Genomic DNA, 455,017 nt, shown 5'->3' on the forward strand with positions numbered 1-455,017 from the left:
CAACTGCAGTTAATCGAGTACATGCCCGAACTGACGGGCAAGCCGGAGTGGAACATCGATATCCAGCGGGTTCACGACTGGTTGGCCGAGCAAGCCGACGAGGTCGAACACCGGGAGATGCACGACCGGAAGCGCTACTGGATCGGTGGCGACGCGGCGAGCGAAGACAGCGGGATGGTCGAAATCGTCGACCCCGTAGAGAACCCTACCTTCTGTGCGAACTGCCACCGCGTTCGAGTCACCCACGAGGGCTACCTCAAGGGCTGTCTCAACCGCAACGACGATCTCAAGTCGATGGGCGAGATGTCGAAAGCCGAGATCCGCAAGGCCTTCCGCGATACCGTCGCCGACCGAGTCCCTTACTACGGCGAGTACATGATTCAAAACGACGAGGGCCAGTGGGAGATCAACGAGAAGTACATCGAGGAGTACGCCGGCGCGTAGCGCCACTACCGACCGCACGTCGTCGGTCGTTTGTGCTTTGGCTCGAGCGGGAGTAACGTGGGAGTGAGAGTCATACGAGACGCTGCGCCCTTTCGTTGCCCTTAAGTAGTAGACGGGGGTAAGTCCGGGTGCAATACGTGTAGGGGAGCGATCCCCGAGTCCGAGAGGGCGATGATAGACGAACGGTGTTGTGGTAGCCAAGCGGCCCAAGGCGCATGGTTGCTAACCATGTGGCGTCAAGCCTCCGGGGTTCGAATCCCCGCCACAACGTCGGACACTTCACTGGCGTTTTCCCGCCAGTCATTTGCAACGCGCGCAGACCAGACACAGATACACGACAATATGAGCGCCGAAGAACCTCAAGAACAAGAAGACGACGAAGATCTTCGATACTTCGTTCGCATCGGGCAAACCGACCTCGATGGGACGAAGTCCGTCGAGCGCTCGCTCTCGGAGATGAACGGGATCGGTCGCCGAACCGCCCGGCTCATCGCCGAGGAAGCGGGTGTCGACCGAACGGCGACGTTCGGCCGACTCGACGACGACGTCATCGATGGCGTCATCGAAGTCGTCGAGAACTACGCTGACGAAGTCCCGGACTGGCTCAACAACCGTCAGGACGACTTTTACAGCGGCGAAACGACGCACGAGATCGGCAACGATCTCCAGTTGACTCGACAACACGACATCAACCGGATGAAGATGATCGACTCCTACAAGGGCTCTCGCCACAAGCGAGGCCAGAAGGTTCGCGGTCAGCGAACCAAGTCCACCGGTCGTACGGAGGGCACCATCGGAGTCAACGTCGAAGAGATCCGCGAAGAACAGGCCGAAGAGGCCGCCGCCGAAGAAGAGGACGAGGGTGAATAATGCCACTCGGCACTGACACCAAGCAATACGAGACGCCGAACCACCCCTACCAGGGTGAGCGCATTGCCTCCGAACACTCCCTCGTCGACCGCTACGGGCTTTCCAACAAGGAAGAGCTCTGGCGCGCTCAGTCCGAGCTTCGCTCCTACCGGCGCGAGGCTCGAGAACTGCTCGGCCAGGCCCAGGACGACGAAACCGTCATCCGCCGCTCCGACGAGTTCCTCGGTCGGCTCAAACGCGTCGGCATCCTCGACGAGACCGACGAGCTCGGCGACATCCTGTCGCTCGAGGTCGAAGACATCCTCGAGCGCCGACTCCAGACGGTCGTCTATCGCAGCGGGCTGGCGAACACGGCCCAGCAGGCCCGTCAGTTCATCACCCACGGCCACATCGTGGTCGACGGGCAGCGCCACCTCGTTCCCTCCTACGTCGTCGATATGGACGAAGAGGATCTGGTGGCCTTCGACGAGAACAGTCCGCTCGCGGACGAACTCCACCCCGAACGCGCGGAGGGTCAGTAACATGAGTCAGGACGACGAAAAATGGGGCATTGCCCACGTACACGCATCGTTTAACAACACCGTCATGACCGTGACCGACCTCACGGGCGCGGAGACGATCGCCAAGTCCTCCGGTGGGACGGCGGTCAAGCAGAACCGCGACGAGGCGTCGCCGTACGCGGCCATGCAGATGGCCGAGTCCGTCGCCGAAGAGGTCAAAGCGGCCGGCATCACGGGCCTGCACGTTCACGTGCGCGGCCCCGGCGGCAACCTCCAGAAGTCCCCCGGTCCGGGCGCACAGGCGACGATCCGTGCGCTCGCCCGCTCGGGTATCGAGATCGGGCGCATCGAGGACGTCACGCCGATCCCGCACGACGGATCGCGCGCTCCGAAAGGCAAGGGCGGCTACTAGATCATGACTGAGGAGTACGACGTCGAGTTCGTCGAACGCGAGGATCGCGAAGCGCGGTTCCTCGTTCGCGGCGTGACACCCGGATTCGCCAACGGCATCCGTCGAGCGATGGTCGCCGACGTGCCGACGATGGCGATCGACACCGTCCGGTTCGTCGAGAACTCGTCGGTCATGTTCGACGAGCAACTCGCCTTGCGGCTCGGGCTCGTCCCGCTGACGACGCCGCCGGTCGGCGAGTTCGGTGACGACGACACCGTCACGCTCTCGATCGACGTCGAAGGGCCGGACACCGCATACTCCGGCGATCTCGTCTCCAGCGATGATCTCGTTCAACCCGCCGAGGAGAACGTCCCGATCATCGATCTCAAGGACGGCCAGCGCCTCGAGGCCGAGGCTGACGCCGTCATCGACCGCGGGAAAGACCACGCCAAACATCAGGGCGGGGTCGCGGTGGGCTACCGGCATCTCCAGCGCGTGGAGGTCGACGGTGAGCTCCCCGAGTTCGAGGACGAGGAGAGTCGGATCATCCGCGGTGTCATCGAGGACGACGGTGAGCTCGTTTCGACGAGCGAATTCGACCACGACCTCTCGAACCGCTATCCGGGCAAGGAGGTCCGGGTCGAGGACGTGCCGAACGCCTTCGTCTTCCACGTGGAGACCGACGGCTCGTTCCCAATCGAGGAACTCGTGACGCGGGCCGCAGATACGATCGCGGAACGCGCGACCGAACTCGAAGACGCAGTACAGCTGTAGACATGAACCGACGCCCCCAACCCACTCAGGACGCGCCGCTCGCCGCTGCCGTGAGCGACGAGACCGGCGATCGCGCGTTCGCTGGAATCGAAAGGGGTTTGAAGGGGCGACGGGTAGACGGAAGTGCGAGCAGGGATAGCCAAGTTAGGCCAACGGCGCAGCGTTCAGGGCGCTGTCTCGTAGGAGTCCGCAGGTTCAAATCCTGCTCCCTGCATCACTTCTCTACGACCGAACGAGAGTCGGAGAACGGTCGCGCAGTACACGATCGTTTCACGACACGGTCCGTTCGGCAGTACAACAATTTCGATTCCACAGTCGACGGTGCAATTCCTCGCGTCGTCGATCAGTTAGCAGTTGGAGGATACCAATGAGTAGCAAGACTAATCCGAGGCTCAACGATCTTATCGCCGAGCTGAAGTCGACGTCCCGCGAAGCGGACGCCGACGTCTGGCGAGACGTTGCGGATCGACTCGAGAAGCCCCGGCGCACCCACGCTGAGGTGAACCTAGGCCGCATCGAGCGATACGCACGCGAAGAAGAGACTGTCGTCGTTCCCGGCAAAGTGCTGGGATCCGGCGCACTACAGAAGAACGTCACCGTCGCCGCCGTCAACTTCTCTTCGTCCGCAGAGACGAAGATTGATCAGGTCGGTGAATCGGTATCGCTCGAGCAAGCGCTCGAGGACAACCCCGAAGGGGCTGACGTCCGGGTGATTCGATGAGTCTCGCAGAGTTCGACGCAGATCTCGTCGTCGATGCACAGGACTGTATTCTCGGTCGGGTCGCGAGCGAAGTCGCCCAGCGCGCGCTGGACGGCGACCGCGTCGCGATCGTCAACGCCGAGGACGCGGTCATTACCGGCGACAAGGAAGACATCTTCGAGACGTACCGCACGCGGCTGGAACTCGGCTCGGACCGCGGGCCGTACTATCCTAAACGACCGGACACGATCTTCAAGCGGTCCGTTCGCGGGATGCTGCCGTACAAGAAAACCCGTGGCCGCGAGGCACTCGACAGCGTCCGCGTCTACGTCGGCAACCCCTACGAGAACGACGACGATCACGAAACGGAAGTGCTCGAGGGAACGTCACTGGATCGGCTGTCGAACATCCGCTTCGTCCACCTACACGAAGTGTCCGAACAGTTAGGTGCTAACGTCACATGGTAACCAACACGAGTGGCAAGAAAAAGACGGCCGTCGCTCGCGCCACGGTGCGCGAAGGCGAGGGTCGCGTTCGAATCAATTCCCAACCCGTCGAACTGGTCGAACCGGAGATGTCCCGGCTCAAGATGCTCGAGGCGTTCCGCATCGTGGGCGAGGACCTCCGCGACGAGATGGATATCGACGTTCGCGTCGAGGGTGGCGGAATCAGTGGACAGGCCGACGCCGTCCGGACCGCCATCGCACGCGGGATCGTCCAGCACTCGAACGACGCCGAACTCCGCGACGCGTTCATGGAGTTCGATCGGTCGCTGCTGGTCAACGACGTTCGCCAGTCCGAACCGAAGAAGTGGGGCGGCCCGGGCGCTCGGGCGCGCTACCAGAAGTCCTACCGCTAAGGTGATTCAAGCATGATGGTACCGGTCCGGTGTTTCACCTGTGGCAACGTCGTCGCCGAACACTGGGAGGAGTTCGACGAGCGAGCGAACGAGGGCGACGAGGACCCCGAGAAGGTCTTAGACGAGCTCGGCGTCGAGCGCTACTGCTGTCGGCGCATGCTCGTCAGTCATAAAGACCTCGTCGACGTCGTCTCCCCGTACCAGTAACAATGCAACAACAACAGCACAACCGCTACGAGAAGGCACGCATCCTCGGCGCTCGAGCGCTGCAGGTCTCCTACGGCGCGCCGGTGTTGATCGAGACGGAGCAGACCCAACCGATCCTCATCGCCGCCGAGGAGTACGACGCCGGTGTGTTGCCCTTTACCGTCAAGCGGGGGTACGACCGGAAATGACGCTCATCACCGACATTCGGCTGCGCCGGATCCTCGACTCGCGAGGGAATCCGACGGTCGAGGCAGATGTCGTGACCGAGAGCGGCGGCTTCGGCCGCGCCGCAGCACCGAGCGGTGCCAGTACCGGCGAGTACGAGGCCGTCGAGCGGCCGCCGAGCGAGGCGATCGCCGCGGCTCGGGAACGCGCCGTTCCCCGGCTCGTCGGCGAGGTCTACGCGGGTAATCAGCGCGACGTCGACGCCGCGCTCCACGCCGCCGACGGCACCGACGACTTCTCGGAACTCGGCGCTAACAGCGCGGTCGCGATCTCGATGGCCGCCGCGAAGGCCGGTGCCGACGTGCTCGGCGCGCCGCTGTTCCAGCACCTCGGCGGCACATTCCGGGGCGACAACTTCCCGATTCCGCTCGGTAACGTCGTCGGTGGCGGCGAACACGCCGCCGACGCGACCGACATTCAGGAGTTCCTGGCCGCACCCGTCGGCGCACCCAGCGTCGCGGACGCCGTCTTCGCCAACGCGGCCGTCCACGCGGCCGTCGCCGATCTGCTCGAGGAACGCGACGTTCCCTGTGGCAAGGGCGACGAGGGCGCGTGGGCGCCGTCGATCGACGACAGCGAGGCCTTCGAAATCGTCGCTGAGGCGGTCTCGATGGTTCAGGACGAGGTCGGCTTTAACATCGGCTTCGGACTGGACGTCGCCGGCGCTGAGCTGTACGATTCCGAGTCGGAAACGTACGAGTACAGCGATCGGAGCCGTGACACCGACGAACAGATCGCATACATCGCGGACCTGGTCGAGGAGTACGACCTCGTCTACGTCGAGGATCCGCTCGACGAGGACGATTACGACGCCTTCGCCGACCTCACGGACGAAGTCGGCGATCAGACGCTGATCTGCGGTGACGACCTATTCGTCACCAACACCGACCGTCTCGTCGAGGGGATCGATCGCGGCGCGGCCAACAGCATCCTGATCAAGCCCAACCAGATCGGGACGCTGACGGACGCGTTCGACGCGATCGAGCTCGCGACGGGGAACGGCTACGACTCGGTCGTCTCTCACCGGTCGGGCGAGACCGAAGACGCGACGATCGCACACCTCGCCGTCGCGACCGACGCGCCCTTCATCAAGACGGGTGCCGTCGGCGGCGAGCGAACCGCAAAGCTCAACGAGCTCATTCGAATCGCAGACGACGCGACATGACAGAGAACGATGCAACCCAGGAAGGGCTCGACGCCGCCGAGGAGGCGATCGACGAGGAGCCAGCCGAAGGGGCTGGCCCCGCCGCCGACGCCGACGACGTCGAGCCAGTAGACGAACAGCCCGCCGACGCCGAGGGAGCGCCCGCGGCCGACGCCGAAGAAGCCGACGACGTCGACGAGGAAGCGGACGCCGGTCCGACCCTCGACGACGACGTCATGTCCGACGAGGAGGCGGACCTGCTGATCCCCGTCGAGGACTACCTCGGCGCTGGCGTCCACATCGGGACCCAGCAGAAGACCGAGGACATGGACCGGTTCATCCACCGCGTCCGAACCGACGGGCTCTACGTGCTCGACGTCTCGAAGACCGACGGCCGCATCCGTACGGCCGCGGACTTCCTCGCGAACTACAATCCCGAGCAGATTCTGGTCACGTCCTCGCGCCAGTACGGTCGGTTCCCGGCGGAGAAGTTCGCCGAAGCCGTGGGCGCTCGCGCCCGCACCGGCCGCTTCATCCCGGGCACCCTGACGAACCCGAAGTACGACGGCTACATCGAGCCGGACGTGCTCGTCGTCACCGACCCGATCGGCGACGCCCAGGCCGTCAAGGAGGCCATCACGGTCGGCATCCCGGTCATCGCGATGTGTGACTCGAACAACCAGGTCAGTAACGTCGACCTCGTCGTCCCGACGAACAACAAGGGTCGCAAGGCCCTCTCGGTCGTCTACTGGCTGCTGGCCAACGAGGTCCTCGATCGGCGCGGCGCGGAGCCGTCCTACTCGCTCGAGGACTTCGAGAGCGGCGTCTAATTCGGTCGGTTTCGACACTGTTCGTTTTCTCGTTGCCCCGTCGCGAACAGCCGTTGCGCTCGAGTACCGGGCACGGCTATCGACCCGAGGGCTCGTCCCCGGATCGAATCGGTTCGGGCAGTAGGCGGTGAGTGACGGCTCGATCGAACGACCGGAATTACCAGTTTATCGAAAGGTATGTCAACTGGAAACAATGGGGAAGGTTTACTGTGTGACAGCCGTTCCCATAGTGGTATGGATAGCGTCTCGTCACGGCGACCTGCCGACGTGATCGCTCGGTGGGATCGAGTGTTTACCGTCCTCTCGCCGAACCGCGACGACGGATCGTCGACGAGTTGATGGGCGTCTCCGCCGGTGAGTCCGTCCCGTTGCCGGAAGCGGCGGCGAATTCGAACGGGTCGACGGATCTCGACCGATTACGGCTCCGGTTGCGCCACCAGCATCTCCCGCTGCTGGAGGCGGCGGGATTCGTGGAGTGGGAAAGCGATCCGTTACGTGCGTATCGCGGTCGGGAGTTCGAAGCGGTGAGCGTCGTTCTCGAGAGCCTGTACGCGAACATCGACGCGATTCCAGACCGGCTGGTCAACGGCTATCAGACGCTCGAGCGAGAACGCGACCGCGACAGTTCGGAGTGCGGGCTCCGAGGCTGAGCGTCAGGAAAGCGGGTTCGACGACGAAACTCGAGCCGTCGGGTGTCGAGACCGGCCACGGGGAGACCGCAGAACGTCAACGAGACGGCGTCATCACCGTGACGGTGTTTCCGCGAGCAGCGTTTCGATCCGTTCGGCGGCGTCGGCGGCCGTCGCACCGAAGACGTACGTCGCGGGTTCGATGCCGAACGCGCCGCGGTGGTAGGCGACGGCCGGAACCCGCCCCCGGTCCGCGAACCGGCTTCGGAGGTGCGCGCCGCGGTCCTCGTAGTCGGCGTCGAACTCGAGCGGATCGAGACCCATCCCCCGCGCGGCGTCGAGCAGATCGTCGTCGGTCGCGACGTTGATCGCGCCGCGGATTTCGGCGTCGACGCCGTTGGCGGCGAGGACCGCCGTCGCGACGTGTTTCGAGGCACCGAACTCGGGATTGGCGGGGATCTCGATCCGGCCGTTCATCGCGTAGATCCGGCCCGGAACTGCGGCGACGTCTGTCTCGTCGCGGGGATCGGGCAGGCACATCCCGACGTTCGTTCCGACGTTCGGGATGTGGGCAGCCATGCCGGGAATCGAGGCGAGCGTCCGCGCGGCCGTTCGTACGTTCGCGAGGACGTCCCGTTCGGCGCGCACGTCGGGATCGAGACCGCGAACGCACAGATCACAGCCCAGCCCCTGCAGTTCGGGCATCTCCTCCTCGTGGAGTTCACAGATCGGACCGCGGTCCTCGAGGCTGCGGACGAGCGAGAGGAGTTCGGCGAGGGCGTCGTAGCCGTCCATCTTGCCGCTGGCGAGTCCGTCCGCGATGCGGTCGACGGTGGCGACGGTCTCGGGGTCGTCTCGAAAGCGATCGTCACCGCCGCTCTCACCGCCGACGTACTTGCTGACCGCGGCCTGGGTCACGCCGAGTTCGGCGGCGATCTCCCGCTGGGTCAGCCCGCGATCGGCGAGGCGCGCGGCCAGCATCGCCCGGACCGTCGGCAGGAACCGATCGACGACGAGTTCGCTGGGCAAGACGAGCGACATACGACCGACGTTCGGCTGGAGGGACATAAGTCCGCCTCTCACACGCCGCCGTAGCCGATCCACGTCCGTTTCGAGGACGACCATCTGTGCCGGTACCCACTCACAGTCCCTCTATCGGCGTCTCACGCTCGAGCGGCCCGGCGGTCCGCGTCGAGGTAGCTCCGAAGTCCGTTGGCCGCTGTCTCTACGCCGACGATGAGGACCAGGATGATGACGATGGCCGCCATCACCCGAGTGTAATTGCGGGCCCGGAACGCCATGATCAACGGATACCCGATTCCGCCCGCGCCGACGATCCCGAGTACCGAACTCTTTCGCGCGTTGAGCTCGAGGTAGAACAGCGTCCAGGCCACGTACGCCGTCGTCACCTGGGGAAGGCGAGCGGCGGACGTCGTCGCGGGGATCCCCGCCCCGCTCGAGCTGACGGCGTCGACGGGGGCGCGGTCGATTTCCTCCATCTCGTCGGCGAAGAGTCGGCCGAGGTCACCGATCGTTCCCATCGCGATCGCGAGCGCTCCGGCGACGGGCCCGAGTCCTGCGAGGATCACGAACAGCAGTGCGTATACCATGCTCGGAACCGCGCGGATGCCGCCGAGAAGGAGCCGCATCGGACCGTAGACGGCCCGCGGCGTGACGTTGCTTGCCGCGAGGACACCGAAACACAGCGCCAATGGCAGGCCGATCGTGGTCCCGACGGCGGCGATGGCGAGCGTCTCGAGCGCTGCTGGCAGCAACGTCGGTGCGTCACCGTGTAACTGCTCCCAGAGCTGTGATGGGGCGAGCATCTCCTCGAGCAGGACCGACGCGAAGTTCCCTCGATGGGCGTAGAGATAGGCGAGATCGAACCCGAGCCACCGCGCGGTCGCGACGACGCTTAGTACGAGCCCGACGAACACGGCGGTCCGAACGACCGTGCGACGACGCCACTGCCGCTGGAGACGGTCGAACTCGGCGTCGATTTCGTTCGTATCCGGGGTGTCGGTCGCTCGTTCGTCGTTCTGGTCTGCAGTCGCCGTCTCAGCACCTGCCGGCGTCCCGTCTACCGGATCCACGTGATCGTCGGCACCCGCGTCAGTCATCGTACACCGCTGCGATGGCCGCTTCGTCGGTAACGCTGGCTGGAGCGTCGAGCGCCACGCGGTCGTCGGACAGACCGAGGTACCGGTCGGCGAGGTCGCGAGCGAGCCGGGGTTGATGGAGACTGACTAGTCCGACGAGCCGTCGCTCGTGAACGACGGCGGCGAGCAGTTCGAGCACCGAGCGAGCCGTCGCGGGATCGAGGGAGGCGACCGGCTCGTCCGCGAGCAACACGCGGGGTTCCTGCTGGAGCGCGCGAGCGATACCGACTCGCTGGCGTTCGCCGCCCGAGAGGTCGCCGACGCGCCGATCCGCGTCGCCGGCCAGTCCGACGGCGTGCAACCGCTCGATCGCTGCGCGCTTTTCGTCGGTTCCGTGCCAGCCGAGCAGTTCCCGCCAGGCCGGTTCGTGGCCGAGCGCGCCGTCGAGGACGTTCTCGAGTGCGGACTTGCAGTCGATCAGTGCACCCGCCTGAAACACGAGCGCGACGTCCGTCGGCTCGGCCCGTCTCCCGTCGAGTCGGATCGTCCCCGAATCGGGGCGTTCGAGTCCGTTCACACAGCGCAGCAGCGTCGTTTTACCGGCACCCGATCGGCCGATCAGAACGGTCAGTTCGCCGGGTTCGAGCTCGAAATCGATGTCGCTCACCGCGATCTCGTCCCCGTATCGCTTTTCGACGGCGGTAGCGCTGAGCATCGACGCGGGCTTAGTTGTCGTCCGTTTCCTCCTCGAGGTCCGCGACCTCGACGCCCATCTCCTCGGCGACGCTCCGAACCGGGTCGTACGTTCCGGGCTCGACGGGACCGTACCGGTCGACTCGATGGTCCTCGAGCGCGTCGTCGGGCGCCTCGATCAGCCGCTCGCTCAGTCGTTCGCGGACGGACTCGGGCGTGTCCGGTTTGGCGACGACCGGATCGAACGGGATCGGATCGCTCTCGGCGAGCTTGACGATCGCGTCGTCGTCCGGATGCTGGAAGTCGCCATAGGCGGCCGCGTCGACGTGGCCGTTCTCGAGCGCCTGCAATGCGGCGTCGTGGCCGAACGACCACTCGATGTCGAAATCGGCCGGTTCGGTATCGATATCTCCCGCGTCGAGGCCGGCCTCGGCGAGCATGTACCGCGGGAACATCCCCCCGCTCGTACTCAACGGATCGACCATCGCGACCGTCGTCCCGTCGAGGTCGCCGAGTGTCTCGATATCCGTTTCGTCCCGGGTGGCGATGTAGGTGTGATACGCGTCGCTCCCGTGAGACCAGTTGATCGCCAGCGGATGGATGCCGTCCTCTCGTGCGAGAACGTAGATGATCGGCGAGAGATTCGCCAGTTCCGTGTGGCCCTGGACGACGCTCTCGACGACTGCGCTGTAGCTGGTCGTCGGCGTTCCCTCGACCGAGTCGACTTCCTCGAACCCGTTTGCGAGCCACTCGAAGGTCCCCGCGTACTGCTGCTCGAGTTCCTCCGCATCCTGAAACGGCGGAAGAGCGAACTCGATTGTCCCGTCCGCCCAGGCACCAACCGGGTGTTCGTCGCTGTCAATATCCGTTCCGTCGAGGTCGGCGAGACAACCCGCAGCGCCGACGGTAGCACTGCTCGCGAGGAGTCCGAGATACGTTCGTCGATTCACAGCCGCAATCAGTACCACCCAGGTATAACACCAACGAATACGTCGCGTACTGCCCGAGTTGCGGCGACCGGGTGCACTCTCGCTCGAGCACAAAGATAGCTATTAACCGTCGTCGGACGAACGGCCGGGCATGACACGCTCGAGCGCTCCCGGGAAGGTGTACCTGTTCGGGGAGCACGCGGTGGTTTACGGCGAACCCGCCGTTCCATGTGCGATCGAACGGCGGGCGCGAGTGGCGGTGCACAGACGCGACGACGGACGGCTGCGGGTCAACGCCGAGGACCTCAGCCTGAACGGGTTCACGGTCGAGTACGGAGCCACGGCGGACGGCCGACCCGATGTCGACGTGCCGGAATCCCTGGTGACGGCGGCGACGCAGTACGTCGACGGCGCGATCGAACAGGTCCGGGACGTCACCGGGAAGGACGACGCCGGCTTCGACGTCACGATCGAGAGCGACATTCCGCTGGGTGCCGGCCTCGGTTCCTCGGCGGCGGTCGTCGTCGCAGCCATCGACGCGGCGACCCGCGAACTCGGCGTCACCCTCGAGCCCGAGGAACTCGCCGAGCGGGCCTATCAGACGGAGTCTAAGGTCCAGGACGGGCAGGCCTCGCGGGCCGACACGTTCTGTTCGGCGACCGGCGGCGCGGTCCGCGTCGAGGGCGACGACTGTCGCTCGCTCGAGGCACCGGATCTGCCGATCGTGATCGGGTTCGACGGCGGCGCGGGCGACACCGGCCAACTGGTCGCGGGCGTCCGCGACCTGCGCGAGGAGTACGACTTCGCGGCCCACACGGTCGAAGCCATCGGCGACGTGGTTCGGAACGGCGAGGACGCGCTCGCCGACGGCGACGTCGATGAGATCGGGCGGCTGATGGACTTCAATCACGGGCTCCTCGCCGCGCTGGGGGTCTCCTCGCGCTCGCTCGACACGATGGTCTGGGCGGCCCGCGACGCGGGTGCCCGCGGCGCGAAGCTCACCGGTGCCGGCGGGGGCGGCTGTATCGTCGCGCTGGACCCCACCGAGGAGACGGAGACGGCCCTCTCCTTTACCCCGGGCTGTGAGGACGCCTTCCGCGCGGAACTCGCCGAAACGGGGGTGGAGCGACTCGAATGATCGTCCTGAAACTCGGCGGCAGCGTCATCACGGAGAAGGACCGACCGGAGACCCTCGACGGCGAGGCGCTCGAGCGGGCGGCGGACGCGATCGCGGCGGCGCGGGACGGCGGTCGCGAAGACCTCGTCGTCGTCCACGGCGGCGGGAGCTTCGGTCACCACAACGCGAGCGAACACGGCGTCAGTACGACCGACGGAACGCGCGACGCGAGCGCGGCGCTCGCGATCCACGGCGCGATGAAGACCCTGAATCAGTTCGTCCTGAGACGGCTGCTCGAGCGCGACGTCCAAGCGGTGCCGGTACACCCCTTCTCGGCGGGCCACCGCGACGGCGAGGGGGAACTCGACCTGCCGACCGGACAGGTCGAAACGATGCTCGAGGAAGGGTTCGTCCCCGTCCTTCACGGCGACGTGATCGCCCACGCCGGCGCGGGTGCGACCGTCGTCAGCGGCGACGAACTCGTGGCGGCCCTCGCTCGGGCGCTCGAAGCGGACCGGGTCGGGCTCTGCTCGACGGTTCCCGGCGTGTTGGACGAGGCGGACGCCGTGATCGATCGAATCGACGACTTCGAGAGCGTCGCCGACGTGCTCGGGGCGAGCGAGGCGACCGACGTGACCGGCGGGATGGCCGGCAAAGTGCGGACGCTGCTCGCGCTCGAGGCCGAGGCGTCGATCTTCGGGCTCGAGTCGCTCGAGTCGTTCCTCGGCGGCGAGAATCCGGGAACGACGATCGATTGAACGCGAGAGCGGAGGAGAGCGAGGGCCGAGGACGGACGGTCTTTTTTTATCGGGTCCAGAACCCGCCGGTGAACATGACGAGGACGGGGATGATCTCGAGGCGGCCGATCCACATGAGGAAGATCATCAGGAGTTTCGAACTCACCGGGAAGTTCAGGTAGCTCCCGAAGGGGCCGAGAGAGCCGAAACCGGGGCCGATGTTCCCGATCGTCGCGAGGCTCGCGCTGAACGCCTCGAGCGGCGTCAGCGAGTAGCCGATACGGTTCGCGTCGAGTGCGATGAGAAATGCGGCGATACCGAAGATGAACAGGTAGAGAAAGGTGAAGCCGAGCACGCCGCGGATGGCGTCCTCGTCAACCACGTTGCCGCCGAGTCGAATCGGGCGGACGACTTCCGGATGGGAGGCCGTGAACAGCTCCCGACGCAGAACCTTGAACACGATCAGCCACCGAACGACCTTGACGCCACCGCCGGTCGAACCGGCACAGCCGCCGATGAGCATCGCGAAGAGGAGCACGATTTTGCCCGTCGAGGACCACTCGGCGAAGTCGCTGGTCGCGTAGCCGGTCGAATTCAACAGGGATCCGATCTGGAAGGCGCTCTGCCGCAGTGAGTTTTCGAACACGCCCTCCGTCACGCCGCCGAGACTCTGCAGTGCCGGGGCGGCGCCGGTATAGAGGACCCCTGCGAGCAAGATGGTTAGCCCGATGATCGCACCGATGTAGGTGCGAAACTCCGAGTTGCGAACGAAGCGGTGGCCCTCGCCGCTGAAGACGTGCCAGAACAGGGCGAAGTTCGTCCCGGCGATGATCATGAACGGGATGACGGTCCACTGCACGATCGGGGAGAACGCCGCAATGCTGTCGGCCTCCGGCGAGAATCCGCCCGTCGGGAGCGTCGTGAACCCGTGGGCGATCGCGTTGTAGAGGTCCATATTGGGGGCCATCCCGGCGAGATGGAGTCCGTAGAGAATGCCGATGTAAACGACGGTGAACGCGAAGTAGACGAGCCAGAGGATGCGCGCCGTCTCGGCGATTCGCGGCGTGAGTTTCTGTAACTGCGGTCCCGGGGCTTCCGACTCGACGAGCTGTGCCCCGCTGACCGCCAATTCGGGGAGGATCGCGACCATCAACACGATGATCCCCATCCCGCCCAGCCACTGGGTGAGCTGTCGCCACATCAGGAGGGCGTGCGAGTGGCGCTCGAACGAGATCTCACCGAGGACGGTCGCTCCGGTCGTCGTAAAGCCGGACATCGACTCGAACAGGGCGTTGACGGGATGAGCGAGCGTCGATTCGGTCCCCCAACCCGCGATCACGTACGGCACCGCGCCGATGACCGCCACTGCCAGCCACGACATCGCCACGAAGAGCATCGCCTCGCGGATCTCCAGGTCCGGTTCGGGGCTCAGTCGCTCGAGGCCGTAGCCGACGGCGATCGTGAGCGCGATCGTCGCGACGAAGGGAAACACGGGGTCGCTGTAGATGAGCGCCACGACGATCGGGATCACTAGCGGGACGGAGAGGTACTTGAGAACGGTCCCGACGAGCGCGACGCTGGCGCGCCAGTCAGTACGGATCCGCATAGAACACCCCACTCGGGCAGTGACGTCTGGACACGGTATGTAACGGCATTTTGGCTGGATCCTATTAATCCATCGTAACGTGACACTCCCTGAACGACCTCATTGTAGACCAGCAAAAACGGGCAGACCGGCGAAGAGCGGATTGGAGCAGGAGAACCCGTTCGGTCAGCTGTGCCGAGAGTCTATATATGAACCGTGCGTACTGTAAACTATGAGCGTTCGAGTACCAAGCGTTCGCCACCCGCACTCGTTTTACGACGTCTTCAGCGTCGTCGCTGCCGCGGTGGCGATCATGGCCCTCGTCCTCGCCGTCCGGTACGGGTCTGTCGTCCGGCTCGAGATGGCCGTCTTCATGGCGATCGTCTTCCTGTGGGTCGGCTGGGCGATCGACGGGATCCTCGAGCGGTCCGAAGAGCGATCGGTCGGCGAACGGAGAGCGCTCCGGAACGGCAAACGGAGATAGCGCGAGTGCACTGTTCTGCGGCCACTGTTTCCGATCGCGGGCGGAGAGAGAACGAATCGCTGTCCGTTCGTTGAAGCGATCCAAGAGAGGGAAAGACCGCGAGCCGAATAGTCCGACGATCGAGGCGGCGGGTGCGAGGCCGACGACGGATATCGACCGGAGCGCCCTCAGAGCAGTTCGATGACCTCGTCGAGGGCGGCCGCGGCGACGAAGACGATCACGTGATCGCCGGGTTCGACGACCGTCGACCCGCGGGGCGTGATGTGCGTCCCGCTCCGGGAAATCGCTCCGATCACGACCCCTTCGGGGAGGTCGTCCGTCGAATCGGCGATCTCTCGGCCGACGAGGACGCTGTCGGGGCCGACCTCGATCTCGATGACCTCGGCGAGGTCGTGCTCGAGCATCGCGACCTTCTCGGTGTTGTCCGCTCGGGTGAAGCGGACGATCTCTTCGGCGGTCTCCTCGCGGGGATTGATGGCGACGTCGACGCCGACGGTCTCGAAGAGGTCGGCGTACTCCGGGGTTTCGATGACGGCGACGGTGCGTTCGACGCCGAGGCGGTCGGCGAGCAGGGAGACGAGCAGGTTCTTCTCGTCGCTGTCGAGGGCGGCGATCACGACGTCGGCCTCGCCGACGTGCTCGCGGGCGAGGAACTCCTGATTGGTCGCGTCGCTCTCCATGACCATCGTGTTCGGGAGCGACTCGGCGACCTCGCGAGCGCGGTCGTGATCCTGTTCGATCAGCCGCGGACGAAAGCCGTGGTCCTCGAACTCGCGGGCCGTCTGGAACCCGATCTCGCTGGCGCCGACGATGACGACCTCTTCGGCCTCTTCGGGCGTCGTGGCCACCTCGTCGGCGAAGTCGTTGATCGAATCCGGGCTCCCGATGACGACGATACGGTCGCCGCCCCGAATGACCGTATCACCGCGGGTGACGACCATCTCGTCGTCCCGAAAGATCGCGGCGAAGGTGAGCGAATCGTAGCAGTCGGCCTCGCTGACGGTCCGGTCCGCGATCGCGCTGTCCGCCGGAATGTCGAACTCGGCCATCCGGATGAGACCGCCGGCGAACGTATCGACGTCGTGGGCGCTCGGCAACCCGGAGATCCGGAAGATCGCCTGTGCGGTCAACAGGTCGGTACAGACCATGAAGTCGACGCCGAAGGCACCCTGGGAGCCCTGCCACGTCTCGAGCAGCGTCCGGCGTCGGACTCGTGCGATCGTGAACGCGTCCGAGGCGGCCTTTGCCGCACCGCAGACGACCGCGTTCGTCTCGTCGTTGTCCGTACAGGCGATGACCAGGCCCGCTTGCTCGAGCCCCGCCTCGCGCAGCGTCTCGAGGTCGGTGCCGTCGCCGCGGATCGTGAGCACGTCCAGCGAGTAGGTGAGTTCCTCGGCGACGTCGGCGTCGCGGTCGATCAGGGCCACGTCGTGGGTCTCTTCCAAGTTGGCGGCGATCGATCGACCCACCTCGCCGGCCCCGACGATGATCACGTACACGACGATCCCTCCGAAATCATAGTTACTGACACTCGTTTCGGAGCGACAGGCAAATGAATTGCGGTGTCAGAAGGGGTCCCCCTATCCACCGCCGAGAGATCCGAGACTACCGAGACGGCCGGTATCAGGGCTGACGATCCAACCCACTGCGTTTTTAACACCCGGGCGTGTACAGGGCACTAGCGAAACCCGCGGGCAAGTGCGTTCGGGGCTTGCGATGTCGCGAGCTATCGAAGACGGAACCGCCGTCGCACCGAGCGCATAGCGGGATGGCCGACGCGCTGCAAGACGCCGGGGCCGTACGACTAGGCGTCCGCGGACCGTTTCGATGAGAGTCCATTCAGCGGCTTTCAGTGCTACGAACCATGGAAATCGAAATCGCAACCATTGGCGGCTACGAAGAAGTCGGACGGCAGATGACTGCCGTTCGCGCCGGCGACGACGTCGTCATCTTCGACATGGGTCTGAACCTCTCGCAGGTCCTGATCCACGACAACGTCGAAACCGAGCGGATGCACAGTCTCGACCTGATCGACATGGGCGCAATCCCGGACGATCGGGTCATGAGCGACCTCGAGGGCGACGTGAAGGCCATCGTGCCGACCCACGGCCACTTGGACCACATCGGTGCCATCTCGAAGTTGGCTCACCGGTACGACGCGCCGGTCGTCGCGACGCCGTTTACGATCGAACTGGTCAAACAGCAGATCGAGGGCGAGCAGAAGTTCGGCGTCGAGAACGACCTGATCAAGATGGAGGCCGGCGAGACGATGTCGCTGGGCGACTCCGGCGAGGTCGACCTCGAGTTCGTCAACGTCACGCACTCGATCATCGACGCGATCAACCCCGTCCTCCACACGCCGGAGGGGGCGGTCGTCTACGGGCTGGACAAACGGATGGACCACACGCCAGTCATTGGCGACCCAATCGACATGGAGCGGTTCCGTGAGATCGGCCGCGAAGGTGAGGGCGTCCTCTGTTACATCGAGGACTGTACCAACGCGAACAAGAAGGGACGGACCCCCTCCGAGAACGTCGCCCGCGAACACCTCCGCGACGTCCTCTACAGCATGGAGGACTACGACGGCGGTATCGTCGCCACCACGTTCTCGAGTCACATCGCCCGCGTGACGAGCCTCGTCGAGTTTGCCAAAGACATCGGCCGCCAGCCCGTGTTGCTGGGCCGCTCGATGGAGAAGTACTCCGGGACGGCGGAACGACTCGACTTCGTCGACTTCCCCGACGATCTGGGGATGTTCGGCCACCGCAAGTCCGTCGATCGCACGTTCAAACGGATCATGAACGAGGGCAAGGAGAACTACCTGCCGATCGTCACCGGCCACCAGGGCGAGCCCCGCGCAATGCTTACCCGAATGGCTCGCGGCGAGACTCCCTACGAGCTGGAAGACGGCGACAAGGTCGTCTTCTCCGCCCGCGTGATCCCGGAGCCGACCAACGAGGGGCAGCGCTACCAGGCGGAGAAACTGCTCGGCATGCAGGGCGCTCGAGTCTACGACGACATCCACGTCTCGGGTCACCTCAATCAGGAGGGCCACTACGAGATGCTCGATGCGCTCCAGCCCCAGAACATCATCCCGGCTCACCAGGATATGAGCGGCTACTCGAGCTACGTCAATCTCTGTGAGAGTGAAGGGTACAAGATGGGCCGAGACCTCCACGTCACGCGCAACGGAAACCTCATCCAATTAGTCGACTGATATGACGAGTCCCGAGGCACGCGAAGAGGCGGTGCTCGAGGCGGTCCGGCAGCGCCGCGAGCGGGTCAACGACGCGATCCCAGAGGAGTTGCCGATCAAACGGCCTGAACGACTCTACGAGGCCTCCCGCTACCTGCTCGACGCGGGCGGGAAGCGGCTACGGCCGGCCGTTCTGCTGACGACCGCGGAGGCATTGGCCGACGTCGAACCGCTGTCGACGGAGTACCGCTCGTTCGACGCACTCGATGGGAGCGGGCCGGTGGACGTCATGGCCGCCGCCGTCAGTGTCGAGGTCATTCAGTCGTTCACATTGATCCACGACGATATCATGGACGACGACGATCTCCGCCGGGGGGTTCCCGCCGTCCACAAGGAGTACGATCTCGAGACGGCGATCCTGGCCGGCGATACGCTCTACTCGAAGGCGTTCGAGATCATGCTCGATACGGGGGCGGAGTCGGACCGCATCGTCGAGGCGCTCGACGTCCTCGCGACGACCTGTACGAAGATCTGCGAGGGTCAATCGCTGGACGTCACCTTCGAGGAACGAGCCGACGTCTCGCCCGACGAGTACCTGGAGATGGTCGAACAGAAGACGGCCGTACTGTACGCCGCATCGGCGTGTCTCCCCGCAATTTTGCTGGGAGCCGACGACGAGACGATCGACGCACTCTACGGCTACGGGCTCGACGTCGGTCGCGCGTTCCAGATCCAGGACGACGTCCTCGACCTGACGGTCCCCAGCGAGCAACTCGGCAAACAACGAGGGAGCGACCTCGTCGAGAACAAACAGACGCTGATCACCGTCCACGCCCGCAACCAGGGCGTCGACGTCGACAATCTGGTCGACACCGACGACGTCGACGCGGTCACCGAGGCGGAGATCGACGACGCGGTCGCCGAACTCGAGGCGGCGGGCTCGATCTCCTACGCCAACGAGACGGCCCGCGATCTGGTCGAGCAGGGGAAGAATCGCCTCGAGGTCGTACCGGACAACGAGGCCCGCGAGTTGCTCTGTGAACTCGCGGATTACCTGATCCAGCGCGGGTACTGAGAGGGACCGTCCCCATCGAGTCGGTCGCGGACCTCGGACCCGCGGTTTTTGGCCGTTCGTCGCACTCGAGCGACGCGTGTCGTCTCACGGCGCGAAACCGAGAGCGACGATCAGACACTGAGACGCTGCGATGGTCCCTACGAGCGCTATCTGCAATGCTCGAGCGAACGGATGATCGGATAATAGAGACGGGACGAGGGCAGATCGCGACGGCGAACGTGGACCCGGCCGACACCCCGAATCGCGAGGGTTTTGGGCCGGGCGCGAATACCGGTCGATAATGGAAGACGAGTTACGCGAGCGCGTCGAGCGCGAGGCCGAGAAGCACGCGCTGTTGAACGCCGTCAAACACGAGAGCGACGCCGCGGTCGGTGCCGTAATGGGGCCGCTGATGGGCGACAACCCGGACTTTCGAGAGCACTCCGACGCCGTCCCCGGCGTCGTCGGCGGCGTCGTGAGTCGCGTCAACGACCTCGCGTACGAGGAGAAACGAGCCCGTCTCGAGGAACTCGCACCCGAGGAACTCGCCGAGATCGAGGCCGAGGAGGAGGAAGACAAACACGACCTCCCGGATCTCCCCAATGCGGACGACTACGACGAGATCCGGATGCGGTGTGCGCCGAACCCGAACGGGCCCTGGCACGTCGGCCACGCCCGGATGCCCGCCGTCATCGGCACCTATCGCGAGCGCTACGACGGCTGGTTCTGCGTGCGGTTCGACGACACTGACCCCGAGACCAAGCGACCCGACCTCGAGGCCTACGACGCGATCCTCGAGGATCTCGACTATCTCGGCTTCGAGCCCGACGCGACCTACAAGGCGAGCGACCGCCTCGAGACCTACTACGACCACGCCCGCGAACTGATCGAGATGGGCGGGGCCTACACCTGCTCGTGTTCGGGCGAGGCGTTCTCGGAGCTGAAGAACTCGGGCGAGGCCTGTCCCCACCGCGAGAAGGACCAGGAGACCGTCCTCGAGGAGTTCGAGGCCATGATCGACGGCGAGTACAGCAGCGGCGAGCTGGTCCTGCGGGTCAAGACCGACATCGAACACAAGAACCCGGCGCTGCGCGACTGGGTGGCCTTCCGGATGATCGACACGCCACACCCGCGCGAGGAGGCCAGCGAGTACCGCTGTTGGCCCATGCTCGACTTCCAGTCGGGCGTCGACGATCACCTGCTCGAGATCACCCACATCATCCGCGGGATCGACTTACAGGACTCCGCGAAGCGCCAGCAGTTCGTCTACGACTACTTCGGGTGGGAGTATCCGGAAGTCATCCACTGGGGGCACGTCCAGCTCGACGACTACGACGTCAAGATGAGCACGTCGACGATCGCCGAGCTGATCGAGGAAGGGAAACTCGACGGTTGGGACGACCCGCGAGCGCCGACGCTCAAGAGCCTGCGCCGGCGCGGCATCCGCGGCGAGGCCATCGTCGAGGCGATGACCGGACTCGGCACCTCGACCACCGACGTCGACCTCGCGATGAGTTCGATCTACGCGAACAACCGCGACCTGATCGACGAGGAGACCGACCGCCGCTTTTTCGTCCGCGACGGAAACCAGATCCCGCTCGCCGGCGATCCGCCCGCCGAAGCGAACCCGCCGCTTCACCCCAATCACGAGGAGCGCGGTGTTCGCGAGATCCCCGTCGGTGACTCCGTCATGCTCGAGCTCGGGGACATTCCCGACGGAGACGAGAGCGAGGAGCAGCGCATCTGGCTGAAGGGATTCGGCTGTTTCCGGTTCGACGACGGCGTCCTCCGATACACCGGCGACGATATCGACGTCGTCCGCGAGGGCGGTGTCGACGTCATCCACTGGGTGCCCGCCGACGGGAGAGTCCCCGTCCGCATGCGAACGATGGACGGCGACGTGACGGGGCACGCGGAACCGGGCGTCGCCGACCTCGAGCCCGACGAGATGGTGCAGTTCGAGCGGGTCGGCTTCGCACGAATCGATCGCCACGACCGCGACGAGGACGACGAGGAGACGGTCGCGTACTACGCGCATCCCTGATTCGAGCGCTCGAAGCGCTATCGACCTCGAGTCGGGAGCAGTCCGCGGGCGTTACTGTGAGTCGCGCGACCGGAGCGTGACGGTCAGTCCCGTCGTCCGGCCGAACTTGACCTGAACGTCGCCCGCGACCCGCTCGTATCCCGCCGCGGTCGTCACGATGCGGTGTCGACCGTGCTCGAGCTCGAGTTCGAACTCGCCGTCGTCATCGACCGCCGTTCGCGCGCCGTCCGTCCAAACGGTCGCGCCGTCGACGGGGGTTCCGGTCTCGTCGACGACGGTGCCGTCGATCCGTCCCGTCTCCGCGATCTCGTCGTCGCCCTCGGCGAGCTGGACCCAGCCGAAGGCCGTCTCGCCGTCTTCGACCAGTACCTCCTGATAGCCGTCGCTGTATCCCTCGGCGTTCGTGACCAGGATCTCCCACCAGCCCTCGCTCACCTGAAATCCCTTCTCCCAGTTTTCACCGTCGGGAGCCGATCCGAGCGGTGCGGTAACGCCGTATCGCTCGTCACCGAAGACCGTGATCTCACACGGGATCGTCCGACCGCCGCCGACGGGCGTCGCGGAGACCTCCAGATCACCGCTGCCGGGACCCCACTCGCGCTCGAGGCCGACGTCCATCGAGACCGTCTCGCCGTCCGCGACGTTGACCGCGATCGATCGAGACGCGTAGCCCGGCGCAGTCACCGAGAGTGTATACTCGCCGCGATCGATCTCGAGGGAGTACGACCCCGACTCGTCCGTTCTGGTACTGTTCTCGTCAGCCGTCACCGTCGCGTCTGCGACCGGGCGTCCGAAGTGCGTTACCGTGCCCTCGATGCGAGCGCTGCCGGTCGCGCCGGTCGAATCGGTGTCGGCCGCGCCGACTCCGGTCGCGGCTCCGATCAGTCCGGACCCGACGAGGGCCGTCCGCTGAAGAAACGTTCGGCGATAGTTCGACATCTGGTATCGACTGGACGAGAGGGCGATCGGTTCATAACCCTTCGGTCCGAGAAAACGGCCATTGAGGCTGAGAAACCCGAAATATTGTATTATAGCCTCAATCGAATATCCCTGAAACCGGCCCGGTTTGCCGTCGAGGACTGTGGGAGTAGTCGGGCGATGAACGACTCGAGCGGCGGTCGCTATCGATCCCGACTACTCGAGCAAGTCCTCGCTCCGGTCGGGGAGCGGGTCAGCGACGACACCGTCCCGTCGACCCAGTACGCGGGCGTGGGCGGCACAGACGAGGCGGTTCTCGTCCCAGGGAATGTGTAGCTCGACCGCGGCGGGGCGCTCGCAGTCGGACTCGGAACACTCCATTCGTTCGTGTGAACGACACCCACGGCTTCAGTCTTTCCCGCGATCAGAGCACGAAGACGGCCACGACGAACCCGAGCAGGACCGACGCCGTCAGCAGGACCTGCACCGCCGTCGACGCGAGGGTCCCGACGGTCGTGTAGACCGCCGAGCGCGCGCTCCCCTCGAGTTCTCCGTTCCGAACGAACTCGAGGACGAAGACGGTGCCGAAGAGGCCGGCGAGCAGCCCCAGCGGACCGGTGACGAGCATGAGGACGATCCCGACGACGGCAGCCGCCGCCGTCGTCACCCACGATGCGCCGCCGGCGCGTGCGGCGATCGAGCCGCCGAAGAACTCGACGAGTGCGGTGACGACGGCGATAAAGACGAGGACGGCGAAGGTGAGGGCGCTCAGTTCGGCGAGTCCGGAGCCCCACCAGTAGACGGCGAGACCGGCCAGCGAGAGGAGGCCGCTCGGTACCATCGGGACGGCCGCGCCGACGATTGCACCGACGAGCAACGCGATAGCGACGACGAGAGCGACATCGACCATACCGGGGCGACGACGGACCGCGGCAAAGGCGTACCGCCTTCAGGAGCATCTACGGAGGCCACTGACCGTCACTGTATCCTGATCGCGCGGTAGCCGTATAGCTGTCCGATCAGTACGATACTCGTTTCAGTGGCTACTATAGGCGGACGGCTCCGAACCGGAGATATGACGCACTCTCGCGGGGCGATCATCGTCGGCGCGTCGTCGGGCATCGGAGAAGCGCTGGCCCGGCGACTCGCAGCGGACGGCTACGAGATCGGCCTGACGGCGCGGCGGACGGAACGACTGCGGGCGATCGGCGCGGAACTGCCGACCAAATCGTACGTCGCGACGATGGACGTCACGGAGCTCGAGAACGCTCGAGACGGCTTTTTCGAACTGGCAGAGGCGATGCCATCGGTCGACCTCGTCGTCATCAGCGCCGGGGTCGCGACCGTCAACCGGGACCTCGAGTGGGAGCCCGAGCGGCAGACGGTCGACGTCAACGTGGGCGGCTTCACCGCCGTCGCGACGGCGGCGATGGAATACTTCGAGCGCGATTCGAATACCGCGAGCGAGACCGATGGGCATCTCGTGGGCATCTCTTCGGTCGCGGCTCACATCGGCAACGGTGACGCACCGGCGTACAACGCCTCCAAGGCCTACGTCTCGACGTATCTCGAGGGGCTTCGCTATCGACAGAGCGACCGGGACGCCGACGTGACGATCACGACCATCGAGCCGGGGTTCGTCGACACCAAGCTCTCGCTGGGCGGGTTCTGGGAGTGTTCGCCCGAGACAGCGGCCGAGCAGATCGCTCGAGCGATCCGTAAAGAGCGGAGCCACGCCTACGTGACGCGGCGGTGGCGGGCCGTCGCGTGGGTGCTGGATCTCGCTCCGGAACGGCTGCTCCGGCGGCTCTTCTGAGGCGTTTCCGGAAGCATCCGTCTCGGAGGAGAACTATCAGGGCCGCCCGTTACGGATGCGATTCGCCTCGCGGAGCCCGATCGGAGATCGACCTATTCGTCATTAAACCGCTCCCGAACCTCGAGCGCCGCGTCCGATCCGTAGCGGTCGACCAGCGGGCGAAACGCGTCGCCGAGCGCTCGCATGCACTGGCCCGACGAGTGGTACTTGAGGTGGTTCGCGACCGTCTCCCAGTCGTGACCCTGGAGGGTGCGCAAGACGAGCAACCGTTCCTCGCGGTCCGTCAGGGCGACGGTCTCGGGGTCGTCGACGAGATAGCGGACGACGAGGGCCCTGAACGGTCCGGGATCGACGTCGAACAGCCCCGGCCCGTAGGCGGCACCGGCGACGACCCGCCACTCGTGGTCCGTTATCGAGAGCGGGGGTCCGGCGTCGGCGTCGACGCTTCGGAGGAGCGCTCGAGCGACGTCGGGCGCGAGATCGTCGAGCGCGTCCGAACTGAGCGCGGCGAACCGGCGGGCGAACCAGTCGGCGTGGCGGTCGTGGAGCGCCCGGCCGTCGTCGCTGGTCGGCGCGAGCATGAGCGCAGAGTACTCGCCGCTGGCGTCGTTGCGGGTCGTCGAGACGTGGACCGTCCGATAGCCGTTCTCGCGCCAGAACTCGAGGAGGCCGGGTGTCGCGCCGAAGCCGGTGCCGAGCCAGTCGACTCGCTCGCGGGACCGACGGTCCCGTTCGTCGTCCGAGACGCGGGGCGTCTCGCTGTCGGCGAACTCCTCGCGGATGCGCTCGAGCAGGCGCGAGCCGAGTCCCCGGGAGCGGGCCGCGTGGTGGGTCGCGATCCGGACGACGCGGCGGCCGACGGGTTTGCTCGCCGCCTCGTCGCGCAACTGGCTCGTCAGCACGTCCGGGAGCATGTTGCCGCGAACGCGGCCGCCCTCGTACATCATCGCGCGAGTGTCGGCGGGTAACTCCCCCTCGCGAGCGAGCAGGGCGACGCTGACGACGTGGCCGTCGTGGAGTAACGCGCGCGCCGCGAGATTGGGCGCGTCGAGCAAGCGCGCGAGGTCGTTGGGTTCGGTCCGGTAATGGGCGAGGACGAGCAGCCCGAAGGCCTCCCGGAGCAGTCGGTCGTCCTCGAGCAGGTCGTCGGGCTCGAGCCGTCGATACGTGACCGTCTCGGGCGTCGCGTCGGCCACGAGCGGCTCGACCGGCGGGCGAGCGTCGAGCAGCAGTGCCCGGAAGGCCCACACCTCGACGGGGTCGCCCGCCGCGTAGCGGATCGGCTCGACGAGCGTGCGGTCGGTCACCGCGTGATCGCTCTCAGCGAGTCGGTCCCGGAAGCGGACCGAGAAGCCCCGCCCCGCACCTTCGTAGCCGTGGATCGTCGTCGCGAAGGCGACCCGATCCGCCGCGAGCAGCGACTCGAGCGTCGCGACGGGCAGCGCCGCGGCCTCGTCGACGATGACGACGTCCGCCGATTCGAGCCCCTCGACGGCCGCGGTCGGCTCGAGGAATTCGATCGAGCCGCCGGCAGGCGTCTCGATCCGACGGGAGTCGACGATAGCGGCGTCACCCTCGAGTGCCTCACAGAGTTCTCCCGCTCGGTCGAACAGTTCCGCCGCGTTCCGCGCGGCGGGAGCGGTTACCAGGACGCGCTCGCCCTCGAGGGCGAACGCTCCCGCGGCCAGCCCGGCGGCGCTCGACTTGCCGCGGCCGCGATCGGCCTCGAGCACGACGGCCCGTTCGGGCTCGCGAAGCGACTCGAAGGCGGCGACCGCGTCGACCTGATCGGCCGTGAGACAGGCCTCGTAGGCGGCGGCCGGAAATCGGTGGTCCGGCGGCGGAGTCGGGGTCTCCGTCGCCAGCCGCGGGGCCGGGTCAATCAGGCCGTCGGCCTCGAGCCGATCGGTCTCGAGGTCGACGATCGCGATGCCGCGGTGGGTCCGCAGCGTCTCGACGAGGCGGCGTTTGAACCGGCCGGTGACGTCGGCCAGTTCGAACGGCGGGACGGCGAGCGATTCGTCGAACGCGCCGCGGCGGTCCGGCCACGCCTCGAGCGGCGGCGTCAGCAGGACGAAGAGTCCGCCGCCGTCGACCGCGCCGGTGACTTTGCCGAGCGCGTTCGGCTGGAGTTCCCCGTGGGCGTCGACGGCGATTACGTCCCGCGTGGTCCCGAGGAGGTCGCTCGCGTTGACCTGCGGGAGTTGTTCGCAGCGGAGTCGGTCGTCGGGACCGACAAGCGTCGTCCCGGTGATCGGAACTGAGAGTGCGTCGAGGATCGACTCGAGGGCCTCGTATCCGCGTTCGCGATCGCCGGCGAGAACGAGCAGTCGGCGCTCGTCCGCGCGCTCGGCTTCCTCGCGGAGCGACTCGGCGAGGCCGACGATATCGACGTCCATGTGTTCGGCTTCGGGTCTCGAGAGTAATAGGCAACGGAACGCCGACGCCCGGATCGAAAGTCAGGACCGACCGTCGGCGAAACCGGTCACGGCCGTCGCGAGGAGGGCATGACGGAGGCGTCGGGGCATACGCCCACCATGTGTCGGAACTGAAACATATCTATGGATACCTCGTCACGGCCGTCCTCGAAACCGAGTTCAGTCCAACCGATCCGTCTATGCGGATGGATCGCACGGCTTCGTGCGTTTGAACACGCTTTTAAGGGGGGCAACGCTATTCGAGTGTACACCCTACGCGGGGTTGATGATGCTCCTAGCTTCACAGGACTTCCGCCGGGATCGGCCCGGCACGGGTACCCAGTGCCCGGACGGCAGGGGAGCGCGAGCCCACGTGTAGGAGAGGTGAACAACCAATGTCAGTCTACGTCAATACCGACATCCCAGCCGACCTCGCCGACGACGCTCTCGAGGCGCTCGAGGTCGCACGAGACACAGGACGAGTAAAGAAAGGAACGAACGAAACCACGAAGGCGATCGAGCGCGGCAACGCCGAGCTCGTTTACGTCGCCGAGGACGTCTCTCCCGAAGAGATCGTCATGCACCTTCCCGAACTCGCTGAGGAGAAGGGCATTCCCGTCGTCTTCATCGAGACCCAGGACGACGTCGGCCACGCCGCCGGCCTCGAGGTCGGCTCGGCCGCCGCGGCGATCGTCGACGCCGGTGAGGCAGCAGACGACGTCGAGGACATCGCCGACAAGGTCGAGGACCTCGACTGAGGTGATCAGAGATGAGTGCTGAAGAGGAAGAAAGCGGCTCTACGCCCGCCGAGGTCATCGAGGTCGTCGGCAAGACCGGCATGCACGGCGAAGCCATGCAGGTCAAATGCCGAATCAAGGAGGGCGAGAACCAGGGACGTATCATCACCCGTAACTGTCTCGGGCCGGTCCGCGAAGGGGACGTACTCCAGCTTCGCGAGACCGCCCGCGAGGCCGACTCCATCGGAGGACAATAATGGTCGAGAAACGAACCTGCGACTACACGGGCGAAGAGATCGAACCCGGCACGGGCATCATGTACGTCCAGACGGACGGCACCGTGCTCCACTTCGTCGACTCCAAGGCGGAGAAAAACTTCAAGCTCGGGCGCGAACCGCGCGATCTCGAGTGGACCGAAGAAGGTCGTCGCGGCAAGGGTCCATCGCAGGCCGACACGCCTGCTGACGAGGAAGCCGACCAGACCGAGCAGGTCGAGACCGGCGAAGACGAGGACCTCGAGACGGAATCCGAAGCCGTCGACGAAGATGAGGAAGACGTGCCCGCCGGGGACGAAACCGTCGACGAGACCGAGGAGACCGAGGCCGAGGAAGCATGAGCGATCACGAGCGAACCTTCGTGATGGTCAAGCCCGACGCCTTCGCACGCGGACTGGTAGGCGAAGTCGTCTCTCGACTCGAGGACCGCGGGCTCAAGCTCGTCGGGATCAAGGTCGAGAACATGCCCCGTGCACGGGCGGAAGAACACTACAGCGAACACGAGGACAAGCCGTTCTACGACGACCTCGTGGACTTCATCACCTCGGGACCGGTCGTCCCGATGGTCTGGGAGGGCCAGGACGCGACGCGGCAGGTCCGCCAGATGATCGGCGAGACCGACCCGCTCGAGGCCGACCCCGGAACGATCCGAGGCGACTACGCGCTCGATCTCGGTCGGAACGTCGTTCACGCCGCCGACCACGAGGACGAGGGCGCGAACGAACGCGAAATCGGCATCCACTTCGACGACGACGAGCTGATCGACTACGATCAGCACGACGGCGAGTGGCTCTACGAATAACTCCCTCGACGTACCCTCGGTTCTGACGGATCGGACGTCGACCGGGCTGCGTTGCGACGAGGATGATTCGCTCCATCGATTCTTCTCGACGGACTCGCTTCGGGAGTGGGAACGCTGCGACCGGGCGCTCTCAGCCGATTGTCCGTCCTTCTCTCGGACTCTGGCCTATATTCGACGCGAGGAGGAACCCGGTTTCTTCATTCGAAACATACGCTGCGTGGAACGCGGAATGAAACGGATCATTTAGACAGATAACGAACCGATCGGATTGGGAACCGGTTCAAATGGAGAGTCATGGATATCGTTCTCCCGTCATCTGCTTTGCTAAAATTCATCAATACATCGTTTTACGGCTTCAACAGTCGCATCTGTGATGCCCAACCGTTAGGATCTCGAACATTATATACAGATTTAACACAGGTATTTTTCTAGGGAGACGTAAGGTCTAATGTGGCGGCTGTCGAATAGTAGCTTGGTGGTTTCGAATGGTAACACACGGTAGGTGGTTCGTGGATGCGTGAAACGGAGGGAACAGCCGCGTTGACGGCGGGCGTGATGCCGTCGCTCGACCTCGTTTTCGATCTGCTTTCGAACAGTCGACGGCGATACGTCCTCTACTACCTCAACGACCAGCCGGACGGCGTCGCCACGATCGAAAACCTCGCCGAGAACGTCATCAACCTCGAGGAGGCGACGACGCGTAGCGATGCGGACGAAGAGTCGACTGCAGGTCTGGCAGCCGGTCGCGACTCACCGGACCGGCGAGCCGAGATCCAGATGGAACTCCAACACGTCCACCTGCCGAAACTGGAGGACGCGGGGGTTCTCGAACACGATCGGCGCAGCGAGACGGTTCGCTATTGGAGCCAACCGTCGCTCGAGGAGTGGCTCGAGCACGCACACCACAAGGAATTCGAGTGATTCGGGGAGAGCGGTGCCGTCGCTAGCGGTCGCACGACGGTGGGAGACGCCGTAGGGGGGGATCGCTGAAAGGTTTAAGATTCAGCCCGTGGTTGGTCCACTGGAGCGTCGGTAAATCGCAAGACGGGACGGTCGTGACTTTATGAGGTGTGATATCGTCTCACTCCTCAAAACTTAACAAGCGAGATACCGATGCAGAACGTGAGGTGCATACTATGGCTGATCACGAACTTCCACCATTACCGTACGATTACGACGCGCTCGAACCGGCTCTGTCCGAACAGGTGCTGACCTGGCATCACGATACGCACCACCAGGGCTACGTCAACGGCCTGAACTCCGCCGAGGAGACCCTCGCGGAGAACCGCGAGGAGGGCGACTTCGGCTCGACCCCCGGAGCCCTCAAAAACGTCACCCACAACGGCTGTGGCCACTATCTCCACACGCTGTTCTGGGAGAACATGTCCCCCGACGGCGGCGGCGAGCCGGAAGGCGACCTCGCCGACCGTATCGAGGAGGACTTCGGCTCTTACGAGGGCTGGAAGGGCGAGTTCGAGGCCGCTGCCGGTGCCGCCGGTGGCTGGGCGCTGCTGGTATACGATCCGGTTGCGAAGCAGCTTCGCAACATCGCGGTCGACAAGCACGACCAAGGCGCGCTCTGGGGCGCGCATCCCGTGCTCGCGCTGGACGTCTGGGAACACTCCTACTACTACGACTACGGTCCGGACCGCGGCGACTTCATCGACGCCTTCTTCGACGTCGTCAACTGGGAGAAGGCCGAAGAGGAGTACCAGACCTGCCTCGGCCACTTCGAGTAAGTCGGCAGTCGAAGCGACGAGCCAGTCAATCCTGACTTTTATCGCCGACCGCGACACGGAGAGCGCTGCCACTAGAGGGGTCACTGAACGCCGATCCGCACCCGATCGCACGACGACCGTGCGAGCGGCGCGGAAATCGGTCAGGTGGGACGATAGCCGTCATCCTTGCTCGAGAACCGGGCGTTCGCGAGTACTCGGTCGACGGACCGCCGTACGCGACATGTCCGCCGAGTGACTATCATGGTTTAACTTCGCGTGGATAGATCACACATGCCATATGGCCGCCGAGGACAGCAGCGTCGACGCGACGGTCGAGAATCGGGACCAACAGCGACAGCGATCGCCGCTCGAGACGAGCGCAGGGAACGCCGGCGAGGCACTCGCGGCGGATCTCCGGGCCGCCTGCAGCGGAGACGTGCGATTCGACGAGTACACGCGTGTCCTCTACGCGACCGACGGCAGTATCTACGGCGCACAGCCCGCCGGCGTCGTCTTTCCCAGAGACACCGATGACGTCCGCGCGGCGATGCGCGTCGCGGCCGACCACGGCGTGCCGGTCTTGCCCCGCGGCGCGGGGTCGTCGCTCGCCGGGCAGACGGTCGGTCCCGGCTGCGTCGTCCTTGACCTGTCGCGACACATGGACGATATCCTCGAGATCGATCCGGACGAGCGAACCGCCGTCGTCCAGCCGGGCGTAGTCCAGGACGATCTCGACGCCGCACTCGAGCCCGATGGTCTCCGGTTCGCGCCCGATCCGGCCTCCTCGAATCGAGCGACGATCGGCGGCGGGATCGGGAACAACTCGACGGGCGCACACTCGGTTCGGTACGGGATCACGGACGCCTACGTCGACGAGTGCGAGGTCGTCCTCGCGGACGGCTCGTTGATCCGGACGCGAGACGTCGTCCTCGATAGCCCGGAGTGGGATCGGATCGTCGCCAAGGACGACCGTGAGGCCGAACTCTACCGGACGGTACGCGCACTCGTCGAGGACAACGCAGCGGAGATCGAGGAGCGGTATCCGAATCTCAAGCGGAGCGTCAGCGGCTACAACCTACAGAAAGTGATTCGGGAGGACCCCGAAGGGAACCGGGTACTCAACCTCTCGAAACTGCTCGTCGGCGCGGAGGGAACTCTGGGAGTCGTCGTCGAAGCGACGCTCTCGCTCGTGACCCGGCCCGAGGAGACCGCGCTGGCCGTCTACTGTTACGACGACCTGCTCGAGGCGCTCGCGGCCGTTCCCGAGGCGCTCGAACTCGAGGCCAGCGCGGTCGAGCTCATGGACCGGGAGGTGTTCCGGCTGGCCGCGGAGTCGGCCGAGTACGCCGAATACGCGGAGCCGATTCCGGACGGAACTGAGGCGGCGCTGATGCTCGAGTTCGACTCCGAAGTCGTCGACAATCTGCCCGACGCGATCGCCGGTGCGACGACCGGGCTCGTCGACGAGGGTTCGGCGTTCGGTTCGATCGAGGCGTTCTCGCCGACGAAACAGGATCGGCTCTGGAAGCTCCGGAAGGCCGCAATCCCGCTGTTGATGAGCATGGAGGGGGATCCGAAGCCGTACCCGTTCGTCGAGGACGCCTCCGTTCCGCCCGAAGAACTCGCGGAATACGTCGCCGGGTTTCAGGAGGTCCTCGAGAAACACGACACGACGGCGGCCTACTTCGCCCACGCCGGCGTCGGCACGCTCCACATCCGGCCGGTTCTGAACCTCAAGGAGGGCGACGATGTCGAGAAGATGCGCGCTATCGCCGACGACGTCACCGACCTCGTCCGCGAGCACAACGGGTCGTTCTCGGGCGAGCACGGCGACGGCCTCGCCCGGACGGAGTTCAATCCCAAGCTGTACGGGCCGGATCTCTGGGCCGCCTTTCAGGACCTCAAGTCGGCGTTCGATCCGGACTGGCGGCTGAACCCCGGCAAAGTAGTCTATCGCGAGGAGGATCCGACCGACATCCGCGAACACCTCCGCTACGGGCCGGACTACGCCTCGCTCGAGCCGCGGACGACGCTGGACTTCGACGACGAGGGTGGGTTCTCGCACCTCGTGGAACTCTGTAACGGCTGTGGCACCTGTCGGCAGACCGACGGCGACGTGATGTGTCCCACGTACCGGGCGACCGAGGAGGAGATCGCGACCACCCGCGGGCGAGCGAACCTGCTCCGGGCGGCGATCAGCGGCGAAATCGACCCCGAGGAACTCTACGGCGAACGGTTTCAGGACGAGGTGCTCGACCTCTGTATCGGCTGCAAGGGCTGTCAGAGCGACTGTCCCACCGGAGTCGATCTCGCGAAGCTCAAGGCCGAAGTCAAACACCAGTACCACGACCGCGAGGGGACGAGCCTGCGCGAACGGCTCTTCGCGAACGTCGACCGGCTCGCGGCGCTCGGGAGCGCGTTCGCGCCGATAGCCAACCGCGCGACGGCGCTCCCGGGCGCGCGGACGGCCCTCGAGAAGACCGTCGGGATCGCGGCCGATCGGACGCTACCGACGTTCCGGCGGGAGTCGCTCGTGGACTGGTTCGCGGAGCGAGACGCCGACGGCGTCTCGGAAACGCGAGCGGTATCACTGCGAGCGCGGGGCGGATCGACGGTCGACGCCGAAACCGCGACGGCTGGCGTCGTCCTCTATCCCGACACGGACACGAACTACTCGAATCCCGAGATCGGGAAAGCCGCCGTCGAGGTCCTCGAGGCCGCGGGGATCCGCGTCGCGATCCCCGATCTCGGTCCGACCGGACGAGCGGCGTATTCGACCGGGATGCTCGACGTCGCCGCCGAGCAGGGCCGGGCGCTGCTCGACGACCTCGAGCCGTTCCTCGAGCGCGGCTGGTCGGTCCTGTTCGTCGAGCCCTCCGACGCGGCGATGGTCGTCGACGAGTACCGATCGCTGCTCGAGGACGATCGGGCCGACGCGCTCGCGGCGAACGCGTTCGGCGTCTGCGAGTACCTCGACGCGAACCGGCTGGACGAGGAGTTGTCGTTCGACCAGTCGGCGACCGCGGACACGCACCTGACGTTTCACGGTCACTGTCACCAGACGGCCCGCGGCGCGGACCACCACGCGGTCGGCGTGCTCCGCCGGGCGGGCTACGCCGTCGATCCGGTCGACTCGGGCTGCTGTGGCATGGCCGGTAGCTTCGGCTACGAGGCTGAACACTACGAGCTCTCGACGGCCATCGGCTCCTTGCTGCGCGAAAAACTCGAGGCCAGTGCGGCCGATGAGGAAGGCGGGGACGGCGAGCCGACCGTCGTCGCACCCGGCACCTCCTGTCGGACGCAGGTGGGCGACTTCGAGGGCTACGACCGGCCCGCCCACCCCGTCGAACTGCTCGCGCGGGGACTCGAGGAGTAGCCGGGGGACGCGTTCGCCGGTTCGAGAGTGGACGCAACGTGAGTGTCCTGCTCATCGTGGCAACACGGAGTAGCCACGCCCTCCCCAACCGACTCACTCGGTCGCGTTGCTCCCTCGCTCGTCCAACGGAAGGCGCAAAGCGCCTTCCGAGCCTTTGCTCACCCCGTTCGCAAAGACCTCGCGCAGAGTCGCGCCGCGGTTCGCCGTCGCGGCGAACCGCGTCTCAGCGCGCGCCACCGCACCGTGGGGGATCAGCTCTCGTCGTCGACGCCGGCCGCCCGCAGGTACTCCTCGAGCAGCGTCGGGAACTGCCCGCCGCGGACGTAGCGCAGCCCGAACTCGTCGGCCCAGGAGATGATGCCCCGGTCCTCGGTGACGACGCCGGCGTCGAGTTCGCGAGCGAGGATCAGCAGGTCGAAGTCCTCACGGGAGTCGAGGACGCCCTGTCGGAGCGCCCGGCGATACTTGTCGCGCATGTCCGAGAGGATCCGGTCGGCGTCGGTCATGTACTCCTCTTTCCCGTCGTCGTTCGAACCGCTGGCGAGCGCCTCGGGATCGAGCTGTTCGACCTCGCGGATCGCCTTTTCGGAGACGCGGAGCCCGCGGTCGACCCGGTCGCTCATCTCGTCGATGAAATTGTAGACGATGTTCGCCGGAATCGTGACGCCGTACCGGTCCGGGCTCTTGCGGACGACCCACGTATCGAGCCGCGAGAACACTGCCTCGTCGACGTCACGCTCGCGCAGCATCGTCGCGAGTTCGTCGTGGATCGACGGCGGCACGTAACAGGAGATGTTGAGTTCGAGCCGAGCGGTCGCGACGAGGTCGAGCAACCGGACGACGGCGTCCTCGAGCGATTCGTCGTCCTGACGGATCTCCTCGGTGATGAACAGCGACGTGTCGAGGACGAACTGTTGGCGCGGCAGTTCCCCGGGCATAGTCGTCAGTTGGGCGGGAATCCACATAGGCCTCATCCCGCCGGGGGTCCGCACAGGGAGATGACCGACCCGACCGCTGATCGATGGCCGGCCCGGTGTTTTTCACCGGGAACGTGGTCGGACGAGGCATGGACCGCAAGGACTACCTCGAGCGGCTCGAGGCCACCACCGACGAGCCCGACGATTTCTTCGAGCACGTCGAGCAGCGGTCGGCGGCGGGCCGGACACACTACGTTCTCACCGCCGCTCGCCACGGCGTCGAGCGCGGGACGGTCATCGTCGAGGAGAGCGAGAGCGTCGTCCGCGGCTATCCGAGCGTTCCGCGGATCCTCGTGCTGGACCCGGGTATTCCCTCGTTCTTCGAAGCGGGCGACACCGTCGCGATCGAGGAGAAACTGGACGGGTTCAACGTCCGGGTCGCGGTCCCCGGAGACGAGGAGAGCGACCCCCTCGCGTTCACCAGAAGCGGCTACGTCTGTCCGTACACGACGGATCGGGCGCGCGACCTGCTTCCGCTCGAGGACTTCTTCGCGGACCACCCGACGAAGACCCTCTGTACCGAACTGATCGGGCCGGAGACGCCATACACGACCCACGACTACGAGGGAGTCGACTCCCACGAGTTCCGCGTGTTCGACGTCCGAGACCGCGAGTCCGGCGACCCGCTGTCCGTGGCCGATCGACGATCCCTCTGTGCGGAGTACGGGTTCGCCCAGCCCCGGTTTTTCGGGCGCTCGGAGCCGTCCGCGGCCGTCGAGACGGTTCGAGACGCGATCGACGACCTCGATGCGGCGGGCCGGGAGGGCGTCGTCCTGAAGTCGGCGGACGGCGAGTCGATGGTCAAGTATACCACGGAGTCCCAGCATCACGACGAACTCGCCTACGCGTTCTCGCTGCCGTTCGAGCACGGCCGCGACTTCGTCTTCTCCCGGATCGTTCGCGACGCGTTTCAGGCCGCCGAGTCGGACGAAACCGACGACCGGCTCCGAGAGCGGGCTCGAGCCCTCGGCGAGTCGATTCTCCGGCCGATGGTCTCGACCATCGAGGACGTCCGAGACGGCGAACCCGTCGGCGAACGCCACACCGTCAGGGGCGATCCCGACGCGATCGACGCGCTGTTCGAGCACTTCGACGAGCAGTCGCTGACGATCGACCGCCGGTCCGACCGCCGCGAGGACGGCGAGCGGGTCGTCGAGTTCGTGAAGGTAGCCGAATCGAGCCGGGACCGGATCCGGTACTATCTCGACGGGGGGACGCGAGACGAGTGACGGGCAGCGCTCGCACACGCGATCGACCGCGAGTTACCGAACGGATCAGGGCTGCGACGATTCGGTCACGCCGGCCGACGCGTCCGATTCGGAGTCGGCGTCCGAGGAGATCGCGCCGGCGGCCGGTTCGACGCCGCGGAACTCGAATCTGGCACCGCCGGTGTCGCTCTCCGTGACGGTGCCGGTCCAGTCGTGGGCCGTCGCGATCTCGGCGACGATCGCGAGTCCGAACCCTGTCCCGTCCTCGTCGGTCGTGTAACCCCCCTCGAAGACCCGATCGCGCCGGGACGACGGAATTCCGCTGCCATCGTCCGCGACGTAAAACCCCGCGACGGATCCGTCGCGGGCGTCGCCGAGCGTTCCCACCGTGATCTCGAGGCCGGCGCCGTCCGCACGCTGAGCCCCGTGCTCGAGCGAATTGCGGAACAGGTTCTCGAGCAGTCGCGTGGTTCGCTCCGGATCGGCGAGGATCGTGACGTCGGCGTCGATAGCGATCGATGCCGCCCCGGTCTCGACACCGTTCCACGCCCGTTCGGCGATATCTGCGAGCGCGACCGGCTCCGGCTCGGTCACGTCCGCCCCCTCGCGAGCGAGCGCGAGGACGTCCTCGATGATCGTCTCCATTCGCTCGTGGGATCGCTCGATCTCGTCGAGATACGCCGCGTTATCGTCGGCTTCCCGAGCGAGGTCGAGGTAGCCGTCCGCGACGTTCAACGGATTACGCAGATCGTGAGAGACGAGGTCGGCGAACCGCTCGAGACGGTCGTTCTGGCGCTGTAACTCGGCTTCCCGGCGCTTTCGCTCGGTGATGTCGCGGACGACGAACAGCCAGCCGACGTGGCGATCGCGGCCGTCCTCGATCGGGGTCGTCTTCACGAGGTAGTGCTCGCCGTCGACCTCGAGTTCCCGTTCGGCCGGTTCGCCGGCCGCGGTCAGCGTTCGGAACTCCTCGCACAGCGCGGGCCAGTCGGCCAACAGCGAGTCGACGGTGGCACCGATCGGCGAGCCGTCGACGTCCGCGAGCAGGCTCCGGGCGACGGGATTGGCGTCGATCAGTCGATTGTCGTCGTCGACGACGAAGACGCCGTCGGTGACGCTATCGAGGACTCGATCCCGGGCGATCGGGACCACGTCGGTCAGCCGGTAGCGGACGATCGCGATCGCATACAGCGCGCCGGTCGCGATGAAGCCGATCGGCGTCGTGTCGACCTCGATCGGTCCGAGGGTGTAGACGCCGTTCGCGACCCAGGCCGCGACCGTGCCCGCGAGCAACGCGGCGCTCTGGCCGCGGTACAGCGACCGCGATCGGTACAGGAACTCGCCGATCAGGCCCGTCGCGACGGCGAGGACGGTATAGGAGTACGCCGTATGTATCCAGAACGCGGGACCCCACTCGACGACCCCTTCGTGCAGGGTATAAAAGAGGGCGTCCGGGTTCACGACTACGAAGAGGGCTGCCAGGAGCGGTTCGATCGAGAGCGCAGCCAGGATCGTCGGCCGGGTAAAGCGCTCTCGCCCGGTGTACTCGAGCGTGAACACGAGCAGCGTCATCGTCGCGAATCCGATGCCGAGAAACATGAGCGCGAACAGCGCGCGGGCGAGCGGCCCCGACTCGAGCCGCATCAGTGCGAGCCCGGTTCCGGTCCACACCGCCGCTGCGAGTACGTTCGCGAGCAGCGGCGCTGCACCGGGGCGATCGCGATGTCGCCACAGCACGCCGGCGAGGACGACGCTGTTGAGGACTGCAATCACGTAGACCGCCTGTATCGCGTCGCCTCCCGTACCCAGTGCCATCGCTCTCAGTCGAACGGCGACTACATAAAGTGCAACGGCCGTCCCGGCGGCAGTCGCGGCTCGCTCTGGACGGCGATCGTTCGACGCGACCCCCCGTCAGACCCCCGGTACAGGGCCGTAGCGAAGGATACTGCCGGTAGGGTCTCACGAGCGGTCGCAGCCGATTGCTATCGACACCGCTCCCGCGGAACGGTACGACGTGCTGTGGCCACCGGCGTGAACCCAGGCTCGAGCGTGGTCGAGCTCCGGAAGTCGGGCGCCACGCGGCCGCACGCGAACGAATCATTTAGGCGTCGCCCCCCAGTACGGACGACACATGCCCGTACCCAAATCCGAATTCGACGAACTTCCGCCGTGTGACTTCTACACGCCGGCGGAGCTCCTTGAGGACGATCAGATGTACACCGTCTACGAGATCGCTCGTATGCTACAGGGCGTCGAACCCGACGCCGAACTCGAGCCCGAGACTGAGGACATCCTGCTCGACTGGGCGATTCCGTGGGTCATGACCAACGCCGACGATCTCGTGGTCGCCGAACCCCGCGACGAGGACGAGCCCGGCTACTACGGCCTGAGAGAATGATCCTCCTCGTGGTCGGTGCCGATCGCGTCGACGCCGGCAAGACCACGTTCTCGGCCGGCCTGCTCGAGCGAACCGGCGCGGTCGGCTACAAACCCCGCGCCGGCAACGACTTCTGGTTCGATCACGACGACTGCCGGCGAGCGCTGGCCGACGGCCGACTCTACGGCAAGGACGCCGCGCGCCTCTCGACGGCGGACGGCCGCGGTCGGTCACCGGAGCGATTGAATCCCGTTCATCGACTGTGGCGACCCGCCCCCGACGGTGGCACCGGACTGCTCGGTCGAGCGGACAGGGAATTTCTCGTCGACCGAGTCGGGCGCGACGGCGACGACCCGCTGTTCGTCCGCAACGCGACCGCCGAAGTGCCGGCACGGGTCGCCGAGGCGCTCCCGCTCGAGGACGCCGTCCACGTCGAGAGCGTCGGCGAGTTCAACGACCTCGCCGAGGAGCGGTACCTCCCCGCGTTCGAGCGACTGGCCGCCGAGATCGAAGCGGCCGACGTCGCTGTCGTCGAATCCTACAGCGACATCGCGCGGCCGCTCGAGGCGCTTTCACCCTCCTCGATCGCCGCCGTGGCGGCCGTCGAACCCGGTCGCGCGCGGATCTATCCCGGCGATCGCTACTGTCGGGCCTGCGAGATCGCCAGCTCGAGTCCCAGAGACGGGGCCATCGAAAAACGCGTTCCGGACGTCCTCGACTATCTCGACCCCATCGACCGCGTATCACTCCCGGCGCTCGGGAGCGACCGACAGAACGATCCCGCGCAGGTCGCACGCGCGTACGACGACGCCTACGAGGCGTTGCTCGAGGTCGCCGGACGAGTCTGAGTAGCCGCCGTGTTGTCGGAAGCGACGAATAGGACTGTGAATCGAGGGGCGTGCTGCCCGAACTCAGGCCTGCCGCGCCATCTGGGCCGACAGTTCGACGTGATCGTAGGGATCGGTCGTCACGCTCGGCCCGTGGCCGGTGTGCATTTCCGCGAGACCGGGATCGATCCGCTCGAGCACCCGATCGATACTTTGTATCAGAGTCTCGCGATCGCCCTCCTCGAGATCGGTGCGGCCGAAGCTCCCGTTCTGGAAGACGAGATCGCCCGCGAACAGTACGCTCGCCGTCTCCGAGTGAAAACAGAGGTGGTCGTTCTTGTGGCCGGGCGTGTGGAGCGCGACGTACTCGTCGTCGCCCAGTCGAACCGTCTCCTCGTCCGCGATAGCGTGATCGACGCCCTCGATTGCGGTGTCGTACCCCCACGCGTCGACGTCGAACGCCTCTTTCACCGCGGCGAGGTTACCGACGTGATCGCGGTGCGTGTGAGTGAGGATCACCGCCTCGAGGTCGTCGACTCGGGAGCGGACGGCGTCGACGACGTCGAAGTTCGCGCCCGTATCGACGAGCACGGGTCGGTCCCCGGTCACCAGAAAGACGTTACTGGTAAACGCCTGCACGCCCTGCGCGAGATTAGCGATCATGCGATCCGGTAGGCGGTCGTCGGGTTTGTGGGTATCGACACGGATCAGTGACCACCGGACGGCGAACTGCCCCCGTCGAAACGAACTCCTGAGGGGCTAAGACGGCACATATCTGCCGATTTGGAAGTCAGATCGACTGATCCGTGTATTCACAAGGATTTTTAGCTGCGGCACGTAGTGGTAGACGAATGAATCGGCCGGTCTCTGTCGGACTCGTCGTTCTCGTTATCCTCGCGTCCGTTGCCGGCGTCAGCGGGTCGGTCGCACTGACGACCGCCGGACTGGCCGCCCAGTCAGCCGCGGACCCCGCGACCGCGGATCCGAGCCCCTTCGTTTCACAGGAACGAGACTGGGACGACACGACCTTCGACATCACGGTGTACGAGAACGGGAGCGCGACGTGGACCTTCCGTCACGAGCGACTGTTCGCGAACGAGGAGAACGCGACCGAAGCCGAACGGAACTTCAGGGCGTTCGCCGAGGCGTTCGAGGCCAATGAAACCGGGCGGTACGAGGCGTTCATCAATCAATCGAATGAACTGGCGGCGGCCGGCTCACAGGAGACCGGCCGAGAGATGGACGCGACGAACTTCAACCGGTCTATCCGTGTCGACGAAGGACGGATCAATCCGCGCGGTGTCGTCGAAATGTCGTTCACGTGGACGAACTTTGCCGCCGTCGAGGGCGAGACGATCGTCGTCGGCGACGTCTTTCGGGACCTCTATCTGGCACCCGACCAGTCGATCGAACTCGAGGCGGGTGGTGACCTCCAGTTCCGTTCCGTCGCCCCCGAACCCGACGGCCGGTACGATAGCACCTCGCTCGAGAACACGGGGTCAGTCGAGTGGAGCGGCGAACGGCAGTTCGCCGACGGCCGCCCGCGTGCGGAACTCACCAGCTCGACCGGTGGGGCCGTCGGGAACGACAATCAGGGGTTAGTCGGTGCGATGAGCGGTGACATCATCTGGTATCTCCTCGGTCTCCTCGTTACCGGAGCCGGGATCGCGGCCGTCGTCTGGTACCGCCGATACGGCCCCGGTGCCGGCGATACCGCCGTCGGCACTGCGACCGATCGCTCGGCCGAATCGACGGCACCAGCAGCCGACGCGACCACCGACTCGAGCGCGGACGCAGGGGCGACGGCCGTGGACGACACCGGCGCCGGCGCTCCACTCTCCGACGAAGACCTCATGACCGACGAAGACCGCGTCGTCACGCTCATCCGAGAGAACGGCGGCCGGATGAAACAGGTCAACATCGTCGAAGAGACCGGCTGGTCGAAGTCCAAGGTCAGCATGCTCCTCTCGGACATGGAAGACGAAGGAACCATCAGCAAACTCCGCGTCGGTCGCGAGAATATCATCAGTCTCGAGGGCTTCGAACCCGAAGCGACGAAATCGCCGTTCGAGGAATAACGGCGACCGCTGTCAGCGGCGTGCTGATAGGTTCTCGCGTGGGACTGTTCGACACTCTCGGAACGAAACGGAATCCTTAAACATCGTACTGCGCTACGATTGAGTGAAGACGAAGCCCGCTCCGGTGTCCTGCGGGGCGACGTAATGCAGGGCGCGGAGAGAGGTGATGCGTCGAGCTCCGATGGTGTAGTCCGGCCAATCATATTGCCCTCTCACGGCAATGACCTGGGTTCGAATCCCAGTCGGAGCATCTCACTTTTCCGCTTCGTCGATTCTCGCCGAAACGGTATCTCCTATTTGAGTGCTAAAAAGCGACAATTCATTCCGGAACCGGCGTGCCGTTCGTCTCCGCTGGTAGCGCTTCGGAAACGTGAGGGACCGATATTGCGCCGCATTTATATGTGATATCTGAGTTGTCACGGACGGAGCACACTATCTAATGGGAATTCTCGACTCGTTTGGCGGCCTCGTCGGCAGTATTATCGCGGCAATCGTCATGCTCGTCTTCGCGATCCTCAGCTTCTTCGTTACGGTGTTCATCGTGCAGATGGGTGCCGGATTGGCCAGTTACTCGCCGAGCGGCGACTTCGTCGTCCTCGCCGCCGCGATCCTCGCGGCCAGCGCGATCATGGCAGGGTCGTCGCCGATGGCGAGCCTCGGCGAGACGCAGTAACACCGCGCGATCGGTCGACACGCTATCATTTTATTGGAGAAGCCGGGTCGACGCAGTCCCGACTCTCGCCGCGAGAACTGATCGATCGACTCCGTTGAGGAACTAGAACGCTCGAGCCGAGACCGGTATACCGGGAGGGTGAGCCGCTGCGGCCGAAATCGCGGGTCGGTCACTCCGCTTGCTCGCCGTCGCCCATCCACCGCACCCCGAGCATCTGATAGCCGTCGAATTCGCCGCGATCGATCTCGGCGTCGATCTCCGCGTGAGTCTCCGAGTCGATGCGAGCGAGAGACGAGCGTACCGTGGAGGGCCGCCGGCTCGTATCGATCGGCGACTTCCTGAAGCACTTTCACGCCGTTCAGTTCGTCGCCGTGGAGCGCCGCTGTCAGGAACACCGTCGGACCCGCGTGCTCGCCGTTGATGATCGTCACCGGTATCTCGACGGGGTCGCCGAGATACGTCTCGCCGATTTCGTAGCGAACGTGACGCCGCTCGCCCGGCTCGACTTCCGCGTCGTATCGGAACGGTTCCGGCGAAGTATCAGCCATATACACCGTCATCCGCGCCGAAATCGATTAAGCCCGCCGGTCGGCAACGCGGCGGATTTAATCGCCTTTGTATCGACTCGGCACGTACTCGTCGACCGGTTCGGGGACGGACCCGAACACGACCGGCGCGATGGTCGCGAGCCGCCGCCGAAGAAGGACGTACGCCGCGCCGACCAGCAACGCGGCACCAACGAGCCACCGGAAGGGACCCTCGAGAAGGAGCCAGAGCGGGACGCCGACGGTAATCGTGAGCAGGAGGTCCTCCGGTGCGCCGTCGTATCGAATCCAGCGCTTCGGCGCTCGCCAGCGGTTTCTGACGTGGTCGTAGACCGCCCGGTCGGAGGTGCCTTCCCACGGCCGGAGCTCGAGGCCGCCGCCGTATCGGTCCATTCGACAGTGGAGGGCGGCGCCGGCGAACAGGAAGGCGGCGGCGACGAGCCACGGCGTCACGACGAACGCTGCCGTGATCGCGACCGAGACGGCAGCGACTACGTACAGCGTCGGATAGTGGAGCGTTCGCCGATGCCCCGCGTAGAGATCGAGATCCGGGAGGACGCCGCCGAGGAACCCTCCGACGAGCGCCGCCGGTGCGAGGTCCGGGGCGAAGACGACGAGCGGCGCTGCGATGGCCAGCCCCAGCAGCGCGTGTGTCGGGAGCATCATCTATCACCTCGAAGGGGAGTCGACGAGATAAGCCCACCGGCGGATTTATGGATCGATGGTGTGTCGAACTCGAAAATGCCGAGGAACGACAGCGATGCACCGCCGGAACCCCGCGCGGACGCGGCAGCGGACGTGTTCGAACGACTGTTTCGGAGCGGTCGGACGAACGCCCTCCTCGCGTGGCTGGTGGTCGGCGTCCTCGCGACGGTGTTCGTCGAGAGCGCGCTCGATTTCGACCGCCAGTGGCTCGTCTTCGTCGCCGGCGTCGGCACGGTCGTCCTGATTCCGCCCGTCGCCTACGGCGAATGGCGCGTCATGTTGCCCTGGGAGTTGCTCGTCCTCGCGACGTTACCCATCCTCGTTCGGGGACTGTTCGGCGGCAGCGTCAGCACGTTCGCGGCCTATCTCGCGGTCGCCGGGCTGGCGCTGCTCATCACGGTCGAACTCCACATGTTCACGTCGCTGCAGGTGACCCACTGGTTCGCCATCGCGTTCGTCGTGTTGACGACGCTGGCGTCGGTCGCAGCGTGGACCATGGTCCGATGGAACCTGGATCGGGCGTTCGGCACGTCGTATCTCTCGACGAACGAGGTGTTAATGGCCGAGTGGCTCTCGGTGACCGTCGCCGGACTGGCCGCCGGCGTACTGTTCGACGCCTACTTCAGACGTCGGGATCGACAGCTCCGCCGCGCCCTCAGACGGGTGGTCCGTCGATGAGTCGCCTCCCGCGGCCCTCGCTGCGAACCCAGCGACGGCTCACGCGATCGATGCAACTCCTCCTCGTCGGACTCGTCGCCTACGGCGTCCTCGCGGGCCAGCCGAAAGCGATCTTCAACGGCGGCGTCGGACTTCTGATCACGTTCCTGCCGGCGTTGCTGGAACGCAACTACGACCTGCCGCTGGATCCGTGGCTCGCCCTCTGGATCACCGCCGCCGTGTTCCTCCACACGCTCGGATCGGCGGGCCTCTACGGCCGGATCGGCTGGTGGGATCACCTCACGCACGCGCTGTCGGCCTCCCTGATCGCCGGGATCGGCTATACGACCGCTCGAGCGATCGACCTGCACGCCGAGGACATCCACATTCCGAGCCGGATCGCGTTCATCTACATCTTCGTGGTCGTGATGGCCTTCGGCGTCATCTGGGAACTGTTCGAGTTCGCGCTCGATATCATCGCCGGCGAGACCGGGCTCACGATGCCGCTGGCCCAGCACGGCCTCGACGACACGGTCCGCGATCTCATGTTCAACACGCTCGGCGCACTCCTCGTGGCGGTGTTCGGACAGGTCCACCTGACCGGCGTCGCAGAGACGGTCCGAGAGCGGTTGCTCTCGACCGAACCCTGACCGCGGGCCATCGCCGCCTCGAGAAGCCGACCACTCACCGACCAGTTACTCGCTGCCTGCTATCCGACAGCCGAGAGCCCGAGGTGTCCCGTCGGAAACTGGCAGAGGCGCGGGGCGGGATCGGCGCGGGCGTGCGGATCGAACGCGGTATAGGCGAACGCCTGCCAGAGGACGCGTTCCGGATAGGGACGCCCCGACAGTTCGAGCTCCAGCGACTCCGCGAGCGCATCGTGGTCGAGTTCGCCGTTCGTCGTTGGAACGGGAAGGGGGTTCGGCACGGCCTCGAGGTCCAGTCCGAAGGACGGGAACAGTCGATAGTCGGCGCCGAGGGCCGGGTGGTGCAGTTCCCGCTGGCCGGGGAACCGAACGACGAGTTCGGGCGTCGCGGTCGTCGGTCCCTCGTCGCCGTCGCCATCGCCGGCGCCGTCGATCCGCTCGAGCGTTCGCTCGGCGAGCGAGATCCGGCGTCGCGTTCCCGCTCGAACGGCGTATTCGGTCCCCTCGGCCACCAGTCGAAGGCGTGACTCGGACAGGTCCCGGACGCGAACGTCCGGGGCGGCGTACGACTCGAGGAGCGCGGTCGTCGACTCGCCGGCGACCGTCGCGTCGACGGTGACCGCCGTCGCGTCGTCCCGTCGGGAAACGAGGTCGAACGCGTTCGATCCGGTCGCCGTGATCGCCAACAGCGCTTGCGGCGTCGCACAGACCCCTTCCCAGGCCGCCGGCGGACCGGTTTCAGCGCCCGCTCCCCGCAGCGCCGGACGCCAGTAAAAGACCCGATGAGCGCCGTCACACGCGTACGGAACGGCGTCCGGGAAAAATGACTCGCCGTAGCCGGTCGGCTCGAGGTCGGGGTGCTCGAGCTTGAGTTCGGCGTAGGGGAGTCGAGCGACGATCGGCGCGGGAAATTCGTCGTGCGGCGACCGCTCCCACCGGACTGCCGTCGTTCGGTCCGCCGACGTCGGTGTCTCGCCCATTTGGGGTCACGTCGACGATTGCGCGCACACGCTCCAAACGCTGTCTCCGGAGATGTTCGGGTGACTTCGATCCGGCCGCCGCTCCGGCGGCCGCCGTGAACCGCCATGCGAATATGTCCGTGACCGAACTTAGCGTCGGTGAGCCACGAGTCACGGGTAGGTGACTGCTCGATGTCCGATCCACCGGCGGAGGTGCGGCCGACCGTCTCGACCGATCTCTTCGATAAGTACGTACTGCCGAAGATCGCGCTCGGCGTGATATTGGCGGGCTCGCTGGCCGGCACGTGGGTGAGCGGACGGCTCGGCGGTCAGTCGGCGGTCGTCACGCTCGCCAAGTGGTTCTACTTGGTCGCGCTGGGGGTGCTCACCGGCGGGCTCGTCTGGAAACACTGCTTCGTTCGGCCTCGAGACCTCGGGACGGGTGCCGGCGACTACTGTGTGGAGATGTACGCGCGCTTCGACGGGATCGCGACCGAGGCCGTCGCCGTCCTCGCGGTGACCGGACCGGTCGTCCTCGCGGCGTACGCTTCGAGACTCGCGGTCGGGCCGCTCGTCGTCGGCCTCGGCGTCCTTCTCACGACGTGGCTCGGAACGCTCGTCGCGACGATTCGAGGGTCGGAACCCGTCGACGCGCAGTTCCGGAGTCCGGTCGGCCTCCTCGGGCTGGCGCTGGCACTCGCCGTCGTCGCGGGAACGGGGATCGCGGAGGTGAGCCTCCGCGGATTCGAGCCGATCGCGGCGGCCGTCCGAACGGTCCACCTCCTCGCGTTCGTCGCGTGGATCGGCGGGGCCGTCTGGAACATCTTCGTCGCCGTCCCGACGGGCCAAGAGCGGCCGACGGCCGCCGTTGCCAGGGCCGCCGGCGAGCAACTCGAGCGGTTCCGCTGGGCGGTTCGGTTCATCATCCCGCTGCTGTTCCTGACGGGACTGTTCCAGGCCGTCACCGTCTTCGGCGTTCGGTTCGGGACCTACGTCGCCGCGCCGATCGGACTGGCCGTCCTCGCCAAGGTCGGCATCATCGGACTGCTCGCCGTCATCTTCAAACTCTGTCCGATGTGGCGCGCCTGCTCGCCGATCGACGGCGTCTGCGATCTCGAGGAGCTCGGAGCCGGTGAGCCGTCGGCCGGGCCGGTGGAGGGGAGCGACGATGACTGAGATCGAGATTCCCGAGACGGCGCCCGACGTCGACCCCGATATGACGGTCGACAACCGGGGGAGGGGCTGTGCGAGCGGTATCGCTCGCGTCCAGCGCGCGCTCGAGGACCTGGAACCGGGCGCGGTACTGCGCGTCCGGAGCACGGATCGGCGGGCGAAACGCGAGTACGCACAGTTGGCGGCACAGACCGATCACCACCTGCTCGCGATCGAAACGAGTCGGAGCGGGCTGCTCCGGAAAGAGTACACGACGTACCTCGAGATCGGCGGGGCGTAGCGGACATCGGATCCGCCACCGGACGAATCCACAGGACGGCGACGACCGTCCGAACGTGTTCGCGATCGCGTATTTTCGAGCAAGGTGAAAAGGGCGACGCAGAGACCGATGAGCGATCAACTCGCCGCCAGCACCGTCAGACCGCCGTCGTTTCGCGAGACGAACCTCGAGGAAATCGCCGACTCCCACGAGACGCGGTGGGGGGAGCGCGAACTGCCGGACGCGCCCAGACACGATGTCGCGGACCTGCGAGACCTCCTGCTCGTCGCGGAACGACGACCCGGGTCGATTTCGCTGGTCGACACGATCCATCACGAACGCGTCGGCCGCATCGAGGGCGTGGGCCGAGCGCCCCACTCGATCGTGTTTCACCGCGAGCTCTCCGAAAACACTCGCGAGGGCGCCTACGCGTACGTCCAGTCGCGGCAGGGATGGGTGAGCAAACTCGATCTCTTCGGCGGCGAACTGGTTGCACGGGTCCGCGCCGGCACCTCGGGGCGGGCGATCGCTATCTCGGCGGACTCAGCGTATCTCATCGCGGGCTATTACAACCCCAATCACGCCGTCGTCCTCGACGCGGACACGCTCGAGCCGTTACATCGGATTCCGGCCCACGCGGTCGATCCCGACGGGCAGTCGATCGCCTCGCGGATCTGTACCGTCCGGGACGTGCCGGAGGAACGCTGCTTCCTGGTCGTACTAAAGGACGCGGGGACGGTCTGGTTCGTCGACTACGACGACCCCGCGTTTCCGATCGTCGCCGAGATCGACACCGGTCGGGTCCTCCACGACGGCGTATTCTCGCCGGACGGCCGCCATTTCTATCTCGCCTCGCAGGCCGAGGAGTGCCTCTACGTTCTCGACGTCCGAGAGCGGGCGGTCGTCGATCGGATTCCGACCGCCGGACCGCCCCATCCCAGCCCCGGCGCGATCGACGAGCGACGCGGCCTCGGAATCACGGGAACGGTGATGACCGACGCCGTGACGGCGTGGGACCTCGAGACCCGGGAGCCGATCGCCGACGTTCGGATCCCGGGTCACGGCATGTTCTGTACGGCTCACCCCGACAGCGAGTACGTCTGGGGCGACGTCGTCTTCGACGATACCGACAGGGACAACGACGGCCTCGTCTATCAGATCGATCTCGAGACCCTCGTCGTCTCGACGGTCATCGACACGAGCGAGTGGGCCGAGGGGCGGTCGCTCCATCCGGGATTCACGCGAGACGGCAATCACGTCTACGTGAGCTGTTGGGACGCGGGGAAGCTACTCGTCTTCGATAGCGCGACGGGGGCGTTCACCGCCGAAATCGACGGCGTCGAAACGCCCACCGGGACTTTTCTCGGCGACCGGGCGACCGAGCCCTGATCGGCGCGGCGACACCTGCGGACCCCCTCACTCGAGGCGAGATAACGCCAGTTCCTTCGCGGTGTCCTCCTCGAGCGGGTCCGTCTCCCGGACGTCGATCCGGCTGACCCACTTGACGTGCTCCCAGCAGTCGCTGTCCGCGCCCGCGGGGACGAGCCGCGCCGGACCGCCGTGTTCGACCGGGAGCGCCTCGCCGTCGAGTTCCACCGCGAGGACGGCGTCCGCGAGCCGGGAAAGCGGGAACGAGCACGCGTAGTCGTCGTCCATCCCGGAAACGAGCGCGTACGCGCCCGCGTCGGTCGGCTCGGCCAGCGCCAACACGTCCGCGACGCGAACGCCCCGCCAGGTCAGGTCCTCGGCGACCCACCCCTCGGCGCACGCGAAGTCGGCAGTGTCCGTCTCGAGCGGGAGCGCGGCGAGGTCGTCGGCCGACAGGTGGACGGCCCGCTTGACCGCTCCCGCGACGGTCAGCTCCCAGGCGTCCTCGTCGACCCCTGATCTGACGTCGAACTCTCTGAGACCGCTCATGCGAACGGAAACGGCCGCTCGAGGCATAAGTGACGGACCGAATATCTCCGGGCGAGGTGCAGTGGACGCCGTTACTCTGACGGGGACCAGCCGACGAACTCCGTCTCGGTCGCGACGTCGAACGCGTCCAGCAGCCGGGCCGTGGCGACGTAGTGACCGGCGAGCATGGCGACGCCGACGACAGTTTCGACGTCGTAGTGCTCGCGGAGTCGGTCGTGGTCCCCATCCCGCGGGTCGCCGAGCGCGACGCCGCGGGCGTAGGCGACGAGGGCCGCGTCGCGGTCGCTGAGGACCTCGCAGTCGCCGTCGGTGATCGCGGTGATTTCCGCGTCGGTGACGCCCGCCTCGCGGCCCAGTCGGACGTGCTGGTGCCACTCGTAGGCGTGCTCGAGTGCTCGGGCCGCCGCGAGGATGACGATCTCGCGTTCGCGCTCGGGGAGCACGTCCCAGAGCCGCGTCGAGTAGCGCATGTACCACTGCAGCAGTTCGGGGGCGTTGGCCATCGCCCGAAAGATGTGGGCGTCGCCCACGTCGTTGTCCGTGAACAGATAGCGGTACTCCTCGGGCAGGTCCTCGGCCTCGAGTAGCGGCACGCGTGCCATGGCGGCTCAGTCCTCGCCCGGGTTCCGACGCGCGATCATGCCCAGTCCGACCCAGGAGATGACGACGTCGCCGTCCTGATTGACTCCCTCGAGCAGGCTGTCGACGTAGCCGCGCTCGGGGTCGCTCTCGGAGACGCGCTTGTCGAGCACTTCGCTGCGAATCGAGAGCGTATCGCCGGGTCTGACCGGCTCTTTCCACCGGAGTTCGTCGACGCCGCGGGCTCCCATGCTGGCCCGGTCCTGCAGCGGGCCGTCGGCGAGCATCCGCATGCACATCGCGGCGGTGTGCCAGCCCGACGCGACCAGTTCGCCGAACGCGGAGTCCTCGGCGGCCGCCTCGTCGGTGTGGAACGGCTGCGGATCGTACTGCTCCGCGAACTCGATGATTTCCTCCTTCGTGACGTGATACTCGCCGAACTCTCGGGTCTCCCCGACGTCGATATCCTCGTAGTAGCGCATGCCCGTGTGATGTGGTACGTACCGGCAAGAACCTGTGGGCCGAGGCAGCGTCGACTGCGAGAGCGGACCGCGGGCGGCGAGTTCGAGCGCGCCCTCGAGGGCGCGGATGATTCGCCAGCCGCTCGCGCGTCGCGTGACGGATCACCCCGCCGTTCGTTCGACGTCGGCTCCGGACTCGAGGCGCCGTTCGTTCCGCATCCGGACGTGGAGCAGGACGGCACAGGCCGCGGCGATCAGTCCGGACGCCGCCGCGATACCGAACGCGACCCGGTAGCCGAACTCCGTGTAGACGCGGGTCCCGTTGACGGTCTCGCCGGTCCAGTAGGCGTCGAGTGCGGCACCGAGGACGACCGGGAAGACCGCCGCACCGATCCATCCCATGGTGTTGATGAGGCCGATCACGGTCCCGCTCGCGCCCTCGGGGTGGCGCTCCTTGATGACGGTAAAGGCGAGCGGAATCCCGCCGCGGAGAATTCGGGAGAGGAGGAAGATCGCACCGACGAGCAACAGCGGAACGACGCCGAAGACGGCAAAGACGCCCCAGGTCAGCCCGAAGACGACCGTCGAGAAGACGATGAGCCCGGTTCGATTTCCCGACCGGTCCGAGAGCCAGCCGAACACCGTCGGGCCGATCATGCCGCCGACGTTACCGACGAGGAGGTAGACCGACGCCTCCGTCACGGAGATACCGTGGGTCTGGACGAGATAGGGGATCCCCCACAGCCCGAAGATCGTGATCCCGATCCCGGTCATGAAAAAGAGCATGATCCCCAACAGCCAGGTTTCGGGCTCCCGGATCGCGTCTCGGACGTACCGCTCGAGCGTCTCGGCGTCGGTCACGTCCGGACGGTCCGGGACGTCTTCGATCGGCCGGAGACCAGCGGCGGCCGGGGAATCGTGCGACAGCAGGACGATGCCGACCGCGACCGCGAGTCCGACCCCGCCGAGCCCGACCAGCGAGCCCCGCCACCCGATCCTCGAGACGGCGATCGCCAGCGGCGTCGTCGCGGCCAGCCCGCCCAGAATGCCGACGCTGAACGTCGCGCCGGTCATCGTGCCGAACTCGTCCGGACGGAACCAGTTCGCACAGAAGCGAAGCGCCGCGACGAACAGAACGCTCGCTCCGAGGCCGACCAGGAGTCGGCCGGCGAACGCCAGTGCGTACGTCGGTGCGACGCCGAACGCGAGCGCCCCGAGGCTCATCAGGCCGGTCCCCGCCGCGGCGATCGCACGCGACCCGTAGCGGTCCGTCAACAGGCCGGCCGGCACCTGAAACGCCGCGTAGAGGTAGAAAAACGAGGAGTGCAACAGGCCGAGGCTCGTCCCGGTCGTGTCGAACGAGCGCATCAGCTCCTCCGAGAGGACCGCCGTCGACGATCGGTGGAGGCTCACGAGAAAGAACGCCGCGACGAGCAGCCCCCAGCCGATCCATCGCCGTCGATACGGGTTCGAGCGGAGACTCACCTGCGGAGATTCGGTATCACTTTTATTAAAACTACGTCCGAACCGGCGATACAGCGGCAAATCACCCCGATCAGACTCCGAACGAGTCTCTCCGAGCGCCCTCGGTTGTGTGGGCTCCCTGCGTCCGATCGCAGGGCCGGTTCGGTCGGGGCCGCGGGGCCACCGGTCGACTGCCGCTCCGTATCAGGCGCTCGGGCTTTCCCAACACCTATTGACCGTCGAATGGGCTTTCCGGTATGACCCTCGAGGGACAAGCCGTCCTCGTCACCGGCGGCGCGGGATTCATCGGATCGAACCTGGCGAACCATCTGGCCGAGGAAAACGACGTGACCGTCGTCGACGACGGTTATCTGGGGACGCCGGAGAACCTCTCCGACGATGTCGAGTTCGTCGAGGCGAGCGTGCTGGACGACGATCTCCCGACCGATGTCGACGTAGTGTTCCACTTGGCCGCGCTGTCCTCGTACGCGATGCACGAGGACGATCCGACGACCGGTGCCAGGGTGAACGTCGAAGGGTTCGTCAACGTGGTCGAACAGGCCCGTCAGGACGGCTGCGAGACGGTCGTCTACGCCTCGACGTCGTCGATCTACGGCAGCCGAACGGAGCCGTCGCCGGAGGAGATGGACGTGAGCGTAAACACGGGATACGAGGCCTCGAAACTGGCCAGAGAGCGCTACGGCGAGTACTTCTCGAACCACTACGACATGTCGACGGCCGGCATGCGCTTTTTCTCGGTCTATCAGGGGTACGGCGGCGCTGAAGCGCACAAGGGCGAGTACGCCAACGTGATCGCGCAGTTCGCCGACGACATCGCCAACGGCGAGTCGCCCGTCCTCTACGGCGACGGCACTCAGACGCGAGACTTCACGCACGTCTCCGATATCGTTCGCGGACTCGAGCAGGCCGCAGCGAACGAACTCGACGGGATCTACAATCTCGGAACGGGGGAGGCGTACGACTTCAACACGGTCGTCGAGATGATCAACGACGAACTCGGGACCGACGTCGAACCGGAGTACGTCGAAAACCCGATTCCCGATTCGGTCTACGTCCACGACACCTGTGCCGACGCCTCGAAGATTCGCGAGGCGGTCAGCTGGGAACCCCAGATCGATTTCGAGGAGGGGATTCGGCGGGTCTGTTCGCAGTACACGGACGAGTGACGAATCGCAGCGCTGTGCGCTCTCGGCGTCCGATCGAGAACGCATCGGCTCCGCTGTCGTCGCATCCGGTACGAGCGACTTCCGTGCGAGATTGTATTTGGTGAAATAATTGGAGATCGAGGACTACCCGCCGTTCGGAATTGAATGCCGCAGCCGTTCGCATAGTCCATCTGAAACCAACGGCTCATAGAAATAATTTATATCTGTAGTAAATATCCGCAGGAGAGTTGCGGTATCGATAGCAATCGGACCGGCGGGCGAACAGACCGACAAGGGTCGCTCGTCGGCCGAACGTCACCGCCAGTAACTATCACGGAAAACGATGTATGAGCCGGGCAGCACTCCTGCTAGGGGTTTTTACCATGGCACGCACATCCACACGATATGCGACTTCACAACAGGGATGTCCGACAAGACGTTCGCGAACTCGGTGCGTTGCTCGGGAACGTCCTCGAGGAGCAGACGTCCCGCAGGTCGTTCGAGACCGTCGAGTCCTGTCGACAGGCCGCCATCGAGTACCGTTCCGGGGACCTCGATTCCCGCGAGTCCTTGATCACGGAACTGGAGGGGCTCTCGCCCCATCAACAGCGGATCGTCGCCCGCGCCTTTACGACCTATTTCGAGCTGATCAATCTCGCCGAGGAGCGCGAACGGGTCCGCACCATCCGCACCGACTCCCACGAGGGAACCCTCGACGACAGCCTCGAGACCGCGGCCGAAGAGCTCGGTGAAGCCGACGTCGAGACTGTCGAGCAGATCCTGGACGATGTTCTAATCGAGCCGACCTTTACGGCGCATCCGACCGAAGCGCGCCGGAAGACGGTCAAGTCCAAACTCCGGGAGATCTCGACGTATCTCGAGACCTTAGACGAGCGGTTGCTGACCGACAAGGAGGAGAGCCAGCTCTGGCGGGACATCGACGCGGAGGTCACGAGCCTCTGGCAGACGCCCCAGGTCCGCAACCGACAGCCGGAGCCCGAAGACGAGGCGCGTAACGTCCAGTGGTACCTCGAGAACACGCTGTTCGACGTCGTCGGCGAGGTCTACGACGAACTCGACGACGCGATCGACGCGGAAGTGCCGGGCGACCTCGAGATACCGAAACTCTTCGAGTTCCGCTCGTGGGCAGGGAGTGATCGCGACGGCAACCCCTACGTGACGCCCGACGTCACCGCGAACACGCTCGAACGGCAGCGATCGGTCGTCCTCGAGCAGTATCGCGAACAGCTCAAGCGCCTCTCGGGCGTCCTGAGCCAGGACGGCAGCCGGATCGACGCCGGCTCCGAGTTTCAGGCCTCCCTCGAGCGGGACCGCGAGCGCCTGCCCGGCAGCGCTCGCACCGCCGAGGATCGCTATCCCGGCGAGCCCTACCGGCAGAAGCTCAAGCTCATGCGCGAACGGATCCGCCGCGTCGGTGACGTTCGACCGGGCGGCTACGACGACGTCGACGCCCTCCTCGACGACCTCGAGATTATCGCACAGAGCCTGCGTAACAACGGGGCCGAGAGCGTCGTCGACGCACACGTCGACCCGATCCGCCGGCAGGTCGCCACCTTCGGCTTCTCGCTGGCGAGTCTGGACCTGCGCGAGCACCAGGCGAAACACACCGACGCCATCGCCGAGGCCCTTGAGGCCGAGGGGATCGATTACCACGGCCTCTCCGAGGACGAACGCGTCGAGTTCCTGACCGACGCCGTGTTACAGGAGGAACCGGTACTCGATCTCGGCGATACCGAGGCGATCTCCGACGACTCGGCGCGGGTCCTCCGGCTGTTCGACAGCCTCGCCGACTGGCAGACCGAGTACGGTAGCCACGCCATCGACACCTATGCCATCTCGATGACGGACGAGCCCAGCCACGTGCTCGAAGTCCTCTTCCTGGCCGACCAGGCCGGCGTCGTCTCCCTGCCCGAGCACGCGGGGATCGACATCGTCCCGCTGCTCGAGACCGAGTACGCCCTCTCGGGGGCCCGCCGGATCATGGGGACGCTCTTCGAGAACGAAGCCTATTCGCAGGCGCTCGAGGCCCGCGGCCGGACCCAGGAGATCATGCTGGGATACTCGGACTCGAACAAGGAGAACGGGTTCCTCGCCGCGAACTGGTCGCTGTACAAGAACCAGCGACGACTGGGAGAGATTTGTGACGACTACGACGTGACCATGCGGCTGTTCCACGGCCGCGGCGGCTCGATTTCGCGCGGCGGCGGCCCGATGAACGAGGCGCTGCTCGCCCTGCCGAACTCGACGGTCACGGGCCAGGTCAAGTTCACCGAACAGGGCGAAGCGATCGCCGAGAAGTACGCCAATCCCCGCATCGCCGAGCGCAACATCGAACAGATGCTCAACGCCCAACTCCGGGCGCGCAAGCAGGCGATCGACCAGCCCGAGGAGGAGGTCCGCGAGGAGTGGGTCGAGGCCATGGAAACGATGGCCGATACCGCCCGCCAGGAGTACCGCGATCTCCTCGAGAGCGACGGGTTCGTCCGGTACTTCGAGCAGGCGACGCCGATCACCGTCATCGAGGACCTCGATCTGGGGTCGCGGCCGGCCTCCCGGTCGGGCGAGCGAACCGTCGAGGATCTGCGGGCGATCCCGTGGGTGTTCTCCTGGACCCAGTCGCGGTGTATCCTCCCCGGCTGGTACGCCATCGCGACGGGGATGCAGTCCTATCTCGAGGACGGCGGCTCGATGGAGACGCTTCAGGAGATGTACGAGGAGTGGCCGTTCTTCCGGACGACGCTCGACAACGCCGCCCTCTCGCTCTCCCGAACCGAACTCGAGATCGCCGAGCGGTACGCGGACATGGCCGACGAGGACCTCCGCGATCGGTTCTTCCCCCGCGTCGCCGACGAGTACGAGCGAGCGGCCGACCTGATCACGGAGATCGGCCAGCGCGACCGACTGCACACTCGCGACTGGCTCGGTGAGAACTTAGAGCGACGGAACCCCTACGTCGATCCGCTGAACATGCTGCAGGTCTACCTGCTCAACCGCACCCATCGGACGGATATCGAGGAACGGACCCTGCGGCTGACGGTCAAGGGTATCGCGGCCGGCATGAAGAACACGGGTTGACATCCTCCCGCGCCTGAAGACGCGGGAATCCCACGGCATCGCACCGCTGGTTTGGGATATTAGGGTCTGCAGTCTACCACCTCTGCCCGAGGTTGGAATCCTCGGGAGAGGTCATGAAGGTAGACTTCAGGCTGTGCCAACCAGCCGGTACTCCTATCCCCACCTAATTCGGGTGAAGACTCGGAGTTACTTTGATTCAAGTCAAGACGGATGTTCTCCGCCCTATTCACGTCAGCGTTGAACGCTGCGTTACACTCCTCACACACGTACAGGCCACGTTCAACACGCTGATTATCGTCTTCTCTACCACAGACACAACACGTCTTACTCGTGTCGCGCTCTGACACTTCTACGACTTTGATGCCCTTGACCTTCGCCTTGTATTCGAGGATATTCGTGAAGCGGTCGAACGCCCAGCCATGCAAGTTAAGGTTCCCGTGGCGACCCCAGTTCTTTGACTCGCCGTCCTTGGCTTCACGGACACCAGCGAGTTCTCCGACGCTGATTTGGCCCACTCCACGCTCTATACACTTTGCTATGATGTGTTTGGCGAGACTGTGGAAAAAGTGAGTACGGCGCTCCGACCACTTATTGTATAGTCGTGCGGCTTCTTCGCCGTCCGAGTCGTCGCATTTGGCGATTTCTTTCGGGAAGTAGTACCCGTCCTGTTTCAGGCGGTTACCGGGGTACAGGTCGGCTTGCTCGGTACTGTATGCAACCGCCGCGAAGTTGCAGATACCGAGGTCAACACCAGCCGTCTCAGTGCCGGGAGCGTTAGGCGTTTCAATCTCGTTTTTGCAGACGAGATGGAGTTCCCACCGCTCCTTTGCTTTGTCGTAGACTGCTCTGACCTGTTGCAGATTCTCGACAGAGACTCCGGGTTGAGTTTCGTACTCGACAAGGATATACTCCCACGCTTTCGGATGTTCCTTGTGATTTGCACCCTTCGAGAGCCGAACACGGTTGTTCGTCGCATCGTGGCGAATGCCGTTCTGTTTCCACGTCACCGTACTGCGGGGGTGTTCTTCGTGGACGCGACGGCCTTGTGAGTCGTAGTAGTTTTTCTTGCGGTAGCCGGGCGGATTCGCTCGATTATCGGACTTCCTCTTTTCTTTCCACGAGTTGAAGGATTCAGCGAGTTCCTCCAGAACACGCTGACTGGACTGTGAGTGCAGTCCTTTGTATTTGGTGTGACCTTTCAACTCGTCTTTGAGCTCACCGTGGTCGGGAATCTCGCCCGTATCCTTCCACACGTTGCGGGAGTGGTAGTTAGCGACGTTCCAGAGCTTGCTGGCACTCCACCCGTGCCAGTCAAGCGGTTCCTCTACCTGTGCGTGGTTGAGGATGTTCGCTCGGTGGGTGCGGTGAATTTCCAGCATTCTGAACGCCTGTATAATTACTTACACTCAGTTTCATTCTAAAGGTTCGGATTGAAAACAGTGGAATATCCAGTCTATCTATCGACGGTGGACTGTGGAGGAGTTGTCGGATTCATCCCGCGCCTAAAGGCGCGGGTATTCTCCCTGCTCTTTATAACCGACGCCGCCGTGACGAGGCGTTCGTCGCGACTCGAGCGGGGCGGCTCCCGCTTCGGTCGTGAGAGAATCGCTATCGGGGAGAGCGAAAAATCGAAACCGGTAAAAAGGTCCCTCGGGTATGGAAGAGTGAGCCGAGATAGCCTAGCCCGGCCAAGGCGGTAGATTCGAAATCTACTGTCCTCACGGACTCGGGAGTTCAAATCTCCCTCTCGGCGCTTTTGCAGCAACAAACAGATGAGCGCCGCGTAGCGGCGCGAATCGATTCTCGTTGCTGCAAAACGATTACGGGAGTTGAACGAGGTCAGTCGCACACAGCGTAGCGAGCACGTCTGACCGTTGTTCAAATCTCCCTCTCGGCGTTTTCAGCAGCACAAAACGACGAGCGTAGCGAGTCGTCCGTGCTGAAAACTCCAAGGAGATTTGAATCAGGGAGGTCGCACGCTCGCGAACGAAGTGAGCGAGAACGACCGACCGTGGTTCAGTCTCCCTCTCGGCGTTTTTTACGGCGCAACACGGCGAGCGACGCATGGCGTGTAGCGCAACGAAGCGAGTCGTCGTTTCGGTCCGACTCGAGTGTCACTCCCATCGCTCGAGACGGTGCCATTTTCGGCTCTCTGCGGAGCCGAATGGACCGACATCGTCCGGATTCCCATCATTCGCAAGCAGGGTCACTATAGACATACTGGTGATATGTCCACCGACCCAAGTCACAATGATCGCCACTCGAGAGACAGTAGACTGGACGCGGTGGGGACGATGAGTTTCGACGACGAACCGACGGACGACGAGGAGACGTTCCACCCGCTCGGTGAGGCGTGGCAAGACGACCTCGAAGACGCGCTCGACGACACCGAGTACGATACGGAACTCGGCATGGAGATGGCGAAAGACGCCATGCGAGTGACGAAAGGAGAACTCGCAGAAGAGGAGTTCCACGAACGGTATCACGAGGAGGTGATGGAAGAGTTCGGCGAGGACGAGCGGCCGATCGCCAGCCCGGACGACGGAGACGGCGAGGAGGGCGGGATCGGGTCGACGCTCGCGGAACTCGCCAGTGGTGAGGAGTCCCGTCGAGAGATGCTCAAAAAGGCGGGGGCCGGCGTGGGATTCGCGAGTCTCGGATGGGGTGCGGTCGATCAGCAGGAGCCGGAGCAGTCCGTCGAGGAGGCGGGGGAAGTCGAGAACGCAGACGAGGGGACCCAGTGGGGAATGACGATCGACCTCGAGCACTGCGACGGCTGTCTCGCCTGTGTGACCGCCTGTAATCAGGAACACGGGTGGGACCAGGGAGCGAACTGGATGTACGTGCTCGCCTTCGAGGACGGCGAGGTCGAGTCTCCCGATCCCGACACTGTCGACGTCGAGGCCGGGAACTGCTCGGACGAGCCGATCGTCCACGAGTTCAACTACCTCGTCCGCCCGTGTCAGCACTGTACCGACGCGCCGTGCGAGAAGGTGTGTCCGACGACGGCCCGCCACACGCGCGACGAAGGCGGGTTGGTGCTAACCGACTACGAGGTCTGTATCGGCTGTCGGTACTGTCAGGTGGCCTGTCCCTATGGCGTCAACTACTTCCAGTGGGACGAACCGGACGTGGATCGGTCGGAGCTCGACCCGGAGGGGATCTACGACGAGCGCGGCCGGCCGGTCAGTCGTCGCGCTCCCCGCGGCGTCATGTCGAAGTGCGTCTTCGATCCGGCTCGTCAGGACGGCAACGCGGGCGAGGGACTGATCGGCACGAGCGCCTGTGAGCAGGCCTGCCCGCCGAACGTGATTCAGTTCGGTGACAAAAATAACCCCGCGAGCGATCCGGAACGGTACGCGGAACATCCGGCCAGGTCGCGAACGATCATTAATCTGTTCGCGGAGCTCCCGTCGCCGAATTCGGTCGAATCGTCGCTCGAGGGCGTCGATCCGTCCGTCGACGCCGTCGTCGATGCCGTCGACGGCTTTACCACCGGGAAGGTCGCGCTCGCGACGGCCGTCGAAATAACCCAGGAGGAGTACGAGGAAGAGGCGCCGCCGGGCGATACCCTCCCGGAGAAGGAGCAAACGGTGCTCGACATCGTGAGCGCCATCGAGACCACCGGGCTCGACCTCGGGAGCGACGACACGCTCACACAGCTCGGGCTGACGGTCGAGGGGTTCGAGGGACCGAGTCAGGACGTCCAAGTCACCAGTCGAGAGGACGTCGCCTATGAACTGTTCGAAGACTACGTCGACGCACCGGAAGAGCAGTTCGAGCTGCTGGCGGACATGGGAACGAACCCGAACGTCACCTACCTCGGACACCAACCCGGACCCGAAGCCCATCAGGTCCCAGGGCCGGTCTCGTACGACGATGTCGGGATGCTCGACACGCGACAGGAGGCCCTCGACGATCAGACCGTCGGCCTCGATTACTCGTGAGGCTTCCGCCGTCGTCGGGGGACGCCTCTCGGTCGTTTTCGATGGCGAGACGCCGAGCGCGGGCCGGCTAACGCACTCGCAAGCCGATCCGGGCCGTCTCACATCGAACCCGCTTCGTCGGTGACGGGGACAGATGTCTTCATAGTCTTCGAGACGAACGTCCGCCTATGGAGCTACGTCAGCGGCTAGTCATTGGGTGTCTCTGGATCGGGGTCGCAGCGCTGATGGCGACCACTCTCGAGCCGGGGATTCCGTCGTCAGTCGGTGACCTCGCGCGGCTGTTCGCCGTCGTCATGGCCCTGTTCCTCGCGGCCGTGTACGTGATCGATCCGTGGAACGTCGTGAGCCGCGTTCACGTCTATAACTGAGGTAGGCCGCGAAGCGAACGGAGTCGACCGCGACTCGAGCGGCCGCTGGGGCCAAACGGTAACGGCGACTCTCGACGACGGAACCGGATCGAGACGGAGCGACGGCGATCAGTCGTCGGCCGGCGCGAGCGGTTGCTGATCGGCCGCGAGCAGCCGATCGAGCGCGTCGACCATCGCTTTCACGCTCGCGCGAGTGATGTCGGCCTCGCTGCGGGCGACCGTCACCGAGCGGTCGTTGCGGACCATCGTCACTTCGACGGTGACGACGGCGTCGGTGCCGCCCGTCACCGCGTCGACGTGATAGGACTCGAGTTCGGCGTCGGCCATCGATCCGAGCGCCTCGCGGACGGCAGAGACGGCGGCGTCGACGGGGCCGGAGCCGGTCCCGCTGGCGACGCGTTCCTCGTCGCCGACGGCCAGTCGAATGCTGGCGGTCGGCACGGCACCGCCGCTGGTAGCGGTGAGGTCGAGCAGGTCGACGACCCGCTCGCGGTCCTCGCCGGTGACGTCTTCGGCGATGGCGAGCAGATCGGCGTCCGTCACTCTGCGGCCGCGGTCGCCGAGCTCGGTCACGCGGGTCGCGATCTCGGCGATCTCGTCGTCGTCGGCCTCGACGCCGTGTTCCTCGAGCGTCGCCGCGACGCCCGCCCGCCCGGTGTGTTTACCCAGCGCGAGCCGCCGTTCGCGCCCGACGGTCTCGGGCGCGTATGGCTCGTACATCTTGTCGTCTTTGAGCGTTCCGTCGGTGTGGATGCCGCTCTCGTGGGTGAAGGCGTTTTCGCCGATGACGGCCTTGTTCGGCGCGAGCTGAACGCCCGTCGCTCGAGAGACGGTCTGTGCGAGGTCGTACAGTTCCTCGAGTTCCAGCGTCTCGAGGTCGTAGACGTGCGAGAGGGCGATCGCGACCTCCTCCAAGGCGACGTTGCCGGCGCGTTCGCCGAGGCCGTTGACGGTACAGTGAACGAGGTCGGCACCCGCCGAAACGGCCGCCAAGGCGTTCGTGACGCCCAGCCCGAGGTCGTCGTGGGTGTGAGCGCTGACCGGGCCGATCTCGGCGAGTCGGGAGACCGCCTCGTGGGTGTGTTCCGGGCCGGTGTGTCCGACGGTGTCGGCGAAGCAAAAGCGGTCCGCGCCCGCCTCGAACGATGTTTCGGCCAGTTCCTCGAGATAGTCGAGATCCGCTCGAGAGCCGTCCTCGCCGATGACCTCGACCCAGAGGTTGTGGTCCTTGGCGTAGGCGACCAGTTCGGCGGTCTTCTCGAGGTTGTCCTCGCGGGAGGTGCCGACTTTGCCCTCGACGTGACGGTCGCTGGCGGGGACGACGATGTGGACGCCGTCGACGTCGCACTCGAGCGCGAGGTCGATATCGCCTTTCATTCCGCGACAGAAACTGGTGACGCGGGCGTCGAGATCGAGGTCGGTCACCCGCGAGATCGCCTGTCGCTCACCCGCGCCGGTACAGGCGCTGCCGGCCTCGATAACGGCAACGCCGGCGCGCTCGAGCGAGCGGGCGATCTCGACTTTCTCGTCGGGCGAGAGCGAGACGCCCGGCGCTTGTTCGCCGTCGCGAAGCGTCGTGTCGAGAAGGCGCACTGTACGGTCCGATGCGATCGTCTGTTCGGGGGTGTGAGTTACAGGCAAGAGTGGTGAACTACGGGTACTGCGGTTACGTTCGTCGGAGAATTTCGCATCCAGCCGGGTCGCCCCGACTTCCTCTATCCTCGTCAGATGGCGTATGAGATGCCATTGTGTCTCGTCACATCGTATCACGATGTCTTAAAACCGCCGGTTCCGAATCACCGCGACCGGGGTCGCGAGGACGGCGGTCGCTCCGATAGCCACCGGGCAGTGCGGGTCGACGTCTCACTCCCCCTCGAGACGGAGTCGGTCGCCGGGTTCGACGGCTGCCGCGTTGCCGGCGGGGAGTTCGACGATCAGGTCGGCGGTCTCGCGAGCGAAACCCCGCCACGGTCGGAGAGTCTCGACGCGCTGGACGACGTCGTCGACGACCCAGACGGCGTCGATGGGAAAGAAGACGAACAGCATGTGGAGGTCGCGGGTCTTCGCCGAACCGAACTGAAACGCCAGCGCGTAGTCGTCCGGAATAGACCGACGGAACATGAGCCCTCGCGTCTGGCTCAGGATCGAGTCGGCGAGATCGATCGTCGTCGCCAGCACGTCGCAGTCGGTTCCGTCGGCGGAGTCGTCGGCGGCCGATTCGTGGACGAGTCGCACGCTCTCGAGTGCGAACGGGGCCAGCAAAAACCTTCCCGCTGACGGTGGATCGCGTCGCCGACTGCCGGTCGATACTCGGCACTCGGTGAGAGCGGTCAGAGGAACGCTATCGCGACGATACTGGCCGACGAGACGAGATTGAGCAGGACGTGCGTGACCGCACTGCTCGCGGTGCCCCACCGGTGGCGAACGACACCGAAGAGGAAGCCGAGCGTGAGCAGCGTCGTGAGACGGATCACAGAGAGATCCACGATCACGTGCTTGAGCGCGAACAGAATCGCCGTTACCGCGATACCGACGGCCGCTCCCCGCTCGTCGACGAGGTTCGTCTGGACGATCCCTCGCCAGACCTGCTCCTCGGCGATCGGGGCGACGATCCCGTTTCCGACGAGAAAGAGGATCGCGAGCGCAGGCCTGTCTTCGAACGCCGCCGCGAGCCCCTCGCCGATGGCCCCGCCCGCTTCGCCGAGGCCGAACAGCGCCGCGTCGACCTGCGAGGCCCCGGCCATCAGTCCCATCCCGACGACCGCAGCGAGGACGCCCAGTCCGAGGGCCCGCGGTGTCCGGTCCCAGCCCCACGACTTCCGGGTGGCTCCCCGCTCGAGCGCGTACCGAGAGAGGGCCGCCGCGATGAGCGGAAGGCCGATCGCGAGGACGAGATAGTCCGCTACTAGCGGTTCGATGCCGACCGCAGCGGCACCGGCGACGAGGCCGCGCCGAAGCGCGAACTCGAGGGCGATCCAGCCGGCGACGACGACCGCAGCGATGTGAGTCGGAGTCGATCGAGCCATAGCCAAACATTATTCTGAACGTATATCTATCTTTTAATTCAAGAATATCTCGGCAGATGTTCGGCACAGTTCCGAGTCCCACGGCGTCCGGTCACGGATGCATCACAAATAAAACGACTCCGACGGAGCGCGACAAACGAGGCGCTCAGTGCATTCAAATCGATTCGGCCCGAACCCGGACCCAGGGTATGGAGAAAACGCCACAGGGAACCTCGGTCGGCGTCGACGATCCGTACGAATTCGCGGGGGTCTGCGACCATCTCACAGGCGAGGGCCAGTGTCGATACGCCCTCGAACACTACGGCCACGACCCCGAGTTCGCCAGCGAGCGCGCCGCGGACGACTACGAGTGTCCCGTAGTCGACCCCGAATCGGACTGGTCGTGGGCCGACTGCCCGCACTTCCGGTCGCGCAATCGCGACCGCGAGTGCGTTCGCTGCGGGCTCGAGGAAAAACGAATGGCCCACGACGACGAGCGCCCGCTGCTCGAGGAACACCATCTCTCCTACGAACGCGACGGGGAGACGCTCTCCCACGAGATTACGGTCTACCTCTGTCGGTGGTGCCACTCGAAAGTCCACGACTCGTGGGCGCGGATCACCGACGACGCCGCGCTCGACCCCGACGCGATCGCGGCGCTCGAGGAACGGCGCGGCCGCGAGCAGTCGGAACTGGGGTTCGAGTCGGCGGCCGAGCGATACGACGACGAGTGACGAGGCACCGAGACGGCGACCCGGCGGTCAGACCAGTTTCCGCAGGAGGCCGTACACCGCATCGCGCAGTCGATCCGGCAGGTAGCGAGCGTACAGCCCGTACTGGGCGATCGGGCCGACGGGGTACCGCGCCGGCGGGTCGGGACTCGTCGCGGAGTCGAGGATCGCCTCGGCGACGTCGTCGGGTTCCGAGGCGAACGGACCGCCGCTCCCGCCGCCGACCAGTTGGGCCTCGTCGTAGAGTTCGTACAGCGACTCGTAGGCCGGCGTTCGCTCGTCGTCGGGGAGTTCCTCGTCGACCCGATTCGTGAACTCCGTCTCGACCGGGCCAGGTTCGACCACGACCACGTCGATACCGAACTCGTCGACCTCGGCGCGCAGCGAGTCGCTCATCGCCTCGAGAGCGTGTTTCGACCCGGCGTAGGCACCCGCTCCGGGGAACGAAATGCGCCCGATCACGCTCGAGACGTTGACGATCCGGCCCTCGCCCTGTGCTCGCATGTGCGGCAGCGCGGCGCGGGTGAGCCGGTGCGGGCCGTAGACGTTGACGTCGAACTGCCGGTGGAGGTCGACCGTCGCGACGTCCTCGAGGGGCCCCATCTGGGCGTAGCCGGCGTTGTTGACGACGCAATCGATCGAGCCGGCGACGTCGACGACCTCCTCGACGACCCGCGCGACCTGCTCGGGGTCGGTGACGTCTAACTCGAGGGTCTCACAGCCGGCCTCTCCGAGGGCCGCGATGTCGTCGACGTTGCGCGCCGTCGCGAAGACCTGCCAGTCGTCCGCGAGGAAGGCGCGGGCTGTCGCGCGGCCGATCCCGGACGAGCAGCCGGTGATGAGCACCGACTTCTTGCGCGTATAGCGATCGTCGGCGCTCGTCTCGGTGGTGACTTCGTCGCCGGTCCCGGTGGTGGTCTCGCGACCGCGATCGTCCTCGACGACGGTGCCGTCCGGCTCGTCGTCGCCTGTCCCTTCGACGTCCTCAGCGGTGGCCATGTGTGATGGGTTCGTGAGACGATACCTAAGTATCGACGGTTTGTCGCGCTATCCGTAATTTTCGGATTCGGACGAGATTCGACTGACTCGACCGTTCGGTTCAGAACAGCAAGCAGCCGGAAAGCCCCCGGTCGGCTCGAGTCGCCTGCCGGCGTGCGCTCCTCGCTCCCTGCGGTCGCTCCGGTGCTACGGCCGGCACGCTCCCCGGCCCGACCGGCCCCTTTCAGTCCCACCCACCGCAGGCGGTTCACGGTCAGCTGTAGCCGGTGGACAGTGGCGGAGTCTATTTGTCGAGGCCCTTTTTCGCTTCATCTGCGTATTTGTCCGCCAATCGAACCGGCTCTGGGAGTTTGTACGACGAGGCGAGGTCGAGCGCGACGTCTGCCGCCGTTTCGGGACCGACCCGATGGCCGGGACTGACGTAGAGCGGATTGATGTACCGGTCGGGCGAGTCGTACTGTCGGGTCTGGACGGCGTAGCCGAGCAGGGTCCCGTCGGGCGCGTCGACCCTCGAGTTCGATTCGATGGCGACCGTCGTTCCCTCCGGGAGGTCGGCCGTGTCCTCGCGCGGCGTGCCACAGAGCAAGCTCTTGGCGACGCCGATGCTCGGCACGTCTCGGACGACGCCCATGTGGGTCGCGATACCGGCCTGCCGGAAGTGAATGCGGCCGCTGCCGTCGAACAGGAACAGATCGGGGTCGACGGACAGTTCCTCGAGCGCCGCGAGGATCGGTGCCCCTTCGCGAAAGGAGAGGAGACCGGGGATGTAGGGAATCTCCAGGGACGTCACCGCGTGGACGCGCTCGATCACCTCGCCGCCGCGCATCGCGACGACGGCGCTCAGAGCGCGGTCCTGGTCGCCGTCCTCGTTCGTGAGAAACGACTGATCGATCCCGACGACGACCGGCGGTTCGTCGCCGCCCACAGTCGACGCGAGCGGGTTCGAGAGGGCGTCGGGATCGAACGAGAAGTCGTCCTCGAAGACGGCGGCGGCGGCGATCTCGCGCTGGAGGGCTTCCATCTCCTCGCGCGAGAGGCCGGCGTCGGGTGCGAGGTCGGGGCGAGGGTCGTGCATCTGTCTGGCGGTGATAGACGCCGCGAGAAAATCAGTTGCAGGGTTGTGCGAGAAGCCCCTCGGTTCGGTTCAGAATCGGCCGCGTCCGGGACCGCCGGGGCCGCCCGGACCGCCCGGGCCACCGGGCCCGCCACCGCCGAACTGGAGTTGGTTCGGCGCGCTGACGTTGCGGTTTTGCTTGACGTACTGCCCGTAGCCGAGGCCGATTACGAGGCCGATGAGGTGGGCCATGTGTGCGATGTTCCCGCCGCCGCCGGTGCTGAGGAAGAAGATGCTAATGAAGGCGTATCCGCCCGTGAGGACCCAGATCGGGACGGGCAAAATGAAGTAGAGATACACCTTGAGGCCGGGATTCAAGACCGTCAGGACGCCCATAATCGCGAGTGCGGCACCGCTCGCTCCGACGACGCCCGGTGTGAACGGTGTGACCGCACTCGTTTGGAGTATCTGAATGCCGATCTGCCCGAGTCCGGCGAGCACACCGCTGACGAGGAAGAGGATCGCGAATTTCCTCGAGCCGACGTAGCGCTCGACGAGCGGGCCGAAGAAGAATATCACGATACTGTTACCGGCGATGTGATAGAGTCCGCCGTGGGCGAAGATCGACGTCACCCACGTCCAGACGTACTCCGGATAGTAGGGCCGAAGAACGAAGAGGGTCTGTGCCATTTCGATACCGAAGACCGCTCTGACGAGAAACTGGGCGATAAACGTGAGCCACATCAGCGCGAGGAACGTGTAGGTTGCGTTCCCGCGGAAGTACGCCAGCGGCCCGCCCGGTCCGGTATCGATCGGGACCTTGTCGGCGAGACTCGAGGCTCGAGACGTGCTCCCGCCCGAATTGACGCCGTCGTCGAAACCGCTGTCGAAGACACCCTGCGGATCGTTCCAGTTTTGCAGCCCCGAGCAGTCGTGATTCTCGGGGAGTCGGTGGTCGGCACAGTAGGTGCCGCCGCAGTGCCGACAGTTGTACGGCATGTTTTCGTCCTTCCCACACACGTCGCACTTGGCCATTGACCGGGGGTATGTGGGGAGCCGCTAAGGGATTTGGGGTTTCTGCCGGGATTTTTTCGAGGGACTTCGATCTCTCAGTAGGGTCAGGGGAGCGTTCCGTCGAGTTCTGGGCGGTACAGTCACGGAATCTGAGACGAGAGGGTGTTCGCCGTCTCCGCTCGCTCGATTCGCGTCGGGACTGTACATTTTTGCCTCCGCATCCCCCACGTTCCGGTGTGCAAGAGTACGAGCGCAAGCAACTGCTCGAGCGCGTCGAGCGCGAGGGCGCGACCGTCGGCGCGGACATCCCGGAGACGATCACGGTTCAGGGGGAGGAGATCGACCTCCAGACCTTCGTCTTCGAGATCAAGCGCCGCGAGACGGTCCCGTCCGGCGAACGCGAGCGCGTCGAGCAGGCCAAGAAGAACCTGCGGCGCGAGCGCCTCGAGCGACTCGAGCGGATCGAAGAGGACTCCATTAGCCGCGAGGAGGGCGAGGAACTCGCCCAGAGCATCATCGGCATCGACCGGGCGTTGAACGCCCTCGAGAACCTGGGGCCGACGGACTTAGAGCGCGAACAGCAGGTCCAGAAGGCTCAGGACCGCAAGCGCTGGATGTCCTTCCTGAAGAAGGCGTTGGGCCAGGAGGACGACGCCAGCGCACGGAGGGGGCGCTGATGGCGACCAACGCCGAAATCGCCGCCCGGTTCGAGGAGTTCGCGGATCTGCTCGAGGCCGACGACGTCGAGTACAAGCCTCGCGCGTACCGGCGGGCGGCCGAGAACATCCGCTCGCATCCGTCGCCGCTCGCCGACCAGATCGCGGCCGGCGACCGCGAGGCCGTCGAGAACATCGACGGCGTCGGCGACGCCATCTCCTCGAAGATCATCGAGTACGTCGAGACCGGCGAGATCGACGAACTCGAGGACCTCCGCGCCGAGCTGCCGATCGACATCGCCGACATCACTCGCATCGAGGGCGTCGGCCCCAAGACCGCGGGGAAGCTCTATCGCGAACTCGGGGTCCAGACGTTGGACGACCTCGAGGACGCCGCCGAGGCCGGCGAGGTACAGGACGTGAAGGGATTCGGCCCGAAGACCGAGCAGAACATCCTCGAGAACCTCGAGTTCGCCCGCACGATCGGGCAGCGCCAGTTGCTCGGCGAGGCGCGACCGCTCGCGGACGACGTGCTCGACTTTCTCGAGTCGCTCGACGACGTCGAACGCTGTGAGGTCGCGGGCTCGATCCGGCGCTGGCGAGAGACGATCGGCGACGTGGACGTCCTCGCGGCGACCGAGGCCGGCGAGGACGTCATCGAGCGGTTCGTCGCATGGGAGTCGGCCGACGACGAGATCGAGTCCGGCCCCGAGAAGGCCAGCATCCGCGTCGGCGAGATTCGCGTCGATCTGCGGGTGGTCGTCCCCGATGAGTTCGGCTCCGCGCTCCAGTACTTCACTGGGAGTAAGGACCACAACGTCAGCCTGCGCAACTACGCGATCGATCGCGGCATGAAGTTGAACGAGTACGGTGCCTTCGACGTTTCGGACGTCGATGACGCCGAGGCGGGACAGCGCGTCGGCGAGCGGGTCGCCGGCGAGACCGAGGCGGGAATGTACGACGCGCTCGGGCTGCCGTGGATTCCGCCGGAGCTCCGCGAGGACCGCGGCGAGATCGACGCCGCCGAGAGCGGCGACCTCCCCGACCTAGTCACGCGCGAGGACGTCCGCGGCGACCTGCACAGCCACACCGAGTGGTCCGACGGCAACACCCCCATCGAGGCGATGGTCGAGGCCGCCGAGGCGCGGGGCTACGATTTCTTCGGGATCGCCGACCACGCCGAGGGCCCCGGCATCGTCGGCGGGATGGGTCTCTCCGATACCGAAATTCTCGACCAGGTCGAGGAGATTCGCGCGGTCGGCGACGACGCGGAGATCGAAGTCTTCGCGGGAATCGAGGCCAACGTCGACGCCGAGGGCGAAATCGACCTCTCCGAAGAGGTGATCGAGGCCCTGGACGTGATCGTCGCCTCGACGCACAGCGCGCTCGATCAGGACGCGGAGACCGCCACGGAGCGACTCGTCCACGCCATCGAGAACCCGGCGATCGACGTGCTGGGCCACCCCAGCGGCCGTATGCTCAACGAGCGCTCCGGGCTCGACTTCGACGCGACCGCGCTCGGCGAAGCCGCCGCCGAACACGGTACCGCCCTCGAGGTCAACAGCAACCCTCGCCGACTCGACCTCTGGGGCAGCGCCGTCCAGGCCGCCCTCGAGGAGGGCGCGCCGATCGCGATCAACACCGACTCTCACCAGCCCTCGACGCTCGAGTACATGCGCTGGGGCGTCCACACGGCGCGTCGCGGCTGGGCCGAACCGGACGACGTGATCAACACCTGGGAGCTCGACGTCCTCCGCGAGTTCCTCCACTGATCGGGCCGGACCGCTCTCGTCTCACTCCTTCCCATGCGCATCCTCCTCGACGTCATGTGCGGCGGTCTCGTCTCGTATCTCCGGATGTGTAACTACGACACCGCCTACGCGGGCGATCGCAGACTCAAGGACGACGACGATCTCCTCGCCGTCGCGCGGGCCGAGGATCGGACGGTCGTCACTCGAGACGTCGACCTCGCGGGTCGCGCCGACGAGTCGATCCTGCTCGAGTCGCGCGATGTCGAAGACCAACTCGCGGCGCTCGACGCGGCGGGACTCGACCTCACGCCGGCGGACGATCCCGATTTCTGTGGGCGGTGTAACGGCCCGCTCGAACCCGTCGACTCGACGGCGTCGACGCCGGAGTACGCGCCCGATCCGTCGGTACTCGAGGTCCGGCGCTGTCGCGACTGCGGGCAACACTTCTGGCGCGGGAGTCACTGGGATCGTGTCGCCGAGACCCTCTCGCAGATCCGGGGATCGACCGGGAGCCGCCCCGACGAGACGTAAGTATCGATGCAGGAGTTACCGACACAGGAGCGACCGCACTCAGTAGACGGCGACGTCGTCGAACCGACCGTCGTAGGCGATGTGGTGTGGATGGGTCGGCTCCGTCCCCGAGAGGAAGAGGCGATCGACCTTCTTCCACGTGTTCTCGTAGACGAGGTGGCCGAGTTCCGTCGCCGTCGTGGCCCACCGCTCGAGACTGTCGTCGTAGACGACGCGGCGAGCGAACCCGTCCTCGAGCGCGGTCACGACGTCCGCCTCGGTCTCGATGGCCGCATCGAACGCGGTGTGGGCGACGCCGACGGACCGCCGAACGTGGGCGTACGACGAGGTGAACGGCGGTATCGAGAGCTCGTCGACGAGTTCTCGCGCGCGACGGTTGTTCCACGGAAAGTGTCGCGGGTTGAAAATTTCGATGGCGTCGATCGTCTCGGCGTACGTCCGCAGATCCGCCTCAGAGAGACTCACGTTCGCGAACTCCGGATGCGGGACGAGGACGATCGCGTCCTGCCGGTCGAACTCGGCCATCGCCGCCTCGAGCGGGATGAAGTCGGGAACGGGCGCTTCGAGGCCGATCGCGAGGACGTGCTTGCGGTCTCGCCACGTGCCGGTAAACACCTCGCGCCCGGGGACCACCAGCAGGTCCTCGTCGGAGTAAGCCGCCGCTCGATCGCGGATCTCCGGGAGGCGGGTGAAGTGAGGCGCGTAGACGATCGCGTCGAGGCCGGCCCGTTTGGCCCGTTCGACGACCGTCTCGTCCAGCACCTTCACGTGACAGTCGATTCGGAACGTCACTCCATCGGTCACGAACACTACTTCCGGGACAGCCGGGTTATGCATTCTGATTTGGCGGCCGCTCGAGGCACCCTCGATCACGTCGACGATCGGCGCGACCGGTTCGTCGGGGTCGATCGAAATGAACGGCTCGTCGTCGCCGACGTAGACGCGGCGATTTGCGAGAATCTATCGACGGGAGAGGATGCGACGAACTCGTCGCTGAAAGCGGCGTGTGCCGGAGAAGCGGGCGTGCTTCGTGAACTCCACGTAGACGGCCGTCTGGACGGCCGATCGGACGCGCATCTTCTGGTCGATGTGCGTCGCTGCGAAAGGATCATTAGGAGGGCGGTTCGAGTGTCAGTAACGAATGGCCTGGGAATGCGGGATCGACGGCTGTGGTGCAGTCTTCGAGGACGTCGAGTCGGCCGTCGTCCATCAGGCGACGAAACACCAGCGTCGGGAGTGTAAGGTCTGTGGAACCGTCGTTCCCGATGGCTACCTCGCGATTCGACACGCCTTTACCGAACACAGCCGCGCCGAGTACGTCCGCGCCTACGGTGCCAGCTCCGAGGCGGTCAGAGAGCGCGAAGAACTGCTCGAGGAGATCGAATCGGAAGCGGATATGCAAGCGATCGCGACGGAACTGAAGCGGTAGCGATCCGCCCCGCCGACGGTTTTCGTGACGCCCCTTGAGACTCTCAGAGCCCGGTACGTGCCGACTGTCCGGACGCTTTCTCGGATCACCGCCGTCCGCTCCTCACGGCGAGTCGATGCCGACGGAACTGGGAGCGGACGATCGGGAGGCGGTCGCCGTCAATAGTTGTCGACGATCGCTGACACGCAGCCGGTCTCTGCCCTATAAGCGGAGTGATCGGAGACCGAATCGCTCACGTCGACGTCAATGTAGTTGTCCGGCGTGGTACCGTCGCTGAACCAGCCGCCGCAGTCCGCCGGGCCACTCCCAAGTCTAGCGACGCCGTCGTTCGTCGAGTAGTAGTTGTGGACCGCGTCGGCCGACGCCTGGATGGCATCGAAGAAGGGGCCGTCTTCGCAGGGCGCGTCGGACGCCTCGAACGATCCGATGCCGTCCGCCGTCGCGACGGTAAACTCCCCGTCGATGGCCGCGAGCGTTTCCATCTGGACGATCCCACCCATCGAGTGACCGAGGATCCGGATCGTCGTCGACGGGTTCGCGTCGGTGTAGTCCGCGAGCCACGCGGCGAACAGCTGGCCCGTATCCCTGGCGCTCTGGACCGCCGTCGTCGGGAGACCGCTGTCGTCCCAGGTGACCGCCGTGACGGACTCGTCGTAGCCGACTGTTCTGGCCGTCTCCCGGAACGTCGCGGCCCGCTCGACGCTCGCCGACGAACTCGTATAGCCGTGAATCTTGAACACGACCTCGGTCTCGTCCTGCGGCGCGTCGGTGACGTCGGGGACGCCGTCTCGAAAGTCGAGCTCTGCGATTCCGTCGGTGTCGGCCGCGACCGATCCCGATGCGACGCTCAGGCCGACGCTCGCGACGACCGTCGCCGCCGTGGACCCGAGGAGCCGCCGTCTCGAGACGGGAGTTGTCGAATCGCCGTTCTCTGCGGTCGAATTCGAGTGGTGGTTTGTCGTCATCGATGATCGTTCGCGTCAGAGACGCGAACGGGCGATCGTTCCACAAGGGACCGTATATTTTTTATCCGAGTTACTATATATTGGTATAAATACTTCGTATTATAGAAATATAGCCGGCGGAAACTCGGGCCGACGGGTACGAACGTCTCGTGGATGGTACGACCGCGGTCGATGAGAACTCGAGACGCTGGAGAAACGTGCTTTCCAATGTAGCGGTGTTCGCGGCGAGCGGACCGAGAAGAGACACCCCTCGGGTCGTCAGAATCGGCCCGCGATGTGACGGATCGGTACGGTAGTTGACGACCTACCGTTCGTCGCTATCGAGCACGCGAATCTGGTCGCCCCGCACCGTCACGGGAATCGGGACCGTCGCCTCGTATAGTTCGACCGTCACCTGATCCTTGCCTTCGTCGATGCGCTGGACCTGTGCTTTCTCGCCCTTGAACGGGCCGGCGATGAGTTCGACGATGTCACCCTCGGCAATCCCTTCGACGTCCGGTTTCGGCGAGAGGAAGTGCTCGACCTCCGAGATGTCGGACTCGCCGGGGACGATACTCCGCGCGTGCGGAATGTCCTCGAGGACGCGATTGAGGACCGCGTTGCCTTCGGCTTCGACCATCACGTAGGAGGTCAGCGAGTCGGGCGCGAGCGCGGCGTGAATTTCCGACTCCTCGCGGTTGATGATCATATCCGCGACGGTGCGTTCCTGGCTCGCCGTCGTTTTGACAGCGAAGATTCCCATTAGACGCCACCACCGGGCAGGAGCAGCATGATCGTCGCGATGAGGAATCCAATGATACCGACCAGAATGATTCCTGCACCGGCAATTTTCGATACCTGAAGGAACTCCTCAGTAGTGGGCGTCGTCGCCATCTTCAGCACCCGAACGTACGAGGTGAGGTCGTACGGAACGTCCATATATGTCTATTCACAGCGCGGCGTCTTTTATCTGTCTTTCGTGTCCGCTCAGTGACCACGGTCGTCGCACGACCGATCGCGACGATGGGCCGATCCCGACGTTGCACTCGACGGCCCCGCGTCCAAACCGCTCGGATCCGAACGTCTGGTATGGCCGAAGACGACTCCGACCGAGCGAACGAGTACGAAGCGGAACGAGAGGCGGAGGTCGAGGACGAACTCGAGCGGATCGACCGCGACCCCGACGAGGTCGACGAGGGCGACGGCGGACTCGGCACCCAGAACGCGCCACGCGAGGACGCCGACGACCTCGAGGACCTCGAGGAAGACGCGGAGAGCGAGGAGGCCGACGAGGAGTGAGGGGCCGGGAGAGTCAAAGGAGCGCGACCGATAATCCGTTAGAACGACGGTAACACCGATTCTTCGTATAACTCGACGAACTCGGCCTGGTTCGAGCCGATCTGGTGGACGACCACGCGGTCGTATCCCGCGTCGACGTATTCCTCGATCGCGGCGACGTGGTCGTCGGCATCGTCACCGCAGACGATCAGCTCCTCGATCTCGTCCTCGGTCACCGTCCGCGTGGCCTGCTCGAAGTGGGCCGGCGTCGGCAGCTCCCACATCAGTTCGCCCGGTAGCCCCTCGATGGGCCAGATCTCGTGTGCGCGCTCGACCGCCGCGTCCGCGTCTTCGTCGTAGCACACTGTTACCTCGCCGTATCGGGGACCCTCGCCGCCCGCGTCCGCGAAGGTCTCGAGCAGGTCCGACTCGGGACTGACGCCGACGAGGCCGTCGCCGCGCTCGGCCGCGAATCGGGCCGCTCTCGGCCCGTCCGCGGCGATCGGGATCGGCGGGCGTTCGTCGGGGAGCGTGAACAGTCGCGCGTTCTCGACGGTGTAGTACTCGCCGTGATAGCTCGTCGTCTCGCCCGCCCAGAGGGTCCGGATTATCTCGATGGCCTCGGCGAGCATCTCGAGTCGAACCTCGTGTTCCGGCCACCGATGCCCCGTGACGTGCTCGTTCAACTGTTCGCCGGCACCGACGCCGAGGAAGAACCGACCGGGGAGCATCGCCGCGGCCGTCGCGGCCGCCTGCGCGACGATCGCCGGATGCACGCGGATGATCGGGCAGGTGATCCCGGTCCCCAATCGCAGGTCGTCGGTCGCCTGCGCGATCGCGCCGATCACGTTCCAGACCATCGGGGACTCGCCCTGACTCGCGGTCCAGGGGTGGTAGTGATCGGAGATCATCGCGAACTCGAACGCCGAGTCGTCGGCGAGTCGGGCGTACTCGACGAGATCGTTCGGGCCGTGCTCCTCGCAGATGAGCTTGTAGCCGATTTCGGCCATGTATTGTCGCCAGTCGATTAGGAGTCCGTCGCCGGCGGTCGTTCGCTCGGGCCGCTCGGCACCGTCGTCTCCGGTCGTTCGAAGGCCGGCCGCTCCGCGAGCGTCAGTTCCACTGTCTGCCGTTCGCCGTCGCGGACGATCTCGAGTTCGATCATGTCGCCGGGCGAGGTCTCGAGGGCGAGATACGCGGAGAGCTGATCCTGATTCGGGATCTCCTCGCCGTCGATGGCGACGATCACGTCACCGCTGCCCGGCCGCGTGGTACTGCCTGCCTCGAGGACGCCGTCCGCGGGCGAGTCCGGAACGACCTCCATGACTAACACGCCGGTGGCCTCCTCGAGGCCGATCGCTTCGGCGATCTCCGGCCCGACCGGTTGAACCCCGACGCCCATGTAGGGGTGCTCGTACGTCCCGTCCTCGATGAGCGCGGGGACGACCCGGTTCGCGAGGCGCGCGGAGATCGCGAAGCCGATGGTCTGGCTGGCCCCGGCGAAGACCACGCCGAGCACCTCTCCCTCGAGGCCCACCAGCGGACCGCCGCTGTTACCGGGATTGATCGGTGCGTCGGTCTGGATCGCGGCCGGAATCGAGAAGCCGGTGGGGCTGGGGAGCGAGCGGTCGATCCCGCTGACGATCCCCTGAGAGACCGACGCGTCGAATCCGAGGGGATTGCCGATCGCGAGCACCTCCTGCCCGATCACGGGCTCGGACTCCGAGAGCGAGAGTCCGGCGGCGACGTCGGGCATGTCGTCGACGCGCAGGACGGCGAGATCGCTGTAGGCGTCGGTCCCGACGATCGATGCGGTCCGCCACTCCTGATTGTTGAACTGGATCTCGATCCCGCCCTCGCTCGCGTTCTGGACGACGTGGTTATTGGTCACGATGTGCTGGTCATCGATGACGAATCCGGTGCCGAGCCCGCCGCCACCGCCGCCACCCGGAGCACCGCCCGTCCCGGAGACGGTGACGAGGACGACGGAATCGATGGTGTTGCGATACGTCTCCGTGTACGGGCTGTCGACGTCGCTCCCGCCGCCCTCCTGAGCCGTCGCGTTCGAGTCGGCGGTTTCGTTCTGTGCGACGCCGGCTCCGGAGCCTCCGAGGCCGATCGCCGCCGCGGCCCCGGTCGCTCCGACCGCGCCGAGTAGCCGTCTGCGAGTACACTGATCTGGATCTGGAGTCACGCCCGTCTCCACCTCGACGAGGGGCATAAAACGGCCCCCAGCACCAGCAGCCGGTCGTACTGCGGTCGCTCGCGGGACGTGACGTCCCGGCGAGCCGGCGGTCGATTACTCGCTTCGCGCCGCCGCGACCGCGTCGACGAACGACGCGGCGGTCTCTCGAACGCGATCCATGTCGCCGTCGGCGACGGCCGCGTCGTCCACGATGGCACCGCCGGCACCGACGGCCACCGCGCCGGCGTCGAAGAAGTCCGCGACGTTGTCCCGCGAGACGCCGCCCGTCGGGACGATGTCGACGTCGCCCAGCGGTCCCGCGAGCGCGCCGATGTGGCCCGGCCCGACCGTCGACGCGGGGAACATCTTGAGGAGATCCGCGCCGGCCTCCATCGCCGTCACGGCCTCCGTGGGCGTCATGACGCCGGGTGCGACGAGGACGCCGTGTCGGTTGCACGTCCGCACCACGTCCGCGTCGGTATGTGGCGAGACGACGAACGACGCGCCCGCGTCGATCACGGACTGCGCTGTCGGCGCGTCGAGGACGGTCCCCGCGCCGACGACCGCGTCGGTATCCGCGAGCTCCCGGTCGACGGCCGCGATCTGCTCGGCCGCGCGGGTCCCGTCCGCCGTGATCTCGAGCGCGTCGACCCCGGCGTCGTGGATCGCGCGGGCGACCGGAACGATCTGCTTCTCGTCGATACCGCGGAGCACCGCGATGACGCCGCTGTCGACGATCCGTTCCCTAACCGCTCGCTTTCCGGTCATGCGTCCGGCCCTCCCACAGCGGCCGCCGCTCGATACTCGCGTGCGATCCGTCCGGTTCCGTCGACGAGACGTTCCATCACAGCCTCCCCTGTGTGCTACGTGCTCAATAAATTTACTCTCGGTCGAAAAAAGAAATCCATCCTGGAAACCTCACTCCTCGAGCGCGCGGATGGTGACCGACTCGGCCTCGTAGTCCTCGAGGAACGCGCCGGTGCCGCCGACGGTGTACCGCTCGCCGTCGACCTCGAGTTCGAACGCGTTCTCGATCGGCAGCGTCGAGGTGACCGGGCGGACGAGGCTCTGTCGGACGTCGACGACCTCGCCGGAGAGCGAGGACGGGAGGTCCCGGTCGCCGACCGGCGAGCCGGTGACCGAGGCCTCGATCCGCGTGTCCGTCGCGCGGTGGAGCGCGATCTGGAAGACGGCGCTCCGGAACCCCTCGTAGGTACAGGGGAGTTCGTTCGGGGTGGTGACGTAGCGCTCTTCCGCGGTCGGCCAGTAGTTCGCCAGGAACGAGCCGGCGAGGACGGGGGCGAGTTGCTCCTGCGAGATGGAGATCGCCCGCGTGTCGCTCGCGGACGTCGTCAGTATCTGGCTCGGTGCGAGCAGCCCGTGCCGCCCGTCGACGGTCAGCATCGTCGGCACGAGCGCGTCCCAGGTGCGGACCGTACTGGCCGTCCCGGCCAGCGACGCGATGTCTTGGTCGCCCTCGGTCGCACCCAGCAGGAGGAGGACGAGCACGCCGCGGTCGACCGTCGCCTCGAGCGTCGACCGGATTCGCGGGAGGACCTCGGCGGGCAGGGAGAGCGTCACTTCCGTTTCCGCGCCGGCCAGCAAGCTCTCGATCCGCTTGAGTACCGTCTGCCGGGACTTGATCACCTCGAACTGCTCGTCGGAGCGCTCCGTCGTCGTGTACCGCGATTGCAGCTCCGGTTCGATCTCAGAAACGCTGTCCGTGAGCCGATCGATGACCGTTTCGGGCCGGACGGGCCGGATCACCGTCGGCACCGCGTGATCGTCGACCTCGACGAACCCGCGGTCCTCGAGTTCCTCGCTGATGCTGTAGACGTAGCGTTTGGACACGTCGGCTGCGTCGGCGATAGTGCTCGCTTTCGACTCCCCGTGTTCGAGAATCGCGAGATAGGTGTCGGTCTCCTTCTCCGAGAGGCCGAATCGCTCGAGCAACTCGGCGAGCTCGTCGTCGTCCATGTATATTCAGTACATCAGAGATTACGCGGTCAGTGTAAAATATGCTCGGTCCGGTCGCCCCGTTCGAGCCGCTCGCCGACGGCCGGCCCGAACCGCGTCGTTCGGTCGCGACGCCCGCCGTCGCGACTCAGAAAAGTGGGAATACATATTTCAACAAAGTTTATTGCCTCGGGAGCGAACTGTGAGAACGATGGAACTACACGGTGCCCTCAACGATTTCAAGCGGTCGCAGGGGGATCCACGGCGGTTTCCCGGCGAGCGCAGGTCGACGACGGGGCTCTTCTCCGGACTCGACGAACGGCTCGTTCACGTCGCTCCCGACGGATCGATCAGGGACTACTCCTACCCGCTCTCCGGACTCGCCGGCATCGAACGCTCCCGATTCGGGCTCGAGCGGGACGGCGACGTCCACTGGTTCGACGCCGACGGCGACCAGCGCTACGTCGACGACACTGCGGTCGTCGAGACGACGCACGCGGTCGGCGATGCGACCTGCGTGCAGTACGACCTCACGATCGGACGGCTCCACCTGACGCACTTCGCACTCGAGGGGGAGGACGGAGCCGCCGCCGACGTCACTCTCCGCGCGTGCATCGGATTCGCACCGGACGGGCGAGCGGGACGCGTCGGACAGCTCTGGCACGGAGACGCCGTCGAGGTACACCACGACACCGAACACGACTTCCTCGCGGCCTCGACGGAGCTGTCCGCGACGGGGCAGGTCCCAGAGCGGTTCGCGGAGCTACTCGCGGCCGAGCCAGTCGACTTTCCGCGATCACCGACCGACGATCGCTACGAGGAGGCGCGCCTCAGCCCGATCGCGATGACCGAACTCGAACTCACCGGCTCGTCCCCGAGCGCGACCATCGCGACGCTGCTCGCCGACGGCGACCGCACCGATGCGCTCGAGCGCGTTCGGACCGCCGCGGCCGACTACGCCGACGGCGGGGCGGTGCTCGAGGCGGGCCGCGGCCAAGCTCGCGACCGGCTCCCCGATCCAGATGGCATCGAGGGCGGCCTCGCGGACCTCCGTGCGCTCGCGCTGTTGCGTGCGCCGACCGGTGCGCGGATGGCCGGCCCCGAGTTCGATCCGTTCTACCGGTACTCCGGCGGCTACGGCTATACCTGGTTCCGCGACGACGCCGAAATCGCCGGGTTCCTGCTCGAGGCCGATCGCCGGCTGGCCCTCGGACTCGAGGAGTGGCACGCGAAGAGCGCCCGCTTCTACGTCGACACGCAGCTCGCCGACGGTACCTGGCCCCATCGGGTGTGGCCGCACAACGGGGCGCTCGCCCCGGGCTGGGCGCACGGCCGCGTCGAAGACGGCGACTCCGAGGAGTACCAGGCCGACCAGACGGCGAGCGTCGCGTCGTTTCTCGCGACGTACCTCCGTCGCGTCGATGCCGACGACGAAGCGGTGCGGGAGGCGCTCGTGGCCGCCCTCGACGGGTTAGACGACTCCCTCGATGCCGACGGTCTCCCCGGACGCGTCCAGAACGCCTGGGAGAACATGACCGGGCGGTTCGCGCACACGACGGCGACGTTCCTCGAGGCCTACGCGGCGATCGCTCGAGCCCCGGTCGACGAGTCGCTCGCGGCTCGCGCCCGAGAACGGGCGGCGACCGTCTACGAGGCCCTCGACGATCTCTGGGTGCCCGAGCGCGGCGTCTACGCGATGCGCGTCGACGACGGTGACGTCGACGACCGACTCGACGGGAGCACGCTCGCGCTGGTCGGGGCCCACCGGGCGTACGATGCGCTCGAGGGTGTCGACGATGAGCGACTCGACCGTCTCGTCTCCCACGTCGAGACGACGCTGGACGGCCTCTCTCGGAACCCGGACGGACCAGTCGAGGGGCTCGCTCGCTTCGAGGGCGACCCCTGGCGAGTCCGCGAGCAGGACGTCCCAAAGATCTGGACCGTGACGACGGCCTGGGGGGCACACGCCGCCGTCGAACTCGGCGACCTCCTCGCGGCGAACGGCCGCGGGGAGGCAGAGGCGTTCCACGAGCGCGGTCGCACCCTGCTGGCGCTCGTCGGGCCGGGCGGCGCGCTCCGCCGGGCCGGCGGCTATCTCCCCGAACAGGTGTTCGACGACGGCACGCCGGACAGCGCGACGCCGCTGGGCTGGCCCCACGCCATCCGGCTCGCGACGGCGAGTTCGCTCGCGGAGTCCGCGTCGCCCGCGCTCGCGGACGCCGAGGACCGCGCACCGCTGCAGGACTGAGTCGTCGAGTCCGCTTTTTCGTCGTAGCGGCTACCTCTCTGGAGCGAAGCGGAAGTGACCGGAAAACGAGCCCGAGAGGGTGCTGTTCGCGTCAGGACGTGACCGTCGGCGCAGCGCGTTCGCGCGTCAGGACGTTGCGACCGGTCTCGGGATCGAACAGGTGGACGTCCGATTCGTCGAACGTGAGCGTCACTCGATCGCCCGGCTCGAGGCGCACGTCCGAGTCGACGCGGGCGATGAACTCGGTGGGCAGATCGAGGTGGAGGAAGTTGTCGGAGCCGACGGGTTCGACGACGTCGATGGCCGCCGTGATCGAGTCGGCCGCGCCCTCGTCGGTGACCGAGACGTTCTCCGGCCGGATGCCGAGCGTGTACTGACTCGCGTCGAGATCGTCCCCGTGGCGGTCGATGTACGCCGCCGAGAGGTCGAACTCGAACCCGCCGTCGGGACCGGTCAGGTGGAGCCGATCGCCGTCGGACTCGACGGCGACGTCGACGAAGTTCATCGACGGCGAGCCGACGAAGCCGCCGACGAACTCGTTGACCGGGTTCTCGTAGACCTCGGTCGGCTTCCCCTGTTGCTGGAGTTCGCCGCCGTCAAGGATGACGATCCGGTCGCCCATCGTCATCGCCTCGTGTTGGTCGTGCGTGACGTAGACGGCGGTGATTCCGAGTTCGTTCTGGAGCCGCTGGATCTCCGCGCGCATGCTCGTCCGAAGCTTGGCGTCGAGGTTGCTGAGCGGCTCGTCGAACAGGAACAGGTCCGGCTCCCTGACGATCGCGCGACCGAGCGCGACGCGCTGTTTCTGACCGCCGGAGAGCTCGTCGGGCTTGTCCTCGAGGAGGTTCTCGATGTCCATCATCTCGGCCGTGTCGACGACGCGGCGCTCGCGCTCGGACTCGCTCAGATCGGTGCTCATCCGGAGCCCGAACGCCATGTTCTCGAAGACGGTCTTGTGGGGATACAGCGCGTAGTTCTGGAACACCATCGCGACGTCCCGGTTCTTCGCGTGGACGTCCGTGACGTCCTCGTCGCCGATCCGGATTCGCCCGGACGTCGACTGCTCGAGCCCGGCCAACATCCGCAGCGTCGTCGTCTTTCCACAGCCCGACGGGCCGACCACGGTCACGAACTCGCCGTCTTCGATCTCGAGGTCGAGATCGTTGACGGCGACGACCGACCCGGCGTCGTATTCCTTCCGCAGCGATTCGACCGTTACTCGTGCCATTTCCCTGTTCGTTCGGCGAGGGTGCGTAAAACCTTTTCCCAAAATTTGGAATCTGAGAAGTAATATTACACCAAATATATTGCCGTTTGCCGTTCGCGAGACGATCGGGCTCTCAGCCGAGCGAATGCGACGCCCGATAGCGAAATCGGAACTCATCTGGAAGACAGACTGAACCGGATCGTGGTTCCGAAACGGCCGATATGAGTGCTTTGCTGCTCACTACGGTGATCCGATCGCTCCAGCGAGGCGGCATCCTAACAACTAAATATGTGAAGATATTATTCATCACTGTTTGCCATGACACTGTATCGCAGGAACGCACTCAAGGGTATCGGCGGGATGACGACGCTGACGGTCGCGGGGTGTCTCGGGGGACTGCTCGGCGGCGGTGACCAGGGGACGACGCTGTGGACGCAGTTCGAAGAGGGCGAGGAGAGCTCCCTCGAGGAGCACCTCGGTACGTTCAACGAGGGACGGGACGACGCGATGAACTCCGAGAACATCTCGGAGATGGAATCGCAACTCGAGACGGCGTTACCGGCGGGCAACGGACCACACACGTTCGCGTGGGCCCACGATTGGATCGGTCAGTACCACGACCAGGACTTCGTCTACGACGCCGCCGACGATATCGACGTCGACCTCGAGAGCACGTTTACCGAGGCCGCCGCACAGGCGGTTCAGTGGGACGGTGCGGTACACGGTCTCCCCTACGCGGCAGAGACCGTTTCGCTCATGTACAATCCGGATCTGGTTGACGGACCGCCGGAGACGCTCTCGGAGATGGTCGCGGTAATGGAGGACCACCACGATCCGGACAACAACCAGTACGGGCTCTCGGTTCCCGCGATCGAGACCTACTTCGTCAGCGCGTTCTTGAACGCGTTCGGCGGCACCGTCTTCGACGAGGAGAGCGGCGAACTCGGCATCGAGGACGACGCGTTCATCGAGGGCATCGAACTCCTCGAGGACGCTATTTGGCCCTACGTCTCTGCGGATCCGACGTACGAACCGCAGATAGCGACGTTTTCGGAGGGGAACGCGCCGTACGCGATTAACGGCCCGTGGCAGGTCAGCGGCTTCCGCGAGGCCGGTGTCGACGCGACCGTCGCGGCGCTTCCCGACATCGACGGTGGGGAACCGTCACCGTACACGGGCGTCCAGACGTGGTACTTCACGACGCAACTCGAGAGCGCGGACGATACCGCGCTCGAGACGACCCTCGAGTGGGCCGAGTGGTACACGACTACCGAGGACGTGATCCTGAGCAACGCACAGGACCACGGACTGATCCCGGTTCATCAGGAGTACGCGCAGTCCGACGAGCTCGGCGACGACGTCGAAGCGTTCGCCGAGGCCGTCGAAACGGGCGTTCCCCTCCCGACCGATCCACGAATCGGTGACGTCTGGACACCGCTCAAGGACGGGCTCCAGCGGGTCTTCAACGGCCAGGCGAGCGCCGAGGAATCGATGGCGACTGCCGCCGAAGAAATCCGGGGTCGCTGGGACTAACTGACTGCGTTTGGCACCTCAATCCCATGTCTACATCGTCATTTCTCAGACGGGTATCCGAACGCGGTCGGCGGCGACTGCCGGCCGGCCTCCGGGAGTACGATCTGTTCGGGCTCTTGCTCGTGTTACCCGGCGTCGTCCTGTTCGGCTCGTTCATGCTGTTCCCGATCACGTTCCTGGTCTACCTGTCGGTGACCGACGCGACTCACGCCGGAACGGTCATCGGGGGCGGCTCGAGCGTGATCGGGCTCGACAACTACGTCGAGCTCTTTTCGGATTCGCAGTTCTGGACGTCGCTCGGGGTCACCTGGCTGTTCGTGGCAGTGAGCCTCGCGATCAAGATCGTGCTCTCGCTCGGACTCGCGATGGTCCTCACTCACGGCCGCGTGCTCGGAAAACGGTTTCTCCGGGCCGCGGTCATCATCCCGATGGGGTTCCCGACGATCTTCACGATCACGGTCTGGCGGGGCATATTCAGCGGCGCTCGGTTCGGGCCGCTGAACGAACTGCTCTACAAGTACAACGACGCCGTGCTCTCACTCACGGGCCTGTTCGATGTCGCTGCGCCGGAGTTGCTGCTGCTTGAGTTACCGATCGGATGGCTCAGCGGGCGGTGGAGTTCGTTCTTCGCCTACGTCACGACGGAGGTCTGGCTGGCGTATCCGTTCATGGTGATCATCATCGTGAGCGCGCTGCAGGACGTCTCGGCGGAGCTCCACGACGCGGCGAAAGTCGACGGCGCTGGCTTCCTGAACCGGTTCCGTCACGTCACGCTTCCGTCGATCAAACGCCCGGTCATGTTCGGATCGATCCTGACCGCGGCGACCTCGTTTCAGCAGTTCCTCGTTCCGTGGATCTTCAACCAGGGCGGTCCCTCTCGCCAGAACGAACTCATCATCGTCTACGGCTTCCGGGAGGCGACCGAACTCAACGAGTACGCGTTCGGATCCGCGATTATGGTCACGGCGATCGCGTTCATCGGCGCGTTCATGTGGCTCGCAGTGAAGAAAGGTGACCTCGCCGAAGGGGTGAACTCGTAATGACAGCATCTGACGCAGAGACGCGGTCCGACGAACAGGCCGAGAGTAGCGGGCGGAATCCGCTGGACATCGCCAAGACGGTCGCCGCGACCGGCGGCGCAGTCGGGATCCTGGTGGTCCTCATGTTCCCCGTCTACTGGATCTTCACGGCCTCGCTCTCACAGGGGACCGGACTGATGAGCTCCAAAGGGATCTTCGCCGATCCGGCCACCTACAACCTCGAGGCCTACCGCTGGGTGCTCTTCGAGTCGGACTTCCGCGACGCGCTGGTCAACAGCCTGGTCGTCGTCTTCGTGACCGTCAGCGTCTCGATGTCGGTGGTCATTCCGGGCGCGTACGCGCTCTCGCGGCGAAGCTTCGTCGGTCGAGAGAAGGTCCTCTACGGCTACGTCCTGTTCACGCAGGTCGGAGCCGGCCTCTCGGTCGCGACGCTCGTCGCGCTGTACGCCCTGTTCGTCAACCTCGGGCTGAGCGACAGCCTCCTGGTGCTCGGGCTGTTCTACGCCGCGGGGGCGATCCCGTTCAACACGTGGTTGCTCAAGACCTTCATGGACAACATCCCCGTCTCCTACGAGGAGGCGGCGATCGTCGACGGTGCGGGCCGGTGGGACGTCATCCGGGAGGTGATCCTCCCGCTGTCGAAACCCGGAATCGCCGTCGTCCTGGTCTTCACCTTCCTGGCGGGGTGGAACGAGTTCATCGTCGCCCGGACGCTACTCAGTCCGGACAATTACACGCTCTCGGTCGAACTCTACTCGCTCGCGACGGCCGGCCGGTACGAGACGCCGTGGACCGAGTTCTCGGCGTTCGCGATCCTGTTCGCGATGCCGGTCGCGATCATCTACTTCTTCGCACAGAGTTACGTCGAGAGCGGCCTCTCCTTCGGCGGCATGGAGGGGTGAACCGGCTCAATCTTCGCTTCGCCGTCGGTTACAGACCGGCCGATTCGCTCGAGCCCGTCGTCTCGACCTCGAGGACGACGGCGGTGTCGACAGCGAGTTCGCGGGCCCACGAGTCGGCCGCACCATCACCGTCCGCGACCGCCTCGCCCGTCGGCAGGTCGGTTCCCTCGACGGGTTCGTCGATCCGCACCGTCGCCGTGCCGTCACCGAAGTGCAACGCGACGACGAGTCGGCGGCCGCTCGCCGGCGCTTCCCTCGCGAACGCGACGGCGGCGTCGGTGTCGGCCGCGTACGGAATCCGCTCGAGGTCGGCATCGGACTGCAGCGCCGGATGCGATTTCCGGAGAGCGATCAACCGCCGATAGCGCTCGAACAGGTTCGTATCGAACGACCCCCAGTTCATCGGGTCGCGCCGCCCCGTGACGCCGGTCTCCTGTCCGTAGTAGAGCATCGGTGAGCCGGGGAGAGTAACCGTCGCAGCGCCCGCTGCCAGCTGCGCGTCGCGACCGTATTCGGTGAGATACCGGTCCGTGTCGTGGTTTTCGACGTACAGCAACCACTCCGAGTCGGGGTGGGCACCCCGGCGCTGCCGGTCCTCGATCGCCTCGAGGATCGCGTCGGCGCTCGTCGCATTTAGACCGGCCGCGGAATCGGTGAACGCGTCCGCGACCGCGTCCCCCTCCGCAACCGCTGCCGTCTCGTCCGCAGCGTTGCCCACAGCCAACTCGTCCGCACTACCGTCCCCGAACGACTCGCCCAGTCGCTCGAGCGCGTCGTGAAGGACGTCGTCGTGGTGGGTGTGGAACCGACCGCCGCCCATCTCGACGTCGGAGGGCAGGGTCTCGTCCAGCAGGAACAAGTCGCCGTCCGCGCCGCTCACTCGGTCGGACACCTCGGTCCAGAAACTCAGGGGGACGCCCCAGGCGACGTCCGCGCGGAAGCCGTCGACGCGCTCGGCCCAGAAGTCGACGACCTCGAGCAGATAGTCCCGGACCTCGGGATTGGCGTAGTTCAAATTCGGAATGTCGTCCCAGCCGAAGTAGGTGTCCGCGTCGCGCTCGTCGAAGTCCTCCCACCGGTACCAGTCGCGGTACCGCTCGTGGTCGGGATGCGTCTCGTCGACCGCAGCCTCGTAGAACGGATGCGTGTCCGCCGTGTGGTTGATCACGAGATCGAAGACGACCCGGATACCCCGTTCGTGACAGGCGTCGACCAGCGCCTCGAAATCGGCCATAGTTCCGAGCTCCGGATCGACCTCGAAGTAGTCCCGAGTATTGTAGCCGTGGGGACCACCGCGCTCTGCGGGCGTCTCGAACCCGCTCTCGGCCTCGAGAAACGGCGACAGCCAGAGGACGTCGATCCCGAGGCGCTCGAGGTGGTCGAGCCGATCCGCGATCGTCTCGAACGTGGGCTCGTCCCGATCCGGGAATCGCCGGGTGAAGACCTCGTAGACGACCGCATCGACGGCCCACTCGGGCGGCTCGAACGGATGCTCGACGCGGACGGGCGGCTCGTCCGTCGCATCGTCGGTGGGGACCAGTTCGATCGCGTCCGGAACCGAGTGGCGCTCGTCGACAGCGACGGCGTAGACGCGGACCCGTTCGTCGATCGCATCGACCGGAATCGTCCCGTCCGGCGCGAGCACGTCCGCGTTCCGGTCATCGACGTAGTACTCGACGGTTGGCTCCCCGTCGCCGACGACGCTCGCGGTCGCCGAGAGACGGACCCGGCCGTCCGCGACCGTCGCGTCGAGTTCGACCTGCGGGCGCGGCGCGTCCTCGTCCGCCTCGGGAAACGCGCGGACCGTCAGTTCGTGCGTCCCGTCGGGGGCCTCGAGCGCGAGCGCGTACGTCCCCGGCACGTCCGGCTCGAACTCGGCGACCGGCCCGTCCGTCGGTGCCGCACTCGAGCCGTCGGGCGACTCGAGCACCCGCCAGACGTACGTCGCGTCGCCCTCCGGATTCCACGGCGCGAGATCGTCCCGCGTCTCCATTTCGTTTCCATTCGGATCGACGATCCCCTCGCCGACGGTGACGAACCGCGGCGGACCGGGATGATGCGAGCCGTCGCCGCTCTCGAGCGCGGGACCGGAGTCGGGGTCACCGCCGTCCGTGCACAGTCGTCGCTGATCCATGGGATTCCTTTCGGCCCGGGGAATAAATTTGTGGTGTAGTAGTACACCATAGTTAGAGCTCGGCGGACTTGCGGTCGCCGTCGCTATCGACGATGCGGTTCCTGGAATCGAGTCAATCCAGCAACATCATATGCTTACTGGTCAGTCACCGTCAGTAGCTTCGTCAAAATCTTCTTTGTCCACGTGGGAGAACGATGTCCCGCCGCGTCTGCAACCATTTCGAGCCCCAATCGGGAGTATTTCTCCATCGTCAGTGGTCATAGCCGCATATGCGTTTCCACATCGGTCACAGATAGCGAGAAGATTTCGATCTTCCCCATATGTTAAGAATCCTCCACTCCGCCAGACTACTTAAATTTGACAGGGAGTTAAGACAGTTCCCGATTGATTACACCAACTCCTCTACTTTACGAACAAGCATACCTGAGATCGTGTTCTCATTCCGTGGCTTCGATGAACTCATTGAGCGGTTCCGTAAGTTCGTCTACCTGTTCGCCGTCCTTTTCCGTCGAGTACCGAATGATGATGACGTCCCTTTGATCGGTGTGACGTGCTGAATCAACTTGCTGAATTCCCCGCCATATCCCAGTCACTTCGACGAGACCGAAGTTGTCATGTTCGTAGGTTTCGTCCCGTTCGACTACTTGATCCGACTCGGAGCCCGGTAGATCGTCCGAGTTACCCATACGAACCAGCCCTATCTATAGAATCATCCGAGTTACAAACCGTCAAAACCGCTCACCCCTTCTTACCTCATCCCTGTGGCGATCAAACTCAACAAACCCGTCAGCTTTCAATTCGGGGAGGTGGACGTGATGAAGTTCGTAGACGAGGGTGACGTACTCCTCACAGGAGAGGGTTTCATCATCCCAGAGAATCGGGGTTGCAGGAATAGTTCCATCCTCTAATAATGCAGATAGTATTCGACCTTTTTGCTCTCGAAGCACAGTCAAAAACTCCTTACTCCTCTCAGACGATTGTCTACTCATAACTATGATTCCAACTACGTATTCTCCGTCGGTTCGGCCTCGATGACTCCCTCGCTGAATACGGTCACATCAAATCCCTCGTACGAAAATGAGAGGCGGCCATCTCTCTGTCCGCCGTTGGCTGTGGTAGCGAACAGGTCATTAAGCGCGCCCGTATCAATCACGGAATGGAGCGGGGACAATTCGTCGGGATCACTGCCAGCAACAGCGGCGACCGCTGCAACGACTGCTAGACTCGGTTGGTCCCGACTGCTGTTGTACTCTGCACGAAAGCGTTCCTCCTCAACGACGAACTCAACAATGTTTATCGAGTCAACGATTTCGACAGTGCGAATTGCTTCTTTAGAGGATTCCATCACCAGAATAGACGGCTTCTATGGGGATGACGATGGATATTGCTCCCGCAATACGTATTTAAGCAGCGTTTGTGCTGGTCATTCTTGAGACGTTATCAACGTGCTCGCCACAAGCCGTCGAATGCCGCGCTGTAACCGCGATGAGACCGTCTGCCTGGTGATCTCAAGCTCCTCTGCGAGATCGTCCTGCGTCGCATCTCGTGGTGAATCGAAGTATCCGCGAGAATACGCTAATACCAATGCTGTTCGTTGTCCATCTGTCAGATCGTACTCTCGATCCGATTTGAGCGATGAGAGTGCATGAAGCTGGGTAAGTTCGAGAGGAATATTATTTTCTCAACAGTATGTCTGAAAGTCAGATACTTCTTGTTGTTCATCGGCGCGGATTTCAAATGTCCACTTTTCTGCGTCTCCTATCCCGGAAAGGGGATTGACCTCTGTATTGGTGATCGCCGTGAGAACACTCTCATGATTGAGGTTCCACTCAATCCGGACAAACATCTGCTCCTCCACTTCATCAATTATCTTCAACTGGTCAATCCCGATATCGTCACTCAAATCGGTTGTGAGGTCGCTGGTGTCCTCGGCATAAATCCAGAAGTAGGGGATTATAGCCTCGCTCGTGGGAACAATTCGATCCAGTTCGATAGTGGCATCGGCCAATTGATTGAAAACGGCACTCAGCGGGAAGTCTTCCTGGTCGATGGTGAATGAGGCTTCTATGGCCATAGACACGAATAGCGATGCGGCCCTTTGAGTTGCTCGTTGACTCTTTACCGGCCAAGTATTGCACAGGGAAAACTCTCTTCGGTCGAACGAATCTAACGGCTCTATGATTGGGCTTGAACTCGATGAGGTCGATCGCTCAATCCTTCACGAGCTTCAGGAGGACGCACGCACGACTACCGCCGAAGAGATGGGCGAGGAGGCAGGTGTCTCCGCTAGCACTATCCGCAACCGAATCGAGCGGTTGGAGGATGCGGATGTGATCGAAGGATACCACCCGCACATCGACTACGAGGCAGCGAACTACCAACTCCACATCTTTATCATTTGTCGGGTACCGCCTGACGAACGTGCGGAACTCGCCGGAGAAGCGTTGAAAATCGTCGGTACGGTCACTGTCCGCGAGAGGTTGACTGGGGCGAACAACCTTCACATCGAGGCTATCGCCGAAGATTCCGATGCAGTAGATACCGTAACCGGGAAAATAACGGATTTTGGCCTCGAAATCGTGAATACGGAGATTGTGAAGGAAGAACACGTCCAACCGTTCAATCATTTCGGCCCGGCACCCAGCACCGACGAGGACGAAGAGTAGTTCTCACCACTGGTCTTCGATCGGATGAGGCCAACTGTTGAAGTCAGAGTGCTTTCCGCGATACGCTGTTGAAACCCCAACATCTCGTGCGGAGGTGCCCGTAATGTGCTTTTCCATACGGCCCTTTCCTGTATATGTGAGTACGGATTTCCCAACTGAGCAAGACAGCTCGAGTTCCCGTTCGGACGGTCTGTCACACGATGTGATCTTCACGTTGCTTTCTCAACGCCACCGTCGTGCAGTCCTCGATTTGCTCCTCGCACAAGATCGGACATTGACTCTCCGGGATCTCCGTAATGAGATCGTCGAACGGGAACACAGCACCGAGATAACGGAACTTGACGACGAGCAAGCCAAACAAACGATGGTGTCGCTCCATCACGTCCACATCCCGAAACTGGCCGAGGCTGACATCGTCACTTACGATCAAGATCGGATGATCGTGGAACCGACAGAAAAGCTTGAACAGATGGAGTCCTTCCTTTCTTGCGCGTCTGAAACTTGAGCCGGTAGTCCACCACCGGATTCAACGTGAAACAAACGACGATGTCGTGCCGAACTTATGCTCTGTATCTAACAAGGCGCTTCTGATATCTCTCAGAGAGATAGATGGTCGTTCCGGTAACACCTTCACCTGTACTGAACGTGAGTTTCCTAACTAACCCTGAAGAAATCGTATTACCAATACTGTTATGCCGGGTCGAACAACCCGGAACAACGCTCCGTGAGCTTCGTCGAACAATGCAAATCAGAGATTTGCTGGCTTGACGTCGGCTTACGCCTCGTCAAACAGTTCGTCGCCCTCAACCATGTGCTCCTCGACGACGTCCATATCGAGCGTCACGCCGAGGCCCGGTTTCTCGGGAATCTCGATGTAGCCGTCCTCGATGACATCTTCCTCGACGAGGTCCTCCCACCAGCCGAGTTCGTAGGAGTGGTACTCGACGGCCAGCGAGTTCGGGACCGCCGCACCGACGTGGGCGCTGGCGACCGTCGCGACTGGCGAGGCAACGTTGTGCATCGCGACCGGCACGTAGTACATGTCCGCGAGATCGGCGATCTTCCGCGTCTCGCGCATGCCGCCGACCTTGGGCATGTCCGGTGCGATCATGTCGACTGCCTGCTCCTCGAGCAGGCGGCGCTGGCCGTGCTTCCGGTAGACATTCTCGCCGACGGTGATCGGCGTCGACGTCGACTGCGTGACCTCTCGCTGGACGTCGTGGTTCTCCGGCGGGACGGGGTCCTCGAGCCACCAGACGTCGTAGTCTTCCAGGCGTTTCGCGAGACGTTTTGCACTCCCACCGGAGAAGGTCCAGTGACAGTCGAAGGCGACGTCGGCTCGGGAGCCGACCCGTTCGGTGACCGCTTCGACGATCGAAACCTTGTGGTCGATTTCGGGCTCGCGAAGGTGTCGGTTCGCGCGATCCTTCTCGTGGCCGCTGGGGACGTCGAGGTCGAATTTCAGGGCGTCGTACCCCAGTTCCTCGACGACCCGTTCGGCCTCGTCGGCGCAGGCGATCGGATCGGCTTCCTCCTCGGTGTGGCAGTCACAGTACACTCGCATCTCGTCGCGGTACTTGCCGCCGAGCAGCTGGTAGGCCGGAACCTCGAGGATCTTGCCGGCGAGGTCGTGGAGCGCGACCTCGATGCCGGAGATGGCGGTGACCGTGACGCCGCCGATCGAGCCCTCGCCGGACATCTTCTGAACGAGGTGCTCGGTCAGTCGGTCGATGTCCAGCGGGTTCTCCCCCTGGAGGAACGGCGTCATCCGTTCGATCAGTTCCGGCGCGCCGGCACCCCAGTAGGCCTCGCCGGTACCGACGATTCCCGCGTCCGTGTAGATCCGGACGAGCGTCCACGGGAAGTTCCCGTCGACCATCGTCGTCTGGATGTCTGTGATCTCGACGTCTCGGCCGCCGCCGCGCTCCCGCGTGACGCCCATCGTCTCCGATGAGAGATCCCGCATCGTGTACTCGGCGTTCGGATCGTGCAACTGTGAGTAGTCGACTCCCATGGATGGATATTCACTCCGAAGATAGTAATAGTTTCTACCTTCGCGGAACGGACTCCGGAATCTGATCAATGACTAGAAACCGAGAGGAATGAACCCACTGCTTGCGAATGGCGGTATCCATCTCGAGTGAGAACCGCTGACTGCCGTCGTCACGTCCGCTCGAGTTCGTTCGGAACGTCCTCGAGATCGACGTTCGACGCCGCGGTCGCGGCGAACGCGGCCCGCTTCTCGGCCGTTCGTCGATCGATCGCCTGTGGGCCGACGGCGAACTCGATCCGAGTCACGTCCTCGGCGGGGCTCGAACTGCCGAGCACCGTGACGGGGCCGATCTCCCGAGTGTTGCGAACGTGAGTCCCGCCACAGGCCGACACGTCCCATGGGTCCGCCGTGCCGTTCGCACCGACGAACCGGGACCCGCTCCGTCGGTCGTTCTCGCCCTCGATCGTGACGAGTCGAACTCGTCCCGTCTCGACTGCACCAGCGTGGATCTCGGCATCGAACGCCACCGCTTCGCGCTCGCGCGCCGCCGCGATCGGCGCGTCGTCCCACGAGACCGGTCGCGACTCCCAGACGACGCGGGTAACCGTCTCGTCGAGTTCGATCAGCGTCTCGTCGTCGACGGTTGCCGTCGTCTCGAGGTCGATCCGGACCGTCTCCGGGCCGATCTCGAGGCCGGCATCGGTCGCGTCCTCGAGGGATCGCCGCGCGGCCCCGAGGAGAACGTGGCCGGCGGTGTGGGCCCGCATACAGTACATTCGAAAGGACCAGTCGACCGAACACAGGACGCGATGGCCCGGTCTGAACGACGGCTCCGCGGCCAGCACGTGGACCTGTTCGCCGTCGACCAGTCGGACGTCGCTCACCTCGATATCGGCGATCGTCCCGCGATCGGCCGGCTGCCCGCCGTTCGCTCCGTAGAAGTGACTGCGCTCGAGCCAGACCCGTCTGCCGTCGATCGACGTCACTTCCGTCTCGAACCGCGTCGCGTACGGCTCCGCTGCCGCCCGTTGGCCGGTCATCAGTTGGAATCAGTCTGCTGCGGTTAAAAGTCTGCTCGCCGAGACTGTCATCGACGGATAGAAATCGGCCGCCGACCGCCTACTCCGCGAGGGTCACGTCGAGGCGCTCCTCGAGGGCCTCGATCAGACCGCCGCCGACGCCGGCCTGGGTCGCGCGACCCTGCTCGACGGCGAGGACGTCTTTCGCCGGTGCGCCGAGTTCGTCGGCGAGTTCCTCGCGCTGGAGGCCCGCCTCTTGGCGCGCCTCGACGAGTGCGTCCCCGTAGTCCGAGACGAGATACGGGAGTGGATCGTCGTCGTAGTTGGTCCCCTCGCTCTCCCAGTGTTCGGAGTCGCCGTCCCAGACCGGGTTCGCCTTCGCGACGTTCTGGGCCGCCTTCTGCGTACGGCTCGGTCCGTCGTCCGAACCCGCATCCTGTCCGCTTCGATTCCGGTTCCGGTCCCCGTCGTGTGCCTCGGAATCGTCGTGTGGCGCACAGTCCGGGCAGACCTCGAGTTCGGCTCCGGCGACCGAGGCGAGCGTGAGCGAATCGCTCTCGGCACCGCAGAGTTCGCAGTTCGTCCCGCCACCACCGCCGGACGAACCGGTCGAGTATTTGGCCATGCGAGCGTTTGGCATCTGTCGCATTTCAACTGTTCGGTACCGCGTGTGTCCCGCGGAGTACCGACTGGGCTCTGTCGTTCGGTATGTGTTCCCACCGTCGTGAGAGAGGACTCGAGCCCATTGCGGAGAGCGGTCCGGACTCACCGACCGAAATGTTTCATGATCGTCGCCCGCAGCGGGAGTCCCAGTCCGCCGAGCAACGGGAGGAACACGAACGCGGCGAGGTCGACGGGAAGCGACGTATAGCCGGCCGCCGCGGCCCCGAAGCCGACGAGCGGGGCGAGGACGGGGAGCACGTAGAGGTACGATGGCGTCCAGCCCCGCCCGCGCCTAGTGTGGCGGACGACGACGCCGAACAGCAGCGGCATGAGCACCGCGCCCGCCAGCAGCGGGCCGCCGACGAGCGTCGTCGTGGCCGTCACCGCGAGCGCGACGACGATCGTCTCGTCGATCGTCAGCGGGCCCAAGGTGGTCTCCCGGCTGACGATCCGGACGACGAGCAGCGAGAGGAGCGCGAGCGCGACGACGCCCGCCAGCGCGCCGTACCACAGCGGTCGCTCGAGCGGCGGCGTCACGAATTCGACGCCCCGGACGAACGCGACCGTCGTCTCGAGTCCGTGGCGGCTCTCCGTGAGCAGGGTCCGGATCCCAGTCGGATCGGCACCGGTCGCGCGCAGTTCGGTCCAGAGCGATTCGAGGGAAGCGGCGTTCTCGAGCCCGAAGTGGGCGAGTCCGCCGGCGTAGACGAGCACCGACAGCCAGAGCAGCGGCAGGGAGAAGTTCTGTCGCCGCCACCAGCGCGCGAGTGGGTTCCCGAACCCGCCGTCCGACGCCGACTCGGACCCGGTCGCGGCCCGGCTGGACTGACCGGTTTCACCGGCCGTCCCGGTGTTGGTACTGTCCGTTCGGTGACTCGCTCCCGCGCCGTTCCCTCCGGACCGCGACCCGGTTCCGGTGCCGGTCCCGCTCGCGCTCGAGGTCCCGTTCGCGGCCCCGGCCGAGGCCGACGTTCCGGTCGCGGACGCCGACCCGCTCGTCGCCGACGATCGACCGCCGGCGGTCGATCCGGACGCTGTAGCGCCGCCGGCTGCCGACGCGGTCGACGTCGACGCAGAGGCCGTCTCCGATTCCGAATAGCTCAGTTCCGTGCCGCTCGAGTCGTCGTCATCGTCGTCGCTCTTCCAGACGTCGGGAGAGGGCAGTCCGCTGGTTCGCTTCGCGACGTAGTCTTCGTGGCCGAGTCGATCGTAGGCCTGCCGTTCGACCGGATCGCCGAGGATATCGTAGGCCGTCTGCACCGCGGTGAACTGCGCCTGTGCGCGGTCGTCGTCGTTCAGATCGGGATGGTAGACGCGGACCTGTTCGCGATAGGCGTCCTTGATCTCGTCCTGCGGGGCGTCGGGCGGGATCTCGAGAAGGTCGTAAAAATCTTCTGTCATGTGGTCATGCGGGCGGTGTGGTCTGCTAGAGGGATTGTCCGGGAGGGGTTATAATTTCAGTGTTCTTTCCGGTTCGGGAAGTGCTTTTGATGGCTCGAGGACCGCGGCGGGTCGGCCGGCGACGGTGACACACCGCCGCTCACGAGAAATCCGCAAGCGACGACTGACCGGCCGACGGACTCCCGCGAGCGGAGTCGGGGCCCGCGTCCGACGCCGATTCGTCGTCGGGAGACGCCTCGTCGCTCCGGGTTCCGGCACCGTCCGCGTCCCGCTCCCAGCTCTCGAGGCTCGCCTGATCGGCGGCCGCGAACTCGAGGTTGGCGATCCTGACGCCGAGTTTGCGGACGGGCTCGCCTTCAAACTCGGTGAAGAGATCGCGAGCGATGCGATCGACGAGGTCGGGGTCGTCGATCGGTCCCGGCAGCGACCGCTCGCGCGTGTTGACGTCGTACGGTGGCGTGACGGCCTTGACGCCGATGGTCCGGTACAGCGCGCCCTCTCGCTGCGCGCGGTCGGCGACGGCCGCCGCGAGCGTCTCGATCAGTTCGTACTTCGGATCCGGGTCCTCGACGGGCTCGGCGAACGCCGACTCTCGAGAGAAGCTCTTCGGGTCGCCCTTCGGCTCGACGCGGCGGTCGTCCTCGCCGCGCGCGCGGTCGTAGAGCTCTCGACCGCGTTCCCCGAAGCGCTCGACCAGCGGTTCCGGATCGGCCGCGGCGACATCGCCCGCCGTCTGGAGGCCCATCTCGCGAAGTTCGCGGGCAGTGACGGGGCCGACGCCGTGGAGCAGGTCGACTGCGAGCGGTGCGAGAAACTCCCGTATTTCGCCGGGCTCGACGACGGTGAGCCCGTCGGGTTTGTCGAAGTCGCTGGCGATCTTGGCCGTGCTCATCGTCGGCGCGACGCCGACGCTGACGGTGACGCCGACTTCCCGGCGGATCCGATCCCTAATGTGACGGGCGAAGCCGTCCGCGACCTCCCAGGCGGTCCGCTCGGTCACGTCGAGGTAGGCCTCGTCGATGCTCACCTCGCGGACGGCGTCGGCACAGTCGTGGAGGATCTCTCGGACGTCGGCCGCGACCGACTCGTAGTAATCCATGTCGACGGGTCGGTAATAGCCGGTTTCCTCGCGCTCCCGCGGCGACTCGCTCGCGGGTCGTTCTTTCCCGCTCGCTTCATCGAGGCGCTCACTTCGTTCGCGCCTCGCACTGCTCGAGTCATCCGGGGCGCGCTGCGCCCCGCGCTCGAGGTCGCTATCGTCCGGCGTGCCGTTCTCGGAGGCGGCGCGCCTGGGGAGTCGCTCGAGGGCAGTCGAGATGGCCTGCGCGCTCTCGACGCCGAACTCGCGGGCCTCGTAGCTGGCGGTGGCGACCGCGCCGTTGGTCTCTCCCTCCTCGTAGCCCATCCCGACGACGAGGGGTTCGCCTCGGAGCTCGGGTTCGCGCAGTCGCTCGCAGGCGGCGTAGAAGCAATCGGCGTCGACGTGGCAGACGATTCGATCCTCGTCGTCCTCGCCCTCGACGCCCGGCAGTCGCGGCCCGTCGGTCATTCGTCTACCGATCGATTCGTCCGAACGGACGTGAACGTTGCGCCCCGTTTCGGGGACCGATCGGCACGGTACTCTCTCCGGCGATGGCTACAGCTCGTACGCCATCATCACCTCGTCGACGTACTCGCCGTCGATCGTGTAGTGGTCCCTGCGGATCGCCTCGGTGTCCCAGCCGTGAACGGTCAGGAACTCGAGTGCGGTATCGTTGACGACGGGGACGCTGTTGTAGACCTTCCGGTAGCCGTTGGCTTCGGCCCACTCGACCCCTCGCTGCAGGAGTTTGGTCCCGATCCCGTTGCCCCGATAGGCGTCGCGGACGCCGACGGTCTGTTGGGCGACCTCCCGCACCGGATCGACCTGCTGGAGATCGAGGTGGGTCCAGCCGACGACGTCGCCGTCGACCGTCGCGACGAAGAACCGCCGAGACTCTACTACGTTATGTCTGGTGACGGTGTTTTCGTACAACAGTTGTTCGGCGATCGTCTCGGCGACGACGTACGTCTCTTCGGCCGTGACGTCCCGGATGGTATCGACGAGACCGTCGAAATCCGCCTGTCGAGCCGGCCGAATCGTCACGGTAAACTCGCCTAACTCGTGTTTCTCGACGGCACCGAACTCGAGCGCGATCCGAAGGGTCCCCCCGTCCTCTTCGAGATAGCCGTCCGATTTCAGCTCCTCGAGGCGCGTTCGGAACTCCTCGGCCGGGAGGGACACGATGTCCAGTACCTTGTGCCGTTCGACGGTTCCGTGCCGTTCGACGTACTCATAAATGCGTCTGCTGGCCTCGGACGCAAACGTCGGCCGTTCTATCGCGTCCATACGCGCAGTACGGAAGGCCATCGCTTATTCCTTGTCCATTGATATCGCACGACATGCCATTCGCGGAGCGCCGGCTCGAGTCGGTTCTGATCGGTAGGTCGGGCGGGAGTACGCGCCCGAGCGCGATCTCACTCCGCCGGCGGCTCGGGGAACTCGACCAGGAGCCGTTTGCTCTCGGCCGCGAGATCGTCCCAGCTGATCGACCCCCGTTCTGCGATGGTCGCCGGCTCCATGTTCGGATCGGCGTACACCAGTTCGGCGGTGAGCTCCGGCGGCCGGAGTTCGACCTCGCCGCCCTCGGTCTCGACGACCCCCTCCGGGCCGAAGTCGACCGTCGGCTCCCCGACGACGATACGCATCACCATGCCGAAGATCTCGTGAGGCGAACACAGCACGTCGTAGACGCCGGGTTCGTCGAACCGGTACAGCCAGAACGCGTTCATCCCCAACACCGGCGACGAGAACGGCGGGACACCTTCTGGGACGCGGCGCTGGCGACCGTGGTGTGCATGGTACGCGGTGACGGTGTGGTCGGGCGTCGCGAGCCGAAACTGGACGACATCTCCGGGCTCGACGAAGAGTCCGGTCGGCTCGAAGAAGAACTCCGGAATCGGTCGCCCCTCCGACGGCCGTATTTCCAACTCGACCGCGTGATCGGGCCGGAGCGATCGCGGCAGTTGCTCGTCGCCCTCGAGACCCGAATAGCCGAGCACCGGATGGATGCAGTTCGGCTGCGGACACGCTCGCCGTTCCGTCCCATCGGCGGTCTCGTCACCGTCTGCCGCGCCGAGTCCGGCTGTAAGGGGGATCGTCGACGTCACACCGGCCGCTTTCAGAACCTGTCTGCGGTCCATGGCCACCGTTTGCCTCCGTTCGAGATTAGGTGTGGCAGACCATTGCACAACCAATCCATTCTTTATGTACGGATTTCACTTCTGAGACAATGTTATGCGTTCGTACGATAGTACATTTTCGATCATAACGCCCGCTGTCGGAAACAGAGAATTACGGGACGAAACCGTGCTACACAGCGGCAGTATCGACGACTCGAGTCTCGTGGTAGAACTAGGACGAGTGCGTGCCAGTATCGTAGTGAGAGTCGGACTCAGTTGTACTTCCGCCAGCAGTTCCCAGAGTTGGTACACGTGACGGACCGTGTTAGAGGCGCGGCGAGAACCGATCGAATGTAATGGATCAATCCGTCTCGTTGACCATTTCGATGTGGCTGATTTTGACAGTTGCTGACGTGAACTGTGGAAACCTTCGTCTGCCGTATCCGGGTCATCGCCGTCATTCCCCTCTGAAAGAACGGAACACGAGCAGCCAGCTACCCTTTTCGAATTATATACTGTTACATCGCATGAAAACTGTATTCGTGTGTTCTACTTCCAGAGCTAATCTTGACTTTGCTTACTAACGGGAGCAAGTCGATTTAGTTCCTCGTATTCAAATGGACAAATTCCATGCGAAAGTGATCGATCTCAACCACCCATCAGCTGTTTCCACGTATGCGTTGCTGAAGTAGTTTGAAAGTAGTGAAGTTGATCTTCTTGTATCTCTAAGCACCCTTTCAACACGATCCCACCTACCATGTGTTTCGCCTCTGAAACCGAGGCCGTATCACTAGCGAGCACCGTTTAGTGGTTTATCGTCATCGGTGAGAAACACGGCATCTTCGACGTGGTATTTCTCTTTAAATTCGCTTTGGTGATATCTCGAGGACTGCATCGTACGCGCTGAATAGTGTCGATCATGGCGGGAAACGGTCTATTTGGGACCGACGACGGGTACAGTTCGTAGTGCGAACCGTCGAGATAACTCACTAGCTCGTCGAGCACACTGAGATCCAGTCGTTTCCTGGCTGTTGGCTAGGGAGCGGCTTTTGCACCCGATGAGAGGTCGTCGATCGTACTCTCTCGGTCCAGAAATTACATAAAAAGGGACAATATCTGAATTTGGTAGTTACGTAGATGGGGCAGGATATTTAATCGTCCCTCTCACGGTACCGATTCACGCTCCACGAAATTTGATTTGATACTGCTGTGAGAGCTAGTGTGGCAGAAGAGTTCTGGCGTGATATATAGAATGCCACCCGCCTCATTTTCAGACCTTCGCTGAATCGGTTTGGCAGTATCTCTCTATTGAATTCCGCAGTTCGATCCCTTTATCCAGCTTCATCTGATTTCACACTGTTGCTACTAAACGGTGGCCGCGATTTATACTGACGCCTCTACACCGTACCGTGAGATGAAATGGCAATCACTACTCAGTAGCGGGCTGGTGTCGCTGCTTTTGATAAGTATCAGTACTGTGGGTGTGACTCCGGCAACTGGAGCAGCGGCCGACGATGAGGCAGTGACAGCAGTGGACGACGGGGCGCTTACCGACCGGAAGGGAACGGAGGAGTCGATCGAAGCCGAAACGGCGACACTCCAGAACGACGAGGAGTTCGAGGAGACGAACGCGTCTCGTGTCCGAATTGCTCACTTGTCACCGGTCTTCCCGGCTATGACGGTGACGGTCGATTCCGAGTCGATAGCCCGAAATCTAAGCTTCGGTGAGGTCTCCGATTACGAAGTCGTCGAGCCCGAAGAGCAGGAATTCGAGATAACGATCAACGAAACCGGTGAGGAATTAGAAGTCAGCCAGACTCTCGAACCGAACACGACGTACACGTTCCTCGCAGTTGCGAACGTCACAGAGAACGAGACGGTACAGTTCGAACCGCTACTCCTCCGTGACGAGTTCGCTCCGCCGAGCGAAACCGATGCGTCAGTTCGGTTCGTGCATGCGTCACCGGATATGCCCGCAGTGGATATCACGGTTGCAGAAACGAATATAACAGTCGCAAATAACGTGAGCTTCCGCGAAGATAGTGACTACGTCGCGCTTCCGGCCGCCGATATCCCACTCGAGATACGTCAGGAAGCGGACAACGACTCCGGTGAAGTACTCGATCGCGTCAACGTTTCGCTCGATAACGGGACGGTTCACTCGATAGCCGCTGTCGGATACCTGAACCCCGAGGCAGCACCGATCGACGCGCCGCTGAACGTCGGTCTGTTCCAGGATGCTCGACTCGAGACGAACGGAGACGACCCAGTGACCGATTCAGCAGACGCGGAACCGAATGAGGAAAATACCAACACGACGAGCCCGATGATCGCCGTGGCTGACGCCGTAACGGACGTTGAGGACGCGACAGAAGACGTGAGAGACTCCATAGAAGATGCAGGTCAGGCGAACGAAACCGAGGACAGGGCGGCCGCGTTCGACGACGTCGAGGACGATCTCGGAGAGATGGAACGTGCACGACTCGACCTCGAATCGGGAGTCGAAAATGCGAGCAACGCGACTCTCAGCGACGAGGCCGAGATCGCATTGGACGCTGCTGACGATGCACAGGATGATACCGAAGACGCTATCGACGACGTACAGGACCTCCTCGAAGAGGACGTTCGAGACGTCGAAGATGCGGACGTAGACGAAGTCGCTGCAATCCTCAATATGACACTCGAGCAGGTGACGACCGCTATCGATGAGATCGACGAGGTCGCTAATTCCGAGGCAGCCGAAAACGAGATCGAAGGCAATTCATGAACCGTCTCGGGACGTACTCTCTGGTAGTTCACGCGCCTGGGATCTCACTGAGAGACTGCAGTACAACTTCGTGATCGAAAACGAGAACCAGATAGATATTCTGATAATTTCTATCCGCGCGGGCGAAGCGTCGTTGGAGATATTCTCACTGAGTCGGTTGAATTCGCGAGGAGTTGCCCAAGACGGCGACTCGGCAAGGGTGTTCAGAGAGACAGTGGGCGACTCACTGAGGCCGCAAGCAGAGAAACGACACTCCGGAGGCATCACAACGGGAAGAGTATCATGATCTATCATAAATGTTTTCCTATTGTCAGGATGCTGCGGTATTCACGCCTCACATCGAAATGCCAGAGATTGGTCCTCACACTTACTATCCCCCGAATAGCGACTAATCACGCCAGCGGCAACATACCTATTTAATATATCATATCGTACACTCAGATCGGGGGTACCATGGTCTCGAGAATGTCACCGGTCAAAGCGGCGGAATCAACCGATCAAAAAGTGACGGCAATACTCCGGGGAGCTGAAGAGGGATTGTGGATGGACCCGGTGATGAGGGGGGGTGCCGCGCGCCGACCCCAGCTGTTCGACTCGATCGTCCCAGCCTTCGAAGCGATCCGGGAAGGCGGACGTATCGACCCAGAACTTCTCAGGTTACTGCAGCTCAAGACCGGAGAGATCAATCGCTGCACGCACTACCTATTGGTGCGAACGAACTCCGTTCGAGACAGGGTTACTTCGAAGGAGGACCGTGTCTTCGCCGGGATCAACGAACGTGAACTCGCCCGACGTGAAGTGCTCGGCGTCCGATCGGCTGAAAAGATGGTCGACGATCCGAACGACACCGAGAACGACCTCCGTGAGGAGTTCACCGACCCCGAAATCGTCGAACTGGTGTTCGCGAACGCACTCTTCACTCTCGGGGATGACTGTACCAGCAGAATGGTAATGAACACCGGGGAAGGAAGTCTGAATTCTACCGAACTCGAGTCTCCCCTTGATCATCCCCAGGAAATACTGCGCAATTCGGGTTCGTGAGTCCAGTTATGCTGGTGCTCATCGTCCATATCGACGAAAGCAGCTACGAGTCTCTGGTCGAGAACGAGCGACTCGTGTTACTCTACTTTTGGGCAGAGTGGTGTGGTCCCTGTCAGGTTCTCGATTCAATGCTCGAGGAGTTAGCCGATGAATTTCCGGCTCTCGTGGTCGCAAGAATAGACACGGATACCAATGAGACTATTATGAACGAATTCGGCGTTGAAACCATCCCGACATTAATTTTATTCGAACACGGTGAACCGGTCGAGATCTTCGCAGGGAAGGTCCCGTATCTGGACTTCAAAAAGAGAGTGGATCGCCATATATAAATTTTGCTTTAGTATACCCTCTCCACTAATACTATTTTATCTTATATACTAATCAATTTACTCTACTCATCGGGTTATTTATAACCAGCCCTTGTACCTTGTTGACATGGCTGCTGCGTCCACGATGGGGGATGAGTTCCTACAGAAAGTGGCACTTTCAGCCGCTGACGGACTCCTCTCTCTCGATGTGGAGGGTCAAATAGTATTCGCAAATCCGGCCGTTCACGACCTCCTGGGGTACGAACCGACGGAGTTGATCGATCGTTCGTTCGACCGACTTCTCTCGGAAAAACGAGCGGTACCGTTCGAAGACCTCTCCGATCAAACGAACGAGGAAGCAACCCGCTCTCCCATCGAAACGACACTCCGCCATGCCGACGGCTACGGAGTTCCCGTCTCGATAGAAGTCGAGACGACGGAATACAGTCAGCGTCAGTACGTCATATTAACTCTCCATGACATATCAGAAAGGATGGGGAAAGAAGAAGCAGTACGAGCTGCCGAAAATCGTTTCCAGAACATCCTAGAACACTCCAACGACGCGATACTGATCTTTGATCCGAAGGCTGGTGGTTTCAAAGAAGTGAACGGTCATGCTTGCGAGTTACTCGGCTATTCACGCGATGAATTGCTGGATCTCGATCCGTCAGAGATTCATCCGCAGGAACAGGAATTATTTCACTCGATTACAGAGGAGGTACTCGAAGACGGCAACGGCCGGACTGACGAACTCCGTTGCTACACCGCTGACGGAGAGGTCCTCCCTGCAGAGATCACTATGTCGGTGATCGAATTCGGTGATCAGCCACATATCCTCGTAAGCATCCGGGACGTCTCTGAACGCAGAGAACGTGAACAGCAACTCCAGAACGATCGAGATCGATTGGCGGCACTGTTCGAAAACACGAACGATCCGATCATTGAGGTAGAGTTAGAGGATGATATTCCGACTATCCTGACAGTCAACCCGGCATTCGAAGAAGTGTTCGGATACGACGCGGAGGAGGTCCGTGATCGGTCCCTCAAGAACGTTCTCGTTCCTGAACAGGCGGAAGAGCCCCTCTCCCACGAGACGATTGTCCACCGCGTCTTCGAAGAGGAGGAAGACGTCGAGACGGAAGTTACACGCCGAACCGTTGGTGGGTCACGGGATTTCTTGTTACGCGCCGTCCCGATCCCCGATGACGACGAGACGGGAAGAGCGTACGGCATCTACACGGATATCACCGAGCAAAAGGAATACGCTCGACAGCTCCGAGCCGTCAACGAGGCGTGTCAGCAGTTGGTAATCACGGAAACCAAGGACGACATCGCCGACATCGTCGTCGAGACTATCGAACAGGTGCTTGATCGTCCGCTTAGCAGCGTCTGGTCATACGAACCCGACGAGGAAGTGCTTCGGGCGATAGCAGGGAGCGAGAAAGCACGATCGGTAGCCGAAGCGAACGACGACTCTGGAACGCTGACACCGATACAAGACGGTACTGTCGAGATGGAGGTCTTCCGCGAAGGGGAGGCACGGCTTATCGACGACTATGGAACGGTAGAGAAAGCAGCACACCCGGAGATGCCGCTCGATGCGCGTCTGGTCAAACCGTTAGGCGAGCACGGCCTATTAGCCGTCGGCGCAGCAACTGGCGATGACTTCGATCCCGCGATCCGGGATCTGTTCGGCGTCGTGGCGCAGTGTGCAGAGGCCGCATTCGATCGTCTCGAACGCGAACAGATGGCTCAGTTACAGTCAACAGCGATGCACGCTGCGATGGACGGAATGGCGATTCTCGACAATGAGATGAGATACATGTACGTCAACGACGCCTACGCTACCATGCACGGGTACGATGACTCTACTGAGCTGCTCGGAAAAACGTGGGATCATCTATACGACGAGAGCGCGATCAACCGGCTGAACGAGAGTATTCTTCCCGCGGTCTGGAATCAAGGGAACTGGCGAGGAGAGGTCACTGGAAGGCGAGCTAACGGGACGACGTATCCCCAAGAACTCTCGGTGACTACTCTCGACGGAACTGGGCTGATCTGTGTCATTCGAGACATCGCTGAGCGGAAGGAACGGGAACAACAACTCGAATCGCTGAATCAGGTCGCAGGCGAACTCATGCAGAGTAACGATCGCGAGACGATTACTCGAGCGGGGACCGATGCAGTGAAGCGGATCCTCGGATTTCAGGTCGCATGTGTTCGGCTGTTCGATCACGAAACGAATAGCCTCGAAATCGCCGCGCTGACGGACGACGCACGGGAACTGCTGGAATCACGTACGGCATACGATCTGGAAGCAACACAGGCCGGTCGCGCACTGCGGCGGGAGGAGACGGTACTCAACGAACGGTCGGACACGGATCACGACGACTCGGAATCGAAGTACACGGCCCTTCACACACCTATCGGAGCGTATGGCACTCTCAGTGTCGTTGCCGACTTCGAGGACGCGTTCGACGATCACGACATCCAGATGGCAGAGTTACTCTCGGTAACAATCGAGAGGGCGATTGCCCAGGCGGAACGGAATCGGCTGCTCCGAAACCGCACCGACGAACTGCGGCAGCAACGAGACCAGCTCGAAACGTTGGATCAAATTAACACACTCATTCAGGCGATCGGAACGCAACTCGATGAAGCAGCAACTCGCGATGATCTCGAACGAATGATCTGTGAGCAACTTGTCGATTCGGAACTGTTCCAGAGTGCGTGGATAGGCGGGCTCGATGTCCCTGACGATCGTATCGTTCTTCACGCGAGTGCTGGTATCGATGAGCGGTATCGAGAGGTGCTCAACAGAATGCCACTTTCGATGCTCGGTGAGGGAACGGTACAACAGGCAATCGAAACCGGCGATGCCGAAATCATCCGACAATATTCTGTCAGTAACTCCGAAACAGAAGGTGACTCCGGGGAGCGAACCGAGACGTTCGAAGCGATCGCAACGGTCCCCCTCGGATACGGTGAACGGACATACGGCGTCCTCGTCGTGACGACCACACGCGAGGACGTATTCAGCGAGAATACGATCGCAGGTTTCGAAGCTCTCGGGAAGATGACTGGCTTCGGTATCAATGCCACCAAAAATCGGGAACTACTGTTGTCGGACGAGATCGTCGAGTTGGAGTTCAAAGTCGCCGATCCAGAGGTGTTCTACATCCGACTCACTGACGAACTCGACTGTCGCTGTCTACTCACCAGTTCGGTTCCGCTCCCGGACGAGAAATCCATCAATTATCACCTGATCGAAAACGCAGACCCCGAGTCGGTCCTCGAGTTGGCCGAAGAGTCGGAAATGATCGAAGCGGCGGAGATCAATTCCGAGCGAGACGACGGATTCGTACTTCAGACCACGACAGCGCGGTCAGTAGTTACCCTCTCCATGGAGATGAGTGCCACTCTCCAGTCGGCCGTCTCGGAAAACGGGCAAGCGACCCTGGTTTTTGAGGTCCCATCGAGCGCTAGCGTTCGTAAAATGGCCGAGTCCTTGCAATCGATGTTCACAGATGTCGACCTGGTAGCCAAGCGAGAGCTCGAACGCTCCGTACAGACGGCTAGTACCTTTCACGATACCGTCGAGGCAGAGCTCACCGAGAAACAGCAGGCGACGCTCGAAGCAGCCTACGCTGCCGGGTACTACGACTGGCCACGCGAAGTCACTGCAGAACAGCTCGCTGACACAATGGGAGTTTCCTCTTCAACGCTTCACCAGCACCTCCGCACGGGAGAACGCAAACTCCTCTCAGTCTTCTTCGAAGACAAAAGCAGCCGAGCCGAACTGCAGTGACAGTCTCTCCCCATCGGTCGATATTCACGGACTGTGGGGATAGTCCCCTCATTCGTAGTCGTTCGGAGGTTCTCGTGGGGTTCCGGGACGGTGCAGTACCTGCGAAAACGAGTACCGACGAGCCTCGGTGGTACTAGCTTACGTGACTAGGCTAGATTCCTTTTCCGCTGAGAGCCATTTCGTTACCTGTGAGAGAACCAATGCACCACGAGGGACACGATGGAGATTCACTGTGCAAAACGAACGCCGTACAGTCCGACTCGCTCGAGTATCTGGTTTCTTTCACCACCGAGGCCGGGGAAGTCGTCATCTACGACGAACGGCAGCATACTCGCTGGATCAGTTCGACGAATGCTGTTGCCCTCGAGAGAATCCAGTGACAGCCGTTCGGCTACTCGAGCCGATTCGGACGCACGCGAGATGGTGGGAACGGAGACGGGAACGACTGGTGAACGCCACTTCGCAGTCTTTAGTAGCCACTGAAAGTCGAGGCGCACCGAATCGCGTGCCAACATCGCGATCAGTGCGTAAATCGTTTCGGTGGCTACGACAGCTGGCGGACCAGTAGTGGAATATTATTGGTATTATGCTATCTACTTCGACGCTATTCTCACCCACAGTAGTCGTCTCAGTGTGGGTATCTTCGACACAGATCCTCGCTTTCGATTCCCGCTCTAATCGCTTCGTTGAACTGTAACGTAGATACTCAAATGAGAGGATAGACAGTTGAGATGACAGTCAACCGATCCGAGAGCAGATCAGACAGCGTACTACACTGCTGTTGAAGAGTGGATATCCTCGAATCAAGCGATCCGCCGGTAACGAAGCGCCCGAGAGCGACAGCAAACGGTGTGAACTCGATCGGAAGCCGGCAACACCTGATCGCGGTCGGATACGACGAGTAGTTTCGTTGCGCCCGCTATCGGTGACGCCGTTACTCCCTTGCCGATATCGGACAATACCACGAATACATCTACAGGCGGAGCCGGTTAGCGAAGCCGAGAGATCCGTTCGAGTGTATTCACCCTAGTTTAGGGGTAGAATGTTTACGTCGGGTCAGGAACACTCGTACAGCGAAAGGTTCGAATGTTACCATCTCGTCACTGGTATCGGCTCCAGAGAATACAAGCAGAAAACGGAAATTACGGTATGCAAGGGTGGTCTCGTCCGCGAACACCTGTTGCAGACTGTTCCGCCGAACGAGATTTCATCTCGGACAGCGGTGCTGAACCAGCGCCTTCGTCACGCTTCGTTCGTTGACAGACGTGACCACGACAAAAACCAACTGACTAACCCGTAACCAGGTCACTCTCCAGTTACGCGCCTATGTTTGTAAACCCACAGCGATCTACCGTATGATTGGTGAAACTGACTTTCACAAGAGTTCAGATAGTGTGTTCTCTCGAGGATATCCGTTTGCCCCCGGAGCGGATGGCTACCCGAGTGAGGCGAACCCCAGGGAAGAACGGACGTCCTACCAGTCGCCGTCTACTCGAGGACGTGAGACCGGTTGCCCATCTACTCTCGACCGATTCCTGCACCGGCGACAGAAATGAATCGAAAGAATACGGTCGACGAACACCGATTCACTCGTAGCGGAACCGCCACCAACAGTCCAGACGCGACCGCACACGGAGAGAGTCAGACGGTGATCCATCCTCCGTACTCTCGGTAGCAGAGCGACAGAAACCGATTGGCCGCTCTCGGAAGGCAGAGCGACGGGGTTCTGTGGCTTCCTCGAGGGGCGGACTAGCCGATGGAGACTGCCGGCGCGTCTCGGGACACGGGACAGTCGAGTCTCTGCGATCCGTGCGGAGAGGGAAATCGGATCCGTGTCTCCTACTCTTTCTCCTGGATCCACTCGCTCACGGACGACGGTCGTGTGCCTCATCACGCATCGCGTCCGGTCGCTCGCTCTCTGGCCGTTTCCGTTCAGTTGCCGGTCTCGACGTCGATACTTTCGTCATCGCTCTCGACGTCGTAATCGGCGGTCTCGACTTCGAGCGCGACGTCTTCCTGTTCGATATTGTAGTCGTCGGTTTCGAACTCGGTGCGACCGTCCCCGTCCTCGAAGTCGATGTCGTCGCTCTCGACGTCAAGTTCCTCGCCGAGCTGTTCGAGGTCCTGTCCGTTGACTTCGATATCGACGTCGTCGCCGTTGACTTCGACATCGATATCCGTTCCCTGGCGGGTCTCGAACTCGAACTCGTCGTCAGTCAGTTCGTAGTCGAGCGCATCCGATTCAACTTCGGCGTCACCGGCGGACTGTTGGATGTCGTAGTCGTCGGTCTCGACATCCGCGTCACGGCCGTCGTTCTCGAAGTCGATGCTATCGTCTGTGACTTCGAGTTCGTCACCGACCTGCTCGATCTCGATGCCGAGGAAATCGATCTCGACGCCGAAATCTCTTCGATCGATCTCGACGGCCCCGTCAGTCGTCTCGAAATCCATCGTTCCGTTGTATCGCTGGTATTCGAATTCGTCCGTTTCGACGTCGACGATATCGCCGTCCCGCTCGATCTCGTACCCGTCTTTCTCGACCTCGACCCGATCGCTGTCCCGCTCGTAATCGAGATCGTCGCTCTCGACTTCGGCCCACTCTTCTTCGTGTTCGACTTCGAAGTCCTCGGCATCGATGTCTACGTCGTCCGCGGCCGTAGCAGTCGGTATCACTGCCCCAACGATTGCTACAACGACTAGCATGACCAGTAGTCGGTTTCGTATTCGCCTCATTTTGTGTTCTCCTAGCCTGGACGTATCGTCGTCTACCCAGACTCGTGGATGCTATCTCTTCATATGGGCCGAACCCAATTAAATCTCAGACAACGTATTAGTCAGCCGATATACGCGCGGTAATGCCGTGACTGGTCCGATAGTACGTTACGTCACAGACACTTCGTCGTCGCTACTGGTGAAACCATATATAATCGAGGTCGAATCGAGAGTACGGGACTCACCCGGGAGTTTTGGTGATGTGTTACACAACGGCCTCGATGACTGATGCAAAGAACCCCCTACAGGAATCGTCCGCGTGTCGCGAACTGTGTCCGCGATTTCGACATCGGCATTCGTTCCGTTCGACTGTCGGTCCCTCGCTCTCGATAGCGACTCCGTCGCTGGTCGTCTCGTTCTGAACTATCATTGTACCACCGCCTGCTGCCGCCGATATCACCATACCGAACGGACCAGCGAGCGCGAAAAACGTGGATAGCGCGAGCCGTATCGTTCGGTTCATGTATGGTCATTACAGTTCTCGGATCAGAGGTGTGATCGCGTTCTGGACCGCAACTATAGTAACAACTGAAACGATTTACACGCCGATCGCACAGCCGTCGTGCGATCGGGTGTGCATTGACTTTCAGTGGCTACTATATGTCATTCAATGAATTCTATAAGAATGGGGTTACTGCAACACATGAGTACTCGGCAACGGACCCAATGAGACCGCAACTATCGGTCTCGGATAATTACGATTACTCGGAGAAGAAAACGGGCTCGGACGAACGACTGGCTGGTCAGTCGCTTGTCTCGATGTCGAGCCCGTTCCGGTCGTTCTCGAAGTCGACGTCACGTGTCGTAACGTCGAGTCCGTTCCCATCCAGTTCGATGTCGGCATCGGCGGTCAGCGCGTCGATGCCGAAAATATCGTTTTCGAAGTCGACGTCGCGCGTCGTAACGTCGAGTTCATCGCCGTTCTGTTCGATATCGGCGGCGGCGGTCAGTACGTCGACACCGGATGCATCGTTCTCGAAATCTATCTCGTCGGTCTCGACCTCGAGTCCGTCATCGCTTCGCTCGATGTCGTGATCGTCGGTCTCGATCTCGATCTCGTCCCCGGTGACGTCGATATCGACCGGCCCAGCACCGTCGGTCTCGAGGTCGATGCTGCCATCGCTGTCGACCTCGAAATCGATGCTATCGTCTTCGATATCGACACTGCCGTTGTTCTGTTTGATTTCGATACTGTCGGTCTCTATCTCGACGACGTTCCCGGTACCTTTGCTCTCGAAGTCGATATCGGCGGTCTCGACCTCGGCGATGTTACCGGTCCGTTCGATCTCGGTGTCGCCGGCATCGAGTTCGACGACTGCTCCGTTCTCGGTGCTCTCGAAATCGGTGCCGCCGACTTCGACAGCGACTGCGTCGTCGTCCCGCTCGATCTCGGTGTCCCCGACTTCCAAGTCGATCACGTCGCGGCCGTCCTCACGTTCGAAATCGACGTCGGCATCGTCTTCGGTTTCCGCCGCTTCCCCGCCGAATCCGACCGCTACATCGTCGCTTTCGATTTCTCCCTCGTCGATGGCAGTTGTCGGTACCGCCGTGCCGACTGTCAGTGCGAGAACGGCAACGAACGCAGTCAGTATCGTTCGGTTCATAGCGGGTAGTTCGGACGGCTTCCATCACAGAGATGGAGCCACGAACCGGATCCGTTCAGGGTACACCCCAACTCGGTATAATACTTTTATTGACGTACGGGCGTGATGTGAGTAATATAATCAAATCTGATTAACAGGATTATTACTGTTCGGTTCGGGTGTCACCGCTCGAACGGGAGAGTATTGTATCGTCGTACGCTAACAGAGTGATACCGTCACTCGAAAACCGGTACTATCCGTTCCGGAGAGAGCCGTCGCCCGTCGGATCGATCCGCCGATAAAATAAAATGGGACCAGCCGATCGTCGGCTAGTTAGTTGTCCTCGACCTCGACGTTTTCACCGTCGGTTTCGATGTCACGGCCGTTCTCGACTGCGAGCTCGTCGTCGGTCAGCTCGATGCTAACGTCGTCCTCGAGTTCGAGTTCGCGGTCGTCGTTCTCGAAGTCGACATCGTTCGTCACGGTTTCGAGTTCGCCTTCAGCCTGCTCGATGTCGGCGTCGCTGGTCAACGCTTCGACGCCGGTGGGATCGTTCTCGAAGTCGACGTCGCTCGTCACGGCTTCGAGTTCGCCTTCAGCCTGCTCGATGTCGGCGTCGCTGGTCAGCGCTTCGACGCCGAATTCGTCGTTCTCAAAGTCCGTGTCGCCGTTCCGGACCTCGAGGCTGTCGCTGGTGTGTTCGATGTCGTGTTCGTCGGTCTCCAGTTCGACTTCGTCACTCTCGAGGTCGAGATCGACGCCTCCGACACCGTCCGTCTCGATGTCGACGCCGTCGTTGACCTCGTAATCGAGGCTGTCGTCGTCGATTTCGGCGTCGCTACCGTCTTGCTCGATGTCGGTGTCGCCGGCGGCGAGATCGACGGTGTCGCCGTCACTCTCACTTTCGAAGTCGGTGTCGCCGGCCTCGACTGCAGCGTCACCGTCGGATTGATCGATCTCGGTATCGGCGGCCTCGAGATCGACGGTGTCGCCGTCACTCTCACTTTCGAAGTCGGTATCACCGGCCTCGACTGCAGCGTCACCGTCGGATTGATCGATCTCGGTGTCACCGACTTCGGCATCGACCGTTTCGCGATCGTTCTCGGATTCCAGATCGACGTTATCGTACTCGACGTCCGCATCGTCACCGTCGAATTCGATGTCGGAATCGTCGTCCTCGATATCCACCCCGTCGTCTTGGGCGGCCGCCGGTATCGCCATCATGCCGACGGTCACCGTCAGCGCGAGGAGCGTCACGAGTACAGTTTGTGTCGTTCGATTCATATGTAGGTGGTCGTCACAGATTCCGGGCAGGGAGGCGGTCATCCCGGACTGTGACTGTACCAGAGACTACCGATCACACGCCCATAAAGATAAGGCAACTGATTGGTCATCGAATTAATCATTGGTAAGGTCGTAACCCTCGAGAGAGATCCTTACCGACTCGTTATCTCATATCCGACCGTTCACCGGGATAGTCGAAGGGACAGCATGGCAGAGTCGACTGGCCCTTCTCGCTACCTCGGGCCAGATAGGGGCGACGTACCGGTGCGTCAGCCCGGTCTGAAGGTCGATCGCGTTACCGAATCACGCAGACTCCGCTGGAGTACTGCCCTGATTACATCAACGGACGTGGCTGTCCTCCCGTTTCGAAATCCGATTTCGATTCGCTCGACGTGTCTGATCCGGATGAGAGGACCTGTTGTTGACAGTCCGTAGTCGTCTCTCGTCATCACTCGCCGCCGCAATAGCGAATTGCGCAGGGCAAGCGACGGACACGGTCGCTCTCTCTGTATCAGTTCCCGGTCTCGGACACGGGTCACACGGTAGAAGGGAGGGCGCGGTCAGTCACGCTGATCACCGGGCCGAGGATTAGAGCCGACGCCGGCCGCGTACGTTCCCTCGAGTACCGAGGTCGGGACGTTCACGACGGCGACGAAATCGGGATCAAAAGTGGACAGAGACGATTGCCAGAGTCGACTATCCGGTCCCGAAACCTGTCGAATTTGGTGGGTGAACCGCCCGTAACCACCTAACCGATGGGTAATCGAAACTTTATGATCGTACGGAATCTACGGAAACATGTACGCATCAGTACCCTCCTACTCCAGCGAATATGAGCCATGACCCACGACGGATTTCAGCGATCGCCGATGAAGTGAGAGCGGTCTACTACTCGCTCATCCGGGATGTCGACGCCCACGATGACGGGATCGGTCGAGAGCCACCCGCTGACTTCGGCGTCGATCCAGTCGCTGATCAACTGTACCTGCCGCTGGATCTCTGGAACAGCGACCGGAAGCCGTCGCGGACAGTTCCCGCACTCGTCGCTTACGACCCGTATCTCGACCGGAAAGACAGACACGAACTCCAGCGTATCATGGTCGGACTCGATGTCCTCGTCACGATGCTCGACGAGTTCATCGACTCGGCCCAGTCTCACAGTGAGTATCGACTTCAGTTGGCCGTCAATATCGCGTTCGCGAGTCTCCTGTCCTTCGAAAGCATCCCCGATGACGCGGCGGAGATCCACGAGGCGGTGGTAAGTTATCTCGTCGAGACCGCGCGAATTCCGACGATCGAACGCACCGTCCAGCGGGAACTCGACGAAATCACCTCGCCGGAGCGTGCAATGGAACTGATGCGGTTCTCGTACGCCTCCCGGGCGCGAGACATCTCCGTGTTCGGTCAGCTTCCCGCGTATCGCTCCGACGTCGACGACGGGACCGCCAGCCGTATCGTGAGCGACCTCGAGACGTACAGGGCGCACTATCTCCTGTTCGACGATATACGTGACGTACGGCAAGATGCTCGTAACGGTATCGAGACGCCCGTCCTGTGGTTGATAAAGACGTCCGACGACCTCGATGAAATCGTGGACGAACTCGCGGAGATATTCCAGGCGTTCGAATACGCCGAGACGCCGTACCGAGCCGCCCTCCGAGAATTAGAGCGCGAACCCGAGAACCTGCGCGATGAACTCGCCGCCGCAATGGACTCGCTCACGACGGAGTCAGACGCAGTTTCGAACCCAGTGAGATCCTCCTGAAAACCGCAGACGTGAAGAACTGCCTCCCTGAGTGGGGTTCGTGACGACCACTGTGTCGAATCCAGACCGTCTCACCCCTCCCAGTTATCGCGACAGCTCTCGCTGCAGAAGGAGTGTATTCGTATCTCTCCCTCGTCTAACTGTCTCATCGTCGCAGTATGCCACTTGTTCACGTCGATACGTTCGCCGCAGCGCGCGCATTTCTCTACGGACTCGTTCGCAACATTCTGATCACCATCGTTCATGATTTTCCTCGTTGTACGGGTTATCATAGGTATCAGGCTCCGGGCCTGTTCGAAGAGACGGGCTGTTACTCCCTGACTTTCACGGGTCACACGCGGCTCCCGTCGCGCACGATGTGTTGCATATCGAACGATGTTTCGCGGTTCGAATCGTGATTCGCCGTCCGACACGTTCGTTCCGTGCGACCGTTCAACCGCCAGACACGTGCCGGAATTCACGACTTGCATCGGCGAGAGCCGCTACCGCTACAGAGATTCGAGGCGATGTTCCGAGGTCCAGCTTCGAGGGAGAGGGTAAATCCGACACGACCGTTCCCGAATCGCGCTGTCGTCTGATCGCTCGATAGTCGTGATCAACTCGAAGACCGGAAAGTGGAGCGAGAGTCTGACGGGAAGATCGCGCTCGAGATGCCCACGAGAGACGAGACGTATCAGGACCGTTCGAACGATTCCCGCGAGGGCAGAGAAACGAGCGACGTCAGGCTCCGATCGGATATCGGCGTGCTCGAAAATCAGCGATTTCAGCACACGAAACGGCAGAACAGCAGAGCCATTTCGGGCGGCTCTGCGTCGACTGCACGGGATTCAGCCGGAATCCCTCCATTACGAAACCGACTGTTTCGCTCGGTGGAAAGACGCATTCGGCGTCTCGAATCGGTTGACCCTCGAGACCGTTTATTTACTCGTCCGTCTCCGTCGGGGGTGTGACTCCGCTGTTCCGATACCGCTCCCACTGTTTCCCTCCCCAGGTGTACGCCTGTTCGGTATCGTTCAAAATAGCGCCCTTGATGTCTCCGCTGCTATCATAGATAATGATCGCGGCCTTCTGTGATGGACTTTCGATAACGAGGAGCGCAAACGGGAGTTCTGCATCGGTCACCCAGACACTGAGGTTATCGCTCTCGAACGCCGCACTGAAATCCTCCTCGTAGTTGGTCCGCAGATGATCGAACACCGGCCGCTCGAACACGAGTTCGGCCTCGAGTTCTCCGGAAACGATTTGATCGGAGAAGAGTTCGACGTAGCTCGGCAGCACGACTGGCCCGGTTCCTTTCACCGTCGACGCCTCGTCGATGACCCGTTCGATTTCGTGAACCGGTTGATTCGGAGCGTGTTTTTTCGAGATGGAGACCGCAGCACCGTCGAGGAACACGAACGGGATCTCGGTCCCTCGAGGGAGCACAGCGAGCAACCGACCGGGACGGCAGATGTCTTCGACACGACCGTGGAACTGGCGATATTGATCGAACAGGAGCTGTCCCAGTACGGTCAGTTCGTACCCCTCGTCACAGCGTCGAGCGATGTCCTGTTCTTCGAGTTCGGAGACTGCCTTGTAAGCGGTCGACCGGGAGATGTCGAGTTCGTCGCGGATGTCCCGATTATACTTCGGACCATCGATCAGGCATTCGATCACCGACGCTCGACGCAAGATCGTGTCGAGTGCCTCGTCCGTATCAAGCCCCGTGTCTGTGGTCATGCTGCCCCCTCTTCTAAACCGACGACGTTTGATCGGATAGCTGTTTTGTTGAAACCGGTATCTTTGACATTTCCCTTGCGAATAATCGCTACTGTTAATAGATTGTGGTCATCTCACGAGACCAATATCAGTCATCAACCGCTAATAAAATAGGCGACCCCCACTGGTATCTTCCTGCGGAAATCACCCGATATCGATTTCGAGTTCGGCCCCATCGTAGTCGACTTCGGTCTCCTCGTCGGCATCGATATCGACGTCGCGATCATCAGTTTCGATATCGATATCCTCGCCGTCCAGTTCGAAACCGTCGTCGTCGTAGTCGACCTCGGCATCGTCGTCGATGTCGACGTCGGTATCGTCAGTATCGACCTCGATATTGTCCCCTTCGGCCTCGAGTTCGTCGTCTTCCTCGTATTCGAAGTCGGGGTCTGGACCGTCGACCTCGAAGTCTTTATCACCGGTCGCAACATCAAAGTCCTCGTCAGCACTCGCGGTACCGACAGCGAGCCCGCTCGTGGCGACAATGATGAGCAGGGCAACCGCCAGCACTACACCGGTTCTGGGCAGTTTCGCGTTCATGGTTGAGAGTCGGTACCGAAGAGATGATGGAAGTAGTTACTTTCCCTACTCGCTTCCCCTTCGGTATCTACCTCGACGTAGGGGGCGGATCGTAGTTACATTACTGAGCCGAACATGTTTCGACGGGCGAATCATGGTTACTGGCCTCACAATAGTTGTCGGATGGGGTGCCAGTGCGATGGAGCGACCGGGTTAGTCACTGAGTCGTTTCAAACCGCTGTACGACGTGCAAATCGAGCGAACGATATCGTATCGATTTTCTTGGTCGCTCTCTCGTCACCGTCTTACCGCAAGGCAATCGCATTACTGGGCACAAACGCTGTTACTACCGCGATACTGAACTATTATATTAACGCTTTTGGTAGTATAGATAGCGGCTGAAATCCCTATCCGTCCCAAGTAACTCGAATCGATCTTCAAACGAACTATAGCGAATCCAACGACAGAATCATGCGTACCATCCAACGACGAACGGTACTCGGACAGTTCGGTGTACTAATCACAGCGGTAGCCGGTGTTACTGCCGCTCGCGCGAATTCCACCCAGAACGACGATGACACGTACGATGCGCTTGAGGAGATCAGGGACGCACTGGTCGACTTCGAAGCGGAAATCGAAGATGGAGTGGACGCCCTCGAAGAGCTGGAAGACAACCACGAGGGCTTTCAGGATGCGCCAGACTTCGATGGGACAGATAGCGGCCCCGATTTCGACGGGTTAGACGATGGCTCTGATTTCGACGGACTAGATGACGATCCCGGCTTCGATGGGTTCGACGGTGGCCCCGACTCCGAGGGAGCCAGCGACGGTACGACTGGTGACCTCGATCTGGACGATCTCGACGATGACCTCACGATAAACGGTATCCCCATCGGTCAGATGGAATCCCTCGACGAACTGAACGAATCCGTACGGGACCAATTCGAAGGAACCGTACGAATCAACGGCGTTCCCATCGGAGACGAAGAAACTGCCGCCGAAACGAGCGATGAGGAGACCGAACCGAGCAACGAAACGGTTTCAGCCTTTAATCAGTCTGATAGTCCGAACAACGGTGGTTTCGATGACGAATCCAGCTTGAACGAATCCGGAGATACCGAAGAGGATCCCGACGGCGGGAATGCGACCTTCGAAGGGGACTCCGATAGCGCTTCTGACGACCCTCCTGACGACGCTATAGAGGCGCTCGAAGACGTGAGAGACGAGCACAGGGAAGTCACCGATGTCCTCGAAGAGATCTCTACTGACAGTCGAGACGTGGTTCAGAGAGAGGTCACGAACACTCGGCAGTTACTCGACGAGGTCGGAGAAATGATCGATACGGCTGAACAGAACCTCCGGGACGAATTCGAGGCTGCAGTCGAGACGATGGAATCGATCGATGATAACGTTGAAGACCGTATCGATGAATTGGAGGACGTCATGGACGACTTCGACAGCGACGAATTCAATTCCCTTGGGTAGATCCACTCTGATACTACTCTCTTTCGTATCAGCTATGCTGCAGTGAGAGTCGATGATTCCGTCGTCGAGACTGGGAGTAATACGCAACAGGCTCTCGCTCCAACCTAAATAAGATCGTATTGCAGAGGAAAACGATTTGTTGTCGACGAGAAACCATCTTACGCCACGACGGGTCACGGTTCACCACGAATACCGGAGTACTCCGACGATCAGCTCGGTTCCGGGCTGTCGAAACTACTTGTTGTCGAGGAGCGCAGAGAGCAGTTTCCGTTTGGCTGTCCGAAGTGTTGGGCGAACGTCGGCAACGAGTGGCAAGTGTTTCCACGGCGCCTTTGGCAGCGCTCTCCCGTGGTCTGTTGAAGAGACCGTCGGTTGGTATCAGTAACATCGATACTCTCGTCGTAGTTTGAGACCTTTTCCGTTCACCAATAACTGGTTGGTACGGCTCAACGCTGCACCACACCCGGTTCTCATAATAGGGATGATTCCCTTCGGTCATACCTACTCGTTTCGGTAAGCGGTCAGTGATAGAGCGTACTCTCCCCTAGTTCGGTACTGTGCATCCGCTCCATATCCAAGTCGGGTTGGTTCCGAACCGACGAGGTCTCTTGGTAGACAGTATATAGCATACCACTGTATAGTATAGAGTAGAGCGATCATGTGTTCCAACCAAACATCGAATCACACGATGGCAGAGCGGAAAGAGTCAGGTACTCTGTCGATACACGGATCAACGCAGATACAGAACGAGCTCACATCGCTCGCGGGCGTTCTCGGTCGAAAATGGAATCTAGTCATAATCGACCGATTGCTCAGAAACGGCCCCCTCGGCTTTAGCGATCTGTTAAACGATATCGATGGTATTTCGAGTAAGGTGCTTTCCGAAAGCCTCGATGATCTGGAGGAGAGCGGATTCGTTGACCGCAATATCGTCAACGAACGTCCGGTTCGCGTCGAATACTCACTGACTCACCGTGCGGTCGCGATTGAACCGCTCATCGAGAAGGTACGCGAGGGCACACTCAGTACTGCCTGAATTCGGAACAGGAGACACGGATGATCGACCTGGATTCCCCGTCAGCAACAAAAACAAAATCAGTCGCGTGAGTGGTGGCAGTGAGAGCGATAGGGCCGAAACACAGAGAACGGAAATAACCTATCTGTCGGCCATTAGCTACAATATCGACTGGTGAACTACACGCGTTAGCGGCAACTATCCGCTCAATCGTTGATCACTCACCACCATACTGCAGTGAAAAGACGTCCTCGCCCCACCACTATCCAGAGGTATTTATATTGCACCTCAAAAATAATTCTTCTGAATTTTCTTATCCGCTGACTTCGATTACCGTCGAGGAAGTATCGCCGTCGCTGGTAGCGACATCGCCGTTCTCGTCGTCGGCCGCAACGGTGACGAGCGCGTCGTCGGTAACCGGTTCACCGTCGGACGTGAGGTACGGACTGTCCTCTTCGCCTTCGGTTTCGAGCAAGTCGAACCGTTGGTTCTCGTTCGTATCACGGTGAGTGACTGCGATCAGGGTTTCGTCGTCCGCGAGCGGTTCCTCGGATTCGACCTCGACGTTCTCAGATGCTCCCTCTTCGAGAAATTCCGAGACTCCGACGAAGCTCGTTCCAATGTTCCCTTCGAGCAGGCCGCTATCGTATATTGCCACGAATCCGCTATCGGGAAGCGTCGTGCGTTCCACTTCGACCGTCTCGCCGTCAGTCGTCTGGTTTTCGAAGTTGATGGCGGCCTGTACTGTCTCAGTCTCTTCGTCTTCGGCCTCTCCGTCATCGACCGCAATTTCTTCTTCATCTGGTTCCGCTGTGACGTTGTCCTCGTCCTCGGCCTCTTCTTCAGGCCCAACCGGTCCAGCCGGCGGCTCGGGCGGTTCGATTTCAGCGGGTTCTTCTTCGATTTCAACAGGTTCCTCGGTCACGTTCTCCTCGGCCGGTTCTTGCTCGATTTCAACGGGTCCCTCGGTCACGTTCTCCTCGGTCGGTTCTTCCTCTGCTTCTTCTTCGATCTCGGCAGGTTCCTCAGCGGCGATATCCTCACTGACGACAAGAACGAAAACACTCGCGTTCTCGACAGTCAGGTTTTCGATAGTGGCATCTTCGACAGTAACGACTCTCGGCCGGTCCTCAGCATCGGTCGGCATTTCTTCACCTGGACCTTCGGCGACTGGGTCTTCTTCACTGACGGTAACGGTAGCAGCGTCAGTCACCGGTTGGCCGTCGGGTGTCCGGTACGGAATGTCCCATTGACCGTCAGTCTCGACGAAGTCGTACTGCTGGTTGTCGTTCGTGTCGCGGTGTGGCATCGCGATCAGAGTTCTGTCGTCCGTGATCGGTTCATCGAGGGACACTTCGACATCCTCTTGTGGTCCTCTCTCGAGGAAGTCCGAGGTACCGACGACACTCCCGACGACGTTCCCTTCGAGCAGACTCCTGTCGTGAATCGTCACGAAGCCACCACTGGCCATAGTGACTTCCTGAACGACGACCTGTTCACCGACGGTCGCCTGCTCTTCGAAAGTCACGATTGCCGGTTGTGATTCGTTCTCATCGTCCTTTGTCTCCGTTCGGTCATCCTTCGTATCCAGTTTCTCTGCAGCCGATTCGTCGAACACGTCGTCACTGACGTCCGTCTGCTCGTCGACGCTTGCAGTAGCGGCTGCTCCTGCAACCATCGTTCCGCTCGAGCACAGTACCAGTAGCACTGTCAATAGGACAAGTAGCTGATTGCGTGCGTTCATGTTGTGCCGTGAAGGCACCCTTATGTCGAACCGTTTATTGATAAATCAGTACCACTATTTCGATGAGAAACAGGATAATTCCGACTCAGAAGCAACGCTCTCACCCTACTCTTCAACGCGTAAATAAACAATTGTCAGCAGATCATATCCGGTATCATCTTATTTTCACACGGCTACTTTCCCATCCGATTTTGAGGCGCCGTCTCTCATCGCTGTCGGAATAGCACGGTGAACAGCGTGCTGTCGATACACAGGAACTGCAGACTACACTCGAGTATGTCGCCGGTGACGCTGACGATACGAACGAAAACTAGCCACTGTTCCGACGGCTTCAGGCGCTCCCGCTCTTTCAGTGTGCAGTTTCCGTATTACAGCGGAGGTATCGTTTCGTCGATATCGTCGTGTTCGAGTCAGTATGCCCTCCATCCCACACGTGATACGTGAACCGTTCGGCAGACATGGTACCGGCAGCGGGTACTGGAACAGTATCGAGGACGGACGTCCCATCCTCGTCCACAGCGTTGATGTGTTCCTCGAGCACCCTCTCGAGTGTCCACGAGGAGAAGTATCTGATTAGGTAGGCGATCACCAACAACCGTCCCCGGCGATGTCGCCTCGAGCCCAGACGCTCGAGCCGACACCGTGCAAGCTACTGCGATTACATATCCTCTCTATTTAGCTAGTATATCACTTTCAACTCATATTTATGTTTTGGAGAGGTTCGATGTCGAACAAGGACGATCACCGATTCATGATTGGGTACGGAAAACTGTCGACAGCCGACGGCTGTGAACCACCCGGATCACCTTGTGGTCGATAGAGCTGTAGTCCAAATCGACAATGAGTGCTATTTCCCCTGCATATTTATTAATTAATAAATATATGGGTAGGAAACTGCATTCAAAACGCACGAAAACACTTCTTGGGATATTCTCGAGTGAACTCAAGGAGAAACACGCTGTCGAAAAAGTCGCTTTTTCGTCGATTCAGTACCACGGCTCACTGTACTCCATCGCCACGATCTCCGATTTCGATACGAAACATAATCGGACGCTGTCAAACATCTATTTCAGGATATAGATCAACACATCTACCAGCTTAGAAACTGTTTTGTAATGCTGGTCCAGCAACCGCCGGAACATGGTTTCAGAGCTACGCATATTGCTGGAGCAGCTAATCAGAACAATGGCGTTCCGGCGGCAACTGCACGACGTTCCGGTCGTGATCTATCGGTCAAACATGTGGCACAGGAGAGGTATTTTCCGCGAAACCAGTCTCCAATCCATCTCTGTCATGCATTCTATTGCTCCTCTTTTTAGTAAGTTAGTTATACTCTCTCCATCTCTTCCCACAGTCCGTACACTTAAAGAATCTCGTCGGCGGTTCGTCGGCCGAGGCGGTCTGTTTGAGGGTATACCACGCTTCCTCGGCACCGCACTCGTCGCAGATGACGTCCGTCGCCTTCGGTTTGCCCTCGAAGTTCGCCTCCTCGCTGGACTCGATTACATCACCGTCGGTCTGGGACTCCGTCGTAACGAAGGCGTCTTCCTGCTCGCGGTCTCGCTCGTTCGAGGCCCCACAGCCGTCGTTCGTACAGACCATGCGATCGCCCCGCGCTTTCATCATCGAACCGCAGTCGTCACAGAATTGCATATCGGTGGTGTACGGACTCGGCACGCAAAAACACTCCAGTCGGTCGCCGTCGCTGTCGGGCTAGTCCTCGCCCTCGAGCGAGTCGGCGAGCGCGAACGGACAGTCCGCGACTCGGAACGTCGTCATCGTCGGGACGGCGAGGATTTCGGCGTCCTCGTGATCGCAGGCGACCGCGGGCGGGTCAGTGAAGTGGTCACATCCCTGGCAGTAGGACCGCTTGTCTATCTCACGGATCTCTCGATCGTCCGGAGCGGACGTGGCACCTGGACCGTCCGGACTGAGTACAGCGTCTGGACCGTCCGCCTCGAGTCGCTTCCAGAGGCGATCGCCGTCGATCTCGACGCTCTCTCGCCGGTCGAACAGGTCGTCGAAATCGGGCGCGCTCGAGCGCGAACGGGCCGACTCGTCCGTTCTCTCGATGCTCGCAGCCAGATCGGCGAGCGGCTCCGATCGATCGCTCTCATCGCGGGCGGGATCGGTGTCGCCATCGGTCGGTGAGCCGCCGGTCTCGTCGTGCGTGAACCCGACACCGTCCTCGTCGGTCGAACGCGGTCGATCGGTCATCGACTCGCCCCACCGAGATCGGGCTGGCGAATCCGGGAGTCGGTGTCGTCCGCGGCTTCGGTCTCCGCCTCGACGGCCCCGAAGATCGCGTCCGGCGGCGATTCGTCCGCCGATTCGACGCGTCCCTCGAGCGCCGGCGGTTCCCCGGTCACGAGTCGGTGGGTGCCGAAGATCGACGATCGCTCCTCGACGTCGGTGAAGCCGCTGGCACAGTAGAGACACTCGGGAGCGGTCAGCAACGCGATATCGACGCTCGCGGAACAGTCCGCACACGCCGCCGTTCGGATTCCGAGGCGGTTCGATGCCAGCTTGAGGTCGTCCGTCGCCGCCCGATTGCGCTTCCGGGTGGCGCGCTCGTCGCGGTGCTCGCGGAGATCGACGACGGCCCGAGCGAGCAGCGCCGACCGGTCAGCGAGCGCGTCGGTCTCCGCAATGAGATCCTCGAGAACGGTCTCGAAGTTGTCGAACCCGTCGTCGAGGGTCCGCTCGAGGGCGGCGAGCTCCCCGCGGAGGGCCGCCAGATCGTCGTCGGTCGGGTGGTCGGGATGGTCGTGCTCCGCGGGAGCCTTCTCGTTGGCGTCGCGTTTGACTTCCACGATCCGGTCGCGCACGTCCTCGAGGAGGGCAGTGAACTCCTCGCGCTGGGCCTCGAGTTGCCCCCGTAGCGCGATGAGATCGTCGCGATCGGTGAGTTCGAGATCGTCGTCGGTCGCGACGCGCTGTGCGGCAGTCACCAGCCGACAGAGATCGTCGCGCGTCTCGCCGCGCCGAGCCGCTTCTTCGGCCACCCAATCGTCGACCTCGGCGGAGAGTGCAAACGAGACGCCGCCATCGTCGCGATCCTGGCTCGACATCTGCCCGTAGTAGGGATATCGGACGGATAAGGCTTGGTTCGGACTCAATCACTGAGTTCGCCGATCGGAACTGTGGGTCGCGGCTCAGCGAATCTTGCGCACGTTACTGATATCGAAGCCGCCGTCGTGGATCTCGGTCTCGAACCGGACGATATCCTCGTCCTCGAGCCGGGAGAGCACGCCGCGGAACTGTTCGACGACCAGCGTGCGGGCGCGCTCCGAGCCGCCGCTCTCCCACTCGAACAGCAGAGTCCCGTCGGTGGCCTCCTTGAGCCGCCCCAGCTCAGTCGGCCCGAGCAGTTCGGAGTTGACCAGCAGGAGGATCACGCCGCCCCAGCGGTGAGACGCGCGCTTGAGCCCCTTCAGTAGGACGGTTAAGTCCGACCAACCGAGCCGGTCGTCGGCCGCTGCGACCAGATCCGTCACCGAGTCGATCACGACGAGGTTCCCCGTCGCGTGCTCGGTCAGGTACTCCCCCAGCGCCTCGAGGACGTCGGTGCGCTCGTTGTGACTCCCGAGTTCGGTGATGTCGGCCATGCCGTCGGCGTACCAGTCCGTCGGAACCGGTGTCAGCTGGAAGTACTCCTCGGCGAACTCGACGAACCGAACGTCGTCCATCCCGGCATCGACGAGGTCGTCGTCCATGACGAACGCCATCTCGTCGACCACGGCGCGTCGTTCATCCGTAAACGAGACGTAGTGGACCATCTCGGGGACCGTCACGTCCGACTCGAGGTCGCCGTAGTAGAGGTCGAACAGCTCGGGGTCGGTATCGACGAGACCGTTCATGGCGGCGCTCGTATAGCAGAACTCGCGTGCGCCCGCACCGGATTCGCCTGCGAGGAGGACGACGCTCCCGGCGGGTGCGCCGCCGCCGATCATCCGGTCGAGCCGCGAGATTCCGAGCGGCATCCGCTCCATACGGGTTCGTTCCCACCGAGCGGTTTACGTATTGTGGCAGTCGTTCGGATCAATGGGACGATCTCACCCCCGTCTCACGGGTGCGTCGCACCCGTTCGACTGTTCGCGGAACATCCGGTTTCCGTTCCCGCTCACTCCGACTCTGCACGCGCCACTGCCCGTTTCTACCTATAGTAGCCACTGAAAGTCATTGCACATCTGATCGCACGACAGCGTTGCGATCAGTATGTAAATCGTTTCAGTGGCTACTATAGCGTCGCTACCGTTGGTCGCTGACCGTCCGAACTCGAGCGCCCGTCTCCGCCGCTTCCGCGAGAATAACTCGCCCCTCGAGTCCGCGGTCCGCGAGTGCATCCCGAGCCGCAGCTTCGGCCTCGTCGGCGTGGACGGTATCGGTCACGCCGTAGACGACCGGACCCCACGACGACTGACCGACGCCCGAGAGGACCTGACACTCCTCGAGCGCTTCGACGAGCTCGCCCGCGGGCGGTCGGAAGACCCCGCCCTGCGCGTCGGCGTACCAGGCACCGTTCTTGCGGCCGATTTCGGCGACGGCCTCGCCGAAGGGCTCGAGGCGGCCGGCGGCGGCGGCCGGCAGCAGTTTGCGAGTGACGACGCCGGCGAGTTCGTCGGCGATGGCGGGATCGGCGCGTTCGACGACGGCGCGCATGCTCGCGTCCTCGTCGTCGCCGCTACGGCCGGGCTCGGCGTCCGGAACGACGACCAGAAACCGCCACTCGGGGGGTAGGTCGTGGCGGGCGACGACCGGCGGCACCGTCCAGTCGCCCTCCGCCGGCGGCTCGGTCGTGAACCGGTTGGTCGGATGGCCGGCGTCGACGACGAAGCCGCCGTCCTCGAAGGTCGCGACGCCGACGCCGCTGCGACCGCCCCGCCCCATCGCCGGCGCACGGTCGCGGATCCGCGGCTCGAGGCCGTGCGCTCGCGCCGTCGCCGTGAGCACGGCGAGCGCGAGCTGGGTCCCGCTGCCGAGCCCGACGTGGCGGGGCAACCGCTCTTCGATCGAGACCGCGACGCCGGAAACGTCGAGGATGTCCGTCGCGCGATCGGCGTACTCCCGGACCAGACGGTCGGCGGCGTCGACGCTCTCGGCCGGCTCGGCGGTGACGGTGACTCGCGGCTCCGCGAGCCCGATACCGATACCGCCGTAGAGTCGCTCGCGAGCGAGCGAGAGGTTCTGGAAGCCGACGTGGAGGCGCGCACCTGCGCTGACGGTCGCCATGTCGCGGCGTACGGGGACCGCCGTCAAGGGGATTTCGACGGTGGCAAGGCGAGGAGACGACGCTGCCGGGATGCGGTTCGGCGGAACCGACCGCCGCTGTGACGATCAGTACGGCGCGTAAAACACCCACCCCTCCGGCGGTACCGAGACCTCGACCCAACCGTTGTCGTCGACTGTGACGTCGTCGGCGGTACCGCTGTAGTCGTTGAGCGGCTCGTCGCTCCAGGTCGTGTACACCCACTCGCTGCGCCAGTCATCGGTGTCGTTGTTGAGCCCGACGAGCAGGTTGTTTTCTCGCTCGTAGATCGCGAGGTCGGCGTCGGTGTGCCGCCAGTGGGTCGCTCCGCCGGCGAGGTTCGTCTTCACCCACACCATGTTGGTGATCGCGTCGTCGTCGAGGATCTCGTCCGGATACAAATTGTACACCATCGGCGTCCCCTCGATCGTGAGAGCGTGAGCGTGTGCGAGGTGGTACTGCGGCGGCGCGCCCTCGTCGTGATTCTGGACGAACGGCCAGGCGTGCCACGGGTCCTGGGCCGTGACGCCCGCCCCCTCGAGTCGGCTCATATCGCCGTAGTCGAAGACCTCGTTCGTCACGAAGTACAGCGGGTAGTCGAAGGCGTCCATGCCGGTGTCGACGTAATTCTGCACGTAGTCGACGCCGCCGTCGAACACCTCGCCGACGCGGTTCATGTCGAACTCGTCGGCCCAGGCGTTGGCGTACCGGTCCCAGAACTCCGCCTCGACGTGCTTGACCGCGTCGTACCGGTAGCCGTCCGCACCGAAACTCGCGATCTTTGCCATGTAATCGTAGAGTTGCTCGCGGACGTACGGCGCGGTGTCCTCGTGGCCGTGGGTCTCGAGTTGCGCGAGGTCCTTCAGTCCGAGGAGGTTGCCGTGTTCGACCTGATGCTCGTCGTCCCAGTCGTCGATCGACCCGACGTCGGTGTGGAAGTGTTCCTCGTCGAACTGCGGGAAATCATAGCCGCGGTCGGCGGCCATGTGGTTCATCACGCAGTCGACGTACACCTCGAGGCCGCGCTCGTGTGCGGTATCGATGAGTCGCTGCAGGTCGCCTTCGGTGCCGAACTCGCTGTCGAACGAGCGGAAGTCGACCGGCTGATAGCCGAGCGGCGGATCGTTTCGGCCGTCCCGCTCCTCCCACGTCAGTTCGCTCTCTTGGGGTGCCTGAATCCAGACGCCGTCGTAGCCGCGGTCGGCGACCCGCGAGAGATCATCCGTGATCGTCGGCCACGTCTCGTGGAAGTACTGAAAGAAGACCCGCTCCCCCGCAGCCGCTGCCGGCGAGGCAGCCCCCGCACCGGCGAGGGAAAGTCCGGCGATCGCGGCTCCCCGGACGAGGGTCCGTCTGCTGATCGTTCTCTCGGTGTTCTGCTCAGAAGATCGGTTGGTATTCCCTGCCATTCAATCGTGAAGTACTATTTCCTCACAAATATATCTAGGGTGAATAACCGTTGTACTTATATGGGAAAAATATCGGCAATAGAGACGTTATCGCGGCGTATTCGCGAGGGATTACGTCTCCATTGGATTGTCGGACGGATCAGTGACAGAGAGCGACGCAGTTCAGCAGGGCACAGCGATTTTATCGCTCGCACCAGTCGCCGTACCGGACCATCCACATGACACTCGTCCGACGGGTGAGCGTCGAACTCGAGCCGTTCGGACGACGATCCCCATCGACCCGGCGAACGTGTTCGTCCGCCTCGAACTCCCGCGAACGATTGACCGAGAAAGGGTAACTTATACCCTTTCGAATCGAGGTTCGACCATGAGCAGCGACGACGAGTTCGACTACGGAAAAGACGAGCAGTTGCGGAGCCGCGAAGTGACGGAGGGGCCGGACAAGGCCCCCCACCGAGCGATGTTCCGTGCGATGGGGTTCGACGACGAGGACTTCGGATCGCCGATGATCGGCGTCCCGAATCCGGCGGCCGACATCACGCCGTGTAACGTCCACCTCGACGACGTCGCCGACGCCGCACTCGAGGGCGTCGACGAGTCCGGCGGCATGCCCATCGAGTTCGGGACGATCACGATCTCCGACGCCATCTCGATGGGGACCGAGGGGATGAAGGCCTCGCTGATCTCTCGAGAGCTCATCGCCGACTCCGTCGAACTCGTCTCCTTCGGCGAGCGCATGGACGGGCTGGTGACGATCGGTGGCTGCGACAAGAACATGCCCGGCATGATGATGGCCGCCATCCGGACTGATCTGCCCAGCGTTTTCCTCTACGGCGGCTCGATCATGCCCGGCGAGCATGAGGGCCGAGAGATCACCGTCCAGAACCTCTTCGAGGGGGTCGGTGCCGTCGCGGACGGCGAGATGTCCGGCGAGGAACTCGACGAGATGGAGCGCAACGCCTGTCCCGGTGCGGGCTCCTGTGGTGGCATGTTCACTGCCAACACGATGGCCTCGATCTCGGAGGCGCTCGGATTCGCGCCGCTGGGCAGCGCCAGCCCGCCGGCCGAGGACGAGTCGCGATACGACGTCGCCCGAGAGGCCGGCGAGATCGCCGTCGAGGCCGTCGAGGCGCAGCGCAAACCCTCCGACTTCCTCTCGAAGGAGTCGTTCGAGAACGCCATCGCCCTGCAGGTCGCCGTCGGCGGCTCGACCAACGCCGTCCTCCACCTGCTGGCGATGGCCGCCGAGGCCGGCGTCGACCTCTCCATCGAGGAGTTCGACGAGATCAGCCGTCGCACCCCGAAGATCGCAGACCTCCAGCCGGGCGGCTCGCGAGTGATGAACGACCTCCACGAGGTCGGCGGCGTCCCGGTCGTTCTGAACGCCCTCTACGAAGCGGATCTGCTCCACGGCGACGCGCTGACTGTGACGGGTAACACGATCGGCGAGGAACTCGAGCGGATCGATCCGCCGACGATCGAGGAACTCGACGTAGACTTCCTCTACACCGTCGACGAACCGAAAAACAAACAGGGTGCCATCCGCATCCTGACGGGCAATCTCGCGCCCGGCGGCTCGGTCCTCAAGGTCACCGGCGACGACGAACTCCACCACGAAGGACCCGTCCGCGTCTTCGAGGACGAGGAAAACGCCATGGCGTACGTCCAGGAGGGACACGTCGAGAGCGGCGACGTGATCGTCATCCGCAACGAGGGGCCACAGGGCGGGCCCGGAATGCGCGAGATGCTAGGCGTCACCTCGGCCGTCGCCGGCCAGGGTCACGCGGAAGACGTCGCGCTCATCACCGACGGTCGCTTCTCCGGCGCGACGCGCGGGTTCTCGATCGGCCACGTCGCCCCCGAGGCGTTCGCCGGCGGCCCCATCGGTCTCATCGAGGACGGCGACGTGATCACCATCGACATCGCCGAGCGCACCCTCGAGGTCGACCTCGACGAGGACGAACTCGCGGCCCGCCGCGAGGAGTGGGAACAGCCCGAACCCAACTACGAGAACGGCGTGCTGGCGAAGTTCGGCCGCGCCTTCGGCTCGGCGGCCAACGGTGCCGTGACCAACCCCGGCGTCAAAGAGGACTAATCGACGGGCGCGTCTCCCGGTCCCACTTCACTCGCTCACGGGAGACGGCCTCAGGATAGCACTCCCTTCGATTTCCTGCACGAGTCTTTCCCGGCTTTGTGACCGACTACCAGATAGACGGATATGTGTAAATACTGCCTCGAGTGTGACTGGCAGATCAGTACCGACGACGGCTACACGGAAAAGGAGGTGTCGGAGAAGGCGATCGAACACTTCGTCGAGACGGGGCACACGGTCGATTCGCTGCGGCTGCCGCCGCCGGCGGCCGTCCTCGAGAACTAACCCGTAACCGGGCCAGATGAGACGCGGGCTCTCCTCTCGAACCGACTCTCCTCCGTTTCTCAGTCCCCTCGTCGCTCGAGGATCCGATCGATGATCAGCCGCGTCGAGAGCAGTTGCTCGTTGTCGCCTACTTCTCGAGCGCTCGCCCGGCGAACCTCGCAGTCGATCCCGCGACGCTCGAGTTCCGACCGGATCGCCTCGTCGTCGTGGTGCTGGTCGTGACCGAGCGCGATCACGTCGGGATCGATTTCCTCGATCGGGACGAAGATGTCCTCTTCGTGCCCGAGCAGGGCCTCGTCGACGGCCGCGAGCGCGTCGACCACGTCGCGGCGCTGGGTGGCCGGACAGATCGGTGCCTCCTTGTGATCGACGTTGGTCTTGCGGGCGACGATGACGTGGAGTTCGTCGCCCATCGCGGCGGCCTCCTCCAGATAGTGGACGTGGCCGGGGTGGAGGATGTCGAAGGTCCCCTGGGCGATGACGGTCCGCGTCACGCGTCGGTCCCCCTCGCTGTCGCCGCCGGCGGTTTCTGCGCCGATCCCATCGTCCTCGGTCCGGTAGTCGCTGGTGGCATCGTCTCGAGCATAGCGGGCCTCATCGTCGCAGTTCCTCGTCGATATCCGCCTGCGTGAAATCGAAGAAGTCCTCGGTGTCGGGCAAGTCCACGTCGATGACGTTCAGGGTGGTCGGCTCCCCCTTCGAATCGAACGCCTTCCAGTCGGTCCGGCGGTAGGGTGCCCCGATGATGACGTGGACGCTCCCGCGGCCGAACGTGTCCAGATCCGCGTTACTGGGCTTGATCACGCCGTTAGGATGGGAGTGAATGCTCCCCAGCGCCTTCACGTCGTTCGGAATCTGGTTCGTCTTGACGGTCGCGCTGACGCTGTTGGTCTCGGTGCCGGGCACCACGAGAATGTCCGTGATGACCAGCCCGTCCCGATCCAGATCCAGGCGATCTGCCTCGGTCCCCCGGAGAAATCCCATGTACTCGTTCGGGTGTGTCTCCTCGGAGGACTCGAGGGCGAACTCGAGGGTCTCCTCGGCGATGCCGAGGATCTCGCTCGAGCGAAACAGCGCGTCGAACAGCCCCATATCCCCACGTGCGGCCTTGCGGTTGCTAAACGTTCCGATGCATCGGTTCGTCTCGAGCGCCACGCAGTGAAGGAACGCTCTGGGCCCTGTCTCCCCCGAGTGAGATACCCCGTCGTCTCCCGATGCATCGATCAGCAGAACCCGACCGTACGGGCCGGTGATCGACTCCCTCGAGTCCGATCCCTTCTTGACAAGGGTTATACGCGACCACCTCAAAGGGCGAATCAAGATGACGCGTGACTCCGCCGGGGAACCCGGCGCAGACGACGGGGATTCCGTCGTCTACGATCTCGCTTCCGATTGTACCGCCGACGACGTCGAGCAAGGCCGCCCCTATCTCGCCGAGATCAACGGCATCGTCGACTACGGCGTCTTCGTCGATCTCTCCGACTCCGTCTCCGGCCTCGTCCACGAATCCGTCCTCGAGGGCACCTACGCCGTCGGCGACGAACTCGTCGTCGAACTCGAGAGCGTTCGCGAGAACGGCGATATGGCCTTCGAGCCAGTCGATATCGACGACTATACGGTCGAGACGGTCGGCCACGACTACTCCCTGACCGGGACCGACCGCCTCGAGAGCACCATCGGCGAACAGATCCACCTCGAAGGGACGGTCACGCAGGTCAAACAGACCGGCGGCCCGACGATCTTCCACGTCGCCGACGAGTACGGCGTCGTTCCCTGCGCCGCCTTCGAGGAGGCCGGCGTCCGCGCCTACCCCTCGATCGAGGTCGGCGACGTCGTTCGCATTACCGGCACGCCGGAACACCGCGAGGGCTCCGTCCAGATCGAGGTCGACGGCCTCTCGAAACTCGAGGACGAGGACGCCGAGGCGGCCCGCGAGCGACTCGAGGACGCCCTCGAAGAGCGCGCCGAGCCCCACGACGTCGACCCCCTGATCGACTGGCCGGCGTTCGAGAAGCTCCGCCCCAACCTCGAGGAGGTCGCCCGACTGCTCCGTCGGACGGTCCTCGAGGGACGACCGATCCGCGTGCGCCACCACGCCGACGGCGACGGAATGTGCGCCGCCGTCCCCGTCCAGATCGCGCTCCAGCGGTTCATCGCCGACGTCCACGAGGACGAGGACGCGCCGCGCCACCTCATCAAGCGGCTGCCGGCGAAAGCGCCGTTCTACGAGATGGAAGACGCCACGCGGGACCTGAACTTCGCGCTCGAGGACCGCGAGAAACACGGCCAGCAACTCCCGCTCCTCCTGATGCTTGACAACGGCTCGACGGCCGAGGACGTCCCGGCCTACGAGACGCTGGCCCACTACGACATCCCGATCGCGGTCGTCGACCACCACCACCCCGATCCCGAGGCGGTGGAGGACTTACTCGACGCCCACGTGAACCCCTACCTTCACGACGAGGACTACCGGATCACGACGGGGATGCTCTGCGTCGAACTCGCGCGGATGATCTACCCCGATCTCGGCGACGAACTCCGCCACGTCCCCGCCGTCGCCGGCCTCTCGGACCGCTCGAAGGCCGACGCGATGGACGACTACCTCGACCTCGCCGACGAGGAGGGGTACGACGAGAACCGCCTGCAGGACGTCAGCGAAGCGCTGGACTACGCCGCGTTCTGGCTGCGCTACAACTCCGGCGACCAACTGATTCAGGACCTCCTGCAGGTCGACAGCGACGACGAACAGCGCCACCGCGACCTCGTCGACTTCTTCGCCGAGCGCGGGCGCGAGGAGGTCGACGAGCAACTCGACGCCGCGATGCCCCATTTAGAGCACGAGACGCTCGAGAACGGAGCTCACCTCTACCGGATCGACGTCGAGAACCACGCCCACCGGTTTACCTACCCCGCACCCGGGAAGACCACCGGCGAGATCCACGACCGCAAGATCGAGGAGACCGGCGACCCGGTCATCACGGTCGGCTACGGCCCGGACTTCGCCGTGCTCCGCAGTGACGGCGTTCGACTGGACATCCCGAACATGGTCTCCGAACTCGAGGCCGAGATCGCGGGCGGCGGCGTCTCCGGCGGCGGGCACCTCGTCGTCGGCTCGATCAAGTTCGTCACCGGCAAGCGCGAGGAAGTGATCGACGCTCTGGTCGAGAAGATGGCCGAGGCCGACATCGACGAAGCGCTCTCGAGCGCGGCCCCGATCGACGACTGACCGGCCGATCGATCGCTCTTTTCGGCTGTTTCGACTCGGTCAGCGACGGCTGACGAGTTCCGAACCACTCGATAAGATCCAGTTTGAGGATCCGTTGCGTCGCTCTCACGCCGGTTCCCGTTCCCGCTCGACCGCTCGCTGCGCGCCGCCGCCCATCGTCTTTCGGTTCGTAGTAAATTTTTAGTGAACGTATCGGGACGTACGAGTGCGTATGGATGATGAAAGATCACACCACAGATTCGGACAGTATCGACGGCGCGGACTGCTCGGCGGCATGGCGTCGCTGTTCGCGGCGACGGCGTACTCGCTGAACGTGTCGGCGGACGCCGCTGCGCCGGTCGGCGAGGGAGACGACGCGACGACTCAGACGGTATCCTCGCCCGACGGGAGCGTGGCCGTCACCGTCGACGTCGCCGGCGGGACGCCGACCTACAGCGTCTCGTTCGAGGGGACGACCGTCATCGATTCCTCGCGCCTCGGCTTCGAGTTCCGGAACCGGCCGGCCTTCGGCGTCGGCAGCGACGCGGCCGACGTCACCGTCACTGGGAGCGATCGGAGGACGGTCGATACGACGTGGGACCCGGTCTGGGACCGGTACGACGAGATCCAGGAACGCTACGCCGAACTCCGACTCGGCCTCGAGGAGACCGCGAATCCGGGCCGGGGCGGCACCCTCGAGATTCGGGCGTTCGACGACGGAGTCGGGTTCCGGTTCCTCTTCGACGAGCGCTTCGGCGATCCGTTCGTCATCACCGCCGAACGGACCGAGTACAGCTTCGCGGGCGATTACGAGTCGTGGTGGATTCCCAACGACTACGACAACTTCGAGGTCGAGTACGAGGAGACCCCGCTGAGCGAGATCGAATCGACGCTCGAAGCGGACGCGGGCGGCGAGTTCGACGGCGTCCACACGCCGATGACGATGCGCACCGACGACGGCCACTACGTCAGCGTCCACGAGGCGAACCTCGACGACTACGCGTCGCTGGCGATCGCGCCGCAGGGGAGCGGCGACACCGAGTTCGAGTCGACGCTGGCACCGCTGCCCGACGGGACGAAGGTGTCCGCGTCCGCGCCCCACGCGACGCCGTGGCGGACGGTCCAGCTCGGTCGGCGGCCGGGCGATCTCGTCGAATCGAACCTCATCGTCAATCTCAACGAGGACTACAGCGACGACGTGTTCACGCAGGGGACCGACTGGATCGAGCCCCAGAAGTTCATCGGCGTCTGGTGGCTGATGATCACCGGCCGCGCCGACTGGGAGTATCGGGGGCCACGGACGGGGAATCACGGCGCCCAGACCGGGCGAGCGAAGCAGTACATGGACTTCGCGAGCGAGCACGGCATTTCGGGCGTGCTCGTCGAAGGCTGGAACCGGGGCTGGTCGAGCTACCCGGGCGACGGAAGCGAGTTAGACTTCACGGAATCGTATCCCGACTTCGATCTCGAGGCGGTGACCGACTACGGCGCGAGCCTCGAGCCCCCGACCCGGATGACGATGCACAACGAGACGGCGGGGGACTTCCGCAACTACGAGTCACAGATAGACGAGGTGTTCGGACTGTACGACGACCTCGGTATCCGGACGATCAAGAGCGGCTACGTCGCCGACGACGGGAATCTGGCCGACGAGGGGTACAATCACCACAATCAGGTGCTGGTCAACCACCACACGCTGGTCGCGGAGCGGGCGGCCGCCAATCGGCAGATGCTCGACGTTCACGAACCGATCCACCCGACCGGTCGTCGGCGGACCTACCCCAACCTGATGACCCGGGAGGGCGTGAAAGGCCAGGAGTACGACGCCTTCGGCGACGTCAGCCCGAGCCACCACGTGACCTTCCCATTCACGCGGATGCTCGGCGGTCCCGTCGAGTACACTCCCGGCATCTTCGACACGGACTCCGGCTCCGGCGGCATCGAGACGACGCGGGCCAAACAGCTCGCGATGTACCCGACCTACTTCAGCGGTCTCCAGATGGTCGCGGACCTGCCGAGTTCGTATCTGGCCGACCAGCCCGCGACACTGAGTGTCGGCGAGGTCGCCCAGGCCCAACACGCCGACCTGGACGGGTTCGTCACCCAGTCGGAGTGGGCCAATGCACGAGGCGAGGCGTACGTCCCCTTCGACGCCAACAGCGTCGACAGCGGCGCGTCGGCCAGCTGGACGCTCGAGGACGCCGACGCCGGTGAGTACGATGTCCACCTCCGGGTGGCGAACTACGAGGCCGACAACGGGCTCGCCGACGGCGTCGACGCGACGGCGACGCTCCGAGTCGACGGGGAGCCGGTCGAACGGCTCTCGGTTCCGGGCACGGAGTACTGGGACGTCTGGACCGCGACGGCGACGACCGTCTCGCTCGAGGCCGGAGAGACCCACCTCTCCCTCGCGCTGACCGAGGGGGACACCGGCGGCTTCAACCTCGATTCGATCGCCGTCACGGAACCCGGTGCGCCGATGCCCGAGCCGGACGAGCCGCCGATCACCGGACCCACGGTCCCCGCGTTCCGGTTCATCGAGGACGTCCCGGCCGCGGGCTGGGACGACACGCGCGTCCTGGATTCGTCGATCGGGGACTACATGATCACCGCCCGGCGGAAGGGCGAGGAGTGGTACGTCGGCGCGATGACCGACGAGCACGGCCGGGCGCTCGAGGTCCCGCTCGACTTCCTCGAGTCCGCACCGGGCCGACGGCGCGGCCACGAGAAGAGCGAGGGGACGGGTCACGGAAAGGGCCGCGGGAAGGGCCACACGAAAGGGACGTACGTCGCCGAGATCTACTCGGACGGCATCGACGCCGACTACGACGGGAACCTCGAGGACGTCCGCATCGACGAGGCCCTCGTCGACGACTCCACGACGCTACTGGCGTCGACGGTCGGCTCCGGCGGCACCGCCGTTCGGCTCCGCCCGGCGACGCGAGAGGACCTCGAGAGACTGCCGACCTACGAGCGACCCTCGCAGGACCTCGCCGTGTCGATCGACGCGGAGACGTTCGTTCGAGAGCCGTTCGTCGCAGCGACCGGGTCGAACGACGGGGACTACATCGGCGGGACCAACGTGGAACTCGTCGTCGACGGCGAGGTCGTCGACATCGAGAACGTTCGGTTCGCGCCCGGTGCGACCGACGAGTCGTTCGCGTTCGGATCGTCGATCGACGCCGCGGGAACCTACGACGTGACCGTCCGGACGCTCGAGGGGGAGACTCTCGCCAGCCGGTCGGTGACGGTGAACCCGCCGGAGACCGTCGCCTCGTTCGACGACCCGAGTGGCGACGACGACGGCCCCGGCGAGTACACGTATCCGACCGCGGACGCCTTCGCGGACGGCGTCTTCGACCTCCGGTCGTTCGAGGTGACGCGGACCGCGAGTACCGTCCAGTTCTCGTTCGCGGTTGAGACGCTGAACGACCCGTGGGGAAGCGATCGGGGCTTCTCACCACACATGTTCGTGCTGTGGCTCCGCGATCCGAGTACGGACGGCGGGACGACGGCCGAAATCGGCGATCTCGGGCTCACAGCGGAGTTCGAGTCGGCGTGGCACTACCGCCTCGAGGTCAGTGGCTTCACGAAGAGCGCAGTCGACGCGGGCGGCAATCCGCTGACCGACGCCGAGGGCAACGGGATCGCCGTCCGGGACGACGTGGACACCGATTCGAACACCGTGACGCTCGCCGTCGATCGGGCGGCATTCGGGGAGACCGACGTCTCGGAACTGGAAGTCGTGGCGATGGTCCAGTCCGAGGACCGGGGTACGCTTCGTCCCGTCGCCGAAGACGCCGAGGACTACGTGTTCGGCGGTGCTATCCCCGGTGCGGCCGAGAACGCGCCTCGCGTGATGGACCTGCTGACGCCCGCGGGCGTCAGTCGGACCGAGGCGCTGGCTTACTCGGCCGACGAACGGGCGACGCTGCCGTTCGTCTCGCTGCGCGACGCCTGATCGGAAATCGGTCGCAAGAACGCAGCAGAGAAGCGACGAGAACGCGCCCGACCGCGACGAGCGGGCTTCTCAGCCCCGTCTCGGACGGCCTCACCGTCTCAGACGGAACGGAGACGTGTCGAACGCGACTCGAGAATCGTTCATGGTCGATGCGGTGACTGCGAGACCCGGGCGCGTTGCGATTAGTCGGCGCCGTGACGCGGCGTGTAACCGCAGTCGCCGCAGACGAGCGACTCGTATCGGGTCGACAGCGAGCCCGCGCATTCGGGACACTGATATTCGGATTCGAGTGAATGTTGACTGGTTGCCATGTAGTGGTGGAGGAACTGAGCGCTGATAAGCTCACCTATTATGGCGGTGAAATCATATAGTGATCCTAGAACGTGTGGTAGTGTCACGGCATGAGGCGTCGGAAATCACGACGTTCAGTTCACAGGGAGTACTGCCCGAGACGTGATCAGAATTGGTACCGTCGCTCGTCGTCCATCGACGGATACTGGTCCGCACCTGTCATCTCCTCGAAGGTCATCCCGGAGAGGTACTCGTCATACGTCACGTCGTAGGCCGACCGCAGCTGGAAGTCGAGCTTGCCGGTGTCGACGGTCGACTGAAAGAGCATGTGGATCGCCCGCCGGACGAGTTCGTCCGTCTCCTCGGGCTCTAAGGCGGTCTCGAGCAGTGCGAGTTCGTTTCGCGTTTCGCGGTCGAGCGAGACGGAGAGGTCGTCGCCGATGTCGGTGTACGAGTCCGACACTTCGTCGGTGAGATCGTCGAGGCTCATACGGGAGGGGACTCGAGCGGGCCGGATAGGCCTTTCGTGGTCGTCGCGTCGGCGATACCGACCGCGGCGGTGCGCTCGCGCGGGACCGCCACCAGTAAGGCGTCCCAGTCGCTAGCGGGACCGATGAGTGACGCCGAGGCACCGGCCGACGAGTGGACCCTGCCCGACGACCCCGAGGCCGTTCGCGAGGCCCTGATCGAGTGGTACGAGGACGACCACCGCGACTTCCCGTGGCGACGGACCGACGATCCCTACGAGATCCTCGTCAGCGAGGTGATGAGCCAGCAGACCCAACTCGGCCGCGTCGTCGAGGCCTGGGAGAGCTTCCTCGAGCGCTGGCCGACTACCGCCGACCTCGCCGAGGCCGACCGCGCCGATGTCGTGGGGTTCTGGACGGACCACAGCCTGGGGTACAACAACCGGGCCAAGTACCTCCACGAGGCCGCCGGACAGGTCGAAGACGAATACGGCGGCGACTTCCCCGAGACTCCCGAGGAGCTACAGGAACTAATGGGGGTCGGTCCGTACACGGCCAACGCGGTGGCGAGTTTCGCCTTCAACAACGGCGACGCGGTCGTCGACACGAACGTCAAGCGGGTGCTCTACCGCGCCTTCGGCGTTCCCGACGACGACGCGGCATTCGAAGACGCCGCGAGCGAGCTCATGCCAGCGGGGCGCTCGCGGGTCTGGAACAACGCCATCATGGAACTGGGCGGCGTCGCCTGCGAGCAGACCCCCCGCTGCGACGAGGCCGGCTGCCCCTGGCGCGAGTGGTGTGGTGCCTACGCCAGCGGCGACTTCACCGCCCCCGACGTTCCCACGCAGCCGAGTTTCGAGGGGAGCCGCCGGCAGTTCCGCGGCCGCGTGATCGGCACGCTCCGAGAGTACGACGAACTCGAGTTAGACGCCCTCGGTCACCGCATCCGGGTCGACTACGCGCCCGACGGCGAGTACGGCCGCGAGTGGCTCACGGGCCTGCTGACCGACCTCGAGTCGGACGGGCTGGTCGACCTCGAGCGCGGCGAGGACGGCGAACCCGTCGCGCGTCTCCGCCGCTGACAATCGGTTCGTTGACTGCTCTCGAGGCCGAACCGGATTTTGACCGCACCGCTTTTACGGACTCGGGAGCTTCATTCGACAGCGATCTCTGCAATCCCTCGTCGATTTCAATGACAAGCCACTCGTTCTCGAACCCGGAGCAGGACGCGCTCGATCGATCGTCCATCGAACACGCCAGACGCGGGCCGGTCGAACCGATTCGGGTCCTCTGCGTCGGTTTCGGCGGCTCTGAGCAGCCCGCCGTTCCCGACCGATTGACGGAGCGAGAGACTGACGTCCGGCTGACGGTCCACGGGGCGTCCTCGAGCGAGGAGGCGCTCGCGGTGCTCGACGAGAGGGACATCTCGTGTGTCATCAGCGAGTACCGCCTCGAGGGGACCACCGGTCTCGACCTGCTGGAGTCAGTGCGGTCGGTCGAGCCGAAGCTGCCCTTCATCCTGCTGACCGCGTCCGGTGACGAAGCGGTCGCGAGCCGCGCTATTTCGGCGGGAGTCACCGACTACGTTCGGTGGGACGACGAACGCGACGTAGTGGCATCCCTGACGGACCGGATCGAGGACGAGGTCGTGCGCTATCGGGCCGAACTCGAGAGTCGGCGGACGTACCTCGCGCTCGAGACCGCCCACGAGGGGATCAGTCTCCTGAACGCGGACGGGAACTTCACCTACGTCAACCGGGAGTACGCCGACCTCTACGGCTACGAGCCCGGTGAGATGATCGGCAACCACTGGGAGTCGCTGTACCCGGCGGGCGAAGCCGATCAGGTCCACGAGGAGATTCTTCCGAACGTCCACGAGAACGGACACTGGCAGGGTCACACGACCGGACTGCGAGCCGACGGGACGACGTTCCCCGAACTCCACTCGTTGACCGAGACGGACGACGGCGGCCTGGTCTGTGTCGTCCAAGACATCTCCGAGCGCCAGGAGCGCGAACGGGAACTCGAGCTGTTCCGGCGGCTGCTCGATCACTCCAACGACAGCGTCCTCGTCATCGATCCGGAGACGGGGGCGATACGGGACGTCAACGACACGGCGTGTCGACGTCGTGGCTACGCGCGGGAGGAACTGCTCGGGCTCACGGTTCCGGATATCGACACCGAAATGGCCGATCGAAACGCCTGGCAGTCCCACGTCGCGGAGCTCCGAGCGGCGGGTCAACTGACCGTCGACAGCGCGCACCGGCGGCGAGACGGGTCCACCTTTCCGGTGGAGATCAACGTCTCGTACGTCGATCTCGAGCGCGACTACGTGCTCGCCATCGCCAGGGACGTCACCGAGCGCCGGAACCGCCAGCGCCGGCTCAGAGAATCGGAACAGCGCTACCGGACGCTTGCCGAGCACTTCCCGAACGGCATCGTCACCCTGTTCGACGACGACCTCGAGTACACGCTGGCGGCCGGACAGGGATTCGCCGACATTCCCGTCGACCCGGACGACGTCGAGGGTCATGGTTTCGACGAGCCGTGGGACGAGGCGACGACCGCGGCGCTCGAGCCGGCGGTCCGGGCCGCCCTCGAGGGCGAAACTCGATCGGTCGACCTCGAGTACGCCGGCCGGGAGTGGGTCGTTCGTACCGTTCCGATCGCCGACGAACGCGGCGACATCTTCGCCGGGATGACGGTCGCCCAGGACATCACCGAACGCAAGGAGTACCAGCGCAGACTCGAGGAGACGATTTCGCGACTCGAGGAGTCCAACGAGCGCCTCGAACAGTTCGCCTACGCCGCCTCGCACGACCTTCAGGAACCGCTCCGGATGGTCTCGAGTTACCTCCAGCTCATCGCGGGGCGCTACGAGGAGTCGTTCGACGACGACGGCAGAGAGTTCCTCGCGTTCGCGATCGACGGCGCAGACCGCATGCGCGAGATGATCGACGCCCTGCTGGAATACTCGCGGGTCGAGACCCGAGGCGACCCCCTCGAGCCGGTCGAGCTGGACGCGGTCGTCGACGACGTCCGCGAGGATCTGCGACTCCAGATCGACGAGAGCGACGCCGAGATCGCGGTCGACTCGCTACCCAGAGTGCGAGGCGACGCCAGCCAGCTGCGGCAGGTGTTCCAAAACCTGCTCTCGAACGCGATCGAGTACAGCGGCGACGAACCGCCCCGGATCGACATCACCGCACGGCGCGACGGAGCGGAGTGGATCGTGTCCGTCGCCGACGAGGGAATCGGGATCGATCCCGCCGACCAGGACCGCATCTTCGAGGTGTTCAACCGCCTCCACAGCCGCGAGAAGTACGCGGGAACCGGAATCGGACTCGCGCTCTGTGAACGCATCCTCGAGCGCCACGGCGGCGAGATTCGAGTCGATTCCGCCCCCGGAGAGGGAGCGACCTTTTCCGTCGCGATACCGGCCGCCAACGGCTGAGAGTCGATCACCGTCGCCGTGACGCTCGCGCGACGGCGGTCGCGTGGGAGCCGGTAGCGACTGAGCGGTCGCTCAGTTCGCCGGAGAGTCCGTCGAGAAACGGCAAGCGGTGACGGACACCGTGCATTCCCTGTCGGCCAATTTCCAATTAGTGGCCTGCTGAAAAAAGTAGGCGACCCCACTTGTACCTACCCGGGAATTGCAGGGATTGAGAACGGCGGTACTCGGTACTGGTCGACCGTTGTCGTCGTCTCCCGGCCGACCGGAAAAATAATACTGAAATTATACTTTCGGGACGGGTCGGAGAAATCTGTGTCCCCGTGTGGCTGCAATGGCGCTTTAGAGCCGCCCGTGAGACAATAGGTTACTACGACGAACCCTCGAGTGAAAGTGACAGTCACTGGAATTGGGTGGCGGGAAAGGCTACCGGTAACCAAACCCGTCTATACGTCTCTGTGGTTGATTTCGGTGATGACCACAGTCGTCGAACTCGGGATTTCGGCAGATCGACTCGGACTCGCCCACACGTTCGATCGAGTGTCGGCGTTCGAATTCCAGATCGGCGGCATGATCGGTGGCTCCCCACCGCTCGTCTGGACGAGCGGCCCGGATCGCGACAGCGTTCGGCGAGCGCTCGAGGCGGATCCGTCGGTCGACGTGATCGCGAGCGTGGCCGACGACGGTGACACCGCGACCGACGCCGAGACGGAGACCGGCCCGGGAGATCGGTGGCTGTTCCGACTCGAGTTCGGAGACGGCGTGAAGCTGTTCGAACAGATCGTCACCGAAAACGACGGTGCGATCCTGACCGCTCGGGGTCGAGAGGGGCGGTGGACGGTGAAACTACTCTTTCACGACCGGGAGTCGGTGTCGGCGTGTCACGAACTCCTCGAGCAGTACGAGTTCGGGGCCGACGTCACCCGGATCAGCGGCGTAGACGACCTCGCGAGCGCGCGGACGCCCCTGACCGAAACGCAGTACGAGACGATCTGTAAGGCCCACGAACTCGGCTACTTCGACGTCCCGCGGGGCGTGACGCTCAAGGAGTTAGCGGCGGAGCTGGACATCTCACACCAGGCGCTGTCGGAACGGCTCCGCCGGAGTCACGCCGCCCTCGTCAGCGCGGAACTGTCCGATCGAAGCGCACCGATGGAAATCGATCCCTGAGAAGCGATGCCGCCTCGACTCGAGTTCGATATCTCAACAGATTTCTCGGTGCGTACCGTCGTTCGATAATTGTCCCTCGTATCTGTATGCCGTTTTAACGATATATTTTCATTTCTCGAGTCGAAAAGGGCGTATTTGACCCAATAGATAGCTTTATTGCTGGATATGACAATAGTTTTCTCGTCGGCGCGGTGCCGACCGATCGACGCGCCGAACGCGCTGCGAACGCCGGTGGATCGCTCGTGCTCAATTACCGATTGCGGTCATTCGTGGCTGTGTGACCGCGTCACCACTGGACGGCTATTGGGGCACCCCGTGACCCCAGACTCCGTTTTCGTTCGAACGATAGATGTAATACTAGTAACAAGTGCGTAGTTTTATCTGTCGAACTGAAATACACTTCACAAGAGAGAAGTGATCGGACGAAGCCGGACGAGTACCGTCGACGAGTCCGCTCGAGCGATCGAGCGGGAAACCCCGTCGAATCTATCGCTAGACGATATCTACCACCTCCTCCAGACGAAACGCCGTCGAGACGTCCTCCGATATCTTCGCGAGGCGGACGGCCCGGTCCGGTTGCGCGAGCTCGCCGAACAGGTGGCCGCCTGGGAACAGAACACGACGGTCGAACACTTGAGTTCCGACGAACGCCAGCGGGTCTACATCTCCCTGTACCAGTCACATCTGCCGAAACTCGACAACCACGGGATCGTCGACTACGATAAGGATCGCGGCCGAGTCGAGGCGACCTCGCGGACGTCACAGTTGGACTCGTATCTCGATCCCCCACGGGCGACGGAGTCGTCCGAACGGTGGCCACAGCGATACGCGGCGACGATCGGCCTCTGTGCGCTGCTGGTCGGCGCGATCGGGGCGGGACGCGTTCCGATCTCCGGGCTCGTCGGTGCGGGAATCGTGCTCGCCGCGTTTACCACCGTCACGGGCGCGCACGCGTGGTCGACCGGCGTCTTTCGCCGGTAGTACCTCGACGACGGCCGCTATCGGACGCGGAAAGAGAGCGAGAACTGAAATTAGAATACGGAACGCGAGCGAGCGACGGCATCGGAATGCGGGACGCGAGCGATAGCTGCACTCGGACGCGGGAGCCACGCGACGACCGTCAGTCGGCGCGGGAAGTGACCCCCGTGTTCGGATCAGCGGTCCGCTCGAGGAGCCGGTGGGCGTGAACGGCGACTGAAAAGTCCTGCGGGCTCGGGAGCGCACAGGCGAGCCAGCCGATCGCTGCCGCGGCGACGACCGGCGTCTCGGTCGTCACGTAGCCGGCAGCGCCCAGTCCGAAGACAGGGATTGCGAGGAGGAACGGGGCGAGCGCTGCGAGTCGAAGCGTCCACGGGGGTTCGCTGCCGGTCGGACGGGGGGTGACGGCGGCCCAGGGGCGGGTCGTCAGGAGCGCGACGAGTCCGTCGGTCCGCCCGGGAAAATAGGAGACGGAGTACTCGACGCGTGCGAGTCGGAGCACCACTGCGTGCGTCCACTCGTGAGCCACCAGTCCGATCGCTACCGCGAGAGCGAGCGCACAGCCAGCAACCACCACGTTCGATCCGATCATTGGAGACGCGAGATCACGGCCGGATGTTCGGTGACCGAAACGCCAGCCATCTCACGCACTCGAGTCGATGAACTACCGGTGGAAGTCCCCCCGCCTGTACTAGTTGTCGTCTTAAGGCCGGTCCCGTCGGGACCGATGGCTCCGATCGCGACCGTCTTTCCGCCGCGACCTGCCGAGAAACCGTGCCACTACCGGAAACGAGCGGACAGCGGGTGTCGCTCGGACAAGCGTTAAGTATTGGTGGGTGGTAGCGCGTGGCATGGAACCGACTGAGACGCTCGAGTTCGGTCACGCGGACCGCAAAGAGATCTACGAGTACGTCGAGCGGCACGGAGCGGTCGACCCTGAGGAGACCCGAGAGCGCCTCGGACTCGATCCGAGCGGGTTCCGCCACCACGTCGCGATCCTCAAGCGGGACAGCCGAATCGAGGAGGAAGACGGGACGCTCAGGGTAACGATCGACGCGGGTGCCGAGGAGGAGTACGTCTCCGAGGACCTCGAGTTCCACATTCGGCCGGCGCGTCAGGAGGACCTATCGGGGATCGTCGGTGCGATCCGACGGGTCGTCGAGGAGAAGACCTACATCGAGGCCGAGAGCGTCGCCGACGAGATCGACCACGAGGAGGCCCTGCTCCGGCACAACGAACTCCAGTCCAGGATGTTCTTCGTCGCCACGGTCGAGGACGAGGTCGTCGGCTGGGTCCACCTCCACGCTCCCGAGTTAGAGAAGTTGAGTCACACCGCCGAACTCACCGTCGGCGTTCTCGAAGACTACCGCGGCCACGGCGTCGGCTCGCATCTCCTCTCGCGCGGCCTCGAGTGGGCCGGATCGAACGGCTACGAGAAGGTCTACCAGAGCGTGCCGTCGACCAACGAGGAGGCCATCGCCTTCCTCGAGGAACACGACTGGGAGACCGAGGCGATCCGAGAGGATCACTACAAACTCAACGGTCACTACGTCGACGAGGTGATGATGGCCGTCGAACTCTAGGAGAGCGTCGTCGAACGCCGTCGAACGCGGACCGCGAGGTTCGGTTGTCCGTCGACGAGGAGACCCACACGTCGCCTCGGGCTGACTTGCTTTCCTGCACGGATCTCCAAGAGAGCCTCGGCGAGGACGGGCAGCGTCGCACGGCAGTGCGCAGTGCGGCCGTCGGTACTCCTGGCGGCCGGCAGCCGGCGCGAGACCGCCGCGGGATTCGCGGAACCGAAAGACAATTCCTGTAGACGGGGCTACGGAACAGCATGCTTTCGATCGCACTTGCCGGGAAACCGAACGCCGGCAAGTCCACGTTCTACACGGCGGCGACGATGGCGGAGGTAGACGTCGCCAACTATCCCTTCACGACGATCGACGCCAACCGCGGGGTCAGCTACGTCCGGACCGACTGCCCTTGTCTCGAGCGCGACGAGCGCTGTAACGCCGACAACTGTGAGGACGGCAAGCGCTACGTCCCGGTCGAACTCTTGGACGTGGCGGGGCTCGTCCCGGGTGCCCACGAGGGGAAAGGGCTGGGCAACCAGTTCCTGGACGAACTCACGAACGCGGACGTGATCGTCAACGTCGTCGACGCCTCCGGCGGCACCAACGAGAAGGGCGAACCCGTCGACATCGGCGACCACGATCCGCTCGAGGATATCGATTTCATCGAGGAGGAGATGGACCTCTGGCTGGCGGGCATCGTCGAGCGCAACTGGGAGGCGGTCGAGCGCAAGTCCCGCTCGCCCGATTTCGACATCGACGACGCCTTAGCGGACATGCTCTCCGGCTTCGGCGCGTCGCCCAAACAGATCGCGATGACCCTCCGGGATCTCGACTACCCCGACGATCCGATCCAGTGGGAGGACGAACACCGCGAGGCGCTCGCCCGAGACGTGCGCCGCCGGACCAAGCCGATCGTCGTCGCGGCGAACAAGATCGACGTCGCGCCCGAGGAGAACGTCGAGCGCCTGCTCGAGCTCGACAAGCCGGTGATCCCCACCACCGCAGAGGGCGAACTCGCGCTCCGCCGGGCCGCAGACAACGGCCTGATCGAGTACGATCCCGGCGACGAGACGATCGAGATCGGCGACGACGTCAACGACGCCCAGCGCGAGGCCCTCGAGGACCTCGCTGACACCATGGCCGAGTGGGACGGCACCGGCGTCCAGACGGCGCTCGATCACGCGGTCTACGACCTGCTCGAGCACCTCACCGCCTACCCGGTCGAGGACGCCTCGAAGTGGTCCGACGGCAGCGGCAACGTCCTGCCCGACGCCTTCCTGCTGCCCGACGGCTCGACACCAGTCGACCTCGCCTACAGCGTCCACTCCGACATCGGCGACGGCTACCTACACGCGGTCAACGCCAAGACAAACCGGGAAATCGGCGAGGAGTACGAACTCGAGGAGGGCGACGTGATCAAGATCGTGAGCACGAATTAGTACGTCTATTTTCTCTTGTTTTAACTGAGTGCGGTGATCAGTACAACTGAAACAGTTATCGTGGCTACCGTCATTCATTCACCTCAGATTTGACTGAATCTGGTGCTCAGTATCCGCGTTTACTGAGTACTCATCCAGAGGAGTTCCCCCAAAGATAGCAGGAGGTGACGTTTTGTATCCGGCCTCTGCTACCTGGTACCATGGGGAATAATTCGAAGTCAGAAGATTCCGACGAAGAAGGTCTTGACGCTGCGAAAGACGAGATAGATGAAGAACCAGAGCCTGGGCTTGGTCCAGGCGCTGATGGCGATGAGGAAGACGCAGAGAGGGACTCGGAAACCAACGCCGAGAACGATAATTAACGCCTCTGCATAGAGCATTGCTGTACGGATATTTCTACCACATCTGAGAGTCACTGGGGTGTTCAGTCCGCATCCGTAGTGATCGCGAAAGTCAGTCGGGAATAGATTGGAAAACGGGTGTCGAACACAATAGCGGACTCCGACAGCGGACGGGAGTCGTGTGGAAGCCGAATTTGCCGGCCGCTCACACTCGGTGGAGAAATGCGCGAAGTTCGGCGTACGCCGCATCGTACTCGTCACGAAACACGAAGTGGCCGGCGTCGGGAACGTGAACGAGCCGACCGTTCGTCAGTCGATCGGCCGCGTCTAGATCCTTCACTCGGTCCGCCACGTCGACGTCGCGTCGCAACACTAACGTGGGACTCGTGATCTCGTCGAACGCTTCCGTCACTAATCCGTGTTCCTGGGCGTACTTTGCGACGTGGGGGCTACACTCGTCGATCGATGCGGCTAATCGCCGGCTATGCTCAGGATCGTACCGATCGTCATCGTAGTGCCGTTCGATTCGTTCCTCGACAGTGAGGGCTTTCGACTCGTGCAAATGTTCGCGGGCCGTTTCTCGTGCCGCTTCCATACTCATCTCCGGCGGGTCTCGAAACCGAGACGGATCCTCGAGGACCAGACCGCGCGGAAGATCGGGATGATCCGCGGCCGTCCAGGCAACTGTCGCAGCCCCCATCGAGTGACCGACGAGAAACGGGTTTGTGAGGTCCAACTCGTCCACGAGTCCGACGAGATCCGCGACTCGAGCGTCGATATCGTATCCCGTTTCCGGGGCGTCCGAACGACCGTGACCGCGGGCGTCGTACGCGATCACCTCGTAGTCGTCGGCGAGATCCGAACCCAGCGGAATCCAGCGACGGCCGTTGTTGTACATCCCGTGGGCCATCACTATCGGTGGCCCGTCCCCCGTTCGATAGTACTGGAGTTCGATACCGGTAACGGAGACGGTTCCGCTAGTCCACTCTCCGGGGAGATCCATACGGTTTCTTTCACCCACATCTCGAAAATGGTTTCCATACTACATCTTCCTCGCGAATTCAGGCCCGATTGCTAGTCGATACGCGGGCGGACGCTTTCCGGATCGTTTCGACGCGTTGTGACGGACCCGAATCACCGCTCGTGAATCGCTGCTCGAGAGCGTCCCCGACGAGCCGAACGGATGGTGTTCATGAAATTGGATTTGAGAGGACAATAGTGCCTCTTATGTGATCTAACTGTACGGTTTTTGTCAGAATACCGTCGTTAGGCGGACGATTTATCCCGTGATTCGTGGTGGAATCACCCATGGTGGACAAGACGCTCTCCGCCGACAAGGTGACTCGTGAAGAGGCCGCCGAACAGCTCCGAGCGCTCGCCGACGAACTCGAGAGCGAGGGGGAGGCGACGGTTCGGACTGGGAACAAGACGGTCGACCTGCGGCCGTCGGAGTCGATCGCGTACGAGGTCGGCGTCCGCGAGCGGTCGTCGATCCTGCGCGGGAACCGCGAGACGGTGACGGTCAAGATGGACTGGAAGCCGCCGAACGTCTCCGAGGGGTCTACAGAGGCCGAGGCCGAATAGCGGTCGGCGCTACCGGCAGCTCGGTCTCGCGACCCCGCGTACGCGTTCGGCGAGCGATTCGAACCGCATACGCTCGAGTAGGATCGACGACCCGCTCGACCGCCCTACTGAGCCGAATTCGTCAGTATCGATATCGGAACCGTCGCGACGGCTGTCGAGTAGAGATGCGTTTTTCGTCACTGGCGACCGATACTGTCTATGACCCCTCGTCCCGCCCGCGTTCCCAGCCCCCGACGCGACCGACAGATCTCGGCGGAGTTGACCGCTCTCAGCGACCGCCTCGAGGCGACGGAGCGCCACCAGCGGCAGTTAGAAAATACGATCGCCGCGCTCGCGCGTGAAGTCGGTCTCTCGATGGGCTGTTTGTGCGGCCACTGTGACGAGAGCTACACGCTCATCCGAAGCGGGACGATGTACTGTCCCAGATGCGGTCATCGGCAGTCGCTCTGAGAACGCGAGGCGGATGACGGGATGCGTCTCGAGCGGTGCGGCCCCGTTCCGGTTCGCGCTCACACGAGGTGACCGATCGGATCGAACCGGACGGCGGCCACGAGCACGGCGAGGAAGACGTAGGAGCCCCGGATGAGTAACATGGTCGCGAGTTCGGGATCGGCTCGTCGCGCGACGGCGGCGACCGCGGCGAACGCGAGGGCTGCCAGCAGCGCCGTCGGGGGGAAGATACGCGCGACGGCGAACGCGACGACGGCCGCTAACGCGACGGCCATCAATCCGTAGGCGACATCGTAAGCGCGGTCGGGGCCGACCGCCACCGCGACGGTCCGTTTGTCGATCGAACGGTCGTAGGCGTAGTCCTGGGCGTCGTCGATCACCTTGATCCCGGAGAGGAGCGCGAGGAAGACGACGGCGAAGCCGAGCGGAACCGCGGTGAGCGTCGTCGCCTGTACGTAGAATCCGCCGAGCACCGACAGAGCGATTCCGAGCGGGTAGCCGGTCGTCGCCGTCACGGGATTCATGTCGAGTTGCGGCGCGTGGTGGTAGGCGATCAGCCACGCGGGGACGACCAGCGCGACCGCGAGGAGGTCGACGAGGACGCCGAGGACGAGACAGCACGCCGCGAACGTCGCCGTCGACAGGGCGAGCGCGACTCGACACCCCCTCGCGGTCAGCGGGTGATCGTCGTCCTCGCCGCGGACGTGGAAGTCGACGTAGCCGTCTTTCACGTGAGCCGTGTAGACCGCCGCGAACATCGCCGCGACGTGGACCGTCGCGAGCATAGGATCGACAGTTCCAGCGAGGATCGCGCCGAACAGCGACGCGGCCAGCGGCGGTGTCATGAAAACGGGATGGATCTGTGACCGGAGCGCTCGAGTCGTCGCACCGATACCCGTCCCGTCTCTCGCGATGGCCATGTGCCGAGGGACAACGAACTGACGTATAATACCCGGGCCGGGCCCGCAGACGCTGGAACCGGCGTTCCGAAACACACAATTTGATGTGCTGTCCCGTGCCACGAGAGAGCATGCCTGATGGCTACACCGGTGCGGATCTCTTCACTGATGCTCTCGAGTCCTACGGCGTCGACTACGTCTTCGGCAATCCGGGGACGACCGAACTCCCGATCATGGACGCGATCGGCGAGAGCGAACTCGAGTACCGACTCGGGCTCCACGAGGACATCGCGGTCGGGATGGCCGGCGGCTACGCCCAGCGGCGGCGGTACCACGCCCACCACGACGACTCGATCACCCCTGTCGGCGTCGCGAACCTCCACATCGCGCCCGGGCTGGCCCACGGGCTGGGGAACCTCTACGCGGCCAAGATCGCCGGCGCGCCGCTGGTCGTGACGGCGGGCAATCACAGCACCGACTTCCGCCACGAGGAGCCGATCCTCTCGGGCGATCTGGTCGACATGGCCGAGCAGTTCTGCAAGTGGTCCGACGAGGTGCTCGACGTCGCGGCGCTGCCGACGATGCTCCGCCGGGCGTTCCGAGTCGCGATGACGCCCCCGACGGGCCCGGTCTTCCTCGGGCTCCCGCTGGACGTCATGATGAGCGAAACCGACGCCGAGCCCGAACGGCTCGGTCCGATTCCGAACGCCGGCAGCGGCGATCCCGCCCAACTCGAGCGGGCGGCCGACCTGCTGGCCGAGGCCGACGATCCGGTGCTGGTCGTCGGCGATCACGTCGCCCGGTCGGGTGCCGACGCCGTCGCCGCGGCGGTCGAACTCGCGGAGGCGACGGGGGCCCGCGTCCACGGCGAGATCCTCTCCTGTGAAGTGGACTTCCCGACCGACCACGAGCAGTGGGTCTCCTACCTGCCGACCAACGAGGACCTGGCCGCGATGCTGATGGACACCGACACGATCTGCTTCGCCGGCGTCTCGACGAACACGACGCTGACCCGCCACGAGGAGGCGCTCGTCGATGACGACACGACCTGTATCCACCTGAGCGACGATAGCTGGCAGGTCGGCAAGAACCAGCCCGCCGACGCGGCCGTGATCGGCGATCCGGGACTCGTGATGCAGGGGATCACCGAACGCGTCCAGCGGAAACTCTCGGACGAGGTCGTGGCGGACCGGCTCGAGGAAGTCGCCGACGTCAAGGAGATGGTCGAGGCCAAGATGGCCGGCTACGGCGAGGGCGACGGGGACGACCCCCGCTCCTCGAAGGCCGAACTGGTCGACGCCATGGAGCGCGTCGCGGGCGACGCGGCGATCGTCGACGAGGGCGTCACCTCGAAGTACGCCATGTTGACCCGGTGGGACCTCGCGCCCGAGCAGTACATCTCGAACAAGGGCGGCGGCCTCGGCTACGGGCTGCCGGCGGCAGTCGGTGCGGCCGTCGCGGAGGAGCAGCGAGACGACCCGCGCGACGTGGTCGGCTTCATCGGCGACGGCTCCTACCAGTACTATCCCCACTCGATCTACAGCGCCGCTCGCTACGATCTGGATCTCACCGTCGTCATCTCGGACAACCGCAACTACCGCATCCTGAAGGACAACACGCTCGCCATCATGGGCGGCGACGAGGACGACTACGAGTTCGTCGGGATGGACTTCGACCCCGCCGTCGACCTCGTGAAAAATGCCGAGAGCCACGGTGCGCGCGCCGAGCGCGTCGAGACGCCCGACGAGATCGAGGGAACGCTCGAGGACGCGCTCGCTCGCGAGGGCCCGGACGTGCTCGACGTGCTGGTCCACGACTGACGGAAACCGGACGGGACCGAGGACGGATGGCGGGACCGCGGTTCACTCGGCGGCCTCGAGCGCTCGGCCGAGCGCGACGGCCGTCGCCTCGTCGTCCCAGTCGGTCACGAACTGGCAGCCGACCGGATCACTGCCCGCTCGCTCCGTTGCGACCGGGACCGAGAGCGCGGGGTGGCCGGTGAGGTTGAACGGACCGGTGTTGGCGATGGTCCGCAGGAGGGCCGCGTCGTCGCTTATCTCGCCGTAGTCTGGTGCAGTCATCGGTGTCGTCGGAAGGAGGAGCGCGTCGTAGGTCTCGAACCGACCGTCGACGACGGTCGCGAACTCCCGGCGGACGTTCTGCGCGGCGACGTAGCCCGCGCCGTCGTCGAGCGCGGTCAGGGCCCGCCCGAGGACGAGCCGCGCGCGCACGTTCTCGCCCAGTTCGTCCGCGTCCATCGACGCCACCGTCTCGCGCCACGGTTCGCTGTAGCCGGTCCCGACGCCGTAGTCCTGACCCGCCTGTGCGACGAGCGTCGTGAACTCCGTGGCGGTGACGGCGGCATTGACCAGCGACTGCGTATCGAAGCCAGGGAGCGAGACCGATTCGACGGTCACGCCAGCCGCCTCCAGCCGGTCGGCCGCCCGCTCCACGGCCGCGGTGACTTCGTCGTCCGCGCCCTCTTGGGCCTCGGTAACGAGTCCGACCGTCGTCTCGTCGACCTCGCGGTCCAGCCCGTCGGTCGGACTAGGCGTCCGCGCGCCGACCGACGACGGATCGCGACGGTCGGGCCCGTTGATTGCCTCGAGCACGGTGGCCGCCGTTTCGACGTCGGGCGCGAGCGGTCCGACGTGGTCCAGCGACGTCGCCAGGTCCGCGAAGCCGAACCGCGGGACGGTCCGGAACGTCGGTTTGAATCCGACTACGCCGCAGAAGGAGGCGGGAATGCGGATCGAGCCGCCGGTGTCGGTGCCCAGCGCCGCATCGACCAGTCCGCCGGCGACGGCCGCGCCGCTCCCGCTCGAGGAGCCGCCCGGAACGCCCTCGGCGCTCGGGTTCTCGACCGGCCCGTGCGCGCAGGTCTCGCTCGTGGTGAAGTAGGCGAACTCGTCCATGTTCGTCGTCCCGACGAGATCGGCGCCCGCCTCGAGCAACCGCTCGGTGACGGCCGCGTGATACTCGGGCTCGAACTCGAGCGCGTCCGAACCGCAGGTCATCGGGACGCCCGCGACCGCGATGTTGTCCTTGACCGCGACGTCCGTCCCCGCGAGCGGTCCGGACTCGGCACCGGACAGTTCACACCGGTACAGGAAGGCGTTGTACTCGTCGTCCCCTTCACTGACGCTCTCCGCGGGATCGGACGCCGCGATCGTCGGCTCGAGATCGCCGAGCAGCGCGACCGTCGCTTCCGCCTCGCTCGCGTACCCCTCCCGCTCCGCCTCGGAGAGGGTGATTCCGTACGTCGCTGCCGCCGACTCGACTGCCTCGAGAATGTTACTTTCTGTCACGGTAGATTCTGTCATCACGCTCGTCTTAACGATTGGGTCGCCGGCAGAGAGCGAGCGCCGTCTCGCGGGAACGCGATGGATGCGGGCGGGACGGAGGTCGCTCCGCGGCCGCGTCGTCAGGAGCGCCAGTACGCCGGCGTCAGGATGACGAGCACGGAGAGGATCTCCAGTCGACCGATCCACATGAGGAAGATCATGTACAGCTTCGCGGCGTTCGAGAAGGGGAGATAGCTGTTCATCGGGCCGACGACGCCGACGCCCGGACCGACGTTCCCGAGCGTCGCGATCGTGGCGCTGATCGCCTCGAGTCCCGACAGCGAGAGGTCGGCCGTTCGGTGGGCGTCGAGAAAGAGCAGGACGGTCGAGACGACGAACAGCGCCAGAAAGAGGAGAATAAAGACGAAGATGCCGTGGATCGCCTCCTCGTCGATGATGTCGCCCGTGTCTCCCATCCGAACCGGTCGGATCGCCTGCGGGTGGACGGTCGTGAACAGCTCTCGCTGAATGGACTTCCCGACGACGTACCACCGGATGATCTTGATCGAACCCGCGGCCGAGCCCGCCGAGCCGCCCAGGAACATCGCGAACAGGAGGATCACCTGCGTCGACTCGCTCCACGTGTTGAAGTCCATGCTGGCGTAGCCGGTCGTCGTGACGATCGCGAGCGTCTGGAAGAGCCCGTGGCGCAGCGAGCGCTCGAGGCTTCCCGGAATCGCGCCGACGTTTTCGGGGACGGTCGCGAGGCCTACGCCGAGGAACAGCAGTAGCGAGAGGAGTCCGCCGATGACGCTTATCGACAGGAGATACGATCGGAACTCGGCGTTGCTCGTCAGGCGGTCGGGGCGACCACGCCAGACGTACCAGTAGAGCGCGAAGTTCGTTCCGGCGACGATCATGAAGGGCATGACCGCCCACTGGACGATCGGCTCGAAGGCCTCGATGCTGCGCCCTTCCGGCGAGAACCCGCCGGTCGGCAGCGTCGTGAGCGCGTGGGCGACGGCGTTGTAAAACGTCATGTTCGGGGCCAGCCCGACGAGATGCAGCCCGTAGTAGACGACTACGGCGGCGAGCGTGAACCAGACGTAGATCAGCCAGAGCGCTCTCGCGGTCTGTCTGATCCGCGGCGTCAACTTCTCGACCTGGATCCCCGGCGCTTCCTCCCGGATGAGCTGTGTCCCACCGACGGAGAGCTCAGAGAGGATCGCGACCATCAGCACGAGAATTCCCATCCCGCCGAGCCACTGGGTGAGCTGTCGCCACAGCATGATCGACCGCGAGTGGGTCTCGACCGAGATCTCGCCCATGACCGTCGCTCCGGTCGTCGTGAACCCGCTCATGCTCTCGAAGAGCGCGTTGACGGGATGTGCGAGCGTTCCCGTTCCCGCGACGAGGTACGGAATCGTCCCGACGATCGGAAGGACGAGCCACGTCAGCGCCACCAGCAGGAACGCCTCGCGGTGCTCGAGCGAGGGCTCGGGCTCGAGGCGCTCGAGGCCGATCCCGACAGCAACGGCGACGGCGAGCGCGACGAGGAACGGGAGCGGGCTCTCCCGATAGTAGAGCGCGACTACGGTCGGAACGAGCAGCGTCAGGGAGAGATACTTCAGGACCGTTCCGAGGAGGCTACAACTGGACCGGACGTCGACGTGAATCCTACCTATCATACGTATTGGAGTTCGTACCGAACCGCGGACGAATCGGGTTCCGACTCCACGCGACTATCTACCCAGATTGGTAGCACCGCAATAAAAACTGTGTTGTCGCCGTCCCGAAACGGGCAGTCTCGATCGATTTGCGGGCTTTCAGCGCTCCGGGTCGCGGACTCGTTCACCGTCGGCCGTCTCGGGAAAGATCTTCCCCGGATTGAGCGTATCGGTCGGGTCCAGCGCTCGCTTGATCGTCCGCATGACGTCGACCGCGCCGGCCCCGTGCTCCGGCTCGAGGTACTTCTGTTTCCCCTCACCGATGCCGTGCTCTCCCGTCGCGGTCCCGCCCAGTTCGATCGCGAGTTCGACGATCTCCCGGTACAGCTCCTCGCCGCGCTCGACCTGCTCGGGGTCGTCGGGATCGGCGAGCACGCTGTAGTGGAGGTTCCCGTCGCCCGCGTGGCCGAAACAGGGGACGAGGAGGTCGGCCTCGTCGGCGAGGCGCTTCGTCTCGCGGACGACCTCGGGGTAGGAACTGATCGGGACTGTCACGTCGCCGGGATGGAGCGGCTCGAGGTCGGGATCGTACGTCGAGACGGCGTAGGCCATCTCCCGGCGGGCCTGCCAGAGGTCGGCCATCTCCGCGTCGTCGTCGCTCATCTCGAAGCGGACGACGTCGTGGTCCGCGAAGATCGCCCGACAGAGGTCGATCTCCTCCTCGATGCCGTGGTTCGCGTGGAACTCGAGGAAGACCATCGGTGCGTCGGGCAGGTCGCTCCCGAGATACTCGTTGGCCATCGTCGCGCTCAGTCCGTCGACGAGTTCGATTCTGGCGACGCCGACGTCGGTCCGGACCGCGTCGAAGACGGCCTCCGCCGCGTCGTCGAGCGTCTCGAAGATGGCTCGCCCGCCGCGGATCTGTTCGGGTCGGCCCGCGAGTTCGAGCGTCGCCTCGGTGACGACGGCGAGCGTTCCCTCGCTCCCGACGAGGAGCTCGGTCAGATTGTAGCCGCTCGAGGTCTTGATCGCCCGCGACCCGGTCCGGACGACGGTCCCGTCCGCGAGGACGGCCTCGAGGCCGAGCACCCAGTCGGCGATCTCGCCGTACCGGACCGTCTGCATGCCGCTGGCGTCGGTCGCGATCATCCCGCCGATCGTCGAGATGTCGCCGGAGGAGGGCAGCGGCGGGAAGAAGAGGCCGTCGTCGGCGACGTACTCGTCCACGTCGGAGCCGATGATCCCCGGTCCGATGTCGATCTGGAAGTCCTCGGGCCGGTAGTCGACGACGGCGTCCATCCGCGTGAGGTCGAGACTGATCCCGCCGTGGGCCGGAACGGCGTTGCCCTCGAGGCCCGTCCCCGCGGCGTAGGGCGTCACCGGGACGCCGCGATCGGTTGCGGCGGCCAGTACCGCCGAGACGTCGGCCGTGCACTCCGGCCAGACGACGGCGTCCGGCAGCACGCCGTCGTCGCTTCGCTCCGCCCCGTAGTCGGTCGCGTGCGATTCCCGTCGCCCGTCCGCGGAGGAGACCTGATCGTCCGCAAGGTCGAGGGCCTCGAGGAACGAGCAGTCGTGTGTCATACGATCACATTATCGACGACCAGTATCAACGTTTTCCACTGGTTCGCGCGACGAGCGGATCCTCAGTGAACAGAGGGTGGTGCCCTCGTCAGCGTCCCGGAAAGACCTGGGACAGTCACTGGCGAGATCGGCCGTCGGCTCATGCAGTGAGGGACCTGGTTCCGTCAGTCAGACATCGTAGTGCGCGATCTCAGTTGCGCCACAACGGGGACACTTTTCAGTGTCCGTGACGATCTTCTCCCCGCAATTTCGGCACTCGTGCAAGCTCACACTATCGCTGCCCACTCGCTTCCGAATTGCGTTGAGTACCCCCATTCTTCCCGAGATAGCACAGCCACGTGTATTAACCCTGCTACCGGCAGTCCCCCCGGATTAAAGACCCTTCCCGTAGCGAGCGCGAAAATCAACCGTCTCGAGTGACTAACGTGAATGGACAAGCGGACGGACAAGTGGCAGCGCGAAACCGTCGTTCCGCGAGCAGTCGAGCGGATACGTCGTCCCCGTGAGTACACTCGGCCGAGAAGCGCATCACGATTCCACGCCGCCGGATACGGGATGCGTTGGCTCGAGTCCGCCTCGAGTTCACTGACCCATTCACAGCGCTCGTGAGCGGTTGGTACCCGGCAACAGAGCGTGCCTCGAGGGTGAACTGTAGCCGGTGAGACAACCGAACATGACCGATAGTAGCCACTGAAAGTCATTGCACATCTGATCGCACGACAGCATTGCGATCAGTACGTAAATCGTTTCAGTGGCTACTATAGTGGTCGCGGTTGCTGTCTCGATCGATGTCGGTCGAATAGGTCCGTCGCCCAGTTCAGCCATGCTCATCAGACTCCGTTGGAATCGACAGTGAGTGACGGGTCTGAATCCCTAGCAGGAAGTACAGGTGTCGGAGTTACGATGTGGTCGAGTCAGAAGGAGCGAACCCGACGAGAAAAAGGTACTTCTGTAGAACTACGTCACGCTCGTTCGATGACGGTATTCACGGACGACTCGTCGCAGAATCGTTCGGACGCCTCCGACAGTAGTGGAAACCATCTCCGTGCTGGCGCCCGAACGCCGTCCCATGACTGATCGATCGACCCCACCACCGTCGGACGACCCCGAGTCGCTCGAGGCCCGAACGCGAGCGCTCGCCCGTCGTCTCGAGGCGACCGCCGAACTCCCGATCGACCCGACGACGAACCGCTGGCTCGGCGAGGCAGAGGCGGTGGCCCGCGACGCCGCGGCGAGCGATCTCGAGGCCGAGATCGTCCGCGAACGCGTCGAAAAGGTCCGTCAGTTGCTCGCCGAAGCCGACGACCCCGCTCACGACGAGGCGCGCGAGCATCTCGAGGCGGCCAGAGGGCTGTGTGCGGACATCCTCGAGGCGTGAATAGGGTCGGTCGGTTCGCGGGACTGGACGGAAACGCTACAGATTTATGTGATTGCGTAACGCGGTGCACGGTGATGTCATCGCGACGCACGACTCGAGCGCCGACGCGGAGGGGAGCACTGTGAACGCCGAACTGGATCTACTGGTGCGACTCGGCGACTACGAGCGACCGCAGGGAGTCGCCGAGCGCGCCGTCCAGGCTGAAGAGTTGGGATTCGACCGGATCACGGTCGGCGAGACGACCGGCTGGAACATCGTCCCGCCGCTGACACTGGCCGCCGACCGGACCGAGGACCTGGGCATCTCCAACGACGTCATCTCGCCGTACGGGCGGACACCGGCGATGCTCGCACAGACGGCGCTCACGATGCAGGCCGCCGCCGACGGCCGGTTTCGGTTCGGGATCGGCCCGAGTTCGCCGGCGATCACCGAGCGCTGGCACGGCCAGGAGTTCGACCGGCCGCTCCGCCGCACCCGCGAAGTGATCGAGATCATGCGCGGGGTCTACGAGGACGGGAACCCGGCCTACGACGGCGAGATCTTCGACATCCCCGGCCTGGACTACGAGCGCGGCCCGAGCGAGAACCCCCCGCCGATCGACGTCGGCACTCTCGGTCCCAAGGCCACCGAGATGGCCGGCCGCTTCGGCGACGGCTGGGCTCCCCAGCTGTTCACGAGAGACGGTTTGCGGGACCGACTCGAGGACTTGGAACGCGGCGCCGAACTCGGCGGCAAGGAACTCTCGGACCTGCGGGTGGCCCCGATCGTCCGCGGGATCGCCGCGGAGGACCGCGAGGCGGCGCGCGAGAAGGCCCGCGGGACGATCGCCTTCCTGCTCGGGGCCTACGGGCCCTACTACGGGAACTCGGTCGCCGAACAGGGCTATCCCGACGTCGTCGACGAAATCCGCGCCGCCTGGGAGGAACGGGATACCGACGCGATGGCTCGAGCCCTCCCCGAGGACGTCCTCGACGAATTGGCTCCCGCGGGCACGCCCGACGAAGTCCGCGAGTGGGTCGCGGAGTACGCCGAGATCGAGGGCGTCGATGCCGTTCGGGTAGGCTTCGTCAACGGGATGACTGAAGCGGACAAGCGGACGACGATGGAAGCGGTCGCCGACCTGTCCTGACTGAGTCGCTCTCCGTCCCCGCGATCGCCGCGATATCGCGCGATTCCGGGGACCGATGCGACGAGCCCTCGTCGTGACACTGGCGGTGGTGTTTCGATCGGACTCACACGTCGCATATATATGGTTCAGCGCCTATCGATGGTATGATCCCACTACTGAGTTCGCCCGAGAGCCTCACCGCGTTCGGCGAGACGCAAGCCGACGCCGTCGATACGGCGATGGAGCTGTTGGCGGATCAGCGCAGACGCTCGCTGTTGAACTATCTCGAGGAGACCGACGGGACGGCCACGCTCACGGAGGTAGCGGTGGAGATCGCCGATCAAGAAGCGGGTGCGGAGCCGAACGCGATTTCGGATCACGACGTCTCTCCGAGAGACCGCCGGGCCGTCCGCATCTCGCTGCACCACACCCACATCCCGAAGTTAGCCAACGCGGACGTCGTCGACTACGACACCGAGACGGAGACGATCACGCTCACCGATCGCGGGCGAACGCTGATCGACCGGCAGGACGCGGTCCAGGAACCGGCCTGACCGCTGTTATCGGGCGCTGTTTTTCGGGATTTTCACACGACAGGCTCGCGTAGCGCCCGCGCTGGTCGTTACGGTTCGATGACGAGTTTTCCGAGGAAGCTATCGTTCATGACGGCCCGCTGTGCGTCGGCCGCCTCCTCGAGGTCGTAGCGCCGCGCCACGTCGATCGAGAGCCCGCCGGTGTCCATGAGGTGGGCGACCCCGCGCAGCGGCACGCGAAGATCCGGCGTGTTGAACATGCTCATGAACTGGTAGGAGACGTCCTTCGAGCGGGCCGCGCCGTCGTTCGAAAAGCCCGGATCGGGACTGTTCTCGCCGATGCCGACGACGCAAGCACCCGTCGCGGCGACGTCCGCGTCGAACTGCAGGTAGTCGTCCAGCCGGTGGTCGAGGATCGCATCGACGCCGCCGTCCGAGGCATCGAGGACGGCGTCGGCCAGATCGTCGCGGCCATAATCGAGCACCGTCTCGGCCCCGTAGTCGGCGAGCGCGTCGTGGTACTCCTCGGCGGCGGTGGTGATCACCCGCGCGCTGACGGCGGCCGCGATCTGGACGGCCGCGTGGCCGACGCCGCCGGAGCCGCCGTGGACCAGACAGTATTCTGCGGGCCCCAGATCGGCGTGGTCGACCAGCGCGCGCCAGGCGGTGACAGCGGCGACGCCGGCGGCACCCGCCTCGGTCACGTCCGCGCCGTCGGGGAGGGCGACGACGCGGTCGGTCGGGATCGTCGCGTACTCGGCGTAGGCCCCCTGCGAAGAGCCGTTACCGATACCGGTGCCGTAGACGCGATCGCCCTCCTCGAATCCCTCGACGGCGTCCCCCGCCTCGGCGACGGTGCCCGAGACGTCGACGCCGGGCGTGAACGGCACGTCGACCGGGGTGTACGACCCGTCTCGGAAGTAGGTATCGACGGGGTTGACGCCCGCCGCGGCCACGTCGACCAGCAGTTCGTCTTCGGCGGGCTCCGGTCGATCGATCTCGTCGACCTGCAGTACGTCCGCATCGCCGTGCTCGTGAAGGCGTACAGCTCGCATATCGTTCGAGACCACGGAGCGAGACCGTAAAATGGTACACGTGACGGCAGACAAGACGCCGACCTCGGTTCGAGCCGGCCGCGCTGCCCGCAGCGCTGCCGATCCGCCTGTTGCACCAGCAAGTGCAACCCTTGTCCGCACGACGGCCCTCGCTCTCGGTATGAGCGACTCCGACAGCCAGCGGCTCGCGGACGCGACCGTCGGCGTCTTCCTCGCACCCGAAGGCACCGAAGAAGTCGAGTTCACCGACCCGAAGGAGACCGTCGCCGACGCCGGTGCGACCGTCGACGTGCTCGGCAGCGAGACCGGCGAGGCCCAGACCGTGAACAACGATCTCGAGGAGAGCGAGAGCTACGAGGTCGAGAAGACGTTCGACGAGGTGTCGGCGGACGAGTACGACGCGCTGATCGTCCCCGGCGGAACCGTGGGTGCGGACACGCTCCGCACCGACGAGGACGGCGTCGAGCTGCTGCGAAAACACGTCGAAGACGGCAAGCCCGCGGGCGTGATCTGTCACGGTCCGTGGACGCTGGTCGAAGCCGACGTCGTCGACGGGAGGACGCTGACCTCCTACCACAGCCTGCAGACGGACGTCCGCAACGCCGGCGGCGAGTGGGTCGACGAGGAGGTCGTCGTCGACGACGGACTGGTGACGAGCCGGAATCCGGACGACCTCGAGGCCTTTTGCGAGACGATCCTCGACGAATTCGCGTCAGCACAGAGCTGACACTCCCGAACTATTCTCCGCCGGTTTGCATCGGACGAGCGGGCGCTGCGAACGCGCGGACGTTCAGTGCGGTGTGTTCCGTATCACGTCGAACCGGCCGGCCAGTCGCCTGCGGTGGCGCGCGCTGTGCTGCGGTGAGTCAGTAACGAACCGCAGCTCGAAGCCGTGCGAGGGATGTGGACCGCAGCGACCTGTGGGAGCGAGGGCCGCAATCGGTTGGGGAGGGCGAGGCGATTCCATGCCGCCAGGGTGAGCAGGACGCTCCGCGTCGTTTTCGGCCCTTCTCCATCGATCGATCAGTTCACACGGAGATGATGGAGTAGATTCCGCGGACAATGCATGAGAATCGCTGTCCCGATACCCTGGCAACAGGGAATCGCCACGCCCTCCCCAGCCGATTCGATCGCTCCTGTCGTCGCTCACTCATCCCTCGCACGGCATCAACAGCCGCCCTCGCTACCGCTCGGTCGGCTGACAGCGCGCGCCACCGCATGGCAGAGGATCGACCGGAGGAATACGTAGCCAACCGGCACGTGTAGCGACGTTCCGCTGAACGTCTAATAACGGAACAAACCTATTACCTCTCGCTACCGAACGGCCTTCGTCGCGTCGTCCATAATCTCGAGCGCCTCCTTCAACTCCTCGGTGCCAGTCGCGTACGAGAGCCGCGCGTAGCCCTCGCCGTTCGCGCCGAAGGCGTCGCCGGGGACGACGACGACGCCCCGCTCGAGCACTTCGTCACACCAGCCCTCGGGCACCTTCGGCATCGCGTAGAAGGCCCCCTCTGGGGTGGGCACCTCGAGGCCGGCGTCCGTGAGCCCGTCGAGGACGAGATCGCGCCGCTGTTCGAAGGTGTCGACCATCTCTTGGACCGGCTCCTGGGGGCCGGTCAGGGCGGCCTCAGCGGCGTACTGGGCGGGCGCGGAGGCGCAGGCTTGACCGTACTGGTGGACCCGTAGCATCCGCTCGATGCGGCGGTTCGAGGCGACGACCCAGCCGAGCCGCCAGCCGGTCATCGAGTAGGTCTTCGAGCAGGCGCTGACGACGACCACGTTGTCCGTCTCGGCGAATTTCAGCGGCGAGTGGTGCTCGCCCTCGAAGACGATGTGCTCGTAGACCTCGTCGGAGATGCAGAGCACGTCGTGCTCGTCGGCGATGCGGGCGAACTCGCGCATGTCGGCCTCGCTCTGGACGGCCCCCGTCGGGTTCGCGGGGCTGTTGACGACGAACGCAGCCGTCTCGTCGGTGATCGCGTCCTCGACCGTCGCGGGATCGAGCGTCAGGTCCTCCCGGAGCCCGACGGGGTTCGGCGTCCCGTCGGCGATGTGAGTCAGCGCGTCGTAGGAAACGAAGCCGGGATCGGGGAAGATGACCTCCTCGCCGGGGTTGACGTGGGCCTCGAGCGCGAGGTGCAGGGCCTCGCTGCCGCCGGAAGTCGCGATCACGTCCGCGGGGTCGATTTCGAGACCGTAGTCGCGGTCGTATTTGGCCGAAATCGCCTCTCTGAGCTGTGGCGTGCCCTTGTTCGAGGTGTAGGCGTCGGCCCGCCCGGCCTCGATAGCCTCGATCGCCCCGCGGCGTGCGTGGGCCGGCGTCGGGAAGTCCGGCTGTCCGAGTCCGAGGTTGATCGCGTCCTCGCCTGCGGCCTCGAACACTTCGCGGATGCCGCTGATCGACACCTGCTCGACTCGATCTGCGAATTCGGTCATGGCTAAAGGGGTGCGGGCGACCCCGATAACTCTTGATGTGTTCGCCGGTTTCGATTCGAGCGACTGAACTATCACTGATACCGGACGTTCTTGTCTACGATTCTGAAGAATGCACAAGGAATATGCCGCTCTTCTCGAATCAGGGGGATAATGACTCACTCTCGACGATCGCTGCTCGCCGCGGGCGCGACCGGGACGCTCGCGCTGACCGCCGGCTGTCTCGGCTTCGCCCTCGGGAACGAGCCGCTCGAGTTCGATTCCGACCGCGTCGCCCCGGCCGACGAGACGGTCGCGGAGACCGGCTACGAGGAGCGGACGGTCGAAGAGCGGACGATGGAACGGACCGAGGAGATCGGCGGCGTCGAACGCGACTTCGAGGCGTCGATCTGGCTCTCGAACTATTCGAAGTCGGTCGACTACATGGGACAGACGCGGGAGGGAAGCGCCTTCGCCGCCGTCTCGGTTCCAGGAATGGAAGTCGCCGGACAGTCCGTCAACCCGCTCGACGAGATGTCGAACGAGGAACTCCTCACGGAGTTCCTCGGCCGGGCCGATAGCGACCGCGGGGATATCGAAAACATTCAGCAGGGAGAGTCGTTCACCCTCGAGATCCTCGGCGAGAGCCGGGACGTCGACACCTTCGTCGGAGAGTCCGAACTCGAGGGCGAACCGATCGACGTCGAGATCAAGCTCACGTCGTTCGACCACGAGGACGACCTGCTCGTCCTGTTCGGCGTCCTCTCGAAGCGATTCGCTGCCGAGTCAGCGAACGTCGAGCTACTGATGGAGTCCGCAGAACACCCGATCGATACCTGATCCCGGTCCGCTCGCTGGACGACCGGCAATGAGGCACATGTTTCGTTCGTCTCGCTCGTCTCGCAGCCGCGGCTGGCGCGTCGTTTTCGGCGGAAACGGGAGAAAACCGACCGGCGAAACGCCGTTAGTAGAACTCGCGGACGAGGTCCATCGCGTCTTCCGGTGCGCCATCCGGAATCTCGGACATGTCCTCGGTGACGCCGTGCTGTTCGTGGTACGGCACGGAGTTTTCGTTCTGGTACATCACGCCCTGATACTCCTTGTCACTGTCCAGAATGACTTCCTTGGCGGCCTCGTAGTCGTTCGGATCGTGGTCCTCGTCTTCCTGCAGGTCGACGAGGTTGTCACGGAAGTAGTCGTAGGTGTCGACGTCGTTGAACGTGACACACGGGCTGAATATGTTGACGAACCCGAAGCCGTCGTGTTCGATCGCCTCTTGGACAATCTCGGCGTGACGCATCGCATCCGAGCTAAAGGACTGCGCGATGAAGCTCGCACCGGACGCCAGCGCGAGGGCGAGCGGGTTGACCGGCGGCTGTTTGGGGCCTTCGGGAGTCGTCGAGGTCTCGAAGTCCGACCGCGAGGTCGGCGAGGCCTGGCCCTTGGTCAGGCCGTAGATGCGGTTGTCCATGACACAGTAGGTCATGTCGACGTTCCGGCGGACGGCGTGGACGAAGTGACCGGCACCGATCGAGTAACCGTCACCGTCCCCGCCGGCGACCATGACCTCGATGTCGGGCCGAGCCATCTTGACGCCGGTCCCGACCGGGAGCGCACGGCCGTGAACCCCGTGCAGGGCGTAGCTGTGCATGTAGGTCCCGATCTTCCCGGAACAACCGATTCCCGCCACCACGAAGGTGTTGTCGGGATCGTTGCCGGTGTTCGCGAGGGCTTTCATCATGCCGTTCATCGTCCCGAAGTCGCCGCATCCGGGACACCACGTCGGCTGCTTGTCGGATTTGAAGTCGGTGAATCGTACGTCGGAGCTCATTATGCTGGTACCTCCTCGGTGAGTTTCTCGGTGATATCGTCTGCGAGTTCGTCGGCCTTGAATCGAACGCCCGTATACTTGTTAATGCGCTTGACGCGGGTAAGCACGTCGTGTTCGATCACGTCGGCGAACTGCCCGGTCGCGTTGTTCTCGACGACGATCGTCTGGTCGGCGGCCTCGATCTCCTCGGTCAGGTCCGGCCGCGGGAAGATGTAGGGCACCGAGATGACGCGGACGTCGATGCCGTCCGCCTCGAGGTAGTCGAGCGCTTCGACGAGCGCGCCCTCGTTCGACCCCCACGAGATGACGAGGTTGTCGGCGTCGGAATCGCCGAACTCCCGGTAGTCCCAGTCCTCCTCGTTTCGTGCGGTCTCGACCTTCCGATATCGCTTGTCGACCTGATGGACGCGCTCGTCCTCTTCCTCCGTCCGCCGGCCGAGTTCGTCGTGCTCGAGGCCGGTGGACATGTGGGCGGCGTCGGTCGTGCCGGGGATGGCACGCGGGCTGACGCCGTCCTCGGTGACGGCGTGGGCGCGGAAGTGACCCTGTGCGTCGAGCCACTCGTCGACCTCGTCCTCGTCGACGAGCTTGCCGCGATCGATCTCGACCTCGTCCATGTCGAAGGCCTCCGGCGGGAACGTCTGTTCGGTGACCGACATCGCCAGATCGGAGACCAGGAAGACCGGCGTCTGGTACTTCTCGGCGAGGTTGAACGCCTCGACCGTCTTCCAGAAACACTCGGTGATCGACGTGGGGGCGACGACGAACCGCGGGACTTCGCCGTGGCCGCCGTAGAGCGCCATATTGAGGTCGCCCTGTTCCTGTTTCGTCGGCATCCCCGTGGAGGGACCGGATCGCTGAACGTCGGCGATGACCAGCGGCGTCTCGCTGGTCGCGACCAGACCGAAGGTTTCGGTCATGAGGTCGATCCCGGCACCCGACGTGGCGGTCATCGATCGGGCACCGGCGCGCGCGGCCCCGAGCGACATGTTGATCGCCGACAACTCGTCTTCCGCTTGGACGACGTGGCCGCCGTAGTCCTCGATCCGTTCCGTCAGATACTCCATGATCGACGTCGCGGGCGTGATCGGATACCCGGCGTAGAACCGACAGCCGGCCGCGAGTGCGCCCATCCCGACCGCCTCGTTGCCATTGAGGAGGACGTAATCGTTGTCGGTCGTGTCGATGTTGTAGCCGAGGTGGTCCAGATCGTAGTTCTCCTGGACGTACTCCTGTCCTGCCCGGGCGGCCTCTTTGTTGTTCTCGACGATCTTCGAGCCCTTGCCGCCGAAGCGCTTCTCGAGGGCTTCGTCGAGGTACTCGACGTCGAAGCCGGTGATCTCACACGCGGCACCGAGCGCGACGATGTTGCGCATGATCGCGCCGCCGGCCTCCTCGGCCAGCGACTTCAGCGGGACGTCGACCGCCGTCATCTCGTCGGGAATTTCGGCCTCCCACGAGCGCTCGCCGTCGTAGATGATGGCACTGCCCTCGTGGAGTTCGTCGAGGTTCTCGTCGATGGTTCGCTGGGTGAGCGCGACCAGAATGTCGAGTCGGTCGACGACGCTCTGGACCTTGTCGACGGAGGTCCGAATCTTGTAGGCCGTGTACCCGCCGCGGATACGCGACGCGAAGTCTTTCGAGGTGAATACGTGCCGTCCCGCTCGGGCGAGTGCCTGAGCGAAGATCTTACCCGTGGAGTCGATGCCGTCCCCGGCCTCGCCTCCGACCGCCCAGTTGAGGTCCTCAGCCATGTTATGCTGAGCCTTGCCCCCCATAAATGAAAAGGCTTCTGAAACCCCAACCGGCCGATCGCAACGGCGAATGATATATTCGGTATAAGAAAACACGACTAGTAGTCGTTACTAATTATAGGAACTCCGTTATCGGGAGAAAGAAGCCGTCAACGAGGCGAATGCGTGACTGAGTGGCGGAAAGATTCCCTACTATCATAGTTGTGATTGAAAGCCGATCCGCCGTCGGTAGTGGAACGGAACGCCTTTTCAATCAGCCGCCGAACGAATTCGACATGGAAGGGACGCCAGTCACCGTCGAATCGGTCAGCGAAGTCGGTCCTGCTACCGTCGCGCTCGAACTCGAGACGCCCGACGGCTTCGATGCCTTACCGGGACAGTTCGTTTTGCTCCGAGCGGCACCTGACGACGAAGTGATCTCGCGTCACTACACGCTCTCGTCACCGTCGGTCGGTGAGACGTTCGAACTCACGGTGGGGGTCGATCCCGACGGCGATCTCTCGCCGTGGCTCGCTTCCCTCGAGGGCGGCGAGACGGTCCACGTCGAGGGGCCGTTCGGCCGGATCACCTACGAAGGGGAGGACGATATCGTCGCGGTCGCGGGCGGCCCGGGGATCGGCCCCGCGGTCGCGGTCGCCGAAGCGGCCCACGAGGTCGGCCATGACGCCGTCGTGATCTATCAGACCGACGAACCGGCCCACACCGAGCGACTCGAGGCACTCGCGGACGCAGGCGCGACGGTCGTCGTCATCGACGAGGACGCCGACGACGAACTGGCGGATGCGATCGCGACCCACCGCGAGGCGGGCCAGCTCTACGCGTTCGGCTTCGACGGCTTCGTCACGTTCGTCGCCGAAGCGATCGACGACACCGGCGGCGATTCGGACGAGGCGCTGATCGAGAACTTCGGCTGAGTCGGTGGTCGGTGCGGCCGACCGGTGGACGGCCGGACTCGAGTGGCCGATCCGGCGGACTTATGCGTCGGAGTCCTGAGACAGTCCCAGTTTCAGAAACGCGAGCGCTGCCCCGAGCAGCGCAGTGTTCTTGGCGAAGTGGAAGAACTCCTGCTGTCTCAGTTCGGGATCGTCGATCTCCCAGAAGTCGTGCATCAGCGGCGTGGCACTCGCGAAGAACGCCGCGACTGCGGCGGCGGACGTGGCGGGAACCCGCCACAGCGCCAGTCCGAGACCGCCGAACAGGAGCCCCCCGCTCGTCGCCGGGACCGACAGCGACGGGATCGGCGCGTTCTTCGACTCGGCGTACTGGATCCGCCCCTCGAGGTTCCGGAGGTTGTCCATCGCCATGAACGCGAGGACGGCACCGAACAGGACGCGTGCCAGCCGAAACATCCCGCTCTCGGTGATCGATTCCTCGTCCGTCTCCGACTGACCGAGCGTCCCGCTATCACTGCCGCGCTGGGTCTCGCGCTGCAACAGGCTACTCATGGCCCGACGTATACCTGCGACGGGTTTCAGTGGCACCGTGACATTTGCCTGTCCCGCGAGTGCTGACAGTCCCCTCTGGATACAGGTTAGCGTGCCTGACAAAGGTGTTTATCCCCCATCGTAGTGGAGTCGCGTATGCGACGACGCGACCTCCTCGCCGGCACCACCGGCGCGCTCTGTGGGCTGGCCGGCTGTACGAGTTCGACGTTCGACCGCCTCCAGACGGAACGTCCCGGGACCGACGATGACGGCGGTGATGCCGACTCGAGCGACGGCACCGACCGGGACGACGCCGAATCGGACCGGGCGGACGCGATCACGGTCGGCGATCCGGACGACGTGCCGTTTCTCGCCGCACACCCGCCACACGAACTCGCGATCCGCAACGACGGCGAGACGGACCGAACGATCTCCGTCGCGATCACCACCGACGAGGACGGAGGGGATGACGGAGACGATAGTGCAGCCGATGGCGACGACGAGGACAGCGCGAATGACGGAGACGATGACACAGCCGACGGCGACGAGGACGCACTGCTCGAGCGCGATCTCGACCTCCCGGCGGGCGAAGGGCTCGAGATCGTCCTCGTCGAGCCGCGATCGTACGCGGTCAGCGTCACGACCAGTAGCGACGACGGGACGAGCGAGTCGACCGTCACTGACGGGATCAGCCGGCGACCGTTCGACTGCACTCGGTCCCGAACGAGAATCACGCTCCGCGAGACGGGCATCGGGACGGCATCGAGTTCGACGACGATTCCCTGTCCGGTACCCGACGTCGTCGATGCGTCGCTCGCGGTCGGCGAGGGACAGTGTGCGGACCGAACGGACGGTGACCGAGCCGGCGTCGAGTTCACGGATGAAACCGTCGTCATCGAGGGTGATATCGGAACGCCGACGCCCTGTCACGACCTCTCGCTCGCCGAGACGGCCTACGACGAGGATCGCGATCTCCTTGCGGTCACCGTCGCCGTCGGCGACCAGGTGGCCGACAACTGCGTCGACTGTCTCGGCACCGTCGGCTACGAGGCCCGAATAGACCTCGAGGGGCGATATCCCGACACCGTCGCGGTCCGCCACGAGAGCCGCGACGAGACGCGCCGGATCACCGCGGCCGAGTCGCCGGCGAGCGAGTAGGTGGAGACGAACCGCGGGCCGTCGTCGACCGAATCAGTGTTCAACGAGTTCGATCAGGATTCCGCCGGTATCCTTCGGATGCAAGAACGCGACCGAGTGGCCCCAGGCTCCCGGCCGCGGTTCCTCGTCGATCAGCGCCACGTCGCGGTCGCGGACCGTCTCGAGAGCGCTCTCAATGTCGTCGGTCGCGAGCGCGAGGTGGTGGATCCCCGCCCCGTTCTCATCGAGATACCGCGAAATCGTCCCCTCCTCGAGGGGCTCGAGCAGTTCGAAATACCCGTCGCCACAGTCGAGAAAGACGACGCGCATGCCGTCGAACTCCTCCTCGTGAGCGACCTCGAGGCCGAAGAGGTCGCCGTACAGTGCCGCGAGTTCCCGTGCGTCCTTGGTCGCGATCCCTGCGTGATCGAAGTGCATCGGTGGCTCGTTCGTCGCGCCGGACAAATAGCGCTGGGATGTCGACAAGTGATCGTCTTCGTTTCGCGATTGCCAGTGATCTCTTCAGGGACAGACGGCACCCGACCGGAACGATACCGTTCGGTCGATCAGTATGTTTACAAATTTGAGAGGAAACGGACTGCATATATGGTCTCCGCCCCCTCCCGTCGAACGGCCCTCCTCGTTTGTTGTATCGTAGCTAGTCTTCTCGTGCTCGTTGTCGGATCGTTGGGGCCGTTTTCCGTGACTGACGGTGAGTCAGAGCCCTCGCAGCTCTCAGTGTCGTCGTTCGAACGTCTCGAAACCGGGTGCAAGGATGATGTTGCGACGTACGCGTCGAGCGGACACGGCAACGGGTCCTACACGAGGGTCTCGTTCATCGAAACGGGGACCGAGACGGCGGCCCTCTCCGCGCGGACCGAACGGACATCACCGGTCGGAGCGGACCTGACTACGTTCCGTGTCGCCGTCGAATCCACCGGCCAGCCCCGTGAAAACGCCTCCTGCACTCTGGGCGTTCGATACCGGCTCGAACTGACGCACGATCGAGGATCGTCGGACGAACTCCCTGGCGACGACGGAACCCGCGTTCTCTGGCTGGAAAACGGCGAGTATAGCGGCTGTTCGTCGACTACGTCGGGCTCACTCGATGCCGAGTGCCATCGATTCACGAAAGACAGTCAGTCCGATCGAACCTGGGCGAATACGACAGGATAACGCGAATGTTCTGTCTCGCATTGAACAACAATCCGAGGGGCTTTCAACGCAATCCGAGCGTCACGGCCACCTGATCCCAGAGGCCGTCGCCGATGTCGGCGACCGCCGCCAACTCCTCGTTCGAGAGTTCGAAGTCGAAGATGTCGGCGTTCGCTTCGATGTGCTCGCGGCTCGAGGCCTTCGGGATCGCCGCCACGTTCGGTTGCTGGACGAGCCAGCGCAGCGCGACCTGCGACGCCGACTTGTCGTAGGACTCCCCGATCTCGGCGAGTCGGTCGTCACCCGGCACGGTCCCCTCCGCGAGCGGGCTGTACGCCGTCAGGCAGACGTCGCGCTCGACGCAGTACTCGAGCAGGTCGTCCTGATGATGATACGGATGGTACTTCACTTGGTTCGCGACGATCGGCGTCTCGGACAGCTCGCGAGCGTCCTCGAGTTCGTCGACCGAGAAGTTGCTGACGCCGACGTGATCGACGGCGCCCTCGTCCTGCAGGTCGTTCATCGCGGCCAGCGTCTCCGCGAGCGGCGCGCGGTCGCTCGGCGCGTGAAGCAGGAGGCAATCGACAGTCGAGAGTCCGAGTCGCTCGAGGCTCTCCCGCGTCGACTCGTGAACGTCCTCGCGCGCGGCGTTGTCGGGGTGGACCTTCGTCACGACGAAGACGTCCTCGCGGTCGACCTCGCTCTCGGCTAGTGCCCGGCCGACGGCGGCCTCGTTGTCGTACATCTGGGCGGTATCGACGTGGCGGTAGCCGAGAGCAAGGGCGGTTTCGACGGCTCGCCGGCAGTCCCTGCCCGTCATGCGTGCGGTGCCGAGTCCGAGCGCCGGCACCTCGGCTCCCTGCGCGATGACCGTCCCGGTCGTCGAGTCGGTATTCATGGCTCGCCGTTCGGTGGCGGCCATAATCAAGTCGGACCCGGCGAGCGACGAGCCGTGTGGCGTTCGCGGCGAAAAAAGCGCGGTTCGAGGGTCGGACGCGGGACTCGATCCGGTCGCGTCGTTACGCGTCGTCGGTTTCGTTGCCGACCGTGGCGTCGTCGGTCATCCCGCTCTCGTTCTCGGCGGTCTCGTTGCCCTCGCCCTCGATGGGCTCGTCCTGCGTGTCTTCCGTCGCGTTCTCGTCGGGCTCTTGCTCCTCATCGTCCATAGCGGCTTCGCCGTCTTCAGGGGCCGACAGGGAGTCGCCCTCGCCCGGCGGCACGATCTGCATGACCGCGCCCGTGTCGCCTTCGGGGACGCCAACCTGATTCGCGAGGACGTAGACGTTCCCGTCGGCGTCCTGACCGAACTGCCGGACGAAGTAGGGGAACGAGCCGTCTTCGGTTCCCGCGACTTGGAGCGCCTCCATGTCCCAGAGTTCGTCTCGCGGGACGACCTGCTCTTGGCCGCCACCGCCGACGTCTGCCGCGCCGTCGCCGGCCGTCTCGTTAGTCGCGTTCGTCTCGTTGTCGAAGCCCTCGTCTTCGATTCCCTCGTCGAGGGGCGTCTCGTTTTCGCTGGCGTTGGTTTCGTTCCCGTCGCCGATCGGCTCGTCTTGCGTGTCTTCGGTCGCGTTCTCGGGAGCGTCCTCCCCATCGGGAGCGACGCTCTCCGTCTGATTACCGCCATCTCCACCGGTCATCTGGCCGTCTCCGCCGTCATCGGGTTCCGAAGCGGCGAGGAGTCGACCCTGTGGACTCTGACGGGCCGGGTCGGCCGTCCAGTCACCGAAGATATACTTGCCGTCGATGTCTCCGACGTCACCGGCCTCGTACACGTGTCCGCCGATGACGGTGATCCCGACCACCTGATCCTCGTAGACGTGCGGATACTCGGCAATCGGATCCTGCAGTTCCTGCCCGTTGTAGGGCGCTTCGTCGGGGGCCGAGTCCGGACAGTCCTCCGGCGGCTGGCTCGGGCTCTCCGTGCTGAAGCAGTGCGTTCCCTCCTTGACGTTCCAGCCGTAGTTGCCGCCGGCCTCGACGAGGTTTACCTCCTCGAAGAGGTCCTGTCCGGCGTCGGAGGCGAACAGTCGGCCGTCGCTGTCGAACGTGATGCCGAAGGGATTGCGCATCCCCCACGCGTAGTACTCGTCGCGGGCGTCCTCCTCGTCGACCAGCGGGTTGTCATCCGGGATCGCATACGGCCGATCCTCGCCCTCCGAATCGACGTCGATCCGGTGGATCCCGCCGAGCAGGTTCTCGCTGACGTCCTGTCCGTTGCCGCCGTCGTTTCCGTCGTACCAGTCGTCGACGTGACCCAGCATATCGTCGTTGGCACCGCCACCGTCGCCCATCGGGACGTAGAGGTAGCCGTCCGGTCCGAACGCCATCGGGCCGGCGTCGTGATTGTACTGGGGCTTCTGGAACTCCATGAGGACCCGCTCCGATTCGGGATCGGCCGCGCTCATGTCCTCGTTCGCCTGGAACTCGGAGACGACCTCGACGTGGCTCCAGCCGTCGGGCGTCTCGTCGTTCGGCGGCGCGCTGTAGTGGACGAAGAAACGCCCGTTCTCGGAGAACTCGGGGTGGAGTTCGACGCCGAGCAGCCCTCGCTCGTCGTACTCCGATTCCGGATCCGCGTAGTCGCCCTGGAACGTGCCGAGTTCGACCATCCGATCACTGACGTCGAGGAACGGTTCGTCTTCGACACCGTCGCCGGTGACGGTCCAGAGCTCACCGGTCTGATCGGCGACGAAGTAGCGGTCTTCGTCCCCGTGTGCGGCCATGTCCGTCGGCGCAGTCATCCCCTCCGCGACGGTCTGGAGACCGATCTCCGCGCCCTCATCGAAGAAGGCCGGCATCTCGCCGTCGGATTCTTCTTCGCTCTCGCCGTCACCACCACCGCCGACCGAGATATCCCCGCGCATCGTCGCCGAGTGGGGCTCGCAGTAGTACGTCGACATCTCGCTCGTCGCCTCGAACTCGAGCGACTGCGTCTCGCCCTCCTGACTCAGGAGCTCGGTCCGCTCGAGTTGTTCGCCGTCCTCGCTCTCGATGACGAAGTTGTGCGGTAGTCCGTCGAGGTTCTCCCACGTGAGTTCGTACGTGGTCCCCTCCTCGAGTTCCAGCGTCGGGTTCGTTTCGTCGGCGATATCATCGGGCGCGACGCCCTGCCAGCCGCTCGTTTGGCCGCCGAGTTCGATCATCTCGGCATCTTGTGCGAGTGCGAGATTACCGAACCCAGCGACGCCACCCGCGACTGCGGCGGCCTGCAGCACGCGGCGGCGGGACGCCGATGGATAGTTACCGTCCGACTCCGATACCGGGGTCGATCGCTCGTCGGGGTGTTCGCTCATGTTGCGCTCACGACAGCGCCGTCGGCCGATATCAGGATAAACAGATCCGACTGTTCCCCCGAATTCCCCGCTCAATCGGGCGTTGTCTTCGAACCGCCGGAGGGGAGCGGATGTAACAACGGATTATACGAGCGGAATCGGCGATATTATGCGAACAAATTCGGCGTTCAGCCGCTCACATTGCGCCACCGGGCTGGTACTCCCCGAACTCGTCACGCATGACGTTACAGATCTCGCCGACCGTCGCGTACGCTTTGACCGCGTCGATGATGTACGGCATGAGGTTCTGATCGCTCCGCGCCGCGTCGCGCAGCGCCTCGAGCGCCGCGTCGACCGCTTCGTCGTCGCGCTCCTCGCGGGTCTCCTCGAGGCCATCGATCTTGCGCTGCTGGTCTTCCTCGGTGACTTCCTCGACGTCCATCTGCGGGTCCTCGTCGACTTCGAACTCGTTGACGCCGACGATGATCCGCTCTTTGCTCTCGATTTCCTTCTGGCGGTCGAAGGCCGTGTCCTGAATCTGGCGCTGGACCCACTGTTGCTCGACGGCCTCGAGCATGCCGCCGCGGTCGTCGACCTCGTCGAGGATCTCGTAGGCTTCCTCCTCGACCTCGTCGGTCAGCGATTCGACGTAGTAGCTGCCCGCCAGCGGGTCGATAGTGTCGGCCGCGCCGGACTCGTGGGCGAGGATCTGCTGGGTTCGCAGCGCCGTGCGAACGGACTCTTCGGTCGGCAGGGCGAGCGCTTCGTCCTTGCCGTTGGTGTGGAGGCTCTGGGTACCGCCGAGGACGGCCGCCAGCGCCTGGTAGGCGACGCGGACGACGTTGTTCTCGATCTGTTGGGCGGTCAGCATCGAGCCCGCGGTCTGGGTGTGGAACTTGAGCTGTTTGGACTTGGGATCGTCCGGATCGAACCGCTCCTCGATGATGTCGTGCCACATCCGACGGGCCGCGCGGAACTTGGCGACCTCCTCGAAGATGTTGTTGTGGCCGTTGAAAAAGAAGGACAGTTGGGGGGCGAAGTCGTCGACGTCGAGGCCGGCCTCGATCGCCGTCTCGACGTATTCGATCCCGTCTCCCAGCGTGAAGGCGAGTTCCTGGGCGGCCGTCGAGCCGGCCTCGCGGATGTGATAGCCCGAGATCGAGATCGTGTTGAACTTCGGCGTTTCCTCGGCGCAGAACTCGAAGATGTCCGTGATGATCCGCATCGACGGCTCGGGTGGGTAGATGTACGTGTTGCGCGCGATGTACTCTTTGAGGATGTCGTTTTGAATCGTCCCTCGAAGCTCCTCGCGGTCGACACCCTGCTGGTCGCCCACCGCGATGTACATCGCCAGCAGCACCGACGCCGGCGCGTTGATCGTCATCGACGTCGAGACCTCGTCCAGCGGAATCCCGTCGAAGACGGTCTCCATGTCGGAGAGCGAGTCGATCGCGACGCCGGCCTTCCCGACCTCGCCCGCGGCCATGGCCGCGTCCGAATCGTACCCCATCTGGGTGGGCAGGTCGAACGCCATCGAGAGCCCGGTCTGCCCCTCGTCGAGCAGGTAGTGATAGCGCTCGTTGGTGTCCTCCGGCGTCGAGAACCCGGCGTACTGGCGCATCGTCCAGAGCCGACCGCGATAGCCCGTCGAGTAGACGCCGCGCGTGTACGGCGGCTCGCCCGGGTTGCCCAGATCCTCCTCGTAGTCGAGATCGCCGATATCGTCGGGCGTGTAGAGCCGATCGACCTCCTGACCGCCCGTATCGGTCGTGAACGTTTCCTTGCGCTCGCCGAACCGATCGAGGACCGGTTCGACTTCCGCCTCGTGCCACTCCTCCTTGCTGGCACGGATCTCCTCGAGTTCGTCGGGATCGAACATTATAGTTATCGTGGACCGGCCGGGGCTTCAACTTTGATGAACACGTCAAGCGTCCGCGGTCGAATCGGCGGTTTCGTTCGGGTGCCTAGACGCTGTCGGCCGGGTCGTGTCGCTCCGCCATCCGCGACGCTTCCTCCGCGTAGCGCTCCCGCGTCGTCTGATCGTCGACGCTCCCGAGCGCGTCGGGCGAGACGAGCAGTCCGGCCTTCGTCTCTCGAGCGGGGCCGGTAAAGCTGGTCAGCGCCCGCTCGCGGCGGTGGTACCGCCGGCCGTCCTCGGTCGCGTAGACGAGGATGATGAGGTTGAGTTCGTCGTCGCCGTACGTTCGCTCGACGAGCCAGACGGGGACCGCCTCGTCCGCGGTGGTATCGCCGGCATCTGACTCGCCGTCGTCGGAATCGGTACGTTCGGCCGTCAAATCGGATCGGTTCGCGTTCATGAGTGTTCTCGGAATCGCCACAACCGCTTATGTCTCGGGGCGTCGACGGCCCGGATATGTCCAGCGAGCCGACCGAGTCGCCGCTGTCGGCCGACGAGACGGGCGATCGCCGCCGAGCGGCCCGCTACGTCGCGCCGTTTCTCGCGCTCGGACTGCTGAACCTCGGGCTCTTGCTCCGCTGGGGACTGGACCCGCTGTGGGCGTTCGCCGTCCTCCCGCCGATGCTGTTTCTCTCCGGGATCGCCTGGGTCGCGTTTCGACACGGCTTCGACGAGCGACCCGCCGGTCCGGGATCGAACCGGTGACTCGAGTCGGCGTCTCGGTCCCACGGTCGTCACCTACCGACCGGTATCGTACTTGTACGTCGCCGAGTCCGAATCGATGCCGAAGTCCTCGGGGGACTCCTCGTCGTCCGCCTCGTCGCGTCCCTCGGGGGCGCGCTTGAACGCCTCCCGGAACCGGTCGGGCATCCGGAACTCCGCGACGTCGATCACGAGGGGCACTGCGTCGAGGTCGACCCCCTCGCGCTTGTCCTCGAGGCGGTCCCGCAGGACGGTCGGCAGGTCGGACTCCTCGATCCGCTGGAAGCCGAACTGGGCGAGGTAGGCTCCTTCGCCGGTCAGGACGTAGACGGTATCGAACCCCTCGTCGCTGGCGTACTCCACGAGCCGTTCGATGATGTGAGCACCGACGCCCTGTCCGCGCCAGCCCTCGAGGACGCCGATGCTGGTCAGTTCGCAGACGTCCGCCGACTCTTCGTCGGTCTTGTGAATCCGGATGCGGCCGAACCCGGCCTTCTCGCCGGACTCCTCGTCGATCGCGACGACGTAGTCACGGGAGCGAAACGCCGTCTCGTCGAGTCCCATCGACTCGATGTGATCCAGCAACCAGACCTCTTCCCTGTTTTTCGCATCCCGCACGTACATAGGTCGGTATAGGAGGTGTGCAGCCAAAAGCGTTTGTGGGCTGCCAGTATTTCGGTCAGTGTCGCGCTCTCACCGTTTCGCGGTGCCTCCGCTCCCACATCGCCTTCGCCCCACCATTGTGAACAATTAGCTACAGAATGGCGATGAAAGCTCGAATTCATAAATTAATACCCTCTAAGTGGCTGTACTGAGTTGTATTTCTTCTCTGTAATAGCACATCTGGGCAAGACTTTTTATCTACCATGCCAATTATTGGCATATCATGGCCGAATGCGATCACTGTGGCGACGAAGTAGCACGGCTCTTCACGCACCGAGTCCGAACCGAAACCATGACTCACAGGCGGACCCATCGCGTCTGTCAGACCTGTCACCCGTCCCTGCAGACCGCGAGCGAGACGACGCAGTCGTCGGAACGGCTCGTCGCGGACGGCGGAACTCGCGGCGCTCACTGTCCGGTCTGCTCGGGAGCCACCGTCGTCGATACCGGCTCGTACGCGTGCGTCGACTGCGGCTGGACCGGGACGCAGTAGATCGCTCGAGCGCGAATCGCGAACCGGAACGCGGATCGAGCAGTTCCGTCGGTCGCCGGCATCGATTCGAATCCGTTCCTACCGTCCCTAACAGCGTAGCCCGGTCACACAATCCGGTCGGCGACGAGTCAGTTATCATGAAAGTCACCACGGAATCGCTGGCCGACTGCATCGACCGAATCGAAACCGATCGGAAGACGATCCGGGTGTGTAACCCCGACGACGCGGATGTATCGGTGCTCGAGTCCTTTTTCGACCCGCACGACGTCGACGTCGAAATCGTCGACGCGCCCGGTCGCCCGGCTCCCGTCGTCGATCTCCGTGCGGACGGTCGGCGCATCGCCTCGAGCCCGCTCGACGATGTTCGACGCTACGCCCGGGCCTGGGAGGAGTCGATGACCGTCGGGCTGCGGGCCGACCGGCCGGCTGTGGTCACTGAATTGACGGACAACTACTTCGAATCGTACGACAAACAGCGGATGATCATGGCCTCGCGGATCGTCGAGTTCCGAGCCTGGAACATCGGTAGCGGCGAGCTCCACGCGGGCTTCCAGCAGCTGTCAAAGCTCGATCACCAGCCCGAGGTCTACCGAAACCTCGCGTCGTCGGCCGTCGACACGCACGTCTACGGCGAACCCGACCGGGAGCCACTCCCGGAACTCGAGTTGACGGTTCACGAGGGCGACGGCGAGGAACTCCGCCGCCACTGGTGGGTCGCCTACGACGGGAACGGCGACGACGAGGAGAAGATCGTCCTCCTCGCACAGGAGCGAGGCCCCGACCGGTTCTACGGGTTCTGGACCGAACGGCCCGCCGTCGTCGACGACGTCATCGCTCGCATGGAGCACCTCGCCTGAGTCGCGTCGCGGCTCCGACCCGACGGCACGTGGCCCGTCTCGGTCTCACCCGCTCGACTCTCGAGTCCGGCCGCGATCGCGAGCGCGTCGCGCTCGGTCGAGCAACCGCTCGATCCGGTCGTCCGTCGAGGGGTGCGTCGAGAGCAACCGCCGCCACGTCTCGTCGTCATCGGTGTGAACGTACAGGGGTGCGAGCAACCCCGCCGACGGTTCCGCGGTTCGCTGGATCGTCCGGAGCGCGCGGGCGAGCGCGACCGGCCGTCCGGTGACGGCGGCGGCCCGATCGTCGGCGGCGTACTCCCGCCGTCGCGAGTGGGCCCTGACGACCAGCGTCACGAGGAGAAAGCAGACCGCGACGCCGCCCTCGATCAGCCCCAACAATCGACCGAAGGCCGTCCGCGACCACGACCGCGGATCACCGCGGATCCACGCGACGGCGCGAGCGATTCCCGCGATCGGTACCAGCAGCGGCGTCAGTAAGACGAAGACGAGTCCGGCGACCGTTCGGAAGACGCCGTAGGCGAGTGTCTGGACGAACGCGTCGTAGCGCTCGAGGTGGGCGAGTTCGTGCGCCACGAGCGCCTCGAGTTCGTCGAGCGAGAGGAACCGAAAGAGCGACCGATCGAGCACGACGACGCCGTCGCGTCGACTGCCCAGTGCGAAGGCGTTCGGCATCGGCAGTCGCGCGATCGCGACGGTCGGCGAGTCGACACCCATTCGCGACTCGAGATCGTCGAGTCGCCGGTAGAACCGGGGCGCGTGCGATCGCGGTAGTTCGACCGCATCGAGCCTCGAGAGCAACCGGTTCGTCCCGAACCGATAGCTCAGATAGCCGCCGAAGAGACCGATTCCGACGATCACCAGGAGCGTCGTCGCGGGATCGGGCGCGGAGGCCCGGAGCACGGACAGCGCCCAGTAACTGAGGGCGGCCAGTCCGAGATACCACAGCAGTAGCAGGCAGCCGATCAGCGCCATCAGGAGGCGCGTTCCGGCTCCGCGTCGACGGGTCATTCGTTCTCGACTCAGGCTACGGACGGGCGACTGAAACGAATATCGAACGTGCGAGTCACTGCCGAGACGGACTCCCGCGACTACCAGTCCGACGGCCCGCCGTCCGACAGCCGGGTTCGAAGCCGACTCGAACGCGCCACTCGCGCCCAGAGGGCGTATCCGCCGATCGCACCGAGCGAGGTGAGGAGCAGAAACGAGCAGAAGTACCACGGCTTCGACTGAATCACGATCAGGCCCCTTGCGGGAGCGGGCACGACGCCGAGCGCCAGCAGGTAGAACGCAGTGAGGAGCGCGAGCGACGACCGGCGGTGGCCGTGCCAGTAGAGAACGCCGACGAGGACGCCCGAGAGCAGTCCGAGTTGGCCGGAGTGGAGCTCGGGAATCGTGCTGAAAATCGATGAGAGGACGGTCTCGACGGTCGCCATGTATTCGTTTCTCCGCCGGGGAAGTCCTATTCGTTCCCCTGTAACTGGACAGCCACTATGACGGATCGATCCTCGTCGACGATCGCGACGACCCGAACGCCGCGCCGTCGGCGAGCGCGATCGGCGACCGTCCGGCGAGCGGCTATCCCGCGGACAGCGCCTCCTCGAGTCGTTCCTCGATGTCGTCCAGTTCCTCGCGCAGGTCCTCGCCCTCGGTACCCTCGAGGTCGTCGATCCGGTCGGCGATCCCCCGGAGCCGCGAGTACTTCTCGTCCTCGTCGACGCCGGTCTTCTGGACGTAGACGTCCTCGTCGACGTCGTAGACCTCGTCTTCCTCGAGGTCGGTCACTGCGAGGACGACGTCCAACTTGTCTCGATCGACTCCCGTGACCCACTCGCGGGGAATCCCGCGGTCGTCGAGGGCGGCGAAGATCGTTTCCGCATCCGTGGGCTCGCGACGCTCCCGCGTCGTCCGCCGGACGGTGCCGTACCGGCCGTGGAGTTCCTGATCGGGCCCGAGTCGCTCGAGCAGCGGGTCCCGCGCCGACCGGCGCACCCGATTGGAGCCGTGCTGGACGTCCGACGCGAGCACGTAGAGATCGGTCAGCGAGTCGGTGTCGAGGGACGCGGGCTCGGCGGCGTCGAGTTCCTCGAGCAGCGCCGCCAGCAACAGGGCGTCGTCGTGGACCCGTTCGGGCCGGTCCCGCGCGGCCGCCGGGGAAACGAGAAACGGGCTCTCTCCGCCGACGGCATCGGCGTCGTAGCTGATCGTCTCCTCGTCGGCGGTGTACTCGTCGGCGAGCGTCACGACACTGGCGTACGGCTCGACGCCCGGCTGGAGGTGGTCGACGGAGACCGCTCCCTCGTCGAGTTGCTCGAGGAAGACGACGAACTGTTCGCGCCAGAGCGGCCGCATTTCGCCGCTGTCGCCGAACCGGACGACGATCCGGTCGTCGTCGGTCCGCTCGATCTCGAACGGGCGCTCGGAGACCGGCGTCACCAGTTCGGCACCCGGCTCGAGGGCCTCGCACTGCCGGCGGAGGGTCGTCCAGGCGTCGTCGGGTTCCATACGCTGAGTACGGCGAGCGAGGGGAAAAAGCGCGGCCACGAATCTGCCACGCGGGCCGTCGTTCGCACCGTCGGCCGTCGGGTCAGGTCTCCGTCGGCACCGAGAGTCGACCCGCTCACTCGAGGACTGACGGAAGCCCCGAGAGCGACGGGAGGCGATAGGTCGGGGCCACGTCCGCGTCGACCGCTCCCTCCCCGGGCCGCGAGAGCAACACCGAATCGATGCCCGCGTTGTCGGCCGCCCGGACATCGACGGCTCGGTCGCCGACGTACAGCGCGTCGTCCGCCTCGAGGGAGTCCATTGCGGCCTCGATGTTCGTCGGATCGGGCTTGCGTCGGGCCAGCCCGTCGGGGGTCAGCGGACAGCCGTAGACGGTCTCGAACAGCGATCGGAGCCCGAACCGATCGAGCAGCGTCGAGACGACGGTCGGGTGGTTGTCGCTGACGACGCCGAGGGGCCGGTCGAGCGACCGCACCGCGGTGACGTCGTCGTACGCCGACCGCAGCCCGCGTTCTACCTCGTCGCGCTGGGTGCGGACCATCTCGCGCGCGGCCTGGGCGCAGAACGCGTCCGTCTCGATACCGAGGCCCTGACAGCGGTCAGCAATCGACTCGAGGTCCCCTCGCATGAGCTCCTGAAACGTCTCGGCGGCCGGCCCGGACCGGCCGAGTTTCTCGTACGTTCGGCCGAGGGCGGCGGAGAGCCGCTCGGACGACGGAGTCTCGACTACGACCCCGTCGAAGTCGAACAGGACCGCATCGTACGTCATTGTGGCGGAGAATATTCACTCGAGGATCATAATGGTGCTGTGATAATCGATCACGCCGCGAGTCCGGGTCTGAGGATGTCACGTCGGGATGAGAACCGGGGAGCTCCCCGGTATCGGTACGTAACACAGCTTACGACGGCGTCAGCCGATCCCACAGCGACTTCATGTCCTTCGCCGTCGCCAGCGTCTCGAGTTCGCGGAAGGCGGATTTCTCCTCGTCGTAGTTCGACTCGAGCGGAGTCTGGACGTCGTTGCCCATCTCGAGTTGCTCCGCGATGGTCGTCAGCCCCTCGTAGGCCGTCATCTCGACGCGCTCGGTCATCATCCCCGCGTTCAGGTAGACCATGTTCAACAGCTCGTCGTCCTCGATCTGTGACTCGAGTTCGCGCCGGTCTTCCTCGAGCCCCTTGAGGATGGCGCAGTCCCGCGCCTCCGCGGGTCGGTCGAGCGCCGCGAAGACGTCTTCGATGCGCTGGACCTGCGTCCGGGTCTCGTCGCGGTGGTCGGCAAAGCCCTGACTCATCCGGTCGTTGGTGGTGTTCCGGGCCATCTCGTCTAACGTTTCGACGAGTTCCTGTTCGATGTAGTACTGTTGGGCGAGCTTGTGGACGAACAGTTCGTGGAGATCGTTCATTGCCATATGGGTGGACCGCCACCGACCAGTCGCTTAGTCGCATGGCCCGAACACGCAGGTGCGGCGCTATCGGACGGTTTCGCCGACGAACCGGTGATCACCAAGCCGTTGGTCCCGCGCTCGATCGGACGATTAGGGCACGTCGTCCGGCACGTCGAAGTCGTGGAAGTGCTCGCCCTTCTCTTTGCTCAAAATATCTAATGCCGCCGACGCGCCGTCGCCCGCGGCGATGACCGCCTGCCACTCCTCGTCCCGGACCATCGCGCCCGTCGCGTACAGGTTGTCGATACTCGTCTCAGTGTCCAGATCGACGTCGACGGTGCCGTCGTCGGCGAACTCGACCGCGAGGTCCTCGGCCATCGAACGGTCCGCACCGGTCGCGAGCACGACGTAGTCGGCGTCGTACTCGCCGTCCTCGGTCTCGACCCGGAAGCCGCCGTCACGCGGCTCGACGTCGGTGACCGCCTCGCCCTCGCGGATCTCCGCACCGCGGTCGCGGACCTGTCCGCGGGTCAGTTCCATGAACTCGCTGCCGCTGATGCTGCGGATCCCGGGATAGTTGAACAGGTGGGCCTTGTGCATCCACGTCTCGTCGGTGTCGAAGACCACGGTCTCGAGACCGTTCTTTCCGGTAAAGAGCGCCGCACTCAGGCCGGCGGGGCCACCGCCGACGACGATAACGTCCGCCATAGACCGGCCGACGACGAACGAGCAAATAAAGAATTTTGATAGGACGCATGACCGTCACGCCGTGGAAGACGATCCACCAGTGACAGGCGATCTCAGCCCCCGTTCCTTTTGTCGCGGGTGTGGTGCTGTCCATCGACTGCTCCCATGCCGGACCAGACCCACCCCGAATCACCGCGCGAGGAGTCGCTGTGGCTCGCTACGACGCCCAAGACCGACTACGGCCCGCTCGAGGACGGCCTGGCCGTCGACGTGGCGGTCGTCGGCGGCGGCATCACCGGCCTGACGGCGGCGATCGAGTTGAAAGAGGCCGGCCGAACCGTTGCCGTCCTCGAGTCTGACCGGATCGTCGAGAGCACCACCGGCCACACGACGGCCAAACTGACGTCTCAGCACGGACTGATATACGACACCCTGATTTCGGCGTTCAGCGAACGAAAGGCGCGCCAGTACGCCGCCGCGAACGAGGCGGCGATCGACGCGGTCGAACGGCGCGTCGAGGCGGAGGGAATCGACTGCGACTTCCGCCGGACGGCGGCCTACACGTACGCCGCCTCGTCCGGCGACGTCGAGACGATCCGCAACGAGGTCGACGCGGCCCAGCGGCTCGGCCTCCCGGCCTCGTACGTCGAGGAGACGCCGCTCCCGTTCGACGTCCCCGGCGCGGTCCGCTTCGACGAGCAGGCGGCGTTCCACCCGCGGAAGTACCTGCTGGCGATCGCCAAGGGAGTTCACGGAGACGGCAGCTACGTCTTCGAGGGGACCCGTGCGCTCGATATCGATCCGGGCTCACCCTGTCGCGTCGAGACGGAACACGGCGAGGTGGTCGCCGACGACGTGGTCGTCGCGACCCACTTCCCCGTCCTCGATCGGGCCGGCTACTTCGCGCGGATGCATCCCCACCGCGCGTATCTGCTCGCCGTCCGCATCGCCGGGACACCGCCCGAGGGAATGTACTACAACACGGCCTCACCGTCGGCGACGATGCGGACGTATTCGGTCGCTGACGACGCCGAGAGCACGGGCGACGAGGACGGCGACCTCCTGCTCGTCGGCGGCCAGAGCCACAAACCGAGCGTCAGCGGCGTGCCGACCTCCGAGCGGTATCGGCGCTGCGAGGCGTTCGCCCGCGAGCACTTCGACGTCGAGTCGGTCGAGTACCGCTGGTCCACGATGGACTACGAACCCGTCGACGAGGTTCCCTTCATCGGCCGGATCGATCCGCTGTCGGAGCACGTCTACGTCGGCACCGGGTTCAACGGCTGGGGAATGACCACCGGCACCGCCGCCGGGATGATCCTCTCCGATCTGATCGTCGAGGGCTCGAGCCCGTGGGCTGACGTCTTCGACCCCCAGCGGTTCACACCGAAGGCCTCCGCGAAGAGCTTTCTCGAGGAGAACGCGACGGTCGGTGGGAGTTTCGTCGGCGACCGGATCAAGTCGCTGCTGGCGTCGCTCGAGGCGCGCGGTTCGGACGGCCTCCCCGATCCCGGGGAGGCTCGCGTCGTCCGGCGAACGGACCAGCCACTAGGGGTCTACCGGGACGGGGAGGGGACGACCCACGCCGTCTCGGCGACCTGTCCGCACATGGGATGTCTCGTCCGGTGGAACGACGCCGAGGAGACCTGGGACTGCCCCTGTCACGGCTCGCGGTTCACCCACGAGGGCGAGGTCCTGTCGGGACCGGCGGTCGAGGGACTGCTGTACCGAGAGCTCTGATCGCGGCTGCGAAAATCGGCGAGAATCGACCGCCGTCAAGGGAGCGACACCGCGTCGAGGTCGATCCGGTTCGGCTCGGGAACCGACTCGACGGACGCGCTCGAGACGGCATAGGTCCCTCGTTCGCCCCCACTCTCGGCTCCGTCGTCCGGAAGCACGATCACGCCCTGCGCCAGCAGCGGCGCGATCACGCCCGCGACGACGGTCCGAAGATCCGACAGCGGCGCGCGGACGACCACGCGATCGTCCGCGGCCACGTCGGACGTCTCGACGACCTCGCGTGCGGTCTCGAGCACTCCCTCGTGCGTGACGGTTCGTTTGCCGTCGGTCAGGATCGTCGTCTCGGAATCGATCGACAGCGGCGGGAACGAGGGATTCTCGCTCCAGAGGCCCGCGTCGAAGTGGTGGACGTCCGGCGCGTCGGGTTCGTCGCCGTAGCCGACGCGCTGTGCGCCCCGCGGTAGCTCGTAGCCCTCGAGTTCATCGACGGGCGCGACGAGGGTCCGGAAGTCGTCCGCGTCGGCGAGATCCGTCGGCGGCTCGAACCGGGTGGTCCCCTCGAGCAGCGTCGTGCCGAAGAAGGCGAGCAGTGCGAGGGGGCCGTCGCCGACGACGCCGACGGTGACGCCGTTGCGAACGCCCGCGTGGCGCAGGAAGTTGCCGGCCTTCCACGAGGTCGTACACAGCCAGTGGTAGTCGTACTCCCGGCCCGTCGCGTCGACGAGTCCGATCCGATCGTCGCGGAGCTCGCGAGTGAGCAGGTCGTCGACCGTCCCAGCGTTCATACTCGAGACTGAGGACCGGGGCGGAAAAAGCGCGCCGACTCGCGTCGCCGGCGTCAGTATCGTGAACCGCCATATGCCGGGACTCGCGTTCGGTCGTCGGCGGGTAGCCGGCGCTCAGTCGGCAGCGATCGCCGGCGCTTAGTCGTCAGCGGTCACCGACGTTCAGTCGTCCGCGGCCGCCGGCTCGGCGTGGTCGACGTCAGTCCCGAGACACTCGAGGAACTCGGCGAGCCACTCGGGATGGTCCGGCCAGGCCTGGCCCGTCACGAGGTTGCCCTCGCGCGTGACGCCCTCGGCCCAGTCACCGCCGGCGATTCGTACGTCCGCCTCGAGGGCCGGATAGCCGGTGCAGGTGCGGCCCTCGAGTACGTCCGCGGCCGCGAGGATCTGGACGCCGTGACACAGCGCGGCGACGGGCTTGTCCGCCTCGAAGAAGTGGCGGACGATCTCGAGGACCTCGTCGTAGGTCCGGAGGTACTCGGGCGCGCGACCGCCCGGAACCACCAGCGCGTCGTACTCGGACGGCTCGACGTCGTCGAAGTCGTGATTCAGTTCGAAATTGTGCCCCGGCTTCTCGCTATAGGTCTGGTCGCCCTCGAAGTCGTGGATCGCGGTCGGACAGGTGTCGCCGGCCTCCTTCTCCGGGCAGACGGCGTGTACCTCGTGGCCGACCATCTGGAGCGCCTGAAACGGGACCATTACCTCGTAGTCCTCGACGAAGTCACCGGCGAGGAGCAGGATTCGATTTCCTTGCATGAGAGTCTCACGCTTATCTACGCCGTCATCGGTAAAACCTGTATCGGGTGGTTTCGTGACAGGTGTGATCGCTACGACGATTCCGGTCGCCTCAGATGACGCCGTGATTCCGGTAGAACCGTCGCGTTCGGGCATCGGCCAGCAGCGGGCGGTGAACCTGCAGCGAGGCGACGCCCGGATAGCTGTTGGCCTCGATGATCCGGAACTCGCCCTCGCCGGTGACGACCAGATCCCAGCCGACGTAGGGGACGTGAGAGAGCATCTCCGCGATCTCGAGCAGCCGATCGCGAATCTGCTCCCAGCCCGGAACCGCCGTCCCCTCGATGCGAGCGCCGGTCCCGGGGTGGGTCTCGTACCAGTCGACCGCTCCGTCGCGGGGATACTCGGCACCTGCACCGAGACGGCCGGTCTCGCGGTCGATCAGGGCGCTCAGCCCGCCGTTCGAGAAGTTGTCTACCGGTGCGGAGTCCCGCGTCCCGATCCGGTGAATCGCGATCGGGATAAACGCCTCTCCCGCCCGCTCGTCGTACATCGTCAGGACCCGGAGCGTGTTCGCCGCATCGGGGAACAGCTCGGCCGCGTAGTCTGCCTGTTCGACGAACTCGCAGACGAGGTAGTTCTCGAGGCCCGCGAGCGTCTCGGCGAGCTCTGACTCGGTCATCGGTTCGCCGTCGAACAGGTACTCGCCGTCGGTCCGCTCGAGGAAGTGAACGTTGTTCCCGCCGCCGCCGCTGAACCACTTCAATACGAGCCGGTCCCCCTCTGAGAGCGTCTCGTCGACCCAGTCGATCGGCGTCACTGTCGGCGCCCCGGTCATCGTCTCAGGCGAGTGCTCGAGTTCGAGGCCGCCGTCGGTGAGGGTCACCCGCTCGGAGGCCGGGTCGAACGCGTGAAACCGCCCGTCCGTGAGCAGCCCGTACACCGCCGGTCGGTGGTCGGGGAACTCGCCGAGCACCCGGTGGAAGGCGAGTTTGTTGTCGATCAGCGCGTTCCAGTGGCCGTTGATCCGTTTCGTACCGACGAACCGCTGGTAGTCGGTGAGATACGCGGCGGGATCGTTCGACGCGAAGTCGTAAAGTACGCCGGACGTACTCAGAAAACCGCGACGATAGAGGCGAAGCCGTCGCTGGGGCGAGAGATCGAACGACGATCCGGTCCGTCGTTCCGACCGGAGTAGTTTACGCACCTGATTCGCCGACCGGTACGTTCGAGCGATGTCCATCGACGACGACTGCGGGGGCGGGCCTCATACTTATCGGCGGGGTAACGGCCCGTCCGCAATCGAGAACTGTTTCGCTCGTTAGAACGCCCGCTTGATCTTCTCGAAGAAGCCCTCCTTCACTTCGATCTCGTCGCCGCCGGCCTCGGCGAACTCCTCGAGCGCCTCGCGCTGATCCTCGTTCAAGCTCTCGGGGGTGACGACCTGCACTTTGACGTAGAGGTCACCCTGACCGCGACCGCGGAGACGCGGCATCCCCTTCCCCTCGAGCCGGAAGGTCTCGCCGCTCTGGGTGCCCTTGGGGATCTCGAATTCGGCCGCGCCCTCGAGCGTCGGGACTTCGACGGTGTCGCCGAACGTGGCCTGCGGGAACGAGACCGGCAGCCGGTAGCGCAGGTCGTCGCCCTCGCGTTCGAACTCCTCGTGCTCGCGGATCGAGACGTCGATCAGCAGGTCGCCGTGGGGGCCGCCCTCGGGGCTGGGCGCGCCCTCGCCTTCCATCCGAAGGGTCTGGCCCTCCTGAATACCGGCCGGCACCTCGACGGTCAGCGTCGCCTCGTTGCGGACGTAGCCCTCGCCGCGACACTCGCCGCAGGTCTCGGAGTACAGCGTCCCCTCGCCCTCACAGCGGGGACAGGCCGTCGTCTGCTGGACCCGACCGAGCGGCGTCTGTTGGACCTGGGTCACCTGCCCGCGGCCCTGACACTGCGGACAGGTCTCGGCGTCCGCCTCCGGCGGATGGCCCTCGCCCTCGCAGACCTCGCACTCCTCGGGCCGCTCGACGGTGAACTGCTTTTCCGCCCCCTCGTATGCCTCCTCGAGGTCGATCTCGAGTTCGGTCCGGAGGTCTCGCCCTTTGCGCGGCCGCCGGCGGCCGCGTCCACCGCCGCCACCGCCGCTGAAGACCTGTTCGAAGAGGTCGCCGAGACCGCCGCCGCCCATTCCGCCACCGCCCATGCCGCCGAACGGGCCGCCGCCCATCCCGCCGGCACCGCCGGACTCGCTGGCGTCGAAGCCGTGTTTCTCGGCCTGCTCGTAGCGGTCGTGGCCCATGCGATCGTAGGCCTCGCGTTTCTCCTCGTCGGTCAGCACCTGCTTCGCCTTCTGGATCTTCTTGAACTTCTCCTCGGCATCGGGGTCGTCGCTGACGTCCGGGTGGTACTCGGTGGCCTTCGACCGATACGCCTGTTTGATCTCCTCTGCAGACGCGTCGGGGCTCACGTCGAGAATGTCGTAGAAGTCCTCGCTCATTCGTTGTGCAACCGATACTCGTCTGAACCACTTGAAACGAACGTTCCGCAAGTACCTTTTTGCGCCTCGGGTTCGCTCGCGGTGCTCACTCACCGCTCTCTGCTCGCGGGCCGAAGGCCCGCTCGCACGGCTCGAGGGACACGAGGCGTCCCTCGTTGGGCGCAAAAATCTACGCTAAAAAGGCCGCTCGCTCCCGTTGGTCGCTCGCGGGTGCCGTGCTTACACCCCGACCGCAGCCGTAGCGTCACGTCGTCACTGTTTCCGCATCGTCTGGTTGGCTGCCGAGGACCGTTACTCGTCGTCTTCTTCGTCCTCGTCGAAGTCGACGTCCTCGAAGTCGGCGTCGACGAACTCCTCGTCCTCGTCACCGGCAGCGCCGGCATCGGGACCGGGGTTCGGACCGCCGCCCATGCCGCCCATGCCGCCGGGGCCCGCGCCGGCACCGGCCGCACCGCCAGCGGCACCGCCGGCACCCGCTGCACCGCCGGCAGCGCCCGCACCGGCCTCCTGCTGATAGATCTGCTTGCCGATCTCCTGGAGTTCCTCGCTCAGGGTCTCGGTCGCGGACTCGATATCGTCGGCGTCGGCGTCGTCGTCGTCGACCGTCTCCTCTAAGTCCTCGATCGCGCCCTCGATGTCGGCGCGCAGGTCGTCGTCGACCTGTTCGTCGTTCTCCTCGAGCAGCGTTTCGGCGCGCTGGATCGTCGCCTCGGCGGCGTTCCGGGCCTCGATTCGCTCGCGCTTTTGCTGGTCTTCCTCGGCGTGTTTCTCTGCCTCTTCCTGCATCTCCTCGATCTGTTCGTCGGAGAGGCCGGCACCGCCCTCGATGGTGATCTCCTCAGTGGTGCCGCTGCCCTTATCCTCAGCACTCACGTTGACGATCCCGTTCTCGTCGATCGAGAAGGAGACCTCGATCTGTGGCGTGCCCGCGGGGGCCGGCGGGATGCCGGTCAGGTGGAACTCGCCGAGCAGTTCGTTCTCCTCGGCCAGTTCGCGCTCGCCCTGGAAGACCCGGACCTGCACCGTGGTCTGGTTGTCCGCCGCGGTGGTGAACACCTTCGACTCCTCGGTCGGAATCGTCGTGTTCTTCTCGATGAGTCGCTCGAAGAGGCCGCCCTTGACCTCGATACCGAGCGAGAGCGGCGTGACGTCGAGCAGGACGATGTCGTCGACCTCGCCGCCGAGCACGCCGCCCTGGATCGCCGCGCCCAGCGCGACGGCCTCGTCGGGGTTGACGTTCTTCTGTGGCTCCTTGCCCGTCAGCTCCTCGACCTTCTCGGCGACCTGGGGCATCCGGGTCGAGCCGCCGACCAGGAGGACCTCGTCGATGTCGTCCTTGTCGTAGCCCGCGTCCTCGAGCGCCTGCTCGGTCGGCGCGACGGTCCGGTCGATCAGGTCCTGCGTGAGCGACTCGAACTTGGCTCGAGTCATCGACTCCTCTAAGTGGATCGGGCCGTCGTCGGTCGCCGTGATGAAGGGCAGGTTGATCTCGGTCTCCTTGCGCGAGGAGAGCTCGATCTTGGCCTCCTCGGCGGCGTCCTTGAGCCGCTGGAGAGCCTGGCGGTCCTCGCGGAGGTCGATCCCGTGTTCGGACTCGAACTCGTCGGCGAGCCAGTCGATGATGGCCTGGTCCCAGTCGTCGCCACCGAGGTCGTTGTCACCGTTGGTCGCGACGACCTCGTAGACGCCGCCGCCGAGATCGAGAATAGAGACGTCGAAGGTGCCGCCGCCGAGGTCGTAGACGAGCACGGTCTGGTCGGAGTCGTCGTCGAGGCCGTAGGCCATCGACGCGGCGGTCGGCTCGTTGATGATGCGCTCGACCTCGAAGCCGGCGATCTCGCCGGCGTCCTTGGTCGCCTGGCGCTGTCGGTCGGAGAAGTAGGCGGGGACCGTGATGACTGCCTTCTCTACCTCGTCGCCGAGATAGTCCTCGGCGTCGTGTTTGATCTTCTGGAGGATCATCGCCGAGATCTCCTCGGGCGTATACTCCTCGCCCTCGATCTCGACGGTGTAGTCCTCCTCGCCGATGTGGCGCTTGATCGAGGCGATCGTCTTTTCGGGGTTCTGGATCGCCTGGTTCTTCGCCGGTTTCCCGACGAGTCGCTCGTCGTCGGTAAAAGCGACGACGGAGGGCGTCGTCCGTTCGCCTTCCGCGTTGACGATGATCTCCGGATCGCCACCTTCCATCACCGCGAACGCACTGTTCGTCGTTCCGAGGTCGATTCCGAGAATTTTGTTGCTCGCCATCGTGGACGGGTATTGTGCGCACTTTGTTTTAAAGGTTACTAGCTGAGCGGAAGCGGCGAATAAAATCCGGACACGCCGGTGTAGCGTCGCGCTCGCGACAGTTTGATCGCAGTAAAATCAGCAGTAAATCCGGCGCGTCCTCGAGCAGTCGCCGGGACCGCAACTCGTTGCCAGGGTCACTGGCCGCCGACGGATCGACGAACGCCGTTCGCGTTACTCGTCCGCTTCGTCCGCCGGGGCGTCCTCGCGGTCGTCGACTTCGCCGCCGAGTTCGATCGCGTCATCCTCGGCGTCGGCTCCGTCGGCCCCGTCACCGGTAGCGTCGTCGCCCTGTCCGGCCGACTCCGCGGAGCCGTCGCCGTCGGTCTCGGCGAGTTCGCCGTTCGAGACGGTCACCTGGGCGTTCTGAATGACCTTGTCGCCCATCTCGTAGCCGGGCGTGTAGACGTCGGCGACCGTCCCCTCGGGCTGGTCGCTGTCGACCTGCATCATGACCTCATGGCGCTGCGGGTCGGTCTCGGTCCCGGGTTCGGGATCGATCTCAGTGACGTTCTCGTCCTCGAGAATCCGGTCGAACTCGCGCAGCGTCATCTCGACGCCGTCCCGGAGCGTGTCGACGTCGTCGCTGTCCTCCTCGAGCGCGCGTTTGAGGTTGTCGCGGACGCCGATGAGTCGCTCGACGAGGTCCTCGGTGGCGCGGTCTTTCATCTGCTGTTGGCGCTTCTTGGCCCGTTTCTTGTAGTTCTGGAAGTCGGCCTGCTTTCGCTTGAGCCGGCTCTCGAGGTCCTCGACCTCCTCCTCGTACTCCTCGAGTCGCTGCTCGCGGGCCTCGAGTTCGGTCTGAAGCTGCTCGATGGTCGACGCCTGTTCCTCGACGCGCTCGGTCAGGTCCTCGAGCTCCGCGCGCTGGTCGGTGACGGTGCCGTTCAGGTCGCGAGCCTCCTCGACGATGGAGCCGACCTTGCGGGCGAGTTCGTCGTCGTACTCCGTGACTCGATCGAGGACCTGCTGGATGTCCTCGCTCGTTTCGGGCGCGTCCTCGGCGTCCGTAGTCGTTTCGGCGTCCGCGTTCGCGGCTGCCGATCTCGAGTCGTCAGACTCGGGAGTCGGTTCCGATTCCCCATCCGTCGACGCCGCGGGATCCACGTCGGCCGTCTCGCCGTCGTCGGATTCCTCCGCGGACGGGACACCCTGGGCTGACGTGTCCGTGCCCTCGTCTTCGCTCATGTGCCAGTCAACGAACAGCGGTAATAAAAGGGTTGAGGTAGCCAGTCACGGCGGCCGGGGCGGGACGCAGCGCGTTCGCCGCGCGGGAGCACTGACTCCGATCGCCGGTTCGACGACCGACATCGGACGCGATTCCCTGCATCGACGGAAAACGTCATACCGACCGTGGCCGTTCTAGGCATATGGGACAGACTGACAGGGAAACCGTCGAAGACGTGATGTCAACGCCACTGGAAACGATTTCGGGCGACGCGACGGTGATGGAAGCCACGAAGCGGATGCGCGAGACGGACATCAACGCGTTGGTCGTTCGAACCTCGCCGCGGGCGATCATTAGCAGTACGGACGTGCTCGACGCCGTCGCCGACGGCCGAGACGTCACGGAGTTGGCGGTGTCCGACGTGATGACGACCGACGTCGAGACCGCCACCCCGGACCTCTACATGGAAGAGGTCGCCGCGATGATGACCACCTACGGCATCAAACACCTCCCGGTCGTCGACGACGACTACGTCGGGATGGTCTCCTCGACCGACGTCACCGCTCATCTCTCATAGATTCGAGCGGAGAGTCGGTTCGCGGTCCTCGAGCGAAATCCCACCTCGAGACCCTTCTCGAAGCCGGCGAACACCCGACAGTATTTGTACGTCCTGCCCCGACTGTGGCCCGTGACGCGGGCATCGAGCGACGACGCGACCCCGATCGAACTCAGGTACGAGGACGGGACGATCCGAATCGACGGCCTCGGGGAGTCGTCGGTATCGCCGTCGGCGCTCCGGTCCTCGGTCCCCGCCCTCGAGGCCGACTCCCGAACGGACGGCTGGCGGGTTCCCGCCGGCAGCTACGCCGTCCTGCGGGCCGCTATAGCGGAGACGGCCGCCGCGGTCGACGATCGCGTCCTCGACCTCGCGCCCCTTCCGGAACTCCGGTCGGCGTACGAACTCCGTGACTACCAGGCGACGGCGCTCGAGGCGTGGCTCGAAACGGATCGGTGGGCCGACGGCCCTGCCCTCGAGTCCGACTCCCGAACGGACGACTGGCGAGCGCCCGCCGGCGTCCTCGAACTGCCGACCGGTAGCGGGAAAACGGTCATCGCGCTGAAAGCGATCGAACGGCTCTCGGTGCCGACGCTCGTCGTCGTCCCGACGATCGACCTGCTCGAGCAGTGGCAGCGCGAACTCGAGCGCGAGTTCGATGTCCCGATCGGTCGCTTCGGCGGCGGAGAACAGCGCCTCGAGCCGATCACGATCTCGACGTACGACTCGGCGTACCTCAAAGCCGATTCCGTGGGCGACCGGTTCGGACTGGTCGTCTTCGACGAGGTCCACCACCTCGGCGGCGAGGGATATCGTGAGATCGCGCGGTTGCTCGCCGCGCCGGCGCGTCTCGGCCTGACCGCGACCTTCGAGCGGCCCGACGGCGCCCACGAGGTGATCAAGGAGATCGTCGGACCGCTGGTCCGCCGGGTCGACGTGGACGAGCTCGCGGGCGACCACCTCGCGAACTACGATGTCAAGCGGCTCGCGGTCTCGCTCACTCCCGAAGAGCGCGCAGAGTACGACCGAAACCAGGAAATCTTCGCGGACTACCTCGCGAAGTCGGGCATCGACATGCGCAGCGGCTCGGACTATCAGGAACTCGTCAAGCGATCCGGCAGCGATCCCGAGGCCCGCGAGGCGCTTCTCGCCCGCCAGCGCGCACGAGAGCTCATGCTCGGCAGCGAGAACAAGCTCTCGGCACTGGCGGGGATTCTCGACGAGCACCGCGGCGAGCGGACGATCATCTTTACGGCTCACAACGATCTCGCGTACGATGTCAGCGAGCGGTTTCTGATCCCGACGATCACCCACCAGACCGGTGCCGCGGAGCGACGGGAGATCTTGGAGCGCTTCCGCGAGGGGACCTACACCCGGATCGCGACCTCGAACGTGCTCGACGAGGGCGTCGACGTCCCCGACGCCAACGTCGCCGTCGTGCTCTCCGGCAGCGGCAGCGAACGCGAGTTCACCCAGCGACTCGGGCGAATCCTGCGGCCGAACGCCGACGGCGGGCGCGCGCTGCTCTACGAGGTGGTGAGCGAGGAGACCGGAGAGGAGCGCGTCGCCGATAGACGGCGGTAACGGCCCCGAACCGGCGTTGTTCGACAATCGAGAGCCAGTCGGCTGGCAGTTCGGACGGATTCGATCGATCGCTGCCGACGCAGGGCAATCGTCCTGTGGCCGGCCGCGGCGCTCTCAGTCCGAGACCGGCTGCATCTCGGCCTGGTCGGAGCGGGAGGCGACGTAGCGGGCGACTTCGACGTGAGAGTGGTTCTCGACGAGGTGATCCTCGAGCGTCCGGTCGAGCTCGAGCACGTCACAGCAGATCGGACACTCGACCGGCGGTTTGAATGCCATCTGTTCCTCACCCTCCGCCCGGTCGAGGGAAATCGATGCAGCATGCATATGCCCGCAGATACGCAGTCTCGTGTGGACCCGGACGGGTTCACAGCGTCGGTGTGATCGCCGCATTGTGAGCGCTCGCCAGCGAGACGTGTTCGTCGGACGAGACGGTGGAATACGCAGCGAAAAGGTGTTTCCTCGAGACGGTCGTAACCCCCCGCGATGACAGACCAGCCGCCGACCGACTGGGAGTTCGAGACAGTGTTCGCGGACGCCCTCGAAGCGGTGCCGGACGACCAGTTCGACCCCGACCGATTCGTTCCGGGCGTCGGACCGCTGTCGGCGGACATCGTGCTCGTCGGTGAGGCCCCAGGCGAGCAGGAAGTCAATCAGGGCGAACCCTTCGTCGGACAGGCCGGGCAGCAACTGGATCGCGCGCTCGAGGCGATCGGCCACGAGCGGCGGGACCTGTACATCACCAACCTGGTCAAGGTTCGGCCGCCGGAGAACCGCGATCCCCACGTCGACGAGATCGAGGCCTGGTGGCCGGTGCTCGAGGCCGAGATCGAGCGCGTCGATCCGACCGTGCTCGTCCCGATGGGGAGTTTCGCGACGGCCGAACTCCTCGATACCGACGAGACGATCACCGATCTGCACGGACGGGAGTTCGAGCGCGAGGTGCCACGCACCTCGGACTCCTCGAGCGGAGAGGGAGAGACTCCGCGAGAGCGCGACGAGCGGACCGTCGTGCCGGCGTTTCACCCGGCCGCGGCGCTGTACGATCGCAGCAAGGTCGACGCCGTCGAGTCGGACCTCCGGACCGCCCTCGAGTCGGCGTAGTCCCCAAACGCCGGACCCGTCACTAGTGTGCTCTCAGATGTGACGGTTTCATCGCGACGACGATCGGCTCACGCGGTTCCCTCGAGAGATGGCGTTCGCACGTCGGCACTCGCGGCGGTAGCTCGATCCTCGGTGTTAGCCGTAGTGTTCCTCGAGGTAGTCGACGATGTCGTCGCTCTCGTAGAGCGCCTCCTGTCGATCGGTGTCGACCAGATACGGGATCTGATCCTGCCCGCCGAGTTCCGTCAGTTCCCCGTGGGTCTGTTCGTTGCGTACCTCGCCGCTGGCCAGCCGCGGGTTGTGGACGGTGTAGGAGACGCCGAGGTCGGTAAGCTTCTCTCGGACCTTCCCGCAGTGGGGGCAGCCTTCCGCCTGGTATAGTTCGAGCATTCCGGGGACGACTCCACCAGCGGAACCCGTAAACGTTGGTGGGGAGCCTCCGGCCGCGGTCCACTGATTGATGGCGCTCCCGCACGTACGCTCCCCCGATGACCGATGAGTGAAACCCACACCGCGGTTCTCGACCGCATCGTCGACGGGGAGACGGCGGTCCTCCTGCTCGAGGCGGAGGGAGACGTGATCGGCGAGCGGATCGTCGATGTCGAGACGCTGCCCGAAGACGGCCGACACGAAGGTGCCGTCTTCGAGGTGACCGTCGAGGAGGACGCCCTGCTCGAGACCACCTATCGCGAGGAGGTCGAACGCGACCGCCGGGAGTCAACGCGGGAGCGGTTCGATCGACTCTCGGAACGACTGTCCGACGTCGATCGGGACGAGGAGTAGGGCTCGAACGATCCGCCCGCGAAACGAAAGGTGGGTACCGAACCGGGGGACGGTTCGGGAGTGGGGGGATGACACGGCGGCGACTGGCGTCCGTCCGGACGGCAGTGTGCCGCCAGCACCACGTTTTCGGGGCCGGGCATTAGCCATAGTGCCAAATTGTGTTGGTTTTGGTAATTGATATGACCGAGTCCGTTCGCGCCGTAAATAACGCGTTCACCGAGACTCGAGCGAGTCCGATGCGACCGGCGTCGGTTCGATGGGTACCTTCAAGACGGTTCTCGAGACAGGAACGGCTATGCTACGATCGTTTGACGGGACGGAACCGCAGGTAGCCGACTCCGCGTACGTCGACGAGGCCGCGGTCGTCATCGGCGACGTCGTCGTCGAGGCGGACGCCAGCGTCTGGCCGAACACGACCCTTCGCGGCGATCACGGAACGATCGTCGTCGGTGAGGGAGCCAACGTTCAGGATAACGCCGTCCTCCACGAGGACGCCGAGCTCGCGCCGTACTCGACGGTCGGCCACAGCGCCATCGTCCACGACGCCACCGTCGCCGAGCGCGCGCTGGTCGGAATGAACGCGGTCGTCCTTGACGGCGCTCACGTCGGCGAGGGCGCGGTCGTCGCCGCCGGCAGCGTCGTCACCGAGGGCACCGAGATTCCCGACTCCACGCTCGTCGCCGGCGCGCCCGCGGAACCGAAGACGGAGATCGACGACCCCCACCTCGAGGCGACGGCCGACCGGTACGTCGAACTCTCGAGGGAGCACGCGGAGACGTCGGAGCGACTCGACTGACGCCGGCCGGGGCCGACGTTAGCTCGCGCTCTCGTCGGCGGCGTCCGCACCGGAGACGACCTCGCGAACGTCGTCGACTCCCGCTCGGCGGACCACGGCTCGGACCGGATCCCGCGCGCCGACGAGGTTGTCCGAGTCGCCGTCGAGCACCAGCAGACGGGCCTCCCGTCCGGGCTCGACCAGGCCGTACTCGAGGTCGGCGATCTCGGCGCCGTTCACCGTCGCCATCCGGAGGATCTCGGCGGCCGGCAGCTCCGAGAGCTTGGCGAGGAACTCCATCTCGCGGAACATCGACGGCGAGTTCAACATCACGTTGTCCGTCCCGAGCGCGAGCGTCGTCCGCTCGTGCAGTTCCTCGTAGGGCGACAGTCCGACGTCGGTCACGAGGTTCGACCGCGGACAGACGACGATCGGGATCTCGCTGTCCGCGACCCGCTCCAGGTGGACCCGTTTCGGGTGGACCATGTGCACCAGAAAGTCCGGGTCGAGATCCAGCGCCGGATTGATGTCGCTCTCGTCGACCTCGCCGGCGTGGATGCCGAACGGCTTGCCCGCCTCGGCGGTCGCCCTCCGCTCCCGATCGAAGTTGGCGTCGTTCGCGCCGCTCGCGCCGAACCCGTCGCCGGCGCGCATCGCGTCGACGGAGCCGCGAGCGAACGAGAGCGCGTCGATCGAGAGCTCACTCGCGGCGTCCTCGAGCATGTGGACGCCCTCGACGCCCCCCTCGCGGAAGTCCAGACAGGCGGCCGTCCCCGCCCGCTGCATGAATCGCAGCGACTGCTCCATCGCCGTTACGAGCTCGTCGCGGGAGGCGTCCCGGAGCAGCCGGTGTTTCAGGCCGTCCGGCGGCGCGACGAGTTCCTCGAGCGAGAGGCCGCCGCCGGCCTCCTTGGCGATCGAGTCGCCGATGTGGGTGTGAGCGTTGACGAACGCCGGCAGGATGATGTCGTCGCTCTCGACCGACGTTTCTTCGATACCCTCGATGCGGCCGTCATCGTCGATAACGACCCGTCCCTCGACGGGTTCGAACTCGCGGCCGCGGAGAATCGTTCCCGTTCGTTCCATACGGGTCAGTTCGCGGTCAGCGCCTTCAACCGTTCGGGGTGAGTTCGACGCCGGGCGAACACTCAGTTCGAGTCGTCGATCTCGAGGGGTTCGTACAGCACGGCGATCAGTCCGGAGAGGGCGAGCAGCGAGAGTCCGGCGACGACGGCCGAATTGGACCAGCTGAGCGATTCGACCGTGAGGAATCCGCCTGCCCAGCCGACCAGTACCACGGCGACTGCAGTCGCTGCAACGAGCAAGATCGAGAGCCGACTCACAAATTTACTCATCGCATAGTTCTCTCCACCCAGCGGGGATAAGGCGCGAGCCTGAATTGGCCACCTCGAGCGATTTATCCGGCTGAATCGGCCACTATAGCCCTGAAGGTCGCTATTCGACGAACTGATCCAGCGTCGCGTCCATCCCGTCCCGGACCTCACTGACCAGCGCACCGTCGATGTCCAGGCCGAGCACGTCCACTGCGGCCCGGCCGACTCGATCGCGCAGGTCGGTCGGCGAGTAGACGCCGAGCCGCCACTGGGAGTACTGGGCCGCCCGCAGCGCCTCCACGAGCGGCGACTGTTGGCCCAATCGACGGATGTCGCCGTTGACCATCACGCGGGTCGTCGACTCCGTCATCGACGGGCGACTCGGCACGTCGAGGATGACGTGTGCCGGATCGACCCCCGCCCGATCGCTGATCTCGCGCTCGAACTCGCGGATCGTCTCGTGGTCCGCCTCGATGATCCCGCCCGGCACGTCATCCATCTCGGCCCACACCGCCCGCTTGAACAGGTCCCGCTGGTCTAACCGCCGGGAGAACTCGCTCGTCTCCGCACACGAGCGCAGGGCCGCGATCAGATCGTGATCGTCCATCCGCTGGAGGGTCTCGGCGTCGAGATCCGTCTCGGAGACCTCGAGCAGCCGTTCGACCGCCCGGCGGAGCATCGCCTTGCTGATCCGGGCGACGCTGTGGCTGTAGACGGTCGGGTTCATCAGCGCCCGCGCGACCAGCAGGCTCTCGGCGGTCTGGACGTTCCCCTCGTCGAGGACGAGTTCGCCGTCGGCGAAGGTGAGCTCTCGGACGAGCCGACCGTGATCGATCGTCCCGTAGGGGACCCCGGTGTGGTGGGCGTCGCGCACCAAGTAGTCCATCCGGTCCACGTCGAGTTCGCCCGAGACGAGCTGGCCGAACCGGCCCTCGCCGGCGACCAGATCCGCGACCGCTTCGGGCTCGAGGCCGTGGTCCCGCAGCACATCCCCGACGGCCCCGTCCGCGAGCAGGTCGTGGACGTCGTCGTGATAGCGCCCCGTTCGGCGGTAGGTCAGCGACTCGATGTTGTGGCTGAACGGGCCGTGGCCGACGTCGTGGAGGAGGGCCGCGGCGTGGATCCGTTCCGCCTGTTTTCCCCCAACGCTGAGGTGTTCGAGGGCTTCGCAGGCGAGGTGGTAGACGCCGAGGCTGTGCTCGAAGCGAGTGTGGTTGGCCGAGGGGTAGACGAGGGAGACGGTCCCGAGTTGACTGATACGCCGGAGTCGCTGTAGTTCAGGCGTATCGAGGAGGTCGCGAGCGACACCGTCGACCTGAATGTGGTCGTGGACGCTGTCCTTGATAATCTTCATTGGTCGTTTTTGGGCCCGTTCGTACAAAAACGGTCGTCCGAGACCGTATCGGAGTTGCGTATCCCGGCTGAACTACTACCGGGATCGCCGTGCTACGGTTCGAACTGTCATGACCGATCTGACGATTCCGGCGGACGCCGACGCGAATCAGGCGAAAGCGCTCGTCGAGGACCACATCGAAATCGGCGACATCGTCAAGGTTCGCGACGCAGAACGAACGGAGGATCACCAGATGGACGTCACCGGCGAAGTGACGGGGTTCGAATCCGACTATCTCGAGATCGACGGCAACCCGCCCGGCGAGGGCGGCGTCCGGTACGACGAAATTCAGACCGTCGGCCAGGTCGAGTCGTCGTAGTCGATCGCGTCCCCTCGAACCGACACCGGTCGACCGTATCGGACGGTCGGCCGAGGGCGAGACGATCGCTCACTCGTTGACGAGCAACAACTTTCCGCGGAAGTCCCCGTCCTCCCCGCGACGGTGTGCGGCCGCGGCCTCGTCGAAGGCGAAGCGGTCGTCGATGTGCGGTTCGATGGCTCCGTCGTCGACGAGCGCCGCGATATCCGCGAGTTCCTCGCCGATTCGGTCCTGACGCTCGCCGAGTAGTACGGGGAGGATAACGAGCACGACGCCCAGCTCGAGCGAGTTCGCGTGCATGGGTCCGAGGCCCAGTTCCTGGGCCGCGCTCGACTCCGTCGTCACGACGGTGCCGTAGGGCCGGACCGCCTCGAAGGCCGTCTCGAGGTGCTCGTCACCGATCGGATCGACGACGACGTCGAAGCCCTCGCCGCCGGCGTGCTCGTCGACGTACGTCTCGACGTCGGTTTCGGTGTAGTCGACGGTCGCGTCGGCACCGAGTCGCTCGGCGAGGTCGCGCTTCTCCTCGCTCGAGCCAGTCGCGGTGACGTCCGCGCCGAACCAGCGGGCGATCTGGACGGCGACGTGGCCCACCCCGCCGCTGCCGCCGTAGACGAGCACGTCGTCGCCGATGTCGACGGTCGTCTTGTCGGCGAGTAGCTCCCAGGCCGTGAGTGCGACGACCGGCAGCGCCGCGCTCTCCTCGAGCGGGATCGATTCCGGCGCGTGCGCGAACGTCCCCGCGTGGCCGACGACGTAGTCGGCGAGGCTTCCCTGCCGGCCCGCACCGCCGGGCATACCGTAGACCTCGTCGCCTTCCTCGAAGGCCTCGACGTTCTCCCCGACCGCGTCGACGACGCCCGACACGTCGCAGTGGAGGATCGCCGGGAGTTCCGGGGCGAAGTCGGGTAGTGCTCCCTGCCGGATCTTGTAATCCACGGGGTTGAGACTGGACGCAGCGACCGCGACGCGGATCTCGTCCGGGCCGGGCTCGGGGATCTCGCGGGTCGTCTCGGTGAAGACGTCCGGGTCGCCGTACTCCTCGATAACGTAGGCAGTCATCTCCGCAGGCATAGCGAGTCGTCGTTGGGTCGCCAGCCGGGAAAATTCGACGCCTCCGGCGATCGACGAGCGCGACCGGTTCGTCGCCGGGAGTCTCGCAGTTAGCGGTCCCGTTCCCGCTCCCGCTCGCGATCGTGCTCGCGGTCCCGCTCGTGATTGGGCTCGAGCGGTTCGGCCCGAGTCGTGTCGTCCGGCGTCTCGTCGACTATCGCAGTGTCCGTCGTCGTCTCGTCGACCGACCCGGAACCGATCGCGTCGTCCGGGATCTCGTCGACCGCCACGAGTCGCTCGAGTCGGCGTTCGAACTCCGCGTCGTCGATCTCGCCCGCCGCGTAGCGGCGTTTCAGTTCCTCGAGCGGATCCGATTCGACGGCGGTCTCTGCGCTGGACGTCGCGTCCGTCACATCGTCGTCCTCGTCGTTCTCGAGCAACAGCGCGACCTCCTCACCCCAGAACAGCAAGATCGGCGTCAGCAGGAACCATCCGACGATCGAGATCGCGCCCGCGAGCGCCTCGAGACCGGCGACGCCGGCGATACTTGTCAGTGCGAACGTCAGGATCGCCACCAGTAGCCAGCTCTCGTTGGCGATGAATCCCCGAATCCTGTCGTCCATTCCCACCGAGTTATTCTTAGCGGAGCTACAAAAAATCCTGTCAAGCCTCGGGTGGTAGTCGGGCGTCGAAACGGGACCTCTCGTGTGCCGCCACGGTGACTCCCGTTCTCGACGAATACCCCGGCCGTCGGGAAGGAATGCTATCGATCTCGGCCTACAGGCCGACCCACTCGCCGCGCTCGTCGCTCCGTTCGATCGCGTCGAGCACCTGCTGGGCGGCGAGTCCGTCGTCGAAGTTCGGCTCGAACTCGTCGCCGTTCGCGACCGCGCTGAGGAACTCGTAGTTCTCGTGGACGAAGGTGTGCTCCCAGCCCAGCACGTGACCCGGGGGCCACCAGTGGTCGACGTAGGGGTCGTCTTCGTCGGTGACCAGGATCGTCTCGTAGCCGCGGTCGCCCTCGCGGAGCACCTCGAGTTCGTTCAGTCGCTCGAGCGAGAATTTGAGACCCCCCTTCGAGCCGTGGATCTCGATCGTGTGGTCGTTCTTGTGGCCCGTCGCGAAGCGCGATCCCTCGAGCGTCCCGACGGCGCCGTTCTCGAACTCGAGTTGGGCGGTATAGGCGTCGTCGACGGTGACGGGGCGGGTTTCGTCGCCGTCTTCGACGGGGCGCTCGTCGACGAACGTCTGCAGGTGGCCGCTGAGCCGTTCGATATCGCCCGCGAGGTCGTCGTCGCCGACCAGGAACCGAAGCAGGTCGACCGTGTGCGCGCCGAGATCGCCCAACGCGCCCGACCCTGCCATCTCCTCGTCGTTGCGCCACGACCACGGGGCTTCGGGGTCGACCAGCCAGTCCTGTAGATAGCGTCCACGAACGTGGCGGATCTCGCCGAGTTCGCCCGCCTCGAGCAACCGCTTCGCGTACCGGATCGCCGGCACAAAGCGGTAGTTGAACGCACAGCCGGCGGGCACGTCGTTCCCCGCTGCGCGTGCCGTCTCGGCCATCACGTCGGCCTCCTCGAGCGTCGGCGCGAGCGGCTTCTCGCAGAAGACCGGCGTTCCGGCCTCGAGTGCAGCGATCGACGGTTCGCGGTGGACGTGATTGGGACCGAGATTGTAGAAGACGTCCACGTCGTCGACGACCTCGGCCCAGTCGGTCGAGACCGACTCGAACCCGAGCCGGTCGGCGGCGTCCGACAGCGCGTCCTCGTCGCGGCCGACCAGCACGCTACGTTCGATCTCGGGCGCGTCCGGGAAGAACATCGGCAGCCGCGCCATCGCGTTCGCGTGTGCTTTGCCCATGAACCGATAGCCGAGCACGCCGACCTCGAGTGTCATGGACGGTCGTTCACCGGCCCGATAGTTAGCACTTTGCGATGTGCGTCGGTACGACCTCTCCTCGAGACCACTTTCGTGTACCACGATACCGTTTCACGTGTACAGTGCCTACGACGACCTACTGAAGAGGGACCGATGACCGTAACAATCGATCTCGACGAAACCGAGAGCGTCCACCTGACGAGTACCGCTATCGAGGATCGACCGCCCGCTCGGCTCGCAGTCACCATCGACGGACGGGTGACGGTGACCGACGCCTTGCTCGCCGAGTTCGAAGGGGCGACGCTGGATCCCGTCCGGGTCACTGTCACAGTCGGAGACGCGGAACCGATTGCTATCGATCTGACGGGGCCGGCATCGCTCCGCCTTGAGAACGTCGACGTCGGCGTCGCGACGCCGGACGGGGAAGCCATCGCCGATGAGGTCGACGCGTTCGAATCGGTCGCGAGAGACGGCTCGGAATCGGTCGACCCGCGTCCGGACGTGATCGCGTTTACCGTCGAGGGATCGATCCGAGACGTCCCGCCGGCGACGGTCGAGGCGATCGCGGACGGCGATCCGACGCTCGAGTCGATCACGTTCGCCGTCGACGAGACGGTCCGAGGCGACGGCGGATCGGACAGCGACGTGATTTTCGAACTGTCACTGTTCGGCTATGGGATCGTCGTTCGCCGCGACGGGCGGATCGTCGTCGGCACCACCGGGAGCGGAGCCGGTATCGACCTCCCCTGACGGCGGCGGTCGAGATCGAACCCGGACTCGAGCGCCGCCTCGGGAGCAGGGTAGACGGAGGTCCGTGCGATGACCCCGTCTCAGTCGTCCCAGTCGATCGCTTCCGTTCGTTCCGCGCGCCGGAGGATGAACGGGCCGAGCGAGCCGGTTCGCTTCGAGATGGTCGCGATCCGCAGAACGTAGGCCGCGAGCAGGAAGAACGGCACCAGTGCGAGCGTCGCACTGGTACTCACGAGCCACACCAGGTTGTCCACGCCGAGGGTCGCGCCCGAGGCCGACCCCGCATCGAGATACAACACCGTCGCCGTCGCGGCGACCGCGCCCGGCAGCCCCGCGTACAGTATCGATCGCGTGAGGTGGACGAGTTCCCACTGAAAGTAGAGCGACTTGAAGTGCTCGAGCGCCGGTCCGAACAGCGTCAGGCTGTCGATCAGGCCGTCGAACGCCGCCAACTGCTCGTCGTCGAGGCTCTCCTCGTGTTCGTCCCGCAGCCGCCGGACCGCGTAGATCTTCCAGGAGTAGTTGTAGTTCAGTCCCGACCGCAGGACGCCGAACTCGCCGAACTCCGAGGTCTCGAGCTGCGAGTGGATCTCGTCGGAGTTCCGACGGACGTTCTCGACCAATCGCTCGGTGCGGCTCCGGAGGTCGTCGTCGGTGGTGTCGGCGACCGCCTCCCAAAGCGCCTCCGCCCGATCGCTGCTGGTCTTCACGAGCGTCTGCAGGAACTGTGCGGGATCGGGCGGTCCGACCCGTCCGAACAGCTCCTCGGCGTCGCTGCGGTACGCCATCGCCTCGTCCATCCACGTCTTCTGGTCGCCCAGCCGTCCGAGTTCCTGTGAGAGCACCAGCTGATTGATCGAGACGACGAGCGTCACACCGGTGAGAATAGCGGCGATCAGCGCCTGAAATGCCGTGTCAATGGGCGTTCCGTTCTCCACCGCCTCGCGAATCGGCAGGGCGGCGATTCCGAGCCCGGCGAACGTCGCGAAGGCTCCGACGGATAGAATGCCCGCGAGTGTCCAGCGGTTCGCATCGAGCAAGATCCAGTGGGCGATCCGGTTCTCGCCGGTCCGTCCCCGGAGCGTGTCGCTCGACAGTGGATCCTCCATACCGGCCGTTCAGTCGCCGGCCGAAAAGTCGTTGAGCTTGGACTCGGGAATCCGACCGAGATAGCGGCTCGCGAGTCGGCGACTTACTCGAAGCCGCCGCGGTGGACGATCTCCTCGAGCGGCTTGCGGTCGCTCGGCCGCTCGCGTTCCCGGAGCTCTTCTGGAAGCGTTTCCGGTGGTGCGCGCTCACCGATCGCGGCCATCGCCTCGACCGCGAACTCGTCGGGGACGTCGAGTTCCTCGGCCGCGCGCTCGTAGTCGAAGCCGGCCATTCCGTGGACGGCCAGCCCGCGGCGCGCGCCCTCGAGCGCGAGGTTCTCCCAGGCCGCACCGGTGTCGAAGGAGTGGACGGGAGCCGGCTCGCCGTTGTGATCGAACGTCGTCTTCGAGACGATGACCGCGAGAACGGCCGCGTCGGTCGCCCACGCCCGGTTCCCTTCGCCCAGCAGGTCGACGAAGGTGTCCCACTCGTCGTCCTCGCGGCTCGCGTAGAGGAATCGCCAGTGTTGATTGTTGAACGCGGAGGGCGCCCAGCGGGCGGCTTCGAACAGCGGAAGGTACTCCGACTCGTCCAGCGGCTCGCCGGTCATCGCACGCGGCGACCAGCGATTGACAAACAGCGGATCGATGTCGTGGTCGGGCTCGCGGTGTGCGGCGACCTCGTCACCGAGTTCGCGTCGCGTCTCGAGAGAGTCTTGCATCGACCGTTTATTCGAACTAGACCGACGTATATATTATTGGACGAGACAGTTACCAGGTAACACTCGTGTCCGGGTCCTGTTGCTTGATTCAACAGTGTCTTCGGACGCAATATGAGTGCGAACGTCTCACACGAGATGCGAGCGCGTGCGGTCGTCGAAACGGAGATTAACAGCGAAGAGAACCCCAGATGAAATTTCGGCCGGCGAGGGAATCGGCAGCCGAACGCGGCGACGTGGCGAACCGCGTCAGTCGTCGGCGGGCGTCGGCGCACCGCGCTCGACGTCGATCTCGCCCGCGTCGAGGTCGGCCTCGACGTTCCGGGCCGCCTGCACCATGTTCGCCATCTTACCGTAGGCGACGTCGCGGGGCAGCAGCTTCACGCCGCAGTCCGGCGAGACGACGAGTTGTTCCGGCGGTACGACCTCGAGGCCCTTCTTGATGTTCGCCTCGATCTGCTCGACGGACTCGACCTCGGCGACGTGAGCGTCACAGACGCCGAGCGCGAGGTCCTTGGAGAATTCGGGATCCTTGAACACGTCCAGTTGCTCGTAGTCGCCGTTGGCGAGTTCGAGGTCGAACTCGTCGACCGGGAACTCGAGGATCTCGGGGTAGATGCGGGAGTAGTCGCCGTAACAGACGTGGAGGCCGATGCGGACCTCCTCGGGGATGTCGGCGACGATGTGCTCTAAGGCCTCGCCGACGATGGCGTGGTCGTCGGGCGTGGTCGCGAGCGCGGGCTCGTCGATCTGGATGTAGCGAGCGCCGGCGTCGACGAGCTTCTCGATCTCCTCGTTGACGAGGTCGGCGAGCTCGAGCGTGAGCTCGTCGTCGTCCTCGTAGGCCTCGTTGAACGACCAGTTCGCGAGGGTGTATGGGCCCGTGATCGGGACCTTGACCGGGCGGTCGCTCGCCTCGGCGGTGAACTCATACTCGTCGACGAGCCACGAGTCGTCGTACTCGACCTCGCTGACGACGCTGGGCTTGTCGAAGTAGTTGTGGCCCCAGACCTTGACCGGGCCGTTGAACTCGTAGCCCTCGATCCGGTGGGCGAAGAACTCGACCATCTCGTTGCGTCGCATCTCGCCGTCGACGACGACGTCGAGGCCGGCGCGTTCGTGTTCGTCCGTGATCAGGCGCGCGGCGTCGTCTTTCGCTTCCTGCCAGTTGTCCTCGTCGAAGTCCGCGTCCTCGTCCTCGTAGAGCTCCTTTGCGCGGTTGAGCCACTTGGGCTTCGGGTAGGAGCCGACGACGGTCGTCAGCAGGAAGTGGTCGGACTCGTGATCGGGCTGTCGGAACTGATCTTTGTTCTCGTTGCTCATGCTGCTTTCACCTCCGCGAGGTCCGCGGCTTCGGCGAGGACCTCGAGTTTCTCCACGTACTTGCCGTAGGGCAGGTAGAACGTTTCCGTGTTCGTCGTCAGATAGACCGTCTCGAAGTCGGTAACGCCGAGCTGGCCTTCGACCCACTCGACTCGGTCGCGGATCGCTTCGGGATCCTCGACGAGCGTGTTCTGGCCGTCAGCGAGGCCCAGTGCGACGTCGTCCGTCGCGCCGTACTCCTGAAGGTTGTAGATATTATCGTCCTGATTCGCGACGAAGTCGAAGCCGACCGCGTCGATGTCCGCGTCGAGCAGGTGCGCGTAGACCTTCTCCTCGAGCGCGCCCCAGTAGGGCTGCACGACGACGTCCGCGTCGGTCGCGCTCGCGACTCGATCGATCGCCTCGCTCGCGCGCTCGTCTTCGCCGTCTTCGGGCGCGTTCTCGACCAGCGAGGGCTCGAGTAGGAACAGCGTCTCGTGGGCGGGGAGGGCGTCGACCTCGCCCTCGAGGAACTCCGCGATCGCGCCGAGGAACTCGGCGTCGTCGCCGTAGTGCTCGTCAGTGGCGAGATCCGCGAGCGAGTACGGGCCGGGGAGGACGGCCTGCAGGTCGTCGTCCTGGGCCAGTTCGGCGGTCGCCTCGAGCTCCGACGCGACGTCGCCGGTGGGCTCGAGGTCGTCCTGGACGACCGGCTCTCGGTAGAAGTTGTTGTTGTCGTAGTAGCGAACGATCCCGCGGGTCTCGACGGCGTCGGCGACGGCCAGCGGGTGGGCGAGCATGTCGTCCCAGCGCAGTTGGCCCTCGACGATCCGGTCGAGGCCGGCGTCCTGCTGGACGCCGATCACTTCCTCGCGGGCCTCCTCGTAGGCCGCGGTGATCGCCTCGCCCTCGTCGCCGCTGATGAGGTCGTGTTTCTGGTGCCCCTTGAGGTCCGAGAGGTCGTCTTTCGCCCAGTCCGGGAGCGGATAGAGCCCCGGCGTGGTCGAAACGTACTCAGTCATCGTAGGCCGGGATAGGCTATACCGACGCTTAATATTTTCCATCCAAACTAATACATTGGAGTAATTTTTGCGGAGTTCGGCCGATTCCGGGGTCCGGTTTCGAGACGGACGTGAACACGTGCCATGTGGCGGCTACCCGAAGAATGACCGTCGGAAACGGGACCGAGACGGCTCCCCGTCGAGCAGCGAACCGACTCGAGCCGTCGCGAGACGAGACGATAGCTCTCGGCGGGCTCACTCCAGTGCCAGCAGCGCGTACGTCTCGTCGTTGACCTGCGCGACGACGTAGATCGTGCCGTCGTCGAGGACCGGGCCGGGGCCGACGCGTCCAGCGAACTCTCGCTCGAACCGGACTGCAGGGCCGCCGTCCGGACTGTCTCCCGGCGTCGGATCCAGAGCGTGGAGGCGATCGCCGCCGACGAAGACAGTGTCGCGACCGTACGCCGGTGCGGTGTGTCGCCAGTCACCGATGTCGTATTCCCAGTGCCGCTCTCCGGATTTGGTATCGACGGCCTGAAGCTCCTGCCCGTTTGCGACGAGGACGAGTCCGTCGGCCACGGCGATACCGCGGTCGGCCCAGCCGGTATCGACCCGCCAGTTGATTCCCGAGTCCGAGAGCCCAACCCCATCGTCCATCAGCGCGTACGTGGTTCCGTCTCTGCAGTTGACGTAGACCGAGTCAGTGTCCGCGCTGGGCGGCGCCGTCGGCTCGGCAGGTAGTTGCCACCGCCGTCCACCCATTCCGTCCATGCCCAGCAGATACACCATCCCGGCTTGAGTAGCAATTACGAACCAGTGTGCCATGAAGATGGCAGGGTGGTCCTGGACCTGTCCGAAGACCTCGCGGTCCCACCGGATCGTCCCGTCGGCGGGATCGAGCGCGACGACTCGTTCCCCTGCACCGCAGATGAGTTGCTCTTCAGCGCGCGTCGAGGGCACCGTCACTCGCCCGGGCGTCTCGAGTTCCCGTTCCCACAGTTGTTCGCCGGTGTCGGCCTCGAGCGCGCGAATCGCGGACCCGGTCGAAACGTAGGCGATATCGTTCCAGATCAGCGGCACTGTCCCGACGCCCTCGACCGTCCACAGTTCCGTCCCCTCGGCGGCGTCGAGGACCCGGAGTGTGTCCGCGTCGGGTTGATAGACGCGCCCGCCGGCGACGACGGGTGCCTGATTGGTGAATTGTGGAACCTCGACCCGCCAGCGCTCGGTAACACCGTCGACCGGCGCCTCGCCGTCACCGACCTCGCGGGTGTTGGCCGCGTTACAGCCGAACGTCGACCATTCGCCAGTGGCCCCGCGAGCGCTGTTCCCGGGATCCGGTAGACGGTCGACACCCGACGGCGGCGGCTCATCTGGACCTCTGAGTCGCGAGAGCTGTGAACAGCCCGCCAACGCGACGCTCACACCAGTCGCGCCGACGCTCCGCAGCAGCGTTCGTCGAGTGGAGGGCATCACCCGAAACCTCTCACCCGTTCGAAAAGAACCTTCTGATGACGTATCTCACCGCTCGAATATCGGCCGCTATCGGAGCAACTCGAGCACCGTCAGCGTCTCGAACGGGAACGACTCGTCGGCGATGGCCACGGCGCTGAACCCGTGTTCGCCGGCCTCTTCGACCACCTCGTCGACCCCCGTCAGGCTACTGACGAGCAGATAGACGACGCCGTCGGGGGCGAGCACGCGGCCGACGCGCTCGAGGAACGGATCGATGACGGCGCGGCCGTCTTCGCCACCCGACAGCGCGCGCTCCATCCAGTCGTCCCACTCGTTTTCGGGATCGGTCGGCAGATAGGGCGGATTGAACGCGACCGCGTCGAACGCCCCGTTTCGGAACGGCGAGACGAGATCGGCCCGCACCGTCTCGACGCCCTCGGCGCGGGCCTGGCGAACGGCGTATGGATTCAGATCCGACGCGATGACGCGAGCGCCCGTCTCGTCGGCGATCTGTTTGGCGACGTAGCCCGAGCCGGTCCCGACCTCGAGGACCGTCTCCGTTCCCGCGAGGCGCTCGCAGGCCGCCTCGGCCAGCAGGTGGGAGTCCTCGGCGGGCTGGTAGACGTCCGGTTCCTCGTCGCGTCGATCCTCGAGCGTCATTCGTTCTCCTCCAGTGTCGTCATGCGGTGTTCTCGCGATTCGCCGTCGGTCTCTCCGGACGTCGTCGTTCCCTCGTCGGCGATCCGGAACCCGCCGGTCTCGGCCCGGCCGGAGAGTTCGCGCTGCGGGAACGGGATTTTGATGTCTTCGGCCTCGAAGGCCCGCTTGATCGCATTGATCGCGGCCGTTCGGGCCCGCCAGTAGCGTCTGGCGCTCGGTTTGTCGATCCAGAACCGCACGCCGAGCAGGACCGCCGAGTCGCCGAAGGACTTGCCGACCACCTGCGGCGACGGCGCGGACAGCACCTCGTCGATGTCGTCGAGTGCGCTCTCCGCGAGGTCCGCGGCGCGTTCGACGTCGGTCCCGTAGTCGACGCCGACCTCGATCTCGAGGCGCAGACGACCCCGCTTCGAGCGATTCGTCACCATGCTCGAGGCGATGACGTCGTTGGGGATCATGATGTACTCACCGTCGAACGATCGGATACGCGTGTTGACGATCGAGATATCGGTGACGATCCCCTCGTCGTCCTCGATCTCGATCCAGTCGCCGATCTCGAAGGGGCGGGCGAACATCAGGACGAACCCCGCGAGCACGGTTCCGAGCGTCTGCCTGGCGGCCATCCCGAGGACGATCCCGAGGAAGCCGGCCCCGACGAGCAGGCTGCCGAGGTCTTCGATCCAGATGCCCAAGATGACGACGAGCGAGACCGACCAGATGATGACCTGCGAGAGGCGGTGAGTGACCTGTCGCTGGTGTTCGGTGACGGCCGCCGTCGAGTCCATCACCTCCTCGATCACTCGGCGGACGAACCGCGTCACGATGACCGTCAGCACGAGCAAGAGGAACGAGAAGACCGCGCGCGGAACGGTGTTCCCGCTGGGATCGAGCCCCACATAGAACTGCTGTATCTCGTCGGTTCGGCCCCACACGCCAGTGACGACGGCGGCACTGACCGTACACGCGCCGATGAGCAGGGTCATCGAAACGACGTCGGCGTACAGCGGCCTCGCCCGATCGGCCGTCCACGCGTGAACCCGCCGATAGGCGAGCAACACGGCGACGACGAGTCCGACCGCGACGAACGACACCGCGAGTTTCAGTGGCGTCGTCGGAAACAGCTCCGACAGCCAGTTGAGCCGCGTCAGGAATCCGAGCATGCGTTCGTCTCTCCGACCAGTCGTCCGCGCAGCTTTGAGTATCCGTTGGTTGGGTTGGTCGCCGCAGCGCCCCCGCGTAACTCGAGCGGCCGACCCGCCGGCGGTCGCGATCAGCCGTCGGTGGGCTCGCCGACGTCTCTCGCGAGCTGGGCCAGCGCGGCGAACTCGGCCGGAGCCATCGCACCGGCCCGCTTTCGGAGGACGTCCTCGTCCGCCGCGTCGACGACGGCTTCCGGCGCTTCGAGCCCGGAAATGTGGGCCGTGTTCCGGATCGCGTTGCGGATCGTTTTCCGGCGCTGGGTGAACAGCGCCTTGACGAATCGCAGGAAGAACTCCTCGTTCTCGACCGCGTAATCGGGGTCGCGCGGAATCGCTCGAACCACTGCGCTCTGGACCGCCGGCGGCGGCGAGAACGCCTCCTTCGGAATCGACTCGACGAGTTCGACGTCCGCGTAGTGCTGACTCGAGACCGAGAGCCGACCGTACTCCGAGGTGTTCGGCTCGGCGACCATCCGCTCTGCGAACTCCTGTTGGAACATCAAGACGAGCGGCTTCTTCTCGGGAAAGAGTCGAAAGGCGATCTCGCTCGAGACGCCGTAGGGGAGGTTCGACACCGACGCCGTAAAATCGGGCAGTTCGACCTCGAGCGCGTCGCCCTCGATGACGGTCAGCTCTCCGGCCTCGATCTCGTCCGCGAACTCCTCGCGCAGGAACGCGGCGAGTTCGCGGTCGCGCTCGACGACGGTGACCTCGTCGCCGACCGCCAACAGTCGGTCCGTCAGCGCTCCCGTTCCGCCGCCGATCTCGAGGAGGTGGCTCGTATCGGCGTCGATTTCCTCGAGGTAGGTCGGCAGGCGGTCCAGCACGCGGTCGTCGACGAGGAAGTGCTGGTCGCGGTCCGGATCGCCGCGGACGCCGGCCCGGGCGATCAGTCCGTCTGGATCTCTCATTGCCGGCGCTTCGGCTGGGGACGGTGTAAACGCACCGTCTCGCGGGTCCGTTTCGCTTCGGTTCCCGCTCTCGACGGTCGCCCGAATAGTTTAAGAAGGATACACGAAGAAGCTCGCTCTCAGTGACCGGAACGCGGAAAACTCGCGACGACACCCGAGTGAGCCGCGCTACTGATTCTGTTCCTGCTCCCGTCGACCCACGAACGTCTGATACTTCAGGTCGTCGTCGCGCAGTTCCTCGAGGATGCGGTCGACGATGATTTCGTCGGGGTCGTGGAGCCCGGAGACGCGTTCGGACAGTTCCTCGAAGCTCTCGAAGGGTTTGCGCTTTCGCTCGTCCAAGATGCCGTTGCGGAGCTTCTTGCCGATCCCCGGCAGCAGGTTCAGCTGGTGGAGACGCAGCGTGATCGGCTGGGCGTCGTTGTAGAAGTCGACGAACCGCTCTTCGTTCTCCTCGACGAGGTCGGCGACGACGTACTCGAGTTCCGACTGAGCGCCCGAGGAGAGGTCCTCGTACTCGACGCGGTGACACTCGGTAACGATATCGCGTTCGGCCGGCGGTTCGACGACGACCTCGCTGCCGATCGTGAGCCGCTCGTCCTCGTCGAACGCGACCTGATAGAGTTGGAAGTCCTCGATCCCGACAGCGTAGCCTGCCGGTGACTTCGCGTACTGCGGTCGGCCGTCGTCCGACAGCCCGTGTGCGAGATAGTCCAACACGACCGCGCGCCGAACGTCCGTCTCGTCGCCATCGGCTTCGCTCATTGGTTTACACTACGACGACGGCGTACTTAAAGAGTCGGCTCGCTTTCAGGCGACCGGACATCGAAGGGTTTCGGCGATCCGCCCTCGAGACGCCGACCGGCTTCGACGGGCGATCGTCTCAGGCGTACTTGGCGACGACGTTGAGAATCTCGTCGAGTTCGTCCCCCGACAGCGAGTACCGCTGCTGTGCGTAGACCGACCGGAGTTCGTCTCGATCCTGGGGCAGCAGGTTGGCGATCTTGTAGGCCGTCGGCTCGTCGACCTTCTCGATGTCCTGCAGGTCGTCGACGAGCGCCTGGGCCTCCTCAGGCTCGAGGACGGCGAATCGGTTCGCGTGTTCGATCGCTCGCGCGAGCTCGTAGCGCAGCTCGCGATCCTCGTCCATCGCGCGTTCGGCTTCGATGTCGGCGAGCAGCTCCTTCGTCTCCGAGACCGTCAGGAACTCCTCGTCGACGATCTCTTTGAAGATCGTCATCCTGCGGTTAGATCCGGCTCTTTTCCTGATTCTGTGCGCGCATGTGGGCGGCGGTCACGAGCAGCGTTTTCTCCTTGCCGCCGTCGACGATCTCGACCTTGAAGGCGTCGCCCTGTTTGCCGACGACTTCGCCGGTGTGACCGTCGAATCGCGGGTGGAAGCGACCGTCCGGAATGCTCGGGTCGATCTTCAGATGGACTTTCTCACCCTCCTCGTACTCCTGAATCGCACGCTGTGGCGGCGAGGTGCCGCGGTCTCGAGGATCGTTTGCGAGCTTTCTCCGGGTTCCCTGACGAGGGCCATTAGATTTCGGCATAGTCGTACGACCGCTTTGTCCGGTGACGGTTATAAAACACACGTATTCCACGCACCGTTTCCGCCTCGGGAGGTGCGTACTTCGTTCGCACACCGCTCGGAGGGAAAATCTGCACCGAAAATCGGACGAGCGGAGCGCTTCCGAGCCCTCGGTCACGAGGGAGACCGCGCTCGCTTCGCTCGCGCGGGACGACCGCTCGAAGACAGGGGAGTGTCTCGACGAATCGTTCGATGACGGCCTACGAGAGAGAGAGAGAGAGACGGTTCTCGGTCCCGGGCTGCTTACGCGTGCAGGAAACTCATCGCGTAGAACAGCGACCGTTCGTAGACGTCCGGTTCGATCGAAAAGCGGAGATGGGAGCCGATGTAGGCGTTGTTGAAATGGCCGTATCGCGGTCCCTTCAGGATTCGCAGCGTCAGCCGCGGGTCCATCTCCAGACGAACTCGCCGCCTGTCGGTTCGCTCCGGCAGCCCATCGACGATCTCGTGTCCGCCGCCGTCGGCCGTAAATCGCAGGTAGCGGTCGTCGACCAGCGAGAGGAGGACTTCGGTCTCCGACTCGAACCCGATCCCGCGGCGCTTCGCGTCGAAGTTCTCGTAGGCCGCCGGCACGTACTCGCGGAAGTCCGCGAGCGTCGGTATCGGATCCGACTCGTAGGTGAACTCCCGGTCGGCCAGTTCGGTCTCGATGTACGCTCGGCGTTCGTCGGGGTCGACGGGATCGTAGGGAGCGGACTGCTCGCCGGCGGCGACGTCGAACCAGTCGCCGCTATTGAGGAGAACGCACTCGGCGTCGTCGTCGACCCGCTCCTCGTCCGCGAAGTAGTCTCGCGCCTGCGTTCGCGTCGACCGGGCGACGTACTCGTTCAGGTCCGCGAGATCGCCGGCGAGCGTGTAACTCCCCGCGAAGGGCATGTAGTACTCGGGCTCGAGCAGTTCGAGGAATCCGACAGCGTTCTCCAGCGACTGGAGCCGGCGATCCTCGCGTTCCGCGAGCAGTTTCTCGTGAGAGTAGTCGATCCGCCCCTGCGGGTAGCCGCCGGCGAAGGTGTACTGCAGCATCGCGAGGTCGATCTCGCCGTACTGCTGCTTCACGCGGCCGGCAGCGTGTCGAGACATCGGCCAGCGGCAGTCGTTCAGGTTGAGCACGGTGTGCTCGCCGTCATCGAAGACCGCCATGGAGTCGATCTGCGTCGAGCCGTCGAACCCCTGCGTGCTGGCGTCTTCGGCCATCCACGGACAGGCGAAGTGATTGCCACAGACCTCGGGATCGCAGTCGTCCGACGCGAGCACGTTCACGTGCAGGTCGCCGCCGAGGTGAATCCGCTCGTCGTGAGGGAGTTCGCGGACGTCGAACCCGGCGGCCTCGATATTGTGTCTGAGGAAGTCCCAGTTGTAATCGTGTATTAGGACCGGAATATCGGAGTCGAGCCGCTCGAGCGTATCCCGATGGCAGTGATCCGGATGGATATGCGAGATATAGACGTAGTCGACGTCGTCGAACTCTTCGGGCTCGAGTTCGACCGGCGGGTAGTGGGCCCAGGCACCGTAGAACGCACCGTCGAGGATCCAGGGATCACAGAGGATCGACGTGTCTCCCGATTCGACGAGGGCCGTTGACGACTTGACGTGTCGGACGCGCATACGGACAGAAATGATAATCTGCCAAATATAATCTCTCGAGAGTTACACAGCGTGAGAACTATCACTTATCGAGAACGCAGGGTTCGGAGTTCGATCGGTGGGGCTGTCGATGACCCGCCCATCGGAGCAAGAGTAACCCCGCTCGGTCCCCTTGGGGACGGTATGGACGACGACTCCGACCGCCGGATCGAGACCAGATCGATTCATGCCGGTCAAGACCCCGATCCCGAGACCGGCGCGCTGATGACGCCGATCCACGCCAACTCGACCTACGAACAGGACGCGCCGGGCGACCACCGCGGCTACGAGTACTCCCGCACCGGTAACCCGACCCGGACGGACCTCGAGGCGAACCTCGCGAGCCTCGAGAACGCCGATCACGGTCGCGCCTTCGCCAGCGGGATGGCCTCGATCAACACCGTGCTCAACCTGTTAGAAGCCGGCGACCACGTCGTCACGGGCAACGACGTCTACGGCGGCACCCACCGCATCTTCACGCAGGTCTACGAGGACTACGACGTCGACTTTTCCTTCGTCGATATGACCGACCTCGACGAGATCGAGGCGGCGTTCCGCGAGGAGACGGCGCTGCTCTGGCTCGAGACCCCGACCAACCCGCTCATGTCGATCGTCGACATCGCAGGTGCGGCCGACATCGCCCACGCGCACGACGCGCTGTGTGCGATCGACAACACGTTTGCGACGCCGTACCTCCAGCGGCCGCTCGATCTGGGCGCGGACATCGTCTCGCACTCGCTGACCAAGTACCTCGGTGGCCACTCGGACGTGGTCGGCGGCGCTCTCCTGACGAACGACGCGGAACTGGACGAGCGGCTCGGCTTCTACCAGAACTCCGTCGGTGCGACGCCCGGTCCCTTCGAATCATTCCTCGTCCTCCGGGGCACCAAGACGCTGCCCGTCCGGATGGATCGCCACTGCGAGAACGCCCGCGCCGTCGCCGACTTCCTCGACGATCACCCCGACGTCGAACGGGTCTACTACCCGGGCCTCGAGTCCCATCCCGGCCACGAGATCGCCGCCGAGCAGATGGACGACTTCGGCGGCATGCTGAGCTTCGAACTCGACGCGAGCTTGGAGGAAGCGAGCGAGGTCGTCTCGAACACCGAGGTGTTCACGCTCGCGGAGAGCCTCGGCGGCGTCGAGAGCCTGATCGAACAGCCCGCGCCGATGACCCACGCCGCGATTCCCCGCGAGGAGCGTATCGAAGCCGGGCTCTCGGACAGCCTGATCCGGGCGAGCGTCGGCATCGAGCACGTCGACGACCTGATCGACGACCTCGAGGGGGCGATCGACGCCGCGCTCGCGTAGGCGACTCGGCGACGCCGCACCTGCGTAACCGACGCGAGCGACGCCACACTGTCGGACGTCCTTACGCCGACGGCCGCCGTGCGAGTTGCGAGCGGAAGATCGGCTCGAACCCCTCGAGGTAGGTTCCGACGTCGAGCGAGTCGACCTCGTCGCAGTAGTCAGTAGCGGCCTCGTACTCCCGACACCACTGGTCGACGAACTCGGCTTCGATCCCGGAGTCGCGAATCCGGCCGACCACCGGGTCGACGGTCGCGTCGGTCGGCTCTGCTCGGATCGCTCGGAGTTCTTCGTGGGAAACGACCCCCGAGTCGAGGGCACGAATCACGACGCCCGAACTGTAATCGCCTTCGGCGAGTTCCCGCTCCCAGGTGGCGATCCAGTTGCCGATCCGCGCCATCCGCTGACCGTGAGTGACGACCGTCCGAACGGTCGAGAGCTCCCGGGGCTCGAACGCGAGGCCGTTCGCGAGGTCGATATCGGCGAACGGGAAGAGCATCATGTTGTAGACGTCGTACGTCCGGAGTTCCCGTTCGCCCGCGAGGCCGGGGTACTGGGCCAGCAGTGCCGAGTAGTCGACCGACTGCAGCGCTTGCCGGACGTCGAACCGGAACAGGTCCGCGAACTCGTCTGCGCGCGGACTCGCCGCGTAACACGCCAGCAGCGCGTCCCAGAGTTCCTGCTGGAATCGAACGTACGTCCCGTCGACGCCCTTTCGAGTCGGATCGGCGGGTCTGGAATCGAACGGAACCAACAGCAGTTCCTCGAGAGTCGTCCGGTCGCCGTGGCGCTCGGCGACATCGTCGATGACGGTGATGAACATCGTGGCGAGTACTTTCGCGTCGCGGACGCGCTGTCCGTACCCGTCGTCGACACATGACAGTCTGAATTCGGGTTCGACCGTGTCGAACCACCGCCACGTCGTTCGGCTCCGGTCCCCGATCAGTTCGTCGTATGCGTCGGCGAGCGGTCGAACCGTTTCCGAGAGCGTCCGTTGGGGCGCATGCGAGAACGGATCCGTCTCGACTTCGAGCGTGGGATACGTCGGTTTGGCATTCATTACCCATAATTTGAGTTAGAAAGTAAAAGAGTTTCGCCAATCGTCCTCATAGATTAGTTATAGCTATCGAGTGCAGTGGGATCGGAACGAAACCGGACGAATACTCCTTTTGTGATGAGCGTGAACGACTCGAGTATGTCGGCAGACGATGGCGAACACGATACAGGCGTACACGTGCTCCCGATCACGGTCGAATACGGCGACCGGCAGATCACGATCACTCCGACGCTCGTCGAAACTGAACGCGGTCTGATCCTGATCGACGCCGGTCCCCAGGGTTCCCTCGAGGGCGTTCGAACCCATCTGCGATCGCTAGGGTACGAACTCACCGATATCTGGCTCGTCCTCCTGACTCACCACGACGCGGACCACGCCGGTGGCCTCGCGGACCTGCTCGAGCGAGTCGATGCGGTCGTCGCGACCCACCGCGACGAAGCGCCGTACATTTCGGGCGAATCGGAGCCGATCAAGGGCGACGGCGATCGGTATCCGCCCGTCGACGTCGATATCGAGCTGGCGGACGGGGTCCGGCTCCCGACGCTCGCTGGGCCGATGGAAGTGGTCGCGACGCCCGGCCACGCGCCCGGACACGTCTCGCTGTACCTCCCGGACGGGAACCTGCTCCTCGCCGGCGACGCGCTCGTCGCGGACGGCGGTGAGGGAACCGACGGTGAGGAACCGCTCGCCGGCCCGAAGCCGCAGTTCACACCGGAGATGGATCGCGCGATCGAGTCCGTCGGGACGCTGGCGGCCCTCGAAGTCGATCACACCGTCTGCTATCACGGCGGCTACGTAGACCACGGAAGCGACCGGATTCGAGAGATTTACGACCGGCTCCGGGAGTGAGTCGCGGGCTCGAGAGACGGTGCCAGCAACCGATCTGTGCGCCACGCGACGACTCGCCATGCGAACACGAGAGCGGAGTGGAAACGGACGGAAGCGGAATTCTCATCGGTGTCCGGCACTAACCGACGCACAATGCGACTCGAACTCCGCGTCTGTCAGCACTGCCTCGACGGCGATCACGGCAACGAGAAGCGGACCGCTCTTCTCAACGACATGGTCGACTGCGCCGAACAGATCCAGGAGTACAAGGAAGTCATCGACCTCGACGAGGTCCATATCCGCAAAGTCAGGGACGACGAGCCGGGGAAGCCGGCGGCGCTGCCGGTCGTCTCCGCGACGATTCAGAACGATCAGGTCGTCCTGAACGATACCCAGCTCGTCGCGGAGGGCAAGGACGGGAACATGCTAGTCTACACCAACCCCGACGACGTACTGACGGTGCTCGCGGGGAACTTAGACGAAATCAGTAAGGCCGTCACCGCGGACGTGACCGTCGATCTCTCCTCGGTTGGAGCGGAGATCGTCTCGCAGGCCGATCTGGGTGCGAACCGAGATCGCGACCAATAAGACGGAGACGATCCGCGCGAGTCTCCCGTCGCCCTCGAAACCACCGAGCCGCGGCCCCGCGGTTACAGTTCTCGAGCGCCAGCACTGCCCGCTCACCGGAGGTAATTCGCGGTGGGCGACGTTTCCGCACACGCAGAGACGGATCTATCGAACCAGTGAACGGCGAAAATACGCAAAAACGGCCGGTTAGATGCGGCCGACGTTCTCGACGCCGACGCTTTCGACGCCCTCGACGTCCGCGAAGCTCTCCTCGACGGTTTCCGTGCCGCCGGATCCGTCGGGAACGATCACGGTCGGGTAGAGCGCGACGAGACCGAACGCGACTTCGTCACGTTCGACGCCGTTGATCTTCGCGCCCTCGGGGAGGGCGCTCTCGAGGCGCTCTTGGAGCGCGTCGAGGTCGATATCGGGGCTGTCCGGCATGACCTTGATTTTGGCAGCGACTTTTCCCATGGGAGACGTTATGGTCCGGTGAATCCGCAGTCGGGACACTCGTAGAGGTTGCTCTGCTTGCGACACTTGGCACAGCGGTAGATCTGCTGGCCGCAGTCGGGACACTTGAACGCAGCGGCGTTGGTGCCCGCGATGTTGAGCCCGCAGGAGACGCAGGAGCGCGTCTCTCGGTCGTCGGTCGTACTCATACCCCTCCCTTCCCGCCCGCCGTTTTTAACTCTTTTCAAGGCAGGGCCGCCCCTGACAGGGAATACCGTGGCTCGCGGAAGTGGGCGTCCGGGGTTCGACATTCGAGAGGACGACCGCAACGCGAGACGAGTCCGTCAGCCGCCGGTTCCGAGCGGAGTTTCCGAGTCTGAAAACGCCCTTGCGGGTACTTTACGGATCGGCGAGAAGCCTCGAGTGAGGTTCGGGGGCCCGACGGCCGACGAACCTCTGCCTCTGACATCTTCCGGGTCGCTGACAGTCACCATTCTGGACAGCGACCGGATTTCGGAACTCAACATTCAACACCGTGCCGTCCCTACGTCGAGTGAATGCGCCTCGACGACTACATCGAGGACTTAGAGCCCGACGAGGAGGCCGAGCGTCGCCGCCTCGCCAAGGAGAAGTCCTACGCGATCACGGACCACCTCGAGGAGTTCGAACGGAAGTTCGACGACGCGCTGAGCGGCGATACCCTCGTCGGCTCGACCTCGCCGTCGATCTTCGTCGGCCGGTCGAACTATCCGGACATCCCCGTCGGACTGCTCTCTCCGGTTGGCGACGAGGACGCCGCCGAGGAGTACGTCACCGACGGCGACTGGTACCAGCAGGGGTACGCCATCGACGACGTGCTCCAGCGCCGGACCGGGCTCCTGAACTCGAGCAAGCGCGCGAACGTGGACTCGCCGTCCATCGCGAGTCGGATGACGCCGAACGTCGACGACGTCTGGGACGGCTTCGTCGGCGTCCAGCGCGAGGTCGCCATCGCCGACCGGCCGGTCGACCTCGAGATCGGACTCGACGACAAACCCGACCTCGGACTGGACGCGGGCACGGACGTGGCGACGCCGCGCGGTCCGCGCGCGAACGCCCGGAACGCGGATCTCACCGAGAACCCTCACGTCCCGCGGCCGGTCAAGAAGACCTTAGAGGACGACGACTGGCAGGCCGAGGGGGCGATGACCTACCTCTACCGGCGCGGGTTCGACGTCTACGAAATCAATTCGATCCTCTCGGCGGGCGCGCTCGGCCAGACGAAACAGCGTCGACTGGTTCCGACACGCTGGTCGATCACGGCCGTCGACGACACCGTCGGGAAGTTCCTCCGCGGGCGCATCCGGAACGCGCCCAGCATCGACGAGGTGCAGGTCTGGGCCAACGAGTACGTCGGCAACCGCTACTGGATCGTCCTCGCGCCGGGCAACTGGGAGTTCGAACTCGTCGAGATGAAAGCTCCCGGCAGCATCTGGAACCCGGACCCCGGGGACAACCTCTGGATGGCCAGCGCCTCGGAGGGGTACGAGGGCCGCTCGAGTTACGTCGAGGAGACCGCGGGGGCCTACTACGCCGCCCGACTGGGCGTCCTCGAGTACCTCGAGTCGATCGGCAGGCAAGCGAAGTGTCTCGTCCTGCGGGAGGTGTCGGACGACTACTGGGCCCCGGTCGGCGTCTGGCAGGTCCGCGAGAGCGTTCGCAACGCCTTCGACGGGCAGTACGGTGAGGCGGAAACCTTCCACGAAGCGGTTTCCGAGGTCGCGACACAGCTGCCGGTCTCCCACGCGCGACTCCGACGCAAGTCCGAACTCGCGGCCGGATTGCAGTCCAATCTGAGCGCCTTCTCTTCGCTGGACTGATTCGAGACGGTCGGCCACTGTCGCAGCGACGGACGGCCAGCGGCGCTTCGGCCGGACACCGTTCGGGTCTCGCGCTACTCGCTCTGCGTCTCGAACCCTGTCTCTCAGTGCGTCTCGAATTCCGTTTTTCGTACGCTGCTCGTCTCGAGTTTCAGCTACACCGGATTGTCTGGGAGGTTTACTGTCTCGTCGTCCATAATATGACCACTGCTACCGCAAAACATACACCGAGGTAATAAAGCACTCAACTTTTATGCTCCAAGCGCATACCGCAGGTGATGACATTCGACTTTACACCGACGACGGTCGACGATCTCGACCCGGAACGACGGCCATCGTACGCTCTCGCGCTCGTTCCGGTACTCGCAGTCGTCGCGTTTCTCGGCATCGGGTCAGCCGTGCTCGGGCTGGCCCCTCACGTACCCCTGCTCTGGAGCATCGTCTTCGTCGGTTCGTTCGGTCGCTTCCTCGGCTATCGCTGGACCGATCTCTCCGACGGTATCTCTAACGGCCTCCTGATGGGGATCCAGGCGCTGCTGATCCTCTTTACGATCTATGCACTGATCGCCACCTGGGTCGACGCCGGGACGATTCCGGCGATGATGTACTACGGCCTCGAGTTGCTCACGCCGCGGGTGTTCCTGCCCGTCACGGCGATCCTGGCGGCGGTCGTCGCGTTCTCGATCGGCTCCTCGTGGACGACGGTCGGGACGCTCGGCGTCGCGTTCGTCGGGATCGGCGCGGGACTCGGTGTCCCCGCGCCGATGACCGTCGGCGCAGTCATCTCGGGCGCCTACGCGGGCGACAAGCAGTCGCCGCTCTCGGACACGACCAACCTCGCGGCCGGCGTGACGAACACGCCGCTGTACGATCATATCCGCCGCATGCGAACGGGCACGGCCGTCGCGTTCGGGCTCGCAGTGGCCGGATTCGCCGCGCTCGGCCTCCGGGCGGGCGGCGAGATTCCGGTTGGCCGCGTGGCTGAAATCCAGACCGCGCTCGCGGGCGCGTACGATCTCTCTGTGCTCGTCTTCCTACCGCTCGTGGTCACCTTCGGCCTCGCGCTCTACGGCTACCCCGCGCTCCCGACGCTCGTGGCCGGTGTCTTCGCCGGGGTCTTCACTTCGATCCTGGTCCAGGGCACCGGCTTCGTCGCCGCCTGGGAGGTCTTCATGAACGGCACCGCACCCGAGACCGGGACCGATCTCGTGAACGAGCTCCTCGCGACCGGCGGCCTCACCGGGTCGGCCTGGACGATCACCGTCGTCGTCGCCGCGCTCTCGCTGGGCGGCCTCCTCGAGCACACCGGCGTGCTGGCGGTGCTCGCCGATCGGCTCTCGCGGGGCGTGCGCAGCTCCGGCGGCCTGATCGCCGGCACCGGTGTCTCGGCGATCCTCATCAACGCGCTGACCGCCCAGCAGTACATGAGCATCGTCATGCCCGGACTGACGCTGCGGAACCTCTACGAGGAGTTCGGCCTCGACAGCGACGAACTCTCCCGCGCCGTCGAAGCCGCCGGGACCCCCACCGGCGCGCTCATCCCGTGGCACGCCGGCGGCGTCTTCATGGCCACGGCGACCGGCGTCCCGACCCTCGAGTACGCGCCGTTCTACCTGTTCGGATTCCTGTCGCCGCTCGTGTTGTTCGCGATGGCGCTGACCGGCCGCGGCGTGCCGACGACCGACCGCGCCGAGCGGGTCCAGACGGCCGACTGAGCGGCGGACCGATTGCGGTCACTGGTTCTCACTCCGTTTCGGCGAACGTCTGCTCGCGATCGATACTAGGCTCGGCGTCGGCCGGCTCGGCCCGCTCGAGCCGATCGACGACCGTCACGCAGGCTTTGAACGTCGCGAGGACGACGGGACCGACGAACAGTCCGACCACCCCGAAGAGATAGACGCCACCGACGACGCCCAGCAGGGCCATCGCCGGATGTAAACCCGATCCCCGGTCGACGAGGTACGCGCGCAGGTAGTTGTCCGTCACGGTGAGCACCGCGAGTCCGTATCCCAACAGGACGGCGGCGCGAACGGGATCGCTCGAGGCCGCGTGGGCGACGGTGACCGGTCCCCAGACGAGCCAGACGCCGATCGTCGGGAGAAACGCGGCGAATACGAGAACGACCCCCAGCGTGGTCGCGTACGGGACGCCGAGCAGTGCGAGTCCCACACCGCCGAGCGCTCCCTGAACGACCGCGACGAACACGTGAGTCCGGAGGACTGCCCAGGTGACGTCGTGGACCGATGTGAACAGTTCGTCGAGAACGTCGGTATCGAGCGGTGCGACTTCGCGGAGCCAGGCCACGAACGCGGCACCGTCGACCAACAGATAGTACAGCAGAAAGACGACGACGAGCACCCCGACCGCGACGTCCATCCCCGTCGTCGCGATATCGACGGTTCGGGCCACCGTCAGTTCCGCGACATCCGGAATCGATCCCTCGAGCTCCGATCGCATCGTGGACTCGAGCGCGGTGACCGACTCGTCGGCCATCCCCAGATCGTTCCGAGCCACGTCGCGGCCGGACGCGATGAGCTGGTCGGTATCGAGCGACTCGAGGGTCGACGCGGCAGTGCGGAGCACGACCAGCGAGACGAGGAGCAGCGGAACAATACCGGCGACGACGGCGACGCCGGTACACGCGAGCCCGGCGAGGCGTGGGCCGACCCGCGGCTCGAGTCGCTCGTAGGCCGGTCGGAGGACGACTGCGAGCAGACAGGCCGCCAGCACGTACTCCACGAGCGGGAGGACCAGCAGGGCGGCGAGTCCGCAGAGGGCGGCGACGAGGAGGGCGAGAAACGTCGTTCGGACGTCCATATTTCAACGTCTTGAATTGAAAACATAAGTGTTGGTATTTATTACTGTATCTCTGACTAAGAGGAGCGATCCGGCCGACCGAGACAGAGGCGAGTCGAGCGACGGCGCGGTCGGACGCGATCCGGTCCGACGTGATCGGGGCGAGTCGGGTCCCCTCAGAGGTTCGCGTACGCCTCGTCGACCATCTCGCTGGTCTCGTCGACGATCTCCTGCCAGTTCCCGTCGTCGGGAGCGATCCCGAGCAGACGTGCGATTTTCATGATCGAGACGTGGTAGACGACCTGCCGGCCCGGCTCCTCCTCCCAGACGACGACGTTACACGGGAACAGCGCCCCCATCCGGTCGGTCACGTCCAGCACTCGATCCGCCATCTCGGGATTACAGGCTCCGAGCACGTAGTAGGGATCGCGGTCCGCGTCGACCTTCTCGTTTAACAGTTCCGAGGGCGAGAACTCGGCCGGCACGCCGAATCCCGCCTCGGTGAACACCTCGCGGGTGTGTTCGATGGCGTCCTCGTGGTCCATCTCGAGCACTGCGCGGTGCTCGCCGTAATCGTCCGGATCGATCTGCGTCGGGTCGATGGGAAGTGCCATGCGGGAGTGTTGGCTTCCCCGTCCCTTATACGATCGGCACGGACCCGATTACACCGGGACCGGCAGCCACTCGAGGAATCGCACCACGATCGCCGGATCGAACACCGGGTCGTGGAGGACGAGCCAGTCGAGCAGGACGAGTCCGCCGCCGTGGGCGACGACGGAGGGGAGAATGGAGTCGGACTTGTAATCGATAGCACCGAACAGGACGTCAGTCGGCCCCGACAGCACGAACTCGATCGGCGGCTTCGAGGCGTGGTGGAGCATGTAGACGACGGGACTGATGAACACTGCGACGAAGCCGAGGCGCTTGACGCCGACGCAGAGCAGTCCGCGGTAGTAGGTCTCGGCGGCCAGCGCGAGGACGAAGAGTTTGATCGCGTGCGGGATAAACGCCGCCGGCGCGGCCGACGTCTCCCAGATCGGGTAGAACGCGCGGATCGTGGGCAGCGTCGAGCCGACGACGTAGAACGGAAGCACGAAGACGGCCAGGAGGATCGAATTTCGGATCGCGACGCGGTCGATGCGCCAGCCGATCCGCTTGCCCTGCGAGAGCGCGAGTGCGAGCGGTCCCCCGATCAAGAGAACGGCGTCGACGGCGACCCGTCGAGTCAGATCCGCGGGCACCACTCGCATCCACAGAATCGTCAGTACGGCACCGAGCAGTAGCGACTGCTGGACCCAGGAGAGTCTCACGCGATCGCGGAGCCAGTGTTCGTCGCGCCGTTCCGACTCGGAGGCCACGGTGTCACTCGTCGGCGGTCGGAATCGGTCCGGTTCCGATCACGTCCCGGACGTGACTCTCGAACTCCTGATGGCGCTGAAAGTACGTCTCGTCGACCGACTCGAGGACGGTCGAGAGCTCCCGCGGTCCGTCGGGCGTTCGGATGACGGCGTCCCCCTCGAGACGGTCCACTTCGCTCTTCTCTTTGGGCCAGGTCAGCCGCGAACTCACGCGGGCGAGCGGTGCGCCCTCGACGGGAGTGTGCTCTCCGAGCGAGACTGCCGGCTCCGCATCCTCGTCCTCGTCGCTCATAACGGGTCGTTTGCGAGGACGGTGATTCAAGCTTTCGTTTCAGCGAGTTACACCGAGACCCGCGATCGACGGGTCCCGGAAAACATCTCCGACAGCCGAGGTGTGTCTGACGTATCGTTTTGTGACGGGACGCCGAACGGGCGGGTATGACAAGCCTGACGGAGGCCTACGACGGGACTGCACCGGGGGTGACGAGTCGCCGACTGTACGCGGGGACGGCGCTCGTATTCGTCGGTGCACTCGTGGCCGTCGTGGCCGTACTCGTGGCGACGACCGACCTCTTCGGAGGGTACGCGGTCGAACTCTCGGGGGAGATGTCCGCCCGATTCGCGACCGTCCGCGCCGCGGGCATGCTGGCCGGGCTCAGCGTCCCGACCGTCCTCGTCGGCGTCTTCGTCGTACTGCCGGCCAGTCGTCGCGTCCAGGCCGCGGCCGCGATCAGCGCGAGCCTCTGCCTGCTCGGAGTCGTGCTCTTCTGGCACGCCTACCCCGAACACTGGCGCTACGGCAGCGACCAACTCACGCTCGAGGTCTCCGCGATCTACCTGCTCGGGCTCTTGCCGGCGATCTGGTGTCTGTTTAGCGCCGTGGCCACGTTCAAACAGCGCAACGATCCCGGCGGCAATCTCGAGATGAACGTCACCCGTCACAACAAGACCGTCCTCGAAGTCGACGACTCGAGCGAGGCGGGCGGGCTGGGCGGCATCGGCTTCCTCGGCGGGACGCCGGACGGCGACGTCGAAACGCAGACCAACGCGGACGCCGAGGGCGACGCGACCGGCACCGACGGCACGTCGCTTTCGTACGCCGAAGACGCCGCGGATAGCCGGTCCTCCCAGCGATCGGCCGCTTCCTCGCGGCGTACCGGTACCACCGGACGCGGATCCGGCTCGGCTCCCGGTCGGGCCGCCGGCGCTGCGACCAGCGACGGGGGCTCCGCGGCGAGGGACATCACCTCGCCGCTCGAGTCCGGCGACGGCCGCGACGCGGAGATCGTCGAATCGTCGGCCGAAACGCCCGACGAGCCGACGGATCGCTACTGTGGCAACTGCGAGCACTTCGAGTACGTCCGCTCCTCGGAGGGGATGGTCCCCTACTGTGCCCGCCACGAAACGGCCATGGACGACATGGACGCCTGCGAGGAGTGGACGCCGAACCGGCGATAGGCCGGCCGAATTTCCGTCTCATTCTCGGCCTCACCGGTCGTTCACCTGTTCCGGAATCAGCCCGAGACAGACGTCTACGGCATCATTCGGAGAGTATAACCATCGGTTGTGGTCGATTAGCCACACTATATCTAAGTTGCATGCTGATGCCCCGTCGGACAGGAACGAGTCATGCCAGAGGAACTGTTTTCCGGTCGATACACCTGGTCGAGTACGACGCCGACCGTCGCCATCGTCAACGCTATCGCCGGCATCGAAGGCGTCGAGCCGACCGATCTGTCGACGGTACTCGGGACGACTCTGTACGAGCAGATCAATCCGGAGGCACTCGACACGGTCGTCATCACCGGGACGCATCCCGAAATAGCGTTTTCCGTCGACGACTATCGAGTCGAGATCGACGGCAACGAGCTGTCGATCACCGCTCCCGCCGACGCCTGACGGTCACGTCGCGTCGGTCCTGCTCGAGGCGCGTGCGAGACTGCCGGTGGCGGTTCGTCCGCGACGGCCGAATTAGATCCCGAGCACCCGCCGTCCCATTTCGAAGCCCCACTGGGGAATCTCGAAGACGACCAGCGCGACGAGGAGGAGTTCGGCGACGGTAACGACTACCATCATCAGATCGGCGCGCTCGCTGCTGACCGCGACGCCGATCGGGAGGCCGAACTCCTCCTTCCAGACGGGATAGAACAGCGCGATTCCGCGCTTGCTTCCCGCGATATCGAGGACGTAATGCGTCAACACGCCGATCCAGACGTACTCGAGGTTACCGAACACGTACGGGAAGGCGAGAAACCCGGCCAGAATCGGCAGGTTGTGCAGCGTCTTCCGGTGTTTCCCGAACGCGGTGTCGACGTCCGGAAAGAGCGCGCCGAGCGACACCGGGACGCCGATCATAACGATCGTTCTGAACGTCTCCAGATCGCCCGCCGGCTCGAGGAGATATCCGAGTCCGATACTCAAGAGGACGGCATTCAGCACGTGTCCCTTCTTGTTCATCTAGTCGCATCTGGGAAGTCGACGAGGGAATAGTTTTCTCTCGAGAGTGTAAGCCGTTCGAACTAGTCCTGGGAGGCAGAATTTACGCTGGCGGCATCGGTTCGGATCGGGGACCGACCTCACCGCGCCTCGATCTCGGCGAGCAGGTCCTCAAGCGCTCGCTCGACGGTCTTCGCGCGAACGGCCGCCCGGTCGCCGTCGAAGACGTAGCGGGAGACGGTCGAGTACGAGTCCTCGGACCCCCACGGCCCCGCGTAGGAGATTCCGATGTAGACGGTGCCGACCGGATTCGCGTCCGTTCCGCCGGTAGGGCCGGCGACCCCGGTCGTCGAGATACCCCACGTCACGTCCGCGACGTCTCTGATCCCTCGTGCCATCTCGCGAGCGACCGGTTCGGAGACCGCCCCGTGTTCGTCGAGCGCCTCGCGGCTCACCCCGAGGTGGCGGCGCTTGGCGTCGTAGGCGTACGTCGTCAGGCCCGAATCGAAGTAGTCGCTCGCGCCCGGAACCGCGGTGATCGCCGCGCCGATCAGCCCGCCGGTACAGGATTCGGCGACGGCCAGCGTCTCCTCGGCGTCGCGCAGCGCGTCGGCGACGTCCATCGGCAGGTCTCGGTCGATGTCGTCGTTCATGCCCGATTCGACGGGCGGCGTCGTTGTGAAAGCGAGGGTTGCCGACCCGAGTCGGCCGCGACTCGAGCGATCCGGCCGTGCGCGAGCCACCGACTCGCCTCGTTCGACTCGGAAACGGAAAGACAAACGGGACGCGGCTTCCCAGTACACGCCAATGAACTACGAGACGCCGCTGTTCTTCCGCGTGATGGAGTACGCGGACGCGGCGGACCGCGACGTCATCGACATGGTCAGCGGAAACCCCGACTGGGAGCCCCCTACGGCGCTCCGCGAGGGCCTGAGGGAGTACGCCGACCTCGAGCCCGATCGGTTCCAGTACCCGCCCAGCGAGGGCTTGCTCGAATTGCGAAAGGAAATCGCCGCGCGCCGGGGCGTCGACGCCGAGCAGATCGTCGTCACGAACGGGGCCGGCGAGGCGAACTACCTCGCGATGGCGCGGGCCCTCGAGCGCGGGAGCGGCGACGAAATCCTCCTGACCGATCCGGTCTATCCCTACTACCCGGGGAAGACGACGATGCTCGAGGGGAGCCAGTCGTACGTCGCGACGGACGACGAGGGGCGACTGGACCCCGACGATGTCCGCGCGGCCGCGAGCGAGGAGACGGCCGCGATCGTCGTGAACACGCCGAACAATCCGACGGGCGCGGTCTACCCCGCCGAGACGATGCGGGAACTCGTCGGTCTCGCCGAGGAATACGACGCCGTCCTGGTCAGCGACGAGGTGTACGACCACTACGACCTCTCGGGACAGTTCTCGAGCGCGCTCGAGACCGATTCGCCACACCGGATCGTCACCAACGCGTTTTCGAAGTCGATGGCGATCACCGGCGTCCGCGTGGGATATGCGATCTTCCCGCCGGAACTCGTCGACGACGCCAAGAGCCGCCACATGCTGGTCAACGTCGCCACCACTCGCCCCGGTCAGTACGCGGTCCTGCGAGCCCTTCGCGAGACGGGGCCTGACTACTACGAACGCAACCGCGACCGCCTCCGCGAGCGCGTCGAGACGTTCACCGCCGCGCTCGACGCCGCCGGAGCGGAGTACACGCGCCCGGACGGCTCGTTCTACGTGATGGCGCGCTTCGACGGCTATCCGGGCACGCTCGAGAACGTCGAGCGGCTGATCGACGAGGCCGGCGTGGCCGGCATGCCCGGCGAGGCCTTCGGGAGTTCGCGGACGGAGTGGCTGCGGTTCGCGCTCGTCACGCCGCGCGTCGAAGCGGCGGCCGAGCGGTTAGCGACGTACTTCGGGTGAGCGGCGAGAGCGATCGGCGTCCGTGTCGACCGGTACCGAGACCGACGAATACTCGTGTCCGGACGGGGAACCGGCGCGTATGAGCGGCATCGACGTCGAGCCGGTCGACGAGGAAGACGAGACGAGCGGGAACAGCGAGGATACGCACACGATCGAGGTGACGCCGACGGACTCCGTCGACGACGCGGAGGCAGAGGAACGCGAGACCATCGACGTCGAGCCGTCGGACGAGCCGATCGACGGCCCCGACTACGTCCTCTACGGCGGGAAAGGCGGCGTCGGAAAGACGACGATGGCGGCCGCGACCGCCCTCGACAGCGCTCGCGGCGGCACCCGAACGCTGGTCGTCTCGACCGATCCGGCCCACTCGCTCTCGGACACGTTCGAGAGCGAGATCCCGTCCGAACCCGGCCGGATCCGCGACGATATCCCCCTCTACGCGGCCGAGATCGACCCCGAGGCCGCGATCGAAGCGGGAGAGACCCCCTTCGGCGGTGCGGGCGGTGCGAGCAGTGCGGGCGGCGGAGCGGACGATGGGTCGCCTTTCCCCGGCGACGACGGCGGTAGCTCCCCGTTCCCCGGTGGCGAGGGTGCCGATGGCGGCCCCCTCGGCGGTCTGGGCGAGATGCTCGGCGGCGACTCCCCGATGGACGCCCTCTTCGGCGGCGCGATGCCCGGGGCCGACGAGGCCGCCGCGATGCAACTCCTGCTCGAGTACATGGACGACGAGCGCTTCGAGCGCGTGATCGTCGACACGGCACCGACGGGACACACGCTCCGATTGCTACAACTCCCCGAGATCATGGACACGATGATGGGCCGACTGATGAAATTCCGCCAGCGCATCGGTGGGATGCTCGACGGTGTCAAGGGGATGTTCGGCGGCGGCGACGGCCCCGAGGACGACAGCGATCTCGAGGACTTAGAGGTCCTTCGCGAGCGAATCGAGCGCCTGCGAGCGGCCCTGCAGGATCCCGCGCGGACGGACTTCCGGATCGTCATGGTCCCCGAGGAGATGAGCGTCTTCGAATCGAAGCGGCTGCGCCAGCAACTCGAGGAGTTCGAGATCCCCGTCGGGACCGTCGTGGTCAACCGGGTGATGGAGCCGCTGTCGAACGTCACCGACGACGTCGACGGGCAGTTCCTGCAGCCGAACCTCGAGGACTGCGAGTTCTGCCAGCGCCGCTGGGACGTCCAGCAGGGCGCGCTGGCCGAGGCGCAGGACCTCTTTCGCGGCACCGACGTTCGACGGGTCCCCCTCTTCGCTGAGGAGGTCCGCGGCGAGGGCATGCTCGAGGTCGTCGCGGCCTGTCTGCGGTAGTCGATCGAGACCGATCGCTATCACGAAGCCGATTCAGTTCTCCGGAACGACGGTTACCGGCCGATCGCTGTCGAGTATCACGGCCTGGGCGACGCTCCCGAAGAGTACCTTGCCGACCGGTGACCGGTTCCGGACGCCGATGACGATCACGTCGCTGTCGTACTCTGCCGCCGCCTCGAGGATCGTCTCTGCGGGGTCGCCGGTCGCCGTCCGCAGCGTCCACTCGAGGTCGGTCGCCTCGAGCGCGTCGACCGCCGCCTCGACCGACGCGGGGAGGGCCTCGTCGTCGGTCACTCGCTCCATCTCGGCGGCGTACTCCTCGGTGAACCCGCCGGCCGCCCACTCGGCGTCCGTTCCGGCCCCCTCCTCGCGGACGTGAAGCACGTCGACCGAGACGGCGGTCGCCGCCTCCGGGAGGTCGCTGACGGCGCTCGCTTGCGCCCGCGACCGCGATTCGCTGTCGTCGACCGGGAGTAGAACGCGGTACATACTGACACCTTCGGGCGCGAGACGGATAGTGATTTCAGCCGTCTGGAACTCGAGACTACGCGGAATCGTCGCTCTCGCCGTCCCACTCGCCGCCGACGCGGTCGACGCCAATCATCGACTCGCCGGGGTGTTCGGTGAAGACGACCTTCATGTTCTCCTCGGGGACGTCGAAGCGGTCCCCGACGTACTCCATCGTCGCGAGTCCGAACGCGCGTTTCCGCTCGAACGACCGACCCCGGCGGATCTCAGCGTCGAGAAAGAGCAAGGGACCGTCGACGGCGCGCCCGAGGTGGAGGTCGGCCGCCCCGCGCTCCCTGATCGAGACGGCGACGTGGCCCGCCGTCGTCGCCATCTCGTCCGTGTACAGTTCCGTTACTCGGTCGGCGAGATCGGTCTTTTCCTCGTCCGACAGCGACAGCGTCGTATCGAACTGCAACAGCGGCATACCTCGAGTCGGCCGGCCACCGGCTTGGGCGTTCCGGCGGACGGGGCGGGCGGTCGCTCGTCGCCGGGACGCGTGCTCGGCGGCCGTGTAAGCGACCACTATTTATACGACTGTCCGTGGGAGGGTCCGAGAATATGGGAGCCGAACGCGAGCGGACCGCTCGAGCGGTGACGCGGCGGCTGTGGCGGTACCTGTGGATCGTCAACGCCCGGACAAAGGCGTATCTCGCTCTCGACGCGCCGGCCATGATCGCGGACATGGACGATCTGACGCCCGAGGAACGACGTCTCGCGCGACGGGCGTTTCCCGACGGCGGATGCGAGCGCGACGAGAGCGGCCCCGGAGTCGGAGACGCGACGGAGACGGCTCCCGGCGACGGCGGGGCCGGCGGGAGTCGCGGTGACGACGGCGGCTCCCCGTTCGACGTCGGCGGGACGTACGATCTCCGCCAGCGGGTCGGGTTCGTCCTCGGGCCGCTCCTGTTCGCGCTGATCTTCCTCTCGCCGACGCCCGACGGCCTCTCGGCCGCGGGGAAGGCCGTCGCCGCCGTCACCGCCTGGGTCGCCGTCTGGTGGATGTCCGAAGCGATCCCGATTCCGGCGACGTCGCTGTTACCGATCGTCCTGTTTCCGCTGACCGGCGCGCTCCCAGTCGCGGACACGACGCCCTCCTACGGCCATCCGCTGATCTTCCTGTTCATGGGCGGGTTCTTCCTCGCGATGGCGATGCAGCGGTGGGGACTGCACCGCCGAATCGCGCTGCGGACGATCGAGGCCGTCGGCACCGAACCCTCGAGGCTCATCCTCGGGTTCATGCTCGCCACGGCGTTCCTTTCGATGTGGGTCTCGAACAGCGCGACCGTCATGATGATGGTTCCCATCGCGCTGGCGGTCATCTACCAGACCGCGGACCTCGTCGACGAGAGTGATCTCGCCGTCGATACGAGCGAGGGGAACTTCTCGTTCGGCGTCGCGCTGATGCTCTGTATCGCCTACGGCGCGTCCGTCGGCGGCGTCTCGACGCTCATCGGAACCCCGCCGAACGTGCTCTTCGCGGGCCAGGCCGACGCGCTCTTCGATCAGTCGGTCTCCTTCGCCGAGTGGATGCTCTACGGCGTTCCCATCTCGGCGATCGGTCTCGTGGCCGTCTACACCTACGTCACGCGCGCCGTGTCGCCGCAGTTCGACGAACTGCCAGCGGGCGCGGACACGATCGACCGCGAACTCGAGCGACTCGGCCCGATGCAGCGCCAAGAGAAACTGGTGGCCGTCGTCTTCGTCGGGATGGCCGTCGCCTGGATCGGCTCGAGCCTGCTCGATCCCCTCCTCGGGATCGCGCCGCCGGAGGACGCCGACACCATCGTCGCGATCGGCGGCGCACTGGTCCTGTTCACGCTCCCGACGACGACCGCGGACGGCGATCACACCTTCCTGCTCGACTGGACCAACGCCGTCGACATCCCGTGGGGCGTCATCCTCCTGTTCGGCGGCGGCCTCACGATCGCAAGCGGCTTCGGCGACACCGGCCTCGCGGCCTGGATCGGCGAGCGCCTCGAATTGCTCGCGGGCGTGCCGATGCTCGCCATCCTCTTCGCCGTCGTCGTGATGACCATCTTCCTGACGGAGGTCACGTCGAACACGGCGACGACGGCGATGTTGATGCCCATTCTCGCCGGCGTTGCCGTCGGCATCGGCGTCCACCCGTTCGGCTTGATGATCGCTGGCGCGACCGCAGCTTCTTTCGCATTTATGCTCCCAGTGGCGACTCCACCCAATGCGATCGTCTTCGGCAGCGGGTACATCACGCTGCCACAGATGGCCAAGATCGGCGTCGGACTCAACGTCATCGGAATTATCCTGATCACGCTCGTTGCGCTCGGTTGGCTCCCGATCGCGTGGGGGATCGAAATCGGAACGCTGCCGACGGAGTTCGCTGAGGCGTTCCAGGGGTAGGTTGTAGGAAGACACCGATTACGACCGCGAGCGCCGGAGGCGCGAGCGAGCCGACGACCGACCCGAAGGGGAGGGAGGAGTGCTTTTGATCGAAATTTTACCGAGGGACATCGCGCTGGCGGCTTCGCCGCACAGCGCGATAGACCGCAGAGTAAAATTTCGTTGTTCTAGTCGTCCGCGGGCAGTTGGTGCTCGCCGACGTCGGGACGACTCACGTCGCGGTCGGTCTCCTCGCCCTCGATGTCGTAGGGGTACTCGCCGGTGACACAGCCCAGACAGAGGTCGAGTCGCTCTTTGCCGAGTACGTCGGCGACGGCGTCGGTCGAGAGGTAGGCGAGACTGTCGGCGGCGATCTCGTCGCGGATCTCGCCGACGGACTTGTCCGAGGCGATGAGTTCCTCGCGGGTGGCCATGTCGATCCCCATGTAACAGGGCGCGACAATCGCCGGGGCACCGATTCGGACGTGGACCTCCTCGGCCCCGCAGTCCTTCAGGAGCTGGACGAGCTGGGTCGAGGTCGTCCCGCGGACGATCGAGTCGTCGATGACGGTGACGGTCTTGCCCTCGATCGTGGATTTGATCGGGTTTAGCTTGAGCCGCACCGCGCGCTCGCGCTCGTCCTGTGTCGGCATGATGAACGTCCGGCCGACGTAGCGGTTCTTCATGAGCCCCTCGGCGAACTCGACGCCGTCGTCGTCCGCCGTCCGCGGCTCGCCGTCGGCCGTCGTCTCGCTCGCGGCGTCGGCGTAGCCCGAGGCGAAGGCGCGACCGGAGTCGGGGACCGGCATCACGACGTCGGTCTCGACGCCGCTCTCCTCCCAGAGCTTGCGCCCCAGATTTCGCCGGGCCTCGTAGACGAGCGTGTCGTCGATGACGCTGTCGGGGCGGGCGAAGTAGACGTGTTCGAAAAAGCAGTGAGCGGTGTTCTCGTTCTCGACGAGCTGGTAGGAATCGAAGCCCGCGCCGTCCTCCTGGAGAACAACGAGTTCGCCGGGGCGAACGTCGCGGACGAGGTCCCCGTCTAACGTGTCGATCGCCGCCGACTCCGAGGCGAGAATGTAGCCGTCCTCGAGTTCGCCGATACAGAGCGGACGGTTCCCCTGCGGGTCGCGCACGCCGAGGACCGTGTCGTCGTGGGTGATCGTCAGCGAGTACGAGCCGTGAATGCGTCCCATCGTGCGCTTGACGGCCCGCACGAGGTCCTCCTCTAAGAGGTTGCGCGCGAGGTCGTGGGCGATGACCTCGGTGTCGCCGTCGCTGGTGAAGGCGTGGCCCGCGGCGGCGAGTTCGTCGCGGATCTCGTCGGCGTTGACGAGGTTGCCGTTGTGCGAGAGTCCGAGCGAGCCGCTCTTGAAGGAGACGGAGAAGGGCTGGGCACAGGAGGAGTCGACCGAGCCGGCCGTCGGATACCGAACGTGACCGATCCCCGCTGCCCCGGTGAGCGCGTCGAGGTCGCCCTCGCCGAAGGCGTCCCCCACGAGCCCCATCTCGACGTGGCTGTGCTGTTGAAACCCGTCGTGCGTGACGATTCCGGCTGACTCCTGGCCGCGGTGCTGGAGTGCATAGAGCGCATAGTACAACGGACGCGCCGCGTCTCGACCGTCCAGTGAGACGCCAACGACGCCGCACTTTTCGGTCATTCCTGTTCGCCGGGGAGTTTCGCCCCGCCCATCAGTCATGGATGTCCGTGGGTCCCGAGCCGATAAAAATCCTCGTGTTTGTGCGTCGAATTCCGTCCCTGACTGTCGCCATTATACACGTTTATGCATGAATCGATAGATTTACTCCAGTTCACGATCCAGAGAGGGAGTCACGCTCCGCCTCAGAAAACATCGGCGGGACGCTGGCTCGCAGTTATCGGTATCGTTACTCTCGTTCGACTCTCCGAACCTCACTCATTAAGGACGTTCCGTCCGCTTGCTTCATCAACCGCAACATCGCCGGCTTGCGTAGGTTGTCGGTTTATTAAGATGAAGTGATACGGTAAATCCGTCTTCACACCTGCCGATAGTATTCGAAAACGCTGGCAAGCAATTCGCGCTGACCGACGCGCAGGTGCTGGTGGAATGTCGGTTGCGTGATCCCGAGGAGGGCTGCGAGATCCTCTCCGTTTTTCTTGCGGGGATTGTCAAAAAATCCCCCGTGGAAGGCGACCTGTAACACCTCGTACTGCCGGTCTGTTAGTCGGTTAGCGATCTGCGACCAGGGGCCGTCATCTGACGACTGATCATGTTGAACGTCTCGAGAGAGCAGTTCTGTACCGGCAAATTCGGTCTCGAACAGTTCCGTGAACTGCCGGAGATTGGTGTCCGCATAGGTTCTAACAACGACCGTTCCGCGGCCATTTGTGGCGTGCATCGCTACGAGTTGAACTCCCTGTTCAGCGACGTACTCGACGATCGGAGATTCTGTACTCTCAATCTTGAATATCGTTCCATCGCCGCTGTCATCGAGTTCGACAATCTCTTCGACGGACGGGAAATCTTCAGCCCACGACGTTACTACGGCGGGGGTCGCGTCCTGAACTCGGACGAATAGATGCACGGGTCTGCTCGACTGGGGCGACCAACTGATGAATTCGACCTCGCATTTGACGGCCGCCGAGAGAGCGACGGGAACTGACCGATCGTCTCGAACCGAGAAGGTGAGTTCGGCCACGTCGGTACCGTACCTCGTCGAGCGTCGCTGTGCCGAGTTGATCGCAGATCCGATGGTCTCCCCCAGTTCGGCGAGGATAGTCCGTTCGTCGGAACCGAACGCATCACGCGTTTCCGCGTACACGATCAGTATATCGTATAGAATATTCTGATACGTAACCGGCACGTACGCGACGGATTTGTACCCGTTTGAACGGGCATGTTCAATCCGCTTGGTAGGGAGCGAACTCCGTGCTATCTCAGGGATGATAGTGACCTCTTGGTCCGTTATCGCCTGAGCGAGTATCTCGTCGTCCGGGTCTCCTCCGAGCGATATCGTCTCGGTCAGTCCGTCACCGTCTCCGATTCCGGCCCGGGCGGCCGACGTTAGCTGATTCGACTCCGCGCTGTATCGCCCGATCCAGGCGTAGCGGTATCGATCGGCGGCCGCGAATCGCTCACAGACGAGCCGTTCGATATCGTCGCGTGTCGAGACGTGGACGAGCGCTTGGTTGACGTCACGTATAACTTCGTTAACGTGATTCAACGCCGCGAGTTCGTCGCGCTTGTCTGTGAGCTCCTGCTCACGTTCGCGGAGCAGACGGTCTCGGTCCGCCCGGTCCAGTGCCGCGCCCACGTGGGCGGCGAAGATCCGTGCCAGATTGAGTTCGTACTGATTGAACGCGCACCTCTGGGTCGACCCGATATAGAGCAGTCCGTGGTGTCCCAGTGGCAGTTCGAGTTCGACCGAAAGCGTTCCGGGTGCCTCGTCGCCGTCCCGATACCCGTACTGGCGGCTATTGGCCTCGGCATCAAGGATATCATCGACGCCGAACGCTGCCTCGATCTTGTCGTCGGGCACCGCCGTTCGCGCAGCATCGGTCGCCGCCACCGGGCGTGTCGGCAACGGGTCGGTCGCTATCTCGTGGCTGATGAGGTAAGCTCTGCTCGCGTCCGCATCGAACAGTTCACTGACAGTCTCAACGGCAGTCTCGCAGACCGCTTCCCGCTCCGTCATCGTCATCAGGTCCCGTGCAGTCGAAAGCAATGCGTCGGTGGCGCGCTCGCGGTAGCGGCGGTCCGTAATGTCGTGCGTGATGACGAGCCCCCGCTCGCGGTCGTCGATCGTAACGCAGCGGACGCGTGCCTCGACCCAGAACGGGTCCCGTCCGTCCAACTCACAGCGCCAGTCAACGACGGTGCTCTCGTCCTGGTTTCGCGTCCGTAACCATTCAGCGACACCCATTCCATCGGCCGCTGGAACGGTGGCCTGGAGGTCGTCTATCGCGAGGCCCGCTATGTCAGACTGTGCGATTCCCCAGTGTTCGCAGGCGACGGTATTGGCATCAACTACCTCGCCAGCATCGATGTCGAGGATCATCGCAGCATCGTCGACGGCGTTGAATAGTTCACGGTAAACAGCGCGGTTTCGCCTGCCGTCGACGACGGTTCTGACCCGATTCGCGAGGAGTTCGCACTGATCCGACCCAGTTACCCGCCGCATACAGTCCGCCGCCCCTGCTCGAATCGCGTCGGCGGCCACGGATTCCTCCCCCTCGCCGGTGAACAGGATACAGGGGAGGTCCGGGGTCGTTTCTCGCACTGCGTCGAAAAACACCGAACCGTCGCTATCAGTCACCTGACACCCGCTGACGATGCAATCGATCTCGTTCTCATCGAGTCGCTCGAAGCCCTCACGCGCCGACGACGCCTGCAGAACGTCGATATCAGGGTGGGCCCGTCCGAAATAATCGGCGACGAGCGACGTCGTCTGCGGGTCGTCGACACAGAGGAGCGTGTAGTTCGGTCGTTTCATTTCTCGCTGCCGATACATAACATACTTTGACAGTCGTTTCCCTAATATATTAGCACCGAAAATCGTATGGACCTCATATCATGGCGAGAAGGTTATTTTACTGATGATGTCTTCAGCTTACCATGCAGTTTAGAACTGTAATCGTCGTAGCAGCACTCGTCGTAGCATCGGTCGCCGTCGGTAGTGCCGCGTTCACCAGTGGTACTGTCGACCGGACGGCAAACGTCAACGTCGTCGGTGACAGCGCCGCAGTGACGGGGCTCGCACCGGGTAGTGCGTCAGCCGTGTATACCGGCACCAACGGAGAGTTACAAATTGATTTCAGTAACTACACCAACGCGGAGGGGGTAAACGGCAACGCGACTTACACTATCGGAGATAGCAACGCAGCGAACGAGACATATGCATTCAATGTCACCAACAACGACGATGTCTCGCACGATTACACACTCTCGTACGATTACGATAACAGTGTGCCAACTAACTCGTCCGTCTCCTTCTCGACGTACGACAATACGGGAGCCGGCCCAACTGATCCGATAACTCTATCGGCAGGCGAAACAGCGTACGTCGTGACCACGGTCAATACCACAGACGCTACCAGTGCCAATGACCTCTCTGGGACGCTGAATATCACTGCAACGTAACGAAGTACCTGAATGAGATACAGGGCTGGCGTCGCGTTGCTCGCCGGTGTGATCGCGGTGTCGGCGCTGACACCGCTCGGCGTCAGCTTCGTCTATTCCGACAGTATGGAACCGACAATCGACACCGGCGACGGATTCGTCGTCCTGCCAGCTAATGACGCCGCCGCCGGTGACGTCGTCACCTTTTATTCGGACGAACGAGACGAATACGTGACCCACCGGGTTGTCGAGGAGACGGAAGTAGGGTACGTCACGCAGGGCGACAACAATCAGGAGACGGACCAGGCCGTCGGCTATTCACACGTGTCGCCCGATGACATTGAGGGACGTGTCCTCTCCGTCGGCGAGTCGCCGCTGACGGCGCCGGCTCTCGGGACGCTCGTCTCCGAATCGTCACAACATAGGGGTATCCTCGTGCTGATCGGCGTCGTCGCCCTGACCGTCAGCATAGGGTCGAACGGTCGGTCGCGGGACGTCATCAACACTGGCAGCCTATTTCGGCAACTGATTTTGACGAGCATCGCCATCGGCGTCGTCGCGATCGTCATCTCCGGCAGCACCGTCGGCCTCACCATCACGGAGGCAGCCAGTTCCTCGCCGGAGACGATGACGTTCGAGGACGGCGACCGAACGACGCTCGAGTTCACCAATACGCCGACACCCTACACCCATCGTGTCACCTCCGCGTCTGGGCTTCGGATCGTCGATACCATCGTTGCAGAAGAGACGCTGTCGCTTACCGTGGAGCACGTAGGCGACAGTGAGTCAGCGGCGGTCCAGTTCTACAACTACCCGGCCGTAGTGCCGAAGGGTATCGTGGAGACGCTCCACGGGATCCATCCGCTGCTGGCTGCCGTCTTCACTGTCGGCGCTGCCCACCTGCCGATCGTCGGGGTGTACTGGCTATTGGTCGACAGTTCCGAACCGGTTCGAACCGCTCGAATACAATTGCCACGGAGGTTGCGGTAGATGACCCGTCGCCGTTCCCGCGGACGATCCAGGCGACACTGGCTGCTAGTGGTCGGCATCGTGATTGGTCTGCTGGCCCTGAGCGGCGTCCCGCCCTCAACGTCGTTCTCGACGGGAGATACCGCCAGGGAGTCGGGGATTACCGTGGTGGACGATCCGTCAGCAGTGCTCGGCATAGATAACCACTTGACAATGCAAACCGGCGAGACCTGCAAGCTTGTCGATGTCACGAACAGGTTCGACACAACAGTAACGGTGACGGTGACGTTGCGAACGGACTCAGAAAAGTATGGGAACCTGACGCTGGGGAATGGACGAGAGGGGAACGAGACGTCGTTCTCGCTCAGAGCTGATTCGACACAGCGAGTCGGTCTTGAGACCAAGAACGAAAGTACGTACGACGGAGATAATGTGTACTACCACGTGGACGCGACCGCGACGGATCTTGATATTGTCGCGACAGATCGGTATTCGACTATCGACGATGACACGACCGGTAGCTGTGATATGACGGTATGACTCTGGAATGGCTCACGGTCGCTCAACTCCGATATCGTAAATTCGTCGGGGAACGAGACCGTCAGGTCGTCGCCGTGTCGCTCGTACTCGGTATACTGTTGGCTGGCGGCGGCCTCGCAACGGCTGCGTCGCCACCGACAGAGACCGTCCAACAGCCGACGGACACCGTCGTCGTCACAACGACCCAAACGACGGCAGCGACCGTCACCGGGGAGTCGGACATGTACGATCATGGATACGTTGTCCAGAATAGTTCACTCTATCTAACTGATGCAGCGCCGAACTTCTCCGTCACGGCTCAAGTCAGCACGGCCGACGACCGGCATCTCGCTGTCGACCAGCGGCTCACGCTCGTCTATGAGGCACGAGACGGTGACGAGACGTTCTGGCAACGCCAGGAGGTAGTGGCGCAGTCGTCAGATACAGTCAATGAGGGTGGAGCGACGGTTACGGCGACGCTTAACGCATCCGAGATATTGGTCGAGCAGCAGACGCTCGATGCTGAGACGGGGAGCGGAGCGACGGTACGTGCGATACTCGTCCATTCGGCGTCGTATAGTACAGGAGAGTACGAAGGAGAATTCACAAACGATGCCGCAATCGGCGTCTCGGATCAAACGTACTCGGTCGGCGACGGAATCGCTAACAGAGCCTCCCATCTCGAGCAGCAGCGTGTTACGCGGTCAATAGAGTCAGAAATGTACGGTGTTCCACTAATATGGGCGACGTATTCGGTCCCGAAACAGACAGTCTGGTTCGTGCTGGCAGCCCTCGTCTGCTGGCTTGTCGGTGGCCATGCGATACTCCTGCGGTCCCAGCGGGCCAGTGTCAGCGATATCGAGCGGGAACTCACACATCGTCGGTTCGATAATTGGATGTCGCAGGCACGGGTTCCGGATGAGATGGTAAGTCGCTGTGTTTCGGTATCTACACTCGCCGACCTCGTCGACCTCGCAATCGATATCGATAATCGAGTGGTGTACGACCCGAACCGGGAACAGTATATCGTTCTCGCGGACCACATGACGTACATCTATACCCCAGAACCGACGATAGGCGACGTTCGGGACGACGTTGAGGGGAAAAGCAGCGGCGAAATTAACGGACCTACCGAGGAAAGCGAATTTGAGTGGGCCGAGAAAGAAGCGGAGTTGGATAAAGGGGAGGAATTCGAATGGACTGACGACGTAGATACGGTCGATAACGAAGACGAGTTCAACTGGAACGATACTGGCTAAACTGGGGTGTCTCTGGGACCAATATATAGGAAAATGAGCAACACACACGCGCTGTCAGTGTCGCCGATCAAAGGTGGAGGCACAGTCGTGCCATCGCAATCGGTCCGACTTCGCGGACGGATGACACAGTGTTCAAGACAGTCGCCCCGAGTCCACCACGTATGCGACTCGAGGAGTACTGGGGGGTCGGCCCGAAGACGCGGGAAACGCTGACCGAGGAATTGGGCCGGGAACGAGCAGTTCGGGCGATCGAGAGCGGAGACGTTCGGACGCTCGCGGACGCCGGGCTCGCCCGCGGGCGAGCGACGCGGATCCTCCGGCGAGCGACCGGCGGCGCTGGCATGGATCTTCTCGCGACCAGCGACGCCCGATCGGCGTACAAGGAGCTGCTGGATCTGGCGGTCGAGCACGCCGTCACCCAGCGCGCGGCCGACCGGATTCGGGTGCTCACGCCGTTGGATAACCGCGAGGCGATGGACGAGCGCCTCGACGACGTGCTCGCGGCTCGAGACGCCTGGACCGAACTCGCGGACGATGACCGCACTGCTGTGCTCGAGGCCTACGGGCGCTACGACGAGCGCAACGGGAGCGAGCGCGCCGCTGTGGAGGCCGCGCTCGCGCTGCTCGCGGCCGGCGTCGATTCCGGCCCGTTCGCCGCGATCGCGGACCTCGAGCGCGACCGGCTCGACGCGGCCGCCGAGGCGCTTTCGGCGCTGGACGGCGGCCGCGTCCGGGAGGGTGCCGACGAGGAACTCGACCGGCTCCGGGACGCGCTGGGTGCCGTCGAGGACATGGACGCGAACGCGCTCGCGCTGATCGAGGACCTGCGCGACGAGGGGGTCCACGACGCCCAAGGGTTCCGCCAGTCGTTCGAGGATCACCTGTTGACCGAGACGGACGTGACGATCGATCGGGTACGGGACGCGATGCCTACCGACGCGACGGACGCGACCGACTTCGTCGGCGACACGCTTCGGACGCTCCGGAGCGACCTCACGGGCGCGGTCGACGAGCACGAGCGGGCCGTCGCGAGCGACCTCGAGGAAACGCTGTCGGACGCGCGCGAGGCGATCGATCGGGCCGTCGAGGCGGTCGACGACATCGCCTTCCACCTCTCGCTGGCGCGCTTCGCACTCGAGTACGGCTGCACGCGCCCCGTGTTCGTCGAGGGGGACGAAGCGGCCGTCTCCGTCGTCAACGCGCGCAATATCGCGCTCGCTTCGCGCGACGGCGAGTCGGTCCAGCCGATTACCTACGCGCTCGGCGACCACGGCGTGACGAGCGTCCCGGCCGGCGTCAACGCGGTTCCCGGCGAGGAGCGCGTGGCCGTCCTGACGGGGGCCAACAGCGGCGGGAAGACGACCCTGCTCGAGACGCTGTGTCAGGTCGTCCTGCTGGCGACCATGGGGCTGCCGGTCCCCGCCGACCGGGCGGAGGTGACGCCGGTCGACTCGCTGGTCTTCCACCGCCGGCACGCGAGTTTCAACGCCGGCGTCCTCGAGTCGACCCTGCGCTCGATCGTGCCGCCGCTCTCGACGGGCGGGCGCACCCTGATGCTGGTCGACGAGTTCGAGGCCATCACGGAACCCGGCAGCGCGGCGGACCTGCTCCACGGCCTCGTCAGGCTCTCGGTCGACCGCGAGGCGCTGGGCGTGTTCGTCACGCACCTCGCGGACGACTTGGAACCCCTGCCGCCCGAAGCGCGGGTCGACGGCATCTTCGCGGAGGGGTTAAACCCCGACCTCGAGTTACTCGTCGACTATCAGCCCCGGTTCGACACCGTGGGCCGGTCGACGCCGGAGTTCATCGTCTCCCGACTCGTCGCCAACGCCGGCGACCGGAGCGAGCGAGACGGGTTCGAGACGCTGGCGGAAGCGGTCGGCAACGAGGTCGTCCAGCGGACGCTCGCGGACGCTCGCTGGACGACCGGCGAGTGAGTCGGGCACCGAGTCCGTTCTTCCGCCGGCCGATCCCGGACGGTCACTCCTCGAATTCGTTTCCCTCATCCGTCGGTTCGTCGCTCTCTCGACGTTCGTCCTCGAGCCAGCGGTCCGGCGTGGGCGTATACGTCGAGTCGCCGTCGCTGGGCGACTCGTCACCGCCGGCCGACTCGCCGTACGTGTAGGGGATACCGTCTCGCTCCTCGCAGACGCGGGCCTCGAGATACGCCTGTGCGGCCCGTCGCGAGAGCGCCCCCATCTCGATGACGTCGGCCAGGGCGGTCTTGGTCGCGCGAAACCAGACGCTGACCGCGCCGCCGTCGTCGGGGCGGGCCGCGACGATCGCTCCCCGGCCGCCGTCGCGGCCGTCGCCCCACTCGAGCCAGCAGACCCGGTAGGCCTCGACGCCGTAGTCGTCCGCCGGGACGACGAGATAGAGCGCCTCGTGAACGCAGGGGTCGAGATGGTCTCGCAGGATTCGATCGCGAGAGATCGAGTCCGCCAGCAGGGGCCCCTCGACCGCGCCGTCGGCGAGGGGGGTCGCCGCCGTGATCTCGTCGGCGAACGACAGCGACTCGCCGCCCCAGTGACTGTATCGCAGGTCGTAGAGGCGATCCGGCCGCCGGTAGGCGACGAGGGCTCTATGGCCCATCGTCCACCCGATCGGAACGACGCGGATCGATCTGTTCGACGCGCGAATGGGAAATCCGCTCGTGGCTCACGACGGGTCTGGCCGCCCGTCCGTACTTGAACCTACGGACGGGTTCGGCGATCGGCAGCGATCGCACTGCTCGGTGCGTCGATCGAGAAGCGAGATGCGGAGATTCGCCTCTCTCGGCCCATCGAGAGAGGCTCAACACTGACTGACGATTAACTCGTGGGGAGTGGGTTCACCGACCGATCCGTCGGCGTCGACCGACTGGTCGACGCGATAGATGGTCACCGACTCGACGTCGTCGGGGGCCCGCTCACAGAAGTACGTCCCCGCCGACTCGAGCGCGGGATCGCCCGCTCCCTGTCCCTTCCGTCCGTATCGGTCCCAGAGCGTCGACGAGTACCGATCCGCGTCGTCGGGCCGTCCGTCGAACGTCACCGGACCCCCGCGGAGGAGATCGGTCGACGACCCGGAGCCGTCGGTAGCCTCGACGACGTACCAGCTGTCGGTATTGGGCGGATTCGGCGCGAAAAAGGCCCAACTCGCGCTCTCCAGGGCGCTGTCGTCTCCCGCGTCCGGAGTGTCGACGAGCCCCGCGGCCGCGACCTGCCAGCCCGCTGCGGCGAGGAACAGACAGACGAGGAGCACCGACGCGGCGAGTCGCGTGCCCCGGCGAACGCGGGGTGAAATCACGGACTCGGACGACGCCGATCCCGCCTCGACTCGCTCGCCGCGCGACGGTGCCGACGGTCGTTCGATCTCGCCCGTTCCACCCGTCCCGCCGCTCGTCGCGAGAGCGCCGAGTCGGTGTGCCATTCCGGTCGTCGAGACGAAGTGCTCGAGACGGTCCCAGACCGGCGGTGGGAGAAAGACCAGCACGGCGGTGACCATGACGAACGGAAAGATCCCCAGACGCATCGTCGCCGCCATGCCGAGATGGGCACCGACGTAGGCGGCGACGGTCGCGGCTCGGAGCCGGCCGGTCGTGAGCACGAGCAGTACCGATGCCGAGAGGACGGCGATCCAGAGCCAGTTGATCGCGGTCAAGAGGGCGGGATACTCTGCGACTGTCGGCCCCAAGTAGGCGGTAAAGCTCTCGAGTCGGAAGATCCGCTGGACTGCGATCCCGGACAGCCACTCGTCGCTCCGGAACTTGAGGACCGCGTTGATCGCGTAAATGACGACGACATGCAGGAGGAGCACTGCGGTCGCCGTCGAAATCACGCGCCGATCCGTCCGGGACTCGCGGGCGGAAGAGTGCTCGCGGCGACGAGGGCGAACTGCCCACCGAGCGTCGAGCGGGAGCAGCGCCGCGAAAACGAGCAGCGAGATGAGGATCGTATCGCCGCCGTTGACCAGATACGGGTTGCGAGCGTGTAGCGACGTGAGGAGGAGCGCCGAGCCGACCGCCGCGAGTCGGTGTCCGTAGCCCACCAGCAAGCACGCCGCGAGAACGACGGTGACCGTGAGCAAGAGGGCTTGCACCCACACCGAGCCCGACAGCGCGTGCAGCGACCAGCGTGCGAGCGTCGGTGAGAGCTCCTCCAAGGCGGACCGCGGGAGGATACCCGCGTCCGTATAGAACGTCCCCAGCCCCGGAGCGCGGAGGACGAGCAGATCGAGCAAGATGACGAGCCCCAGTCCGATCCGGAACGCGCCCAGCGCCCGGGGATCGATCCCGAGACGCGATCGGACGAGCGCTCGAACCGCGCCGAGCGTTGCCACCTCGTCGCCGGTCGCAGTCGCGGTCGCGGATTCGGACGAGGAACCTGTCATGGCGAGGCCGACGAGTCGATGCCGAGTTATGAGCCGATAAATAAGTACTTTCTCTTGAGAGTCGTCAGAGACGCACAGTGGATGATCTCGAGAAATAAGGCTCTCGCTCCCGAGTACGAGGGTGGCGGGCACAACGCCGAAATCCCTGCACGTTCTTACGCAGACCTACATGGCAACCCGCACGGCGTACGACGCGGTCATCTTCGACAACGACGGCGTCCTGACGACGCCGACGGATCGAGACGTGCTGATCGAGGCGATGGGCGACGCCTTCGAGACCGTCGGCGTCACCGATCCGTCCGCCGAGCACATCGAGACGCTACTCAGCCCGGACGTGCCCTCGCTGCGTCGCGTCGCGGCCGATCACGGCGTCGATCCCGACGCCCTCTGGAGCGCCCGCGAAGAGGCCGCGATCGCGGCCCAACTCGCCGAGCTTCGAACCGGCCGGAAACGACACTACGACGACGTCACTGCCCTCGAGTCGCTGTCGGTTCCGACCGCGATCGTCAGCAACAACCAACACGAGACGATCGGCAACGTCCTCGAGCACTGCGAGCTCGACGGATTCGACGTCTGGTACGGCCGCGAACCGACGCTCGAGGGGATCGAACGGAAGAAGCCGACGCCGTACTACCTCGAGCGGGCCCTCGCGGACCTCACGGTCGAGAACCCGCTGTTCGTCGGCGACAGCCGCGTCGATATCGCCGCGGCCGACGCGGCCGGGGTCGACGCCGCGTTCATCCGACGCGACCACCGCACGGGCTACGAGCTCTCGAGCGAACCGACACACGAAATCGAGTCGCTCGCGGCCCTGACCGAGTTGGTCTGACGGAGTTGGACATTCGAGATCCGTCCCAGTCATTCACTCTCGAGAGCGGCCCTGCTCGAGGAGCACAGCTGCGGACCCACGTTTCGTGGTATTTCGTCCCGTTTCGGAAGCAGTTTGAGAAAGGCACACAATAGCGTATATTAAAATTTCCGCCGGTCCGATACTATCTTGTTGGTATAGGATAAAAAGAGAGATCAATGGGGAATACTATCGGTCGCTCTCTGGAGCCCGGGGGGAAATCCAGAGCGGAAGCGGAGCTACTCGGCGTCGTCTTACTCATCGCGTTGGTCATCGTCGGCGCAGCGAGCGTCTTCATCGTCGGCGGTACTGCGTTGGGTCAACTAGAGGGGTCCAGTCAGGACGAGGCCGCATCGCAATCGCTCGTGAACGCGAAAGCCGAAATGAGTGCGCTGCAGACCGGTGACGTCAGCGAAATCTCGCTGAGCGAATCGGTGAGAGCGAACACTCGAGTCGAGTCTCAGTCGGGTAATTTCACGATACGAACGGCGGACGGCGAGGAATACAATACGACCTTCGGCTCGATCGTCTACGAACGCGACGGGAATCACATCGCCTATCAGGGCGGTGGCGTCTGGGAGTTACACGACAATACCTCGACGGTGGTGAGTAACCCTCAGTTCGACAACCGAGGCGGCGGCAACGAGACGGTCTCGTTGCACTTCGCTGCAACCAGTCTGCAGGGAGCGGAGCGGTCCGGATCCGACCTGACGATCCGCTCGAAGGGAACGAACGAGTCACTGCAAGACCTCCCACAGACGTTACCCGAAGGCCCCACGACGATCGAGATCGAATCCGAGTACTACGAGGCGTGGGGGAAACTGCTCGAGGAGCGGACAGAGATGGACGTCGAGTACGATCACGGCGCGGAGACGGTCACCGGCACGCTCACCGTTTCCGACGAGGTAACGATCGAAAACGCGTTGACGGTCGACGGCGAGTTGGACGCGAGCGGTGGCATCTCCGTCTCGAGTTACGACTCAAACGGTGCGACGGTGCCGGCATGGGAGGGGGTCGGTGACGGGAGTTACCAGGAAACGGGTAACGGCGACCTCGTCGTGACCGACAGAATACGGCAAGGCGGAAGTGCTGATATTAGCGGCGATATATACGTCGCCGACGATTTCTCGATCAGTGGGGGTGCAAACGTTGACGGGAACATTACCGCGACGGGAGACGTTGATATCGGAAGTGCTACCGTTACTGAGCGGATCGTTTCCGACGGCGATGTCTCCGTTACGAGCGGCGGTGCGTCGTTCGAAGACGGAAGTGAGGTGAACGTCGCGAACGGCTTCACGAATACGGGAGGGGGCAACAGCTTCGACGGAGTTATTCGCGCCGGTAATCGGCTCGAGATTGGCGGGGGCGGAGCGGGAGTCGGCGAAACCGGTGTCGTTCATGCACAGGATATCGTCGACATATCTAATGAACATCCTGCGGCCGAAACGTACGAAGGAGACGACGCGGACGCGCCGTCGCTGGACGAACTGGACGTGATTACGGAGCGAACCGACTCGATGCCCGATCCGAGAGACGAGGTAGCGACCGCCGTCACGCAGTACGAAGACACTAACGATAACGACGATCTCGGAGCTATCGGTGGAGGGAATGCCGATGATACGATTCGGGCTGGAAACTACTATATCGATGGCAATTTAGAATACAGTGGAAACTCCGAACTGACGTTCGATACGAACGACGGGGACATCGACCTCGTCGTCGATGGCGACATCGATGCACAGAACGTGGATTCGAATATCGAAGGAGACGGAATAGTCAATATCTACGTCAACGGAACGTTCGAGACAGGGGGCAGCGCATCGTGGACGAACGACGACGGTGCCGGCGATCGCCTCTGGATATACACCGCCGATTCCGGCGGGGAAACGTACATTCAAGCGTCTGGAGGGGACTTCTACGGCGTGATTTTCTCCGCGTCGGAAGTCAGACTGGGCGGTGGAACGAACGTCTACGGGGCAATCATCACCGAGGGCAGCGATATTTCCGGTGGGCAGAGTATCTACTACGACGAGGCAATTCAAGACACCGATCTCGGAGGTATCGAGAACGAGGGCGTGTTCGATACCGCCTATATCGACATCTCGGCTACCGAATTGACCGTCGACGATCAATAAGTGAGTGCGAAGCGAGGTGGGAATTAATCAGGCAGTCGCACTCGCCCGTCGCTCGGCGCGGGCCGCGATCGCCTCGTTCATCTCGACGAACGCCCGCTCGACACGAGCCGCGTCGAAGACGAGCGAGACGAACGCGCCGCGGACAGTCTCGCGCTGGAGCAGTCGCGTCCCTCGACCGTCGTCGGAGAGCGCGTCCGACGTGGATCGCTCACCCTCGTCGATCGGCTCGAGGTGGAACTCGTGGTAGCGATCGAACGCGAAGGGGATTACGAGGCGGTCTCGCCATGCGAGTCGCCGCTCGGGTTCGACGGTGACGGCCATCGGCCCGTCGAGGAAGCGGCCGAGATCGGACGACGCGCTCCCGCTCCGAGGCGTCGCGGTATCGATCGCGACTCCCTTGATCGTCCGACTGATCGGGTCCCACTCGGGATACGTGTCGAAGGCGAGAAGCGCCTCCCAGACGACCGCGGGCGGCGCGTCGATTTCGACGAAGACCTCGACCTGATTCATGCTAGCTCCCACCAGCCTCAGACGGATGGCTGTACCGGTCGATACGCCAACGGCGACGACAGTGTGGGCGAACGAGGACTCACTGACAGAAAAATCAATACCGGCCCGTCGGCCGGCTCTGGACTGCAGGCAGCGTGCGAGCCGTGACCGTGCTCCGCGTCGGGATCCGCCAGTCGCAGTCGCTATCGGCGGTTACGCGCTGTCGTTGAACCGTCGGTTCGTCGAGAGCGGTGCGTCGCCGGGCTCACCCCGGACGAAGTGACCGGCCGGGTTGATCTCGCCGTCGCGTTCCATCGAGAGGAGTTCGACGAACCACGCCTCGTGTTCGATCTCCTCTTGCAGGATGCGCTGGGCCATGTCGTAGGTCCGCGGATCGACGCCGTGGGTCATGTCACAGATCTCGGACCACGTCCGAATCGCACAGCGTTCGGCCTCGAGTAGCACCTCGAGGACGTCCTCGGCGGTGAGTCCGGTGACGTCGAACTGGCCGCCCTCGTCGTCGTACGGCACCGGCAGTTCCGCGTCTGGACAGGACGCTCGGTCGGCGAAGTCGCGGATGTCGTTGGGCAGGTGGCCGCCCAGTTCGTACACCCGCGGCGCGACCAACTCGAAGTGCGCCCGGTCCTCGAGGCGGGCGTCCTCGGTGATCTCCTTGTAATCCTCGTGGCCGGCGAGGTGCATTCGCAGGTTCGTGTAGTAGTAGTAGGTCGTGAATTCGGCACCGATCGCGTCGAGCAGTTTCTCGCGCAGTTCCTCGGGTTCGAGCCCGCGTTCGCGAAGCACGGCCATGCCGACGCGTTCGCTCGTGTCTCCTGCGTCAATGTTGCCTGCCGCGTGTGGTTTTTCGTCGGACATCCACCGGTCCACTCCCAGCACTCGCCGCATCAATCTTTGCTTGCAACTGCAGCCCGCGAGCGCCGGAATTTCGCCGGTCGCGCCCCCGATCGAGGTGACCGCAATATCCTTACTCGTCAACCCCCGAAGGTCGTGTATGAACGGTTCGGATCGCGGCCTGTCGCGTCGCGCGTTCGTCCGCAGCGCGGTCGCCATCGGCGGTGCGAGCGCGCTCGCCGCCTGCCTCCAGCGCGAAGAAACCGCGGACGTCCCGCAGGCCGAACTCGCTCCGGACGAGCTTCCCGACCGCCAGCACGCCTGGAACGAGTTCCTCGCCGAAGACGACCACGGGAACGTCGAGCCGCCCGAACACCACCTCCTACTGGCCCTCGAGTACGTCGGTGACGGCCCGGCCGACGCCGAGGACGAACGCGAACGGCTCGAGGCCGCGTTTCGGACCCTCGAAAAGGCCTACAAGCGAGGGGACGAGGGGCTGGCGTTTACGGTCGGCTACGGTCCGAACTACTTCGACCGGTTCGATGCCGACCTCCCGGAGGGAGTCGACCTGCCCGATCCCGAAGCGCTCGCACCGATCGAGGACCCGCACCTCGACGAGTACGACGCGCTCGTCCATCTGGCGAGCGACTACGGTCACGTCACGCTCAGCGCCGAGGAGGCCCTGAAGGGCGAACTCGACGAACTGAACGGCCTCGCGGTCGAGGACACCTTCGAGGGGATATTCGACGTGGCCGAGCGCCGAACGGGATTCATCGGTCGCGGTCTCCCGGCGGAGCGCCAGTCCGGCGTCGGCGGCATCCCCGACAGCGAGCCCGTCCCGGAGGACGCGCCGCTGTTCATGGGATTCAAATCGGGATTCAGGAAGACGCAGGCGAGCGAGGACCGCGTGACGATCGACTCGGGCCCGTTCGCCGGCGGGACGACGATTCATCTCTCGAAGATCCAGTTGCACCTCCACCAGTGGTACGAACAGGACAGCCGCGACCAGCGCGTCGCCAAGATGTTCTCGCCGACCCACGCCGACGACGACCTCGTTGAGGGAGCCGGCCACAATCTCGGCGACTCGAGCGGGGTCGCCGAGGTCGGCGGCGACGCGGCCGCGGACGCCCGCAACCGCGGGACGGTCGGCCACGCTCAGAAGGCCGCTCGCGCCCGCGAGGACGGCGAGCCGATCATCCTCCGACGGGACTTCGATTCGACCGACGACGATCGGGCGGCCGTCCACTTCCTCTCCCTGCAGCGCTCGATCGCCGACTTCGTGAAGACGCGGCGGGCGATGACCGGCAGCGATCTCACCGAGGGCTCGGTCAACTCGCGGACGAACAACGGCATCCTCCAGTACATCAGCGTCCGCAACCGGGCGAACTACCTCGTGCCGCCGAGACGGCATCGCTCTCTGCCCGAACCGAACCCCGAGTAGCGTCCCCGCTTTCGATCCGTCGAGCCGGCGTCACCGACGGCGAGAACGTATCGCTCGAGCCGTATTTCCGCTGAGTTTCGCGTTCATCGCCGATGGCTATTCGAGCGGTACACACCACCGGGTCGGCCTTTATCGGCATCCTCGATGATCGATCGTGTATGACGTCATCCCGACGGCGGTTCCTCGAACTGGGGGCGGTGGCATCGATCGGCGGTATCGCGAGCACGTACGGCGTCGGAGCGACGCAGTCCGACGGCGGAGACGGTGACCGGACCGGCAACGGTGACGAGACCGACAGCGGTGGCGATCCCGAGGTGACGGTCACCGCCAGACAAGAGCCGGGCAACGCCGTCTACTGGGTGCTACCCGGCCCGCGACCGCTGAGTCCGATGGTGTTCGGAACCGAGGAGAATCCGCGAAACGGGACGGATCTCCTCGAGGCACGGATCGAACAGGCGAACCAGTTGCCGTCGCCGCTCGGCGAGGCGGTTCCGCAGCTCCTCGAGGACCTGCCGTTCCTCGTCGCCGCGCCGGACGAGGCCCGCGAGCCGATCGAGGAGTCGGGCGAAGAGTCGATCGCACAACAGCGGCTGGCCGAACCGACGCTGTACAGCGACGAGGCCGAAGTGACCGGCGGCTCGTTTGAGATCAGCTATCTGGACCATCGTCCGTACGATCTCCCCGGAGCGCCCGGAGAGACGCCGGATACGATCGATCTCGACGCCCAATTCACCGATCCGGCCGGCAACGAGTACGAAATCGAGCACGACCACGTCATTCAACCGCCGATCCCCGGCTACGAGACCGGCGGTGGCGTGTTGACTGACGGGAGACTCCACGGGATCTCGGGGACCGGCTCGCCGCTGTTTCCGCAGGCGTACACCTACGGCGCGTCGTGGGGCGTCGGTAACGTCCACGTCAACGGCGAGTTGGCGACCGAAGAGGGGTTCCGCGTTATCCACTTCATGACGACTCAGACGGTGCGCGACGAGCGATATCGGATGGCTCTCGACGAGGAAATGCCGCTCGCGCCGGAGAACACGATCGCGGGACAGGTCCATCATACCCACGGCGTGGTCCTGCCGATCAGGCCGACAGACGACGGCCCGGTGTACGATCCGGTCCCGACCGCGTTCGAGCTTCCGAACGGTGAGACGCAGCCGTTCATCCACGCGATGTGGGAGCAAGACGAGATCGTCGAGGGGCCGTTCGCGGACTGGGAGTTCCCTGGCGCTGGAGACGACCAGGAGACTGACGGGAACGGCGACGCCGATGCACAGGCCGATATCCGACTCGTCGGCACCGCGTCGGCGTGGGAAGGCGATGCGCCCGACGACATCGCGGGGACGGAAAACCCGACGCTGTCCCTCGAGGAGGGGACGGAGTACGTCCTCGTCTGGGAGAACGGCGACGGCCTGCAGCACAACTTCGCGATCGAAGACGAGAGCGGCGAGGACCTGCTCGCCACGGATCTGATGGGAGAACAGGGGGCGACCCAGTCGGTCACCTTCACGGCGTCGGCCGAGATGGCCGAGTACTACTGCCAGGTCCACCCCAGTTCCATGCGGGGATCGATCGACGTGCAGTGACCGAGGGGCCCGAGCGGACCGAGCGGACCGGTCGAGGCCCAAGAACCCGGGATGTCGCTACTGAACTCAGGTACTCGGCACGTGTGTCCGACTCCCGGCGGCCGCTAGCTCGTCGAACAGCGCCGCGGCCTCGTCGGCCAGCGGATAGGCGTCGTGGTAGGGGTCGATCTCGCGATCGGTTCCCGAGACGAACTGAACGGCGTCCGCGAACCGCTCGTAGTTCTCGTCGACGATATCCCGGACGAGAACGGGCATTCCGGCCCGCTCGCACAGTTCGGTCGCGGCGGCGCGGCCCGCCCAGACGGTCTCGGCCTCGATATCGACGAAGAAGAGCGCGAAGGGGACCTCGCCGAACTGGGCCTCGAGGAATTCCCGTGCGGCCGGCTCGTCCCACGGAACGACGCCGACGGTCTCGAGTTGTCGCATCGCGGTCGAGGCCGCCGAGCAGAAGGGGCAGTCGCCGTCGTAGAGCAGGATGCCGGTGAACTGCGGCTCGGACATATCGCCTCGTACGCCGTGGTGGCGGAAAACGTTCGGTGGGGCAGTTGCCGGGACGCGCGGTCGACCCCTCCCGTTACCCGAGCTTCGATCGGCCCGGCGGCTTGTCGTGGTCGGCGCGGTGCCGGAGCAGCTTATCGTACTGCTCGACCTCGATGACGCAGTCCGAGCGGGGGCGAGCGACGCAGGTGAGGACGAAGTTCGCCGCCTCGTCCGACGGGTAGTATCGCTTGGCCTGACTGTGGTCGACCTCGCCCTCGAGGAGCTTCGCGCCGCAGGTGATACACCACCCCTGCTGGCAGTCGGCCGACAGCCAGATGTCCGCGGCGCGGGCCGCCGCGAGGATCGACTGGTCCTCGCGGACCTCGATAGTTCGGGACTCGCCGGCGGCGTCCAGATCGGCGTCCGCCGGCACGCGAAGTTCGACGTCCCACGTAGTGGGGGCTGTCACGGGTACATGTACGGCCAGGCGGGAAAAAGGTCTGCGGCCGGATATCCGCAAGCCGCGGGGGCGACCGGTACCGACCCACGGGAACCGAGCGGCGAACTCGACCCGTCACCGTCGCGTTCCGTGCCGCCTTCCCTAGCGTCTTTGCCCTCGAGACTGACTCGCAAACCGATGCGAGCCGCAGCTTTCACCGACTTGATCGGCCCCGACGGAGTGAGCGTGATCGAGCGGGACGACCCCGAACCCGGCCCCGGCGAGGCCCTGGTCGACGTCGAAGCGTGTGCGATCAACCGCCACGACCTCTGGATACTCGAGGGGGACTCGGCGATGGTCGACGCCGACGACCTGCCGTTCATCACGGGCCTCGACGTCGCCGGCGTGGTGAGCGCGGTCAGTACGGACGTTCGAGGCCTCGAGCCCGGCGACGAGGTCGTCCTCTGTCCGAACGAGACCTGTGGCTCCTGTCAGTTCTGTCGCGAGGGGCCGGAAAACATGTGCGAGCGGTTCTCGCTGTTCCACGGCGGGTTGGCAGAGAGCGCCCGCGTGCGGGCTGATCGGCTGATTCCGTTGCCCGACGGCCTCGACGCGACGACCGCCGCCGCGATCCCGACGGCGTACATGACGGCGTTCCACATGCTCCGGCGGGCGGAAGTGGGGCCCGGCGACCTCGTCTTCGTCCCCGGTGCGACCGGCGGCGTCGGCGTCGCCACCGTCCAGCTCGCCGACATCTTCGGTGCCGAGACCATCGGAACGTCGTCCTCGGAAGCGAAGCTCGAGCGCGTCAGCGACCTCGGCCTCGACCACGGGATTCGGTCGACGGACATTGACGAACTCCGCGAGGAAGTCGAGGCTATCGGGACGCCGGACGCGGTGATCAACCACCTCGGCGGGGAGTTCACCGAACTCGGCCAGTCCGTCATGCGTCGCGGCGGGACGATGGCGATCTGCGGCCGGACGGCCGGCAACGAGTCGACGATCGATATCGCGAACCTCTTCCTCGGCCACAAGCGCGTCGTCGGCTCCACGATGGGCACCCAGGACGACCTCCGGCGGCTCGTCGACCTCGCGGCTGACGGCGAACTCGAGCCCGAAATCGACGAGACGTACGCGCTCGCGGACACCGACGAAGCCTTTACGGCGATGCGAGAGCGCGAGAGCGTCGGCAAGATCGTCGTCGAACCGTAGCAGCGTAGCACTATCCTTGGGCGCGTTTCAGCTACCCGCGCTATCCACCGATCGGGCGGGACTTTCAAGGTACTGCTGACTGATTTCGCGTAACAATCGATAGTAGCACAATTTTCATGTATGGGAATTAGGGTTTTCGATCACCCACTCAGAAAGAACCCTCTTTGTCCACGGTTAGTTCCGTTCGAGTAGTCCGGGAAATTACGGGGATCCCACTGTAGTGCCAGCCCAGCACGATTCCAACTGACTCGGAATCGGCCAGAAGTTGATAATGGTCCCGCTGAACGTGTGTACTGTCGCGTGACCCACCATACGCGACACATCGAATCTCAGATCCGATCAGCACCCACTGGCATCATCCCCTGGCTCGACGGGACTATCCCACCCGTCGCTAGCCTTACCGAGTCCGGCATGGTCGTTGCCACGCCCACCGGACTCGACGCGTTTCGTTTCTCGAGGGAACCCCGTGTACCGAGTGAAAACTGCGTTCGTTGCTACTCTGAAAGTCCTATTTAGCCACTGTACCAGCCATAACAGACTCACCCTTCCACGTTCTCGTTGCTGCGCTTCCGGACTGAACGCCCCTCGGTAGTGCTCGAGGACCGTCTCGAGGTCGTTCCATCTGTCCAGTCACATGAGGAACGGATCGACACCTGCGGAAGCGAACGCAGTCGCCCAAGCCCAACGGAGATCGTGGCACCCGCGGTGCTCCCAGCCGGCGTCGCGGTCGACCTCGGTCCGACTGAGCCAGACCGTCATATCGTCTCGCTGCTCGTGCTGTTGTCGGTTCATGTCCGGGATGCGCGCTATCCGGTCAGCTTTGAGGAATATGGGAGTTGTTTCGGTGGTTCAGACGGGAGGACCGGGCTGCTTTCGTCCGACTTTGGACGGGGTCCCGGGCGTTGATTTCACCAATCTTCCTTCGAAGATAGCAACAACTGCACATTCGAACTGAACGCGCTCGATACGTCGTTTCGCTTAAAATCAATCATCTGAATCGGGAGCTGACTGGTGGTCGTCCGTCGGGGCAGGCTGGAGCTGGCGGACGAGATTCAAATGCATCAAATGAAGATGCATTCCGATCCCGTACAGGATAGTACCAAGTCCCACGAACGTGAGCGGCATAAGTATCGACTCGATCGCCTGTGATGGGCTATCGAGATTTGCGGGAAGGACGACACCGACGGCTAACAGAAACGCAGCTAGTATGAGTATCAATCCGATACGGACCGCGTTGGAGTATCTTCCGACCTGTTGAATGCGTTCTTCAATCTCCTCTCCGGAGGGTGGCGCTGTCTCGCGAGCCATAGCGTCTGATTTCTAGCATCCCACGGGGGTATCTAAAAATGATGCCGACAATACGCTGGTAGCGAAAACAGACGGGTTTGTCGACGGGCGGGATCAGTTGCGGGTTCTACGCCGACGCTATATCCCAGCAGAGCTCGGTACACTCGCACTGGTAACTCACTCGAGTCTACGGTACGAGGCCGGAAGGCGCTGGCCCGACCTATTTCGGCGCAGTTGCCGTTCGTCCCGTATGACGAACATCGCCATCACCGGCGCATCGGGAAACGTCGGTCAGGAGGCCGTCGACGCCTTTCCGGACGACGACCACGATCTCACGCTCTTCTCCCACAGCGAGACCGAAGATCTGGACGCGACGCCGCTCGAGATAACGGATCGCGAGGCGTTCGTCGAGGCCCTCGAAGACCAAGACGTCCTGATCCATCTCGCGGCCAACCCGTCGCCGCGGGCCGAGTGGGACGAGGTGCAGGGACCGAACGTCGACGGCGTTTACAACGCCTTCGAAGCGGCGGCCGAGAACGACCTCGAGCGGGTGGTCTTCGCGAGTTCGAACCACGCGGTCAACATGAGAAACACCGTCTCGGGGATCCGGCCGGAGTCGACGATCGGTAGTCCGACCATCGTCCGACCCGACGATCCGGCGGATCCGGACACCTACTACGGCGTTACGAAGGTCTTCGGCGAGGCCATGGGGTCGTACTACGCGAAGCGCCACGGGTTCGAGGTGGTGAACCTGCGGATCGGCTGGCTGCTCACCCGCGACGAACTCCGTCAGGAGTGCCAAGAGCGCGACGCGTCCGGCGAGCGCTACGCCCGCGCGATGTGGCTCAGCCCCGGCGACTGCCGACGGGTGCTCAACGCGGCCGCGACGGCGACCCTCGACCGCTCGCCGCTGATCGCTCACGGTATCTCTGACAACTCCGAACGGTTCCTCTCGCTGTCCGAGACGATGCTCGATCTCGGATATCGGCCCCAGGACGACGCCGAAGAAGCACTGAGCGACGATTCGAACGAGCGCGACGGCCTCGAATCGACTTGAATTCGGTCGGGCGTCCGTTCCCTCGAGACCGAAAGCCCGAATACCGACACGTTCGTACGACCGCACATGTCAGTCAAGGTGTCAGAGTCGTCGGGCTACGGGCCGAACACCCAGATGTCCCTGTTCGGCTATATCATGGCCGCAGTACTCCTGGTCGTTCTCCTCCCGCTGATCCCCGTTCTCGTTCCCGTCTGGATTCTCTGGAAAGTGTTCGTCGCGGACGAAGAGTTCGAACACAGTTTCGAGACCTGGCGTCGCGAATCCGGTCGTACCGGCTCCGATCGGCACGAATCCGCCGAATCAGAACCCGCGGACGCCGAATCGGAACCCGAAGACGCCGACGCGACAGCCGACGACGCCGAGGCCGACCAGACAGCCGCCGAGTCCTAACCCCGCTATTCCGTCAGTCTCTCTCTCGAGTGCAACGCTCCGTTAGTCGTCGGCACTCGCCGCTGCGACGAGGTCGGACGGCGGACCGCCGGGAAGTTCGTCGCGGTCGTGGGGGGCCTCGAACTCCAGGTCGGGCCCGCGGGCGACGATCCGGTGTGGATTCACGTCGGGATGGGTCGTGTAGTAGTGTTCCTTGATGTGGTCCATATTCACAGTCTGGGCCACGCCGGGCGTCTGATACAGGTCGCGCAGGTAGGGCCAGAGGTTGTCGTACTCGCGGATGTACTGGACGTTACACATGAAGTGCGTGTGGTAGACGGTGTCGAACCGGACGAGCGTCGTGAACATCGCGATATCCGCCTCGGTCAACCGATCGCCGGCGAGGTAGCGCTGGTCCGTGAGCACCTCGTCCCAGTGGTCGAGCGCCGAGAAGAGGTCGTCGACCGCCTCGTCGTAGGGCCCCTGTTTCGTCGCGAATCCGGCGCGATAGACGCCGTTATTGATCGGCTCGTAGATCTCGTCGATGATCCGGTCGACCTCGTCTCGATACCCCTCGGGGTAGAGATCCACGTCCCGCGAGACGATCCTACCGAACTCGGTGTCGAGCATCCGCATGATCTCCGCGGACTCGTTGTTGACGATGGTCTCCTCTTGCGTGTCCCAGAGCACCGGCACCGTCACGCGACAGGTCGCGTCCGGGTCCGCGCGCACGTACAACTCCCGCAAGAAATCCGCGCCGTGGACGTGATCGGGCGTACAGCCCTCCTTCTCGGGCGTGAACTGCCAGCCGTCCTCGTCGCGATAGGGATCGACGACGGAGACGGAGATCGCGTCCTCGAGCCCTTTCAGCGCCCGCGTCACGAGCGTTCGGTGGGCCCACGGGCAGGCGAGGGAGACGTACAGGTGGTACCGGCCGGCCTCGGGCTGAAATCGAGCGTCCGGTTCGTCGCGAATCTCGCTGTGAAACGTCGTCTCCTGGCGTTCGAAGGAGCCGTCGTCGTCGGTCGACTCGTACGCGTCGGTCCGCCACTCGCCGTCGACGAGCATGTTCATGATCGAATATAGGGCGTCGGACCACATATGCTCCCGCTAACACTCGCGTCACCCGACTCGCGGGACCGCACTGATCGCGAATTGACGGATTCAGCCACCCATACTGACGATCCAGTAGCCCGCGCCGAGGACGACGAGGGCGACCCCCTCGAGACGGGTCAACTGCCGCCCCGTCGCGAGCACGGCCGTCGCGAACGCGGTCAGGACGGCGAGCCACCCGAGCGCGAAGAAGACGGCGGGATCGACGGCCAACGGACGGACCACCGCGGCGATCCCCAACACGCCGAGGACGTTGAAGACGTTCGATCCGACGACGTTCCCCGCAGCGATACCCGTGTCGCCCCTGCGAGCGGCCACGACGGAGGTCACCAGCTCCGGGACCGACGTACCGGCGGCGACCACCGTCGCACCGACGACCCACTCCGAGACGCCGACGGACAGTGCCAGCCCGACCGCCGCGTCGACCAGAACGCGCCCGCCGACGATCACGAGCGCGAGGCCGGCGACGACGCGAAGCGCCTCGAGTCCGAGACGGACGCTCCGCCCGTCCTCGGAGGCGCGGGGAGACGTGGCATCGTCGCTCGCCTCGAGCGAGTCGGCCGCCGTTCCGGCCGCGTCACTCGCGTTCCGGATCGCAAGCCAGAGCGCGCCGAGATAACAGGCCAGCAACGCGAGCAGGACCCCACCCTCGAGACGCGAGATGCCGACGTCGGCGAGGACGACGGCCGCGACGACCGTCGAGGCGGCCATCGCGAGCACGTCCCGGCGCAACAGCGGTTCGGCGACGCGAAACGGCGCGATGACGGCGACGAGGCCGAGGATCACGCCGAGATTGAACACGTTCGATCCGACCACGTTCCCGACCGCGACGTCGCCCCGGCCGGCGAGCGCGGCTTCCGTCGAGACGACGACCTCCGGCGCGGAGGTTCCGAAAGCGACGACCGTGAGCCCGACGACGAGGGCTGAGACACCGGCCGCGCTGGCGAGTCTCGAGGCGCCGGTCACGAGCAGACGGGCACCGATCCAGAGGGCGAGCACGCCGACGGCCAGCGAGATGACGGCTCCGACGGATAGCATCGTCGCCGAGGCCTTCGAACGGGACCGTGAAAAGCGCCGGGCATCGACGTCGTCGATCGACGCGCCCCGTTCGCGAGGAGGCGCAAGCTTAAGCGGCTCGCGTGAGCACTCCGGTTCATATGGCAGACGACGGGGATCGACACCGCCAGAGCCGCCTGTTCACGGACGACGACGGCGAGTTCGATGCGGATCGCGCTCGAGAGGAATCCCTACCGGTCGAGGACGGCGAGGTGATCGACACGGACGACCTCGCGGACCATCAGCGCTATATCGAGGGCCGAGGGATCTACGACGAGCGCAATCGAGTGAACGACCTCACGGGCAAGGAGTGGAAGTACGCCACGAAGTCCGTGATCGCCGAGGGGTATCCGCCCGCGGTCCAGCACGACCTGCGCAGCGAACACGGCGGGCAGAAACCCCCGCGGCTCTGTGCGGACCTGATCGGTCGGTTCAGCAAGGCTGGCGACACCATCCTCGACCCCTTCGCCGGCGTCGGGGGCACCCTGCTCGGCGCGAGTTTCTGCGAACACGAGGGGACCGGCCTGCGGGAGGCCATCGGCTTCGAGCGAACCGAGCGATGGATCGACGTCTATCGGAAGGTCCTCGAAGCGGAAAACGAGGAGCGCCGCTCCCAGGGTGAACCGCCCCTCGCCGAGCAAGCGATGCGCCACGGGGACTGCGCCGAGCTGATCGACGACGTGCCCGACGACTCGGTGGACCTCCTGTTGACCGACGTCCCGTACTGGCACATGGACGAACTCGAGCAGACGCGCAACGAGCGGGAAACGCGCGAGAGCAAGTTGGGGTCGTTCGACGGTGACGAGACCGGCGCTGGCGACGCGAACGCCGATGCGGGCGAGGAGGCCGACGGCGGGCGAACGAAAGCCGAGTGGCTCGCCGACATGGGGGACAAGTTCGACCGCTTCACCGACGCCGTCGCGCCGGACGGCCACGTCGTCGTCTTCATCGGCGACATGTACCGCGAGCAGTCCTACGAGTTCCTCTCGGCCGACCTCGCGCGGGCGATCGAGTCGACCGCACCGCTTTCGCTCGCGGCGACCCTGATCTGGTACGATCCGACGAAGGACCTCCACGTCTACGGCTACCCCTTCTCGTTCGTTCCCTCGATGGTCCACCAGAACGTCCTCGTCTTCCGCCTCGAAACCGAGCGCGACGAGAACTGAGACTCGAGGCGGTCTCTCCCGTCGGTCGGCAGTCAGGAGTCGCGTTCGGCGTGCGGGGTGCGATGATTCTACTGAACAGTGACAGCGACGGCAGCAGACGGTGGGGGCGACGGCGGCGTCTGACTCCCGTCGGTCGATCGTCTGACGCGGTTTTATTTGCCCCCGGCGTGACGAAAGGAATAGGCGCGCAGCGGTCTCCCCACCCCTCCCCCATCCAGCCGTCTGCGCGCCTGCTCCCGTACCTCTCCCCCCTTTTGACGCGGTCGCAACTGAGCGATCGATCACGACAACTGAGTACTACATCCAGCGCAGTCGCTCGGCCGATCAGGCGTTCGCGGGCAACAGCGTCGACCGCACGTCGTCCACGCGATCGGTCTCGGTGATGACCGCGACCTCGTCGCCGACCTCGAGTCGAGTGCCCGGAAGCGGGATCGTCAGCGGCTCGCGGGCGCGACCGTGGGCGTAGATCCGCGCGGACTCGGGCAAGTCGAGTTCGCTCATCCGCTTGCCGACCGCCGGCGACCCGTCGTGAATCTCGAGGACAGTCAACTGGAGGTTCGCGGCGAGGTCGGCGACGACGTTGAAGTCGCCGCCGAGCAGGGCCGTCTTCGCGCCTGCGGCCCCGAGCCGTTCTGGGTAGATGATCTCGTCGACCTCCTCGGCGTACTTCTCGTAGATGTCCTCGCGGTAGTCCTCGTCGATCCGCAGGACGGTCCGACAGCCGTGGTGGGTGCCGACCATACAGGCCGCGAAGTTGGCGTTGAGATCCGGCGTGAACGCGCCGATCGCGTCCGCGGTCCCGATATCGGCGTCGACGAGGACGTCCTCGTCGGCACCGTCGCCCTGGACCGTCTCGAGCCCGTCACCGCTGGCGCGCTCGATGCGGTCCATGTCGTTGTCGACGATGACGACCTCGTGGCCCTCCTCGGCGAGGATCGTTGCCGTCCGCGAGCCGACTCGGCCGTATCCCACGATGACAAACCTCATGGTACCGTGGTACGCGCTCCGAGGTGAAATACGTTGGTCCGGCCGCCACTCGTCATCCCCAGTGAGCCGGACAGATTGGAGCGAGCGCTCGAGCGGGCGGAGTCCGATTCCTCGCCCGCGACCTAGGCACGAGCGTGTATACATTTCCCGTCGATCCGGACAAGAACGCTTAACTAATCGGTGTGGTTATGCTCGGACATCCAATATGGGGGCATTCGAGTCACTCGCGGCGTTCTTCGGCTTCGACGAACACGATACCGACCTCGAGACGGAATCGATCGCGGGGCTGACGACGTTCCTGGCGATGTCGTACATCATCGTCGTCAATCCGGCAATTCTCGGCGAGGCGATCACGCTCGAGGGCTATGGCCCCGGCGAGGTCACGCAGATGATCACCGTCGCGACGATCCTCGCGTCGGCGGTCGCTATCTTCGTGATGGCGTTCTGGGCGAACAGGCCGTTCGGCCTCGCGCCCGGGATGGGGCTGAACGCCTTTTTCGCGTACACGGTCGTTCTCGGTCTCGGCGTCCCGTGGCAGGTCGCGCTCGCCGCCGTCTTCGTCGAGGGAGTCGTCTTCATTCTCCTGACTGCGGTCGGCGCGCGACGATATATTATCGAACTGTTTCCCGAACCGGTCAAGTTCGCAGTGGGGGCCGGGATCGGCGTCTACCTGCTCTTCTTGGGCCTCCAAGAGATGCAGATCGTCGTCGACGATCCGGAGACGCTGGTCAGTCTGGGTAACGTCGCGACGAGCGCCGTCGCCGCGCTCTCGGTCGCCGGGCTCGCGTTGATGCTCGTCTTGCACGCCCGCGGGATTCGCGGCTCGATCGTCATCGGGATCGTCGCGACCGCCGTCGCCGGTTGGGCGTTGACGGCCGTCGGCGTCGTCTCCCCGGGCACGCTCACTCCGCCCGGAAGCTACCAGCAGGTCACCGAGGAGGGCGTCCTGAGTCTGATCGCGAGCGTTCAGTACGACTTCACACCGCTGATCGCCGGCTTCATCGACGGCCTCGGGATGATCACGGAGGATCCGCTCGTCTTCGTCCTGGTCGTCTTCACGTTCTTCTTCGTCGACTTCTTCGACACGGCCGGAACCCTCATCGGCGTCTCGCAGATCGGCGGCTTCCTCGACGAAGACGGCGACCTCCCCGAGATCGAAAAGCCGCTGATGGCCGACGCGATCGGCACCACGGTCGGCGCGATGATCGGGACGTCGACGGTGACGACGTTCATCGAATCCTCGACCGGCGTCGAGGAGGGCGGGCGAACCGGTTTCACCGCCCTCGTCGTCGGCCTCCTCTTCTTGCTCTCCCTGCTCGTCGTGCCGCTGATCAGCGCCATTCCGCAGTATGCGTCCTACCTCGCGCTGGTCGTCGTCGGCATCATCATGCTCCAGGGCGTCACCGACATCGACTGGCAGCATCCGGCCTGGGCGATCTCCGGCGGACTGACGATCACGGTCATGCCGATGACCGCGTCGATCTCGAACGGGCTCGCGGCGGGCATCATGAGCTACCCCCTCGTCAAAGGCGCCATGGGCGAAGCCGACGACGTGTCAGCCGGTCAGTGGGCGCTCGCGGTCGCGTTCATCCTCTACTTCGTCGTCTACTTCGCCGTCGACGCCGGAATGGTCGTGTTCTGACGACGATCGTCGAGCTCCGTTTCACGCGCGACACCGCTATTCTGACCGTCTGCACCGTCCGCTCCGCCGACGACTTCGATCCCGGCAACCGCTCGGTCGACCGGTGACCTGATACGTCTTCCGCGGCACTAGTCTCGTATGGCAGACATCACGATGTACGAACTCCCCGGCTGTCCGTACTGTGCGAAGGTCCGCTCGAAACTCGACGAACTCGAGCTCGAGTACGATATCATCGAGGTTCCCCGCTCGCACGACGAGCGGACGGAAGTCGAGAAGGTCAGCGGCCAGACCGGCGTCCCGGTCATCGTCGACGAGGCGAACGGTATCGACGGGATGCCGGAGAGCGACGATATCGTCGAGTATCTCGAGGAGACGTACGGCAGCGGCGCGGCCTGAGCCCTGCGAATCGATCGCAGTTCGTTCTCCGAGCGGTAGTTCTCGAGCGAAAAAGATTATTCTTCTCACCAGAACCGGTGAGAAAGCAGGCTGAATAGCGTGAACACGAGGTAGTCGATCACGATGGAGACGACGGAGAAGAGCACCGCATCGGTCGCGGTCGTGACGTCGTTCAGTAGGTAAACGTGATACCGATCACTGCCACGAACCCGACGAGGAGTGCGCGGTGTTTACTGACACTCTCGACGGCGGAGTGCATCCCCACTGGGGACTACTCTTTCTCTCTCGTTTCCGAGACCGCGAAGCCGGCCGAATCGACGCTCTCAGGCCGCCTCTTCGTACTCGGAGCGCTCTCGGATGACATCCCGGAGATCGTCGGCGTTCCGAAATTTCGCCAACTCGTCGCGCTCGACCAGTGCAGTGCCGTCGACGGACTCCTGTTTCGCCCGGTCGACGACGTAGACGGATTGCGTGCGCGTGACCTGCCCGATCGAACTCATGATCCGGGCGCGTTTCTCCGCGGCCTTCGTGAACTCCGAGTGGCCGGTCAGGACGATGTCGCTGTCGTTTTCGTCCTCGCTGACCGCCGTAAACGGCGATCGAGCCGTCGGGTGGACGCTGTAGCCGGCCCGCGTGAGCACGGCGACGACCTGTTCGTCGTCCGGATCCGCCTCGGGGTCGTCCGGCGTCGCCTCGCTCTCGTGGACGTCGTCGGCCCCCTCGAGCACGTCGACGGGGCTCGTCAGAGGTGCCTCGAACATCTCCTCTAAGGCCATCGCGATTTCGACGGACGCGTTCATGCCGTCTTCGTACTTCGAGACGGTCCGGCGAGAGACGCCGAGTTCGTTGGCGAGTTGGCCGAGGCTCCAGTCGCGATCCTCGCGCTCGTCGGCCAGCAGATCGCCGTCGATGTTGACGTAGAGGCCGCCGGGAGCGGCGTAAATCAGCGGCGGGACCTCCTCGATGAACAGGTTGTACGCCGTGTCTGGACTGAAAACCGGGACGCCGTGTCGGAAGTAGACGACGTCAGGTTTCAGGTCCTCGTCGCGACTGCGCAGGCCGATGACCAGCGGCGTCGCGTTGAGGTAGGTCCCCAGGCGTCGCATCTCGTGGCCGGTCGCCTCGTTGAACGCGTCGATGTTCGCGAGGATCTTGACGAGAATCAGATCCTCGCCGCGCCGCGCGGCGATATCGAAGCTCTTCGGCCGGATCGCACACCGATCGCTCACCATGAATCCCGCGTCCTCTAACATCGCGGTCACGTTACCGACTAGTGCGGAGCGGGACATACGGGGTTGTAAGCGATTCCTCATATAAGACGTTTTCCCCGGGATGTCCGCGTGCCGTGTCGCGATTCGGACCCGTATCGGGAGTATACTTATATACTGGTTTCCACGGCGAGGCGGCGAGACCGAATCCCGAAAGGGATTCCCCGATCCCCCGCCAAGAGCCGCCGATGACCATCGTCGGGATCGACGATACCGACTCGCGCGAGCGGGGGATGTGTACGACCTACGTCGCCGCGACGATCGCCGACCGGCTGCGCCAGGAGAGCGACGCATCCGTCGCTCGCGTGCTCCTCGTTCGGCTCAATCCCGCCGTCGAGTACAAGACGCGGGGCAACGCCTCGCTGGCGATCCACACCGACTGCGATCCCGACCGCGCGTTCGCGACCGCCTGCGACCGACTCGAGTCACTCGCCGAGACCGACGACGAGCGGACGAATCCGGGTCTGGTCGTGGCGGACCACGTCCCCGAGGCGGACGCGATCCCCGCCGACGTGAGCCGATTCGCGCACACAGCGATCCGCGACCACCTCGAGCCGGCCGACGCCGCGACCCTGATCGAGCGCCGCGGCTATCGGTCGTGGCACGCCGGCGACGGCCGCGGCCGCATCGGTGCGCTGGCCGCCATCGGGGCTTGGGCGGCGCTCGAGGAGTGGACCCACGAGCACATCTCGTACCGCGAGTCCGACCGCTGGGGAACGCCCCGCGAGGTGGACCACGAGAGCGTCTTCGCCGCGGCCGAGTGGGGCTACCCCGCGGTGTGGGACACGGTCGACCGCGGCGAGGACGAGACCGTCTGCGTGCCCCACACGCCCGGGCCCATCCTGTACGGCATCCGCGGCGACGATCCCGACGCGGTTCGATCGGTCGCCGACCGAATCGAGAGCGAGCCCGTCGCCGCGAGCCGGCTGTTCGTGACCAATCAGGGAACGGACGTCCACCTCCGGGACGGTTCGATCGGGACCGTCGAGAACGGCCGGGCCTATCGAGTCGAGGGACGGGTGGCGAGCGAGCCCGAAACGCGCCGCGGCGGGCACGTCTTCGTCGATATCGAACCGCTGGCCGCCGCCGACGAGGAAGACGGCGATGCGGAGGGCGACGACCGGTCGGCCGAGCGACTCACCTGTGCGGCGTTCGAACCGACGAAGCGGTTCCGCGATCGCGTGCGAGCGCTCCGCGTCGGCGATCGGATCACCGCCTGCGGCGAGGTCGCGAGCGGCACGCTCAAACTCGAGAAGGTCGCCGTCCGCGACCTCGTCCGAACCGAGCGCGTCACGCCGACCTGTCCCGACTGCGAGCGGACGATGGAGAGCGCCGGCCGGATGCAGGGCTATCGCTGTCGGGACTGCGGAACCAGCGCGGCGGAGCGAGCCCAGCGGCCGCTCGAGCGCGACCTCGAGACGGGCTGGTACGAGGTGCCCCCGTGTGCGCGCCGTCACATCGCGAAACCGCTCGTCCGGGGCGGGTTCGACGCGCCGACGCATCCGGAGCGATAACGCTGCCCGGCCGGCGGGCCGTCGCGATGGCTCGTCTCAGAAGATGCCGCGTCGACCGGGTGCTACGCTCGAGGTCGTCCGCTGGACGGTCCCCGGGAGTTCCTCGATACAGCCGGCGCAGTACTCGTAGCCGAGGTCGTTCTCGGTCCCGCAGGTCGGACAGGTGACCGTTTCCGATTCCCGATCGATGGCCGCCTCGGGCTCCGGACCGGGCGTCGCGGTCGTCGTCCCGGCGGAGTCGGAGACGTATCGCGAGAGGACGGCGACGAGGAGCGCGTGGACGGCGATCAGGGCGATGGACCCATAGAGGGCGATTACTGGATCCATATCTACTCGCTCGTTCCGTCGATCACGACTTGAATGTGTCGCCGATATCGCGTCTTTCGTCCGAAACAATCACTGATTCTCGGGACGGTTCGCATTCGGTCAGGTTTCATCGAACGGACGCCGAAAAATCGATCGGGCGTCGTGGACGGCCTCGATCAGCGGACGCTGACGCCGTGGCGAGCGAGGAACTCGCTCGCTTCCTTGATCTCCACGGGGCTGCCGATGATTCGGCAGTCATCGTCTCCCTCCGGGAAGACGGTGACCGTGAACTCGTCGTCGAGCTGCGACTCGAGCCCCTCGAGCGTCTCCCGCGACAGAACGATCTGGGTGCTGTCACGCAGCTGCGACGCGTTTGACATAGTTGCATATTCTCCGCCGGTCGTTTATGTGTATCGAAGTCCCGTTGGTATCGGTAATTCAATTGAGCGGTAGTAGCCGGAATAGCTCGCTACGGCCGGAGCGATCGCAGTACGGTTCAGCGAGGAACGCTGTCCGGACGAGGAATTATCGATTCCCGTGAATATCGCTGCTGGTCCGACTGATGCTGGCGCTGGCATGCAGTCCAACTATGGTTCCCGGTAACATACACCAATATGGTCTGTCCCCGAACTCTCAGACGACTGGCGTCAAGACACGATCCCAGTTCGATCGGGGACAGGCCCGGCGTCGGATCGTGCCACGGCGAGCGATCACCGAACCGAATCCGTCGACGAACCGGCAGCGTTACCGGGTACGTTCGGCGAACGCTACCCGTACCGAGGGGACCGCTGACCGACAATACCTTTTCCGTTGTGCGAACGGCCGACAACTGGGAAGCGAGCGGACCGCAACGAGACTCAGCGACGGACCACGGCGAGGTCGCTCTCCGTCTCGATCGAGCGGACGATTCCCCAGAGGAGGAGGCGAGTCGCTCGTTTGTGCTCGGTCTTCTGCCGGTGGAGATGCATCGGTCGAGCGTGCTGATAGTCATATGCGGCGAACGCGTCCGGGGAGGCGTCCCCTCGGTGCTCCATATCCGTCCGGATCTCCCGCAGTAACGCGTGGAGATTCATCCATTCGTCGTGGCGCATCGACACGGTCCGCGAGTGGACTCCCGTCTATGAGTCTTGGGCCTGAAAACGTAACACTGAGAGTCGATACCGAACGGGCCCGGAAACGGGATCAGTCCGTTCCGTAGACCGTCACTGTCCGCGTGTCGCTCGCGTGTGGTGACCGCACGACCACCGGGAACACGTCGTCGTTGTTCACGGGATAGGTCTCGTAACCGAGCGACACCGTTCGCGTCTCGCCGGGAGAGAGACTCGCGCTCGTTCCGTCGACGACCTCGGGCGTCCGGCCGACCACGAGTTCGACGTCGTGGGTCCCAGCACCCTCACCCACGTTCTCGACGGCAGCGGTGACCGAGAGCCACTCACCGCCCGTCACGGGCGCGTTCGTCCCGGTAATCGAGACCGCGAACGTCGCCTGGCCGTTCCCGTCGTCGCTCCGTCCGTAGACGAGCACCGTCTGCGAAGCGGTATCGTCGCCCGTCCGTACGTAGACGGGGAACTCGTCGTCGTTCTCGACCGGGTAGGTCTCGTATCCCAGCGACACGGTCGTCGTCTCGCCCGCGCCGACGGTCACCGTCTGCGTGTCGACGGTCGTCGGATCGCGACCCACGACGAGTTCGACCTCGCGACTGGCCGGTCCGTCACCCGTGTTCGACAGTGACACCGTCACCTCGAGCCACTCGCCACCCGTCACGGGCGCGTTCGTCTCGAGACCGGTCACCTCGAAGTGGCCCTGTGACCCGTCGTCCTCGGTCCCGATGACGGTGACGTCGGTCACCGACGCGTCGTCTCGCGTTTCGACGCGGACGGGGAATGTCTGCGTGTTGCGGACGGTCGCCGTCGTGAACTCGAGTCGCACGGTCTCGGTCTGTCCCGTGAACACCTCGACCGTCTCGCTGTCGACGTGCGTAGGGTCGTGGCCGACGATCAGGTCGGTCTCCACGTCGACGAACGCGTGATACGTGGAACTCCCTTCGGGACCGACTTCGGCCTCGACGGCGAGGTCCTCGCCCGCCCGAACTGGCGCGTTCGTTCCGGTGATCGAGACGGTATGGAACGCGGCGACCGACGGTCCATCGGTCCGTGCGGCCGTCAGTCGGCCGTCGCGGCAGGCGACCCACGCGATCATCGGGTAGCCGCCGATGAACCAGATGGCGTTACCGCCGGTCGTCGTGTACGTCACCGTCGCTGTCGTCCCCGACAGATCGGTCCGATCGACGTACGTGGCGTTGCGTCCCTCCTGCCAGAAGAGTCGACGGAGCCGCCCGGAACCGTCGGCCGCCGACGCGGTCACGTCGACCTCGTCGCGGACCGTGATCGCGGCGTCCGGTCCGGGGTCGCACGCCACGTCGACGTCCGGGGCCGCCGGTGCGTACTGCGTGACCTCGACCGTCCAGGAGACGGTCGTCCCGTCGACGGTGACGCTCACTTCATGAGTTCCCGACTCGTCGAACTGCCCGTACGCGACCGGGTTCCCCGTAATATAGGTGTAACTCCAGAACGGGGCGTTCGGTGCGATCGCACCCCTCTCGGACCCGTCGACCCGCCAGTCGGCCGCCGGAGCATCGACGCCAGGCGACGCCGCCACTTCGAAGCCGATCCGATCGCCGGGTCGAACGGCCGTCGCACTCTCCCGCGGGAAGACGCGCTCGAGAGAGACCGTCCCTGCGCTTCCGACTCCCGTCGTCGCGAGGGCACCCACGCCACTCCCCACCGCCGTAACGTACTCGCGCCGTCGCATACCATGTCATACGTACTACAGGACGGTATAACTAACACAACGTTGGCGATACGAACACAGTCGAGGAAACGAGTGTCCGGTTCGGCGGGAGGACGGGAGCGAATTCGACACCGCGACCCGTGGCCGCTCGAGTCGGCGGCGAGGGAAGCGCGGTCGTTCGGGCCGGTCGCGGTGTCACCAACGTGTGTCTCGAAAGGGTTTTTCCGCCCGAACGGTTGCATACTGACAAATGGGGCTCGAGGATGAAATCGAGGAAATCGAAGACGAAATAGCCAATACGCCCTACAACAAGTCGACCGAGGCCCACATCGGCCGGCTGAAGTCCAAGCTCGCGGAGAAAAAAGAGAAGCTCGAGACCCAGCAGTCCGGGTCGGGCGGCGGTGGCGGCTATTCCGTCGAGAAACACGGCGACGCGACCGTCGCCTTAGTCGGGTTCCCGAGCGTCGGCAAATCGTCGCTGCTGAACTCGCTGACCAACGCGGAGAGCGAGACGGGCTCCTACGAGTTCACGACGCTGGACGTCAATCCGGGGATGTTGAACCACCGCGGGGCGAACATCCAGCTGCTGGACGTCCCCGGCCTCATCGAGGGCGCGGCGGCAGGGAAGGGCGGTGGCCAGCAGGTGCTGGCGGTCGTCCGCAACGCCGACCTCATCATCTACATGCTCTCGGTGTTCGAACTCGAGCAGTACGATCGGCTCCAAGAAGAGCTGTACGACATCAACATCCGCGTCGATCAGGAGCCCCCGAAGGTCACGGTCCGTCCGAAGATCAAAGACGGCATCAAGATCACCTCGAGTACCGACCAAGACCTAGACGAGGAGACGATCAAGCAGGTCATCCGCGAGCACGGCTACGTCAACGCCGTCGTCAACCTCCAGGAGAACGTCACGATCGATCGGCTGGTCGACGGTCTGATGGACAACCGGGAGTACATCCCCTCGATCACCTGCGTCAACAAGGTCGACCTGATCGATCCCGACTACAAGGAGACGGTCGACGAGCAGTTGCGCCAGCGCGACCTCGATCCCGAGGAGGTCACCTTCATCAGCGCCGAGGAGGAGAAGGGCCTCGACGTGCTCAAAGACCGCATCTGGGAGCGACTCGGGCTGATCCGAGTTTACATGGAGAAGCCCGGCCGCGGCATCGACTGGGAGGAACCCCTCGTCGTCCCGAAGGGGACCACCGTCGGCGAGGCCGTCGAGAAACTCGGCGGCGAGATGGAAGAGCGGTTCCGCTTCGCCCGCGTGACCGGTCCCAGCGCGGCCCACGACAAACAACAGGTCGGAAAGGACCACGTCCTCGAGGACGAGGACGTGCTGAAGCTGATTCTGCGGCGGTAGTAAGGTCGAGTTCGTCGCTCCGCTCCCGTTTCTCGAGACCTCCCAGCCGGCGGCTCGATCACCCGTATCGTCAGTATTCGAGGCGGTACGGTCGTCGAATCGACACTATTCGGATCGGAACGATCAAGAATATCCGGCGGCCCGAAGACTAGATAGTTATGGCTACGTACGGGGCGCTCTCGGTGTTACCGCCGCTGCTCGCGATCGTCCTCGCGATCGTGACCCGCCGGCCGATGCTGGCACTGTTTCTCGGTATCTGGTCGGGCGCGGTCGTCTACACCGAGAGTCTCGGCATCGCACAGACGTTCGACTGGATCGTCAGCGCGATCATCGTCGACGAGGGGTTTCACGTCCAGATCCTCGTCTTCACGCTGCTGTTAGGGTCGGGCGTCGCACTCATCTGGCGGCTCGGCGGCGCGATCGCCGTCCGGCGCTGGGCGACGACTCACCTCGAGAGCCAGCGGACCGTCGGGCTGACCACGTGGGGACTGGGACTCGTGATGTTCTTCGACGACTACGCCAACACGGCCATCGTCGGGAGCACGATGCGCGAGATCTCCGACGAGCTGCGCATCTCCCGCGAGAAACTCGCCTACATCGTCGACTCGACGGCGGCACCCGTCGCGACGCTCGGCATCTCGAGCTGGGTCGCGTTTCAGCTGTCGCTGATCAGTCGCGCCTACGACGACATGGGCGTCGCGGACGAGGCACCGACGGCGTTCGCGACGTTCGTCGGCTCGATTCCCTACAACACCTACGCGCTGCTGGCGATCGTCATGGTCGGCGTCGTCGTCTACACCGGCCGGGACTACGGTGAGATGCTCGACGCCGAACACCGCTCGCGGACGACGGGGGCGGTCAACCGCGAGGGCGCACAGCCGCTCCAAAAGGTCGAGGAGGACCTGGGCGAACCGATCGACGAGCGGCCGATGCTGCGAACCTTCTTCGCGCCCGTCGTCGTCCTGATCGGGGTGACGCTCGCGGGCGCGTTCTGGACGGGCTATCAGTCCTGGCTCTCGACTCAGGCCGAGGCGGGAGCGCCGACGGCGTTCGGTGCCGCCGTGGACGAGGCGGGGCTCACGCAGGTACTGATCGACATCGTGGGCGCGGGCGACTTCGCGACGGCGCTGATCTGGGGCTCGTTCGCCATGGTGGTCTCGGCGATCGCGATCGGACTGGCCTACGGCCTGTTCGATATCGGCGACGGCGTCGATACCGTCATCGACGGCTTCGGCATCATGCTGACGGCGGTGACGATCCTCGTGCTCGCGTGGACGATCAGCAGCGTCGCGGAGACGCTCGGCACCGGTGAATTCGTCGCGAGCGTCGCCGAACCGTACATCACGGCGGAGTTGCTCCCCGTTCTCGTCCTGCTCGTCGCCGCGTTCGTCGCGTTCACCATGGGATCGTCGTGGGCGACGATGGGGCTCGTGACGCCCATCGCCATCCAGGTCGCCTACGAGTTCGGGACCGGGTTCGAACTCGTCCCGGTCGCCGTCGGTGCCGTCTTCTCCGGGGCGATCTTCGGCGATCACGCCTCGCCGATCTCCGATACGACGGTGCTCTCGGCGACGTTTTCGGGCGCGGACCTGATCGATCACGTGCGGACGCAACTGCCCTACGCGCTGACCGTCTTCCTCGTTGTCGTCGGCTGTTACCTGCTCAACGGCTACCTCGGCGTCCCGCCGATCGTCTTCCTGCCGCTGGGCGTCGTCGCCCTCATCGGACTCGTCGTCGGCCTCTCGAGACTCGACGCCGACCGAAAGGGCCTCGAGCCGGTCGCCACGAGCCCGGCCGCCGAGACTCCCGGCCCCGAGGCCGGACTCGACGCGGATTCGCCGGACAGGTCCGAGTAGACCGCCGCCTTCGCCAATTTTTTGGAGCGCGCAGGCCTCCGTTCGCGTATGGACGGAACGCTCGATCACACGATGATCCGCGTCGCTGACCTCGAGGAATCGCTCGACTGGTATCAGACCCACCTCGAGTACGAGGAGAAGGATCGCTACGAGGGCGACGGCTTCACCATCGTCTATCTCGGACCCGAGGAGATGCACGAGGACGGGGCGATGCTCGAGATCACCCACAACGAGGGCGAGGAGCCCGAGGTGGGCGACGCGTGGGGGCACATCGCGGTCCGCGTCCCCGAGGGCGAACTCGAGGACTACTACCAGCAGTTGATGGACGAAGGCGTCGAGGACTACCGCGACCCCGAGTCCTGCGGCGGGAGTTACGCCTTCGTCAAAGACCCCGACGGCCACGAGATCGAGATCGTCCAGCGCGAGACCGGCGCGCTCTGGTCGCTCGATCACACCATGATCCGCGTCGAGGACGCCGACGAGGCGCTCGGATTCTGGACCCGCAAGTTCGAGTACGACGAGGTCGGCCGCTGGGAGGCCGACAGCTTCGCGAACTACTTCGTCGAACCCGAAGACGCCGCCGACGAGGCGATGTCCGTCGAACTCACCTACAACTACGACGGCCGGAGCTACGACATGGGCGACGCCTGGGGGCACCTCTGTATCCGCATCGACGACCTCGAGGACGACTGGGACCGGCTCATGGAGCGAGAGGCCGCCGACTATCGCGACCCGGAGAGCTGCGACAATATGTACGCGTTCACCACAGACCAGGACGGCCACGAGATCGAACTCATCGAGCGCGATCTCGAGGCCGACACGCTGTTCCCGTTCTAAGGCCGTCACAGCGTCGGTTCGATACCGGCCACCCGATCACGTGCGCTTCGAGGGAGGTGTCTCGCGCGGCGGCTCGCGACGGTCGGGCACCGCCGCCGCGTCCCCGAACTCGTCGAGCCCCTCGAGGGTCGCGCAGTTGTCGTACCGGTCGGCAGTGTAGTCGTCGAACTCGCCGGCCTCGAACGCGGCCGTGAGCTCGCGACAATGGTCGCGGACGGTCAGTTCGGGCTCGAACCCGAGTACGTCGCTGATCCTGTCGAAGGCCACTCGGTAGCTTCTGTCGTCCGTCCGGTCGTCGTGGTACTCGACGTTGGCCTCGGGGACACAGTCGGAAACGATCGTCGCGAGTTCGTCGATCCGGTAGTTCTGCCGGTTCGAACCGACATTGAAGACGGTGTCACCGACGTCCTCAATGGGGGCAGTCAGACACTCGACGTACGCGCGTGCGGCATCGGCGACGTGGACGTTCGGCCGGTACTGGTCGCCCCCGAACACCGGCACGACGCCCTCGTGGTACGCCTTCGCGGGCAGAATATTCCCGACGAGATCGAACCGCATACGCGGTGACCGCCCGTAGATCGTCGCCATTCGGAGGATCGTCGGCGAGAAGTTCCCGTCCGCGAGATCGCGGAGCGCCCGCTCGGACTGGATTTTCATTCGCGCGTACAGCGAGACGGGATTGAGTTCCGATTCCTCGGTACAGCGCCCGCTCTCGGTCGTCGCCCGTCCGTAGACGCTACAGGTCGACGCGAACACGAATCGATTGAGCTGGTAGTACTTGCAGATCGACGCCAGCAACTGCGTCGAGTGATAGTTGTACTCGAGGGTCTTCCGCGGGTCGAGTTCGGAGGCCGGATCGCCGACGATGCCGCCGAGGTGAACGACGGCGTCGACGCCCGCGACCGCGTCGATGACGGTCTCCACGGACCGGGCGTCACCGCGGACGAGCGAGAACCGATCGCGGTCGAGCAGGGCCGCGATCCCGCCCTCGCCGTACAACATCGGATCGAGGGCGCGGACGGTAAACCCGTCCGCGAGGAGTTCTCGACAGAGGACGGAGCCCAGATAGCCCGCACCGCCGACGACGAGGACCGTCTCGACGGCGGTCGACTCACGGTCCGTCTCGCGGGACAGTTCGGTCCCATCGACCACCGTCGAGCCGTCGATTTCGATCCCGTCCGCATCGGCGGCCGGCGTGACCGCGGGATCGGTTCGATCCGCCTCGGACTCGAGAGCGTCGCGACGGCCGTCTCTCGGCCGGGCCCGATCGTCCGCCTCGTGGGCGACCGAATCTTCGTGGACGACGGCCGACAGCGGCGCGTCCGCTGCGACGCCCGCTCGCAGGTGTCGCCGCAGCCGTTCGGCCGCCACGGCTCCGACGAGCCGATTCTCGTCGTCGATGCGGACGATCCCGCCGGAGCCGGCGCGATCGATCCGGGCCATTGCCTCGCGAATCGACGTCCCGTCGTCTGCTGTGACTGGCCATCTCATGGGTACGTATCGATTTCGACTGCCGCAGGGGTCGGCCCCGCACCGACGCCGACGCGGCGTGGTCACTGCATCCGGACGGGTCCCCTTTGTTATGGGTTCATTTGAACGACAGAAGAGCGCCCGAAGCGGCTGATTCGGTCAATTCGGCGAGACGCAACGATCGAGACGGAAGACGGCCCGGCGGCGCGGACTCCCAGTTGCAGCTCAGTTGGACGGCGTTCCGCGGGGCCCGATCCGCGAGACGGTCGCTCGGCCGCGTTCGACCCCGGCCCTGACGCCGGCCGCGATGCGGTCGATCTCATGGGACCGTAGTTCGGGATGCATCGGCAGCGAGAGCACGCGACCGGTCACGTCCTCGGTGACGGGAAGCGGGTCCGACCCGTCGTCCCGTTCGCGGTATGCCCGCGTGCGATGAACGCCGGGTTCCCAGTAGACCTTCGACGCGATGTCTCGCTCGGCCAGCGCGTCGATAACGGCCGCTCGGTCGACGTTCGGCTCGAGGGTGACGGTGTAGAGTTGATACACGTGGCGGCCGCGACCGGCGGCCGTGTGTGGTTCGACGCCGCGAACGTCGGCCAGCGCCGTCGACAACTGCTCGGCCGCGCGTCGCCGGCCCGCGATGAGGTCGTCGACCTTCTCGAGTTGGGAGCAGCCGATACTGGCGACGAGATCGGACATTCGGACGTTCGTCCCGAGACCGACGTACTCGCCGCTGTCGGCCGAATCGAAGTACTCGTCTGACGCGCGCCCGTGCGATCGGTACCGTTCGACCCGCCGGGCGATGTCGTCGTCGTCGGTTACGACGGCACCGCCCTCGCCCGTCGGGAGGACCTTGTTCTGACAGAAGCTCAACGCCGCGGCGTCGCCGATCGTTCCCAGCGTCTGGCCCCGATAGTCGGCTCCGAACGCCTCGGCCGCGTCCTCGATCAGCGGAACGCCGGTGTCAGCGGCGAGATCGGCGAGCGCGTCGATCTCGCAGGGCGCACCGTAGGGGTGGACCGGGACGATCGCCGCCGTCTCCGGAGAGATAGCATCGGCGACGGCATCCGGATCGAGCCCGTACGCCTCGCGCTGAATGTCGGCGAACACCGGCGTCGCGCCGACGAACCGGACGGCGTTGGCCGTCGCGATGAATGTAAAGGACGGCACGATTACCTCGTCCCCATCGCCGACGCCGTGAGCTGTCAGCGCGGCCACCAGTGCTGTCGTTCCCGAGTTGACCGTCACCGCGTAGTCGACGCCCAGATACTCCTCGAGGCCGTCTTCGAACGCCTCAACGTAGGGCCCGTTGGCCCAGTAGCCGCCTCGCGTGATCGAGTCGACGGCGTTGGCCACGTCCCGCTGATCCCACGGGATTTCGAACAACGGTATCGAGTCACTCATTGCCCTGCCGTTCACGCACGCGTGAATTAAGTAGCCGCTCGTTACCCCTGAAAGGGATAGGGGTAGCCGACGCCCGGTCGGCGTCCGCGAGCGACTGGACTGCTCGCGAAGCGAGACCGAAAGGACACTGGGCCCCGCGACCGCGAGTACTGCCCGGAATCGCGCGGAAAGCGACCGACAGCGAACGGGGCGAAGGAGCCAATTAACATTAGTAAGACGAGTATTTATAATAACATACTTGTGTTGGTCTGGTAAAACCGGCTCACATGCGAGACCGTCCCCGCCGAGCCCTCCTCAGCGGCGTCAGTTCGGCGTTTGTCGTCACAACCGCCGGCTGTCTCTCGTTCGGAGACGATACCGACGAACCGTCCACCGATGAGAGCAGGTCCGACTCCGATGACCCGTTTGCCGACCTGCTTGCCGCCGTGCCCGGCGACGCCGTCGACGAGCGCCCGTCGCTCGCGGCGGTAAACGAGTCGCGTCTCCGGGAGGCCGGGGTCCGGGACCTCGCGGGCGGATTCGATATCACCCGCAAGACGAGGATCGCGGATCTGTTCGCCGACGATAACGCGGCTATTTCGAGACACGTCACCGCCTTCGGCTTCGATCTCGACTCACCGTTTCTCACTGTTTTCGAACCCGAAGGCGGTGACTTCGATCCGGAACGAGACCTCGACGTCGCCCTCGAGAGCGCACTCGCCACGCGCGAACACGACGCCGGAACCGACTACGAGTTCGCGCCGCTCGCGGCCGAGGCCGCGGTCGCGATCACCGACGACGTCGTCTTCCTCGCCGACTCGGAATCGACGATCGATGCCGCGCTCAAGGCCCGCGACGGCGACGGAGACGCGATTCGCGAAGCGAGTCCCCGCCTCGACGACGCGCTCGCGGTCTTTCCGGACGCCGACGTGCGGTCCGTGATAACGGCCGACGAGTGGTCTCAGACCTACGACGAGCTCGAGCCCGAGGACGGCGAGTACATGATCTTGGCGGCGACGGTGGCCGGGCCGGACACGCTCGAGGTCCATCACGGCCTCTCGCTCGCCGACGAGTCGCTCGTCACGGACGCGCTGGTCGAGCAGTTCGAGGAGACCGTCACGGGCGGTCGGGACGCCGACGGCTCCACCGCAGTCGACGGCTCCCTCCTGACGGCGACGGTTTCCCGCGATCTCGAGGCCGAGCGAGGCGACGGGGCACACGAGAGTCCGGGCGGACTCAGCCCCGGCGAGTTGGACAGCGACGCGGCGTACGTCGAGATCGACGTTCTGGAGGGCGATCCGACGCCCGTCGACGAACTCACGCTCGAACTCGACGGCGAGCCCTACGACGAGGCGATCTGGGCCGACGGACAGGCGGAGATCGAAGCCGGCGATACGATACTGATAGCGACCGAGGACGCCGAACCGAACATGCCGATCGCTCTGCGTCACGAGACCGAACACGGCGACACTGCCGAGACGAAACTGTACAGCCGCTTCGAGTTCACGTTCGACTACGATCCGGACGCTGGGGCAGTGTCGGTCCGCTACGAGGACGAGTATCCGCTCGACGGTGATCGCGTCACGATCGCGCTTCGCGACGGCGACCGCGTGACCGAGCCGGACGCAGAGCCGCTCCGAACGACCAGGCCGTGGACCGGCACCGAGCTCTCGGCCGGGGACGAGGCGACCATAGAGAACGTCGGCCCCGGGACGTTCGTTATCGTGGGCTGGGACAGCGACACGCTTCAGGGATCGCTCGCCAACGAACGGATTCGGCCGCCGGGAGACGTCGCGGTCGACTACGAGTACGAAACGAAGACGGCGACCGTCGAACTCACCGTCGCGGACGGCCGGACCAGACCGGCCGCGGAGTATACGATCCTGCGCGACGGCGACCCGGCGGCCGCGCAGTGGCGCGACGCAGGCGAGACCGTCTCCGACGGCGACACGGTCGAACTCGAGGGAGTGGCCGTCGGAACGACCGTCGAAGTCGTCTGGGGCGAGGACGGCCACCGCGTCGGCAGCGCCGTCACGCGACCGTCGGTCACGTTCGATCTCGCGGTCGAGGACCGGACGGTGACGCTCGTCCACGACGGCGGCCCGTCGCTCCCCGCGTCCGAACTCGTCGCGGAAGTCCACGTCGACGACGAGGAGACCGACGTCCCGCTCGACGAACGGCTGGACGGAACGTTCGCCGCGGGCGATACCGTGACGGTCGTCGACGAACTCGAACGGTCCGACCCGCCGCTGAAGGTTCGGGTCATGTACGACGGGGTGTACATCGAAGACGCGTACGACGGAGAGCTGTGAGTCGCCCCCGGAGCCGACGTTCGGCCCCTACAAGTCCGGGATCGGAACAACGACGACCGGCCGGCTCGCGTCCGTGAGAACCCGCCGTGCGGTCGACCCGAGTTCTCCCGTCGCGTCGGGATCGCCGCCATGTGTGCCGACGACGATCTCGTCGACGTCGAACTCCGCTGCCGCCTCGAGGAGCACCGTCGCGGGGGAGCCCGATCGGCGCTCCGTCTCGACGTCGCCCGCGGTCGCGAGTCGGACTGGAGCGACGTTCAGCGCCTCGTCGGCGTCTCGACGCGCCGTCGGATCGTCGGGCGGCGCGACTGCGACGGCGGTCACGGTGTCATCGGTGGTCACCCGATCGCCGAGATAGTCACAGATCGCCGCTGTCGTGTGGACGGAGTCGGTTCCGACAAGGTACTGCATAGCGGCGCTACGGCGTCGCTATCGAAGAATCCTGTGGAAGACAGCGATCATAAGCAAGCGAGACTGTCGGATTTTCTGACCCAGAAAACGCGGTCGTGTCATTAATACGATAGCGCGGGACGGAACGCACGGGGGACGAGAGAGGCCATCCCCGCACGCCTTGGTGATCCCCCGACCCTCCCCGCATCCGATCATCCCGCGGGTCGCGACGCCTGCTCCCTCCGCCCCCGCGATTCCCCCTCGCGCGGGGGCATAGTGCGTCGTTCGACCCCCTCCTCACTGCCAGCGGAACCGGTGATATCGGGATGGCTTCGGCCCTACACGTTTGTCGACCGACGATGCGCCACTCAGTGGTGGCCGTACAGCGAGTAGGTGATCGCGACCAGTCCGAACAGTCGACTCACGTTCTCAAGCAGTGCGATCACGATCCGATCCGAACTGACGAACGTCGTGATCGCGACGTTGACCAGGAAGGGACACAGCGTCAGCAAGAGGAGCCCGACGGCGAGATAGAACATCGACGACGCGTCGTTGCGTCGGTAGCCCCGGTAAGCCTGGTACGCGATAATCGTCCCGAAGAGGGCGACGAGAAAGAGACTGGCGACGGTCAACAGCTCGAACAGCGTCGCCTCGTCGACTCGGACGACCTGGCGACTCATCGCATTCCCTCCCACATGCGAGTGAACTTGTCGGCGACGTCTTCCTCGCGATACGTCAACTCGAGAGCGAACGAGCCGTCCTCCAGCGACAGCTCCAGCCGGTCGAGGTTCGCGCTGTAGACGCTGTAGTGGTTGCCGTCGGATGCGAGTTCCGTCTCCTCGGTGACGAGATCGCACTCCTCGAGCCGGTCGAGCCGCCGATAGATCGTCGGGAGGGACGCGTCACACCGTTCGCTCAATGTACTGGCAGACATGGGTTCGACGCTCGTGTGGGTGAGGATATCCCGTGCGTACTCGTCGTCGAGAACCGAGAGCAATGTCGACAGGTCAGTTTCCTCACTCACTGGTATAGCTGTTCGTTCCGGCATAGGTATCAAAAGCGGTCCGGTTTTTCTGGATGAGAAAATACGACCGCGATTGTGGGAGAGAGGTGAACGTGTTTGGGCGAACGGCCGAACCCCGTCAGCACGCGAACAGTAGAGTCTCTTCGTCGGAGCCACCAGTTTTTCCGGACGGATAGCACCGATCATCCCGACGAGTTCACTAGCTCCCGCTCATTTCATTAGAGCCCCTAGTTCTTCAGAGGAGTTATGAATACCAAAAGCTGCGCATATCCTAATTTTACAAAACCACATGTTGAATTGCCACTCAGTATAGAGTAAGAATATCGTACTATACAGGCGAATGTCCCAGATATAATACAGGGAGGTTGAGTGGGTTTTCATGTTCCTCCAAGAGCTTCTCTACTGCTTCAAGTAGAGAGAATGCTTCCAATTTCCCGGGAGGAAAGAAGATAGTGGAATTCCTTACGCCTGATCTTCAGGCGAGTATTGAGAGGTGATGATCTTATTGGAGTAGGCAGTGGTCTCGTGGCGAATCTGCCGGACTTCTCGTAAGGCGTCATCGGCATACCACTCCTCCGCTGCTTGAACGGATGGGAATTCTAAGACGATCGTCAGGTCATGACACCATTCACCGTCAAGCACGGTCGGATCAAACGAAATAACGAGCGCCTCTCCGTTATGCACGGCAGTTGTCTCCGCAGCAACAGGGAAATATTCGTTCATATATCGGTCCCTGTCAGTTATCCCGTCAATAGCAATCACATATCCCTTCTGGGATTGGACAGGTTCGCTTGGAGTCGTTTTGTCAGCCTGCGTCTCATTTTCACGGCCACTCGCTGTTGCAGACGGTAGCATCCCAAGTGCGCCCGCTATAATCGCCCCCGATTTCAACACCGTTCGGCGCAAGACGCTGTCTGGATTTGGTTCGTTGGTCATGGTCACAGCCTCACTCGGCTACCACTGGTTCTTAACATCTTACATCGGTTCATGCCCGTCATTCTTGCAATTTATTTGTCTAACGATCTCGTTGGCGTATTCCTGGTGAATTGTCTCTCGTATCCTTCGATTCGGTATTCCCTGATTCAATTGCTCATTCTCACCCCCTGTCCCTTGATATCATATATTATTGTACAGTTCATAATCTTACTCGATAGGAAGTTTCCGAGGCCCTGCCAATCTTTGCACCCCCGCAAAGGTATTTGCGACTGCTCGGATGTAGCGTACGACATGGCCCGTCATCGTCACGCGCTATCCACAAACATGGGATCGGCACTGGATGCGATCCGGTTCTTCGCGGATTCAGCGAACAGCGTGCGCGTGTTCGAGGCACTCACCGCTGGACCGACGACAAGCCGCGACCTCGCAGAGCAAACCGACGCTTCACGGTCAACCGTCGCACGAATCCTCAACAAAGGTGAATCACGAGGGTGGATTACCTCCGAGGGGAGTCAGTATGAACTCACAGAGGTAGGGGAGATCATGATCGCTGAGTTTCGTGCCTACCTGCAGACTCTCGAGGGAGTCCAGCATCTCGGTGACGCTATCGAGTGGCTCCCACCACCCGTTCACTCGCTTAATTTCCGTCACTTCCGCACCGCTGAGATCATAACGCCGAAGACGCCAACCCCGTCCGGGCCATACGATCACGTGGCAGAGAAGATTCGCACTACGGACAGGGTCCGATCACTTGTTGAGGTTACGCTGCCTCGTTTTGTGACGCTTATTCACAAACAGGTCAACGAGCGACAGTTGGATGCCGAACTCGTAATCGAAGCGAACTGGATCGAGACCCTCCCTGCGGAGTCAGAGCAACTGCCGCTGTTGCGGGCCCGTGCAGAGCGGGACAGCATCTGGACCTACGATGGAGAGATCCCGCTTAACATGCATCTCTTCGATGACTCTGTGACGATTTGGTTAGGTGAAGAACGAGACGAAGAACGGGTCGTTCGGGGATTATTAGTCGCTGAGGCTCCCGCCGTTATGTCGTGGGCCGAGGGGCTATACGAAGACTATCAGGACGAGGGGGAATTACTTGATCCAATGAGGTTACAGACGAAGTAAGTAGTCCACTAGTGTAGAATGAGAGGTGATATTCTTTCAGGGTTCTCTTGCTCTGCCCATATTGTTGAGAATTCTATCATTATTAGCACCTACTTGATCCCTGATCCGCTTAGCACAATCGGAAAGTATTGGATTTTTAGTGGTTTGTGGCTCAGAGCATGCCGAATCTCTGGAGTACCGATCATTCCGACGAGTTCACCAACTACCGCTCGTTTCATTAGTTCCCAATGGTTCTTAACGTGATCGGGGGTTCATCTAAGCTCCTAACCGGTCAGTACAGGGGATCTAACGAACGTGCCAGACTCCTATCGAAAACAGTGAGTTGATTACAGAAATTATTTTATTATGTTATAAGGAGTGTTAAGGCAATTGCGTCGAACAGGTTCGTAATGGTGACTCAGCTCATGGATGGTCTCTGGCATATCGATTGTCGAACGTTCGATAAGCCGAATGTCTACGTAATCGATGACGGTGACCGTACCCTCGTGGATGCTGGTTGGCCTAGAGATGAAAAAACGGTCCGTGAAGAACTCGATGCGGCCGGAATCGATCTCACTGATATCGATCGCGTGCTGCTGACTCATTACGATGCCGACCATATTGGGACACTGGCGAGGCTTACCCCGGATCTGGACGCGCCGCTCTACATTCATAAAGAAGACGCCCCATACGTTGCTGGCAAACGTCTACCGTCGTGGACCGCACGAAACGGTGTCGAAGCGCTTCACCGGCTTTATTATCGACACTTGGATCTTCCGAATCTCTCTATTCGACACGTAGAGGATGGCGACACCATCGGCAAATTTCGAGCCTGTCATACCCCTGGTCACACACCCGGACATACGGTATATCTGCACGAAGACCTCGAGGTCGCATTTCTCGGGGACCTTGCCTATTGGATCGGCAACCGACTGCATCTTTCAGGTCGGGTAACCAGTCACGACCACGATCAAGTCGAGGCGAGCGTTCGAACCGTGCTCGACCGGATGCCTGAGTTCGAATACACCTGTCCTGGTCACGGCCCACCTGTTGCTGACGGACATACGCAGCTGGCAGACGCTATCGAGAAAACGAACTGAAAAGCGAAACTAGTGATCACCAGTCACTTCGCTTTTGTATATCGAAATGTGGTTTATTCACGCCAGATCGGCGAGGAGAACCGACACCGGCGATCGATCGATTTCGACCGAGACAGCTATCGTAGCCACTGAAAGTCAATGCACACCCGGTCGCACGACGGCTGTGCGATCGGCGTGTAAATCGTTTCAGTAGCTACTATATCCGCGAGCGGACGCCCACTCGAGCCAGTCGAACAGTCGCTCGAGCAACCGCTCTTCGCCGGCCGTCGAAAACCGGTGGCCTTCACCCGCGAATCGCTCTACCAGCACGTCGGTCTCGAGTTGCCGGGCGGCGGCGAAGCTATCGCCCGGCTCGACGACGTCGTCGTCGCCGCCGTGGAACATCGCGACCGGACTCTCGAGCGACCCGACGACGTCGTCGAACGGATACCGATCGAGAGCGTCGAAAAACCGCCGATCGATTCGCTCGCCGGTATCGAACGTCCACTCTCCCTCGCGTTCGACAGCGCTCCGGTACTCGTCGAACGTCCCGTTGGTCGTCACGGGTGCGCGCGTGGCGACCGCCTCGACCCGCTCGTCCTCGGCAGCGGCGTGGAACGCGACTTTCCCGCCGAAACTCGAGCCGAACAGCGCGTAGGACTCGGGATCGAAGTAGTCGACGACATGGCGGAGGTCGGTGAGTCGCGTCGCGAGCGTCGAGTCGACGAACGCGCCGTCGGACTCGCCACAGCCCCTAGCGTCGAATCGGACGGCGTTGTAGCCCGCCTCGCGGGCCCGTCGACACCGATACTCGTAGCTACCGGATTTGTCGCTGCGCAGGCCGTGACAGAAGACGAGCCAGTCGTCGGAGTCGGCCTCGTGACGGACGGCGGCGACGTCGGGAGCGGCGTCCGCCGCCGCGTCTCCGACCGGAATGCGATGTGTCTCGGGCATTTCGTCTCCCGCTAGTGACCGCTGGGACCTTGATATCGGCGTTTCCGCGGACGTCGGACGTCTCCCGTCGTGTCGATTCCGCCTCGAGCGACGACTCCGATCCGCGGCCGGTGAGCTCGGGCGAACCGTTTATCGCTCCCTGGCGGGTTGGTTCGTTCATGACCCGCACGACCTACCAGTGTCCGTGTGGCGCACACATCGAGTTCAAACAGGACCTCGAGAAGGAATCCGGCGTCCCGACGCCGGACTGGAAGTGCAAGGACTGCGGAACGCCGGTCCCAGGGATGACGGCCGAGAAGATCAGACATCAGCATCCCTCCTGAACCGCGGAGTTACGATCACGAGCGACGCCGAATCGGCCCTTCATAAACCAAATTATGGTATACTAAAACGCCCTTCGCACAGAACGATAAGTCTCGAAGGTCCACCGTCGACGGGCTACTCGGTTACCCCGTGCAGAGACGTATACTGAAAGTTATTCGCACGGACACTCGAGGATATTACTATACGATAGAATTATAATTTGATTTATCAGTGGCCTCGGTCTGCCGACCTGCAGATGTCCGAGACACACGACGAGCGACGAACCGAGCACCCTGACACGTCCAGTTCCGCGCTTCGCCGCCGATCGTTTATCATCGCGACCGGCGCATCGGCGACCGGAATGGTCGGCGCTGCGGGGGCGACGCCCGGTCGCGGGAAGGGAGACGATGCGCCCAGCAAACGCCGACGCGACGAATCGAAGCCGACCCGTTCCGGCGGTCACGGCGGCGATCCGGACCTGATCGCTCACCGCGGCTTCGCCGGCCTCTATCCCGAAAACACCGTCGGGGCGGTCGAAGCCGCAGCCCGCGGCGGACAGTCCTCGCACGCGCCGTCACGGGGTGCCGACATGATCGAGATCGACGTCGTGCCGACCGCCGAGAACGACGTCGTCGTCTTCCACGACGACCGACTCGCCGAACGCGACGGTGGCGAGCGCGGGCTCACAGACACCGAAGGCGTCGTCTGGGAGACTGACACGGCGACCGTTACGAACGCCGAGGTCCTCGCGAGCGGCGAGACCGTCCCCCGACTGCGGCCGGCCCTCGAGGCGATCCCACCCCACGTCGGCGTCAACGTCGAACTGAAGAACCCGGGCTCGTTCGACGTGGCCTTCGCGGAATCGATGCCACGAGCGGAACTCGAGGAACAGAAGGACCTCTGGCAGCCCTTCGTCGCGCGAGTGCTCGACGTCGTCGACGACTTCCACCACGAGTTCCTCTTCTCGTCGTTCTACGAGGCGGCGCTGGCGACGACCCGCGACGCGTCCGACTACGCCGTCGCACCGTTGCTCTGGAACTCCGTTCGGGACGGCGTCGAAATCGCGCGACGATACGAGGCCGAAGCGATTCACCCGCCCTACCACATGATTCGGGACACGCCGTTCTACGGCGACCAGCGATACGAGGAGGATGCCGGCTGGTCGGACATCGATCTCCTCGCCGTCGCACACGAGGAGGGCCGCGACGTGAACGTCTTCACCCTCGAGACCTGGTACCAGGCGGAACGGCTCGCAGCGGCCGGCGTCGACGGACTCATCAGCGACCACGCGGACGTGCTCCGGTTCGGCGCGACGAACTGAATCCGCGGCGTCCGGAGACGCCTCGCGTCCGGTCGCGACCGGGCCGCGTTTTTCCGATCCGTGAGACCGAAACACGGATTTAGGATCGTGGAACAGTATCCAACGAATAATGTCCCGTGGCGTCACCCGTACGATCCGTTCTTGCCGCGGTGATACCCCCCTCGAGAGGCGACGCAGCGACCGAAGCGGGGACTCGCGACCGCTGGCACGCCTCCGTTCGATAGCCGGGCGGGTGATCGCGTCGTGACCGAGGTAGCGATCACCGACGCGGTCGACGCCTATCTCCAGCGAAAGGCCGTCGGCGACCCCGACGGCTCGGGCGCGGGAGCCTACGCGTCCAACGCGGAATCGATTCTCCGGCGGTGGGCCGCCTGGCTCGAGGGAGAACACGATCTCACGTCGCTGTTCGCGCTCGAGGTCGACCACATGCGTGCGTACGCAGAGGAACTCCACCGACGGACGGAGCGCGGGGAGTACACCGCCTCGACCGCCGGCACCTACTACGCAGTGGTCCGCGCGTTCCTCTCGTGGTGCGTTCGCGGCGGCGTCCTGGACACCAATCCCGCGGCGACCGACCGTGCCGAGGCCGCGCTGCCGACCGCCGACACGCGGCCGTCCGACGACTCTTGGACGGTCGATCAGCGCCGCGAACTCGAGCGCTACGTCCGCGAGCGGGTGCTCGAGGCCGACTCCCAGTCGACGAGCGAGCGACGCACTCGACTGCGCGAGTACGCGATGGTGGCCGTCCTCGCTCACTCGACGGTCCGCGGGGCGGAGTTGTTCCGGGTACCGGAAGACGACCGGCGCACGGGCGCGACCTGGGACGACGTCGACTTCTATACGGGGACGATCCGCGTGCTGGGGAAGTCCCAACGCCTCGAGGACGTGCCGCTTCCCGCCCGTGCGCGGACGCCGTTGCGGCGCTATCGGGTCGTGCTCGATCCGCCGTCGAACGACTGGCCGCTGTTTCCGACGGGCCACGCGCCCTCGATCGCCGCGCGGGTCCGGTCGGTTCTGGGCGACCGCGGCCACGACGAGAGCGAGATCGAGGCGCTGCTCGCGGACGCGACGGCGATAGAACTCGCACGCGAGCGGTCGATCGCCCCGCCGGCGATCACCACTGAGGGGGCGCGGTCGATCCTGAAGCGACTCTGCGAGGCGGCCGTCGTCGACGTCGACGGGAACTATCTGACGCCCCGAGGCGTCCGCCGAGAACAGGACGAGGTGTACCGCCGCGAGGCGACGGCGTCGAAACCGAGCCTGCGCGCGTCGGTCCTCGAGCAGTCGATCGTCGTCCAGGAGACGCAGCCGTCGATCGATACGGACGGGAGTCGGCGCGACGAGCAGTCGGACACGGACTGACGGAGCGGCAGAACGGACGGCGGTGATGGGCGATGGACTGATCTCCGAAGCGTTCTCAGACGACGAGAAGCCACAGGACTACCGTCAGGACGAGCGTCAGCAGCAGGACGGTCGTCCCGATGCCGGTCCGGAGGTGGATCGTCGACGGACGACCGCCGTCGGTCGGCTGGCGTTCGTCGACGTCGACCAGCCAATCGGGCAACTGCCCCGCCGCCGCGTCGACGGCGAGGACGGGGTTGTTCCCGACCCAGTAACAGCGTTTGACCGCGCCGACGACGGCCCGGTCGACGGCGGCGTAGGTCTCGGTGACGCCCAGCATCGTCCAGCGACTGACGGCGTAGGTCGCGGGATAGACGACCATCGTCGGATCGCCGAGATCGAGCTTCGAGAGCGGCTTCCGGACGAGGACGAAGGTGACGGCCGCGACGCCCGTCAGGATCCCCGCCGTCTGGAGGTGGCTCGAACTGTAGGGGTGGAGTTCGCTCTCACCGCTGGGGTACGCGAACTCGAAATGGCCCCCGTGACCGTGGAGCGTCGGCGCGAGATCGGCCAACCCCTGCCACCAGACGCCGAAGAGGAGACAGGCGCCGCCGAGTCCGAGCATCGCGACGGTCTGGCCGGGCTTCGCGTCCGCGACCTCGAACTCGCTCTCGCCGTGGAAGAAGACGTAGTAACCGAGCTTGATGAACGACAGGAGGGTCCCGATCGCACCGAGCCAGAGCAGCCAGTACAGCGCCTGGAACTCCGGATCGCCGTAATAGTGGGGGTCGGCCGCGTCGAAGAGCATCCCCTTGCTCACGTAGCCGTTGAATCCCGGAATCGCGGTGATCGAGAGGGCCCCGAGCCCGAACGCGATCGCGGTCAGTGGCATCTCTCGCCAGAGCCCGCCGAGCTCGTACAGGTCCTCCTCGCCGGTGCGGTAGATGACGACGCCGACGGCCATGAACAGCAGGCTCTTGAACAGGATGTTGTTGAACAGGTGGCTCAGCGCGCCTGCAACGGCGATTTCGCTCGTTACCGTCCAGGCTCCCATCCCGATCCCGGCAACGATGTACCCGAGCTGGGCCTGGATGTGGTAGGACAGCAGCGCCCGCATGTCGTGTTGCAACAGGGCGAAGGTCGCGCCGTAGACGGCCATCAGGCCGCCCATGTACGCGATGTAGATTCCCAGGTCGCTCTGGGCGTCGACGGGGAACGCCCGGTAGAGGACGAACGCGCTCGTCTTGGTCGTATAGACCGAGAGGAACACCGAGGCGGCGATGTGGGGCCGCGGGTAGGTGTCGGGCAGCCACGTGTGGAACCCGATGAAGGCGACGTTGACGCCCATCCCGAGCACCGCGAGCAGCGCCGGGATCCCGTTGGCGATGCCCGTGTCACTGTAGACGAACGTCCCGACCTCGACGTAGTGGGCGGCGACCGCCATCATCACGAGCACGCCGCCGGTGCCGTGGAACAGCGCGTACCGGAAGCCCGCCCGGACCGCCTCGCCGCCGTAGTGCCAGACTACCAGCGTGCTCGTTACCGCCATCAGCTCCCACATGAACAGGAGGACGAGCCAGTCGCCGGCGAAGGCCGCACCGATCGACGAGGAGACGTAGACCAGCGCAAATGCGACCAGCGTCTCGCTCGCCTCGCTCGAGTAGGCATAGATGACGCTACAGATGCCTAAAAACCCGAGTCCGAGCCCGACCATTCGGGAGAAGTCGTCGACGTAGAACGGGACGACCTCGAAGCCGAGGAAGGTCCCGCCCAGATGCTCACCGCCGGGCGCGACCAGCGAAATCGCCAGCACTGCCGCGAGGCTGAGCGCACCGACGGCGAAGCCGGCGATTCGGGGCAGGACGAGCACGAGCAGTGCCGCCGCGAAGACGATGAGCGGCGGGTAGGCCATCGACAGGAGTTCGACTGCCATCAGTTATTCACCTCCGAGATGAGCTGTTCGAACGGAACGTCGGTCAGATCTTCGAAGGGCATCCCGAAGACGCCCTCGACGATCCGCATGGCTAACTCGAGGAAGACCGCGTAGTCGGGGCCGACCCCGAGGACGACCGCGCCGGTCGCGATCACGGCGATCGGCGCGAGCATGAGCCATGTGCTCTCGGCGAACGGCGAGCGGCGTTGCCAGCCGCTGGCCGGCGGCCCGCCGGTCAGGTGGTCGTCGTGGTCGCCGTGGTGGTCGACGCTGCTGACGTGATCCTCGGACGCCGCAGTGTCGACGGAGTCGGGAATCGTGTGATCGCTGGGGTTCTGGTCGACGGCGTACTCGAACGATTCGTCGGACGCGGGCTCCGCGTCCGAAGCGTCTGCCCTTTCGGTGGGGTCGGTCGGTTCCCCGCCGTCCGCGGCCACGTGCTCGTCGTCGGACTCGTCGGAGGCGTAAGACCGGATAACGCCGCCCCGCGGGAACTCGAGGACGGGTTTGGCGTCGTGGCGGTCCTCGCTCTCGAAGAAGGCGGTGTAGACGACCGGCCAGAGGTAGCCGATGTTGAGCACGGCCGAGAGCAACAGCGCGGCGGCGAACAGCCAGTAGCCGCCGCCGACGTCACCGGCACCGATCAGCATGTAGAACTTGCTGACGAAGCCGGCGATCGGCGGGAGGCCGGCCATGCCGGCCGCGCCGACGGTGAAGGCGGTCATCGTCAGCGGCATCCGCTTGCCGATACCGGCCATCTCGCTGATGTAGTCGGTGTGGGTCTCGACGTGGATCGCACCCGCACAGAAGAACAGCGTGAGCTTCGCGAACGCGTGGGCGGGGATGTGGAACAGCGCTCCGACCATCGCGTAGGGGTGCAACATCGATAGTCCCAGCACGATGTAAGAAAGCTGGGCCGTCGTCGAGTACGCGAGCCGTCGCTTGAGGTGGTCTTTCCGCATCGCGATGATGCTCGCCGCGATCAGCGTGAACGCGGCGACGATGGCGACGGGGATGTTCAATCCGACGTCACCGATGCCGGGTACGGAAAGCGGTAGGTCGTGGATCAGTCCGGGGCCGTAGACCTCGAGAATGACGCGAGCGATGCCGAACGCGCCGGACTTGACGACGGCCACGGCGTGAAGCAGGCCGGAGACGGGCGTCGGCGCGACCATCGCGTCGGCGAGCCAGGAGTGAAGCGGCATCAGCGCGGCCTTGACGCCGAAACCGGCGATGAGCAGGAAGAAGGCGGCCTGTGCGTAGACCGGCTCGACCTGTGCGGCCGCGGCCAGCGCTTCCATGCCGCCCGCCTCGAAGGCGAGCGTCGGTCCGCCCTCGACCAGTCCCGTTAGCCAGTAGACGATGGCCGTCCCGGCGAGCAGGAAGACACCGCCGCCGAAGAACGTGTAGGTGAGATACTTCCGACCGGCGATCCGCGCCTCGGTGTCCTCGTTGTGGGCGACCAACGGATACGTCACCAGCGAGAGGAGTTCGTAGAAGACGAAGATCGTCACCAGGTTCGCCGCGAACGCGATCCCGACGGCAGTCGAGAGGCTGGCCGCGAAGGAGGCGAAAAAGCGGGTCTGGGCGTGCTCGTCGAGCCCGCGCATGTAGCCGGTGGCGTAAAAGGACGTGAAGATCCAGAGGAAACTCGCCAGCAAGGCGAAGAAGATCCCCAGCGGATCCGCTCGCAGCGCGAAGTCGACGCCCTCGAGGAACCGGATGCCCGTGCTCTCGTAGAGGCTCCACCGGAAGACGGTGCCGTTCATGACCGCGGGGAGCATGCTGACGACGATGCCGAACTTCGCGAGGGCGGCCAGCACGGACCAGCCCTCGCGGAGGTTCGGTCGGCGATGCGACGCGACGATCAGGACGATGGCGACCGCCGACACCAACACGGCGGCGAGCGGGCGGAGATCTGCGACCATTAGTTAATCACCTCAGTGAGGAACGGATCGAGCAGTTCGGCGATCGTTCCCCCCGCGAAGCCGAGGGCAACGGCGCCGAGCGCGGCGACGACGACGATCGCGACCATGCCGGTCGAGACGGGGTCCCGGGAACTCTCGCCGCGGATGGCGGCGATAGCGGCTCCGGGCTCGCGGGACGCGGAGTCGGCGTCTCCGGACCCGTCGCGTCCGTCGTCACCGCCGTCCGTCGCGACCGGATCCGGCGCGTGTGGCCGGTCGGCCGCCGCGGACGGCGTGAAGTACATCTTCTCGAGCAGGCGGGCGGCGTAGGCGAGGGTGAGCATGGTACTGAGGAAGATCACGGCCGCGACGGGCCAGAGTTGGGCCTGGACGGCTCCGAGTCCGATGTACCACTTGCCGACGAAGCCGACCCCGGGCGGGACGCCGACCAGCGAGAACAGGAGGACGGCCATGGAGCCGGCGACGACCGGCCGCTCCGTGGCGAGTCCGGCGTACTCGTCGACGGTGCGAGCGCCGTAGCTCGCCGCGACGAGCGCGACGCCGAGGAAGAGGCCGGCCTTCAGGAGGCCGTGGCCGACGAGGTGGATCGCGGCCCCGATCAGCGCCGTCCGCGAGCCGTCGGCGATGACGACCCCGTAGGCGGCGATGACCAGCCCGAACTGCGAGACTGACGAGTACGCGAGCATGCGCTTGACCTCGGTCTGGATCACGGCGAGGACCGTGCCGGCGAGGACGCTCACGCAGCCGACGGTGAGGACGATGGCGGCCGCGTTCGGCATCGCGGCGAGATACTCGACCTCGAAGACGGTGACGATCAGCCGGCCAAAGGCGTACGCGGAGGCGGTCGAAACCAGCGCCGCGATCAGCGGCGTCACCCCGTCGGGGGCCTGCTGGTAGGCGCTCGGCTGCCAGGTGTGCAGGGGCCACTGGGCGACCTTGACGGCGAAGCCGACGACGATGAACGCGAAGCCGGCGCGGATCAGCGTCTGGGCCTCCGCCGCCGGAATCGCCGTCGAAAGCTCGACCATGTTGAGCGTCCCGGTCGCCATGAAGACGAACGCGACGCCGATCAGATACATCGACGCGGCGACGGTCCCCAGGATCAGGTACTTCAGGGAGGCGACCGCTGCCTCCGGGCCGTCGCCACTGGCGACCAGTGCGTATGTCGCGAGGCTCGTGATCTCGAGGAAGACGAACAGGTTGAAGACGTCGCCGGTCAGCGAGATGCCGAGCAGGCCGCCGACCAGCAGGAGGTAGGCGGTGTAGAACGTGTTCCCGCGCGGACCGCCCTGTCGCGTGTACGCGAGGACACCGAGGGCGACGGCAGTCACGAGCAGGACGATCAGCATCGAGAACTGATCGGAAACGAGCTGGATGCCGTACGTGCGGGGGTAGCCGCCGAGTTCGTGGGTTACGGCCTCGCCGCCGGCGTAGACCTCGGCGGCGAGATAGCTGGCCGCACCGAACAGGCCGAGCGTCGTGAGCGCGGTGACGGACCAGCCCGTTCGGTCGAACCAGAGACCCAGCGCGATCGGGAGCGTCGCGGCGAGGATCGGGGTGACGATCAGCAACGGCAGGATCAGATCGACGTTACTCATCGGCACGCACCTCCCTAAGGGTGTCCTCGCGGAGCGTCCCGTACTCCGCGTAGATGCGGATGATCAGCGCCAGTCCGACGGCCGTCAGTGCGATGCCGACGACGATGGCGGTCAGCACGATGACCTGAGGCAGCGGGCTCGCGACCATGACCTCCCCAGGCTCGCCGTGGTGGGGGACGATCGGCGCCGACGCGCCGTCGGCGTCGATGTAGGCCATCGAGACGAAGAACAGGAAGATGGCCGTCTGGAAGAGGTTCACCCCGATCAGCTTCTTCACGAGGTTCTCGCTGGCGATCACCATGTAGATCCCGAGTCCCAGCAGGACGAAGGTGAGCACGTACGTGTAGTGGCTCGTCAGGAGATCAATCATCGTCGCTCACCTCCGCATCGGGCGAGCCGGGAGCCTCGGCGGCGCTGTCGGTTCCGCTGACACCGCCGGTCCCGCTCGGCCGCTCGGGCGTAAAGCCCGCGGCCATCGTGAAGAAGAGGCTGATGATGACTCCCGAGACGATCAGCGAGATACCGCCGATCTCGACGGCCTCGAGCCCCCACTTCTGTTTGACGTGGAGGACCTCGTAGAGCTGATCGAACTCGAGGAATTTTCCCCCCAGCGCGATCATCCCGAGGCCGATGGCCCCGAAGATGACGACGCCGCCGGTGACGATGCCGACGAGGAAGGAGTTCCTGAGCCATCGCCGGGTCGGTTCGATGCCGAACGCGAAGGCGAGCATGAGGACGGTGACGCCGACGATGGTCCCCCCCTGGAAGCCGCCACCGGGGGCGTCGCCCCCGTGGAAGGTCATGAACAGCCCGTACGTGAGCGTAAACGGTGCGATGATCTTGACGGCGGTCATGATCACCTGACTCTCGGTGTAGGTATCGTCGACAGATCCGGACATTAGGCGAACACCTCGCGTTTCAGGACGAGCAGGGTCGAGACGCCGGCGGCGAAGACGACGACCGCCTCGCCGAAGGTGTCGAACCCACGGTATGCGGCGAGTACGGACGTAACAGCGTTCTCGACCTTTGTTTGCTCGTACGTCTGCGTGATGTAGTGCTGGGTCACGTCAGGGTTCGACCAGACCGGCGTCTCCGTGCCGCCGACTGCGTACATCTCGGGCAGGACGGCGGTACAGAGCAGGAGCACGAACGCACCGACGACGACGACCGCCGGGAGGTGGATTCGCTCCCTGAGCCGGTCGGTCGAGGGCCGCGTCGTGCGCGCGATCGTCAGCAACAGTAGGAGCGTCGTGACGCCGGCACCGATCGCGGCCTCGGTCATCGCCACGTCGGGAGCCAGCAGGAACGTGTAGAGGATCGCCATCCCGAGGCTGTAGGCTCCGAAGACGATGATCACCGACAGGATGTCCCGGAACAGCGTCGTCGCGACGGCCGTCGCGAGGACGAACGCCACGAGGGTATAGGCGAACAGACTCATCGCGTCTCACCGTCCGTTTCGGCGGGGATGTCGGTTTCGTCCGTCTCCGGCCCCTCCTCGGCGAGCACGGGTTCGACGCCCGTCTCCGCGGCGGAGCGCGCGATCGCGTGGGCGGCCGTCGGATTCGTGATGAACACGAAGAACAGCAGTAAGACGGTGTAGACCGCCGCGTGCTGCCAGCCGAAGGCCAGGGCGACGCCGGCGAGTGCGAAGCCCGCCCCGAGCGTGTCCGTCTGGGACGCGGTGTGTGCTCGCGCGTAGATGTCCGGGAGGCGGATAACGCCGACCGTCGAGACGAGCGTGAAGAACACGCCGAGTCCCAGCATGACGACGATCGCCCAGAACCGGACCGTCTCGAGCGTCGTCTGCAGCGGGATCGGTTCGATCACAGCACACCACCCCGTTCGACGGTGAACTTCGAGATGGCGATCGACATCAGGAAGTTCAGCAGGGCGTAGATGAGCGCCACGTCGAGGAACCACGCCTGATCGAGCCCCGCAGCTAACAGGGCGAGGATGACGACCGTGTTGGTCCCCAGTACGTTGACCGCCAGCAGCCGGTCCTGCGTCGTCGGCCCGACAACGGCGCGATAGAACATCGCGATCGCGAGGACGACGAACAGCGCCGCCGCGACGAGAAAGACGTCCTCGAGCGAGGACGGCGTCACAGTTCGTCACCTCCGACGATTTCGGCGTCGTCGCGTTCGCGCGGCGAGGCGATCGCTGCCGAGTCGCGGCCGTAGAAGACGAAGCGGATCGCCCGCTCTAAGCCGCCGTCGAAGAGGTCGTCGCGGGCCCCCGGGATCAACGTGTGAACGAGCAGCTGCTGGTTGTTGGCTCGAACCGTTAGCGTTCCCGGCGTGAGCGTGATGCTGTTGGCCAGCGCGGTCAGCGGTAGGCCGCTCCGGACGCGGGAGTTGACTCGCGTCAGCGTGGGCTCGATCGGCATCGACGGCCGCAGGATCACGGCCGAAACCGCGATGTTGGCCTTGACGATCTCCCAGAGCAGATACGGGATGTAGATGACGAATCGGACGACTCGGATCGGCGACTGAACGCGATCGAGCGGCACGGTAAACGTCACCCGTGCGAGCGAGACGGCGACGATGCCGGCGACCGCCGCGCCGGTGAGGAGATCGAACCAGTAGGTCGGATCCCCGAGGACGAGATAGAAGCCATAGGAGAGCAGGAAGGTCGCGAACAGGCGATCGAAGTCCTCCGACCCGCCGGCCAGACGGCCGCGTCGGGCCGGTCGCTCGACGGGCGCCTCGTCGTAGGCCAGCCCGATGCGGGCGAGTTCGCGCTCGAGCGGCTGGAGCATCTGTGCGGTGACGCCGGGTTGGTACTCCGGATCGAGGACGACCCGGTCGATCCCGTGCTCGTCGGCGTAGGCGTCGAAGATTTCGGCGTAGTCGCGGGGACCGAAAAGGTACTCGTCGACACCGAGCGTCGCCGTCTCGATCGTCACGTCGGCACCGCCGGCGTCCTCCTCGACCCAGTTTCGCGCCCGCGAGAGCAGCCCCTCGGCGTCCTCGCTGTACTGCTCGCTCTCGGGCACGTCGGCGTCGTAGGGCATCGCGACGACGAGGTGTAGTTCGAGGGTATCGGTCGCCTCGAGTCCGGACTGGACGGCGTAGCCGACCGTCTGCCGGACGGTCACCGTGTCCGACAGCGGGACGAGCAGGCGTTCAACCGCCACGGCGTCTCCCTCCTGACGACCGTCGTTGGACACTCATGACTCTGGTTGTTAGTCGAACCAAGCGGTAGCCGTAGGAAAACGATTTCGTTATGCGCCAGCAGTCATCCGATCCGACGGATTCGGTCCGATCATTCGTCGTTTTCAGGTCCCGTCCCGACCGAACGGTCAGCGCGAACGAGACCTGCGACTGCCGCTTGACGATCGGTAGTTTTACAATCGGACTTTCAGTAGAGAAAACTGACTTGCATGACGACGACTGAAACCGTTCACGATCGAATCGGGACCGCGCGCGACGACCTCACAACCGGCCAGTTGCTGGCCGTCTTCGCGTTCGTCGCGGCGCTGACGTTCGCGCTGCTGTTCCTCCAGGAGCCGCTGGCGCACGACTCGATGCACAACTTCCGGCACGCGGCCGGCGTCATCTGTCACTGATGCTCGTCGACTACCTCGAGCGGGGCGTGCTCGCCGGGGCGGTCGCGGGAATCGCATACGGCGCCTATATGGCGCTCGTCGCGAACCCGCTGATCGGCTACATGGAGACGCTCGCCGAGGGTGGCGAGCACGGCGGCCACTCTCACGCCGGCGAACACGCCCACGAGGCCGGTGAGCACGCACACGCCGCCGGCGAACACGCTCACGCGGTCAGCGAGGCGACGACCGCCGCCGTGAGCGTCGGTAGCGGCGTCCTCTGGGGGATTCTACTCGGCGGAGCCTTCGCGCTCGCGTTCTACTTCCTCGAGCCGGCGCTGCCCGGTCGCGGGCGGGTCAAGCCCTACGTGCTGGCCGGGGCCGGCTTCCTCACCGTCTCGGTCGCGCCGTGGCTAGTGTTGCCGCCGGCGACGCCGGGCGCCGAACAGGCGTTCGATCCCACGCTCCGGAGCGCGATCTACGCGGGCATGATGGCCGTCGGCGCGATCACCGCCGGCGCGTCGATCTACGGCTACGGGCGCGTCTCGGCTCGAAGCCGTCCGCTCGGAGTAGTCACAGCGGCAGTCCCGATCGCCGTCCTCGTCGCGATCACCGCGGTCGCGGCACCGATGATCGTCGAGGTCGGCGCGATGCCGGCCGATCTCGTGACCGCGTTCCGCGGACTGACCGTGCTGAGTCAGGCCGCGCTCTGGACGCTCGTCGCCGGCTGTTTCGGCTGGCTCCAGACGCGAGCCGGCGTCCGATCGGCCGCCGAGCGCCGCGACGACCTCCTCACTAGCCCATGAAGGATCGGACCGAAGAGCACCGCGAGCGCCTCGACGCGCACGTCTTCGTCTGTACCAACGACCGCGACGGCGAGTACGCGAGCTGTGGCGCGGTCGGTGCCGAGGAGACAGTCGCGGCGGTCAAAGACTGGTTACGGGAGCGCGACGCTTTCTGGACGGCCGTTTCGGTCAGCGAGACCTCGTGTCTCGGGCTGTGCAGCGAGGGCGGCACCGCGATTTCGATCCAGCCGCGAAACACCTGGTACTCGGACGTGACACCCGAGACCGTCCCCGAGTTGCTCGAGTCGGCGTTCGGTCCGGATGCAGAGCGGATCCGCGACGAAAGCTGAGCGAGCACGACGGCCGACGGGCACCGGATCGACGGTCCGTGGGCGCACAACCGTTTTATCCGTGGTCTTCGATACCACACCTGTTACGAATGCTCGCGTGGCCAGACGAGACCATCTACGAGGGGATCACAGCGGTCGCGGCGGCCCGCTCCGACCGTCGAGCCGTCGTCTTCGACGGAGCGACGTGGACGTACGGAGACCTGCTCGCGGAGAGTCGTGCGCTCGCCCGCGGCCTCGCCGACCTCGGCGTCTCGGACGGCGACGTCGTCGCGGTCTGGCTCGGTAACCGCCCCGAGTGGATTGCCTGCCAGCTCGCGACCTCGTACCTCGGCGCGTCGATGGTCGCCGTCAACACCCGCTATCGGACGCACGAACTCGAGTATATGCTCGCGGACTCGGGCGCGAGCGTCCTCGTCACGGAAGACGAACTGCTCGGGCGGGACTACCACGAAATGCTGTCGACGGCCGTTCCCGAACTCGAGGCGCAGTCGCCCGACGAGTTCGATCCCGACTCGGTTCCGGACCTCGAGGCGGTCGTGAGCCTCGAGCCGTCGACGGACCTGCCGGCGCTTCGGGGCTACGACGACGTTCTGGAAACGGGGCGGTCACGGGTAGGGGACGGCTTCGAGCCGGCGACCGACCCCGAGGCACCGGCGGCGATCTTCTACACGAGCGGGACGACGAGCGATCCGAAGGGGTGTCTCCAGTCGAGTCGGTCGCTGTTGAACCATTCCGCCCACGTGGCGGATCACCTCGGCGTGACCGAGGACGACGTCGGCGTCGCGACGCTGCCGTTTTGTGGTATCTGGGGGTACAATACGCTCTTCAGCGTCCTCGCGACGGGCGGAACGCTCGTCGCGCAGACCCACTTCGATCCCGGCGAGACGATCCGGCTGGTCGACGAGTACGACGCGACCTATCTCACCGGCCTCGGCGTGATGTTCGAACGGATGCTCGAGCACGACGCGTTCGACGCGTCGCGCGTCGAGACGGTCGACAAGGGGGTCGTCGGCTTCATCAGCAAGGGGTTCGACGAGGCCCTGTTCGAGCGCATCGAGTCGACGTTCGGGTTTCCTGTGGTCCAGCCCTACGGTCTCTCGGAGGCCAATAGTCAGATCTTCGTCGGCGATCCGGCCGATCCCGCCGAGCGACGAAAACGGGTCGGCGGGCCGCCGATCCATCCGGATATCGAGGCGAAAATCGTCGATCCCGAGACGCGCGAGGAACTGCCGACCGGCGAGGAGGGGGAACTCGCTATTCGGGGCTATCTCCTCGCGGACGGCTACCTCGGGAAGCCCGAGGCGACCGCCGAGGCCTTCGACGATGAGGTCCCCGGGAGCGAAGCGACCGGGGAGTCGGAAGACTCGTCTTCCGGAAGATGGTTCTACACCGGCGATCTCGCCGAAATCGATGCGGACGGCTACGTCTCCTATCGCTCGCGGCTCGACGACGCGCTCCGAGTACGCGGCTTTCTCGTCGCGCCGCCCGAGATCCAGACCGCGATCGAGGACCATCCCGACGTGCGATCGTGCGAGGTCGTCGGCGCGCCGCATCCGCGCCACGGCGAGGTGCCGGTCGCATTCGTCGTTCCCGCCGCGTCCGACGGCGACGAGCCGACCGCTGCCGCCCTCGAGACGTTCCTCGAATCCCGCGTGGCCGACTACAAGGTCCCCGAGGCGTTCGAGTTCGTCGAGGCGTTCCCGACGACGGCGGGACCGAACGGAGAGAAGGTCCGAAAGACGGCGCTCCGAGAGCGGGTGCGAGATCGATTTGAAGCGTAGATAACAGGTCTGAAGTGCCGGAAATCGAGGGGTGGCGGCGCAACGTTTTTCTCCCGACTAAATGAGGATAACCCGATGGCCCGACTCCTGCGCGACGCGGTCGAGCTGACCGAGAGCCAGCAGCTCGTCCGTTCGAGCATCCACGACATCTGTTCGGACTTCGACCGCGAGTACTGGCGCGAGCGAGCCGACGCCGGGGAGTACCCCCGCGAGTTCGTCGACGCGCTGGCCGACCACGGCTGGATGGGGATCCTCCTCCCCGAAGAGTACGGCGGCGCGGGAATGGGAACTCGGGAAACGGTCGTTATGATGGAGGAGATCGCGGCGAACGGCGGCGGATTCAGCGCCGCGCAGGCGGTCCACGGCGGCGTCTACAACTCCGTGCCGATCGTCGAGTACGCGAGCGAGGACATCAAGCGGGACCTGCTTCCCGACGTCGCGGCCGGCGACGAATCGATTCAGGCGTTCGGCCTCACCGAGCCCAACGCCGGATCGAACTCGACGGCGATCGAGACGCGCGCGGAGAAGGAGAACGATGAGTACGTGATCAACGGCCAGAAGATCTGGACCTCCCGCGTCGACGTCTCGGACTACATCGTCCTCGTCGCGCGCACGACGCCGCTCGAGGACGTCGAGAAGCGAACGCACGGCATCTCGATGTTCCTCGTCGATCTCGCGGACGCCCACGAGCAGGGCGCACTCGAGATGGAGGCGATCCCCAAATCGGCGAGCGACTTCGTCCACTCGTTCGAACTCTGGTTCGACGACCTGCGCGTGCCCGCGGAGAATCTGATCGGCGTCGAGGGCGAGGGGTTCTATCAGGTGCTGGACGGGTTAAACGAGGAACGGCTCGTCATCGCCGCCGAGTGCATCGGGCTGGGACGGCTGGCGCTCGAGCGGGCGGTCGATTACGCGAACGATCGCGAGGTGTTCGACCGCGCGATCGGATCGAATCAGGCGATCCAGCACCCGCTAGCGGAGGCCTACGCGCGGCTCCAGGCGGCGAAGCAGTTGACGTACAACGCGGCCGACCGAGCGGCATCCGACGAGGACGTGGACCTCGGCGCGTACGCGAACGCGGCGAAGTTCCTCGCGGCCGACGCGGCCTACGAGGCGGCCGACGCCGCGGTCCAGACCCACGGCGGGTTCGGCATCGCGACGGAGTACGACGTCGAGCGCTACTTCCGCGAGGCCCGACTGACTCGGCTGGTACCGATCACGCAGGAACTCGCCCTGAACTACATCGGCGAGAACGTCCTCGGACTCCCCCGTTCGTACTGAGTACCGACACCGGACCGCGAGACCGATCACGACCCATACCAATGACAGACGATACCGATACCGACGAAACGGCGGAATCGACCGATAAACGGCTCGTCGAAGGCTGGCACGGCCGCTACTACGAGGACTTCGCGGTCGGCGACGTCTACAAACATCCCTTCGGCCGGACCGTCACCGAGACGGACAACGTCTGGATGACGAACGTGACGATGAACCTCAACCCGATGCACTTCAACGAGGCCTACGCCGCGGAGACGGAGTTCGGCGAGCGCCTCGTCGACGGCACCTTCGTCATCGCCCTGGCCGTCGGGATGAGCGTCATCGACGTCTCCGTGAACGCGACGGCGAACCTCGGCTACGACGACATCCGCCACCACGAGCCGGTCTTCCACGGGGACACCATCTTCGCCGAGAGCGAGGTCTTGAGCAAGCGGGAACTCGAGTCCCGCGATCACGTCGGCATCGTCGAGACCGAACTCCGGGCGTACAATCAGCACGGCGATCTCGTACTCAGCTTAGAGCGCACGCCCATGGTGTTGAAACGCGAGCACGCGGAGCCCTCGGCGGCGAAGCCGCCGGGCTGGCTCGAGGGAATCGGCACGCAGCCGGAGGATCTGTAATGCTCGCGCTCGACGATATCACGGTCCTGAGCCTCGAGAGCGGAATCAGCGCGCCGCTTTGCACCCGGATGCTAGGCGACTTCGGCGCGGAGGTGATCAAGGTCGAGCGCCCCGACGTGGGCGACGTCAACCGCCACTGGGACTCGGTGGTGGACGGCGACTCCTCGGCCCACGTCTGGGTCGACCGCAACAAGCTGAGCATCGAGTTGAACCTCAAATCCGACGAGGGGCTCGAAATCTTTCACGAACTGGCCGAGGAGGCGGATATCGTCGTCCAGAACTACTCGCCGGGCGTGGTCGAACGGCTCGGCGTCGGCTACGAGGACGTCGCCGAGAGCAACGACGATGTCATCTACCTGAACATCTCGGGCTACGGCCGGACGGGTCCCTACAGCGACCGGAAGGCCTACGATATGGTCATGCAAGGCGAGACCGGCCTGATCCTGATGAACGGCTCGCCGGACGCGCCGGCGAAGATCCCGCTGAGCGTCTGCGACATCAACGCGGCGACCTACGGCACGATCTCCGCGCTGCTCGCGCTCTTCCACCGCGAGCGGACCGGCGAGGGCCAGGACCTCGACGTCACGATGTTCGGCGGGATGCTCTCGTGGCTCGGCTACTTCCCCCAGAAGTACTGGCACAACGACGAACTCCCCGAGCGAATCGGGATGCGCCACCACCTGCTGACCCCCTACGGGCCCCACGAGACGGCCGACGATCGGTACGTCAACTTCGCCGTCCTCAGCGAGGCCCACTGGGAACTGCTCTGCGAGGCCGTCCTCGAGCGACCCGACCTCCTCGCGGACGAGCGCTTCGAGACGAACGAAAAGCGCGTCGAAAACCGCGAGACGCTCGAGCCGATGCTCGAGGATCTCATCGCCCAAAAACCGCGCGACTACTGGGCCGACCGCTTGACCGAAGCCGGCATTCCGTGGGGGGACGTCAACCGGCTCGACGAGGTGCTCGATCACCCCCAGACCGAGCACTTAGACCTCGTGAAGGAACTCGAGACCGAGGCGGGTCCGGTGCCCTACGTCGATACCCCGATCGACGCCAGCGAGCTCGAGTTCGCCGCCGAGCCGATGCCGGACCTGGGCGAACACACCGACGACGTGCTCGAGGCGCTGGGCTACTCGAGCGAGGAGCGCGAAGCATTGCGCGAGTCCGACGTGATCTGAATCGGCGAGCGCGATACCCGAGCGATTCGCGCCGCCGGCCGCGAGAGACGTCGTTCGGGGCGGGGTGCGTTACAGCGGGATGGCTGCGACCTCTTCCGAACCGCACGACGGGCACGCGCGATCCCGTCTCGAGAGCGTCGTTCCACACCGGCGGCACTCGTAGTGGACGGCCGTTCGCTCGGTCGATTCGCGACCGATCCCGATTTTGTCGAGGAGTTCATCGAAGACAGACATTCGTTACTTCGAATGAATTCTGTCGATCCGCCCGGCAAATACTTTGTGCATATTTATTGTACTTATCGTTCTAGAACTAGACATTTGTCTTTTTAATCTGGATATTACTAGCATTTGTCGTTCCAATGTCCGTTCCGAGCCGGGCCGCCGATCGGAGCCTCGGGCGGAATTTCGACGCGGCCTCGAGCGAGACTCACTGCCGCGAGGGCGGGCACCGAGAGACGGGGACCACGATTATAACGCTCCTCGGTAGACGAACAGCTATGACAGACACAAGCGGCGTTACCGCCGATCTCGCGGCGTTCGTGAGTTCGCTCTCGGACGACGACGTTCCCGACGACGCGCATCGGCTGGCCGAACGCGCGATCCTCGATACCGTCGGCGTGACGCTCGCGGGAGCGGGCGCTGACGGGGGCGAAATCGCGACTGCGACCGTCGACACCGGAATCGGAGAGACGACGATCCTCGGCCGGGACGAACGGGCACCGCTGTCCGACGCCGTCTTCGCGAACGCGACCGCCGGTCACGCGCTGGACTTCGACGACGTCGCGCTGGCGGCGATGGACGGCCACCCGAGCGTCCCCATGGTCGCGCCGCTGCTCGCCGTCGGCGAACGGGAGGGCGCGACGGGACGAGAGCTGCTGACCGCATTCGTCGCCGGTTTCGAAGCGCAGAACTACCTCTCGAGACCGATCAGTCCCGGCCACTACGAGGGCGGCTGGCACGCCACCGCGACGATCGGCCTCTTCGGCGCTGCGGCGGCCGTCGCGAACCTGCTCGGACTCTCGCCCGAACGCACGCTCTCGATCGCCGCCTCGATGCCGGCCGGTCTCAAGCGTAACTTCGGGACGACGACCAAGCCGATCCACGCGGGCCAGGCCGCCCGCTCGGGGACGACCGCGGCCCTGCTCGCCGCCGAGGGCGCGACCGCAGATTCGCGAGCGATCGACGGCGACCGTGGCTTCTTCGACCTCTATCGGGGCGACGGCGAGCCGGATCTCGAGCGACTCCCCGACCTCGGCGAGCGGTGGGCGCTGCTCGAGGACGGTATCGACGTCAAGAAGTATCCGTGCTGTTACTACACCCACGCTGCGATCTACGCCGCGATCGGACTCGCCGAGGAGTGCGATCTCGGGGCCGACGAGATCGACGACGTGGTCGTGACCGCGTCCCGGGGCGCGGCCGACGCGCTCGCCCACGACGACCCCGACACGGGGCTCGAGGCGAAGTTCTCGATGCCGTACCTGATCGGGAGCGCGATCGCCCGTCGTCGGGTCGGACTCGCCGCCTTCGACGAGGAGGCGATCGACGAGTCGGCGGTCCAGACCGTCCGCGAACGGGTCTCGCTGACCGTCGACGAGGACCTGCCGTACGATTCCAACGCCGCCCGCGTCGCGGTGACGACCCGCGACGGCGAGACGGACGAGCGCACGCGAGAACGGCCGCCGGGAACGCACGACGATCCCCTCTCCGACGAGGAACTGCGCGAGAAGTTCCGAATGTGCGCCGAGCGCGCGCCGGGTTCGGTCGCGGTCGACGACGCGCTGGCGGCACTCGACGACCTGCGCACCGTCTCGGACGTGGGCGACGTCCTGGAGTCGCTCTGAGCTACCGCTCCCGAAGTGTCTGCTCGGTCCCCGCCTCGAGCGCTTCGAGACGTTTACCTGTCGGCCGCCCCCACGTCCCGACAATGACGCTGTATTCGCGGGTTCGCCCCCTCGCGTTCAAACTGCCGGCCGAGACGGCCCACGACCTGGGCAAACGGACGCTCCGGGCGGCGCAGTCGACCCGGGCGACGCGGACGGCGCTGTCCTACGCCTACGGGTACGAGGATCCCGCCCTGGAAGTCGATCTGTTCGACACGACGTTTCCGAACCCGGTCGGTATCGCCGCCGGCTTCGACAAGAACGCCGAAGTGACCCACGCCCTCGAGGCGCTCGGCTTCGGCTTCGTCGAGATCGGGACCGTCACGCCCTATCCTCAGGAGGGGAACGACCGGCCCAGGCTCTTCCGCCTGCGCGAGGACGAGGCGATGGTCAACCGAATGGGGTTCAACGGCCAGGGGATGGAACGCGTCAAATCGCGCCTCGAGGACGACGGGACGCCGCGGTTCCCGCTCGGCGTGAACATCGGAAAGATGAACTCCTCGACCGAACGGGAGGCGATCGAGGACTACCGCCGCGTCTTCGATCGGCTCTCGCCCTTCGCCGACTACGTCGTCGTGAACGTCTCCTGTCCGAACACGCCCGACGAGTTCGACGAGGGATCGCCCGAGCACCTGCGGGCAATCTTCGAGACGCTCGAGGCGGAAAACGACCGGAACGTGCCGATCCTGGTCAAGATCGGCCCCGACGAGCCCGAGGAGTCCGTCTTCGATCTCGTTGACATCGTCCGCGAGTTCGACCTCGACGGGATCGTCGCGACGAACACCTCGACGAGCCGCGACGGCCTCGCGTCGCCCCGCCAGGAGGAGTGGGGCGGACTCAGCGGGAAGCCGCTCGCGGATCGCTCGACGGCCGTCATCCGTTCGCTCGCGGAGTACACTGACGGCGAGCTGCCGATCATCGGCGTCGGCGGCGTCGACTCCGCCGAGAGCGCCTACGCGAAGATCCGCGCCGGTGCCTCGCTCGTCCAGTTGTACACCGGGTTCGTCTACGAGGGGCCGTCGACCGCGACGCGGATCAATCGGGGGCTGGTGGCGCTGCTCGAGCGCGACGGGTTTTCGTCGGTCGAAGACGCTGTGGGTGCGGACCTCGAGTGACTGCGCATCGTGGTCGTCTTCCCTGTCCCGTCCCGTTCGGGCCGAGAAACCCGTAGACCGTTCTCTGGTCGACGGCGACCGTGTTCCCGAACCGTTTCCGCAGACCGGTCGCGTCGATCGCAAACTGAGCGGCGGACACCAGACGCGTCATATCTGTTCACGTTTACTGTACTTGAGTTTTTACTACCATTATACATAGTTTCACAGGAGAACGCGACCGTCGGCCCGGTACCGACGGACTCGAGACAGTGAGATCCATCGAGGGACCGTCACAGGGTCGGGCGGGATCGATCAGACGGGTTCCGGGTCGTCGATCGCGTCGTCGAGTCCGTGGTGTTCCGCGGGGCCGACGACCTCGTCGCTTCGGTCCTCGCGGATTTCCCGCGTGCGGGAGTCTTCGTGCTGTGATTCGACGACCGGTTCGGCGTCACCGTCGGTGACGGAGAGGAACACCGATCTGAGTCGCTCGGTCTTGTCCGTCTCGGTCGTCTCGTCCGATTCGTCTCGCTCGTTCGGTTCGGAGGCTGCGTCAGTCATGGCGAGCGGTCCTCATCGAGAGCAGACGGATGGCACCCGAATATAAACCGACCGCGACTTTCACGAACTGAAAACCATCGAAGTGAGCTGAGAGAAACGATCCGTGATCGGAAACGGCGACCGTCCCCGCGATCGATTGCTGTCGATCGCGCGACCCCGGAGCGGGCCTCAGTCGATGTCGACGCGCGTCCCGTATCCAGACTCGCCGACGACCGTCCCGTCCTCGGCCACGACCTCGCCGCGAACGACCGTCGCGACCGCTTTCCCGGTGAAGGACTCGCCCTCGAACGGCGTCACGCAGTTTTTCGAGTGCAGTTCCGTTCGGTCCTCGAGCGTCCACTCGAGGGCCGGATCGACGACGGTGAAGTCGGCGTCGGTACCGACCTGCAGCGACCCCTTCTGTGGGTACATCCCCCAGACCTGCGCCGGCCGCGCCGAGTGGCGGCGGACCCACTCCTCGAGCGTGAACCGCCCCTGATTTACGAAGCTGAGCATGGCCGGGACCTCGGTCTCGAGGCCGACGAACCCCGAAATGGCGTCCCAGGTGTTGCCGAATGGGTCGTCGACCATCTTCTCCTCGGGCGTGTGGGGGGCGTGGTCGGTGGCGATACAGTCGATCGCGCCGTCGTCGATGCCGGTCTCCCAGAGTCGGTCGCGCTCCTCGGCGTTCCGAATCGGCGGCTGGACGCGCGCGACGTTGCCCTTCTCGCGCATGACGTCCTCGGTGAACCAGAGGTAGTGGGGGGTCGTCTCGGCGGTGACGTCGACGCCGCGGTCCTTGCCGCGGGCGACGGCCTCGGCGGCCGAGCCAGACGAAACGTGGAACATGTGGATCTTCGCGCCCGTCTCTTCGGCGAAGGTAATCATCCGCTCGACGGCCTCCTGCTCCGCGATCACGGGTCGCGAGTGGGAGTGGTCGATCGGCTCGTTTCTCCCCTCTGCCTGGAACTGCTCCGTGTAGTGGTCGATTATCTCGCCGTTCTCCTCGTGGAATCCCAAGCGCTTGCCCGTCTCGCGGATGTGCTCCATCGCCTCGATGATCTCGCCGTCGTTCGGCGGCGGGACGTCGCCGACCGTCGACCCCAGGAAGATCTTGAACCCGAGCGGGCCGGTCTCGTCGATCTCGGGAATCAGCTCGAGGTTCTCCGACGTGACGACGGCGTAGCTCTGGAAGTCGACGTGGGCCGACGCCTCGCCGCGTTCGAACTTGAGGTCGAGGTGCTCGGGACGGTCGATGACCGGATCCGTGTTGGGCATCCCGACGACGGTCGTCACGCCACCGGCGGCGGCCGCTCGCGTCGCGGACTCCCAGTCTTCCTTGTACTCGAGGCCGGGTTCGCGGTTGTGGATGTGACAGTCGACGATACCCGGCACCAGGACGTTCCCTTCGGCGTCGAGGACGCGGTCCGCCTCGGGAAGCCGGTCGCTCCGACCGACGGCGACGATGGTGCCGTCCTCGACGGCGACGCCCGCGTCGGGCGTCCGCCCCGCGGGCGTGACGACGGTACAGTTGCGCACGACGAGATCCACAGTCATTGCCGTGGAGTTGCCGAGGGCGGCGCATATAGCTTCCCCAAACGGCTCGTCTCCGCGCCGATTCGAGGACCACGCGATTACGAGAAATCGACGCTCGAGCCCCCGCTTGCGGACCGGTCGCCCGAGAGTCACTGTCGACGGCGACGGTAGTGTGGTGGTGGTTCCGATCACAGCGCCGACCGACCGGGTGGCCGCCGAGGGTTCGAACGCGACCCTCGGTTAGTCCTCACGCAGATCTGCGAGCAGACCTGGCGGGACCGAACAGCCACAGGGGCCGACGGTCCCGGTATGCGGGCCGGTGGCAACGGAGACCAGGACCGGGTCACCACAGCGCGGGCAGGCGGGGAGCGAGGACGGTTCGTCGCCGTCGCTCGCCTCACGGTCGCTACACATCTCGATCACCACTCGCCGTCCGTATCGGACTCGAGGCTAGTCGCGTCGGGCGATTCTGTCGCCGTGCGGGACGTTTATATCTCGCTAGAATGTACGCAATCATGGCTTGCAAACGGGTCGTGTTTGGAAGCCAAGTCTCGGGTGTCCCCAGCACCCGGGACGTTTGCGAATCGTCCCGTTCTAGAGACCGGCTTCCGTTCTATCCGTTGACTTGTCTATCCTTATATCTACTAGAAGTCAGGTGAAATCAGTCCATCGAGTCGGAATCCAGCCGGTCCTGATACGCAGTTCTGACTGCCGCCGGAGCGCGATAGTCGCGACGTTCCGCGAGCGCCGTCGCGACGATCAGAAACGCGAGCAACGCTGCAGCTATCGACTTCGAATCGGTCGGGTCGATCCGGTCCCACGTGCGGTGCAGCCAGAACAGATCCATTGCAGGGGAGGTCCGATGGAGTTCGCGCAGTCGCTCCGCTGCGATCGGGCTGGCCCAGTGGAAGTCGGGAATCATCGCCCACCCGCCGCCGAACAGAATCACCGTCCGCGGATACCGGTCGGTCGGAACGAGATACGTGACAACCAGCGTCGTCATCGCCGCCCCGAACGCGAAATGGCCGATCGCGATTGACATCCCTCGTAGTCGACGAGCGCTCTGACTGATACGTTATCGCGATCGACACCGACGGTCGGAGCCGTAGGCACTGCCTTCTCCTCGAGTGAGCACCGGAGCGGCGAGGGTACGAGTGTGATACTAAACAGCGAGGAACTGGTCGTGTCCAGAAATGGACTCGCCAGCGATACGCGACAGCACGATCCTCGTGACCGGCGGTGCGGGCTTCATCGGCAGCCACCTCGTCGAGGCCCTGGTCCCTCACAACGAGGTCAGAGTGCTCGACGACTTCACGACCGGTGACCGCGACTATCTCCCCGACGACGTGACGGTCATCGAGGGCGACGTTCGCGACCCGATAGCCCTCCAGGAGGCGGCCCGCGGCGTCGACGTGATCTTCCACCACGCCGCGCTCGTCAGTGTCACCCAGAGCGTCGACGACCCGCGCCAGAGCAATCGGACGAACCTCGAGGCGGGACTATTAGTCCTCGAGCAGGCCCGTCAGGAGGACGCGCGGGTCGTCGTCGCCTCGAGCGCGGCCGTCTACGGCCACCCCGAGGAGTTGCCGGTGCCGGAGACGGCACCGACGAACCCGACCTCGCCCTACGGCGTCCAGAAGCTCGCGCTCGACCAGTACGCCCGCCTCTACGAGGAGCTGTATGGGCTCGAGACCGTCGCGCTTCGGTATTTCAACGTCTACGGGCCGCGCCAGCAGGGGCCCTACAGCGGGGTAATCTCGACGTTCCTCGAGCAGGCGCGGGCGGGCGAGCCGATCACGATCGAAGGCGACGGCCAGCAGAGCCGCGACTTCGTCCACGTCAGCGACGTCGTCCGGGCGAACCTGCGGGCGGCGACGACCGACGCGGTCGGCGAAGCGTACAACATCGGCACGGGGCAGCGAACGACGATTCTGGACCTCGCCGAGACGGTCCGCGACGCCACGGACTCAGCCTCGACGATCGCCCACCGCGACCCTCGCTCCGGCGACATCAGACACAGCGGCGCGGACACGTCGAAAGCGAGCCGCGATCTCGGGTTCGACGCCAACGTCGGCCTCGAGTCCGGAATCCGGTCACTGGTCGGCAGCGGCCGGCCGGAACTGGCCGAGACGGAGACCGGGGCCCCGCTCGAGCCGAACCGAGGCGGCGGGTCGTATAGCTGAGGCGACTCGACCGGTACTCTCACAGTCGTCGATCGCGTTCGCTCGTCGTATTGGACTGGCACAGGAGAGCGAAACCCGACGCAGAGGCCACCGAATCGGCGGTACGGTCGGTCGTGTTCGCTCGAGAGAGAATCAGGCCAACGTTTTCTTACCGGCTAAATCCGGGCTGAATCCGCGCTAGCCGTTCCAAACGTCCGGTTGCGTTTATTCAGTCTGTCGAGCAAAGGCTCCCTATACCATGACAGGCGAGTGTTTCATTAGCGTGCCCTCGAGTCGCCACGGACTGATCCCACCGCCGAGGGGAGTTGTGACTCCGGAGCAGCCCGCGGGGTGCGATCCGTCGTTCGCATTGAACTCACAGTTGTCGTGATATACCGGTGAACTGCTAACAGAATATGTATTATAAAAAACAATTTGTAGACCGATCACGACGGTACAGGACATGAATCACGCGATGATAGACCGTTCACAGCCATGAGCAGTCGACGACGGGGTTCCACTCTTCGCGACGCGTACGAGTCGTCGAGCAGTGGTGCGGTCGCGTCCACGATCACCGCGAGTTCGTGGTCCGGATTCCTCCCGGGATTCGGCCGGCCGCTCCAACTGGACGGGAGCGCTCATCTCGCGGCCCTCGCCGGCATGGTCGCGCTCGCAGTGCTCGGTGGGATACTCGTCGCTCGCAACCGATACGAGGAGCCGGCATCGCTCGCGAACGAACCCGAGCCGACTCGCGAGGAGTTCGTGACCGATCGAGAGCGGGTTCAGCAACTCCTCCGAGATAACGGGGGACGGATGAAGCAGTCGAATATCGTCGACTCGGTCGACTGGTCGAAAGCCAAGGTCAGCCGGCTACTCGCCGATCTCGAGGAGGACGGCCAGATCACGAAACTACGGCTCGGACGGGAGAATCTGGTCTGTCTGCCGGGTCACGAACCGACGGCGTCGAAGTCACCCGAACAGGCGAACGACGACTAGCGTCGACGCCAGCGTCTGCGGGGAACCGATGGCGGCGGGCCGGTGGTCTCGCCCATTCTGATGAGAGATAGCGGGGATACGAGCGCCGGTCGTTCCTATCAGCAATCGTTGTTTTCCGTACTCGGAGACGGCACTGTCGGGCCGTAGTATCCGATTTCTCAGCGTAATGGTTCCGCCGGTTTATCCACTGAAACCACGACGGGATAGATGCCTTCACGGCAACCATGAACGCACGCAAACAGTTACTCGTCGTACTTACCGCGCTGATGGTCGTTAGCTCTGGCGGGGCGATGGTGACAGCCGCGACAACCGGTGACACCGTCGAGCAGGGCGACGACGTCAGCGAGGACGAGTACGATGGAACAGACACCGAAGCGACGGACGAATCAGTAGCTCAGGACGAGGATAGTACAGACACGGCGACCGGACTCCAGGACAACGAGTCCGACGACGGCGAGATCGAACCGGATAATGAATCCGACGGTCAACAGGCCGCGTACGTGACGTTTACCGACCAGGCGGTCGAGGACGACACGGTCGTCGTCGAGAACGCCACGCTCGCGAGCGGTGGCTTCGTGACGATTCACGACAGTAGCCTCCTCGTCGGCAACGTCTTCGAGAGCGTCATCGGTACCTCGGCGTACCTCGAGGCGGGAACGCACGAGAACGTCGAGATCACGCTCGACGAGCCGCTCGAGGAAGACGAGACCCTGATCGCGATGCCGCATCGCGACACGAACGATAACGAGGCGTACGATTTCGTCGAGACCGAAGGGGCAGCCGATGGACCGTACCTCACGCCCGATAACGAACCGGTGACCGACGATGCAGCGGTCACCGTCGACGGAGCGGACGATGAAGCGCCCGTCGACGAAGAGCCGGTCGACGACAACGAAACCGATGAACTACCCGTCGACGAAGAACCGGTGACGGAAGAGCCGGTCGATAACGAGACCGACGAGGAACCGGTCGCAGAAGAACCGGTTGACGAGGAACCGGTCGACAACGAGACTGACGAGCTCCCCGTCGAAGAGGAGCCAGTTGACGAAGAGCCAGTCGATAACGAGACCGACGAACCGGTCGTAGAAGAACCGGTTGACGAGGAACCCGTTGCTGAAGAGCCGATGGACCAGATGCCCATCGATGCCGATGAGCGTCCGGTCTTCGTCACGGTAGAGAACCTCACTGTCGAAAACCTGAACGTCGAGAACGCAGCCGTTTACGTTCTCGTCGTGGGTGAAAATATCAGTGACGACGAACTCCCGGACGAGATCGATACTATCACCGAGGAGCCAGTCGATAACGAGACCGACGAAGCACCGGTCGACGATAACGAAACCGACGAAGATCTATTCGACGATAACGAGACCGACGAAGAGCCGGTCGACGATAACGAAACCGACGAGGATCTATTCGACGACAACGAGACTGACGAAGAGCCAGTCGACGACAACGAAACTGACGAAGATCTATTCGACGACAACGAAACTGACGAAGCACCGGTCGACGACAACGAAACCGACGAAGAGCTGGTCGATGATAACGAGACCGACGAAGCACCGGTCGACGACAACGAAACTGACGAAGATCTATTCGACGATAACGAAACCGACGAAGAACCGGTCGACGACAACGAAACCGACGAAGAGCTGGTCGACGATAACGAGACCGACGAGGAACCGGTCGACGAAGAAGTGACGGCCGGGGCCTTCAACGTCAGTGATCTCGAGGCTCCCGAGAGCGCCACGGTCGGTGAGACCATCACCGTGACGGCGACGGTCGAGAATCCGGAGGACGAGGAGCGTGTCGATAACATCCAGTTCCGGATCGACGGTGACCTCGTCGCCGAACAAGACGTGACGCTCGAGGGCGACGAGAGTACCGATGTCGGGTTCGAAGTCGACACGAGCGGCCTCGAGGCCGGCCAGTACATTCACATGGTGTTGGCCAATCAGTCCGGTGAGGTCGCGGTCCTCGAACTGACCGAGGAGACCGATACCGACACTGACGATACCGAATCGGACGGTATCGGGGACGAGACTGATGACACGAACGAGACCGAAGACGGTCTCAACGAAACCGACGAGACCGAAGACGGCCTCAACGAAACCGACGAGACGAACGAGAGTGACGACGGCCTGACGGCCTAAGCGAGGAGACCCCCACGGACAGAGCGTCTTTTCGTGCCGTCGCAGTCGATACGGCGGCGATGCGCTTCGACTGAACGCAACTGATGATCGATTTCTTCGGTACTAATTCACGGCTCCGAGAGTCCCCACCAGCTCTCGGGAAAGGACGCAGTTACGGTGCCCAGGGCGGCCTCTATCGGTTACGAGAGAGCCGTGGGGCAGTCCGACGGCTCAGCCGAGTAGTCGATAGAGACTGCTCGCGGCGACGGCGAGGAAGACGAGCACGCTCGAGAGCACGGGATCGACGCTCGAGACGACCGGGAGGCCGAGTCCGGCCAACGCGATGACGGCGAGGCCGAGTATGCAGAGTCCGAGATGGAGTTGCAAGACCTGTGAGTGATCGGCGGTGTGGCCGTCGACGTACTGGAGGACCTCTTCGAAGTGATGACCGGATTGAATCGTCTTCGCGTCGGAGTCGTACTCGATGACGGCGTCTTCCTCGAGCTGGGGGAGATGCGTCTGCTGGAGGGAGACGTAGACGCTCTTGTAGAGGTTGTTCGGGACGGGCGTCGTGTCGGATTCGGTGGCAGCGATCTCGCTTGCAACGTCGGAGACGTCGATCTGCCCACCCTCTTCTGCGAGCAGCTGCACGATGGCACGCCGTCTGTCGTTGCCGAGGATGTGAAACACTTCACTCTCCGCGAGTGGCTCAGTTCTGTCCGTTTGAACTGACATCGATTAGGGAGAAGGGACGAGAGTTTTCGAGGGGCAATCCACCACCAGTGACCATGTATCCCCACTTCACTCACCACTAACTTTAACTTTTGCAGGTTACGCCATCGGTCGGTTCGAACCGCGAGCACGAGTGTCGCATCCGTCTCCGTAGGGTGCGGATACAGTCGTCAGCGAGAGAGACCTCTCGAGAGGGGCATCTTTCCCGTGGCCGAATAGGTTCGCCGCCGAGAACGGAGGGCGGAAGCGGGGGCGGATCCCGCAGCAGCCGCTCTCATGTGGCGTCGGCAGGAAAGGGGGAGCGAAGTGGTCAACCGGTGTGGAAGCGTTGGAAATCGACAGTGCGATGGCGACGTTCAGTCGCCCGGGAGGTGACCGCCCGACTGCATCTCCCGATAGGTCGTACAGGACGGACAGCCATGGACGATGTCGCCGTTGTCACCGAAGACGCGAGCGAACTGCTGTGTGACGTGCGTCCCGCAGTTTCGACAGCGGGCACCGGCTGTCGACGATTCCATGGGCTTCCAGTCGTGTTGTGTGGATTTCATGGGTTGTGGGGGTGTACTCGGACGGGTCGCGATCGATTACGCCGTCGGCCGGAGACGGTCCGTTCCGTCCGTGGTCCCGGCGGCCGGCGCTACCACCGATCCGTCACGATACCCGTCCGGGCATCATCGAATCAAGGGGAGCAAATGCGAATAAAGGACGCTGACCGTTCACCCGGAGCGCTGGTCTGAGAACCGAGAAACCGCTGCTTTACGGTCGATATGAAGGGAGAGGCCGTGTGAAACGTCGGCTTCCGGAATAGATCTGCGAGTGATCTCAATCCGAGTTCAACCGTGTTGGGCAGTATTCGGCGCTCAAACGGGGAATTTATACGTTCGGTAGGCGGCCGAAAGCCGGAGTTTCCGGATCGAAATCCGATCTTACGTCGGACGACGAGATGGCGGCAGGGAATAAGGTACATCGTTATAAAATACCACTATCGCTTACCGATTTCCATGCCGGAATGTAACGGTGGTGCCCCCGACAGCGGTGGCCCGACTGCCGCCCGTCTCGTATCGTCACCTCTCACGGAGAGCGAACGGAGCCTGCCCGTCTCGGACGGGTGACCACGACTATGTCAACACAAGCGAGTAACACGCGATCGGAATCGACTGCCGACCACGCGGCCCAGCTCGACGTCCTCGGGGACGACTGTGCCCGGACGATCCTCGTCGCGACGAGCGAGGGGCCGAAGACGGCAAAGGAACTGACCGAACGAACGGATAGCTCGTCGGCGACCGTCTATCGCCGAATCAATAACCTCCTCGAGAGCGATCTCATCGCGGAGTGCGTACGCTTCGACGACGACGGCTCACACACGACTGCCTACGAAGCGACCGTCGACATCCTCCGCGTCCGAATCGACGCCGACGGAATCGACGTCGTGGTTTCGGATACCGAAGAGTAACGCCGTCGACAGATCGCAGGTGAACGACTCGGACCGTCGGAACGGACGGCGGATGCTGGCGCGAACGCGCCGCTCGAGTACGGCGACAGTCGTCCGTTCGAAACCGCGTGACCGGTCGGAGAACAGTCAGTTTCGCACGAGTAAGCCAGTTTAAATCCGGCTGGCAGTCCCTGTATGATACGGATAACAAATATCTACTCAGTAGAACGGTCAGTGTGATTGAGCAATGCATGATCTGACCGGCTTCCAGCGCGATCTGCTGTACGTGATCGCAGGTGCTGACCGACCGTCGGGCCAGACCGTCAAAGACGAAGTCGAGAAGTACTACAGTTCGGAGATCAATCACGGACGGCTGTATCCGAACCTGGACACGCTCGTCAATAAGGAGCTGGTCGAGAAGGGGCAACTCGACAGGCGAACGAACTACTATGCGATCACTGAGTCCGGTCAACAGCGGATCGAAGAGCGCCGGGAGTGGGAGGAGCAGTACGTCGACTTCTAGGTGCTCGAATGCGATCGGGCAGCCGCGCGCGGACCCGACGTAGCATCTCGCTTCTCGTCCGGCCGAGAACCGATCAGTCAGCCGGTTTCCATCGGTAACGCGGCCATAACAATGAACCGATGAGTGGTTCGATCCGACGAGAATGCCACTCGCCTCGTCCGTACGGATATCGAACACCGACCAGCGAACGCCGGTGTATCGTCGATGAGCCACGAAACGAGCACCTGGACCAGGTTCGGAGCCGTTCGTCGCTACCCGTTCGACCTCGCGGCCGTCTCGGTCGGTGCGCTCGTCGCCTACCTGCTCGCGACATCGTTGGCGAGCGAGAACGCGCTGCGGCTGTTCGTAACCCTTCCGCTCGCCCTGTTTCTGCCGGGCTATGCGCTCGTCTCGGTCCTCTTTCCGGCCGGCGAACGGGGCGCACGCGAGACGGCGGCGACGGCCGCCGAGCGCCGGCCCGGTGGGATCGACGTGACCGAACGCGCGGGACTCTCGTTCGTCCTGTCGCTGGCGATCGTTCCCCTGATCGTCCTGGCGGTACCGCTCGTCGGGATCGGACTGACGACGACGTCGATCGCAGCGGGGCTCGCTCTCTTCACGATCGCCATCGCACAGCTCGGCGTCGTCCGGCGGCTCCGAGTGCCGGACGGCGATCGCTTTACCGTCTCGCCGCTCGAGCGCGTCAGTGCTCTCAGCGGCGAAAGCGCGACTGCGACGGTGTCGTCGGTCCTGCTCGTTTTGGCGATCGGGACGGCGGTCAGCGCGTTGCTCGTCGCGTTTCTGGTGCCCGCGTCGGCGGGCGGCTTCACCGAACTCGCGCTTTACAGCGAGGACGAGGACGGCGAAGTCGTCGCCGGCGAACTCCCGAGCGAAGTCGAGCCGGGCGAGTCGATTCCGCTGACGATCGCCATCGAGAACCAGGAGGGTGCCGATCGGGACTATACGGTCGTCGTGCAGGAACAGTCCCTCGAGGACGGATCGGTCGTCGATCGGACGGAGTTACGGCGGATCGACGCGACCGTCTCGGACGGTGCGACGGGGACCGGGGAGCGGTCGATAACACCGACCGCAGAGCCGGGCGAAACGGTTCGGATCAGCGTCTTGCTCTACGAGGACGAGCCGCCGGCGACGCCGACGAACGAGAACGCTGCAGAGGAGACTCACTTCTGGGTCACGGTGACCGGGGAGTGACTCACCGTTCCGGACTGGCGACTGGGGCGTCGCTGCGAGTCCTCTCGGACCGACCGTGTCTCGGGGCCGGCCTCATGCCGGTTCGAGCGATGGATCCGACTCGAGGGGCGGAACGACGCGGCGGGACGGCAAGACAGTCGGTCGGCGACCGTCGGCCGATGCCGGGAGAGCAGCGACGCGGTGGAAGTCGCTGTCAGTAGTCGGGAATACGGTTGCATTATTCAGAGCGGTCTGTGAAACCCGCGTTCAGTATCGGTACTGGAATCACCTGAATCCGATCAGTCCTCTCGCATAATTGCTAACCGGAACTCTTCGAACGATCGGATCAACGCCACGAACTCGCCGGGATCAACCGGTTTTTCGAGGACTGCATCTTCGTCCGCGTCGTGATCAAGGTCACGAGATTCGATCAAATCGTCGTCCAGTCCGGTCAGGACGATTACTGGAACGTGACCCAGTTCGGGATGGTGTTTGATTTCGTGAAGAACGTCTTCACCGTCCACTTTCGGCAGGTTCAGATCGAGGAGCACTATGTCCGGTCGGCGCGCCTCCTCGTACTCTCCGCGTCGATTGATGAAGTCGAGCGCTTCTTGGCCATCAGAGACGACGTTGAGTGAGTTTGCGATGTTTCCGTCCGAGAACGCTTCTTCGATGAGACGAATATCTCCTGGACTGTCTTCTACCAGCAGTATCACCGCCTCTGATGACCCATCTCCCATAGCGGGATGAATCGAGTCACGTGTATAAGAGTTCGCAGAGACGTTCAATCGACAGAGTGTCACCCCACCAGCGTCGGGATCGATGCTGAGCAGTTACCGGACCGCCCGGTTCCGTTTCAACCGCGTTTCGGGATAAACGAATCGGCCTCCGGACTGCTTCTATTGGCAAGTTATCGACACACGAGAGTGACGGGAGTCGCATGCGCGACGAGGAGAGAGGGCGCTGACGCACCGAATACCGTGGTACCTGACGGATACCGTGTGGAGAGCGGGCACGGACGGTGACTATCGGCTCGGACGCCCGAACGGGAGGTCGATTCCCGGGCGACGCGAGACGTACTGTGCTGCCGAGAGAACGAGGATGAGAGCACAGACTACCAGCGCGACGACCGGTGCGACGGTCGTCGTCAGCGGGCCGATCGCGAGCGCGGAGAGTCCGAACGCGACGACGCCGGCCGTCGCCACGGCCGCATAGAGGCGATGCCACGGCCGCTGATCCTCGAGGTGCCGATCGAGATACGGTTCGAAGCGATCCTCGCTCGGCAGGAGTTCGATCTCGTGACCGTCCGGATCCCAGTCGACGATACCGTGATCCTCGAGCATCGGCAGGTGGGTCTGGTACAGCGAGATGTAGACCCGCCTGCGCTGCGTTCGGGTCACGTCGTCGGGGTCAGTGTCGTTCTCCCAGGCGGCCACCTGCTCGACGAGCGGTGCGAGATCGCAGGTGCCGCCCTGTCGTTTCAGGTACTGGACCGCTCGCCGCCTGCGCGCGTTGCTGAACACGTCGAACAGTTTCGCTTGCGTGAGCTCGCTGTCAGCCATGTGTGCCCTCCTCGTATCGGATCGGATCCCGGTCCCGTCTGACGGGTGTGGTCGGATTCCTCACAGCATACGATGCCAGACTGTGCCACTTTACTATCGCTCGGCTACCCACCCGAAAGGGAATTGTACCAGTTAGCGGCCGTGACTGACGCCTAACTCGACGTTTCGCGGATCCAGGGCGATTCGATCGGCCGCTCGCGGCCGCACGCGGAGGTTCCCGGCGACCGTCGATCGTCCGGCACACTGACGCTGTAGTTCGCGTCTACGGACCCTGCAGGCCGGGGATAACAAAGCCTCGTTACCGGCTGTTTCAGCACGACTGCCCACGCGGGTATCGATTCACTATGAGACGAATACGCGACCAACCACGATCTCGAGTAGCGGTCCGAACGGACGCGGCGACGCGCCGTCGCGTTCGCTCGAGCGACAACTGGGGCAACCCCCGTGCGGACGGTGGTGGTCCCCAATGAGCGAGACAGTGCGCGACGTCGTCCGCGGCGACGGGTGTACGATCGACGACGAGGCGACGGTCGGCTACGGCGAGTTCGACGCGCCGACCCGGATCGGCGATGAGGCGACGATCAGAGCGGGCTCGATCGTCTACGGCGACGTGACGATCGGGGACGAGTTCGCGACGGGCCACGACGTCCTGGTCCGCGAAGGGACGACGATCGGCGACGACGTGCTCGTCGGGACCAAGACGGTCATCGACGGGCAGACGACGATCGGCTCGCACGTCAGCCTCCAGACGAACGTCTACGTCCCGACGGAGACGACGATCGGTAGCAACGTCTTCGTCGGTCCGGGAGCCGTGCTGACTAACGACGAGTATCCCGTCCGGATCGACGACGGCCTCGAGGGGCCCACGATCGAGGACGGCGTGTCGATCGGCGCGAACGCGACGCTGTTGCCGGGCGTGACGATCGGCGAGAACGCATTCGTCGCGGCCGGAGCCGTCGTCACGGAGGACGTTCCGGCCGATAGCCTGGCCGTCGGGACGCCGGCGACCGTCCAGGAGCTACCGGACCCGCTCGAGGGGGCGAACCAGCTCGCATGACCGACACCGAAACGAATCCCGAGACCGACGCGGGTATCGATGCCGCTACCAGCGCCGACGCGGGGACCGAGGCGGCGGACGCCGAGACCGAACTCGACCGCGACGGCGCGTCGACGCCGGTGCCGATCGCCGACCCCGAGCTCAGCGCCGACGCCATCGAGCGCGCCGAGTCGGTCCTCGAGGACGGCCGGCTCGCCGACGGGCCGGAAGTCAGGGCCTTCGAGGAGGAATTCGCCGGCTACTGCGGGACGGACGAGGCGGTCGCGACCGCCAACGGGACGACCGCCCTCCACGCGGCGCTCGAGGCCATCGGGCTCGAGGACGGCGACGCGGTGATCACCTCGCCGTTTTCCTTCGTGGCGAGCGCGAACGCGATTCGGCTGGCGGGAGGCACCCCCGTCTTCGCCGATATCGATCCCGAGACGTACACGCTGGACCCGGCCGACGTCGAACGCGTCCTCGGCGAACGGGACGATATCGTCGGAATCCTCCCCGTTCACCTCTACGGTCTCCCCGCTGACATGCCGGCGCTGTGCGAGCTGGCCGACGAGCACAACCTGTTCGTCGTCGAGGACGCCTGCCAGGCCCACGGGGCGAAGATCGACGGCCGGCGCGTCGGCGAGTTCGGCGACGCCGCCTGTTTCTCGTTTTATCCGACGAAGAACATGACCACCGGCGAGGGCGGGATGATCGTCACCGACCGCGACGACATCGCTGCGCGGGCGGCGAGCTACGTCAACCACGGCCGGGACGCGGACGGGACCGGCGGCTACGAGCACGTCGACCTCGGCCACAACTACCGGCTGACGAGCGTTGCGGCGGCGATCGGCCGCGTCCAGCTCGAGCGCCTCTCGGAGTCCAACCGCGCCAGGCGCGAGAACGCGGCCTACTACGACGACCGGCTCGCCGACCTGCCCCTCGAGACGCCGACGGAGCCGACGGACTCCCGACACGTCTACCACCAGTATACGGTTCGGACCGACGATCGGGACGCCCTCGAGTCGACCCTCGCCGAGCGGGAGGTCGGGACCGGCGTCTACTACGAGACGCCGATCCACCGGCAGCCGGCCTACGAGACCGTCAGCGCCGCCGCGGCGTCGTTGCCGGAGGCCGAGCGAGCAGCCGACGAAGTCCTCTCGCTGCCCGTCCATCCCGGGCTGACCGAGCGCGACCGACGGACCGTCGTCGAAGCAGTGCGCGATCACTTCACCACCCAATGAGCACGGACTACCGAGCGGACGCGACGATCGAGGAACCGATTCGGGCCGGCGTTATCGGCGTCGGCTCCATGGGCGAGAACCACGCGCGAGTCTACGGCGAACTGCCGAGCGTCGAACTCGCCGGCGTCACCGACCGCGACGACGAGATCGCCGAGCGCGTCGCCGACCGATACGAGACCGAATCGGTCGCCCTCGAGACCCTACTCGAGCGCTGTGACCTCGTGACGGTCGCCGTTCCGACCCGCGCCCACTACGAGACGGTCTCGACCTGTCTCGAGGCGGGCGTTCACGTGCTGGTCGAGAAGCCGATCGCGGAGACCGTCGAGCAGGGCCACACGCTGGCCGAGCAGGCCCGCGAGGCCGGACTGGTCCTACAGGTCGGTCACATCGAACGGTTCAATCCGGCGGTGCAGACGGTCGAGGACCTGATCGACGATCTGGACGTGATCAGCGTCGAGGCCGAGCGCCTGGGCCCGCCGATCGATCGGACGGCCCCGGGCAACGTGATCTTCGACCTGATGGTCCACGACGTCGACGTCGTCGGCTCGCTGCTCGACGACAAGCCGCACTCGCTGGCCGCGATGGGGACCGACAACGGGCAGTACGCCACCGCGACCATCGAGTACGACGACGTCATCGCGACGGTGACGGCGAGTCGCCTCACGCAGAAGAAGGTCCGAAAGCTCACCGTCACCGCCCGCGAGTGTCTCGTCGAGGTCGACTACCTCGAGCAGTCGGTGTTGATTCACCGCGATTCCTACCCCGAGTACGTCGCGGACGACGGCCGGCCCCGGTACCGCCACGAGAGCGTCGTCGAGCGGCCCCGCGTCGACAGCGGCGAACCGCTTCGCAACGAACTCGAGTCGTTCGTCGAGGCCGTTCGGACCGGGTCCGAGCCCGAGGTCACCGCCGAAGACGGCATTCAGGCCCTCGAGACGGTCCAGTTGATCGACCGGCTCGCGACGGGGCCGTCGGAGGAGACGGACGACGAACCGCCCCGAGAACGAGAGGTGGAGGCCTGATGGCGGAACGTTCGATCGACACCGAGACGGCCGACGGAACCGGCGGGTCCGATGCCCGGGCCACTGGCGGGCTCTATGGCTCGAGCCAGTCCGCGGAGCGGCAGCGCGACCGGCTGACGAGCGGCGAGATACCGGTCGCCGTCTACGGCCTCGGCAAGATGGGCCTCCCGCTAGCGGCGGTGTACGCGGAGACGACGGGCGACGTGACCGGCGTCGACGTCGACCCCGCCGTCGTCGAGTCGATCAGCGGCGGCGAGAGCCACGTCGTCGGCGAACCCGGCCTCGACGACCTCGTCGCCGACCAGGTCGACGCCGGCCGACTCGAGGCGACGACCGACGGCGAGGCGGCGGCCGAGACGGCGCGGATTCACGTCGTCATCGTCCCGACGCTGCTGGACGACGAGAACGAGCCGGACTTGACGACCGTCGAGTCGGTCGCCGGCGACATCGCCGCCGGGCTCGCCCCCGGCGACCTGGTGATCGCCGAGTCGACGCTCCCGCCGGGGACCTGTCGCGACGTCCTCCGGCCCCACCTCGCGAGCGAGAGCGGGCTCGCACCCGACGAGTTCGGGCTCGCGTTCTGTCCGGAACGCACGTCCTCGGGGACGGCGCTGCGGGACATCCGCGGCCAGTACCCGAAGGTCGTCGGCGGCGTCGATGCGGAGAGCACTCGCGCCGCGGCAGTCGTTTACGACGAGCTCTCCGACAACGAGGTTCACCCCGTCTCGGACGCGACGACGGCGGAGGCGATCAAGGTGTTCGAGGGGATCTACCGCGACGTGAACATCGGTCTGGCGAACGAACTCGGCCGGCTCGCGGACGAACTTGACATCTCCGTTCGCGAGGCGATCGACACGGCGAACGACCTGCCGATGTGCCAACTCCACGATCCCGGTCCGGGCGTCGGCGGCCACTGCATTCCCTACTACCCGCACTTCCTGCTCGGCCGGACCGAGGAGCCGATGGCCGTGACGGAGACGGCTCGCCGGGTCAACGACGAGATGCCCGCAGTCGTCGTCGACCGCCTCGAGCGGGAACTCGAGCGAACGGGGACCGACCTCGCGGACGCCTCGGTCGTCGTCCTCGGGATCACGTATCGACCCGGCGTCGAGGAGACCCGCGCCTCGCCCGCGCTGGGGATCATCGACGGACTCCGCGAGCGCGGTGCGGACGTCGCCGGCGTCGACCCGCTCGTCGATCCGGCCGACTACGGCGCGCGACCGGTCGCGATCGATGAACTGGCCCAGGAGTCGTTCGACGCCGCCGTGATCGTGACGCCCCACGCGGCGTTCGATCGGATCGACTGGGACGCCCTCGAGCCGATGACGGTCGTCGACGGCCGGGACGCGGTCGACCTCTCGGAGACCGCCCATCGGGAGTACGACCTGGCCGGTTCGAGCGACGGACGGCCGCCGCGAGGAGCGCGCGACGGCGACGACACCGAACGCGACGGATCGAGACCGATGAACGCGACTACCGACGGAGGAACCGATGTATAAGGGAGAACGGATCGGGGTCGTCGTCACGGCGTACGACGAGGCATCGTTCGTCGGTCGCGTCATCGAGACGGTGCCCGACTTCGTCGATCGGATCTACGCCGTCGACGATCAATCGCCCGACGAGAGTTGGACGGTCATTCAGCGGATCGCCCGGCAGGTCAACGAGGCGGCTGACAGCGAGGCCGCCCCGGAACTCGCGATGGCCGACGGCGGCGACGACCGACGCGTCGTTCCGATCCGCCACGAGGAGAACCGCGGCTACGGCGCGGCGGTCAAGACCGGCTACCGCCGCGCCGCCGAGGACGGGATGGACGTCGTCGCCGTGATGAACGGCGACGGGCAGATGGATCCGGCGATCCTTGATCGGATCGTCGACCCGGTCGTCGCGGGCGAGGCCGACTACGCCAAGGGCAACCGGCTGCTCCGCCCCGAGGACCGCGCGGACATGTCGACGTTTCGCTTCGTCGGGAACGCGATTCTCACCGGCCTCTCGAAGTTCGCCTCGGGCTACTGGTCGATCGGCGACCCGCAGAACGGCTACACCGCCATCTCGCGGGAGGCGATCGAGGAACTCGATCTCGAGTCGGTCACCGACCAGTACGGCTTCCTCAATCACCTGCTGACCCACCTCAACGTGGCCGGCTTCCGGGTCGCGGACGTTCCCATGTCGGCCGTCTACGGCGACGAGGAGAGCAGCATCAAGTACGTGCCGTTCGTTCGGTTCGTCTCCCTCCTCTTGCTCCGGAGTTTCTGCTGGCGGCTCATGAACCGGTACGTGATCCGATCGTTCAATCCGGCCGTCGTCTACTACGGTGCCGGGACGCTGGGTCTGGCCGGCGGACTGGCGGGGCTCGTCGGCTCGGCCGTCCGGACGGCTCGAGGCGAGGACGGCGTGACGGGAGCGATCGCGGCGATCATCGCTACCCTGCTCGGGCTCCTCTCGCTCGGCACCGCGATCCGGCTCGACGCCGAGGCGAACGAGGACCTCGAGTCGCCGTGTGACGATCGGGCGAGGGCGGACCGGGATCGGGAGCGCGAGGAACGAGCGCCGGCACGTAGCGACTCGCGGTAACCACCCCTCGACGACGCCGAAATCGTACGAATCCGTCGCGGCTTCGCGGCGACGGGAGACGGTCGATAGCACTTTTCTCCGGGAACGAGGGTCGGCATAGTCACTCGAGAGTGGAAGAGCAGTGCGGCTATCGGTGAGCAATGGTGCTATCGACGTAGCAGTGCGGTTATCGACGAGCGATGCGGCTATCGGCGCGGACGGCGGTCCCGCTCGCGGTCAGGTCGATCGAGTCGAGACCTGCGGGTCGAACGCGAGGAACCGATCGGTATCTGCGGGCGGAACAGACCGAAGCGGTTCACTTACTCGATCGAGTACGTGACGATGTCCTCGCTCTCGCAGGCGGGACAGTGGGTCGTTCCGGCCGAGACGTTCGTCCCACAGTCGCGGCACTCGTGGACGACCGTGACCGACGGGACGGTGTCACTGGCGTCCTCGCGGGGGGTTTCGGGGGAGTCGGTCGCGGACTCCGACCCGGAGAACAGGTGACTAAGGAGTGTGGAGAGACTCATAGAATGGGGGCTAGTCGCCACTTTTCCGGAGATGAATAAAAGTGTTTTGTGTGCAGCAGTACAACATTATCGTTTATGAAGAAATGGAGAAGAGTGGAAACGGTGCCTCGCTACATCGACCGCGAGCGGGGCTGTAGGACGCGTTTCGTCGATCGATCGAGTCGGTCGAGTTCGCCGCGAGACCGCGCCACGTCGACGAGCAGGTCGGTGAGGTTCACGAGGTCGTCCGCGTACTCGCGTCGCCGCGCCTGCCAGCGATCGTTCGCATCGCCGTCAGCGAGGATCTCGAGAGAGCGGTCGCGGACCGCGTCGTACTCGTCGAACTGCTCGGCCAAGCCGGCGCGCTCGAGTTCACGGAACTCGCCGTACTCATGGTCGTCGGTGCCCCGATAGCGGAAGGCGGGCGTGCCGAGCAGCGCGGCCTCGTTGACCATCGTTCCGGTGTCGGCGACCAGCAGCGAGGCCTCGGCCATGGCGTCGTGGATCAGGGCGGGGTGGAGATCGTAGGACCGGGCGGGGAGGTCCCGGAGGTCCATCTCACCGCCCTCGTCGGAGACGAAGACGGTCGCCTCCTCGCTCAGGCGCTCGATCAGGTCCCGTCGCTGCTCGGGACGGAACCCCTCGAGATCGGCGTCGTGGAGCGCGTCGAGGGCGTTGAACCGGACCAGAACGTACGGCTCGTCCAGATCGACGTCGAGGTACTCGCGGACGTCGTCGTTCGCCTCGAAGACGTCGGGGTGGAGATAGGCGCACTCCTTGAAGCCGTCGAAGGTGTAGTGTGCGTCGCCGAGATCGCGGCGCGTCACTTCCGGGGAGATGATACAGTCGGCGAACGGTCGCGACACGGTGTGGTTGAAGTCACCGGGTTCGTCGTCGAGGACGAGGACGACCGGCGTCCGCGAGAGCGTCCCGGCGTAGGCCGCGTAGGGCCCCCGGCCGAGGACGACGTCGGGATCGAACCGGACCGCTTCGGTCCCGATCGTCAGGAACTGGCCGCCCAGCTCGCGGGCGAACCCCAATTTCGAGTAGCCCTCGGTTTCGTGGTCGCCGTACACTCGGTATGGCATGTCGAAGTAGTCGAGTAGGTCGGTCGTACAGGCGTACTCCCGGGTGAGCACGAGCACGTCGTGTCCCGCCCGCTCGAGGCGGTCGACGGCGTGTCGATACAGGTGGACGTGTGCGGGCGTATTGGCCAAGACGAGGATCCGCATCGACGTCGACTACCGCACGTTGACCCTTTGTAATAGCATCGCTACGGGGGGCTTCGCTCGGAAGCCCCCGTATACGGTCCGCTCGTCTAGGTGTACGTGAAGAAAACTCGCGCGCCCTCGCGGATAACAAAGCGGCTCCGGTGCGTCGACTCGGCCACCGAGATGCACGTCCTCACGCTCACGACGAACGCCGACGCTCCCTTCATGACCCAGCAGCTGGCGGCGCTCGAGGAGCGGGGCGTCTCGTTCACCACGGTACCGGTGGCCGGCGAGGTCGACGCCGACACCGATCGGTCGCCGACGGATTACGTGCGGACCGTCCCGAGGGTCGTCCGGGAGGCGGGAAACGGCTACGACCTGATCCACGCCCACTACGGCCTGACGGCACCGATGGCGCTCGCACAGCTCCGGCAACCGGTCGTCCTCTCGCTGTGGGGGTCCGACGTTCACGGCCCCATCGCGCCCGTCAGCAAGCTCTCCGCGCCGTTCTGTGACGAGGTCGTCGTCATGTCCGAGGAGATGCGCGAGACTCTCGGCCGCGACTGTACGGTGATTCCCGACGGGGTCGACCTCGAGAAGTTCCGGCCGGAACCACAGGACAAAGCGAAAACCCGGGTCGGTTGGGACGACGAGGACGCGTACGAGGTGTTGTTTCCGTACTCGCCCGCACGCGGGGTGAAGAATTATCCGCGGGCCGAGCGCGTCGTGTCCGTGGTCGACAACCTCCTCAAGCGGCCGGTGCGGCTCCGGACCGTCCACGGCGTCGACCACGATGCCGTCTCGGACTACATGAACGCCGCCGACGCGCTCCTGTTGACCTCCGACAGCGAGGGATCGCCGAACTCGGTGAAGGAGGCCTTGGCCTGCAACCTCCCCGTCGTCGCCGTCGACGTCGGCGACGTTCGGGAGCGCCTCGCCGGTGTCGATCCCTCGCACGTCGCCGCGAGCGACGAGGACCTGATCAGCGGCCTGATCGACGTCCTCGAGCGCGGGGAGCGGTCGAACGGTCGCGAGGCCGCCCGCGAAGTGAGTATCGACCGAACGGCAGATCAGATGCTCCAGGTCTACGAGCGAGTCGCCGGCACCGTGATCGAGACCGAAGCCGGCAGCGAGACGCGGCGCGTGGAGGGTGCGGCGGGTCGGCTCGAGTGAGTCTCCGAACGTGATCGCTCAGTTCGAGAGAGTGTGGAACGAACGTCGCTAGTTCTCGGTTTCGGGTTCGAATGCAACGCGATCGATCTCGATCGTCTCGAAGGCCTGGTCGCTCGAGAGAATCGCATCGTTCGCGAGCGCTGCGTGGAAGGCGTCGAACGTGTTCAGTCCATCATCGATATACGCCGACGCCTGGAAGACGATATCCGGGTCGACGTCCGTCTCGGCGAGTTCGAGTATCGAGAGCGTCGCTTCCTCGCGATCGAAGCCGAACTGTTCTTCGATCAGGAAGAGTTCGATGAACGTCGCCAGCGAGACCTCGAGCTCGTCACGATGCTCCTCGAGTTGCGATTCGGCTCGGTCAGCGAGCCAGTCGTCCGCTTTGAGGAGCGCGAGCCAGAAATCAGTATCAGCGTACATGCTCGGTCGCTTGCTCCCGTCCTTCCTCGAGGCCGGCCTCGCGAAGGTCGTCCATGGATGCGTCTTTCAGTTCGTCACTGGCGGCGTTCCGCAGTGACTCGAGCGGGTCATCCGGAACGGGCATGAGTTTGATACCGTCTTCCAGTTCGACGAGTCGATATCGTTCTCCGAAGCGCTCACGGACTTCCTTCGGTATGGTAATCCGTCCCCGCTCGTCCGTCGTAATCTCGGACATACCTATATAATGACGACGAGCGGGAAGAGAATAAATCTGTTCCCACTGTTCCCCCTTCAGTGGGAATTTCGGGTTGCGGTGGTCCGACCGTTTCGAACGAAGTCTGAAAGACGATCTGAGGGCGTTTTGGGTACCGGTCAGTCAGACTGCCAGTCGTGACTACCTGACTTCCGTTCGATACCACTCCATCGCCTCGGGCAGGTGGGCCTCGATCGGCCGGTACTCGTAGCCGAGTTCCTCGCTGGCCTTGCGCGAGGTGTAGAACAGCCGCTGGGTCGCGAGGCTGGCCATCTCTCGGTCGAAGGGAAACATTCGGCGATCGGCGACGGCGTCGACGACCTCGGCCACGGGACCGGCGGCCTGGATCGCCGCGGCCGGGACGCGGATTCGCGCGGGCGAGCCGTCGACGGCGTTGGCGATCCGGGAGACGGCGCTGTCGTAGGTGAGGTTCTCGCCGCCGAGGATGTAGTGCTCGCCGGCGGTCCCGCGTTCATAGGCCGCCATGATGCCGTCGACCACGTCCGAGACGCCGACGATGCTCAGTCCGCCGGGGAGGTGGGCGGGCATCGTCCGCTCGACGCCCATCGAGAGCAGTTGCGCGGTGAACGCCTCGTCACCGGGGCCGAAGATCGAGGTCGGATGGACCGTGACGGCGTCGCCGTCGGTTTCGGCGTATCGATCGACCAGGTCCTCCGCCTCGGCTTTCGAGGCCTGATAGGCCCCGATCGGTTCCGCGACGTCCGTCTCGTCCGCGAAGTCGTCGTCGCCCTGCGGACGGCGCGTCCCGGCCGTGCTGGTGAACACGACGCGGCCCGCGTCGCCGTCGCGACAGGCCTCGAGCACTCGTTCCGTGCCGTCGCGGTTGACCGCCCAGACGGTCTCGGGGCCGGCGTCCCAGAGGCCAACCCCTGCGAGGTGGAAGACGGCGTCGGCCCCGTCGACGAGCTCCCGCAGCGTCTCGACGTCGAAGATGTCGCCGACGTACCAGTCGACGCCGTCGAGGTCGCCCCGATCCGAGGTCGGCCGGCTGAGCCCGCGGACCGTCCAGCCCTCCTCGAGCAGGCGGTCACAGAGCCGCGAGCCGAGGAACCCGGTCGCGCCGGTGACCGCTGCCGTGCGCGATTCGGTCGTCGCAGTCATCGGTCGCCCTCGAGTTGCGGCGGGACGGCGTCGCCGGCCACCGCCGCGTAGACGCGGTAGGCGGTCGACACGGCGGGATGGGTGTCGTCCGGCGGCGGCAACTCGCCGTCGGGAATTCGCGCTCGAAGCGCCTCGAAGTCGGCGTCGCCCTCGACAGAGATCGGCCCCCGGTCACCGCGAGCGGTCTCGAGCGCCCCATCGCTCTCGAGCGATCGGCCGAGCAGAGCGGTCGCGACGGCGTCGACGGCGGGCGCCGAGCCGGCGAACAGCGCGTTCCCCGCGACGGGGTCGCCGCCGTACGCGGTCGTCGCGTCGAGGACGGCGACCTGGGGGTCGACGGCCCGCGTCGCCGCGACGGGAGCCAGATCGGATCCCGCGTCGCAGTCGACGAGGGCGGCGAGCGTTCGCATCGCGCCTGCGACCGGCCCCTCCTCGGTCGGCCGGAGCGACGGCACGGCGATCACGGCCCCCTCGTCGAGGCGGTTCGGGACCGAGAGCGCGACCGGATCGTCCTCGACCGCACAGAGGTCGCCGGTTCGGGGTTCGTCGGCCAGATCGACGAGCTCCGCGTCGAACCGCTCGAGCAGGCTCTCGTAGCCGAGGTAGGCGGCGGTCCGGTCGAACGAGATGTCCTCGTCGCTCGCGCCGGCGACCGCGACATCGGCCTCGGTCTCCCGCTCGAGGAGCGCGACGATCGAGCCGACCGCAGCGGGGTCGGTGACCATACCCGAAGAGGGATGGAACGGGTAGTGTGCGTCCGGAGCGAGGGTGATTCGGTCGGCCTCGGCGAGCGACTCGAGGACGGGCTCGAGGACGTTCCGAACCGGCGACCGGAGCGCGGCCATACGGGCGTCGACGTCGGGAACCCAGCCGCCGCGGCGTTCGGCGGCGTCGACGGCGGCCGCGCGGACCGGTGCGGTGCTCACGGGGACACCTCCGGGACCTCGAGGCCGTCCGGATCGTCCGCGTCCGCCTCCGCTTCCGCCGCGGCGAGGTCGTAGGCCGTTTCGGCGAGCTCGAGCGTTCGCCGGCCGTCTTCGCCGTCGACCGGCGGCCGCTCGTCCTCTCGAATCGCGTCACAGAAGTCTTCCAGGGCGTCGTAGTGGGCCTGCAAGTAGAAGGTCGGCCCGAAGACGTCCGGTTCGTCGCCAGTGAGCCGGCTCGCGACGTTCGACAGCGCGGACTTCGCCGCGCCGCCGTAGAAGTTCGCCGGCAGGTGGTCCCGATTGCTGATCGTCCCCGTCACGCCCTCGAGGCGCAGCCGGGTGTTGACCTCCGGCAGTTGCTCCCACTGGTAGGTGCCACAGTGGAGCGTGATCGTCGTGTCCGTCTCCGGCGCTTCCATGAGCACGGTCGCGGCGTCCTCGGCGTCGGTCTCGAGCGTTCGCCCCATCGACGCGTCTCTGACCTCGAGGTCGCCGAACAGCCACTCGAGGACGTCGAAACAGTGGACGCCGAGTTCGACGAGGGAGCCGCCGCCGGCGGCGTCGGGGTCCATGGGCCACTCCGGCGGCGCGTCGTCGGCCGGCGGCCGACCGAGCGGGTGGTCGTTGAGCCGCGTGATCGAGGCGTAGGGAACGTGGCCCACGCCGCCCTCGTCGTAGGCCTCCTTGACGCCCGCCATATCGGGCTGGTAGCGCAGCGTGTGATCGACGCCGACGGCGATGTCCGCCTCGCGGGCGGTCTCGAGCAGCCGATCGGCTTCCTCGGTCGAGCGAGCGAGCGGTTTCTCGACGAAGACGTCGACGCCGGACTCGGCGGCCCGTTCCACCGCGTCGGCGTGGAGGAAGGGGGGCAAGGCGACGACCGCTGCGTCCAGGTCTTCGGACTCGAGCAGCGTCTCGTAGTCATCGTAGGTGCGCGAAACGCCGGCGTTCCGGGCTCGGTCGCGGTTCGCGGGAACGGCGTCGGCGGCCGCGACGACCTCGACGTCCGGCATCGCGACTGCGGACTTCAGGTGTACCATGCCGATGTTGCCGACGCCGAGCACCCCCAGCGAGAGGGCGCTCGAGTCGGTCCATCGATTCAGAAGCGGTAATGCCATCTGCCCGAAACGGGGCCGGCTGCGGGCTTTGTTATCGTCGCCATACCCTCTCGAGCGGGCGAGTAGCGGGTGCCTTCGGTCGCTACTGGCAAGTCGCCCGGAGCCAGCGATCAGCTCCAGCTCGCCGTCGCCCGCTCGGCGCTACTCGGAGGTCCCGCGACGCGACGGGCGACGTCGGCCATCGTCTCGACGGTGAGATCGGCCGCCGACCGCTGGCGCTCGAGGTGCGACAGGATCGCCCGCATGCGACGGTCGTCCCGCTCGTGAGTCAGGTTGTTCGGGTGGAGCCACATGTGGAAGAGCCCGTCAGTGCGCGCGGCCTCGTCGATCCCGCGGCGAGCCAGCGCGACCATCGGGTCCTCCCAGATCGACTCGGCGACGGTCCGTGCCGGGCCCTCGAACCCGAAGAGGAACATCGACGCCGGCACGTTGACCAGGCCGTACTCGTCGACGGTCGGTTCGACCAGCATCGACTGGTCACGGATCGTCGAATCGAAGACCCCCCGGACGCCGTCTCTGGTCGGCGACTTCCCCCGATAGGCCGTGACACCGTGGTCGGCTAATACGTCTCGATGACCCACGTCGTTTCGCGGATAGATGAACGAGTCGATCGACTGGTTCCAGTCGGCCGCGAGTTCGCGGCTGCGCTCGAGTTCGGCGTCTGCGAGCTCGCGGTCCGTCTCCGGGCGGCCGAACAGCACGTGCGAAAAGGAGTGGCTGGCGAACTCGTGATCGGCCTCGGACTCGAGCACGTCGGTGACGAGGTCGCGACCGAACCGGAGATCCTCGCGATCGGCCCACTCGCCCCGTTCGCGCTCGAACCAGCCGTCGGGGGCCGGATGCTCCGCGTGCACGCTATCACAGGAATCGAGCATGAGGTGGCCGACGACGGCCCACGTCGCCGGCACGTCGAATTCCTCGAGTAACTCGACCATGGCCGACCAGCCGCGGCGGCCGGCCTCGACGCGTTCCGTCGGCGGCTCGACGAGGTCGTGAAATCCCCAGCCGAGCTCGGCGTCGAGGGAGATTACGACGCTGCCCACGGATCCCACCACGATTGAATGCGTCTCATATCCGGACGGTCGTGTTTGGGTGGCTTTGTTATGGACGTCTTGTCGGGACGGCGACCGGCGACCGCGAGGCACTCGAGCCGAGCGGGAGTCGACGAGAGACCGTCGCGGAGGGCCCGACGGGTTAACGCCACCGAACAGCGACGGCTCGAGGCGGTCAAGCCCTGAAACCTCTCTATAACAAAGCGCTCATCGGGCAACCTACGGGACAGCAGGCGTCTTCGACGTCTCATACAATAATCATGAGCGGATCTACGACTCCCTCCGAGCGAGCGTTCGTGCTCGGACTCGACGGCGTGCCGTGGAGACTCATCGAGCAATGGAGCGACGAGGGTGAACTCCCGAACTTCGCCCGGATGCGCGAGGAGGGTGCGTCCGGAACGCTCGATAGCACTCGCCCTCCGACGACGCCGCTCGCGTGGCCGTCGATCGCTACGGGAGTGTGGCCGGACAAACACGGGATCTACGGCTTTCAGAACCTCTCCTCGGAATACAGCCACGAGATGTACACGAGTCGAGATCTCGCACAGCCGGCCCTCTGGGACCAGCTCGGACCGTCCCACGTCGGAAACGTCCCGATGACGTATCCGGCCCGCGAGATCGACGGCACCATGGTCACGGGGATGATGACGCCCTCGACGGACCGGGAGTTCACGCATCCACCGGACCTGCAAGACGAGATCGATTCCCGGATTCCGAACTATAACATCAGCCTCGACTATCCCGAGTACGCCGATCGGCTGGACGACTTCGAGGTCGCCGTCGACGACATGCTCACGAAACGTCGCGAGCTGATGGAGATCCAGATGGACCGCGCCGGCGACGACTGGCAGCTGTTCTTCTTCGTCTACACCGCGCCCGACCGGTTCCAGCACCTCATCTGGGACATGGACCGACTGCTCGCTCACTACAAGAAACTCGACGAGATACTCGGCGAGGTCATGGCGTACACGGACGAGCACGACGCGGACCTCTACGTCGTCTCCGACCACGGCTTCGGTCCGATCGAGGAACTCGTCTACGTCAACCGCATCTTGGAGCAGGAGGGCTACCTGTTCCGACGCGAGGACGAGGGAACCCGCGGGGCGCTCGCGAGCCTGGGAATCTCTCGAGACGCCATCACCGGGGCGCTCAATCGGGTCGGCATCACCGAGGAGACCCTCGTCCAGTCGCTGCCCCGGCGGCTGGTCGACTCCGTCGCCGAACAGATCCCCGGTGATCACGCCCTCTACGACGTCGACTACGACCGCACCGTCGCCTTCGTCCACGACACCGGCAACTGCTATATCAACGACACCGAGCGCTTCGACAGCGGCGTCGTCTCGCCGCGGGAAGTCCCCGAGGTGAAGGCCGATATCAGGGCCGCGTTCGAGTCGGCGACCGACGACGACGGCGACCCCCTCCTGGTCGTCCACGACGGGGACGACCTGTTCCCGACGGACGAGGACTCGCCGGATCTCGTGGTCGGCGGCCGCGGCGTCTACGAGTCCCGGAGCGGGATGTCAGACGAAATCCGCGGCGATACGGGGACCTACGACGCGAGCCACCGCAGCGAGGGGATCGTCCTCTGTCGCGGCCCGTCGATCGCCCCCGGCGCGACCCTGCGCGGGGCTCGAGTGGTCGACGTCGCGCCGACGCTGCTGCACGGAATCGGCGAGCCCGTGCCGGAAAACGCCGACGGACGGGTACTCTTCGACGCCTTCGACGAGGAGGGCACGCCGGCGGCGACCAAAGTCGAGCGGACGACGGTGGGCCGGATCGAGAACGGCGAGAAGGTCGACGAGGACTTCGACGACGTCGAGGACCGGCTGAAGGGGCTCGGCTATATGGAGTGAGCGCTCCGACTGCCCGACGTTCGAGTCGGTCACCGGGCGAGACCGGTCATCGCGAGGGACCCGATCAGGTCCGGCCGCGCGGAAGCGACACGGTGATCGTATTCCCGCTCTCTGATCGTTCGAAGGAGATCCGACCGTTCGAGAGATCGACGGTCCAGTAGACGAGCCACAGACCCAGTCCGGACGTGTGATAGACGTCGTCCATCTTCCAGTCGCCGGTCAGGACGCGAAACTCGACCTCCGGAATCGGCGGACAGTTGTCTCGAAAGACGATATCGACCGTCTCGGGAGTGGTCCGGACGGTAACCGATAGCGCCGACAGCCCGTCGCGTTCGTGTCGCACCGCGTTCTCGAGGAGTTCCGTCACGGCCAACTCGATCTCGTGGAGGGTGCTCGCGGTCGCCGACGCCGGGAACGTCGCGTCGATCGTCGCGTTCGGATACCGCTCTCGGACCGTTTCGACCGCGTCAGTGACGACCGGAACGAGATCGAGCGACTCGGGAACCGCTCGTTCAGTGAGTAACTCGATGATCTCGCGCTGCTTGTCGGCACTCTCGAGGAGCTCCCGTCCCTGCTGACGGATGATCTCCGCGCGCCCGCGAGACGGATCGTCGGCCTCCCGCGCGATACACTCGGCGTTGCCGAGGACGATGGACATGTCGTTTCGCAGGTTGTGACGGAGCAGGTTGTCCATGACGGCGAGCTGGCGTTCGCGCCGCCGCCGATCGGTGATGTCTCGAGAGAAGCCGACGATTCGGTCGACCTCGCCGTCCTCGACGATCGGCTCGGAGCGGACCCAGACCCAGCGACTGTACTCCGTGTCCGGGTTGACGCGATACTCGACGTCGACGGACTCCCCGTTCGAGGCGCGATCCATGGCCTCCCGGACGCAGGACACGTCGTCGGGGTGGACGGCCTCGAGGAACTGCTGGGGGTCGGCCTCGAGATCGGCGACGGACTGGCCGAAGACGTCCTCGTAGGCGGGGTTGACGAACAGCAGCTCCGACCAGTCGCCGTCGAACATCCACAGGACGTCGCCGACGGTGCCGGCGATCGTCTGCAGTCGGCTCTCGGCGTCGCGGCGTTCCCGTTCCGCGGTCACCTGATCGGTGATGTCCCGCGAACTGATGACGTAGCCGTCGAGGGCGTCGTCCGGCAGGTCCGTCACGCGACTCTCCAGCCACACCCATCCGCCGTCCGCGGTCGCGTGGCGATAACGGACCGTCACCGACGACGCCGTCGACGAACGGACCTGCTCGAACCGGTCCGCGACCGCCCGCCTGTCGTCAGGATGGACGTACTCCTGAGACTGCTCGCCGACGAGCCGGTCCGGTTCGTAGCCGAGAATGGGATCGCTCGCCGCGTTGACGTAGACGTACGTACCACTTTCATCGACGATGGCGAGTTTGTCTTGGGCGTGTTCGAGCAGGACCGAGGCCAGGTCGTCGATTTCGACGGTCATCGGGCTATTGTGGTACCGTTTCCCGCACCGGGGAGAAAAGCGTGGCGGCGGTATACGGACGGGAGCGAATCGTCGGAACCGATCGGCTGACGGGGCGACGCAGCTCAAGGGGGCTCCTCGAGCGAGCCGACGGAGGCGACGGCTATCGACCGGTACGGATGCGCCGCAGGCCGGTTTTCGCCGTGACCCAGGCCGGATAGACGGTGTTGTAGACGGGAGCGGGAGCGTTTCTCACGCCGGCACGGAGCAGTCGGTCGGTGAGCGGCGGTTCGGACTCCGAGATCAAGTCGTCCAGATCGACGCCCTCGAGCCACTCGAAGAAGGTCCGCTCGGCCGGCGTGGCGGGTTCCGTTTCGCGGGCGCGCTCGCGGATGTCCGCCCACATGTGGCGCTCGTCCTGTCCCAGCACCCAGTCGCCGCGCTCGAGGGAGCGCCGGAGCCGACGGTAGTCCGAGTCGGCGAACGGATAGCCGTGGTCTGCCGGCTCGAGGCCCGAGAGGCGAAGCCCGACGGCAGTGCGGTAGCACTTTTCGCACTCGCCGCAGTTGCCGTCCATCCGATCGTTACAGGTCTGGAGTTGGAGCGTCGGCTCCTCGCTGCGGACGTAGTCGGCGATGCGGTCGACGCGCTCCTGGCGGGTGAGTTCGTCGCCGTCGTGGTGACACTGCGTCCCGGTCCACCGAACGTGATCATCGATGTCGGGGCGCGAGCCCCACTCGAGGTCGATCCCGTCCCAGTGGGTCGCGGCGACGTAGAGATCCGTCATCCCGCGCGCGTAGGCCATCGGCGCACAGAGGCCGAGCAGCCCCAGCCCGTGGCCGACGGAGCTGTACCAGCCGCCGTCGACGTGGCGCTTGTAGTGGGCCAACAGCATCGGATGGTCGAGGAACGAAAGCATGTTCGACTCGACGAACGCGGTCTCGCAGTCGTGGTCGTCGGCGAACCGCGAGACGCGCGTTCGCAGCGCGTCCCACTTCCCGTCGTCGGCGGCGTTCGGGGTGATCGTCCAGCCCCGGATACTGATCAACGTCGGCGACTCCTCGCGGTGGCGGACGTACGAACACGTCGAGTCGACGCCGCCGGTGAAGAGCAGTCCGCTCTCGTCGCCCGGTTCCGGCTCCGGATCGATCGTCCGGCGCGCGTAGAGGGTCCCACCCTCGAGGAAGTCGTGCATCTCGCACAGCGACGCTTTCACGTCCTCGAGGGCCCGCGCGAAGGTCGCGTCGACCTCGTCGACGTAGACGTCGGCCCCGTTGGCCCACGCGACCGGACAGACCTGCGCGAGGATCGGAATCGTGAGCACGCCGTCGGGAACGTCCTCGATCGGAACGTCGTAGTCGGTTCGGAACGATTCGTCGGTGAAGAACCGCTCGAGGTCGGCCGTGGATCGAATCGAACACTCGAGGGTTCCGTCGTCGGCGGTGAGCCGGTCGATGATAATCGATGACATGATGAAGGACGGGTCGCTCTCGAGTCAGCGGACCACGACCGCCTACAAAAACCATCAGAACCGTTGATTGATCAGCACTCGAGAAAGCAATTCATAGCTGACAGTCTGCAACCGATAGGGGCGGCATACTCGGGCGGTGAGTGTCACGGGTCACCTCGTTCATACCGAGACGTGACGCGGATCGCTCGCTCGAGGGCCACGGTCGGCGAGAGCGGAAACCGAGGCGGTATTTCGGCGGTATAGGCGTGCAAATCACCCCCATACCTGGTTTTGAGGGTAGGAGCCGGATAACAAACCCCGCCAGCGCCGACGAGGAGAGCAAGACATGCGTATCGAGACTGGCCCGGACGAACGCGGTGAGACGGTATGAGACGGTCGACGCTCAACGTGACGGTCGCGATCGGATTTATCGCGGTCGCGATCGGGATTTTAATCGCGAGAGCGAACCCGGCGACCGCCTACGAGTCGTCGGTCTACGTGGGCTCGCCGACGACCACCTGGGCCGTATTCGCACTCGCGCTCGCCGTCGCAGTCGGGACGACCCTCTCCTGTCGCGGTCGCCAACAGGGGTACGGGATCGCACTCGGCGGGACGACGGTGACGGCCATCGTGAGCCTCCCCGTGATCCGGAACTACCGTTTCGCCGGGATGGGCGACGCGATGACGCACTTGGGCTGGACGCGAGACATTATCTCCGGAGGAACCGCACCCCACGAACTGTTCTATCCGGGACTACACGCTATCGCGACGGTGTTTTACTTCGTCGGCGGCGTTCCGATCGAACGCGGACTCCTGATCGGCATGGTCGTTCTCTTCGTTCCGTTCGTTCTCTTCGTCCCGCTGGCCGTCCGCGACATGGCCGGCGGCGGACTAGCGGTCGGACTCGCCGCGATCGTCTCCTGGATGGTGCTACCGGTCAACAACATCGCGACGTTCATGGGCGTCCACACCAACTCGAACGCCCTGTTTCTCGTCCCCGCCGTCGTCTTCGCGATCGTCGCCTATCTTCGACGCCGGTCGACGGTCGAACGACTCCCGCTCGGACTGTCGCCGTTCAGCGCGCTCGTCTATCTCACTAGTCTCGCGCTCCTGTTGGTCCACCCCCAACAGATGTTCAATATCATCGTCCTCGTCGCCGCGATCAGCGGCGTTCAGTTCCTCGCTCGCCGACGGTTCGACGATCACCCGATGCTCGAGCACCCGACGACGTACGCGCACACGATCGTTCTCGGTGGAATGTTCGGGCTCTGGGCGCTGGGGAACGAGCGGTTCAGGAGTGCCGCGTCCGGACTCGTCTACGGCCTGCTCGCCCAGGACATCGGTGCCGGGACCGAGGTCGATCAGCGGGGGTCGTCGCTGACCGATATCGGCGGGAGCCTCGCCGAACTCTTCGTGAAGATGTTCCTCGACGCGGCGATCATCGGGCTCCTCGTCGGCCTGCTCATCCTGGCCGTCTGGCTTGGGCGAACGAGCCTCGACGCCGAGAGCAGGTCCTTCGTCAACTACGTCGGGTTCGGGTTCATCCCGCTCGGCGGCCTGTTCGCCGTCTACTTCGTCGGAACGCCGACGATGGCGTTTCGACAGGTCGGCTTCATCTACGTCCTCATCACGATCCTCGCTGGAATCGCGCTGGCGCAGTTCACGGGCGGGCTCTCGAGGTTGCTCACGCGACCGGGAGCGAACGCGGTCACGGCCCTGGTACTCGGCTGCTGTCTGGTGCTCGGCCTGATGACGGTGTTCGCGTCGCCGCTGATCTACAATCCGGGCCAGCACGTGACCCCCGAAATGATGAGCGGCTATGAGGACGGCTTCGATCACGGGGCCGAGGGCGTTCCCTACGCGGGTATGGGGTACGACCCCTACCGGTACGATCACGGAATCAACGGTATCTCCGGCGGCGGCGATACCATCGGTGGCGCGTCGGCGTCCACCGGAACCGTCAACGCGAGCGTCTTCTCGTCGGGCAACTACAGCGGGGCCTATCCGACCGACGAGTACTACTTCGTCGTCACGGAGTGGGACAAGACGAAAGAGATCGACGTCTACCAGGAACTCAACTACCGCAGAGCCGCAGTCGAGGGACTCGACACTCACCCGGGCGCGAACAAGGTCGTCTCGAACGACGAGTTCGAGATGTACGCCGTCAGTAGCGAACCGTAGCGGCGGTCCCGGTCGGCGTTTCGGTTTCTCCTCGCGAGCCGAAGTTCTAGATACCGCGTCGGCGCTGCGCTCGCGAACTATCGACCGACGGTTCGAGACTGATCGCGTCGCTCGCTCGAGGCCGCCATCGATCTCCGTCGCTCGAGACCACTCGTCCTCTGTCGAACCCTGTCTTCGCGTGGTCCCTCTGAGAGGGGCCGAAACGGCCGGTAATAGACTATTACGACTTGAGAAAGACGATACTGTCCGTCCGAAACGGTGTCGTCGATACCGAACGGTCGATCCGAGCGTCCCGCCGGGTTCGGCACTGAGATCGGCTCGCTGCGGGACATGCCCTCGTTTCCTCGGCAAAGAGTCGATTACAGCCACGAGGTCTGTCATCAATTCGTTCGTATATTCGTGAACGAATATCGATAGATTGTGTCTCGATCTACAGTGTTAGAAATATATTCCGTAAATTTAAGCCATAGCTCCAAGAAAAAGTTTATGAGTGTAAGAAGGTGTTACGGACATGTATGGCGCAGAACCCCCGTATGTCCGAGACGGAATCTACTCCGACTGCAGGCCGTAATAGCGGATTAAGCCGCCGTAACTACGTTCGCTCGCTCGCCGCGGTGGCGACCGCGGCGACCGCGATCGGCGGAGCCGGCACGGCCGCCGCTCAGGACGACTACGAGGTCATCGAAGCCGAGGGACAGACGATCACCATCGACGCCGGTGAGACGTGGGAAAACAAGCTCATCGACATGACGACCGGTCAAGATATCATCATCACCGCCCACAGCAGCGACTGGACGATCCGAAACATCGGCTTCAAGGGCGAGAACACCTCCGGTACCGGGTCCGCCACGTTCGGTATCTCCGATACGGGCAACGGCACCAGTACCGTCGAGAACGTCTACCTGGGCGACGGCTCGAGCACCGGTAACGGCAATCCGAACGGTCACGGGCAGACGGCCTTCTGGGTCGCGCCGGACCACAACGGTCACATCGACTTCGAGAACGTCAACATCCAGAACTTCGCGGACAACGCGATCTACGGCTCCGCACCCGGCAACAAGGGCGGCGGGACGATCCACATCGACAGCAGCTTCGCCGCGAACTGTTACGTCTCGCACTTCCGACTGGCCACCGAAGGGAGCAAAGTCACGAACTCGAGCGTCTACGTCGACGAGAGTCACGGTTACGTCGGCCGCGGTATCTGGGGCTGGGCCCCGGGGACGATCGAGGTCGAGGGCTGCCAGATCGAGATGAACGGCCAGAACAACGCCATCGTCGCCGGTGCGAACGGCAACCCGACGGAGATCACCGTCGCGGAAACCGACTACGATGAACAGGCCGGGATTTCCGAAGAGGCCGGATCGAACGTCCAGCTCGGCGACAGCGTCGGCACCGACCCCGAGGCGTTCATCCCGCAGGGCGTCCCGACGAGTCCCGAGGAAGCGGCGTCCGGTTCGCAGGAGTAACGCCGCGCTCGGTCCTCGAGCGGTCCCGCTGACGCGAATTCGCCTTCCCCCGCTGACGCACCGTCCGCCCCGCTGACGCATCCGTCCCCCTCCCCACGCACGCCGTTCCGACCCCCGCTGACGCGACCCCCTCCGCCGCGTGACGCTCGAGACGCGGACTCCCCGCGTGCGACCGTTTTTGCGGCTCGTTTTCGCGATTTTTACGAAATAGACCGTATCGACGACTGTCGCGCCTCTCCGCGGCCCGTCTCGGTCTCGGCTCGAACGCGAGACGGGTCCGTTCGACGCCACGGACCCAGCGGACGGCCGTCGATCCGCGGGCGGCGTCGAGAACGAATCGCCGCGATCGATCGCGCTTCCCTCTCGATCGGTTGCGGTCGACGAGATCGGAAAACGGAGACCACACTGACTGCAACTGCTGCGAGAATCAGTCGAAGAACGGCGGTAATATCGTATTACTTTCGGATTCAGGCCGGATCTCGACGATAAGAGGAGCGCGCTCGCGTAATCCAGTTCTCTGAATCAACGACGTCCTCGAGCCGCGTCCGAGACGCCGAGCGCCGTGATTGAGATGATTCTCGAGCGGTGAGAGTCGGGACGAAAAGGCGAACCAGTGACTCGAACGAGTCGAACCGGGTATCGGCGCCGCGTCGCGTTATTGTTCGCGTGCGTTGTACTGGACGTCGACCGTCGCGTCGCCGAGGATCGTGAAGTCCTCGATGTCGCCGTCGAACCAGTAGGCGTCGAGCCAGTTACCGACACCGCCGCGGACCGTTGTGTCCTCGACGATATCGTCCTCGTTGACCGATGCGTCGCGGTACTCGGCCTGGATGACCTTCCCGGCGACGCGGAACGAATACGTGCTCGGTTCGGACGTTTCGGTCCCGTCGAAGACGATCGCGTGAGGAAGCAGTTCGGGGTCGCCGTACTCCTCGAGGTCGATCTCCTCGCCGTCGACCGTAATCGTGGGCGTCCCGTTGGTCAGCGTCACGTCGGTCAGCGTTCCGGAGAACCGGAATCGGAGGCTGTCGTCGGTGACGGTGCTCTGGACCGTCGATCCGGAGATCGTCGTCGCTTCGTCTTCGGGCTCCTCGTCGGAGGCGAGTTCGACCGTGCCGTCGACCGTGATCTCGAAGCCGACCGGCTTCCCCGGCCCCTGTACCTCGAGGACGTGCGGGAGGTCGTCGCCGAAGTCGGCGGGATCGACCTGCTCACCGTTGACCGAAACCGTGCCCGGCCCGTCGACGGTCAGCTCTTCGATCTCGCCGCTGAACAGGAACGCGTCCTTCCAGTCGGCGACGCTGCCGTAGACGGTGCCGCCCTCGATGGCGTCCTCGTCGTCGATCGAGGCACCGTCGTAGCTGCTCCGTTCGGCCTCGCCACTGACGGTGAACTCGTAGCGGGTCGCGTCCTCGTCGCTCCCGTTAATGAGGATGACGTTGTCCAGGATATCGTCGATGTCTGCGGGGTCGATCTCGACGCCGTTGACCCGGACGGTCGCGTTGCCGTCGACCGACAGGCGCTCGATCTGGCCGTCGAAGCGGAACGCGTCGAGGTAGTCGGCGACGGTGCCGCTGGCGCGGTTGCCGTCGACCGAGGCCGCCTCGTCGATCGTCGCGTTTTCGTCGGTGCTCGGTTCGACGGCCTCGCTGACGACGAACTCGTAGCTCGTGGCGTCCGACGTGCCGTTCCCGTCGAAGACGATCGTGTTCGCCAGCGACGAGTCGTCGGAGTCGTCGGTCGCGGATTCGTCGCTGGGCGGGCTCCCGGACGAGCCGCCGCTCGCGGCCTCCTCCGCGGAGGTCGGAACGCCCTCGGGCATCGAGAGATCGGGGTTCGAGCCGAGCCCGTCCCCGCGCGTAAGTCTGACGTCACCGCGCTGGCTGATGCCATCGAACTGCGTGTCCTCGATGGAGATCCGCGTCGTCTCGCCGTTCCGACCGAGGTGGATCGCGTCGTTATAAGAGCCGGAACTGAAGTCACAGCCCGAGACCTCCATCCGTCCGGGGTTCCAGCCCCAGAAACACCGACCGTTGTACCGGCCGTTGCCGTCGTTGTACGCGACGGAGTCCGTACACTTCGAGCCGTCGGAGCTGAGACGGAAGCTCGAGACGTAGTTGTTCGCCGCGTAGCAGCGATCGATGTGGACCGTGCCGCCGTTGCCGTTGTATCCGGGTGCGGACGCGTAAATCCCGTTGTTGGGCCAGTCCTGGACGTTGCAGTGTCGGATATCGATGTGACCGCTGTGCTCCGGCGCGACCCAGATCCCACACTGCCCGTGGGAACTGTAGCTGCTCGGGCGCACGCAGCCGTCGCCCATGTAGACGTTTTCGATCGTCGACGTGTTGCCGTCGACGTCGGCCACCGCGATCGCGTGCCTGTCGTAGCTGTGGGTGCCGATGAAGCCGACGTTCCGGATCGTCCAGTTCGTCGACTCTCGAGCGTAGAGCCCGAACCAGTTGCCGTTCGAGAAGTCGATGATCTTGTTCTCGAAGACCTCACCGTCGTCGATGGTGTACCACTCGTTGGAGGCTTCGATGACCTCGTACTCCTCCGCGGCGGCCGCGGTGCCAGTCGCGAGACCACCGCCGACCACGGACGCCGCGCCCGTCAGCTTCAGATACGATCGGCGATCGATTAAGATACTATTACCGCTCGTATCCCCGCTTTCGGGGCCGCTACCCGCAGAACCGCCGTCATCCAATACCGAATTGTCGCGTGCCATGCGTTCGGTTAAGGATAATATGTCCCTATAAACTTTCCCCTTATCTCTGTATAAAATAAACTGATTATAATAGATTCGTCCATATTTGTTGTTTAATATATTGTATCTCGGTACGTATGTCTTATATTGGAATCAGGATACGGCGGCGAGGTAATAGCGTATTACCGTCGTTTCGTCCGTACGCATTGACACTCTCGACTGTCGATCAGTCAAGTATTACTGACATCGAACACGTACCGCTTTAAGACCACCTGCGAATATTCGAATTGGTTCTCTGCAGTTACGGATTCGTCACGGAATACATCAGAGAACGGTACGGAACGCGGAGCCGTCGCACTCGGAAGACAACGATCGGGTCGCACCGTCGTCGGGACGGCGACGGACCGGTTCGGCAGTCGGCTCGAGCGAGTCCGGTCAAATCGACCGCGACGGCGGCGCGAAAACCGACTCGTCGCTCGCCCGCGGTCGGCGAGACAGTCAGATATGGGCCTTGATCTCGTAGAGATCAACGAGGCCGCTCGCGACGGAGAGCACTGCCCAGACCGTGACGCCAGCGGCGATAACGGCGAGCAGGGTGACGAGTCCGGTGACGAACGGCTGTAACGCGACGACGGCGGCGGTCATCGCGACCGTCACGCCGCCGGCCGCCGCGATCGATGTCACGAGTCGCCGCCAGTGCAGTTCGAGTTCCCGATCGATGAGATAGACGTTGTAGCACACCATGAGCCCGTAACAGAGCGCCGTCGACGTCGCCGCGCCGACGACGCCGATCGCCGGGATCAACACGAGGTTCAGCCCGAAGTTCAACGCGCCGGTGAGCCCCTTCCCGATCGCGCGCTCGGTCGCCCGGCCCAGGTAATCGAGGCTATCGTTGGTGATCTTATCGATCGCCTGAAACAGGACGAAGACGCTGAACACCTGCAGAACGGGCGCGGCACCGGTGTACGAGTCGCCGAAGACGAACCGAACCCCGGGTTCCGCCAGGAGAACGATCCCGGCGACCGCCGGCAGGTACAACAGGAGAACGTACTCGAGCGACCGCTCGTACACCCGAGCGGCGCGGTCGAGTTGCTCGGACGACTGGTGCTCGCCGAACGTCGGCGCGACGGTGAAGCCCAGCGAGTCAGCGGGAGCGATCACGAACGTGGAGACCTGTTTGGCGAGTTCGTAGAAGCCGACCGCGACCGGCGTCAGGAAGAACCCGACCATCAGCGTGTCGACGCGCTTGTAGAGGACGTTCGCGCCCTGCGAAGCCGTCAACGGCAGACTGTACCTACCGATTCGCTTCGCGAGGCCGGGCTCGGCGGACTCGGACGCGGGGTACGACGAGAGGATCCGGTAGAGGAAGTAGCCGCCGACGGCCACGGACACCAGATAGCCGGCGACGAAGCCGGCCAGCGCGCCGTACGCCCCGAAGCCGGCGGCCAAGAAGAGCACGATGAAGCCGAGTCTGCCCACGCTCGAGACGGTACTGGTCGCGGCGGTCAGGGTGACCTCGCCGAAGCCCTGAAACGCGATCAGCAGGTAGCCGTGGGCGACCTTGACGACGATGAAGACGATCCCGAGCGCCAGCAGCGGCTCCAACCGCGGCTCGCCGTACGCGGCCGCGATCGCGTCGCGAAAGAGGACGAACAGGACGCAGACGAGTCCGACGGTGACGACGTTGAACGCGATCGACGAGCGGACGATATGGCGGATCTGGGAGTCGTCCGTTTCCCGGTACTCGGTGACGAACTTCGCCATCGATTTCGGAATCCCGAGGGTCCCGAAGAGGGTCGCGATCGAGAAGACCGCGATGGCGAGGAAGATGAGACCGTACTCGTTGGGCGAGAGGAACACCCGCGTGAGCAACAGGGTGATGGCCCCTTGCGCGCCGAGTCGAAGCAGTTCAGCGCCGAACGTGGCCTTGACTCCGCGGACGATGCGCTGTGAGAGTGACATTGTGAGCGAGGAACGGCTGGGACTGAGAGCGGTCGTTTAGAGGTCGGTCGGGGCGGACTCGGCGTCGGTCACCGTCTCCGCCGCTTCGGTTTCGTCCGCCGCTTCGGTTTCGTTCACCGCGTCCGCGACCGCCGCTGTGTCCCTTGCCTCCGCCGTGTCCCCGTGGGGCTGTGCGGCGTCGCGGATGGTCTCCATGATGCGGATCGTCCACTTCGACTGCTCGAGGGGCACTGGGACGTCGGCGTCGCCCTCGATCGCGTCGACGAACCCGTCGAAGATCGCACAGTGGGAGTTCGTCGCCGTCTCCGCCTCCCAGCTGTCGTCGAACCGGGAGGTAGCGACGGACTTCGCGTTCTCGAGCGTGCTGGTGACCTGAGCCAGCGAGACGTCGAGGCTCTTCTTCGAGCGGGCGATGACCGAGGAGGTGTAATCCTCGTCGACCTCGTAGAGCGACTGGTTGATCTCGTCGACGACGAGGGACTTCTCGGAGCCGGTGATCACGTGAAGGCGCTGGGGCAACGTCCCCGAGAGCATCGTCACGTTACAGAGCGCACCGTCTTCGGAGACGTACTGGGCCTGTGCCTGATCGTACTCGAAGTCCTCCTCGTAGTTCTCCGAGAGAACGGTCTGTGCGGAGACGTCGTCGTCACGTTCGGGCCAGCCGCCGATACCGAGAATCGAGTAGATCGGGTGTGGCAGTCCCTCCTCGAACTCGCCGCCGGGCAGCTCGAACACCCACGAGCCCCGGTTGACCTGATCGGGCGGCGTCAGTCCAGCGTAGAGCGTGTCGACGGACTTGACGTGGCCGAGCTCGCCGGCGTCGATCAGCTCCCGAGCCTTGCGGACCGCCGGATAGAACAGGTGGTTGTGGATGACCGTCACGGGCGTCTCGTGCTCTCGAGAGAGCGCCTGGAGCTGTTCGACCTCCTCGGCGGTGACGGTGGCGGGTTTCTCGATGATGACGGCGACGCCGGCCTCGATCGCCCGTCGAGCGATATCGAAGTGCGTCTGGACCGGCGTGCACACGTGGAGACAGTCGAGTTCGTCGAGGAGTTCCGTGAAGTCCGTGACGGCCATCGTCCCGAACTCCCGGGCTCGTTCCCTGGCCAGTTGCTCGTCGAGGTCACAGACCGCGACCAGTTCCATATCGGGGTTGTTCTGCGCTCCCGCGAGGTGGGCCCGCGAGACGGTTCCTGCGCCGACGACTGCGGTTCGAACGACCATGAAAGAGCGGACAGTACTCCGCTCATTAGTTTTAGTCCGATTACTTCACGAACGCTAACTCGCCCTCGAAACGCCGACCGGGTATGGACCTGTTACCGAAAATGACGGTCATCCGCGTCGATACCGAACAGGACGTTACGGCGGGATCGGCGTCCGTGAAACGGTCACCCAGTCGGGTCGCGACTCGAGACGAATCGATCCGAGACGGGGAGTCTCAACGGACGAATTGACATCCTCCCGCGCCTAAAGACGCGGGAATCCCACGGCACCGCACCGCTGGGTTGGGATATTACGGTTTGCAGTCTACCACTTGTTCCTGCGGTTGGAATCCGCTGGACAAGTCGTGAAGGTAGACTCCGGGCTGTGCCAACCAGCCGGTACTCCTATCCCCACCCGAACTGGGTACAGACTCGGAGTTACTTTGATTCAAATCGAGACGGATGTTTTCCGCTCCGTTCACGTCAGCGTTGAACGCAGCGTCACACTCCTCACACACATACAAACCACGTTTAACGCGCTGATTCTCATCTTCCATACCACAGACGCAGCACGTCTTGCTCGTGGCGCGTTCGGACACCTCTACGACCTCGATACCCTCAACCTTCGCCTTGTACGCGAGAATCGAAGTGAAGCGGTCGAACGCCCACCCATGCAGGTCGAGGTTTCCGTGCCGACCCCAGTTCTTCGACTCGCCGCTCTCATCCTCTCGGATACCAGCGAGTTTCCCGACGTTGATGCGACCAACGCCACGCTCAATACACTTCTCTACGATATGCTTGGCGAGGCTATGGAAAAAGTGGGTACGGCGCTCCGACCACTTGTCGTGAAGTCGAGTAGCTGTTTCGCCGCCTGAATCGTCGCATTTGGCGATTTCTTTCGGGAAGTAGTACCCGTCTTGTTTCAGGCGATTGCCGGGATACAAGTCGGCCTCTTCGGTGCTGTACGCAACAGCGGCGAAGTTACAGATACCAAGGTCGATACCTGCCGTTTCGTTGCCGGGTACGGGGGATGTCTCGATTTCGTCTTTGCAGACGAGGTGCAGTTCCCATTGACTCTTCGCTCTGTCATAGACAGCACGAACCTGTTGCAGGTTCTCAACCGTCACGCCGGGGCGCGTTTCATACTCGACAAGGATGTATTCCCACGCTCTCGGGTGTTCCTTGTGATTTGCCCCTTTTGAGAGACGAACCCGGTTGTTCTTGGTGTCGTGCCGGATGCCGTTCTGTTTCCACGTCACCGTGCTACGCGGGTGTTCTTCGTGGACGCGACGGCCTTTCGAGTCGTAGTAGTTTTTCTTGCGGTAGCCGGGCGGATTCGCTCGACTGTCTGACTTCCTCTTGCCATACCACGAGTTGAAGGCTTCAGCGAGTTCCTCCAGAACGCGCTGACTGGACTGTGAGTGCAGTCCCTTGTATTTGGTGTGACCTTTCAACTCGTCTTTGAGGACGTCATGGTCAGGAATCTCGCCCGAGTCTTCCCACACTTGACGGGAATGATAGTTTGCGACGTTCCAGAGTTTGCTGGCCGACCACCCGTGCAGGTCGAGCGAATCCTCTACCTGCGAATGGTTACTGATTTTCGCTCGGTGAGTCCGGTGGACTTCCAGCATCGTGAAACGTCTGTATAATCGCTTATTTTCGCTCCTCCTGTAAAGGCTCGAATTGAAAACGGTGGAATATCCGGCCCGGCTATCGACGGTGGGTTGTGGAGTGGGGTGTCGGATTCATCCCGCGCCTAAAGGCGCGGGTATTCTCCTTGCTCTTTATAATGCGGTTCGAAAGGCGGCTCCCGCGCCGGGAACAGCTGCTGGCACGCGACTGCTCCGGTATCGGATGACGGTCGTCGGGAGCCAGTTGAACGTACGTAACCGGGTGATAAAAACCCTTCTCAGCGATCCGAGATGACGGTGGCCGAAAGTCGACGGCCGGCGATCGCGTCGGGCACTCGACGAATCAGTGACTCAATGAGCGATCGACTCGCGGGGCTCGAGCGGACGAGCGGAGCAGGAATAGTCGTCGTGAGTTCGGACACTGGACACGGTCGCGAACGTCGCGCTACTCGATTCGGGACAGTTTGCCGTCGACGTTGCGTTCCTGCGAGCGGTTCCGGACGACGTGAGCGATCGAGAGACAGAAGAAGGCGGCGACGACGGCGCCCGCGAGGGCGAGCATCGGGACGGCCGATAGCAGCGGCGCGCCGAGAACCGCCGCGCCGAGGAGGGCGGCACCGACCACGCTGAGGCCGGCGTACCATCGGTCCCACCGGTCCTGACGGTGGCTGTCCGTGTCGAGATACATCATCAGCAGGTCGGCGTTGTCGGCCAGCGAGATCAGGCCCCGATCCTGATCGTACTCGACGATGCCGGCGTCGTCCATCTTCGGCAGGTGGGTCTGGTAGAGGGCGACGTAGACGCGTTTCCGTTGGTCGGAACTGAGCGCGCTGACCTCGGTGTCGTTCTCCCAGGCGGCGATCTGTTCGGCGAGTTCACCGAGCGTGACCGTTTCGTCGGCTTCGAGCAAGTACGCGAGGACTTCCCGGCGACGGCGATTCTTTAGGAGCTCGAAAATGACGTCCTTCGAGAGGCGCTCGTCCTCGTCGGCGTCGGCGACCGAGGCGATCTCGTCGGGCAGCGACGTATCGATCGAAGACATTACCACGACCCTCCGGTTGTAGTGACTCCATTCGAGCTCGGTGCCCTCCGGACCCGCTCCACGTCACCGGAGCATCGTCCCGACGGCGACCGCTGTACGTTCGAACGGCGAGTCGAAATCACGATTGACACACCAGGTTGTACACCAACAGAGATACTCTTAAACACGGCCACGTTTCGCACCGTCTGCAAAGGAGGTACGGAACGACTTCTCGACGGCGTCCTCGCGACGGCCGACCGGCGCCGCGGCGGGCGGTTTCGAACGGCCTCGAAGTCGATCAGTATCTGCCGATTGCGCCCGTGTATCGACGGCGTACGAGCGGCCGGTTCGCCGAGAGGACGAGTACGAGCGCAGTCCGGAGGATTGATTCCCAACACGGTGCTGATACCGACGGTTCGGACCAGCCAACATAAAATCGAGCGACAGTTCACAGCCGAATAACGGATTTACTCCGTGAACGTTCGATTTACGCCGCTGACTCGTCACAACGATCGTCACGTTTCATGTGGCGTGTGGACATTGGTCACGATGGGTCGAAGCGACCGATCGGCGGTCGGTTCGCCCGGACACGACCGATGGGACACGGTCTCGATGCGGCCGCCATCCCTGTTTGCTCGAGGCAGCGGGCGGTCGCATCGACCATCTTCCTTTCTCTCTTCGGACGGTGATGGCCATACTGTCGGCCGGTTTCGGTCATATGAGCGGTCACCCGCCGTAACTGGGTACGTAATTCACTGCGATCCGTCCGGAGAACCGTCACGCGGACTGACAGCCGGCGGCGTCGTAAGTCGGTGTTTCCCGCGAAACCATGTGAACCCCTTACAGTGCCGGCACGGTTTCCTCCGGCTACTGATGACGCGGTCTATCATCGATCAACACAGCACCGAATCACAGTCCGAGGAGGCCGAGACCGGTCTGTGTCCCGACTGCGAGACCGACACGATCGTCCACGATCCGGACCGCGGTGAGCAAGTCTGTGAGGAGTGCGGCCTCGTCCTGACCGAGGATCCCATCGATTACGGGCCAGAGTGGCGGGCGTTCAACGCACAGGAACACGACGAACTGTCGCGGGTCGGCGCGCCGCTAACCCAGTCGATGCACGATCGGGGGCTGACGACGACCATCGACTGGCGCAACAAGGACGCGAACGGCCACTCGATGTCGGCCGACAAACACGGGCAGCTCCATCGACTCCGGGTCTGGCAGGAACGAATCCGAACGAAGAACGCGGGCGAACGGAACCTCAAGTACGCACTCTCGGAGATCGACCGGATGGTGAGCGCGCTAGGCGTCCCCAAGCCGGTCAAGGAGACCGCGAGCGTCATCTATCGACAGGCGCTCGAGCAGGACCTCATCCGAGGCCGGTCGATCGAGGGCGTCGCGACCAGCGCGCTCTACACCGCGTGTCGGAAAGAGGACATTCCGCGCAGTCTCGAGGAAGTAACGTCCGTTTCACGAGTCGATCAGCGAGAGATTGGACGGACGTATCGCTACATTGCGGACGAGCTGGACATCAATCTCGAACCGACGAACCCCCGGCAGTTCGTCCCGCGGTTCTGTTCGGAACTGGACGTCGACAAGGACGTCGAGACGAAGGCGATCGAAATCATCGATCGGACGACCGAACAGGGACTCCACTCGGGGAAATCACCGACCGGGTTCGCCGCCGCGGCCATCTACGCCGCCGGCCTGCTCTGTGACGAGACCATCCCGCAACGAGCGGTCGCCGACACCGCCCAGACGACCGTCGTCACTGTTCGGAATCGGTATCGCGAGCAGCTCGAGGCGATCGATCAGCAGCCCGCTACATGATCGACCGCTCGTCCTCGCCGCCGCCCTCGGTGTAGAGGGCCTCGTCTGCCAGCGCGTGGAGGTTCGCGTAGGGGACGAACGCGATGAACGAATCGTCGTCGTCGTAGAGTTCGACGCCGTTCTCCGTGTGGTCGTACCGTTCGCATTCGATCTGTCCTTCGGGGAGGATTGCACGGTACATACTGGGATTCGATGTCGTGCAGTCAAATATAGCTATCCGGGCTCGAGGAACGAGTGAGAACGGACGCTCGAGTACGTGGTGAGCGCCGAACGAAATCGGTTTACCCGCACCGCCGTTACGACTCGCCAGTGACCGACGAACGTTCTTCGGAGCCTACCGACGAACAGCGAAGCGAGCCCACAGCGTCGGGTGACGCGGACCCGACCGACGCCGGCGAGGAGAACGACACAGGCGACCGGAACGACACCGACGACGAGTTCACGATCGCCGACTTCCACGACGCCAGCCAGCGCGAGGGGCGGCCGGTTCTCACCGCCGCGGCCGTTTCCCGCGCGCTCGAGATTCCTCACGAGGAAGCCAACAATCGGCTCGAGGCCCTCGCCGAAAAAGGTGACCTCGAGCGCCACGCCGTCTCGACGGATCCGGTGGTCTGGTACCCGACCGAACTCGAGGATCTCACGGATCGCGAGCGGGTGGTCGTCTTTCCGAAGCGCCGGGAGATCATCGTCGATCGGCCCGACCAGTTCACCCGCGCGCAGCTCTCCCAGTTCGCCCACTTCGCGGACGGCAACGGCGAGCAGGGCTACCGCTACGTCGTCCGGCCGGAGGACGTCTGGGGAACCCCCCACGACTCGTTCGAAGATCTCGCGCGGACGATGCGGCAGGCGCTCGGCCAGCGCTCCGAGGACCTCGAGGACTGGGTCGAGAGCCAGTGGGATCGGGCCCACCAGTTCCGGCTCGTGAGCCACGAGGACGGCTACACGGTGCTCGAGGCCCAGAGCCCCGAGATAATGGGCAACGTCGCCCGCCAGAAACTCGACGAGGAACACGTCCACGCGCCGATTTCGGAAACCGAGGACTGGGTGCAAGAGGGCTCGGAGGCCGCGATCAAGCGCATCCTCTACGAGGCCGGCTATCCGGTCCAGGACCACCGCGAACTCGAGTCCGGCGAGGAGCTGCCGATCGATCTCGAGGTTCGGCTGCGCGACTACCAGCGGACCTGGGTCGATCGCTTCGCCGAGGCCGGCGAGGGCGTCTTCGTCGGCCCGCCGGGCAGCGGGAAGACCGTGGCCGCGATGGGCGCGATGGCCCACGTCGACGGCGAGACGCTCGTGCTCGTGCCGAGCCGTGACCTCGCCCAGCAATGGGCCGACACGATCGTGGAGTACACCTCGCTCGAGCCCCACCAGATCGGCCAGTACCACGGCGGTCGGAAGGAGGTGCGGCCGGTGACGATCGCGACCTACCAGATCGCGGGGATGGACCGCCACCGCTCGCTGTTCGACGACCGCGAGTGGGGGCTGGTGATCTTCGACGAGTGCCAACACGTCCCCTCTGACGTCTACCGGCGCAGCACGCATCTCCAGTCAAAACATCGACTCGGGCTCTCCGCCAGTCCGATTCGAGAGGACGACCGCCAGAAGGAGATATTCACCCTCGTCGGGCCGCCGATCGGCACCGACTGGGAGGCGCTGTTCGACGCGGGCCACGTCGCCGAACCCGAACTCGAGATCCGTTACGTCCCGTGGGGTGACGACGAACAAGCGAACGCCTACGGCTCGGCCGACGGCCGGGAGAAGTACCGAATCGCCGCCCGCAACCGGGGCAAGATCGACGAGGTCCGGTACCTCCTGTCGGCCCACCCCGACTCGAAGGCGCTCGTCTTCGTCGACTACTTAGAGCAGGGCCGGGAGCTGTCCGAGGCGCTCGACGTCCCCTTCCTCAGCGGCGAGACGCCCCACCACGAGCGCCGGCGGCTGCTTGAGGAGTTCCGGCGCAACGAGCGCGACCTGTTGCTCATCTCGCGGGTCGGCGACGAGGGGATCGACCTGCCGACGGCCGATCTCGCCATCGTCGCCTCCGGACTAGGCGGGTCCCGCCGGCAGGGCACGCAGCGGGCCGGCCGGACGATGCGGCCCGCGGGCGGCGCGCTCGTCTACGTGCTCGCGACGCGAGGCACGCGCGAGGAGGACTTCGCCCGGAAACAGCTCCAGCATCTGGGTCGCAAGGGGATGACGATCCGCGAGCAGACCGTCGACCGCGACGAGGACTGATCGGGCGAGGGCGGGCGGCCAGCGGGGTCCGCCGTCGCGGTGATCACTATTTACGGGCCGAAATCGACCGCGGGAGCGAGGCCAATATTGAAGGTCACGTGTTCGGACTGTACTGATAGTATGAACGAGTCGCGCACGATCGGGGTGGGCGGTCGGTGAGCGACGGCTCCCGACAGCGACAGATCCACGTCGGCGAGACCGACGACGGTTCCGACCTGAAGCTACCGGTCGTCGAACTCCTCACCGGTCGCGGGTTCGTCACCGGCAAGTCCGGGTCGGGGAAGTCCAACACCGCGTCGGTGATCGCCGAGGAACTGCTCGAGGCCGGCTACCCGCTCCTCATCGTCGACACGGACGGCGAGTACTACGGACTGAAAGAGGAGTACGAGATGCTCCACGCCGGGGCCGACGAGGAGTGCGACATCCAGATCGGACCGGAACACGCCGAGCAGATGGCCACGATCGCGCTCGAGGAGAACGTGCCGGTCATCCTCGACGTCTCGGGGTATCTCGACGAGGACGTGGCGGACGAGCTCCTTCGGGAGGTCGCCCGCCAGCTGTTCGTCAAGGAGAAGAAGATGAAGAAGCCCTTCCTGCTGGTGGTCGAGGAGGTCCACGAGTACATTCCGGAGGGCGGCGGCGTCGGCGAGACCGGCAATCTGCTGATCAAGATCAGCAAGCGCGGCCGCAAACACGGGCTGGGCATCGTTGGCATCAGCCAGCGGCCGGCAGACGTCAAGAAGGACTTCATCACGCAGGCGAACTGGCTGGTCTGGCACCGGCTGACCTGGGACAACGACACGAAGGTCGTCGGGCGGATCATCGACACCGAGTACTCCGAACTCGTGGCGGATCTCGGCGACGGACAGGCGTTCGTCCAGACCGACTGGACCGAGGTCGACGTCCGGAAGATCCAGTTCCGCCGGAAGCGGACCTTCGACGCCGGAGCGACGCCCGGACTCGACGACTTCGAGCGCCCCGAACTCAAGTCCGTCTCCGACGCCCTGGTCGGCGACCTCCAGGACATCTCCGAGCGCAAGGAACGGGAACAGGACCGGATCAACGAACTCGAGAACGAACTCGAGAAAAAGGAGACGCGGATCGAGACGTTGGAGGACGAACTCGCCTCGGCGCGGGACGTCTCGAGCGCGGCCAGACAGATGGCCGACGCCTTGCAGAACACGGACACGATCCAGTCGCAGCTCCCGGGGTCCGACGAGGACCTGCGCCGGTTACACGAGGAGATCGCGGAGCTCGAGACCGAACGGGACGAGCTCCGGGAGGAACTCGCCGCGCGCGACGACCGCATCGAGAGTCTCGAGGAGCAGCTGGCGGGTCGAACGGCGGAGGTCGATCGCCTCCGAAGCGAGAACGAGCAGTTACGCGAGGTCGTCCGCGACCTCGAGCGTGAGGGACGTGCCGAGCAGGGGACCGACGACGTGCCGGGCGGGGACAAGAGGAGCAACGATGCGTCGAGCGGAGACGGGGGAAGCACTGATGCGAGCGACGGAAACACCGACGCGGACGGGGAAAGCGACGACTCGGACGACGGGTCGTCGATCGTCCAGGCCGGCGGTGACGCCATCGAGTTCGGATACACGCCCGTCGACGAGGACGCGGAGTCGGCGACGGACGCCGCGGACGAGTCGGGGTTCGTCGTCGCGGACGAGGAACGCGACCTGGCGGAACTGCTCGAGATTCCGTGGATCGGCGATCGCGTTTCCCGCGCATGCGAGGGATCGCAGTGTTCGACCGACACGGCCGAGGAAATTCTCGGCGTGTTCGCTCGAAACGGGTCGCTCGAGACGGTGACCGTCGCCGCTCGGGTCGATCGGTCGCGGGTCGCGGTCCAGAGTCTCGTCTCGGAGCTCCGAACTGAGGGGCTACTCGAGCGGTCCGGCGAACGGGCGTACGCGCTGGCCGAGGACGTGCGGGCGGAACTACCGGCCGCGGCCGCGGGCGAGTAACGGAACGCGGTCCCGACCGGACCGAGGCGAGCGGACGGAGCGAACTCACTCTCGAAGTCGATCGCCGACCGCCTTGATGGCCGACGGCTCGATTCCCTGGTGGACGGGGAGCGCGACGAGGTCGTCCGCGAGCCGGACCGAGGTCTCGTAGGCGTCGTCCTCGCGAACGGCCTCGCGGAGGATCGGCCAGGAGTGGGCACCGACGACGCCCAGTTCTTCGAGTTCCGCGCGAAACGAGTCCGGGTCGGTCGCCCGGACCGGGTACTCGTACGGACTGATTCCCGCCGGAAGCCGCTCGTAGAGCGGCGTCACGTCCCCGCGACCGTCCAGAACTCGCTGCCAGGCCCGGAAGTTCTCCCGGCGGGCGGTCCGGATCGCGTCCGGATCGGCGGCGTCCGCGACGACCGCCGAAACCTTCGACATCGGAATTTTGGCGGCCTCGTATCGCCCCTCGGGATCGACGGACGAGGAGTCGTCGGCCCCGTCGGCGAGGACCGTCTCGACCGACTGGTACAGCGACGGGCTGGTCTGGAGGACGCTTTCGGCGACCGAGGTGGCCACGAATCGGCAGTCAGTCGTGGCGACGCGATCCGACCGACCGGCCAGCGATGAGGGGGAGAACCGTTCTCTGATCGTCTCGTCCGTCCGATAGAGGACGGCACCGTCGGGAACCGGGAGCAGTTTCCGCAGCGTCGTGATGCCGAGGTCCCCGTGCGTTCCGAGCAGGGTCCCATCGTGGACGCTGAGCGGCGAATGCGCGTTGTCATCGACGTGATAGCAGTCGTACTCGTCGGTCAGCGCGGCGATCCGCTCGAGACCGGGTTGGGGGAAGCCGAAGTAGTTGACCGACACGACCGCAGCGGTGTCGTCGTCGATCCGCGCCTCGAGGTCGTCGAAGTCGGGCGCGAGCGACTCCTCGACGGCGTAGTACCGCGCCTCGAGGCCGAGTTCGCGGAACGGTTCGACGACGGCGGGCGAGAGGTAGGCGGGAACGACGACGTTTTCGCCGGGCTCGACGACTCCGGCGAGGCCGTCCCGGAGCGCGGCCTTCCCCGACCCGTAGTACGTGTACGCGCTGTCGGGCACGTGTCGGTCGATGAACGCGTCGATCCCCGGCTCCGAGAGCGACGCGTCGAACACGGAGGGGGTCGCATCGATCATAGAGAGCGGCGGTGTGGGAAGTCAGTCGTAGAGACGATCATCGACGTAACACGGAAACGGGCGCGGCCTTAGTGATAGGGGCGATACAGCCCGCGATCGGCGGGCCAATCGGATATTAGAGATATCGGCGGCGAGCAACAGTCACGCCGCCTGAACTGCTATTCCGACCGTAGAGCACCCAGCACGAGCTTACACTCCGCCAGCAAGTCGCATAACAAAGCACGGGCGAACGGACAACGCTTCCATGGCAGGTTCGACCGACGATAAAGACCTTCGTCTGCTCGTCGTTGGGTTAGACGCCGGCTGTCGGCCGGTGCTCGAGCCGTTGTTCGAGTCGGGCGAACTTCCCACTCTGCGGGGGCTATTCGATCGCGGGGTCGCGGGGCCGCTCGAGTCCCAGATTCCGCCGTGGACGGCGAGCGCCTGGCCGTCGCTGTACACCGGCAAGAATCCGGGCAAACACGGCGTCTACGACTTCCTCTCGTTCGACGGCTACGAGTGGAACGTCGTCAACGCGACCCACGTCAGGGCGCGACCGGTCTGGGAACTACTGAGCGAGCACGGGCTCTCGAGCGTCGTCGTCAACGTGCCCGTGACCCATCCCGCCCGGGAGTTCGACGGCGCATTGATCCCGGGACTGACCGCTCCCGAGGACCCGGACTGCCATCCCGAGGGGATCCTCGAGGACGTAAAACTCGCCTGCGGTGGCGAGTACTGGGTGTATCCACAGAGCGGGCCGGCACCGGATCGGTCGATCGAGGGGTACGAGCGGACGATCGAACTCCGGGGGCAGGCGTTTCGGTACCTCTGTCGCAGAATGGCGCCCGACTTCGGCTTCCTCCAGTTCCAGCAGACCGACTCGGTGTTTCACGAGCGGCCCGGGGACAAGCGGGCGATCGAAGCGGTCTACCGCGAAGTCGACCGCCAGCTCGCCGAAACGATCGAACGGACCGAGCCGGAGAACGTCCTGGTCGTCAGCGACCACGGGATGGGGAAAGTGACCGGCGACGAGTTCCGAGTCAACGAATTCCTCCGCGACCGCGGCTACGTGACCGCTCGAAGCGACGGCGGGGGGATGCCGAACTGGTCGAAGTCCTGGGAGAACGACCTCCTCGAGGGGGCCGAAGCCGACGGTCACGAGCCGAGTCCGCTCGAGCGAGCAATAAATCTCGCTGCGGGCGTCGGGCTCACGACCCAGCGGGTCGCGAGTGCGCTCGACCGCGTCGGTCTGAAGGAACCGATCGGCAAGCGAGTTCCGAACGACGTGATCCGAGCGGCGAGCGAACAGGTCGACTTCCCGGCGTCGAAGGCGTACGTCCGCTCGAAGAGCGAGCTCGGCGTCCGGATCAACCTCGCGGGCCGCGAACCGGACGGGCAGGTGTCGCCAGCGGAGTACGAGAGCGTCCGCGAGGAACTCGTCGAGACGCTGTCGGCCGTCCGGACGCCGGACGGCGAACCGATGTTCGACGCCGTCGAACCCAGAGAGACCTATTTCGCCGGTCCACACGTCGACGAGGCACCCGATGTCGTGACGGTGCCGCGAGGGTTCGACACCGCGATCGACGCCGACCTCGGGAAGGCGACGTTCGGCGAGCCGATGGAGCCGTGGAATCACAAGCGAACCGGCGTCGTCGCGGCCGACGGGCCGGCGTTCGACGAGGCCGCTTCCCTCGAGGGAGCGACGATCTTCGACGTCGCGCCGACGATCTGTTCGCTCTTCGACGTCCCGATCGACGCCGCGATGGACGGTGTCCCGATCACGAGCATCGACGGGAGCGCGGAGCGATCGTACCCGACCTACGATTCGAACCGGATCGTCGCGACCGACGACGGAGCCGTCGAAGACAGACTGTCCGACTTAGGCTATCTATGAGCGTGGAAATACGCGTCCTCGATTCACGAACCGATGCGGACGAGTGGAACCGCTACGTCGAACGATCCGACGGAACGAACCCGTTCTTCCGGGCCGAAGCGCTCCGGTTGCAGGCCGAAGACACCGGATCAACGCCCCACCTGCTCGCCGGCTTCAAGGGCCAGGAGCCGATCGGCGTCTTTCCCGTCTTCGAGTACACGCGGGGGCCGGTCACCGGTGCCTTCTCGCCCGCTCCCCACTCGTGGACGTCGTACCTCGGCCCCTCGATGTTGAACGTCGACAAACTCAAACAGCGCAAGGCCGACCGCCGGACCAAACGGTTCCTCGAGGGCTGTCTCGAGTGGATCGAGGACGAAATCTCGCCGCTGTACAGCAAGTTCGTCACGGCGGAGTTCGACGACATCCGGCCGTTCGTCTGGAACGAGTACGACGTCGAACCCGGCCACACGTACGTCGTCGATCTCGAGGGGACCGAAGAGGAGTTGCTGAAACGGTTCAGCAGCGACGCGCGGAGTAATATCCGGAACGCCGACGAAGACGGCTATACGATCGAGGAGGGCGACAACGACGACGTCGCGCGAATCATCGAGAAGGTCCGCGAACGCTACGAGAGCCAGGACCAGCCGTTCCAGTTGAGTACCGACTTCGCACAGTCGCTCCACGAGACGCTTCCCGACGGTGCGATCCGGCCCTACGCCTGTCGTGTCGACGGCGAGTTCCTCGGCGGCATCTTAGTCGTCGAGTCCGATCGAACGCGGTATCGGTGGCAGGGCGGCGTCAAACCGGACGCCGACGTCGACATTGCGATCAACGACTTGCTCGACTGGCACGTCATGCGCGACGGCCTCCACGGCGACGTCGACGAGTACGACCTCGTCGGGGCCGGCGTGCCGAGCATCAACCGGTACAAGGCGAAGTTCAACCCGCGCCTCGAGACCCACTACGAGATCACGGCCGGGTCGTTCGGGATCGATCTGCTGGTCGATCGGTATCAGAAACACCGGTAGCATACCCGTCAGCGTCCGATCGTCGACCGTTCTGCCGTCCGCTCGTTCGTCAGCGTTCGACCGTTCTGCCATCCGACCGTTCTGCCGTCCGCCCGTTCGTCACCGTCCGATAACCGACCGTTCGTCGCGAGTCTCCTCACTCCGGGAGCCGATACTTCGACTGGCGCGCGTCCTCGAGACAGGCGCGACTGGTGACCAGCTCCTGTTCCTCGAGTTTCCCCAGCGCGTAGCGGACCGTCCGGGGACAGAGCCTGGACTCGGCCGCGATCGACTCCTGGGTCAACGGCGCCTCGTACTCGAGGACCTTGTAGACCAGTTTCGCGCTGGGCGGGAGGTCGGAGAGCACACTGTTACGGTCCCGATCCTGCTCATCGCTGCCCTCGGTGTGATCGCCGGGCTCCTCGCGCTCGTCGGTCTCGCCGTTGCCGTCGATTTCGGCGTCGGGTTCGGTCGCACTCATCGGGACTGGCCCCCGCATTCGGTCCGCGTGGGGTCGACGCGCAGCACTCGCGGTGACGGGCGATCGACGCTCGTCGCGTCGGTCAGTGGGAGCCACGTCGCGGTTCCGTCGGCCGCCGGAGTCCGTCCGGCGGCGGTAGGATCTGCCGGTATCATTCTCACTCGAGCGTACTGGTGCGAGTCATATATACAGAACAGACAGTTCAGAAATATAGGGAGGGGCTAACGAGTTGTCGTCGCCGTCGGATCGACCCACGCCGTCTCGCGCAGCGACCACCAGACGACGCTCGAGACGACGCCACGACGACGATTTCGAGTCCGAAACACAGCGGTACGATCGCCGTGATTAACCCGTGCATAGTAAGGCAGTCGCCGCCCTCAGAGGCGGATATGTTCGGAACCAGCGGCATTCGCGGACGGGTCGGGAGCGAGGTGACGGCGGAGCTGGCACTGTCGGTCGGCCGAGCGGTCGCGTCGGAGGGATACGATCGCGTCGTCGTCGGCCGCGACGTCCGCGAGAGCGGATCGATGCTCGTCGACGCGGTCGGCGCGGGACTGCGCGAGTGCGGGGCGGACGTGCTCACGGTCGGCGTCGAGTCGACGCCGACGGTCGCGCGGGCGATCGACCACCTCGAGGCTGACGCGGGCGTCGTCGTCACGGCATCACACAATCCGGCAACGGACAACGGGATCAAGCTCTGGAATCCCTCGGGCAAGGCCTTCGGCCCCGACCAGCGCGAGGCGATCGAGCGGCGGCTCCGCGAGGACGACTACGCGTTGGCCGAGTGGGACGGCGTCGGCGATCGGTCGCATCGGACGGGCGTTCGAGACCATCACGCCGAATCGATCCGGAACGCGGTCGACCTCGAGCGGTCACTGAGCGTCGTCGTCGATATCGGCAACGGTGCCGGCGGCGTGACGGCGGCGGTCCTGGACGATCTCGGGTGCCGAGTTCAGACGCTGAACGGGCAGGAAGACGGCTCGTTCCCCGGCCGGCCCAGCGAGCCGACCGAGGAGACCCTCGAGACCCTGTCGACGCTCGTCGCGGAGACGGACGCCGAGCTGGGAGTCGCACACGACGGCGACGCCGACCGAATGATGGCGGTCGACGAGACGGGAACGTTCGTGCCGAAAGACGCGTTATTCTCCCTCTTCGCTCGGGACGCGGCGGGCGAGGGCGATCGCGTCGCCGCTCCGGTCGACACCAGTCTCGCCGTCGACGACGTGCTGTCCGGCGTCGGCGCGTCGCTGACCCGGACGCGAGTCGGTGACGTCTACGTGGCGGAGCGGACGACCGAACCCGACGTCGTCTTCGGCGGCGAACCGAGCGGTGCCTGGATCTGGCCCGCCGAGACGTGCTGTCCGGACGGCCCGCTGGCGGCCTGTAAACTGGTCGAACTGGTCGCCGAGGGGGAGTCGCTGTCCGACCTCGTCGCCGGGATCGATCGGTATCCGATCCGGCGAACGTCCGTCGAAGTCGCGGATAAAACGGCGGTTATGGCCGACGTGACCGACCAGGTTAGGGCCCGATACGACGAGGTCGACACGCTCGACGGCGTCAGAGTCGAGACCGAGGACGGCTGGTTCCTGCTTCGCGCCAGCGGGACACAGCCACTGATCCGGGTGACCGCGGAGGCGCGGTCGGAATCAGACGCAGCGGAGCTGTTCGAGACCGCACAGGAACTCGTCACCGAGACGACTGCAATGGATGCCTGAGGCAGCAGCGAGGAGTACCGAATCAGTTCGACAGCGGGACGACGTAGCAGACGGCGCTCGAGGCGGACGGCAGAACGAACCGGCTATCTGGCTTCCTTGGGAATGAAATCGGAGGTCTTCATCTCGCGGTACGTCGCACAATCGGGACAGGCGTGGACGACGTCGCGGTTGTCACCGAAGACGCGGGCGAACTGACGAGTCACCTGGTTCCCACAGTTGACACAGCGAGGGGCGCTCGTTTGCGATCGGGACGACATCGGCGTCCACTTCGCGGATTGATCCGTCGACATCAACAGCCCGTACCGACAGAACGGTATTTACTATAGACAGCATAATCGACGGGATAGCCGTTAGTCAGTGATTTCGCCCGCAATGTCCCCGTGAGAAAGAGACTCCGAATATAGAGAGTTTCGGCGCCTCGTTCGCGAGAAATAGAATGTTTCTCTCGAGTAATACGATATTACGCGGCCGTAATACCGGATACCGGCGGGGAACCGGGAGCCTCGAACAGGCGATTGGTGATCCGTAACGGTCATCTCGTTCCGCCGCCGACCGAAGCGATGGGACTACCGGCGACGGTGGGGGAGTCTCGCCGATGGCCCTCGCTACCGCCGGGGCAACCGCGACACCCGCCACCTCCGACGGAGCCGATACCACCCGAGCCAGTGTCCCGCTCGAGCGACGGTCCGTCACCGTCGAACGAACTGCCCGTATCTATCAGGTGTGCACTTTATACCACGGGGAATACCTAGCCTAACCGGAGGGTATCGGTCGATACCCACGAGTCCGGTGACATCCTCGCCGCGACTCGGTCGCACAGTGACCCTCCACGTTCGATTCCGACGTCGTTCGAGTACGGGTCGTGACGACCGACGCCGTGCGGACCAGGGCTACGGGGGTGGTCTCGGGTCCTGCGGCCTCGATGACCCTACTCGAGTCCGATCGTCGTCCGAGTCGACACACTCGAAACAGAGACGGCGAGCGACCGCTCTGATCGGGCTACGGTTCGTCGTGGCGATCCGCTGCTGATCGTCCCCGTCTCCTGTGCACGAACCAGTGCCACGTCAGCACGCTCGAGAAGGCAGTTTATCGGCGGTCACTGACCGAGGCCCACGATCAGCGACGGAGCGAGACGCGTGGTCGGCAAAAGAGAACGAGACTCGTGGTCTGCAAAAGAAAGCGCGACTGCGTCGGCCGCCCTCACTCGACGGTGACGCTCTTCGCGAGGTTTCGCGGTTTGTCGATCGGTCGATCGAGGAGGTCGGCGGCGTAGTAGGAGACGAGCTGGAGCTGGACGTTCGCGAGCAGCCCCGCCAGATCGGGATCGGTCTCGGGGATCGCGAGGTGCTCGTCGGCGGCCTCGACGGCCGGATGCCCGTCGGGACAGACCGCGATCACGGGCGCGCCGCGAGTCTGTGCCTCCTCGGCGTTTTTCAGTGTCTTCTCGTCTTCCTGGCCGGTGAAGATCGCGAACACCGGCGTCTCGGGCGTGACCAGCGCCAGCGGGCCGTGTTTGAGCTCTCCGGAGGCGAACCCTTCGGCGTGCTCGTACGTGATCTCCTTGAACTTCAGCGCGCCCTCGAGCGCCACGGGGAAGCCGAGGCCGCGCCCGATGAAGAAGTACGACTGACTGTCGCTGTAGCGCTCGGCGATCGCCTCGGCGTCGGACTCGTCGAGGAGGGCTTCGATCTGACCGGGCATCGACTCGAGGTCCGAGAGGAGGGTCTCGAGATCGGCCGGCGGCTCGTCCTCCAGGTCGTCGACGATGCGCTGTGCCAGCAGCGTGAGCATGACGGCCTGCGAGGAGAACGTCTTCGTCGCGGCGACGCCGATCTCCGGGCCAGCGCGGATGAAGAGGGCATCGTCCGCCTCGCGAGCGGCCGTCGATCCGACGACGTTCGTCACCGTGAGCGTGTCCGCGCCCTCGGCCCTGGCCTGCCGGAGCGCGTTGAGTGTGTCGGCCGTCTCGCCGCTCTGCGTGACCGCGATCACCAGCGTGTCGTCGTCGATCGGTGGGGCCGAGACGCTGTACTCGTTGGCCAGGAGCGCGGTCGACTGGACGCCGGCCTGATTCAGCGTGAGCGAGCCGTAGAGCGCGGCGTGGTAGGAAGTGCCACAGGCGACGAACTGGACGCTATCGATATCGTCGAAGGTGCCCGGTTCGAAATCGGACAGGGCGATCCGCCCGTTCGTCGGATCGACCCGCCCCTCGATCGCCTGGGCCAGCGAGGTCGGCTGCTCGGTGATCTCCTTGAGCATGAAGTGATCGTACTCGCCCTTGCCCGCCTGCTCGGGATCCCACTCGACCGTCTCGGACGTTCGCGTGACCGGCTTCCCGTCGAGGTCCGTGAACTCGACGCCGTCCTCGTCGACGATGACGACGTCGCCGTCCTCGAGGTAGACGACGCTATCCGTGTACTCGAGGAAGGCCGGGACGTCGCTCGCGAGGAAGTACTCGCCGTCCTCCATGCCGACGACGAGCGGCGAGCCCTGCCGGGCCGCGTAGAGGACGTGCTCGCCCGAGACCATCGCGGTGACGGCGTAGCTGCCCTCGAGTTCGTCGATGGCCTGCCGGAACGCCGCCTCGCTGTCGAAGCCGGCGTCGAGGTAGTACTGGACGAGGTGCGGAATGACCTCGGTGTCGGTGTCGCTCGTGAACTCGTAGCCGTCGGCCGCCAATCGATCCTTGAGGGCGGTGTAGTTCTCGATGATCCCGTTGTGGACGACCGCGACGTCTTCGCTCTCGTCGGTGTGCGGATGCGCGTTCGCGTCGGTCGGCGGTCCGTGGGTGCTCCAGCGGGTGTGGCCGATCCCGACCTCCCCCTGAAGGGGGTCGCCGATCGACTCCTTGAGTTCCTCGACCCGCCCGGAGCGTTTTTCGACGTTGATTCCCGACCCATTCTGGACGGCGACGCCGGCCGAGTCGTAGCCCCGATACTCGAGGTTCTCGAGTCCCGTCAGCAACGGCTCGAGGGCGTTGCCGTCGCCGACGCGGCCGATGATCCCACACATCGGCTACTCACCGACCGTCGGGCCGTTCGGTACGCTCGTGTGGCCCAGACACGGTATCAGTTCCCGCGGACGACGCGCCGCCGGCACGATCTCTTACCGACGGTGGCAGGAGATGTGACGCGGTATCCCGCCGATCCATCGCAGTTGGTCGAGCTGGTAGACGGTACGCAACCATGAGAGAAATCCAACTCTCCCGAACCCATTACTATAGACGGACTACTGAACCCCGTAGTCTGCAGGTACTCGGTCGCTGACTCCCGATGACAGTGGTTTCGAGTATCGTATCCGAACTGTCTTCCGTACGAGTACGTTACGCAGTCACCCGAGTAGAACCCCTCTCTCGTCGGTTTTCCGGACGGAAGGCGTTCGTCCGAAAAGTATGCGAAACGAACAGCCGATCGACGCCCGCGTACGCCGCGTCGAACGGACGGTATCGGCTGCCAACAATCGGTAGGGAAGGGAAACAGACGACACGGAATGTCGCCGCACTGAGTGCGGCCGTTGAGCCGCCAGAGCGGTAGAGCGGTCCGTAATCGGATCGGCGTCAGGCACACACTCTGGCGGGTCGCTCTCGGACGGCCGCCGTCGGACGGTCGCAGTCGGACGGGCGGCGGTGGTGGGCCGAACCGCCACACCTTTTGCAGTGGGGCGGGATGTACACGTATGGGTTTTGGTAGCTACGACGAATCCGAACAACAAGAGCAGACTACGGATGACGAGGACGTAGAGGCGGTCAACGTCCACGAAAACGACCATCAGGGCGAGATGTCCTTCGAATCCGATGTCTCGACGGACGAGCTGGTCGACCAGCTCGGCTCGATGAAAGACGACGAGTCCGAGGAGTAAGGTCTGTCTCCCCGCGACAGCGGTGACGGGGTCGGAATCGGCACCCTCGATCGACGCGCCTCGAGACGACCCCCTACCCCGAAGCGGTTCGACTCGGTCGGAGATTCGCTTTTTCGCGTGCGCTCGAATACGACGGAGCAGCCCGAGGTACTCGGAGCGACGGCTCGGGCGCCACCGTTCGGACGCGGCGAGCAGTCGCTACTGGTCGGCGACTGGCGATAGGTAGGACGGCGGACAGGCGGCAGAACGGCGACCTCGGGCGGTCAGGAGAGCGTCGCGGTACAGAGTTCGCCGATCGCCCGTCGCAGTCGCTGGGAGACCGCAGACTTCGAGACGTCGAGTCGATCCGCGAGTTCGTCCTGGGAGATGCCTCGCGGGACGTCGAAATACCCCTCTTCGTGGGCGACGGCGAGGAGTTCCTGTTGTTTGTCGGTCAGGGCGACGACGCCGTCGTCCTCGTCGTCGGAGACGCGGAGATGATCGACCGTGACCGAGATGTCCCGCTCGCGACAGTAGTCATTGAACGCGACGAGTCGCTCGCGGTCGGGGAATCGAAGCTGAACGAGCCAGCCGTCCCGGGAACTCGAGAGGTCGAGCAGACGACCGCCGACGTCGGCGGTCTTCGAGGTGAACGTGACCGCGCGGTCGGTGAGCGTCACGCGATAGACTCGTCTGTCGGGGTAGCGATCGACGAGCACCGGATCGGTGACGGTCGGATCGACCTCAAGGCCGGTTTCGAAGGGCTCGAACTCGTCTCCGTAGACCGTGACGAAGACGAACGTCCGTCCCGGTTCAACGGTGGTCCAGTAGTCCGGTTCGATGGTGACGTCCGGCGCGCGTCGGAGGGTCGGGCGAAGGAACAGGGCCGAGTGATCGAGTCGGAGCTGGGCGACGATTCCGCCCTCGGCCTGCGACCGAATTCCCTGCCGATCGCTCTCGGCGGCGTCCGGGACGCCCTCGGGATCGGCGCCGGCCACTCCGGCGTTAGAGACGCTTTCGGCATCGGTCACGTCCTCGGCATCGGAGATATCGGTGCTCATCGGGCCATCCGCCATCCGAATGGACGGCCGTCGTAATTACGACTTACCTCGAACGCACTCATTGAATGGCTCATTAGGAGCCGAGTACATCATCGTGGACGCTATACACGGAATCGAATGCGGTCTCGGCGTCAATATTGATTCATCAATCAGCCAGTTGAGGTATCTCTGCGGTGTGGAAAGATAGAATTACCAGGGTTTTCAGCCCGGTAAGAGCTGAATACCGTTCGGAATCGTCCAGCGGACGTCGCCGCTTCAGTCCTCGGCCTCGTCAAACAGCAGCTCAAACAGTTTGCGCTGTGCGATCCGGAGATGTCGACTGAACGTCGGCTGCGAGACGCCGATCGACTCGGCGACCTCCTCGCCGGTGCGCTCGCGAGGCCACTCGAAGAAGCCGCCGTGATAGGCCGCCTCCAGCGTCCGCCGCTGTCGCTCCGACAGCTCCTCGGCGAGGGTATCGAACGGTCGGGTCGAACGCGGCGGTCGATCTAGCTCCCGGCGGGCGACCAGTTCCGTTCCCGGGTGGACCGCCTCGAGCGCGCGGAGGAACGCGCTCACGCCGATCGGTTCCCCGAGTTCGATCACGAGTCTTGTGCGATCGTCGACCGGTACGACCGACCGGAGGACGCCGCCGTGGTCCGCGATCGTCCGCGCGACGGACGGCTCGGCGGCGTCGGTCAGACCGATCTCGAGGACGGTCTCGTCGGTTCCGCGGCCGACGATCGAGACCGAGTCGACCGCCGGCAGCGACTCGACGGTCTCGTGGGTCGCGTCCGCGTCGGACGCGGGGACCGAACAGAACACCGTCGACCCGCCCGACGACCGCGGAATCACGGCCCGAACGTCGATTCGCTGGTCGAGCCGCCCCGCGATCGCAGCGAGCGGCTCCGACTCGTCTCGGAGGACGACCTCGAGTTCGGTGATGCGATCGGCGAGGAGCGCGCGTTTCGTCTCGATCATCCCGATCGCCTCGCCGGCGACCGTCGCGAGGTGCTCGCAGGCGCGGCGGGTGGCGTCGTCGAACGCCGAAGGCCGTGCCGCGTACGCGGTCAGCGTTCCGTACCGGAGCGCGCCCGATTCGAGCGGGAGACTCAGCGCGGCCCGAAATCCCCGCTCGAGGAGCGGTCGCCGCCACTCCCGCTCCGCGTCGGGACCATCAGTCCGGCCGGTACCGGCGTCGTCGAGGGCATCGATGACGACCGGCTCGCGGGTCGCCGCCGCGTTCGCCGTCGGCGAATCAGCGTCCCGGTCGAGCGAGATCCGAGTCGAGTCGAGGAACTCGCCGTCGCGACCGGCCCACGTCTCGGGGACGATCCGCTGCCCCCCCTCGTCCGCGCGGCCGACCCAGGCGAGTTCGATCCCGTCGGCCGACTCGAGAGGTGTCAGGGAGACGAGCGCCTCACAGAGCCGTCGTTCGACCGCCTCGCGGGACGACGCGTCCAGAAGCGACCGCGCCGCGTCGCAGACCCCTTCCGTTCGCTCCGCGCGGGCCCGCAGTCGCTCCCGGTCGCGCTGACACGTATGGAGGGTATCGGCGCGCTCGAGCCCCTCGAGCGTCAGTGCGGCCGCGTCCGATAGGGTCTCGATCGGGTCCGTGTCCAGCCCGTCGAACGCCATTGGCTCCGTACTGGTCGCGAGAACGAGACCGCGATCCGCGATCGGGACGGTCAGGAGCCGTTCGGCCCGGAGGCCGGTGCGAACGAGGACGTCGTCGAGAGCCGCGCGCTCGTAGACGGTCGGCTCGCCGCTCTCGAGGGCGTCGGCCAGCGGAGTGTTCCCGAGATCGATCGCCGGTGGCTCGATCGATCCCTCGTCGTCGGCGGTCGTTCGGTCCGTCGCCGCCGTCACCGCCGCCGGGCGAAGGCGGTCGTCGTTGGCGAGATACCAGACGGCGATGTCAGCGTCGGTATACTCGCGGACGGCACCCGTGACGGCCGATCGAACGGCGGCCGGCGTCTCGGCGCGGCGGAGGCTCGCGACGGTTTCCGTGACAGTCGACAGCGCGGCGGCCCGAGAGCCGCGCCCGTCGCGGACCACACAGAGCGTTCGATCCGGATCGGGCAGCGGTGCGACGGAGACGTCGACCGGTCGGGGCCGGCCCGCGTCGGGCGCGAGCTCGCCCGTCACGGGCTCCATCCACCTGACGACGGGCGATCGCGCCCGCTCTCGGACCGTCGCGGCGAGGTCGTCGTCGAACAGGTCCGCGAGGTCGCGACCGACGACCGCGTCCGCCTCGACGAGTTCCAACAGGGCCGCGTTCGCCAGCCGAACCGTCGATCCCTCGAGGACGACGATGCCGTCGTCTAACGCGTCGATGACGCCCTCAAGGAGTTCGAGACGGTCCGACTCCGTCGTCGCCACGGGAGCCGCGGTATCGGGGGATCGCTCCCTCGCGTAGACGGAGACGCCCTCGTCGCCGGGATGGACGGCGACGGAGAGGCGGCGCTCGCGGTCCGGCAGTGCCGTCTCGAACTCGACGAGCGAGCCCGTCGTTTCGGCCTCGCGGATCCGATCGGCGAGCGGTTCGCCGAGTCGATCGGGGAGCAGGTCCCAGACGACCGTCCCCGTCGAGATATCGTCATCGATCGGCCGATCGGCGATCTCGGTAACGAGCCGAATCGCCGTCGGATTCGCGTACCGGATCTCGCCGTGCGGACCGAGCGTGAAAAACGCGTCCGCGAGCCGATCGACTCCCGCTCGCGCCCCGTCACCGGGGGCCGACTCGGCTGCGGGCGCACTCGTCCGCGTGACGACGACTCCCTCGACGGCCGGATCCTCGAGACGGTTGGTACAGGTCAGTTCCGCGACCCGCCAGGTGCCGTCGGCGTGACCCAGCCGACCGGTGACCCGTTCGGTCGTCCCGATCGGAGCGGCGGCGACGGCGGCGAGCGTCTCGCGGATCGCCTCGCGATCGTCCGGATGGACGAGTCGAGTGATGGTCGTTCGCTCGAGTTCCGTCGGCGTGTACCCCAGTTCGGCCTCGACGGCCGGGCTCGCGTACTCGATATCGCCGTCGGCGTCGAGCACCCAGACGACCGCCGCGGCGTGCTCGAGGATCGATCGGTGGCGCGGGTCCGAACTCGCCGCGGCCAGTCGGTACCGCTCTCGTTCGGCGGCGTTTCTGACGCGGGCGGTCAGCACCGCGTCGGACTCGTCCGGACCGACGACGTCGCTCGCGCCGGCATCGAGGGCTCGCGGTGCGTCCTCGGCGTCGGCGACGGCCACGATCGGTCGCTCGCCGGTGCGGGCCGCCAGCGCCTCGAACAGCGAGTCGGACGGCGGCGCTCCGTCGACCGCGGCCGCGAACGGACAGACGAGACAGTGGATCTCGCGAGCGGCGAGTCGGTCGAGCGCCCCCTCGAGCGTCCGCTCCCTGAGCAGCGACTCGCCGTCGAACGCTGCCTCGAGTGCGTCCATCGCGTCGTCGGCGGGGTCGGAGTCGCCGACGACCAAGACGCAGGGGGCCTCGCCGACGACCGTCGCGGTACTGTCGCTCATCCGATGGCTCCCCCGAGGACGAGCGTGGACTGGGCTGGTGCTGCACGCCCCGGATATCGGGTCATCCGATCGGCCGTCGGGTCGAGCGGGGTCGGAGTCACCGACGACCGAGACGCGAGCGGACGAGCGAGACGAGTGGCCACGATAGGGCTCGAGTCACTCCCTCGCGGGGTAAGTATCGGGGTCGTATCGGCGCGTAGCACAGGACTAGGCGTTCGGGGCGAACGGAACGACGGTTTCAGGGTTTTTCGCGAACGGTGAGGACCGGAACCGGTGCGTTTCGAACGATTTCCTCGGCGACGCTGCCCGAGATCAGGTGGTCGAGCCCGGATCGGCCGGCCGTCCCGACGATGACCATATCGACCGGGTTCGTCTCCGCGAAGTCGACGATCTGTTCTTGGGGAACGCCGTGGCGGATGTCCGTCGTGACGTCGACCCCCTCCCGGTCCGCCGCTTCCTTGGCGTGTTCGGCGGCCGACGCGGCCTCGTCCTCCGGATCGGACCGCAACCGATCCTGTTTCTCCGTAGCCTGCGGGCCGTCCTCGGAGACCGACAGGACGTGCAGTGTCGCGTCGAGCTCCCGCGCGAGTTCGACTCCGTGATCGGTCGCTCGGTTCGCGGCGTCGCTCCCGTCCGTCGCGAGCAGTAGATCCTGATACATCTCTGTCTCCTATTCGGGAGACGGCGGGATAGGTTCCGGACCTGCCGTTGCCTGCCGAATACCGTTCGACGGTCGCTCGAACGGTGCCGATGCGAACGCATCCGTAATCTGGCGAACGTGACGTGCAAAGTGCCGATCAGATCCGATCAGAACAGACCGAAGACGTCGAGGACGACGACCGCGAGATAGAGCTGGCCGAGTCCGGCGATAACCATGACGACACCCGCAACGCGTTTCAGGGCGCCAGTGTAGGCCGCGAGTTGACCGGCAGCGACCAGTCCCATCCCAGTCGCGACGGTCAGCGAGACCATGAGGACGACAAAGCTCCCGACGTACGCCCCGAGGAGGACCGCTGCCGAGGTCGCGGGTACCGAGAGCGCACGGCCGACGACGCCGAAAAACACCGGCGCGACGCAGCCGGCCGCCGCCAGCGCGTAGCCCACGCCGAAGATCGCGAAGCCGAGCACGCTCGAGCGGCGTTTGGGGAGCGCGATCGACGCCGACGGGGCGCGGTCGAAGACGATCAGGAGCCCGAACGCGATCAGGGCGAGTCCGACGACGACTTCGAACCACGTGATCTTCGACAGGGTCGAGTAGCCGACCCAGAACGTCGCGCCGAGCAACGCACCGAAGGTGACCAACACGCCGAGACCGGCGACCAGCCCCCGGCTCAGCGCGCCGCCGAGCGACGCGCGATCGCCGTCGGTTTGACTGGCGTAAAAGCCCACGTATCCCGGAAGGAGCGGATACGAACACGGCGAAAAGAAGGTCGCGATTCCCGAGGTAAGTCCGAACGCGATCGAGGTGGCGAGCATCGTGTCGACCATGTCAGTCCCCGTCCTCGAGGGCACGTTCGATGCCGGCGACCAGTTCGTCCGCGGACTTCCGACCGCCCTCCGACCACTGAACGCGTCCGGAGGAGTCGATCGCGACGGCGTAGGGGATACCGCCGGCGAGATACTGGGCGCTCAGTTCCGCGGTCGGATCGATACCGAGCAGCCAGTCCCCGTCGTGGTCGGTCCACCAGTCGACGACTTCCGCTTTCGTGACAGAGCGCCCGACCGCTTCGTTCGTGACCGACATGAACAACACGTCGTCACCGATTCGATCGTTCGCCTCGACGAGGGCGGGCATCTGCTTGGAACAGGGGCCACACCACGTTCCGAAGAAATCGATGAACGTCGCTCGGTCGGACGCCGGTACTCGGACCTCGCCGGCCTCGCTCCCCGGCGCGTCGATCGTCTCGACCATGAGCGGGTCGGCGGTCGGTTCCGATTCCTCCGTTCCGTCATCGAGCGACGGTGGCCCACGTATCGCGACCGCTCCTGCGGCTCCGATGACGCCCAGACTGCCGACCCCAGCGAGGACGTCCCGCCTTCGCATCTATGCCGTCACCACCGTTTCAAAGTCGTCGACGATCTCCGACGGCTTCCTGCTCGTCGCCTTCGGATAAACACGCTCGACGACCCCCTGCTCGTTGATGAGGAAGATGTAGGGGAAGTGTGGGAACGAGTACTCGAGTTTCTCGTAGTCATTGTCGTGTCGCTTCTCGAGCGGTAGTCCGAAATCGTCGGTGACGATCGCTTTGGCGTCCTCGTACTGCTCCGGTCGCAGGAAGTGCCAGTTCCCGGCGTCGAGGTCGATACTCCGTTCGTTGGCGTACGTTCGGAGTTCCGATTCGGTGTCCCGTTCGGGATCGAACGTCATCGCGAGAAACGCGGCGTCGTCACCGTACCCCTCCTGGGCCGCGACCTCCTGTGCGCGTCGGAGCCGAAGGATCAACTGGGGACACATTCCGTCGGGGCACATCGTATAGAAGACAGTCAGTAGAACGGTCCGGTCGCCCTCGAACTGGTCAGTCGAAACGGTTTCGTCGGCGAGCGGATCGGGCACACTGACCGAGGGAAATTCGTCGCCGTAACTCGGATGTGAAGCCTCGCTCAGGTCCTGCTCCGGCGGGCCGAGAACGGCGTCGGGATGGCCCGCGTTCTCTCCGTTACCGCCGAGCGCCCCGCCGAGACAGCCGGCAACGCTGGTAAGTCCTGCAATTCCGGCTGCGCCGAGGTATGTCCGCCGGTCCATAAGTGAACCCTAGGACGGACCGATGAAAGGTTCGTTGGTTCGGTTGCCGAAGATCCGAACGAGCCGTCTGTGACCCGTTCGACCGACGAACCAACAGGCGTTTTGTCGCCGGAGTCCAAGCATTGTCCAATGAATCGCCGGCGTTTCCTCCGCGGAACAGCGACGATCGGAGCCGTCGGGACCGTCGGCACGGCCGGCTGTCTCGAGCGACTCGGGTTCGAAGAAGAGTCCGCGTGGGCGAACCCCCCGCTCGTCGAGAACCGCCCCGACGCCGTCTACCTCCCGGCCTCGCGCGAGGAGATGGCGACCTACGGGATGGCGGCCGACGGCGACTACGCCGCCGCGCTCTCCTATACCTTTCCGCACCGGTTCTGGACCGTCGAGGCCACCAGCGACGGGAAACAGCTCGTCGAGGTCGACACCGACGACAGCCACCACCTCATGGTCACCGTCTGGGACCGAGAGACCCACACCGTCCTTCCGGTGGACATGCGACTCGAGGTCCTGCAAGACGGCTCGCCAGTCGACGCGGGCGTCTCCTCGCCGTGGCCGATGCTCTCCCAGCGGATGGGCTTTCACTACGGCGACAACGTCCGGTTGCCGGGCGAAGGCGAGTACACGGTCCGCGTCCGGGCCGGTCCCGTCTCCCTCGAGCGAACCGGCGCGTTCGAGGGACGGTTTGAATCGGCAGGCTCGCTCGAGATCGACTTCGAGTACGTCCGATCGGACATCAACGGTCTCTCCTTCGAGACGCTCGACGAGGATAAGTGGGGGAGCCGTGACGCCTTGTCGGTGATGCAACACGGCGAGGGCAGCAGCGGCCACGACGGTGATCACGGTGGGGGCAGTGACGGACACGACGGTGACCTCGGGCCGCCACCGACGGGACAGGGGCCGCCGGTCGCGGACATTCCGGGAGAGTCGCTCGGAACCGAGCGCAGCGGCGACGCGGCGATCACCGTGTTCGCGACCGACGCCGACCGGTTCACTGACGACGGCTCGTATCTGGCAATCTGTCCCAGAACGCCGTACAACGGCATCATCCTCCCGCTGACGTCCCTGTCCGTCGCCGTCGAACGCGACGGTGACGTCGTCCGGGAGGGGGCCCTCGCGGAAACGCTCGACGGGGCGTTCGGACATCATTACGGACTCGAGATCGACGAGCTCGCGGCGGGCGATCGCGTGACGGTCACCGTCGATTCGCCCCCGCAGGTGTCCCGTCACGATGGCTACGAGACGGCGTTTTTCGAGTTCGACGACGTCACGTACACGGTCTAGTCGTCGGCGACGCCGTGCAGTCCGAGGCCGATAGCCGAATCGGTAGTCGAGTCGAGACCCGTCTCTCCACTTCGGGTGCTGGACCGTTCGATCGTTTGCTCTCGCTGGTGTACACTACTGCTTCGACGGTACCGCTCGAGGACGTCGATGATACCACTCGAAGGTGCAATCGGTCAGTCGGCCGCTACTGGGGAGCAAGTGCCGGCGTGGAATCGCGTCTGCGGATCGAATCCGGGCCAATCGGACGGATTCGTCTCTGCGTTCAGGCCGGAAATAGCGGCTTTCGGATCGCCAACGGCAGCCAAACGGGATCGAACCGGCGGACGAACAGCCGACGGGAACACCGAACCCGCCTCGGTCGTTTCGCGGCGTAAATCGGATGCTATAGCGATCGAACGATCGGAAGGGGGCGACGGCGATTCCGTACGGCTTCGATAACTATCGGGGACCATCGAATACGCTCGAGTGATGTCTCGCACAGGTCACGCAGATATGGATGTCGGCTGCCCGGAGTGTGATACGACGGTCAGCGCCACCGTTCCGCCAGGACCGGGGATCCACCCCGAGAGCGATTCGAACCCGCTACTGGGGAAGGAAACCCGGTGCCGGAACTGCGGTCACGAACTCGAACTCTATTACTACTGAACCCGACTGTCACTCCGGGATCGGCCAGTCCGTCGACTGGCCGACTGCGCGATATTCGATCATCGAACGCCGAGTGACGGTCGTGGACTGAGGAACGTGAGTGACGCTCGAGCGCTGAGTGATACGTCCCCGAGTGACGGCCCCAGAGTGGCGGAGTTCCGGAACGGACGTGAACGTCGCTTCATCGTGGGACCGCACGCATCGGAGCACAGTCGGACCCCCACACCGAGTTTCCGGTGAAAGTCGTCGACGAGAGAAACGCGTTGTGAGGATCGAGACGGGGAGACACACCGTGTTTCCGGTGAATCACAACGGAATCAGCGGTCGACGGACCGGTCGATCGGTCGGCTTTCGGTGACGCCGAACGGTTTCGGTAGCCGAGCCAGCAGCGATCAAAGCCGAATCGAGTCCACACACCGGGTTTCCGGTGAATTTGCTGTCCGACGTCGGCTGCAGAATACCGGAATCGAATCGGTCGATGAGAGATAAGTAACTGAATCGCCCTGAATCCCACCCACACCGTGTTTCCGGTGAAATATCCCGGAGTCGTCGAACGATGACGGCCGAAGGTGACGACTCGAGAAATACGCGGGGGGATGAGACGGAGCGCGAGACACGAGAACGAATGCGAAACGAAACTCCGTACTGACGGCGGTCGAATTTCCGACGGCGCTCGAACTCCTCACGGCGATCGGACTGCTATGCTCGGACGAGTCAGCAGATCGGACTCGATGGATCAGACTTGACGGATCGAACTCGACAGATCGAACGCGAGTGATTGCTCAGAGACACGGAGTACTCACTCGGACACACACCGTGTTTCCGGTGGAAGCGTTCGAGGAGGGGTCCCACTGCGGCCGAGTACACGATGACGTCTGCTATCCTACTCGGTTGATAGCTATCTGTTATAGATACACATAAGTAGTAGATATGAGTAGAGTCCACTAAGTGAATCAGAATATAGTTCTATAGGGATCAGATAGAGGTGGCACTCGATACGGCCCTGACCGTTGTCGTCAGTGTCGGTCATCGATATCGGTCTCTGGCGACGCTATTCCCATGTCCGTCTGGCTTCCGACGACTACAACCTACGTTTCGACTGGAACGCATTTACTCTCTCACCCCGTTTCACCGGAAACACGGTGTGTGTTCGCGTCCGATCGATTCTCGAGACGTCCCGGTGAACGGAACTGCTCGAGTCCTCGCCCCGAATCGGTATCTCCCTTGTATACTCGCTACAGGCAGTCTCCGTCACCTCCCGTTTTCCGCTCGAGTCTCCGACGCCAAACGGAAGGGCTATTTCACCGGAAACACGGTGTTCGACTATGTCGAGTTCCGGCGACGACCTGTTCACGCGCGACGACCCGATCTTCGAGAACAAGGAACTCCTCGAGATCAATCATCTCCCGGCGGAGGGCCGGATCGTCGGTCGGGACGACGAGATTTCGGAGCTCGCGAACGCCGTGAATCCGGCAATTTTCGGGCAGAGTCCGAGCAATCTCCTCATTTACGGGAAAACGGGGACGGGCAAGTCCCTCTGTGCTAAGTACATCTCGGAACGGGCCGTCCGGGTCGCGGGGGACGAGGACGTCACCTCCGCGTTCGCCTACGTGGACTGCGCACAGGATAACACGGAGACCCAGGCGGTCCAGACGATCGCCCACTCGCTGAACGAACCGGCGATCACCGACGTCCGGATCCCGGACAAGGGGCTCAGCACCTCGACGTACTATAAGCGCCTCTGGACGGTGCTCGACTCCCAGTACGACGTCGTCCTCGTGATCCTCGACGAGGTCGACAAGCTCGACGACGACGACATTCTCATGCAACTCTCGCGTGCGGGCGAGGCCGGCAAACTCGAGTCGTGCAAGATCGGCGTGATCGGAATCAGTAACAAGATCAAGTACAAGGACCGCTTGGACGAGCGGGTCAAGTCCAGTCTCTGCGAGCGGGAGTTCGTCTTTCCGCCCTACGACGCGAACCAGCTCCGAAACATCATGCAGGCCCGCAGCGACGCGTTCAAGGACGGCGTCCTCGAGCCCTCAGTTATCCCGCGAGCCGCGGCGCTGGCCGCCCGCGAACACGGCGACGCGCGGAAGGCGATCGATATCCTCCGATACGCCGGCGAGATCGCCCAGTCGAAGGGCAGCGAGACGGTTCGCGAAGAGTTCGTCGTTCAGGCGCGCGAGCGGGCCGAAACCGATCGGTTTCGAGAACTCATCCGCGGGTCGACGCCCCACTCGCGATACGTCCTGCAGGCGCTCGCCGTCCTCTCGCTCAATACGGCCGACGAGGACGGGTTCAGGACGACGAAGATCTACGACGTCTACGAGGAAATCTGTCGACAGGAGAGCTCCGAACCGCTCTCGCTGCGACGAGTCCGCGACCTGTTGAAAGAACACGCCTTCCTCGATATCTTAGAGCAGACCCGCCGGAGCGGCGGGAGCGCGGAGGGAAGCTACACCGAACATCAGTTGCTCGAGGATCCGGACGTCGTCCGGACGGTGCTCGTCGAGACCGACGAGTCGTAGCGTGTGCCAGCGCTGACAGCGGACCGGACGGGTGCGGACGAGCAATCAGCACGCATTAGCCGGCAGCGCGCCGACATTTCACCGGAAACACGGTGTCCCCGTTCGACGCGCGTCGGAGTCACCGACTCGGTCCGGTGCGCGCTCGGCGACCGACGCACTCAGCAATCGCCAGGTCCGGCAATCGACATACCCAGCAACCGACGCGTTCAGCAACCGCTAGACCCGGCAACCGACGCGTTCAGCAACCGCTAGACCCGGCAACCGACGCGTTCAGCAACCGCTAGACCCGGCAACCGACGCGCTCAGCGACCGCTCTCCCAGCCCCGCGACGTGTCGTTCAGGCGCTCGGCACCGTCGTCGGTCACAGCGACGAGATCCTCGATTCTGACCCCGAACCGTCCCTCGAGGTAGATCCCCGGCTCGACGCTAAAGACCATGCCGGGCTCAAGTTTGCGGTCGTTGCCGTCGACGATGTAGGGCGGTTCATGGACCTCGAGGCCGACGCCGTGGCCGGTCCGGTGGACGAATTCGTCGCCGTAGCCGGCCGACTCGATGACCGATCGGGCGGCGCGATCCACCGCACCGGCTTCGACGCCCGGCTCGACGGCGTCGATCGCGGCTTCCTGTGCCTGCCTGACGGTTTCGTGGACCTGTTCGTACTCTGCGGGCGGATCACCGACGACGATCGTTCGCGTCTGGTCGCCCGGATACCGACCCGTTCCGCCCTCGAGATCGGCCGCGACGAACGCGCCGAAATCGAGCACGATCGGGTCGCCGGCCTCGATCGCCCGCGAGCCGCCGTGATGGTGTGGCCGGGCCCCGTTCGGGCCGGCGGCGACGATCGTTTCGAAGGCCGGCTCCTCGCCACCGCGTGCGGCGAGCAGTCGGTCAATCTCCGCCGCCAGCTCCGATTCGGTCGTCCCGACGAGGTCGCCCCCCTGCTCGCGAATCTCGAGCGAGACCCGATCCGCGACCGCGCCGGCCCGCCGGAGGGCGTCGAGTTCGATGTCGTCCTTCCGGATTCGAAGCGGCTCGAGGACGGTGCTGGCGAGTCCGAATGCGGCGTCCGGGAGCAGTTCTCGGAGGTCCTGCGAGAACGTGGCCCACAGCCGGTCGTCGAGGAGGACGGTCGCCGGGTCGGCCCCGCCGAGGGAATAGCCCTCGAGGACCTCCGCGATCTCCTCGAGCGGGTCGTCCGCGTCGGTCCAGAGCCGGAGTTCCAGGTCTGCGATCGACAGTTTGGACAGTTCCGCCTCGTACATCGCCGGCGCGACGAGGGCCGGTTCGCCGGTCTCGGGGACGAACAGCAGCAGATGGCGCTCCGACGGCGACTCCTCGAAGCCGGTCAGATAGGTCAGGTTCGGACTCGGAAAGCAGACCGCCAGGTCGGTACCCTCGTCGGCGAGTCGTCGCTGACAGGCCGCGATTCGGCGCTCGAACGGCGATTCCATGGGGGAGACTTCGCTCGAGCGAGAGATCAACGTTTGGTTGCGGTGACGTCGACACTGACGGCGGCAGTTGCGGGAGTGCGTCGCTCCCACCTCGCACTCCACCCTTGACATAAGTTACCACGTCACTATCCGTTCGAATTCCAGCGCGTTTGGGCCCTGGAGCGCTCGATTCCAGGCGTGTTCGAATACAGGCGCGTTCGAAGGAGCAACCCTCGAGCAGCGACTGTTTCTGCGCTCGAACAGTCGCGATATTCGAACAGTCGGGTTCCTGCGATTACTAGCGGGAACCTATTAACCCCCCGGCGGTCGCAAGCGGCGAAGCAACCCGTCGGGGCGCTGTGGTATTTCAGCGAATGCGAGTTACCGAGCGGTTGTCGTCGACGGCTGTACGGAATCGACAGCGACGGGCCGATGGCCGCGGCCGAACGGACGAAGGGTCCGGCTCCGACGGTCCAAACTGTCCCGGTTCGCTGATCGTCGTCTCGAACCGGCAACCGTATCGTCACGAGTACGAAGACAAGGATGACTCCGCTACACCCTCGGACGCGGACTCCGACGCCTCGAGTTCCGACGGGAGCCCGCCGACGGGAGCGGACGGCGGTACCCGTTCGATGACCGAGACGCGGTCGATCACGGTCGACGAACCGGCCGGTGGCCTGACCGCTGGCCTCGATCCCGTGGTTCAGCAGACCGACGGTACCTGGATCGCCTGGGGCGACGGCGACGCGGACTTCGACGTCACGGACGAGCGAAACTGCGTCGCCGTCCCGCCCGACGAGGAGGCCTATACCCTCCGCCGACTCGACCTCTCCGACGAGGCCATCGACTCCTACTACTACGGGTTCAGCAACCGCGTGCTCTGGCCGCTCTGTCACGGGTTTCCGGACCTGATCGAGGACCGATCGAACGACTTCGAGTGGTACCGAACGGTCAACGAGCGCTTCGCCGAAGCGGTGGCCGACCACGCGACGGACGACTCTGTCATTTGGGTACAGGACTACCACCTCGCGCTCGCGCCGCGGATGATCCGGGAGTCGGTCCCCGCCGGGGCGACCGTCGCCCACTTCTGGCACATCCCGTGGCCGACGCCGGAGCTGTTCCGGCACTGCCCCGCCGGCGGCCGCATTCTCGAGGGGCTGCTGGGGAACGACCTGCTCGGGTTCCACGTCGAGCGATACGCCGATCAGTTCCTGCACTGCGTCGACCGATTCCTCCCGAACGCGACCGTCGACCGCGCTCGTCGAACGGTCCGCTACGACGGACAGACGACTCGCGTCGTGGCGACGCCGATGGGCGTCGACGCCGAATCGTACGACCGAGAGGCGCGGTCGGTCGACCCGGACCGGCTCTCCGATCTGTTCGAGGAGTACGGCATCCCGCAGGGAGCGACGCTCGGCCTCGGCCTCGACCGACTCGACTACTCGAAGGGGATTCCCGAACGGCTCGCGGCGCTCGAGCGCTTCTTCGAGCGGAATCCGGGGTGGCGCGGCGAGTTCACGTTCCTCCAGAAGGCGACCCCCTCGCGCACGGAGATCGACACCTACGAGCAGTACGGGGACCTCGTCCGCAGCGAAGTCAAGCGGATCAACCGCCGCTTCGGAACGGCGGACTGGCAACCGATCGTCTACACGGAGGACGTGCTCCCGCGGAAAGACCTCTGTGCGCTCTATCGGCGCGCGGACGTGATGGTAGTCAGTCCGCTGATGGACGGCATGAACTTGGTCGCACAGGAGTACGTCGCCGCGAGCGTCGACGGTGACGACGCGCTACTACTGAGCGAGCGGACCGGTGCACACGATCGGCTCGGTTCACACGCGCTGACGATCGATCCGACCGACACCGACGGATTCGCGGCGCAACTCGAGCACGCGCTCTCGATGTCGCCGTACGAACGGCGGCGGCGGATGAACACGCTCCGCCAGCGCGTCTTCAACGGCGATCTCGAGTCGTGGATGGAGACCCAGTTCGACTGGATCCGGCGCGTTCACGGCGATCGCCGGCGCACCGAAACGAGTACGGACACCGATACTGACTCCGACTCCAGGGAACCGACCCCGCCAGTGTAGCGATGACAGGGACCGAGACATCGCCCCGGCCGCTCGAGGAGTGTCTGCCGCGGCTCCGGACGACGCTCGAGGAAGCTCCCGGGCTGCTGGTCTGTCTGGATTTCGACGGGACGCTCGCTCCGATCGTCGACGATCCGGACGCGGCGGTCCCGACTGAGTCCAACCAGCAGGCGGTGACCGCGCTCACGGAGACGCCGGACGTGACGACGGCGGTCGTCAGCGGCCGCGCGCTGGCGAACGTCCGCGAGCGGATCGACGGGCCGGCGATCTACGCCGGCAATCACGGACTGGAACTCGCCCGCAACGGATCGATCGCCGTCCACCCGGTCGCGCGCAAGCGCGCCGCACGCGTCGAGCGGCTCTGTACGATCCTCGAGATCGCCTTGCGATCGGTGCCAAACTGTCGAATCGAAAACAAGCGCCTGACCGGGACGGTCCACCTCAGATCGGTTCCGGCGGCCACCGAGCCGATCGTTCGGCGGGTCACTCGCGAGGCCGTCGACCGCTTCGGCGGTGACGACCTCGAAGTTTCGACCGGGAAACGGATCCTCGAGATCGGGCCCGACTTTCCGTGGGGCAAAGGGAACGCGGTCGAGCTGATCGCCGCCGACGAGCCGCCCGGAACGGCCGTCGTCTACGTCGGGGACGACGTTACCGACGAATCGGCGTTTCGGGCCGTCGAACCGGACGGGATCGGTGTCCGAGTCGGTGGCGACGATCCCTCGAGCGCGTCCTGTCGGGTCGGCTCTCCCGCTGACGTCGCGTCCTTTCTCTCGTGGCTCGAGTCGATTCGGGACGATCGCGTCGAGCGAGCGAGTGCGGCGTCGGCGACCCGACTCGAGGATCGGTAACATGGCGCGGTCGCTAGACGAATCGGGAGCGATGACGCCGTCGACTCGTCCATCTCGCGTCCGTATTCGGTCATCGAGAGGGAAAACCGGAGATGGTCGGAGTGGGGGATGGGGTGGGGGAGGGGTGGAAGCCGAGCGCCGGCAGATAGCGGGCGAGCCCAGCGTGGAGGAGCAGAGTAGCCCGTACCGGGCTCGATCCGGGTTCGACGGTCGGGGGGTCCGTCTGGAGTCGCTCGGTCCACCCGATCTGATCGTACGGACGCGCACCACTTAATGATACTGATGGGAATAACCAAAACCAACGATCAATCTCGAGCCGAAAGTATTAGTTACCACTGGAAATATAGACCGGTACGAGAGTGAACGAGAGTGAAACTCCGCCAACCAACTGATTTCCTGATTCTCGAGGCGCTCGAGGATAAGGGACGAAATGTCGCAACGAACCTGGCCGCACACACGGGAAAGAGCCGAAAGAACATCAACACCAGACTGCCAGTGCTCGAGGATTACGGGCTCGTCCGGAAGATCGGTCCCGCCGAGCGATCCGGTCTCTACGAGATCACCTCGACGGGGAAAGCGGCGCTGGTGTACCGAGATCAGTACGACGAGGTCGACGACTTCGAAGCGCTCATCGAGGGGCCAAACGCCGGTACGAACCAGAACGGGGAGTCCCAGGCCAGTTTCGCCCGCGGTGAGAACGACGACGAAACCGACGAGTAACGTCACGGTCACCCAGTTTCGCCGACGACCGGTCGGTTCCGAAACCGGTCGTTCGGTTCTCGGTACCGGTCACAGCTGCCCGGTAGCGATCGGTTCACGACTGTGACCGGCGCCTCACGAGAAAAGTCCGCCATCATATGTCGCGAGTTCGCGGCGGGCACACGAGGAGAAGACGAGACTGAGTTTCTTGTCCAGTTTGTCCGACATCGGGGGACTCACCGTGCCGCACCGAGAACGGTCGCCTTCGTACGATGGATCCCACGCGTAGCTGCTGAGCATCGGCGTCGCGATCACGGCTCCACCGTCGCGGAACGCGACGCCGTGCTCGTGGTCTAATCCGAGGGCGTGACCGATTTCGTGGACGAGGACCTGAATGGTTCGCGTCGGTGCCGTGTTCGGCACGGTCCAGTGCGCGTCGTCGGTGATCGCTTCGTTGAACGGCTCGAGGTCGGCGATGTGTCGCGCTCCGCCGACCGAGGCGACGTGTGGAATGCCGTACCCGGTCGGTGCCTCCTCCATTCCCCCGTCCGTTATCAGCAGGTTCACGTCCGAAACCGGCTCGAGATCGCGTCGGCCGAGTTCGCCCGCAGCGACGGCCATTGGCCACTCTCCGCGAGCCGTGAGTCGAGCGGCGTCTTCGGTCGAGACCGAGACGGTCCCGCCGAAAGAGAGGTCGAGCGTCCAGTACTTGAGAGAAAGCATCTCCGTGAGATACTCATGGATGCGGTCGGTGACTCCCTCGTACGTAGCGGCCCGCTCCGAGAGCCAGATCCGAACTGCGAGCGTCTCGCCGAAATCGTGCCCCGCGTATGCCAGCGTCCCGAGCGAGGCCATCGATCCGACTGACCCGAGGAATACGCGACGCTTCATTCCTGACCTCGTATCGCTGTCCGCTGGTTCCCAGGGGCAAACATGGACAGTCTATCTCTCGTGTGACGCTGGGTCGTTCCGATCACTGTCGGCCGTCGGAACGATCGGTCTCGTTTCGGACGGCCTCGTTCGCGTATCGGCGATTCGGGCGGCGTCGTCGGAAACACGAATTTCGATGCCGGCCGGCAACTCGGTCGGCTCGATCGGGGTGAGCAAGAGCAACGCCTCTGCTTCGGTTTCGACCAGTACTCTGTCGGGCGTCCGCTGTCGCATGCAGAGCGTCCACACGCCCGTTCGAAGGCGTCTCCCGATCTGCCAGCCGGTAAAGTACCGCCCGTCCGACGCTTCGAAGAGGGACTCAAACGGTGACACGAACACGACCCCCCACTACACGCGACGCGGCATTGAACTGCGGTCCCCGAACGGTCCTCGTCATTCCTGTTCGACCGATACGGTCCCGATCGCATCGATACTGGGATTCATATGGACTATCTTTAAGAAAACGTGACAGTCATTCAGATCTGAATACGCGATCGAAGGGCTATCGAACCCGGACGCGTCGCTTTCGTCATCGGTCTACGGACGTTTCGTCACCGGTTTACGGACGGACTCGAGGAACCGAGTGTCAGTTATGGCTGCCGCTCTCGAAGAATTCGCCGAGAATCGCCTTGAGTCCCTTTCGAAGGTGTTGGTGCATCGTCGGCGGTGAGATGTCCATCGCCTCGGCGACTTCCTCGCCGGTGCTTTCCCGGGGCCAGTCGAAGAAGCCGCCGTAGTAGGCGAGTCGCAGCGTCGTGAGTTGGCGGTCAGTGAGTCGATCGAGGATCCGATTTCGTCGCTGAGCCGCCGTTCGAACCGGTCGATCGACCTCTCGTTTGGCGACGAGTTCGGTGTTCTCGTAGATGACGGTCAGCGCCTCCGCGATCTCTCGGACGTCGGCGTCCTGAGACACCTCGACCAGACAGGTCCCGACCCCGCTCTCGACCGTGACGTCGCGGATCGTCGCCCCGTGGTTCGCGAGCGTCCGAACCCCGGACTTTGCCAGCCGCATCTCGATCGTACAGCTCTCCTCGCCGTCGTGAATGAGCCGACACTCCTCGATAGAGTCGTGGTCACCGGCCTCCTCGAGAACCGTCTCGCCGTCCAGTCCGTCGACCGTCACGTACTGGAAGGTGCGCCCGTTGACCGTGGTGCCGGCCCACTCGAGCGAACAGGTGCAGTCGTACGCATCGGAGAGATCGAACGAGAACGTATCGCCGCCGTCGATCCGGAACTTGAGTTCGACGACGGTATCGGCGAAGAGCAGTTGTCGATTCTTCACGGCCATGATGGTGAAGCCGATCGTCTCGCCGAGCAGCCGGAAGCCGGCTCGTTCGCGCTCGCTGAAGGCGTCGTCGCGGCTCGCGAGGACGGTGAGTACGCCGTAGGTCGCGTCCTCGTGGGTGATCGGGACGGCGATCGCGGATCTGACGTCGTCCTCGCGTGCGGCCTCCCGGAGCGGTTCGGGGACCGTCTCGTCCTCGAGAATGCGGTTCGTCGTTCGGATTTCACCGGTTCGAACCGCCTGCGTGACCGGCCGCTCGTGGTCGACGGTGAGATCGCGGACGCAATCGAGATATGTATCGGCCTCCCCGGCACCGGTCCGGTAGGAGAGTTGGCCGTCGCCGGCCCGTTCAGCGATCCACGACCCGCAGTACAGGTCGGAATCGACGAGTTGCTCACAGACCTCGCGTTCGATCGCGTCCCGTGCGGGTGCCTCGACGAGCGTCTCGATCACCTGCCGGACGACCGCGTTGATCCGGTTGAGCGTCTCGAGTTGGTCCTGGCGCGAACGGAGCTGTCGCTCGCGCTCGACCCGCTCGGTGATGTCCCGGGCCAGCCAGACGACGGCGCGCCGGCCCTGAATCCGCTGGTCGATCGGTACGACCCGGGCCTCGAACCGTCGTCGCCCCTCGGTCGTCTCCGCATCGTACTCGACTGACTGGACGTCGTCGGTTCGGATCGCCCGGTCGATACAGTCCTGTAGCTTCGTGGCGACCTGGTCGGGGAACGCGTCCTCGAGTTCGGCGCCGGGAAGGTCGTCGGCCGCCGTCGAGTACAGGTCGGCCGAGTCGGGACGGGCCTTCGCCTCGAGGTAGGTGCCGTCCTCGCCGATGACGAACGCTTCGTCGGGCAGCTCGTTGGCGAGAATTCGGTGGTATCGGCCGTCGCCCGACGACTGCTCGGGGTGAGATCGTATCGTTGCGATAATCCGATCGATCGGCTTCTCGTCGCTGTCCGTCGGCACGTACTCGGTCGCGTCGGCCCTGAGAGCGACGGTCGCGAGTCGTTCGCTTCCCTCCCGTGGCGCGACGATCGTCGGGACGCTCGCTAGCTTCGCGTGGACGCGCTGGAGGATCGTCTGTATTTCGCCGGGGCAGTCGAGTTCGAGGACGACGGCGCTCGGGACGGCCGACGCCGTCTCGCCGTCGGTCGTCGGTTCCGATCGCACCGGCGACGCGGCGTCCCCCTCGCCCGTCGGTCCCGTCTCGATACCCTCGTCTGTCGAATCGTCGGTGTCCGTTCCGAGTACGGACTCCAGATCCCCGGTCGTGGGGACCGTTCGAACGTCGTGTTCGGTTGCTCGCTCGAGTCGCGTCCGGAGATCACTCTCTTCCGCTCGAACGTCCGTTACGACGACGATCGGCCCGGATAGATGTGCAGCGGTCATTCTGTCTCCTCCCTGTTCCGTCCGATTACCGGCGAATTCACCCGGTGGGACACTCCGTTCTACCAAGCAGGTTTCGGAATAAAAGCCTACTGGTCGTTACGCGACCGTTCGGGAGCTACCGTGCGATATCGCTCCGCTGACTGTCGTACTGCGCGACCTACAACTCGCCTCGATCCCGAAGCTCGGCGAGCAGGTCGTCGACGAGCGACTCGACGTCGTCGTAGGGGAAGTCACCACCGGACGTCTTCGTGTTTAGCTCCATCGCAGTCATCGAGAACTCGCCGGACTCGAATTTCGTCCCGGGACCGTTCGGAAGCGCCGGGACGAGTTCCATCGGACCCGAGACCGGGTAGTCGGCGCCTTCGAAGGCGTCGATCAGTTGCGCTCGGAGTTCGGCTTCGTCTGCCATTACGTCTCGATTCGGTGCCGGAACCAATAACTTTGCAGGGAGTCGGGAACTGCGACCGACGGGCATATTCGCCACTCAGGCCGGGAAACGGCGAGCGAACCGAGACGAACGGCGTCCGACCGGCGATAGCATACCGAATCCGATACGTCCGCAGAACAGTAGAAACTATAATTAGTCAGCAGCGAGCAGTGTCGGGACATGGCGAAGGATACCGTCAGGTACCCCGACGACGTGGTCGAAGAGATCGACTCGCTCGTCGAAGACGGTATGTTCGAGAGTAAATCCGAGTTCTATCGCTTCTCCGCGGAGTACGTGCTCACCCTGATCGATTCCGATCACGAGGTGAAGACCTTCAACTTCGACGAGATCAAGACGGAACTCGATATCAGCGAGGAGGACCACGCCAAAGCGCTCGGGGCCGACGGTGGCACGTTCTTCCTCGACGCCGTCATCAACGTTCGAAAACACGGGCTTCGCGGCAACTACGAGGCCGCCGAACGGTTCATCGACACTCACTACGACGAGACCGATCAGGAGTGTATCATCCTCGAGGAACTGCTCGGTACCTACCGCGACGGGTCGGCGTAGTCGGTCCCGCGTCGCGTCGCTCCGAAACTTCTCGCTCGCGTTCGTCAGTTCAGGATCGTCAGTTCGGATCGAACGGCTCGCCGAGCGCCGCCAGATCGACGTTGTCGTCGACGAGCCGCGCCGCTCGGTCGTACGGCGTCGGGCCGGTCGCGTTCGGGTCCGTCGACGCCGCGGACGTCGCACGCGTCGGCCGATCGACGCCCGCCGTCGCCGCGACGTGCTCGAGAAACGCCGTTCTGACCGAGTCGTTGTCGAACAGGCCGTGCAGGTACGTCCCGAGTACCCGCCCGCGGGCCGCGCTCGAGTCACCGAGCGGGCGAGTCACGTCGCCGACGGCCGCCGTTCGCCCGGCGTGGATCTCGTAGCCCGAGGCGGGACCGTCGGCCCCCGATAGCAGCGGCGACGCGGTCCCGTCGACGGGAACCGTCGTCCGCTCGAGGCGTTTGTCGCCCTCGAAGCGGGTTTCGACGGGCAGGAGACCGAGTCCGTCGACGACGTCGTCTCCGCCCGTCCCCTCGAGCGCGGCGTTGGTGATCCGCTCGCCGAGCATCTGATAGCCGCCGCAGACGCCGACGATCGGGCCGTCGAAGGCCGCGAGCGCGTCGGCGAACCCGGCTTCGTGAAGCGCCAGGAGGTCGTCGACCGTGTTCTTCGTGCCCGGAATGACGACCGCGTCGGCGTCGACGTCCGCGAGCGGATCGTCGGTGAGGTCATCGTCGACCGGGACGTACACCACCGAGACGCCGGGTTCGTCGGCCAGTGCCTCGAGATCGGTCGCGTTCGAGATCCTGGGTAGCCGCGGAACGGCGATCCGGATCCGTCGGTCGGCGGGAACGCCGTCGTCCTCGCCGGCGACGCCTCGTTCTTCGGTCCCGGGGAGACCGACGCTGTCCTCCTCGGGGAGGCCCGGGTCGTCGTAGGGCAACACCCCCAGAATCGGGACGCCGGTCTTCGACTCGATCTCCTCGATACCGGGCTCGAGCAGCGACGGATCCCCCCGGAACTTCGTGATCACCGCACCGACGATGCGCTCGCGAATCTCGTCGGGGACGAGTTCGATCGTGCCGTAGAGGCTGGCGAAGGCCCCGCCGCGTTCGATGTCGACCAGCAGGAGGATGTCGGCGTCCGCGAAGTGGGCGGTCTCGACGTTCGCGAGGTCCCGGTCGTGGAGGTTGATCTCGCCGATGCTGCCCGCGCCCTCGGCGACGATCACGTCGTTGTCGGCCGCTAGTCTGCGGTAGGACTCCGCGGCGGCCTCGCGTGCTCGCTCCCAGTACTCCTCGTAGTAGGTGCCGGCGGGCACGTGGTCGTGGGCCTCCCCTTGCAACACCAACTGGCTCTCGCCGTCGCCCCGGGGCTTGAGGAGCACGGGATTGCAGTCCGTGGTCGGCGTCATCCGGGCCGCTCGAGCCTGGACGAACTGCGAGACGCCGATCTCGCCCCATCGGCCGCCGTTTCCGTCGTCCGACTCGACGCCCTGCCGGCCGTCCGCGTCCGGCCGAACGACGACGCGAGCGTTGTTGCTCATGTTCTGGCCCTTGAACGGCGCGACGTCGATCCCGCGATCCGCGAGTAATCGACAGAGGCCGGCCGCGACCGTCGACTTACCGACGTGGCTCGCGGTTCCGGCGACGAGAAGCGTTCTGGTCATCCGCGTTGGGGGTACTCGAGCGGCGGGCAGTATCGTCCTATCGGTTCCGGCTGTTCCGAACGCTACGTTCGAATCGAGAGCGCGGCGCCTCCGGACGGCCTATTCCGTCCGATATCGCGCGTCCCAGCGCGGCCCGGCGCGACTCGAGAGGACGAGTCCGAGGATCCCCATGCCGATGCCGGCGAGCGCGAGGACGGCGGCGAGTTCCGCGGACGGGGGAACGACGACGAAGCCGGCGACCAGCGTCGGCACGAGCGGGACGGCGACGCCGACCGTAAACGTCGCGAAGCGGACGGCGTCGAAGAGGAACTCGTTGGGGTCGAAGCCGGCGATGTAGACGGTCAGGCCGTAGTAGTACAGCGCGTAGCCGGCCAGCAGCATCGCCCCGACGGCGGCGTCGACGAGCGTCGCGTCGAACCAGACGACGGCCGCGAGATAGGGCACGGCGACCGCCGGCGCGCCGACCAGGACGAACGCGATCCGTTTCGCGCGGAAGACGTCCGCGATCGAGACGGGATACGTGAGGTAGGCCTCGAGCGAATCGAACTGGGTCAGCCAGTTGTAGGTCGTAAACGCCGAGAGGCCGAGGACGCCGCCGAAGAAGATCCCGGGCGCGGGCGCGATGCCGGTGATCGAGTCGACGACGCCGACGAGCGCGGCCACGAGCGCGAGCAGGATGCTCGCGGAGACGAACGGCTTCCAGACGCCGCCCGAGGAGCGCGCGAGGTCGAGCAGCGACTTCGTGACCAGCGGTGCGTTCTCGAGCGGGAGCGCCTCACTGAGTCGGGCGAAGCGGTCGGTGGCGGTCCGCGAGGGACGGCCGTAGGTCGGATCGTAGATCGCGAGCGAGCCCGCCACGAGGACGAGGGTCCCGACGGCCAGTCCGCCGGCGGTGACCGGAGATCCGGTAATCGGCACGAGGACGGACTGAAGCGCACCCAGCCCGCCGACCGCCCAGCCGCCGACGACGGCGAGCCCGATCCCGAGGCCGATCGCCCACGGCGGCACGCCGCGCGTGCGGACGGCGATCAGGGCGACGGTCACGGCCATTCCGACGGTGAAAACGAGACAGAGCGAGAGCCAGAACAGGCCGACCGAGAGCGGCGTCGTCGCAGACAGGCCGTCGACCGCGACGCTCCCGAGCGACATGGGCAAGACGAACGCGACCGCGTAAAACAGCCCGTCTTTCAGGAGGAACGCGCCCAGCAACCGCCGCCGCGAGAGCGGCAGCGTCGTCGACGACGAGAGCAACAGCGACAGCCGCCCGAAGACGTTCTCGAGCATGTCCGACCCGGCGAAGCCCGCAGTGCCGCTGTAGAGCCCGAAGCCGACGGCGAGGACGTGCAGGCCGCCGACGACCGTCCCGGGCGCGGTGCCGGTCTCGACGAGCGCGACTGCTCCGCTCATCGCGAGGACGGCGATTACGAGCGGGAACAGCGCGAACCGCCAGCCGCCGAAGAGCTGGGTGTGCAGTCGCCACTCCTCGCGAAAGAGGATCGCGAGCAGCCGCGGGGTCGAGAGCCCGGGACCCGATCGGCTCGAGTCCGTCGCGCTCGCGCCGTCAGTCGCATTCGTTCCGGTCATGCGTCAAGTTGCTCGAGCGTGGGCGTGTCTCGCGCGCCTTCGCCCTCGACGCGGTCGAGGAAGATATCGAGCAGCGACTCGTCGTCGCCGTCCTCGAGCGAGCGTTCGGTCACGAGCTGACCGTCGGCGACGATGCCGACGCGGGTACAGATCTCCTCGGCGACGTCGATGTTGTGTGTCGAGACGAAGACGGCGTTGTCGCCGGCCGCGTAGGAGACGAGAAAGCGCTTGACCTGTTCCTGAACGAGCGGGTCGAGGTTCGCCAGCGGTTCGTCGATGAAGACTACATCGGGTTCGTGGACGAACGCCTGTGCGATCATCACTTTCTGTTGTTGCCCCCGGGAGAGATCGGTGTGCAGCGTGTCGAGTTTGTTCTCGAAGCCGAGCCGCTCGGCCCAGATGTCGGTCTGCGCCGCGATCCAGTCGGAATCGAGCTCCCGAACTTCGCCGACGAACTCGAGGTACTCGCGCGGCGTGAGAAAGCTCGGCGGCGATTCCTGTTCCGGCAGGATGCCGACCTTCCGGCGCGTCTCGATGGGGTCGGCGACCGGATCGGTCCCGAGGACGCTCACGTCGCCCGCATCCGGCTCGATCTGGCCGGTCAAGACCCGGATCGTGGTGGTCTTACCGGCACCGTTCGGGCCGAGAAAGCCGTACAGCTCTCCCCGGTCGACGTCGAACTCCATTCCATCCACAGCGTTGACGGATCCGTAGGACTTCCGCAGCCCGTCTACTCGAATGACACCCATTGACTGCCGAGTCTTTCTCAGTATCTGATAATAACTGTGTTGATAGGGAAATAGTGACAGCCGGACCCGTGCGCGATAGAGCGCTCGCAGCGAGCCGGTCAGAACTCGGTTCCCCGTCGCGCCCGCTGGCCGTCGTCGATCGGATGTTTCACCTTCCGGACGTTCGTGATCAGGTCCGCACGGTCCGCGAGGTAGTCGGGTTCCGTGTGACTCCCCGACAGCACCAGTTCGAGGTCGTCCGGCTTCGCGTCGATGAGGTCGTGCACGTCCGCTTCCGAGAGCAGGCCTCGGTCGGCGGCGTAGAGCACCTCGTCGAGGATCAGCATGTGGACCCCCGCCTCCGGCTCCGCGTCGAGATCGATCGGTTCGCCGAGGTCGGTCTCCTCGGCCGCCTCGAGCAACTCGTGAGCGCGCTCGAGGCCGGCCCGCGCCTCGGCCTCGTGTTGGTCCTCGTCGCTCCCGTCTTCCATGCCGTGCCAGCCGTAGTGGCCAAGGTTCTCGTAGCTGATTCCCGGTAGGGCGGCGATGGCGTTGTACTCGCCGCGAACGGCGTCGACGCTCGAGGCCCCGCCTTTCATGAACTGGAGCATGTGGACGCGGTAGCCGTGGCCGGCGGCCCGCATCCCCATGCCGAGCGTGGCCGTCGTCTTCCCCTTTCCGTCGCCCCACCAGACCTGTACGAGGCCGAACTCCTCGGGGGCGGCAGGGTCGATCCGCTCGGCCTCGGGCGTTCGTCCCTGTCCGGGCGTGTTCTCGACCGTGGACTCGGACGTCCGATCGTCGCTCATACCCGTGCCCTCGGGCCGATCGCACATGTAGTTGCCCCATCGATTCGTCAGGTCGCGAATCGGTCCGTTTCGGTCCGGTGACACCATTAACCAAACGTGTCTTTAGTCCGCGCTCCTAACGTCGCTGCACCCAATGTCACTCGAGTTCTCCTCGTCCGGCGAGACTCCCGGGTTCGAGTGCGTCATCGGCGCGCTCGACGACGAAGTGTGCCGGGAGATCATCGCGGTACTCGAGGAGCCGATGACGGTCGAGGACATCGCCGAGGCGACGGATCGGCCGCTCTCGACGACCTACCGCAAACTCGACTGTCTGACCGACGCCGGACTCGCCGAGGAGGCCGTCGGCGTCCGTGAGGGTCGCCACCGGAAGTCGCGATACGTTGCCAACCTCGACGGGATTTCGATCGTCCTCGACGACGACAACGAGTTGCGCGTCGATATCGAGCGCTCGACGGAGTTCGGCATCTGGTCGGAACTCCAGCGAGAGTTCTGAGGCGTGCTCTCTTCGAACAGCGAGAGAAGCCCGCCGTTTACGGCGGGCGAGGACGTCACCGCTCGCTCGGCTCTACTTCGGCGAGTCGGTCCGCGAGTTCCCGCCGTTCCGCCCGTCCCGCCACGTTCGTCAGCCACCGCTCCGGCAGCGCGCCCGCGCCGAACCGCGCTCCCGCGACGGCACCCGCGACCGCGCCGATCGTGTCCGCGTCCCCGCCTTCGTTGACCGCACCGACGACCGCCGTCTCGAGATCCGACGCCGTCAGCGCGTGATAGAGCGCCGTCCGGAGCGTCTCGACGGCGTCGTTCTCGGGAACCAGACTATCGGGATCGACGTTTTCAGGTATCGGCTCGAGTCGGTCGACCAGTTCAGGTGGTGCATCGTCGGAGAGCGCCGCGAGCGCGGTCTCGAGCGGGCGTTCATCCCCCTCGAGCACGGCGGCGATCGTCAGATTCAGCGCGGCACAGCCGTGGACGCAGCGCGGATCGGCGTGTGTCACCCGTGAGGACTCGCAGCTCACCCGCTCGAGTGCCTCGCGGTCGTCGGCGTAGGCGATCGCGAGCGGCGCACAGCGCATCACGCTGCCGTTCGTCGCTTTCCGCCCCGGTGACTTCGCCGCTCTGGCGGCCTCGGCCGCCTCGAGCGGCGGAGTGCCGTCCGCGATGCGACGGAGCGCCTCGGTCGTCGTGCCGCCGATCCCGAACGGCCCGCTCTCGTACCAGTCGACCAGCCGCGCCGCGAAGTCGTCCCGATCGAACCCGTCGCACGCGAGGAGGCTTCGAGCGAGAATCGTCGCGAGTTCCGTGTCGTCGGTCACCGTCCCCGGTGGTTTACCGTGGGTCCCGTCGCCGACGAACGACTCGAGGGTACCGTGCTCGCGGGCGATTCGCTCGGCCGGCCAGCCCTCGACGGGACGGCCGAGCGCGTCGCCACAGGACAGGCCGAGGAGGGCGACCCTCGCACGGTCTCGATCGACCATATCGGCGGTACGGTCGGCTCCGCCTTCAGCGCTGTCCTGGCCGCGACGACGATGGTACGAATCGTCGCCGCCGAGCGCTACGTCCCGACGAGATCGGCGTCCGTCGGCCCCTGTCCGTCGAACTCCCGGACGTACTCGTCGAGTCGCTCGGGATCCGACGCGCCCGGCAGTCGCTCGTCCGCAGTGGAACAGTCGGCGTCGACCCCGAGCCGGTCGCAGACGAGGTCCGCAGTCGCCTCGGCCATCCGGCGGTAGGTCGTCAGCTTCCCGCCGACGACGCTACAGCAGTTCGCGACGCCCTCGTCGGCGTGATCGAGGAGATGAAAGCCCCGCGAGATCCCGCGGCCGCCGCGGGCGGCCTCCTCTGGTTCGTACAGCGGGCGGACGCCCCACCACGTCCTGACGCGGGGAGCGTCGGCCACCGGTGGAAGCATCGCGGCGCACTCCCGGACCGTTTCCGCGACCTCCCACTCGGCCCGCTCGTAGTCGTCCGGATCGTCGACCGGCACGCTCGTCGTGCCGAGGACGACCTCGCCGTCGTGGGGAACGATGATATCGCCGTCGTCGGGCTCGCGACACCGGTTGAGGACCGGCTCGATGCCGTCGTACTCGACCGAGATCATGACGCCGCGGGTCGGCCGCATCTCGACGGTGAGACCCGCCATGTCGGCGATATGACCGGCGTGGGGGCCGGTCGCGTTCACGACGTAGTTCGGCCGCACCGTTTCGTCAGCGTCGCCGCCGAGCGCGACCGCCGTCACCTGCTCGTCCTCGACGGTCACGTCCGTGACCGGTGCGTGCGTACGGATTCGCGCGCCGTGCTCGCGGGCATCGGCCGCGTTGGCGGCGACCAGCCGAGAGGGGACGACGACGCCGTCCGGGACCCACATCGCTCGATCGACGTCATCGGCGAGGGTCGGGACCGCTTCGCGGGCGGCGTCTCCGCTGACGACCTCGGTCTCGATTCCCGCGTCCTCGCAGGCGTCGCGCTTCGCCTCGAAGTACGCCCGATCGTCGTCCGCGAGTTGGACGAAGAGCCCGCGGGTCTCTCGGACGCACGCGCCGCCGATTCGGCGCAGGATTCGGTTCTCCTCGAGACACTCCCTGGCCTCCGGACCGTCGGCCTCGGCGTAGCGAGCCCCGCTGTGAAGCAGGCCGTGGGATCGGCCCGACGTGCCCGACGAGAGCCCCTCCCGGTCGACCAGCGTGACGTCGACGCCTCTGCGCGCGAGGTCCCTGGCGATCCCCGCCCCGGTGGCACCGCCCCCGATCACGAGGGCGTCCGCGTCCGTTCGGCTGTCCATAGTCGATCGACGGCTCCCAGACGGACGTACCTTTCACCGGTGTGGTTCGGTGCTGTCACTGTGGCGTTCGGTGGGGCGATCAGTCGGCGAAAACGGGGACATCACGCGCCGAGGCTCGCAGCCGCGCCGCGATCGGTCCGCGAAGGGACCTCCAGCATTACGGACTGTACTCTGGCGACTGGGCTTCGATCGTGTCGGCGACGTTCTCGAGTTCCTCGCCGATCGTCGCGACCAGGTCGTCGAGCGTCGCGATGCCCGCTAATTCGCCGTCGTCGTCGACGACCGGGAACCGGCGGACGTTGTTGTCGCGGATCGCCTCCGAGATCGTGATCGGATCGTCGTCCTCGTGGACCGTTACCGGGTTTTCGGTCATCACGTCCTCGACCGACGCCGACCCGACGTCGTCGTGGTCGTGGATCGCGAGCGCCGCGTCGCGGTCGGTGAGCATTCCGATCGGTTCGTCGTCTTCGGTGACGACGATCGAGCCGACGTTTTCCTCCTCGAGCGTCGCCGTGATCTCCTCGAGCTGGCTGTCCGGACTCGTCGTGACGACGTCCTGGGGACCGAGTTTGCCGATGGACATGGTTCGGTTCGAACGACTCCGGGACTGCTATTCAAACGGGTCCTTTCACACGAAACTGATCGCGGTCGACCGCACGAAACTCGGCTCGTTACCCGCGTTTCGCTACCGATAACCGAGCACTCGGAGCTTCTCCGTCACCTCCTCCTCGTCCATGCGAACGGACTCGACCGGTGCCTCTTCGACGATCCGTCTCCGGTCGTCCGCGTCGACGACGTGCCAGGGAACGCGTCGCAGCGATTCGTTCGCTAGGTACTCGAAGTGCCCGTACTTGCGGCTCGTAAAGGGAAACAGCCGTTCGCCGAGGAGTTCGCCGTGATCGGCGGAGATGACGGATTTCCCGTCCACCTCTCGGATCAGCCGGTCGGCGTAGGGGAGGACGATCTCGAGGGTTTCCGCGTACGCTTGCCGCAGATCGGTGACGTCGATATCAAACGCGTCGTCCTCGATGATCTCGTAGAGCTGTACGTTCAGCGCGCCGAACCGATCCCCTCGGCCGCCGCGGGACACCGACGAGAGATCGCGCTGGGATGCGATCCGCTGGTAGATCTCGAGCCCGGTCTCGCCGATGAGCGGGACGTGGGGCTGCAGGAAGTGAACGATCAGCCGTTTGTTGGGGTGTCGCTCGTGGGCCTCGAGCGCCGTCTCGACGACGGTTTCCGGGTCGATCACGTAACTGTCTGCCAGGAGATCGGGGTCGAAGATGTCGGCCGCGTCGACGGCCGCCGACTCCGCGACCGGCTCCGGCGGCACCGGATAGATCGCATGAAACACGTCGTCGTCGATATCGGCCGTGAAGGCGTTACCGCTGACGTAGACGGTGTCGTGGTGTTCTCTCTCCGCGAAGTTCGCGTCGATCCACCCCGGGCTGCTCGAGCCGGCGGACAACCGCGACTCGAGGCGCCCGTCGATCCAGTTCATCTCGGCGAAGAAGTCGTATCGACAGGCGTCGAGTACGAGGAGCGTGTCCCAGTCCTCGTCCATGACGTCGGTACCGCTCCCGTGGCGGAGTTCGAAGAGCTCTCGGTGGGCGGACCAGAGGTACTTACAGAGCTCCGTCCAGACGAGTTGTGGTTCCCGGATTCCCTTGCGAACGCTCTGTAACGAGTATTTCGTAAACGGCATTCCCACGCTAGACTGTGCCGGGAACGTCACATATAAAACGGGGGCGGGCTGCTGCTGGCGAGAATCCCGTCAGGTGTGTGAGACCGTTCGCGTGAAAACAGCGTCCTCGTAATCTAGAGCGAAGACCGAACGGGACCGATCCGGTACTACGGTCCGGCATCGTATACTCGTGAAACGGCGTTTCTACGGCGAGGTCGGGACTGTAACAGCGAACCGCCGACGGTTCACTGCTGTGCAGCGACGATCTCACCGAACTTCTCGCGGACCTTCTCGACTTTCGGGGCCGCGTGCATCGTACAGTAGGCGTCGTTCGGGTTCTTCTCGAAGTAATCCTGATGCTTCTCCTCGGCGCGATAGAAGGTCTCGAGAGGCTCGAGTTCGGTCACGACGTCGTCGTCGTACTCGGAATCGAGGGCCTCGATGTAGGCCTCGGCCTGCCGTTGCTGCTCGTCGTCGTGGTAGAGGACGAGCGAGCGATACTGGGTTCCCACGTCCGGCCCCTGCCGATTGAGCTGGGTCGGATCGTGCGTGGCGAAGAACACCTCGAGCAGGTCGTCGTACCCGATCGCGTCGGGATCGTACTCGACCTGGACGACCTCCGCGTGGCCGGTGTTGCCCGAACAGACCTCGCGATAGGACGGGTCCTCGACGTGTCCGCCCGCGTAGCCGGAGGTGACCGACTCCACGCCCTCGAGTTCCTTCATCGCCGCTTCCGTACACCAGAAACAACCGCCGCCGAACGTGGCTCGTTCCATACTCCGTCGTAGGGTGCGACCGAGGAAAGATGTGACGGGTTTAGTAACCACTGAAAGTCGTTGCACATCTGATCGCACGACAGCGTTGCGATCAGTATGTGAATCGTTTCAGTGGCTACTATAGGCCAGGCGATCCCCGGCGGACCGACCGTCTCCCATTCGCGACCCGAATCGCGTGCGAAGGGATTTGGGGGTGGCTGACAAACGCCGGGGTATGTCCTGGGACACAGTCAGACTCGAGTGGGACGGCGACGTGGCGACGCTGACAGTCGATCGACCCGACGCGCTCAACGCGTTGAACGTCGAGACGCTCGAGGCGATGGGCGAAGCGATCGAGGAGGCCGCGGCCGAGGACGCACGCGTACTCGTCCTGACGGGTGCCGGCGACGCGTTCATCGCCGGTGCCGACATCAAGTATATGCGCGATCTCTCCCCGGACGCCGCCCAGGAGTGGGGCGACCTCGGCCACGACGTGGCCGACGCGCTCGAGGCGTTTCCCGCGCCGACGATCGCGGCGGTCAACGGCTACGCCTTCGGCGGCGGCTGCGAGATGGCACTGGCCTGTGACCTGCGCGTCGCCGGCGAGTCGGCGCTGATCGGTAACACGGAGATCGATCTGGGCATCATCCCCGGCTGGGGCGCGACCCAGCGGCTGCCGCGACTGGTCGGCGACGAGACGGCGCGGCGAATGATCTTCCTCGGGGAGCGCCTCGACGCCGACTCCGCCGCGGAAGCGGGGCTGTTCGGCGAGGTCGTCCCCGACGACGACCTCGCGGACGTCGTCGACGAGTTGGCCGACCGACTCGCCGCGAAACCGGCCTTCGCGATGCGGACCGCCAAACAGTCGATCAATCAGCGCCACGAGGGGCCACAGGGAAGCGGCCTCGCGTACGAGAAGCGCGCCTTCGCGAGCCTCTTCGGCACGCACGACCAGCGCGAGGGGATGGCGGCGTTCGTCGAGGATCGAGAACCGGAGTTCGAATAAAACGGGGAACGTCGACTGACGGCCGCCGACCGCTAGCCGTTGACTACTATTCGCTGGCCACTGACCGCTGATTACTATCTACTGGCCGCTGACCGCCGACCGCCTATCGGTCGTCGACGCGCCACGTGAGCACGACGCCGTCGTCGAGTCGTTCGATATCCGCGAGCTCGAGCGTCGGAAACTCCGCGACGAACCCCTCGCCGTCGGCCAGCGTCGGGGCGTCGCGACCGCCGATGATCTTCGGGGCGACGAACACCCGGAGCTCGTCGACCAGGCCGGCCTCGAACAGCGAGAAGATGAGTTCGCCGCCGCCTTCGACCATTATTTGTTCGATCCCCTGCTCCTGTAGCGCCGCGAACGCTCGAAGGAGATCGACTCGGTCGTCGCCCGCGGTGAGCAACTCGGCGTGATCGGCGAGTTCCAGCCGCCGATCGACGGGCGCGGCCTCGCTCAGGCAGAGGTAGGTCGTCGCCGCGTCGTCGAGGATCGCCGCGTCCGTCGGCGTCCGTCCGCTCGAGTCGACGACGACCCGTGCGGGATTCGCCGATCGCCCCGCCTCGCGGCGCTGATCCCGCAAGTCGTCGTCTTTGACGGTCAGATGGGGGTCGTCGGCGAGCACGGTGCCGACGCCGACCGCGACCGCGTCGCTCTCGGCCCGCAGTCGGTCGACGCGCGCGAAATCGTCCTCGCCGCTGATCGCGAGCTGTTCGCGGCGGCGCGAGGAGAGTTTGCCGTCCGCGCTCGCGGCGGCGTTGACGATAACGTCCATACCCATGGTGTAGCAGCGCTCCTAAAGAAATCCCCGTCTCACCGTTCGTCTTCTCTTTCCCCGGGCGGCGAATCCCCGCTCTCGGGTGTGCTATACGCTCCTATATAGCGTTCAATACGAAACATATAAACGACTTATCCTGTTTCGCTGGACAGTTCGAACGCACAACACGTGACGACCGCCAACTCCGCGTTCGACGACTCAGTATCGTTCGACCACCGGCACATCGACCTCGAGAACCGGGACGACGTCTACGTCGTGGGTGACGTACACGGCTGTCTCGACTCGCTCGAGGCGTTGCTGGACACGTTGGAACTCGGCGCGAACGATCTCGCCGTGTTCGTCGGTGACCTGGTCCGAAAGGGACCGGAGAGCAAGGCCGTTCTCGATCGCGTCAGGCGGTCGCCGCGGCTGGTCTCGGTCCGCGGCAACAACGAGCGAAAGCTGCTCGAGGGAGAGGCCTCGCTGCCGGCCCTCGATGCGGTCGACTACCAGTACTTAGAATCGCTGCCGGCGGCGATTTCGTGGGACGGCGGCCTCGTCGTTCACGGTGGGGTCGATCCGAGCCGAGCGCTATCGTCGCACTCGGGGGACGACGTGCTGACGATGCGGTCGCCGGACGGCGACGGCTACGACGGCCCGTTCTGGTTCGAGACCTACGAGGGGCCGCCGCGGGTCTTCTTCGGTCACACCGTTCTCGCGGAGCCGATCGAACGGGAGTGGGCAGTGGGGCTCGACACCGGCTGTGTCTACGGTGGGAGGCTGACGGCGTACGACGTTTGCCGCGGAGAGTCGATCAGCGTGGCCGGAACCGGCCACGTCGAGCGGTCGTCCGAGAAGATCGTCACGACCGATAACGAGTGAGATGCGGGGGATTCGGGGATGAACGAACGAAACGCGACGGAGAACGACGACCGAGTATCGACGGACGAACAGACACCTGACTACACGGTGACCAACGACGCGGAGTTCTCGTTTCGGTCGTTACTTGACGAGGACAACGTGACCGACGCGGATGCCGACGCCGAGCGGAGCGCCCGATCCGACCAGGGCGACGAGACCGAAGGGACGTCCGAGTCGGTGTCGGAATCGACGACGGACGCTGAACTGATGGGGGAGACGGAGGCCGGACCGACGTGGGGACCCGAGCGGAGCGACTCGACCGCCGATTCCGACGATGCCGACGAGGCAGACGAGGCAGACGAGGCAGACGAGCGGACGACCGATGCGGAATCAGCTCCGGACGACGTCGATCCGGCAGCGGAAAGCGTGGTACTCGATCACACTGGCGCGACCGCCGAATCCGAATCGGCGACGGATCCGGACCGAGACGCGTTACCGGTCGCCGCGTCCGCCGACACCCGGCCGGCGCAGCCGGACGTCGATCTGTCGGATCCGTCCTACTATCTGAACCGCGAACTCAGCGAACTCGCCTTTCAGCGCCGCGTCCTCCACGAGGTGCTCGACGAGGACAACCCGCTGTTAGAGCGCGTGAAGTTCCTCGCGATCGTCACCACGAACCTCGACGAGTTCTTCCGCAAGCGCGTCGGCGGGCTGAAACAGCAGATCGCGGCCGGCGTCACGGAAGAGACGCCCGACGGACGCACGCCCTACGAGCAGTGGGAAGCCGCCCTCGAGGAGGCCCGGCCGCTGTTCGAACAGCAGGCCGAGTGTTACCGCGAGGAGATTCGCCCAGCACTGGCCGACGAGGGGATTCACATCGTCGACTACGACGACCTCACGGTCGTCGAACGCCAGCAGTTGCGCGAGTACTTCGAGAGTTCCGTCCTGCCGACCCTGACCCCGCTGACGTTCGACCCGGCCCACCCGTTCCCGTTCATCTCGAATCAGAGCCTCTCGCTCGCCGTGTTGACGCGGGAACGACCCGGTGAGGAGTTGACCTTCTCCCGGGTGAAGATCCCGCGGAATCAGCTGCGGTTCGTCCAGTTCGGCGACGACACGCGGTACGTTCTCTTAGAGGACATCGTCCGGGCAAACCTCGATCTGCTCTTCCCCGACGTCGAGGTCGTCGACACCGCCCTCTTCCGAGTGACGCGCAACGCAGAGGTCAGACGCGACGAGGAGGTCGCCGAGGACCTGATCGAGATGATCGAAGAGGTCATCGAGGAGCGGCGCTTCGCGACCGCCGTCCGACTCGAGATCGAGCGCGACGCGCCCGAGAGGGTCCGCGAGATCCTCACGCGCGAACTCGATCTCGACGATCGTGAAGTGTTCCACCTCGACGGCCCGCTGGATTACCGCGATTTCGCCGACCTGACCGACCTCGATCGCCCCGACCTGAAGCTCCCCGAGTGGTCGCCCCAGCCGCATCCGCGACTGGGCCGATGCGATGACGCGACGAACGTCTTCGACGCGATCAGCGACGGGGACATGCTCGTCCACCACCCCTACCACTCCTTCGAGGGGACCGTCCAGCGGTTCCTCGAGGCGGCGGCCAACGACCCCGACGTGCTCGCGATCAAGGCGGCAATCTACCGAACCGCGAGCGATTCACAGATCATCGAGAGCCTGATCGAGGCCGCTCGCAACGGTAAGCAGGTCGCCGTCATGGTCGAACTCAAGGCCCGTTTCGACGAGGAGAACAACCTCGAGTGGGCGAAGAAACTCGAGGAAGAGGGGATCCACGTCGCCTACGGCACGATCGGCTACAAGACCCACACCAAGACCTCGCTGGTCGTCCGAGAGGAGGACGACGGAGTCCGGCTCTACTCCCACATCGGAACCGGCAACTACCACTCCGGGACCGCCAAGAGCTACGAGGACCTGGGGCTGCTGACGGCCGATCGGGACATCGGACAGGACCTCGTCAGGCTGTTCAACTACTTCACCGGCCACTCGATGCATCGGGACTACCGGGAACTCCTCATCGCGCCCGGGAACATGCGCGATCGCTTCGTCGACCTCATCCGGGCCGAAGCCGAGCGCGCACGCGACGGCGAGGACGCGCGCATCGTCGCCAAGATGAATCGGTTGGAGGACCCGGAGATGGTTCGGGAGCTCTACGAGGCGTCGATGGCCGGCGTCGACATCGATCTGATCGTCCGGGACATCTGCCGTCTCCGTCCCGGGCTCGAGGGCGTCAGCGACACGATCGACGTCTACAGCGTCGTCGGTCGCTTCCTCGAGCACTCGCGGATCTTCTACTTCCAGGCGGGCGGCGACGAGCGCTACTACATCGGCTCGGCCGACTGGATGACCCGCAACCTCGACAATCGGGTCGAGGCGATCACGCCGATCGATGACCCGCGCCTCCAGCGTCGGCTCGAGGGCGTCCTCGAGACGCTGCTCTCCGACGATCAGAACAGGTGGGTAATGCGATCGGACGGAACCTACGATCGGTGTCGGCCCGCGGACGACGGGGCGACTACGAACGTCCACGAGACGTTTATGCGCTCCGCAGTAGACGACGCACAGCGCAACACCCGTCCGTAGCGCGGGGTGACTGCGAGACGAGAGCTGCGTGGCTCACAGTACCCGTTTCGTCGGCTCTTCTTCGGCGACCTCCGTGCTGTTTCGACACATCTGCTGTATTGACTGCTTTTCGATGGGAAACACCCTATTTCCCGGCGTACGGACACCGTTCGCGTCAGTGACGACGCTGATACGGAGCAACTACGACACGTATGGATCACTCAATATCACAATTAGCAGTCGCTTTGTACGTGTCGTCGATTCGTATGTCCACGGACCTTCCAGACCCATGAACGGATCCACCGGCGGTTACGGCGATCGGTCACCCCGACAGCGACTGGACGCGGCCACGCGGTACTCGACCGACGAACTCGACCTCGAGTCGATCATCGTCCGATACGAGGACCGGCCCGATCGGTGTACGATCACACCGCGGGAGTGTTCCGACTCGGAGCGGATAACGACCTGGCTCTCGGCGGACGTCGGGGCCATCGTCGACCTCGCCGACGTTCGATAAGCCGTGATCGCTCTTTGACGCGAATCGCGCGTCATCGATACCGTTCGGTTTCGATCGGATCGGTACCGATACCCGGTCGATATTCTCATCTATATATCTCTATATACGTCAACCATTATCGATGTATATATACTAACCAATAGAGGGCAAAAATACCGTAGATAGGCCCCATACTAGCAGAAATGGGCCGGTCTCTATCTCTCTATAGACTAGTGGATTTATATTGTTGCAGTCGGAAGCGGTTCGTATGGAGACGCGAAAAGTGCAGGTCACAGGTGGGTCGACCTTCACCGTCTCGTTGCCGAAGACCTGGGCGACGGACAACGACGTCAGCAGCGGTACCACAGTCGAATTCTATCCCGAAGGGGACGAACTCCTTCTGACGCCCGAACGCGAAACTCGACGCCAGGAAGGGACCCTGGACGTCTCCGGACTCAAGGACGAGGAACTGATGCGGGCCGTCATGACGATGTACGTCAGCGGGTTCGACGTCATCTCGCTCGAGGCGGGGCGGATCACGACCGAGCAACGCAGTGCGATCCGCGACGCGACCCAACGACTCGTCGGCGTCGAAGTGTTAGAGGAGACCAGTGACAGCGTAGTCATCCAGGACCTGCTCGACTCCTCGGAGCTCTCGATCGTCAACGCCGTCACGCGCATGCGCCTGATCGCCCAATCGATGCTCGAGGATGCGGTGACGGCGCTGATCGAGAACGACGACGACATCGCCTATGACGTGATCGACCGCGACGACGACGTCGACCGCCTCTGGCTGGTCGTCTCGCGGATCTTCCGTGCGACGCTGCGATCTCCCCGCGCGGTCGAGGAGCTCGGCGTCTCCCGCGAGGCCTGTTTCGACTATCACTCGAGCGCCCGCCAGCTCGAGCGGATCGCTGACCACGCCGTCAAGATCAGCGACATCGCGCTCAAACTCGACGACCTCCCCGCCGACGTGGCCGACGCCATCCACGGCCTCCACGCCGAAGCCGCGACCGTCTTCGAGCAGTCGATGGACGCGCTGTTCGCCGACGACGCCGACGAAGCCAACCGGCTCGGGCACGACGCGCTCGCGGCCGTCGTCGAGATCGACGAACACACCCGCCAGATCGACGATATGCTCCGCGACCTCGAGCCCGCACAGGCCCAGTCGCTGGGACTGATCGTCGACTCGCTGTCCAGAAGCGCCGACTACGGCGGCAACATCGCCGAGACGGCGCTCCAGAAGGCGGCACCGCGGCCCTGAATCGACGTCGAGACCGGAATCGAAATCGACGGACCCTGACTCGTTTTTCGTCGTATCAGTACTCGATAGACTCCGTGCCGGCTTTAACCCGCGCCGGAACGAAGGACGAGAGCATGGAGTACACGCGCCTCGGCGAGACGGGACTGGAGGTCTCGCGGCTCTGTCTCGGCTGTATGAACTTCGGGACCGACCAGCCGTGGATGGTCCACGACCGCGAGCAGGCCCACGCAGTGATCGACCGCGCGCTCGAACTCGGTATCACCTTCTTCGACACGGCCAACGTCTACTCGCACGGCGAGAGCGAGGAGATTCTCGGAACCGTCCTCGCCGATGCGGACCGCGACCGGTCGGAACTCGTCGTCGCGACGAAGGTGTACGGCCCGATGCACGAGGGACCGAACGGCGAGGGACTCTCCCGGAAACACGTCCTCGAGCAGGCCGACGCCAGCCTCGAGCGGCTGGGAACCGACTACATCGATCTCTATCAGATCCACCGCTGGGACGACGAGACGCCGATCGAGGAGACGCTCTCGGCGTTCGACCGGCTCGTCGAGACGGGCAAGGTACGGTACGTCGGCGCGAGCACGATGCCGGCCTGGAAGTTCATGAAAGCGCTGCACGCGGCCGACGTCGACAACTACGAGCGCTTCGTCTCGATGCAGTGCGAGTACAACCTCGTCGACCGCCACGAGGAGGCGAACGTACTGCCGCTGTGTGCCGATCAGGACGTCGGGGTCATTCCGTGGTCGCCGCTGGCCGGCGGCTTCCTGACCGGCAAATACGAGCGAGACGAGGATCGGGACTCGGGACGGGCCGCGACGGACGAATTCATGCAAAAACGGTTCACCGAGGAGAACTGGGCCGTTCTCGAGCGAGTCCGGGACGTCGCCGACGCCCACGACGCGACGCCGGCGCAAGTGTCGCTCGCCTGGTTGCTCCACCAGGACACCGTCGACGCGCCCATCGTCGGTCCGCGGACGATCGACCACCTCGAGGACAATATCGGTGCGCTCGAGATCGATCTCAGTCATAGGGACCTCGAGCGGCTGGCGGAACCGATCACGCCCGTCTGGAACCCCGATATCGGAGACGTGTGACGCGACGTGCGGCGGTAGTCGATAGGAAACGGGATCGACAGAGACACTCTCCGCTATCGGACGGTGCTGCCACGAATCGCGGTGACCCGAAAATCAGTCCGCGTTAGTCGATGAGAACGGCGTTGACCTGACCGGTCTGTCCGGGACGGGAGGTGACGCGGGCCTGCCCTTCGCTCGTCTCGATGACTGCTCCCTTCGTGATGATGTTTCGGCGGATGTAGTTCGGGTTGGCGTCGTTCTCGACGACGTCCTCGATGTCCGCAGAGACCGTCTCGTCGCCCTTGTTGACGCTTGCAACGTCAGTCGAGAGTGCTCGAGTCTTCGTGACGTTTCCGCGAGCGTCGACGGTCCGGAATCGCTGTTCGCCGACCTCCGTCTCGGTCGGGAGTCGACCGAGTTCGTCCTTGCGTCGCTTTCGAACGTTCTTCAGTCGGCCACCGGTTCGCTTGCGCGTAGAGCGTCCCTGATCTTGCATACCCGGTAAAAATCCGGGCGTATACTTGAATGCACTGCTACGACCTTTTGCTCTGCGGGCGCGGCAAAGCCGCGCCCTCGGCAAAACGTCGATGAAAAGCACTCCTCCCTCCGTTCCGGGCCGCTTCGCGGCCCTCCACATCGGTCGTCGGCCCGCTCGCTCACTGTGTTCGCTCGCGGTGACTCGAAGTAGACCGCACTCATTCGTCCGGAACCAGACAGTAGGCGTGGCCGGGCTCCTCGAGCACCGTCTCCTCGTCGTCGTCGTAGTAATTCGAGAAGACGCCGCGCTCGGCGTAGTAGATCCGGTCGCCCCGCGGGATCGCACCGCTAGTGACGTGGCCGCGGTTTTCGACCCGCCAGCGCCGATCGCCGGTCGCTCGGTCGAGGGCGTACAGGTGCGTATCGTAGGATCCGACGAGGATCGTCTCGGCCGTCGCGGTTATCGACCCGATGACCCGGCCGCCGACGTCCGCCGACCACAGTTCGTCGCCGGTCGCGGTATCGAGTGCGTACACGTGGTCGTCGTCGCTCCCGACGTAGACGACCCCCTGCCGGGGATCGATCGCTGGGTTCGACATGACGATATTGCCGGTCTCGAACGACCACTCCTCACTTCCGTCCGCGAGATCGAGTCGGTAGAACCGGCCGTCCCAGGAGCCGACGAAGGCCGCACCGTCGTAGGTCGGGATCGTCCCCTTGATCTGTGCGCCGAGATTGAATCGGCCACCTGCCATCGATTCGCCGTCGGGGCCGCCCCCGCCGCCGGCCTGGAACGACCAGGCGAACTCGAGCGAGGGGAACTCCCAGCAGTAGACGACGCCGTCGTTCGAGCCGGTGACGAGCCGACCGGTCTCGCAGTCGATCGCCGGCGAGGGGTGGGGCATCCCCCAGAGGCGGTCGTCGCTCCAGGTCGGATTCCCGGTCGCGGCGTCGAGCTCCCAGAGCGTGCCGCTGGCGGGATCGCTGTACTCGGCGAGCAGGTACAGGTTGCCGTCGATGTAGGCTGGACTCGAGCCGATCGCGATCGCGCCGCCGAACTCGCGCGCCGCCGTTCGCCAGATCACGTCGCCGGAGTCGATATCGACGGCGTAGCAATCGCCGTCGTAGCCGCCGATGTAGGCGGTGCCGTCGACGATCGCCGGCGTCCCGTGAAATCCGAGGCTCCTGGAGGCGCCGGTATCGATGCGCCAGCGGCGCTCGCCGCTCGGCGTGACGGCGTCGATCCGCCCGGTATCGCTCGCGATTAGGATCGTCTCCCCGTCCGGCGTCGGTCGGGGCGTCGACTTGGCCGCCGTGTGCCCGATGCGGTTAGTGGGGAACGACCAGTCGACGCGAACGTCGGAGGGAACGGTCTCGTCGGGATAGTAACCGTAGCGGCGCAGTCCGCGCCGAAACATCGAGATGTCCTCGTCCGCGGGCAACGGGACGTACCCGTCTCCGGTTTCGGCAGCGGCAGCGACGGTGGAACAGTCGGGCGGCGACCGATACTCCCGCCCGACGCAGCCGGCGAGACCGATGGTCCCCGCAGTTCCCGCAGTACAGAGCAGCCGCCGTCTGGTCACCCGAGCGCCATCGGTTTCGCGACCGGTGCGATCGGAGTCAGCGACGGAGACGGAGACGGTGCGCTCGGGCCCGTCTTCGCGGCGGTCGGCGGCGTGCTCGCTCACGCGTTTACTCCTGTTGGGCGTCGACGACCGCGACACCCGCCAGGTTCACGATGTCCTTGACCTCGTCGCCCCGCTGGAGGACGTGGACCGGCTCGTCCATCCCGACCAGCATCGGGCCGATGGCGTCGGCACCGCCCAGTCGCTGGAGCAGCTTGTAGCCGATGTTGCCCGACTCGAGGTTCGGGAAGACCAGCACGTTCGCGGGCTCCTCCAGGTCGGAGAAGCCGTAGGTGCCCTGCAAGATATCCTCGACGACGGCGGTGTCGGCTTGCATCTCGCCGTCGACGGGGAAGTCGACACCGGGGTCGTCCTGCAGCATCGAGGCCGCCTTGCGGGGTTTGCGCGTCCCCTCGTTGTCGACGCTGCCGAAGTTCGAGTACGAGAGCAAGGCGGCGCGCGGTTCGATGTTGAACCGGCGTGCGAGCTTGCCCGTCTGTTTGGTGACCTCCGCAAGGACTTCCTCGTCGGGGTCCTGATTGACCGTCGCGTCGGCGACGAAGATGACGCGGTTCTTGAACGTCAGCATGTAGACGCCGGCCGCGTAGTCGACGTCCTCGTCGGTACCGACGACCTGCAGCGGCGGGCGGAGCGCCGAGGGGTAGTGATGCGAGAGGCCGGTCAGCAGGGCGTCAGCGTCACCCTGTTCGACCATCACGCTGCCGAAGTAGTTCGAGTCGCGTTCGATGAGTTCGCCGGCCTCGCTCCGCGTGATGCCCTTACGAGCGCGGAGTTCGTGGAGACGGTCGGCGTACTCCTCGTAGTCGCCGACGGACGGATCGGCGACCGTCGGATCGAAGTCCAGCCCGAGATTCGCGGCCGTCCCCTTTATCTCGTCCTCGTCGCCGATCAGGATCGGCAGGGCGATTCCCTGCTCCTGAATCTGGTAGGCCGCTCGAATCATCTTCTCGTTCTCGCCCTCCGCGAGCGCGACCGTCTTGGGGTCGCTCTTGGCCTTGTTGAGGACGACCCGCATCATCTCGCGGGACTTGCCCAGGCGGGCCTCGAGTTCCTCCTCGTACTCGTCTAAGTCGAGTTCGGTGCGAGCGGCGCCGGACTCCATTGCGGCCTCGGCGATCGCCGGCGCGACGCGGAAGAGCACGCGCGGGTCGACGGGCTTCGGGATGATGTAGTCGGGGCCGTACTGAATCGGTTCGTCGCCGTAGGCCTTGACGACCGCGTCGGGGACGTCCTGTCGGGCGAGTTCGGCCAGCGCCTCGGCACAGGCGACCTTCATGTCCTCGTTGATCTCGGTGGCGCGCACGTCGAGTGCGCCCCGGAAGATGAACGGGAACCCGAGGACGTTGTTGACCTGATTCGGGTAGTCCGAGCGGCCGGTGGCCATGATGACCGTGTCGTCGCGGGCCGCTTTCGCCTCCTCGTAGCCGATCTCGGGGTCGGGGTTGGCCATCGCGAAGACGATCGGGTTGTCGGCCATCGATTGGACCATCTCCTGATCGACGATGCCGCCGATCGAGAGGCCGACGAAGACGTCAGCGCCCTCCATCGCGTCCGCGAGGCCGCCTTCGGGGAGGTCCCGGGCGAACTGCTGTTTGTACTCGTTGACGTCGCCTTCCTCCGCGCGGGCCTCGGTGATGATCCCCGAGGAGTCACACATCGTGATGTTCTCCTTCCGGACGCCGAGCGACTCGTAGAAGCGGGCCGACGCGATCGCGCTCGCGCCGGCGCCGGAGAAGACGACCTCGAGTTCATCGAGATTCTTCCCGGCGATATCGGCGGCGTTTATCAGCGCAGCGCCGGAGATGATCGCGGTGCCGTGCTGGTCGTCGTGAAAGACCGGGATGTCGATCTCCTCGCGCAGGCGTTCTTCGATGGTGAAACAGCCGGGCGCTTTGATGTCCTCGAGATTGATCCCGCCGAAGGTTGGCTCCATCATCTTGATGGCCTCGACGAGCTTGTGGGGGTCCGAGTCGTCGAGCTCGATGTCGAAGACGTCGATGTCCGCGAAGCGTTTGAACAGAACGCCCTTCCCTTCCATGACCGGCTTCGACGCCTGTGCGCCGATATCGCCGAGGCCGAGTACGGCCGAGCCGTTCGAGACGACGCCGACGAGATTGCCCTTTGCCGTGTACTGATAGGCGTCGGTCTCGTCCTCGTCGATCTCGAGACACGGCGCGGCGACGCCCGGCGAGTACGCGAGCGAGAGGTCGCGCTGCGTGTTCGTCGGTTTCGTGGTCGATATCTCGATCTTTCCCGCCGGATCGGTCCGATGGTACTCCAGTGCGTCTTCGTCTAGTCCCATACCGGGGACACTGCGGGCGACTACTAAAAACAATGTGAAGGTGACATTCGACGTCTGTCGAAATATACGGCTGTCCGGCTATCCACCGCTCCCCATGAGAAAAGATGACGATTCGACCGTTTTATACGCACCGCGGGAATGACGTGGGGTATGGACGTCGCGCTTGGTGGGACCTTCGACCCCGTTCACGACGGTCACCGACGGCTGTTCGAACGGGCGTTCGAACTCGGGGACGTGACGGTCGGGTTGACCAGCGACGAACTCGCGCCGAAAACACGAGACGTCGACCGACGGGTCCGATCGTTCGACGAACGGAAGGCGGACCTCGAGTCCGAACTCGAGTCGATCGCGGCCGACCACGACCGCGAGTTCGAGGTCCGGATGCTCGAATCGCCGACGGGAATCGCGACCGAACCGCAGTTTGACTATCTGGTCGTCTCGCCGGAAACTCGCGAGGGCGGCGAGCGGATCAACGAGATCCGCCAGGAACGCGGCCACGACCCTCTCGAGGTGGTCGTCGTCCCGCACCTCCTCGCTGACGACGGCGACATCATCTCGAGTACGCGGATCGTCAAGGGCGAAATCGACGAGCACGGAAACGTCACTGACGGCGACTGACGCGGCCGCGGTCTCCCGAGTCAATTGCGACCGCCGTACGGCAATTCCCGATAGCTATCTGCTCATGTTGTTCGTTCTCGTATCGTATACTTATGCCGAATCAGTCCGTCACTGGGCGGTAAACGGTCGGGTGTACGACGCTGTTACCAGCGCGGCGGCTCGAGACCCGCCGACTCGAGCAACTCCTTCCAGCGGGATTGGATCGACAGTCGAGAGACGTCCGCGGCCTCGGCGACCGCACCCTGTGTGCGGCCGTCACCGGCGACGAGCGAGCCGGCATAGAGGCTGGCGGCCAGCACCGCTCGCTTCGAGCGATCGGACGCAGGAACGTCGGTGAGGAAGAGATCAACCGCACACGATCGCGCCTCCGACGAGAGCTCTAAGCGCTCGGCGATCTCGGAGAGCTCCTCGAGCCACGGTTCGTACTCGATTCGATCGCGGGCGCTGTGCATACTGCCGGGTATCGGGTCGGACGGCATAAACCTACGGTCGCGCTATCGCAGCACACCGCTCGGACGACATCGCACGAAACGGCTCGCCAATGATGCACTACGGTTGGCAACGTTCAGATACGAATATCTCGGGAATACGGCCGTTCTCGGCTGATTTCACTAGGAGACGACTACTAAACCATCCGTCGACCCAAGCGTAGAGACACCGTCGTTGGGGGCGGTTCGCACCTCTCTATGAAAGAGCCAACCTGCAAACTCGTCTGTACCGGCTGCGGGCTCGAGATGCCGTACCGGGAGCGGTCGCTGGCCGAACAGGCTGCGGAACTACACCAGCTTCGCGACCCCGAGCACGTGACGTTCATCGTTCCGCCGGACTGGTCTCCGGAGGAACCAGTGAAACACTGTTAGATCCGCTCGAGTACGACCGACGGGTCGAACTCGTGGGCGGGCGGTTCGGCCAGCGGTCGGGGCGGCGCTAGCGCGGACCGACAGGTACTTACTCGATTCGTGAAAACTCGGTTGTGAGCGCGGGTAGCCAAGCTAGGCCAACGGCGCAGCGCTTAGGACGCTGTCCCGTAGGGGTCCGCCGGTTCGAATCCGGTCCCGCGCATGTTTCTCCGAGCAATTACGCGAGGAGAAACATCGCCGACCAGTTCGAACGAGAGAAGACGCGCGCAACGGAGTGAGCACGTCTTCGCGTTGTTTGAATCCGGTCCCGCGCATTCAATCCTGCTCGAGTCTTGCGGTTTTCTTTCTGCACACAACCATGACGGCCAAGCAAAGGAACAGTGTGGCGTTCAAACCGAGAGCGGACGCACCAGTGAGTTTGATAGCTACGGACCCACAGGGTCAATCGGTCGAGTATGATTTTGATTCGCCTAGGGCGAAAGTGGTTCTGGAGGTATTGTCTGGACAGGTGCATCTCCAACAGACGGAACCGCTACAGATACTATCCCCCTCGGCGGCGATCCCATGGCGCTGTCACCCGGACGTAGCAGATAACTCCGAGGAGGAGCAGGCTATAGAACTGCCACCGGGACCACGTAGCCCCCAGTGCCAGCAGTGTGACCAAGACAACCCACAGACCGACGACGAGCAGGTCTGCGACCAGCCGTCCCGCGATCATGACCTTTCGTCGGAGCGTTGCCTGCGTCAGTGGCGGAACGCTGTGCGTTGGTGGGTCGTCGGTCATCGGCCACCTCCTGACGTGATTTTCGCGAGCAGCGAGCCGTTCGATACTGGGTAGAGTGGGGAGAGCATCACTCTCAGAAGTGGTAGCCGTACTGATCGGTGAGCTGATAGGCGGTCGTTCCCCAGATGTAGTTCTGCCCCGGCCACCAGGTCCGAGCGTTGTTAAAGCCGGCGACGAGCACGCCCCGATCCGGGGCGGCGGGATCCGCCCGGAAGCTCACGGAGCCGCTGTCGCCGTCAGCCATGTCGCGTTCGTTACCCCATCGGAGCTGACCGTACCGGGGTGACTCCCCAGTGAGCGACGTGACGGCGTCGATTCCCTCGATCTGACCGGTCGTATGACCGGTTCGCGCACCGACTTTCTCGAGCGACTCACCACGGGCAACGAGGTCGGCCAGGCCCAGCCGGGTGAACTGACCGCGGACGCGCACTTCCGTCGGACCGGCGATCACGCTGTCGGGACGGTGCGGCCCGTCCGGGGCGACTGCGGCCACGTCCTCGATCGCATGGTCTGCGTAGACCCGACCCAAAGGGACCTCCTGTCCATTCTCGAGCGGGAGCACGAGTACGCCTTGTCCGGGTTCGGATCCCCGAAAGGTATGGCTGGCCGTTGCGAACAGCCTCCGCTCTGCGCTCGGATCATAGAGAGCCGGCGTGACCGTCGCCCTGCTGTCGTCCGCTCGGCAGGAGACGCCGCCGGGGACCCGGCCGTCGTCGACATTGGCGACGCGCCTGAGCGGCCCGCCGTCCCGCTCGTTCGTCGCCGCCTCGCCCCGAACGACTCGATTGACGTCGTACGCGACCTCGTCTAGTACCGTCTCGAGGAACGGGAGCGTCTGGTCGAAGTCCTGCGCGGAGATGTCGACCGTGATCGATGCGCCCGGTTCGGCGTAGTCGCCCGGAACGACCGCGCTGCCGAGGTAGCCGGTGATCCCGGACTGGGCGAGACGCCGGTTGAGTTCGAACGCCTTCCTGACCGCGGCGTACCAGTCGGCGGGAACACTCTTCGTTCGCTTCTCAATCGTCCACGGATCGCTCGGATCGGGTCTGACGAGGGCGGTGATGACCGAGACCTCCCCACCAGCTGTGCCAACGACATCCTCGACGCCCAGCAGTTGAGCGACGCCGAGCGCGTAGCCGGCCGTGCCGACCGTCCGAAGGAATTCGCGGCGGCCGTTTCCGCTCATAGGGCGCTGGTTCTGGGATGGTAGTGGCGTCATCTCTCTTCTAGGGAGGCACGTACACACGCACCGCGGTACCCGCTTTCAGACGTGGTGATGTGCCCAGTTGTAATGGATATGATGACAGTTCTCAATATGTGAAAGTCAGACAGACAGTATTGATAGGAAGGGATAGCAGGTGCTCTGCGAAGAGACAATCGAGTACGAGCAGGACGAGACGTTCGACGGCGATTCTCACCGCAGACGGTTTTGTTCTTTCGAACGTAGAAATCCTGATTTCGGAAATCGTAATTTCCGTATCGTGCTGACCCGGGTTTGTGCGAGCGATAGCGTGACTTGGCCCACACTCCTCTCTTCAAATAGCGACAAGGAATCTAGCCTCGGCCAGCCGACACCGTCATCACCTCTCGAGAGCAGTCACGATCGAAACTCGAGAGACCGCGTACTCGAGCGATACAACCCGACGACCGCGTTCGAGAGGCATTGAGCACCGCTCACCGGCGGGTGTGGTAGTGACTGACACCGACCAAGACCGAATGACGGGCGAAAGACGCGCGTCAGACGCTCCATAACGCTTATTCGCGCAGGACCGGGTTGTAGTATCAATGGCCGGGTTAGACGACGTGTTCGGGGATATCTTTGCGAGTGTCGATGCCGTCGTGCTCTTTTCGCCGAGCGGCTCGTACTATGAGCGATTCACGGCCGTCGATGATCTCGACGTCGTCGTCATTGGAACCGAAAACGCCGTCGGCGCGGAGACGTTCGTCGAGCTTCCCCTCGAGTTCGGGGAGATCACCGATCTGATCCGCTTCGGCCTCGAGGGGGCCTTAGAACAGGGCGTGATCGAGGACGGTGACGACCTCGCGTGTGCGACGAGCGTCTTCAGCGACGAGATCGATACGGTCTCTCGCGTCCGTGCGGACGCGGAGACGCAGACGGGGATCTACGATCTGTTCGTCAAGTCCCGGGCGGATCCGGAGGTCGTCAAGGCGGTCCTCGAGCTGGCGATCGAACTGGGCAAGAAGGGGCAGAAGGGCAAGCCCGTGGGTGCGCTGTTCGTCGTCGGCGACGCGGGGAAGGTGATGAACAAGTCGCGGCCGCTCTCTTACAACCCCTTCGAGAAGTCTCACGTCCACGTCGGCGACCCGATCGTGAACGTCATGCTGAAGGAGTTCTCGCGGCTCGACGGCGCGTTCATCATCTCCGATGCGGGGAAGATCGTTTCGGCGTATCGCTACCTCGAGCCGTCCGCAGAGGGGATCGACATTCCGAAGGGACTGGGTGCGCGACACATGTCCGGCGCTGCGATCACGCGGGACACGAACGCGATTTCGATCGTCCTCTCCGAGAGCGACGGTCTCGTCCGGGCGTTCAAGGCCGGTGAACTCATCCTGGAGGTCGATCCGGAGGCGTACTGATATGGTAGAGTGGCAGCCGTTCCTCAACGAACCGGCCGTCATAGCGGCGGCGGTACTGGCGCTTGGCCTCGTCGTCGGCTATCTCGTCGGTCGGCTCAACGAGGAGTTGCTCTCGGCCTCGGGCGTGCCGGAGGCCGTCGAGGGGACTCCCTTCGAGCGGACGGCCCAGTCGATCGGCACGTCGACGGTCGAGATCGTCGCGCGGCTGAGCTCGTGGTTCATCTACGGGATCGCGGTGTTGACCGCGATCCATATCGCACAGTTGTTGGACACGGACGCCTTCTGGCTTCGCGTCACGGAATTCATCCCGCAGTTGTTCATCGCCGTCCTCGTGCTCATTCTCGGGTTCATCGTCGCGGACAAGTCCGAACTGATCGTCAGCGAGTATCTCCGGGGCGTCAAGCTCCCCGAGGTGTCGGTCATCCCGAAGCTCGTCAAGTACTCCGTCCTCTACGTCACGTTCATCATCGCGCTCGGGCAGGTCGGCGTCCACGTGCTGGCGCTGTTGATCCTGCTGACGGTCTACGCCGTCGGCGTCGTCATCGTCGGCACCGTCGCGTTCAAGGACTTCCTCGTCTCGAGCGCCGCCGGCATCTATCTGCTGCTCAACCAGCCCTACGGGATCGGCGACGAGATCCGGATCGGCGATCAGACGGGGATCGTCCAGGAGGTCGACCTCTTCGTCACCAAGATCGAGGACGATTCCGAGGAGTACATCGTCCCGAACCGGAAGGTCTTCGAGGACGGCATCATCCGGATGCGAGACTAACGCGGTCGGAGCAGAGCGGCTACTCGAGCGATAAGCCGGCGTGCCAGCGGTCGACGCCGGCCTCGCGTTTGACGGCGTCCATTTTCGCGAGGAGGTGGGTCGCGAGCGTCGCGGTCTCGGCGGCGCGGGACTCGCCCTCGGTGCGGAACTCGCCGGTCTCGCGGTTGGCGTAGACGGTACAGACCGCGCCCGCCCGGAGACCGTACAGGTTCGCGAGCGTCAGGATGGCGCTGGCCTCCATCTCGATGTTTTTGACGTTCGCCGCTGCGAGATCGTCGACCAGGTCGTCGGCTCCGGCGGCCTCGAACCCGTCGAAGCCGGGGCGTCCCTGGCCGGCGTAGAAGGAGTCCGAACTCATCGTGACGCCGGTGTGGTAGTCGTATCCGAGTCGCTCCGCCGCGGCGATCAGCGCCGAGACGACCTCGTGGTCCGCGGCGGCCGGGTAGTCCTCCCGGACGTACTCCTCGCTGGTCCCCTCCTGGCGGACCGCGCCGGTGGTGATGACCAGATCGCCGACGTCCATCTCGGGCTGGATTGCGCCACAGGAGCCGACCCGAACGAACGCGTCGACGCCGACGCGGGCCAGTTCCTCGACGGCGATCGCGGCGGAGGGGCTGCCGATACCGGTCGAGGTGACCGAGATCGGCGTTCCCTCGTACGATCCCGTCGCCGTCCGGTACTCACGGTGGTGGGCTCGGATCTCGTGATCGTCCCAGAAGGCGACGATCTTCTCGAGCCGCTCGGGATTCCCCGGGAGCAGCACGGTGTCCGCTACGTCCTCCGGACCGACCTCGAGGTGATACTGGACGTCGGCGTTCGGGTCTTCGCTGTCGTCGATATCGTCGCCGGTCATTCGGTCCTGCGGTTCGGTCCGGCGCGGTATATAACTGCAGGGCGCCCGTAGCGAAGGTATGGCTGACGCAGACGACCACGAGACCGCGAGGGCCGACGAGAGCGGCGATACCGTCGGGAGCGAGGACGCTGACGGAAGTAGTGGATGCCTCACCGACACCTACGTCGCCGCGATCCAGCACGAACTGGTCGATCTGCCCGCCGATGCGACCCGGATCGGCGTCGTCCGGAAACCCACGTCGTGGTTTCACGGCACTGTCGACGAGAACCTGCCCGAACTCGGCCCGCCAGCGGACCTACTCGAGACGTTCCGCCAGCGCGAGGAGGACATGAAGATGCAGGGCCTCTGCGAGGAGGGCGCCCACAACGCCGCGTGGGACGAGGTGGGATTCGAGGACGCGTATCGGGAGCACCTCGAGGAGTCAGCCGACGCGCAGGCGGCGATCGACGACCTCGAGTCGCGCTTGGCCGCGGGCGAGTCGCTGGCGCTGGTCTGTTTCGAGAACACCGAGAAGAAGCGGTGCCACCGGACGGTTCTCCGGGACGTGCTCTCGGACGGATCTTCGGAGTGATCGCGGCGAGCGGATCGACGGCCGTGTTTATCTTCCGTGATGAGAAACCGAACCGTATGATCAAGAGTCCGCGGCTCTTCGGCGCGTTATTTCTGCTATTTCTCGGCTACTACGCCGTCAAATCGGGCTCGTTGGCGCTCATCCTCTTCGTCGGACTCGTCCCCGCGCTACTGCTGGCGCAGGTGATACTGGCCCGTCCCGAATCGGACAGCAGCGAGTGACAGCCCCCGGTCTCACACTCTTACTCGACTATTCGAGCGTGTCCTGTGAGATCGTGTTCGGCAGGAGTTCGCCGAGGGTGTACTCGGTCACCTCGTCGTCCCCGTCGTCACAGAGCACGACGAGGTCGTCGTCGCAGAACTCGGAGAGGGTCTGGCGACACATGCCACAGGGGGTGACGCCGTCGCGGCGGTTCGAACTCACGGCGAGTCGCGAGAACTCGCGGTGGCCGTTCTTGACCGCCTCGGCGATCGCGACCTCCTCGGCGTGGAGGCTGTTGCTGTAGTTCGCGTTCTCGAGGTTGCAGCCGACGAAGACCTCGCCGTCTTCGGTCTCGAGGGCGGCACCGACCCGGTAGTCAGAGTAAGGGACGTGCGCACGGTCCTGGACGTCTCGAGCGGCGTCGATCAAGTCGTTCACGGGGATCGATTCGGCGAGGGGCCACCAAAGGATGTCGACTGCTCACCGACTCTTTTCGACCGCGGTCTCGATGACTGCGCGCGCTTCGGCGACGAGTTCGTCGACCGATTCGCTCTCGGCGTAGAGGCGCACGTAAGGTTCGGTGCCGCTCGGCCGGACGAGCAGCCAGGAGGCGTCCTCGAACTCGAGGCGGACGCCGTAGTCCGTGTCGACCGCCGCGTCCGGGAACGCCTCGGGGAGGTCCCTCTCGAGGGCGGCCATGGCGTCGGCTTTCGTGTCGTCCGGGCACTCGACGCTGACCTTTCGGTAGGGACGTTCGGTGACCGGTTCCCGGAGTCGAGCCGTGCTGCCGGCGTCGGCGACGAGTGCGGCGACGACGGCGGCGCTGGCGACGCCGTCGATCCAGCCGCCGAAGGCGGTGTGAATGTGTTTCCAGGGTTCGGCGGCGAAGACGATCTCCGTGTCGTCGCTTCCGGCGACGCGCTCGCGGGCGATTCCCTCGTGGAGCGCTCCCAGTCGGACGCGTTCGACTCGCCCGCCGGCCGCTCGGACCCGTTCGTCGATCCGAGCCGAGGCGTTGGGCGTCGTGACGACGACGGGATCGCCGGCGTCGCTCGCCGCCGTGTAGTGGGCCGCGACGACTGCGAGGACGGTGTCCTCGTGGATGACCTCGCCGTCGGGACCGAGGACGACGAGTCGGTCGGCGTCGCCGTCGTGAGCCAGCCCGAGATCGAAGTCGGTACTCGCGGGTCCACCGTCCCGTGGTGGCGTAGCGCGACCGTTTTCTGCGCTCCTCGTCCCGTCAGAGGCGCGTCGCGCTTCGCTCCCGTCCGCGAGGAAGTCAATGAACTCCGAGAGCGTCTCGGGTGTCGGTTTGCTCCCGCGCCCGGGGAAGTGGCCGTCGACGGAGGCGTTGACCGCGACGACCGTCCCGCCGAGGCGCTCGAGGACCTGCGGGGTCGCGAGCGCGCCGACGCCGTTCCCGCAGTCGACGGCGATCCGGAGCCCCTCGAGAGGGCCGCTCGAGGCCGACTCCCCGTCGGTTTCGATCTGATCACCGAACTGATCCCGAACGTATCCCTCGACGGCGGACCGATACTGATCGAGCACGTCGAGACGCTCGGCGTCGCCCCACTCGTCCCAGCGGGCGAGCCCGGCGTCGTCGCTCGCGACTCGATCGTCGATAGTCCGTTCGGCGTCGCTGTCGTACTCGACGCCGTCCGCGAAGAGTTTGATGCCGTTGTCCTCGGGCGGGTTGTGGCTCGCGGTGAGCATCACGCCCCGTCGCCCCTGCGAGGCGAAGGCGAGCGCCGGCGTCGGTACCTGCCCGATGCGGCGGACATCCGCGCCGGCGCTCTCGAGGCCGGCCTCCATCGCTGCGGCGAGCGCCGGGCCCGTCTCCCGACCGTCGCGACCGACGACGACCGTTTCCCCGGGTTCGCCCGCGGCCTGGCCGACGGCGAGCGCCAGCGACGGCGATACGTCCTCGACTGGACCGCGGATCCCTGCGGTCCCAAAGAGCGTCATATCCACCCGTTCCGCGAGGAACCACTTAGAAACATTGCACTCGCCGCTGTCCCGACGCGAACGCCCGTCTCGGCCGACAGAAACAGCTATTCGGCGGGCAAGTCGTCGATCAGCACGACTGCCTCGCCGTCGATCACGGTCGCGTCGTCGTCCTCGTCACGGACGAGCGTCTCGAGTCGGTACTGCTCGTTGCCGAGGTCTTCGACGATTTCGACGCGGGCCGATACCCGGTCGCCGATCCCGACGGGGCCGCTGAACTCGAGGTCCTGGGAGAGATAGATGGTGAGTCCGGGGAGTCGGGCCAGGGCGGCGCTGATGAGTCCGGAGACGAGGGTCCCGTGGACAATGCGCTCGCCGAAGCGGGTCTCGGACGCGAAGTCATCGTCGAGGTGGAGCCGGTTCGTGTCGCCGCTGACGGCGGCGAACGCCTTGACGTCCGCGTCGGTGAGCGCCTTTTCGAAGGTGACGGTGTCGCCGACGCTGATCCCCTCCGGATCGTCGACGGTGCGATCGAACTGCCAGTCGAGGTCGGAGTAGTCGACCGACGGAATCGGCGGGGCGATCCTGTTGGTCTCCGCGTCTGAGTCGCCGTTGGTCGGCGGAAGCATCGCGGAGACGGCCGCACGGTTCGCCGCGGTCGCCGTTCGAAGAAAGCCTCGCGTCATAGCCGACCACGCGTTCGTCATGGCAGCGAGGTTATCTTCGCCAGCGTTCTGGTGGGACATCTATGAGCGGCTAGGCGTGGTGTGTATATGACTTCTTTGGCTTGTCCAAGAGCGTTTTACCGGTTAAATAATTCGGTAATTGCCTATTAGATGGCCTATACTGTGCGATTCTCCCGCTTTAACTGAACTGTCACGTTCACAATTCGGTCCCGATCATCGTTCATTCTACCGGACGGTCCGGTGGACTGATCCAAACCGTACCATCTCATGGCATTAGATGGCATCTAGTGGAAAGGCTTATTATGTCCGCGATCCAATGTACTGTTGATGACGGACGACTCCGACCGATCGACCTGGTTTCCGCCTGCGATGTTCACAGAGCAGATGCAGGAAGCGGGCGAGCAGGTCGCCGAATCCCAGCAGGAGATGATGAAACAGTTGCTGCAGGCCACGTCGGCGAACCCGCTCGAGAACACGTCGGCCTTCGGGCCCATGAACATGGGCACCGCGACGTTCAAGGCCCGTGTCCAGAGCGGCGGTCGGATCAGCATTCCCGGACCCGAACGGGAGGCCCTCGACATCGAGGAGGGCGATATCGTCCAGACGATCGTCGTCCCCGTCAAACGCGACCGAGAGGATCAATCATGACTCAGAACCCATTCACCGCAGTACTCGACGCACAGCGCACCGCACTCGAACAGTCCCAGAGCCTGACCCACGACGCCCTCGAGGCACAGCAGACCTCGATCAGCGCCTTCGCTGACGCCATCGAGACCTCGAGCTCGCTCGCCGAATCCAACGCCGAGCTGACCAAGGGCGCAATTCACGCCTACTTCGACGCCCTCGAGGCGTCCCTGCCCGAGGAGGCAGCCGACTTCGCCGAACTCCGCGAGCTCGTCGACGACGGCTTCGACTCGGCCACCGAGGCCCAGTCGCAGTCGATCGACGCCTACCTCGAAGCGCTCGAGGAGTCGGAAGTCGCCTATGAGGAGTTCGCCCAGAGCTACGCTGAGGTCGTCGACACCTCCTTCGACGCGGCCCTCGAGGCCCACGAGCAGGTCGAGGAGAACGTCGACGTCGTCGCCGAAAACGTCGAAGAGGCCGCCGACGAGTTCGACGTCTCGGCGTAAATCCGGGCTCAGCTTTTTTATCGTACACCGACAATTTTCACCCATGTCAGATTCACAACCCCCGATGCAAGACTGGAACGCGTTCGCCGAACAGTGGAACGAGCAGTTTCTCGAGGCGCTCGAGGACAATATGGAAGCCCAGGCGCAGTTCGTCGAGAGCTGGTCCGAGACCGTCGGCGAGGTCAGCGAGGACAACGAGATCTCCGACGGCGTCGAGGGATACGCCCGCGCCTACGAGACGTGGATGAACGCCTCCCAGCAGATGGTCGACCGGATGAACGACCAGCTCGAGGGCGAGGACGTCGACGTCGAGGAGTTCCGTGACATCTGGCTGAACACTGCCAACGAGGCGTTCAAGGACGTCATGTCGACGACCGCCTTCGCCAAGATGACCGGCGAGACCGTCGGCGATGTCCTCGAGATGCAACAGCAGGCCGACGAGGCCGCTCAGGAGACGCTCCGCTCGCTCGGCTTCGCGACCCAGGACGACGTCGTCGAGATCGGTGACCGCCTCGTCGAACTCGAGCGTCGCCAGCACGACGTCGAGCGGAAACTCGACCGCGTTCTCGACCACCTCGAAGACGAGTCATGAACAACCCCTTCGCAACCACACTGAACATGCAACGGCAGGCCTGGGAGGCGACCGCCGACCTGGCCGAGAAGACCCGAATCGCCCCCGATCGAACCGAGACCGTCGAGAACATCGAGGTCGGACAGACGCCCAGTGAGGTCGTCTACGAGGAGAACAAGCTCGAACTCCTCCACTACGAGCCGATGACGGAGGAGCAACACGACATCCCCATCCTCATCGTCTACGCGCTGATCAACAAGCCGTACATCCTCGATCTCCAGCCCGACCGCTCGGTCGTCCAGACGCTGCTCGAGGCCGGCTTCGACGTCTACCTGATCGACTGGGGCGAACCCTCGAAACTGGATCGGTCGCTGTCGATCGACGACTACGTCAACCGGTATATCGACAACTGCGTCGACGTCGTCCGCGAGCGCTCCGGACAGGACTCGATCAACATCCTCGGCTACTGCATGGGTGGCACGAAGTCGGCCATGTACGCCTCGCTGTATCCCGAGAAAGTCGAGAACCTGGCGCTGATGGCCTCGGGACTGTGCTTCGACGACAGCGGTGGCGTGCTCGAGCTCTGGGGCGGCGAGGAGTACTACGACCCCGAAGTAGTCACCGAAACGTTCGATAACGTCCCCGCCGGATTCTTAGACGTCGGCTTCGCGCTGATGGACCCCATCGCGAACAACGTGACGAAGTACGTCCGGTTCTACGACAACATGGAGGACGAGGACTTCGTCGAGAACTTCGCCCGGATGGAGCGCTGGCTCGACGAGGGCATCGACATGGCCGGCGAGGCCTACGAGGAGTTCATCCGCGATATCTACCAAGACAACCAGCTCTACGAGAACGAACTCTACCTGGGCGGCGAACACGTCGACATCAGTAACATCGACATGCCCGTCCTCCAGATCGTCGCAGAGTACGACCACCTCATCCCGCCGGAGGCCTCGAAACCGTTCAACGACGTGATCGCCTCCGACGACACCGAGATCCTCGAGTTCGCGACGGGCCACATCGGGATGTCCGTCTCCTCGCGGAGCCACGACGAACTCTGGCCACAGGTTTCCGAGTGGTTCGAGGAGCGCTCGAACGGTACTGAGACCGGATCCGAACCGGAGACGCCCGAACCCGAGGCGGCGGATGCCGCTCTCGCCGAGGACGTCGAAGGCGACGAGTCGGGCACCGACGACCTCGCGGACGGCGGCTCGAGCGTGGAGATCGACTCGAGTCCCGACTCCAACGCGGACCTCGACGTCGAGACGACCGACCGTTCGGACGAGGAAATCGCCGAGCGCGGCGAAGACGATATCCAGGAAGAACCGGCAGAGCCCGGCGAGATGACCGTCGACGAGGACGTCGTCGAAGAAGTCGCAGGCGAGGAGGCCGCGTCCGAAATCGAGTCCGAGACCGACGATCTCACCGATCTCCGGGGCGTCGGTCAGGCGTACGCCGAAGATCTCACTGCGGCCGGTATCGAGACCTTCGACCAGCTCGCCGCAGTCGACGTCGCCGAACTCGCCACCGAGACCGGCATCTCGCCGAGCCGACTCGAGGACTGGATCGAACAGGCCCAGGAGCGGTAGGCCGGTTCACTCTCGGTCCAGTCAACGGTCTCGACGGGACGGAACCGCGATCGCTTCCGATTGATATCGACGATCGAATTCGATCGGCGGTGACTGAGGCCGAGGGATCTCGACCGTCGAGCCGAACTGGGTCACCGTTGCGCTTCGAACGCCTCGAGCCCGCGCCGGAACGCCTCGGTGTGGACGCCGTATTCCGAGCGCCGGTCCTCGAGAACGGTAGCGTACCGCTCGACGTCCTCGTCCGGGAGATCAGCGGCGAGTACGCACTCGACGTAGCCGTCGAGGGCCGTTCGGAGGGTCGTCGCGTAGTGATCGTACGCGGCGTCGATGCGCTCCGCGTTGTCGTCGACGGCCTCGAACAGCGCGCGGTAGACGGTCGCGGCGGCGAGATACCGCTCTCGAGTGCGATACCGTTGGGCGAGGTCGAAGAAGTGCGAGAAGTCGATGGCGCTCGTAACGAGGGAATCGTCTCGAGCGTGTCGGTCGAACAGCGTCTCGACTGCCGTACGGTACTCGTCGATCGATCGATGCTCTTCCCCGAACCGTGCGAGGAACTGCTCGCGGAGAGTCGGGTTCTCGGCGAGCGCGTCTCGGACGAACGCCCGCAGGTCGTCGGGCGGGACTGCACCGAGTACCGCGTCGACGCGCTCGCTCTCGACCTCTGGCGGATCGCAAACGACGTCTAGGAGTACCGCGACGATGTGCTTGCACTCACCTGGGCCCGTATACGGACACGAACACCGCGCATCGATATCGTCTCCGTCAAACTCGACGACGACGTCGTACACGTCGGAGCCGCGGACCACGGCCGTGACGAGATCGTCGAACCGGTCGAGTCGCCGGAGTCGACCGTCGTCGTAATAGCTCTGTCCGCGTTCGAACACAGGGTCGGTACAGCGCTCTCGAACGGACGCTTCGTCGAGATTCATGATCGTTATCGGTCGGGTTCTAGCGCTACCGATGTCCTCGTCCGGTACTCGAGAGCTTCAACGCCAAACGTTCGTCGGAGAGACACCACCGAATCGATATCCGACAACCGGTTTTCGCGTGGTCGGTAGCCGTGGGTCTCCCCCTCGAGCAGTTTTCGGCGGTCTCCAATCGAGACGGCCTCGCGGCGACGTTCGAAGACGACACCCGTTCACGGATGGACTCGAGCAGCGTATTACTACCGGCACCAGCCCCGAATTCGTCGCCGTACCGAACGAGTTACACCACGGACTCACAGGACGACGGTTTCGAGTCCCTCGAGGGCCTCGAACCCCTCGAAGTCCGGGTCCCCGGAGTAGAGCGTGTGACAGTCGTCGTGGATCGCTGCGGTCGCGAGGTGGATCGCATCGGCGTAGGAGAGTTCCCGTTCACCGGGCTCGTAGTACTCGAATCGGAGTTCGGCCGCGTACTCTCCGATGTCGTCGATCAGCGGGATACTCTCAATGTGTTCGTAGTCGCGGATCGCTCGAATCGCTTCGTCCGCCGTCGCCTCGTCTTCGACGCTCCGAATTCGATACGAGACCTCCGCGAGAACGGTCGGAGCGATGAGCCCGCCTTCGTCGGCCGAGTTGGCTCGTTCGATGGTTGCCTCCGCGGTGGCCGCGTCCTCGCCGTCGAAAACGAACTCCAGCCACACCCACGAGTCGAGGAAGATCACGACTGTTCCTCGCGACGATCGTGCGAACTCCACGTGGCCTTCGATTCCCGACGCATCTTCTCGAGGTCGACATCGTGTCTTGAGAGCGTCTTCTGGACATCGCGAAGCCGTTCCATCGCCGGCCTTTTCGGTCGGATTTCGAGTCCACCATCGTCGCCGAGCACGAACTCGACCTCTGTCCCTTCCTCGAGCTCGAGTCTGTCGCGGATCCGCTTCGGAATGGTGACCTGCCCTTTGCTCGTGATCGTCGCGTCTTCGGTAACAGGCATGTCCTTACTACATCTGCGTAGGTCTTACCTATGTACTTTCTCCTTACACCGGGATGGCGGCGGTGACGAGTGAGTGTTCCCGTCGAGCGTACCGACGAACGTCGAACCTCTACGGGAGCGTAGGTTCCTCCCAACCGTTCATAGCGAGATCCGAGACTCGAGCGAAGCGACGTGGAACTCGGTATCAGGCGATCCGCGATCGAGAACGGGATGGAATATCCCGCCAAGAATTTTCATTCCGTCAGGGGCCGATGAGGTAGTCATGAAAGAACCGCGCCCGGAACTGACGGCGAACGACGAACGCGCGGACGCCCCGGACTTCGATGGGCTAGTGACTCCCGCGGAGGTCGTTCGCAGTGGTCGAACGCGCAATGACTTCTTCGACGCGGTTCTCGGACTGGACGGACCGGCGACGGCGAGTGACGTCGTCGACCGCGCCGGTCACGGGGTGGACGCAGCGAGGGAGTACCTGGAGTGGTTCGAGCGAATGGGAATCGTCACGCGAGTCACCGAGTCACCGGCGACGTACGAACGGAACCAAGAGTATCTGAACTGGCGTCGCGTCCAGCGGCTGCAGGAGCGGTACGCCACCGACGAATTCCTTGACTACCTGCAGACGGAGACGGATCGCGACAAAGACTACGCTGAGATGTTCGGCGTCGAATCCCCGAACGCGGTTTCGATCGCGGCGCACGCGTCGACGACCGATCGCTCGGTGGAAGCGGTCTGGGAAGACGTTTCCGCGTGGAAGACGACCCGTCGCCGAATCGCCCTCATCGAACCGGCACTGACGTCCGGATCCGGTGACTCTGCCGAAGAACGGACCGCTGTATGACCGATCGGAGCGGCAGGACGGGGGTTCCCGACGACGGTAGCGGTGCGCCGGTCGATTTCGATCGACTCGACGGTGTTGTTGACCGGCTGGCTACTGACGAGCGCTTCGATCGAATCGAGGACCAACCCCCGTTCACACCGGATCGATTGGTGTGCGTCTACGATTCGGGCTTCTACCCGAGTAGCATTCGGACGGCCCATCTGGAAATCGTCTGGTTCGAGAATGACGATTTCTCGCTCCATTACCCTCAGGGTCAAGCTCCAAGGCGCTCGCCCTGTTCGACCTGTAGATCGATTCACTCTCGGTTAGTCAGCGGTCTCAATGTCTGCTCGAGGTTCATGTTTTGATCTGTTTTCCTCCCGTTGCTCGTCGCTACTCGAGTCAGTGAACGGAAATCGTCGGTATATTTGATCCGTAACCGGTTTTCTCGTCTCTAGTCGATCGCCATCCGTCGGGTTATTATCGCTGCAACAATACTGATAACTAACAGGTCGTTATTTACCATCGGACGTTGAATGTGTGACTCATGTCCATGGATGGTCGCACCTGCGTTATCACGGGCTCGGCGAAGGGGATCGGTCGCGGTATTGCCGAGTACCTCGGTGAAGAGGGGGCGAACGTCGTTATCAACTACCGGACCTCTGAGGGCGAGGCCTACGAGGCCGTCGACGCTATCGAGTCAACCGGCGGTTCGGCCGTCGCGGCACAGGCCGATATCTCCGACCGCGCGGACGTCGAAAACCTGGTCGAAGTCTGCCACGAAGCCTTCGGCCCCGCCGACGTTCTGGTGAACAACGCCGGCATCACGGCCGACAAGCAGTTCACCGAGATGTCCCGGGAGGAGTGGGACCGCGTGATGGACGTCAACCTCGGCGGCATGTTCAACTGCACCCAGCTGTTCTACGACGACATCTGGAACGCCGATGAAGGTCGACTGATCAATATCTCGAGCGTCGTCGGCAAACAGGGCAACTACGGCCAGGCCAACTACGCCGCCGCGAAAAGCGGGATGTTCGGCTTTACGCGAACCATCGCCCTCGAACTCGCCAAGGGCGGCTCGACGGCCAACTGCGTCGCCCCCGGCTTCACCGCCACCGACATGGTCAAGAGCGTCCCCGACGAGGTCCTCGACCGGATTATCGCGGGGATCCCGCTCGAGCGACTGGCCGAAGTCGAGGACATCGCTGCAGTAGTCCGATTCCTCGCGAGCGAGGACTCGTCGTACGTGACCGGTGAAGTGATCGACGTCAACGGCGGGATGGACCTCTAAGTCTGACTCGAGCGTCGATCTTTCTGGAAAAGTAGTATCTCTATGACGTGAGCTAGCTAATAGCGAGCAGTGTGTGAACGCGAGTTATCGCTGTTCGTCGCCCAGTCTGCTGCTCTCCTCTTCGGTTCGTGTTTTACTCGGCGGCGGCTCCGGTGGTTCGAACGTTGCGATGAGAAGCTTGACTGCTCGCATCTCGAGAAGGTCCTCGAGACTCCGCCGCGAACGAAGTCCGAGAGTCGCCAAGACGGCGGCAGTGAGATGAACTCCGAACAGCGGGAGATTGAGCGAGCCGCTGAGTCCCAGCATGATGAGCGAGATCGCGACGGTGGGGAGTATGAAAACGCTCACTGCTGCGAGCGGTCGGTCACGAACGGCGTTCCCGACTCGAGTCGCGACCTCGGTGATGGAAGACGTCGGCATCGCGCCCGTTGCGCCATCCAGTACGCGATCGAGGATATTGATGAACGGACCGATCGCTTTGGTCTCACGGAGATCGATGACGATAACGTCCGGCTCTGGCTCCGTCGTCAGCCATCGATAGCCAAAGGACGACGTCGCGTACCGGTAGAGCGTCTCCCCCAGGGCTGTGATTTGCGCGTTCGAGGCGACTGCTTGTACTCGCGTACTCGTGGCCGTTATCGTGGATCGAAGCGCCGATCCGTTCGCGATCGTCTCGAGTACTGACGGCGATGGCGTAGCGGTCGTCTCTTCAGGTTCGGAGCCGTGAGAGTCGCTTTGCCAGCGAGAGAGTGAGCCCAGCCGCGAGCGGTCGAGAGCCGTCCGCATTCGCTCGGCTGCCTTCCGTCCGGCCCGGACGACCACCGATCCATTGCGTGCGTTGGTGCTCATGTGATCGCTGTTACTCCATCTGTGTGACCGTTCCGCTGACGGTCGTCGTCCCGAAGTCGAGGACCACGCTATCACCGGTCCGGAGTGAGTCACCGTGGAAGCGCACACCGGTGTCAGTCTGTCGTGTTTGCAACTCGACGGAAAGCGTGACATCCTCGTTCTTCGGATGCTCGCGGAGGAAGATCTCCCCGCTTTCGCTTTCAAGGACGGTATCTGCCGCCTCAGTGTCGACTGACTGGACCGTCACCAACGTCTCACCACGGACGGTCTCGGTCATGCCCGCGCTGAACTCGTCCGCGACCTCGGGGCGGATATTCTCGACTTTGACCTCGGCGTTGACCGTCGTCGAATTGCCGATTTCTTGATCGGACCCTCGTCGGACGACTTCGCCGTTGAGATCGTAGCCGTCAGGGCTCAAGCTGATCTGGCTCCCGACGGTGACTGTCTGGCCACCGTAGGTCGGCATCGATCCTTGCTGGTGAGTGTTGAGTTCGGTCCCGACGAGCGCCCGATACTGATCGCCACCGATCGGGTACAACTGGACGTTCGTTATCGTCGCCGTGGTATACGGGCCGAGCGTGACGGTATCGTTTTCGCTGATTTCGTCCGCCGTCCGCTCCGAGATCGTCGACTCGATCAAGACCGGCGTCTCGTCGACCGCGAGGGACGATCCGTCGGGCTCAAGGCTAGTCAGACGACCGGTTGCGGTGTAGTCGTCGGTCTCGATCGCGAGTTCCGTCCCGAGGCGAAGACGTTCGCCAGCGTATTCGAAGACCGGTTCGTCTCTATCTTCAATCTCGACGGTCTGGCCGTTTATTTCCGCACGGACCGTCACCTGTGATTGGTTTCCGCCTCCGCCGTCCATTGCGGGTGTGACATAGACGTCGGTCACCGTGAGATTGTGCGAAGAGCCGTCGACCCTGACGGTATCGCCTTCGCTGACGCGATCGGCGACGTAGTCGGGCTGCCCGCCGAGGTCGACAGTGGCGTATCTGGTTTCGGGTTCGCCGTTGCCAAGCACCCCGACGAACGCGATCCCTGCGACGAGGACGGCAAGCAGGAGGACAACTGCGAGAGCGTCGATGACGTTGACGACGCCGAAGAGATTGCCCTCGTCGTCGATCAGCGGCATAACTCACTCCGGAAGTTCATAAACCAGAGAGTCGGGGCCGGGACTATAGTTATTGTTATGTTCCTGCTCTCGTCACTTCCGGAGACGGTGCTCGGGATTGGCTACTGAGAGAATTCCTTGAGGCAGCGGCTACGATTCTTCTTTCGGCCGAGCGTCACTCCCGTGCTCGCCGGATCGTATCACGTACCGATCGATGCCAGCGACGATTCCTGCAATGAGTCCGACAGAGATGAGAACGACGGGATCCGACGAGACGTACAGACTCGGCGTCGGATGACGCGCCCACGTAACTGGGTAGAGCCACATACCGGCGTCACCGTCGGCGTAAGCTTTGACTCCATCAATGAGGAGATGTGAGAGCGTGCCTGCAAACAAGGCAGCGAACACCTGCTGATTTCGATCGGCAACGACCATCGCGCCGACCCCGGAAAGGACGATCGCGCCGCCGAGCGTCGATATCGCATCGAACTCGAGCGAAACGCCGACGATCGCCTCGAGTGCTCCTTCGGACACGATGAGTGTTACACGGTTGAGATCCGGGAGAATCGACCCGATTATCATTACAGCCGTCCAGTGACTCGGTATCGGTCGGTACCATCCCGCAACCGTACAGGCGACGTATGCGAGCAGGACGTGTGTGAGGAGATCAGCCACGATCGCTCCCCTCGATTTGAGTTTCGGGTTCGGCGTTCTCGACGGCTCTCGGCTCGAAGGCAAACTCGCGGAGGTTGACCCGCCACTGTCGGAGGAAGTATCCGATCGCGAGGAGGAGACCGACGACCGACGCACCGAGTTTGTACGCGGTCGCGTCTGGACCCCGATTCACGACTACTGTTCGGTCCGCCCGTAGTACTGTTTCGGACTCGAGGGTACCGTATACCTGCATAACACCCCCCGGTTTCACATCACTATCGACGCCACGGACCTCGAGTTCGGCCGCAACCTCATCGCTGTCATCCATCACATGAATGGTGGCCGTCTTCGCATCGCTATCAACGGTTCGAACCTCACCGAACAGGAGCAGGCGGTCGCCAACGAACGGCTCGAGTCCCTGTTCCTGAATCTGATCGCCAGTCGGATGTGGCCAGTTCTCATCGTAGGCCGCATCGTAGTGGACACAGAGCCCGCCGAGAACGACGAGCAACGCGGCAACGATGATGAGCCTGCTACCGGGACGCATTCAGGCTCTCCTCACACGGCGGCTTTTTGATCGTATCGGTCCCCTAGCGAGACTCGGTTCCTAGTCTGTGTTGGAGATCAGAACTCGTCACTCGAGGAAGCGGGGAGGGAGCTGGACTGACGTCGGAAACCGGACAGTGCGAGTGCGACGCCGGCTCCGACAGCGTTGCTCGCAGCGTCGGCCAACGTGGCGATGCGGTCGGGACGGAACACTTGATCGATCTCCATCACTGCTCCGTAGCCGACTGTGATGCAGAATACCAACAGGGCCGTTTGGACGATAGCCATCTCATGGTCTCTGAGAGCATACTTGAGACTAAGAGCAAGTCCCCCGTAAGCGATTCCGTGACGAATGTCGAGCCAGGCGAACCCGGGGTCGCTTATGACTGCTGCTCGTATGACTCCGGCTTCGGTTACCATCGCCTCGAGCGGCAGTGCGATCGATGGTGGCGTCGCGACGATCGACCAGTAGCAGATGAGGCCAGCGACGACAGCGGCCGGAGTCCATCGGAGAGGCGACCGGAAACGTAGTAACACCGGCAGTGCGTTGGCTGTCGTTCAGGATAGTATGGCAGTCGCTGGTATCCAGACAGGTATCGGTTACTCAAGGAACTGTGAGTAGTTCTCGACCGCTCCCGATTTCACTCCGCCGCGATCAGGACGAACGGACGAGCGGATCGTACCACTTCTGATTATCGCGGTACCAATCGATGAACTTCGAAACCCCTTGTCGAATGTCGACAGTGGATTCGTAGCCGATGATCTCGTTTGCCTTCGAGATGTCGGCGTGAGTGTGTTCGGCGTCGCCCTCGCGGGCCTCGTCGAACTCAATTTCGAGGGTCGGATTGATTTCATCGCGGACAACTTCTGCGAGCGTGAGAATATCGATGTTGTCCGTCGACCCGACGTTACAGATCTCACCGTCGGCGCTGTCGTCCTCGAGAAGTTGTTCGTTGACTCGAACGAGATCACCGATATAGGTGAAATCGCGTGTCTGCGTTCCGTCGCCATAGATCACGGGCGGTTCGCCGTGGAGACACCGCGAGACGAAGTTGGTCATCGCCATGTTCGGGCGCATCCGCGGACCGTAGACGGTGAAGTAGCGCAATGCGACAGTCGGAAGGCCGTAGATTTCGTTGTAAACGCGCGCGCGTACTGCTCGCTCGCGAGTTTCGACACGCCGTAGGGTGAGACAGGATTCGTCGGATGTGCCTCGTCGTAGGGCAGATACTCCGGCTTACCGTACACGGACGAGGACGAGGCGAGGACGAACCGCTCGAGCTCGGTTGCTCGTGCGGCCTCAAGGAGATTCATCGTTCCGTCGACGTTGTACTCGTTGACTTTTTACGGCTGTTCGACGCTCGTTCGAATCCCCCGCCTGAGCTGCCTGATGATAGACGATATCGGTGTCCGCAACGAGGTCGGTAACTAATTCGGCGTCAGTAATTGATCCCTCGACGAGTTTGTAGGTTGCACCGGATTCCGCTGCCGCTGTTCGGCCGGCGTCGACGTTTCGGTCTTTGATTCCGAGATCATAATACGGCTCGAAGTTATCGAGTACCGTAACGTCGTGTCCGCGTCGTGCAACAGCCTCCGCGATGTGGCCGCGATAAAACCGCCACTGCCGGTGACGAGAACCTTCATTGGCTACTCGAAATCAGGGTCACTACAAAAGCGATGCGCATCTTCAGTAAAATACCTGTTTTCGACTTTATTTACACGTTCAGGATCCCTTTTGAATTGGAGGTAGAGTCTAACCGAGACAGCTCGGCCATAAGCGGTATATGATAGTATATCAGCACACTAGTTGTTTCAAAGCATATATGGGAGTGTAGTTCCCTCCCCTTATTCGATGCTAACTGGGTGGCGGTATCGAGTTGCGAGCGCGACGGGGACGGCCTGTCTCATCGTCACCGCTGTACTCGCTGCCAATCACTCGTTTTCTCAGTCTACGTTCACGACGGCTGTTCCCGTGTTTAATCGGTTGAATCCGACCGTCCTCAGCGGATCGTCGCTCCGGTGGGCGCTGGTGCTGAGCGTCCTCATGATCGCGGGTTCGAGTTGGCCGCTATACAAGCCTCGGCCCCGACGCATTCTCGATACAGTCTTCCTCGTCCAGAAGCGCGTTCTCGTCGGCGGACTCGCGCTGGCGACGCTCGGCTACTTTCAGTGGTCACATCGCCTGCCGCGAGCAACCCTCGTGATGATCGTCGGATTCCTTGCAATCACCCTTCCCAGCTGGTTCCTCCTGATTCGAGGCCGACCTACCGACACTGACGGGCGTACGCTAGTCGTCGGAGACGATCCGAACCAGATCGAGCGTGTTATCCCAGCTATCGATGCCCCCATGATCGGCTACCTCTGTCCGACGATCACCGACGTTCGAAATGAATTGCGGAGCATATCGGATACAGACGACGAAGCGATCGCCGACGGCGGTGTCGAACTCCAACATGATGGAATCGCCGAACTTGAGGATGGGACAAATCCATCTGACTCTCTCACTGCATTATCTCGCCTCGGCGGTCTCTCACGACTCGAGGACGTTCTCGTCGAGTACGACATCGACACCGTCGTTCTAGCGTTTCAACAGGCCGATCGCGCAGAGTTCTTTGGAGCGCTGGACGCCTGTCACGAACACGGCGTGAACGCGAAGGTCCACCGGGAGTACGCTGACAGTGTGCTGGTCTCCGAGGGCGACATCGGGAAGCTCGTGGACGTGGACCTTGAGCCCTGGGATCCGCTGGATCACCTGTTCAAGCGGGTCTTCGACATCGTGTTTGCGGTGGCTGCGCTCATGGTACTCGCACCTGTTATCGCCGCGGTTTCAGTAGCAATCAAACTCGAGGACGGGGGCTCTATCTTATACCAGCAGGACCGGACTGCGGTCTTCGGCGAATCGTTCCCTGTGTATAAGTTCCGGAGCATGATCGAGAACGCGGAGTCCGAGACGGGTGCCAAGATCAGCGAGGAAGACGCGGGGGATGTAGACCCCCGTGTGACACGTGTCGGTCGCGTCCTGCGGAAGACGCATCTGGACGAAATCCCCCAACTCTGGTCAATCCTCAACGGCGATATGAGCGTCGTCGGTCCGCGACCCGAGCGACCGGAACTTGATACCGAGATTCAGAACGATGGCATCGACTGGAGCAAACGCTGGTTCATCAAACCGGGGCTGACGGGACTTGCTCAGATCAACGACGTTACCGGACATGAATCCGCGAAGAAGCTCCGGTATGATCTCGAGTACGTCCGCAGTCAGTCGTTCTGGTTCGACGTCACGATCGTGATCCGACAGATCTGGAAAGTGTTATCCGATGTTAGGGACTTCGCTTCGGACGAATGAGTTCTACTGACGATCCCCCATCGATTTCCGGGAAACGGATTCTCGTGACTGGTGGGGCTGGATTTATCGGGAGCAATATCGCTGACACGCTTATTTCCGATAACGACGTTCGAATCCTCGATAACCTCTCGAGCGGCTCTCGATCGAACGTCCCTGAGGGAGCCACGTTGATCGAGGGCGATATCAGGAACGATGACGATCTCGAGCGGGCGACTGAGAGCGTCGACATCATTTTTCATCAGGCGGCGTTAGTCAGCGTCGAAGAGTCAGTAGAGTATCCTGAGTTAACCCACGATATCAACGTCACTGCAACGGTGAAGGTACTCGAACACGCGCGGCGGGAATCGGCGCGTATAGTGTTCGCCTCGAGTGCTGCTGTATACGGGCAGCCGGAATCGATGCCGATCTCCGAGGACCATCCGACGAATCCCACGTCACCATATGGCCTCTCGAAGCTCGCTGCCGAGCAGTATATTCAACTGTATATGGATCTGTACAACCTTGAGGCCATCGTGCTTCGGTACTTTAACGTCTATGGTCCAGGGCAGATGAGCAGCGATTACAGCGCCGTTATCAGTGCTTTTGTCAAGCAAGCGGCAAATGGGAACCCTATCACAGTCGAAGGTGACGGATCACAGACCCGAGATTTCGTTCACATTCGTGATGTCGTACAGGCAAACCTGCTGGCTGCAAAGTCTGAAGCCTCTGGAGTGTTCAACGTCGGAACTGGTGAAAGTGTATCGATTCTTAAACTAGCGGAAACCATTCATACAGTCGCTGATTCAGACTCGGAAATCGTCCATGTGGATGCTCGTTCAGAAGATATCGGCCGTAGTCGAGCCAATATCACACAGATTAAATTGACGCTTGATTTTCAACCATCTGTTTCGCTCTATGAGGGCTTAGATGACGTCATAGTAGAGAACTAATATTCCATAGGGATCTTATATTTGTGGTTTCTTACACACAATAATATAATTAATAATAAGAAAATTGATATCATATTGCTCGTGTCGTAAAATGCCGATTACAGAGTTTTTCAAAATGCTGAGCACGGATTACAAGCACACCGTGAACGCGATAGGTTTATTGGAAGTAGGCCGACGTGTGCTGGTAGCTGATGTACTGTTGGGAATTTGCGAATGAACCGCGAGCCCTAAGAGTCGCTAGATTATCTGTTTAAGCGATTTTTCGATGTCGTATTCACGACTAGCGTTCACACCGCTGATACTAGTAATTGTCATTGTGATCAAATTGGACAATTTGGAGCCGATATTCTACAGTCAAGTTCGAACGGTTGGCTTCGGAAAACATTTTCGTTTATAATTTTTGTGCTAATAGACTATGAAGGCGAGTCAGTGATGTCGATTGAATACAAAGAGAACGATTGGCTTACGCGGGTTGTTGCTGTAGAAGACGACTCTGAACGAAATGCTGTAGGAGCGATTGATCTTCGTAGGCGATATAAGCATTGTCTGCCTTTGTGCTCTTTGGACAGTGAAGGAGATGCTACCCAAGCAAAATATGCCGGCGTGGGCAAGTGATATTCCGTAAAAACTGGATTAACAGAGACAGGGCTGTCCAGATTAACAATCCGAAGAGTGCTGATTCGAACGCGAAGTTGCGCCACAACTTGAGTACATCCGCCGGCAATCCTTCTAGGTTGACATGATGATCGTAATCCGACAAGTGTGGGAAGACCCATATAATACCCAAAAGTAAACCTAAATATTGATAAAAATAAATTTTAAATTTAATATATAGTATTAATTATTATTTGTGTATATTAGAGTGATGATAATATAGTTGATAAATAATAGACTTTGAGAGGAGCCTACAGAAAGCGATTGAGTGATATGGCAAGCAGCGAAATGGGATAAATCAATGAGAATAAGCATTATCACTCCAGTATATAACGAACCCAGGATCAGGGATACACTAGAGTCAATTCGATCCCAAAACAGTGTTTCGAATCTCGAAACTATCGTAGTTGACGGTAACTCAACTGACGAGACGACCGCTATTTTGCAGGAAAACAGCGATTGGATTGATATCCTTATCAGTGAACCAGATGAAGGCATCTATGATGCGATGAATAAGGGGATCAATCACGCTACTGGCGATGTAATCGGAATTCTGAATGCTGATGATCGATACAATGGACCAAATGTTTTGCATAGCGTACTGGAAACATTCCAGAGTAGCGAGGTCGAACTCTGTTATGGTGATTTAGTGTACGTTGATGACGATGATACAGTCGTTAGATACTGGGAGAGTGGGGAATACCATCCGAGACGCTTTCATTTTGGCTGGATGCCTCCTCATCCGACTGTTTTTGTACGCCGAGACGTATACGAACAATACGGGACATTTGATTGTGACTTTGGAATCGCTGCCGACTACGAGTTCCTTTTACGTATTTTATTGAAAGAAGGTGTTTCAGCAGTGTATCTTGATGATACCTTAGTCAGGATGGCAACTGGCGGAGTAAGCAATACATCGGCTAATAATATCTTTCAAGCAAATTCAGAAGTCTATAAAGCCTGGAAGAAACACGGCCTCCGTGGTGGTCTACATGTTCCAATAGTGAAACCACTACGGAAGATTTTCCAGTACGGTCTTCTGGCATAGATCATCTCTATCATCATGTTTAACGCAGAAGTACAGGAAAGGATACACTCAAATATGAGTAATATAGCGTGCACCTATGTGTGTTTTCCAGATTGTGTCATGAAAACACCACAGTACCAGCAGTAAGCATCTATCTCAACTCTAGATCGTTTTGCGACATGGCCAAAATTTGAACCGTCGAAAGGGGTGTTTAGCCGAGATAGCCTAGATCCTCCAGTCGGTCCTGTACCTCTCCGTCCTCGATATCCCTTCGAGTCACATCCCGGTCGGGACCGACCGACCGGCCCTCCGCGTCGGTGTGAGCCGTTAGCCGGTCACGGAGACAGTCAACAACCGCCGGATGGTCACTAAGAACATCCCGCTGTTCGTCAGAATTTCTCTCATGGTCAAACAGTAGTTCCTCGTCGGTAGTCTCATTTCGGATATACCGCCACCGGTTGGTACGAACGCTCCCGTTGTACGCGGGGGTGAGGTCAGCCTCGCTGAACGCAGCCGGTTCCGACCGGAACTCGGGCAAAGTTTCGTCATCCGTCGGCGTCGGCATATCAGTCTTATTTGCCGCGTAAGATGTATCCGCGAACAGCGACCGCCCAGAGAACGACGCCGGAACATCACCTCCTGCATGCTCAACGAGAGTAGGTGCCACGTCTACGAGTTCTGTCACCCTGTCACAAGGAGTGCTTCTGCGACCCGGATCACGGAGGATAAGGGGAACGTGAGTCAGTTCGTCGTAGAGTTGGTGAGGGTGGGAGTAGCGACCGTGCTCGTAGAACTGCTCGCCGTGGTCGGCTGTCACGACGGTTAGGGTTTCCTCAAAGAGGCTCCGTGCGCGGAGCGCATTGAAGAGGTCGCCGAGACACTGGTCAGTGTACTCTACTTCAATACGGTACAGTTTTTTGAGTTGCTCATGCTCAGACTCGGTCACTTCGTCAGGGCGCTTCAGAGCTTTGCGCCAGAGGTGTTCCCCCTGGTACTTATTCAGATAGGCATTCCCAGACTTAGCTTGATATGGCCCGTGAACGTCCATATAGTGTAACCAGAGGAAGAATGGTCGGTCATCGTCACGACCATCAAGCCACTCGACCGCGCGCTGGTTGAGTTTCTCTGCCGGGAGATAGGCATGTTTTCGGAACACTCGGAGTAGTTTGTCTGTGAGTATCTTGGCTCGACCCGAGAAGCGGTCGAGCCCCGAGAGCGGAAGCCGGGCATCAAACTCGTCGAAGCCCTTATCGAAACCGAATAAGTTTGAGAGCAGCGGGTTAGAATGGAACCCTGCCGTCTGGTAACCCTGCTTGCGGAGGACTTCTGGAATCGTTGGTTCGTCGTTAATGTAGACGCCGACCGTCTTATCAGAGAATTCAACATACTGGAGGCCGCTCGGATATTTAGACGTGAATAGTGAGGGCATTGAGAACGTCGTGAAGGGCCCCTGTGAGAAGGCGCGCTCGTAAACGGTTCCACTCTCAGCAAGAGTATTGTACGTGGGTGTGTCGTAGTCGGACTCGTAGATGGCGTCGGCTCGAAGGGAGTCTATCGTTACGAGTAGTATATTATTTCCTTTTGCCATTTTTGATCCGTGATCTCTATAGTAATATGATTGTGAGAGTAGGAAAGAGAAGCTTATGATTTGCTGGTCAGACTATACTATGGCTCGATCGTAGGTTGATGTGATTTCTTTTAAGTGGGTTTCAACTGGAAACTCAGAGAACGCCCGTTGAGCCGCTTGTTCGCCCATTTGTCGACGTCGCTCCTCATCTTCGACCAGTGTGTGGAGTCGGTTAGTAATAGTATCTGCACTGCCAGTCTTTGGGATGAGATAGCCAGTTTCTCCATCAACAATCTGTTCTGGAATTCCGCCGCTTCTGGAACCTACGATTGGTTTCCCAGCAACCATTCCTTCTAAGACGACGCCTGGGAAGGGGTCGTCGTGGCGAGGTATGTGGACGAGGACGTCAGCGGCAGTGATAGCAGAAACTATGTCAGGATAGAAGCCGGTCATATGGACATTTGAATGTTTTTCAGTCCGCTTTCGAAGCTCCTTTTCGTAGTCTTCGTAGCCTTCCACGCTTCCGCCGACAATTGCGATCTCCATATCGACATCATCACTCATGATATCAGCTACATCTAGCATCCGGTCCTGTCCCTTGTTTCGAGTCAGTTTCGAGACCTGCAACGCTAGGAACGACGAGTTGTTTATTCCAATATCCTTCCGAAATGTAGTTCCATCAGTTCGGCCGTCAAACCTCTCCGGCGACGGAAGGCCATCGTAAACGACATTGACTTTCTCGCTTTCGATACCGACTTCCTTGAACATCACTTCTCGAGTCCGTTCAGAGACACAAACGATTTCATCGGCGAACAGCACGACGAACCAAGAGAGGAGCACTCGGACTACTTTTGATTGTAGGCAGGCCCGGACATGACAAACTGTATCCGCACCTCCGAGTTTACCCGCGAGGAGACCGAACGGGTAACGAATTTCGTTGACGTGGATAATATCTACGTTCTCACGTCGAAGGAGAAGCGTGAGTGAAACTACCGACAAAAGGGTAGACCAAATGTACAAGAGATGTCCGGCAAAAGACCGCTGAGCGCGGAGTGGTTCGGTCCGATGGAATCGAAGGTCTATTTCTGCGTCTTGGTACCATGACGCGATTCCATCGTTGTTGGGAAGGACTGCGATAGACTCCCAACCTCGGTCACGAACTCTGTCAGCTAGCCTATACATCCATTGGGATGCACCACTATGTATTTGGGTAGTAGAACCGTAATAAAGAACCTTCATCTATCAGTAGATGCTTCTGAAGCATACTATATGATTCCTTCGGCATAGGAGGATAGGAAACTCAATGGGGTGGGACCAAAGGCGAGATAGATAATGTAAAGTTCGGACGTTATAATCTCAGGGCATGATCGATAGCCTATGCGACGAATTACAATCTCTTGATATCAAAAATGTATTTATATACGTTGGAGATGCTGTTCGATGGGACTATCTCCCAGACGAAGTCGCGTCGGCAGGAACTGTCGTAAAGACAGTCGCGTCCTCTATTCATAGCCCACCCTCGTTCGCCTCACTAGCGACTGGGCGCTATCCGCCGAACCACGGGGTGTTCTCGTTCTCGAATCAGGTAAATCCCGACGTGCCAACTATATTCGATTTGAAGGACTACGAGACACGGTTCCTGAACTCCGTTCGTGAACAATCTCATGACGTCGATCCAATTCATTCAGTGCTTCGAGAACAACCGCCTGACGTAACTACCCCGTTCGAAAACATCTCGTCGCCGTTCGTAGTGATGGAACGCGGCCCAGGCGGTCATGCTCCGTATGGAGACTTTGATGGTACTGCCTGGGAGTATTTCCGCGCCCGAGGCGGAGCACCAATAGAGTGTATCCGTTCGGAGTACAGACAGGCAGTTGAAGCAGACGCTACTGCCTTCCAGCAGAGACTAGATGACCTTGCAGATGCAGGACTAACTGAAGATACGTTGGTAATCTATACATCCGACCATGGCGAACTACTGGGAGAGGATGGTGGGTTAGGTCACAACGCACCGATGCGGCCTGAACTGGTCTCTGTCCCAACTGTATTCGTTCACCCCGATATCGGAATCGGAAAGGTGGCTGACCAACACTTCCGACATGTAGACTTACTGCCAACCATCATGTCAGTACTATCAACTTCACTCAATAGTGAACTGGATGGACAGGCCGTAACTGACGGCCTATCTGATGATCCAGGACTAACTTTCTACGAGAGTTCATTTCTTCCAGATAACATTCCATTCTTCGATGGGAATCTCCACTATGAGGGCGCGTGGGATGCCAGCGGAGGATACACATTTGCCAAGGGCGGACGGAGCAATAGGCTCGCTATTCTCTTTGGTAAGACTGTGAAAAGTTCGAAACGTTCCTACCTCCATCGGAATATCAACCGGGCCACCAAGTCATACTGGGCAGATGAGATGTGCTTTGGGCAGCCCGGCTTTGAACGTGATCAAGCGCTGGATCACCTTCGAAAAGTTAAGGAGCGGAAAGTGGCTTCGACTTCAGTTGACCTGACTGGAGATGCTGAAGACCATCTACGTGATTTGGGATATCTCTAAGCCAAATACGATGGTGAATTTGGGGCTGGGAGAATCAATGTTGAAATCTTTCTGGAGGTCTTCGTAGATCTCGAGCGTCTTGCGATCATATTGCCGCACATGAAGTGAGCAGCCAGCTCCGCTTTTGAGAATATTGATGGTAGAAAGATATCCTATGGTTTGTCATATGACGTATCATAGATGTCCAGTTCAGAATGGTGTAAAAAGACTATAAGAAACATTCTCGGCTAAAGTCCTGTTATTGGTCTACGCCACAAGAGCACTGAACAAACCACACCGTTTGGCTCCGACCATGCGCAAGCGCGGCCCCTCTTCCGGTTGGACATAGCTCTCTGACACTTCGTCCAACCGAAGGTACCGCAGAGATTGTTAGCATCCTTGCAGTCCTTCTTCCGTTTCTGATCTTTGAGCTAATCCACTTGTGCAGATAGCGAGAGCCCCATTCAACACTTTGTGAAGTCTATCGTAGATCGTAAAGTAGTCGCTTCCCACTTCCAATACAGTTCTACTGCCAGCGTACTATGAGGGCATCAAGGCCCACGTCGGCACCGCGGACTTCTTCGGTGACTTTGCCTTACTCGTCAAGGACAGTGGCCTATTCTTTGCGCTTGTAAACATTAATGCCGGACAATGATCGTCATAGTACCCTCTGTGGTCCTAAATGTCGGAAGCGGAACGACATCTCTCTGGGCTTGCAGCCGCGGTCGATCCCGGTTAGTCGGGCTGTGCTTCCAATTCCTCCGTACCTTCCCGTCGAAGATCCGTGAGTCTTTCACACTTGGATATACATATGTATCGATGTTAAGAGCATTATAACGTACTTGACGCTTGGGGGTTCAGAAGAAATCCTCACAAAATTACTTTCGTTATAATCCCGAGTCACAAATGTAACCAATCGCGCCAAAGGATAACGTTCTTACCCCGACAGTGAATGCTAATGGACGATGCCATCAGAACGTCCTAATATTCTTTTCGTCGTTCTAGACACCGTGAGGGCACGAAGCCTCTCCCTCTACGGTGCGTCACATAATCCCGATGTGACTCTTTCTCGTCTGGCCGCCGACGGTGACCTATACACGACAGCTATCGCTCCGTCAGCATGGACGCTTCCCTCTCATGTCTCGATGTTCACAGGGGAGTTACCGTCGGAACACGGAGCGACTGGTCCCGCTGCCTCGCTAGATCCCGGCGGCTCGCTCCCTCAACGGTTGGCTGCGGCGGGCTATCAGACGTTCGGCGCGAGCGCGAATCCATTCATCGGTTCGAAGAACAGTTTTGCAGATGCCTTCGATGAATTCTGCCACCTAATCCCGACGCCGACGACCCGTCTATTCGAACGTGGTAACGACGCGCTCGATTTGGCTCGAAATATCGACGCCACCGGATTAGGGAAACTTCCCGTAGCCGGGCGTCGTATCGCTGCCACCGACGCCCCGATCCGCACCGCGACTAATCTACTGTGGTACCAGCTAAGCCGTCGTCAGTCTAGCCGCGAACGGAGGAATCGGGCCCTTTCGGGGGGCACAGAGATCACCCGTGAGCTAACGCAGTTCTTCCACAGAACAGACGGGCCGTTCTTCGCATTTGCGAACTATATGGAGGCACACAGGCCCTACTGTGCTCCCAAATCGTACATCGAACAGTATTATCCTGACGACATTGATATTGACCCAGATGATGTCGACTTAGACCCCTGGGCGCATATCCTCGGGGTAGACGAGCACACGGCCGCGGAGATTCGGGCTGCAAAGGCGCTCTATACCGCGGCGATTGCCTATTTGGATGACCAGATTGAGCTGTTACTGGACGAGATGGACAACGCTGGCATTCGAGAGAACACTATTGTCGTCGTGACGAGCGACCACGGCGAAGCCTTCGGTGAACGTGGCCGACTTGATCACAATTGCCTGTATCAACCTGTCACTCACGTCCCTCTGATCATCGACCATCCCGGCCGCGGGCACTCAGAGACAACTCGGCCTGTGAGCCTTCGGTCACTGTACCCGACGTTGTTGCATGCAGCTGGTATTGACGATGCCGATGGGTCATCGCTGTTTGCTCATGAGGCTACTAAGGAACCAGTTGTCAGTCAGTACCTGGACCTACATGTAAAATATCTTGATAGACGGTTCGAAACCGAGAGAGTTGATCCATATCGGGAACGCCTCCAGTCGTCATTCTCCTCAACGCATCAACTTCTGGTCGGCGAGAGAGGTACAGAGGAACTCTTGTCCATGAATGGACGGGCCAAACCGATTAAGGGCAAGGAGCAGATTCGAGAACAGCTCCGTATGGGAATACCGTCGTTCAAGGACACCACTCTGTCGCAAGCGGATTCCAACAGCGGTCCAGATAAGGAGATGCTGCGGTCGCTCGGCTACCTCGAATGAGCGGTGAGGACCTCGGCGACGCGCTGAAAGGCGTGCTAGAAGGAGCCATCATTGTTCTCTTTGGGACCATTGTCGGTCGGGGTGCAGGGTTGTTGACTGAGGTGTGGGTCGTCCGACTCTTCTCACAGTCAGAGTATGGCCTATTCCGTCTCAGCATCCTCGTTACAACGCTCATAGCGTCGATCGCGACGCTGGGGTTCGTTACTGCCATCCCCAGACAACTTGGTGTTGAGCGAGGGGAAGGGACCACCAACCAAGTAAGACAGACTATTGGGGCCGCATTCATCGTCAGTAGTACTGCCTCGCTCTTTCTCGCCGTCCTGCTCTACCGATTTGCCTCGCAGGTTGCCGTGATGTTCGACACGCCGGCGCTGGCGGGGCTCTTACGGACGCTCGCCGTCGCGCTCCCAGTCGTCGTGTTGCTTGACCTTATCGTGGCCGTTTCCCGTGGGCTGGGGAACTCGAGACCGAAGCTCTACTTCCGGACATTGGTCCCGAAGTTCGGATTTCTCGCCGGGGTCGCAGTGGTCAACGTACTAGAGTATCCGTTTGAGACCATCGTCATCGCGTGGGTCGGCAGTCATGTCCTTGCAGTGGCCGCCTCGGTGGTGTATGCTCGTACCACGTTTGAACACCAGCCCTCGTGGCCCTCGGTCACCATCAGTCGCGATCTCGTTCGGTTCTCGTTCCCCCTCCTTGCTGTCTACATCATCAACTCCATTGGGTCCTGGATAGACACCTTTGTCGTAGGGTACCATGGGTCTGCCACTGTTGTCGGACTCTACAGCGCGACTGTCCTTCTTACACGGTTGATACCGATGGTTCTCGGGTCAGTCAGTTTTATGTACGTTCCCATAGCCTCAAAATTTCATGGGCGGAATGATCAGGAGACCGTTAGTATGATTTACACGACAATGACAAAGTGGATTACCGGATTAACCCTCCCAATCTTCCTGACATTCATCCTGTTCCCTGGCGACATACTCTCGGCCGTGTTCGGCCCAGAGTTCCGAAACGGTGCCACCGTTATGCAGTTGCTGGCAATCGGATTTATGACCCATACCTTACTTGGGACGAATGGTCAGTCATTGATTATGCTCGGACGACGGCGCTTTCTCGCACTGTCTCAAAGTGCTTCCGTTAGTATGAATCTTGCTTTGAGTTTTGCGCTTGTCCCGCTTATCGGTATCGAAGGCGCAGCTATAGGGTCAGCCGTTGCCTACACAATTACGAATGTAATCACTTCAATGTATTTGTACCACGTCGCTGGTTTACACCCCTTCTCATGGAACTACGTGATACCAGTCGGCATTACGATAGCTATCTTTAGTGGAATTGGTGTGCTTGTTTCTCCAACCACGCCACTCTCACTGGGTACGTTATTTTTGTTTGCAATGGCTATCGGCCTTGCACATGCAAGCGTATATATTGTCACTCGGAGCGTCAATGAGGGCGAGCTAGAGATGGTCCGTGCAGTCTCTAGTAGTCTTGGACTTCCAGTCGGGCCTGTAGTACGGATACTCAAGTGGGCCTCTAAACCATAATCCCGCCTTCTGTGTTCCTTATCATCTACAACTACAAACCAACTTATATAGTTAAAATGTGAAATCTTGCGTACTCGTGAAAGGCCGTTCATGATCTGGTTCACGAGAATGATATACAACCGAAGAGAGACGAAATCCCCGGTTACAGAGCTATAGACTGAGTTAGGATTCAAATCACCTATTAGAAATAACTACTGTACCTCGCTAATGAGATAAAAACGGCATATTTTATTCCATACTATGAAAATATGTTAAACCATATATTTATTTTACTAAAATAACATAAATGCCTTTCACTTCTCGTCGGACATACAATATTTCACCGGCCAAAGCAAGGCTCTAATTCCAGACTATATCGAATGGAAATCGGAACACCATAGAACGTATTTTCGGTAACTTAATCAGTAAACCCCTTATTCCTCTACTATATTATCCGCGCTAAACCTTAAACCGACGAAAAGAGCTCGAACAATATGCTACTTGGTTCACTACGCCAAACTAAACACTACTGTACTCCTTATGCGAATCTCTTAATACCGGACACTGACAATAGAACTCTAACGAACGTCAAATCATGTATTCTATTGAACAGGTGTTGCGGGGGATACGTAAACCACGTCGCGTTGCTGTTGAGCTAAACCGGATTTATAATGAATATCTCCTAAATGTCGATCGAATTTCGGTTATGGAACAGGATTGGGACAACCTGATTATTTTGGATGCCTGTCGATTCGATCTATTTGAAGAAGTGTCAAAATTCGATGGAGATCTTAATTCAGTAATTTCTCAAGGTTCATCAACTGCGGAGTTCCTCCGCGGTAATTTCGCTGATAACAGCTACTACGATACGGTCTATGTTTCGGCGAACCCACAACTGGAGCGCCACGATATGGTAGAGAATTTTTACGCTTGTAAGCGACTCTGGGAAAATCACTGGGACCCTGATCTTCATACTGTGATGCCGTCAGACGTAACTGACAGTGCTATTGAAACAATCGAAAAACATCCGAATAAACGGCTTATCATTCACTACGTCCAGCCCCACTTCCCGTTTATCGGCGAACTTGGCCGTGAGATAACCCATTCCGGATTTGCTGAGACACCAGGTGAGTTGGACGAAACAGACGCTCCGACAGTGTGGGAGCAACTGGAGAGTGGGAATCTCTCAGGGTCCCTCGTCTGGAATGCGTACCGGGAAAATCTTGAATGTACACTTCCGGAGGTACAACGCCTGCTCAATTCTATCGATGGGAAATCAATCGTGACCGCTGACCACGGAAATGCATTCGGCGAAATGGGTGTGTACGGACATCCAGGGAATCACTATATTGATGCACTGGTCCGCGTTCCGTGGCAGATTGTCAGTGGCAAAGAACGAAGGTCAATAACTAGTGCTAGTGAAAAACTAGATAATTACCGAAAAGAGGATTCTACAGTTCAAGATCGCCTTGCAGATTTAGGATATAAGTCCTGAAGGTCAGATTTCCAGTCCGCTCTATTTGATGATGTTCTCAATATCCTCTGCTTGGTTTAGGTCCGTGTGGAAAAAGTCTTCATTTCTGGAGATCTTCTCTTCAGACCAGTCCCACCATGATATATTATTTATCTTTTCTCTCGTGGGTTGTTCAAAACGATATTTTCTGTGACTTGCTGGAACGCCGGCGACAAGTGAGTAAGGTTCCACATCATCCACTACGATTGCTCCTGCAGCGACTATTGCTCCATCACCAATGGTTACTCCAGGTAAGATGATTGCTTTTGTTCCTATCCAGACATCATTTCCGATGCATATAGGTTCACATTCTGTTGGAAGTGGCGTTCCAATTTTGTCTTTATAGAAACTAAGCTGCATACTGGGCCAGTCTGTTTTATGGTTTCGACTTTGAAATGTTGAGTTTCTAGCAATTGCACAATATTTCCCGATCGTTATTTCTCCCCCCATCATTTCAACAGAATCATTCAGAACTGTTCCTCGTTTAATCGTTATATCGCCCCGTATCCTTGACCCCGACCTTACTGTACACCCCTCATCTATTTTCACATTCCCCCGTATCTGACTACCTGACTGAATTACGGTGTTTTCACCTAGATCAATTTTTCCGGCCAATTTTACCCCACGCTCTATTTTTGACGATTTACTTGCACATATATTATCTATTATAGGGGACTTATTTATAAGAAATCTGATTGGAAATGGATACCCAGTACCAGTTGCGATTTTCCCACCTATCGAACGGACTACTGAAGGTACAGCCATCATTATGATAGATATCCTCTTTCGCTGGCTTATAGGACTTGGCCATCCGTCAGCCCTTTTAACTCATCCACCGAATGGTGTTTATGAGTACAAGTATGAAGGTCGGAATTGGTGTTGAGAGGTTGTTTGGGCCACAAAATGGTCCGAGAACATACCGACGTAGACTCTGTCCTGCTCTTCTTGAACTAGACGCCGATCTCGAGCTATTTTGTTTTCACTTTACTAAACAGACCCATGAATTGTTTGACCACCCTCGGGTACAATCAGTTCTTTTACCATCAAGTCCGTTGCTTGCGGAAAGACGATTAAACCGCCTTAATCTTGATGTGATTCACCTAGAAGCAGCCCTTCACCGCTTTCCATTTATTAGTTTCTTTAATACACCGACTGTTTCAACAATTCATGGTATCGAACCAATAACGCTAGATAGTATGGAATCATCTCTGAAGGTAGATGTTGAGAAAAAGTATATCTGGCCACAATTAGCTCGGACTCTTGACCAAATCATAGCGGTCTCAGGTGTTGCAAAGAGACAGCTACTTGACAACTATCCACTCAAGCCAGACCAGGTAACTGCCGTCTACAACGGCATCAATCATGAGCAGTTTAGTCCACTCGCCGAAACGGCTGTCGACGAGGTGTTCACGAACCTTGGTGTTGAACGTCCATACTACGTCTCTGTGAACAGTTATACCGAGCGGAAAAACCCCGAGACTCTCATCCAAGCGTTCGACGCAGTTGCTGATACACTTCCAGAGTACTCCTTCTTGATCGCCGGACCGGGCTGGGAGAAACCAAAGGTGAATCGACTTCTCCGCGAATCCGACAACGACGACCGCATCCATCGCCTCGGAACAGTGCCATACGAGGCACTGCCTGCGCTGTACACCGGTGCTACGGCTATTGTTTCCCCCACTTATCAGGAAAATTTTGGCCTTACACTTGCAGAGTCAATGGCATGTGGCACGCCGGTCATCGCGTCCAACGTCTTCGCGGTTCCTGAGACAGTCGGTAATGGGGGTATTCTTATTGATGACCCCGAGGATACAGCCGGTTTCGCAGCAGCGATGGAGCGCCTCGCAACTCACGACGAACTCCGTGCTGAATACGAACAGTCCGCCCAAGAGCAGGCTAGTCGGTATACTTGGGAGCGGTGTGCAAGTGATGTCTTGGATGTCTACGAATCTATGGTTGACTAGTCAGACTTATCAGTAGAGCTAATTACGTAGTTACTATTGACTCTGCCGATCTGTATTCCACCGGCAGCGAAAATCACTGCGGGTACCATAACGACCACCCACTTCAGAGTGTTGACCATCGTTGGTGAGAAGTCGCCACGCATTGTCCCAACGACGAACTGTGTGGCGAAGATCGAGTAGAAAATCACCAGTCCGGGATTTGTTGCGGACGACGGTCGGAGGTAGCCCATGACTTTCCCAACGATGACTCCGAGGACGAGTCCACCTACTAGGACACCGACTATCCCGAAATTCAGATATAACTCACCAGCGATGAACGGCGGTGTACCGGAGCCGACGATGCCCTCACCTCTTGCATAGATGAGAACGCCGAGTTGCTGGCCAAGGTTGATTGGCTTCGATGGCCACACTGCTCGTGGAACTGGAAACACAGCCCACGTGAACAGTGTGCTCCCAAAGCGGTAACCGGACTCTTCGGGTACCATGTGGAGGATATGTGCGTGAGCAACAACATTACCCCTGTTAGCCTCAAAAAATCCAATCAGGCTCTCCGGACGGAGAAGGTTCCCTACCTCAAGAGCCGAAGCCCCTTGCCACGACGCTTTCCGGAACTGTAGCATTGCGTTCGACAAGAAAATGCCGGTGGGGACAACAGATACAAGTTTGGCACCTGTCACCTGTTCATCTAAATAATATGCAATAACGAGTAGCGCGATGAGAAAGAGCAGGAGCGTCGACCGTTGGCTTGTGTAGAAGGGGAGGAATGTAGCGGGGAGAAAGCTCAGTCCAAACAGTATACCAGAAGTCCACCGCTGAGACAAACTGGACGTGAGATAGTTGGCAAACAAGATGATCGATCCATACTGGAGAAACTGCGCCGTCCACCGGATATACTCGTTCGGTGGCCGCCGTTTTGTAGAGAGATCACTGAGTGAGGTCGGTATCCCCCCAGTTGTCAGCAACAGCGCCAAGAATCCTACTGTGCCGATAGAAACAAATACGAGTCCTATGCAACGCGCGCGCTCGTGGTTCCAGCGCCCCATCGTGACGGGCGGTCGTCTCTCGCGCCCAGACCAAAGTGCCACCCCAGTCATGAGCGCGGCCACGTAAACGACGATCAGTAGCATTGGAAGGACGAGGTACTCAGGATCGTTTCCAAGCAACAGTCGGCGGTCATCGGGACCAAACGCGGCAATATCAAGTACTGGGCCGAAGACTGAGATGAGGTAACCGAGGCCAAGAAACGCCGTTGGAGCGAAAAAGTCGCCACCTGACACATACTTCACCGCGATTGGTGCCCCACCACAGATGGCCAATACCACGAGAGTACCGTTCGCCGAAACCGGCGCGATAGCTACGACTACTGATAGCGGCAGGGCGAATATGAGTGTAACTATCGTGGTGAGGTCTGACTTATCAAGTTGGTAAGTGAAAAAATTGTTATTATTCATCGATACCCGAGACTTTCCAAATGGTGCTTTACATCGTCGCTGAGCCCCTCGGTGCCTGCTTGCCCTGCACCTGCTCTCGGGGTCGGGCAATACTTCGAAAGGTCTCGCTCAATTGCCTCGTCGTCGACTGTCGCGCCGTCTAGTTCGAAGTCCCGACCGCCCCGGACATACAGTTTGGTGTTCCCCCGGTCATCTCGGACTAGTTTGTGCGTCTTGCTAATGACTGTCGCATACCGTCTGTCGAAGTGTGCCCCCTTGAACCCATCTGTAGCCGCTTCCGGGGTGTACTTGGGATTGACGTACTCCGCGACGGCCGGTTCGTCGTTCCGTTGTATATTAACCGTTTCTCCGCTCACACGGAGGATCTCCTGAAAGACGTAGCGGAGGTCAACCGGGCTCGACGGGTCAGCGGTAGGGCTCTCCCCGTTAGGGTATCTGATGACCAGCGGCACCTGCAACACCGTATCATGAACCGAGAACCGATGGGCCATGAGCCCATGGTCCCCGATGTTCTCGCCGTGATCGCCGACGACGATCACCATCGTGTCATTCGAGTGGTCCGCCTCGTCCAGCGTCTGAAACAACTGACTGAGTTGATCATCCAGATACCTCAACTCCCCATCGTAGAGCCGGCGCAATTGTTCGAACTCGGTGTTACTGATATCAATATTGCCAAGATGATATTCTTCGCTCTGCCCGCTCAGTTCGGTCAGGTCCTCCGTTTCGTCGGCGTCAAGGAAGGAGACAGAGTCCTCGTGATGCTGGTAGGGCGCGTGACCCTCCATGTAGTTCAGGAAGAGAAAGAGTGGTTCCTCAGAACTGTCAAGCAGATCAATCGCGTCCGCCGTCGTCCTCGCGCCGCCAAAGTCGGCTCGTCGGTAGAGCCACTTCCCGTAAAGCCCGTTCACAAGGTTCTTCAGTGGGTTCCCGGAGGTAAGCGTTTTCGCCAACTCCTGTACGCTCGGGTTCGTCTTTAGCACATGACCGATATCACGCGTCTCACGGAACAACTGCCACTGCTTATAGAGCGACTCAAATCCCCGGTTGAACCCGAAGTGGTCGCTTATCCAGATATTATTGCTGATACCGGTCGTGGCGTACCCCCGGTTGCGTAACCGCTCGGCAAGCGTCGGACAATCGGGGTTGAAGTAGAGCGAGCCGCCGTGACAGCCGTGTTCAGATGGGAGCTGTCCTGTGAACAGCGATGCATGAGCTGGCAGCGTCCATGGTGCATTCGTGTACGCCCGCTTGAACACGGTGGCATCCTCGCCGAACTGTCGGAGGTTCGGCATGGTTTCTCGATCGTGACCGTAGAGATCTAAGCTACGTGCTCTGACGGTATCCAGCACGACGAGAACAATGTTCGGACGCTCGAAAGACTCCATTTAGCCGTGATTTCTCAGGTGGTGTATAAAGTGTTCCGACCTTATCGAACAGTCTGCCGTCTGTTGGTAAGTCTGATTATTATAACTGCTATTGACTGAATCAAATTCTCAACAAACAGACGCCAGTTGGGAAAGTATAGAAGTGGACAATATCGTTTCGGTGTCACTGCTCAAAAGCGACTCATAACGCCAACGCTAACAAGCCCGGTGATACATTAAGCGAGAGCACACCCCCTCTTTACGTTCGAGAGTGTGATATCATGAGCACCTCAGGCGGGGCTCAAACCGCGAGAGACATGAAGCGTCACGTCGTCCGTGCTTACTGCGTGATGCACCGTATTCCCACGAGCGCGAACTCAAAGCATTGGGCAGCGTAGCGAGATCGCGGCAACAACCTATACCAAATGCCACCCTTTCAAGCAATATCACGATTCGTGATATCGCATTCCGCTTTGCTTTGATGACAGACAATCTTGAGACAGAAATTGTGACGCCGACTATGAGAAAGCCGTAGGCATATATCGTTATCGAAGCGTCGTCAGGCATCCGTGGTTTTCCGAGCGTGACTGAAGATCATATCATTCCCCGACCGAGTGTGCAGGGACGATTTGTTCTTTCCTCCGAAAATCTATTCGGAAAATTCTGAATCGATATCATACCATTGGATAGTCTCTCGTAAACCGTCGCGGAACGGTGTTGATGCCTCCCAGTCGAATTTAGTTTTTGCCCGGGTTATATCCAACTTGCGACGGGGCTGGCCATCAGGCTTCGAAGTATCCCATTCAATCGCACCGTTAAAGCCCGTCTCCTCAGCGATCAGTTCAACCAGTTCGCGGATCGAGATCTCTTCCCCACTGCCGAGGTTGACTGGTTCCGAGGCGTTGTATTTCTCAGTTGCATTAAGGATTCCTTCGGCTGCATCCTTGACATACAGGAACTCGCGAGTTGGCTTACCAGTCCCCCACGCCGTAATCGACTTATCGCCGCGATCACGCGCCTCAATACATTTGCGGATGATCGCCGGGATTACATGGGACGTTTTGAGATTGAAGTCGTCGCGGGGGCCGTAGAGATTCACAGGGAGGAGATAGATACTATTGAATCCCCACTGCTTGCGATAGGCCTTCGATTGGGTCAAGAGCGCTTTCTTGGCAATGCCATATGGCGCGTTAGTCTCTTCCGGATACCCGTCCCAGAGGTTTTCCTCCTGAAACGGAACGGGCGTATGCTTTGGGTACGCACAGATAGTCCCAAGAATGGTGAACTTCTCGACCCCGAACTGCCGTGCCTGTTCGAGGAGTTCGATCCCCATGATAGCATTATCATAGAAGTACCGCCCGGGATTTTCGCGATTTGCACCAATCCCGCCGACGGACGCTGCCAGGTGGATCACGATATCTGCCTCCGACTCTTCGAAGGCGCGTTGGATGTCTGCCTTCTCTCGGAGATCGTACTCCTCACTTCGGGGCACGAAAATCTCGACAGAACTCGAGCGAGACTCGAGGTCCTCTATTAGGTGGCTTCCGAGAAAGCCCGATCCGCCGGTCACCATCACCGTCTTGTCGTCCCAGTAGGCGTAGTTTGTCCCGGTCATCGCCAATCGACCCGCCCGTACCAAGCATCACGGTTATGAGCGTACCAATCGATCGTGCGCCGGATCCCCTCACGCCAGGAGACGTTTGGCTCCCAGCCAGTTTCCTCATGGAGTTTCTCATAGCCGACGAGCAGTTCCTCTACGTCACTGTCACCGGGACGGAACCGTTCGTCGTCTTGGACGATCTCCGGGAGGTCCCAGTAGCCATGCTCGGAGCCGACCTCAAGGATCGTATCGGCCCACTCCTGCATCGAGATGTTTTTACCGTATCCATAGACGTACTGCTCGCCGGGCGATCCCTCCAGTGCGACATGGAGGTGGCCCCGAACGCCATCAGAAACATAACACATGTCCCGCTTTGGGGTCAGGTTTCCGAGTTCGACAATCTCACGCTCAAGCGCCTGCGTAATGATCGTGCCCGTGATATACCTCGGGTTCTGGCGGGGGCCATAGTTATTGAACATCCGTGTCGTCACGGTCGGCAGCCCGTATGCGTCGTGGTAGTTCATGGTGAGGAAGTCAGCGGCCAACTTTGACGTGGCGTAGACGCTCGTTGGATTGACTGGCGACCGCTCGCTGAGCAACACCCGATCGTTCTCGTCGAACTCATGTTTCTCCGCCATCTCCTCTTTCACATTGCCGTACTCCTCGCTTGTCCCAGCGGTGTCAAATTTTTCGATATCGAGATTGAGGTCAATAATCGACTGCAGGAGATTCAGTGTACCTTTCACGTTCGTATCGACCGTTTCGTAGGGTCGATCCCACGACTCGCCTACGTGAGCTTGAGCCCCGAGGTGGAAGATCAGCGTCTCGCTGTGTCCCTTGAGTGATTGAAGTGCCTGATCGACAGAATGTTTGTCGCGGAGATCGCCCCGGTGAACTGTAATATCCTCGCTATGCTGGCGGATGTTGTTCAGTTCCCCACTGGAGGTCGCACGAACGAATGCATGTACATCCGCGTTAAACTCAACCAACTGGTCTACGAGATGTGATCCAACAAAGCCATCCGCCCCGGTCACGAATACAGGGCGACCCTCAAGTTTTGACCGAATATCCATTAGTAAAATCTGATTACCACTAATCTCGTATGAGTCTTTGGCTTTTCATCGCCCTTTCATTTGTATGTCTGTGCTATCTCCCACTATCTGTCATCAGTAGATGATTGAAATGAACTAACAACTCTGGAGAACCAGGACCACTACTGGCAGCAAGCCTGCAGACCAAGTCTACACAGGATGTTTGGTGTATAGGCCGCTATCTGTATCTTTAGGAAGTGTACCAAAGGTTCTGGATACAATCATCTTTGAACTAGCTGTGACTCTCATCATCTTATCAAACGACACTTCTACCCGCGATACATAGACGGATCTAATGCCTACCCACGTTCCGGACGAGATCTGGGAGGATATCGTTGAACACTCGCCACTCGTCTCCGTTGACCTATCGTGGAACAGAATGACGGAGTCGTACTAGGCCACCGTGAGAACCGCCCCGCGAAAGGCGAATGGTTTGTCCCTGGTGGTGTCGTCTCCAAAGGCGAATCACTGGACGCGGCAGTCCACCGTATCAGCATAGGGGAACTCGGTAGTCCGGTGACCATCCAAACTCAACTTGGCGTATACGAACACCAGTATACGACCTCGGAGTTTGAGGGGTTGAGCAAACACTATATTCCGATTGCCTACGTCGTTGACCTCGAGAGCAATGAACTTGTCATAGATAATCAACATTCATCTGTCCGAGTCTTCAGACCTCCGTTCTCCGGTTCCACGAAAACGTTCAACAGTACTTAGATGATTCTATAGCGTGGAAAGAAGATGAGTGAGGAGGGAAACATCATCTGAGAAAGGGAGATACAATTCACTAACTAATTACCTTCCCAAAGAGGACCCGGTATGAGCAATAGTCCGAACTCCAGCAGCGTTGGAGAAGCAGTCACCGCTCTCCGAGAGGAGTTTGCACAGTCGCATTTCGAACTCGCCTACTCTGAGTACAACGGCGATACGTATATCACCGTACATTGTCGGACACCACCGGCGGTCGCAAGGAAAGTCCTGTCGACAGATATCGGCTAACATCGGTCGATGTCAGCGGAACCATGGTGTGGTCTCTCGAGCCCGTCGAAGCGACTTAATAGGGTTTGATACTTCGCCAGATTCCTCCTCCCCGAACACAATTACCGCCTTCGCTACTTTCTATATGCAAGCAACGCCGGGTCCTTTCCAGACCTGTGCTGTAGGCGTCTCGCAGTCGTCACAGACCACTGCTGCATTACCCTTATAGCATGCTCGCGTAAGTCGCCCGTCTGCACAGAACTGACAAGGTGTTCCTTCGAGCACTGCTAGGACAGGATGGCCGACCGCGTCATCTGTCAGTTGCATCCTACCGGTGCTCAGTCAGGATGATATAGTCTTTACGGCAAGAAGAAACATGAGTCGGACTATTCGCTGCACTGGTCCGACCGTCGTCGCATCGGGCCACCCGAGGTAGGCAGGCGTCCACCGCGAGCGGTCGTCGAGACGAGCGCGGCGGCCGTGATTGTCCACCGCCTCGATCGCGGTCTGGGCACCGATGCCGCTTGCACTCTATCGTCGACGGCGCCCGCGCGCAATCTAGGGCCCACTCTGTATGGTCGCGCTCCAAGTGTTCGCCATAGCTGAGCACCACCCTGCTTTGACCGACTGGCCGCCGTGCTGTCTCCCGACCGTAACACCTTTTCTGTTTCTGTAGCGCACCCATCTTTTACTCAGGTTATCCTTATTGGATCGAGGTCCTGACCGATCGACGACAAACACGGAGCAGCCACACGGACAGTCCTCAAGCGTCGAGCGTGACCGACGGCCAACACCGTTGATCTCTTCCCCATGTCCTGCTCGACGATGAAAATGCCACGACCAGCTTGCCGAGCGAATCGATGCGGCGTTCTTTGATTGTGACGAGTACAAGCTACTCGCACTTATCCGGGCAGTACTATTTAGTGCACGATGACGCCACGTCTGTTGCAGGCGGTCATCGTCCACGGCGAACGTCGAATTCGGATGTGAAGCTCCTGTTGGACGGAATCACGCAGTGTCGATGCCAGGACGGAAACGCATATCTCTAACAGATCTTCGAATGACGCCCCTGTCGGTGGCGTACGAGGACTGCTCAAGCCTCGGTGCACTGATGGCTGCCGAACGCAACGGCCGTCCGCCCATACTGACCGGAACGCTCACTCCTTGAGCGTGACCGTTGTCCTGTTGAGCACCTCATCCGCCGAAACCTGCATTGTCTGATTCCCGACGCTGTACTCGCCGGCATACGGGACCGTCACCGTGGCCCGGCCATCGTCGCTGACAGTCGCCGTCTGCTCGTAGGTGATCGATTTACCCGAGATAGACTCCTCCGTACTCACGGTTACATTCGCTCCTGGCTCCCCGGGAACTTTGAGCGTTGCCCCAGGCACCACTACGAACACCGCTACGTCCTTATCGATGAATAGCGCTTGGTAGTGTGCGAGCCCGTCGGTACTATAACCGCCTGCACCATACTGCTTGAACAACTGTGCCTGCGTACTCTCGGCTGGTACATCGCTGTCGGTCTCAGTCATGACAACATAGCCGACCCGGCCCTCGAACTGGCCGTACTGGCCGTCAGGATCGGTATCAGAGACGAACGTCTCATAATTATTCCGAGCGTATCCGTATCTTCGTGACTCACCGTTGACGAAGTGGTTGTACATCCGGTTGTCGCCCCACTCGCTCAGCACGAAGTTTGCAGGATAAGTTCGGTTCGCTGCCTCTGCGTGTTCATCGATCGCGTCGACCGCGTCAACCTGCCCCTCGCTGTAGGTCGCGTTCGCCGTCAGACTTGGGACGTAGATGAGGCTCAATCCAAACACGAGCAGGCCGATACCGAGCAGGTAGGCGATCCGTTGTCCCTCTGGTATCGCGATTGAGGGATCAAGCCCGCCGTCGGCGGCCACTGCCCTTTCATCTCGAGAGTTGTCTGGGTGAATAGAATCCGCATCACGAAACGGAACAGGCGGCCGCGCCAGTTCGACGGCCGAGAGCAGTCGGACGGTCCCCAGTCCAGTGAGAATTGCCAGTGGAATCGCAAGTTGACCAGCAAATCTCACTTGAATTCCTGCGAGTACGAGAAGGTAGCCCGCGTAGGTACCGACGAGCAACCAGCCGGGTTCGTATCGACGAGCGACAAGCCAGACGATCCAGCCGAGTACCGCCAGCGCGATATAAAATCCCATCCCGAGCTGGTAAAGCGGGCCGAAGATGACGAAGTACTCCGTCGAAAACAGCGAGGCCGTCTCGGTCGCACCCTCGCGGAAGAACATATCATTGACGCGGACGATTGCTTCCGCCCACTCCTCGGGTTGTAGTCGTCGGAATGCGAACAGACCTCCCGTAGCGACGAGTCCCTCGAGAGCGAGCAACCCGCCGAGGTGAACATCTATCTGCTGCCACAGTTCGCCGATCGCGGCGACGGCGATCGAGCCGCCGAGTACCAGTGCGGGCGTTGTCGCGACGAACTCCGTGTGCCAGCCCCAGCGGTGGTGCAGGGTGAGCGAGAATGCACTCCCGACGGCCAGCCCGACGAGCAATGGCAGATTCGCTCGCATTGGTGAGATATCGGCTCGAGCGTCCATCGCGACCCGAAACGCGACGTAGCCTGCAAGCGGAACCAACAGGAGGGGCGAACCTCCCCAAGAATGAATCCCGGCTGCGATCGAGATCCCGAAGGTGACGACGATGAGCCACGTCACGTGCTCCCTGAGATGGTCCCGAACGGCCACCTGTCCATCAATACCGCTCTCGAGTCGTCGCTGGAGATCGACCGCGAGCCATGTCAGCGTCAGAAGTGTGATCCCGAGCCAAAAGTACTGATGGAGCTGGTGGTCGATGAAACCGAGCCCCGTGTAGACCGCATTGATCGGCGTGACAGCGAAGACGAGGACGGACGCGACCCCAACCCGGACGTCTCGAGTCAGCAAGACGGTGCACTTGTAGATCGCGAGCCCGAGTGCAACTGACGCGACGACGGGGAGCCACGCTGCAACCGTGTCAGCCGTTCCCTGTCCACCGCCGAGCAACTCGGCGACGAACCAGTTCGTCGCGTGTGCGAGCGGTCGCGTCCCGAAGACACCTGCCGGTGAGTCCGTGAGAATACCGTAATCTGTTGGTCCCGATGATTCCGCAATCAGCTCCTCCATCCAATAGCGGAAGTAATAGGGATCGTTCGCGGGCGAGACGACTCGGCCGTTCCGAAAGACCGACCGAAACGCCGTCATTCTAGCACCGGCAACGGCGACTAGCGCCCCGACCAATGCGACCATCGCCCGAGGATCGATGGCCGTCCAGAACCGTTCAAGATCGAAACCGCGGTCATCAGCTGCTGAATCCAACTCCTCTTCGAACTCCTCACCTGCCATCACTGCTTCAA

At 63.9% G+C, this 455,017-nt stretch carries 429 protein-coding genes, 5 tRNA genes and 3 pseudogenes (2 of these 437 only partly in view); 199 read left to right on the plus strand and 238 right to left on the minus strand.

The genetic code is table 11. From position 1 onward, the window contains the following. The 15 genes from moaA to LDH66_RS02350 all read left to right on the plus strand — a co-directional run. Positions 1–444, plus strand: partial view of a GTP 3',8-cyclase MoaA gene (gene moaA / locus LDH66_RS02280; protein ID WP_226479463.1) — the final stretch only. Its footprint begins 549 nt before the window's first position; 444 of the gene's 993 nt are visible here — the last part of the coding sequence; its start codon lies off the left edge, out of view; the stop codon is at positions 442–444. 187 nt (positions 445–631) lie between these two features. Further along, positions 632–714: transfer RNA gene (locus tag LDH66_RS02285), tRNA-Ser, on the plus strand. 72 nt (positions 715–786) lie between these two features. Next, positions 787–1,314 carry a 30S ribosomal protein S13 gene (locus LDH66_RS02290; RefSeq protein WP_226479464.1) on the plus strand — a complete coding sequence of 176 codons (528 nt, stop codon included), beginning with the start codon at positions 787–789 and terminating at the stop codon, positions 1,312–1,314. Beyond that, entirely contained in the window at positions 1,314–1,835 is a 522-nt protein-coding gene (locus LDH66_RS02295) for a 30S ribosomal protein S4 (RefSeq protein WP_226479465.1), read from the plus strand. The genes LDH66_RS02290 and LDH66_RS02295 overlap by 1 nt, the downstream gene beginning before the upstream one ends. A 1-nt stretch (position 1,836) precedes the next feature. Beyond that, positions 1,837–2,226, plus strand: a complete 390-nt coding sequence (locus LDH66_RS02300; RefSeq protein ID WP_006184686.1) for a 30S ribosomal protein S11 — start codon at positions 1,837–1,839, stop codon at positions 2,224–2,226. 3 nt (positions 2,227–2,229) lie between these two features. Further along, the gene (locus tag LDH66_RS02305) at positions 2,230–2,979 is read left to right on the plus strand and encodes a DNA-directed RNA polymerase subunit D (RefSeq protein ID WP_226479466.1); all 750 of its coding nucleotides are present in this window, start codon (positions 2,230–2,232) and stop codon (positions 2,977–2,979) included. A gap of 129 nt (positions 2,980–3,108) precedes the next feature. Further along, positions 3,109–3,193: transfer RNA gene (locus tag LDH66_RS02310), tRNA-Leu, on the plus strand. 153 nt (positions 3,194–3,346) lie between these two features. Beyond that, positions 3,347–3,700, plus strand: coding sequence for a 50S ribosomal protein L18e (locus LDH66_RS02315; protein WP_226479467.1), 354 nt, complete (start codon positions 3,347–3,349; stop codon positions 3,698–3,700). Then, a complete protein-coding gene (locus tag LDH66_RS02320; protein ID WP_226479468.1) occupies positions 3,697–4,146 on the plus strand; it encodes a 50S ribosomal protein L13 in 450 nt (149 codons plus the stop codon). Before LDH66_RS02315 ends, LDH66_RS02320 begins: the two co-directional genes overlap by 4 nt. Then, positions 4,140–4,538 carry a 30S ribosomal protein S9 gene (locus LDH66_RS02325; RefSeq protein WP_226479469.1) on the plus strand — a complete coding sequence of 133 codons (399 nt, stop codon included), beginning with the start codon at positions 4,140–4,142 and terminating at the stop codon, positions 4,536–4,538. The genes LDH66_RS02320 and LDH66_RS02325 overlap by 7 nt, the downstream gene beginning before the upstream one ends. A 12-nt stretch (positions 4,539–4,550) precedes the next feature. Continuing rightward, a complete protein-coding gene (locus tag LDH66_RS02330) occupies positions 4,551–4,745 on the plus strand; it encodes a DNA-directed RNA polymerase subunit N (protein ID WP_226479470.1) in 195 nt (64 codons plus the stop codon). A gap of 2 nt (positions 4,746–4,747) precedes the next feature. Next, positions 4,748–4,933: a DNA-directed RNA polymerase subunit K gene (locus LDH66_RS02335; protein WP_006184680.1), complete on the plus strand. Its 186-nt coding sequence runs from the start codon at positions 4,748–4,750 to the stop codon at positions 4,931–4,933. Continuing rightward, positions 4,930–6,135 carry a phosphopyruvate hydratase gene (gene eno, locus LDH66_RS02340; RefSeq protein ID WP_226479471.1) on the plus strand — a complete coding sequence of 402 codons (1,206 nt, stop codon included), beginning with the start codon at positions 4,930–4,932 and terminating at the stop codon, positions 6,133–6,135. Before LDH66_RS02335 ends, eno begins: the two co-directional genes overlap by 4 nt. After that, positions 6,132–6,944 carry a 30S ribosomal protein S2 gene (rpsB, locus tag LDH66_RS02345; RefSeq protein ID WP_226479472.1) on the plus strand — a complete coding sequence of 271 codons (813 nt, stop codon included), beginning with the start codon at positions 6,132–6,134 and terminating at the stop codon, positions 6,942–6,944. Before eno ends, rpsB begins: the two co-directional genes overlap by 4 nt. A 278-nt stretch (positions 6,945–7,222) precedes the next feature. Continuing rightward, complete coding sequence (locus tag LDH66_RS02350; RefSeq protein ID WP_319004335.1) at positions 7,223–7,594, plus strand: hypothetical protein; 372 nt, start codon at positions 7,223–7,225, stop codon at positions 7,592–7,594. A 93-nt stretch (positions 7,595–7,687) separates the two neighbouring features. Here LDH66_RS02350 and LDH66_RS02355 read toward each other — a convergent pair whose 3' ends face one another. The 4 genes from LDH66_RS02355 to LDH66_RS02370 all read right to left on the minus strand — a co-directional run bounded on the left by LDH66_RS02355 (position 7,688) and on the right by LDH66_RS02370 (position 11,315). Then, on the minus strand, positions 7,688–8,614 hold the full coding sequence (locus tag LDH66_RS02355; RefSeq protein ID WP_226479473.1) for a thiamine-phosphate synthase family protein: 927 nt from the start codon (positions 8,612–8,614) through the stop codon (positions 7,688–7,690). A gap of 122 nt (positions 8,615–8,736) precedes the next feature. Beyond that, positions 8,737–9,693, minus strand: coding sequence for a phosphonate ABC transporter, permease protein PhnE (gene phnE, locus LDH66_RS02360; RefSeq protein ID WP_226479474.1), 957 nt, complete (start codon positions 9,691–9,693; stop codon positions 8,737–8,739). After that, the gene (locus tag LDH66_RS02365; RefSeq protein WP_226479475.1) at positions 9,686–10,387 is read right to left on the minus strand and encodes a phosphonate ABC transporter ATP-binding protein; all 702 of its coding nucleotides are present in this window, start codon (positions 10,385–10,387) and stop codon (positions 9,686–9,688) included. The genes phnE and LDH66_RS02365 overlap by 8 nt, the downstream gene beginning before the upstream one ends. 10 nt (positions 10,388–10,397) lie before the next feature. Beyond that, positions 10,398–11,315 carry a phosphate/phosphite/phosphonate ABC transporter substrate-binding protein gene (locus LDH66_RS02370; protein WP_226479476.1) on the minus strand — a complete coding sequence of 306 codons (918 nt, stop codon included), beginning with the start codon at positions 11,313–11,315 and terminating at the stop codon, positions 10,398–10,400. A 130-nt stretch (positions 11,316–11,445) separates the two neighbouring features. On the opposite strand from LDH66_RS02370, the gene mvk reads away from it, so the two are divergent. Both mvk and LDH66_RS02380 read left to right on the plus strand, forming a co-directional pair. Continuing rightward, on the plus strand, positions 11,446–12,432 hold the full coding sequence (gene mvk / locus LDH66_RS02375; RefSeq protein WP_226479477.1) for a mevalonate kinase: 987 nt from the start codon (positions 11,446–11,448) through the stop codon (positions 12,430–12,432). Beyond that, a complete protein-coding gene (locus tag LDH66_RS02380) occupies positions 12,429–13,169 on the plus strand; it encodes an isopentenyl phosphate kinase (protein ID WP_226479478.1) in 741 nt (246 codons plus the stop codon). The genes mvk and LDH66_RS02380 overlap by 4 nt, the downstream gene beginning before the upstream one ends. Before the next feature lie 46 nt (positions 13,170–13,215). On the opposite strand, the gene LDH66_RS02385 is transcribed toward LDH66_RS02380, so the two are convergent. Next, a complete protein-coding gene (locus tag LDH66_RS02385) occupies positions 13,216–14,754 on the minus strand; it encodes a TrkH family potassium uptake protein (protein ID WP_226479479.1) in 1,539 nt (512 codons plus the stop codon). 211 nt (positions 14,755–14,965) lie between these two features. Between LDH66_RS02385 and LDH66_RS02390 the strand changes: the two genes are divergently transcribed. Beyond that, positions 14,966–15,217 (plus strand): hypothetical protein, encoded by a 252-nt coding sequence (locus tag LDH66_RS02390; protein ID WP_226479480.1) that lies wholly within the window; start codon positions 14,966–14,968, stop codon positions 15,215–15,217. A gap of 167 nt (positions 15,218–15,384) precedes the next feature. Here LDH66_RS02390 and trkA read toward each other — a convergent pair whose 3' ends face one another. Next, complete coding sequence (gene trkA, locus LDH66_RS02395) at positions 15,385–16,716, minus strand: Trk system potassium transporter TrkA (RefSeq protein ID WP_226479481.1); 1,332 nt, start codon at positions 16,714–16,716, stop codon at positions 15,385–15,387. A 365-nt stretch (positions 16,717–17,081) separates the two neighbouring features. On the opposite strand from trkA, the gene LDH66_RS02400 reads away from it, so the two are divergent. The 3 genes from LDH66_RS02400 (at position 17,082) to LDH66_RS02410 (ending at position 21,511) form a co-directional block, all read left to right on the plus strand. Next, on the plus strand, positions 17,082–18,434 hold the full coding sequence (locus tag LDH66_RS02400) for a ribonuclease J (RefSeq protein ID WP_226479482.1): 1,353 nt from the start codon (positions 17,082–17,084) through the stop codon (positions 18,432–18,434). A 1-nt stretch (position 18,435) separates the two neighbouring features. Beyond that, positions 18,436–19,488, plus strand: coding sequence for a geranylfarnesyl diphosphate synthase (idsA3, locus tag LDH66_RS02405; protein WP_226479483.1), 1,053 nt, complete (start codon positions 18,436–18,438; stop codon positions 19,486–19,488). Positions 19,489–19,768: 280 nt separating this feature from the next. Next, positions 19,769–21,511: a glutamate--tRNA ligase gene (locus LDH66_RS02410; RefSeq protein ID WP_226479484.1), complete on the plus strand. Its 1,743-nt coding sequence runs from the start codon at positions 19,769–19,771 to the stop codon at positions 21,509–21,511. Between the two features lie 51 nt (positions 21,512–21,562). Here the strand turns inward: LDH66_RS02410 and LDH66_RS02415 are convergent, their stop codons facing one another. The 3 genes from LDH66_RS02415 to LDH66_RS02425 all read right to left on the minus strand — a co-directional run bounded on the left by LDH66_RS02415 (position 21,563) and on the right by LDH66_RS02425 (position 23,339). Next, the gene (locus tag LDH66_RS02415) at positions 21,563–22,450 is read right to left on the minus strand and encodes a carboxypeptidase-like regulatory domain-containing protein (protein ID WP_226479485.1); all 888 of its coding nucleotides are present in this window, start codon (positions 22,448–22,450) and stop codon (positions 21,563–21,565) included. A gap of 195 nt (positions 22,451–22,645) precedes the next feature. Continuing rightward, positions 22,646–22,810, minus strand: a complete 165-nt coding sequence (locus LDH66_RS02420) for a DUF8014 family protein (protein ID WP_222918631.1) — start codon at positions 22,808–22,810, stop codon at positions 22,646–22,648. Between the two features lie 43 nt (positions 22,811–22,853). Then, complete coding sequence (locus LDH66_RS02425; RefSeq protein ID WP_226479486.1) at positions 22,854–23,339, minus strand: DUF456 domain-containing protein; 486 nt, start codon at positions 23,337–23,339, stop codon at positions 22,854–22,856. Positions 23,340–23,504: 165 nt separating this feature from the next. On the opposite strand from LDH66_RS02425, the gene LDH66_RS02430 reads away from it, so the two are divergent. Then, complete coding sequence (locus LDH66_RS02430) at positions 23,505–24,245, plus strand: SDR family NAD(P)-dependent oxidoreductase (protein WP_226479487.1); 741 nt, start codon at positions 23,505–23,507, stop codon at positions 24,243–24,245. Positions 24,246–24,337: 92 nt separating this feature from the next. Here the strand turns inward: LDH66_RS02430 and tmcA are convergent, their stop codons facing one another. Then, a complete protein-coding gene (tmcA, locus tag LDH66_RS02435; protein ID WP_226479488.1) occupies positions 24,338–26,644 on the minus strand; it encodes a tRNA(Met) cytidine acetyltransferase TmcA in 2,307 nt (768 codons plus the stop codon). Between the two features lie 413 nt (positions 26,645–27,057). Here tmcA and rpl7ae point away from each other — a divergent pair, with 413 nt between their 5' ends. The 7 genes from rpl7ae (at position 27,058) to LDH66_RS02470 (ending at position 33,570) form a co-directional block, all read left to right on the plus strand. Continuing rightward, positions 27,058–27,420, plus strand: a complete 363-nt coding sequence (gene rpl7ae, locus LDH66_RS02440; protein ID WP_226479489.1) for a 50S ribosomal protein L7Ae — start codon at positions 27,058–27,060, stop codon at positions 27,418–27,420. An 11-nt stretch (positions 27,421–27,431) separates the two neighbouring features. Further along, positions 27,432–27,656 (plus strand): 30S ribosomal protein S28e, encoded by a 225-nt coding sequence (locus tag LDH66_RS02445; protein WP_006184658.1) that lies wholly within the window; start codon positions 27,432–27,434, stop codon positions 27,654–27,656. Continuing rightward, a complete protein-coding gene (locus LDH66_RS02450; protein WP_226479490.1) occupies positions 27,656–28,015 on the plus strand; it encodes a 50S ribosomal protein L24e in 360 nt (119 codons plus the stop codon). The genes LDH66_RS02445 and LDH66_RS02450 overlap by 1 nt, the downstream gene beginning before the upstream one ends. After that, complete coding sequence (ndk, locus tag LDH66_RS02455; protein WP_226479491.1) at positions 28,012–28,476, plus strand: nucleoside-diphosphate kinase; 465 nt, start codon at positions 28,012–28,014, stop codon at positions 28,474–28,476. Before LDH66_RS02450 ends, ndk begins: the two co-directional genes overlap by 4 nt. Before the next feature lie 513 nt (positions 28,477–28,989). Beyond that, a complete protein-coding gene (locus LDH66_RS02460; RefSeq protein WP_226479492.1) occupies positions 28,990–29,397 on the plus strand; it encodes a DUF7344 domain-containing protein in 408 nt (135 codons plus the stop codon). A gap of 215 nt (positions 29,398–29,612) precedes the next feature. Then, positions 29,613–30,215, plus strand: a complete 603-nt coding sequence (gene sod / locus LDH66_RS02465; RefSeq protein ID WP_226479493.1) for a superoxide dismutase — start codon at positions 29,613–29,615, stop codon at positions 30,213–30,215. Positions 30,216–30,492: 277 nt separating this feature from the next. Beyond that, positions 30,493–33,570 (plus strand): FAD-binding and (Fe-S)-binding domain-containing protein, encoded by a 3,078-nt coding sequence (locus LDH66_RS02470; protein WP_226479494.1) that lies wholly within the window; start codon positions 30,493–30,495, stop codon positions 33,568–33,570. Positions 33,571–33,821: 251 nt separating this feature from the next. Here LDH66_RS02470 and LDH66_RS02475 read toward each other — a convergent pair whose 3' ends face one another. Further along, entirely contained in the window at positions 33,822–34,508 is a 687-nt protein-coding gene (locus tag LDH66_RS02475; RefSeq protein ID WP_226479495.1) for an RNA ligase partner protein, read from the minus strand. A gap of 128 nt (positions 34,509–34,636) precedes the next feature. Between LDH66_RS02475 and LDH66_RS02480 the strand changes: the two genes are divergently transcribed. Then, entirely contained in the window at positions 34,637–35,776 is a 1,140-nt protein-coding gene (locus LDH66_RS02480) for an RNA ligase (protein ID WP_226479496.1), read from the plus strand. Positions 35,777–35,821: 45 nt separating this feature from the next. Here LDH66_RS02480 and LDH66_RS02485 read toward each other — a convergent pair whose 3' ends face one another. Then, positions 35,822–37,570 (minus strand): histidine kinase N-terminal 7TM domain-containing protein, encoded by a 1,749-nt coding sequence (locus LDH66_RS02485; protein ID WP_226479497.1) that lies wholly within the window; start codon positions 37,568–37,570, stop codon positions 35,822–35,824. 316 nt (positions 37,571–37,886) lie between these two features. Between LDH66_RS02485 and LDH66_RS02490 the strand changes: the two genes are divergently transcribed. Then, positions 37,887–38,153 (plus strand): DUF5827 family protein, encoded by a 267-nt coding sequence (locus tag LDH66_RS02490; protein ID WP_226479498.1) that lies wholly within the window; start codon positions 37,887–37,889, stop codon positions 38,151–38,153. Further along, a complete protein-coding gene (locus LDH66_RS02495; protein WP_226479499.1) occupies positions 38,150–38,980 on the plus strand; it encodes an ATPase in 831 nt (276 codons plus the stop codon). The genes LDH66_RS02490 and LDH66_RS02495 overlap by 4 nt, the downstream gene beginning before the upstream one ends. A 63-nt stretch (positions 38,981–39,043) precedes the next feature. Here LDH66_RS02495 and LDH66_RS02500 read toward each other — a convergent pair whose 3' ends face one another. Continuing rightward, entirely contained in the window at positions 39,044–39,622 is a 579-nt protein-coding gene (locus tag LDH66_RS02500; protein ID WP_226479500.1) for an MBL fold metallo-hydrolase, read from the minus strand. A 188-nt stretch (positions 39,623–39,810) separates the two neighbouring features. On the opposite strand from LDH66_RS02500, the gene LDH66_RS02505 reads away from it, so the two are divergent. From LDH66_RS02505 to LDH66_RS02515, 3 genes are all read left to right on the plus strand, one after another. Beyond that, positions 39,811–41,037, plus strand: a complete 1,227-nt coding sequence (locus LDH66_RS02505) for a helix-turn-helix transcriptional regulator (protein WP_226479501.1) — start codon at positions 39,811–39,813, stop codon at positions 41,035–41,037. Positions 41,038–41,212: 175 nt separating this feature from the next. Then, positions 41,213–41,287: transfer RNA gene (locus tag LDH66_RS02510), tRNA-Glu, on the plus strand. Between the two features lie 189 nt (positions 41,288–41,476). Beyond that, complete coding sequence (locus LDH66_RS02515; protein ID WP_226479502.1) at positions 41,477–41,710, plus strand: hypothetical protein; 234 nt, start codon at positions 41,477–41,479, stop codon at positions 41,708–41,710. 290 nt (positions 41,711–42,000) lie between these two features. Here LDH66_RS02515 and LDH66_RS02520 read toward each other — a convergent pair. Further along, positions 42,001–42,258 (minus strand): annotated as a pseudogene (locus LDH66_RS02520) (succinylglutamate desuccinylase/aspartoacylase family protein); the annotation flags it as partial. A gap of 57 nt (positions 42,259–42,315) precedes the next feature. Next, on the minus strand, positions 42,316–42,921 hold the full coding sequence (locus LDH66_RS02525; protein WP_226479503.1) for a metal-dependent hydrolase: 606 nt from the start codon (positions 42,919–42,921) through the stop codon (positions 42,316–42,318). 75 nt (positions 42,922–42,996) lie between these two features. Here LDH66_RS02525 and LDH66_RS02530 point away from each other — a divergent pair, with 75 nt between their 5' ends. Next, on the plus strand, positions 42,997–43,638 hold the full coding sequence (locus LDH66_RS02530; protein ID WP_226479504.1) for a hypothetical protein: 642 nt from the start codon (positions 42,997–42,999) through the stop codon (positions 43,636–43,638). A 20-nt stretch (positions 43,639–43,658) separates the two neighbouring features. Beyond that, entirely contained in the window at positions 43,659–44,267 is a 609-nt protein-coding gene (locus LDH66_RS02535; protein ID WP_425492903.1) for a DUF2238 domain-containing protein, read from the plus strand. Between the two features lie 59 nt (positions 44,268–44,326). Here the strand turns inward: LDH66_RS02535 and LDH66_RS02540 are convergent, their stop codons facing one another. Next, positions 44,327–45,244, minus strand: a complete 918-nt coding sequence (locus LDH66_RS02540; protein WP_226479506.1) for a hypothetical protein — start codon at positions 45,242–45,244, stop codon at positions 44,327–44,329. Positions 45,245–45,415: 171 nt separating this feature from the next. On the opposite strand from LDH66_RS02540, the gene LDH66_RS02545 reads away from it, so the two are divergent. From LDH66_RS02545 to LDH66_RS02555, 3 genes are all read left to right on the plus strand, one after another. Further along, positions 45,416–46,399 carry a hypothetical protein gene (locus LDH66_RS02545; RefSeq protein WP_226479507.1) on the plus strand — a complete coding sequence of 328 codons (984 nt, stop codon included), beginning with the start codon at positions 45,416–45,418 and terminating at the stop codon, positions 46,397–46,399. Further along, complete coding sequence (locus LDH66_RS02550; protein ID WP_226479508.1) at positions 46,392–46,676, plus strand: sulfurtransferase TusA family protein; 285 nt, start codon at positions 46,392–46,394, stop codon at positions 46,674–46,676. The genes LDH66_RS02545 and LDH66_RS02550 overlap by 8 nt, the downstream gene beginning before the upstream one ends. Before the next feature lie 108 nt (positions 46,677–46,784). Continuing rightward, positions 46,785–48,044, plus strand: a complete 1,260-nt coding sequence (locus tag LDH66_RS02555) for a cytochrome D1 domain-containing protein (protein ID WP_226479509.1) — start codon at positions 46,785–46,787, stop codon at positions 48,042–48,044. Between the two features lie 27 nt (positions 48,045–48,071). On the opposite strand, the gene LDH66_RS02560 is transcribed toward LDH66_RS02555, so the two are convergent. From LDH66_RS02560 to LDH66_RS02575, 4 genes are all read right to left on the minus strand, one after another. Beyond that, positions 48,072–48,572 carry a molybdopterin-dependent oxidoreductase gene (locus LDH66_RS02560; RefSeq protein ID WP_226479510.1) on the minus strand — a complete coding sequence of 167 codons (501 nt, stop codon included), beginning with the start codon at positions 48,570–48,572 and terminating at the stop codon, positions 48,072–48,074. 71 nt (positions 48,573–48,643) lie between these two features. Next, complete coding sequence (locus LDH66_RS02565) at positions 48,644–49,174, minus strand: carboxymuconolactone decarboxylase family protein (RefSeq protein ID WP_226479511.1); 531 nt, start codon at positions 49,172–49,174, stop codon at positions 48,644–48,646. Between the two features lie 6 nt (positions 49,175–49,180). Beyond that, the gene (locus LDH66_RS02570; RefSeq protein WP_226479512.1) at positions 49,181–49,633 is read right to left on the minus strand and encodes a MaoC family dehydratase; all 453 of its coding nucleotides are present in this window, start codon (positions 49,631–49,633) and stop codon (positions 49,181–49,183) included. 141 nt (positions 49,634–49,774) lie between these two features. Beyond that, complete coding sequence (locus LDH66_RS02575) at positions 49,775–51,097, minus strand: MFS transporter (protein ID WP_226479513.1); 1,323 nt, start codon at positions 51,095–51,097, stop codon at positions 49,775–49,777. 236 nt (positions 51,098–51,333) lie between these two features. Here LDH66_RS02575 and LDH66_RS02580 point away from each other — a divergent pair, with 236 nt between their 5' ends. Both LDH66_RS02580 and ppc read left to right on the plus strand, forming a co-directional pair. Next, entirely contained in the window at positions 51,334–52,263 is a 930-nt protein-coding gene (locus tag LDH66_RS02580; protein WP_226479514.1) for an NAD-dependent epimerase/dehydratase family protein, read from the plus strand. 384 nt (positions 52,264–52,647) lie between these two features. Next, complete coding sequence (gene ppc / locus LDH66_RS02585) at positions 52,648–55,338, plus strand: phosphoenolpyruvate carboxylase (protein ID WP_226479515.1); 2,691 nt, start codon at positions 52,648–52,650, stop codon at positions 55,336–55,338. A gap of 59 nt (positions 55,339–55,397) precedes the next feature. Here ppc and LDH66_RS02590 read toward each other — a convergent pair whose 3' ends face one another. Continuing rightward, positions 55,398–56,717, minus strand: coding sequence for an RNA-guided endonuclease InsQ/TnpB family protein (locus tag LDH66_RS02590; RefSeq protein WP_226479516.1), 1,320 nt, complete (start codon positions 56,715–56,717; stop codon positions 55,398–55,400). Positions 56,718–57,006: 289 nt separating this feature from the next. On the opposite strand from LDH66_RS02590, the gene LDH66_RS02595 reads away from it, so the two are divergent. The 3 genes from LDH66_RS02595 to LDH66_RS02605 all read left to right on the plus strand — a co-directional run bounded on the left by LDH66_RS02595 (position 57,007) and on the right by LDH66_RS02605 (position 59,653). Next, positions 57,007–57,091: transfer RNA gene (locus LDH66_RS02595), tRNA-Ser, on the plus strand. A 541-nt stretch (positions 57,092–57,632) separates the two neighbouring features. After that, positions 57,633–59,285 carry a 4Fe-4S ferredoxin N-terminal domain-containing protein gene (locus LDH66_RS02600; RefSeq protein ID WP_226479517.1) on the plus strand — a complete coding sequence of 551 codons (1,653 nt, stop codon included), beginning with the start codon at positions 57,633–57,635 and terminating at the stop codon, positions 59,283–59,285. 167 nt (positions 59,286–59,452) lie between these two features. Continuing rightward, entirely contained in the window at positions 59,453–59,653 is a 201-nt protein-coding gene (locus LDH66_RS02605) for a hypothetical protein (protein WP_226479518.1), read from the plus strand. A gap of 108 nt (positions 59,654–59,761) precedes the next feature. Here the strand turns inward: LDH66_RS02605 and LDH66_RS02610 are convergent, their stop codons facing one another. From LDH66_RS02610 to LDH66_RS02620, 3 genes are all read right to left on the minus strand, one after another. Then, complete coding sequence (locus LDH66_RS02610; RefSeq protein WP_226479519.1) at positions 59,762–61,294, minus strand: (R)-citramalate synthase; 1,533 nt, start codon at positions 61,292–61,294, stop codon at positions 59,762–59,764. Positions 61,295–61,516: 222 nt separating this feature from the next. After that, positions 61,517–61,888 (minus strand): DUF192 domain-containing protein, encoded by a 372-nt coding sequence (locus LDH66_RS02615; protein ID WP_226479520.1) that lies wholly within the window; start codon positions 61,886–61,888, stop codon positions 61,517–61,519. A gap of 95 nt (positions 61,889–61,983) precedes the next feature. Then, positions 61,984–62,679 (minus strand): CPBP family intramembrane glutamic endopeptidase, encoded by a 696-nt coding sequence (locus LDH66_RS02620; protein WP_226479521.1) that lies wholly within the window; start codon positions 62,677–62,679, stop codon positions 61,984–61,986. A 188-nt stretch (positions 62,680–62,867) separates the two neighbouring features. On the opposite strand from LDH66_RS02620, the gene LDH66_RS02625 reads away from it, so the two are divergent. Continuing rightward, a complete protein-coding gene (locus LDH66_RS02625; protein ID WP_226479522.1) occupies positions 62,868–63,392 on the plus strand; it encodes a DUF7097 family protein in 525 nt (174 codons plus the stop codon). Positions 63,393–63,419: 27 nt separating this feature from the next. Here LDH66_RS02625 and LDH66_RS02630 read toward each other — a convergent pair whose 3' ends face one another. The 3 genes from LDH66_RS02630 to LDH66_RS02640 all read right to left on the minus strand — a co-directional run bounded on the left by LDH66_RS02630 (position 63,420) and on the right by LDH66_RS02640 (position 66,477). Next, positions 63,420–64,388 carry an SDR family oxidoreductase gene (locus LDH66_RS02630; RefSeq protein WP_226479523.1) on the minus strand — a complete coding sequence of 323 codons (969 nt, stop codon included), beginning with the start codon at positions 64,386–64,388 and terminating at the stop codon, positions 63,420–63,422. A 283-nt stretch (positions 64,389–64,671) separates the two neighbouring features. Next, on the minus strand, positions 64,672–65,463 hold the full coding sequence (locus tag LDH66_RS02635; RefSeq protein ID WP_226479524.1) for an endonuclease V: 792 nt from the start codon (positions 65,461–65,463) through the stop codon (positions 64,672–64,674). A gap of 69 nt (positions 65,464–65,532) precedes the next feature. Continuing rightward, positions 65,533–66,477, minus strand: a complete 945-nt coding sequence (locus LDH66_RS02640; RefSeq protein ID WP_226479525.1) for a rhomboid family intramembrane serine protease — start codon at positions 66,475–66,477, stop codon at positions 65,533–65,535. Between the two features lie 215 nt (positions 66,478–66,692). Here LDH66_RS02640 and LDH66_RS02645 point away from each other — a divergent pair, with 215 nt between their 5' ends. From LDH66_RS02645 to LDH66_RS02655, 3 genes are read left to right on the plus strand one after another with little or no spacing between them, the layout of a single operon-like run. Beyond that, positions 66,693–67,133, plus strand: coding sequence for a DUF5788 family protein (locus LDH66_RS02645; protein ID WP_226479526.1), 441 nt, complete (start codon positions 66,693–66,695; stop codon positions 67,131–67,133). After that, a complete protein-coding gene (gene polX, locus LDH66_RS02650) occupies positions 67,133–68,884 on the plus strand; it encodes a DNA polymerase/3'-5' exonuclease PolX (protein WP_226479527.1) in 1,752 nt (583 codons plus the stop codon). The genes LDH66_RS02645 and polX overlap by 1 nt, the downstream gene beginning before the upstream one ends. Before the next feature lie 33 nt (positions 68,885–68,917). Then, complete coding sequence (locus LDH66_RS02655) at positions 68,918–69,394, plus strand: Mut7-C RNAse domain-containing protein (RefSeq protein WP_226479528.1); 477 nt, start codon at positions 68,918–68,920, stop codon at positions 69,392–69,394. A gap of 39 nt (positions 69,395–69,433) precedes the next feature. On the opposite strand, the gene LDH66_RS02660 is transcribed toward LDH66_RS02655, so the two are convergent. After that, positions 69,434–70,186, minus strand: a complete 753-nt coding sequence (locus LDH66_RS02660) for a PHP-associated domain-containing protein (RefSeq protein WP_226480935.1) — start codon at positions 70,184–70,186, stop codon at positions 69,434–69,436. A 349-nt stretch (positions 70,187–70,535) separates the two neighbouring features. Here LDH66_RS02660 and LDH66_RS02665 point away from each other — a divergent pair, with 349 nt between their 5' ends. Next, positions 70,536–70,823 carry a DUF7565 family protein gene (locus tag LDH66_RS02665; RefSeq protein WP_006184562.1) on the plus strand — a complete coding sequence of 96 codons (288 nt, stop codon included), beginning with the start codon at positions 70,536–70,538 and terminating at the stop codon, positions 70,821–70,823. A 158-nt stretch (positions 70,824–70,981) separates the two neighbouring features. On the opposite strand, the gene LDH66_RS02670 is transcribed toward LDH66_RS02665, so the two are convergent. The 3 genes from LDH66_RS02670 to LDH66_RS02680 all read right to left on the minus strand — a co-directional run bounded on the left by LDH66_RS02670 (position 70,982) and on the right by LDH66_RS02680 (position 72,706). After that, positions 70,982–71,788 carry an alpha/beta hydrolase gene (locus LDH66_RS02670; RefSeq protein ID WP_226479529.1) on the minus strand — a complete coding sequence of 269 codons (807 nt, stop codon included), beginning with the start codon at positions 71,786–71,788 and terminating at the stop codon, positions 70,982–70,984. Positions 71,789–72,092: 304 nt separating this feature from the next. After that, positions 72,093–72,530 (minus strand): transcription elongation factor Spt5, encoded by a 438-nt coding sequence (locus tag LDH66_RS02675; protein ID WP_006432547.1) that lies wholly within the window; start codon positions 72,528–72,530, stop codon positions 72,093–72,095. Beyond that, positions 72,530–72,706 carry a protein translocase SEC61 complex subunit gamma gene (locus LDH66_RS02680; RefSeq protein ID WP_226479530.1) on the minus strand — a complete coding sequence of 59 codons (177 nt, stop codon included), beginning with the start codon at positions 72,704–72,706 and terminating at the stop codon, positions 72,530–72,532. Before LDH66_RS02680 ends, LDH66_RS02675 begins: the two co-directional genes overlap by 1 nt. A 150-nt stretch (positions 72,707–72,856) precedes the next feature. Between LDH66_RS02680 and LDH66_RS02685 the strand changes: the two genes are divergently transcribed. After that, complete coding sequence (locus LDH66_RS02685; RefSeq protein ID WP_226479531.1) at positions 72,857–73,066, plus strand: hypothetical protein; 210 nt, start codon at positions 72,857–72,859, stop codon at positions 73,064–73,066. Positions 73,067–73,104: 38 nt separating this feature from the next. On the opposite strand, the gene LDH66_RS02690 is transcribed toward LDH66_RS02685, so the two are convergent. The 4 genes from LDH66_RS02690 to LDH66_RS02705 form a co-directional block, all read right to left on the minus strand. Continuing rightward, positions 73,105–74,055 (minus strand): TIGR03557 family F420-dependent LLM class oxidoreductase, encoded by a 951-nt coding sequence (locus tag LDH66_RS02690; protein WP_226479532.1) that lies wholly within the window; start codon positions 74,053–74,055, stop codon positions 73,105–73,107. Positions 74,056–74,072: 17 nt separating this feature from the next. Then, positions 74,073–75,266 (minus strand): S1C family serine protease, encoded by a 1,194-nt coding sequence (locus LDH66_RS02695; RefSeq protein WP_226479533.1) that lies wholly within the window; start codon positions 75,264–75,266, stop codon positions 74,073–74,075. A gap of 78 nt (positions 75,267–75,344) precedes the next feature. Further along, positions 75,345–75,998 carry a bifunctional 4-hydroxy-2-oxoglutarate aldolase/2-dehydro-3-deoxy-phosphogluconate aldolase gene (locus tag LDH66_RS02700; protein ID WP_226479534.1) on the minus strand — a complete coding sequence of 218 codons (654 nt, stop codon included), beginning with the start codon at positions 75,996–75,998 and terminating at the stop codon, positions 75,345–75,347. A gap of 150 nt (positions 75,999–76,148) precedes the next feature. Continuing rightward, entirely contained in the window at positions 76,149–77,207 is a 1,059-nt protein-coding gene (locus LDH66_RS02705) for a TrmB family transcriptional regulator (protein WP_226479535.1), read from the minus strand. 190 nt (positions 77,208–77,397) lie between these two features. Here LDH66_RS02705 and LDH66_RS02710 point away from each other — a divergent pair, with 190 nt between their 5' ends. Beyond that, positions 77,398–79,434 carry a DUF7997 domain-containing protein gene (locus LDH66_RS02710; RefSeq protein WP_226479536.1) on the plus strand — a complete coding sequence of 679 codons (2,037 nt, stop codon included), beginning with the start codon at positions 77,398–77,400 and terminating at the stop codon, positions 79,432–79,434. A 91-nt stretch (positions 79,435–79,525) separates the two neighbouring features. On the opposite strand, the gene LDH66_RS02715 is transcribed toward LDH66_RS02710, so the two are convergent. Then, on the minus strand, positions 79,526–80,662 hold the full coding sequence (locus LDH66_RS02715) for an ABC transporter ATP-binding protein (RefSeq protein ID WP_226479537.1): 1,137 nt from the start codon (positions 80,660–80,662) through the stop codon (positions 79,526–79,528). A gap of 297 nt (positions 80,663–80,959) precedes the next feature. On the opposite strand from LDH66_RS02715, the gene LDH66_RS02720 reads away from it, so the two are divergent. Genes LDH66_RS02720 through LDH66_RS02730 form a run of 3 tightly spaced genes read left to right on the plus strand, consistent with a single transcriptional unit; the run spans position 80,960 to position 84,116 of the window. Next, on the plus strand, positions 80,960–82,174 hold the full coding sequence (locus LDH66_RS02720; RefSeq protein ID WP_226479538.1) for an extracellular solute-binding protein: 1,215 nt from the start codon (positions 80,960–80,962) through the stop codon (positions 82,172–82,174). Between the two features lie 26 nt (positions 82,175–82,200). Next, positions 82,201–83,214 (plus strand): carbohydrate ABC transporter permease, encoded by a 1,014-nt coding sequence (locus LDH66_RS02725; RefSeq protein ID WP_226479539.1) that lies wholly within the window; start codon positions 82,201–82,203, stop codon positions 83,212–83,214. Then, the gene (locus tag LDH66_RS02730; protein WP_226479540.1) at positions 83,214–84,116 is read left to right on the plus strand and encodes a sugar ABC transporter permease; all 903 of its coding nucleotides are present in this window, start codon (positions 83,214–83,216) and stop codon (positions 84,114–84,116) included. Before LDH66_RS02725 ends, LDH66_RS02730 begins: the two co-directional genes overlap by 1 nt. A gap of 28 nt (positions 84,117–84,144) precedes the next feature. Here the strand turns inward: LDH66_RS02730 and LDH66_RS02735 are convergent, their stop codons facing one another. The 5 genes and pseudogenes from LDH66_RS02735 to LDH66_RS02755 all read right to left on the minus strand — a co-directional run bounded on the left by LDH66_RS02735 (position 84,145) and on the right by LDH66_RS02755 (position 88,324). Continuing rightward, a complete protein-coding gene (locus tag LDH66_RS02735; RefSeq protein WP_226479541.1) occupies positions 84,145–86,250 on the minus strand; it encodes an alpha-amylase family glycosyl hydrolase in 2,106 nt (701 codons plus the stop codon). Between the two features lie 437 nt (positions 86,251–86,687). Next, positions 86,688–86,936, minus strand: a complete 249-nt coding sequence (locus LDH66_RS02740; RefSeq protein WP_226479542.1) for a hypothetical protein — start codon at positions 86,934–86,936, stop codon at positions 86,688–86,690. Between the two features lie 42 nt (positions 86,937–86,978). Further along, positions 86,979–87,239 carry a DUF7344 domain-containing protein gene (locus LDH66_RS02745; protein WP_226479543.1) on the minus strand — a complete coding sequence of 87 codons (261 nt, stop codon included), beginning with the start codon at positions 87,237–87,239 and terminating at the stop codon, positions 86,979–86,981. Positions 87,240–87,253: 14 nt separating this feature from the next. Continuing rightward, on the minus strand, positions 87,254–87,595 hold the full coding sequence (gene ddfA / locus LDH66_RS02750) for a DdfA family disk-determining factor (protein ID WP_226479544.1): 342 nt from the start codon (positions 87,593–87,595) through the stop codon (positions 87,254–87,256). Positions 87,596–87,673: 78 nt separating this feature from the next. Next, positions 87,674–88,324: pseudogene (locus LDH66_RS02755) on the minus strand (helix-turn-helix domain-containing protein). A gap of 103 nt (positions 88,325–88,427) precedes the next feature. Between LDH66_RS02755 and LDH66_RS02760 the strand changes: the two are divergent. Both LDH66_RS02760 and LDH66_RS02765 read left to right on the plus strand, forming a co-directional pair. Beyond that, positions 88,428–88,916 (plus strand): Lrp/AsnC family transcriptional regulator, encoded by a 489-nt coding sequence (locus tag LDH66_RS02760; protein ID WP_226479545.1) that lies wholly within the window; start codon positions 88,428–88,430, stop codon positions 88,914–88,916. A 136-nt stretch (positions 88,917–89,052) separates the two neighbouring features. After that, a complete protein-coding gene (locus tag LDH66_RS02765) occupies positions 89,053–89,421 on the plus strand; it encodes a DUF7344 domain-containing protein (RefSeq protein ID WP_226479546.1) in 369 nt (122 codons plus the stop codon). A 270-nt stretch (positions 89,422–89,691) separates the two neighbouring features. Here the strand turns inward: LDH66_RS02765 and LDH66_RS02770 are convergent, their stop codons facing one another. The 7 genes from LDH66_RS02770 to LDH66_RS02800 all read right to left on the minus strand — a co-directional run bounded on the left by LDH66_RS02770 (position 89,692) and on the right by LDH66_RS02800 (position 97,214). Beyond that, positions 89,692–90,930 carry a mandelate racemase/muconate lactonizing enzyme family protein gene (locus LDH66_RS02770; protein ID WP_226479547.1) on the minus strand — a complete coding sequence of 413 codons (1,239 nt, stop codon included), beginning with the start codon at positions 90,928–90,930 and terminating at the stop codon, positions 89,692–89,694. A 149-nt stretch (positions 90,931–91,079) separates the two neighbouring features. Continuing rightward, positions 91,080–91,949: an alanine--tRNA ligase-related protein gene (locus tag LDH66_RS02775; RefSeq protein WP_226479548.1), complete on the minus strand. Its 870-nt coding sequence runs from the start codon at positions 91,947–91,949 to the stop codon at positions 91,080–91,082. Positions 91,950–92,028: 79 nt separating this feature from the next. Further along, positions 92,029–92,553: a helix-turn-helix domain-containing protein gene (locus LDH66_RS02780; RefSeq protein WP_226479549.1), complete on the minus strand. Its 525-nt coding sequence runs from the start codon at positions 92,551–92,553 to the stop codon at positions 92,029–92,031. A 140-nt stretch (positions 92,554–92,693) separates the two neighbouring features. Then, complete coding sequence (locus LDH66_RS02785) at positions 92,694–93,992, minus strand: J domain-containing protein (RefSeq protein ID WP_226479550.1); 1,299 nt, start codon at positions 93,990–93,992, stop codon at positions 92,694–92,696. Positions 93,993–94,131: 139 nt separating this feature from the next. Beyond that, on the minus strand, positions 94,132–95,541 hold the full coding sequence (locus LDH66_RS02790) for a DNA polymerase Y family protein (protein ID WP_226479551.1): 1,410 nt from the start codon (positions 95,539–95,541) through the stop codon (positions 94,132–94,134). Between the two features lie 87 nt (positions 95,542–95,628). Continuing rightward, entirely contained in the window at positions 95,629–96,360 is a 732-nt protein-coding gene (locus LDH66_RS02795) for a GNAT family N-acetyltransferase (protein ID WP_226479552.1), read from the minus strand. A gap of 128 nt (positions 96,361–96,488) precedes the next feature. Beyond that, positions 96,489–97,214 carry a cupredoxin domain-containing protein gene (locus tag LDH66_RS02800; protein ID WP_226479553.1) on the minus strand — a complete coding sequence of 242 codons (726 nt, stop codon included), beginning with the start codon at positions 97,212–97,214 and terminating at the stop codon, positions 96,489–96,491. Positions 97,215–98,715: 1,501 nt separating this feature from the next. Between LDH66_RS02800 and LDH66_RS02805 the strand changes: the two genes are divergently transcribed. The 4 genes from LDH66_RS02805 (at position 98,716) to LDH66_RS02820 (ending at position 105,117) form a co-directional block, all read left to right on the plus strand. Then, positions 98,716–99,960 (plus strand): DUF4397 domain-containing protein, encoded by a 1,245-nt coding sequence (locus tag LDH66_RS02805; RefSeq protein ID WP_226479554.1) that lies wholly within the window; start codon positions 98,716–98,718, stop codon positions 99,958–99,960. 453 nt (positions 99,961–100,413) lie between these two features. Beyond that, complete coding sequence (locus LDH66_RS02810; RefSeq protein ID WP_226479555.1) at positions 100,414–101,001, plus strand: carboxymuconolactone decarboxylase family protein; 588 nt, start codon at positions 100,414–100,416, stop codon at positions 100,999–101,001. A gap of 8 nt (positions 101,002–101,009) precedes the next feature. Continuing rightward, entirely contained in the window at positions 101,010–101,330 is a 321-nt protein-coding gene (locus LDH66_RS02815) for a thioredoxin family protein (RefSeq protein WP_226479556.1), read from the plus strand. Between the two features lie 106 nt (positions 101,331–101,436). Next, entirely contained in the window at positions 101,437–105,117 is a 3,681-nt protein-coding gene (locus LDH66_RS02820) for a PAS domain S-box protein (protein ID WP_226479557.1), read from the plus strand. A gap of 1,932 nt (positions 105,118–107,049) precedes the next feature. Here the strand turns inward: LDH66_RS02820 and LDH66_RS02825 are convergent. The 3 genes from LDH66_RS02825 to LDH66_RS02835 form a co-directional block, all read right to left on the minus strand. Next, positions 107,050–107,850 (minus strand): hypothetical protein, encoded by an 801-nt coding sequence (locus tag LDH66_RS02825; RefSeq protein WP_226479558.1) that lies wholly within the window; start codon positions 107,848–107,850, stop codon positions 107,050–107,052. Between the two features lie 782 nt (positions 107,851–108,632). Next, positions 108,633–109,493: a midas domain-containing protein gene (locus tag LDH66_RS02830; RefSeq protein ID WP_226479559.1), complete on the minus strand. Its 861-nt coding sequence runs from the start codon at positions 109,491–109,493 to the stop codon at positions 108,633–108,635. Positions 109,494–109,805: 312 nt separating this feature from the next. After that, positions 109,806–110,756, minus strand: coding sequence for a midas domain-containing protein (locus tag LDH66_RS02835; RefSeq protein ID WP_226479560.1), 951 nt, complete (start codon positions 110,754–110,756; stop codon positions 109,806–109,808). 832 nt (positions 110,757–111,588) lie between these two features. Between LDH66_RS02835 and LDH66_RS02840 the strand changes: the two genes are divergently transcribed. After that, on the plus strand, positions 111,589–112,521 hold the full coding sequence (locus LDH66_RS02840) for a hypothetical protein (protein WP_226479561.1): 933 nt from the start codon (positions 111,589–111,591) through the stop codon (positions 112,519–112,521). Between the two features lie 71 nt (positions 112,522–112,592). Here the strand turns inward: LDH66_RS02840 and LDH66_RS23210 are convergent, their stop codons facing one another. The 3 genes from LDH66_RS23210 to LDH66_RS02850 form a co-directional block, all read right to left on the minus strand. Continuing rightward, positions 112,593–112,991 carry a DUF7576 family protein gene (locus tag LDH66_RS23210; protein ID WP_425492881.1) on the minus strand — a complete coding sequence of 133 codons (399 nt, stop codon included), beginning with the start codon at positions 112,989–112,991 and terminating at the stop codon, positions 112,593–112,595. 451 nt (positions 112,992–113,442) lie between these two features. Next, complete coding sequence (locus LDH66_RS02845; RefSeq protein WP_226479562.1) at positions 113,443–114,240, minus strand: helix-turn-helix transcriptional regulator; 798 nt, start codon at positions 114,238–114,240, stop codon at positions 113,443–113,445. 183 nt (positions 114,241–114,423) lie between these two features. Then, the gene (locus LDH66_RS02850) at positions 114,424–114,819 is read right to left on the minus strand and encodes a hypothetical protein (protein ID WP_226479563.1); all 396 of its coding nucleotides are present in this window, start codon (positions 114,817–114,819) and stop codon (positions 114,424–114,426) included. A gap of 624 nt (positions 114,820–115,443) precedes the next feature. Here LDH66_RS02850 and LDH66_RS02855 point away from each other — a divergent pair. Next, complete coding sequence (locus LDH66_RS02855) at positions 115,444–116,283, plus strand: hypothetical protein (protein WP_226479564.1); 840 nt, start codon at positions 115,444–115,446, stop codon at positions 116,281–116,283. Positions 116,284–116,971: 688 nt separating this feature from the next. Continuing rightward, positions 116,972–117,319 carry a winged helix-turn-helix transcriptional regulator gene (locus LDH66_RS02860; protein WP_226479565.1) on the plus strand — a complete coding sequence of 116 codons (348 nt, stop codon included), beginning with the start codon at positions 116,972–116,974 and terminating at the stop codon, positions 117,317–117,319. A 292-nt stretch (positions 117,320–117,611) separates the two neighbouring features. Here LDH66_RS02860 and LDH66_RS02865 read toward each other — a convergent pair whose 3' ends face one another. From LDH66_RS02865 to LDH66_RS02890, 6 genes are all read right to left on the minus strand, one after another. Beyond that, positions 117,612–118,976 carry a DUF7282 domain-containing protein gene (locus LDH66_RS02865; RefSeq protein ID WP_226479566.1) on the minus strand — a complete coding sequence of 455 codons (1,365 nt, stop codon included), beginning with the start codon at positions 118,974–118,976 and terminating at the stop codon, positions 117,612–117,614. A 1,389-nt stretch (positions 118,977–120,365) separates the two neighbouring features. Continuing rightward, positions 120,366–120,695 carry a transcription factor S gene (locus LDH66_RS02870; protein WP_226479567.1) on the minus strand — a complete coding sequence of 110 codons (330 nt, stop codon included), beginning with the start codon at positions 120,693–120,695 and terminating at the stop codon, positions 120,366–120,368. 60 nt (positions 120,696–120,755) lie between these two features. Further along, on the minus strand, positions 120,756–121,259 hold the full coding sequence (locus tag LDH66_RS02875; protein ID WP_226479568.1) for a DUF8135 domain-containing protein: 504 nt from the start codon (positions 121,257–121,259) through the stop codon (positions 120,756–120,758). Next, positions 121,256–122,113, minus strand: coding sequence for a hypothetical protein (locus LDH66_RS02880; RefSeq protein ID WP_226479569.1), 858 nt, complete (start codon positions 122,111–122,113; stop codon positions 121,256–121,258). Before LDH66_RS02880 ends, LDH66_RS02875 begins: the two co-directional genes overlap by 4 nt. An 84-nt stretch (positions 122,114–122,197) precedes the next feature. Beyond that, on the minus strand, positions 122,198–123,034 hold the full coding sequence (locus LDH66_RS02885; RefSeq protein ID WP_226479570.1) for an RAD55 family ATPase: 837 nt from the start codon (positions 123,032–123,034) through the stop codon (positions 122,198–122,200). Between the two features lie 259 nt (positions 123,035–123,293). Further along, positions 123,294–124,274 (minus strand): beta-ribofuranosylaminobenzene 5'-phosphate synthase family protein, encoded by a 981-nt coding sequence (locus LDH66_RS02890; protein WP_226479571.1) that lies wholly within the window; start codon positions 124,272–124,274, stop codon positions 123,294–123,296. Between LDH66_RS02890 and LDH66_RS22855 the strand changes: the two genes are divergently transcribed. Beyond that, a complete protein-coding gene (locus LDH66_RS22855) occupies positions 124,273–124,395 on the plus strand; it encodes a hypothetical protein (RefSeq protein WP_264182121.1) in 123 nt (40 codons plus the stop codon). The genes LDH66_RS02890 and LDH66_RS22855 overlap by 2 nt on opposite strands. Here LDH66_RS22855 and LDH66_RS02895 read toward each other — a convergent pair. Beyond that, on the minus strand, positions 124,380–125,699 hold the full coding sequence (locus tag LDH66_RS02895; RefSeq protein ID WP_226479572.1) for an alpha-amylase domain-containing protein: 1,320 nt from the start codon (positions 125,697–125,699) through the stop codon (positions 124,380–124,382). The two genes, LDH66_RS22855 and LDH66_RS02895, sit on opposite strands and share 16 nt — an antisense overlap. A gap of 367 nt (positions 125,700–126,066) precedes the next feature. Here LDH66_RS02895 and ilvD point away from each other — a divergent pair, with 367 nt between their 5' ends. Both ilvD and LDH66_RS02905 read left to right on the plus strand, forming a co-directional pair. Next, entirely contained in the window at positions 126,067–127,794 is a 1,728-nt protein-coding gene (gene ilvD, locus LDH66_RS02900; RefSeq protein ID WP_226479573.1) for a dihydroxy-acid dehydratase, read from the plus strand. Between the two features lie 123 nt (positions 127,795–127,917). Next, a complete protein-coding gene (locus LDH66_RS02905) occupies positions 127,918–128,076 on the plus strand; it encodes a hypothetical protein (RefSeq protein WP_226479574.1) in 159 nt (52 codons plus the stop codon). Positions 128,077–128,135: 59 nt separating this feature from the next. Here LDH66_RS02905 and LDH66_RS02910 read toward each other — a convergent pair whose 3' ends face one another. Then, entirely contained in the window at positions 128,136–128,570 is a 435-nt protein-coding gene (locus LDH66_RS02910) for an FAD synthase family protein (RefSeq protein ID WP_226479575.1), read from the minus strand. A 100-nt stretch (positions 128,571–128,670) separates the two neighbouring features. Beyond that, positions 128,671–129,168, minus strand: coding sequence for a Mov34/MPN/PAD-1 family protein (locus LDH66_RS02915; protein WP_226479576.1), 498 nt, complete (start codon positions 129,166–129,168; stop codon positions 128,671–128,673). A gap of 229 nt (positions 129,169–129,397) precedes the next feature. Between LDH66_RS02915 and han the strand changes: the two genes are divergently transcribed. Both han and LDH66_RS02925 read left to right on the plus strand, forming a co-directional pair. Next, positions 129,398–131,302: a Hef-associated nuclease gene (han, locus tag LDH66_RS02920; protein ID WP_226479577.1), complete on the plus strand. Its 1,905-nt coding sequence runs from the start codon at positions 129,398–129,400 to the stop codon at positions 131,300–131,302. 211 nt (positions 131,303–131,513) lie between these two features. Continuing rightward, positions 131,514–135,242, plus strand: a complete 3,729-nt coding sequence (locus LDH66_RS02925) for a glycoside hydrolase family 97 N-terminal domain-containing protein (RefSeq protein WP_226479578.1) — start codon at positions 131,514–131,516, stop codon at positions 135,240–135,242. A gap of 457 nt (positions 135,243–135,699) precedes the next feature. On the opposite strand, the gene LDH66_RS02930 is transcribed toward LDH66_RS02925, so the two are convergent. After that, positions 135,700–136,023, minus strand: coding sequence for a ribbon-helix-helix protein (locus tag LDH66_RS02930; protein WP_226479579.1), 324 nt, complete (start codon positions 136,021–136,023; stop codon positions 135,700–135,702). 123 nt (positions 136,024–136,146) lie between these two features. Here LDH66_RS02930 and LDH66_RS02935 point away from each other — a divergent pair, with 123 nt between their 5' ends. From LDH66_RS02935 to LDH66_RS02950, 5 genes and pseudogenes are all read left to right on the plus strand, one after another. After that, on the plus strand, positions 136,147–137,082 hold the full coding sequence (locus LDH66_RS02935) for an HhH-GPD family protein (protein ID WP_226479580.1): 936 nt from the start codon (positions 136,147–136,149) through the stop codon (positions 137,080–137,082). 110 nt (positions 137,083–137,192) lie between these two features. Continuing rightward, positions 137,193–137,579, plus strand: a pseudogene (locus LDH66_RS23215) (response regulator); the annotation flags it as partial. A 69-nt stretch (positions 137,580–137,648) separates the two neighbouring features. Beyond that, positions 137,649–139,454 carry a PAS domain S-box protein gene (locus tag LDH66_RS02940; protein WP_425492904.1) on the plus strand — a complete coding sequence of 602 codons (1,806 nt, stop codon included), beginning with the start codon at positions 137,649–137,651 and terminating at the stop codon, positions 139,452–139,454. Between the two features lie 471 nt (positions 139,455–139,925). Further along, on the plus strand, positions 139,926–140,621 hold the full coding sequence (locus LDH66_RS02945) for a helix-turn-helix domain-containing protein (RefSeq protein ID WP_226479582.1): 696 nt from the start codon (positions 139,926–139,928) through the stop codon (positions 140,619–140,621). A 414-nt stretch (positions 140,622–141,035) separates the two neighbouring features. Then, positions 141,036–141,602 carry a DUF7344 domain-containing protein gene (locus LDH66_RS02950; RefSeq protein WP_226479583.1) on the plus strand — a complete coding sequence of 189 codons (567 nt, stop codon included), beginning with the start codon at positions 141,036–141,038 and terminating at the stop codon, positions 141,600–141,602. Positions 141,603–141,741: 139 nt separating this feature from the next. Here the strand turns inward: LDH66_RS02950 and LDH66_RS02955 are convergent, their stop codons facing one another. After that, positions 141,742–142,191, minus strand: coding sequence for a hypothetical protein (locus LDH66_RS02955; protein ID WP_226479584.1), 450 nt, complete (start codon positions 142,189–142,191; stop codon positions 141,742–141,744). Positions 142,192–142,450: 259 nt separating this feature from the next. Between LDH66_RS02955 and LDH66_RS02960 the strand changes: the two genes are divergently transcribed. The 3 genes from LDH66_RS02960 (at position 142,451) to LDH66_RS02970 (ending at position 144,977) form a co-directional block, all read left to right on the plus strand. Next, positions 142,451–143,182 (plus strand): GNAT family N-acetyltransferase, encoded by a 732-nt coding sequence (locus LDH66_RS02960; protein WP_226479585.1) that lies wholly within the window; start codon positions 142,451–142,453, stop codon positions 143,180–143,182. 254 nt (positions 143,183–143,436) lie between these two features. Continuing rightward, on the plus strand, positions 143,437–144,615 hold the full coding sequence (locus LDH66_RS02965) for a redox-regulated ATPase YchF (RefSeq protein WP_226479586.1): 1,179 nt from the start codon (positions 143,437–143,439) through the stop codon (positions 144,613–144,615). A 200-nt stretch (positions 144,616–144,815) separates the two neighbouring features. Beyond that, positions 144,816–144,977, plus strand: a complete 162-nt coding sequence (locus tag LDH66_RS02970) for a hypothetical protein (RefSeq protein ID WP_226479587.1) — start codon at positions 144,816–144,818, stop codon at positions 144,975–144,977. A 184-nt stretch (positions 144,978–145,161) separates the two neighbouring features. Here LDH66_RS02970 and LDH66_RS02975 read toward each other — a convergent pair whose 3' ends face one another. Further along, entirely contained in the window at positions 145,162–145,959 is a 798-nt protein-coding gene (locus LDH66_RS02975; protein ID WP_226479588.1) for an alpha/beta fold hydrolase, read from the minus strand. A 305-nt stretch (positions 145,960–146,264) separates the two neighbouring features. On the opposite strand from LDH66_RS02975, the gene LDH66_RS02980 reads away from it, so the two are divergent. Both LDH66_RS02980 and LDH66_RS02985 read left to right on the plus strand, forming a co-directional pair. Next, positions 146,265–146,540, plus strand: a complete 276-nt coding sequence (locus tag LDH66_RS02980; protein ID WP_226479589.1) for an amphi-Trp domain-containing protein — start codon at positions 146,265–146,267, stop codon at positions 146,538–146,540. A 198-nt stretch (positions 146,541–146,738) separates the two neighbouring features. Continuing rightward, positions 146,739–146,990, plus strand: coding sequence for a hypothetical protein (locus LDH66_RS02985; protein ID WP_226479590.1), 252 nt, complete (start codon positions 146,739–146,741; stop codon positions 146,988–146,990). A gap of 59 nt (positions 146,991–147,049) precedes the next feature. On the opposite strand, the gene LDH66_RS02990 is transcribed toward LDH66_RS02985, so the two are convergent. After that, positions 147,050–147,910: a UbiA family prenyltransferase gene (locus LDH66_RS02990; protein WP_226479591.1), complete on the minus strand. Its 861-nt coding sequence runs from the start codon at positions 147,908–147,910 to the stop codon at positions 147,050–147,052. Between the two features lie 110 nt (positions 147,911–148,020). Between LDH66_RS02990 and LDH66_RS02995 the strand changes: the two genes are divergently transcribed. Beyond that, positions 148,021–149,709 carry a thiamine pyrophosphate-binding protein gene (locus tag LDH66_RS02995; protein ID WP_226479592.1) on the plus strand — a complete coding sequence of 563 codons (1,689 nt, stop codon included), beginning with the start codon at positions 148,021–148,023 and terminating at the stop codon, positions 149,707–149,709. Positions 149,710–149,751: 42 nt separating this feature from the next. Here the strand turns inward: LDH66_RS02995 and LDH66_RS03000 are convergent, their stop codons facing one another. The 3 genes from LDH66_RS03000 to LDH66_RS03010 all read right to left on the minus strand — a co-directional run bounded on the left by LDH66_RS03000 (position 149,752) and on the right by LDH66_RS03010 (position 154,424). After that, the gene (locus LDH66_RS03000) at positions 149,752–151,197 is read right to left on the minus strand and encodes an amidase (protein ID WP_226479593.1); all 1,446 of its coding nucleotides are present in this window, start codon (positions 151,195–151,197) and stop codon (positions 149,752–149,754) included. Positions 151,198–151,313: 116 nt separating this feature from the next. After that, positions 151,314–152,861, minus strand: a complete 1,548-nt coding sequence (locus LDH66_RS03005; protein ID WP_226479594.1) for a TrkH family potassium uptake protein — start codon at positions 152,859–152,861, stop codon at positions 151,314–151,316. 138 nt (positions 152,862–152,999) lie between these two features. Continuing rightward, entirely contained in the window at positions 153,000–154,424 is a 1,425-nt protein-coding gene (locus tag LDH66_RS03010) for an FAD-binding oxidoreductase (protein ID WP_226479595.1), read from the minus strand. Positions 154,425–155,493: 1,069 nt separating this feature from the next. Between LDH66_RS03010 and LDH66_RS03015 the strand changes: the two genes are divergently transcribed. The 3 genes from LDH66_RS03015 (at position 155,494) to LDH66_RS03025 (ending at position 157,464) form a co-directional block, all read left to right on the plus strand. Beyond that, positions 155,494–155,802, plus strand: coding sequence for a DUF8152 family protein (locus LDH66_RS03015; RefSeq protein ID WP_226479596.1), 309 nt, complete (start codon positions 155,494–155,496; stop codon positions 155,800–155,802). A gap of 121 nt (positions 155,803–155,923) precedes the next feature. Further along, complete coding sequence (locus tag LDH66_RS03020) at positions 155,924–156,931, plus strand: TIGR04024 family LLM class F420-dependent oxidoreductase (protein WP_226480936.1); 1,008 nt, start codon at positions 155,924–155,926, stop codon at positions 156,929–156,931. 143 nt (positions 156,932–157,074) lie between these two features. Beyond that, complete coding sequence (locus LDH66_RS03025) at positions 157,075–157,464, plus strand: DUF7344 domain-containing protein (protein ID WP_226479597.1); 390 nt, start codon at positions 157,075–157,077, stop codon at positions 157,462–157,464. A gap of 68 nt (positions 157,465–157,532) precedes the next feature. Here the strand turns inward: LDH66_RS03025 and LDH66_RS03030 are convergent, their stop codons facing one another. Then, positions 157,533–158,498: an NADPH:quinone reductase gene (locus LDH66_RS03030; RefSeq protein ID WP_226479598.1), complete on the minus strand. Its 966-nt coding sequence runs from the start codon at positions 158,496–158,498 to the stop codon at positions 157,533–157,535. 160 nt (positions 158,499–158,658) lie between these two features. Between LDH66_RS03030 and LDH66_RS03035 the strand changes: the two genes are divergently transcribed. Beyond that, the gene (locus tag LDH66_RS03035; protein ID WP_226479599.1) at positions 158,659–159,225 is read left to right on the plus strand and encodes a type 1 glutamine amidotransferase domain-containing protein; all 567 of its coding nucleotides are present in this window, start codon (positions 158,659–158,661) and stop codon (positions 159,223–159,225) included. A gap of 587 nt (positions 159,226–159,812) precedes the next feature. Here the strand turns inward: LDH66_RS03035 and LDH66_RS03040 are convergent. After that, complete coding sequence (locus LDH66_RS03040) at positions 159,813–160,934, minus strand: pyridoxal phosphate-dependent aminotransferase (protein WP_226479600.1); 1,122 nt, start codon at positions 160,932–160,934, stop codon at positions 159,813–159,815. A 150-nt stretch (positions 160,935–161,084) separates the two neighbouring features. On the opposite strand from LDH66_RS03040, the gene LDH66_RS03045 reads away from it, so the two are divergent. Next, a complete protein-coding gene (locus LDH66_RS03045) occupies positions 161,085–161,750 on the plus strand; it encodes a DUF6517 family protein (RefSeq protein WP_226479601.1) in 666 nt (221 codons plus the stop codon). A 124-nt stretch (positions 161,751–161,874) separates the two neighbouring features. Here LDH66_RS03045 and LDH66_RS03050 read toward each other — a convergent pair whose 3' ends face one another. Together LDH66_RS03050 and LDH66_RS03055 are read right to left on the minus strand one after the other, a co-directional pair. Continuing rightward, positions 161,875–162,741: a 2-oxoacid:ferredoxin oxidoreductase subunit beta gene (locus tag LDH66_RS03050; RefSeq protein ID WP_226479602.1), complete on the minus strand. Its 867-nt coding sequence runs from the start codon at positions 162,739–162,741 to the stop codon at positions 161,875–161,877. Continuing rightward, complete coding sequence (locus tag LDH66_RS03055; protein WP_226479603.1) at positions 162,741–164,495, minus strand: 2-oxoacid:acceptor oxidoreductase subunit alpha; 1,755 nt, start codon at positions 164,493–164,495, stop codon at positions 162,741–162,743. Before LDH66_RS03055 ends, LDH66_RS03050 begins: the two co-directional genes overlap by 1 nt. Before the next feature lie 275 nt (positions 164,496–164,770). On the opposite strand from LDH66_RS03055, the gene LDH66_RS03060 reads away from it, so the two are divergent. Beyond that, positions 164,771–165,409 carry an FAD-dependent oxidoreductase gene (locus LDH66_RS03060; protein WP_226479604.1) on the plus strand — a complete coding sequence of 213 codons (639 nt, stop codon included), beginning with the start codon at positions 164,771–164,773 and terminating at the stop codon, positions 165,407–165,409. Between the two features lie 60 nt (positions 165,410–165,469). Here LDH66_RS03060 and LDH66_RS03065 read toward each other — a convergent pair whose 3' ends face one another. Further along, on the minus strand, positions 165,470–165,940 hold the full coding sequence (locus LDH66_RS03065; RefSeq protein WP_226479605.1) for a DoxX family membrane protein: 471 nt from the start codon (positions 165,938–165,940) through the stop codon (positions 165,470–165,472). 135 nt (positions 165,941–166,075) lie between these two features. Here LDH66_RS03065 and LDH66_RS03070 point away from each other — a divergent pair, with 135 nt between their 5' ends. Beyond that, the gene (locus LDH66_RS03070) at positions 166,076–167,077 is read left to right on the plus strand and encodes a hypothetical protein (RefSeq protein ID WP_226479606.1); all 1,002 of its coding nucleotides are present in this window, start codon (positions 166,076–166,078) and stop codon (positions 167,075–167,077) included. 33 nt (positions 167,078–167,110) lie between these two features. Here the strand turns inward: LDH66_RS03070 and mce are convergent, their stop codons facing one another. The 5 genes from mce to LDH66_RS03095 form a co-directional block, all read right to left on the minus strand. Continuing rightward, a complete protein-coding gene (mce, locus tag LDH66_RS03075; protein WP_226479607.1) occupies positions 167,111–167,494 on the minus strand; it encodes a methylmalonyl-CoA epimerase in 384 nt (127 codons plus the stop codon). Between the two features lie 781 nt (positions 167,495–168,275). Further along, positions 168,276–169,109: an aldo/keto reductase gene (locus LDH66_RS03080; RefSeq protein ID WP_226479608.1), complete on the minus strand. Its 834-nt coding sequence runs from the start codon at positions 169,107–169,109 to the stop codon at positions 168,276–168,278. 121 nt (positions 169,110–169,230) lie between these two features. Beyond that, positions 169,231–171,507 (minus strand): PQQ-dependent sugar dehydrogenase, encoded by a 2,277-nt coding sequence (locus LDH66_RS03085; RefSeq protein ID WP_226479609.1) that lies wholly within the window; start codon positions 171,505–171,507, stop codon positions 169,231–169,233. A gap of 175 nt (positions 171,508–171,682) precedes the next feature. Then, positions 171,683–173,365 carry an acyl-CoA mutase large subunit family protein gene (locus LDH66_RS03090; protein WP_226479610.1) on the minus strand — a complete coding sequence of 561 codons (1,683 nt, stop codon included), beginning with the start codon at positions 173,363–173,365 and terminating at the stop codon, positions 171,683–171,685. A gap of 85 nt (positions 173,366–173,450) precedes the next feature. Then, positions 173,451–173,804: a DUF7967 family protein gene (locus tag LDH66_RS03095; RefSeq protein ID WP_226479611.1), complete on the minus strand. Its 354-nt coding sequence runs from the start codon at positions 173,802–173,804 to the stop codon at positions 173,451–173,453. Between the two features lie 56 nt (positions 173,805–173,860). Here LDH66_RS03095 and LDH66_RS03100 point away from each other — a divergent pair, with 56 nt between their 5' ends. Next, entirely contained in the window at positions 173,861–174,109 is a 249-nt protein-coding gene (locus LDH66_RS03100; RefSeq protein WP_226479612.1) for a DUF8142 family protein, read from the plus strand. Positions 174,110–174,142: 33 nt separating this feature from the next. On the opposite strand, the gene LDH66_RS03105 is transcribed toward LDH66_RS03100, so the two are convergent. Continuing rightward, entirely contained in the window at positions 174,143–174,730 is a 588-nt protein-coding gene (locus LDH66_RS03105) for a GNAT family N-acetyltransferase (RefSeq protein ID WP_226479613.1), read from the minus strand. A gap of 331 nt (positions 174,731–175,061) precedes the next feature. Between LDH66_RS03105 and LDH66_RS03110 the strand changes: the two genes are divergently transcribed. Together LDH66_RS03110 and LDH66_RS03115 are read left to right on the plus strand one after the other, a co-directional pair. Continuing rightward, positions 175,062–175,262 carry a hypothetical protein gene (locus LDH66_RS03110; protein WP_226479614.1) on the plus strand — a complete coding sequence of 67 codons (201 nt, stop codon included), beginning with the start codon at positions 175,062–175,064 and terminating at the stop codon, positions 175,260–175,262. Positions 175,263–175,399: 137 nt separating this feature from the next. Further along, on the plus strand, positions 175,400–176,119 hold the full coding sequence (locus tag LDH66_RS03115; RefSeq protein WP_226479615.1) for a DICT sensory domain-containing protein: 720 nt from the start codon (positions 175,400–175,402) through the stop codon (positions 176,117–176,119). A 45-nt stretch (positions 176,120–176,164) separates the two neighbouring features. Here the strand turns inward: LDH66_RS03115 and LDH66_RS03120 are convergent, their stop codons facing one another. The 6 genes from LDH66_RS03120 to LDH66_RS03145 all read right to left on the minus strand — a co-directional run bounded on the left by LDH66_RS03120 (position 176,165) and on the right by LDH66_RS03145 (position 180,717). Then, entirely contained in the window at positions 176,165–177,094 is a 930-nt protein-coding gene (locus tag LDH66_RS03120) for a M48 family metallopeptidase (RefSeq protein WP_226480937.1), read from the minus strand. A gap of 116 nt (positions 177,095–177,210) precedes the next feature. Beyond that, on the minus strand, positions 177,211–177,555 hold the full coding sequence (locus tag LDH66_RS03125; protein ID WP_226479616.1) for a hypothetical protein: 345 nt from the start codon (positions 177,553–177,555) through the stop codon (positions 177,211–177,213). Positions 177,556–177,697: 142 nt separating this feature from the next. Further along, positions 177,698–178,624, minus strand: a complete 927-nt coding sequence (locus LDH66_RS03130) for a DUF7983 family protein (protein ID WP_226479617.1) — start codon at positions 178,622–178,624, stop codon at positions 177,698–177,700. Between the two features lie 115 nt (positions 178,625–178,739). Further along, on the minus strand, positions 178,740–179,393 hold the full coding sequence (locus tag LDH66_RS03135) for an HAD family hydrolase (protein WP_226479618.1): 654 nt from the start codon (positions 179,391–179,393) through the stop codon (positions 178,740–178,742). Between the two features lie 130 nt (positions 179,394–179,523). Then, the gene (locus LDH66_RS03140) at positions 179,524–180,027 is read right to left on the minus strand and encodes a YciE/YciF ferroxidase family protein (protein ID WP_226480938.1); all 504 of its coding nucleotides are present in this window, start codon (positions 180,025–180,027) and stop codon (positions 179,524–179,526) included. Positions 180,028–180,159: 132 nt separating this feature from the next. Next, positions 180,160–180,717, minus strand: a complete 558-nt coding sequence (locus tag LDH66_RS03145) for an NAD(P)/FAD-dependent oxidoreductase (protein WP_226479619.1) — start codon at positions 180,715–180,717, stop codon at positions 180,160–180,162. 144 nt (positions 180,718–180,861) lie between these two features. On the opposite strand from LDH66_RS03145, the gene LDH66_RS03150 reads away from it, so the two are divergent. Next, a complete protein-coding gene (locus tag LDH66_RS03150) occupies positions 180,862–182,433 on the plus strand; it encodes an FAD-dependent oxidoreductase (RefSeq protein ID WP_226479620.1) in 1,572 nt (523 codons plus the stop codon). 35 nt (positions 182,434–182,468) lie between these two features. Here the strand turns inward: LDH66_RS03150 and LDH66_RS03155 are convergent, their stop codons facing one another. The 6 genes from LDH66_RS03155 to LDH66_RS03180 form a co-directional block, all read right to left on the minus strand. Next, complete coding sequence (locus LDH66_RS03155; RefSeq protein ID WP_226479621.1) at positions 182,469–183,218, minus strand: hypothetical protein; 750 nt, start codon at positions 183,216–183,218, stop codon at positions 182,469–182,471. A gap of 162 nt (positions 183,219–183,380) precedes the next feature. Then, positions 183,381–183,974: a DJ-1/PfpI family protein gene (locus tag LDH66_RS03160; RefSeq protein WP_226479622.1), complete on the minus strand. Its 594-nt coding sequence runs from the start codon at positions 183,972–183,974 to the stop codon at positions 183,381–183,383. Positions 183,975–184,065: 91 nt separating this feature from the next. Continuing rightward, complete coding sequence (locus tag LDH66_RS03165; RefSeq protein WP_319004336.1) at positions 184,066–185,160, minus strand: sugar-transfer associated ATP-grasp domain-containing protein; 1,095 nt, start codon at positions 185,158–185,160, stop codon at positions 184,066–184,068. A gap of 114 nt (positions 185,161–185,274) precedes the next feature. Then, positions 185,275–186,444, minus strand: coding sequence for a molecular chaperone DnaJ (dnaJ, locus tag LDH66_RS03170; RefSeq protein WP_226479624.1), 1,170 nt, complete (start codon positions 186,442–186,444; stop codon positions 185,275–185,277). A gap of 291 nt (positions 186,445–186,735) precedes the next feature. Then, complete coding sequence (dnaK, locus tag LDH66_RS03175; RefSeq protein WP_226479625.1) at positions 186,736–188,691, minus strand: molecular chaperone DnaK; 1,956 nt, start codon at positions 188,689–188,691, stop codon at positions 186,736–186,738. Positions 188,692–188,904: 213 nt separating this feature from the next. Beyond that, positions 188,905–189,918 (minus strand): nucleotide exchange factor GrpE, encoded by a 1,014-nt coding sequence (locus LDH66_RS03180; RefSeq protein ID WP_226479626.1) that lies wholly within the window; start codon positions 189,916–189,918, stop codon positions 188,905–188,907. A 182-nt stretch (positions 189,919–190,100) separates the two neighbouring features. Between LDH66_RS03180 and LDH66_RS03185 the strand changes: the two genes are divergently transcribed. Beyond that, positions 190,101–190,475 (plus strand): CBS domain-containing protein, encoded by a 375-nt coding sequence (locus tag LDH66_RS03185; protein ID WP_226479627.1) that lies wholly within the window; start codon positions 190,101–190,103, stop codon positions 190,473–190,475. 111 nt (positions 190,476–190,586) lie between these two features. Then, the gene (locus tag LDH66_RS03190; protein ID WP_226479628.1) at positions 190,587–192,038 is read left to right on the plus strand and encodes a DEAD/DEAH box helicase family protein; all 1,452 of its coding nucleotides are present in this window, start codon (positions 190,587–190,589) and stop codon (positions 192,036–192,038) included. A 114-nt stretch (positions 192,039–192,152) separates the two neighbouring features. Here the strand turns inward: LDH66_RS03190 and LDH66_RS03195 are convergent, their stop codons facing one another. Further along, positions 192,153–192,314, minus strand: coding sequence for a hypothetical protein (locus LDH66_RS03195; protein ID WP_226479629.1), 162 nt, complete (start codon positions 192,312–192,314; stop codon positions 192,153–192,155). 207 nt (positions 192,315–192,521) lie between these two features. Here LDH66_RS03195 and LDH66_RS03200 point away from each other — a divergent pair, with 207 nt between their 5' ends. Further along, the gene (locus LDH66_RS03200) at positions 192,522–193,139 is read left to right on the plus strand and encodes a uracil-DNA glycosylase (RefSeq protein ID WP_226479630.1); all 618 of its coding nucleotides are present in this window, start codon (positions 192,522–192,524) and stop codon (positions 193,137–193,139) included. 135 nt (positions 193,140–193,274) lie between these two features. Here LDH66_RS03200 and LDH66_RS03205 read toward each other — a convergent pair whose 3' ends face one another. Then, positions 193,275–193,529 carry a glutathione S-transferase N-terminal domain-containing protein gene (locus LDH66_RS03205; protein WP_226479631.1) on the minus strand — a complete coding sequence of 85 codons (255 nt, stop codon included), beginning with the start codon at positions 193,527–193,529 and terminating at the stop codon, positions 193,275–193,277. 105 nt (positions 193,530–193,634) lie between these two features. Between LDH66_RS03205 and LDH66_RS03210 the strand changes: the two genes are divergently transcribed. Next, positions 193,635–193,922: a DUF3006 family protein gene (locus LDH66_RS03210; RefSeq protein ID WP_226479632.1), complete on the plus strand. Its 288-nt coding sequence runs from the start codon at positions 193,635–193,637 to the stop codon at positions 193,920–193,922. Positions 193,923–194,178: 256 nt separating this feature from the next. Then, positions 194,179–194,718: a gamma carbonic anhydrase family protein gene (locus LDH66_RS03215; RefSeq protein ID WP_425492882.1), complete on the plus strand. Its 540-nt coding sequence runs from the start codon at positions 194,179–194,181 to the stop codon at positions 194,716–194,718. A gap of 18 nt (positions 194,719–194,736) precedes the next feature. On the opposite strand, the gene LDH66_RS03220 is transcribed toward LDH66_RS03215, so the two are convergent. The 3 genes from LDH66_RS03220 to LDH66_RS03230 all read right to left on the minus strand — a co-directional run bounded on the left by LDH66_RS03220 (position 194,737) and on the right by LDH66_RS03230 (position 197,385). Further along, the gene (locus LDH66_RS03220) at positions 194,737–195,783 is read right to left on the minus strand and encodes an amidohydrolase family protein (protein ID WP_226479634.1); all 1,047 of its coding nucleotides are present in this window, start codon (positions 195,781–195,783) and stop codon (positions 194,737–194,739) included. Positions 195,784–195,845: 62 nt separating this feature from the next. Further along, on the minus strand, positions 195,846–196,052 hold the full coding sequence (locus LDH66_RS03225) for a hypothetical protein (RefSeq protein ID WP_226479635.1): 207 nt from the start codon (positions 196,050–196,052) through the stop codon (positions 195,846–195,848). Between the two features lie 100 nt (positions 196,053–196,152). Next, complete coding sequence (locus LDH66_RS03230) at positions 196,153–197,385, minus strand: HD domain-containing protein (protein ID WP_226479636.1); 1,233 nt, start codon at positions 197,383–197,385, stop codon at positions 196,153–196,155. A gap of 109 nt (positions 197,386–197,494) precedes the next feature. Here LDH66_RS03230 and LDH66_RS03235 point away from each other — a divergent pair, with 109 nt between their 5' ends. Continuing rightward, positions 197,495–197,743 (plus strand): hypothetical protein, encoded by a 249-nt coding sequence (locus tag LDH66_RS03235; protein ID WP_226479637.1) that lies wholly within the window; start codon positions 197,495–197,497, stop codon positions 197,741–197,743. 69 nt (positions 197,744–197,812) lie between these two features. On the opposite strand, the gene LDH66_RS03240 is transcribed toward LDH66_RS03235, so the two are convergent. From LDH66_RS03240 to LDH66_RS03250, 3 genes are all read right to left on the minus strand, one after another. Then, positions 197,813–198,817 (minus strand): zinc-binding dehydrogenase, encoded by a 1,005-nt coding sequence (locus LDH66_RS03240; protein ID WP_226479638.1) that lies wholly within the window; start codon positions 198,815–198,817, stop codon positions 197,813–197,815. A gap of 89 nt (positions 198,818–198,906) precedes the next feature. Then, a complete protein-coding gene (locus LDH66_RS03245) occupies positions 198,907–199,419 on the minus strand; it encodes an SHOCT domain-containing protein (RefSeq protein WP_226480939.1) in 513 nt (170 codons plus the stop codon). A gap of 154 nt (positions 199,420–199,573) precedes the next feature. After that, a complete protein-coding gene (locus LDH66_RS03250) occupies positions 199,574–200,695 on the minus strand; it encodes a Gfo/Idh/MocA family protein (protein WP_226479639.1) in 1,122 nt (373 codons plus the stop codon). Between the two features lie 135 nt (positions 200,696–200,830). Between LDH66_RS03250 and LDH66_RS03255 the strand changes: the two genes are divergently transcribed. Continuing rightward, positions 200,831–201,427, plus strand: a complete 597-nt coding sequence (locus tag LDH66_RS03255; RefSeq protein ID WP_226479640.1) for a hypothetical protein — start codon at positions 200,831–200,833, stop codon at positions 201,425–201,427. Positions 201,428–201,507: 80 nt separating this feature from the next. Here the strand turns inward: LDH66_RS03255 and LDH66_RS03260 are convergent, their stop codons facing one another. From LDH66_RS03260 to LDH66_RS03315, 12 genes are all read right to left on the minus strand, one after another. Next, positions 201,508–202,536, minus strand: a complete 1,029-nt coding sequence (locus tag LDH66_RS03260; RefSeq protein ID WP_226479641.1) for a DUF7972 family membrane protein — start codon at positions 202,534–202,536, stop codon at positions 201,508–201,510. 83 nt (positions 202,537–202,619) lie between these two features. Continuing rightward, positions 202,620–203,237, minus strand: a complete 618-nt coding sequence (locus LDH66_RS03265; protein ID WP_226479642.1) for a nitroreductase family protein — start codon at positions 203,235–203,237, stop codon at positions 202,620–202,622. Between the two features lie 246 nt (positions 203,238–203,483). Beyond that, positions 203,484–204,557, minus strand: a complete 1,074-nt coding sequence (locus tag LDH66_RS03270) for a methionine synthase (protein ID WP_226479643.1) — start codon at positions 204,555–204,557, stop codon at positions 203,484–203,486. Further along, on the minus strand, positions 204,554–205,558 hold the full coding sequence (locus tag LDH66_RS03275) for a 5-methyltetrahydropteroyltriglutamate--homocysteine methyltransferase (RefSeq protein WP_226479644.1): 1,005 nt from the start codon (positions 205,556–205,558) through the stop codon (positions 204,554–204,556). The genes LDH66_RS03270 and LDH66_RS03275 overlap by 4 nt, the downstream gene beginning before the upstream one ends. Positions 205,559–205,792: 234 nt before the next feature. Further along, on the minus strand, positions 205,793–207,010 hold the full coding sequence (locus LDH66_RS03280) for an outer membrane protein assembly factor BamB family protein (RefSeq protein ID WP_226479645.1): 1,218 nt from the start codon (positions 207,008–207,010) through the stop codon (positions 205,793–205,795). Positions 207,011–207,079: 69 nt separating this feature from the next. Further along, entirely contained in the window at positions 207,080–207,652 is a 573-nt protein-coding gene (locus LDH66_RS03285; RefSeq protein ID WP_226479646.1) for a HemK2/MTQ2 family protein methyltransferase, read from the minus strand. Next, positions 207,649–208,812 (minus strand): mechanosensitive ion channel family protein, encoded by a 1,164-nt coding sequence (locus tag LDH66_RS03290; RefSeq protein ID WP_226479647.1) that lies wholly within the window; start codon positions 208,810–208,812, stop codon positions 207,649–207,651. Before LDH66_RS03290 ends, LDH66_RS03285 begins: the two co-directional genes overlap by 4 nt. A 110-nt stretch (positions 208,813–208,922) precedes the next feature. Next, positions 208,923–209,762 carry a 16S ribosomal RNA methyltransferase A gene (locus tag LDH66_RS03295; protein WP_226479648.1) on the minus strand — a complete coding sequence of 280 codons (840 nt, stop codon included), beginning with the start codon at positions 209,760–209,762 and terminating at the stop codon, positions 208,923–208,925. A 168-nt stretch (positions 209,763–209,930) separates the two neighbouring features. Continuing rightward, positions 209,931–210,527, minus strand: coding sequence for a DUF655 domain-containing protein (locus tag LDH66_RS03300; protein WP_226479649.1), 597 nt, complete (start codon positions 210,525–210,527; stop codon positions 209,931–209,933). 118 nt (positions 210,528–210,645) lie between these two features. Continuing rightward, entirely contained in the window at positions 210,646–211,002 is a 357-nt protein-coding gene (locus tag LDH66_RS03305; RefSeq protein ID WP_226479650.1) for an RNA polymerase Rpb4 family protein, read from the minus strand. A 7-nt stretch (positions 211,003–211,009) separates the two neighbouring features. After that, a complete protein-coding gene (locus LDH66_RS03310; protein ID WP_226479651.1) occupies positions 211,010–211,318 on the minus strand; it encodes a 50S ribosomal protein L21e in 309 nt (102 codons plus the stop codon). A gap of 281 nt (positions 211,319–211,599) precedes the next feature. After that, the gene (locus tag LDH66_RS03315; protein WP_226479652.1) at positions 211,600–212,961 is read right to left on the minus strand and encodes an MBL fold metallo-hydrolase; all 1,362 of its coding nucleotides are present in this window, start codon (positions 212,959–212,961) and stop codon (positions 211,600–211,602) included. Between the two features lie 162 nt (positions 212,962–213,123). Between LDH66_RS03315 and LDH66_RS03320 the strand changes: the two genes are divergently transcribed. Then, on the plus strand, positions 213,124–214,290 hold the full coding sequence (locus LDH66_RS03320; RefSeq protein WP_226479653.1) for a cystathionine gamma-synthase: 1,167 nt from the start codon (positions 213,124–213,126) through the stop codon (positions 214,288–214,290). A 61-nt stretch (positions 214,291–214,351) separates the two neighbouring features. Here LDH66_RS03320 and LDH66_RS03325 read toward each other — a convergent pair whose 3' ends face one another. Further along, on the minus strand, positions 214,352–215,347 hold the full coding sequence (locus LDH66_RS03325; protein ID WP_226479654.1) for a terpene synthase family protein: 996 nt from the start codon (positions 215,345–215,347) through the stop codon (positions 214,352–214,354). Between the two features lie 135 nt (positions 215,348–215,482). Between LDH66_RS03325 and LDH66_RS03330 the strand changes: the two genes are divergently transcribed. After that, positions 215,483–216,193 (plus strand): MBL fold metallo-hydrolase, encoded by a 711-nt coding sequence (locus tag LDH66_RS03330; RefSeq protein ID WP_226479655.1) that lies wholly within the window; start codon positions 215,483–215,485, stop codon positions 216,191–216,193. Between the two features lie 132 nt (positions 216,194–216,325). Further along, complete coding sequence (locus LDH66_RS03335) at positions 216,326–216,760, plus strand: hypothetical protein (RefSeq protein WP_226479656.1); 435 nt, start codon at positions 216,326–216,328, stop codon at positions 216,758–216,760. Positions 216,761–216,946: 186 nt separating this feature from the next. Here LDH66_RS03335 and LDH66_RS03340 read toward each other — a convergent pair whose 3' ends face one another. Both LDH66_RS03340 and LDH66_RS03345 read right to left on the minus strand, forming a co-directional pair. Beyond that, positions 216,947–217,213, minus strand: coding sequence for an elongation factor 1-beta (locus LDH66_RS03340; RefSeq protein WP_006184531.1), 267 nt, complete (start codon positions 217,211–217,213; stop codon positions 216,947–216,949). An 8-nt stretch (positions 217,214–217,221) separates the two neighbouring features. Next, complete coding sequence (locus LDH66_RS03345) at positions 217,222–217,401, minus strand: HVO_2753 family zinc finger protein (protein WP_006184530.1); 180 nt, start codon at positions 217,399–217,401, stop codon at positions 217,222–217,224. Between the two features lie 348 nt (positions 217,402–217,749). On the opposite strand from LDH66_RS03345, the gene nreA reads away from it, so the two are divergent. Continuing rightward, positions 217,750–219,051, plus strand: a complete 1,302-nt coding sequence (gene nreA, locus LDH66_RS03350; RefSeq protein WP_226479657.1) for a DNA repair protein NreA — start codon at positions 217,750–217,752, stop codon at positions 219,049–219,051. A 278-nt stretch (positions 219,052–219,329) separates the two neighbouring features. Then, positions 219,330–220,766, plus strand: coding sequence for an arginine/ornithine antiporter ArcD (arcD, locus tag LDH66_RS03355; RefSeq protein WP_226479658.1), 1,437 nt, complete (start codon positions 219,330–219,332; stop codon positions 220,764–220,766). Between the two features lie 28 nt (positions 220,767–220,794). Here the strand turns inward: arcD and LDH66_RS03360 are convergent, their stop codons facing one another. The 4 genes from LDH66_RS03360 to LDH66_RS03375 form a co-directional block, all read right to left on the minus strand. Further along, positions 220,795–221,868 carry an AI-2E family transporter gene (locus LDH66_RS03360; RefSeq protein ID WP_226479659.1) on the minus strand — a complete coding sequence of 358 codons (1,074 nt, stop codon included), beginning with the start codon at positions 221,866–221,868 and terminating at the stop codon, positions 220,795–220,797. 155 nt (positions 221,869–222,023) lie between these two features. Next, a complete protein-coding gene (locus LDH66_RS03365; protein ID WP_226479660.1) occupies positions 222,024–222,461 on the minus strand; it encodes a DUF302 domain-containing protein in 438 nt (145 codons plus the stop codon). Positions 222,462–222,509: 48 nt separating this feature from the next. After that, positions 222,510–223,205, minus strand: a complete 696-nt coding sequence (locus LDH66_RS03370) for a CPBP family glutamic-type intramembrane protease (RefSeq protein ID WP_226479661.1) — start codon at positions 223,203–223,205, stop codon at positions 222,510–222,512. A gap of 4 nt (positions 223,206–223,209) precedes the next feature. Further along, positions 223,210–223,497, minus strand: a complete 288-nt coding sequence (locus tag LDH66_RS03375; RefSeq protein ID WP_226479662.1) for a DUF5789 family protein — start codon at positions 223,495–223,497, stop codon at positions 223,210–223,212. A gap of 146 nt (positions 223,498–223,643) precedes the next feature. Between LDH66_RS03375 and LDH66_RS03380 the strand changes: the two genes are divergently transcribed. Both LDH66_RS03380 and LDH66_RS03385 read left to right on the plus strand, forming a co-directional pair. Further along, positions 223,644–224,663: a cell division protein CdpA domain-containing protein gene (locus LDH66_RS03380; protein WP_226479663.1), complete on the plus strand. Its 1,020-nt coding sequence runs from the start codon at positions 223,644–223,646 to the stop codon at positions 224,661–224,663. Positions 224,664–224,834: 171 nt separating this feature from the next. Beyond that, positions 224,835–225,104 carry a HalOD1 output domain-containing protein gene (locus tag LDH66_RS03385; RefSeq protein ID WP_226479664.1) on the plus strand — a complete coding sequence of 90 codons (270 nt, stop codon included), beginning with the start codon at positions 224,835–224,837 and terminating at the stop codon, positions 225,102–225,104. Positions 225,105–225,176: 72 nt separating this feature from the next. On the opposite strand, the gene LDH66_RS03390 is transcribed toward LDH66_RS03385, so the two are convergent. Together LDH66_RS03390 and LDH66_RS03395 are read right to left on the minus strand one after the other, a co-directional pair. Continuing rightward, positions 225,177–225,662 (minus strand): metal-dependent hydrolase, encoded by a 486-nt coding sequence (locus LDH66_RS03390; RefSeq protein ID WP_226479665.1) that lies wholly within the window; start codon positions 225,660–225,662, stop codon positions 225,177–225,179. A gap of 119 nt (positions 225,663–225,781) precedes the next feature. Next, positions 225,782–226,294, minus strand: coding sequence for a CinA family protein (locus LDH66_RS03395; RefSeq protein ID WP_226479666.1), 513 nt, complete (start codon positions 226,292–226,294; stop codon positions 225,782–225,784). A 154-nt stretch (positions 226,295–226,448) separates the two neighbouring features. Here LDH66_RS03395 and LDH66_RS03400 point away from each other — a divergent pair, with 154 nt between their 5' ends. Continuing rightward, positions 226,449–227,549 carry a pyridoxal phosphate-dependent aminotransferase gene (locus tag LDH66_RS03400; protein WP_226479667.1) on the plus strand — a complete coding sequence of 367 codons (1,101 nt, stop codon included), beginning with the start codon at positions 226,449–226,451 and terminating at the stop codon, positions 227,547–227,549. A gap of 79 nt (positions 227,550–227,628) precedes the next feature. Continuing rightward, complete coding sequence (locus LDH66_RS03405; RefSeq protein WP_226479668.1) at positions 227,629–228,870, plus strand: ArsA family ATPase; 1,242 nt, start codon at positions 227,629–227,631, stop codon at positions 228,868–228,870. Positions 228,871–228,903: 33 nt separating this feature from the next. Here LDH66_RS03405 and LDH66_RS03410 read toward each other — a convergent pair whose 3' ends face one another. Continuing rightward, positions 228,904–229,359: a universal stress protein gene (locus LDH66_RS03410; protein WP_226479669.1), complete on the minus strand. Its 456-nt coding sequence runs from the start codon at positions 229,357–229,359 to the stop codon at positions 228,904–228,906. A gap of 55 nt (positions 229,360–229,414) precedes the next feature. After that, entirely contained in the window at positions 229,415–229,804 is a 390-nt protein-coding gene (locus tag LDH66_RS03415; RefSeq protein ID WP_226479670.1) for a tautomerase family protein, read from the minus strand. Between the two features lie 134 nt (positions 229,805–229,938). Here LDH66_RS03415 and LDH66_RS03420 point away from each other — a divergent pair, with 134 nt between their 5' ends. Next, the gene (locus LDH66_RS03420; RefSeq protein ID WP_226479671.1) at positions 229,939–231,756 is read left to right on the plus strand and encodes an SLC13 family permease; all 1,818 of its coding nucleotides are present in this window, start codon (positions 229,939–229,941) and stop codon (positions 231,754–231,756) included. A gap of 167 nt (positions 231,757–231,923) precedes the next feature. On the opposite strand, the gene purF is transcribed toward LDH66_RS03420, so the two are convergent. Both purF and LDH66_RS03430 read right to left on the minus strand, forming a co-directional pair. Next, positions 231,924–233,396 (minus strand): amidophosphoribosyltransferase, encoded by a 1,473-nt coding sequence (purF, locus tag LDH66_RS03425; RefSeq protein ID WP_226480940.1) that lies wholly within the window; start codon positions 233,394–233,396, stop codon positions 231,924–231,926. A gap of 355 nt (positions 233,397–233,751) precedes the next feature. Then, positions 233,752–236,208 (minus strand): bacterio-opsin activator domain-containing protein, encoded by a 2,457-nt coding sequence (locus LDH66_RS03430; protein WP_226479672.1) that lies wholly within the window; start codon positions 236,206–236,208, stop codon positions 233,752–233,754. A gap of 122 nt (positions 236,209–236,330) precedes the next feature. Between LDH66_RS03430 and LDH66_RS03435 the strand changes: the two genes are divergently transcribed. From LDH66_RS03435 to LDH66_RS03455, 5 genes are all read left to right on the plus strand, one after another. Beyond that, positions 236,331–236,855 carry a hypothetical protein gene (locus LDH66_RS03435; protein ID WP_226479673.1) on the plus strand — a complete coding sequence of 175 codons (525 nt, stop codon included), beginning with the start codon at positions 236,331–236,333 and terminating at the stop codon, positions 236,853–236,855. A gap of 12 nt (positions 236,856–236,867) precedes the next feature. After that, on the plus strand, positions 236,868–237,824 hold the full coding sequence (locus LDH66_RS03440) for a signal peptidase I (protein WP_226479674.1): 957 nt from the start codon (positions 236,868–236,870) through the stop codon (positions 237,822–237,824). Beyond that, a complete protein-coding gene (locus tag LDH66_RS03445; RefSeq protein ID WP_226479675.1) occupies positions 237,825–238,343 on the plus strand; it encodes a hypothetical protein in 519 nt (172 codons plus the stop codon). Then, on the plus strand, positions 238,340–239,581 hold the full coding sequence (locus LDH66_RS03450; protein WP_226479676.1) for a DUF5305 family protein: 1,242 nt from the start codon (positions 238,340–238,342) through the stop codon (positions 239,579–239,581). The genes LDH66_RS03445 and LDH66_RS03450 overlap by 4 nt, the downstream gene beginning before the upstream one ends. A 161-nt stretch (positions 239,582–239,742) precedes the next feature. Then, positions 239,743–241,518 (plus strand): MutS-related protein, encoded by a 1,776-nt coding sequence (locus LDH66_RS03455; RefSeq protein ID WP_226479677.1) that lies wholly within the window; start codon positions 239,743–239,745, stop codon positions 241,516–241,518. Between the two features lie 43 nt (positions 241,519–241,561). On the opposite strand, the gene LDH66_RS03460 is transcribed toward LDH66_RS03455, so the two are convergent. Both LDH66_RS03460 and LDH66_RS03465 read right to left on the minus strand, forming a co-directional pair. Then, complete coding sequence (locus tag LDH66_RS03460; protein WP_226479678.1) at positions 241,562–242,173, minus strand: DUF6735 family protein; 612 nt, start codon at positions 242,171–242,173, stop codon at positions 241,562–241,564. Between the two features lie 201 nt (positions 242,174–242,374). After that, positions 242,375–243,952 (minus strand): HTTM domain-containing protein, encoded by a 1,578-nt coding sequence (locus LDH66_RS03465; protein ID WP_226479679.1) that lies wholly within the window; start codon positions 243,950–243,952, stop codon positions 242,375–242,377. 169 nt (positions 243,953–244,121) lie between these two features. On the opposite strand from LDH66_RS03465, the gene LDH66_RS03470 reads away from it, so the two are divergent. Both LDH66_RS03470 and LDH66_RS03475 read left to right on the plus strand, forming a co-directional pair. After that, positions 244,122–244,781 carry an HAD family hydrolase gene (locus LDH66_RS03470; protein ID WP_226479680.1) on the plus strand — a complete coding sequence of 220 codons (660 nt, stop codon included), beginning with the start codon at positions 244,122–244,124 and terminating at the stop codon, positions 244,779–244,781. 197 nt (positions 244,782–244,978) lie between these two features. Further along, positions 244,979–246,934: a DUF7289 family protein gene (locus LDH66_RS03475; protein ID WP_226479681.1), complete on the plus strand. Its 1,956-nt coding sequence runs from the start codon at positions 244,979–244,981 to the stop codon at positions 246,932–246,934. Between the two features lie 27 nt (positions 246,935–246,961). Here LDH66_RS03475 and LDH66_RS03480 read toward each other — a convergent pair whose 3' ends face one another. Next, entirely contained in the window at positions 246,962–247,444 is a 483-nt protein-coding gene (locus LDH66_RS03480; RefSeq protein ID WP_226479682.1) for an SRPBCC domain-containing protein, read from the minus strand. Between the two features lie 192 nt (positions 247,445–247,636). Further along, positions 247,637–248,299, minus strand: coding sequence for a DNA protection during starvation protein (gene dps, locus LDH66_RS03485; RefSeq protein WP_226479683.1), 663 nt, complete (start codon positions 248,297–248,299; stop codon positions 247,637–247,639). A 136-nt stretch (positions 248,300–248,435) separates the two neighbouring features. Between dps and LDH66_RS03490 the strand changes: the two genes are divergently transcribed. After that, complete coding sequence (locus LDH66_RS03490; RefSeq protein ID WP_226479684.1) at positions 248,436–249,716, plus strand: DUF7405 family protein; 1,281 nt, start codon at positions 248,436–248,438, stop codon at positions 249,714–249,716. A 158-nt stretch (positions 249,717–249,874) separates the two neighbouring features. Continuing rightward, positions 249,875–251,305, plus strand: coding sequence for a cupredoxin domain-containing protein (locus tag LDH66_RS03495; protein WP_226479685.1), 1,431 nt, complete (start codon positions 249,875–249,877; stop codon positions 251,303–251,305). 66 nt (positions 251,306–251,371) lie between these two features. Here LDH66_RS03495 and LDH66_RS03500 read toward each other — a convergent pair whose 3' ends face one another. Beyond that, a complete protein-coding gene (locus LDH66_RS03500; RefSeq protein ID WP_226479686.1) occupies positions 251,372–251,806 on the minus strand; it encodes a thiol-disulfide oxidoreductase DCC family protein in 435 nt (144 codons plus the stop codon). A gap of 73 nt (positions 251,807–251,879) precedes the next feature. Continuing rightward, positions 251,880–252,254, minus strand: a complete 375-nt coding sequence (locus tag LDH66_RS03505) for a 2Fe-2S iron-sulfur cluster-binding protein (protein ID WP_226479687.1) — start codon at positions 252,252–252,254, stop codon at positions 251,880–251,882. 168 nt (positions 252,255–252,422) lie between these two features. Here LDH66_RS03505 and LDH66_RS03510 point away from each other — a divergent pair, with 168 nt between their 5' ends. Next, positions 252,423–253,436, plus strand: coding sequence for an alcohol dehydrogenase catalytic domain-containing protein (locus tag LDH66_RS03510; protein WP_226479688.1), 1,014 nt, complete (start codon positions 252,423–252,425; stop codon positions 253,434–253,436). A 630-nt stretch (positions 253,437–254,066) separates the two neighbouring features. On the opposite strand, the gene LDH66_RS03515 is transcribed toward LDH66_RS03510, so the two are convergent. Continuing rightward, entirely contained in the window at positions 254,067–254,228 is a 162-nt protein-coding gene (locus LDH66_RS03515; protein WP_226479689.1) for a hypothetical protein, read from the minus strand. A 192-nt stretch (positions 254,229–254,420) separates the two neighbouring features. Further along, positions 254,421–254,744, minus strand: a complete 324-nt coding sequence (locus LDH66_RS23220) for a hypothetical protein (RefSeq protein WP_425492883.1) — start codon at positions 254,742–254,744, stop codon at positions 254,421–254,423. 229 nt (positions 254,745–254,973) lie between these two features. Here LDH66_RS23220 and LDH66_RS03520 point away from each other — a divergent pair, with 229 nt between their 5' ends. Together LDH66_RS03520 and LDH66_RS03525 are read left to right on the plus strand one after the other, a co-directional pair. Continuing rightward, on the plus strand, positions 254,974–255,780 hold the full coding sequence (locus tag LDH66_RS03520) for an NAD-dependent epimerase/dehydratase family protein (protein ID WP_226479690.1): 807 nt from the start codon (positions 254,974–254,976) through the stop codon (positions 255,778–255,780). Positions 255,781–255,846: 66 nt separating this feature from the next. Next, positions 255,847–256,170: a DUF7535 family protein gene (locus tag LDH66_RS03525; RefSeq protein WP_226479691.1), complete on the plus strand. Its 324-nt coding sequence runs from the start codon at positions 255,847–255,849 to the stop codon at positions 256,168–256,170. A gap of 42 nt (positions 256,171–256,212) precedes the next feature. Here LDH66_RS03525 and LDH66_RS03530 read toward each other — a convergent pair whose 3' ends face one another. Both LDH66_RS03530 and LDH66_RS03535 read right to left on the minus strand, forming a co-directional pair. After that, positions 256,213–257,223, minus strand: coding sequence for a glutathione S-transferase family protein (locus LDH66_RS03530; RefSeq protein WP_226479692.1), 1,011 nt, complete (start codon positions 257,221–257,223; stop codon positions 256,213–256,215). 90 nt (positions 257,224–257,313) lie between these two features. Then, positions 257,314–258,300: a calcium/sodium antiporter gene (locus LDH66_RS03535; RefSeq protein WP_226479693.1), complete on the minus strand. Its 987-nt coding sequence runs from the start codon at positions 258,298–258,300 to the stop codon at positions 257,314–257,316. A gap of 119 nt (positions 258,301–258,419) precedes the next feature. Between LDH66_RS03535 and LDH66_RS03540 the strand changes: the two genes are divergently transcribed. Beyond that, positions 258,420–259,484 carry a DNA methyltransferase gene (locus LDH66_RS03540; RefSeq protein ID WP_226479694.1) on the plus strand — a complete coding sequence of 355 codons (1,065 nt, stop codon included), beginning with the start codon at positions 258,420–258,422 and terminating at the stop codon, positions 259,482–259,484. 324 nt (positions 259,485–259,808) lie between these two features. Here the strand turns inward: LDH66_RS03540 and LDH66_RS03545 are convergent, their stop codons facing one another. Beyond that, positions 259,809–260,471 carry a potassium channel family protein gene (locus LDH66_RS03545; protein ID WP_226479695.1) on the minus strand — a complete coding sequence of 221 codons (663 nt, stop codon included), beginning with the start codon at positions 260,469–260,471 and terminating at the stop codon, positions 259,809–259,811. A gap of 205 nt (positions 260,472–260,676) precedes the next feature. On the opposite strand from LDH66_RS03545, the gene LDH66_RS03550 reads away from it, so the two are divergent. Together LDH66_RS03550 and LDH66_RS03555 are read left to right on the plus strand one after the other, a co-directional pair. After that, positions 260,677–262,113 carry an NCS2 family permease gene (locus tag LDH66_RS03550; RefSeq protein ID WP_226479696.1) on the plus strand — a complete coding sequence of 479 codons (1,437 nt, stop codon included), beginning with the start codon at positions 260,677–260,679 and terminating at the stop codon, positions 262,111–262,113. Between the two features lie 138 nt (positions 262,114–262,251). Then, on the plus strand, positions 262,252–262,509 hold the full coding sequence (locus LDH66_RS03555) for a glutaredoxin family protein (RefSeq protein ID WP_226479697.1): 258 nt from the start codon (positions 262,252–262,254) through the stop codon (positions 262,507–262,509). Positions 262,510–262,832: 323 nt separating this feature from the next. Here LDH66_RS03555 and LDH66_RS03560 read toward each other — a convergent pair whose 3' ends face one another. After that, positions 262,833–263,798, minus strand: coding sequence for a transcriptional regulator (locus LDH66_RS03560; RefSeq protein WP_226479698.1), 966 nt, complete (start codon positions 263,796–263,798; stop codon positions 262,833–262,835). A 167-nt stretch (positions 263,799–263,965) separates the two neighbouring features. Here LDH66_RS03560 and LDH66_RS03565 point away from each other — a divergent pair, with 167 nt between their 5' ends. Beyond that, on the plus strand, positions 263,966–265,291 hold the full coding sequence (locus tag LDH66_RS03565) for a tRNA(Ile)(2)-agmatinylcytidine synthase (protein WP_226479699.1): 1,326 nt from the start codon (positions 263,966–263,968) through the stop codon (positions 265,289–265,291). Positions 265,292–265,327: 36 nt separating this feature from the next. Here the strand turns inward: LDH66_RS03565 and LDH66_RS03570 are convergent, their stop codons facing one another. The 4 genes from LDH66_RS03570 to LDH66_RS03585 form a co-directional block, all read right to left on the minus strand. Further along, positions 265,328–265,618, minus strand: coding sequence for a DUF7577 domain-containing protein (locus LDH66_RS03570; protein WP_226479700.1), 291 nt, complete (start codon positions 265,616–265,618; stop codon positions 265,328–265,330). A gap of 155 nt (positions 265,619–265,773) precedes the next feature. Further along, on the minus strand, positions 265,774–265,977 hold the full coding sequence (locus LDH66_RS03575) for a VNG_1110C family protein (protein WP_226479701.1): 204 nt from the start codon (positions 265,975–265,977) through the stop codon (positions 265,774–265,776). A gap of 477 nt (positions 265,978–266,454) precedes the next feature. Then, positions 266,455–266,688 carry a UPF0058 family protein gene (locus LDH66_RS03580; protein ID WP_226479702.1) on the minus strand — a complete coding sequence of 78 codons (234 nt, stop codon included), beginning with the start codon at positions 266,686–266,688 and terminating at the stop codon, positions 266,455–266,457. 91 nt (positions 266,689–266,779) lie between these two features. Beyond that, positions 266,780–268,408, minus strand: coding sequence for a hypothetical protein (locus tag LDH66_RS03585; protein WP_226479703.1), 1,629 nt, complete (start codon positions 268,406–268,408; stop codon positions 266,780–266,782). Positions 268,409–268,637: 229 nt separating this feature from the next. On the opposite strand from LDH66_RS03585, the gene LDH66_RS03590 reads away from it, so the two are divergent. The 3 genes from LDH66_RS03590 to LDH66_RS03600 all read left to right on the plus strand — a co-directional run bounded on the left by LDH66_RS03590 (position 268,638) and on the right by LDH66_RS03600 (position 272,443). Continuing rightward, positions 268,638–269,750 (plus strand): OBG GTPase family GTP-binding protein, encoded by a 1,113-nt coding sequence (locus tag LDH66_RS03590; RefSeq protein WP_226479704.1) that lies wholly within the window; start codon positions 268,638–268,640, stop codon positions 269,748–269,750. A gap of 158 nt (positions 269,751–269,908) precedes the next feature. After that, positions 269,909–271,606, plus strand: a complete 1,698-nt coding sequence (locus tag LDH66_RS03595) for a Na+/H+ antiporter NhaC family protein (RefSeq protein WP_226479705.1) — start codon at positions 269,909–269,911, stop codon at positions 271,604–271,606. A gap of 48 nt (positions 271,607–271,654) precedes the next feature. Then, a complete protein-coding gene (locus LDH66_RS03600; RefSeq protein ID WP_226479706.1) occupies positions 271,655–272,443 on the plus strand; it encodes a VOC family protein in 789 nt (262 codons plus the stop codon). A 36-nt stretch (positions 272,444–272,479) separates the two neighbouring features. Here LDH66_RS03600 and LDH66_RS03605 read toward each other — a convergent pair whose 3' ends face one another. Next, positions 272,480–273,934, minus strand: a complete 1,455-nt coding sequence (locus tag LDH66_RS03605; RefSeq protein WP_226479707.1) for an NAD-dependent epimerase/dehydratase family protein — start codon at positions 273,932–273,934, stop codon at positions 272,480–272,482. A gap of 204 nt (positions 273,935–274,138) precedes the next feature. Then, positions 274,139–275,317, minus strand: coding sequence for a DegT/DnrJ/EryC1/StrS family aminotransferase (locus tag LDH66_RS03610; RefSeq protein ID WP_226479708.1), 1,179 nt, complete (start codon positions 275,315–275,317; stop codon positions 274,139–274,141). Between the two features lie 266 nt (positions 275,318–275,583). Here LDH66_RS03610 and LDH66_RS03615 point away from each other — a divergent pair, with 266 nt between their 5' ends. Next, positions 275,584–277,608, plus strand: a complete 2,025-nt coding sequence (locus LDH66_RS03615) for a hypothetical protein (RefSeq protein WP_226479709.1) — start codon at positions 275,584–275,586, stop codon at positions 277,606–277,608. A gap of 27 nt (positions 277,609–277,635) precedes the next feature. Here the strand turns inward: LDH66_RS03615 and LDH66_RS03620 are convergent, their stop codons facing one another. The 4 genes from LDH66_RS03620 to LDH66_RS03635 all read right to left on the minus strand — a co-directional run bounded on the left by LDH66_RS03620 (position 277,636) and on the right by LDH66_RS03635 (position 279,958). Continuing rightward, entirely contained in the window at positions 277,636–278,019 is a 384-nt protein-coding gene (locus tag LDH66_RS03620) for a universal stress protein (protein ID WP_226479710.1), read from the minus strand. 347 nt (positions 278,020–278,366) lie between these two features. Beyond that, the gene (locus tag LDH66_RS03625; protein ID WP_226479711.1) at positions 278,367–278,678 is read right to left on the minus strand and encodes a DUF7521 family protein; all 312 of its coding nucleotides are present in this window, start codon (positions 278,676–278,678) and stop codon (positions 278,367–278,369) included. After that, positions 278,675–279,022: an ArsR/SmtB family transcription factor gene (locus tag LDH66_RS03630; RefSeq protein ID WP_226479712.1), complete on the minus strand. Its 348-nt coding sequence runs from the start codon at positions 279,020–279,022 to the stop codon at positions 278,675–278,677. The genes LDH66_RS03625 and LDH66_RS03630 overlap by 4 nt, the downstream gene beginning before the upstream one ends. 462 nt (positions 279,023–279,484) lie before the next feature. Next, positions 279,485–279,958, minus strand: a complete 474-nt coding sequence (locus tag LDH66_RS03635; RefSeq protein WP_226479713.1) for a DUF1330 domain-containing protein — start codon at positions 279,956–279,958, stop codon at positions 279,485–279,487. A gap of 291 nt (positions 279,959–280,249) precedes the next feature. On the opposite strand from LDH66_RS03635, the gene LDH66_RS03640 reads away from it, so the two are divergent. Both LDH66_RS03640 and LDH66_RS03645 read left to right on the plus strand, forming a co-directional pair. Then, entirely contained in the window at positions 280,250–281,083 is an 834-nt protein-coding gene (locus LDH66_RS03640) for a helix-turn-helix transcriptional regulator (protein ID WP_226479714.1), read from the plus strand. A 389-nt stretch (positions 281,084–281,472) separates the two neighbouring features. Next, positions 281,473–282,162 (plus strand): MBL fold metallo-hydrolase, encoded by a 690-nt coding sequence (locus tag LDH66_RS03645; protein ID WP_226479715.1) that lies wholly within the window; start codon positions 281,473–281,475, stop codon positions 282,160–282,162. Positions 282,163–282,348: 186 nt separating this feature from the next. Here the strand turns inward: LDH66_RS03645 and LDH66_RS03650 are convergent, their stop codons facing one another. Further along, positions 282,349–283,095, minus strand: a complete 747-nt coding sequence (locus LDH66_RS03650; protein ID WP_226479716.1) for an alpha/beta hydrolase family protein — start codon at positions 283,093–283,095, stop codon at positions 282,349–282,351. Positions 283,096–283,253: 158 nt separating this feature from the next. Between LDH66_RS03650 and LDH66_RS03655 the strand changes: the two genes are divergently transcribed. The 3 genes from LDH66_RS03655 (at position 283,254) to LDH66_RS03665 (ending at position 286,081) form a co-directional block, all read left to right on the plus strand. After that, on the plus strand, positions 283,254–283,418 hold the full coding sequence (locus LDH66_RS03655) for a hypothetical protein (protein ID WP_226479717.1): 165 nt from the start codon (positions 283,254–283,256) through the stop codon (positions 283,416–283,418). A 236-nt stretch (positions 283,419–283,654) separates the two neighbouring features. Continuing rightward, the gene (locus LDH66_RS03660; protein ID WP_226479718.1) at positions 283,655–284,719 is read left to right on the plus strand and encodes a glycerophosphodiester phosphodiesterase; all 1,065 of its coding nucleotides are present in this window, start codon (positions 283,655–283,657) and stop codon (positions 284,717–284,719) included. 243 nt (positions 284,720–284,962) lie between these two features. Beyond that, the gene (locus LDH66_RS03665) at positions 284,963–286,081 is read left to right on the plus strand and encodes a tyrosine-type recombinase/integrase (RefSeq protein ID WP_226479719.1); all 1,119 of its coding nucleotides are present in this window, start codon (positions 284,963–284,965) and stop codon (positions 286,079–286,081) included. A 55-nt stretch (positions 286,082–286,136) separates the two neighbouring features. Here LDH66_RS03665 and LDH66_RS03670 read toward each other — a convergent pair whose 3' ends face one another. From LDH66_RS03670 to LDH66_RS03710, 9 genes are read right to left on the minus strand one after another with little or no spacing between them, the layout of a single operon-like run. After that, on the minus strand, positions 286,137–287,993 hold the full coding sequence (locus LDH66_RS03670; protein WP_226479720.1) for a Na(+)/H(+) antiporter subunit D: 1,857 nt from the start codon (positions 287,991–287,993) through the stop codon (positions 286,137–286,139). Next, positions 287,993–289,921, minus strand: a complete 1,929-nt coding sequence (locus tag LDH66_RS03675) for a proton-conducting transporter transmembrane domain-containing protein (RefSeq protein WP_226479721.1) — start codon at positions 289,919–289,921, stop codon at positions 287,993–287,995. Before LDH66_RS03675 ends, LDH66_RS03670 begins: the two co-directional genes overlap by 1 nt. Then, positions 289,921–291,519, minus strand: coding sequence for a proton-conducting transporter transmembrane domain-containing protein (locus LDH66_RS03680; RefSeq protein WP_226479722.1), 1,599 nt, complete (start codon positions 291,517–291,519; stop codon positions 289,921–289,923). The genes LDH66_RS03675 and LDH66_RS03680 overlap by 1 nt, the downstream gene beginning before the upstream one ends. Then, positions 291,512–291,889 carry a cation:proton antiporter subunit C gene (locus LDH66_RS03685; protein ID WP_226479723.1) on the minus strand — a complete coding sequence of 126 codons (378 nt, stop codon included), beginning with the start codon at positions 291,887–291,889 and terminating at the stop codon, positions 291,512–291,514. Before LDH66_RS03685 ends, LDH66_RS03680 begins: the two co-directional genes overlap by 8 nt. Then, positions 291,882–292,418, minus strand: coding sequence for an MnhB domain-containing protein (locus tag LDH66_RS03690; protein WP_226479724.1), 537 nt, complete (start codon positions 292,416–292,418; stop codon positions 291,882–291,884). The genes LDH66_RS03685 and LDH66_RS03690 overlap by 8 nt, the downstream gene beginning before the upstream one ends. After that, positions 292,418–292,957 (minus strand): DUF4040 domain-containing protein, encoded by a 540-nt coding sequence (locus LDH66_RS03695; protein WP_226479725.1) that lies wholly within the window; start codon positions 292,955–292,957, stop codon positions 292,418–292,420. The genes LDH66_RS03690 and LDH66_RS03695 overlap by 1 nt, the downstream gene beginning before the upstream one ends. Next, positions 292,954–293,346, minus strand: a complete 393-nt coding sequence (gene mnhG / locus LDH66_RS03700) for a monovalent cation/H(+) antiporter subunit G (RefSeq protein ID WP_226479726.1) — start codon at positions 293,344–293,346, stop codon at positions 292,954–292,956. Before mnhG ends, LDH66_RS03695 begins: the two co-directional genes overlap by 4 nt. Then, positions 293,343–293,624 carry a cation:proton antiporter gene (locus tag LDH66_RS03705; protein WP_226479727.1) on the minus strand — a complete coding sequence of 94 codons (282 nt, stop codon included), beginning with the start codon at positions 293,622–293,624 and terminating at the stop codon, positions 293,343–293,345. The genes mnhG and LDH66_RS03705 overlap by 4 nt, the downstream gene beginning before the upstream one ends. Next, positions 293,621–294,655: a monovalent cation/H+ antiporter subunit E gene (locus LDH66_RS03710; protein WP_226479728.1), complete on the minus strand. Its 1,035-nt coding sequence runs from the start codon at positions 294,653–294,655 to the stop codon at positions 293,621–293,623. The genes LDH66_RS03705 and LDH66_RS03710 overlap by 4 nt, the downstream gene beginning before the upstream one ends. 246 nt (positions 294,656–294,901) lie before the next feature. Between LDH66_RS03710 and LDH66_RS03715 the strand changes: the two genes are divergently transcribed. The 7 genes from LDH66_RS03715 to LDH66_RS03745 all read left to right on the plus strand — a co-directional run bounded on the left by LDH66_RS03715 (position 294,902) and on the right by LDH66_RS03745 (position 301,058). Continuing rightward, positions 294,902–295,087, plus strand: coding sequence for a CbtB domain-containing protein (locus LDH66_RS03715; RefSeq protein ID WP_222918404.1), 186 nt, complete (start codon positions 294,902–294,904; stop codon positions 295,085–295,087). Next, positions 295,087–295,869: a CbtA family protein gene (locus tag LDH66_RS03720; protein WP_226479729.1), complete on the plus strand. Its 783-nt coding sequence runs from the start codon at positions 295,087–295,089 to the stop codon at positions 295,867–295,869. Before LDH66_RS03715 ends, LDH66_RS03720 begins: the two co-directional genes overlap by 1 nt. Then, positions 295,866–296,198, plus strand: coding sequence for a (2Fe-2S) ferredoxin domain-containing protein (locus LDH66_RS03725; protein ID WP_226479730.1), 333 nt, complete (start codon positions 295,866–295,868; stop codon positions 296,196–296,198). Before LDH66_RS03720 ends, LDH66_RS03725 begins: the two co-directional genes overlap by 4 nt. An 89-nt stretch (positions 296,199–296,287) precedes the next feature. Continuing rightward, a complete protein-coding gene (locus LDH66_RS03730; protein WP_226479731.1) occupies positions 296,288–297,979 on the plus strand; it encodes a class I adenylate-forming enzyme family protein in 1,692 nt (563 codons plus the stop codon). A 75-nt stretch (positions 297,980–298,054) separates the two neighbouring features. Beyond that, positions 298,055–299,260 carry an acyl-CoA dehydrogenase family protein gene (locus tag LDH66_RS03735; protein WP_226479732.1) on the plus strand — a complete coding sequence of 402 codons (1,206 nt, stop codon included), beginning with the start codon at positions 298,055–298,057 and terminating at the stop codon, positions 299,258–299,260. Positions 299,261–299,301: 41 nt separating this feature from the next. Further along, positions 299,302–299,880: a MaoC family dehydratase gene (locus tag LDH66_RS03740; protein ID WP_226479733.1), complete on the plus strand. Its 579-nt coding sequence runs from the start codon at positions 299,302–299,304 to the stop codon at positions 299,878–299,880. Next, on the plus strand, positions 299,880–301,058 hold the full coding sequence (locus LDH66_RS03745; RefSeq protein ID WP_226479734.1) for a CaiB/BaiF CoA transferase family protein: 1,179 nt from the start codon (positions 299,880–299,882) through the stop codon (positions 301,056–301,058). Before LDH66_RS03740 ends, LDH66_RS03745 begins: the two co-directional genes overlap by 1 nt. A gap of 69 nt (positions 301,059–301,127) precedes the next feature. Here the strand turns inward: LDH66_RS03745 and LDH66_RS03750 are convergent, their stop codons facing one another. Then, positions 301,128–301,292, minus strand: coding sequence for a zinc ribbon domain-containing protein (locus LDH66_RS03750; RefSeq protein WP_226479735.1), 165 nt, complete (start codon positions 301,290–301,292; stop codon positions 301,128–301,130). A 263-nt stretch (positions 301,293–301,555) separates the two neighbouring features. Here LDH66_RS03750 and LDH66_RS03755 point away from each other — a divergent pair, with 263 nt between their 5' ends. Continuing rightward, on the plus strand, positions 301,556–302,899 hold the full coding sequence (locus tag LDH66_RS03755; protein ID WP_226479736.1) for an MmgE/PrpD family protein: 1,344 nt from the start codon (positions 301,556–301,558) through the stop codon (positions 302,897–302,899). A gap of 83 nt (positions 302,900–302,982) precedes the next feature. Continuing rightward, positions 302,983–304,053, plus strand: coding sequence for a quinone-dependent dihydroorotate dehydrogenase (locus tag LDH66_RS03760; RefSeq protein WP_226479737.1), 1,071 nt, complete (start codon positions 302,983–302,985; stop codon positions 304,051–304,053). Positions 304,054–304,344: 291 nt separating this feature from the next. Here LDH66_RS03760 and LDH66_RS03770 read toward each other — a convergent pair whose 3' ends face one another. The 4 genes from LDH66_RS03770 to LDH66_RS03785 form a co-directional block, all read right to left on the minus strand. Then, a complete protein-coding gene (locus tag LDH66_RS03770) occupies positions 304,345–304,590 on the minus strand; it encodes a hypothetical protein (protein ID WP_226479738.1) in 246 nt (81 codons plus the stop codon). A gap of 168 nt (positions 304,591–304,758) precedes the next feature. Next, entirely contained in the window at positions 304,759–306,126 is a 1,368-nt protein-coding gene (gene allB, locus LDH66_RS03775; RefSeq protein WP_226479739.1) for an allantoinase AllB, read from the minus strand. Positions 306,127–306,345: 219 nt separating this feature from the next. After that, the gene (locus LDH66_RS03780; RefSeq protein WP_226479740.1) at positions 306,346–306,519 is read right to left on the minus strand and encodes a hypothetical protein; all 174 of its coding nucleotides are present in this window, start codon (positions 306,517–306,519) and stop codon (positions 306,346–306,348) included. A gap of 247 nt (positions 306,520–306,766) precedes the next feature. Continuing rightward, positions 306,767–307,147: a hypothetical protein gene (locus LDH66_RS03785; RefSeq protein ID WP_226479741.1), complete on the minus strand. Its 381-nt coding sequence runs from the start codon at positions 307,145–307,147 to the stop codon at positions 306,767–306,769. Positions 307,148–307,298: 151 nt separating this feature from the next. Here LDH66_RS03785 and LDH66_RS03790 point away from each other — a divergent pair, with 151 nt between their 5' ends. From LDH66_RS03790 to LDH66_RS03800, 3 genes are all read left to right on the plus strand, one after another. Then, positions 307,299–308,288: an NAD-dependent epimerase/dehydratase family protein gene (locus LDH66_RS03790; protein ID WP_226479742.1), complete on the plus strand. Its 990-nt coding sequence runs from the start codon at positions 307,299–307,301 to the stop codon at positions 308,286–308,288. 474 nt (positions 308,289–308,762) lie between these two features. Beyond that, the gene (locus LDH66_RS03795; protein WP_226479743.1) at positions 308,763–309,263 is read left to right on the plus strand and encodes a helix-turn-helix transcriptional regulator; all 501 of its coding nucleotides are present in this window, start codon (positions 308,763–308,765) and stop codon (positions 309,261–309,263) included. Between the two features lie 224 nt (positions 309,264–309,487). Then, the gene (locus tag LDH66_RS03800) at positions 309,488–311,413 is read left to right on the plus strand and encodes a DUF7282 domain-containing protein (protein ID WP_226479744.1); all 1,926 of its coding nucleotides are present in this window, start codon (positions 309,488–309,490) and stop codon (positions 311,411–311,413) included. Between the two features lie 210 nt (positions 311,414–311,623). Here the strand turns inward: LDH66_RS03800 and LDH66_RS03805 are convergent, their stop codons facing one another. Together LDH66_RS03805 and LDH66_RS03810 are read right to left on the minus strand one after the other, a co-directional pair. Then, entirely contained in the window at positions 311,624–312,127 is a 504-nt protein-coding gene (locus LDH66_RS03805; protein WP_226479745.1) for a DUF7344 domain-containing protein, read from the minus strand. A gap of 353 nt (positions 312,128–312,480) precedes the next feature. After that, positions 312,481–312,642, minus strand: a complete 162-nt coding sequence (locus LDH66_RS03810) for a DUF7563 family protein (RefSeq protein WP_007109247.1) — start codon at positions 312,640–312,642, stop codon at positions 312,481–312,483. A gap of 602 nt (positions 312,643–313,244) precedes the next feature. Between LDH66_RS03810 and LDH66_RS03815 the strand changes: the two genes are divergently transcribed. The 3 genes from LDH66_RS03815 to LDH66_RS03825 all read left to right on the plus strand — a co-directional run bounded on the left by LDH66_RS03815 (position 313,245) and on the right by LDH66_RS03825 (position 315,270). Further along, positions 313,245–313,577 (plus strand): winged helix-turn-helix domain-containing protein, encoded by a 333-nt coding sequence (locus LDH66_RS03815; protein ID WP_226479746.1) that lies wholly within the window; start codon positions 313,245–313,247, stop codon positions 313,575–313,577. A gap of 226 nt (positions 313,578–313,803) precedes the next feature. Next, entirely contained in the window at positions 313,804–314,079 is a 276-nt protein-coding gene (locus LDH66_RS03820; protein ID WP_226479747.1) for a PadR family transcriptional regulator, read from the plus strand. A gap of 204 nt (positions 314,080–314,283) precedes the next feature. Next, a complete protein-coding gene (locus tag LDH66_RS03825) occupies positions 314,284–315,270 on the plus strand; it encodes a DUF1616 domain-containing protein (RefSeq protein ID WP_226479748.1) in 987 nt (328 codons plus the stop codon). 278 nt (positions 315,271–315,548) lie between these two features. Here the strand turns inward: LDH66_RS03825 and LDH66_RS03830 are convergent, their stop codons facing one another. Beyond that, a complete protein-coding gene (locus tag LDH66_RS03830) occupies positions 315,549–315,989 on the minus strand; it encodes a response regulator (protein WP_226479749.1) in 441 nt (146 codons plus the stop codon). 285 nt (positions 315,990–316,274) lie between these two features. Beyond that, on the minus strand, positions 316,275–316,811 hold the full coding sequence (locus tag LDH66_RS03835) for a DUF7344 domain-containing protein (protein ID WP_226479750.1): 537 nt from the start codon (positions 316,809–316,811) through the stop codon (positions 316,275–316,277). 466 nt (positions 316,812–317,277) lie between these two features. Between LDH66_RS03835 and LDH66_RS03840 the strand changes: the two genes are divergently transcribed. Genes LDH66_RS03840 through LDH66_RS03860 form a run of 5 tightly spaced genes read left to right on the plus strand, consistent with a single transcriptional unit; the run spans position 317,278 to position 322,681 of the window. Beyond that, positions 317,278–317,868 carry a DapH/DapD/GlmU-related protein gene (locus tag LDH66_RS03840; RefSeq protein WP_226479751.1) on the plus strand — a complete coding sequence of 197 codons (591 nt, stop codon included), beginning with the start codon at positions 317,278–317,280 and terminating at the stop codon, positions 317,866–317,868. Continuing rightward, positions 317,865–319,088, plus strand: coding sequence for a DegT/DnrJ/EryC1/StrS family aminotransferase (locus LDH66_RS03845; RefSeq protein WP_226479752.1), 1,224 nt, complete (start codon positions 317,865–317,867; stop codon positions 319,086–319,088). Before LDH66_RS03840 ends, LDH66_RS03845 begins: the two co-directional genes overlap by 4 nt. Further along, a complete protein-coding gene (locus tag LDH66_RS03850; RefSeq protein WP_226479753.1) occupies positions 319,085–320,110 on the plus strand; it encodes a Gfo/Idh/MocA family protein in 1,026 nt (341 codons plus the stop codon). Before LDH66_RS03845 ends, LDH66_RS03850 begins: the two co-directional genes overlap by 4 nt. Further along, positions 320,110–321,609 (plus strand): nucleotide sugar dehydrogenase, encoded by a 1,500-nt coding sequence (locus tag LDH66_RS03855; protein ID WP_226479754.1) that lies wholly within the window; start codon positions 320,110–320,112, stop codon positions 321,607–321,609. The genes LDH66_RS03850 and LDH66_RS03855 overlap by 1 nt, the downstream gene beginning before the upstream one ends. Continuing rightward, positions 321,602–322,681, plus strand: coding sequence for a glycosyltransferase family 2 protein (locus LDH66_RS03860; RefSeq protein ID WP_226479755.1), 1,080 nt, complete (start codon positions 321,602–321,604; stop codon positions 322,679–322,681). The genes LDH66_RS03855 and LDH66_RS03860 overlap by 8 nt, the downstream gene beginning before the upstream one ends. A 299-nt stretch (positions 322,682–322,980) precedes the next feature. Here LDH66_RS03860 and LDH66_RS03865 read toward each other — a convergent pair whose 3' ends face one another. Next, a complete protein-coding gene (locus LDH66_RS03865) occupies positions 322,981–323,190 on the minus strand; it encodes a hypothetical protein (protein ID WP_226479756.1) in 210 nt (69 codons plus the stop codon). Positions 323,191–323,300: 110 nt separating this feature from the next. After that, complete coding sequence (locus tag LDH66_RS03870) at positions 323,301–324,401, minus strand: DUF354 domain-containing protein (RefSeq protein WP_226479757.1); 1,101 nt, start codon at positions 324,399–324,401, stop codon at positions 323,301–323,303. A gap of 162 nt (positions 324,402–324,563) precedes the next feature. Here LDH66_RS03870 and LDH66_RS03875 point away from each other — a divergent pair, with 162 nt between their 5' ends. After that, positions 324,564–325,553: a glycosyltransferase gene (locus LDH66_RS03875; protein ID WP_226479758.1), complete on the plus strand. Its 990-nt coding sequence runs from the start codon at positions 324,564–324,566 to the stop codon at positions 325,551–325,553. Between the two features lie 48 nt (positions 325,554–325,601). Here LDH66_RS03875 and LDH66_RS03880 read toward each other — a convergent pair whose 3' ends face one another. From LDH66_RS03880 to LDH66_RS03905, 6 genes are all read right to left on the minus strand, one after another. Continuing rightward, a complete protein-coding gene (locus LDH66_RS03880; protein ID WP_226479759.1) occupies positions 325,602–325,973 on the minus strand; it encodes a PIN domain-containing protein in 372 nt (123 codons plus the stop codon). Further along, positions 325,963–326,208 (minus strand): AbrB/MazE/SpoVT family DNA-binding domain-containing protein, encoded by a 246-nt coding sequence (locus tag LDH66_RS03885; RefSeq protein ID WP_226479760.1) that lies wholly within the window; start codon positions 326,206–326,208, stop codon positions 325,963–325,965. Before LDH66_RS03885 ends, LDH66_RS03880 begins: the two co-directional genes overlap by 11 nt. Positions 326,209–326,367: 159 nt before the next feature. Then, positions 326,368–327,348, minus strand: a complete 981-nt coding sequence (locus LDH66_RS03890; RefSeq protein WP_226479761.1) for an NAD-dependent epimerase/dehydratase family protein — start codon at positions 327,346–327,348, stop codon at positions 326,368–326,370. Next, positions 327,345–328,274, minus strand: a complete 930-nt coding sequence (locus tag LDH66_RS03895) for a DUF362 domain-containing protein (protein WP_226479762.1) — start codon at positions 328,272–328,274, stop codon at positions 327,345–327,347. The genes LDH66_RS03890 and LDH66_RS03895 overlap by 4 nt, the downstream gene beginning before the upstream one ends. Further along, positions 328,271–329,392: a Gfo/Idh/MocA family protein gene (locus tag LDH66_RS03900; protein WP_226479763.1), complete on the minus strand. Its 1,122-nt coding sequence runs from the start codon at positions 329,390–329,392 to the stop codon at positions 328,271–328,273. The genes LDH66_RS03895 and LDH66_RS03900 overlap by 4 nt, the downstream gene beginning before the upstream one ends. 110 nt (positions 329,393–329,502) lie before the next feature. Further along, positions 329,503–330,435, minus strand: coding sequence for a polysaccharide deacetylase family protein (locus tag LDH66_RS03905; RefSeq protein ID WP_226479764.1), 933 nt, complete (start codon positions 330,433–330,435; stop codon positions 329,503–329,505). A gap of 269 nt (positions 330,436–330,704) precedes the next feature. Between LDH66_RS03905 and LDH66_RS03910 the strand changes: the two genes are divergently transcribed. Continuing rightward, positions 330,705–332,297, plus strand: coding sequence for an alkaline phosphatase family protein (locus tag LDH66_RS03910; RefSeq protein WP_226479765.1), 1,593 nt, complete (start codon positions 330,705–330,707; stop codon positions 332,295–332,297). Positions 332,298–332,361: 64 nt separating this feature from the next. Here LDH66_RS03910 and LDH66_RS03915 read toward each other — a convergent pair whose 3' ends face one another. Both LDH66_RS03915 and LDH66_RS03920 read right to left on the minus strand, forming a co-directional pair. Next, complete coding sequence (locus tag LDH66_RS03915; protein WP_226479766.1) at positions 332,362–333,759, minus strand: PAS domain-containing sensor histidine kinase; 1,398 nt, start codon at positions 333,757–333,759, stop codon at positions 332,362–332,364. 142 nt (positions 333,760–333,901) lie between these two features. Next, complete coding sequence (locus LDH66_RS03920; protein ID WP_226479767.1) at positions 333,902–335,209, minus strand: hypothetical protein; 1,308 nt, start codon at positions 335,207–335,209, stop codon at positions 333,902–333,904. A gap of 366 nt (positions 335,210–335,575) precedes the next feature. Here LDH66_RS03920 and LDH66_RS03925 point away from each other — a divergent pair, with 366 nt between their 5' ends. Together LDH66_RS03925 and LDH66_RS03930 are read left to right on the plus strand one after the other, a co-directional pair. Continuing rightward, positions 335,576–337,369 carry a hypothetical protein gene (locus LDH66_RS03925; RefSeq protein ID WP_226479768.1) on the plus strand — a complete coding sequence of 598 codons (1,794 nt, stop codon included), beginning with the start codon at positions 335,576–335,578 and terminating at the stop codon, positions 337,367–337,369. A 515-nt stretch (positions 337,370–337,884) separates the two neighbouring features. Further along, positions 337,885–338,835, plus strand: a complete 951-nt coding sequence (locus LDH66_RS03930; RefSeq protein WP_226479769.1) for a hypothetical protein — start codon at positions 337,885–337,887, stop codon at positions 338,833–338,835. Positions 338,836–339,490: 655 nt separating this feature from the next. On the opposite strand, the gene LDH66_RS03935 is transcribed toward LDH66_RS03930, so the two are convergent. The 5 genes from LDH66_RS03935 to LDH66_RS03955 all read right to left on the minus strand — a co-directional run bounded on the left by LDH66_RS03935 (position 339,491) and on the right by LDH66_RS03955 (position 347,376). Further along, a complete protein-coding gene (locus tag LDH66_RS03935; RefSeq protein ID WP_226479770.1) occupies positions 339,491–341,560 on the minus strand; it encodes a right-handed parallel beta-helix repeat-containing protein in 2,070 nt (689 codons plus the stop codon). Between the two features lie 477 nt (positions 341,561–342,037). Then, the gene (locus LDH66_RS03940; protein WP_226479771.1) at positions 342,038–343,501 is read right to left on the minus strand and encodes a flippase; all 1,464 of its coding nucleotides are present in this window, start codon (positions 343,499–343,501) and stop codon (positions 342,038–342,040) included. 36 nt (positions 343,502–343,537) lie between these two features. Further along, a complete protein-coding gene (locus LDH66_RS03945; RefSeq protein ID WP_226479772.1) occupies positions 343,538–344,725 on the minus strand; it encodes a Gfo/Idh/MocA family protein in 1,188 nt (395 codons plus the stop codon). 289 nt (positions 344,726–345,014) lie between these two features. Continuing rightward, a complete protein-coding gene (locus LDH66_RS03950; RefSeq protein ID WP_226479773.1) occupies positions 345,015–346,334 on the minus strand; it encodes an RNA-guided endonuclease InsQ/TnpB family protein in 1,320 nt (439 codons plus the stop codon). Positions 346,335–346,779: 445 nt separating this feature from the next. Then, positions 346,780–347,376: a DUF7344 domain-containing protein gene (locus LDH66_RS03955; protein WP_226479774.1), complete on the minus strand. Its 597-nt coding sequence runs from the start codon at positions 347,374–347,376 to the stop codon at positions 346,780–346,782. A gap of 852 nt (positions 347,377–348,228) precedes the next feature. Between LDH66_RS03955 and LDH66_RS03960 the strand changes: the two genes are divergently transcribed. Next, entirely contained in the window at positions 348,229–349,188 is a 960-nt protein-coding gene (locus LDH66_RS03960) for a transcription initiation factor IIB (RefSeq protein ID WP_226479775.1), read from the plus strand. Here the strand turns inward: LDH66_RS03960 and LDH66_RS03965 are convergent. Then, a complete protein-coding gene (locus tag LDH66_RS03965; RefSeq protein ID WP_226479776.1) occupies positions 349,181–349,369 on the minus strand; it encodes a hypothetical protein in 189 nt (62 codons plus the stop codon). The genes LDH66_RS03960 and LDH66_RS03965 overlap by 8 nt on opposite strands. Before the next feature lie 128 nt (positions 349,370–349,497). Between LDH66_RS03965 and LDH66_RS03970 the strand changes: the two genes are divergently transcribed. Together LDH66_RS03970 and LDH66_RS03975 are read left to right on the plus strand one after the other, a co-directional pair. After that, positions 349,498–351,423: a DEAD/DEAH box helicase family protein gene (locus tag LDH66_RS03970; protein ID WP_226479777.1), complete on the plus strand. Its 1,926-nt coding sequence runs from the start codon at positions 349,498–349,500 to the stop codon at positions 351,421–351,423. A gap of 155 nt (positions 351,424–351,578) precedes the next feature. Further along, entirely contained in the window at positions 351,579–353,390 is a 1,812-nt protein-coding gene (locus tag LDH66_RS03975; RefSeq protein WP_226479778.1) for an ATP-binding protein, read from the plus strand. A gap of 45 nt (positions 353,391–353,435) precedes the next feature. Here the strand turns inward: LDH66_RS03975 and LDH66_RS03980 are convergent, their stop codons facing one another. Further along, the gene (locus LDH66_RS03980; protein WP_226479779.1) at positions 353,436–354,551 is read right to left on the minus strand and encodes an aminotransferase class I/II-fold pyridoxal phosphate-dependent enzyme; all 1,116 of its coding nucleotides are present in this window, start codon (positions 354,549–354,551) and stop codon (positions 353,436–353,438) included. Between the two features lie 244 nt (positions 354,552–354,795). Between LDH66_RS03980 and LDH66_RS03985 the strand changes: the two genes are divergently transcribed. Both LDH66_RS03985 and LDH66_RS03990 read left to right on the plus strand, forming a co-directional pair. Next, positions 354,796–356,424, plus strand: coding sequence for an alkaline phosphatase family protein (locus LDH66_RS03985; protein WP_226479780.1), 1,629 nt, complete (start codon positions 354,796–354,798; stop codon positions 356,422–356,424). Continuing rightward, a complete protein-coding gene (locus LDH66_RS03990; protein WP_226479781.1) occupies positions 356,421–357,431 on the plus strand; it encodes a lipid II:glycine glycyltransferase FemX in 1,011 nt (336 codons plus the stop codon). Before LDH66_RS03985 ends, LDH66_RS03990 begins: the two co-directional genes overlap by 4 nt. A gap of 136 nt (positions 357,432–357,567) precedes the next feature. Here LDH66_RS03990 and LDH66_RS03995 read toward each other — a convergent pair whose 3' ends face one another. Continuing rightward, positions 357,568–357,891, minus strand: coding sequence for a MarR family transcriptional regulator (locus tag LDH66_RS03995; RefSeq protein WP_226479782.1), 324 nt, complete (start codon positions 357,889–357,891; stop codon positions 357,568–357,570). A gap of 389 nt (positions 357,892–358,280) precedes the next feature. Between LDH66_RS03995 and glmM the strand changes: the two genes are divergently transcribed. Next, the gene (gene glmM / locus LDH66_RS04000) at positions 358,281–359,606 is read left to right on the plus strand and encodes a phosphoglucosamine mutase (protein WP_226479783.1); all 1,326 of its coding nucleotides are present in this window, start codon (positions 358,281–358,283) and stop codon (positions 359,604–359,606) included. A gap of 83 nt (positions 359,607–359,689) precedes the next feature. Here glmM and LDH66_RS04005 read toward each other — a convergent pair whose 3' ends face one another. Then, positions 359,690–359,896 (minus strand): DUF7563 family protein, encoded by a 207-nt coding sequence (locus LDH66_RS04005; RefSeq protein ID WP_222918360.1) that lies wholly within the window; start codon positions 359,894–359,896, stop codon positions 359,690–359,692. A 910-nt stretch (positions 359,897–360,806) separates the two neighbouring features. Then, a complete protein-coding gene (gene glmS / locus LDH66_RS04010; RefSeq protein WP_226479784.1) occupies positions 360,807–362,618 on the minus strand; it encodes a glutamine--fructose-6-phosphate transaminase (isomerizing) in 1,812 nt (603 codons plus the stop codon). A gap of 663 nt (positions 362,619–363,281) precedes the next feature. Between glmS and LDH66_RS04015 the strand changes: the two genes are divergently transcribed. Beyond that, positions 363,282–363,464, plus strand: coding sequence for a DUF5786 family protein (locus LDH66_RS04015; RefSeq protein WP_222918358.1), 183 nt, complete (start codon positions 363,282–363,284; stop codon positions 363,462–363,464). Positions 363,465–363,727: 263 nt separating this feature from the next. On the opposite strand, the gene LDH66_RS04020 is transcribed toward LDH66_RS04015, so the two are convergent. From LDH66_RS04020 to LDH66_RS04045, 6 genes are all read right to left on the minus strand, one after another. Beyond that, the gene (locus tag LDH66_RS04020; RefSeq protein WP_226479785.1) at positions 363,728–364,504 is read right to left on the minus strand and encodes a helix-turn-helix domain-containing protein; all 777 of its coding nucleotides are present in this window, start codon (positions 364,502–364,504) and stop codon (positions 363,728–363,730) included. A 255-nt stretch (positions 364,505–364,759) separates the two neighbouring features. Beyond that, positions 364,760–368,002 (minus strand): bacterio-opsin activator domain-containing protein, encoded by a 3,243-nt coding sequence (locus LDH66_RS04025; protein WP_226479786.1) that lies wholly within the window; start codon positions 368,000–368,002, stop codon positions 364,760–364,762. A 238-nt stretch (positions 368,003–368,240) separates the two neighbouring features. Continuing rightward, positions 368,241–368,663, minus strand: a complete 423-nt coding sequence (locus LDH66_RS04030) for a universal stress protein (RefSeq protein WP_226479787.1) — start codon at positions 368,661–368,663, stop codon at positions 368,241–368,243. Positions 368,664–368,809: 146 nt separating this feature from the next. Next, positions 368,810–369,490, minus strand: coding sequence for a cytochrome c biogenesis CcdA family protein (locus LDH66_RS04035; RefSeq protein ID WP_226479788.1), 681 nt, complete (start codon positions 369,488–369,490; stop codon positions 368,810–368,812). 1 nt (position 369,491) lies between these two features. Then, positions 369,492–370,046 carry a TlpA family protein disulfide reductase gene (locus LDH66_RS04040; protein ID WP_226479789.1) on the minus strand — a complete coding sequence of 185 codons (555 nt, stop codon included), beginning with the start codon at positions 370,044–370,046 and terminating at the stop codon, positions 369,492–369,494. After that, positions 370,047–370,745, minus strand: a complete 699-nt coding sequence (locus tag LDH66_RS04045) for an SCO family protein (RefSeq protein WP_226479790.1) — start codon at positions 370,743–370,745, stop codon at positions 370,047–370,049. It lies immediately after the preceding gene. Between the two features lie 129 nt (positions 370,746–370,874). Between LDH66_RS04045 and LDH66_RS04050 the strand changes: the two genes are divergently transcribed. Together LDH66_RS04050 and LDH66_RS04055 are read left to right on the plus strand one after the other, a co-directional pair. After that, positions 370,875–372,023, plus strand: a complete 1,149-nt coding sequence (locus LDH66_RS04050; protein ID WP_226479791.1) for a DUF7350 domain-containing protein — start codon at positions 370,875–370,877, stop codon at positions 372,021–372,023. Positions 372,024–373,993: 1,970 nt separating this feature from the next. Then, the gene (locus tag LDH66_RS04055) at positions 373,994–375,199 is read left to right on the plus strand and encodes an orc1/cdc6 family replication initiation protein (RefSeq protein WP_226479792.1); all 1,206 of its coding nucleotides are present in this window, start codon (positions 373,994–373,996) and stop codon (positions 375,197–375,199) included. Between the two features lie 302 nt (positions 375,200–375,501). Here the strand turns inward: LDH66_RS04055 and LDH66_RS04060 are convergent, their stop codons facing one another. Next, on the minus strand, positions 375,502–376,650 hold the full coding sequence (locus LDH66_RS04060; RefSeq protein ID WP_226479793.1) for a M24 family metallopeptidase: 1,149 nt from the start codon (positions 376,648–376,650) through the stop codon (positions 375,502–375,504). 353 nt (positions 376,651–377,003) lie between these two features. Between LDH66_RS04060 and LDH66_RS04065 the strand changes: the two genes are divergently transcribed. The 3 genes from LDH66_RS04065 (at position 377,004) to LDH66_RS04075 (ending at position 380,287) form a co-directional block, all read left to right on the plus strand. Next, positions 377,004–378,716, plus strand: a complete 1,713-nt coding sequence (locus LDH66_RS04065; RefSeq protein ID WP_226479794.1) for an alpha,alpha-trehalose-phosphate synthase (UDP-forming) — start codon at positions 377,004–377,006, stop codon at positions 378,714–378,716. 2 nt (positions 378,717–378,718) lie between these two features. Further along, the gene (otsB, locus tag LDH66_RS04070) at positions 378,719–379,567 is read left to right on the plus strand and encodes a trehalose-phosphatase (protein ID WP_226479795.1); all 849 of its coding nucleotides are present in this window, start codon (positions 378,719–378,721) and stop codon (positions 379,565–379,567) included. 369 nt (positions 379,568–379,936) lie between these two features. Then, entirely contained in the window at positions 379,937–380,287 is a 351-nt protein-coding gene (locus LDH66_RS04075; RefSeq protein ID WP_226479796.1) for a winged helix-turn-helix domain-containing protein, read from the plus strand. Between the two features lie 114 nt (positions 380,288–380,401). Here the strand turns inward: LDH66_RS04075 and LDH66_RS04080 are convergent, their stop codons facing one another. The 4 genes from LDH66_RS04080 to LDH66_RS04095 all read right to left on the minus strand — a co-directional run bounded on the left by LDH66_RS04080 (position 380,402) and on the right by LDH66_RS04095 (position 384,276). Beyond that, positions 380,402–381,157 carry a matrixin family metalloprotease gene (locus LDH66_RS04080; protein ID WP_226479797.1) on the minus strand — a complete coding sequence of 252 codons (756 nt, stop codon included), beginning with the start codon at positions 381,155–381,157 and terminating at the stop codon, positions 380,402–380,404. Between the two features lie 51 nt (positions 381,158–381,208). Further along, the gene (locus LDH66_RS04085) at positions 381,209–381,529 is read right to left on the minus strand and encodes a hypothetical protein (RefSeq protein WP_319004337.1); all 321 of its coding nucleotides are present in this window, start codon (positions 381,527–381,529) and stop codon (positions 381,209–381,211) included. 253 nt (positions 381,530–381,782) lie between these two features. After that, positions 381,783–383,867, minus strand: coding sequence for a bacterio-opsin activator domain-containing protein (locus LDH66_RS04090; protein WP_226479799.1), 2,085 nt, complete (start codon positions 383,865–383,867; stop codon positions 381,783–381,785). Between the two features lie 157 nt (positions 383,868–384,024). Continuing rightward, the gene (locus LDH66_RS04095; RefSeq protein WP_226479800.1) at positions 384,025–384,276 is read right to left on the minus strand and encodes an MTH865 family protein; all 252 of its coding nucleotides are present in this window, start codon (positions 384,274–384,276) and stop codon (positions 384,025–384,027) included. A gap of 198 nt (positions 384,277–384,474) precedes the next feature. Between LDH66_RS04095 and LDH66_RS04100 the strand changes: the two genes are divergently transcribed. Further along, positions 384,475–384,864 carry a ribbon-helix-helix domain-containing protein gene (locus LDH66_RS04100; protein ID WP_226479801.1) on the plus strand — a complete coding sequence of 130 codons (390 nt, stop codon included), beginning with the start codon at positions 384,475–384,477 and terminating at the stop codon, positions 384,862–384,864. Between the two features lie 58 nt (positions 384,865–384,922). Here LDH66_RS04100 and LDH66_RS04105 read toward each other — a convergent pair whose 3' ends face one another. The 4 genes from LDH66_RS04105 to LDH66_RS04120 form a co-directional block, all read right to left on the minus strand. Further along, entirely contained in the window at positions 384,923–386,515 is a 1,593-nt protein-coding gene (locus LDH66_RS04105; protein WP_226479802.1) for a cobyric acid synthase, read from the minus strand. Positions 386,516–386,614: 99 nt separating this feature from the next. Beyond that, positions 386,615–388,099, minus strand: a complete 1,485-nt coding sequence (locus tag LDH66_RS04110) for a hypothetical protein (RefSeq protein ID WP_226479803.1) — start codon at positions 388,097–388,099, stop codon at positions 386,615–386,617. Next, a complete protein-coding gene (locus LDH66_RS04115) occupies positions 388,096–388,848 on the minus strand; it encodes an ABC transporter ATP-binding protein (protein ID WP_226479804.1) in 753 nt (250 codons plus the stop codon). Before LDH66_RS04115 ends, LDH66_RS04110 begins: the two co-directional genes overlap by 4 nt. 98 nt (positions 388,849–388,946) lie before the next feature. Beyond that, positions 388,947–389,636: a cob(I)yrinic acid a,c-diamide adenosyltransferase gene (locus tag LDH66_RS04120; RefSeq protein ID WP_226479805.1), complete on the minus strand. Its 690-nt coding sequence runs from the start codon at positions 389,634–389,636 to the stop codon at positions 388,947–388,949. 133 nt (positions 389,637–389,769) lie between these two features. On the opposite strand from LDH66_RS04120, the gene LDH66_RS04125 reads away from it, so the two are divergent. Beyond that, the gene (locus tag LDH66_RS04125) at positions 389,770–390,129 is read left to right on the plus strand and encodes a winged helix-turn-helix domain-containing protein (protein ID WP_226479806.1); all 360 of its coding nucleotides are present in this window, start codon (positions 389,770–389,772) and stop codon (positions 390,127–390,129) included. Between the two features lie 55 nt (positions 390,130–390,184). Here LDH66_RS04125 and LDH66_RS04130 read toward each other — a convergent pair whose 3' ends face one another. The 5 genes from LDH66_RS04130 to msrA all read right to left on the minus strand — a co-directional run bounded on the left by LDH66_RS04130 (position 390,185) and on the right by msrA (position 394,872). Further along, positions 390,185–391,108 carry an ADP-ribosylglycohydrolase family protein gene (locus LDH66_RS04130; RefSeq protein WP_226479807.1) on the minus strand — a complete coding sequence of 308 codons (924 nt, stop codon included), beginning with the start codon at positions 391,106–391,108 and terminating at the stop codon, positions 390,185–390,187. A gap of 77 nt (positions 391,109–391,185) precedes the next feature. Then, on the minus strand, positions 391,186–392,412 hold the full coding sequence (locus LDH66_RS04135) for an FAD-dependent oxidoreductase (protein WP_226479808.1): 1,227 nt from the start codon (positions 392,410–392,412) through the stop codon (positions 391,186–391,188). A 157-nt stretch (positions 392,413–392,569) separates the two neighbouring features. After that, positions 392,570–392,995: a CBS domain-containing protein gene (locus tag LDH66_RS04140; protein WP_226479809.1), complete on the minus strand. Its 426-nt coding sequence runs from the start codon at positions 392,993–392,995 to the stop codon at positions 392,570–392,572. Between the two features lie 102 nt (positions 392,996–393,097). After that, the gene (locus LDH66_RS04145; RefSeq protein ID WP_226480941.1) at positions 393,098–394,117 is read right to left on the minus strand and encodes a hypothetical protein; all 1,020 of its coding nucleotides are present in this window, start codon (positions 394,115–394,117) and stop codon (positions 393,098–393,100) included. A gap of 224 nt (positions 394,118–394,341) precedes the next feature. Beyond that, complete coding sequence (msrA, locus tag LDH66_RS04150; RefSeq protein ID WP_226479810.1) at positions 394,342–394,872, minus strand: peptide-methionine (S)-S-oxide reductase MsrA; 531 nt, start codon at positions 394,870–394,872, stop codon at positions 394,342–394,344. A gap of 214 nt (positions 394,873–395,086) precedes the next feature. Between msrA and LDH66_RS04155 the strand changes: the two genes are divergently transcribed. Beyond that, positions 395,087–395,857, plus strand: a complete 771-nt coding sequence (locus LDH66_RS04155) for an enoyl-CoA hydratase/isomerase family protein (RefSeq protein WP_226479811.1) — start codon at positions 395,087–395,089, stop codon at positions 395,855–395,857. Between the two features lie 103 nt (positions 395,858–395,960). On the opposite strand, the gene LDH66_RS04160 is transcribed toward LDH66_RS04155, so the two are convergent. Beyond that, a complete protein-coding gene (locus LDH66_RS04160; protein ID WP_226480942.1) occupies positions 395,961–396,626 on the minus strand; it encodes a 2,5-diamino-6-(ribosylamino)-4(3H)-pyrimidinone 5'-phosphate reductase in 666 nt (221 codons plus the stop codon). A 171-nt stretch (positions 396,627–396,797) separates the two neighbouring features. Here LDH66_RS04160 and LDH66_RS04165 point away from each other — a divergent pair, with 171 nt between their 5' ends. The 5 genes from LDH66_RS04165 (at position 396,798) to LDH66_RS04185 (ending at position 402,915) form a co-directional block, all read left to right on the plus strand. Further along, positions 396,798–397,490, plus strand: a complete 693-nt coding sequence (locus tag LDH66_RS04165) for a metallophosphoesterase family protein (RefSeq protein ID WP_226479812.1) — start codon at positions 396,798–396,800, stop codon at positions 397,488–397,490. Between the two features lie 18 nt (positions 397,491–397,508). Beyond that, complete coding sequence (ppk1, locus tag LDH66_RS04170; protein ID WP_226479813.1) at positions 397,509–400,079, plus strand: polyphosphate kinase 1; 2,571 nt, start codon at positions 397,509–397,511, stop codon at positions 400,077–400,079. 268 nt (positions 400,080–400,347) lie between these two features. Beyond that, positions 400,348–400,575, plus strand: a complete 228-nt coding sequence (locus LDH66_RS04175) for a DUF7511 domain-containing protein (RefSeq protein ID WP_226479814.1) — start codon at positions 400,348–400,350, stop codon at positions 400,573–400,575. Positions 400,576–400,822: 247 nt separating this feature from the next. Then, positions 400,823–401,818, plus strand: coding sequence for a phosphate uptake regulator PhoU (locus tag LDH66_RS04180; RefSeq protein ID WP_226479815.1), 996 nt, complete (start codon positions 400,823–400,825; stop codon positions 401,816–401,818). 113 nt (positions 401,819–401,931) lie between these two features. Further along, entirely contained in the window at positions 401,932–402,915 is a 984-nt protein-coding gene (locus LDH66_RS04185) for an aldo/keto reductase (RefSeq protein WP_226479816.1), read from the plus strand. Positions 402,916–403,018: 103 nt separating this feature from the next. On the opposite strand, the gene LDH66_RS04190 is transcribed toward LDH66_RS04185, so the two are convergent. The 3 genes from LDH66_RS04190 to LDH66_RS04200 all read right to left on the minus strand — a co-directional run bounded on the left by LDH66_RS04190 (position 403,019) and on the right by LDH66_RS04200 (position 407,319). Beyond that, positions 403,019–403,390 (minus strand): 30S ribosomal protein S8e, encoded by a 372-nt coding sequence (locus tag LDH66_RS04190; RefSeq protein ID WP_226479817.1) that lies wholly within the window; start codon positions 403,388–403,390, stop codon positions 403,019–403,021. 199 nt (positions 403,391–403,589) lie between these two features. Continuing rightward, positions 403,590–405,059, minus strand: coding sequence for an outer membrane protein assembly factor BamB family protein (locus LDH66_RS04195; protein WP_425492884.1), 1,470 nt, complete (start codon positions 405,057–405,059; stop codon positions 403,590–403,592). A 4-nt stretch (positions 405,060–405,063) separates the two neighbouring features. Then, complete coding sequence (locus LDH66_RS04200; RefSeq protein WP_226479818.1) at positions 405,064–407,319, minus strand: NADP-dependent malic enzyme; 2,256 nt, start codon at positions 407,317–407,319, stop codon at positions 405,064–405,066. A gap of 150 nt (positions 407,320–407,469) precedes the next feature. Between LDH66_RS04200 and LDH66_RS04205 the strand changes: the two genes are divergently transcribed. Continuing rightward, entirely contained in the window at positions 407,470–407,937 is a 468-nt protein-coding gene (locus tag LDH66_RS04205) for a phosphopantetheine adenylyltransferase (RefSeq protein ID WP_226479819.1), read from the plus strand. Between the two features lie 143 nt (positions 407,938–408,080). On the opposite strand, the gene LDH66_RS04210 is transcribed toward LDH66_RS04205, so the two are convergent. Then, positions 408,081–408,389, minus strand: coding sequence for a transcription initiation factor IIB family protein (locus tag LDH66_RS04210; protein WP_226479820.1), 309 nt, complete (start codon positions 408,387–408,389; stop codon positions 408,081–408,083). A 234-nt stretch (positions 408,390–408,623) separates the two neighbouring features. Here LDH66_RS04210 and LDH66_RS04215 point away from each other — a divergent pair, with 234 nt between their 5' ends. Both LDH66_RS04215 and LDH66_RS04220 read left to right on the plus strand, forming a co-directional pair. Continuing rightward, entirely contained in the window at positions 408,624–408,797 is a 174-nt protein-coding gene (locus tag LDH66_RS04215; protein WP_175480011.1) for a hypothetical protein, read from the plus strand. 117 nt (positions 408,798–408,914) lie between these two features. Then, positions 408,915–408,999: transfer RNA gene (locus tag LDH66_RS04220), tRNA-Leu, on the plus strand. A 339-nt stretch (positions 409,000–409,338) separates the two neighbouring features. On the opposite strand, the gene LDH66_RS04225 is transcribed toward LDH66_RS04220, so the two are convergent. Together LDH66_RS04225 and LDH66_RS04230 are read right to left on the minus strand one after the other, a co-directional pair. Beyond that, complete coding sequence (locus tag LDH66_RS04225) at positions 409,339–409,581, minus strand: DUF8119 family protein (RefSeq protein WP_226480965.1); 243 nt, start codon at positions 409,579–409,581, stop codon at positions 409,339–409,341. A 73-nt stretch (positions 409,582–409,654) separates the two neighbouring features. Beyond that, positions 409,655–410,767, minus strand: a complete 1,113-nt coding sequence (locus tag LDH66_RS04230; protein ID WP_226479821.1) for a hypothetical protein — start codon at positions 410,765–410,767, stop codon at positions 409,655–409,657. 599 nt (positions 410,768–411,366) lie between these two features. Here LDH66_RS04230 and dacZ point away from each other — a divergent pair. Beyond that, entirely contained in the window at positions 411,367–412,179 is an 813-nt protein-coding gene (gene dacZ / locus LDH66_RS04235; protein ID WP_226479822.1) for a diadenylate cyclase DacZ, read from the plus strand. A gap of 1 nt (position 412,180) precedes the next feature. Next, complete coding sequence (locus tag LDH66_RS04240; protein WP_226479823.1) at positions 412,181–412,948, plus strand: mechanosensitive ion channel family protein; 768 nt, start codon at positions 412,181–412,183, stop codon at positions 412,946–412,948. A gap of 19 nt (positions 412,949–412,967) precedes the next feature. On the opposite strand, the gene LDH66_RS04245 is transcribed toward LDH66_RS04240, so the two are convergent. Continuing rightward, the gene (locus tag LDH66_RS04245) at positions 412,968–413,801 is read right to left on the minus strand and encodes a nucleoside phosphorylase (protein WP_226479824.1); all 834 of its coding nucleotides are present in this window, start codon (positions 413,799–413,801) and stop codon (positions 412,968–412,970) included. 58 nt (positions 413,802–413,859) lie between these two features. Here LDH66_RS04245 and LDH66_RS04250 point away from each other — a divergent pair, with 58 nt between their 5' ends. Continuing rightward, entirely contained in the window at positions 413,860–414,372 is a 513-nt protein-coding gene (locus LDH66_RS04250) for a DUF488 domain-containing protein (protein WP_226479825.1), read from the plus strand. Between the two features lie 56 nt (positions 414,373–414,428). After that, a complete protein-coding gene (locus LDH66_RS04255; RefSeq protein ID WP_226479826.1) occupies positions 414,429–414,593 on the plus strand; it encodes a hypothetical protein in 165 nt (54 codons plus the stop codon). Between the two features lie 28 nt (positions 414,594–414,621). Here LDH66_RS04255 and cdd read toward each other — a convergent pair whose 3' ends face one another. The 3 genes from cdd to LDH66_RS04270 all read right to left on the minus strand — a co-directional run bounded on the left by cdd (position 414,622) and on the right by LDH66_RS04270 (position 417,263). Next, a complete protein-coding gene (gene cdd, locus LDH66_RS04260) occupies positions 414,622–415,011 on the minus strand; it encodes a cytidine deaminase (protein WP_226479827.1) in 390 nt (129 codons plus the stop codon). 42 nt (positions 415,012–415,053) lie between these two features. Then, positions 415,054–416,538 carry a phosphohexomutase domain-containing protein gene (locus LDH66_RS04265; protein ID WP_226479828.1) on the minus strand — a complete coding sequence of 495 codons (1,485 nt, stop codon included), beginning with the start codon at positions 416,536–416,538 and terminating at the stop codon, positions 415,054–415,056. 86 nt (positions 416,539–416,624) lie between these two features. Further along, entirely contained in the window at positions 416,625–417,263 is a 639-nt protein-coding gene (locus LDH66_RS04270; protein WP_226479829.1) for a MaoC family dehydratase, read from the minus strand. Between the two features lie 267 nt (positions 417,264–417,530). Here LDH66_RS04270 and LDH66_RS04275 point away from each other — a divergent pair, with 267 nt between their 5' ends. From LDH66_RS04275 to phaC, 4 genes are read left to right on the plus strand one after another with little or no spacing between them, the layout of a single operon-like run. Then, a complete protein-coding gene (locus tag LDH66_RS04275) occupies positions 417,531–417,851 on the plus strand; it encodes an AbrB/MazE/SpoVT family DNA-binding domain-containing protein (RefSeq protein WP_226479830.1) in 321 nt (106 codons plus the stop codon). Beyond that, complete coding sequence (locus LDH66_RS04280; protein WP_226479831.1) at positions 417,848–418,333, plus strand: hypothetical protein; 486 nt, start codon at positions 417,848–417,850, stop codon at positions 418,331–418,333. The genes LDH66_RS04275 and LDH66_RS04280 overlap by 4 nt, the downstream gene beginning before the upstream one ends. Before the next feature lie 43 nt (positions 418,334–418,376). After that, positions 418,377–418,925: a poly(R)-hydroxyalkanoic acid synthase subunit PhaE gene (locus LDH66_RS04285; RefSeq protein WP_226479832.1), complete on the plus strand. Its 549-nt coding sequence runs from the start codon at positions 418,377–418,379 to the stop codon at positions 418,923–418,925. Further along, positions 418,922–420,496 carry a class III poly(R)-hydroxyalkanoic acid synthase subunit PhaC gene (phaC, locus tag LDH66_RS04290; protein WP_226479833.1) on the plus strand — a complete coding sequence of 525 codons (1,575 nt, stop codon included), beginning with the start codon at positions 418,922–418,924 and terminating at the stop codon, positions 420,494–420,496. Before LDH66_RS04285 ends, phaC begins: the two co-directional genes overlap by 4 nt. 131 nt (positions 420,497–420,627) lie before the next feature. On the opposite strand, the gene LDH66_RS04295 is transcribed toward phaC, so the two are convergent. The 3 genes from LDH66_RS04295 to LDH66_RS04305 all read right to left on the minus strand — a co-directional run bounded on the left by LDH66_RS04295 (position 420,628) and on the right by LDH66_RS04305 (position 422,410). Then, entirely contained in the window at positions 420,628–421,425 is a 798-nt protein-coding gene (locus LDH66_RS04295; protein ID WP_226479834.1) for an SWIM zinc finger family protein, read from the minus strand. Between the two features lie 290 nt (positions 421,426–421,715). Further along, a complete protein-coding gene (locus LDH66_RS04300; RefSeq protein ID WP_226479835.1) occupies positions 421,716–422,141 on the minus strand; it encodes a type II toxin-antitoxin system VapC family toxin in 426 nt (141 codons plus the stop codon). Then, positions 422,138–422,410, minus strand: coding sequence for an AbrB/MazE/SpoVT family DNA-binding domain-containing protein (locus LDH66_RS04305; protein ID WP_226479836.1), 273 nt, complete (start codon positions 422,408–422,410; stop codon positions 422,138–422,140). Before LDH66_RS04305 ends, LDH66_RS04300 begins: the two co-directional genes overlap by 4 nt. Positions 422,411–422,672: 262 nt before the next feature. Between LDH66_RS04305 and LDH66_RS04310 the strand changes: the two genes are divergently transcribed. Together LDH66_RS04310 and LDH66_RS04315 are read left to right on the plus strand one after the other, a co-directional pair. Then, complete coding sequence (locus tag LDH66_RS04310) at positions 422,673–423,245, plus strand: DUF7342 family protein (protein ID WP_226479837.1); 573 nt, start codon at positions 422,673–422,675, stop codon at positions 423,243–423,245. Positions 423,246–423,771: 526 nt separating this feature from the next. Then, complete coding sequence (locus LDH66_RS04315) at positions 423,772–424,515, plus strand: beta-ketoacyl-ACP reductase (RefSeq protein WP_226479838.1); 744 nt, start codon at positions 423,772–423,774, stop codon at positions 424,513–424,515. A gap of 84 nt (positions 424,516–424,599) precedes the next feature. Here LDH66_RS04315 and LDH66_RS04320 read toward each other — a convergent pair whose 3' ends face one another. The 8 genes from LDH66_RS04320 to LDH66_RS23240 form a co-directional block, all read right to left on the minus strand. Then, positions 424,600–425,364, minus strand: a complete 765-nt coding sequence (locus tag LDH66_RS04320) for a hypothetical protein (protein WP_226479839.1) — start codon at positions 425,362–425,364, stop codon at positions 424,600–424,602. 10 nt (positions 425,365–425,374) lie between these two features. Next, positions 425,375–426,496: a DUF4330 family protein gene (locus tag LDH66_RS04325; protein ID WP_226479840.1), complete on the minus strand. Its 1,122-nt coding sequence runs from the start codon at positions 426,494–426,496 to the stop codon at positions 425,375–425,377. Between the two features lie 129 nt (positions 426,497–426,625). Next, entirely contained in the window at positions 426,626–427,150 is a 525-nt protein-coding gene (locus tag LDH66_RS04330; RefSeq protein ID WP_226479841.1) for a metal-dependent hydrolase, read from the minus strand. Next, positions 427,143–427,676, minus strand: coding sequence for an OB-like fold-containing membrane protein (locus tag LDH66_RS04335; RefSeq protein WP_226479842.1), 534 nt, complete (start codon positions 427,674–427,676; stop codon positions 427,143–427,145). The genes LDH66_RS04330 and LDH66_RS04335 overlap by 8 nt, the downstream gene beginning before the upstream one ends. A 77-nt stretch (positions 427,677–427,753) precedes the next feature. Continuing rightward, positions 427,754–428,095 carry a VanZ family protein gene (locus LDH66_RS23225; protein WP_226479843.1) on the minus strand — a complete coding sequence of 114 codons (342 nt, stop codon included), beginning with the start codon at positions 428,093–428,095 and terminating at the stop codon, positions 427,754–427,756. 235 nt (positions 428,096–428,330) lie between these two features. Continuing rightward, complete coding sequence (locus tag LDH66_RS23230; RefSeq protein WP_425492885.1) at positions 428,331–428,741, minus strand: GDP-mannose 4,6-dehydratase; 411 nt, start codon at positions 428,739–428,741, stop codon at positions 428,331–428,333. Next, positions 428,732–428,989, minus strand: a complete 258-nt coding sequence (locus tag LDH66_RS23235; protein ID WP_425492886.1) for a GDP-mannose 4,6-dehydratase — start codon at positions 428,987–428,989, stop codon at positions 428,732–428,734. Before LDH66_RS23235 ends, LDH66_RS23230 begins: the two co-directional genes overlap by 10 nt. Beyond that, the gene (locus LDH66_RS23240; protein ID WP_425492905.1) at positions 428,976–429,275 is read right to left on the minus strand and encodes an NAD-dependent epimerase/dehydratase family protein; all 300 of its coding nucleotides are present in this window, start codon (positions 429,273–429,275) and stop codon (positions 428,976–428,978) included. The genes LDH66_RS23235 and LDH66_RS23240 overlap by 14 nt, the downstream gene beginning before the upstream one ends. Positions 429,276–429,527: 252 nt before the next feature. On the opposite strand from LDH66_RS23240, the gene LDH66_RS04350 reads away from it, so the two are divergent. From LDH66_RS04350 to LDH66_RS04365, 3 genes are all read left to right on the plus strand, one after another. Further along, positions 429,528–431,021: a sugar transferase gene (locus LDH66_RS04350; RefSeq protein WP_226479844.1), complete on the plus strand. Its 1,494-nt coding sequence runs from the start codon at positions 429,528–429,530 to the stop codon at positions 431,019–431,021. Then, complete coding sequence (locus LDH66_RS04355) at positions 431,018–431,950, plus strand: NAD-dependent epimerase/dehydratase family protein (protein ID WP_226479845.1); 933 nt, start codon at positions 431,018–431,020, stop codon at positions 431,948–431,950. Before LDH66_RS04350 ends, LDH66_RS04355 begins: the two co-directional genes overlap by 4 nt. A 955-nt stretch (positions 431,951–432,905) precedes the next feature. Continuing rightward, positions 432,906–433,652, plus strand: coding sequence for a glycosyltransferase family 2 protein (locus LDH66_RS04365; RefSeq protein ID WP_226479847.1), 747 nt, complete (start codon positions 432,906–432,908; stop codon positions 433,650–433,652). Between the two features lie 190 nt (positions 433,653–433,842). Here the strand turns inward: LDH66_RS04365 and LDH66_RS04370 are convergent, their stop codons facing one another. Together LDH66_RS04370 and LDH66_RS04375 are read right to left on the minus strand one after the other, a co-directional pair. Further along, positions 433,843–435,219 carry a sulfatase gene (locus tag LDH66_RS04370; RefSeq protein ID WP_226479848.1) on the minus strand — a complete coding sequence of 459 codons (1,377 nt, stop codon included), beginning with the start codon at positions 435,217–435,219 and terminating at the stop codon, positions 433,843–433,845. Positions 435,220–435,291: 72 nt separating this feature from the next. Further along, positions 435,292–436,437 (minus strand): glycosyltransferase family 4 protein, encoded by a 1,146-nt coding sequence (locus tag LDH66_RS04375; protein WP_226479849.1) that lies wholly within the window; start codon positions 436,435–436,437, stop codon positions 435,292–435,294. A gap of 124 nt (positions 436,438–436,561) precedes the next feature. On the opposite strand from LDH66_RS04375, the gene LDH66_RS04380 reads away from it, so the two are divergent. From LDH66_RS04380 to LDH66_RS04395, 4 genes are all read left to right on the plus strand, one after another. Further along, positions 436,562–437,761, plus strand: coding sequence for a sulfatase-like hydrolase/transferase (locus LDH66_RS04380; protein WP_226479850.1), 1,200 nt, complete (start codon positions 436,562–436,564; stop codon positions 437,759–437,761). Positions 437,762–438,705: 944 nt separating this feature from the next. Beyond that, positions 438,706–440,151, plus strand: coding sequence for a sulfatase (locus LDH66_RS04385; RefSeq protein WP_226479851.1), 1,446 nt, complete (start codon positions 438,706–438,708; stop codon positions 440,149–440,151). Further along, positions 440,148–441,695, plus strand: a complete 1,548-nt coding sequence (locus LDH66_RS04390) for a flippase (protein WP_226479852.1) — start codon at positions 440,148–440,150, stop codon at positions 441,693–441,695. The genes LDH66_RS04385 and LDH66_RS04390 overlap by 4 nt, the downstream gene beginning before the upstream one ends. 574 nt (positions 441,696–442,269) lie before the next feature. Continuing rightward, positions 442,270–443,169, plus strand: a complete 900-nt coding sequence (locus tag LDH66_RS04395; protein WP_226479853.1) for an alkaline phosphatase family protein — start codon at positions 442,270–442,272, stop codon at positions 443,167–443,169. A 21-nt stretch (positions 443,170–443,190) separates the two neighbouring features. On the opposite strand, the gene LDH66_RS23085 is transcribed toward LDH66_RS04395, so the two are convergent. After that, on the minus strand, positions 443,191–443,955 hold the full coding sequence (locus LDH66_RS23085) for a xenobiotic acyltransferase family protein (RefSeq protein WP_319004339.1): 765 nt from the start codon (positions 443,953–443,955) through the stop codon (positions 443,191–443,193). A gap of 92 nt (positions 443,956–444,047) precedes the next feature. Here LDH66_RS23085 and LDH66_RS04410 point away from each other — a divergent pair, with 92 nt between their 5' ends. Beyond that, complete coding sequence (locus LDH66_RS04410; RefSeq protein WP_226479854.1) at positions 444,048–445,151, plus strand: glycosyltransferase family 4 protein; 1,104 nt, start codon at positions 444,048–444,050, stop codon at positions 445,149–445,151. Here the strand turns inward: LDH66_RS04410 and wzy are convergent. The 4 genes from wzy to LDH66_RS04430 all read right to left on the minus strand — a co-directional run bounded on the left by wzy (position 445,148) and on the right by LDH66_RS04430 (position 450,639). After that, positions 445,148–446,602 (minus strand): O-antigen polysaccharide polymerase Wzy, encoded by a 1,455-nt coding sequence (gene wzy / locus LDH66_RS04415; protein WP_226479855.1) that lies wholly within the window; start codon positions 446,600–446,602, stop codon positions 445,148–445,150. The two genes, LDH66_RS04410 and wzy, sit on opposite strands and share 4 nt — an antisense overlap. Then, a complete protein-coding gene (locus tag LDH66_RS04420) occupies positions 446,599–447,987 on the minus strand; it encodes a sulfatase (protein WP_226479856.1) in 1,389 nt (462 codons plus the stop codon). The genes wzy and LDH66_RS04420 overlap by 4 nt, the downstream gene beginning before the upstream one ends. A 628-nt stretch (positions 447,988–448,615) precedes the next feature. Beyond that, positions 448,616–449,581, minus strand: coding sequence for a GDP-L-fucose synthase family protein (locus LDH66_RS04425; RefSeq protein WP_226479857.1), 966 nt, complete (start codon positions 449,579–449,581; stop codon positions 448,616–448,618). Then, positions 449,578–450,639 carry a GDP-mannose 4,6-dehydratase gene (locus tag LDH66_RS04430; RefSeq protein ID WP_226479858.1) on the minus strand — a complete coding sequence of 354 codons (1,062 nt, stop codon included), beginning with the start codon at positions 450,637–450,639 and terminating at the stop codon, positions 449,578–449,580. The genes LDH66_RS04425 and LDH66_RS04430 overlap by 4 nt, the downstream gene beginning before the upstream one ends. Positions 450,640–451,026: 387 nt before the next feature. On the opposite strand from LDH66_RS04430, the gene LDH66_RS04435 reads away from it, so the two are divergent. Continuing rightward, positions 451,027–451,374, plus strand: a complete 348-nt coding sequence (locus LDH66_RS04435; RefSeq protein ID WP_226479859.1) for an NUDIX domain-containing protein — start codon at positions 451,027–451,029, stop codon at positions 451,372–451,374. Between the two features lie 402 nt (positions 451,375–451,776). Here LDH66_RS04435 and LDH66_RS04440 read toward each other — a convergent pair whose 3' ends face one another. Together LDH66_RS04440 and LDH66_RS04445 are read right to left on the minus strand one after the other, a co-directional pair. Beyond that, positions 451,777–451,962, minus strand: a complete 186-nt coding sequence (locus tag LDH66_RS04440; protein WP_226479860.1) for an HVO_A0556 family zinc finger protein — start codon at positions 451,960–451,962, stop codon at positions 451,777–451,779. Positions 451,963–452,792: 830 nt separating this feature from the next. Next, positions 452,793–455,017, minus strand: the 3' portion of a protein-coding gene (locus LDH66_RS04445) for an MFS transporter (protein WP_226479861.1). 229 nt of this gene lie beyond the right edge of the window; the window shows 2,225 of its 2,454 coding nt (coding positions 230–2,454); its start codon lies off the right edge, out of view; its stop codon occupies positions 452,793–452,795.

This window comes from Natrinema amylolyticum, assembly GCF_020515625.1.
Classification (GTDB): domain Archaea; phylum Halobacteriota; class Halobacteria; order Halobacteriales; family Natrialbaceae; genus Natrinema; species Natrinema amylolyticum.

Coding starts and splice junctions, on each gene's coding strand:
- LDH66_RS23220 (WP_425492883.1), bottom strand. CDS start 254,744: ATGGCTCGCGAGACAGCGCCACCCTCCGGAGAGGAGATTGAAGAACGC.
- nreA (WP_226479657.1), top strand. CDS start 217,750: ATGCGCCTCGACGACTACATCGAGGACTTAGAGCCCGACGAGGAGGCC.
- LDH66_RS03570 (WP_226479700.1), bottom strand. CDS start 265,618: ATGGATCCAGTAATCGCCCTCTATGGGTCCATCGCCCTGATCGCCGTC.
- LDH66_RS04050 (WP_226479791.1), top strand. CDS start 370,875: ATGAATCGCCGGCGTTTCCTCCGCGGAACAGCGACGATCGGAGCCGTC.
- LDH66_RS03945 (WP_226479772.1), bottom strand. CDS start 344,725: ATGGTCGTTCGAACCGCAGTCGTCGGCGCAGGAACCGTCTCGCGGGCC.
- LDH66_RS03990 (WP_226479781.1), top strand. CDS start 356,421: ATGAGCGTGGAAATACGCGTCCTCGATTCACGAACCGATGCGGACGAG.
- LDH66_RS03285 (WP_226479646.1), bottom strand. CDS start 207,652: ATGACGCTCGAGGATCGACGCGACGAGGAACCGGACGTCTACCAGCCC.
- LDH66_RS03670 (WP_226479720.1), bottom strand. CDS start 287,993: ATGGCAGTCGAACTCCTGTCGATGGCCTACCCGCCGCTCATCGTCTTC.
- LDH66_RS02670 (WP_226479529.1), bottom strand. CDS start 71,788: ATGACGACAAACCACCACTCGAATTCGACCGCAGAGAACGGCGATTCG.
- LDH66_RS04315 (WP_226479838.1), top strand. CDS start 423,772: ATGTCCATGGATGGTCGCACCTGCGTTATCACGGGCTCGGCGAAGGGG.
- LDH66_RS02365 (WP_226479475.1), bottom strand. CDS start 10,387: ATGCTCAGCGCTACCGCCGTCGAAAAGCGATACGGGGACGAGATCGCG.
- sod (WP_226479493.1), top strand. CDS start 29,613: ATGGCTGATCACGAACTTCCACCATTACCGTACGATTACGACGCGCTC.
- LDH66_RS03445 (WP_226479675.1), top strand. CDS start 237,825: ATGACCCGTCGCCGTTCCCGCGGACGATCCAGGCGACACTGGCTGCTA.
- LDH66_RS04285 (WP_226479832.1), top strand. CDS start 418,377: ATGTCAGATTCACAACCCCCGATGCAAGACTGGAACGCGTTCGCCGAA.
- LDH66_RS03180 (WP_226479626.1), bottom strand. CDS start 189,918: ATGAGCGAAGACGAGGGCACGGACACGTCAGCCCAGGGTGTCCCGTCC.
- LDH66_RS03410 (WP_226479669.1), bottom strand. CDS start 229,359: ATGTACCGCGTTCTACTCCCGGTCGACGACAGCGAATCGCGGTCGCGG.
- LDH66_RS04045 (WP_226479790.1), bottom strand. CDS start 370,745: ATGGACCGGCGGACATACCTCGGCGCAGCCGGAATTGCAGGACTTACC.
- LDH66_RS03070 (WP_226479606.1), top strand. CDS start 166,076: ATGCGACGACGCGACCTCCTCGCCGGCACCACCGGCGCGCTCTGTGGG.
- LDH66_RS03955 (WP_226479774.1), bottom strand. CDS start 347,376: ATGTCTTCGATCGATACGTCGCTGCCCGACGAGATCGCCTCGGTCGCC.
- LDH66_RS03255 (WP_226479640.1), top strand. CDS start 200,831: ATGACCGTAACAATCGATCTCGACGAAACCGAGAGCGTCCACCTGACG.
- LDH66_RS04160 (WP_226480942.1), bottom strand. CDS start 396,626: ATGGACGTTATCGTCAACGCCGCCGCGAGCGCGGACGGCAAACTCTCC.
- LDH66_RS02770 (WP_226479547.1), bottom strand. CDS start 90,930: ATGGGAGTCGACTACTCACAGTTGCACGATCCGAACGCCGAGTACACG.
- LDH66_RS04180 (WP_226479815.1), top strand. CDS start 400,823: ATGGAGACGCGAAAAGTGCAGGTCACAGGTGGGTCGACCTTCACCGTC.
- LDH66_RS04385 (WP_226479851.1), top strand. CDS start 438,706: ATGCCATCAGAACGTCCTAATATTCTTTTCGTCGTTCTAGACACCGTG.
- LDH66_RS03870 (WP_226479757.1), bottom strand. CDS start 324,401: ATGCGGATCCTCGTCTTGGCCAATACGCCCGCACACGTCCACCTGTAT.
- LDH66_RS03135 (WP_226479618.1), bottom strand. CDS start 179,393: ATGACGTACGATGCGGTCCTGTTCGACTTCGACGGGGTCGTAGTCGAG.
- LDH66_RS03720 (WP_226479729.1), top strand. CDS start 295,087: ATGCTCGTCGACTACCTCGAGCGGGGCGTGCTCGCCGGGGCGGTCGCG.
- purF (WP_226480940.1), bottom strand. CDS start 233,396: ATGACCGAAAAGTGCGGCGTCGTTGGCGTCTCACTGGACGGTCGAGAC.
- LDH66_RS02945 (WP_226479582.1), top strand. CDS start 139,926: ATGACCACAGTCGTCGAACTCGGGATTTCGGCAGATCGACTCGGACTC.
- LDH66_RS04095 (WP_226479800.1), bottom strand. CDS start 384,276: ATGGCAGACGAAGCCGAACTCCGAGCGCAACTGATCGACGCCTTCGAA.
- LDH66_RS02850 (WP_226479563.1), bottom strand. CDS start 114,819: ATGAACGCGAAACTGCCCAGAACCGGTGTAGTGCTGGCGGTTGCCCTG.
- LDH66_RS02705 (WP_226479535.1), bottom strand. CDS start 77,207: ATGGACGACGACGAGCTCGCCGAGTTGCTCGAGCGATTCGGCCTCTCG.
- LDH66_RS02865 (WP_226479566.1), bottom strand. CDS start 118,976: ATGGTTGCAGGAGCAGCCGCTACTGCAAGCGTCGACGAGCAGACGGAC.
- LDH66_RS03105 (WP_226479613.1), bottom strand. CDS start 174,730: ATGTACGTGCGGGATGCGAAAAACAGGGAAGAGGTCTGGTTGCTGGAT.
- LDH66_RS03250 (WP_226479639.1), bottom strand. CDS start 200,695: ATGACACTCGAGGTCGGCGTGCTCGGCTATCGGTTCATGGGCAAAGCA.
- LDH66_RS04210 (WP_226479820.1), bottom strand. CDS start 408,389: ATGCACAGCGCCCGCGATCGAATCGAGTACGAACCGTGGCTCGAGGAG.
- LDH66_RS04245 (WP_226479824.1), bottom strand. CDS start 413,801: ATGACCGGCGACGATATCGACGACAGCGAAGACCCGAACGCCGACGTC.
- LDH66_RS03035 (WP_226479599.1), top strand. CDS start 158,659: ATGAGCGACTCCGACAGCCAGCGGCTCGCGGACGCGACCGTCGGCGTC.
- LDH66_RS03200 (WP_226479630.1), top strand. CDS start 192,522: ATGACAGACCAGCCGCCGACCGACTGGGAGTTCGAGACAGTGTTCGCG.
- LDH66_RS02815 (WP_226479556.1), top strand. CDS start 101,010: ATGCTGGTGCTCATCGTCCATATCGACGAAAGCAGCTACGAGTCTCTG.
- LDH66_RS03900 (WP_226479763.1), bottom strand. CDS start 329,392: ATGGCATTACCGCTTCTGAATCGATGGACCGACTCGAGCGCCCTCTCG.
- LDH66_RS03010 (WP_226479595.1), bottom strand. CDS start 154,424: ATGACACACGACTGCTCGTTCCTCGAGGCCCTCGACCTTGCGGACGAT.
- LDH66_RS02845 (WP_226479562.1), bottom strand. CDS start 114,240: ATGACCACAGACACGGGGCTTGATACGGACGAGGCACTCGACACGATC.
- LDH66_RS03240 (WP_226479638.1), bottom strand. CDS start 198,817: ATGCCTGCGGAGATGACTGCCTACGTTATCGAGGAGTACGGCGACCCG.
- LDH66_RS02625 (WP_226479522.1), top strand. CDS start 62,868: ATGGAGAAAACGCCACAGGGAACCTCGGTCGGCGTCGACGATCCGTAC.
- LDH66_RS02335 (WP_006184680.1), top strand. CDS start 4,748: ATGCAACAACAACAGCACAACCGCTACGAGAAGGCACGCATCCTCGGC.
- LDH66_RS02325 (WP_226479469.1), top strand. CDS start 4,140: ATGGTAACCAACACGAGTGGCAAGAAAAAGACGGCCGTCGCTCGCGCC.
- LDH66_RS02545 (WP_226479507.1), top strand. CDS start 45,416: ATGTCCGATCCACCGGCGGAGGTGCGGCCGACCGTCTCGACCGATCTC.
- LDH66_RS03405 (WP_226479668.1), top strand. CDS start 227,629: ATGAGCGGCATCGACGTCGAGCCGGTCGACGAGGAAGACGAGACGAGC.
- LDH66_RS03625 (WP_226479711.1), bottom strand. CDS start 278,678: ATGAGTCGCCAGGTCGTCCGAGTCGACGAGGCGACGCTGTTCGAGCTG.
- LDH66_RS04305 (WP_226479836.1), bottom strand. CDS start 422,410: ATGCCTGTTACCGAAGACGCGACGATCACGAGCAAAGGGCAGGTCACC.
- LDH66_RS02875 (WP_226479568.1), bottom strand. CDS start 121,259: ATGACCGATCGACCGCGTTCGACCGACGAGGACGGTGTCGGGTTCACG.
- LDH66_RS02580 (WP_226479514.1), top strand. CDS start 51,334: ATGACCCTCGAGGGACAAGCCGTCCTCGTCACCGGCGGCGCGGGATTC.
- LDH66_RS02790 (WP_226479551.1), bottom strand. CDS start 95,541: ATGACCGACGGGCCGCGACTGCCGGGCGTCGAGGGCGAGGACGACGAG.
- LDH66_RS03260 (WP_226479641.1), bottom strand. CDS start 202,536: ATGGAGGATCCACTGTCGAGCGACACGCTCCGGGGACGGACCGGCGAG.
- LDH66_RS03065 (WP_226479605.1), bottom strand. CDS start 165,940: ATGAGTAGCCTGTTGCAGCGCGAGACCCAGCGCGGCAGTGATAGCGGG.
- LDH66_RS03605 (WP_226479707.1), bottom strand. CDS start 273,934: ATGAGATGGCCAGTCACAGCAGACGACGGGACGTCGATTCGCGAGGCA.
- LDH66_RS03650 (WP_226479716.1), bottom strand. CDS start 283,095: ATGCCCGAGACACATCGCATTCCGGTCGGAGACGCGGCGGCGGACGCC.
- LDH66_RS04105 (WP_226479802.1), bottom strand. CDS start 386,515: ATGACCAGAACGCTTCTCGTCGCCGGAACCGCGAGCCACGTCGGTAAG.
- LDH66_RS04420 (WP_226479856.1), bottom strand. CDS start 447,987: ATGGAGTCTTTCGAGCGTCCGAACATTGTTCTCGTCGTGCTGGATACC.
- LDH66_RS03910 (WP_226479765.1), top strand. CDS start 330,705: ATGAGCGGATCTACGACTCCCTCCGAGCGAGCGTTCGTGCTCGGACTC.
- LDH66_RS03090 (WP_226479610.1), bottom strand. CDS start 173,365: ATGTTCGATCCCGACGAACTCGAGGAGATCCGTGCCAGCAAGGAGGAG.
- LDH66_RS03585 (WP_226479703.1), bottom strand. CDS start 268,408: ATGCGACGGCGCGAGTACGTTACGGCGGTGGGGAGTGGCGTGGGTGCC.
- mce (WP_226479607.1), bottom strand. CDS start 167,494: ATGCACTTCGATCACGCAGGGATCGCGACCAAGGACGCACGGGAACTC.
- LDH66_RS03725 (WP_226479730.1), top strand. CDS start 295,866: ATGAAGGATCGGACCGAAGAGCACCGCGAGCGCCTCGACGCGCACGTC.
- LDH66_RS03695 (WP_226479725.1), bottom strand. CDS start 292,957: ATGAGTCTGTTCGCCTATACCCTCGTGGCGTTCGTCCTCGCGACGGCC.
- LDH66_RS03690 (WP_226479724.1), bottom strand. CDS start 292,418: ATGTCCGGATCTGTCGACGATACCTACACCGAGAGTCAGGTGATCATG.
- LDH66_RS03490 (WP_226479684.1), top strand. CDS start 248,436: ATGAACGGTTCGGATCGCGGCCTGTCGCGTCGCGCGTTCGTCCGCAGC.
- LDH66_RS03735 (WP_226479732.1), top strand. CDS start 298,055: ATGGCCCGACTCCTGCGCGACGCGGTCGAGCTGACCGAGAGCCAGCAG.
- LDH66_RS02410 (WP_226479484.1), top strand. CDS start 19,769: ATGGAAGACGAGTTACGCGAGCGCGTCGAGCGCGAGGCCGAGAAGCAC.
- LDH66_RS04440 (WP_226479860.1), bottom strand. CDS start 451,962: ATGCAACTGACAGATGACGCGGTCGGCCATCCTGTCCTAGCAGTGCTC.
- LDH66_RS02795 (WP_226479552.1), bottom strand. CDS start 96,360: ATGGACGCGATAGAACGGCCGACGTTTGCGTCCGAGGCCAGCAGACGC.
- LDH66_RS04055 (WP_226479792.1), top strand. CDS start 373,994: ATGTCGAGTTCCGGCGACGACCTGTTCACGCGCGACGACCCGATCTTC.
- LDH66_RS04325 (WP_226479840.1), bottom strand. CDS start 426,496: ATGCCGCTGATCGACGACGAGGGCAATCTCTTCGGCGTCGTCAACGTC.
- LDH66_RS03940 (WP_226479771.1), bottom strand. CDS start 343,501: ATGTCACTCTCACAGCGCATCGTCCGCGGAGTCAAGGCCACGTTCGGC.
- LDH66_RS03610 (WP_226479708.1), bottom strand. CDS start 275,317: ATGAGTGACTCGATACCGTTGTTCGAAATCCCGTGGGATCAGCGGGAC.
- LDH66_RS03395 (WP_226479666.1), bottom strand. CDS start 226,294: ATGAACGACGACATCGACCGAGACCTGCCGATGGACGTCGCCGACGCG.
- LDH66_RS03550 (WP_226479696.1), top strand. CDS start 260,677: ATGGGGGCATTCGAGTCACTCGCGGCGTTCTTCGGCTTCGACGAACAC.
- LDH66_RS03800 (WP_226479744.1), top strand. CDS start 309,488: ATGAACGCACGCAAACAGTTACTCGTCGTACTTACCGCGCTGATGGTC.
- LDH66_RS03340 (WP_006184531.1), bottom strand. CDS start 217,213: ATGGGAAAAGTCGCTGCCAAAATCAAGGTCATGCCGGACAGCCCCGAT.
- LDH66_RS03475 (WP_226479681.1), top strand. CDS start 244,979: ATGGGGAATACTATCGGTCGCTCTCTGGAGCCCGGGGGGAAATCCAGA.
- LDH66_RS03875 (WP_226479758.1), top strand. CDS start 324,564: ATGCACGTCCTCACGCTCACGACGAACGCCGACGCTCCCTTCATGACC.
- LDH66_RS03085 (WP_226479609.1), bottom strand. CDS start 171,507: ATGAGCGAACACCCCGACGAGCGATCGACCCCGGTATCGGAGTCGGAC.
- LDH66_RS03230 (WP_226479636.1), bottom strand. CDS start 197,385: ATGAAGATTATCAAGGACAGCGTCCACGACCACATTCAGGTCGACGGT.
- LDH66_RS04375 (WP_226479849.1), bottom strand. CDS start 436,437: ATGAAGGTTCTTTATTACGGTTCTACTACCCAAATACATAGTGGTGCA.
- LDH66_RS02785 (WP_226479550.1), bottom strand. CDS start 93,992: ATGACAGAAGATTTTTACGACCTTCTCGAGATCCCGCCCGACGCCCCG.
- LDH66_RS02895 (WP_226479572.1), bottom strand. CDS start 125,699: ATGGCAGGGAATACCAACCGATCTTCTGAGCAGAACACCGAGAGAACG.
- LDH66_RS02960 (WP_226479585.1), top strand. CDS start 142,451: ATGGAACCGACTGAGACGCTCGAGTTCGGTCACGCGGACCGCAAAGAG.
- LDH66_RS03080 (WP_226479608.1), bottom strand. CDS start 169,109: ATGAATACCGACTCGACGACCGGGACGGTCATCGCGCAGGGAGCCGAG.
- LDH66_RS04090 (WP_226479799.1), bottom strand. CDS start 383,867: ATGACCGCTGCACATCTATCCGGGCCGATCGTCGTCGTAACGGACGTT.
- LDH66_RS03300 (WP_226479649.1), bottom strand. CDS start 210,527: ATGAGCGAAGCCGATGGCGACGAGACGGACGTTCGGCGCGCGGTCGTG.
- LDH66_RS02775 (WP_226479548.1), bottom strand. CDS start 91,949: ATGACCGGCCAACGGGCGGCAGCGGAGCCGTACGCGACGCGGTTCGAG.
- LDH66_RS04100 (WP_226479801.1), top strand. CDS start 384,475: ATGGCGAAGGATACCGTCAGGTACCCCGACGACGTGGTCGAAGAGATC.
- LDH66_RS03580 (WP_226479702.1), bottom strand. CDS start 266,688: ATGCGCCACGACGAATGGATGAATCTCCACGCGTTACTGCGGGAGATC.
- LDH66_RS03770 (WP_226479738.1), bottom strand. CDS start 304,590: ATGACTGACGCAGCCTCCGAACCGAACGAGCGAGACGAATCGGACGAG.
- LDH66_RS04295 (WP_226479834.1), bottom strand. CDS start 421,425: ATGAATCTCGACGAAGCGTCCGTTCGAGAGCGCTGTACCGACCCTGTG.
- LDH66_RS02985 (WP_226479590.1), top strand. CDS start 146,739: ATGACCCCTCGTCCCGCCCGCGTTCCCAGCCCCCGACGCGACCGACAG.
- LDH66_RS04145 (WP_226480941.1), bottom strand. CDS start 394,117: ATGCCGTTTACGAAATACTCGTTACAGAGCGTTCGCAAGGGAATCCGG.
- LDH66_RS03455 (WP_226479677.1), top strand. CDS start 239,743: ATGCGACTCGAGGAGTACTGGGGGGTCGGCCCGAAGACGCGGGAAACG.
- LDH66_RS03400 (WP_226479667.1), top strand. CDS start 226,449: ATGAACTACGAGACGCCGCTGTTCTTCCGCGTGATGGAGTACGCGGAC.
- LDH66_RS02565 (WP_226479511.1), bottom strand. CDS start 49,174: ATGGCACGCGTGCCGCTACTCGAGGCCGAGGACCTGCCCGAGGAGTAC.
- LDH66_RS03540 (WP_226479694.1), top strand. CDS start 258,420: ATGGCAGACGACGGGGATCGACACCGCCAGAGCCGCCTGTTCACGGAC.
- LDH66_RS02675 (WP_006432547.1), bottom strand. CDS start 72,530: ATGGGAATCTTCGCTGTCAAAACGACGGCGAGCCAGGAACGCACCGTC.
- LDH66_RS03270 (WP_226479643.1), bottom strand. CDS start 204,557: ATGAGCAACGAGAACAAAGATCAGTTCCGACAGCCCGATCACGAGTCC.
- LDH66_RS02620 (WP_226479521.1), bottom strand. CDS start 62,679: ATGGCTCGATCGACTCCGACTCACATCGCTGCGGTCGTCGTCGCCGGC.
- LDH66_RS03310 (WP_226479651.1), bottom strand. CDS start 211,318: ATGCCGAAATCTAATGGCCCTCGTCAGGGAACCCGGAGAAAGCTCGCA.
- LDH66_RS03930 (WP_226479769.1), top strand. CDS start 337,885: ATGGCGCAGAACCCCCGTATGTCCGAGACGGAATCTACTCCGACTGCA.
- LDH66_RS03110 (WP_226479614.1), top strand. CDS start 175,062: ATGACTCACAGGCGGACCCATCGCGTCTGTCAGACCTGTCACCCGTCC.
- LDH66_RS03785 (WP_226479741.1), bottom strand. CDS start 307,147: ATGTCAATCGCGATCGGCCATTTCGCGTTCGGGGCGGCGATGACGACG.
- LDH66_RS02385 (WP_226479479.1), bottom strand. CDS start 14,754: ATGCGGATCCGTACTGACTGGCGCGCCAGCGTCGCGCTCGTCGGGACC.
- LDH66_RS02450 (WP_226479490.1), top strand. CDS start 27,656: ATGGTCGAGAAACGAACCTGCGACTACACGGGCGAAGAGATCGAACCC.
- LDH66_RS03795 (WP_226479743.1), top strand. CDS start 308,763: ATGAGCAGTCGACGACGGGGTTCCACTCTTCGCGACGCGTACGAGTCG.
- LDH66_RS02925 (WP_226479578.1), top strand. CDS start 131,514: ATGGATGATGAAAGATCACACCACAGATTCGGACAGTATCGACGGCGC.
- LDH66_RS03960 (WP_226479775.1), top strand. CDS start 348,229: ATGACGCGGTCTATCATCGATCAACACAGCACCGAATCACAGTCCGAG.
- LDH66_RS04265 (WP_226479828.1), bottom strand. CDS start 416,538: ATGACGCTCTTTGGGACCGCAGGGATCCGCGGTCCAGTCGAGGACGTA.
- LDH66_RS03740 (WP_226479733.1), top strand. CDS start 299,302: ATGACAGACGATACCGATACCGACGAAACGGCGGAATCGACCGATAAA.
- LDH66_RS03965 (WP_226479776.1), bottom strand. CDS start 349,369: ATGTACCGTGCAATCCTCCCCGAAGGACAGATCGAATGCGAACGGTAC.
- LDH66_RS02445 (WP_006184658.1), top strand. CDS start 27,432: ATGAGTGCTGAAGAGGAAGAAAGCGGCTCTACGCCCGCCGAGGTCATC.
- LDH66_RS03920 (WP_226479767.1), bottom strand. CDS start 335,209: ATGTCATCGATTATCATCGACCGGCTCACCGCCGACGACGGAACCCTC.
- LDH66_RS03565 (WP_226479699.1), top strand. CDS start 263,966: ATGACCATCGTCGGGATCGACGATACCGACTCGCGCGAGCGGGGGATG.
- LDH66_RS03150 (WP_226479620.1), top strand. CDS start 180,862: ATGCCGGACCAGACCCACCCCGAATCACCGCGCGAGGAGTCGCTGTGG.
- LDH66_RS03140 (WP_226480938.1), bottom strand. CDS start 180,027: ATGAACGATCTCCACGAACTGTTCGTCCACAAGCTCGCCCAACAGTAC.
- LDH66_RS02890 (WP_226479571.1), bottom strand. CDS start 124,274: ATGGCGACCGTCAGCGCAGGTGCGCGCCTCCACGTCGGCTTCCAGAAC.
- LDH66_RS03525 (WP_226479691.1), top strand. CDS start 255,847: ATGTCAGTCAAGGTGTCAGAGTCGTCGGGCTACGGGCCGAACACCCAG.
- LDH66_RS23235 (WP_425492886.1), bottom strand. CDS start 428,989: ATGAATCTCCTTGAGGCCGCACGAGCAACCGAGCTCGAGCGGTTCGTC.
- LDH66_RS02555 (WP_226479509.1), top strand. CDS start 46,785: ATGAGCGATCAACTCGCCGCCAGCACCGTCAGACCGCCGTCGTTTCGC.
- LDH66_RS04155 (WP_226479811.1), top strand. CDS start 395,087: ATGTCCTGGGACACAGTCAGACTCGAGTGGGACGGCGACGTGGCGACG.
- LDH66_RS02980 (WP_226479589.1), top strand. CDS start 146,265: ATGGTGGACAAGACGCTCTCCGCCGACAAGGTGACTCGTGAAGAGGCC.
- LDH66_RS03045 (WP_226479601.1), top strand. CDS start 161,085: ATGACTCACTCTCGACGATCGCTGCTCGCCGCGGGCGCGACCGGGACG.
- LDH66_RS03320 (WP_226479653.1), top strand. CDS start 213,124: ATGGACGACGACTCCGACCGCCGGATCGAGACCAGATCGATTCATGCC.
- LDH66_RS03890 (WP_226479761.1), bottom strand. CDS start 327,348: ATGACTGCGACGACCGAATCGCGCACGGCAGCGGTCACCGGCGCGACC.
- LDH66_RS03645 (WP_226479715.1), top strand. CDS start 281,473: ATGGTGACTCAGCTCATGGATGGTCTCTGGCATATCGATTGTCGAACG.
- LDH66_RS03985 (WP_226479780.1), top strand. CDS start 354,796: ATGGCAGGTTCGACCGACGATAAAGACCTTCGTCTGCTCGTCGTTGGG.
- LDH66_RS04135 (WP_226479808.1), bottom strand. CDS start 392,412: ATGGACAGCCGAACGGACGCGGACGCCCTCGTGATCGGGGGCGGTGCC.
- LDH66_RS03755 (WP_226479736.1), top strand. CDS start 301,556: ATGACAGACACAAGCGGCGTTACCGCCGATCTCGCGGCGTTCGTGAGT.
- LDH66_RS02740 (WP_226479542.1), bottom strand. CDS start 86,936: ATGGGTAACTCGGACGATCTACCGGGCTCCGAGTCGGATCAAGTAGTC.
- LDH66_RS04250 (WP_226479825.1), top strand. CDS start 413,860: ATGGCTGACGCAGACGACCACGAGACCGCGAGGGCCGACGAGAGCGGC.
- LDH66_RS03820 (WP_226479747.1), top strand. CDS start 313,804: ATGCATGATCTGACCGGCTTCCAGCGCGATCTGCTGTACGTGATCGCA.
- msrA (WP_226479810.1), bottom strand. CDS start 394,872: ATGGAACGAGCCACGTTCGGCGGCGGTTGTTTCTGGTGTACGGAAGCG.
- LDH66_RS04130 (WP_226479807.1), bottom strand. CDS start 391,108: ATGGTCGATCGAGACCGTGCGAGGGTCGCCCTCCTCGGCCTGTCCTGT.
- LDH66_RS03880 (WP_226479759.1), bottom strand. CDS start 325,973: ATGTACGCTGATACTGATTTCTGGCTCGCGCTCCTCAAAGCGGACGAC.
- LDH66_RS23230 (WP_425492885.1), bottom strand. CDS start 428,741: ATGGCGATGACCAACTTCGTCTCGCGGTGTCTCCACGGCGAACCGCCC.
- LDH66_RS04275 (WP_226479830.1), top strand. CDS start 417,531: ATGACGGACGACTCCGACCGATCGACCTGGTTTCCGCCTGCGATGTTC.
- LDH66_RS03360 (WP_226479659.1), bottom strand. CDS start 221,868: ATGGACGTCCGAACGACGTTTCTCGCCCTCCTCGTCGCCGCCCTCTGC.
- LDH66_RS03815 (WP_226479746.1), top strand. CDS start 313,245: ATGTCAACACAAGCGAGTAACACGCGATCGGAATCGACTGCCGACCAC.
- ndk (WP_226479491.1), top strand. CDS start 28,012: ATGAGCGATCACGAGCGAACCTTCGTGATGGTCAAGCCCGACGCCTTC.
- LDH66_RS02760 (WP_226479545.1), top strand. CDS start 88,428: ATGATTGGGCTTGAACTCGATGAGGTCGATCGCTCAATCCTTCACGAG.
- LDH66_RS02680 (WP_226479530.1), bottom strand. CDS start 72,706: ATGGACGTTCCGTACGACCTCACCTCGTACGTTCGGGTGCTGAAGATG.
- LDH66_RS02320 (WP_226479468.1), top strand. CDS start 3,697: ATGAGTCTCGCAGAGTTCGACGCAGATCTCGTCGTCGATGCACAGGAC.
- LDH66_RS03160 (WP_226479622.1), bottom strand. CDS start 183,974: ATGCAAGGAAATCGAATCCTGCTCCTCGCCGGTGACTTCGTCGAGGAC.
- LDH66_RS03195 (WP_226479629.1), bottom strand. CDS start 192,314: ATGGCATTCAAACCGCCGGTCGAGTGTCCGATCTGCTGTGACGTGCTC.
- LDH66_RS02735 (WP_226479541.1), bottom strand. CDS start 86,250: ATGGATCAGCGACGACTGTGCACGGACGGCGGTGACCCCGACTCCGGT.
- LDH66_RS04225 (WP_226480965.1), bottom strand. CDS start 409,581: ATGACCGACGACCCACCAACGCACAGCGTTCCGCCACTGACGCAGGCA.
- LDH66_RS03460 (WP_226479678.1), bottom strand. CDS start 242,173: ATGGGCCATAGAGCCCTCGTCGCCTACCGGCGGCCGGATCGCCTCTAC.
- LDH66_RS03730 (WP_226479731.1), top strand. CDS start 296,288: ATGCTCGCGTGGCCAGACGAGACCATCTACGAGGGGATCACAGCGGTC.
- LDH66_RS03715 (WP_222918404.1), top strand. CDS start 294,902: ATGACGACGACTGAAACCGTTCACGATCGAATCGGGACCGCGCGCGAC.
- LDH66_RS03595 (WP_226479705.1), top strand. CDS start 269,909: ATGGCTACGTACGGGGCGCTCTCGGTGTTACCGCCGCTGCTCGCGATC.
- LDH66_RS03315 (WP_226479652.1), bottom strand. CDS start 212,961: ATGCGCGTCCGACACGTCAAGTCGTCAACGGCCCTCGTCGAATCGGGA.
- allB (WP_226479739.1), bottom strand. CDS start 306,126: ATGACTGTGGATCTCGTCGTGCGCAACTGTACCGTCGTCACGCCCGCG.
- LDH66_RS03640 (WP_226479714.1), top strand. CDS start 280,250: ATGGCCCGTCATCGTCACGCGCTATCCACAAACATGGGATCGGCACTG.
- LDH66_RS02540 (WP_226479506.1), bottom strand. CDS start 45,244: ATGGGCGAGACACCGACGTCGGCGGACCGAACGACGGCAGTCCGGTGG.
- LDH66_RS03415 (WP_226479670.1), bottom strand. CDS start 229,804: ATGCCGCTGTTGCAGTTCGATACGACGCTGTCGCTGTCGGACGAGGAA.
- LDH66_RS02810 (WP_226479555.1), top strand. CDS start 100,414: ATGGTCTCGAGAATGTCACCGGTCAAAGCGGCGGAATCAACCGATCAA.
- LDH66_RS03235 (WP_226479637.1), top strand. CDS start 197,495: ATGACCGATCTGACGATTCCGGCGGACGCCGACGCGAATCAGGCGAAA.
- LDH66_RS04125 (WP_226479806.1), top strand. CDS start 389,770: ATGTCACTCGAGTTCTCCTCGTCCGGCGAGACTCCCGGGTTCGAGTGC.
- LDH66_RS03420 (WP_226479671.1), top strand. CDS start 229,939: ATGGGAGCCGAACGCGAGCGGACCGCTCGAGCGGTGACGCGGCGGCTG.
- LDH66_RS03555 (WP_226479697.1), top strand. CDS start 262,252: ATGGCAGACATCACGATGTACGAACTCCCCGGCTGTCCGTACTGTGCG.
- LDH66_RS02710 (WP_226479536.1), top strand. CDS start 77,398: ATGGAACTACACGGTGCCCTCAACGATTTCAAGCGGTCGCAGGGGGAT.
- LDH66_RS03865 (WP_226479756.1), bottom strand. CDS start 323,190: ATGAGTCTCTCCACACTCCTTAGTCACCTGTTCTCCGGGTCGGAGTCC.
- LDH66_RS03510 (WP_226479688.1), top strand. CDS start 252,423: ATGCGAGCCGCAGCTTTCACCGACTTGATCGGCCCCGACGGAGTGAGC.
- LDH66_RS04335 (WP_226479842.1), bottom strand. CDS start 427,676: ATGCGTCCCGGTAGCAGGCTCATCATCGTTGCCGCGTTGCTCGTCGTT.
- LDH66_RS02975 (WP_226479588.1), bottom strand. CDS start 145,959: ATGGATCTCCCCGGAGAGTGGACTAGCGGAACCGTCTCCGTTACCGGT.
- LDH66_RS02780 (WP_226479549.1), bottom strand. CDS start 92,553: ATGGCCAAATACTCGACCGGTTCGTCCGGCGGTGGTGGCGGGACGAAC.
- LDH66_RS02840 (WP_226479561.1), top strand. CDS start 111,589: ATGAGCCATGACCCACGACGGATTTCAGCGATCGCCGATGAAGTGAGA.
- LDH66_RS03365 (WP_226479660.1), bottom strand. CDS start 222,461: ATGGCACTTCCCATCGACCCGACGCAGATCGATCCGGACGATTACGGC.
- LDH66_RS03680 (WP_226479722.1), bottom strand. CDS start 291,519: ATGAGTAACGTCGATCTGATCCTGCCGTTGCTGATCGTCACCCCGATC.
- LDH66_RS04320 (WP_226479839.1), bottom strand. CDS start 425,364: ATGAGCACCAACGCACGCAATGGATCGGTGGTCGTCCGGGCCGGACGG.
- LDH66_RS03245 (WP_226480939.1), bottom strand. CDS start 199,419: ATGGACGACAGGATTCGGGGATTCATCGCCAACGAGAGCTGGCTACTG.
- LDH66_RS03635 (WP_226479713.1), bottom strand. CDS start 279,958: ATGACCAACGAACCAAATCCAGACAGCGTCTTGCGCCGAACGGTGTTG.
- LDH66_RS04205 (WP_226479819.1), top strand. CDS start 407,470: ATGGACGTCGCGCTTGGTGGGACCTTCGACCCCGTTCACGACGGTCAC.
- LDH66_RS02415 (WP_226479485.1), bottom strand. CDS start 22,450: ATGTCGAACTATCGCCGAACGTTTCTTCAGCGGACGGCCCTCGTCGGG.
- LDH66_RS03450 (WP_226479676.1), top strand. CDS start 238,340: ATGACTCTGGAATGGCTCACGGTCGCTCAACTCCGATATCGTAAATTC.
- LDH66_RS02915 (WP_226479576.1), bottom strand. CDS start 129,168: ATGGGGCTGTTCGACGCGCTGTTTCGCTCGAGCGAGATCCTCGGCATC.
- LDH66_RS03515 (WP_226479689.1), bottom strand. CDS start 254,228: ATGAACCGACAACAGCACGAGCAGCGAGACGATATGACGGTCTGGCTC.
- LDH66_RS03950 (WP_226479773.1), bottom strand. CDS start 346,334: ATGCTGGAAGTCCACCGGACTCACCGAGCGAAAATCAGTAACCATTCG.
- LDH66_RS03995 (WP_226479782.1), bottom strand. CDS start 357,891: ATGAGTGCGACCGAACCCGACGCCGAAATCGACGGCAACGGCGAGACC.
- ppk1 (WP_226479813.1), top strand. CDS start 397,509: ATGAACGAACGAAACGCGACGGAGAACGACGACCGAGTATCGACGGAC.
- LDH66_RS03835 (WP_226479750.1), bottom strand. CDS start 316,811: ATGGCTGACAGCGAGCTCACGCAAGCGAAACTGTTCGACGTGTTCAGC.
- LDH66_RS02560 (WP_226479510.1), bottom strand. CDS start 48,572: ATGAGCGGTCTCAGAGAGTTCGACGTCAGATCAGGGGTCGACGAGGAC.
- LDH66_RS03500 (WP_226479686.1), bottom strand. CDS start 251,806: ATGTCCGAGCCGCAGTTCACCGGCATCCTGCTCTACGACGGCGACTGC.
- LDH66_RS03265 (WP_226479642.1), bottom strand. CDS start 203,237: ATGCAAGACTCTCTCGAGACGCGACGCGAACTCGGTGACGAGGTCGCC.
- LDH66_RS02905 (WP_226479574.1), top strand. CDS start 127,918: ATGTGTAAATACTGCCTCGAGTGTGACTGGCAGATCAGTACCGACGAC.
- LDH66_RS02745 (WP_226479543.1), bottom strand. CDS start 87,239: ATGAGTAGACAATCGTCTGAGAGGAGTAAGGAGTTTTTGACTGTGCTT.
- dps (WP_226479683.1), bottom strand. CDS start 248,299: ATGTCCGACGAAAAACCACACGCGGCAGGCAACATTGACGCAGGAGAC.
- LDH66_RS03005 (WP_226479594.1), bottom strand. CDS start 152,861: ATGATAGGTAGGATTCACGTCGACGTCCGGTCCAGTTGTAGCCTCCTC.
- LDH66_RS23225 (WP_226479843.1), bottom strand. CDS start 428,095: ATGGTAACCGAAGCCGGAGTCATACGAGCAGCAGTCATAAGCGACCCC.
- LDH66_RS04230 (WP_226479821.1), bottom strand. CDS start 410,767: ATGAGCGGAAACGGCCGCCGCGAATTCCTTCGGACGGTCGGCACGGCC.
- LDH66_RS03620 (WP_226479710.1), bottom strand. CDS start 278,019: ATGCAGTACCTTGTCGGAACCGACTCCGTCCACACGACAGCGGCGATC.
- LDH66_RS03030 (WP_226479598.1), bottom strand. CDS start 158,498: ATGCGAGCTGTACGCCTTCACGAGCACGGCGATGCGGACGTACTGCAG.
- LDH66_RS02695 (WP_226479533.1), bottom strand. CDS start 75,266: ATGCCCCTCGTCGAGGTGGAGACGGGCGTGACTCCAGATCCAGATCAG.
- dnaJ (WP_226479624.1), bottom strand. CDS start 186,444: ATGAGCGAGGACTTCTACGACATTCTCGACGTGAGCCCCGACGCGTCT.
- wzy (WP_226479855.1), bottom strand. CDS start 446,602: ATGAATAATAACAATTTTTTCACTTACCAACTTGATAAGTCAGACCTC.
- LDH66_RS02305 (WP_226479466.1), top strand. CDS start 2,230: ATGACTGAGGAGTACGACGTCGAGTTCGTCGAACGCGAGGATCGCGAA.
- LDH66_RS02930 (WP_226479579.1), bottom strand. CDS start 136,023: ATGAGCCTCGACGATCTCACCGACGAAGTGTCGGACTCGTACACCGAC.
- LDH66_RS04025 (WP_226479786.1), bottom strand. CDS start 368,002: ATGAGCGACAGTACCGCGACGGTCGTCGGCGAGGCCCCCTGCGTCTTG.
- LDH66_RS03590 (WP_226479704.1), top strand. CDS start 268,638: ATGGGGCTCGAGGATGAAATCGAGGAAATCGAAGACGAAATAGCCAAT.
- LDH66_RS03125 (WP_226479616.1), bottom strand. CDS start 177,555: ATGGCGACCGTCGAGACCGTCCTCTCATCGATTTTCAGCACGATTCCC.
- LDH66_RS03660 (WP_226479718.1), top strand. CDS start 283,655: ATGTCCGAGACACACGACGAGCGACGAACCGAGCACCCTGACACGTCC.
- LDH66_RS22855 (WP_264182121.1), top strand. CDS start 124,273: ATGTCGCGGCGTACGGGGACCGCCGTCAAGGGGATTTCGACGGTGGCA.
- LDH66_RS02495 (WP_226479499.1), top strand. CDS start 38,150: ATGATCCTCCTCGTGGTCGGTGCCGATCGCGTCGACGCCGGCAAGACC.
- LDH66_RS02605 (WP_226479518.1), top strand. CDS start 59,453: ATGGAGCTACGTCAGCGGCTAGTCATTGGGTGTCTCTGGATCGGGGTC.
- LDH66_RS04390 (WP_226479852.1), top strand. CDS start 440,148: ATGAGCGGTGAGGACCTCGGCGACGCGCTGAAAGGCGTGCTAGAAGGA.
- LDH66_RS02475 (WP_226479495.1), bottom strand. CDS start 34,508: ATGCCCGGGGAACTGCCGCGCCAACAGTTCGTCCTCGACACGTCGCTG.
- LDH66_RS02490 (WP_226479498.1), top strand. CDS start 37,887: ATGCCCGTACCCAAATCCGAATTCGACGAACTTCCGCCGTGTGACTTC.
- LDH66_RS03145 (WP_226479619.1), bottom strand. CDS start 180,717: ATGGCGGACGTTATCGTCGTCGGCGGTGGCCCCGCCGGCCTGAGTGCG.
- LDH66_RS04310 (WP_226479837.1), top strand. CDS start 422,673: ATGAAAGAACCGCGCCCGGAACTGACGGCGAACGACGAACGCGCGGAC.
- LDH66_RS03295 (WP_226479648.1), bottom strand. CDS start 209,762: ATGAGAGATCCAGACGGACTGATCGCCCGGGCCGGCGTCCGCGGCGAT.
- LDH66_RS04425 (WP_226479857.1), bottom strand. CDS start 449,581: ATGACCGGGACAAACTACGCCTACTGGGACGACAAGACGGTGATGGTG.
- glmS (WP_226479784.1), bottom strand. CDS start 362,618: ATGTGTGGGATCATCGGCCGCGTCGGCGACGGCAACGCCCTCGAGCCG.
- LDH66_RS02965 (WP_226479586.1), top strand. CDS start 143,437: ATGCTTTCGATCGCACTTGCCGGGAAACCGAACGCCGGCAAGTCCACG.
- LDH66_RS03345 (WP_006184530.1), bottom strand. CDS start 217,401: ATGAGTACGACCGACGACCGAGAGACGCGCTCCTGCGTCTCCTGCGGG.
- LDH66_RS03495 (WP_226479685.1), top strand. CDS start 249,875: ATGACGTCATCCCGACGGCGGTTCCTCGAACTGGGGGCGGTGGCATCG.
- LDH66_RS03840 (WP_226479751.1), top strand. CDS start 317,278: ATGAGCGAGACAGTGCGCGACGTCGTCCGCGGCGACGGGTGTACGATC.
- LDH66_RS03430 (WP_226479672.1), bottom strand. CDS start 236,208: ATGAAACGACCGAACTACACGCTCCTCTGTGTCGACGACCCGCAGACG.
- LDH66_RS03305 (WP_226479650.1), bottom strand. CDS start 211,002: ATGACGATCTTCAAAGAGATCGTCGACGAGGAGTTCCTGACGGTCTCG.
- LDH66_RS03335 (WP_226479656.1), top strand. CDS start 216,326: ATGCGACTCGAACTCCGCGTCTGTCAGCACTGCCTCGACGGCGATCAC.
- LDH66_RS03025 (WP_226479597.1), top strand. CDS start 157,075: ATGATCCCACTACTGAGTTCGCCCGAGAGCCTCACCGCGTTCGGCGAG.
- LDH66_RS03060 (WP_226479604.1), top strand. CDS start 164,771: ATGGAAGGGACGCCAGTCACCGTCGAATCGGTCAGCGAAGTCGGTCCT.
- LDH66_RS04005 (WP_222918360.1), bottom strand. CDS start 359,896: ATGTCGACGGATCAATCCGCGAAGTGGACGCCGATGTCGTCCCGATCG.
- LDH66_RS02685 (WP_226479531.1), top strand. CDS start 72,857: ATGGCCGAAGACGACTCCGACCGAGCGAACGAGTACGAAGCGGAACGA.
- phaC (WP_226479833.1), top strand. CDS start 418,922: ATGAACAACCCCTTCGCAACCACACTGAACATGCAACGGCAGGCCTGG.
- LDH66_RS03130 (WP_226479617.1), bottom strand. CDS start 178,624: ATGGAACCCGACGACGCCTGGACGACCCTCCGCCGGCAGTGCGAGGCC.
- rpl7ae (WP_226479489.1), top strand. CDS start 27,058: ATGTCAGTCTACGTCAATACCGACATCCCAGCCGACCTCGCCGACGAC.
- LDH66_RS03480 (WP_226479682.1), bottom strand. CDS start 247,444: ATGAATCAGGTCGAGGTCTTCGTCGAAATCGACGCGCCGCCCGCGGTC.
- LDH66_RS03115 (WP_226479615.1), top strand. CDS start 175,400: ATGAAAGTCACCACGGAATCGCTGGCCGACTGCATCGACCGAATCGAA.
- LDH66_RS23210 (WP_425492881.1), bottom strand. CDS start 112,991: ATGCAAGTCGTGAATTCCGGCACGTGTCTGGCGGTTGAACGGTCGCAC.
- LDH66_RS02995 (WP_226479592.1), top strand. CDS start 148,021: ATGCCTGATGGCTACACCGGTGCGGATCTCTTCACTGATGCTCTCGAG.
- LDH66_RS03860 (WP_226479755.1), top strand. CDS start 321,602: ATGTATAAGGGAGAACGGATCGGGGTCGTCGTCACGGCGTACGACGAG.
- LDH66_RS02590 (WP_226479516.1), bottom strand. CDS start 56,717: ATGCTGGAAATTCACCGCACCCACCGAGCGAACATCCTCAACCACGCA.
- LDH66_RS03275 (WP_226479644.1), bottom strand. CDS start 205,558: ATGACTGAGTACGTTTCGACCACGCCGGGGCTCTATCCGCTCCCGGAC.
- LDH66_RS03055 (WP_226479603.1), bottom strand. CDS start 164,495: ATGGCTGAGGACCTCAACTGGGCGGTCGGAGGCGAGGCCGGGGACGGC.
- LDH66_RS04175 (WP_226479814.1), top strand. CDS start 400,348: ATGAACGGATCCACCGGCGGTTACGGCGATCGGTCACCCCGACAGCGA.
- LDH66_RS04370 (WP_226479848.1), bottom strand. CDS start 435,219: ATGGCAAAAGGAAATAATATACTACTCGTAACGATAGACTCCCTTCGA.
- LDH66_RS03535 (WP_226479693.1), bottom strand. CDS start 258,300: ATGCTATCCGTCGGAGCCGTCATCTCGCTGGCCGTCGGCGTGCTCGCC.
- LDH66_RS02330 (WP_226479470.1), top strand. CDS start 4,551: ATGATGGTACCGGTCCGGTGTTTCACCTGTGGCAACGTCGTCGCCGAA.
- LDH66_RS03925 (WP_226479768.1), top strand. CDS start 335,576: ATGAGACGGTCGACGCTCAACGTGACGGTCGCGATCGGATTTATCGCG.
- LDH66_RS03760 (WP_226479737.1), top strand. CDS start 302,983: ATGACGCTGTATTCGCGGGTTCGCCCCCTCGCGTTCAAACTGCCGGCC.
- LDH66_RS02800 (WP_226479553.1), bottom strand. CDS start 97,214: ATGGACCGCAGACAGGTTCTGAAAGCGGCCGGTGTGACGTCGACGATC.
- LDH66_RS03185 (WP_226479627.1), top strand. CDS start 190,101: ATGGGACAGACTGACAGGGAAACCGTCGAAGACGTGATGTCAACGCCA.
- LDH66_RS04185 (WP_226479816.1), top strand. CDS start 401,932: ATGGAGTACACGCGCCTCGGCGAGACGGGACTGGAGGTCTCGCGGCTC.
- LDH66_RS02885 (WP_226479570.1), bottom strand. CDS start 123,034: ATGGAGCGGATGCCGCTCGGAATCTCGCGGCTCGACCGGATGATCGGC.
- dacZ (WP_226479822.1), top strand. CDS start 411,367: ATGGCCGGGTTAGACGACGTGTTCGGGGATATCTTTGCGAGTGTCGAT.
- LDH66_RS02715 (WP_226479537.1), bottom strand. CDS start 80,662: ATGGCACGAGTAACGGTCGAATCGCTGCGGAAGGAATACGACGCCGGG.
- LDH66_RS04020 (WP_226479785.1), bottom strand. CDS start 364,504: ATGAGCACCGATATCTCCGATGCCGAGGACGTGACCGATGCCGAAAGC.
- LDH66_RS02665 (WP_006184562.1), top strand. CDS start 70,536: ATGGCCTGGGAATGCGGGATCGACGGCTGTGGTGCAGTCTTCGAGGAC.
- LDH66_RS03845 (WP_226479752.1), top strand. CDS start 317,865: ATGACCGACACCGAAACGAATCCCGAGACCGACGCGGGTATCGATGCC.
- LDH66_RS03560 (WP_226479698.1), bottom strand. CDS start 263,798: ATGTCCCGCTCCGCACTAGTCGGTAACGTGACCGCGATGTTAGAGGAC.
- LDH66_RS02355 (WP_226479473.1), bottom strand. CDS start 8,614: ATGTCGCTCGTCTTGCCCAGCGAACTCGTCGTCGATCGGTTCCTGCCG.
- LDH66_RS03745 (WP_226479734.1), top strand. CDS start 299,880: ATGCTCGCGCTCGACGATATCACGGTCCTGAGCCTCGAGAGCGGAATC.
- LDH66_RS03615 (WP_226479709.1), top strand. CDS start 275,584: ATGCGAGACCGTCCCCGCCGAGCCCTCCTCAGCGGCGTCAGTTCGGCG.
- LDH66_RS03120 (WP_226480937.1), bottom strand. CDS start 177,094: ATGGCGCTGATCGGCTGCCTGCTACTGCTGTGGTATCTCGGACTGGCC.
- LDH66_RS03810 (WP_007109247.1), bottom strand. CDS start 312,642: ATGGAATCGTCGACAGCCGGTGCCCGCTGTCGAAACTGCGGGACGCAC.
- LDH66_RS04065 (WP_226479794.1), top strand. CDS start 377,004: ATGCGAGTTACCGAGCGGTTGTCGTCGACGGCTGTACGGAATCGACAG.
- LDH66_RS02870 (WP_226479567.1), bottom strand. CDS start 120,695: ATGCAATTCTGTGACGACTGCGGTTCGATGATGAAAGCGCGGGGCGAT.
- LDH66_RS02300 (WP_006184686.1), top strand. CDS start 1,837: ATGAGTCAGGACGACGAAAAATGGGGCATTGCCCACGTACACGCATCG.
- LDH66_RS02970 (WP_226479587.1), top strand. CDS start 144,816: ATGGGGAATAATTCGAAGTCAGAAGATTCCGACGAAGAAGGTCTTGAC.
- LDH66_RS04255 (WP_226479826.1), top strand. CDS start 414,429: ATGATCAAGAGTCCGCGGCTCTTCGGCGCGTTATTTCTGCTATTTCTC.
- LDH66_RS04115 (WP_226479804.1), bottom strand. CDS start 388,848: ATGGGTGTCATTCGAGTAGACGGGCTGCGGAAGTCCTACGGATCCGTC.
- LDH66_RS03155 (WP_226479621.1), bottom strand. CDS start 183,218: ATGAACGCTGGGACGGTCGACGACCTGCTCACTCGCGAGCTCCGCGAC.
- LDH66_RS03675 (WP_226479721.1), bottom strand. CDS start 289,921: ATGGTCGCAGATCTCCGCCCGCTCGCCGCCGTGTTGGTGTCGGCGGTC.
- LDH66_RS03530 (WP_226479692.1), bottom strand. CDS start 257,223: ATGAACATGCTCGTCGACGGCGAGTGGCGGACCGACGCGTACGAGTCG.
- ppc (WP_226479515.1), top strand. CDS start 52,648: ATGCGACTTCACAACAGGGATGTCCGACAAGACGTTCGCGAACTCGGT.
- LDH66_RS02480 (WP_226479496.1), top strand. CDS start 34,637: ATGGACCGCAAGGACTACCTCGAGCGGCTCGAGGCCACCACCGACGAG.
- eno (WP_226479471.1), top strand. CDS start 4,930: ATGACGCTCATCACCGACATTCGGCTGCGCCGGATCCTCGACTCGCGA.
- LDH66_RS04280 (WP_226479831.1), top strand. CDS start 417,848: ATGACTCAGAACCCATTCACCGCAGTACTCGACGCACAGCGCACCGCA.
- LDH66_RS02880 (WP_226479569.1), bottom strand. CDS start 122,113: ATGTCGAGCCAGGATCGCGACGATGGCGGCGTCTCGTTTGCACTCTCC.
- LDH66_RS04430 (WP_226479858.1), bottom strand. CDS start 450,639: ATGGATATTCGGTCAAAACTTGAGGGTCGCCCTGTATTCGTGACCGGG.
- LDH66_RS02690 (WP_226479532.1), bottom strand. CDS start 74,055: ATGGCCGAAATCGGCTACAAGCTCATCTGCGAGGAGCACGGCCCGAAC.
- LDH66_RS02655 (WP_226479528.1), top strand. CDS start 68,918: ATGCGCATCCTCCTCGACGTCATGTGCGGCGGTCTCGTCTCGTATCTC.
- LDH66_RS02825 (WP_226479558.1), bottom strand. CDS start 107,850: ATGAGGCGAATACGAAACCGACTACTGGTCATGCTAGTCGTTGTAGCA.
- LDH66_RS04060 (WP_226479793.1), bottom strand. CDS start 376,650: ATGGAATCGCCGTTCGAGCGCCGAATCGCGGCCTGTCAGCGACGACTC.
- LDH66_RS04110 (WP_226479803.1), bottom strand. CDS start 388,099: ATGACCGGAACGAATGCGACTGACGGCGCGAGCGCGACGGACTCGAGC.
- LDH66_RS03205 (WP_226479631.1), bottom strand. CDS start 193,529: ATGCTCGAACTATACCAGGCGGAAGGCTGCCCCCACTGCGGGAAGGTC.
- LDH66_RS04410 (WP_226479854.1), top strand. CDS start 444,048: ATGAAGGTCGGAATTGGTGTTGAGAGGTTGTTTGGGCCACAAAATGGT.
- LDH66_RS02460 (WP_226479492.1), top strand. CDS start 28,990: ATGCGTGAAACGGAGGGAACAGCCGCGTTGACGGCGGGCGTGATGCCG.
- LDH66_RS03385 (WP_226479664.1), top strand. CDS start 224,835: ATGCCAGAGGAACTGTTTTCCGGTCGATACACCTGGTCGAGTACGACG.
- LDH66_RS04355 (WP_226479845.1), top strand. CDS start 431,018: ATGAGTTCTACTGACGATCCCCCATCGATTTCCGGGAAACGGATTCTC.
- LDH66_RS03545 (WP_226479695.1), bottom strand. CDS start 260,471: ATGAGGTTTGTCATCGTGGGATACGGCCGAGTCGGCTCGCGGACGGCA.
- LDH66_RS03040 (WP_226479600.1), bottom strand. CDS start 160,934: ATGACCGAATTCGCAGATCGAGTCGAGCAGGTGTCGATCAGCGGCATC.
- LDH66_RS03655 (WP_226479717.1), top strand. CDS start 283,254: ATGACCCGCACGACCTACCAGTGTCCGTGTGGCGCACACATCGAGTTC.
- LDH66_RS03830 (WP_226479749.1), bottom strand. CDS start 315,989: ATGGGAGATGGGTCATCAGAGGCGGTGATACTGCTGGTAGAAGACAGT.
- LDH66_RS03600 (WP_226479706.1), top strand. CDS start 271,655: ATGGACGGAACGCTCGATCACACGATGATCCGCGTCGCTGACCTCGAG.
- LDH66_RS03780 (WP_226479740.1), bottom strand. CDS start 306,519: ATGTGTAGCGACCGTGAGGCGAGCGACGGCGACGAACCGTCCTCGCTC.
- LDH66_RS04080 (WP_226479797.1), bottom strand. CDS start 381,157: ATGAAGCGTCGCGTATTCCTCGGGTCAGTCGGATCGATGGCCTCGCTC.
- LDH66_RS04270 (WP_226479829.1), bottom strand. CDS start 417,263: ATGTCCCACCAGAACGCTGGCGAAGATAACCTCGCTGCCATGACGAAC.
- LDH66_RS04395 (WP_226479853.1), top strand. CDS start 442,270: ATGTATTCTATTGAACAGGTGTTGCGGGGGATACGTAAACCACGTCGC.
- LDH66_RS02635 (WP_226479524.1), bottom strand. CDS start 65,463: ATGCACGACCCTCGCCCCGACCTCGCACCCGACGCCGGCCTCTCGCGC.
- LDH66_RS04035 (WP_226479788.1), bottom strand. CDS start 369,490: ATGGTCGACACGATGCTCGCCACCTCGATCGCGTTCGGACTTACCTCG.
- LDH66_RS03855 (WP_226479754.1), top strand. CDS start 320,110: ATGGCGGAACGTTCGATCGACACCGAGACGGCCGACGGAACCGGCGGG.
- LDH66_RS03210 (WP_226479632.1), top strand. CDS start 193,635: ATGAGTGAAACCCACACCGCGGTTCTCGACCGCATCGTCGACGGGGAG.
- LDH66_RS02570 (WP_226479512.1), bottom strand. CDS start 49,633: ATGCGCTACTACGAGGATATCGACGTCGGGGAGACCCGAGAGTTCGGC.
- LDH66_RS03980 (WP_226479779.1), bottom strand. CDS start 354,551: ATGATCGATGCGACCCCCTCCGTGTTCGACGCGTCGCTCTCGGAGCCG.
- LDH66_RS03805 (WP_226479745.1), bottom strand. CDS start 312,127: ATGTCAGTTCAAACGGACAGAACTGAGCCACTCGCGGAGAGTGAAGTG.
- ilvD (WP_226479573.1), top strand. CDS start 126,067: ATGAGCAGCGACGACGAGTTCGACTACGGAAAAGACGAGCAGTTGCGG.
- LDH66_RS04240 (WP_226479823.1), top strand. CDS start 412,181: ATGGTAGAGTGGCAGCCGTTCCTCAACGAACCGGCCGTCATAGCGGCG.
- LDH66_RS02400 (WP_226479482.1), top strand. CDS start 17,082: ATGGAAATCGAAATCGCAACCATTGGCGGCTACGAAGAAGTCGGACGG.
- LDH66_RS02380 (WP_226479478.1), top strand. CDS start 12,429: ATGATCGTCCTGAAACTCGGCGGCAGCGTCATCACGGAGAAGGACCGA.
- LDH66_RS03390 (WP_226479665.1), bottom strand. CDS start 225,662: ATGAACAAGAAGGGACACGTGCTGAATGCCGTCCTCTTGAGTATCGGA.
- LDH66_RS03225 (WP_226479635.1), bottom strand. CDS start 196,052: ATGAGTAAATTTGTGAGTCGGCTCTCGATCTTGCTCGTTGCAGCGACT.
- LDH66_RS03935 (WP_226479770.1), bottom strand. CDS start 341,560: ATGGCACGCGACAATTCGGTATTGGATGACGGCGGTTCTGCGGGTAGC.
- LDH66_RS03220 (WP_226479634.1), bottom strand. CDS start 195,783: ATGGAACGAACGGGAACGATTCTCCGCGGCCGCGAGTTCGAACCCGTC.
- LDH66_RS04200 (WP_226479818.1), bottom strand. CDS start 407,319: ATGGGACTAGACGAAGACGCACTGGAGTACCATCGGACCGATCCGGCG.
- arcD (WP_226479658.1), top strand. CDS start 219,330: ATGACATTCGACTTTACACCGACGACGGTCGACGATCTCGACCCGGAA.
- LDH66_RS02630 (WP_226479523.1), bottom strand. CDS start 64,388: ATGGCCACCGCTGAGGACGTCGAAGGGACAGGCGACGACGAGCCGGAC.
- LDH66_RS02390 (WP_226479480.1), top strand. CDS start 14,966: ATGAGCGTTCGAGTACCAAGCGTTCGCCACCCGCACTCGTTTTACGAC.
- polX (WP_226479527.1), top strand. CDS start 67,133: ATGGCGACCAACGCCGAAATCGCCGCCCGGTTCGAGGAGTTCGCGGAT.
- tmcA (WP_226479488.1), bottom strand. CDS start 26,644: ATGGACGTCGATATCGTCGGCCTCGCCGAGTCGCTCCGCGAGGAAGCC.
- LDH66_RS02720 (WP_226479538.1), top strand. CDS start 80,960: ATGACACTGTATCGCAGGAACGCACTCAAGGGTATCGGCGGGATGACG.
- LDH66_RS03915 (WP_226479766.1), bottom strand. CDS start 333,759: ATGACCGTCGAAATCGACGACCTGGCCTCGGTCCTGCTCGAACACGCC.
- LDH66_RS03825 (WP_226479748.1), top strand. CDS start 314,284: ATGAGCCACGAAACGAGCACCTGGACCAGGTTCGGAGCCGTTCGTCGC.
- LDH66_RS03850 (WP_226479753.1), top strand. CDS start 319,085: ATGAGCACGGACTACCGAGCGGACGCGACGATCGAGGAACCGATTCGG.
- LDH66_RS03465 (WP_226479679.1), bottom strand. CDS start 243,952: ATGACAGGTTCCTCGTCCGAATCCGCGACCGCGACTGCGACCGGCGAC.
- LDH66_RS04120 (WP_226479805.1), bottom strand. CDS start 389,636: ATGAGCGACGATCGGACGTCCGAGTCCACGGTCGAGAACACGCCCGGA.
- LDH66_RS03290 (WP_226479647.1), bottom strand. CDS start 208,812: ATGCTCGGATTCCTGACGCGGCTCAACTGGCTGTCGGAGCTGTTTCCG.
- LDH66_RS02700 (WP_226479534.1), bottom strand. CDS start 75,998: ATGACCGGAAAGCGAGCGGTTAGGGAACGGATCGTCGACAGCGGCGTC.
- LDH66_RS03100 (WP_226479612.1), top strand. CDS start 173,861: ATGTCCAGCGAGCCGACCGAGTCGCCGCTGTCGGCCGACGAGACGGGC.
- ddfA (WP_226479544.1), bottom strand. CDS start 87,595: ATGGAATCCTCTAAAGAAGCAATTCGCACTGTCGAAATCGTTGACTCG.
- LDH66_RS02500 (WP_226479500.1), bottom strand. CDS start 39,622: ATGATCGCTAATCTCGCGCAGGGCGTGCAGGCGTTTACCAGTAACGTC.
- LDH66_RS03685 (WP_226479723.1), bottom strand. CDS start 291,889: ATGATTGATCTCCTGACGAGCCACTACACGTACGTGCTCACCTTCGTC.
- LDH66_RS03885 (WP_226479760.1), bottom strand. CDS start 326,208: ATGTCCGAGATTACGACGGACGAGCGGGGACGGATTACCATACCGAAG.
- LDH66_RS02860 (WP_226479565.1), top strand. CDS start 116,972: ATGGCAGAGCGGAAAGAGTCAGGTACTCTGTCGATACACGGATCAACG.
- LDH66_RS02725 (WP_226479539.1), top strand. CDS start 82,201: ATGTCTACATCGTCATTTCTCAGACGGGTATCCGAACGCGGTCGGCGG.
- idsA3 (WP_226479483.1), top strand. CDS start 18,436: ATGACGAGTCCCGAGGCACGCGAAGAGGCGGTGCTCGAGGCGGTCCGG.
- rpsB (WP_226479472.1), top strand. CDS start 6,132: ATGACAGAGAACGATGCAACCCAGGAAGGGCTCGACGCCGCCGAGGAG.
- LDH66_RS03050 (WP_226479602.1), bottom strand. CDS start 162,741: ATGAGCTCCGACGTACGATTCACCGACTTCAAATCCGACAAGCAGCCG.
- LDH66_RS04365 (WP_226479847.1), top strand. CDS start 432,906: ATGAGAATAAGCATTATCACTCCAGTATATAACGAACCCAGGATCAGG.
- LDH66_RS02530 (WP_226479504.1), top strand. CDS start 42,997: ATGCCGAGGAACGACAGCGATGCACCGCCGGAACCCCGCGCGGACGCG.
- LDH66_RS03095 (WP_226479611.1), bottom strand. CDS start 173,804: ATGAACGCGAACCGATCCGATTTGACGGCCGAACGTACCGATTCCGAC.
- LDH66_RS02730 (WP_226479540.1), top strand. CDS start 83,214: ATGACAGCATCTGACGCAGAGACGCGGTCCGACGAACAGGCCGAGAGT.
- LDH66_RS02485 (WP_226479497.1), bottom strand. CDS start 37,570: ATGGCACTGGGTACGGGAGGCGACGCGATACAGGCGGTCTACGTGATT.
- LDH66_RS03790 (WP_226479742.1), top strand. CDS start 307,299: ATGGACTCGCCAGCGATACGCGACAGCACGATCCTCGTGACCGGCGGT.
- dnaK (WP_226479625.1), bottom strand. CDS start 188,691: ATGGCGAGCAACAAAATTCTCGGAATCGACCTCGGAACGACGAACAGT.
- LDH66_RS03280 (WP_226479645.1), bottom strand. CDS start 207,010: ATGCCCTCCACTCGACGAACGCTGCTGCGGAGCGTCGGCGCGACTGGT.
- LDH66_RS04030 (WP_226479787.1), bottom strand. CDS start 368,663: ATGTATCAGGATCTACTGCTCGCGACGGACGGGAGCGACGCCGCGAAC.
- LDH66_RS02935 (WP_226479580.1), top strand. CDS start 136,147: ATGAGTGACGCCGAGGCACCGGCCGACGAGTGGACCCTGCCCGACGAC.
- LDH66_RS04040 (WP_226479789.1), bottom strand. CDS start 370,046: ATGCGAAGGCGGGACGTCCTCGCTGGGGTCGGCAGTCTGGGCGTCATC.
- LDH66_RS02525 (WP_226479503.1), bottom strand. CDS start 42,921: ATGATGCTCCCGACACACGCGCTGCTGGGGCTGGCCATCGCAGCGCCG.
- LDH66_RS02835 (WP_226479560.1), bottom strand. CDS start 110,756: ATGAATCGAACGACACAAACTGTACTCGTGACGCTCCTCGCGCTGACG.
- LDH66_RS02505 (WP_226479501.1), top strand. CDS start 39,811: ATGAATCGGCCGGTCTCTGTCGGACTCGTCGTTCTCGTTATCCTCGCG.
- LDH66_RS03750 (WP_226479735.1), bottom strand. CDS start 301,292: ATGTCTGTCTTCGATGAACTCCTCGACAAAATCGGGATCGGTCGCGAA.
- LDH66_RS03215 (WP_425492882.1), top strand. CDS start 194,179: ATGGGTACCTTCAAGACGGTTCTCGAGACAGGAACGGCTATGCTACGA.
- LDH66_RS02640 (WP_226479525.1), bottom strand. CDS start 66,477: ATGGCCAAGTGCGACGTGTGTGGGAAGGACGAAAACATGCCGTACAAC.
- LDH66_RS03380 (WP_226479663.1), top strand. CDS start 223,644: ATGACAAGCCTGACGGAGGCCTACGACGGGACTGCACCGGGGGTGACG.
- LDH66_RS02425 (WP_226479486.1), bottom strand. CDS start 23,339: ATGGTCGATGTCGCTCTCGTCGTCGCTATCGCGTTGCTCGTCGGTGCA.
- LDH66_RS04350 (WP_226479844.1), top strand. CDS start 429,528: ATGCTAACTGGGTGGCGGTATCGAGTTGCGAGCGCGACGGGGACGGCC.
- LDH66_RS03015 (WP_226479596.1), top strand. CDS start 155,494: ATGACTGATCGATCGACCCCACCACCGTCGGACGACCCCGAGTCGCTC.
- LDH66_RS02430 (WP_226479487.1), top strand. CDS start 23,505: ATGACGCACTCTCGCGGGGCGATCATCGTCGGCGCGTCGTCGGGCATC.
- LDH66_RS04015 (WP_222918358.1), top strand. CDS start 363,282: ATGGGTTTTGGTAGCTACGACGAATCCGAACAACAAGAGCAGACTACG.
- LDH66_RS02290 (WP_226479464.1), top strand. CDS start 787: ATGAGCGCCGAAGAACCTCAAGAACAAGAAGACGACGAAGATCTTCGA.
- phnE (WP_226479474.1), bottom strand. CDS start 9,693: ATGACTGACGCGGGTGCCGACGATCACGTGGATCCGGTAGACGGGACG.
- glmM (WP_226479783.1), top strand. CDS start 358,281: ATGTTCGGAACCAGCGGCATTCGCGGACGGGTCGGGAGCGAGGTGACG.
- LDH66_RS02830 (WP_226479559.1), bottom strand. CDS start 109,493: ATGAACCGAACGATACTGACTGCGTTCGTTGCCGTTCTCGCACTGACA.
- LDH66_RS04140 (WP_226479809.1), bottom strand. CDS start 392,995: ATGTCCATCGGCAAACTCGGTCCCCAGGACGTCGTCACGACGAGTCCG.
- LDH66_RS04190 (WP_226479817.1), bottom strand. CDS start 403,390: ATGCAAGATCAGGGACGCTCTACGCGCAAGCGAACCGGTGGCCGACTG.
- mvk (WP_226479477.1), top strand. CDS start 11,446: ATGACACGCTCGAGCGCTCCCGGGAAGGTGTACCTGTTCGGGGAGCAC.
- LDH66_RS02295 (WP_226479465.1), top strand. CDS start 1,314: ATGCCACTCGGCACTGACACCAAGCAATACGAGACGCCGAACCACCCC.
- LDH66_RS03435 (WP_226479673.1), top strand. CDS start 236,331: ATGCAGTTTAGAACTGTAATCGTCGTAGCAGCACTCGTCGTAGCATCG.
- LDH66_RS04215 (WP_175480011.1), top strand. CDS start 408,624: ATGAAAGAGCCAACCTGCAAACTCGTCTGTACCGGCTGCGGGCTCGAG.
- LDH66_RS03440 (WP_226479674.1), top strand. CDS start 236,868: ATGAGATACAGGGCTGGCGTCGCGTTGCTCGCCGGTGTGATCGCGGTG.
- LDH66_RS02600 (WP_226479517.1), top strand. CDS start 57,633: ATGAGTTTCGACGACGAACCGACGGACGACGAGGAGACGTTCCACCCG.
- LDH66_RS03520 (WP_226479690.1), top strand. CDS start 254,974: ATGACGAACATCGCCATCACCGGCGCATCGGGAAACGTCGGTCAGGAG.
- LDH66_RS03375 (WP_226479662.1), bottom strand. CDS start 223,497: ATGAGCGACGAGGACGAGGATGCGGAGCCGGCAGTCTCGCTCGGAGAG.
- LDH66_RS02420 (WP_222918631.1), bottom strand. CDS start 22,810: ATGGAGTGTTCCGAGTCCGACTGCGAGCGCCCCGCCGCGGTCGAGCTA.
- LDH66_RS02820 (WP_226479557.1), top strand. CDS start 101,437: ATGGCTGCTGCGTCCACGATGGGGGATGAGTTCCTACAGAAAGTGGCA.
- LDH66_RS03330 (WP_226479655.1), top strand. CDS start 215,483: ATGTCGGCAGACGATGGCGAACACGATACAGGCGTACACGTGCTCCCG.
- LDH66_RS03325 (WP_226479654.1), bottom strand. CDS start 215,347: ATGAATGCCAAACCGACGTATCCCACGCTCGAAGTCGAGACGGATCCG.
- LDH66_RS03470 (WP_226479680.1), top strand. CDS start 244,122: ATGGCAACCCGCACGGCGTACGACGCGGTCATCTTCGACAACGACGGC.
- LDH66_RS02470 (WP_226479494.1), top strand. CDS start 30,493: ATGGCCGCCGAGGACAGCAGCGTCGACGCGACGGTCGAGAATCGGGAC.
- LDH66_RS02515 (WP_226479502.1), top strand. CDS start 41,477: ATGGGAATTCTCGACTCGTTTGGCGGCCTCGTCGGCAGTATTATCGCG.
- LDH66_RS02315 (WP_226479467.1), top strand. CDS start 3,347: ATGAGTAGCAAGACTAATCCGAGGCTCAACGATCTTATCGCCGAGCTG.
- LDH66_RS04380 (WP_226479850.1), top strand. CDS start 436,562: ATGATCGATAGCCTATGCGACGAATTACAATCTCTTGATATCAAAAAT.
- LDH66_RS02955 (WP_226479584.1), bottom strand. CDS start 142,191: ATGATCGGATCGAACGTGGTGGTTGCTGGCTGTGCGCTCGCTCTCGCG.
- han (WP_226479577.1), top strand. CDS start 129,398: ATGACGCGTGACTCCGCCGGGGAACCCGGCGCAGACGACGGGGATTCC.
- LDH66_RS03575 (WP_226479701.1), bottom strand. CDS start 265,977: ATGTCAAACGCGTCGCAGCTGCGTGACAGCACCCAGATCGTTCTGTCG.
- LDH66_RS23085 (WP_319004339.1), bottom strand. CDS start 443,955: ATGATGGCTGTACCTTCAGTAGTCCGTTCGATAGGTGGGAAAATCGCA.
- LDH66_RS02550 (WP_226479508.1), top strand. CDS start 46,392: ATGACTGAGATCGAGATTCCCGAGACGGCGCCCGACGTCGACCCCGAT.
- LDH66_RS02990 (WP_226479591.1), bottom strand. CDS start 147,910: ATGGCCATCGCGAGAGACGGGACGGGTATCGGTGCGACGACTCGAGCG.
- otsB (WP_226479795.1), top strand. CDS start 378,719: ATGACAGGGACCGAGACATCGCCCCGGCCGCTCGAGGAGTGTCTGCCG.